This window comes from Salinibaculum salinum (genome assembly GCF_037645885.1).
Taxonomy (GTDB): Archaea; Halobacteriota; Halobacteria; order Halobacteriales; family Haloarculaceae; genus Salinibaculum; species Salinibaculum salinum.
In genome coordinates, this window is record NZ_JBBENW010000001.1 from 224305 (window position 1) to 556362 (window position 332058).

A 332058-nucleotide genomic window follows, 5' to 3' on the forward strand; every position below is an offset into this window, starting at 1 on the left:
GTGGTCGGTCGTGATGTTGTCCTCCATCTTGAGGAGGGTCTCGCCTTCGAGGTGGGCGTCGAGGGGGTCCTTCAGCGGCACGTCGCCGATGTTGGGGCCTTTGACGAGTTCGTCGTCGACGGCCTCTTCGGGCTCGATAATGTCGGTCTTCGACCCGTCGAACTTGTCGGGGAGTTCGAAGCCGGGGTCCTCGAGGTCGCCGAGTTCGTCGGCGAGGTCACGCGGGTCGACGATTTCGCCTTTGATGGCCGCCGCGGTGGCGACTTCCGGCGAGCAGAGATAGACGTTGTCGTCCTCGATGCCGGAGCGACCCTCGAAGTTCCGGTTGAACGTCCGGAGGCTGACCGAATCGGAACCGGGCACGTGGCCGATACCGATACAGGCACCGCAGGTCGCTTCGGAGAAGTTCACACCGGCAGCCATCAGCTCGGCCGTCCAGCCCTGGCGGGCGAGAATCTCGGAGGCCTGCTTGGAGGCGGGTGCGATGATCATCTCGGTCTTCATGTCGACTTCGCGGCCTTCCAGCATCTTCGCAGCAGGGAGGATGTCCGGGTAGCCACCGTTCGTACAGGAGCCGATCATGACCTGTTCGACGTCCTCGCCAGCGACTTCGCGGACGGGGACGACCTTGTCGGGCATGCTCGGGCACGCGATGAGCGGCTCGATCTCCGAGAGGTCGATAGTGATCTGCTCGGCGTACTCGGCGTCGTCGTCGGGCTGGAGCTCGACGTACTCGTCTTCGCGACCGAGTTTCGAGAGGTAGTCTTTCGTGTTCTCGTCGGTCGGGAAGATCGAAGAGGTCGCGCCGAGTTCCGTCCCCATGTTGGTAATGGTGGTCCGCTCCGGAACGGAGAGGGTCTCGACACCGGGGCCGGTGTACTCGAAGATCTTGCCGACGCCGCCCTTGACGGAGAGACGACGGAGCATCTCGAGGATGACGTCTTTCGCAGTGGCCCACTCGGGCAGTTCGCCCTCGAGGCGCACTTCGGTGACTTCCGGCATCTCGACGTAGTAGGCGCCGCCACCCATCGCGACGGCCACGTCGAGGCCACCGGAACCGATTGCGAGTTCGCCCATGCCGCCGGGCGTCGGCGTGTGCGAGTCAGAGCCAAGGAGCGTCTTGCCGGGTGCGGCGAAGTTCTCCTTGTGCACGTTGTGGCAGATACCGTTACCGGGCCGAGAGAAGTAAGCACCGAAGGTGCCGGCCGCAGAACGCAGGAAGCGGTGGTCGTCCGTGTTCTTGAAGTCGAACTGGTAGGTCTGGTGGTCGCAGTACTGCGCTGCGAGTTCGGTCTGGACTTCGTCGAGACCGAGCGCCTCGAACTGCAGCCAGACCAGTGTTCCAGTAGTGTCCTGTGTGAGAACCTGGTCGATCTCGATGCCGATTTCCTCGCCGGGCGTCAGCTCGCCCTCGACAAGGTGGTCATCGAGAATCTGTTCGGTAAGTGTCTGTCCCATAGCATTCTAGGGTGGACCATCCGTAGACATAAATCATGTTGTTCGCCCAGCCGGGGCTAGCAATATTCGCGGTCCCAGGCTGACAGGGTATCCCACCTTCTGGGCCGACCGCGACCGGACGGTTTTTTTCAGCCGGTACCGTCGAGTCGCCCATGTTCAAAAGCGGGCGGTTCGTCGCCAGTCACCTCGGCGAATTACGGGAGAATCAGGTACAGCCAAACGGCGTCGACCTCACCCTCGATACCGTCTTCGAACAGGTCGGGACCGGTCGTATCGAACGCGGCGACAAGACCGTCGGTGAGCGCCGGGAACTCGACACAGACGAGGGGCTGTTCCACCTGGACCCCGGTGGTTACGTGGTTCGGTACGACGAACGGGTCGTCATCCCAGACGACCACGTCGGCTTTCTCTACCCGCGCTCGTCGCTGTTACGAAACTCCTGTATGCTCGATACAGCGGTGTGGGACGCCGGCTACGAAGGACGAGGTGAGGGACTGCTGGAAGTCTATCATCCAGTCGAACTTGAACCAGGTGCCCGCATCGCCCAGCTCGTTCTCGCAGATGCTGCCCACGAAGGCACCTACGAAGGAGCCTACCAGGGCGAACACATCGATTGACCGCATCAACGACGGGATTGGACGGCGGTTGCTTGAATATTCAGGCAGCAATTCTTTATGCATACAACGCGATTGTGTGACTGGCTAGTTTGGGGGGAGAGTAACCCGGACCGTGCCTCTGACAAACTCTGTCCGGTATTTCACCTCCAACTATGCCCGCAGAACGGACTAGCCCGTTGCACACGCGATCCGAACTTTCCGAGACACATATCAAACCGAAGCCGTCACCCCTGGAAAATGATAGTCGAGTTCCAATTCGAGTCCCCGCTTCTCCGGACAGCGCTCCGTGATGGAGCCGTCGGGAAAGTGACCATCGAACAACTCGATGCGACTGACGCGGTCCCGTTCCGGACGGTCTGTCTGCTCGACAGCGACGACACTGCACCGTTCGAGGCGAGTCTCGAAGCCGACCGGACGGTCGAGCGGGCGACGCAGGTGGTCGACACGGACTACGGCACCCAGTACGACGTGACATACGCCGAGCGGTATCCGGGGACTGAGATATACGACGCCGCCGTCGAAACGGGCGGAATCTTCATTTCGGGGACGCGCCGACCGGACCACTGGGAGATGGCGATGCGATTTCCTGACCGTGATTCGTTCGGTTCTTTCCGACACAGGATGCAGTCCGCCGACCTGTCCGTGCAGTCACTCTACCAGCAGGAGACGATATCGCGAGCCGAACGGTACGATATCAGCGAAGCACAGCGCGAAATTCTCCTCCTCGCCAGCGAGCGAGACTACTTCGACGTCCCCCGAGAGGCATCGCTCGCAGAGCTCGCCGACGAACTGGACGTCTCAAGCCAGGCAGCGTCCGAACGCCTCCGCCGTGGGCTCGACTCACTCGTCGAGCGCGCCCTCCTTACACCCGAGTAACACTTCTGGACAAGTTCCCGACAGGTCTCGTCGGTGCCCGGCCGTATTCGGCCACAAGAGCTATCAATGGGTTCGGACTCGGAAGAGCGGTTATTTCAGATTCTGAAACTGCTCGCTGACATTATATAGGATGCTGGAGTACGTCTCGGCGTATGAGTTCCGAGGACGGTGAGGTGTACATCATGACTGGGGTGGGTGACGAGGAGTGGGTCAGTCCGACACCGGCACAGACGGCCATCACCGACGCCGTCACCGGCGCAACGGACCTGACCGAAGCGGACATCGGCGACGTTGAGACGTACGTCGACCTCGAAGAACTCCGTGCGGTCCTCGACGGTGGGAGCGGCGACCTGACCTTCGACGTCGAAGGCCACGACGTAACAGTCACCGGAGACGGCGACATCAGCGTCGAGTGACCCGACAGGCCAGGGTGACGAATCGACACCAGTTAATCACTCACGTCCATAGAGAACGGTATGGGCAGGTCACGAGACAGCGACGACGCAGATGTGGGGTCTGCTGGTTCCGACGCGGCAGGCGGGGAGTTTCTCCCGTACCCGTACCAGTCGTTGAACGGCGACGCCGAGATTCAATCCGTCAACGAGGCCTGGCTGGACGCGACAGGATTCGAGAGAACCGATGTCGAGGGTGAGTGGTTCGGGACGGTACTGACAGCCGCCTCGACCGATCAGTTCGAGGCCAGTTTTCAGACGCTCGAATCCGAGGGCCGCGTCTCCGACGTCGAACTGGAACTGGTCCGTTCGGACGGCAGTTCGGTCACCGTCTCGTACGACAGTCGGGTAGAATATGACGAGAACGGTGAGTTCGTCCGGACCCACGGACAGTTCCACAGCCACGTCGACCGGAGCGACGACCTCGTTACCGACGTCATCGAGGCCGTCCCGCACCCGCTGTACGTGCTCGACGTCGAGGACTACACCGTCCAGCAGGCAAACTCCCTGGCTTCCGCCCAGGAGGGGGAGACCTGTTATGAAGTTACACACCAGCGAGATGTGCCGTGTCACGAGGGAGACGGCATCACGTGGCCGTGCCCGCTGCAGGACGTGACCGCAACCGGCGAACCCACAACAGTCGAGCACACCCACTACGACGAGAATGGCGACGAGCGCATTCACGAACTACACGCCGCCCCGCTGTTCGACAGCGACGGTACCGTCGTCCAGATGGTCGAGAGCGCGTTCGATGTCACCGAGCGCGTCGAGTACGAGGAGCGATTGCGGGAACAGCGGGACAACCTCGAGGTACTGAATCAAGTGGTTCGCCACGACATCCGGAACGATCTCCAGTTGGTGACCGCCTACGCGGAACTGCTCGCCGACCACGTCGACGACGTGGGCCAGGAACACGTCGAAACCCTGCGCGAGAGCGCCGACCACGCGGTCGAACTGACCGAGACTGCCCGCGAGATGGCCGACGTGATGTTGACGACGACCGACAGCCACGACCGGGTGAACCTTCGGTCCACGCTGGAGACGGAACTCGACGAGGTCCGGACGACCTACCCCGACGCGGCAATCACCGTTGACGGCTCGATTCCGGCCGTCCCGGTGCTGGCAAACGACATGCTCGACTCGGTGTTCCGGAATCTGCTGAAAAACGCCATCCAGCACAACGACAAGGATTTGGCGGAAGTGACGGTCTCAGTCACGGAGCGTGATACGGAGATCGCCGTCGAGGTCGGGGACAACGGTCCTGGCATCCCCGACGGTCAGAAAGACGATATCTTTGCCAAAGGAGAGACAGGGCTGGAAAGCGAGGGGACGGGGATCGGTCTCTACCTCGTCCAGACGCTCGTTTCAGAGTACGGAGGTACCGTCACCGTCACCGACAACGACCCGGACGGAGCCGTGTTTACGGTGACGCTCCCGCTGGCTGATTGAGAGTCTAGACACCCTCGACCAGCCGTTCTAACTGTTCCGGCGGGACGGCACCGCGGGCGGCGTAGCCGTCGTAGGCGAACGTTGGGACGCCGGTGACGCCTTCGCGGCGCGCCCGGTCGAACAGGTCGTGTACGTCCGCGCGGAGACGGTCGTCGGCCAGCGCCGTCTCGACGACATCGGAGTCGATTCCAACGTCCTCGGCAACGTCCCGGAGCACTGCCGCGTCGCCGATGTCGCGACCGTCCTGCCAGAGCGCCGCGAACAGCGCTTCGTCGAGCGCGAGCCACTCGTCGTAGTCGTGGGTCTGCTTGACGTGATAGGAGACGATCTGTGCGGGGAGAGAGTCCACATCTCGTGCGATGTCGAGGTCCATCTCGACGCCGTACTTCTCCTGGAGGCGACGGACGTTCTCTTTTGCCTGTTCGTAGTAGTCTTCGTCTTTGCCGTCGTCGACGGAGTGGTCGATGCTGTCGTCGGGGTTGCGCTTACCGGCCCGCAAGTCGAACGGGTGCCAATCGATATCGAGGTCGTCGTCGCGGTCGTCCTGATACCGCCGGAGAGACTCCCGGCCGAGATAACAGAACGGACAGACGTAATCGGAGTACACCGTAATGCTCCCCGCGGTGTCGGACTCGGTCATACACGGTGTTAGCACTGCGGCCGGTTAAGCCCGTGGACGAGGATTCATGCCCGCGCGGCCCGCATTGTAGTCTGTGACCGAGACTCACAGCCCCGGATTTCACTCCTTGCGGACCGAAGTGAGCGACGAGACAGCGCCGGTCGAAGGGACAGTCCCGGCGTGGCTGTCTGGAACGCTCATCCGGAACGGCCCCGGCCGCTTCGAGAGCGGGGACGAGCGGGTCAACCACTGGTTCGACGGGCTGGCGATGCTCCGGCGGTACAGTTTCGAGGACGGCACGGTCAGCTACACGAACCGGTTTCTCCGGACCGAAGCCTACGCCGACGCGCAGTCTGGGAACCTCTCCGGGCAGTTCGGCACCGACGGCGGCGGCTGGCGACGAGTGCTTGCGTGGGTCCGCTCGCTCGGCCCGCCGACGCCGACCGACAACGCGAACGTCCACGTCGCCCGCTTCGACGGCGAGTACGTCGCGCTCACCGAGGCCCCCCGCCGCGTGGCGTTCGACCCCGAGACACTGGAGACGCGCGGGGATTTCAGCTTCGCCGACAACCTGCCCGAACACATCACTGCGGCCCACCTCGTCGACGACCCCAACCACGAGGAATGGGTCGGCTTCACCACCGAGTTCGGCCTCTCCCCGCAGTATCACGTCTATCGTGTGTCGCGAGGGAGTCGACGACGCGAAGTCATTGCGTCTATCGACGCTCGCGGACCGGCGTACATCCACGACTGCAGCGTCACCGATTCACACGTCATCCTCGTGGAGTCGCCGCTGGTGCTCTCGGTCTGGCGTGCGCTGGCTCCGTGGAACGAAGGCGTGACCGACCTGCTGGACTGGCGACCAGACCAGCGGACGCGCATCCTCGTCGTCGACCGCGATACCGGCAATCTCGTCGCCGACCCTCTCGTCGATGCCGCCTTCACCTTCCACCACGTCAACGCCTACGCCGACGACGAACACGTGATTCTCGACCTGATTGAGTTCCCCGATGCGAGCATCGTCGGAGCGATGTCGCTGGCCGACCTCGACGGTGGCTTTCCCGCCGTCCCCGACGCCGCCCTGACACGGTACCGCATCTCTCCCGACGGAAGCGTCGAGCGGTCGCGCCTGTACGACGGCGGGATGGAACTCCCTCGCGTCGCCCGCACGGTCGTCGGCCGGGAACACCGCTACGCGTACGGCCAGGCGACCGACCGCGAGGGAGCGAACGGGCTGGTCAAAGTCGACTGTCAGAACGGGACTGCCCGCGAGTGGTGGGAGCGGGGCGTCTACATCGAGGAGCCGATTCCCGTCCGGCGGCCGGACGCCGAGTCCGAAGACGACGGCGTCGTGCTGGCGACGGCACTCGACAGCGAGCGCGACCGGACAGTGTTGCTGGTCTTCGACGCGGCGACGCTCGAACTGCTGGCGCGGGCGACGCTGCCGCACGCGGAGCCGTTCGGCTTCCACGGCCGGTATTTCGACGAGCTCTGACTGCACAGAAAAGTACGGGCGGTCCGAACAGAGCGTGCGACAAGTCGGCACTCGCCCGCTCGGCTGGCCGCCGGTGGTACCGCATCGTGCCGAGGGTCACGAAGGCGTCCCCTCGTGCAGTTATCGAGTGGGAAATCAGCGGCCGAGCACCAGTTTGGCCTGCGCCAACTCAACGTTTACTCACGAGACGCAGCTAGAGACGACCTGCGTATCGCGCAATCAGTAGTCCCCCAGCCAGCGCACAACCCATGTTAGACCCAGTTATCGCCAGCCGATTCCAGTTCGCAGTCACGACCATCGTCCACATCATCTTCCCGGTGATGAGTATGGGGCTCGCGCCCTTTCTCATCTACTTCACCTGGAAGGACATCCGAACCGAAAAGGCAGTCTACGAGCAGTTGCGACGGTTCTGGACGAAGATCTTCGCCATCAGCTTCGTTGTCGGAACCGTGACAGGCATCGTCCTCGAGTTCGAGTTCGGGACGAACTTCGCGGCCTTCTCGACGGCCGCCGGCGAACTGTTCGGTGGTCCGCTGGCCATCGAAGGAATGATGGCGTTCATGCTCGAGGCGACCTTCCTGGGCGTGTTCGTCTTCGGCCGCGACCGGGTCGGGAACGTCCTCTATATGGTGTCCGCGGTAGCCGTGGGCGTCGGGACGTGGCTGTCAGCGGTCTGGATTCTCATCGCGAACTCGTGGATGCAGACGCCACGCGGGTACGAACTCGTGACCGAGGGTGGACAGACGGTCGTCCACCTGACTGACCCGGTCGCGGCGTACCTGAACCCGCGGTTTGGCTACATGTACATCCACATGCAGAACGCGGCCGTCGAGTCCGTCGCGCTGTTCATGGCCGGTATCGCCGCCTACTACGTGTTCCGTCACCACGTCTGGGGGTACCAGGTCGAGCATGTGTCGTTCTGGGAGACGACGCTGAAGATCGCGCTCGTCGCACTCATCATCACCGCACCGCTGCAGGTGCTGCACGGCGACATGTACGGCCGACACGTCGCCGAGACACAGCCCCAGAAGTTCGCCGCGATGGAGGCCGTCTGGGAGACCGAATCGTACGTGCCGGAGTACCTGATTGCAGTGCCGACCGACCTCGGAGATATCACGGACCCGCGCGCGAAGGAACTGTTCGGACTGGGAATTCCCGGCGGTGCGTCGTGGCTCGCGAGCGGGGGTGACCCGACAGCGGAGATACGCGGCTTAAACTCGTTCGAGTCGGAAGCGCCCCCCGTCGCCATCGTCTTCTGGGCGTTCCGGGCGATGGTCGGCCTGGGCTTTTGGTTCATCCTGCTCGCGTTCTGGGGTGGCTACCGCTGGTGGCGCGGCCAGCTGTTCGAAGACGACCTGCTGCACAAGGCGCTCATGGGGTCGACGGTGCTTGGCATCGTCGCTGTCGAAGTCGGCTGGATCGTGACCGAGGTCGGTCGCCAGCCGTGGGTCATCCAGGGGGTGATGAAAACCAGCGAAGGCGTCTCACCCGGGTTGACTGGCACGGAGGCGACGGTGACACTCGCCGGTTTCGTCATCGTCTACGCGGCGTTGCTGGGACTGTACAGCTACGTCGTCGTCCGGATCATCAGAGCCGGGCCGCCGGGCAGCGACGAGCTCGAAACCGTCGACGTGCCCGAGCGCGAGCGTGAGACCCCGTCGGGAGAGGTGACCACCGATGACTGAGCTCGGCTGGCTCACCTCGGGCCCGCTGTTGGGGCTGCCGTTGCCAGAGCTGTGGTTCGGCCTGCTGTTCGCCATGCTCGGGACCTTCCTGTTCCTGGACGGGTTCGATTTCGGTGCCGGCGCGGTGTTTGCGACCCGTGACGACGAGCGCGACCGCGAGACGATTCTCGCGGCCATCGGGCCGTTCTGGGACGGCAACGAAGTGTGGCTCGTCGTCTTCGGCGGGGCGCTGTTTGCCGCCTACCCGGCTGCCTACGCGACGTTGTTCAGCCGTCACTACCTGCTGTTGTTCGGGGTGTTGGGGGCGCTCATCCTCCGCGGGCTCGCCCCCGAGATGTACGAACAGCGCCACGACGACGCCTGGCAGCGCTGGTGGGGCCGTGCCTTCGTCGCCGGAAGCATCGGAGCGCCGTTGCTCCTGGGGCTTTTCGTCGGCAACTGGCTCGTCGGTGCGACCCGGTCGCTCACCGTCGTCGGCACACTCGTGGGCGTGACCGTCGTCGCGCTGACTGTCGTCTCCGGTGTCGCATTTTTGCGCCTCAAGACACGAGGGGAGCTCCGGACCGAGCTCCGCCGGTACGGCGAAGCCGCGGTCGTCGCCTACCTCGGCGCAGTCGTCGTGGTGTTGCTGACACTCGGTGTGACCACGCCGCGGCTGCGGCCGACGCTGACTGGCATCCCGGTCCTCGGGTTGGTCGTGGTGACGCTCGTTCTGGCCGGCGGGTACGTCCGGTGGCTCAGGCGAGGGCGCGACCTGCTCGCGCTCGCAGCGAGTGCGGGGCTGACGTACGGCCTCACGGCTGTCGTCGCGCTCCTGATATATCCGACGATAGACCCTGCGAGCGGGCTGACAGTGCGCGAGGCAATCGTCTCGACGCTCCCGCTGAATCTCATGACAGTCGGTGCAGTGGTGCTATTGCCGCTCATCGCGATGTACTTCGTCGTCCTGTACTCGGCGTTCAGCGGCCCAGCAGAACCGACGGAGGGGTACTGACGGTGCCACTCGATAACCAGTCTGACACGGTCGAACCGAGCGAAGACACGGACGGTCAGGCGTCGACGCAGTTGCTGTCACGGATTCTGCTCACGTGGGGTGAGATAATGCTGGTCGGGTTCGCCGGCGCGGCACTCGGCGGCGCGACCAGTGGACCGCCGCAACTGGTCGTCTACCTCGCGACGACACTGCTCTCGGTCGCCGTGTTACTGTACAACGTCGACAAGCTCATTCAGGCCCGGCTCTGATCAGAGCGTCCGACTGCGCTCGCGGTCACCGGAGAGTCCGATGGCGGCGAGCAGGGCCGCGGCGGGCACCAACAGCAGTGCGCCAAGCGCCGTGACCATGTCCTGTTGTGTCAGTCCGTACGCGATGGCAGCGACTGCGACCGCGAAAACGACAGCCGCGCCAGCACAGAACCGGCAGTCGACATCTCTTGTCCGAATCCGCGCGACCAGTTTCGATGGGGACATACAGTCCGACTAACAGGCAGACGACGTTAGCAGTTGAGTTGGCAAGAGCCAATCGCGACAGGCCACGCCGAGCGACCGTCGGGATGAGCTGTTGTGGCGACCAACCACGACCAGGAGAGCGACAGACGAGTTGGCCTATGCCAAGCGAACGGTTTTCGAGGCGTGACCGTAGTATCGCGTATGGAGACCAGGCACCTGGTACTCGGACTCGTCGTGCTGGTGACAGGCATTATCGCCGTCCGTGGCGTCGTCGCCATCGGTGCCGGCGAGTTTGGGACGGTCGCCCGCCAGACTGCAGTCGGCGCTATCCTCGCGGCGTTCGGGATCGGACTCTACCGGAACTGGGAGGCGATCGGTGGCTAGTCTGCCGTTCCCCGTCGAGCCCGGGACACACTGTGAGCCACAAAACACGACCCAGGATAGATAACGACAGCAACCCAATGGAGAGCCAATGGAACCCGCTGACGTAGACACCGTCGTCTCGCCCGAGTGGGTCGAGCGGCGACGTTCGGCATTCGAGCGTGACGACGACGAGTACCAACTCGTCGAGGTCAACGCCTACCCAGACACCTACCAAGAAGGGCACATCGACGGCGCCGTCACCCTCGACTGGCAGGCGGACCTGCGGGATACCACAGTATTCGATGTCCCGTCGCCAGCAGCGTTCGAACAGTTGCTCGGCTCGCTGGGAGTGACCCGCGACTCGACGGTCGTCCTCTATGGCGATACGCAAAACTGGTTTGCCGCCTACGCGTACTGGCTGTTGGCCTACTACGGACACCCCGATATCCGACTGCTCGACGGCGGCCGCGACTACTGGGCCGCGAGCGGGCGGGAACTGACCGAGCGCGTTCCGAGCGTCTCGACCCGGACCTACACCGTCGAGGAAACCGCATCGTCGATTCGTGTCGACCGCGAAGGAGTTCTCGCCGCGATGGACGACGGCGAGCAACTGATAGACGTCCGTGCCCCCGCAGAGTTCCGTGGCGAGATACTCTCCCCGCCGGGCTGGAACGAGGGTGTCCAGCGCGGTGGTCACATCCCCGGTGCCATCAACGTGCCCTGGAGTCGCGTGATGCAGTCAAACGGGCGGTTCAGGCCGCTCACCGAGATCCGGAACGTATTCACCGACCACGGGATCGACCGCAACGACGATATCGTGGTATACTGCCGCATCGGCGAGCGGTCGGCGCTGACGTGGGTGGCGCTGCACGAACTCCTGGGATTCGACTCCGTCCGCCACTACTACGGGTCGTGGGTCGAGTGGGGCAACACGGTCGGTGCTCCGGTCGCCCAGGGGCGGGAGGCGGGGCCGTGAGCGTCCCGCTTTCCCGTCGGCACAGACAGTGGGCGATCAACGCGCAGTGTCCACGGGCCGATGTCGTCTGAGTCCAGCGCCCGCCTCCGGGAGTTTACGTTCAGACTTCACTACGAGGCTGGCAACGACCCCGTCATGGACCTGTTCCACGACAATCCCGACGTGTCGGCGTCAGCACTGGACATCTGTACCGGGAGCGGGTCGTATCTCCGATTGCTCCGGCTCATGGGGCGCCCGGCGGTGACAAACGAGCTCGAGGCAGTGTTCGGAGACCACGCCCACGGGCCGGCCAGCGTCGCCTCGGCTGACTGCTGTGGCACGTGCACGTCGTTCCCGCTCGAGACGACCACGGGCCATCGGTCGCTGTATCTGTTCGTGGAGGGCGACAGCGACTGTGAGACGATACAGACCATCGTCTGCTCACGGCTCGGTCGCGGGACGCTCTCTGAGGTCCACTACCACGACGGGGTCGAGTCGTGGCGGATACTGATGCCCTCCGACGACCGCGTCGGCGTGCTGTACGACCAGATCTCTGCCGCCCTCCGCGAGGAGGTCCGATTCGAACTGGGTCACATCGGCGACGCCATCGAGTGGGAGGGGACCGGCGTGCTCGCTGCTGAGGTCTCCGGGTCACAGGAACGGGCACTCCGCGAAGCGGTACGACAGGGGTACTACGAGCGTCCGCGAGGCGTGACACTCGAAGAACTCGCTGCTGACCTCGACGTTCCCCGGTCGACGCTCTCGTATCGCCTCCGGATGGCCGAGGCCGAACTCGTCAAGCAGTACGTCGGGTTGAGACGCAGCGAAGAATCGCTACCGCCCGAGTGAGTCGTCGAGGTATCCGGTTCCTGCTCGGCTACGGCGCGTCCTGGAGGCAGAACCACCAGTCGTGACAGTCGCCGTCGGCACTGTCGAGTCGGGCCTGTGCGGTCTCGACGTCCGACGGGGGCTTTGACAGTACCTGGTCGCCGAACAGTTCGTTGTCCGGCCAGTCACCCGGGACGGCGACGTCGTGTTCGTCGGACGTCTGGAGGGCGCGAACCGAGCGGAGAATCTCGTCGATGTTCCGGCCGATCTCCATCGGGTACTGGAGGAGTTGCCGGACGGTCCCCTCGGGATCAACGACGTACACCGTCCGAACGGTACTGGACCCCATCTCGGGGTGGACCATCCCCAATTTGCTCGCCACGCGGCCGCTCTCGTCGGCGATGATGGGGAACTCGATGGAGACGTCCAGCTCGTCTTCGATCCACTCGATCCACTTGATGTGAGAGTGAACGCGGTCGACCGAGAGACCGACGAGGTTGACGCCGAGTTCCTCGAACTCGTCCATCCGCTGCTGGAACGCGACGAACTCCGTCGTGCAAACGGGTGTGAAGTCACCGGGGTGGCTGAAGAGAATGAACCACTCTCCGTCGTACGCGTCGGGGAGTGTCAACTCGCCCTGTGAACTTTGTACCGTCAATTCGGGGAACGAGTTACCGAGTCCTAGCTGGAAGGATTGTTCTTCAGAGACCATCGTAGTCAACGTGGAATTTTATTTCTACCACAATATTACTTTCGGCAAATCTCACATTCTGGGAGCGATCGATCCCCACGCGGCGAGTAGTCAGGTACCGTCAGCGGCGGTTCGATACCGTGACTGCCAGACCAAGGCATCGCTACAAAACCGCCCTTCAGCAGCTTTAGAGAAGTATACCAGAATTTTTATCCATCCGGATATAGCTCGGAATCGCGGACACTCAGCGACGACACTCCGACAGCAGCAACCGCCCGTGCGGCGATAGCAAGACCTGAAGTTTTTTGTATATTGTATTTTTAATACAATATTATGAGGCCAACACAGATACTCGTTCTCGGCGCAGGCACAGGCGGGACGATGGCAGCGAACATGCTCGACCGGAAACTCGACCGGGACATCGAGATAACGGTCGTCGACGAGAGTCCCGACCACCATTACCAGCCCTCGTACTACCTCATCCCGTTCGGGCACATGGAGGCGGAGGCCCAACACCGGCCGGTAGAGTCGTTGCTCAGAACGGATGTCGAGTTCGTGCAGGCGCGCGTCGAGGGCATCGACCCGGACGCTGGAACGGTGTCGACCGACGCCGAGCCACTGGAGTACGACTACCTGGTAACTGCACTCGGGAACCGGCTCGCCCCGGAGGCGGTCCCGGGGATGAAAGAGGCGTGGGAACAGACAGATTCTGTCTACCCGTTCTATCACTACGACGCCGCAGTCGGTCTCCGGGACGCCATCAAGAACTTCGACGGTGGGCAGTTCTTCGTCACCGTCCCCGAGACGCCGATCAAGTGCGGCGGTGCGCCACTGAAGATGGCGATGCTCGCGGACGACTACTTCCGGGATATCGGTATCCGGGACGACGTGGATATCGCAGTCGGCAAACCGGCACCGACGCCGTTCGGGACACCACCGTCGCCGAAGGCCCACTACAACGGCAAAGTCGAGGAGATCTGGGCCGAGCGGAACATCGAGTTCCTGCCGGAGTTCGAGGTCTCCGAAATCGCCTACGGAGAGAACCGCGTCATCGCGAGTGACGGGCGAGAAGTCGAGTACGACCTCTACGCACCCGTCCCCCCACAGTACGGCCGCGAGGCACTGGTCGAACACTCGCCGCTGACCGGCGACAGCGAATACGTCACTGTCGACAAGCACACGCTCCAGCACGACGACTACGACGACGTGTTTGCGATCGGGGACAACGCGAACCTGCCGACATCGCGGACGGCCTCGGCCGTGCGCAAGCAAGTCCACGTGCTGGTGAACAACCTCGAAGCGGCGCTAGAGGGGCGACCACTCACGGCGGAGTACGACGGGTACACTGCGTGTCCGCTGCTCACAGAAGAGGGGAAGGCGATGATCGCCGAGTTCGACTACGAAGACCCGATTGCAGCGCCCGTCGAGACGCGCTCGAACTGGGTGCTCGACGTCAACGTCATCCCGCCGATGTACTGGAACATGTGGATGCGCGGCTACGATCCGGTGCCCTGACATGTCCGAAACAGACGACACGCCGACCGACAGCCCGGCTGTTGCTGACCTCGACCCGGAGACGCGCGCGCTGGTGGCGTCAGTAGAGGCCAACGCCGACGACCTCCGTGAGCTCGTCGAGCTGATTGTCGTCGCCAAACAGCTCGGTGACGACCTCGCGCCGGAGGCCCGTGAGGCAGCAACAGACATCCGAGAGCCACTCGCCGACCTGCGTCTCGCGCTCGAACGGGAGGAGACACGCCACCTGCTCGAAGTCGTCGGCCACAACGCCGACGACCTCGCCGAACTGCTCGAGTTCGCCGCAGCGAGCAAGAGTCTCGCGGAAGACCTGGCGCCGGAGCTACAGGCAGCAGCGTCGGACGCCCGCCACCCGATGGCCGAACTCAGGCTGGCACTCGAACGCGAGGAGACGCTGGTACTGCTCCGCAAACTCGGCGAAAACACCGAGACGTTTATCGAACTGCTCGACCTACTAGAGGCGAGTCACGGCCTCTTAGAGGAACTGGTCCCCGAACTGCAGGCGGCGGCTTCCGACGCGCGGAGCCCGATTGCCGACGTTCGGATGGTGCTGGCAGGCTTTGCCGACGCTCACGAAACATCCGACGTCGATCCCTACGAGATGGGACAGGGGCTTGGCCACGCGCTGGCACTGGGAGCGACCGTCGGCAGCCCCGAAGTGGTTGACGCTGTCGACGCCGGCCTCGGCGCGTTTCGGGCCGACGAAGATCCGGAGCCGGTCGGACTGTTCGGGCTCCTGAGTGCGCTCAGAGAGGACGACGTTCGAGCAGGCCTCGGCCAACTGGTCGACGTCGTTCGGCGAATGGGCTCGAACGCACGCGAGTGAGCACGTGGTGTCTGGACGCGGTAGTCTCGGGGGCGAAACGGAACTGGAAAACGAGTAACTCAGAATAACGCGCAAACGGACGAGCGACTGAGGACGTCAGGCACAGGCTGGGTTCAGTGTGGACGCTGTGTTACCGAGCGTCTGTGTGCTCACCTCCGCCGAGGGGCTCACGTTTCGGTGACCGATACCGCACGTATTCGGTCCAAGGTTCGACGAGTGTTGTCTTTCGCTTCACATAGAACACTAAACAGCCGTGTTATATTAAGTATTTTGGTCAAACGTATATCTGCTGCCGGTAGCGTGTGAACACCACGTATCGCTCGAGTGAGATAGAGTGTATGTGTCGTATTGTATCCGCTGTTTGTGGATATACAGATAGTCACTGGGGGAAAAGCTATTGAGACTTGCACACATTCATCGGAAAGGCGGTCCTGGGTTCCCGGCGGTGGTCGGTCGTGTGTTTTTAAATATTATACATATGTTTCCACCGCGTTCCAGGCCGTCAATTCGGTTTATCCTGGTTCGTGGTAACGATTAACTCACACTGGTTTAACCAAATCTGTTGATGGCAAGTTCAGAAGATAATCCCTCAGAGCACCACAACGCAGAGATACTGTCAATCGATGCTGGCGGGACGATGACAGACACCGTCCTCATGGACTCGAACGGCGAGTTCACGGTTGGGAAGGCAAAGACGACGCCGGACGACGAGTCGCGAGGGTTCATCAAGTCCTCACAGGACGCCCTCGAAGACTGGAATCCGAGCGTCGAGAAAGGGTTCCTCAATCTCGTGTCGACGGTGTACTCCGGCACGGCGATGTTGAACCGCCTCGTCGAGCGCGAGAGCAAGGTCGACGTGGGGATTTTCATCACCAGCGGGATGGAGGACACACTCCGGATGGGGTGGGCCGACAGTCCTACACCGGCTACTCCGACTCCGATAGACGCCACGTCAACACGCACAAACACCCCGAGCCGCTGATTCCGCGCAACCAGATTCGCGGTGTTCGAGAGCGTATCGATATCAAGGGGAACCAGCTTGTCCCGCTGTACGAAGACGACGTGCGAGCGGGAGTCAACGACCTGCTCGACCAGGACGTCGACGACGAATCGTACGTCCCGTACACGTGGACGGACCGGTCACTGCAGGATCTCCCCGACTCGATGTCGACGTTCAAAGACTTGGAGCAGGCGGCCGACGACGATTGAGGCGCGTCGGATTGCCGGTACAGTCATTAGCGGGCCGCTGTAACCACGAGCCAGTTGTGCTGCACGACACGCCACTGGCGGCCGCTGTCGACGATTTGCGGCGTGGTCGGACCGACCCCGTCGAATACGCCGACCGACAGGAATCCAGCGCGGCGACGGTCGAACCGGAGATACACGCGTTTGTGTCGGAATCCGACCGATGGACGCGCGTTCGCAAACGGGCAGCCGAGGTGGCGAACCGACAGTCCACGCCAGCGCCGCGGCCGCCGCTGTACGGTGTGCCGGTGGGTGTGAAGGACATCTTTCACGTCGACGGGCTGGCAACCAGAGCGGGGTCCGACCTCCCGGCGGAGGTGCTTTCGGGGCCGCAGGGACCGGCCGTGTCCCGGCTCGCAGACGCCGGCGCGGTGGTGCTCGGAAAGACAGTGACAGCGGAGTTTGCGTACTTCGAGCCGGGACCGACGCGGAACCCACACGACACGCAGCACACGCCCGGCGGGTCGAGCAGCGGGTCAGCCGCGGCGGTCGCTGCCGGTCTCTGCCCGCTTGCACTCGGCACGCAGACGATCGGTTCGATCAGTCGCCCGGCCGCCTTCTGTGGGGTGGTTGGCGTCAAACCGAGTTACGGACGCATCCCGACTGACGGTGTCATCCCGTCGTCGCCGTCGGTCGACACTGTCGGCTACTTCACGCAGGACGTTGCGGGCGCTCACCTCGCAGCCGACGTGCTCTGTGAGGAGTGGCGAACGCTGCCGACACCACGTGACCGGCCGACACTCGGTGTTCCCGCGGGGCCGTATCTCGACCAGGCCAGTGACACCGGGCAAGCGGCGTTCGAGGACCACGTCGACCGACTGGCCAGTGCCGGATACGATATCGAACGCGTGCCAGTTCTGGAGAACGTCGCGGCAGTCAACGAGCGCCACGAACAGCTCGTGGCCGCGGAGATGGCGATGGTTCACGAGGAGTGGTTCAGCGAGTACGCCGACCGATACGCCGACGCGACCCGCGAACTCGTCGAGCGGGGACGGGAGGTGACGGCTGGCGAGATTGCGCGCGGTCGGCGCGGTCGCGAAGCGCTTCGTACGGCCCTCGAAACGGCGATGGAAAAACACGGCGTCGATATCTGGATTTCGCCCTCGGCTCCGGGACCTGCGCCTGCAGGAATCGACACGACCGGCGACCCGGTGATGAATCTGCCGTGGACGCACGCCGGCCTCCCGACCGTGTCACTCCCCGCCGGGAAGACGGATGCCGGGCTCCCGGTCGGGTTACAGTGTGCGACCTGGTTCGGTGGCGACGAGGACCTTCTTGCGTGGGCGGACGGGATCGCTGCCGCGCTGAACACAGGATTGTAGCACTTGCCAGAGTACACGTCTGCGGCCAGCGTAGCCGGAGAATCCGAGGTCTGAGACTCCTGAGAACCGTCGAGACACGACAGGTATTATCAAATATCGCGTGGCCTCTTCGATGAAACCTGTGATTCATGTTATTAGCGACGGCGAGAGTGACGAATGCGTACACATATTGAGAAATTGTGTGCAAGATACAGAGAATGAGTGCAGCAGATAGTGCCAATATGTGTCCCCTGATCCGAAGCAAGCGACCCGCCGTTTTATTCACGCCCTGGCCGTAGCTATCATATGATCTCACGAGTCCTCGTTCCAATGGACGACTCCGAAATGGCGCAGCGGGCCCTTGAGTACGTCCTCGATAACCATCCTGACGCGGAGATTACCGTCTTGCATGTTGTGGGCGGACCGTCAGCGATGGGAGGGGTAGCCACCGCACTCGCTCTCGAGGAAGATCTCGAAGAGGCCGCCCAGGAGCGCGCACAGGAGGTATTCGATGGCGCTCGGAATCTCGCCGCCAAGTACGATGCCGAGATCACCACCGAGGTTCAACTGGGACATCCAGCACGGGCGATTCTGAACAGAGCCGACGACTTCGATGCGGTCATAATTGGGAGCCACGGCGGCTCGGTGGCCGATCGACTGGTCGTCGGCAACGTCGCCCAGAAAGTGTTCCGCAACTCGCCCGTCCCTGTAATCGCCGCTCGGTGAGTGGCTCCGACTGAGGCTAACGGAGAGCTGTGCCTCGAGCACCGTTACCGGAATGCCGACGAATTCTATCGCTCTCTGTCAACTCGGTTCGACTTCCGTCTCAGGTAATTCAGTGATGATATGCACCTTCTGCCTTTCACAACTTCAACTCAGATATAAAACCGGCCAGAGTAGTGAGGCTGTATTCATTGCCGGGAACGGGTTTGAACGCAAAAAATAGGCGAATATGGGTGATACACAACAATCACTATCTGCGGAGCTCTTCAAGACGAATCAGTCCGGAAATTATATTCGGGAACCACGTGACGTTGCCACATATACGGGAAGATGGTGTCACTGCTGACTATCGTCGGTATTGTTGTCGCCGTATTTGTTGGGTTCAATATCGGTGGATCGTCAACGGGCGTGGCATTCGGTCCGGCGGTCGGTTCACGCCTCGTTCGGAAGACGACAGCGGGGGCCCTGTTTGTCGGGTTCGGCTTCCTCGGTGCGTGGACCGTTGGTCGAAACGTCATTGCCACAATGAGCAGTAGTATCGTGCCAGCAACCCAGTTCACGCCTGTTGCAAGCGTGGTTGTCCTGTTTTTTACTGGACTGGCACTGCTTATTTCGAATCTCTACGGCGTTCCAGCGTCAACCTCAATGACAGCTGTTGGAGCCATCGTTGGACTGGGGCTCGCATCAGGTACGCTCAATCAGGCGCTTATGTTCGTTATTCTCTCAGCGTGGATCGTCGCCCCGCTGTTGTGCTTTGGTATTGGAGTCGGAGTTGGGCGCTACATCTACCCGTATCTTGACCGCTACGTCGCGTTTACGAAGTTTAACCTCCACTTCATTCAATTTGACCGCTCGGGGACAATTCCACGCCCGTCTGTGAATCAGAACGCATCTCCGCAAGACGTAGTCGGATCACTCTTGGTGGTCGTCATTGCATGCTATATGGCGTTCTCGGCAGGGGCGTCGAACGCCGCGAACGCTGTGGCTCCCCTCGTCGGCGAAGGGGGATCACTTACGGTCAATCAGGGGGTTTTGCTCGCGGTGTTTGCCTTCGGTTTGGGAAGTTTCACTATCGCTCGTCGTACGCTGGAGACAGTTGGAGATGATATTACAGAGCTACCGATTCTCGCTTCGCTGATTGTCTCCATAGTCGGTGGTACAGTCATCACAATCCTCTCTTTTTTGGGAATTCCTGCAAGTCTCGCTGTCAGTACGACATCTACGATCATTGGGCTCGGGTGGGGCCGGGCAAGTCGGTCAGCGGCACTTTCAGAATTAGTAACGCCGACGCCCGAGCGTTCTGATGTCGAAATGGCAACAGGAGCGTTAGTTACCTCACGCGCCGAAGAGGTACCCGTTGGTCCAACTATTGGAGATCTTGCTAGGCACGAAGAACCGCCAGAGAGGCCAGAGGAGATACCAGACGTACCGGATGTCGGCGCAGAGGGGCCAGCTGATCTCGACAAAAGAAGTCTCTTTAATCCAGCGGCGGCAAAACGTATCGCTACGATGTGGGTTTTGACCCCATCGCTGGCGGTTTCTGCCTCCTACCCGGTGTTCGTGCTCCTGTTATAAATTCATAGGATGCAGTGAGCGTGTCATAGAATCGCCACCAAGGATTGATTTCACGCTGTCGGTCAGTGAATCAGTTGGTAGAATAAGCGCGCATATCACTCGGTGGGGTCGGACTCAGGACTTTGACTGGCAGAACTCAGCGACGACAGAAAACTTCCAACAAGTCCGATTACCCCGATTACTAATGAGGTAAGGACAATTGTATCTGAGCTACCGTATCCACGGGCTTCAATTTGAACTGCCCACAGCATCACCACGATACTGAACAGGAGGGTATCTCTTGGGAGGGACACACGCCACACCGATAACAGCGAGTTGTTTTAGTGTTCCGCACGCCCTCCGAAAAATGAGCGGAACTCGACAGAAACCCCACTGACCAGTAGCCACGCTGTCTCTACCGATGTACTATCCGTCGACTGACTGGTCGCCGGCACACGTCGTACACGCCCGCCCGGATCGGACGTACAACAGGCCGGCAAACAGGACGACACTCACCGCGCCCAGCAGTGGCCGTATCGGGTCGAGATACGTCATCAGCGCGGAACTACTGAACAGGGCGAGGAGGATGGCGTTACAGGTTGGACACCCGAAGGCCAGAAACCCCAGGACTGCACCCGCAGTAGCTGTTTTGTCGTCGTTTCCCTGGCTGGGCGTCCGCTGATACGTGTACGCTCCGAGAAACGCGGCCGTTAGCGCCAAAAAGAGGTAGTCGAGCCCCGTTCGAGGGACCATCCGAACGTAGAGCGAATTGGGTAGCAACCCCGTAACGATGCCCAACAGCGCGAACGCGCCACCGCTCACTGCAACTGCAGTGAGTGCTCTGTATCGCGGTCCGTTCACACAGGGGACTGTGTGGTGTTCGGTAGTAAAACTCACGATAGATATGTAAGTTAAGATTTATTTCCCCGCCGGTGAAACGGCCCCTCAATGACAATGAAAAAACACGACTGTTCCGAACGAATAATCGACGGTTGGAACCAGGTGTTCAATGCGCTGGCGGCCGAACCTCGTCGGCAAATAATTGTCTCGTTGCTGGAGGCACCATCGGACCGGTGTCTCTTGCTTCCGGAGGCCGCGAATCCACCCTACGCGCTGAGAGACCCCGAGGAACTGTCCGTCGAACTGTTCCATTCGCACCTGCCCGTTCTGGCTGCCGGTGACTACGTCGAGTGGTCGGAGGACCCACTCTGTGTCGAGCGCGGCCCCAATTTCGACGAGGCCGCCGTCGTCTTTCGGTCGTTGTTCGACCACGTTTCGGACATTCCAGACCGACTCGTCCACGGCTGTCCGCGACTCGAGGAGAAGCGGAGCGAACGGCCGTAACAATTATATCGATTCGCAACGGCGCCTGGGTGACACACCGAGACGCAGAATCGACAGGCAATTGGCAACCAGGGGTTACCCAGAAAATGAGCGCTGATGGGGGTAGCCAGATTCAAATCGCCCGAGAGTATCACCCTGTCGCCGGGTCGGTCGGGCTGTCTCGCGGGTCAATCACGGCCGACAACCACAAGCGTTTTCGCTCGCGGCGTCCGTGTCTCGACCGATGACTGCCTACACTGCCACTGTCACGGTTCGGCTCAAACACGGGGTGCTCGACCCCGAAGCCGAGACGACACAGCGCTCGCTCGAACGTCTCGGGTTCGAACTCGAGGATCTGCGCTCGGCCGACCTGTTCGAGCTCGACCTCGACGCCGAGAGCGCCGACAGCGCCCACGAGCGCGCTGAAGAGATGACCGAGCGCCTGCTTGCCAACCCGACTATCCACGACTACGAGGTCAGCGTCGAGGAGCAATGACGGTCTCTGTCATCCAGTTTGGCGGCTCCAACTGCGACCGCGACACGATTCTGGCGCTGGAGCACCTCGGCATCGACGCGCAACTCGTCTGGCACGAGGACGGCCTGCCTGCCGACGCCACTGGCATCGTTATTCCCGGCGGGTTCTCTTATGGTGACTATCTCCGTGCCGGCGCGATGGCTGCCAACTCGCCTATCATGGCCGAGGTCCGTGACGCCGCCGAAGACGGAACGCCGGTTCTCGGTATCTGCAACGGCGCACAGATTGGCTGTGAGTCCACACTCACACCCGGCGCGTTTACGACCAATCGGAGCGCCCGCTTCCAGTGCGAATACGTCCACCTGCGCGTCGAAAACGCCGACACGCCCTTCACACGCGGCTACGACGAGGGCGAGGTCGTCCAGTTCCCCATCGCACACGGCGAGGGACGCTTCGAAATCGACGACGAGGAACTCGAAGGGCTAGAAATCGATGACCGCGTGCTCTTCCGGTACTGTGACGAGTCGGGCGAGCCCACCGACGACGCAAATCCGAACGGCTCGAAGCACAACATCGCGGGCGTGCTGGGCGAACACGACCACGTCGCCGTGTTGATGCCCCACCCAGAGCGCGTCACGGTCCCCGACGTGAGTGCGACCGACGGACAGGCCGTCCTCCGTGGATTCGAGAGCTAACGACTCGCGTTTGCTGAATCCGAAAACGCGCGACCATTTTTAAGCGAACTGCCTGCACAGACTGCGATACGAATGGCAAACCCCGCAGTTGTCGTCGACGGACTCACCAAACGCTACGGTGACGTGCAGGCGCTCGACGGCGTCACGTTTGAGGTACAGCGCGGCGAGATATTCGGTCTGGTTGGCCCGAACGGGGCCGGCAAGTCGACCACGCTCCGCATCATGTCGACGCTGCTGAGCGCCGACGAGGGGAGTGTCACCGTCTGCGGTGCAGACGTTGCACAGCGAGCCAACGACGCCCGCGCTGCGCTCCGGTACGTCCCGGAGGAGGCCGGTGCGTACGAGAACTTCTCCGGCCGCAAGTATCTGGATTTCATTGCCTCCTTCTATACGGACCGTCCGGCGTCGATGGTCGAGGTAGGCATCGAGATCGCAGACCTGGGTGACCGTATCGATAGCAAGACCAGCGAGTACAGCAAGGGGATGACCCGGAAACTCCTGCTGGCTGCCGGGCTGATGACTGAACCCGAACTGGCGATTCTCGACGAACCGACGTCGGGACTCGACGTGCGCAACGCCCGCCAAATTCGGGACACGATCAAGGAGTACCCCGGCGCGTCCCGGAGTGTCATCCTCTCGTCGCACAACATGCTGGAAGTCGAGTATCTCTGTGACCGCGTCGGACTGATAAACGAGGGGCAGATCGTCGACGTGGGCACGCCCGCGGAACTGGTGGGCGAGTACGGGACCGAGAATCTCGAAGACGCGTTCCTGGAGGCCACAGCATGAACACGTTCTTCAGACTCGTCTGGAAGGAGATGCGCGAACTGCTCCGCCCGCAGTACATCCTGCCTATCCTGTTCGTCCCAATCATCTTCGTCGCGCTCGGACAGGGATTTGGCGGTATCGACGATGCGGCATCTGAACCGCCCGAGGTTGGCATTGTCAACAACGACGATGGCACGTATGGCGATCTTGTAGAAGCGACGTTCAACGAGAGCGGCGAGGTGGTTTACCGGGGTGACGGCGAGAACCCCGACGTGGCACTCAACGAGACAGTCGACCAGGGCGGCACAGCGCTCATCGTGATACCGGAGGACTTCACCGAGCGAATCGAATCCGGGAACGCCACCAGCCAGGTGCAACTGTACACGGTCGTCGATACGGTGAGTCTGGGCGGCATCGCCTCGACTGGGCAGGTAGAGAACGTCCTCCAAACTGCAGAAACCCAGATTACGATAAACGCGACGGGAGCATCGCCCCAGCAACTCGCGCCGGTCGAAACCTCGTACACGACCGACGTGAAGGGGACGCGAATCAATCAATCCCCGGGCGTGCTCGGCGGCGCGTTCACCTCGCAGTTCATCTTTATTCCGGTCATTATCATGCTGGTCATCATCTTCTCCGGCCAGATGGTCATCAATTCGATGGGGATGGAAAAGGAGAACAAGACGCTCGAAACCCTGTTGACAATGCCGGTCAAGCGCCGGACTATCGTCGCGGCGAAACTGGTCGGGAGCGCCGCTATCGGACTGCTCGCCGCGGGGGTGATGACCGTTGCGCTCCGTGAGTACCAGTCCGGAATCACCGGCGGACAGGGAAGCAGTCTCCCCGAGGTGTTCGCGCTCGGCCTCGTCGATTACGCTATCGTCGGCGTGGCAATCTTCTTCGCCGTCGTCGGCGCACTCGCGCTGGCGCTCGTGCTCGGTATCTTCGCCGGCGACCGACAGGGCGCACAGATTCTCTTGTTCCCGCTGTCGATTCTGGCTATCGGCCCCGCGTTCGCGACGATGTTCACCGACTTCTCGACACTCTCCCTGCCGCTTCAGGCACTGCTCTTTGCGATACCGTTTACCCACCCGGTTATCGCCCCCAAGCAGTTGATGTTTGGCGACCCACTCTTTGTCTATCTGGGTATCGCGTACGAAGCGGTGTTCGCGGTGGCGGCCATCGGCCTCGCGGTGTACGTCTTCAACTCCGACCGCGTCGTCACCGGGAGCGCCGGTCGACTCGGAAGGTGGCCCTCGAAACTCCAGCGGTAGCTACTCGCCGTTCGTGGGGAATAGGATAGGGAACGAGGGCGTGGAGCGTGTGACAGGTGTCGCCGGGCGTGTAAGCGGCGACGTGGGCTCCCAGCCCTACTCATCTGTACGACCGGGGGTCACTAATACCCCGGCCTACCGGAGTGAAAGTGAAAGTGGATGACGGCAGCTGGTTGGAAACCGTTCCCACGACACATTTTGCTGTTATCGCGCCAGCGGCATCGAGTAACTCCGCTCGCGTTCGAGGACGAATTCGTGTGTTCGTTCGCACTCGCAGGACACCTGCTCGAAGACAGATGGGTCTTGGCGCAGGTCGAAGTCCTTGATCGCACGCTGGACGCGGTCGTCACAGTCCCCGCAGTTGTGCGCGCCGCGGTCGCTGCCGTGGCCGACGGGGTCCGAGACGACGATGATGTCCTCATTTGCAGTGTCTTCGAGCACGCTCGCGACGCTCCAGAGCCACGGCGGGCGGTAGCCGTCGCCGTGGAAGAGGTCCTCGACCATCGTGTGTCGCTGGACGTTACAGGGGTTCATCGAGACGGTGTGACAGCCGTCGACGGCGGCGCACTTTCGCACCGAGCGCTTCATGTCTTCGAGCGCCTCTGCTTCCGAGAGGAAGGGCGGTTTCATCAGGAGGTAGGCCTTGATGCCAGCGCCGGCATCGCGTGCGTCGGCGGCCGCGCGCTCGAACTCCGAGAACTCGAAGTACTTGTTCACGCAGTCGCGGCGAACTCGATCGGTCGCCGTCTCCAGCCCGACCGCGATGTCGGTATTCAGCCCCTGCTCGGTGAAGTCCTCGATTTTCTCCTCTGAGACGAAGTCGGGGAGCGATTCGACGACGATGCGGTCGCGGTCGCCGAACGTCTCGGCGATTGCCTGGCGGGTCTCGGCCGGGACTTCCCGCTCGTCGAGAAACGAACCGGAGGTGTAGATTTTGATGAGGCCAGCGGGTTCCTCGGCGTTCTCTGCCTCGTGGCTCGCGGGTCGTTCCTCCCCGTCTTCTCGCGGGCTTCGCCCGCTCGAATGGTCCGCGGAGCTTCGCTCCGCGCTACTCGCGCTACCCGAGGCCTCCCGCTGGTCGGCCTCGTAGTCGAGACAGACGTCGATCTGGGCCATGAGGTCCTCGTGGCTGACGGAGCCGCCTTCGACGGACTCGGCGACGTAGCCACACATCGTACAGCCGCCGGCGCGGGCCCAGCGACAGCCGCCGGTGTTCAGAATGATGGTCAGGGAGTCGTAGACGCCGTCAGGGGTGTTGTCCTCGTCGAGCCAGACGCGGGTCGGCTCTCGGGGGTCGTAGGTTTCGTCTTTCCGGGAGCGAATCTCCCGCATCGCCTGGTTGTGGGCGTCCATCCCCTTTCCCTGCTCGTAGACATCGGGACTGGGTTTGCTCATTGACGGGTGAAAGCGGCCGCGGGCGTATAGCCGCTTCGTTGGGCGGCTAGGAGGCACGTCGAGCTCTCGGTGAGTCGTTCGACGCGTCGACCCTCGATGTGTAGGGAATTCGACTAAGCCGGTCGGGTGTCTCGTTCCATTTATTCAACAGGTGGCACGCTATGGCACACGAAAACAGTTCGCTCACAGACGAAATGCACGGGGAATCGGAACAACACGTCGTCAACTGGACTAACAGCGAATCGCCGACTGCGAGCGTACTCAAAGCAGTTGCTGCCGTCACCAATCGCTCACTCGTGGGTCTGAAGCCCCTCTATGACGTTATCGACCCCGATGTCCTGAACCAGCTTTGCGATTCGGGACAGGAGGCGTCGACTTGTCGTGTTTCGTTTCGGTTCGAAGGCTGTGACGTGACTGTCCACGGGGATGGCCGAACGGTCGTTTCGCCGTCTGCAAACTGCGAGCTCTGACTCTCGCTCACTGCTCACTGATCAGGGCAGCGAGCAGGTTCCGCTCGGCGGCGTGGATGTGTTCGGAGAGCGTCGCCGAGCTAATTTCGAGTTCTGCGGCAATCTCTTCACCGGTACACTCCCGTGGCCACTCGTAGTAACCAGCATCGAAGGCAGCCTGGAGAACTTCGCGTTGTCTGTCGGTGAGGTGTGCGTGGAGCATCTGCTGGAGCGTCGACTCGGAGAAAATCGGCGTGAACGACTCCTGTTCCCGTTTACAGACGAGTTCGCCGTCGGGATTCTCGTCGAGAAACTCGTCAATAATCGCGGTGGTGTCGTACTGCGGCGGGACTTCGGCGACGATACGTCCGTCGCCGTCTTCGGAGTGAACCTCACGCGGGAGCGCCCCGTCTTCTGCGAGTGTCGCCGCTGGACAGTGGTCCCCGACGATAAATTCGAAGAGACCTCCGTTCTCGGACTCGTTGAGCAGTGTCGCTTCGACGGCCTCGTGAGACGTACTGGCAGCGAGGACGCGCTCTGAGTCAGTCCCACTCACGTTGAAAAACTCGGCATAGCGACCATTCCCGTGGGGTATCATCTCCGCGAGTTCGAACGTACATCCCAGCGTTTCGGATGCGGAGACGAACGGATAGGGCCCGTCGTCGAACGCGAATTCGACTCTGGTAACCTCTCCTGTTTCTGACTGTGCATCTTCTTCTGACATGTATCCTTCGACGATACCAGTTACTCCGGCTTGGTTCTTTCGTCGCCACGACAATCTTGGTCAAAGCAGCTCCCAGCGTCAACTCATGTTTCTTCGACGTGTCGAACGGAACTCGCAATCCCGCGCGTGCTGTCGACCATCTCGGGACCGGACATCTTTGCGCGGCCGATAGCAAAGGCCTGCGGCCCCTCGATGACGACCTCGTCGCCGACGCGAATGTCGCCGCTGGCGTCGACGACGCCCGGCGCGAGCACCGAGCCGTGCGGAACGAAGTTGTCGATTTCGACCCGCTTCGTCGGCGCATCGCTCTCGACCCAGCGGCGAGCGCCCGCGAGTGTCAGCGAGAGGACGCCATACTGGGGGACCAGCGCCGCCAGTTGCTCGCCGTCGCTGTCGAGCGCCCGGAGTTTGGGGTAGCGACTCCCCACCCGCAGGTCGTCGAAGAGGGCGTCGCCGGCTCTCTCGCCGAACTGATAATCGGCGATAGCGCGAACGGTGTTGTGCTGGCGCTCGCGTTTCCCGTACTTCAGTTCGTCCGAGAGCGTCGCGGCGAGGTTCGCCAGCGAATCGGTGGTCGTCGGGTGGTCCTCGACGGTGTACTCGAAGTCCAGTCCGAGCGACGCCTCGACGCGCTCGCAGATCTCCCGATATCCCTCGCCGGGAACGTGTGCGATAACTCGTGGATAGTCGTTGCGCCGGAGATACGCTTCCAGTACGTCGGCGACGAACTCTTTTTCGGTGGCCGACCAGTGGCCGGTCACGACCGAATCGTAGTGCTGGGCCGGGTAGGTGAGTTCGAGTTCCTGGGGGACCACACCGATCGGAGAGGTCATCGAGAGCGTGTGGCCGCGGAACTGCACCGCGTCGTGGTACTGGCCGTGGCTCTGGGACTCGCTGTAGGGTTTCGCGGCCGAGCAGGGGACGATGACCAGCGGATTGTCGAAGCGACACCGGTAGCGCTCGGTGACGCGCTGGGCGAAGCGCTGAATCTCGACGCGGCGCATCGTGTCCTCGGTGGCCGCCGTAATCTCTGCCCGGCGAATGACTGGCGTGCGCTGCTCGACGTAGCTGTACTGCTGGTCGAGACGCCGGAAGACGGCAGTGAGCCACTGTTCGTGCCGGGCCTGCCCCTCGATGTAGTCCCGGAGTCGGCCCCGCCGGATGCGCTGTCGGACGGTCCCAAGTGTCGCCCGGAGTGCGTTCTCGTTGTGTTGCTCGCAGTCCGCGCGGTCGAACGCCTCGATCGGTTGCTGGCAGGCCGGGCAGGCACAGGGGAGTTCGTCTAAGTCTTCGAGAAACTGCTCGCCGTCGGTCGTGAGGTACTTGCCCTGGCTGCCTTTCACGACGGCGCGGTCGGTGTCGACGAGGTCGACGCCGGCGTACGCGAGCGTGGCGACGTTGGCCGGCGTCGCGACGCCCGGTAGATAGAGGGCGGTGTCGTGTGGTACGGCCTCGCGCGTGCGGACGATCGTGTCGACGAACGCGCGAGCGTGGCCGGCGATTTGCTGGGCGTTCGAGAGCACGTAGGCGTCGGGATTGGCGTCGGTGGTGTCGGCCGCAGCGTCGGGCGTCACGACGGCCGCGCTGGGATAGTCTACGTCGGGGTAGTCGGTGGCGAAGGCTTCGGCGACATCGTCAGGTGTGCCACCCGGAATCGCGCGGTGGGGCAGCACCGTCAGCACCGAGTCGTCGCCCTCGGGCAGTTCGCGGGCTTCGGGCCAGCGACTCCCGGCGTCGACGAGGACGTCGTCCACGACGGCGGGGGTCCGGAGCGACTCGGCGAGGCGGAGTTCCCCGATGCGGGCGGCCCCGTCCCGGTCGTGGACCTCGAAGTAGTCGGTCATGGCAGTCGGTGGGGGGTGCGCGAGTAATTATCTTGGCTTTTGTGGCGACAACGCTCTTGTCTCCGGCGACGAAGAGGCGACCATGGAAGTCACGGTATACGGCCCCCTCCGCGGTGCGACCGGCGAGAAGACGGTCACGGTCGACTTCGACGGTGGAACTGTCGGGGAGGCACTGTCGGCGTTGGTCGATGCCTATCCACGCGCCGAGCGCCACCTCTTCGAGAACGAAACCCTCCAGTCTGGCGTTCGCGTGGCGGTGGACGGTGAAAGCGTCGACGCCGACGACGACTGTCCGGCCGACGCCAGCCTCAGCGTCCACCCGGCGATGCGCGGGGGATAACTCCCCGGTCGCAGCCTAGAGATCGTACTGCTCGCGGACGAGGTGGGCGAGTCCCTGTTCTTCGAGGCGGTCCATCGGCGCGAGCATGTCCAGTTGGACGACGCCGGGGAGCCGGCCGATTTCGACACCGCCGGTGAACGTACAGCGGGTGCGCACCTCGCCTTCGCTCATATCCAGCAGGTCGCCGGCGCGGTCAAAGGCGTTCTCGGTGGCGTCGTTGGCCGTCGCGCCGCTGCCGATGACCTGGATGGGACCCATGTCGGTCTCGACGTCGACGCCGTACTCCGCGCCAAGTGCCTGGCCCTTCTCTACTTCGTCGTCGGTGTAGGGTGTGCTGATGTGGGGCAAATCCTCCGCGTTTGGGAGCAGGATTGGGCCGCCGATGTCGAGGTCCTTGATGAGTTCCACCTCGAACTCGGCGTGGCCGCTCACGTCGGTCGTGTGCAAGGCGAGTTCGCCGTCGCCCTGATTCGCGTGCATGTCGCCGACGTAGATGCCGCCGCCGTCGACTTTGACCGGGCAGATGAGAACCGCTCCCTCGCGGACCGCGTTGACGTCCATGTGGCCGTCCGTGCGGGCTTCGAGTTCCTCCTCGCTGTCGAGTCCCCAGTCGTGGTCGGCACCGATGAGGAACTGGCCGAAATCACCGGCGTTGTGCGAATCGGGCATCTCGATCGGCGGTGTCGTCCCGATGTTGCCGATGAAGGGTCGGAGATGGCCGAGTGTCCCGGGCATCTCGTCTGGTTCGTACAGCAGGATGGGGTGCTGTCGCGAGTTTTCCGGGAGCGCGATGGCCTCGTCGGCACGCTCGGCGAGGTCGTGTGCCGCCTCCTCGTCGACGGTGATGCCGACTTCGTGGTCGTCGTCGAAGACCGTCGTGATGCCGTACTCGAAACCAAACGACGAGGCGTTTGCGCCACACTCCGCACACCGAATCGAGTCCTCACCAGTCCCCTCGACGACGCTCTCTGGCCACTCGGTTCCGCACTCGGGACAGACGTGGTCGACGAAGGGGTCGTCGCCGAACGCCTCCTCGCGCTCGTCCATCGACCCGGTGCTGGTGGCGATACTCGTCACTTCGATATCGCGTATCTTGATTGCGATGGCGTCGCCGACCTCTGCCCCCTCGACGGCGATTGGTTTGGTCACCTCGTGGCCGCCACGGAACTTCGGGGTAATCATCGGTCCCCAGCAGGCTGGCGGCGTGTGTGTTTTCACCGTGCCGCCGTCTGCGACTGTCCCGGCCCACTCCTGCTCGGGGCCGACCAGTCCGAGTGTGTACTCGTTGACGTGGAGTTCGCTCTCGATTTGTTGTGACATAACATGCCACAATTTAGGCTCTGATAGATTAACTCTGTCTCCGGTACTGTGTGGGACTTACTGGTCGCTACCTAGAACTTCGACTGTCACGTCGGCCGGCAGCGCGTCCAGTGCCGTCTCGGGCCAGTCGCGGTGGAACACAGTCAGCTCGGCGTCGCTGTCTGCGGCCAGTCGCCGGACGCCCTCGGCGGCCGCCTCGTAGGACTGCACGTCGACCCGCTCGGGTAGTTCCCCAGCGAGTGGATACGCGTCGGCCAGTTCTCGCGGCACCGGACCAAAGGGTGGAAGCAGTCGCCACGAGTCGTCGTAGGCGTCGCTGTGATTGCCCTCCGTCAGCAGTATCTCGCCGTCGGGGTCGAGTCGGGAGAGTCGCTGGTGATGGCGTAGTACTTCGGGTCGACGGGCGCTCTCCGAGGAGAGATAGAAGAAGGCGTCCTTCGAGACGGGGTCAGTCCGCTCTAACTGGTCGGCGTAATCGAGCAGCGTCCGATAGCCGTCGAGCATCGTCGGGTGACCGCGAGCACGCATCTCGACGAGTTCGAGTAGGTTGCCCCGCCGAATCGCCTGCCGGACGGTCCGCATCTCCTCGAAGGAGACGTACAGGTTGTGCTCGGCGAGGAGTCGCTGGCACTCTCGCTCGTCGTCCAGATCCCGGAGGTCTGCCGGGGTGTGGTCGGTACAGACCGGACACGAGCAGGGGAAGTAGTCGAGGTCTTCGAGATGTTCGGTCCCGCGGACGGTCAGATAGCGGCCGTCGCGGGCGTAGAGCGCGTACGCCGCCGAGTCGAAGAGGTCACAGCCCAGCGCGACCGCGAGCGCGAACATCATGGGGTGGCCCGCACCAAAGAGGTGGACCGGCGCGGCCTCACCCAGCCCCCGCTTTGCAGCCGTCACCACGTCGACGAGGTCGTCGAAGCGATACTCGTTCATCAGCGGGACGACTGCTCCGATGGGGAACACGTCCAGCGAGGTACTGGCAGCCTCGCGTCCCGCGCGCTCGCGGAGGTCCGGATGCGTCGACCCCTGGACCGGTGCGGTGACGAGCATTTCACCAGTGTCGACGGTCTCGGCCAGTTCCAGTCGTTCCTGGGTGGTCGCGAGTTCTTCGCTGGCCTGTTCATGGCTCACGTCCGGCGGTGTGGGGATGTCGACTGGCGTGCCGATATCGGAGCCGATGGCGTGCTGGAACTGTAGAATCTCCTCGGTTGTCACCGTAATCTCGCCGTACTCAGCGAGCTGGAACGACCCGGAGTCAGTCATGATCGCACCCGAAAAGCCGAGCAGGTCGTGGAGTCCCTGCTCGAGCGCTGGTTCGCGGAGGTCCTCGCTCCCGTGGAGGACGTAGCTGTTCGTGATGAGAATCTCAGCGCCGAACTCCGATTCGAGCTGGCTTGGCGGAACCGTTTGGACGTGCGGATTGACGACCGGCAAGAGCGCCGGCGTCTCGACGGTTACGTCGGCTCTGGGGACCGTCAATTCGCCGCGACGACCGGCCGCGTCGTACTCGCGTACCTCGAAGACCCCGGACATTTGACTGCTCTCTGTGAGCGCGGGCGGTAAGGATTGCGTTCTGCTGTGACTCCTACCACGATGGCAGGCCCGACGATATCTCGAAGAGCGCGTAGTAGACGACGGCGAAGGCAGTGCGGCCGTCGCGGAGTTCGCCGCTCCGTGCGGATTCGACGAGGGCGTCCAGCGTTACCGTCTCGACGCTGATGCTCTCGTTGTCGTCCAGGTCTTGTTCTGCCGTCTCCTCGCAGTTCCGGGCGATGTAGTAGTGAAAGACGGCATCGGAAAAGCCGTTCGCGGGTTCCATCGTCGTCATATGGGTGAGCGTCTCCGGTTCGTAACCCGTCTCTTCGCGGAGTTCCCGCCGCGCGGCGTCGTCGGGGTCTTCGCCGTCTTCGATGCTCCCCGCGGGAAGCCCGCGATTGAGTCGGTCGACAGCCTGTCGCCACTCGTCGATGACGACGACTTTGCCGTAGGGCGTAAACGGGAGGATGACGACGCTCTCGGACTCAGAGAGGTAGTCGAACTCGGTGACCTCGCCGTCGGGGAGTCGCACCTCCTCGTTGACGATGTCGAATCCGTCACAGGAGTAGGCAACGTCACTCGACAGGGTCTCCCACGGGAGGTCTGACATCGTCTGTACTTTCGTCGGGCGTCATAAAAAGGGCCGTGAACACGGACGAACCCTGCCGTCGAAAAGCCCGTGACTACGGCTCGTGTCCCATCGTGATGTCGCCCAGAATCGACTCACAGTCCGCACAGCGATACAGTTTCACGAGCCCGTCCGGTCGTACTTCGACCGCGTCACTCCCACAGTCGCACGCGTTCAACATTCCGGGAGTTGCGGTTGGCGTCCACTCCATGAACCCAAACACCGTCGGACAATTAAAAACTGTGTCGTATGCGGAGCGTTTGTCGACAACTCGAAACTGTCGTTGGCAATTCTCAACTGTGCGTTTCTGAACCTAGCTGAGAACGTGATTCGGCCTCGAGCAGGCCCGACAGTCGACAGTACCGCGCCCCGCGGACACCATGCTGGTCGTTTTCGACCGACGATTCGAGCGGTACTAACTCGCCGTAGTCGCTGGAAAAGTGGGCTGACCCGGATTTGAACCGAGGTCCAAAGCACCCGATGCTCCGAGGATACCAAGCTACCCCATCAGCCCGCATACGAAATGAATCCGCCGTCGGATTTAACGGTTGCGAATCGATGGACCGGTCACGAATTGAGCGACTGGAAGTCGGTGTCGCCGAACTCGCTCGGTCGTTTGCCTTCCGTCGCGTAGACGTACAGCGAGGTCTTGATGATGCCCTTGATGGTCGCCGAGAGGAGGATGGCAACAACCAGGAAGAGACCGACGATAGCCCCGGCGACGAGGACGCTTCCGGTTCCAGTGAAAATACCAAACGCAGCGACAGCGCCGACAGCGAAGACGGCGAAGGCAATCAGTCCCGGGCCAATCATCCCGATGGCACTCTCTCCCCACGTCTGTCGGAAGGTCCGACCGCTCGTCGTGAACATGCTCCGGACACTCTCGTCGGGTTCGAGGACGGCCACGGGAACGACGAAGAAGGTGAGAATCGACCACGCAGCGCTGAACACCCACGCGAAGATGCGTGCGACGCGACTATCCGACGATTCGATGGCCCTGATGACGACGCCGATGGTCGCGGCGATGACCGACCAGACGAGCAGTTTCCCCTTGACACCCCAGGCAGCGTTTAGTCCGCGTCGGAAGTTGGTTGGCTTCCCGTCGAAGGCCTGTCGCGTCTCGTAGACCAGTCCCGCGGTGAAAAACGATGAGATGAACGTCGTCACCAGGTACGCGACGAAGAGGACGACGTAGCCGACGGTCTCGTTGCCTTCGATTGTGTCGACCATTCCGTACGCGCCCCCGAGCAGGAGTGCGAGAAAGACGATGCCGCTCGCACCCGCAACCAGCGGGAACGTCATCAGTGTCGGATTGTGCCGTAGTACGATGATACTGTCTTTCGTCAGTGCCAGCCCCCGTTTGAGCCGCCCAAATAGTCCCATGGCCATAAAATCCCATCTGTGGCATATATCGGTTGTCCTCTGGTCACTGGTCCATCTGCCGGCTACTCAGTAGTGCGCAAAGCCGTCGGTATCCAGCCAGTTGTGTGCGACGGTGATGGCCTGGTTTCCGTGGAGTCGCCGCGGCCCGAGACTCACCCGCTTGTCGGCCACATCGTTGAGAAACGAGGTCTCTTCCTCGGTAAAATTCCGGTGGTCCGAGAGGACGAAAACCGGGTCTGCCGGTGGCTCCGTTTCGATTGCAGGCGTCCCCTCGCCGTGGAGTTGGACGACGGTTCCATCCCTTTCGGCGTCGTCGAGTGTCGCCTCGAATCCCTTCCGGACGAGTGAGACACCGGGTGAGGTCTCGACGGGGATGTGACCGATGGCCTCCTCGCGCTCGTCGAGTGCCGTCCGGACGAGCGCGGCCGTCGACCGTTCGTCGGGGTTGAGGCCCTGCAACGTGCTCCCGTCGAACATGACGGTGAACTGGTCGTTGAGGACGAGGCGGACCCGAACGTCCTTGCGGATGTCGTGTGAGAGCAGGAGTGCGCTGGTGACACAGCGACAGAGCGCATCGAGTCGGCCGGCACCGGGGAGGTCGTCGAGCGAGAAGTCGGCCGTCGTCGGGGCGTCGTGGCCGACGACGAGAAACTGGCGCATATCGGATGGTAGTCGAGACTGGATTTATGTTCTCCGACACTCGGTAGACCGAAACGTCTATTCGGGCCGGTGGTGTCACCGCCGGACGTGACCCGCTGGCGACGGTTCGCGCTGGTTGGACTCCTGTTGCTGGCAACGGCTGGACTGGGCGTGTACGCAGATGCCACCGAGGAGGACCGCTGGCCCTATCCCACTGCCGACGCGCTCGGGGCGGCGTCCGACGACCACGCCGGCGAGGAGACCTTGGTGTTCGGCACTGTCGAAGCGGTTCGTGGGGATACGGCTCAGATTCGGGTCGAGTACGACGAGGGGAGCTTTCAGATGACTGTCCACAATTTCGACGCGTCGGTGCAGTCCGGTGGCACTGTTCAGGTGTACGGGACGCTCGGACCGGACCAGACTATCGACGCCGAGCGCGTCGCCGTCGTCAACCCCGCCGGTAGCTCACTACTCTTCAAATACGGCATCTCTGTCGTTGCAGTGATTCTCTTCTTGCTTGTCTTCTTCCGGTACTGGCGAATCGACTGGGGGACATACTCGCTGGAGGCCCGCGATGGCTGATTTGCTGACACACGTCCTGGTGGCGTACGTCCTCTTGACCGTCGCTGGCTGGTGGGTCGACTGGCTGGACCGGCGCTGGGTCGTCGTCGGGATGGGTGGGGCATGCATCCCCGACTTACAGAAAGTCGACATTCTCCTCGACGCAGACGCTGTCAGTGCAACCCTCGGCATTCCGTTCACGTACAGCGTCACGAGTACGCTCGGTGGCGTTTTGCTGCTCTCTGGGGCGATCACGCTGCTGTTCGAGCGACGGTGGTGGCGTCGCGTCTATAGCCTCCTTCTCGTCGGTGGCTTCGGACACGTTGCACTCGACGGGCTCCGCGTCTGGGCCGACGGCAGCGCCAGCCAGTGGCTCTTCCCGGTGCTCCCCAGCTACCGACCGCCGACCCCGAGTCTGTACGTTACATCCGACCCGCTGGTTCCAGTCGTTGCAATCACGGTGAGTCTACTCGTCTTCGCTGTCGACCGGCGCAGAAATGGGAATGCGGACGCAACACTGTCGGGGCACGCCGAGGAGTGACCTTCCCGATAACTCGACCCCGATGGCTTTATCAGCCAGTCGGAAAACCCAGTAGACATGACCGACGGTCGTCGGGTCGAGGAACTTCTCGCGGACAGACCCGACTTCGAAGCCGCACTCGAAGACGTGCAGGACGTCGACGCCACACGGGAGACGTGGACGTTCGACGACGTTCCCATCGACTCGGGGACCTTCGGCCAGCTCGTCTCGGAAGGTGTCGTCGAGAAAGTCGACGGCGAGTATCGACTCGCCAATCCCGATGCCGTCCGCGCCGCGCTCGACGGCGAATCCCAGCCCGAACCTGCAGAGGAGACGACCGACCGCGACATCTCGCTGTCACTGCCGAGTATCGATAGTCGCGGGGCTGGGCTGCTCGCGGCCGTCCTCGGCGTGCTGGTTGTCGTCCGCTTGTTTCCCTTCGGGGCCGTTTTCCGCGATGGCTACGTCGTCCTCTCGGGAAACGACCCCTACTACTACCGCTACTGGGTTGAGCAGACCCTCGCCGACGGGACCATCGGCGCACTCCCGCTCGGCGAGGTTCCCGAAGGCATTGCCGGTGGGGAACCGTTTCTCGTGGCTGCGCTGACGTGGCTGTCCGGAATACTGGGAGGTGACAGCGGGCTCGCACTCGCCCTCTACCCCGTGCTCGCCGCACTCGTCGCCGGCCCGTTGCTCTACGCGCTCGCGCTCCGGGTGAGTGCCGACCGGCGCGTCGCGCTGGCGTCAGTGCTGATGCTCGCGTTCACGCCCGGCCACGCGTTGCGGACGGGACTCGGTTACGCTGACCACCACGCCTTCGATTTCGTCTGGCTCACCCTGACCGCGTTCGCACTGGTCCTGCTGCTGACGGGCGAACGGGACAACACTGACCTCGGTCGCTGGCTCGCCGCGGTCGGACTCGGTATCGGCGTCGCCGGGCAGGTGCTGGCGTGGGACAACGGCCCGCTGCTGGTCGTGCCCGTCGCTGCTGTCGTCGCTTTCGGTGTTCTCCTCGACGTTCGGGACGACCGCCAGCCACTCGTTTCGAATGCGCCGCTGCTGGCCGGCCTTGGGCTGGCTGCCGTCCTCGCGTTTGCCGTTCACACGACAGTTGACTGGCACTCGACGACCGTCGCTGCCGTGCCCGCCCTGCTGTTCGTCGGGAGCGCCGCCGTCGTTGCGGTCGGTGAGGCCGCCGCTCGACTCGATCGGAGCGTCCGCGAACTTGCGGCTCTCGAACTCGTCGCTGGCGTCGGAACCATCGTTGCCGTCGTCGTGTTTCTCCCCGACATCTGGAGTGAACTCCAGGGTGGTATCGACACGATCCTCCGCAGCGACAACATCGCGGAAGTCCAGTCGCTGTTTAGCACTGACACCTTCGGATTTTTGCTCCTCTTTGGGTTCATCCTCCTTATCGCCGTTCCCGCGCTGGGCTGGGCGACTGTCAGACTCACTCGACGCGACGACGAGTGGCTCGTTCCCGTCGTCTACGGCTGGTATTTCTTCGCGCTCGCGCTGTTTCAGGTGCGTTTTACCGGCGAACTCTCGGCCTTTACCGCGCTGTTCGCTGGGTACGGATTCGTCCGAATCGCCGCATGGGTCGACCTCGCGGCGCTACCGGCACCCGTCAGCGGCACTGACCTGACTGACTGGTGGCCGGACCGACCGGATGCCTCGACTGTCGTCTCTGTGTTCCTGTTGTTCCTCCTGGTCACTGGCCTGAGCGTCGTCCAGTCGGGCGTGAAGATGCAACAGACCGCTATCGACGACAGCACCTACGAGACGGCCGCGTGGATCGCGGAGTACGCCGACGACCGTGGCTGGGAGTCCGAATCAGAGAGCTACGTCTTCAGCGACTGGGGCCGAAATCGCGTCTACAACTACTTCGTGAACGGCCAGTCGCGGTCGTATGCGTACTCTCAGTCGAACTACCGTAATTTCATCGCCCAGGAGGACCCCGACGCAGCTGCCGCGACGGTCGACGGCCGTGTCCGGTTCCTCGTGACCGAGTCGTTCCCGGTGGACAGTCCGGCGATGGGTGTCCGCCTCCACGACAACTTCGGGAGTCGCTACGAGAACGTCGAGGGACTCTCCCGGTATCGGGCCATCTACGCCACTGACAGCGGTGACCGGAAGGCGTTCCTCGTCGTCCCCGGCGCGACACTCGATGGATCTGCCCCAGCGAATACGACCGTCTCGCTCGAAACGGACGTCGACATTCCGGGCGCAGCGTTCACCTACGAGCGACAGGTCCAGACGAACGCGAGCGGTGAGTTTACTGTCGACGTTGCCTATCCCGGCGCATACGAACTGACCGCGGACAACCAGACGTGGACGGTCGACGTGTCGGAGGACGCCGTAATGAACGGGACTCGGGTGGCTGCTGAGCGTTGACTGCTCTCGCAGTGGGTGTCGATCACCTCGTCTGACGGACGCATGACGGTCCCGTAGGCCTTATATCATCTGTCGATAACTAACCGAGTGAATGGCATCGGGATGGCGGTACCGCGTCGCGAGCGTCTGCGGCACTGCCGTCCTGACTGCGGTGGCCGTCACGGTGATCAACTACCCGGGCATTCAGAACGCCTTCGCCCTGGTTCCGTACTTCGGTCGGCCGGCTCCCACCGTCCTCTCGAACGGTACGCTCGTCTGGACGATTCTGACGACGCTGGCCGTCACGCTGGCGGCGCTGTGGCCGGTGTTCAAACCGCGCCCGCGGCGGATTCTCGACACGATTTTGCTCACGCAGAAGCGTCTGATCTTGTCGATGATCGGCCTCGCAGCACTTGGGTATTTCAACTACTCCTATCGGCTGCCGCGGGCGACGCTCATGCTGACGACCGCGTTCTTGCTGGTTGTCCTCCCGATCTACACGGTGGCAATCCGACGTCGGCCGCAGGCGACGAGCCGAGGAGTCATCGTCGGCGACGACCCAGAGGCGATGGCTGACATTCTCTCGGCGACCAATATTCCGATTCTGGGCTACGTCTCGCCGCCCTCTTCGTTCGCTGTGGGGGCTGAACCACCGGCCGAGCGAGTGGAGATGTCCGACGGCGGGACGGTCGAATCGCGACTCGACACACTCCAGAGTCTCGGCGGACTCTCGCGACTCGACGAGGTGTTCGTGAAACACGACATCGACACGGCACTGCTCGCCTTCGCCGAAACCGACCGCGCGGAGTTTTTCGGCACGCTCGACGCGTGTGCCGAACACGGTGTGACGGCGATGGTCCACCGCGACCACGCCGAGGACGTTCTCACCGCCGGTGTCGGGGGCGGTGACCTCGTCGAAGTGGACCTGGAGCCGTGGGACTGGCAGAACTACGTCGTCAAACGGACGTTCGACGTGGCGTTTGCCGGCCTGGGATTGCTGATACTCTCGCCGGTGATTGCTGTGCTTGCCGCTGCAATCAAACTGGACAGTCCAGGTCCGGTGCTGTACAGTCAGGACCGAACTGCCGAGTTCGGGGAGACGTTCACCGTCTTCAAATTCCGCAGTATGATTCCCGACGCGGAGGCAAAGTCGGGGGCGAAACTCTCTGAGGAGGACAAGGGCGAACGCGACCCGCGAGTGACTCGCGTCGGCCGGTTCATCCGGCGGACGCACCTCGACGAGATTCCGCAACTGTGGTCGATTCTCGTCGGTGACATGAGCGTCGTCGGTCCCAGACCCGAGCGGCCTGAACTGGACGTGGACATGGAGCGCGGGGCCGACGAGTGGCGGAGTCGCTGGTTCGTCAAACCCGGCCTCACTGGACTGGCACAGATTAACGACGCGACCGGCCACGATCCACAGGAGAAACTCCGCTACGACGTGGAGTACATCCGACGCCAGTCGTTCTGGTTCGACCTGAAAATCGTCGTGCGACAAATCTGGCAGGTACTTGGGGACTTTGTTGTGACCCTCCGCGACTAGTCACGGTCACGCCGTCGCAGCCGTTACCACGTCAGCCCTTCGTAGGTAATCCCATCGCGGCGTTCGATGACGTGCCGGCCGTCGACGACGACTGGTTCCGTCATCGCATTGAACTCGCTATCGAGTGTGGCAAACTCATCCCAGTCGGTGACGACGACTGCACCGTGTGCGTCCGTGAGCGCGTCAGCAGCACTGTCGGCGTACGCAACGTCTGGAAACCGCTCGCGCATTTCGTCGACTGCAACGGGGTCGTACGCGACCACGCTTGCACCACGCTCTTGTAATCCCTCGATGACTGGGATTGCCCGCGAGTTCCGGATGTCGTCGGTGCCGGGTTTGAACGAGAGACCGAGGACGGCGACGCGCTCACCGGAGACGTCGACGTGCGTATCGAGGAGGCCGAGGAGTCGCTGAGGCTGAATCTCGTTGATGTCGAGCGTCGCTTCGAGCATCTCTGGCGTATAGTCGGCAGCGTGTGCTGCAGAGACGATTGCAGACACGTCCTTTGGAAAACAACTGCCTCCGAAGCCAACCCCACTCCGGAGGAACTTCGCGCCGATACGGTCGTCGAGGCCGATGGCGTCGGCCACCTCGTAGGCGTCGACGTCGTACTCCTTGCAGATGTTCCCGATGTCGTTGATGAGGCTCACTTTCGCCGCGAGGAAGGCGTTGTTGGCGTACTTTATCATCTCGGCCTCGCGGCGACCTGTCTCGACGACTGGCACGTCGTTGTCCACGACGGGGTCGTACACGTCGCGAAGGCGCTCGAATGCCCGGTCGCTGGTCGCCCCGAAGACGAGTTTATCGGGATTCTGGAAGTCCGCGACAGCAGTTCCCTCGCGGAGGAATTCGGGATTCGAGGCAACGTCGAAGTCTTCGCCCTCGACACCACCGGATGCGTCTGCGATAATGGGCGCGAGTACGTCCTCGTTGGTGCCCGGGATGACGGTGCTTTTGACGACGATGAGGTGGTAGTCGTCTTTTTCGGCCAGCGTCTCCCCCACCGAGCGCGCGCCTGCTTTCATCGCTGCGAGGTCGATACTGCCGTCGTCGTTGCTCGGCGTCGGCAGCGCGAGGAAGGTCACGTCGGTGTCGAGGATTGCGTCGTAATCGGTCGTCGCCTGGAGTGTGTCGCCGCCGTGTTCGGCGACGAGTTCGTCGAGTCCGGGTTCGTGAATCGGTGCCTCGCCGTCGTTGAGCGACTGTACCACGTCTTCGTCGATGTCGACGTTGACGACGTCGTGACCGCTGTCGGCGAGACAGGCTGCGACCGTCGTGCCGACGTAGCCGCTGCCGACGATGCTCACGTTCATTGGAACCGGGTACTCCTGCATGGGACTTGAGGATTCGGTCTCCGTGCGTACACCGTTTCTCGATTCACGGGGCGATAATTCACGGCGGATTTGATGCTGCATTGAGCTTCGATGGGTCGTCCTGGCTCAGCGCTGTCCGCCAGCATTTCAGTACCGCCCGTGTGACCAGTTCCAGTGGTTCGACCTCGATGCAAGAGGGGACACGGGAGGTTGCATCTGGCGGTTCGTGGAAGTGCTTCGACGGTGCGTTGGGTTCAGGATGGCGGTCGAAGCGAAATTCGATGCCGTCGTCTTCGGTGTAATGGAAGTGGTAGCAGTTCTTTTCGCTCCAGACGATGTCGAAACGTCCCTTGGGACTGGACCCAAAGCCAGCCTCGACAGTCACGCTCAGTTCGGGCCGTGGGTCGAGTCGGCCGTCGAGACTGTGATGGTCGACCAGCGGCTCAGTAGCGAGGAAGATATCACGTATCGCTTCGAGTGCCTCGTAATCGATTGGCCCCGTATCGCCCAGTAAGCCAGCCATTTATCAGACGACAACCCGCTGGGCATCGTAGAAGCTGAGTGCGGCCTTCGCCAGGTAGAGGTTTTTCTGGGCAGTTTGCCACGTCGTGTGGTCGTCCCAGCCCTCGGTATCGTCTGGCTCCAACTCTTGGGCGAGTTCCGTCGGCGACTCCACATCGTATTTGTCTCTGAGTGTGTTGACCGTGTCTTTGAGGTCTTGCAATTGTGCGACGAGGTCAGCCTCGTCGTACTGGTTCTGGAGTTCGACAACCTGCCTGTAAATGTACATCTGGTCGTTGCGCTTGTAGAGCATTCCTCGTCCCGTCTCTTGGGTTTCCACGAGGCCGATATCGGCGAGATCAGCGAGGGTATCGCGGACGACAGGCTCGCTCGCTCGCGCACGCTCTGCGATGGCAACTGCTGACGTTGGTTCGTGAATACGCTGGACGACCGTTCGAATGCGTTCTCTCGTAGTGGTGTCCTGCTTCCACTCCTCGACGACCGCCTCGTTCACGTCATCGTACTCCGGTGGTGGTTCAGCTTCCATTGTTGACTTTTGTTGTGGTGGTTGGTCCGGACGGTAGCGATGCTGACGCCCAGATACCGCGGTCCAAATAATATATGTTGTGCTACCCCAATATATCTTTTGTAAGGGTAGCACAACCTGTGCAGTCGGCTCCGCAATTATTTCTTGATTAATTGAGAATACACAAACATATATGCGAACTCGGGACAAAAGATGACGATAGAGGTGAACAGTATGTCCGAGTCCTCGCGGGACGGCATCGAGACGTGGGCCGAGACGATGAGCGCACGCGAGCGCATCCGCTCGGTCGCCGAAACGATTCGTGAGCCTCGCTCGATCAACTGGATTAGCGAACAGGCAAATGCAGCGTGGAGCACGACGAACGAGGAACTCCAGGACCTCGTCGCTCAAGGTCAACTCCGACGGGTCGAAGCCGGTGAGACGACGCTCTATCAGCCAGATTATACTCGTCTGCTCTTCGACGAAATCCGGACGCTCATCGAGGCGAATACGCGTGAGGAGCTTCGAAACGAACTAGCGGCGATTACCGACGAAATCGAGGAGTGGCAGGAGACATACGAGGTCGCGACGTGGGAAGAACTCGAACAGACGCTTGCCGACGGTGATCTTTCGAGTGCTGATATTCGTGAACGACGCGACGTAATCGCATTCTGGCGCGAGAACGAGGAAGACCGCAAACTCATCAAACACGCGCTGGAACTGTACTCCGATGTTGAATCGGCACGCGAGCATATGACGGACGCGGCCGACCGCGCCCCAAGTTAATCTGTCTTTCAGCCACTCATGATCTTTCTTGCTGGTCGTGACCGCTACACCCAACGGACACTCCTTAGAGACGTTCACGACAGATTGATAAATCAAGCCGGCTGTGAAGACGTGCGCTATCGACCGTCTCGTCGACGGCCTCGATACGTGATTGCAGATGTCGATTCGCCGGCATACTTGGCCAACTCTTTTCCTGTCGAGCGGGCGCGATTGGAGGTGCGCTTCTGGTATCCGGCTGGTGTGGACAACGAATACTATCGGATCAACTGGATCGAACCGGACCGGAATCTCATGCTTGGATTTCATCAGGATGCCGACCATCCAGACCTTGGACCCTGTCACATTCAGCTCGATTACAAGGATGTACCAGTCGACCGGTATGAGGCTGAATTTTTCGATGCACACCCACTCTCCGTGCTTGAGGATCGACTCAAACAATTGCCGTCAGCGTTAGATTCGATTCGCTGGGAGGACGAGCAGCCATCGCTCCCTGCGTGGCCAGTATAAATCCACACTGTTGATACCCGTGACTGACTATCCAATATGCATGTACGGGTGCTCGAGTTGCTGATGACGAAGATTGATAGTGCAATACGCGTCTCACTGGGACTGTCATGACCGACTGGCCACCGGCAGACCCGACAGACGCGACCGCGATTGCAGACGAGCGCGACAAATGGGTCGCTGCCGTTCGCGACCACGCCGGCCAGATTGCCTACCAGCTCGCCCGATTGGAAGGTGGCGACTACGGCCAGCGGGCTGTCGAGACCGACCGCGGCGAGTGGACGGTCAAGTACGAGGCTGGCGACCTGGAGTATCTCCGCTTCGACCCGTCCCGAGGTGACGCAGTGTACGTTGTCTCTACGAAACAACCACCCGAGCCAGGCCCGCTGGCCGAGGCACTCGCCGATTACGACGCATTCGTCGCCGGATTCAATGACTACGTCGACTCGCTGGATGGGCTCTACGACGATATTCCAACGTCGTTTCCGGATGTCGCCCCGACCGACGGTATCGTCGCCGAACGCGACCGTATTCTCGGTGAAGTTCGAGAGGTCTGTGACCGCATCGCTGCCGAACTCCACCGCTACGAGGGTGGCGATTACGGGTCGTACGCGACGCGTGTCGCCGACGACCGCTGGGAACTGAAGTGGGAGGCCGACCGTGCGTCGTACCTTCGCGTGGGTGGCTCGAACGGACTCTATCTCCTCTCGCAGTACCAGCCACCTGCAGCGGCCGACATCCGCGAGTACGCGCCACAGTTCCGAGAGTTTGTTGGTGCGTACAACGACCACGTCGCGGAACTGGAAGCGGACCTCGAACCGATTGAGCTCTGAGAGAAGACGGAATGTCGTGGTCCCAGGACAGCACCTAAGTAACATCTATTCTCCTGTGGGTAATAGTGGGTAATATGAAGATCGACGCAGATGAACTCCAGACCAACGAAACCGACGACAGAGGCCGTATCTATCTCGGTACGGAGTATGCGAACAAGCGCGTCACCATTGCAGTTGTTGACGTCGAGAACGATCGCCCAGATGAGGATGAATTGGCAGCGGCCTACCGCGACGCGTCAGAGAGTGCTACAACGCTTGCTGAGGAGTGGGACGGGGCATCTGACGAAGCGTGGAACGACCTCGATGAATGAGTGATCTCCCGACAATCCAGCGCGGCGATGTCGTAATCGTTCGCCTCGACCCTGCGGAAGGACACGAAATAAAAAAGACCCGCCCAGCGGTGGTCGTACAGAACGATGTTGGAAACAAGAACTCCAGTACGACCATCGTCGCGCCTGCGACAGGGACCTACCGAGGATACCCATTCGAAGTATTGATTGAGGCGTCTAGTTCGCCATTCGAGAAAGACTCGTCGATTCGCCTTGATCAAATCCGTACTGTCTCTATCAACGAGCGGATCCACTCGGTTGCGGGGTGCCTCGATAAGGCAACCATGGTCGAAGTAGACGATGCATTGAAATTGAGTCTTGGGCTAGAGTGAGGCAGCCTCAACTGAACCGATTGTCGCTTATTCTCCAAGCGTTTTTATCGGATGACCGACGATTGGTGTGATATGCAAGCAGTTGTTCTCGCTGCCGGTGAAGGTACTCGGCTGCGCCCGCTGACCGAAGACAAGCCAAAGGGGATGGTCGAGGTGGCCGATAAACCCATCCTGACTCACTGTTTCGAGCAACTGGTGGAGTTGGGTGCCGACGAACTCTACGCCGTCGTCGGCTACAAGAAAGAGACTATCATCGAGTACTACGGCGACGAGTTCGATGGAGTGCCGATTACCTACGCCCACCAGCGCGAGCAAAGTGGTCTCGCCCACGCGCTGTTGACCGTCGAAGAGCACATCGACGACGATTTCATGTTGATGCTCGGGGACAATATCTTCCAGACGAATCTCCAGGACGTGCTCAACCGCCAGCGTGAAGACCGTGCGGACGCGGCATTTCTCGTCGAGGAGGTTCCCTGGGAGGAGGCGAGTCGCTACGGTGTCTGTGACACCAACAAGTACGGCGAGATTACGAACGTCGTCGAGAAACCCGAGGACCCGCCGTCGAATCTCGTGATGACCGGCTTCTACACGTTTACGCCTGCTATCTTCCACGCCTGTCACCTCGTTCAACCCTCGAATCGTGGGGAGTACGAGATCAGCGACGCTATCGATCTCTTGCTTCATTCGGGACGGACCATCGACGCCATTCGCATGGATGGATGGCGTATCGACGTGGGCTATCCCGAAGACCGGGACCGTGCCGAGGAGCTGTTGGAGGGTGGTGTCGAAGAGATAGACGGCGATACGCCCGAAGCTGACGCGTCTGCCGAGTGAGGTTAGTTTACGTTCAATTCGATTATCGCTCTCTGAACAGGCTTATAACGTCATCGACGGTCCACAGTGAGAGATCATTTCGTTCGGCTGCAAGTGCCCGTAGTTTGTCACTGAAGCCACTCTTTGCGAACAGCACGTAGGAAACAGAGCGGTCTGAGCTCCGCCATCGGACCTCGGGTTCGACTCGTTCAAGCTCCGAGAGCAATCCTGTACCGACGTTGTCGCTTGTCCACTTGTACTCGCCGAGCAACAATGTCTCTGTCTGTTCGTTGATGCCAGCGATATCGACTTCCATATCGTCGTACCACCAGCGTCCGACGCGCGAACACTCGACCGGAAACGCGGGCGTTCGCACTGCTTGTCGGCACACGTCTTCGAACGTCCAGCTCACGTGTGTTGGGAACGTGTCCGCGATTGTTTCACGTACGGGCGTGGTGTGGCCCTGTTCGAGCGTCGCCCGATTCGGTGAGACGTATCGAAACCAGAAGCGGAGATACTGGTCGGTCAAGCGGTAAACGCCTCGTCCGTCTGGATCTGTGACGGGCGTCTCTTTCTCGATAATTGCGAGCCGTTCGAGATTCGTGAGGTATCTGGAGAGGCTGCTCGCCTGTTTGTCGATTTCGTTTGCAATTTCCGTTACACGGCTCGCCCCGCTTGCGATCGCTTCAAGAATCGCCATGTACGTTGCAGGCTCGCGGAGTTCTTGTCGAAGGAGAAACTCCGGTTCCTCGTACAGGAATGCGCCCTTCGAAAGGACGTGTTGCTCAACGTTTGTCAGTAGGTTCGCTTTGGGATCTAACTGCTCGAGATAGGCAGGGATACCCCCGACGACACTGTACATCTGGACCATCGCTTCCGGGTCGTACTCGGGAAAGAACGCTGCTGCCTGCCCGAGTGTCATCGGCTCGAGCCGCCACTGGCCGGTCCGGCGCCCATAAAGGGGACTTTCGTAGCTCAGGACGCCTTCCTCCATCATCGAAATGGACGAGCCAAGCAAGACGAGCGAGATTTCTGTTTCGTCGAGGATTTCGTCGACGACTGTCTGGAAGACGGATGTAACCGTCTCGTCTGCCTCGACGAGATACGAGAATTCGTCGATGGCGACGACGAACGGTTCGTCGACGCGCCCAGTGAGGTATCTGAATGCATCTGGAAAGTCGTCAACTGCGGGTGGAACGTCATCGAGCGTTGTTGCACAGCGCTCGGCGAACTGGCGTGCGTTTGTCTCGGTGCCGCGTTGGTTACACAAGTAGTAGACAGATGGTATCTCCACGCGGTCGAGAACGTCTGTCACAAGTGTGGTCTTTCCCACCCGGCGTCGGCCGTACACGACGAGCAGCTGTTGGCCATCGTTGAGGCGTGACTGGAGCCACTCACGCTCGGTGTCCCGGTCGATCATTCTGCACACGATAATATTATCGCGTGCATACTTAACGTTTGGTGAACTCGTTGGACCGCGGACAGCGAACGCGGGAGACTTTTTACCGACCCGTGACTCGGGATATCCAATGCGAATACTCGTCACTGGCGGCGCGGGCTTTATCGGCGGTCACCTCGCCGAGCGATTCATCCGCGATGGCCACGACGTCGTCGTCCTCGATAACTTCGACCCGTTCTACGACATCCGAATCAAAGACCACACTGTCGAGGTGTGTCGGGATGCAGCTGACGCTGGCGATGGCTCATATCGGCTTGTCGAGGGTGACGTTCGAGACGCTGAGCTCGTCGAGAAACTGGTCGGTGATGTGGAGTACGTCTACCACCAGGCCGCACAGGCTGGCGTGCGCCCGAGCGTGCAGAATCCGCGCAAGTACGACGAGGTCAACGTCGACGGTACGCTGAACCTGCTGGATGCCGCCCGTGACAGCGGTATCGAGCGGTTTGTCATGGCCTCTTCGTCGTCGGTGTATGGCAAACCCGAGTATCTGCCCTACGACGAGGTGCATCCGACGACGCCGGTCAGTCCCTACGGTGCCTCGAAACTCGCCGCTGAGCGGTACGCGTGTTCGTACAGTGAAGTGTATGATATGTCGGTCGTGGCGTTGCGCTACTTCACAGTGTACGGCCCGCGCATGCGTCCGAACATGGCCATCTCGAATTTTGTCTCGCGGTGTCTCAACGGCGAGTCGCCGGTGGTCTATGGCGATGGCACGCAGACGCGGGATTTCACGTTTATCGAGGATGTCGTTGAGGCCAACGTGACGTTGCTTTCGGAGAACGGGGCTGATGGAGAAGCGCTCAACATCGGGAGTACGGACAATATCGAGATTCTGACGCTGGCCGAGGAGATTCGTGACCAGATTGCGCCCGACTTGGAGTTGGAGTTTGCCGAGCGCCACGACGCCGACGCTGAACATACCCACGCGGATAGCTCGAAAGCTGGGGGGTTGCTTGGGTATGAGCCCACGCGGACGATTCGGGAGGGTGTCGAGGAGTTCATCGAGTGGTACCGGGCGAATCGGGAGTGGTACGAGCCGCTCGTACGGTCGTCGTAGGGGATAGACAAACGATCAGTCACACAGGCAATTGCGTGTCCTCGTTTCGGCGACGATTTTCTGATGCAGCGTGGTGGCGAGTTGCTTGATCGTTCGGGCACGATACTCTCCTGCAACGCCAGTCCGATAATACGACTCGGAGCGGTTTTCGAGCCACAACTCTTCAAGCCGATCTGCGATATCCTGTGAGAACAGTCCTGCCCGAACGCCGACTTTGTAGACTTCAGTGTGGCGTTGCCCGGGAACGTGGTAGTTTTTCTCCTCGACGTAAAACTGGATGGAACGCTCGATTGCCACAAACGATGCTTCGATGATAACCGTGAGATGGCCGTTCCGTTCCAAAAGAAAGCTCGCCGTATCGAGTGGAGCGGCGACGCCGATCGGTTCGATGTCGTGTCGGTCGAGATTCCCCCGCTGCTGTCGCGGTCGCAACAAAATAGCAATCTCAGTCCCGCTGACGTCGCCGTTCTCGCCTGCGCCGACGCGCACGATGGGGTGGCCGTGATGGACGAGACGTATGGGCGTGACGTCGCCGCGACCGAAGGTATCACAACCCAGGGTACGACGTATCTCGTCCTGCGACTCGCAAAGGACGGTCCGATCAGCGTCGAAGAAGCACGGACCGCGATCGATGCGATGATCGACGAGGGGTGGTATTGTGCGCCGGATGTCTATGCGAAGATCGTTCAGAAAATCGAGTCACTCTCCGACTAATTCACTGCTTCGAAGAGGTCTATGCAACGGTTGGTGAGAACAGGTGCGACGAGACTGGTTTCGTAAAACTGCTCACCGATTGCGACAGCATCTCATTCAGGGCGTACCCATCTGTGTAAGATTCTAGACTGACTTTGAGTATCTACTCTCTATCCTAGCGGTTTCGTCTTCCATCCTCCGTTTCGGGACACTCATTAGGATGCCCCCTCATCTCCCACGTACATGAGCGATCGGTCGGTCACCGAAACGTCTGTTGTCGTCGCTGTCTGGAACACGCTCCGTTCGGCAGCGTGGACCGACAACTCGCGGATCTGGACCCACTTCCAACCGCTCGCTACGCTTCTGAAGCGAGCAGCACAGTCGTCGGGACTGGCAGCCCTCGGTGCACACCTTTCCAACTGGACACGACACTCCTTCCTGTACCGCTGGCTAACGGCCAAACCCGACCCGGCGGTCATCGTCATCGACCTGCGAAAGACCTACACCGTCGGCCCGCTCCTCGCACTTTTCGACCGTCTCGTCACGCCACTTACCAGCGCGTGGCAGACTGCCTGCACGCATTCGCTCACCGAGACCACCCACGAACCCCTCCAGAACCATCCGATTCGAACGGTCTCGATCGTCACACTCACTGTACTTCTGACAGAACTCACCGTGTCGCTCACGACCAACACACTCACACCAACGGGCGTGGGTGTGCGTCTCCTTGGTCTCGCCCTCGCTGCGCTCGGCACGCGTATCCGCGTCTCCTGGGCGCAGTGTACCGAATCGGCGACCTATCGGTATCTCGTTGCAGTTCTCGAACCACCGGAACCGCCAGCGTCTGAGGAGTCAGACAACAGCGCACGCTGATAAAGCACCTCTGCCGTAGTATTCTTACCATAGGATACTGTATAATCATACTCTGAAGTATGATACTCCAAAGTAAAATCTATCAAATCCGCTGATTAAACTCTCGAGAATGATCAAACAACTACTATGGGTTCTACACTTTCTGTCTAGTTCGCTATCGCCCGCAAGCAGGCGTACGAAGACGAACAGTATCCGTTCGACTCACTGCAGAACCGTGTCGTCAAGATGTTCGACGATGAGGACCGACTGGCTCGCTTGCGAACTGATGCCGACCTCTTGAAAGAAGACAATGAATTGCTCCAAGTGCACAGGGGCACTATTTCACAACCAACCATGGCTCTCGATAGAGCGACAATCCGGAACCTCTGTACCGATGCCGTCTTCGAGCGCGGGCAAACGTACCGCAAGGAGGGCCACATCCAGCAACTCGACCGTTTCGGCGATACCGTCACGGCCCGCGTGCAGGGCACCGAGCTATACGAGACGAGCCTCCACTTCGACAGCGACGAGTTCGACCCGCACTGCACCTGCCCGTACAGCAGCCCTGGCGAGTGTAAACACGTCGTCGCGGTATTGCTCGCCGTTGCCGACGAGATGCCCGACGACGAGAACGAGCACATTGAGGAATTACTGACAGATATCTCGACTGAGGATCTCCGCGCGTTCGTCCGCGAGGAACTCATCCGCGACCCGGAGATGCGCGAGCGCTTTCTCGCAGAGTTTAGCGACAAACCAAGAGTGTCGCCCGAGGAGTACCGGCAGGAAGTTGACCGTCTCTTCGACCAGCACACCAAGGAGTACCCCGTCGTGACTGGTGCCATCGACTTCTCTCAGCTCATCGATCTCGCCGAGCGCTATCGTGAGAACGACAAGTACGAACAGGCGGCCGCAGTCTATCGCGGACTCTCCGAAGGTATCGCCGAGAACATGAACCTCGTTGATGGTGCCTATGACCACTACGCACAGACGTTCCAGTCTGCACTCGATGCCTACGTCGATTGCGTCACCGAGGCCGATTTACCGGTGAGCCGTTCAAGGACCACGTCGATTATCTCGACGAACGAACCGACGAAGCGGTCGATTATTTGTCGCAGCAGTACGAGACTGCACGCGACGAACTCGAAGCCAAGCAGTGACGGGTGCGAACAACGCTTTTGACGATCAAAGACAAATCCTGACATACGCGGACTAGAACGGAGAAATATATGCCAATACACATCGATTCAGACGACGACAGCACGCCCATAGTCGAGCCAGATACGAATGCTCACAAACTACTGAAGGTTCTCTTCGACCATCCAGACATGGGTTTTGCTCCCAGAGAACTGGCAGAGCTGACCGATGTCCCCCATTCGAGTGTGCACAAAACGCTCTCACGACTGCAAGAGCGGGGGCTCGTTCGGAAAGTCGATTCGTATTGGGCCATTGCTGACGACGTTGCTGGCTCACGCGTGGGAAATCTCGTGAGTCTGGCTGCCATCGAGGAGGAGTACGGTGACGATGCCTATGGGGACGACGATGACTGGGTCGAAGACGCTCCTGACCTCGGCGAAAACGCGTAAGAACGGATGGCATACGCACAGGGAAGCGTCATCATCGCGCCACCGACGTTCAAATCGGGGTGCCGCCCGTATCTCGTCGTCTCGAATGCGAACCGGCCGTTCTTCGGCGACCGGTACACTGTCGCTGTCATCACATCCACTGAACGAGAGGCCGCTGTTCCACTCACAGAAGAGATACTCGTCGAGGGCGAACTGAAGACGTATCCCAGCTACGTCAGCCCGTGGTCGATGCATGTCTTTCCTGACCAGGAAATCACGAAACGCGTCGCGCAGGTTGACGAACAAACCAGGACGAGCGTCGCCGGGACGATTCGCGAATTCACCCGGGTGCTCGAATGAAGACGTTCCCGTCCATTCCACGCGTCGCCAATGCACCAGATGACCTCTTCGAGGAGGGCCATCTCTGGGTTCTGGAGAAAGTCGACGGCGCGAATTTCCGATTCCAGCTCCAGGAGTCAGGTCTCCTCCACTTTGGCGACTGGAACACTGTCTACGACGACCCAACTGCTGTCCCCGAGCCGTATCAACACGCTGTGCGGCACGTCCAGACTACTCTCGACCGCGGTGCACTCCGTGGTGCCGTCGATAGCGTGGCGGATGTCGTCTTCTTCGGCGAGGCGATGCACCGCCACACCATCGACTACGACTGGGACCGAACGCCCTCATTTCTGGGATTCGACGTCTGGTCGGACAATACTGGCGGATTCCTCGACCCCGGTGTTGCTGCACAGGTTTTCGAACGGTTGAACCTCCGACCAGTCAACGCTATCGAGCGGGAACTGCCTGCCCGGGATTTCGACCCCGATCGATTCGAGATACCCAGGTCGGCGTGGTACGACGGGCCGGCGGAGGGCGTCGTCATCCGAAACAAGCGCGACCAGCGCGCGAAGCTCTTGCACCCAGAGTTCCAGGAGGCCGACGAGAGCGTTCCCGTCAACGCCTCAGCGACAGATCTCGCCGCGAAGTTCGCCACCGACCACCGCTTCGAAAAGAGTGCAGCCAAACTCGAAGACAACGAGATACCCGTCACGTTCGAGACGCTCTACGACCGTGTTCTAGAGGACATCATCCGTGAAGAGCACAAACAACTCTACCACGGCACCTCGACCGTCGAAATGGATATCTTCCGGTCCGAAGTCGCTGCACTGACACGGAAGTTTGTCGACGAAAAATAGCAGTCTGCTACTCCACAGTCACACTCTTGGCCAGATTACGCGGCTTGTCGATGGACCGCCCCAGCCGATTCGCAACGTGATAGGACACCAGCTGTAGTTGGACGTTCGCCAAGACGCTCGCTGCACGCGGGTGCGTCTCTGGCACCTCTAGCACCTGGTCGGCGTACCGCTCGACGTCTGACGCACCGTCGGTCACAGCCACGACGGGCGCGTCGCGCGCTTCCACCTCCTTGACGTTCCCGATGGTCTTCCGGGCGGACTCCCCGTCACCGGTCACAATCGCGAACACCGGCGTATCCGCAGTTACCAGCGCCAGCGGGCCGTGTTTCAACTCCCCGGCAGCGAACCCTTCAGCGTGCTTGTAGCTAATCTCTTTCATCTTCAGCGCCCCCTCCAGTGCGACCGGGTAGTGATACCCCCGGCCGATGAAGAAGTACGCCGACGAATCCTCGTAAGTCTCGGCGACGGCAGCAGCATTGGAGTCGTCCAGCAACGCCTGCACGTCACCGGGCAGGTCACGCAACGCGGGAACGATGTCGCGTGCGTTACCACCGGCCATCCCCAACACGAGCAGGTTCAGCGCGGCCAGCTGGGAGGCGAACGTCTTCGTCGCGGCGACGCCGATTTCCGGACCGGCGCGGATGTAGAAGACGTGGTCGCACTCGCGGGCGGCGGTCGACCCCACAGTGTTGGTCACGGCCATCGTTCGCGCGCCGCGGCGGTGTGCCTCCCGCAACGCCGAGAGCGTATCGGCCGTCTCGCCGCTCTGGGTCACCCCAATCACGAGCGAGTCGCCGATTGGCGGGGGTGAACTCGCGTACTCGCTGGCGAGAAATGCCTGAGCGGGAATGCCGGCCTGCTGGAACAACTGGGCACCGTACAGCGCGGCGTGATAGGAGGTGCCACAGGCGACGAACTGGACGCCCGGTGGCGAGAGGTCGCCGAGGTCCTCGATGTCGACTTCGCCGGCGAGTTCGTCGACGCGGCCGCGCAGACACTGCCGAAGCGCCCGCGGTTGCTCGTGAATCTCCTTGAGCATGAAGTGGTCGTACCCACTTTTGCCGGCGTCCTCGGGGTCCCAGTCGACGGTGTCGACGGTCTTCTCGACCACCTCACCGTCGCCGTCGGTGACAGTCCAGCCCTCGCGGTCCAGCTTGGCGAACTCGCCGTCGGCCAGATAGACGACGCGGTCGGTGAAATCGCGGAATGCGGGCACGTCGCTGGCGAGATAATAGGCGTCCTCATCGAGGCCAAGCACGAGCGGCGAGTCGTGGCGCGCCGCGAAGATGGTGTCCTCGCCGGCCAGCACCGCAGCAATCGCGAAGCTCCCCTCGACGCGGGAGAGCGCGTCCCGGAATGCGGCCTCGGGGTCGAGTCCCGAATCGAGTGCGTCCTCGATGAGATGGGGGACGACCTCGGTGTCGGTGTCGCTGCGGAAGGTGTGGCCGCTGGTCGAGAGTTCGTCGCGCAGCGTCTGGTAGTTCTCGATGATGCCGTTGTGGACGACGGCCACGTTGCCGGTACAGTCCTGGTGTGGATGAGCGTTCTCGTCGGTCGGCGGACCGTGCGTACTCCAGCGGGTGTGACCGACGCCGACCTCACCGTCGGGTGCGTGCGTTTCGAGTGCACCGCGCAGCTCGTCGATTTCGCCGGCACACTTCGTGATATCCACGTTCTGCCCGGTGCCGGTCAGCGCGACGCCCGCCGAATCGTAGCCCCGGTACTCCAGTTTCGAGAGGCCGTGGACGAGCGTCTCCAGCGTCTCGCCATCGCGGCCGACACAGCCGATGATACCACACATTATCGGAGCACCTCCGCGCCTTCCGGAATAGTCCCACGGACGTGTGCGCCGGTTCCGAGCGTGACGTTCGGGCCGACGAGCGTCCCGGGTTCGACGCTCACGTCGCCGCGAGCCCGGGTGCGGTCGGCGACGACGGCACCGAGGCGCTGGTCTTCGAAGACCGTCTTGTTGACGCGCACGTCGCTCGGCCCGCCCGGAATCGTCGTCGCTACGCCCAGATGGACGTCCTGGCCGATGACGGCATCACGGAGCGTCGACCCGGCGTCGACACGAGCATCGGCGTCCAACACCGTGCGCTCGGCGGTGACGTTCGGCCCAACGGTCACGTTCCGGCCGAGTGCGACGTTCGGGCCGATGACTGCACCGGGGGCGACTTCGCAGTCCGGGCCCACAACAACTGGGCCGCGCAGCGTCGCGTCCTCGTGGACGCTGGCGTTGGCGTCGACCCAGACGCTCTCGCGGCGTTCGGGTTCGCTGATGCGTCCTCGGGCGAGCACTTCCGAGGCGACCTGCAGGAGGTCCCACGGATAGGTGGCGTCGACCCAGAGCCCGCCGATGCGGACGCCACGAACGCGCTCTTCGACGACGAGGTCGCCGATAGTATCAGTGAGTGCGAGTTCGCCAGCCTCGCGTTCTGTCTTCCCGATGGCGTCGAAAATCGACGGTTCGAACGCGTAGATGCCAGCGTTGATGAGTCGGTAAGTGTCGGCGTCAGGTTTCTCGACGATTTTGGCGATATCGCGGTCGTGGAGAGTGACCGCGCCGTAGCGACTGGCGTCGGGCCGTTCGAGGACAGCGAGTGCGGCCGGCGCGGTGTCGTTTTCGAAGGCGTCTGCGACCGCTTCGACAGCGGCGGCCTCGATGATGCGGTCGCCGTTGACGACGAGATGCGGGCTGTCGACGGTCTCGCGGGCCTGGAGGAGGGCGTGACCGCTGCCCAGTTGTTTGCGCTGGACGACGTAGTCGATGGGGACCGAGCGATAGGAGGGGCCGAAGTGTTCCTGGACGCGCTCGCGGCGGTAGCCGACGACGAGGACGATACGTGCCATTCCGGCGTCGACGAGTGCGTCGAGAACGTGTTCGAGGATAGGGCGGTTCGCCGCTGGCAACATCGGCTTGGGACGGTTCCGCGTCAGGGGGCGCAGACGCGTCCCTTCACCGGCCGCCAGCACGACCGCAGTCTGAACGCTCATACGGAGTGATAGCAGGCAGACAATTTTAACGTTCTGGGACGCGCAACGTTCGCGGGGCTGCCTGTCGTCCCATTATGACCAGAATGCGCGTTGGCGCTCTTCGATTTCGCGCAACACAGTTGCCAGCACGTCTCGCCAGTCCGCTGGAAATTCCGTGTCCGAGCCGGGCGTCGGTGCGTCGGGGCCAGGGTGGACGTGTTCTCTGTCGTTGTGTGTCGACGGATGGCGGTCCCAACGGTGGTCGAAGGTCCCCTCCTGCTGGCGCTCGTGGTAGTGGATCGAAAAGTCGTTATTCTCGTACCAGACGATTTCGAGGCGGGCCTCTGCGACCGTTGGTGGGTACAGCCCCTCGTCGTAGTCGAGGACGAGGCGACTCGGCGCGTAGTCGGGGTCCGCTGTCACGTCGACAAAACGGTCGTCATTTCCTAACCGCTCTCGGATCCGGTCGAGGCGGTCGAAATCGACTGGCGCTGTGTCTCTCGAATCGTCAAGTGGGGACGCTTCGTCGCCTGTCATACCGACGACTGACTGCGGTCGGCAGTCGATCCGTCGGCAGCTGAAACGGCTCGGTCGAGCAGTTCGACGCGGCGACGAACCGTTTGCCACTCGCTGAGGCGCTCCCATGCCGCTTCGATTGGAACATCCGCCTCGTCAGCGTAGTCAGCGAGACTCACTTTCTCAGGGGAATCTCCGTCAAACTCGGCTGCAAGCTCCTGTGCACGCTCGCGCTGCTCGGCCAATCTGGTGACGATTTCTTTCGTGTCGAACTGTGCGCGAATTTCTTGACTTCGTCGCCAGGCGAGATACTCTCGATTGAGCCGGTATGTCGCAGGTTCGGTTCCTGTCTGCACGACAATACCAATGCGCTCGAACCAGTCGAGGTACTCGCGGGCAGCGTCAGTGCCGTGACCAGCGAGGTCGGCTACTCCCCTGACGGTCGCCGGTTCGTCCAACTGAAGGACGGCATCAAAAAAGTCGTCGCGTGTCCGTTCGCCACGGACAAGGTCTTCTGGTGGCCGTAACGAATCAAAATCCGGCCGCTCACCAGCGTTGCTATCGATTTTGAGGTTGTCTGCTGGTTCTTTCATGATTGTTTTTGCCGCTGCATCTGAATAATACTTTTGACTGGCGGAATATTCCGAGCACTACCCCAGACCTCGTCGAGAACTACTCGAAGCATCTCGCGGTAGTCAGCTGGCCACGTGCCATCTCTTCACGGCGTTGCCGCGATTGGTGGTGGGGAATAATTTCCAATCGCACTACCGCTCGCCCATCGCCTCACCGGCGACTTTCCGACCCTGGGCGGTCAGCGCGACTTCCTTGCGCTCGCGGACCACTTCGACAACGTCGAGTTCGATGAGTCGGTCGTAGATTTCCTCGACTTTTTCGACGTCGATGCCGACGAACTCGGAGATGCCAAACGGCGAGACGCCCGAGTACAGCGCCATGATGACGCGGCGTTCGGTCGGTTCGAGGTCCAGATTCGCGCGATTTCGCTCTGCACCCTCTTCGAGGAGTTGTTTCAGAACGGAGATGTGGTGTTCCTGTCCGGAGAGGTGTGTCTCGACGCTCGCGCCGTCCATCGAGTGTTCGACTTCGATGACTGCGCGTTCCTCGTCGGCGACGACCTTCTCGTCGATGCCGAGTTCGCCGATGTCGTCGCGGTCGATGGCAAACTTCTGGCCGTCTTCGAGGACCATCCGCACCGCTTCTTCGCTGACCTTGAGCCGGCCACGCTGCCACTCGGCGTTCTGGACGACGCCGCCTTTGACTGCTGGATGCTGGACGTAGATGACGGCGTTGTCGAGAATCGCCCGATAGAAGTTCGTGCGAAACGTCTCGTGGTCGGCCGTCGCAAGCAGGATGATGTCGTCGCCGACGTACAGCGTCGAGTAGTTCGACTCGGTAGAGGCCGCCTGGTTGACGTCGTAGCGCTCGCCCATCTCGTCGATGTCTTCGAGCGGAATCGTGAGCTTGCCGTCGGCGACGAGTGCGATGCGCTGGTTGGTCAGGATGACCCGACACTGCTGCCAGCTGGCGTCGTTGATGTCGTGGCCGCCCTTGACGGCCCGCATGTACTTGCCCTGCGTGTCCTCGATCTTCTTCTCTGAGTTGCTCATGACCGCCGTTGCCCAGTGTTTGCCACTCGTGCAATTAGTCGTTGTGGGTGTTGCGGCGCTCGCTGCCACTTAATCACTCCTCGCTCATGGCTTCGCTGGCCATGTTCCGCCCTTGTGCGTTCAGCGACACCTCGGTCCGGACGCGGACTTCGTCGACGGCACCCACGTCCAGCAACGTCTGATAAATCTCCTCGACCTGGTCGACATCGATGCCGACGAAGTCAGACATCTCGAATGGCGAGACGCCCGAGTACAGCGCCATCAACACCTGTCGCTCCATCTCGTCGAGTTCGTAGTCGTCGTCCTGTCGGTCTTCGATGACCGTCTCCAGTAGCGACTCCAGTGCGCGGGAGTGCCACGCCATCCCGGAGAAGTGCGTCTCGACCGAGCGGTCCTCGGCGTCGGTGTGTTCGACTTTGACGACAGTGCGACCCTCGCCCATCACCTGCTGGGTTTCGGTGTCGATAGTGCCGACGTCCTCGATGCCGAAGGTGAGTGATTCCCCACCAGGCAGGCCGACGTTGACGGTGTCGTCGTCGAGGCGAAATCGACACTTCGACCAGGATGCGTCGTCCTGGATGACGCCGCCGACCACTGCCCGGTGTTTGACCAGGATGACCTCGTCGTGGAGCGCAGCCCGGCAGTACTCCGATTCGAAGTCACCGACGCCCTGTGCGTCGATGAGGATGACGTTGTCACCGATCTGTAGCGGTGTTGCAGTCGTCGTATCGACACCATCTGGGACGATATCGTCCTCGCCGTGGGGGACCAGAATTCGGGAGTGTGGGATGGCCTGCTTGCCGCCGCTGGTGGCCAGTACCATCCGCTTGCTCGTCAGCACAACCCGACAGGACCGCCAGTCGCTGTCGTCGAATCGCTGGCCGTCCTTGACGACGTAGCGGTAATCGCCAGAGGTGTCGACGAGCTTCTGTTCTCCCTCGCTCATTGCCCGTTGTTGTCCGGAGGTAGTCGGCCGACGTACATAAGTGCTGACGAATCGACGGGCGGGCCACCGAATGGGGCGCTTACTGTTGATTGGGTTTGCTCAGATAATTAGCAGCCCCCCACCAATGACTGCTAGCGCGCCGAACCCGACACAGACTTTCCAGAACGCCACCCGCTCGACGACGCGCGTGAGTGCGTCCACAGTGAGATAGCCCACGACACCACTCACCACGAGTGCGACTGCCGCTGTCGCCGGGTCGATTGCGGGCAGTCCGTCGTCCAGTACGACGAGGAGTCCCGCACCGAACGCGGCCGGAATTGAGAGCACGAAAGAGAGTCTGAGGGAGTCTCCACCTTCGTGGCCGCGCAACAGGAGCGCGCTAACGGTCGTTCCCGACCGGGAGACGCCGGGCAGTACTGCGACGCCCTGGAGCGCACCGACGAGCACCGCGTCTATCAGGTCCGGCTGGCCGCGGGTTGCGCGGGCACGTGATTCGGCCGTGCGCATCAAAACCCCCGTTCCCAGCAGGAGCGCGCCGATGAGCGCGACGAAGGCACCGCCGGCGACGGCCGAGACCAGTTCTTCCAGTGCGAGATACCCGCTGAAGCCGACGACCACCGAGACGGCCGTCGCGAGTGCGAAGAAGGTGAGGTCTGCCGTCTCGCTGTCGAAGGCAGTGCTGGGGTTCCACGCGGGAACGTCGGCGAGGACCTCGGCGAGGACGTCGCGGTAGTACACTGTCGCGGCGACGCCGGTGCCGGCGTGCAAAAAGAGCGCGAACTGCGTCGCCGCGCTGGGGTCAGCATCGAGTGCAGTGAGTGCGAGCGCGACGCTGCCCTCGCTGGAGACGGGTATCCACTCCAACAATCCCTGCACCAGCCCGACGACGGCGGCGACCAGCCACTCGACCATGTGCGGGAGAGCGGCGGCCGCCGTGAAAAGCAGTCGGATTCTCGCTGCGAGTGGCTCGGAATTCAGGGCGGGGCCTGCCGCTCCTCAGGGCCCGTTGCCGACCAGCCAGCCCGCCTCGCGCACGACGATGTAGACCTCGTAGCAGAACACGAGGAACACGCCGACGATTCCGCCCCACAACAAGAGCCCGAAGAGGGTCGGTCCGATGGCCGCCATCAGTCCGACACCTCCGAACCGCCGTCGACGGCGGGGTCGTCCAGCCGACTCGTCTCCCCCGAGAGCGCATCGAGATCCTGTTCGGTGTTCGAAAGCCAGGAGATGAGCAGCGTCAGGGCAGTCGAGACGAGGAAGGCACCCGCAAAGGAGGTGAGATAGAGCGGGTCGGCCGCCGGCAGCAGGTCGCCGATAACGGGGATTGCGGTGATGGAGCCGCGAAAGTCCGGAAAGTACGCCAGTCCCACGGCCAGCCCGACGACGCTACTGGCGAGCGCGCCGGAGCCGGTCAGTCTCCGCGAGTAGAGGCCGTAGACGAGCGGGAAGGCCACGGCTGCACCCAGCAAATCAGCCAGGAAAAAGAGCCTGAGGACACTCTGTGCGCGGAGGCTGACGTAGATGGCGGCGACAGCGACGACGACGGTCAGGGTCCGGGCACCCAGTCGGAGCGTGCGGTCGTCGGGGGCGGCGAGCAGGCGCGGCAGGTCGGCGGTGACGATGCTCGACAACGCGTTGAACAGGGTGTCCACGGAACTCATCACGAGCAAGAGCGCCAGCAGGACGACCGCGAGGACGATCCACTCGGGGAACGCCGCGTTCAGTAGCAGGAACAGGGAGATGTCGGCGTTGTACTCCGGACCGAGCGCCGTGACGACTTCGGTCTGGCCGACGGCGACGATGCCGAAGAGGGCAGCGACGAACACGATGAGACTGTTGGCGACGGTTGCGTTCCGGAAGCCGCGACGGACCGTCTCGCTGTCTTTCCCGGCGTAGATTCGCTGCCACCAGGTCTGGTTGATGAGTTCGGCACCGAGGATGGCGAAGGCGAGCGCCACGCCAAACTGCAGGCCGGCGGCAAAGCCGGGGTCGAGCAGTGCGGGATTGGCGGCCGTGATGCCGGCGTGGATGGCGCCGCTGCCGCCGAGTGCGACGACCGCACCGGCGAAGGCAACGGCGAGCAGTGGGAGCACGAGCAGTGCCTGGATGGTGTCGGTGAAGATGCTCGCCCGGAGGCCGCCGTAGCCGGTGTACAGCAACACGAAGCCCCCGACGAGGACGGCCGTCTGCCACTGGGGGACGCCGGCGACCAGCGAGAGCGCGCCCGCGATGCCGGTCAGTTCGGCCGCGAGGAAGACGAACATGTAGAGTGCGCTCACGAGGAGGACGAACGCGTACATCGCGTCGCCGTAGCGGGCGTGAGCGTACTCGGTCAACGAGTGGCCGTCGGGGACGAGTTCCCGAATACGCGGGCCGAGCTTCGAGTACGCGAACATCGGGGCAGCCTCGCCGATGGCGTAGCCAACGACGGCGGCGATACCGAACGCGGCACCTGCCTCCGGCGCGGCGAAGAGTATCCACACGCCCATCACGGACGCGACGAGCGTCGTCGTCATCTGTCCATTCCCCGCCGAATTGCGAGCCGTGATGAGGTCCTCGACCGACTGGACCGACCCCCGCGAGTACCAGACGCCGAGGCCGGTAAACACCACGAGCGTCACGACAGTCAGCCCCAGCGCGACGGCGGTGCTTACCACGTCTCACCACCTCCCGACGGCGGTGTGTCGGGGTCGTACGCGGCATCGAAGAACGCCACTTCGAGTTCGACGGTCCGGCCGAAGAGTCGCTCCAGTCGTGCTTGCCGGCGCGACGACGCTGCCGCCCCTTCGCGGTCCAGCTCTGCTCGGAGCCACCCGACGAACTCCTCGAACTCCTCGTTCGCGTGAAGGTCGACCCACTCTGCGAGGTAAAACCGGTCGGGTCGCTGGTTGGGTTCGGGTGTCGCCCACGACAGGTATATCCACTCCGCGGGGACGAGGACTGCGAGCGTCTCGGCGTACCCGCCCTCGCCTGCGGCGCGGACGAGAAGGTCCTCGAAGGCGCGTGTCGTCGGTGTCAGGTCGGGGTCGGCGTAGGTCTCCTCGTCGGTCCCGAGCGCGTCGAACGAGCGCTCGAAGTAGTCGTTCTCGTCAGCAGTCAGCACGCCGAGAAAATCCGAGAGCCGCGATTTTGCCGCCATCGTGGGTGCGTCACCGACGGCATGACCGAACACTCCGACCAGCGTTTCGAGAAACGCGTAGTCCTGAATCAGATACTGGCGGAACGCGTCGTCGCCAAGTGTATCCGCTCGGAGCTCTGCAGTGAATCGATGACCCGTCGCCTCGGTCCACGACGGCTCGGCGCGTGCCCTGACCCAGTCGGTAAACCGCGCCTCTGTCTGTTCGGACGCGTACAGCGCGTAGGAGTCTGGCACGTCTCCCGCTTCCGTACCTGCGCCGCCGCCGCTCATATTGGCCACCCCTGCTGGTTCCAGGCGGCGTCCCAGAACAGGTACTCGTACCGGGCGGAGGTCCGGAACCGCTCCCGGTAGCGCTCTTTCTCTGTTGCTGTTGCGTCCGCTGCCACGTCGTCCATCAGGTCCTTGCACCACTCCGCGAGTTCGGTAAACTCCTCGCCGGCGTACATCTCGATCCACTCGGCGTACCCCTCGTGGTCCGGTATGCCCCGTTCGGCGAGGCGCTTGCCGGTGACGTTGAACCCCCACATACAGGGGAGCAACGCGGCAACCAACTCGCCGAAGGTGTCCGTCGCCGCCGTGCGAACGAGAAAGTCGGTGTATCCCTGTGTCGTTGGCGACGGCGTGGTCGCCTCGAGTTCTGCCTCGGAGATGCCGAAGTCCGCGGCGTACGCCCGGTGGAGGTCCATCTCGGTGTTGATCGTCGACTCCAGCAACTCCGCGAACGTCCCCATCCGGTCGAGATCGGGCGCGTTCGCCCCGCCGTAGGCGAACATACGGGCGTACTCGACCAGGTAGACGTAGTCCTGTCGGACCCAGTATTTGAATGGCTCCTCGTCGAGCGTTCCCGCGCCCAACTGCTCGACCATCGGATGGCCCAGAATGGCGTCCCAGATCGGATCGCCGATGGTCGCGAGGTTGTCTGTGAATGGCATATCCGTACTGTCTTTCCCGCGCCTATTAATGGTTGGTATAATTCAGTTATATCACAATCGTTCCCCGAACCACACCGGGTGTTGTCGTGTTGCATCCAACGGTTCGAAAGGGAATTACGCCGGCCCGCCGTGGACCCGACAATGACACTGCTTTCGCCTGCCCGTGACGCACTCGCCACGGGACCGCTCTGTGACGCCTGTCTGGGCCGTCTCTTCGCCGACCGGAGTTTCGGGCTGACCAACGCCGACCGCGGCCACAGCCTCCGCGTTGCCGTTGCACTCGAAGACGACGAACCGTTCGAGGACCCAGACGACGAGTGCTGGGTCTGTGAAGGCGAGTGTGCCCGCTACGACTGGTGGGCCGAAAACGCCGCTGCTGCGGTTCGAGGGTACGACTTCTCGACCTACCAGGTTGGCACTCGCGTGCCGCCGCTCCTCGAGGAAAACGACTTGCTCCTCCGCGAGGAGGCGGGACTCGATGAAGATGCCGGCGAACTCCTCAAATCGGAGTTCAACCGGGAGGTCGGTAAGCGGTTCGGCGCGCTGACCGACACCGAAGTCGACTTCGGCCGACCTGACATCATGCTCCACTGTGACCTCACGACCGACGAGGTCGAGGTGCAGGTCAACTCCGCGTTCGTCTACGGCCGCTACCGGAAGCTGAAGCGGGACATCCCCCAGACGAAGTGGCCCTGCCGGGACTGCAACGGGACCGGCCGCCAGCGCGACGAACTCTGCGACGGCTGTGACGGTACGGGGTATCGCTACGACGAGAGCGTCGAGCAACTGACTGCACCGGTTGTCGAAGAAGCGATGGACGGTTCTGGCGCCACCTTCCACGGCGCTGGCCGCGAGGACGTCGACGCGCTGATGCTCGGCTCCGGTCGCCCCTTCGTTATCGAGGTCGATGACCCCCACGTCCGCGATATCGATACCGACCCGCTCCAGGCAGATATCAACGACTTCGCCGACGGGAAGGTCGAAGTCGAGGGACTCCGGCTGGCGACTCACGAGATGGTCGAACGCGTCAAGGAACACGACGCCAGCAAAACGTACCGGATGGACGTTTCACTCGACGAACCCGTCGACCAGGAGACGTTCGACGCCGCACTGGACGAACTCGACGGGGCGACTATCTACCAGGAGACGCCCCAACGCGTCGACCACCGGCGCGCGAGCAAGACGCGCACGCGAGAGGTCTACAGTATCGACGGGACCGTCGACGGTGATACCGCCGAACTCGAAGTCCACGGCGAGGGCGGCCTCTACGTGAAGGAACTGGTCAGCAGCGACGAGGGCCGGACCGAACCCAGTCTCGCCGGCCTGCTGGGTGTCGGTGCCGAAGTCACCGCACTGGACGTGCTGGACGTGGAAGGCGAAGCGGAACCCTTCGCTGACGAGGACTTTTTCCGGGACGCGTAATCTGCTCGGATAGAAACCTTCTGCTGTGGTCAGATTCAGGGTATTCTTTCTCAATTCACGGGAAAATATTAGCATCTTCACGCCCGAGTGTGATATACGAATGTCCAAATCCACAGACGAACGGGGGCGTATTTATCTCCCGAAAGATGTCCGTGAACAGTTCGGGGAGGAGTATCGGATTGTCGAACTTCCCACACACGTTGCCCTGTTTCCTGTCGACGACGACCCACTCGAAGGTGCGCGGGATGCGGTCGGCGATGCGTTCCAGAACAGGACCGTCGACGAACTGAAAGATGACGCGCGTGCGTCGATTAGCCGTGAGGTTGCCGACGAGATAACACAACGTGGTGAATGAGGTGTGTACGTCGAAACCGATTTTCTCTTTGCACTGCTCAAAGACGACGACTGGTTGGCCGCTGAAGCCGAACAGGCCCTCGCAGACCACGACAACATCCACACATCGATTCTATCGTACGCCGAACTACTGGTTGCGTTATACGACCGAGATGAGAGCGAATACGCTACCGAACCGGCACGGGCAGTGACGAATCTTCTTGAACTCGTCCCAATTCAGCCACAAACTCACGAAGAGGCTGTCCTCGCTGCAGCGGCGTTTCTGGAGGAGAACGATCTCACCCCGTTCGACGCACTGCACGCGGGAATTGTCTCCCAGGGCCATGAGCGCGTATTGTCGAGTGAACGAGACTACGATGCTCTCGGTGTGAGCCGACTCCCACTGGAACCATCCGAGGGTGAGACCAGTGCTGACGAGTGAGACAACACCACTCGGCGAAACTCACTTGTCGTGGTAGCACATAACACGGGCTGGTAAGTCCCAATGTGTCACTTCCGTGAATTCGAGTCCGTCCGCTGGAAAGAACTGGCAGAAGACGACGCGGAAGACGAGCCAGCAGAGGAGATGGACCTGCCGGAGATGGAGACGCCGAAAATCGAGACGCCGGAGTTCGAGGAGCCGGAGATTGCTGACGACTGACAGTCGTCAGACGACCAAGCACAATCGTTTTTTGCCGGGGGACGAACCGGATAGCTATGCAACTCGGCGTCGACGAGGCGGGGAAGGGACCCGTACTGGGGTCGATGTTCGCCGCGGCGGTGCGTGCCAACCCCGAGCGCCTGCCCGACGGTGTCGGCGACTCCAAGGACATCCAACCGGCACGCCGCGAGGAACTTGCGCTGGCTATCCACGACGTAGCTGACGCCGTTGCCGTCGCGGAGATTCCTGTCGAGCGTATCGACGACCCCGAGACCGACATGAACGCCCTGACCGTCGCCGCCCACGTCGAGGCGCTCGCTGGCGTCGCCAGAGATGGCGACGAGGCGTACGTCGACGCTGGTGATACCAACGCCGTCCGGTTCGAACAGAACGTCGGCGACGGCGTCTCCGCGGACGTGGATTTGCGTGCAGAACACGGCGCAGACGAAACGTACCCCATCGTGGGCGCGTCCTCGATCGTCGCCAAGGTAACCCGCGACGCCCACGTCGCCCGTCTCAGTGCCGAGTACGGCGACGTGGGGAGTGGCTATCCGAGCGACCCGGCAACACGGGATTTTCTCCGGGAGTTCGTCGCCGATAACGACTGTCTGCCGGCGTGTGCGCGCAGTTCCTGGCAAACGAGTCAGGACGTGCTGGCGGCCGCAAATCAGGCCTCGCTTTCTGACTTTTGAGGTGGTCTGGCTGTCGTGTCTCAGCGTGGCTAGCCACGGCTTCGTCGTGACGACAAGATATTTATTCGAGGGCAGTTACTCAGAATATGAGTAACCATGACGATACTCGTCACAGGCGGCGACGGCTACATCGGCTGGCCGACCGCCCTGCGCATCGCCGACCGGACAGACGAACGAGTGCTCGCCGTCGACAACTTCGCCCGCCGCGAGTGGGTCGAAGAAGTTGGCTCTGTGAGCGCGATTCCCGTCGCCAGCATCGAGGAGCGAATCGACGCGGCCGAGGAGACACTCGGGATTCGAAACCTCTCCTTTGCCGAGGGTGACCTCACCGAGAAATCCTTCGTCGACGAACTCCTGACGGTCCACGAACCGTCGGTAATCGTCCATACTGCGGCCCAACCGTCCGCACCCTACTCGCAAATCAACGGTGAGCGGGCCAACTACACCCAGCACAACAACCTCCAGGCCACTCGGAACCTGCTGTGGGGACTCGACGACCACGACCTCACCGACACCCACTTCATCGAGACGACGACGACCGGCGTCTACGGCGCACCCGAGTTCCCGATTCCCGAAGGCGGCGCAGTCATGGAAAACGACGGCGACCGGGACGAGGTGCCCTTCCCCAACATCGGCGGCAGCTGGTATCACGCCACGAAGGGTTTCGACGCCCAGAACATGCGCCTGGCCAACACCCAGTTCGGCATCCCCGTTTCGGACGTGCGGACGGCAATCACCTACGGCACCGAAACCGAGGAAACCCGCCAGGACGACCGGCTGAAGACCCGATTCGACTTCGACTACTACTTCGGGACGGTCGCCCACCGCTTCTGTGCCCAGGCCGTCGCAGGCTACCCTGTCACCGTCTACGGGAAGGGCGAACAGCGCAAACCGTTCATCTCGCTCGAAGACGCCGTCGAAGGACTGGCTCAGATTGCGCTGACTGACGCCGACGAGCGTCCGGATGACCTCACGGTCTACAACCAGGTTACCCGCGCTATCAGCATCGTCGAAGTCGCCGAAACCATCGCAGAGGCCGGCGACGCCTACGACCTCGACGTGGCCGTCGAGCACTTCGAGAACCCCCGCGACGAGGACGAGACCCACAAGATGGAAATCGAGAACGACCGCTACCACGAAGTCATCGGCGGGCAGGCGCAGTCGTTCGAGGCGGCGATGGACGACGTGCTCGCGTCGCTGACCCGCTACGCGGACGTCATCGAGGCCCACGAGGACCGCTTCCTCCCGGGCGTGCTCGAAGACGACGAGGAGTGAGGCGATGAACGTTCTCGTCACCGGTGTCTGTGGCTACATCGGGAGCGAACTCGTCGCACAGTTGCGTGACCGCGACGACGTCGACCGTATCGTCGCACTCGACAACCTATCGTCGGGGTCGCCCCGCGTCTTCTTCGGGCAACTCGACGGCTCCATCGAGTTCCACCGCGGCGACGTTCGCGAGTACGGTGATGTCGAGAGCGTGATGCGAGACGTCGATACCGTGGTCCACCTCGCCGCGATTACCGGCGCGGCGAGTACCCACGACCGCCGCGAGGAGACCTTCGCTATCAACCTCGACGGCACGGAGAACGTCCTGAAGGCCGCGAGCAAACTCGGCGTCGAGCACGTCGTCTTCGCCTCCTCGTGTAACGTCTACGGGCGGGCGACGAGTACCGACATCGACGAGACGGTCGACCCCGACCCGATCAACCCCTACGCCGAGACGAAACTCCAAGCCGAGTCGCTGCTCTCGGAGTACTGTGCGGACGGCGAGATGACCGGAACCGCGCTCCGGATGAGCACGAACTACGGCTACTCGCCGGGCGTCCGGTTCAATCTGGTCGTCAATTACTTCGTGTTCCGGGCGCTCACCGGTCGAGCGCTGACCGTCTACGGTGACGGCTCGAACTGGCGGCCGTTCATTCACGTCGAGGACGCCGCTCGTGCCTACGCCGACGCCGCCTGCAATCCCGACGCGTGGTCCCAGACCGTCTACAACGTCGGGAACACCGACGAGAACTACCGCGTCGCAGACGTTGCGGCTATCGTCCGCGAAGAGGTCGGCGACGTGGACATCACGTATCTCGAAGACGAACACCCCGGGCCGTCCTATCACGTCAATTTTGACCGCCTGGGCGAGACCGATTTCGACCCGGCGTGGACGCTCCGCGAGGGCGTTCGCGACCTGGCACAGCGATTCAGAAGCCAAATCCATGACTGACACACCAGCAACATCGTCGCCCCACATTGCCGTCACCGGCGCAGCGGGCTACATCGGCAGTCGCGTCGTCGCAGAACTACAGGAGGTCCATCCCGACTGGGAGGTGACCGCGCTCGACAACTTCTATCTCGGTGACGTCCGCACTATCGGCGATGTCGATGTCCAGCACGTCGATATTCGGAATCGCGACCGACTGGAGGACGCACTCGCCGGTGCCGACGTGGTGCTGCACCTCGCGGCCATCTCCGGCGTCGACGACTGCGAGGAGCGGGCCGACCTGGCCTACGAAGTCAACGTCCATGGCACCGACAACGTCGCCTGGTTCTGCCGGAAGACCGGGACAGCCCTCGCGTTCCCGTTCTCGATGGCCGTGCTGGGCGACCCCCAGTCGTTCCCGATCACCGTCGACCATCCGCGCGACCCGATGAACTGGTACGGGCGCACCAAGTACCTCAGCGAGCGCAGCATCGAAACCTTCGCCGACGGCTCGTTCCCGGCCCACCAGTTCATGATCTCGAACCTCTACGGCCACCACACCGTCGACGGTCAGCGCATCTCGAAGGGAACGGTGATCAACTTCTTCGTCGGTCGGGCACGCGCCGGCGAGACGCTCACGGTGTACGAACCCGGGACCCAGTCCCGAAATTTCGTCCACGTCGTCGACGTGGCCCGGGCGTTCGTCCGGAGCACAGAACGACTGGTCGAACAGGTTGCGGCCGAGGAAACCGGCGTCGAAAAGTACGAGATTGCGACCGACGAGGACCCGAGCGTTGAGGCGATGGCCGAACTCGTCGCCGCCGTGGCCAGCGAACAGCAGGGTCAGCGGCCACCGGTCGACATCGTCGAGAACCCGCGCGGTAACGAGACGCTGGTCAGTAATTTCGACGTCGACTGGTCGCGCGCCCGCGAACAGTTGGGGTGGGAACCGACCCGGACTGTCGAGGGGACGGTTACAGAGTTGCTCGCAGAGTAGTATCGGACACTTTTCTCAAAAAACAGCGACGGTCGACTACTTCTCTTCCTCGAGGAGGAGGTTCCGGAGCACGTCACCGTAGGCGGGCCGGGTGACGAGCACGCCGATGAGGACACCGACGATGGTGACGATGGCAAAGCCCTGGAGTTCGCCCAGCGAGAGGACTGCGAGCGGACTCATGGCGATGATGGTCGTCGCCGCGGCCGCGCCGATGACCCAGAACGCCTTCCGGAAGCGGTTCTGGAACACCCGCCCGGTCGCCACCTCCCCGCTTTGCAATATTTCGTCGGCGATGATGACGAGATCGTCCACCCCCGTCCCAATGACCGCGATGAGGCCGGCGATGTGTGAGAGGTTCAGCGCCAAGCCGATCGCCGAGGCGAAGCCGAGCAGGATGAACACCTCAGCGCCGGCGGTCAGCAACATCGGGATGGCGACGCGTGCCTCCCGGTAGCGGTAGAAGATGACGCCGCTGACGACCAGCCAGGCGATGAGGCCGGTCAGGAGTGCGAGGGGCTTGAACTGCTGTGCGAGGCTCGGTGCCAGATACAGCTCAGACTGGATGTCGAGTTCGGTCGGCAGTGCACCGGATTCGAGGTTGAGTTTGATCTCCTGAGCGTCGGAGAGATTGTTCGTGGTGATGCTGAACTGCGGGCGGTTGATGAACTCCTCGCGGTTCTCCAGTGTCGTCGCGAGGTCCTGTGTCATCGTCGCTGCGGACTGCCGTTCGCCGTCGACGACGGTGTAGAGACACCAGCCGGGGTCTTCAGGGGACTGCCGCCATCGGCAGTTCCCGATCCCCTCGTTGGTGAAGCCGTTCTCGACCATCACCTGCTGGAAGTTCCCGGCGGCGTCCTCGGTCATCGTGACGCCGACAGAGGGTCGTCCCTCCTGGCTCTCTCGCACCGGCGAGATTCCGGTGAAATCACCCTGAGTCAGCACCGAGACGTTCCGGTACTCGGTGCCGTTCTCGGTCTGGACGGGGAAGCCCGCGACGACCTCGACCCGACCCGGCTCGCCGATGAGGTCCTTCACTTCAGACCGGGTCGCTCCCGGCACTTCGATGACCAGGAAGTCCTCTCCGGTCGCCGCCTGTACGGTCGAGGCATCGCCACCAGTCAGTCCGCCCTGGTTGATTCGCCTGTCGAGGACGTTCTCAGCGGTGTCGAACGTCGAACTCGTCACGCCGTCACGAATCTGGTTTGTGGATACGTCGAGTCCTGCTTCACCGAGTGCGTCCGCGAACTCCTGTTGCGTGACGTTGTCGTCGAACACTTCGATGGTGTTCGACTCCTGGCGGATGTTCACGTCGATGGCATCGACGCCGAGTTCGTCCGAGACGGTCTGTCGGATGGCCCGGTCGTCAGTCTGGTTGTTGGCGATGCCGACGTTCTCGGCCGTCAGCCCGACAAGTTGCGCCCGGAGTCGCGTCCCGCCGGAGAGTTCGAGTCCGAACTGCAGATTCGTTATCCCGTCGTCGTTGCTGACCTGCGTGCCGTTTCCAATGCTGCTGTTGTTGTCGGTCGCTGCGTCACCGGCGTCACCCGTCGGTGCGAACAGCGCGATACCGCTCAGGACGATGAGTATCACCAGCGCGACGATGCGCCAGTTCTCTCGAATCTCCATCACCACTCACCTCCGATCATTTCGCGACTCCCTCGTACTTGTAGTAGCGAAGCAAGCTCATGTTCAACATGTAGGTGTTCATCAGGTCAGCAGTCAGCCCGAAGACGAGAATCAACCCGATTTCCGGGAGCAGTGGAATCCCGAAGAAGGTCGCGACGATCGTCATCACGATCATCGCCGAGATAGACGTGAGCGTCATCGTTATCCCGGTCCGCATGGCTCGGTAGGCGCTCTCGTAGAACCCGCCACGCCGCCGCAGGACGTGGTTGTTCAACAGGATATCGGAGTCCACCGAGTAACCGATGAGCATCAGCAGTGCAGCCACTGACCCGAGTGTCAGCGGGATGTCGAGGACGTTCATCAGTGCGACCGGAATCATGATATCCGAGAACGCAGAGACGACAACGGCGATCGAGGGGATGAACGTCCGGAAGAGAACGAACACGAGCGCGCTCATCCCGGCGAACGCGACGACCAGTCCGAGCAGTGCTTGCCGCTGGGAGTTGGTCCCGAAGGTCGCCGACCGCTGTTGTACCTGCTCTATTTCGTATCCTGATTCTTCGGCGGTGCTCTCGATGTTCGCGGTGTCCTCTGCCTGCGTGGTGAGGATGTACGTTCCACCGCCAGCCGCCGACTGGACGGATTCGTATTCCGTTCCGCTGAACGTCTCTCTAACCTGAGAGAGGTCGTCGTCCGCAGTAAAGCGAACCTCGGTCCCGCCAGTGAAAGCGATTCCGAGGTCGACCGGCACGCCAAACATAACGTACCAGACGGCGATAACGAGCAGTGCGAGGCCGAGTATCGCCAGCGGCACCATCGCGAGCTGGCGATTCGAGTACTGCTCGTAATCGATGTCCGATACCTCGAAGTCCATGCGCGGTGGTGTGAGAGCGGCCGGAATAAGCCTTCCCTTTGACGACTGGTCGTGGCGCCGTAGTACTCTCGATAGTACGTTAGCGTCGCGGTATCCGGGTCAATTGTCGAGGAACTCGGTCAACTGTTCGAACTCCGCTGGCGAGAGAATGATCTCGGTCGCGAAGTCGTCGAACTGCTCGAAATCGTTGTCGATAGTCACCACCGTATTCACGCCTTCCTCAATGGCGACCTGCGCGTAGTACCCGTCCCAGCCGTCGACGTTCGCGTCGCTTGCACGGTCGAATCCGCCACGGACGATTTCCTCGGGCATCCGGTCATACCAGTGAACCCGCTTTGCGTCCATGAAGTTCCCGAGCAGTCGGGATGCGTCGGCGTTTGAGTAGCCGTAGTACGTCGTGAGTACGGTGTGTGCCCCGACCACTGCGGGATACGGAACGACCGCGTCTATCTCCCCGGCGATGGCATCCCGAACGTACGAGAGGGCCGTGTCGCGGACCGGGGCTGTCGTGTGGGCGAGCGCGATGACGCCGACGTCGAAGAGATAGGGACCACCCGCGTCACTCATCGCTGTCTCGCTGTGCCCCGCGGCGGACTGCATCCCGGTGTTTCCTCGCGACCGGCTCGATGTCGTCCAGCGGTTTCGTCTCCTTGCCTTCCGAAGCAGCCTCGTCGACGAGTCGCTCCATGCGGTCGAGTATCTCCGCTGGGTCGTCCTCCGGTTCGACCACTGCCTTGCCGTCTTCCTCGCGGATTTCGACCTCGGTCCCAACGGTGATTCCGAGTCGCTCCCGTACGTCCTGTGGCAGGACGACTCGCCCCTTCGAGTCCACTTTGGCCATGTTCCCACTTTGGGTGGGAAAACAATAACCGTTGTGCTGGCGTCGCTCAGTCCGGCAGATATCGGACGCTCACCACGCCGTCGGCCGCGCGCACCTCCACTCGGTCGACTCCCAGCTTCGCCGCTTGGGTCAACGTTGCTTCGTCCCCAAGAACGTCCGCCGTCGCCTGTTCGGTCTGTTCGTCGGGGACGGTGATGACGTGCAGTTCCCCCTCGCCGGCCCGCTCCTGTCGGGTCATCTCCCCGACTGGCTGGTCGGCCGCAATTTCACGAGCCTGTTTAGTCGGTGGTTCCGGGCTCTCCTCGACGGGGACCGTCCGCTGGCTGGTCAGTTCCTCGACGGTCCACGTGACTTCCATCGGTGGTTCGGGTGCCACCGTCGCGACCAGTATCTCGCCCTCGCTTATGCCAGGATTGTCCGAGAGCGTGTGGACCTGTCCGTCGGTCACGTCCCGAAGGACCGCCGCGCCGTCGTCGGCATCGGTCACGAGAAAGGTTCCCTCTTTGGCTCCGTCAGTCATGGGCGCTCGTATGCCCGGTTACCGCTTGTCGGTTTCGACTCTCTCGAAACCGCCGGCGTAGCAGATGGCCGATACTGAGCGCGGGTAGCGACAAGACGCCGCTCTACCGCAGGTAGCGGTCGACCAGCGGAATACTGACGCCGACGAGTGTCGGCGGGAGGATGCCAACCAATTGCGGCAGGGCGTAGAGTACCCGAATCACGGGTGCGAACAGTCCACTCGGCTCGGGCCGGGTCGTGGTTGTGTCGCCGAACTCGAAACTCTCGGGCATCGCGATGACGATGCCGACGTACAGCGCGAGGAGGAAGCCAAACCCGAGCAGTCCCATCACGAAGTCGTACCGCTCATGAGAGACTGCTTGGAGGCGGGCACGCCGGGCGACGTACAGAATCGGTGCGAGCACTGGCGCCAGCACCAGCGCGCCGACGACGATGACGAACGACCGCGCGAAGGTGAACGTGCCGCCGCCAGCGCCCAGCGTGTTGCTGACGACCACCAGTAGCGAGATGATAAACTGCAGGGCGATAAAGGCGGCCGCGAGGCCGCCGACGGCGGCATAAATCTTGAACAGCCGCGACTTGCTGTGCCGGAACGCGTACGGAAAGGCACCGAAGAGACCGCTGTACTCGTCGTCGCTGTCGGCGGCTTGGTCGGTCTCCGTTGCCGCCTCCGGACTGGCGGTTGCCTCTCCGTCGCTCATTGCCTTACCCTTCGTCGCAGCGAGGAAAAACGGCGCGGTCCCGGTCCAGTGGACTCGCTGACACCACCCACCGCCAGTCGTGACACCTATGCCAAATGGGGGCGAGCACCCGTCTATGCAGGTAGATATCGGAAACGCGCTCGCGTCGGTGGCCGACCCCGGCGTCGGCGCGGACGCGCTCGACGTACTCGACGACCGGGTTGCCATCGCTCACGACCGCATCGCCGCCGGCATGGCCGACGACGATTTCGGCTACGCCTCGCTGAACCTCCCCGAGCGGACCGACGCTGCTGCCATCGAGTCGGCTGTCGAACCGCTCGCCGACAGCGACGCCGTCCTCACCGTCGGCATCGGCGGCAGCGCGCTCGGCGCGGCAACCGTCTCCACCGCGCTCGGCCCAAGCGACACCACACACCGCGTGCTGGACAACGTCGACCCCGAGGCAGTCGCCGAAGTACTCGACGACCTGCCGCTTGACTCGACGGCGGTCAACGCCGTTTCGCGCTCTGGCACCACCGCAGAAACCCTCTCGAACTTCCTCGTCGTCCGTGATGCGATGGAGTCGGCGGGCGTCGACTGGACTGACCAGACCATCGTGACGACCGGTGAGGCGGGGCCGCTCCGCGCGCTCGCCGAGGAACACGATCTGCCCGCGCTGGACGTGCCCGACGGCGTTCCCGGCCGCTTCTCGGCTCTCTCCGCGGTCGGACTCGTGCCGGCGGCGATTCAGGGTCACGACATCGAGGCAGTTCTCTCCGGTGGGCAGGCAGCGATGGACTCACTCTCCGATTCGCTGTACGACTGTCCCGCGTACGCCTACGGCGCGCTCGCGTACGCACTCGACCAGCGCGGCGCGTCGGTCAACGCCGTGATGCCGTACGCCGAGCGGCTCGAACCCTTCGCTGAGTGGTTCGCACAGCTGTGGGCCGAGAGCCTCGGCAAGGACGGACTCGGGCAGACGCCAGCTCGCGCGCTCGGTGCGACCGACCAGCACTCCCAACTGCAACTGTATCGCGCCGGCCCGCGCGACAAGATGGTCACGCTCGTCCGCGCGAGCGAGCGCACCGACCGCGAGATTCCCGAAACCGACGTCGAGGATCTGGCGTATCTCGGTGGCACGGGGTTGGGTGAGTTGCTCGACGCCGAGTTCGAGGCGACCGAGGCCAGCCTGGCTGCGGCCGGCCGGCCGAATGTCCGTATCGAACTCGACCGGCTCGATGCCCGCGGCATCGGAGAACTGCTCTACGCCATGGAAGTCGCATGCGTCCTCGCGGGAGAACTCTACGGCATCGAGACGTTCAACCAGCCCGCCGTCGAGTGGGGGAAAAACGCCGCGCGCGGTCTGCTCGGTGCCGACGGGGAGTTCCCGGAAGCCGACGCTGTCGCCGAGAAAGAACGCCTCGTCGTCGAGTGACGCTTCTGTCGCCGAGACGCCCGGAACGGTGTCACTTTAGTTTCTGCCGCCGCTACCGTCGGTAATGGCAGATGACTCCGCTGGTCTCGGTCGCGAGCCCGCGCGACCGGCCGACCCCCTCCGACCGATTGCGCCGACGATCGGGACAGTCGCGGCGGGGCTGACACTCGCCGTACTGTTCGTTCCCGGAACTGGAACCGACGCGACGGTCCAGTCGCTCCCGCTTGCCACGCTTGGGCGAGGGGCTGCCGCGCTTGCGCTGGTTGTATTCGTTCTCACACGCCGTGTCGACGCGCCCGAACGGGCAGTCGGAGCTATCGCTATTCTCGCTGGGCTGATCGTCGCGAGCGCCGACCTTCTCACGCTCTTTGGCGAACTGAACGTCTGGCGGCAACCTGCCGGACTCCCGCTCGCGACCGCTGGTGCGATACCCGTCGTCGGGATGGGCACCGCGATGGTGCTGTCGCTCTCGGACCGGCGGGTGTTCGCCGTCACGAAGGCGATTTCGCTGATGACGGCTGTCGGTGGGCTGGGCTTTTTCGTCAGTATCGTCGGTGGCAATCTCCTCGTCCTTCCGTTCGTGGCAATCCTCGACACGACGGCGCTCAGCGTCACCTACCCGCTGTTGACCGTCGGCGTCGCACTCGCTACGTTCGCGTTCGTCGCCGCCATGTTCCGGTGGCTGGGTGTGGACCGCTCGTGGCTGGACCTCTCCGTCCCGTCGCTCCGGGGGATCGGGCTGGTTGTCGCCGGGCTACTGGTCCTCATTCTGATACTGAACGTCCTGACGGCGCTCATCTCGGAACTGGGACTGCCTGCCGTCGAGAGCGGTGTCGAACAGCAGGCACGCCAGTCTGACACTCCCGAGTTCCTCCTGTTGCTCATCCCGCTCTCGTTTCTCGCGATTGCTCCGAGCGAGGAACTGCTCTACCGGGGTCTCGTCCAGAAGTACCTCTACGACACGCTCGGCAAGGTCGGAGCAGTCGTCGCCGCCAGCGCTATCTTCGCGGCGATTCACTTCGGCCAGTACGCCAGCCCGGACCCGATTCAGATGGCCGTCTCGCTGTCTGTCGTCTTCGTGCTCTCACTGGTGCTCGGTTACAGCTACGCCCGATCGGAGAACCTCGTCATCCCGATTCTCATCCACGGCACCTACAACGCGCTCACGTTCTTCGCGATGTACGCCCGCGTTACCGGGATGGTCGGGACCGGATGAGTGGAAATCGGTCTGTTCGGGCGCTGACGACGCTGTTGTCTGACTGTTGTCTGACGTGTGCTTAAGTACGTGCGTCGACACATCGTATGGTATGGCAACTCGGTACACGGTCGTCTGTGACGACGACCTTGCCCGTGAGGTCGAAACGCTGGCACGGGAGTTCGACCTGACCGAAGAGGAAGTGCTCCGCCAACTCATCGACCTCGGGATGGCCGAAGTCGACGAGGGTGCCCCGGCCTAGGCGGGATTCTTCCTTGAGAGTTCGCTGCCACAGATGGGGCAGCGGTCGTGGTTCTCGTCGAACTCGCGACCGCAGCCCTGACACTGGAAGGTCCACTCGCGCTGTTCGGTGATGCCGTCCTGATTGATGACTTCGACCGGAACCTCCAGTTTCTCCGCGACGTTTTGCATCGCGTAGTCGTCGGTCACCAGACGACCGTCGAGTTCGAACGCGGCGGCGATGAGGCGGATGTCCGTCCGAGAGAGTTCCTCGAAATCGCCCGTCTCGCGGGCGGCCCGCTCGATTCGCTCGACGGTTCCCTCGTCGGGGATGTGGAGGTACATCCCCGACCCCTCCATGGCGTCGAAGCGGTAGGCACTCTCGTCTTCCAGTTCCTCCCGAACGAGCGGAATCGTGGCGATACGCTCGTCGGTGTGATATTCGTTGATAAAAGCTGAGGAGTCGAGAATATACATCCGAAGTTAGCGTTCGATAATCATGTGGTCTTTCACGGCCTGGACTCGCCCGACGGGGACGAGCAGGCGACCGGCGTGATCCGTGTCGAAATCCGTCTGGACGCCCCGGTCGTCGTTAGGCGTGATGACGAGGTCGTCGAGGCGCCCCGAATCGAGGTCCATCGTAATGTTGTACAGCATGCCGAGTTCGGCTCCGTCCGAACCCATCACGGCCTTCCCGGAGAGGTTCTCCGCGAGTATCTCTGCCATGGGTCGTTCTTTTGAGTCGGGCAACATAAACGCCACGGGGGCTGTCTGACGCGAAGTGACCCCAGTACCTAACTGTATTCTCCCCTTTCTCGGGTGTATGAACCGTCGCAGACTGCTTCAGTCGCTCACCGCTGGCCTCACTATCGCTGTCGCCGGCTGTGGTGGGAGCGACGACGCGACACCCACCGATACTGGCCCCGACACTGACACCACGCAGCTCTCGCCGACCCCCGAACCGACCGACACACCAGCGACGCCAGCGGAGACGCAATCAGCAACCGCGACTGAGACACCATCGCCGGAAACGCCGACTGCGACGCCGGAACCGACCCCCGAACCGACACCGACTCCGAGCCCGGCGGCACAGACCGTCGAGATCGGTGCTGGTGGTGGACTCTCGTTTGCACCGGACTCGTTTACCATCAGCGCCGGTGACACTGTCGAGTGGGGCTGGGTCGGAGCCAATCACAACGTCACACCGAACTCGATACCGACTGAAGCAGAGTGGTCAGGGACACCCGGTGCACCCGACGACACGTTCGACGAGGGGTACACGTACCGCTACACCTTCGACGTGCCGGGCGAGTACACGTACTACTGCAATCCACACCGCGGGGCGGGGATGACGGGGTCGTTTACTGTCACTGAATGACCTGTGTCGTCTCCGCAGGTGGGGCAGCCGAGTGCCTCAGGGTCGTCCGAGACAGCGAAGCAGTCTCGCGATGGTGGGAGAGGAAATACTGCTCGAACCACCAGAATCCGCGGTAACGCTCTTTCTGTCTGCACTCTCGTCTAGGTTTTTCCACCTCAGAAATCGTACGACAGAGTGACCGACAGTCTCGATTCTCGCGGTTCGTCTCAGCTGATACTTTCGAGGACCGTTTCACTCTCGAGATCGACAATTACCGCATATCGCGTAGTTTCAGTTGCCGTGTCACGGACTCTGACGATTGCCTCGTCTTCGACGTACGAAGCGCTCGGCTGTTTACTGGCAACGGTGACCGAACTCTTACTTCTCTGGACCGTGACGTTCTCGGCGCTTTCGATAGTGTACCCGTCGTCGAACTCTACGGAGCTGTTGTTTGGCACCTCGACTGTCGTCTCGAACTGTATGTTCGACTCAGCGTTCACCTTCCTGATCGGCTCGACGGCGAGTGTCACATTCGCAGTCTCTTCGATCGTTCTGGCGACGGTCGCATTTTCACTGGCGATCGCTCGTGCACGCTGTTGCTCGTCGGCAGTCAACGGACCGCGATTGTCTATTGTGATTGTTATCCGACTATCACTTGTCGAGACCGCGACCGCGTCCGTCGCTGTAATATTCTCAACGATGTCGACTTGCTGGTTCCCACTCTCGAGGGTCACGTTGCTGCCCGATATATCGACTTTGCCAGTTTCGCGGCCGTCGGCGATCGTATCTCCGATACCCAGCGCGGTTCCGGACCAGGCTAAGGCGATGCCGAGTACGCCGAGACCGAGCACTGCGAGGACACGATGGGTACGGTCGGTCACGGATACACGTTCGCTGAAAGACCACATGAGTCCTGCGATGAAATACGATGAAATGCGTTTCACGGCAGTTTCAAGCGCTTTTCACGACGAATCTCCGATCTGAAACCGACGCACATTAGGGGCCGTCTCCGGATACTCCACTCATGGACTTGCGGGCCCTCCACGGAACGGACTTCCTCACGGCAGTCGTCTTTCTGGCGTCGACGCTCGTGCTCGCAGTGCAACTCATCAATCCCTCACCAGTGGTCGTTTCGGTCGGCGAGAACGGGACCGAAGTGGCCGAATTGGGCGGCTATTTTCGGTACCGTGATGTCTCAATCATTGCCATCTCTTCGTGTCTGCTCGGTGCAAGCGGATCATTCCTGTTAACGAGTGTTTCACCTGATTCTCGATACGCTGCGAAACCGCCGTCGGGAGCACAGACGGCCGAAAGGGCCGACCGTGACGACGGCGACGACTCTCTCGAACCCAGCGACGAACTGCTCGAAGCGCGCCGACAGGAATGGGAGGAGACCGCCGAGCGTCTCGTCAACAACGAACAGGAGATCTACGAGATTATTCTTGATGCCGACGGCGTTATCGCACAGAGCGATATTGTCGAGCAAACGGACCTCTCGAAAGCGACCGTTAGCCGAACGCTGGACAGTCTGGAGACAAAAAACGCCGTCGAGCGAAAGCGTCGCGGCATGGGAAACATGGTTTTGCTTCTGTAACGTTTGGTTTTCGCTGTCGCTGGAACCGGTTCCGATCCGTTCGGAACGGCCACTCAACGCCCCTCTATGTGGGTTTTCAGATAACGCCCACCTGGCGTGGTTCGGACACCGACGCGGGACCGCAACGCCGCCCAGTCGGGCAGGGATCGCTGGTCACGACGGTGCGCTCCGAGCCACCCAGAGACACAATGCGAACCAAACTGATCGCGCTCGCACTCACGGCGATGTTGACCATCGGTGCTGGTGGCGTTGTCGCCGCCGGTGCGAGCCCCGCGACAGACGAAACGCACGACGACCAAACTGAACACGAGCAGACGGACGAAGTCGGCAACTACGAGTTCGTCGTCTCCGATGAGGACCAGTGGCTGACCGACCGACAGGAGTCCACGGAGTCGATTCCGAAACTCGTGATGAACGACGCGGACGCGAGCGAGCAAGTCCGCCAGGTATTCGCTGAGGATGAGCGATTGCAGATGGAACTCTACGGCTCACTCGGTGAAGGCGATGACAGCGCACACGTCCGAATTACCGCTGTAGACCCCGAGAGTTCGGTCGATCCACTCCTCGTCGAGGTTACGGTTGACCTCGAAAACGAAACGGTCACCGTCGTCGGCAGTGACGACGAGCGAACGACCGCCGACGAGACGGTCACGGTCGAACAGTCGGTCACTATGGACGACCTCAACGTCACCGACTCCGACATCGCCGAGGGAACTGACCAAATCCTGACGACCAGCCACGTCGAGCCGGACGGTTACGTCGAGACGCTCTCCGCCGAGAGCTTCATAGAAATCCCACTGAGCAATAGTTCCGCCGTGGTCGAGAACTGAGTTTCGGACTCCACACGCTCCCGATTCTCGACTCTTATTTGGCCACGACCTCTCCTCTCTGCCTGTCACTTCGCCGTCGCTCCAAAGACGATGTACTTAACTGCCGAGGGTGGCTGGGTTCAACCAAGCATTTTAGGGTGAGACGGGATGTCTGAAGAGAAACAAACCGACACGACAGAGGCGGCGACGCTACGCACCCCCATCGTCGCCGTTCTCGGTCACGTCGACCACGGCAAGACCAGCCTCCTCGACCAGATTCGCGGCTCCGCCGTCAGCGAGGGGGAGGCTGGCGCGATTACTCAGCACATCGGCTCGACTGCGGTCCCGCTGTCCATCATCTCCGAGGTCGCGGGAGACCTCGTCGACCCTGATGACTTCGACCTCCCCGGCTTGCTCTTTATCGACACGCCAGGGCACCACTCGTTTTCGACGCTCCGCTCGCGCGGGGGTGCGCTCGCGGATATCGCTGTCCTCGTCGTCGACGTCAACGACGGCTTCCAGCCACAGACCCACGAAGCCATCGACATTCTCAAACGCACGGCGACGCCCTTTATCGTCGCTGCGAACAAAATCGACACGACGCCGGGGTGGAATCCCGAACCGGACCGCCCCTCGAAAGTCGCTATCGAAGCGCAGTCCGACCGCGTCGAGACGGACCTGAACGAGAACCTCTACGAGATTATCGGCCAGCTCTCGGATTCGGGCTTCTCGGCGGACATGTACTGGCGCGTCCAGAACTTCCAGAGCAACATCGGCGTCGTTCCCGTCTCCGCCGAGACCGGCGAAGGGATTCCGGACCTGCTGACCGTACTGATGGGACTCTCCCAGCGCTACATGAAAGAGGAGATGGCGGTCGACGTTGGCGGCCCCGGCGCAGGCACGGTGTTAGAGGTCAAGGACACGCAGGGGTTCGGGACGACACTCGACGCCGTCATCTACGACGGAACGATTCGCGAAGACGATCAGATTGTCGTCGGTGGGCTGACAACCCCCATCGTCACCGAAGTCCGCGCGCTGCTGGAGCCGAAACCGCTCTCGGAGATTCGGACCGACGAACAGTTCGAGAACGTCACCGAAGTCACGGCCGCCGACGGCGTGAAAATCGCCGCACCGGACCTGGACGACGCGATGGCCGGTGCGCCGATTCGCGTGGTTCGTGACCGCGACGTCGGCGAGGTTATCGCTGAAGTCGAACAGGAACTGGCCGAGATCGAAGTGTCGACACAGGAGGAAGGGCTGGTCGTCAAGGCCGACACGCTGGGGAGCCTCGAAGCGCTCGCCAGCACCCTCTCCGAAGCCGAAATTCCGATCATGCGCGCGGAGGTTGGCGACGTAGCACCGCGGGACATCCGCGTCGCAGAGACCGCGAACGAGCCGACCCACCGCGCGATTCTCGCGTTCAACGTCGACGTGCTCGGCGACGCGCGCAACCTGGCCGAACAAGAGGAGGTCAAGCTGTTCGAAAACGACGTCATTTACCGGCTCATCGAGGAGTACGAGGAGCACGTCGAGTCCATCGAACAGGCCCAGCAAGAGCAGGTGCTGGAGAACATCACCAGACCCGCTCGCTTCGAGATTCTCGACGACCACACGTTCCGCCAGTCCGACCCCGCCGTCGTCGGCGTCGAAATCCGTGGCGGACTTCTCCGCCGGAACTCACGCATCGTCAAATTCGACGGCTCGGAACCCGAACGTGTCGGACTCCTCAAGACGATTCAGGACGAGGGCGAAGACGTCGACGAGGCGCGAACCGGCGAGCGCGTCGCCGTCTCTATCGACGGCCCGACGGTCGGCCGACAGATCGAGGAGGGCGACGAACTGTGGGTCGAGATCCCCGAGAAACACGCCAAGATTCTCGAACAGGAACTCACCGAAGACATCACCGCTGACGAACGTGAGGTCCTCTCGATGTACCTCGACAAACACCGCGACCGGGACCCCTTCTGGGGGAAGTAACTTGCTTAACCCCCCCGTGTTTCCGGACACGACTGGATAGGCAATGCTCTGTCTGCAGCGCCAGTAATAATATTTAATTAGATCGCTCGACAACAGGGTGACACGATGGTTCCCGGTGATTCGGTCTCCCGGTACGACCTGTTACTGGCGGCGATAGCGCTGCCACTGGTGGTCGCTGGGGTGATTGGGGCGCTGTTGCCAGTCGGGATGGCAGTCGCGCTCGGTGCCGGGAGCGTTCCCGCGACGGGGACAATGGGCTACGCGCTGTTCTATCGGCCGCCCGGTGAACACGGAATCGCGTAGAAATTTACTGCGCTGTCGGGGAGGGGTCGTCGGGCATCGCCTGTTTCATCTGGAGCGCCGCGCTCGCGGCGAGTCCCATCGCGAGGTCCTCGCGTTCTGGTTCCTCGATCGTGATCTCCTCTTCGGGTGCGTAGTCCGCAGAGACGACGGAGCCGATGGGCGGTTGCACGGCGACGGTCGCGCGGGGGCCGTTGTTCCCTTCGGTAATCTCCGAGCCGACGACGAACTCGCTGGGGAGCAGTTCGCGAGTTCGGGCGGCGACACTGGAGAGGTCCTGTCGGAGTGCCTTTCGCTGGTCTGCAGTGAGCTCGACGGCCGGTTCGTCGCCGAACGGCGTGTTTCCATACATGCGGATTGGCTCTACCATACGCGTGGCGGACGTAAAAACCCGCCGGCTCTCACAATACCGGTCGGTGGGACAGTCTCTGGCAGTACCGTCGACGACTGGTTACAAAATCGGCGTACTCTGTCCGTAGACCGCACAGACGACCAACGCGGCGTGTTCGTCCGGGCTCGCGGCTGTCTCCCGGACCACGGTATCCTCTTCGATGAACGTCCAGTCCCGAAGTTCCTTTCCTCCAGCAAGTCCGCGCTCGATAGTCTCTCGAACCTCGGCGGTGTCGTCGCCGGTCGCTTCGTAGAAGATACCTCGCCCTGACTCGCTGCGCGCCCACCCGATGCCGGCGACGGCAGCGGCCGACTCACCGGGCGCCCTCGTCGCCTTGCTCTGGACGACCGTGAGTCGGTTGCCCACCGGCCCAAGGTCGGGTGCCGTCCCGACGACCTCTAGTGGCGGCGCTGCGGGGATGACCGAGGAGACGGTCACGAGGTTGTAGTTGTGGATGTTCGCGTCGGCCAGGGCGGCGTCGTAGGCGGCCATCGCCGTCGGACCGGTGGCGCTGCCCCACACGACCCGCAAGATGCTCATAGAGGCCGTAGCAGACGGAGGAGAATAAGACGTTTCGTCTTCGACTCTGACCCGAGTTTGCCTACCCGTCGTAGCCGGCGTAGTCCATCAGATCGGCGAAGATGTCCGAATCCATGACGCTTTCGTAGACGATCCCGCCGAGCATGCCACCAGGGTAGCTGTTGCCGTTCATCACGTGGTCGAGCTTGTGACAGTGCATGAGGTAGATCCCGGGGTCGACAGTGGCGTCGAACTCGATGGTCCGGCGCTGGGCGGGAGCGATGTTGACAACGTCTTCCTCGTGCTGGGCCACTTCTGGGACCTGGCCGCCGTCCTTCTCGACGGTCCGAAACCGGTGGTTGTGGAGGTGCATCGGGTGGCTCATGTAGCCCGCGTTAACGAAGTGAAGCCGGACCGTGTCACCCTCTGAGACGATGATGGGGGAGCCCTTCTCCGGGTGGAGCGTCCGGGGTGCTGACTTCCCGTTGACCGTGAAGACGTCGGGGTTGCGGTTCCGTGGGTCGTAGCTGGCGTCTTCGCCCGCGAACTGCCGGGAGAGACTGGAGTCCCAGTCCCGGATGGTCATGAAGTACTCCTTGTCGGCGGGTTCGTAGTCCTTCGGGTCGACGCGGAGGATGCCGTACATCCCCATCTCGATGTGGCGGTGGGTCTGGTAGTGACAGTGATACAGGTGGGTTCCGGGGACGTTGGCCGGAATCTGGTAGGTGTGTTTCTCGTCTGGTCCGACCGTGATCCCCGTCGTCGTGGGAACGCCGTCGTTCTCCCACGTCTTGGTCACACCGTGGAAGTGCAGGGTGTGGGGCATATTGTGGCCGGTGTTGTCGAGCGTAATCTCCATATCCTCACCTTCCGTCGTCCGGATAATCGGGCCAGGGACGCTTGGCTCGCCGTCGTCGGCTTTGAACGCCCACACATGGGGGAGCTCGACCGGCCCACCCATCGTGTCCTCCGGGTGCACGTCGTGACGAGCGGCGACGGAACTGATTGTTAATTCGTTCCCTTGCTCGTCGACGTTGACGACCTCTGGCGGACTGGTCGTCGGCAGGTCGCTCTGCTGTGCCTGTGGCTGGTTGTCCTGGCCACCGACGCCGGCCTTCGGCGCGGACGCACAGCCAGCGGCACCCACGATACCCGCAGTGCCAGTTGCCTTGACGAAATCACGCCGCGACAGTCCGTCTCCGGGAGCGCCGATTGGGGTAGACATTACAGTTCGACATAAGAAGACCCGTGATATACGGGGTGCCAGGATTCTCGGGTGACAAGAGGGGGTGGGAAGATGTTCGGTCCCTTCTTTTAAGTACTGCGACGGCAGGAGTCGTCACGTACTTCCCGAAGAATCACCTAGACTGCTCCGATGGAGTATTTGGAGAGTCGCCGCGACCGTGTCGAGGACCGTCTGACGGCGGTACTCGAGTCGGTCGAACCTGACGAACTCCGAACGGAGGTCGAACACGTCGCGCTCGCTGGTGGCAAGCGCGTCCGCCCGACGGTCACAGTGTTAGTCTGTGAAGCACTCGACGGCGACGTAGAGACGGCTGTCGACTACGCAGTCGGCGTCGAACTCGTTCACAACGCCTCGCTCGTCATCGACGACATCATCGACGACTCCGAGCGACGCCGGGACACGCCTGCCGCCTGGACCGAATTCGGCTACGGTCCCGCAATAATCGCGTCCGACGGCCTGCTCGGTGAAGCGTTCGCGCTCTTTTCCGCAAACGAGCGGGCGATGCAAGCAGTCGCCGAGTCAATGGTTGAACTCGGTGAGGGCGAGGCGACCGAACTCGTCGACCAGCCCGTCACCGAAGAGGAGTACGTGGAACTCGCCCGCCGGAAGACGGGGGCGCTCTTCCGTGCCGCGGCCGAACTAGGCGCGATAGCCGCCGATGCCGACGCTTACACCGTCGAGGCGTTCGGGCAGTACGCCGAGCGCGTCGGCGTCGCCTTCCAGATGCGAGACGACGTACTCGATGCGACGGCAGACGCCGAGCAACTGGGGAAACCGACCGGCCACGACGCTGAGATGGAGCGTCCCTCCATCGTCGAGGTGACCGACCTCACGCCGGAGGAGGCAAACGAGCAGGCACACGACACCTCCGACGCCGCGTTGGCCGCGCTCAACTCCGTCGACATCGACGACTCGCAGGCGATGGCGTATCTCCGTGACCTCGCGGAGTTCGTCGTCGTCCGAGACAGGTGAGGCCAGAACCTCTTTGCCGGTTGCTCTTGTACCACCGCGCATGCGCCCTGGACTCGAACTCGACGCAATCGTCGACCGCCCTGATTCCCTCTCTACAGTGGTTCGACCGCTCGCAATCTGGCTGGGTCTAACCTCGTTTCTGGTCGGTGCAATTGCGTTCGGTGCGACGCTCGCAGCCCGGTCCGGTCCTGTCGAGACTGCCACTGGCCCGATGTTGCTCTTGCTCGGTGTCTCGCTGGTCGGTGGCGGCTTCTTGATGGAGCAGACAGCGCTGTTTCTCGACCCCGAAATCGAGTTCCGGGGGCGCGAGTGGTACGTCGTCGCCGGCGCGTCCGTCTGTTCGCTCGGACTCGCAATCGCCGCCGGGGCTCTCAGTCTCCTGTAGTCTCGGCGAGACGCAGTCCTTATCTTGGTCTCCGGCAAACCCAGCGGTATGACTGTCATCGGAATCGTCGGCCTCCCCGGGAGCGGCAAGAGCGAGGCCGCCACCGTCGCCGCCGACCTCGATATCCCCGTCGTGACGATGGGCGATGTCATCAGAGCGGAGTGTCGTGACCGCGGACTCGACCCCGCGACCCACCACGGCGGGGTCGCAAAGGCGCTCCGCGAGGAGAACGGGCCGGCCGCAATCGCCGAGCGCTCGCTGCCGGTCATCGAGTCGGAACTGGACGCTGCCGACACGGTGCTGGTCGACGGCATCCGCTCGGACACCGAAGTCGACCGATTCGAGGACGCGTTCGGTGAGGACTTCCTGCTAGTGAGCATCGAGGCACCCTTCGAAGAGCGCGCAGAGCGACTCGACCTGCGCGGGCGAGACGCCAGCGCCGAAGACGGTGGGGAGTCTCTCGACGAGCGCGACGAGCGCGAACTCGGGTTCGGGATGGGCAACGCGATGAAGATGGCTGATCTGGCCATCGAGAACACGGAATCGCTGGACGCGTTTCACGACCGCGTTCGCGCGCTCTTGACCAAGGGCCCTGCCGCAGTTACCGACAACCAATGATATACAGCGTCGACGCCGAAATCACGGCACCGGTGTACGACACGGAAGTGACCGACCGGGTCGCAGACGCCATTACGGCCATCTTCCCGACCGCAGAACCGGCGTTCCAGCACGGCGAACTCAACGCGACGGTCCACGACCTGGAACACTTCTCGGAACTGCTCCACAGACAGGAGATTCTCGACACTGCACGCGGTATTTTCTTCGACACGTTGCGCGACGACACGTTCTCGTTCCAGCTCAAGAAACAGGCGGCCTTCGAGGGTGTCGTGAACTTCGCGGTCGACGAACCGGGCGAAATCGGTGTTATTTCTGTTCGGATTCGCGTCGAGGACCCGACCGCCGAGGAGTTTATCGACCACATCGCGCCGCCGACCGAGGACGGAAAGCCGGTCGACACCTGAGACTGTCGGCTGGACATCACCGAAGGGATGACTGTACCGGCAGGGCATTGATTAGGCCGGGCGACGACCCACCTATATCGATGCTCGCGCCCATCACGGTCGAAGAGGTAATGCAGTCTCCCATCGAGACGATACAGCCGACCGAATCAGCACGGACCGCGGCGACACGGCTGTTCGAGCAGGGGATCGGCTCGCTGGTCGTCTGCGAAAACGGGAGTCCCGCCGGTATCGTCACCGATATCGACATCTCACAACTCGTCTCGGAGGGGAACGACCCCGAAACGACGACCGTCGAGGCGGTGATGTCGAGCCCACTCGTCGCTGTCGATTGCGAGGAACCAATCGAGCGCGCCGCCGAACGGATGCGAGAGCACAACATCAAGCGCTTGCCGGTCCTCGAAGATGGCCAGGTCGTCGGTATCGTCACGACGACGGACCTCGCGAACTACCTCCCGCATCTCGTCCAGATGGGGCGCGACGAGGTACCCGATGAGGAGCGCGAACGGGTCAGCATCCGCGCCGATACCGCCTACGAGCGCGACGAGTGGACCTTCGAGTATCTCGGTAACGAGGCGCAGATCGACGTCGGTGATACCGTCCGCTTTACCAAGACCATCTCCGAGGCGGATGTCGAAGCGTTTGCCGAAGCCAGCGGCGATACGAACCGGCTCCACATGGACGACGAGTTCGCGGCGAAGACCCGCTTTGGCGAGCGGATCGCCCACGGAACGCTCGTCGTCGGTATCGTCAGTTCCGCGCTCGCGCGCCTGCCCGGAATGATAATCTACCTCTCGCAGGACGTGAGCTATCTCGGTCCCGTCCCGCTCGGAGAGGAGGTCACCGCCGAGTGCGAGGTCGTCGAGAACATCGGAAACAACCGCTTCCGGCTCTCGACGAAGGTCATCCGCAGCGACGACGAGGCAGTCATCGACGGCGAGGCGGCCGTCATCGCCGATTCGATTCCCGACAGCGCAGAGTGAGGCAGCACTTCAGTCCGAGGCGGTCCGCTGCCGGACGTGCCCGCTCTCAACGATAGCGTATCGCCCACCGGTCACCTGTCGGATCTCCCCTCGCTGCTGGAGTTTCGTACACCGTCGTTCCACCGTCACTGGGTGCGTGTCGAGCAGTTTGGCCAACTCCGGTCCACTCGCCGGCCCGTGCTCGGCTAGTACTGCCGTGATATCGCACTCTGACTGATGCCCCATCTGTTCTCGCCCCCTCTAGCGGCTCCATGGCAACATATGACGCCCCGTAACAGTTTGGGATTTTATAAAACCAGCCAGACGACGACGAAGAGGACGACGACGCCGAGAACGTCACAGACGTTCGTCACCGCCGGAATCACCACGTCGTCGGGGTCGAGTTCGAACCGGTAGGCGGCGTACGTGGCGATTACAGTGACCGTCACCGCGAGCACGGAGAGCACGAGGCCGCTCATGACGGCGACGGTGATGACGGTCAGCGGAGCGAGGCGTGCGCCGGCGGTGAGTTCGGCCAGTCCCCACGCACCAAAGCCGATGAGTGGGAACATCGTCGCCGCCAGCAGAACTGTCGCCACGGCGTTGCCGGCAAGCGTATCGTCGGTTGGGTCAAAGGAGAGTGTCCCGAGGTGAAATGCCGTCGAGAGCCGCGCTGCAAGGATGCTCCCGAGATTCCCCGCCGTCCCGATGGTGACGGGAACGAGTACGAGCAGCGAGGGCGAGCGCAGCAGTTCCTCCTCGAAGCTCCCGAGGACGAGGCCGCTGCCGATTTCGACGAGCGTGAGAACGAGCAAGACGGGGAGCATCGCCCGCGTTATCGCACGGACTGTCCAGTCGGTCTGCATCTATCCCACACCCACGATAGTGAGGACGATTCTGACAGCGAGCAGGAGGAAGGCGACGCCGAACACGTCGCCGGCGGTGGTGACGATGGGGCCGACCAGCGTGTCGGGGTTGTACCCACGCCGGTAGCCGGCGAACACTACCACGACGACGGTCACCGAGAGTACAATACCCGAGAGCAGTCCCGCAAGCAGTGCAATCGCGACGAGCGTCCCGAGCGGTGCCGGTGAGTCGCCGAGTGCAGTCAACGCGACAAAGGCAGCCGCGGCAGCGAAGACGCTGGCCAGCAGACCGTTCGAGATGGCGGCGGCGACTGCCCGGTAGAGTCGGTCGTCGGCGTCGCGGACCTGCGGCGTCACCAGCCCCTGATGGAGACCGGTCGCCAACCGCGCGCCGAGCGATCCGTAGACGTTTCCACGGGTAGCGAGCAACGCTGGCACCAGCACGAGCAGTCCGGGCACCGCCCGGAACTCCGCGCGCATCCCGCCCAGTACCACGCCCGCGAGCAGCCCCCCGACGGCACTGGCTGCGAGTGCCGGTAGTCCTTCTTGATAAGCGGCAACGGCAACCTCTCGGATTGTCACCGTGGTCCACCCCCCTCCTCACCCGGTCTGCACGGCCCTGACTGTGTCCCAGTGCCGTGTGCGACCCGGGCGACCACGTTCATCGGTTGTGGCCACGGCCCCCGGGACTAAAAATACCGCCTCCTCGCGAGTGCCGAATCCGTGACGTGGTTTCGGCAACCGTCAATTCCATACAACCTTTGTTCTGAGTGTTTCACGTCTCAGTCCATCTAGTTGTTCGGTGGTTGCACAATATACAACGGCAGATTTCTCTCACAGCCACCAAATCCCCTTTGGATTCTCACAGTCTTGGAATAAGCATACATTATTATAGGGGCTGGCGGTGAACGTTCACGTGGGTGAGTCCCATGTCAGGATACGCAATAGTAGTCGCGTCGAGCGAGCTCGAACGGATACAGGCAGTCAGTATGATAGGGTCGATAGCCGCATCGTCGGACACACCGGTCGAAGTGTTCGTGACGATGAACGGGCTGACGGCCTTCAACCGCGAGCGCGTCGAGGGCGGCGACTTCGACGTCGGTGGCCCGGTCGGCCAGGCGATGCTCTCGAGCGAGGGCGACGAGATGCCCCTCTTTACCGAGCAACTCGCGCAGGCGAAGGAACTCGGGCCGCTTTCAGTGTACGCCTGCTCGCTGGCAATGGATGTCATGGGAACTGAACTGGACGACTACGTGGACGTGTTCGACGAGGAACTCGGCGTCGCCGGCTTCCTCTCACGCGCTCGCGACAAACAGGTGCTGTTCGTCTGAGGTGAGACATATGAGTGAATCAATCCAACCCGACGTGACGGTCGACTCGCGCGGTGCAACGTGTCCCGGTCCGCTGATGGACCTTATCGGCAAGGTCAAAGAGGCAGACTCCGGGACCGTCATCGAACTACAGACGTCTGACGACTCCTCGAAGAGCGACGTGCCCGACTGGCTCGACGAGGCAGGCCACGAACTGCTCGACGTCGTCGAACACGACGACCACTGGAGCGTCTACGTGGAGACTTCGTGACCCACCGTGGGCACGACTCTCCGTTCCCCAGCAACATGACTGAACACATACTCATCGTCGGCGGCGGAACCGGCGGCACGGTACTGGCGAATCGACTCGCAGAGAAACTCGCGTCCGAAATCGACAGCGGAGACGTCCGGGTGACGATGGTCACCGACAACGAGGACCACGTCTACAAACCGACCTTCCTGTACGTCCCGTTCGGGAAGAAGACCACCGAAGACGCTCGCCGCCCGGTCCGTGAGCTTGTCGACCGCCGCGTCGACATCACGTACGACCGGGTGACGGAGGTCGATACCGACGCCAAGCGGCTCACGCTCGCCGACGGGCAGCCGCTCCGGTACGACCACCTCACGCTTGCGATGGGTGTCGAACTTGTCCCCGACGAAGTGCCCGGGCTGCAGGAAGGTGGCCACCACTTCTACGGGCCCGAGGGAGCCGAACAGCTCCGGGACGCGCTCGCGGAGTTCACCGAGGGACACCTCGTCTTGAGTGTCATTGGCGTCCCGCACATGTGTCCGGCTGCGCCGGTCGAGTTCACGCTGATGGCCGACGACTGGCTCCGCAAGCGCGGCGTCCGCGAGGACGTCGACATCACGTACACCTACCCCATCCAGCGGGCCCACGGCATCCAGTCGGTCGCTGACTGGGCGACCGACCAGTTCGACGAGCGCGACATCACCGTCGAGACGTTCTTCAACGCCGACGAGGTCGACCCCGACGAACAGGTTCTGCACACGATGGAGGGCAACGAACTCGACTACGACCTGCTCGTGGGCATTCCACCCCACTCCGGCAGCGACCTTGTCACCGAAGCCGGCCTCGGTGACGGCGGCTGGGTCGACGTGGACAAGCAGACGCTCGAAGCGACGGCCGCCGAGGACGTCTACGCTATCGGTGACGTGGCCGACGTCCCTACCAGCAAGGCCGGCAGCGTCGCTCACTACGAAGCCGGCGTGGTCGCCGACCGCATCGCGAGCAACGTCCGTGGACAGGTCCCCACCGCTACCTACGAAGGCAAGACGGTGTGTTTCATCGAAGCCGGCATGGACGAGGCGACGTTCGTCGAATTCAACTACGGCGACGAACCGACTGTCCGACCCGCCTCGAAACCCGTCCACTGGGCGAAACTGGGCTACAACGAATCGTACTGGCTGACCGCCAGGGGGCTCCTGTGAGGTGTCCGTATGAGTGACGAACAACACGCCGATGCCGACGGCCAGGAGGCTGCGACCGACGATAGCCGGGGCGCAGCCACTGCCGACGGTCAGTCGGTTCCACCGGAACTGGTCGCGGCTGTCGAGGACAACCCCGAGGAAGTCGCCCGTCTCGTTCAGAATGCGGGCCAGGTCAACGAACTCCTGGACGCCTCGGCGGTCGCCACTGCGGCGATGGACGACGGCATGGTTCAGCGTCTCGCGGCCGACGGGTCGAATCTCGGGGCCGCCGCCGACGGGGCGGCGACACCCGAACTCGCCCAGCTCGGCGAATCTGTGGGCGAGAACGCCGATGCGCTTGCCGATGGCGTCGAGACGATTGTCGAACTGCAGGAGAGTGGCACGCTCGACGACCTAGCGGCGTTTGCCGACACCGTCGCCCTGCTGTCGGCGGCGATGGACGACGAGATGGTCACCTCGCTCACGGGCATGGGCTCTCGACTGGGCGAACTGGCCGATACCGCCAGCGACGAGGAGGTGGCACAGGGGCTGGAGTCGATGTTGCACGCCGTAGGCGACGCGACGAGCGAGGACCCAGAACCCGTCGGCGCCGTCGGGCTCGTCAAGGCGCTTCGTGACCCCGAGGTCAGGGCCGGTATGGGCGTCGCAATCGCGTTGATGCGAGCGCTCGGGCAGGGAACGTCGGCCGGCGACCCGACTCACAGATGACCGGCCGGCGGTCGGCCGCGGCTTCCACAACGATTTCCTTTGCCGAGTCGCTACCGGCGCCATGGACGACCCCGATATTCTCCTGACGAACGACGACGGCATCGACGCTGCCGGCCTCGTTCGACTCTACGAGGAACTCACTGCGCTCGGCGAGGTGACTGTCGTCGCTCCATCGGAGAATCAGAGCGGCGTCGGGCGGACCCGCTCACACGCTGCCGTCCGGCGGGACCATCCGTGGGGCTACACCCTCTCGGGGACGCCCGCCGACTGCGTGGCGTACGCGCTACGCGGCCTCGATACGGACTTCGACTTCGTCGTCTCGGGGTGCAATCACGGTCCCAACGCCGGCAACTACGTTACCGGTCGCTCTGGCACCGTCGGCGCTGGCATCGAGGCGGCTTTCCTTGGAACGCCCGCTGTCGCCGTCTCTGCGTACCACCACGAGGATTTCTTCCCGGAACCCGCCAGTGACTACGACTTCGGTCGGCCGGCGCGAGTGACCGTCGACCTCTGCCGACGCGCTGCCGACGCTGGACTGTTCACGGCGGGGACGCTGCTGAACGTCAACGTCCCGCTGGACGTGGCCGACCCCGAGATGTGTCTGACCCGACCGCTCCCGGACTACGACCTCCACGTCGAACACGGCGCAGACCCCACCGATATCGACGCTGTCGATGCAATCGGCCGCGACGGCGGCCTCGACGCAGACGCAGATGGGACTGTCGTCCGGCTGCACGAGGAAGTCTGGCCGGACGTGGTCGGCTTCGAGAACCCGTTTCCGCCGACGGAACAACACCGTGAGCGCTATCCGGCTGGGAGCGACCGCCGGGCACTCGTCGACGGCGAGATCAGCGTCTCACCGTTGACTATCGACCGCGGCGATGCAGAAACAGCGGCACTCGACGAGATAATCCAACAGTACAACGTGGCGAGTGGGTCCGACTAGTCGTCGCCGAACGGGCCGCCACCGCCGCCCATGCCGCCGCCGGGGCCGCCGCCCATGCCACCCATGCCGCCGGGACCGCCGCCCTGTTGCATCTGTTTCATCATCCGCTCCATGTCGGCGTCACCCATCCCCTGGAACTGCTTGAGCGTCTTCTCCATCATCTTGTGCTGCTGGAGGAGTTCGCGTATCCGGTCCTCGGGCTTGCCAGACCCGCGAGCGATGCGTTTCGTCCGACTCGCACCGATGACGCGCGGGTTCTCCAGTTCCTCCTCGGTCATCGAATCCATCACCACGTCGAAATCGCGCATCCGGTCTTCGGTCACGTCCATCGCGTCGTCCGGCAACTGGTCTTTCAGCCCGCCGCCCAGCCCCGGAATCATGTCCATCACCTGGTCGAGCGGGCCCATCCGGTTCATGGCGTCCATCTGCTTTCGCATGTCCTTCAGGGTGAACTGCCCCTCCAGGATGTCCTCGGGTTCCCAGTCCTCGTCTTCTTCCTGGGTTTCGGCCATCGCGCGCTCGACGCGCTCGGTGAGCTGTTCGAGGTCGCCCATCCCGAGCAGCCGCGAGACGAAGCCGCTGGCCTCGAAGCGCTCGATGTCCTTGACCGTCTCGCCGGTCCCGAGGAAGGCGATAGTCGAGTCCGTCTCGTTGACCGCAGCCAGCGCACCGCCACCTTTCGCCGTCCCGTCGAGCTTTGTGATGATGACGCCGTTGATGCCGATCGCCTCCTCGAACTCAGAGGCCTGGTCTTTCGCGGATTGGCCCATCGCCGCGTCCAGCACGAGCAGGTTCCGGTCGGGGTTGACGACCGATTCGATATCCTCTATCTGGTCGATGAGTTCGCGGTTCAGCCCGTCACGACCGGCGGTGTCGACGATGCGCACGTCGGCGTCTTCGGTCGCTTCGAGCCCCTCTTCGGCGATTTCGACGGGGTCGTTCGAATCCGGGTCGCCGTAGAAGTCGACCTCGGCGTTTTCGGCCATCTGCTTTGCCTGGTCGTAGGCACCCGGCCGGTCGGTGTCGGTCTGGATAATCGCTGGTCGGAGCCCTTTCTTCGAGAACCACCACGCCATCTTCGCCGCGGTGGTGGTCTTCCCCGACCCGTAGAGGCCGGCGAGCATGATGGTCTGTCCTTCGAGCGGTAGCTCGGTGGATTCACCCACCAGTTCGACCAGTTCCTCGTAGACGATACGGAGCACCCAGTCGCGCGGCGAGGTGCCCGCGGGTGGCTCCTCGTCGAGCGCCCGCGATTTGATGCTGTCCGAGAGCTCCTGGACGAGGGCGATGTCAACATCGGCCTGAATCAGGGAGCGTTGAATCTCCTTGACGACCTCGTCGACGTCTTCTTCGGAGATGCGGGACTTCCCGCGGAGGTTGTCGAGTGTTCCCCGCAGGGAACTCCCCAGATCGTCGAGTACCATTTGCTATCGGGTACGCGACTCCGTCGGTAAAGACTTTCTCTCAAAAGGCGACGGCGGCCGTCAGTGGTCGGCGTCGTGGGGATTTTTCACGGTGCCGTAGTTCTCGGCGTGGTCAGTGTAGTCGATAAAGCGCGGGGCGTCGGGGTCGAAGGGCCGTTCGAGCGCTTCGAAGGCTTTCTTCTTGTCCCAGCCCTGCAGCTTGCCGACCGCGGACTTGTCTTCGAGGTCGTGGTAGTCGAGGTGTTCCTCGGTGAGTTCCCACGCCTTCATGCCCTGCTCGTTCCGGACGATGACCGAGGAGTACTCGTCGGAGGAGCCGACAGAGCCGACGGTCAGGTCCGCACAGAAGCCGGTGAAGTCCGCACACTCGTCACAGCCCTTGAGCGCGGCGTCGTGGAACTCCTCGATGTCCTCTTCGAGGATGCGCTCGCCGTCGAGGTCGTCGACCATCAGCTTCCCGTGGAGTACGTCCATCTTGCCGACGTTGTCGATGTCGATGCCGCGCTCGTCCTGTAGCTTGTCGCCGATGAGGCGCTCGTAGTTGAAGTTCTTCGTGCACATCAGCGCGATCTTGTAGTCGATCGCGCGCACGCCCTCCTCCTGGGAGCCGTACTCCCACTCGAAGTCCTGCAGTGCGCTGATGCCCTCGATTTCACACGGCGTGCCGACGAGTGCCAGGGAGATGTCCTCCCAGTCTTTCTCGAACTTGTCTTCCCACTGCTTGAAGTCGAGGTGACCGAGCGCCATCGTCTGGTTGTAGATGGTGCCGGTGTTCTCGGTGACTTCCTCGGGGGTGGTCGCCATGAAGCCGTCGGCCTTCCAGGGATCCTCGTCGCTCTCGGTGGCGATGAGTGCGCCGTCGATTTCGTCCTTTTCCATGAGCGTGGTGAGGAAGGCGGTGACTGCACCGCCGTCCTGGGAGTCCTCGCGCCAGTCCTCGGTGACGCGGGCAGAGAACTCCGTGATGGGGTCGCCCGCTCCCTTCACGTTGTCCTCACCGCCGGTAATCTTCCACTGACGCTCGTAGCGCATGCCGCCCCGGGGACAGAAGTCCCAACAGAGCGAACAGCCGGTACACATCTTGACGAGTTCGGGTAGGCCGTCGTCGCCGATACCGATGGAGTCGGAGGGACAGGCGGCGACACAGGTCCCACACTGGATACAGCGGCCGTCGTCGATGACCGCTTCGTCCAGTTCCATGAACCACGTCTTCTCGTCGGGCGTCTCGATGTCGTTCATCTCCGACCGGATGGAGTAGCCCGGCGTGTCGAGGTCCACGCCCTCGGGGACGCCGACGCGCTTGTCCGGTGGTTCCTGCTCGCCGCGACCCTCTCCGGCCAGTGGCTGACTCTGCTCTGTCTTCGGTTCGGTGAACTCGAGGTCGGTGAGCTCGCCGTCCTCGGTGACGTTCGTCGGTGACCCGCCCGCGACCTCCGCGCCGGCACCGTCTGCGATGGCGCGCTTGCCGTCGTCGTCGTCGTCACTGCCACAGGTGCAGTGGCCGTCATTGCAGCCGTCGTCGGCCCCTTCGTGATCGCCGGGACGCTCGCCCTGTGGCGGAATCGTCTCCGTCTGGGCTGGTGTCCGGTCGTCGCTCTGTTGGTTGATTGGCGGGACGCTCGCGCCGTCACGCCCTGACTCGGGGACGCCGGGGAACGCATCCGACCGACCGCGCTCGGGTTCTGGCTCTTCGCCGGCGCCGGTGCCAGCGGCGGGTGCGGGCGCGTCTTCGACGAGTTCGATATCCTCGTCAGTCGCCATGGGCAACACCTCCGGAGACGTTGGCGTCTGCCTGTTGCATGATCGACCGCAGGCGGCTGTTGTCGACGCGGCGCGACCACTCGTAGAAGCGCTCGCCTTCAGTGCGCTCCTCGGTGTAGGCGTCGAACAACTGCTCGAGTGCCGGAATCACGGCGTGGGCGGGGACGGCCGTCTCCACCCAGTCGAGGAACTCGTTGTCGGTACCGAGCGCGCCGCCGAGTCCGAAGTCCATCCCTTCCACGAGGTCATCGAAGTCACCGGCCTCGGCGTCCTCGGGAATCTCGTCGTTGCCGTCCTTGTCGACCTGCACCGTCTCGCCACGGAAGCCGATGTCGGCAATCTGTGGCTGGGCACACGACGCGGAACAGCCGGACATGTGCATCCGGACCACGTCGAGGTCGTCGGGCGTGTCGATGCGCTCGTCGAGTTCGTGCGCCCACTGCTTGGTGCGCTTTTTCGTCTCGATGATGGCGTAGTTACAGAACTCGCTACCGGTACAGCCGACTGCACCCCGCGAGAACGGGCCGGGGTCAGGCTGGTACTCTGCGGCGAAGTCCTCCGCGACCAGGTCCTCGACGTTCTCCTCGGGGATGTGCGTGATGAGGAAGTTCTGGTCGGTCGCCAGCCGAATCGAGGCGTCTTCGGTGCCGTACTTCTCTGCGGCGCGGGCGGCCTCGGCGAACTCGTCGCCGCCCATCCGGCCCGTGATGACGTTGAAACCGACGTACTTCAGGCCGTCCTGTTTCATGTCGTGGACGCCGACGTGGTCGCCGGTGTACCCCTCGGTGAGGTCGACACCACGGGTCGGGAAGTCGATGTCCGTCCGGTCGCGGACGGCCTCCTCGAACTTCTCGGGGCCGAGCTGCTGGACGAGATAGCGCATCCGGCAGACGCCGCGGTTGTTGCGGTCGCCCAGTTCCTTGAACGTCTGGGCGACGGCTCTGCAGTACTCCACGGCGTCCTGGGGTCGAATGAAGATGTCCTGCTCGGAGGCCATCCGCGGACCGTCGGAGAGACCGCCCCCGACCTTCGAGTGGAAGCCGTACTGCCACTCGCCGTCGATCTCTTTCTTGGCTGGCGTCAGTCCGATGTCGTTGATCTGGGACTGCCCGCAGTCGTGCTTGCAGCCCGTGATAGTCATCTTGAACTTCCGCGGGAGGTTGCCGTACTCGCGGTTGTTCGTGAAGAAATCCGAGACGGCGTCGATGACCGGCTGGGCGTCGAAACACTCGTGGTCCGAGAGACCGGCAGCGGGACAGCCCAGGACGTTCCGTGCGCCGTCGCCACAGCCGCCGATGGTCGTCAGCCCGACCTCGTCGTACTTGTCCCAGATTTCGGGGACGTCTTCGATTTCTATCCAGTGTTTCTGGATGTCCTGGCGCGTCGTGATATCGAGGAAGGCGTCGCCCCAGAGTTCGTTCTGGGTCTCGCCGCCGAACTCTTCGGGTGCGGTAGCGTACTCCGTGGCCACCTCGCCGATGACCTCGGCCTGTTCGGGTGTGAGGTAGCCGCCGGGCACCTTGGTGCGCATCATGATGTAGCCGCGCTGCACGCCGTGGGTGTACATCCCGGTCCACTTCATGCGCTCCCACACGCCGTCGCCCTCGCGTTCTTCGATTTCATCGAACGAGAGTCCTTCCTCTGCGAACTCCTCCACCAGCTCGACCATCTCGAGCGGGTGCTTCTCCTGTTTCCATTCTTCGACTGTATTCATAGTTGGGTATTCGGCAGGTGTGCTGGGGACAACTGCCGCTCTTGTCTCCTTCTGTCGTCCCACCCTCTTTACCATCTTCAACACGGAGAAAACCGCCTCACTTCGCTTTTCGAGGGCGGTATTGCCGGTTATATTTCGCTCGTTGCGCACACGTGAACGCGTGACGGTGCGGCGCAGTCTGGCGAATCTGGGTACTCCTGCTGGTTGCCAGACACTGCTGCCGTCACTGGTAGGGGAGAATATATCCGGTATACTCTACGTCTCTGACCTGGCGAGTCAGTCGCCGATATCGTCGACGGACAGCGGCGTCCCGATGGACCAGTACTTTTCGTGGAGGCGCTCGGCCCACGCCCGGACGGTTTCGTCGTCGGTGTCCAGGGATGCCCGGACGATACCTTCGTCGTTGCGCAACAGGAGGTGTGTCCGGCTGTCGGTTACTTCGATCGCGACCGGGATGTCCGTCGAGACAACCCGTATCTCGGCGGCCTCTGACGCGACGATGTCGGCCAGCAGTTCCCTGAGATCAGCCGTCGCCTCGATCGCTTCGATAGCGTCTTCGGCGAAGACACCTCGCGTCGTCAGTTTGCCCTCGACACTCCGGTCGCGAATGAGCTGTAGTTTCTGCTCGTTGAACGCGTGAGAGAGCAACAGCGCGTGGTCGGTCTCACTGAGTAGTTCGAGCATCCGCTTTATCGGGGCGTTCGGCCGCGTCTGGCTCGGTGTCGTAATCCTGGCGTCGGCAAAGTGGTGGAGTCCCACGTCGACGGTGTCGGTCGGAATCCACTCGATGACGTCCCGCAGTTTCGTCTCCGTCGCCAGTCGCTCCCGGAGGTCGGTGATACCCGTCGCGACCAGTTCGCCCGTGGCGGTCACTCGGTACTGGTCGCCGTCGGCCCTCACCCATTTTCGTTTCGTGAGGTCCCGCAGTATTCGACCGAGTGTCGGCTGTGAGACGCCGACGCTGTCCGCGAGCGATTGACGCGTCTGTGGCTCCTCGACGAGGGCGGCCAGCACCTCGATGCGATTTGCCGACCGCGCGAGAAACTCGATTTCCTCCAGTGGGTCGGCGTCGGTCATACCCGGAGTTCTCGCGGTGCGCTCAAATCGGTTTCGTCTCCTGCTACTGTCGGCTGTGAGCTATTGGTCCATCTCGCCACACTTGAGCGTCGACCATTTGACGATATTTCGCCCAACAGTCTGAAAGAGTTACAGGGGATGAAACTGTTCACCCCGCTGTCGGACTTTCGTGCAGTGAAATATTTACTAAAATAATATTAGTGGATGGCTCTCGCACAGTGGTGTATGAGCCAGACACGAGGAAGCGACGAGCGGTTCACACCACAGCACCGACGGAGGTCGACCGGATGGGATTGACAGCGGCCTTCACGAACGCTGTCGGGCCGATTCTCGCCGTCGCTGTCGTTGGGTATCTTCTCGCGCGGACGACCGACATCGCCGTCGACCCGCTGAACACGGCCGGACTGTACGTGCTCGTCCCGGCGCTGGCCTTTCACAGCATCGTCACCACGAGCCTCGGCGGCGGCGAGGCGGCCAAACTCGCCGTCGGTGTCGTCGGCTACGCCGTCGTGATGATCGCTATCGCGTGGGTCGTCGGGAAAGTCGTCGGTGAGTCCGGCGCGCTGCTGGGTGCGCTGATGCTCGCCGCAGCGTTTCCAAACTCCGGGTTCGTCGGCATCCCGCTCTCGGAGTTCGCCTTCGGCGAGGTCGGCCGCACCACGGCTGTTCTCTATCTGACTATCCAGAGTCTAGTCGTCTACACGCTCGGTGTCTACATCGCCTCTCGCGGCGTCGATCGGGGTGTCGGCGAGGCGATCGCCGAGATCTTCCGCCTGCCGCTCATCTACGCTGTCGGTCTCGCGATCGCCATCCGCGCGCTCGGGCTCGCACCGGCGCTCGACGGGGCCGCGCTGCAGACGGTCGGTCTCGTCGGCGACGCCTCGATTCCGGTGATGTTGCTGGTGCTCGGTATTCAACTGGCCGAGACGGACGTGACTGCAGTGACGCGCTCGGCCGCCCCGGCCTTCCTGAAGCTGGCCGCTGCCCCCGTCGTCGCCGTCGGTATCGCACTCCTCCTTGGCTTTGCCGACCCGACGGTCGCGAAGGTGTTCGTCCTCGAATCGGCCGCACCCGCGGCGGTTACGCCACTCGCACTCACCATCGAGTACGCCGAGGACGTGGCCCCCGGCACTATCACCGCACCGGAGTATCTCAGTACCGCTATTTTCGTCACCACCGTTGCCAGCATCGGCGTCCTCACAGTTCTGGTCGCGGCGCTCCAGGCCGGACTCGTCATCTGAAAAACTACTTTCCTATTCGTCGCCGAGCAGCGCGTCGACGATGCGCTCGGGGTCGAACCGTTCGATATCGTCGTAGTCCTGGCCAGTACCGAGGAACAGAATCGGCTTGCCAGTAACGTGGGCGATGGAGATGGCCGCACCGCCCTGCTGGTCGGCATCGGCTTTCGTCAACACCGCGCCGTCGATCTCGGCGGCGTCGTTGAACTCGCGCGCCCGATTGACGGCGTCCTGACCGGCGACCGCTTCGTCGACAAAGAGCGTCATATCGGGGTCGATGACGCGGTCGATTTTTGAGAGCTGGTCCATTAACCCGTCGCTGGTGTGGAGCCGACCTGCCGTATCGCCCAGTACCACGTCAACGTCGTTGGCCTCGGCGTACTCGACGGCGTCGTAGATGACTGCCGCCGGGTCCGACCCCTGTTCGTGGGAGATGACCTTCTTGCCGAGGTTCTCGGCGTGTTGCTGGAGTTGTTCGTTCGCGCCGGCTCGGTAGGTGTCGCCGTTTGCCAGCACCGTCGACAGCCCCCGTTCTTCGAAGTAGCGGGCGAGTTTGGCAATCGTGGTCGTCTTGCCGACGCCGTTGACTCCAGTGAAGATGATCGTGACGGGCTTATCGGCCTCGGCGACGCGTTCGTCGAAGTCGAACTGACCGACACTGATGACGTCGTAGAGTGCTTCGCGCACCGCATCGGTGACCATGTTGCCCGTACTCTCCAGTCGCCGACGCGTCTCGCCGACCAGGTTCTCCTCGACGCCTGCCAGAATCTCCTGGGCGACGTTCATCTCTACGTCGCTGCCGAGCAGAGCGAACTCTAGCTCTTCGAGGTGTGCGTCCAGGTCGTCCTCGTCGATGACGGTCTTTCCGGTCGCAAGGAGCTTGGCTCGTTCTGCCAGTCCGCGACTCTCGTCTTCGTCATCGTCGTGGTCGCTTTCTTCGGTTGTCGTCTCTTCGCCACTGGCTGGCTCGGCTGCGGATTCGGCTGATTCAGCCGCGCCGCCTTCTGACTCGTCTTCCTCGATGGTTGACTCGACATCTGCCTCGGCTGGCTCGGCGACCGTGGCTGCTGTGTCGGCCGCCTCCGTGGAGGTCGTTTCCACAGATTCGTCTCCCGCTGTCGCGTCTCCCCCATTTTCGGGCTCCGTGTCTTCACCAACCGCTTCCGAATCAGCGGCCGCAGAATCGGCATCACCCTCGTCGATGTCGGCGTCCTCCTCGACATCGCTGGTAAAGCTACTGAGCTTGTCCTTCAGTCCGTCGAACATCGCCTACTCGTCCTGTTGTTGCTGTTGCTGTTGCTGCATCTGCTGCATCTGCTGGGCCTGCATCTGCTGGGCCCGCTCTTCGAGCTCGCTGCTCTCGCTTTCGAGTTCCGCGATATCCGACCGAAGCTCCTCGATGCGGTCGTCGAGGGTCTCCTTTTTCGTCTCGAGGGTGTCGATAGCGCCGTCCTGGTCGCGCTCTGCGGCGTAGCCGCCGCCGAGGCTGACGACGACCTCGTCGATATCTGCGATTTCGGCGCGGACGTACGCGTCACCGCCGACGGGCACCTGCACCGTCGAGCCGCTTTCGAGTTCCCCGATGGCCTCGATTGCCTCGTTGACCTCCTGCTTCTCGTTCTGGAGGTTCTCGACTTCCTGCTCGAGGGCTTCCTGCTGTTGCTCGATTTCTTCGATCTGCTGTGCGATCTCCTGAAGCTGGGGGTTGCCCCCGCCCATGCTCATGCGTCTACCCCCTCGATTTCGACCTGGGTCCGCTTCAGTCCGTGCTTGGAGCCGAACTCCGCGTAGGTGTACTCGACGGCGACATCCTCGTTCTCTGCGTCGATTGCCTTCTCGAACTTCTGCCACCCGTCGCGGGCTTGCCATTGACCGGTAACCGTAAACTCACTCATACTCACGGGTGGGTGACCACGCCGGAAGAATCTTCCTATACTCTACCTCTCTGCTCGCGCCACGCTCGAATCCGCGTTTACATACTCTCTCTCTTTTCCATTGAAATTTACACGTGGAAACTCAGGGGGTAAATATACAAGCAATAAAAACAGAACTGATATATAATGACACTCTCGATTGCCAGGCGCGCGGACCAGTGGGGTGACCGACGCGCGGTCGTCGACTGTAGTCGGGGGCGGACGCTCACGTACGCCGACCTGGCTGACCGGATTCAGGACCTGGCAGGCAAACTCGCCGGCATCGGCGTCTCTCCGGGTGACCGTGTGGTCGTCCTCTCGCACAACAGCGTCGACTATCTCGCGTCGCTGTTTGCGGCACGCGAACGGGGCGCGACGCTGGCACCTGTCTCACAGCGACTCGCCGCCGAGACGGTCACGACACTCTGTGACCGTATCGACCCGACGCTGGTCATCGCCGAAGACGAGTTCGCCGACCTCCTCGCCGATGTCGATGCAGACTACCGCCCGTTCACAGCTCTCGACGACGCCGAGGCAATTCCCGACGCTGCGGCCAACAGCGATGTCGACCCGCTCTTTCTCCACACCGGCGGAACGACGGGCGTCCCGAAGGTCGTCCCCATCTCCGAACACCAACTGGAGTGGAACGCAATCACCGAGTCGGTCGCGTGGGGACTCGACGACGAGACGGTCACCGTCACCGTCCTCCCGTTTTTCCACACCGGCGGGTGGAATCTTCTGACGCTCCCGACACTCTACGCCGGCGGAACGGTCGTCCTCCAACCCGAGTTCGGCCCCGGTCGAACGCTCGACGCGATCGAAACTTACGGTGCAACCCAGCTGTTTGCCGTCGCCGCAATCTACCGCGCACTGGCAGAGCACCCTGCCTTCGATTCGACGGACCTCTCCTCGCTCGACTGGGTGATGAGCGGCGGTGGCCCCTGTCCGGAGGCCGTCATGGAACCGTACCGCGAGCGCGATGTTCCGTTCGTCCAGGGGTACGGGCTGACCGAAGGCGGGCCGAACAATCTCTATCTCTCGCCCGACCGCGCAGATATCGAGGAGAAATCTGACCGCGTCGGGCGCCCGTTTCCCGACTGCGAGGCTCGTATCGTCGACAGTGACGGGACACCCATCGAGGGTGAGGGGACTGGGGAACTCGAACTCGCCGGCCCGGTGACCGCCGGCGGCTACCTCCATACCGAGGACGGTACCTTCGATGGCGGAAGGTGGGTCTCGACCGGTGACGTCGCCCGCCGCGACGCGGACGGCGACTACGCTATCGTCGGGCGGACGGACAACATGTTCGTCAGCGGTGGCGAGAACGTCTATCCGGAAGACATCGAGGATACGCTCTCGAATCACCCCGACGTGGCAGCGGTCGGTATCACGCCAGTCGCCGACGAGGAGTGGGGTGAGGTCCCTAAAGCCGTGGTCGTTGGCGACGTATCTGAGGCCACACTCGATGCGTACGCTCGCGACCACCTCGCAGCGTTCGAAGTCCCGAAGGCGTACGCCTTCGTCGCGGAACTTCCGGAGACCGGGGCCGGAAAGCTGGACCGGGACGCACTTCGGAGGGAGTACGGCCGATGACTGTGGCCCTGACTGGCTACGGACTCTATCGCCCACCCGACAGAATCACGGGCGAAGAAGTTGCCGAACAGAGTGGCATTCCCGAAGATATCGTCGTCGAGAAGATGGGCATTCACGAGAAGCGCGTCTGCCCACCCGACGAAGACCACGTGACCGACATGTGTGTGGCCGCGGCCGAGCGCGCGCTGGCCGATGCCGATGTTGATCCCGACGAGCTGGACCTCGTTCTCTATCACGGGAGCGAGTACAAGGACTACGTCGTCTGGTCGGCCGCCGCGAACGTCGCCGAGCGCGTCGGCGCCGAGAATGCCTATGCGACCGAGAACCACACGCTGTGTGCCAGCACGCCTGTTGCGATGCGTCAGACCGCGGCGCAGTTGCAGACGGGCGATATCGAGGCCGCACTTCACGTGACTGCCAGCAGAGAGAACGACTTGCTCGACTACACCGACGAGGACGCCTCGTTCATGTTCAACTTCGGGAGTGGCGGCGCAGCCTACGTTCTTGAAGCTGCCCCTGAAGCGGAGCGCGTCCGCGCACGGGTTCGGGAGAGCGCTGCTACTACTGATGGCTCGTTCGCCGAAGACGTCATCATGCCTGCCGGCGGGTCGAAGAATCCGCCAGAATCGGAGACAATCGAGGCTGGTGTTCACACTCTCACGGTCTCTGACCCCGACGCGATGAAAGAACGGATGGCGCCAGTCAGCAGCCGGAACTTCCTGTCGGTCGCGGACGACGCACTGTCGAAGTCGGGATACGACCGCTCGGACGTGGACTTCGTCGCGACGACTCACATGAAGCGGTCGTTCCACCAGTCGCTGCTGACGGAATTTGAGATAGACCCCCAGTCGAGCGGGTACTATCTCGACGAGTACGGCCACGTCCAGAGCGCCGACCAGTGGCTGGCCATCGACGGGGGTCGCGAGCGTGGTCGGCTAGATTCGGGCGATGTCGTCCTCTTTCTCGCCGCTGGCACCGGCTACACGTGGGCAGCGTCGGTGCTAGAGTGGGATGGGTGAAGGGGCGAACAGGCGACAGCGTGCTTTTCGAGACCTTCGTTCGGCGCGTGGGCTGTCGCGCTATCGCTGGGCACGCGCCGGCAATCGTCAGGGCACGAGAATCGATGGCCCCGTGTTCGTATTTAAAGGTCCGCGTAGCCAAGTGCGGAGTCGATACGGCCCAGTTCAGGGCCGCTGGTGTCCTGGCCGACGATGTAGCCGGTGTCGTTGGCGATGAGACCGGAGCCGACCAGCGGCGCACCGTAATTGATAGTCCCGATATCGGCGGGAACGCCGAGGACATCTTCGAGTCGGTCGAGTTCGCTGTCGGTCGAGTTCGGGTGACAGAGGACGCCCCTGTTGGTCGCGACGGCGGCCGTCCCGACGGTCTGGACGCCCGCGATATCACCGCGCTCGACGGGGACATCGAGCCCGTCTTTGACCGCCTGAATCGCCTCCCGTGAGAGGTCGGGATGGACGTACGCGCCGGTGTCGTTGGCCAGTACGACGTTGCCGGCGGCGTTGATACGGCCGGGTAGCTCGGTGACCGGGAGGTCGACAACATCGGCGATGCGGTCGCGCTCACGGTCGCGGACGCGGGCACTGACCAGGAGGCCGTTGCTGTTGCCGGTCGCGAGCGCGCCGACGGTACCCGACCCGGCGATGGTCGTCGGGACGACGGGGACGTCGAGTTCGTCACCGCAGTCGTCCTGCAGCGACTCCTCGATGTCGGGGCGGACGAGCAGACACTCGTCAGTGGCCCGTGCGAAAACGCCGACGTAGGACGAACCGGAGAAGGCCGCGCGAAGCAACGTTATTCAGCGGGCTCTGCTTCGACGATGCTCTCGCCGTCCTCTTCGAACCGGGCGGCCCGCACCCGGAGCTTGCTCGGGGGCGAACTGCGCCCGTTTGCCCACACTGCCTCGTTGACCGTGGGGTCCATCCGGACAGCGTCCTCGTCGACCGAGAAGTGCTGTGCGAGGTGGCTCCGAATGAGCGACATCGCCCTGTCTGCACGCTCGCCTTTGGGTTCGCGCTTCGCCTCGCGGAGCGGGACCGTAACGACCCGCTCCTCGAAATCACTGGCGCTCATTCGTCCGTGTCACTCCGGCGCCACTGTCGCCGCTTGGGGTTTCGCTGCACGTCCCGGTCGGTCTTGAGGATGACCCACGCCGGCACGCGGCTGTTCTGCCGGTCGAGCTTCCCGAGGCGCTTCTTCTTCGCCTTCGATTTCTTACTCATGATGTGCCCTTGTTCCCCGCCGTGGCATATATGTGTGTTCTTTTGCGCTGACCCACCGCTCGCATCGCCGGTAACGCTCGGATCGCTCCCCTGGCAATCTGGCGGGCGAGCGCCCGGAGATTATCAGCCGTGAGATTTTGCCCGGAGGGAATTAACGACTGGACTCACAACCCCGAGATATGTATCGGCGGGCGGTTCTCAGGACGATGGGTGCCGGTGTAGTCGCTGCGACGAGTGGCTGTGTTGCCAACGGTCGAGTTGCAGTGGACTTGTCCGAGAGCGTCACGGTAGAACCGACGGAAGGCTGGTGGACGGAACTCCCAGATGTCGACGGAGATGGGGCTCTTTCTTTTACCGTTCGGGCAGACCAGCTGTTCGACGTGTACTATTTCCAGCGCGAGGACTCGCTCACGCACTACAAAAACTATCTCTACAAGGACGACGAGTCGGAGATGCCGGGCGGCCATGACGAGATCAGTCAGGCGGCCATCCCGAACGACGACGAGAGCAAATACGAGGTCAACGTTCCCGAAGACGGTGGTCGCAGGAGCATCGACACGGAGGGAAGCCATTACTTCGTCGTCGACCACTCGAACTACGGGATGGGTGCCCGCGTCGAGGCGTCACAGGACCGCCTCAACGCGTTCGTCGATCTGAAACTCTACGAGAACACGTCGATTATATAAACGCTAGCGGGACCATCAGTGCAATGCCCACGGCCACGCCGGCAGTCAGCTCCGGTCGCCCACCGCTGGGAAGTTCTTCGCCGATGTCGAGTGCCTCCGGAATGAACTCTCTGGCGACGAGATATATCATCGCTCCCGCGGCGAATCCGAAACCGAACGGCAAGAACTCCCTGGCCAGGGTCACGAAGTAGTAGGCGATGGCTGCCCCGATCGGCTGGGGGAGACTCGAGAAGACCGCCCACCAGACCATCCGCCACTCGCTGACGCCCATCGATCGGAGCGGGATCGAGATGGCAACCCCCTCCGGGACGTTGTGGATCGAGATGGCGACGGTCATAAACACCGCCAGGATGGGGAGCGTGAGACCACCGAGGATGATAGTGTCGCTCGTGGGGACGTTTCCCAGTCCCAGTTCGGCAAAGGAAACACCGACTGCGACGCCCTCCGGAAAGCTATGAACCGTTAGAATCCCGAGAATGAGGACTAGCTTCTTGAAATTGGCTTCCTCGTACTCTCTGGGATTGAGATCGGCCCCCTCCAGGAGTTCGTGACCCACCACGACGAGAACGACGCCGGCAATCAGCCCCGGACCGATGGCCATGGCCATGTCGACCCACGTCCCGTCGACGACTGCTGCCCCCTCCAGTATCAGTCCGAACACCGACGCCGACACCATGATTCCAGATGCCAGTCCCCAGAGGATGACGTTCCATCGAGGGCTGATATCGTCGAAGAAGAAAAACGGGATCGCACCGAGTCCCGTCGCCAGCGCGGTAAAGAACCCGGCGACGAACACGAGCACCACGTTCTCCAGTACTACCATACCTGTCGCTATGCCCGTCCACTTTATAACTATCACGAAGTTGATGCTTTTGGCAGCCCTAAACTCACCCTACCTGAGCGGGACTGACGCGGTGGTTGTGTACTCCGGGCCGTCGTCGGTGAGCGTACTCTCGGTGAGTCGGATTTCGTCGACCTGCATTGTTCCGACGGTCGGGTCCTCGTTCTCGACGACGTCCTGAACCAGTGCCTTGCCGCCGGCGTGGTCCATGCGTGCGAGGGTGACGTGCGACGTGAAGTCGTGACCTTCTGGGTTGAACCCCATCGCTACCGTTCGGTCCTCGACGGCTTCGTGAAGCCGGGTCAACCGCTCGCTACCGTCTCGGACCCCGAGCCAGACGACGCTGATATAGTCGAGGCTCGGAAAGACGCCGAGACCGCCGAACTCCGCGGTGAAGGGGTCGACTTGGCTGTCCTCGACGGCTTTCGTGACCGCTTCGACGAGTGCCGGAACCCGGTCGGGGTCGGTATCACCGAGGAATTTCAGCGTGATATGGGCCTGGTCGGGGTCGGTAAAGTTCAGCCCACTCGCTCCCTCGAACAGCTCCTGTACGGCCCGAACCTCCTCGGCCAGCCCGTCGAGGTCGACACTGACGAACAGGCGTTTGCTCATATTTTCGATTGTCGACACGGTCGCTTGAATCCAGCGTCCGTCGTGGTCCCGGGTTCCGATAGTCGTGTTACGTAGCCCTTATCCATCCTCCCGCGTTATGAAAGAGTATGACTGAGGACCCCGAGGACCACTCGTTCTCGGAGGGGCAAGGGTTCGACGACCCCTACGACGCCTTCGATATCGACCCGCCAGAACTGGAAGTCGACCCCGACCAGGTCGACCCTGTCGACACCCGGGTCGTGACCGACATGCTCGACAGGCACAACGTCGGCAGCGACGACGTCGATGCCGATGAACTCATCGACGTTGGCCTGGACTACATGCGCATCAAGCGCCACGAGCAGGCGACGGAAACCTTCGAGCGCGCTGCACAGTACACCGACGACGACCGCATCGAACAGGAAGCGTGGGTGAACAAGGGCGCGGCACACGCCGAACTCGAGGAGTACGACGCCGCTATCGGTGCGTACAGGGAAGCCATCGACATCGACGGCGACTCCGAACACGCCGCGACCGCCGAGACGAACCTCGCATACGCGCTCTGGGAGTTCGGCCGCACAGAGGAGGCGCTGGAACACTCCGAGCGCGCCGTCGAGATCGACCCGCGATTCGGCCAGGCGTGGTACAATCGCGGCTTCTTCCTCAACGAGCGCGGCCTCGCCGAGGACGCACTGAACTGCTTCGACAACGCTGTCCGACTCGGCTTCAAGAACGTCGAACTGCTCGAAGAGAAGGCCGTCGCCCTCGAAGCACTCGGCGAAGACGAACGCGCCGAGGAGGTCGCCGAAGAGGCCGAAGACCTGCGCAAAGAACAGGAAGAAAAGATGGTTGACCAGCAGAGCGACCGCCTCTCTGAGTGATACCGACCGTATGACTGCACTGTTACTCAACGAACGCCAGACACAGAAGGGGCTGCTCGTCTCTGTCTGTGACGCCGACATTCTCGGTGAGTCCTTCGAGAACGACGATGTGTCGCTGACTGTCGATGCGGATTTCTACGACGGCGAGGAAGTCGACGACGAGGCCGCTGTCGAGAGTCTCGCACGCTGTTCGGTCGCGAACATCGTCGGGACGCGCGCTGTCGATATCGCCATCGAACACGGCTTCGTCGACGAAGAGAACGTCCTCGACTTCGAGGGAACCCGCCACGCGCAACTGCTTTGGCTGTGAACTGCCGGGCTGTCCTTCATCTCCACAGCGTCTTTACGGGTCCGCCCTTCCACTCTACGTATGCAAACGTTATCCGGAGCTGAAATCGATGAGTTGCTGACCCGCTGTGGCGTCGGCGTCCTCTCGATGGACGGTGGAACCTACCCGTATTCGATTCCGATGTCGTTTGGCTACGACGGCTCCGAGCCGATTTTTTCTATCCAACTTGGAACGGGCGAACAGAGCCACAAACAGGAGTGTCTCGACAGGAGTTCGACGGTTTGCTTTACTGTCTACGACGAACCGACACCGGAGACGTGGGAGAGTGTCGTCATCACCGGGGAACTCGAAAAACTGCCCGAGGAGGAGTCGAAGGCGGCCTTCGCGGCGCTGGCCACCAACGCCGAGTTCCCAGCGGACGTGCGCGTCTGGGGCGTTCCGCTGGCGGACGTCGACCTGCAACTGTACGGACTCGATGTCGACGACCGGACTGGCCGGCGGTTTGCTCCCGCCGAGTAGTCGGGACCGACCGGCTTTGATTTTCGACTCCACCAAGGAGAGTTTAGGCAAACCGAAGAATAATTAGCCGTCCAGATGTTCTATTCGACAATGGCAACCACCGAGTCAGACATACTCGACGTCGAGCGCATCAGGGAGGACTTCCCCATCCTCCAGCGCGAGTTCGGCGGCGAGCAGTTGGTCTATCTGGACAACGCGGCCACCTCGCAGACCCCCGACCAGGTGGTCGACACGATCGCTCACTACTACCGGCACACGAACGCCAACGTCCACCGCGGTCTCCACCAGCTAAGTCAGGAGGCCTCCATCGCCTACGAGGAGGCCCACGACCGCGTCGCCGACTTCATCGGCGCAGAGGGTCGTGAGGAAATCGTCTTCACGAAAAACACCACCGAGAGCATGAACACCGTCGCCTACGCGTGGGGGCTGGCCGAACTCGGTCCCGGCGACGAAATCGTGCTCACGGAGATGGAACACCACGCCGCGCTCGTCACCTGGCAGCAAATCGCCAAGAAGACCGGTGCCGAGGTGAAGTTCGTCCCGGTCGACGACGAGGGATATCTCGACATGGACGCCGCCCGCGAGCTGATTACCGACGACACTGAGATGGTCAGCGTCGTCCACGTCTCGAACACGCTCGGCACCATCAACCCCGTCTCCGAGATTGCCGACATCGCCCACGACCATGACGCGCTCTGTTTCGTCGACGGCGCGCAGTCGGTCCCACACATGCCCGTCGACGTGCAGGACATCGACGCCGACTTCTTCGCCTTCTCGGGCCACAAGATGTGTGGGCCGACCGGCATCGGCGTCCTCTACGGGAAAGAGCACCTCCTCGAAGAGATGCAGCCGTACCTCTACGGCGGAATGATGATTTCGAAGGTCACTTTCGAGGACTCGACCTGGCACGAACTCCCCTGGAAGTTCGAGGCCGGCACGCCCGTCATATCCCAGGGTATCGCGCTCGCCGAGGCCTGTGACTACCTCGACGACATCGGGATGGAGAACGTCCAGGCACACGGCGAACGTCTCGCCGAGTACGCCTACGACCGCCTCTCTGAATTCGAGGGCATCCAGATTCTCGGGCCGCCGGGTGATGACCGGAGCGCGCTCGTCTCGTTCAATCTCGGCTCGGTCCACGCCCACGACACCAGCGAGATTCTCAACGAGTTCGCCGTCGCCGTCCGCGCCGGCGATCACTGTACCCAGCCGCTCCACGACAAACTCGGCATCCCTGCCTCTGCGCGTGCGTCGTTCTACATCTACAACACGGAAGCGGAAGTCGACAAGTTGGTCGAAGCACTAGAGGCAACCGAGGAGTTGTTCGCCTAACCGTGCCCACCTACATCTACCGCTGTCTGTCCTGCCGGGACGAAACAGTCGAGCGCGGGTACAACGTATCTCACATCAAACAGACCTGTGACACCTGCGGAGAGTTCGGTCGGCTCATCCACGACGGGGTCTATCAGCAGTTCCAGGAGTTCGAGGAATCCCCGCCCGACGGCCTCGACTGGGAGCGTCTCAGCCAGATGGAGAAGTTCATCGTCGCCGAGAAGATGGTTCGAGAGGGCAAGAGTATCGACGACTTCGAGATCGAGAGCGCAGACGACAGTGACGCTGATACCGCGGACACTACCACGGCGGCCGACGCCGCAGACTGATACTGCCGGCTGTCCTTGACCCGAACTTTTCTATCAGTCCCGCCCGTCCGTCGAGACAATGGACCTTGACACCGTTTCGCTCGGTCGGACCGGACTGGAAGTGAGTGAACTCGCCTTCGGGACGTGGCGCTTCGGCCGCGAGACCGACGCGGGGAACCTCGAAATCGACCGTTCGCGGGCACTGGAGTTGCTCGACACCTACGCCGACCACGGCGGGCGCTTCATCGACACTGCAGACGTGTACGGCGAGGGCACAAGCGAGTCCTGGATCGGCGACTGGCTCGACGAGCGCGACCGCGAGGACTTCGTCGTCGCCTCGAAAATCTACTGGCCCACTCGCGAGGACGACCCGAACGGACGGGGACTGAATCGCAAACACCTCCGCCGACAGATCGACCAGATTCTCGGCCGCCTCGGGACCGACTACCTCGACCTCCTCTACATCCACCGCTGGGACGACGACACGCCTGCCCGCGAAGCCATGCGCACCCTCGACGGGTTCGTCCAGGACGGCAAAGTCAACTATCTCGGCGCGTCGACGCTGGCCCCGAACGCCTGGAAGATTGCCCGCGCCAACGACATCGCCGATCGCTACGGCTGGGAACCGTTCACCGTCACCCAGCCACGCTACAACATCGTCAACCGAGAAATCGAGGGGGAGTATCTGGAGTTCTGTCGGACGAACGACGTGGGAGTGGTTCCCTGGAGTCCACTCGCACAGGGCTTTCTCACCGGGAAGTACCAGCGCGACGAGGACATGCCAGACGACGCGACTGCCTCCGACACGGAGGGGTGGGAGGACCGCTACCTGACCCCGGAGAACTTCGACGCGCTGGATGTCGTCGAGACGGTCGCCGAGGAAGTCGAGGCCACGCCCGCACAGGTCGCGCTGGCCTACCACCTCTCCCATCCCGACATCACCGCACCAATTATCGGTGCGCGCACCACTGACCAGCTGGCGGAGAACCTCCGTGCGGCGACGGTCGACCTCTCGCTGGACCAGTTCCAGCGCCTAGAGGAGGCCAAAGCCGGCCCGTTCGACGAGTTGCTCTGAATGGCACTCTCGACTGACTTCGAGCGACTCTCGCTCCCGCTCCGGGACGACTTCGGAACCGCCTACGGAACCCGCGAGACCGCAGAGAACGTCCTGGTGCGCATCGCCGACGAGTCTGGAGCAGTCGGCGTCGGCGCGGCATCGCCGGCCGCCTACTACGACGAGAGCGTCGAGAGCGCACTCGCCGTCCTTCCGGAGTTGCTCGTCGTCGTCGAGGACGTGGGCGACCCGCACGCACAGCAACGCATCGAGCGTCGACTGCGCGAGCACGCACCCGACCAGGCTGCTGCGCGAGCGGCGGTGTCGATTGCCGTCCACGACCTCGCAGCCAGTCAGCAGAGCGAACCGCTCTACCGGCGGTGGGGACTGGACCCCGACGTGGTCCCGACGAGTTCCTACACTGTCGGCATCGACACTCCCGAGCGAATGGGGGAGAAGGCCGCACGCGCCGTCGACGAGGGCTATTCTGTTCTGAAAGTCAAGGTCGGAACAGATAGCGCGGAGCGACGCTCCGCGAACAGTCGAGCGGCGGAGCCGCGAGACGATGATCGAGCGCGCGTGGCCGCCGTCCGCGATGCCGCTCCCGATGCGCAGTTGCGCGTGGACGCGAACGGTGCGTGGGGGCCGGCCGACGCCATCGCTGCGACACGGTGGCTGGCAGAGCAGAGCGTCGAGTTTGTCGAACAGCCGGTTCCGGCCGACGACATCGATGGACTGCGTGCCGTCTCAGAGAACGGCGCGCTCCCGGTTGCGGCCGACGAATCGTGTCTCACTGCCAGCGACGTGCCGCGCGTGGCCGACGCCGCTGACATCGTCGTCGTGAAGGTGAGCAAGTGCGGCGGCCTCCGCGGTGCAGTCCAGCAGATTGCGACCGCGAGCGCGCACGGACTGGAGACGATGGTCGGCTGTATGGTCACCTCGGACGCCGCCATCGCCGGGGCCTGTCACCTCGCGCCGCTCTGTGACTACGCGGACCTCGACGGGGCACTCTTGCTCGCTGAGGACCCGTACGACGGCGTTCCGATGCCGGGTGGCGACATCGACTTTCAGGCGGTTGCGGTGGGGACGGGCGCACGCAAACTGTAAGATTGCGCCGCTACCGGCGGTTCTCCGTCCACTCTGCGAACGAGGGCTGTCGCTGACTCCGGTCGATGTACTCGCGTTGCATCTCAGTAATCGCCGCTTCGAGCGACAGCCCCTGGTCCAACCCCTCGCGCACTCGTGCTTTTTTCCACACGCTCGGTGTCTCTCCGTTGTCCCACCGAGCCTCGATTGGGCCGAGGTAGTGGTCGATGTCCTCCTCTGGCACACCGGATTCGCGCAGTCCGCGCTGGGCGAACTCGAACACTTCCCCGAAGATGGTGTCGCTGTCGGTCGTTCGGTCGCCGTCGCTGCTCACCCACGCGAGGTCGGCATCGAGACCGTCCTCGACGGCGCTGTAGAAGGACTGCTCGGCGTCGTCCCACGACAGTTCGGTCAACGGGTGATCGGCGGCGACCAGTCCGCGGATCAGTCCGGCAGTCAGCGCCTGCATCCCGACCACGTCTCGAATCGTGGGCTGGGTCGGAATAGGGCGGTACTCGATGCGTAACGAGCGCTCGTCGCCGGTGCCGACGGGGTCGCCGCCGACGACACAGCGGAGCCACCGCCAGTAAGTGCCCCGTTTGTGGTCGAACTCCCAGTTGTCGTCGTGGAACGTCTCGCGGTCGCCGTCGTCGACCCACTCCCGAAGGAAGGGGGCATAGAGGTCGTCTGCGACCACGCGGTCGACCACGTCGGCAGCGTCGCTGATGTCTCGCGGGACTCGGACTTTCTTCTCCTCGGTGTGGTTGACCGACTGCTCGAAGACCGCAATCCGGAGTTCGTGGGACGTCTCGTCGACGAGCGTCTGCGGGTCCGAAACGGCGTTGTAGCAGTCCGCAGGCAGGAACGGCGAGTTCGCCGAGAGCGCCAGCACCGGTCCCAGTGTCCGGATAGCAGCGTTGTAGTATTCGGGGAAAGACTCGGCAGTGGGAATCTGGAGGTGTGGTTGAATCGAGGTAGCCAGCGATTCGAACAGAATCGTCTGGAAGGTGTGGTCGGCACCGGGGACCTCGAGGCTGATCTCGCCGTCGGTGAGCCGGCGCGCGTGGTTGTCGATGGCGACGTACCGCGGGGCTGGGCGCATATTCTGCGCGACGGTCACATCATCGTGCCAGTCGACAGCGTCGAGATAGTCGAGACTCCCCTCGGCTGGCGGGATAGTCCACATCGCGTCGAGGACGAGTGCCGCGCCGTGGTCGGCCGCGGCCGCCTGCCCGTCGTCGAACTGCTCGCCGATACTTTCGGCCTGTCTGGCGAGTCCCTCGCCGTCCAGCACGTTCGGGTCGGTGTTCAACTCGGCGTTGTGCACCCCGAGTTCCTTGTTCGCGGCACTCTCGAAGACGCCGGCCGGCAGCGTCGCCAACCTCCCGACTTCTCCACCGTCAGCGGCGTCGGCCGACTGTGCGACGGCGTACACTTCCATCTCTAACCCGACGGCGAACTCGTCGTTGTCCATCTCACCGGCCGCGATAGCCTTCCGGAGTCTCGCGGCTTGCTCGTCGACGCGCTCGGTGAAGGTGGCTTCCGTCTCGGCGGCCAGCGACCGCTCGACGATGTCGGCGATGTCGCTCATCGGTCGAAGAGGTCCTCGTGTCCCTCGACGAGGTGTGCGTACTCGCCCGACGCGAACTCCTCGAAGACGGCGTCGTGATCGATGTCCGTTTCTTCGAGGGGGGTCACGCGAGCGGGCGTCCCGCGGACGAACGATTCGGGTGGCACTTCGTATCCTGGCGGGATGACCGTGCCCATCGCGACAAGGCTGTCAGCGCCGACGGTGGCCTCGGAGACGGTGGCGTTGAATCCGACCATCGCGCCGGACTCGACGTGGCTGTCGTTGAGCACCGCGCCGTGACCGACCAGTCCTTCCTCACCGACCGTCGAGGCGTGCAACACGGCGTTGTCCCCGATTGCACTCCCCGCTCCGAGTTCGACCGGGTCGACGTCGCCCCGAAGGACTGCACCCGGCCAGACGGTCACGTCGGGACCGACGCGCACGTCTCCGACGAGCGTACTTTCTCGGCTCACTGAGGCACTGTCGTGGATATCGGGGTCTGCTCCGTCGAACGAGTAGCTGCGACTGTCCATAGCGGGCGCAGGTACCCCGCCGACAAAACGTTTGAGTCTGACGCGTGCCGACTAGTCGATGTCGACGACCAGCACGGGCATCGAGGCGTTCTTCAGGACGCGCTCGGTGGTGCTGCCGAGGGTGACCATCCGGTCGCGATTTGTCCGGCTGTGCGTTCCCATCACGACGAGGTCGATCCCTTCCTCGTCGGCGTAGTCGGTAATCGTCGTGTAGGGGATGCCGTCCTCGCTGTGTGTGACACACTCGATGCCCTCGTCCTCGATGCGGACGCGTGCGTCGTCGAGTGCGATATCTGCCTCTTCTTCGAGTGACTGGCGAATCTCGTCTTTGCTCTCGTCGCTGGCAGCCGTGTAGAGGCGCTTGTCCACGACGTAGAGGACGTGGATGCGCGCGTCCTGGTCGCTTGCGACCGTGATTGCGTGTTCGAGCGCGTCGACGATGCTGCTACTGCCGTCAGTCGGCAAGAGAATGTCGTCGTACATACTGCGCTTCTCTCTCGGACTGGACTTAAATACTGTGCGTCTCCCGCTGCCGGGGTGTGCTCGTGGAGCCCACTCGTCGGCGGTCAGAGCCCACCGAGTGCCATCAGGAACAGTGCGAGGGAGATGACGGCAAAGAGGCCACCGACGAACTTCTTGATGGTCTCGGTTTCGAGTGCCGCAGAGACATAGGGTGCGACCTGGCCGCCAGTGACCGTCGCGGGCACCGTCCAGACGACCATGTTCCACGGCGTCGCCGCGAGGTCGAGACTGTGTCCGCCTGGAACCAGTCCACCACCGAAGACGTGGACCAGCGACGCCAGCACTGCGGTGACTGCAACGACGATGTGGTTGGTCCCGATGGCGACCCGGACCGGAATCTTCGAACCGAGCATCGAGATGATGCCGAGTTCACCGACGCCGAAGCCGGCAAGTCCCTGGAAGGTACCGCCGACGCTGTAGTTGGCAAACCGCTTGAGATAGCCTGCCCGGGTGTACCGGTAATCCTCACCGTCGCGGTCGACTCGGGTGACGTTGCCGTCGCCGTCGGTGTCGACGCCTGCTGGCCCGAGTTTGTCGTCGTCGTCGGGGAATCCGCCTCGCTGCTGGCCACCGTCAGAGACGACTTCGGTTTCGGCGTCGGCGTCACTCGACCCCGGCTCCTCGTGTCCGAGGTCAGCTTTGAACAGCAGGTAGGAGGCAGCTATCAGCGCCAGGCCGAGAAGGAGATGGAAGAGTGGCTCCGGAATGACAAACGAGAGCAAGGCTCCAGCAATGACGAACGGGACAGCGCCGGCAACCAGTGCCACTGCCAGCCGTCGGTCGACCAGCCCGTACTGGATGAAAGCGAGTGAGGAACTGGACAGCCCGAAGGATTCGCTGATCAGCCCTACCTTGACGATAGTTTCCGGCTCCAGTGGATGAGCAGCCAGCGGGAACAGGAAGATCAGAAACGGCACGAACAGCGCCGAGCCACTGATGCCGACGGTGTTAACGATGGTTGCGCCGAGCATGAAACAGGGGAACAGCCACCAGTACTCGACCCAGTAGCCACCGCCGGCGTCCGCGGGCAACGGCGCGGCGACGTACACCGCTGTCACGAACAGTATCGGTGCCAGGAAGACGAAGACGTGCTGGTAGCGCAGGAAGTTCCGCTGGAGGGAACTCAAAGACGGAGCGTCCGGCACGTCAGGTCACCACCTGTTGACGTGTCTGGACTGGTCGCGTTAGAGTTTCTGCCGTCGCTGTACGACTGTCATCGCACGCTCGAACGCGCCGATTCACCGTTAGCGTGCTGTCTGTAGATATATAGTAAAAAAGCTATTGTTCGATAGAAGTTGTGTGTGGCGTACACACGGCAAATATTGTTGTATCAGTTGCCGGTGAAGTTCGGGTGGTTGCTGACGTACTTCGGGAGATATCGGGCCTGCTGTGGCAGGTCGGCGATGTCTTCTTCGACGGTGTCGATGAGTTCGTCCAGCGTCATATCGATTTCCTCGTTTTCGGCGCGGACGTTGACACCGAGCTGGTCGCCCTCGATTTCGTCGCTGCCGACGATGATGTAGTAGGGCACCCAGTCGGTCTCGGCTTCGGCGATGCGCTTGCCGACCGATTCGTCGCGCTCGTCGATGTCGACGCGGATGCCGACCGCTTCGAGTTCGTCCGACAGCTCCTCGCAGTAGTCGAGGTGGTCGGTGGGGTTCACGGGTATAAATCGGACCTGCGTCGGCGAGAGCCACGTCGGCAGGCGCGGGTTGTCCATCGTCGCCGTCTGCTCCAGCAGTGCAGCCATGACGCGCTCGATACCACCCGAGGGCGAGTAGTGCAGAATCGGTGGGTGGTGCTGGTTCGTCCCGTCGGTGTACTCGATATCGAAGCGCTCGGCGCTCTCGACGTCTATCTGGACCGTCGGGTTCTCGATCGGCCGACCCAGCCCGTCGATGGCGGCGAAGTCGATTTTCGCCGACCAGTAGTGGTGGCGCTCGGGGATAATCTCGAGCAGCGCTGGCTTGCCGAGTTCGTCGACGACTTCCTCGACCCACTCTTCGTTTTCTTCGTAGAACTCCCGGGTCATCCGGATGGCCGGTTCGTAGTTGATGTCGAGGTCTTCGGAGGTCTGGAGTGCGAGCTTGGCCTGTTTCATCAGCTCCTCGCGGGCCTGGTCCATGTCCTGGGTAGCGGTGTGCATGTCCGGCATCGTGAACGCACGAAGGCGCTTGAGACCGGTGACCTCACCCTTCTGCTCGCGGCGGAACGAGTACGTCGACATCTCGTAGATGCGCAGCGGGAGGTCGTTCTCCGAGATGTGCATGTCCCGCATGATGGAGAACTGGCCGAAACACGCGGCAAAGCGGAGCATCATCCGGCGGTCGCCGGACTCGAAGCGGTACTGGCGCTCGCCGAACTTGCCTGCGTGTTCGTTGATACAGCGAGCGCCCAGGTCGTACATAATCGGCGTCTCGACGGGCATTCCGCCGTAATCGACGACGAGGTCGTTGACGTAGGCCATCAGGGCGTCCCGGATGAGCTTCCCGCGTGGGTAAAATCGGAGGTTCCCCACGTCGGAGAGCTTGTCGTAGCCGACAAGCTCCTTCTCTTTCATAATCTTGAGGTGGGGCGGCTCCTCGCCGGCGCTGGCGACGATGTCCTCGACTTCGTCCTCGATGAACGCCTGCATGTCCGAGCTGGTGTCGGCCTTGGCGCTGACGGCGTCGTCGGTGTCGCCGCCCGGATACATCACCTGCCACTCGCTGGGTTCGCGGTCGAGGTCTTCCTCGTCTTTCTCCTCGTCGCGGTGGTGGGCGACGTGGCGGGACAGTTCCGAGAGTGGGTGACCCTTGCAGGAGACCTCGAAGGACTTGTACCAGCCAAACGGTGCGCGCAGAATCTCGTAGTCCTCCGCTTCCAGTGCGGATTCGAGGTCCTGCATGACGCGCTTTGCGGCGTCGGGGCTGGCGAGGTCTTCGCTCAGGTGGGCGTAGGGGTAGAGGACGATGTTTTGGGTGTTGAGTTGACCGGTCACGTCCCGAAGCTCTTCCAGTGCGTTCTCGACGACGCCGTCGATGTCCTCTTCGTCGTCGGATTCGACGCTGATGAAGGCCGTGACGCACTCTTCCATGCGCCCCTCCATCGGGACCCCCTCTGTCTCGGCGAGGCTATCGGGTCCGGCCTTTTCCCGCGCCTCGAACTCCAGATGGTCGGAGTGAATGAACAGCAGTCGCATACCACAGGCAACCCGATGGGCAGTAAAAAGCGTGCCGAATGGCCGCGCTATCTTGCCGACGAATCTGTCGGCTGGTGGGGATCCTGTCCAGGCAGGCGACCGACAGCGAGCCACTACCACGGCGGGATACCGGACTGCTGGCGCTCTCCCATTATTTTCCCCGGGGTCGTACTGCGTGTATGTCTATCCAGACGGAAGCCCGATTCCCACCCATCACCGGCGAGACGCTGACCGGACGCACACTCACTTTCCCCGGCGACTTCGAAGCACCGCTGAACCTGGTTTTCGTCGCGTTCAAACGCTCTCAGCAATCGGATGTCGACACATGGCTCGACGTCGCGGTCGCTGTCGAGAGCGACTTCCCGGACGTGCGATTCTACGAGATACCCGTTATCAGCCGCCTGTACGCCCCGGCGCGGTCGTTCATCGACGGTGGGATGCGCGTTGGCATCCCGGATGACGATACCCGCGAGCGGACCGTAACCGTCTACACCGACAAGCGCGTCGTCCGCCGCGCACTCGATATCGACGACGAAGGCGACATCCACGCGCTACTCGTCGACCGGGACGGGACCGTCTACTGGCGAGCTGCCGGGCCGAAAGACAACGAGGCCGCCGAACACCTTCGCGAAGTGCTCTCGTCGTTGACCTGACCGCAACGACTTTCGCCCGCCCGAACACAGCGGCCGTATGGCTCTCTCGGTGGGCGCACTCGTCGTCTTCGCACTCATCGGTCTCGCGATCGTGCTCTTCGTGACGGAGCTGATTCACCCGATCTGACTGCACTCGCGGTGCTGGAACCGTACACCCGGGTGTCAGCCACCGACGCCATCGCCGGGTTCGCCAGCCCTGCCGTCGTGACTATCGTGGCGATGTACATCCTGGGCCAGGGGATCCAGACCGCCGGTGTCGTCGACTGGCTCGGTGCCCGTCTCGCGCGCGCGACACGCGGGAGCGACCGCAACTTGCTCGGTGTGATGACTGCAACGACCGGCGTGTTCGCCGGCCTCGTCAACAACACGCCCGTCGTCGCTATCTTCATCCCGATGACATCCGAACTGGCCGACGACCGGGACGTCTCCCCGTCGAAGTTCTTGCTTCCCCTCTCGTTCGCGGCGCTGCTCGCGGCGGTCATCACGCCCGTTGCGACCGTCGTCTTGCTCGGTCCCATCGCAGTCGACCTTGACGCGTCAATCGGTGCCGATGGCTTCTCGTTCCTACTGGCGACGCTCTTTGGCGCGAGCGCGGCGTTCATCACCCCATCGGATACCAGACCAACCTCATGGTCTACGGCCCCGGCAGATACCAGTTCACCGACTATCCTCTCGTCGGCGTCCCACTGTTACTCGTGTTGACTGTCGTCTCGACGCTCGGCATCACGGTCCTCTACGGCGTGTGAGTGCGCAAAACGAGTCGTCCTCTCGCGTCCAGCCCTTACTCCTCGTCTTTCAGCTCTTCGAGTTCCGCTTCGACCTCGCTCTCGTCGACAGCCGGTGTCTCGACGTCGTCGCTCTCGGCGTCTACCGCGTCCGCTTCGATATCCTCCTCGGCCGGTTCGCTGCTCTTGCCCATCTCGGATTTGAGTGTCTCCAGTTCGGTGTCGACCTCTGTGTCCTGCGACATCTCTTCTAGTTCGCGGTCGAGGCCGCTCTTGTCCGAGAACTGGTTCTCCAGCGCCCCGGTCTCCTGAAGTTCGTCGAGCGCTGCAGAGCGGGCTTCCATCTCCTCGGTGCGTTCCTCGGCGCGCTCGATTGTCCTCGATATCTCGCTCATCTCGTCGCCGGCCCCCGTCATCGCCTCGGAGACGCGAGCGCTGGCCTCGGCGGCCTCATAGCGGGCCTTCATCGTCTCCTTGCGGGTCCGGAACTGCTCGATTTGTTGCTGGAGCTGGTCTTTCTTCTCGACGAGCTGGTCCTGTTTCTGCTGGAGATCCGTGATCTGGCCTTCCAACTCCTCGATCTGCGTCATCTTCTGTTTTTTCTTCTCTAGAGCGCGCCGCGCGAGATCGTCGCGGTCTTGCTCGACGGCGGCCCGCGCCTGTTCGTTGTGTTTCTCGACGTTCTCTTCGAGGCGGCGCTGCTGAATCTCCAGGCGCTTCTTCTGTGTCGTCAGGTCCGCGATACCCTGTTTTACGTTTTGCAGTCGGTCCCGGAGCTGTTCGTAGGAGTAATCGAGCGTCTCACCCGGATCTTCGGAGCGGTTGAGTACCGCGTTGAGTTTCGACCGGATGACGTAGGACGCGCGCGAGAGGATTCCCATATACCGACACGTTGGCCGCCGAAACTTAAAATTCTTACACGCGTTTCCTTCAGGTATGTCCGAAACGCTCCGAGTGCCCGGGCCGCGAGACGTGCATGCGACGCTTTCTAACTCCGATTCGATTGCAGCCGTCGTCGCCTGTCCACCCCATCCACAGATGGGTGGCGACCGCCACGACAGCCGCCTCCGCGCTGTCGACGACGCGCTCGGAGACAGGTCGATTGCCTGTCTGCGGTTCGACTACGGTCCATGGGACGGGGGTCGCGCGGAAGTGACGGACGCCCGTAGCGCGCTCGCGTGGGCACGCGAGAACTTCGAGACGGTCGGGCTGTTCGGGTACAGCTTTGGCGGTGCCGTGGCGCTCCGGGCGGCCGCAGACGAGAGCGACGACGGGACGCCACCTGCAACACTCTCGCTGCTCGCACCTGCGGGTACGCTGGCCGGCGAGCCGACTGCCGACGCTGTCGACGCTGTCGCCTGCCCGGTTCAGATTCTCTACGGTGAGCGCGACAACACCGTCGACTCCGTTCCGGTCGCCGAGCGCGCTCGTGCCCGCGGTCACACCGTCGAAACGCTGCCGGCAGACCACTTCTTCGCCGGGCAACAGCAGCGCGTCGCCGAATCGGTGGCGGCGTTCGTTGTCGAATCGACGTGAATATCCTGCTCAGTTGACGTTCTTCCACTCAAATCCTGAACTGAGCGACCAAACCGGACGAACGGCTAAAATCTCTGTAGCGAACAGACGACTGTCCACCTGTTCTGAATATGATTACAAGATATAGTAGTATATTAGGACTATCTAGGACATGCATCCAGAAGTTTTTAGTAAAGGCGACCAATTGGTGTAGTTGATGAGCGTAAACAACTCAACCGTCGAATCTGCATCGTCCACCGACCGTCCCGACTCGCCGAGTCTCCGCTGTGCCAGTTACATGGGCTGTCGCTTCTGCGAGGAGGGGTCGCTCGTCTTCGATTCGGAGGTCGGCAAATCCCGCTGTCGTACCTGCGGCAAGATAGACTAACCACGCAGACATCCCCATGAGCATCAAACAACAGATTCGAAGCCGAATCGGCCGCAAGCCAACCTTCGAGTGTGTGGGCTGTGGACTCACATTCGATGACGAACGGCTCAATTGCCCGGAGTGTGGTTGGTGCGTCCGCAAAACGCGGTGACGCCAGTCGGCACTGTTCCGTTCTCGATCGACCCTGCTGACGCGGTCGCTCGCGCGGCGAATGCTGGTCGCTTCGAAACGGTTTTGAGTCCTGCCAGCACACGGTCGATATGCCGACAGAATCCGAGACGGGCTACGATCCGAGCCTGGGACGGAAGTTCATTTTCGTAACGGGCGGCGTGATGTCCGGACTGGGGAAGGGTATCACCGCTGCGAGTACTGGTCGTCTGCTAGCGAACGCTGGCTTCGACGTAACCGCGGTCAAAATCGACCCGTATCTCAACGTTGACGCCGGGACGATGAACCCGTTCCAGCACGGCGAGGTGTACGTTCTCAAAGACGGTGGCGAAGTGGACCTCGACCTGGGGAACTACGAGCGGTTCCTCGATATCGACATGACCTTCGACCACAACGTCACGACGGGGAAAGTCTACCAGGAGGTCATCGAGAAAGAGCGGGCGGGCGACTATCTCGGCAAGACCGTTCAGATCATCCCGCACATCACCGACGACATCAAGCGGCGCATTCGAGAGGCCGCCGAAGGGTCCGACGTGTGTCTCATCGAGGTCGGTGGCACGGTGGGCGACATCGAGGGGATGCCCTACCTCGAAGCGCTCCGCCAGTTCGCCCACGAGGAAGACGAGGAGGATATTCTTTTCACCCACGTTACACTCGTCCCCTACTCGAAAAACGGCGAACAGAAGACCAAGCCGACCCAGCACAGCGTCAAGGAACTGCGCTCTATCGGGCTCCAGCCCGACGTGCTGGTCGGTCGCTGCGAGGACCCCCTCGACCCCGAAACACGCGAGAAGATTGCGCTGTTCTGTGACGTGCCCGGGGACGCTGTCTTCTCGAACCCCGACGTGGACGACATCTACAAGGTCCCGCTCGTCGTCGAAGACGAGGGGCTCGACGAGTTCGTCATGGACCACTTTGGTATCGCCGACGAGGCGCTTCCCGAACCCGAGCGCGACACCACCTGGCGCGAGACGGTCACCCAGGAGAAAGAAGGGACGGCCAACGTTGCCCTCGTGGGCAAGTACGGGTTGGAGGACGCCTACATCTCGATCCACGAGTCGCTGAAACACGCGGGTCTCGAAAAGCAAGTCGAGGTCGAGCGGGAATGGATCAACTCCGAAAACCTCGCCGACGGCGTCGACGGCCAGCTCGACGACGTCGACGGCGTCATCGTCCCCGGTGGCTTTGGTTCCCGTGGAACCGAGGGAAAAATCGAGGCGATTCGGTACTGCCGACAGAACGACGTGCCGTTCCTCGGCCTCTGTCTGGGCTTCCAGATGGCAGTCGTCGAGTACGCCCGGAACGTCCTCGGCCTCGACGGCGCACACTCCGCGGAACTCGACGAGTCGACGCGATATCCCGTCATCGACATCCTGCCCGAACAAAAAGAGATGGACGATATGGGCGGGACGATGCGACTCGGTGCACACGTCACGGACATCGAGCAGGGAACGCTGGCTCACGACCTCTACGGTTCCGATTCCTGTACCGAGCGCCACCGCCATCGCTACGAGGTCAACCCCGAGTACATCGGCGACCTCGAAGCCGCCGGGATGGTCTTCTCGGGCACCTCCGGCAACCGAATGGAGATTCTGGAACTGCCCGACCACCCGTACTTCCTCGGAACGCAGTTCCACCCCGAGTTCCGGTCGCGCCCGACCCGCGCGAGCCCGCCATTCGTGGGCTTTCTCGACAGTATCCTCGCGAAGCAGGACGAACTCGCAGTCGCAGGAGGTGACCACTGATGGTCGACGTCGACTCCTTTATTCCCGACGCTCGTGAGGAAATCGCCGACGAAATCGGCGACGCGAACGCTGTCATCGCGCTGTCGGGCGGCGTCGACTCCTCGACGGCCGCCGCGCTGGCTTACGACGCCATCGGCGACCAGCTCACGCCGGTCTACGTCGACACCGGCCTGATGCGAAAGGGCGAAACCGAGCAGATTCGCGAGACGTTCGCGTATATGGACTCGCTGCAAATCGTCGACGCGAAAGACCGTTTTCTCGATGCGCTCGAAGGCGTCACCGACCCCGAAGAGAAACGCCACGCTATCGGCGAGCAGTTCATCCGGGAGTTCGAGACGGTCGCCCGCGAGGTCGACGCTGACTACCTCGTCCAGGGAACTATCTACCCCGACCGCATCGAGTCCGAAGGGACGATCAAGAGCCACCACAACGTCGGCGGCCTCCCGGAAGTCGTGGACTTCGAGGGGATCGTCGAACCGATGCGTGACCTCTACAAGGACGAAGTCCGGGAGGTCGCGCGGGAACTCGACCTCGACGAGATCGTCGCCGAGCGGATGCCGTTCCCGGGTCCGGGGCTCGCCGTGCGCATCCTCGGCGAAGTCACCGAAGAGAAACTCGGCGTCGCGCGCGAAGCCAACCACGTCGTCGAGGAGGAACTGGCCGAACACGAACCGTGGCAGGCACTCGCCGCCGTCATCGGGAAAGCGACGGGCGTCAAAGGCGACAACCGCGTTCACGGCTGGGTCGTCGCCGTCCGCTCGGTCGAGTCACGCGACGGCATGACCGCCCGCGCCCAGAACGTCGACTGGGACACCCTCCAGCGCATCCAGTCCCGGATTACCGGTGAGAACGAGAACGTCTCTCGCGTGCTCTACGACGTGACGCACAAGCCGCCAGCGACCATCGAGTACGAGTAACGCTACCGGAGGTAGTCGCGGGTGACAAGACACAAGCCCCCGCGACACCACCGCCACACCAATGAACGTCATCGTCGCCGGGACAGACGACCACGACATCGCTGCCGCTATCGAATCTGAGGGTCATACGGTCGCACGCGTCGACATCGCAAACCGTCCCGCACTGGAGGAAGCGGGCATCCACGAGGCGGACGCGCTCGTCTTGACTGAAGTCGAACAGGCCACCTCGATCGCCGTCGCCAAGGATCTCAACCCGGACCTGAAAGTTGTTCTCTACAGCGAGGGGTCGCTGCCGGATTTCGCCTCGCGGCAGGCGGATATGCTGGTCGACCCGGCGCTGCTCGACGCCGAAACAGTCGCCGCAGAACTGGACGCCTGATTGGCTGACTACTCGTTTCTCTGTCAGTGACTCGCTTCCAGCGCGCCGGCGACTGCTGAGAGTCGGTCGCTCCCGTGCTCGACGAACGGCGTTCCGTGACCCTGGCAGACGATGTCGACTGCGGGCGCACGCCCGACGTACGACCGGAGACTCGCTTCTGCCTGGTCCTGGTCGTAGTTGAGAAACCACGGTGGGACGTCGAACTCCCCGTCCCGCTCGCGGACGAGGTCACCGACCAGCGCCAGGGACAGCGACTCGTTGACGAACGCTGTGTGACCCGGCGTGTGACCGGGCGTATGATAGACGTCGAACCCATCGACGGTATCGCCGTCTGCGACTGGCTCGATGGGCAGGGCCGGCGGGTCGCGCATGAGGTCGGTTACGCGCTGAAACAGTCCCTTCCGGTTGTTCCACGTTGGCCGCTCACGTCGTGCGAGATAGGGTTCGTCGTCCACGCCAATTACGATCGGGGCGTCGAGGCCGTCGTCGATGAGGCTGTTGAGGCCACCGACGTGGTCGAAATCGAAGTGGGTAATGAGGACGCGGTCGACGGCCGCAAGCGACCCGACGACGCGCTCGATTCCCGCTCGGAGTTCCCCGGCGTGCCAGGGCATCCCCGTGTCGACCAGCGTCACCGCTCCCCCGTCTTCGACCAGATAAGCGTTGACGCCCTGCAGGTCGAACCACCACACGCCGTCGGCGAGTCGCGTCACCATGCCGGTTCTTGGGGTGGCAGCTACAAAAGCGGCGACACCCGTTACTTTGGGACTACCGCTCGTGGACGGTCATCGGCATCCCATCTTTGGGGTGTACCGTCAGTGACGGCCGATACTCGAAGTGTCCCTCCCGGGCGTATTCGAGTTCGAACTGGCTCGCGGTCCGAGCGAGAATCAGCTGTGCTTCGAGTTTGGCGAGGTGCTTGCCGATGCAGTGGCGCGGGCCGCCGCCGAAGGGGAAGTACGCAAAGCGCGGGCGGTCCTGTCGGCGCTCGGCGCTCCACCGTTCGGGCTCGAACTGTTCCGGATTGTCCCACCAGCGCGACGAGCGATGCACTGCCCACTGCGGGAGCATGAGTGCCGACCCCGCCTTGACGGGATAGCCCGCCAGTTCCACATCCGTCTTCGGCTCGCGGAAGATGGTGTACACCGGTGGATAGAGCCGCATCGCCTCGTCGATGACCCACTCGGTGTACTCGAACTCACGGACGTCGTCCATCGTCGGCCGACCGTCTACCACCGAATCGATTTCGTCGTGGACGGTCTCCCGGACGCTCGGATGTTCCGAGAGGAGATACCAGGTGTAGGTCAGGGTCAGCGCCGTCGTATCGTGGCCCGCCAGCAGCATCGTCACAACTTCGTCCCGGAGTTGCTCGGCGGACTGCTCGCCCCGCTCCTGTGCGCGGAGCAGAATCGAGAGCATGTCCATCGGTACGTCCGCGTCGTCACCTGCCGTCGCATCACCCTCGGTACCACGGCGCTCGGCGATAATGTCGTCGACGACCCCTTCCAGTGTGTCGAGTGCCTGCTGGTACTCCCGGTCGCCCGGCATCGGCACCCAGTTTGGTGCAGCGAAGCGTATCGGGTTCGGCTCGAACTGTGCACCCAGCGGGTCCAGACTCTGTCGAACAGTCTCGATACGTTCCTGACTCAACTCAACGCCGAGCATCAGGTCTGCGATGACGTCGAGCGTGACTGCTGTCATCTCCTGTTCGACGTCGATATCCTGACCGTCTGTCCACCCCGACAGCATCGTGTCGGCGTGGTCGACGATGCGGTCTGCGAAGTTCGCCAGCCGTCCCATTCGGAAGGCGGGGTTGGTCAACTGACGCTGCTGTTGCCAGGTCTCACCCTCGCTCAGGAGGAGTCCTTCGCCGAGCAGGTCTCCGAGCGCGTCGCTCTGGAAGTCCGGCTTTCGAAAGCTGTCGGCTTCCGAAACCAGGACACGCTCGATATCGGTTGGATTTGTGAGCATGTACGTCGGCAACGTTCCGAGTTCGAATTCGATGATATCGCCGTACGCGCTCTCGCACGCCGAGAGAAACCGGAACGGATCTTTCGCATACCGACGACTGCTGCCAAAGAGCGGTTCACCGCGTGGGCCGGGCGGAGACGCCGTCATCATCCTACTGTAGTGCTAAACACGCATCAATGTTTGGCGGGCTGACCGTCACGGTGCTGTTCGTTTTTGGCACTCTCCGGCGGGGCACTCGCACTGTCTCTTTAATTCCGATAGTATACAACACTGCTCTGCCGACCGAACTCCCGAGCAAACTACTCAGAATAACATGAGAGTTGAACAACCATCTCACGCAAACACGAAAAACTTTTGTCACGATATAAATAGAAGATAGTAAAATATACCGATATATACTAGTAATTGATGGTAATATTATACTTTGAGATGTTTTTACTCTCCGCCAGAGCTGTTTCAACACAGTTACTTTCTCGAACCAGCCTGCAAGCATCTATTGTGCCTTGCTGGACTTCTGTAGGGCTCGATATCCGCAACTACTTCTCTCAGATACTACCCTCTTTTTGTAATCGGTCTCCTGATCGTGTTGGTTTGACACGTGACGAATTGAAGGCGCTGATAACGGTGATCTGAGCCGAATTCGGTGGTGTTGTCTGGTCGAAGAACTGTCTCTTTTGCGCTAGTCTGTGAATCGCGGTCGACCTCAACTCTTGTTTTAACTAACAGAATAGACATATATATGAAATATAATAGTAGTGGCCAAATCAATTCATCCTCTTCTGAAGATCCTGCGATTGATTCAACACTAGACCTGTAAAATTAAATGATATCCTCTGGGCTACATAAAGTAACATTATATAAAATATTTTATTGTATTTGGAATAAAGGTTCTTTGAACGATGTTTAAGCCCTTCTATGTAATGTTTATTGTTCTTATTGTATGTAACGTATGATGATATTTATTCCCGGGCCGTGAGAATACCTCCAGCTGCATAAGTGTGTTCCATACTATATATTAGCATGGATATATCTCAACGACGTTCGGTTCGCCTCACTGTCGACGGGAAACCGTTGGAGGGGACACTCACGGTACCTCGTCAACCATCTGACCTGGTTCTGTTTGCGACCGGAACGGCAGGTGCTCACCTCGCATCGCTCGAGACGAAGATGGTAGATCACCTCCACCAGCTCGGACTGGCGACTCTGGTCGTGGATCTCATCAGTCCCGAAGAGGCGACTGAACGGTCGAACCGGTTGAACATAGAGTTGCTCACCAGTCGATTGGCGATCCAGTTCGACTGGGCTGCCAATCACGTTGCCACTGCAGACCTGGGTACGATACTCTGTGGGGTTGGGACGGGTGCTGCAGCAGCAGTGAACTACCTCACGAGCGCCCGGCGTGAAGTAGGGGCTCTGACGCTACTGAACGGACGTGTTGACCTCGCTAGTGTCGACTTTGCTGGGATCGATATCCCTAGTTTCTTTTTTGTGGATAATTCGTCTGCCCATCTCACGGAGTGCAATAGAGAGGCCTACAGGGCCCTCGGTGTCGACCACGAGCACAAACACTACCTGCACGCTGTCAGTGAGGATGCAGTCTCCGTCGTTGCTCGCTGGCTCAACTCGCAGGTCTCGTCGGGAACCTCACACGCTCGAGCGCTATCTCGCCGCGATAGCCGTCACGGTGTGTGAGCTGTCTGGCGCCTGCGGCATATCGTACAACAAACCACGGCCAACAGGCCAGCGACCGTTCGTGCGCTACGGGAACATTCTATTCGCCTCGCTCTCGAAATCCGGTCACAGTTGTGTCAGCAAACCCATCCCGAGAGGACAATCAGCTGTGCCACGGTGGCTCAGAGAGCGCCGGCGACCATCTCGATTGGGTGGGGCGGCTCGCCGTCGTCGAACTCGTACGACCCGAGTTGGCTCCGGCAGGATGCGCCCGGAGCCACGACCTGGCTACCCGTTGAGTCCCGGACCTGATCGGCGAGGATGTCGCCGATAGCTCGACTCATCGAGAGGTGTTCGGTCTCGTACCCGAAGCTGCCGGCCATGCCACAACAGCCGGAATCGAGTACGTCAACGTCGTAGCCCGCACGGCGAAGGACGCCGACCGCGTGGTGGTCTTTGCGGACCGACTTCTGGTGGCAGTGGCCGTGGTAGGTGAGCGTCTCCGTCGGCTCTCCGAAGTCGATGTTTTCGTCCAGGCCGAAGCGGTCGACGTATTCGAGCACCCCGTAGGTGTTCGAGGCGACCAGTTCGGCGTCCTCACCCGAGAGGAGGTCCAGATAATCGTACTGATACATCACGGCGTCGGATGGCTCGATGGTCACGACGTCCCAGCCGTCACGGATCTGTGGGGCGAGTGCCTCGACGTTCCCCGACGCAGTGTCGCGTGCGTGGTCGAGCATGCTCTTCGAGAACGCGGGTCGCCCGCTGTCTGACACGTCGTCCGGCACCTGGACGTGGACGCCCGCTGCTTCGAGCACTTCGACGGCCGCACGACCGATATGCGGGTGGCTGTAGTTCGTGTACGGGTCGGGAACGACCAGCGCCTTCCTGTTTGCCTCCGTCAGCGAGACGGTCGACCCATCCCGGTTGGCCATCAGGTCTTCGAACGTCGTCCGGTGGAACGCGGGGAGGTCGCGTTCGCGCGCGATTCCGGCCGTCTTCTCCATCACCCAGCCACTTCCCGGAACCTGCATCGCCCAGTTCGAGATGGGAGCGAACGCACTCCCGAGCGAGAGGAGCGACTCGACGTTGGCGAATATTCGGTCGCGAAGGGAGATCCCCTCTCGCTGGTGGTACTCGTGAACCACCTCTGCTTTCATCTTGGCCATGTCGACGCCGCTCGGACAGTCGTTCTTGCAGCCCTTGCAGCCGATACAGAGGTCCATCACCTCGGTGATGAACTCCTCGTCGAAGACGTCATCGGGCAAATCGCCGCTCATCGCGTTCCGGAGCAGGTTCGCCCGGCCCCGCGTGCTGGTAATCTCCTCGTCTGCGGCCCGGTAGGTCGGACACATCACGCCGCCGGTCGTCTCCTGGTGGCCGGTACAGCCGGCACAGCCGTGACACAGTTCAACCATTCCCTGGAACCCGTTCTCGTTGTCCCAGTTGAGCACCGGATCGAAATCGGCATCGAAGGTGTAGGAGGGGTCGTATCGGAGGTTTGCCGTCGAGTCGTGGTCGCCACAGACGTTGCCGGGGTTGAGCAACCAGTTCGGGTCGAAGGCGGACTTCAGGTCGCGGAACGTGTTCCACAGCTGTTCGCCGTAGAGCTTCTTGTTCCACTCCGTTCGCGACCGTCCGTCGCCGTGCTCGCCGGAGACGGACCCGCCGTACTCGATGACGAGGTCCGTCATGGCGTCGGAGATCGCGTACATCGTCTCGTGGCCTGCCTCGGATTTGAGATTTAGCAGCGGGCGGATGTGCAACACTCCGGGACCAGCGTGAGCGTAGTACGCTGCGAAGGTGTCGTGTTCGTCGAAGAGGTCCTGGAGGTCAGAGATGTATTCGGGGAGCTTCTCCGGCGGCACGGCGGTGTCTTCGACGAACGGCCAGTGCTTGTCGTCGCCCGTATTCGACAGCAAGATTGGCAGCCCCGCTTTCCGCATCTTCCAGAACTTCGCCTGCCGGTCGTCGTCGTACGCTTCCAGCGCGTCGACCGCGTGCGTCTCATCACTCGTGACAGTGCCGGCTTCGTCTGGAGAAACGGCGGCCTCGTACCCCGGCAGGCGGTCGGCGAGCAGATTGGCGATTTTCTGCTTGCCCTCCGCCACCGAGTCGGCGTAGAATTCCACCAGAAGCGTCGAATCGGTCCCCTCGGGAAGCGTCGAGACGAGTTCGGAAAACTCCGCGTTGTCCCGGGCCAGTTCCAGAAACACGTCGTCCATCACCTCGACGGCCGACGGGTCGTGTTCGAGAATCGGCGCTACGTCCCGCATCGCCGGGAGGACTCCGTCGTAGGTCAACATGACGAGCGCCGTTTCTTCGGGAACGGGTTCGAGTGACACCGTCGCCTCGGTCACGATAGCGAGCGTCCCCTCGCTGCCGGCCATGAGCCGACCCATGTTGATTTCGCCCCGCTCGCGGGCGTTCTCGACGAGCATATCGAGGTTGTATCCGGAGACGTTCCGCTTCAGATCGGGGTAGCGCTCCTCGATCTCCTCGGCCTCCTCGTGGAGCAGCCTGCCGACCTCCGCATACACCTGGGCCTCTATCGTCGACCCGCGGTCCCGTGCCTCCGTCGCGCGGTCGTGGAGGTCCTCGACGTCGACCCAGCCGAACGTCGTCTGTGTCCCGTCGGAGAGGACCACCTCACACTCCTCGATGTAGGCGTCGGTCTTGCCGTACTGCAGCGAGTGTGCACCCGTCGTGTTGTTCCCGATAGCGCCGCCGAGAACGCTCTTGTCACCCCACGCCGGGTCGGGAGCGAACTTGAGGTCGTGGGGCGCGAGATGATTGTTTAGCCGGGCGATGGTGATACCCGACTGCGCCCGTGCGACACCCGCCTCGGGGTCGATCTCGAGGAACTCGTCCATGTAGCGCTTGAAATCGAGGACGACGGCCTCGTTGACCGCCTGGCCCGCCAGGCTCGTCCCGCCACCACGGGGGAGAACGGGTATCTCGTTGTCGTCGCAGTACTCCATGACCGCTACGACATCGTCAGTCGAGACTGGTGAGACGACCCCGATTGGCAGTTCTTTGTACGCGCTCGCGTCTGTGGCAAACAGCTCCCGTGTGTACGTATCGAAGCGAACGTCTCCGTCGACGAGCTCTTCCAGGTCCGCAACCAGTGCCGGTCGGTTCGTGGTGTCGTTTCGATAATCGTAGTCCGCGTCGGGGTCACCCGCTGGACTCGACTCGCCGTGAGATTCGAACTCATGTGCCATGACGTACAATACCATTATCTTCGAAAATAATGAATTGTTGGGTTCCGAACCGCCGGAAATGACGGGTACCGGTCTCGTTGCTGTCATCGATATTTGACCCCCGACAGATGAAAGAATAGTCTTGGATCGAATATGTTGTGTCGTGGAGTGGTTAGAACGCACCCGGGGCCACGACGTACGCGAACAGCAGCGTCAGGATGCCTGTGAAGATGCCGTAGTAGGCTAACGGAATCAACTCCAGGCGGATGACGCGTCCCTCCTCGCCGACGAGGCCGACGACCGCGAGTGCGGCGACGACGTTGTGGATGGCGATGAGGTTCCCGATTGCACCGCCGACCGCCTGCGCACCGACCACGACTTGCGTCGAGACGCCGATGTTCTGTGCGGCGTTGTACTGGAAGGCGCCGAACAGAATGTCGCTGACCGTGTTCGACCCGGCGATGAACGCACCGAACGCACCGATGAAGCCCGAGAAGAACGGGTAGGCTGCGCCGGTGACGTCGGCCGTGAGGTTCGAGAGCACATCCAGCATACTCGCGTCCAGGGCTGCCCCGACACCCGAGTTTATCATGACCTGGACGGTCGCGACAGCAAACCACAGCGCGATGACTGCGGGCAGAATCTTCTGGACAGACTCGGTCCAGGACTCTTTGATTTCTCGGCTGTTCATGCCGTGGAGGCCGTAGGTTACGACGGACACGACAACGAACAGGAATCCGGGTAGATACAGCGTCCGGAACGAACCCGATGCTCCCGCAACGCCGAGAATTTCGACAAACTCCAGATTGAGCGGGTTGTTCTGAAGCGGAGTCTGAATCGGGTCGATCGTGCGGGTCACGACCAGCAGGCCGGCCGTGATGATGTAGGGCAGCCACGCCATACCCAGCGACATGTTCTGGCTGTGGCGCTCTGAGACGGTCCCGCCGTCGGTCGCGACAGCCCTGTCACTGCCGCTGGTGGACTCGCCTGGTTCGATGTCACCGACCCAGTGCTCTGGCCAGGATTCGCGCGGACCGAAGTTCCACTCCTCGTCGGGCAACAAGTAGCCCGCACGCAACGTCGCACCTGTGATGAGCAGCCCGATCATCGCACCCAGCAACGCTGGGAAGGTCGGGCCCAGGAAGTAGGCGGTTGCCCAGTACGGAACTGCGAAGGACGCCCACGCGAATAGGGTGAGTGGTAGGACTTCGAGTGCCGGCTTGATAGACCGCTGCTCTCCGAAAAAGCGCGTCATCATCGCGACGCCGATGAACGGCAACATGACTCCGACGATGACGTGAATGCTCGCCGCCCAGACGCCGACGGATGCGACGTACGCGGTGACGTTCTCGAAGCCACCCGCACCGGTGACTTCCGCCGTGATTTCGGGCTGTGCGAAGACGACCTCTTCGAGTCCGATGATCAGCGGCGTCCCGACTGCGCCGAACGTGATCCCCATCAGGTTCCCCGTCAGGGCAACGACGACAGCAGCGAGCGGCGGGAAGCCGAGGCCGACCAGCAGTGGACCGACGATGGCTGCGGGCGTCCCGAACCCGGCCGCGCCCTCGATGAAGGTCCCCATCAGGAACACCAGCAAGACGACCTGCACGCGGCGGTCGTCACTGATAGACGAAAAGCCCGCATTTATGACTTCGAACGCGCCCGATTGTTTCAACGTATACAGAAGCAAGATCGCACCGAAGACAATCCAGAGAATCTCGCTGGCCGTCGCGACGCCAGACAGTGAGAACGCTGCGATTTCCGTGCCCGACATTCCCCATCCGATGAAGCCGACCGCCGACGCGAGAATCCATGCAATCGGCATCGTAACCGTCGCCGGCTGATACAGGCCGACCATCAGGACGACAATCGTGACCAGCGGCAGCAACGCCAGCAAGATATGAGTTATGTCTGACATAATCTATTCCTCCCTGTGCCGAATCGCCGTGTCTCTCGTTTTTGCACCATAGCTGATCCTCCGTTCTGTGGCGAGCGACCAGTGTCGATTCGCCGCACTCTGAAGGTATAAACAGTCCTATTTATAATTACTTCCCAATCGAATCAGGTGCTTAACTCACTCATTCGTCTCCTCCCGAATCTGACCGGTTCCGCGCTGTATCCGGTCAGTAGCCTCTCCAAACTCCCTGGGTGACATCACCAAACGAACCCAAACACCTATTATCAGTCAGGCTCACATTTCACGTCGTGTGGGACAACTTCGCACTGTTCGACCAGCATCCACACTATGACTGAGAGTAACAATGACACAAGACACACTCACCTGGCGCGTTTCGGGTGGTTCCGGTGACGGTATCGACTCTACCAGCCGAAACTACGCCAAGACGTTGATGCGTTCGGGACTGAACATCTACACGCACCGCCACTATCCGTCACGGATTCGCGGGGGACACACCTACGTCGAGGTACGTGCGGGTAACGAACCGGTCGAATCGCGCGGCGACGGTTTCGATTTCTTGCTCTGTCTCGGCGACAGTTACGCCCGCAGCGAAAAAGAAGGGGCATACTATGGAAACGAGGAACTCAAACCACTGACCGAGCAGTTCGACGAACTCAACGACGGCGGCATTATCGTCTACGACTCGGGACAACTCGACGAGAGCGATGTCGCAGAGACGGATCTCGACGCGCGCGCCGAGGAAAACGACTGGCACGTCTACCCCGTCGATCTCCGCTCGATGGCACAGGAGCACGGTCGCGCAGTCATGCGAAACACTGCCGGGCTGGGCGTGACGGCCGCGCTTCTCGGACAGGATCCCGACGGTATCGAGGAACTCATCCAGGAGACCATGTCGGGTGAGATGATGGAGAACAACCTGAATGTGCTCCACGATGCCTACGAACATGGACAGGGACTCGATAGCACCCATGATATCTCACTCCCTGACGGAACGCACGACACTGAACACGCGCTGTTGACGGGCAGTGACGGCATCGCCTACGGCGCGCTCGACGCCGGCTGTCGGTTCATCTCTGGGTACCCGATGACGCCGTGGACGGACGTCTTCCGTATCATGTGTCAGAAGCTCCCCAAGTTCGGCGGGATATCTGAACAGGTCGAAGACGAAATCGCGTCTGCGACGCTCGCACTCGGTGCCTCTCACGCGGGCGTGAAAGCTATGTCCGGGTCCGCCGGCGGTGGGTTCGCCCTGATGACCGAGGCGCTCGGTCTCGCCGAAATGACCGAAACGCCGATCGTCTACATCGAGGCACAGCGCGCTGGCCCGTCGACCGGCTTGCCGACGAAAACCGAACAGGGCGACCTCGACCACGTGTTGTACTCCAGCCAGGGGGACTCCTGTCGAATCGTGTTCGCTCCGGCAAATGCAATGGAGGCCTACGAACAGACCAGACAGGCCTTCGAATTGGCCTACGACTACCAGATGCCGGCACTGATTATGTACGACCAGAAACTCGAAGGGGAACTCCGGAGTGTCCCAATCGAGTTCTTCGACCGCGAGCCGGCCCCCGACCTCGGGTCGACCCTCACTGAAGACGAACTCAAGGAGGCAGCACACGATGCGTCTGGGAAATTCAAGCGCTTCCAGCACGACGCCGAGGGCGGCAAAGCGGGCGTCAGTCCACGGTCGATTCCCGGGCAGAAAGGCGGGCGTTTCCTCGCGACAGGTAACGAGTCCGAACCGACCGGCCACATCAGCGAAGACCCCGACAACCGGAAACGACAGATGGACCGCCGGATGCAGAAACTCGAGTCGGTTCGGTCGGAACTCGACGAGGGCGAGTCGAACCAGGCCACTGCAGGCGACGACACCGCGACGTACGGTATCCTGACCTGGGGGAGCACGCAGGATACGGTGTTCGAAGCTGTCGACATTCTCGACGAGGAGGGACATTCAGTCAAAGCGATGGGCGTCAGCGATCTGATGCCGTTCCCCGAAGCCGAACTCTCGGAGTTCCTCGAAAGCGTCGAGGAGTGTCTGGTCGTCGAGATGAACGCAAGCGGACAGTTCCGCGGATTGACCCAGCGGGAACTCGGCCAGTTCGGGCCAAAACTGTCCAGCCTGTTGAAGTACAACGGCGAGCCGTTCCGTGCCGGCGAAATCGTCTCCGCATTCAAAGAGAGCATCGACGGTGGCCAGCCGGCCGCACAGAACGTCAAGTACGTCCCCGCGGCAGGTGACTAACCATGAGCGCATTCTCAGCAATCGACGACGAGGAACAGGAAATCGATCAAAACGAGTTTACACCCGGTATTGAGCCGCAGGCGACGTGGTGTCCGGGCTGTGGCGACTTCGGCGTGCTGAACGCGCTGAAACAGGCCATGCCCGAAGTCGGTCGCACCCCCGACGAGACGCTGTTGGTGACCGGTATCGGCTGCTCTGGCAAACTCAACAGTTACTTCGACTGTTACGGCTACCACTCGCTTCACGGGCGCTCGCTGCCAATCGCACGCGCAGCAAAGCTGGCAAACCCCGGTCTGGAAGTAATCGCGGCCGGCGGTGATGGCGACGGCTACGGGATCGGCGGGAACCACTTCATGCACACCGCCCGCGAGAACCACGATATGACGTATATCGTGTTCAACAACGAGATTTTCGGGCTGACGAAGGGCCAGACCTCCCCGACGAGCCCGAAGGGGCACAAATCCAAAACCCAGCCACACGGGAGCGCCAAGGACCCCGTCCGACCCCTCTCGCTCTCGCTGGCTTCGGGTGCCTCCTACGTCGCCCGAACGGCAGCAGTCAACCCCCGCCAGGCCAAGGAGATTCTCGTCGAAGCCATCGAACACGACGGCTTCGCCCACGTCGACTTCCTCACCCAGTGTCCCACCTGGAACAAGGATGCCGGTGAGTACGTCCCCTACACAGACATCCAGGACGACGACGAGTTCGACTTCGACATCACCGACCGCCGGGAAGCGGCCGACATGATGTACGAAGCCGAATCCCGACTCTGGGAGGGTGAAGTCCTCACCGGTCGGTTCTATCAGGATACGTCCCGGCGAACCTACACCGAAGAGAAGCAGAAAATCGGTGAAGCGCCTGCGGAACCCCTCGCAGAGCGGTACTTCGACGAGGACGCAGAGTGGGAACGGAGCGTCGAGGAAATCCGCGCGAACCACACGTAGCGATCGAGAGCGGGTTTTTACCCCTTGTGTGACCTGGCGTGGATTTAGGTACCAGCCTCTCGTACGTCGGTGATATGATAGAGACCGAACGAGAGGTACCGCCGCAGTGTTCCTGTAAAGTTGGAACCGTGGCGGCCGACTGCGGATTCGGCGACATCCACGCCGAACTGCGGACGCAGTGGTTGAACGACGACGGACCCAGCGTCCGCACGCTCACTGATTCGTTCAACAAGCGCGTGCTCGAAGCAGCGTTCAGACGGGCGGGGAGTCTCCCGATCGATGGCGAGGTAGATAACATCTATCGACTCCTGTGGGACGACGACTCCGACGTCGCAGAGCGGACGCGTGCTCGGGAGCGACTCAGACAGGATGGGATTCCTATCGACGATGTCGAAGAACAACTGGTCTCCCACCAGACACTCTACCGACACCTCGTCGAGTGTCTCGACGCGTCGTATGAACCGCCCGAGAAGAGCGCCGACGAGCGAATCGACACGTGGCGGACCCGTATGCTCGCCCTCCAGAATCGAACAGCGAGCGTCACCGCACAGGGCATCGAACAACTCGACAGACACGACGCGGTCGATATCGGCTCGTTCGGCGTGACGATAGACGCCACTGTCACCTGCGACGACTGCGGCCGGTTCTATTCGCTCGAGGAGTTTCTGGACGCCGGCGCCTGTGACTGCCAGCCAGCGTCCTAAGTTACAAGATTAAATCTGTAACAGAATCTGGCACGGCGTATTACGGTCAGAGTCACAGCGGTTTACAGGCGGGTAATTCGCCTGTTGCTCGGCCCTGACGGGATTCCGGGCAAAAACTATTTGATGACGCAATGAGAGGTTAAATGTGCCGTGGATTACCACGGTTTGGCGGGATGCAGTTGCCAGCGGTGTCAGTCGTACATCACTCCGTTACCCACCCCACGCTTGTGCATCCTGCCGACACGCTGTCGTGTCGTATTCTGTCTGGTCGTCTAGCTTCTCGGTCGACAGAATCGATGCGGGACGACCACGCTTAGATATGGACGGGCGTGTAGTTCTGTGAGGGCGGGTTCTTTTCGAACGCCTGCGTGTGGTCCGGCAGGAGAACGACGACGAGATACGGGACGAACTGTTCGAGATAGGAGACGAGGTCGACGAGTCGCTCGCCGTCGATCATCTCCACCGAATCCAGTAGCATGAACGGCACCTCCTCGTGGATGTCGTGAACGATATATCCCGCGAGTGCGACAACGAGCCCGACTATTTCGCGTTCGCTCTCGCTGAGATGGTTGATCGTGTCCTCGTAGACTTCCCCGTCGCTATTTTTGCGGATGACGTGAAGATCGAACTGCGTCTCGGTCGTTTTTTGTCGCCCCTCTTTCACTTTGACTTCGGTTCGCTCCATCCATATCCTGTCGATATTGTCGTAGTCGAGTTCGTCGAGGAGTGCTGCCATGTGCGTGTTGAACTCCTCGATAGCTTCCGACTCGATGCGGTCGATTCGGGTCCGGAGCTCTTCGAGCTCTGCGGAGAGTTCGTCTCGCCGTTCCTGGAGCTGTTCGCGGGTTTCGAGCTCGGATTCGATGGCGTCGATCGTCGCGTCGATGTCGTCGAGTTCGGACTCGACCTGTTCTTTCCGGAAGCGGAGTTTGCTCACCTCCTGCTGTACGACCAGGAGTTCGTCCTGTTGTGACCCTTCCAGCGATTCGACTTCTGCTTCGAGCGTGTCGACACGCTGTCGAAGCGCCTCCTTTCGCTGTTCGAATTCTGCTATATTCTCCTCTCTGCGACCGATTTTTTCCTCGAGGCTGTTCCGTTTCGATTCCAGTTGCGCTCTCTCTTCTCGCTGTGACCGAAGCGTGTCGAGTTCCTGCTGCACCTCCTCGATCTGTGACGCGAGGTCGTTTTTCTCCTGCGTTTTCTCGGCTTCGAGCTCCCGTAGTTTGTCGACCATCTCGTCGATGCTCGCCCGTTCGACCTGACTGCCACAGGTCCAGCACGTCACTGTGGTCTTCGACGGGTCGAGTTGTTCGGCCACTGAGTCGTTCTGCTCAGTCTCGAGTGCCCGATGCAGTGCCGAATCCGGGTCAGCCATCTGTCTGTCGTTGAATCGGATGACCCGCTGGAGTTCCGTCACTGTCGAGTCGAGGCTCTGTTTCTGGTTTCTGAGCCGCTCGATTCGCTCTTCGAGCGCTGCTATTCTGGTTTCGTCGGGCACCGACAGCGAACTGTACTGTTGGTCGACTGTCTCCTTGCTGTCTCGGAGCGACTCGAGGCTCTTTTTTTCGCCGCGCAGGTTCGCACTCACCCGCTCTAGCTTCGCCTGTGCGTCGTTCAGTTCGTCGAGCGTCTCGTCGAGTTCGGACGTGTCGGAACCGTCTCCTGTCTGGTCGCCCTCTGCTGTGTCGAGCCTCGCCGTTTTCTGTCCGAGTTGGGTTTCGAGTTCGTCTAGACGCCGCTGTTTTCGCCCCCGCTCGGTCTGTTTTTCCACTAATTTTTCTTCTAGGCTGTCCAGCCTATCGAGTTGTTTGTCGACTTCACGGCGCTCGTCGACGCGCTCGGATATCTTCCGATTTATCTCTGTGGTATCGATCGGAGCGAGAATCAGCGTCCGGAGGTCACCGGATTCACGGACTGCCGACCTGATCTCGTTCGAGCGCAACAGGACGGCGTACAGTTCGGCGATATCCGACCGTTCCAGATACGGGTCTCCGTCAGCTCGAATGTCACCGTTCTCACGCCGGAGCTCTCGGGTGTATGTCTCCCCGGCTACTGTGAGCGAAACTTTGCCAGCGTCGGAATCGCTCTTAAGCGAGTACTGGTCTGCACCGAGCCCCGCAGCGATTGCCTGTATCAGCGATGTGCGGTTCGTTGCGTTCTCACCCACGAGCGCTGTTACGCCCGGTCTGAGTTGCAACGAAGTTTCCTGAATCCCACCAATATTCTCGACATACAACTCCGTTAGTTGGTTCTGGTGGGGCTCCTGATTCATAAACCGATGTACTCCGTCCACAATTAAACACTTTCTGTCCGTGGTTATCTATCGTGATAAAAATGCCTTGTTGATATCAACTTTTATAAACTTATATTGACTGTTTCATCCTTCTTTTGCAGAGTAGTGGAACATCTATTCGGGACTCATCCACTTAGACGCACGATAATTGTCGGACGCTCTCGCTACTCTCACTCGTAATTTACTACCATTCCGTAGATAATATCATAGAGATTATGAAGATGATTATTATCAGCTACGGATCAGATCAATCCCGAAACGTGGCTGTTGCGAACGGTTCATCCGTATCTTTCTCATAATTATAATCGTACTATACTATCTATTGAACTGGTATATTTCTATTTTCTTTTCTGAGTTCGAGTCGGATTTCACCGACGCGTTCGACGATGCTGTCCGTGGTTGTTGTCGGAGTTGCAAAAGCGCGATACAGTCACTCACCGCTCGCCTGTTCGGCTAGCGTTTCGGCTTCTTCGAGGACAATCTGCTCGACACCACGGCGCGCACCGGCAGTGTCCTTCGGTAAGCAGAAGACGGGGACGCCATCGACGATACCGGCCGTCGTTCGCGTGCGGATGACCGCGGTTCCGTCGAGATCGTGCGAGAGTACACGATACAGTTCTCCGAACCCCGGTAGCTCCTTGTCGAACAGCGGTTCGACAGCCTCGACAGTTTCGTCGTCTGGCGAAACACCCGTTCCGCCGACGGTAACGATCGCCGTAACATCCTCCCGGCGTGCGAGTGTACTCACCGTACTCTGGATACTATCGTAATCCGGTCCGACGAGTTCCCGAGTCGAGACGGCGTCGCCGGCGTGTTCGATGGCATCGACGACGGCTTTGCCAGTCGAATCCATCTCCATCGTCTGGCCGTTAGAAAATGTTACTACTGCGTAAGGTATTGAGTACTCATCGAAATCTGTCATCTCATCTTCGACCGTTCCCTCTGCTGGATCAGATTCTTCAGTATCTTCCTCGTCACTGTCTTCAGTCCCTTCGTCGTTCCCGTACCCCCGACTCGTGTCCCGTGACTGGAAATCGACCATACTCCGGTTTCAGAACTCGTGGACAAAAAGACCAGCCCCGACTTGCCATAGAGCTTCGTCGACTGTCGATGTACCGGCAGACGGACGTGGTACCGCCAGCGTTTTTCTATGGCGTGTTGATTGTCCATGTATGAAAGCAGTCCAATTTTCAGAACACGGCCGCAGAGACGTTCTCGAATACGACGACTTCGACGACCCCGAAATCGACCGCGACGAAGTGCTCGTCGACGTCAAAGCCGGCGCGTTGAATCACCTCGACGTTTTCACACGGATGGGACTGGGCGCGCTCCAGCGCCTCGACCTCGAGATGCCCCACATTCCCGGCAGCGACGCCGCCGGCGTCGTCGAGGAGGTCGGCGACGATGTTGAACGACTCGAACCAGGAGACCGCGTCGCAGTCTCTGCGGGACTGGCGTGTGGTCACTGCGAGTTCTGCCGAGACGGGGACCCGACGATCTGTGAGGATTTCCAGATTATCGGCGAACACGTCCGCGGCGTTCACAGTGAACTGGCAGCGGTACCTGCCGAGAATCTCGTCCCCGTGCCCGAGGGTGTCGACTGGGAGATTGCGGCCGCTGCGCCGCTTGTCTTCCAGACGGCCTGGCGGATGCTCGTCACGCGTGCGGACCTCCAGCCTGGCGAATCGATCCTCGTTCTCGGTGCCAGCGGCGGTGTCGGTCACGCTGCGGTCCAGATCGCTGACTACATCGGTGCCGAAGTGTACGCCACTGCCAGTACCGACGAGAAACTGGAGTACGCCGCGGATATCGGCGCGGACCACACCATCAACTACGACGAGAACGACTTCGCCGAGGCTATCGACGAGGCGACGGACGACCGCGGCGTCGACGTTGTCGTCGACCACATCGGCAAGGCGACGTGGCAGAACTCGCTGGACAGTCTCGCGAAGGGCGGCCGCGTCGTCACCTGCGGTGCGACGACAGGCGGCAACCCCGAGACGGACATCAACAATATCTTCTGGAACCAGCTGGAGATTTACGGCTCGACGATGGGCACGCCCGGCGAAGTCGACGACGTGCTCGAACTGGTCTGGGAAGGGGAGTTCGAACCGCGCATCCGGGAGACGCTGCCGATGAGCGAGGCCGACCGCGCCCACGAAATCATCGAGGAGCGCGAGGGCTTCGGGAAAGTCGTTGTCATCCCCGATAGCGAACTGTAGCAGGTATCTACCTGCGGGAATCGCTTCTCACCAGAACGACAGTGTTTTGCGACAGTGGCAGTGAAATACGGTAATGACAGGCGAGCGGGTGACTGCCTCGGATGCACCCGGCGGCGGTGACGACGGCGAGGACAGCGACGACCGGTACGTCCACCAGCCCCGGTCCTCGCCGCCGACGCAGGCCACCCCGACCGACAGCGACTTCGGCTGGCACGGCTGGCTGCTCGTCGGCGTCATCATCTTCGCCTTCCTCGTCGTTCCGATTGCGCTGCTCTATCTCCCACAGGCCCAGTCACTCGTCCGTTCGATTGGGCTGACGCTCCGGGACGCCTACCTCGTTTTGCCGCTCGTTCCCGCGTTCCTTCTCGGTACCGTTGCTGTCTGGGCTGCCGTCCGTGCACGCTCGTCGTGACGCGGGCCCCGCGAACACCGTCGTTATCGTCCGTCGAGTTGGCACTGGAATATTTAAGCATGTGCCCCATTGTGGCGGACATTAGGCGATGGCACAGCTGTTCTATCTCCCGATTGTGTTGCTCGCAGCAGTCATCGGGATGGGTGTGGGCTTTTTCGCCTGGATTCAGGGGGACAAGCCGGGTGCGCGGCCGCTCACCGTCTTCGTCGTCGCAGCGAGTTTCTGGGCGGTTGCAGAGGGGATAACAATCGCTGCGGCGGGGCTGGGGGCGCTTCGATTCTGGACGCAGGTCGGATTCACGTTTTCGACGATCGTCCCGATCGCCTGGCTGGTCGTCGTGCTCGAATACACCGGCCGCGAACGCTGGTTGAGCAATCGCAGGCTCGGTCTGTTGCTGATCGAACCTGCGGTATTCGTCTTTCTCGTCTGGACGAACACCGGGCACGGTCTCGTCTGGGCTGAGGCCAGTCGAGCGTTTCTCGGTGAGTACAGCGCTCTCGCACTCGATTTTGGTCTGGCATTCTGGGGACATCAGGTCTACTCGTACCTGCTTGTCACAGCCGGTGCCTTCGTTCTGTTTCGGACGATTCTCGGCACGAACCGCCTCTACCGGAGCCAGAGCACGGCGCTGTTGCTCGCTATCGCCATTCCGATGGTCGGGAACGCGCTGTACATCTTCGAGTTGCTACCGGCTGGTATCGACCCGAGCGGCCTCGCGTACGTGCTAACGGGTGTTATTCTGGCCGGCGCGATGTTTCGCACGCAACTGCTCCAGGTTTCCCCGGCGGTCCGCGAACTCGGTCGTGAAGAAGTACTCACCGAACTCGACGACTGCATTTTCATTCTGGACGAGAACGACCGCGTCGTCGACACGAATCCGGCGGGCGAACGACTCCTTGACGCGTCAGAACTCGAGTATCTCGGGGAACCACTCCGGTCGGTGTTCCCGTCGCTGGCCGCTGCTCTCGACGCCGACCAGTCGCAGTTACGACTCGATGCCGACAGCTCAGTCCGGTACTACGACGTGCAGGTATCTTCGCTTTCGCGCGCCTACGGGACCCTCTCCGGTTGCCTGGTGAGTCTCCGTGACGTGACTGAACAGCGCCGGCGTGAGCAACGTCTGGACGTGCTCAATCGTCTCCTCCGGCACAACATCCGTAACGAACTGAACGTCGTGCGGGGGAACGTCGATCTCGCGCGCGACGCTGTCGAGGACGACCGTGCCAGCCGTCGTCTCGAGACCGCCGTCGAGACGGTCGATACCGTCGTCGAACGTAGCGAGAAAGTCAGTCGACTCTCCCGACTGTTCGACACCGACACTGGTGGGACACTCGACCTCGCTGACCATCTGCCGTCAGATCTCGCAGCGACGCGCCGGGAGTACCCAGACGCCGAGATCGTTCTCTCGCTGCCCGACCATCTCCCCGTCGAGGCCGGGCCGACGCTGACTGTCGCCTTCGAGGAACTCGTCGTCAACGCCATCGAACACAACGACAGCGAGACGCCTCGAGTCGATATCGCCGTCGACGAGGGAGCCAGCGACGACTCTACCGTCGTCGTGACTGTCGCCGACGACGGCACGGGAATCGACGACCAGGAATATCGCACGCTCGCAGAGGGCCGGGAGACGCAACTGGCACACGCCAGCGGCGTCGGCCTGTGGCTGGCAAACTGGGTCGCCGAACACAACGGCGGCTCGCTGTCCTTCGATTCCTCGGCGGATGGTACCGTCGTCAGCGTCCGCTTGCCACGCGCGTCGGACGCAGACACGTCCGACCACGCCGAGAACGAGGCCACGACGGACGCCGAGGCCACTGACGGGACGCCAGTGGACCCGACACCCGTCGGCGGGGACCGCGATTAATCGTCGGAGTCGGTATCCGTCGCCTCGGCCGCGTCGTCACGCCCGCTCTGGAGCAGATATCCCGCGCCGGCCAGCCCGGCCAGTCCCGAGACGACGCCGAATCCGGGGCCGTCTTCGCCGTCCGTGCTGTCGGTCGTGGTTTCGGCCGCGTCTTCCGTCGCCGTGGCCGTCGCTTCGTCGCCCGTTTCCGCTCGCGAGGGTGATGTTCATCCGAGCCTCCCCACTGTGGTGGTCCGACTCTGTCTCAGTTCGCGGCCGACAGACACACGAACAATCAAAAGCATCGCGTATCGGTTCTCGTCTACGACCAAATATATGGGTGGAAGAGCCACTTTTGCTGAAACTGTATGTGAAAGTGAACAATGTTTTGCGTGGGCGCTTCTGGTGACGGACGTTCTCGCGGGCGCTGGCGACGGCCGATCTCGGTCAGTTCACTGGCCCGAACCGAGAAACACACTCAGGTCGTCACGAGCGTACTCGCAGGTCGCCTGCACCATCGTCCCGTCCTGGACGTACTCCCGACCCGCACCGTGGTTCCCAACGTTTGCGGTGAGTGTCTCCCCGTCGATGGACGCGGAGTCGTCGTAGACGATGGTACCGGTCGCGGGTGAGGGCTGGTCCTCACCGCCGATATCGATGTGTGAGACTGCAGTCCGTGCGGTGGTATATCCGGTCGCGTAGCCAGCGACACTGAACCCGGGGGTGTCCGTCTCCCGGAGACTGGTGAGGACATCGCCAAGCGGGCCGTCACGGGAGTGGGCGACGTGGAGAATCCCGGCCGAGGGAGTGTGCACGAGCGCTCGCCGGAGTGACTGGTCGCGCTCGGGAAGCGATTGCCGATTTCCGAGGGCCGTCTCAAGCAGTGCCCGGAGGCGGTCGACGGGCGAAAACGCAAACGTCCTCTGGCTCGCCGGGACGAACGCGAACACCTCGGGGGTGACACCGACGACGTCACCCTCCGGTCCGCGGACGACGAGCCGGTTTTGGTCGTCTGCTATCCGTTCGTACTCACTCTCGGTGGCCGAGAGGGTCTCCCGCGTCGTCTGCACCTCGATACCGGAGCCGTACATCGCGCCGACGCCGGCCACAACGGTGGCCCAGTCCGGTTCGTTTCCGGCCTCCAGTTGTGCCGTCCAGAGCTGTGAGACGAACGCACCCTCCTGCGAAGTGAGGAGATACGCCCCCATGGCCGTCGATGGAATTCTTCCGACCATCGCGTTGAACCGAAGCGTGTCCGAAGGCGTGTCCGGGTAATCGGTGACTCTGACGCCGCGTCCGCCGGTGTTCCACCCGCCGACGACGAGCGGGTCGACGTCCGGAATGATGCCGGCAAACGCCGGCAGCGACCGCTCGGCGATGGAGCCGTCGGTCAGCGACGGCGAGTCCGCGCTGTCCTGTCCCGGTTCCGCGGTGGTCGTCCCGCCCGTGTCCGACGGCGTCTCCGTTCCCGTCGCCGCTGGCTGGTCTGTCGAGGTGGCATCTGATGAGGAATCGCCGCCCGAACACCCGGCAAGTACGGTCGCGGTGCCGGTACCGAGTACCGTAAGCAACTCTCGCCGTGTTGATACGTCTGGCATACACCGGCTCTGCTCCGCCCGGCACTAAAAAGACACGCTCCATACCGTCGCCGGGCAGCAGGGCAGCCAGTTTTGCCGTCTTCACTCGAAATCGCGGCGCATCGCAATTTCGAACCAGGGACAGAGACGGAGCTGGCGATACCACTTGGGATTGTGATACAGTCGCTCGTAGGGGACCCACATCACGCCGCCGACCTCCTCGGGGTCGGGTTCGAGTCGCGTGTCCGACAGTGTCGCCTTCAGCACCGCACAGACCTCGTGTTCGACGCCCGCGTTCTCGTAGTAGCGCTTGTACTCGAAGCGGTCGGTCACCTGCAAGTCGTCGTACTGCTCGGGCGTGACGCCGAGTTCTTCCTCCAGTCGCTCGGTAGCGGCTTCGACCTGGGTCTGTCCCTCGACGGGATGGGAGGCGACGGTGCCGTCCCAGTGGGTGTCCCACAGACGCTTGTCGTGGCTGCGCTGGGCGAGCAGGATGTGGCCGCCTTCGTCGAACAGCAGCGTCGTGAAGGCACGGTGGCGGATGCCTTCGCCGGTGTGGGCATCCAGTCGGTTGACCAGTCCCTGTTCGTTGTCGTCGGCATCGACGGCAATAACGTCCTGTCCCGCGTTCTCGTGGACTTCCTCGTCCGCGCTCATTATCTCTCTCAAAGGCGACCCTGTTCAAACCGGCTTCGATTGTCGGTGGTCACGCCGCTATCGATTACCTGAAACCCTCGTCCAAAACCAACTCACTCGGCGAATCTTCGATTTTTGGTTCGGTTCGCTGCCGCTCACCCGAGCCATTCGTCGAGGATCAACCTCGTCTTCGTCGATTCTACTTCTTCCAACTCCCGAGCCTGCGTAATGAGGTCGTTCAGACTGGACGTGTCGGCGGCGTCGATGACGAGTACGATGTCCTCCTCGCCGGAGACGTGCCAGACGAAGTCGACCTCGTCCCAGTCGGCCAGTCGGTCGGTCAACCCGCCTGTCTTGGCGTTGACGTCGATTCCGATTTCGACCATCGCCTTGATGTTGCCCGTCTGTGTGGAGATAGTAAACCGCTCGATGACATCGTCTTCGACCAACTGGTCGACGCGATTACGAACCGTCCCCTCCGAGGTGCCGATGCGGTCTGCAATCTCCGTGTAGGGTGTCCGCGCATCCCGGCGCAACACGTCCAGTATCTGCCGGTCAAGGTCGTCCATCGAGATGTGACCCTTCGATGGGTCAGTACTTCAACGCTACGAATTTCGTAACTCATCTTCGAAAGCAACCCTTATCAACGGACATTTCGTACGCATCTCGTAATGACAGACGCCTACGTCGCCATCGAGGGTGAACGCATCATCGAGGCGCGCGCTCGCTCGCCAGGGACCGCGCGCGGTGAAATCGTCTTCACGACAGCCTACACCGGCTACGAGGAGAGTCTCACTGACCCCAGCTACGCCGAGCAGGTCCTGACATTCTCCTATCCGCTTATCGGCAACTACGGCGTCCGAGAGGAGCGCTTCGAGTCCGACAACGTCCAGCCAAACGCTGTCGTCTCCCGCGAACTCACCGACGACGTCGCCGAGTGGCTCGAATCCGAGGGCGTCCCCGCTGTCGACCATCTCGACTCCCGCGACATTGTCACCGAGATCCGCGACGAGGGCGCGATGAAGTGTGGCATCGCGGCCGGTCCCGACGCCACCGAAGAGGACGCACTCGCCGAACTGCACGAGTGCAAGCACATGTCCGACCACGTTGATATCGGCAAACAGGTCTCCGTCGACGAACACACTGTGGCCAACGAAGATGGCGATGGCAAGACGGTCGCGCTCGTCGACTGTGGCGCGAAGGGCTCCATCACATCGTCCCTCGTCGAGCGCGACGCCGTCGTCCACCGGCTCCCCTACGATGCCAGCGAAGACGACATCGAGGCTATCGATCCTGACCTCCTCTTTATTTCGAACGGTCCCGGCGACCCCGAGAACTTCGAGCAGGCCGGTGAAATCGTCGAGGAGTACGTCGGCGATGTCCCACTCGCAGGTATCTGTCTCGGACAGCAGGTCGTCGCCAACGCACTGGGCGGGCGTACCACGAAAATGGAGTTCGGTCACCGTGGCGTCAACCAGCCAGTGCGTGACCTCCGGACCGACCGTGTCGTGATGACGACTCAGAATCACGGCTACACGGTCGCTGACCCCGGTGACGAACTCGAAATCACGCAGGTGAACGTCAACGACGACACGCCCGAAGGGCTGGAGAACGACGAGCTCGGCATCATCACGCGTCAGTACCACCCCGAAGCGAATCCGGGACCAAACGACTCGCTGGATTTCTTCGACGACGTGCTGGCGCTGGCTGAGGAGTAAGCGCGGCTATTCACTCTCCGAACATAACTGCTGGACTCCTGGACTGCCTATTCGGCATCAATCGTCTATTCTCAGGATGTGAAATATTGAGTATATATTAAAATACCTGTTCTGTGAAATGGCGATATGGCAACAATTGAAGATGGTGCATCAGAAGGCGGGTCGACCGCAGGGGCCGATTTCTCACAGGACATCTTCGACGGCAAAGAACTCCCCGAGGACGAGCTCTGGGACGTTCTCACGAACAACCTCCGGCAAGTGATGGAGTCGACCGGGGCGGCGATGCGGATTCTGGACCTGAACTTCAACGTCGTCGTCGAGAACGAACGAATGAAAGAACTCGGTGGCGTCGACGCCGAGGAGAGCGAACTCGTGAAGTGCTACGACCAGTTTTGCAACCCCGAAGTCTGTGGGACTGGAAACTGCACACTGAAACAGATTGTCGATGAAGGACAAGACGAAATTCGCGTCGAAGTCGAGAAGGAGAGCTACGACGGTCGGGTAATTCCGACGGAACTCGTCGTTCGGCCCATTCACGACCGCGAGGACGACGTGGTCGCTATCAGCGAGACGTTCCGCGATATCTCTGACCGGAAAGCTGCGACACAGAGTATCAAGTCTGCAGTGGACGAACTGAAACGGTCAGCCACAGAGGTCGCAGAGAACTCCCAAACCATCAGCTCACAGGCGACCGACCAGCTCGAATCGGTCACTGAAGTTTCCGAGGAGGTGGCGTCACTCAGCGCGACCGTCGAGGAGATTGCGGCCACGGCAAACGAAGTCGAGACGATTAGCGAACGGGCACGGGAGGCGGCAGAAGCCGGTGAAGACGACGCTGACGAGACAATCGACATCATGGCCGACATCGAGACGGCCGCCGCGGACGTGACCGACGACATCCGCGAACTCAACGAGAGCATCCAGCAGATCGACGAACTAGTCGATGTCATCAACGACATCGCCGACCAGACAAATATGCTCGCACTGAACGCCTCTATCGAGGCGGCTCGTGCTGGCGAGGCTGGCTCCGGGTTCGCCGTCGTCGCAGACGAAGTAAAATCCCTGGCAGAGGAGTCCCAACAGCGCGCATCCGAAATCGAGGGCATCGTCGGCGACGTGCGCGAGAACACTGCCGAGACAGTCGAGAGTCTCGAAGAGACGAACGACGTGGTCCACGAGGGTGCAGAGAAAGTGCGAAGTTCCGGCGAGACGTTCAAAAACATCGCCGAAGTGGTCGAGAACGTCTCCGACGGCGTCGCGGAGGTGGCCGACGCCACCGACGACCAGGCGGCCAGCACCGAAGAGATAGCCAGCATGGTCGACCAGACCGCAGACGACTTCGAGCAAGTGGCTAACGAAGCAGAGTCCATCGCGGCCGCAAACGAAGAGCAGACTGCAAAGATTCAGGAAATCAGTGGCGAGGTCGACGAGATGAACGCACTCGACGTCCAGAGTGAACTTTAGCCGGCGGCTGTTTGATTTCTTTCCTGGCATCTCCAGCGACGTACTTCAGGTCCTCCTCGATGGGTGTTTCAAAAAAATCACGGAGTGGCCGGGCCACCTCGACAGAGGATCTACTCTGCTTCGACGGCGACGGTCGCGTTGTCGGTCACGGCAGTACCGTTACTGAGGTACGGGCCGTCTGCTGTGCCGTTCGTCGCGACGAAGTCGTAGGTGGTGTTTTCGTTCGTTTCCTGGTGGGGCATCGCGATGAGTGTCTGCAACTCGGTCAGTTGCGCCTGGCTGAAGTTCGCGCCAGACACGTTGAAGAGTGTGACACTCTGATTTTCGTAGGTACCTGGCTCGAAGTATTCGGATACTCCGATGACACTTCCAACGGCGTCACCGTCGAGGAGCGTGTCGTTGTGGATTGCGACGTAGCCACCGTCGGGCAGCGTGAAGTTAGCGATACTGACGGTCGTTCCGTTAGTCGCCTGACTCTCGAAGGACACTGCTGCTTCTTGATCGACAGTGACGTTGTCGTCTTCCTCGGCGGTGACGTTGTCGTCTTCCTCGGCGGTGACGTTGTCGTCTTCCTCGGCGGTGACGTTGTCGTCTTCCTCGGCGGTGACGTTGTCGTCTTCCTCACTGACAGTGACGTTGTCGTCTTCCTCACTGACAGTGACATTATCCTCTTCGCCGTCAACGGCAGTCTCGTTCACAGTAACGTTTGCAGCGTCAGTCACGGCGCTCTCGTTACTGAGGTACGGACCGTCCGCTGTGCCGTTGGTTGCGACGAAGTCGTAGGTGGTGTTCTCGTTCGTTTCCTGATGTGGCATCGCAATGAGCGTCTGCGACCCATTCAACTGCATCTCAGTGAAGTTCGCGCCAGACACGTTGAAGAGCGTGATGCTCTCGTTCTCGTAGCTCCCTGGTTCGAAGTACTCGGATGCACCGATAACACTTCCAACGGCATCGCCGTCGAGGAGCGAGTCGTTGTGAATGGCAACGTAGCCACCATCAGGCAGCGTGAAGTTGGTGACGTTGACGACCATTCCGTCGGACGTTTGATTTTCGAACGTCACCGACGCTACTTCCTCAGCGGTAACGTTGTCACCTTCACCGGCAGTGACGTTGTCGTCTTCCTCACCGGCAGTGACGTTATCGTCTTCTTCGCCGACAGTGACGTTGTCGTCTTCTTCGGCGGTGACGTTGTCGTCTTCCTCAGCGGTAACGTTGTCACCTTCACCGGCAGTGACGTTGTCGTCTTCCTCACCGGCAGTGACGTTATCGTCTTCTTCGCCGACAGTGACGTTGTCGTCTTCTTCGGCGGTGACGTTGTCGTCTTCCTCGGCGGTGACATTATCGTCTTCCTCACCGACAGTGACATTATCGTCTTCCTCACCGACAGTGACGTTGTCGTCTTCCTCTTCGCCGTCAACGGCAGTTTCGTTCACAGTGATGTTCGCAGCATCGGTCACGGCGCTTCCGTTACTGGTGTAGGGAACATCCTCTGTGCCGTTGGTTGCGACGAAGTCGTAGATGACGTTGTCGCCTGTCTCCTGGTGAGGCATCGCGATGAGCGTCTGCGACTCAGTCAGTTGCGACTGGCTGAAGTTCGCGCCGGGCACGTCGAAGAGCGTGATGTTCACGTCCTCGTAGGTCCCCGGGTCGATGAATACCGACGTGCCAATGACGCTCCCGACAGCATCCCCTTCGAGGAGGGAATCGTTGTGGATGGTAATGTAGCCACCGTCGGGTAGCGTGAAGTTGGCGAGATTAACGACCATTCCGTCGGACGTTTGATCTTCGAACGTCACCGACGCTTCTTCCATATCAGTGACATCGTCTTCCTCACCGTCAGTGACATTGTCACCATCGCCTCCGACGGCACCATCTGTGACGTTGTCTTCTTCACCGTCGGTGGGCTCAGTCGGAGTCGGCGTCTCAGTTTCAGTCGGCGTTGGAGTTGGCGTTTCCTCAGTTGGCGTCTCCGTTTCAGTCGGCGTTGGAGTTGGCGTTTCCTCGGTTGGCGTCTCCGTTTCAGTCGGCGTTGGAGTTGGCGTTTCCTCGGTTGGCGTCTCCGTTTCAGTCGGCGTTGGAGTTGGCGTTTCCTCGGTTGGCGTCTCCGTTTCAGTCGGCGTTGGGGTTTCCGGCTCGGTCGGCGTCTCTGCCGGAGCCTTCTCGCTCGTCAACGTCCCAACGGCCAGTCCCTCCACAGTGACTGAATCGAAGGTGAGATCGCCTCCTTCGAGCATCGGTCGAGCCATGGAGTCTCCCGTCATCGAACCGTCGATAGTCACGCGGTCTGCGCTCACTCCGACGAGCGTTATCGACTCGATTTCGGCGTCGATGGTTGCGACGTTATCCTCGACGGAAACTGACGCATTCTGGACGGACCCGATCTCGATGGAGTCGACCATGAATCCCTCAACGTTACCGCCGACCGCCGAACCGAATGAGTCCTGGAGCATCGAATCTGAACTCTGGATCTCACTCAGGTCGACAGTCAGATTCGACACTTCGACGTTTTCCATTCGAATCTGATCGGCACTGATCTCTTCTGCCGTCACCGTTGCGCCACTGGCATCGTCTGCAGTGTGGGACGACTGCTGGACCGACTGTCCGGGACTGACCGCAAATGCGACTGTCGACCCCGCACTCAATGCGACGAGCAATGCTACTGTCAATGTGATTAATTTTACTCTTGCTGTTGTCCTATTTGTCATACATGCACTGTCTCTGTTCCCTTCCGCGAGCTATTGTTATATCTCGACAATTCTGTCAAAGGGGAGATTATCCACTCAACGTAGTTCTCTTACTTTCCGGTACGCTCGCGATATTACAGACTGGACTGGCTTACTCTCACTTTCTTCGACAGTCAGATAGTCGAAATATCGGTAATTATCGTTGTGCGCTGTCTGAGAATCGCCCGTTTCGGCCGGTTCGACAGTACTGAGATCGTCTCAGAGGTAACCTGATCCATCCGGCAACATTTGACCACATACTCCGGTGGTAACTTGGTGACAATTTTTAACGTCTGTTCATCTGACCTATCAACCTGTGCCGGAAGTGACCGAAATCCGTCACTGCGTGGTGGCGAGAGTAGTCCCTGTTGGCCCAATAGAAAACGAAAGCGTCCGTGCGCCCGCGGCTTACCGACCCGACTCTCGACTCTCGACGACGCTTTCGGCCCACTCGATAGCGTCGTCGAGGACTTCCATCGGGCTCTCGTCGAACTCGAAGGACTCGATGTGGTCTGCGTCGTCGGCTTCGTGACCGCCGAGCAGGTGCGTGTCCTGGCGTTCGACGCCGGCCGGAACCAGGCGTGCGAGGATGTCGTTGTGGGCCTTCGCCGTCTCGACTTCCGTCAGCCGCGTCGATGGGTCGCGGTCGACGAGAAGGGAGAACTTCGAGAGCATCATGTACGTCGCGGTGGCATCTTCGTCGTCACCCGGGAGGTCCGCGGCAACGTTGGCATTGTAGCCCAGGTCGTCCAGACGGGCCTCGAGTTCGTCGAGTTCGCCCTGTTCGGCGGTGCCGAGCAGGACGACCGAGTTGTCGATGGTTCCGAGGACTGTATCGAGCGCTGCGATCACGTCGTCGCTCTCTTCGCCGGCGAGTGCATCGAGATACCCCTCGCTCGCGATCTCGCGAAGCGTCGCAATCTGGCTGCGGAGGTCCTCGCGCTCCTTGGGTTGTCCCCAGTACTCCTGCAGTTTCGGGCGGTCACCGACCGACTGCACGTCGAGCGGCTCGTCCGAGTGGCGGATTGCTTCGAGCGCCGCCTGGGCGCTCTCGATGGTCGAGAAGTAGGTAATCGTCTCCTCGACACAGACTTCGAGCACGTCGCGGTTGCGCGAGAGCACGAGGTCGATGTCGCCTGCGTGCAGTGCTTCCGTGACTGCCTGCTCGTCCTCGTAGTCGTCGAGCGTCTTGACGTCGAAGAACTCCTCGAAGCCGGCGACTGGCATGTCGACGACAGCGGTTCCCTCCTGCGGAATCGCCTTGCCGACGCACATCTGCGCTTTCTGGTAGGCCTTCCCGAAGGTGTCGGCCGTCCCCATCACTTCGCCGGTGGATTTCATCTCCGGGCCGAGGCGTGGATCCGAACCCGGCAGGCGGTCGAAGGGCAGCACGACTTCCTTCACGCTGACCTGCTCTGGAATCTGCTCTTCGTAGTCCAACTCGTCCAGTGACGCACCGGCCATGACCTTCGCGGCGACCTTGGCAATCGGGACGCCAGTCGCCTTCGAGACGAAGGGCACGGTCCTCGAAGAGCGTGGGTTCGCTTCGAGGACGTACACTTCACCGTCGCGGACGGCGAGCTGGACGTTCAGCAGGCCGACGGTGTCGAGTGCGGACGCGATGTCTTCGACGACTTCGCGCACGCGGCGGTTCACGTCACGACCGAGCGAGCGCGGCGGAATCATACACGCCGAATCTCCGGAGTGGACACCGGCGGTCTCGACGTGTTCCATCACGCCGCCGATGAGAACGTTCTCGCCGTCGGAGACGGCGTCTACGTCCAGCTCCACGGCGTCGGAGAGGAACTCGTCGACGAGAATCGGCTTGTCCGGACTGACGCGGACGGCTTCTTCGATGTAGGTCTCGAGGTCGTCGTCGTTGTAGACGACCTCCATCGCACGCCCGCCCAGCACGTAAGAGGGACGAACGAGAACCGGATAGCCGATGTCGTGAGCAAGGTCGAGCGCTTCTTCCTTGCTGGTGGCGGTGCCACCCTCGGCCTGAGAGATACCGAGTTCGTCCATCAGCTTGTTGAACCGGTCGCGGTCCTCGGCGAGGTCCATCGCGTCGACGGACGTGCCCATAATCTCACAGTCGAGGCCACGGCGTGCCAGTTCTTTCTCCAGCGGGTCACCAACGTCGACGGATGTCTGGCCGCCGAACTGGACCATCACGCCGTCTGCGTTGACTGACTCGATGACGTCTGCGACCTCTTCGGCGGTAATCGGCTCGAAAAAGAGGCCGTCGGAGGTGTCGTAGTCTGTGGAGACGGTTTCGGGGTTGTTGTTGATGACGTGTGCGTCGATGCCCATTTCCTGGAGGGCATTGACGGCGTGGACCGAGCAGTAGTCGAACTCCACGCCCTGCCCGATGCGGATCGGGCCACCGCCGACGACGACGACGCTTTCGACGTCGCGGTCGACGCGGAGTTCGTCCCGGTGCAACTCCGAGACGGGGTCACGCGAAGAGTAGTAGTACGGCGTCGTCGCGGCGAACTCGCCGGCGCAGGTGTCGACCAGTTTGAAATCACGGTCGACGGTCGTGTCGTCGACGGTGTCGATGGTGGCTGCGGTGCCGCCGTCGGTTTGCGGCTCCGACGAAGTGTCCGTCGCATCGCTCTGGACGCCGCCGTCGGTCTGTGGTGTCGCTTCGTCACCCTTGACTGTCCCGCGCTCGTCGAGCAGGCGGTCCGGGAGCCAGGACGCGTGGGTATCGTCGAAGTCGCCGCCGGCCAGCGCGGTGATTTCGTGGTCGGTGAAGCCGCTGGATGCGGCCGTCTCGAAGTCGCCTTCTGCGGCGGCGACAGCGGCGTCGGCGACGCGCTTGTAGCGTTCGAGATACCACTCTCGAATCTCGGTCAGGTCGTTGATTTCCTCGACGGTGTAATCGCGCTCGAACGCCTCGAAGATGGCGTACGGGCGGTCCGGTGTCGGCCGTTCGAGCCACTCGGATTCGAGTTCGTCGTCGTCGACTTCGGACCAGTCGACAGCGGGGTTGTACTCCGAAGAACGCAGCGCTTTCAGCAGCGATTCCTCGAACGTCCGGCCGATGGCCATCGCCTCGCCGGTCGATTTCATCGCCGGACCGAGTTCGAACTCCACGTCGCGGAACTTGTCGTTGGGCCACCGTGGCACCTTCGTCACGACGTAGTCGATTGCAGGCTCGAAGGCGGCGGTGGTCTGCCCGGTAATTTCGTTCTCGATTTCGTGGAGTCGCTTGCCGAGTGCCACCTTCGCGGTGACGCGAGCAATCGGGTAGCCAGTCGCCTTCGAAGCGAGCGCCGAGGAGCGAGAGACGCGGGGGTTGACCTCGACGACGCGGTACTGGCCGCCGGGTGTACCGTCGTCGCGCCACGCGAACTGGATGTTACAGCCACCCTGGATACCCAGTTCACGAATCACCTTCAGCGCGGTATCGCGCATCTCCTGGTGGCCCTCGTCCGGGATGACCTGGCTGGGCGTGACGACGACGGATTCGCCGGTGTGAATCCCCATCGGGTCCAGATTCTCCATGTTGCAGATGATGATACAGGAGTCGTCGGCGTCCCGCATGACCTCGTACTCCAGTTCGATCCAGCCGTCGATGGACTCGGTAATCATCACGCGGTTGTCCCGCGAGAGGTTGAGCCCCTTCCGGACGGCTTCTTTCAGTTCGTCCATGTCGCCGATGACGCCCGACCCGGCACCACCGAGCGTGTACGTGGTCCGCATGATGACCGGGAGGCCGCCGACCTGTTCGACGGCCTCCTCGACCTCGTCCATACTTTCGATGGTCACGGATTCGGGGACCGGCTCGTCAATCGCTTCCATCCGCTGGCGGAACTGGTCGCGGTCCTCCGTCGCGTAGATGGTATCGAGCGGTGTTCCCATCACGTCCACGTCGTACTCGTCGAGGACACCCTCTTCGGCGAGTTCGGCGGTGACGTTGAGTCCGGTCTGGCCGCCAAGTCCCGCAATCACACCGTCAGGGTTCTCTTTCCGGATAATCTCGCTGATGGCTTCGGTGTTGATCGGTTCGATGTACACCTCGTCGGCCATCTCCGGGTCGGTCATGATAGTCGCCGGGTTGGAGTTGACCAGCACGACTCGGGCCCCCTCTTCCTGGAGCGCGCGACACGCCTGCGCGCCGGAGTAGTCGAATTCGGCCGCCTGGCCGATTTGTATCGGTCCACTCCCGATAAGCAGTATCGTCCGGTCTTCGTCCTTCATTACCCGGTCGAAGCCCGCACATCGTAATAAGCCCGACGATAGAGTACGAAACTCGTAACCGAATTTCGAATATCGTATTGGGTCGGTGTGTCATGGGGGGTGGTGGCACAGCCGGTAGAAAAATCCAACTCGTATTTATATATTGTGCTGGATCGCTGGTCCTGCAACCTGCGATGTCGCATAATATTCACAGCGGACACAGGAAGGAGTATGACGGAGTCATCCGGATACAGCCAGCAGTTCGAGGGGACGATAGACAGGGAACTGGCCGGACTGCTCGTGGTCGCTCTTCTCATCGCCTCGTTTGGCATCGGTTACGCGACCCGTAGTGTCCTCGCTGGCGAGCAACTGACCCAGCAGTTCTGGCTGGTACCGGTGCTGTTGGGGGCACTGACCCCACTGGTGGTTGCGCTTGGAACTGACGGAGAACAGCAGTAGCCACTCGAACTGCGTCGGTGCCGAGGTCGGTCAGTTGTTTTCGGAGACGATCCGGTAGCGGTACGGCTGGTCACGGATGACTTCGATGTCGCCGGTCTCCTCGCGCCGACCCAGTACCGTGGCGACGCGGTGAGCGCTGTCGAAGTCTTCGCCGTGCTCTTCGAGAACCCGCAGAATCTCACGTGCCGTCAGAGGCTCGTCGGCATCGGCACTCTCGAGCACCGATCGGATGCGCTCGAACTCGCCGTGACGTATGGCCATATTCCCACTCAGAACCTACATCCCCATTAAACACCGTCAGACGCGCGTCAGACGGCTCTGCAGTGAAAACCGCCCGACAGCGGCGGACCGTCAACGTGTGACCAAATGTCATACGCTGTGGCGGTAGATTGCTCCCGAGCGATCCTGTGACGTATATATTCTCAGGTGGGTTCTATTCGATTCTCGCCTCCCGATGGAGCGACCGAAGTTGGTTGTACGCCTGTGCGGCGACGGTGATTCCGAAGACGGCGAGGGCCGCGTTGACGAGCATCCTGACCAGTGTCCCGGCGACGGTCGCCCCCGGCAGCACAGCTCCGAAGACGTTGCTGACGACGGCACCGAGCACCGCGAAGATGAGTCCGAGCAGGAACAGCGGGAGGCGATTGTTCGCCGTGAGGTCCAGACTGCCCGAGAAGGCGTCGATGACGCCTTTCTCCGCGATGATAATCTCGTAGTTGTAGAAAAACAGTGCCACGGCGATGTAGATGCCGGGGACGATGAACAGGACGAGACCGATCCCGACCGCGAGGAAGTAGATGATGGCACCGATGATGAGGTTGAGCACCGTCCATCCCAGCCGTCGGGTGAAGTTCTCTGTCGGGAGTGACTGTGTTTCCTCGCTCACGAACGTTCGAATAATACCTACCCGGACGACGATTCCGACGACGAACAACGCCAGCGCCAGCACGCTCAGCACTGACACAGGGAGGTCCAGGAACGCGAACGCGAACTCGCCGATCCCGGGATCCTGAATCGGCTGGTTGGTCTGGGCCTGCAGGTCGGCGATTCTCTCCTCGTAGTTGATTACGTCGACGAAGAGACGTTCGGCAAACGAATCACTGACGACCGTGTCGACGACGCGGAAGCCAAAGAGGAGGCCGAGGGCGATGAGCGCGTTTCGCTTTGTCATCCGCTCGGCGCCACTCTGGAGGGCCTTGGCAATGTCGAGTGACATGTCTCGTTCGATATGTCACACTACGCTGATATATGTCCTGTCGTTCACACCGCCGAGTCGTGTTCGCTCTCGAACGACCGGTGGACTGTGTCCACCGACATCCCACTCGCTCCGCTCGTGGGATTCCCGTTGGGATTTCTCGATGCGACTCGACTCACACCGCCGAGTCGTGTTCGCTCTCGAAATCCCGCTCGTCGCGGTACTGTTCGACGAACTCGTCGACGTCGAAGTCGTTCATGTACCCCTCGAACTCCGAGAGTGCGCTGTCGTCGTCGGCGTGGCTGATGGCGTGTTCCATCAGTTCGACCACCAGTTCGACGACGATCTCGTGGAGGCGACGCGCCTCGAAATCGCTGACCCACACGAGCGCGTAGCCCACCTGCCCGTCTTCCGAACAGTCAGCGCTCTCGACCTTGTTTGGGAACTCTTCGGTGACCATTCCCATCATGTGCGCGGTGGTGAACTCCTCGAACTCGTCGTCGGTTTCGATGGTCTCCCGGAGCACGTCGACCAGAAACTCGGGGACGAACCGGCCCAACGGGTGGAGATCCATCACGACGGCGTGGCGGTCGCCACAGTCACACTCGAACTCCCGCACCCCCAAATCGAGGTCGTGCGTGTGGATGGTCTCCCCACAGGGGAGGTCCAGTTGCTCGCTCGGCCCACCGGGGACACCAGGCTGTGCCATTGGTCTGGGTAGTGCGCTCGCGTGGATAAAGACCGCGAAAATGCCCGGATATTAGGGCCAGTCGTCGCGCGTGTCGCCGCTCGACTCGACTTCGCTCTCTGGTTCGCCCAGTTCCCACTCGGCGGCCTCGGCAGCGTCCTCGACGGAGAGGTACTCCCAGTCGCTCGCTTCGGCAACCGCTTTATCGTCGTCGCTGGTCCCCACGTAGACGTGTCGGTCGGTCCCGAACTGTTCTTTGACGTTGTCGAGACTCTCCTCGCGCCCGCGTGGCCCCGAAAAGAAGTCCTGGCGGATGCGGTGCTTGCGCGTGAAGTTCGTCACGACGTAGGTCGGTTTCTCTGAGATGACGCCTACGTACTCGCTCCACTGGCGCGCGTCGTTGAACACCACGTCCGGACGCGACAGTTGCTTCAGCGCCTCCAGGTCGAACGCGAGCGTCATGTCGCCACTACCGCCGTTCATACACTCGATTCGGCGAGGCGTGCGCAAAACGGTGTCGAAACGCTCACCGCTCGCGCCGGTCCCACGCGTTCGGGACCCGAACCAGCCCGCGCAGTCCGTCGCCACCCGCTATCGCAACTACTACTGCCCCGACCATGTCGAAAACGAGGTCCAGCATCGTATCTTCCAGTCCGTAGACAATCAGCACCGCTTCGAAGTCGAACGTTCGAGACAGTTCGCGGCCACCCATCTCCAGCAGCTCCCAGATTACTCCCACTGCGACAGTAAACAGCAGAATGTAGACTGCCAGAAACGGTTTCGGAAAGTGGACTGCTGTCGAGTGTTCGTCCAGCGTTACGGTCACTGCGTAGCCGACGCCCGCGACCAGCGCCCCGGAGATGAAGTGAGTGAGGTGGTCCCACCACCAGACCCGCTCGTACAATGCCACCATCCCGATGGCGTGCAGCGCCACTGCCCCGGTAATCCATAGCGACAGTGTTACCGAGAGATAAATATCGTAATTCTGCCGGAGTATCGCCGGAAGCTTCGTTGCAACGAGTGCCAGCCCGGCGTTGACGATGATTGCGATACTCCCAACTACGACTCCGGAGATGAATACGGCAGCAATAATCGCCTGTAGAGCGTGACGGACGAGCTGGGAACCTCGTCGCTGGAGGTTCATACCGACTGTGAGGCGAACCAGCGCCTTAGCTCTAGTGTGCAGCCATTGTCTAGTGCTAGCATGCATTCCGACACGATTATATCTGTTGTATGGCGAAGAACAGATACCTATGATGGCGACGACCCACGCACTGGCTGGCCTGTTGCTCGGTGCACTCACTCTGTTCGTCGCACCGGAGCTTGCACCTGCTGCAATGCTCGCGGGCTTTGCCGGTGGCCTATTCCCGGACCTCGATCTGTACGGAAAGCACCGGAAGACGCTGCACTTTCCGGTGTACTACAGCGTGGCGACGGTGCCGGCACTCGTACTCGCCATCCTCGTGCCGACGGCACAGAGCGTTGGACTCGCGACTTTCCTGCTCGCGGCCGCGCTCCACTCCGTGACCGATATCTTCGGCGGCGGACTCGAACTCCGTCCGTGGGAGGGAACCTCCGAGCGGGCGGTCTACTCACACTACCACGGTCGATGGCTTCGGCCGCGGCGGTGGGTCACCTACGACGGGTCGCCGACCGACCTCGCGCTGGCGAGCACGTTTGCGCTCCCGCTTCTGTTCGTCGAGTGGGGCGTGATCGACCCGCTCGTGACGGTCGCCCTCGGCATCTCGGGTGTGTACACGATCGTCCGAAAGCACCTTCCCGACGTAGCCGAGACCCTCACAGGCGCTATCCCAGCACAGGTTCGGCCGTACGTCCCCGAGCGTTATCTCTGACCGTATTCGAGAATGGATTCGAACAACTGGTCCCGGTAGCGGTACGCGACGGCAGACAGGGCTGCGAGCGCGACGAGGAGTACCATTGCCTCGAGAACGCGCTGAGAGGCGAACCCGGCGCCAGCGGCGTTGACGGCCAGATAACCTGGCAGTCGTCCCACCAGCGAAATAGCGACCATCTTCGGGATGTCCATGTCGGTCAGCCCTGCGAGAAAGCAGATAACGTCGTCAGGCAGTCCGGGGACCAGAAAGATGAGAAAGAGCGCGACAGGCCCCTCGTGGTCCGTGAACGAATCAAACGTCTCGAGCGCTTCCCTGGTGAGCAGTTCCTCAACGTAGGGGCGACCCAGCCGTCGTGCCAGTGTGAACGCGATGTACGTCCCGATTGTCGCGCCCACGAGGCTGTAGACGGTGCCCCACAGCACCCCGAAGAGAAAGCCACTGGCCAGCCCGAGGACCTGGCCGGGAATCGGCGCGACAATGACCTGGACGCTCTGTAACACAATAAACACCAGTGGCGCGACCGGTCCGTAACTCCGAATAAACTGGCGGACCGCAAAGGGGTTTGTCAACCACGCTGCGAACTGATCGAGCAGGAGGAGGGTCCCGAGAAAGCCGGCAACGAGGACCACGAGCGCGGCGAGGGCGACGCGCCGACCCCGGGCGGACGCGAAGAGACGGCCACTGTGCATCGCTTTCGAACGGTACTGCCGCGAAAATAAAGCCTGGTATGTCGTCCGGCGCCGAGTCGATGGGCTGGCTGGTTATTCGGCCTGCGCCGCGGGTTCGAGCTTGTCGAGGTCGACGTTCTCTTCGAGCAGGAGCTCTTTCTGGTCTGCGACCTGGCGCTCCTCGCGGATGAGCTGTTTGAACCGCGACTGCTGGGAGAGGTCGCCGATGAGGACGCCGCCGACGAGCTGACCGTTCTTGAACGCGAGCCGCCGCCACTCGCCTTCGTTGTACTTTCGCTCGGCGGTCTCGTCGCCCAGCGTGGGGTGGCCAAACGAGAGGAACGGGAAGTCGAAGTGCGTGATGGAGTACGAGGAGACCCAGCGGAACTCGTCTTCCTCGCTGTCGGCGACCATGTTCTTCGCGGCTGTCGCACCCTGCTCTTTGGCCGAGCCCCAGGCACCGTTCTGGGCCTGCTCGCCGAGGATGGTGTCGTAGAACTCCGTGATGTCGCCTGCGGCGTAGACGTCCTCGACGTTGGTCTGCATGTACTCGTCGACGACGACACCGTCGTCGGTTTCGATACCGCTGCCCTGGAGCCATTCAGTGTTGAAGTCGAGGCCGATGGCGATCCCACAGAAGTCGCCGTCGTAGCGCTCGCCGTTGGGGTCGATTGCGGCTTCGACGTGGCCGTCGTCGTCCGTCTCGAAGTGGTCGACGCCGGAGTCGAACACCGGCGTGACGCCGTGGTCTTCGAGTGCCTCGTGGATGATTTCCGCGCCCTCCTCCGAGAGTGCGTAGCGCCACCAGCGGTTGCCACGCATCAGGTAGTTGGCGTCGATGTCCTGTGCGGCACAGACCGCCGCGAGGTCGATACCGAGCAGGCCGGCACCGACGATGATACCCTTCTCACACTCTTCGGCGTGCTCGCGGATTTTGCGGGCGTCCTGGAACGTCCAGAAGTGGTGGACGCCGTCGGCGTCGGAGTTCTCGACAGGGAGCTGGGCGGGCGTTCCGCCCGTCGCGATCAGCAGTTTGTCGTACTCGTACGTATCGCCGCTGTGGGTGTGAATTTCGTGTGCCTCGGGGTCAACCTCGGTTACGTGTGTGTTGAGTTCGAGGTCGATGTCTCGCTCCTCGTACCACTCCGGTTCGTGGATGGAGATGGGTGCTTCGGGGAGTTTCCCCTTCGCAAACTCTTTGATGAGGATGCGGTTGTAGAGCGCTTCACCTTCGTCGGTGATGACGGTCACGTCCGAATCGGGGTCCTGCTCTCGGATTGTCTCGGCGGCCGAACTCCCGGCGATGCCGTCACCGACGATTACGTGCGACGTGCTCATAAGAAGCGATTGGATATCGGGCCTAATGTGGATTGCTATCTCTCTGGCAGGATCGTGACAGCCTCAACACGTCCTGTGTTGGAGGGATTCGGCACCGCTCGCAGTTACATCCGGGCGATTCAAGGGTCTCGTGTCCCTAGAGGCGACGAGATGAAGATTCGTCAGAACGTCCGCCACTGGGCAGCCAAGCAGGCACTGACCGCGCCGGTCGTCAGCGGCTACGTCAACGACAAACTGGTGAACATCCACACTGGCGTCTTCCTCGACCGTGCCGAGGAGGTCCACCGCGAGCAGCGCCGCCAACACCTCGATGACTTTTTCGACGCGACGATGGACACCTACGTCGCTGCCCTCGAAGACGGTTATCCCGAGGCAGAGGCCCGCGAAATCACTCACGCCCAGGCCAACTTCGACTTCTACAACCACGGCTGGACGGAGATGATGGAGTTTCCCGCCGACGAAATCGAGGACCACTATGAACGCTACGGGAAGTTCTTCGAGCAGTACGACATTACCATCGACGACCCACTGGGCGAGTTTCGACCTGCTGACGGTATCGCCGAGGCTCCCTCGACACCGGAAAAGCTCGACAACCCCGAACACCCCCACGCGGAGGGCGGCTTCGCCGACGACGTGTACGTCGAGACGGGTGACGGAGAGGTTCTTGTCGGCGGTGGCGAGGAACCCGAGGAAGTCGACGTGACCGACGCGCCCGGCGTGCCAGAGGACGCTGACGAAACAGACGCCTAACGGCGACTCACTCGCCTACGATGTCGGCGACGTCGAACAGGGCGAGACACTCCACTGATTCACTCTCGGTCTCCTCGCCCATCGAGTCGAACCAGCCGTCGATAGCGAAGGCGTGGCGGCCGGGTTCGAGGTCGACGGTCGCGTGTACCTGGCGGTCGCCGTTTGCTGTCGGATAGGGCCGCTGGCTCAGCACCCACTCGTAGCTCCCACCAGCGGGCACCTCGGCCATCGGCTCGACGTGGACATCGGGTGCCACAGGCGACCACTGCCCGTTCTGTTTTGCCTGGATCTGCCAGGCGTGGGGATTGAGACTGAACGGCTGGTCGCGCTCGTTGTACAGCGTGAATGTTATCGTCTCGATGATGTCCGTGCTCGGATCCGGTCGGAGTAGTTGGCTGGAGGAGACGAGATAAATATCGTTATCCTCGCGGCTGTGGGTACAGATGGTCCGGTCGGTTTCCGCGAATGAAGGGCAGGGGTTGTCGGCGAAGCGTCCTCTGGTCTCGGGGGTATCAGCATACGGGTCTTCAGTCATGCTCGCCGGCGATTCAGTTTCGGGAGTCTCACCGGGGCTACCGTTCTGGTCGTCGGCCGAGGCGAGACAGCCGGCCGAGACGAACGCCGTACCCAACGATGCGAGTACAGTACGTCTGGTGGAGGGCATACGGGAGACCACTGTCTCGACAGTAAAAGACGTACGACAGACTCAAACGAGTGTTTGAGTTGGTTCGGCCCTTCAGACGCTGTCCCATCGCTGACCGCTCACCCGCTATCCGAGATCCGGTCGGCACACGCGTAGCCGGCCTCGATGCCGCCATTCAGCGAGCGCTCGGGGTACTGTGCCCGCGAAGCCATCCCCGCGTAGTAGACGCCCTCCGCGACGGCGTCCGAGAGGTCGTAGGGAATCACCATGTCGAGATATCCACGTTCGTAGATGGGCGCAGTGCGCGGATTGCGCGCTGTCTCGATCCAGTTGATCGATTCGCGCGAGAAGTCCGGAAAGAGCGATTCGATACCAGACAGCCACGCTGCTTCGACGCCGTCGTCGTCCATCTGCCAGAGCTCCTCTTCGGGTGACTGGATGTAGCTGACCGCGTAGAGCAGGTGTTCGCCGCCGTAGCGCTCGGGCGAGACGAAGTTCGTATGCTCGATGAGCGCGCCGAACGGGACCTCCTCGGCGATGTTCAGCCAGTAGGTCTTCGTCAGCGACTCGTCCATGCTGATGACCGAACAGACCGTCCCCTGGAAGTCGATATCACAGGCGTAGCCGGTCAGGTCTTCGAGCACGTTGGGCATGGTTGCGACGACCGCAGCGTCTACGTCGTGCGTCGCCGATCCGTTTGCTGTGTCGACGGTCAGTGCCTCGACGGTCCCGTCCGTCGTTCCGAGGTCGGCCACGCGTGCGCCCGTCGTGATGTTCTCGCGGCCGACGGCGTCGACGAGCGCGTCGAGCAGGACGCCGAACCCGCCGTCGAAGTACCCCAGTACTTCGCCTTTGAGGATGTCCCGCTCCCCGCGGAACTTGATGCGGCCGAGCAGCCACGCGGCGCTGACCTCTTCCCAGCGGTCGCCGAACTTCGCGCGCAGGAGCGGGCGAAAGAAGTTCTCGAAGCAGCCACGCGAGGTGTGGTCGAGGATAAACTCCTTGACGGGGACGTCCTCGAAGTCCTCCAGTCGCTCGTACGTGTCGAAGGAGGGGACTCCGCCGCGAACGTCGATATCGAGGACGAGCATGCCGAGACGGAACTTGTCGTAGACGGAGAGGTGGGGGTAGGCCAGAATCTCCCAGGGTTTGTTCATCGGGTGGACGACGCCGTCGACGTAGTAGGCGTCCGACCCGTAGTGCCACTCCAGTTGGTCGCCAACGCCGAGCTCGTCGGCCAGTTCGACGATAGTCTCCTCGGACTTCGAGAGGTGGTGATAGAACTTCTCGATGCGGTCGCCGGCGGTGTCGTAGGTGGCGGCCAGGCCACCGAGGTCGTCGCTGGCTTCGAAGACCTGCACCTCGTGGCCGCGTTCCTGCAATCGATAGGCGGCCGCGAGCCCTGCGATGCCGCCACCGACGACGCCAATCATGCTCTCCGATTCCCGGCAAGCGTGGATATGCTTTTTGTCTCTACACCCCGATTTTCGGAAAAGTCTATAGTAGCCACTGAAAGCCATTGCACACACGACCGCACGAGTTCGGTGCGGTCGGTATGTAAATCGTTTCAGTTGTTACTATAGCGTGCCAGCTGTGGGCACGGACCGGGCACCCCTGGGCCGGTGGCACGTTCTGTGCCGTCGCCATCGCGAAGACGAACGACACCTGTCGAGACCTGAACGGCCGTTTCAGGAGCGATACGCTACACCCCTGCCATACTGTCCAGCTACTCCAATTTCACGCACGATAAATACATTCCGTTCGCGCCGAGTGCTGTCGAAGTTGACAACCCATATATGTATACAGTGGGCACCATAGACGTAATGTCCCCTCCCAAAACGCTCTCCCGGCGTGCCCTTCTCTCCGCAGGCGGCGGCTGTTTTGCCGGGAGCTTCCTCCTCGATTCGTGGTTGTTCGACGCCACAGCCACGGCCGGTGACGGCAGTGGCTGGCAGCAACGCTGGGGTGATTCGACCCACCGGAACTTCACGGCGGCTGCGCCCGATCCCACGGAGCTCAGGCAGTCGTGGACCGAGACTCCCGAAGAGTCGAGTTCGTTGACAATCGAGTGCGTCGGTCCCGAGCGCGTCTACGTCAGGGACTACGACCAGATTATCGCGTACCGTCGCGACGACGGGAGCGAACAATGGCGGTATTCGGCGAACGAAGGGTCACTCTCCTTGCCGACGCTGGTCGACGAGACGCTCGTCGTTCAGGAGAACGGAACCGCGCACGCGGTCGCGGTCGGTGACGGGTCGGCCCGCTGGACTGGGAATTTTTCCCCCTCTCAGCAGCCACTCTCGACGACGATTGCCCTGGATGGCAACGTCTACCTTCCGGGCGGGCGCACGTCTCTCGAAGTGCACCCCCGGACGGGGTTTCACCGCCAATCATTCGACGCAACGTCGCTCGGAACGCTCGTTGCTGCGGACGAGGGTGCGCTGTTCTGGTGGACAGGTGGGCGACTGCGGGCGACCGATTCCGACGGCAAAATCCAGTGGCAGCGGTCGCTCGGCCGTTCGCACCCGCCGAGCGGACGGGCCATCGCGGTGACCGACGGTGCGGTCGTCGTTCGACACCTTCCGGCCGGCGACGGCCCGACGGTGACCGCACTCGACCGCGACAGCGGCGACTCGCTGTGGAACACGAACGAGGGAATCGATGCCGGCGTCACCGTCACTGCCGGTCCGGAGACGGTCTACGTCGGGGCGAACCTGCAACTTCGGGCGCTCGACCGGACGACGGGACGGACGCGCTGGACGATGGCGACTGGGGGATCGATACCGCCCCAGCCGGTCGCCACGCCGTCGACGGCCTACGTTCCGACGACCGACGGCCTCGTTCCGGTCGACCCTACGAGGGGTACGCAGCGTGGAATCCGACTCCTGCCAGGGCGGAGCATCCGCTCGCTGGCTGTCGTTGCCGATGGCGCGTACGCTATCGCTGACGACGCGCTGGTCGAACTGGAGGTGGCCACATGAGTCGGGTCGACGACGCTGGCTTCCTCTGGGCGCTCGCGTGCTATCTGCCGGGGATTCTCACAATCGTGTTGACACTGGGAGTATCTGTGTCTAGTCACCTTCCTATCCCCCGGCCAGGACTACTGACGAGCGTCGTGCTCGCGGTTCCGCCGGCGGCACTGCTCGCGAGTGTGGTCGTCTGGAGCGACTGGGGACCATCAGGCGTTCGACTGCTCGTTGCCGCGGTCCTCGCCTGGGCAGTGTTCTCGGTCGCGCGGATTCCGCTGCTTGACCCCGCCGCAACGCGGATCGTCGGTTCACCGCTCGCGCTGCTCGACTTCGGGTTGGTCTGGCTCGGCAGCTACGCCGTTAGCGGTGCCGTCGTCTACTGTATCGACTGGCCGACAGTCGAGTCCGACACCGAGCGGGACCGTTCGCAGCCCGAGTTCGCCGATGATTGATGCCCGCTCCGGTCCGCTACCTTTTTGCTTGCCTCACTGAAACGCGGGAGTATGCTGACCGTCCGGGCTCCGGCGACGAGTGCGAACCTCGGGAGCGGTTTCGACGTGTTCGGGGTTGCGCTCTCCCACCCGGCCGACGTCGTCCGCGTGGAGAAGGCCGACGAGGTCACTATCGAGGTGACTGGTGCAGGAAGCCAGTACATCCCCGAAGACCCCGAGAAGAACACCGTCGGCGCTGTCGCGGACGCACTCGACGCGCCGGCCCGTATCAAAATAGATAAGGGAATCCGCCCGGCCTCCGGGTTGGGTTCGTCGGCTGCCAGCGCCGCTGCGGCCGCCGTTGCACTCAATGAACTCTACGACCGCGGCCACTCCCGCGAAGAGTTGGTCCCCATCGCCGCGAAAGGAGAGGCTGTCGTCTCCGGTGATGCACACGACGACAACGTCGCCCCGGCCATCATGGGCGGGTTCACGATCGCCACCGACGACGGCGTCACGAAAGTCGACGCGGACGTACCCCTGGTTGCCTGTCTGCCCGACATCGTCGTCTCGACGCGGGACGCGCGCAACGTCGTCCCGCAGCGGGCAAAAGTCTCACAGTTAGTCGAGACAGTCGGCAACGCCGCCACGCTCACGACCGGGATGCACCGCGACGACCCCGAACTCGTCGGGCAGGGCATGTACGACTCGGTCGTGACACCCGCTCGCGCGAAACTCATCGACGGCTACGACGACGTTCGGGAGGCGGCATTCGACGCCGGCGCGACGGGTGTGACGATAAGCGGTGCCGGTCCCGCCGTCATCGCGGCCTGTCACGAGGGCGACCGGCGCTCTGTCGGGACGGCAATGCTCGAGACGTTCGACGCCCACGGCGTCGACGCGCGCGTCCACCAGACGCATATCGGTGACGGCGCGACGCTGTACTGACTCCTCGTACTGCCGGCTGGACGACGTACTCGGTCACCCGGAATGCCGAGAATATTCACGACCAGACAGCCGGCAGTATCACTCGTCGGCAGCCGGCTCGACGTTCCGCTTCTCTCCGTCTCGCCGCTCGATGGCTTCGTCGTGAATCCGGAACCCACCCGTTTCGGCACGACCCGAGAGTTCCTGCTGCGGGAAGGGGATCTTGATGTCCTCCTCGTCGAAGGCTTCCTTGATTTCACGGACGACGGCGCTGATAGCGCGCCACTTCCGGGGCGGCATCGGTTTGTCTATCCAGAAGCGCATCTCCAGGACGATAGCGGAGTCACCGAATGATTTGGGGATGATGCGCGGCGGTGGCGAGTCGCTGACTGGTTTGATTTCGGTGATGGTGTCCTGTGCCACGTCGATCGCGTGGTCGGGGTCGGTCGCGTAGTCGATACCCACGTCGAGTCGGATGCGGTAGTGACCCCGCTCGCTCCGGTTGATAATCGACTCGTTGCTCACCGTGTCGTTCGGGAGGACGATGGTCTCGCCGTCGAAGTTCTCCAGTCGCGTGTTGACGATGGTAATCTCCGTGACAACCCCTTCTTCCCCGCCGATTTCGACCCAGTCACCGATGGTGAACGGGCGCGAGAACATCAACACGAAGCCGGCGATGAGTGACCCCAGTGTCTGGCGGGCAGCCAGGCCGACGACGATGCCGAGGAAGCCAGCCCCGACGAGTAGCCCCGAGAGGTCGACGCCCCAGATCGTGAGCGCGCTCGCGAAAAACAGCGCGATGATGCTGATGTTTCCGACCCGGAGGATAATCTCGGACTGGTGTTCGGTGACGCGGTCGCTGTCGGACGAAAGCCGCTCGACGCTGTCTCGCAGTACGTCAGAGGCGATGTACGCAACCAGTCCGATAGCCACTGTCGTCACGATGTTTGCGAGCAGTGGTATCGACAATCCGAGTAGTGTCAGCACGTCGATTGCGACGCCGACTAGCCCCCAGACGACCAGCAGCGAAACGACCGCGATCAGCAGGAGGCTGAGCTGGAGCGTTCGGAGGAACAGCCCGCTGAGCGTCGTCGGGACGTACTCTGTCATCCGGTCGAGCGCATCGCTCGCACGGCCGGCCGGGAGATAGCTTCTGGCGTATCTGGCCAACCGTTGGATCAAAAACGGCGCGATGGCAACGGCGACGATGATAGTGAGAAACAGGATGCCGAGGCTGACAGCCAGTCGTCCTTCTGTCGAGGTGAGTTGCTCCAGCAATCCCTGCGCCTCGGACGGTAACGGCGTATTCTGCAACGTGACGACCGGGCCAGCCTGCATACCCGCTCGAAAGCAGGGCGGCGACTTGGGCCTTTTCCCCTGGTGTCAGGAATCCCAGGACTTGCTCCCGCTGGCCAACACTGCCACGCCGCGGCTGTGCGAGAGAATTGGCTCGCTGTCGGGCCGGTCGAAGCCGTTGGCCGCGAAGATGGTGTTTCGCTCGACGGTCCACGCGCCCGGCCGGAGCGTCCACGGCTCGTGGTCGATGTTGGCGTACCGGAGGCTCCCGTCCTGCCCTTCTGTGAAGTACCGGTAGCGCTCGACGAGGAAGTGTTCGACCGTCCCGGGGTCGGGCTGGTAAGGGTCGCCGTCTGGGCCGTAGGTGGCGGCAAACGTCAGCGGCCGCGCCCCGGGTGTACGCCGCTGACTCTCGAAGCGGGTTGAACCCGTCTTCTCGTAGTCCATGTCGGCGTAGTAGTACGGCAACTGGTTGAAGATGCGCGCACCGATGACGCCGAGCAGGTCGTCGGCATCGAGGTTGAAAAAGTAGATCCCGGGCGTACCGTCGAGACGCACATACGTCCGCAGATTCAACTCCGGTGTGCTCAACCCGGCTGCTGCGGGGAGACCCCGCGGTCGGATATCGCCGATGACGAAGGGAACCACTGAGAGATACGCGTCTCCATCGAACGTATCGAGTGTGAGCCGCTCGGGCAGGTGCGGTCTGACGACCGCTGGGTCGACTGGAAAACTGGCGAAGAACACGTCGCGCCACTCCATTTCGAAAGCCGGCATCACCGGTACTAGCGGCTGGACGACCGGAAAGATTGCGCCTCCAACCGCCGCGGATGCGTTGCTGTCGTGGCGTGGTCAGACCACTGTCTCCTGTTCGTCGTCGGCTGATTCGCGCTCCTCGTAGAGATACACGCCCAGATAGCCGCCGATGGCGCTCAGCGCGACCAGATACAGGATGGCGACGATTGCGGCGACGAACAGCACGACGGCAACGAATCCCGCTTCGACGCCGGCACCGAATTCGGTGGAGACGCCGACCAGCCCGATGATGAGCGAGACGAACAGGAGCGCAATCGGGGCTGCAGCGACGAGCCCGGAGAGGCCGCCGACACGGGCGCCGGCCATGCGCTCACCTCGCTGGAGATAGCCGGCGACGATCCCGCCGAGAATCGGTGAGAGGGGGACGAACGACGTGAGGCTCGTGACGACTGCGCCGACGATAGCGTTGGTCGTGATGTCGGGGGCGGCAACACCAGTCTCGGCGCGGCGCTGGTGCTCGCGCCGGCGGTAGGCGAAAAAGGCCACGCCCCCGACGAGCATGAGCAGTCCGACGACGGCCAGACCGACGCCGCCCCACCACGCCATCGCGTACGTGACGTCGACCAGTTCGGCGTCAGAGAGCACTGTGGACTGTATCGTCCCCTCGGCGACGAGTTCGGCGATCTCCGCACGGTCCGCGGCTGCATTGAGGAGGAAACCGAGCGCTCCAACGAGCAGGCCACCGAGAACGAGCACTGCTGTCACGAGCCAGTCGAGGCCCTTGCCAAGCGCCGCAACGGTTTCGCTGCCGTCACGCTGTACTGTCGAGTCGTCTGTTTCAGTCATAGCTGTCATCGTAGTAGCAGCTACGTCGTCTTAGTAAATAATATCGTACTGAAACGTGCTGACACGCTACCTCGGTGTGTCACACTGTCGGTTCTGATTACTGCTGGTATTGACGCATCACTGTTCCAGTAACCCGTGATTAGCCTGGGGAGTCAGGCCAGTGACCGTTCGAGAAAGCGCTGGCGGATACGCTCGGGCGGTATCGGACACTCGTCTTTCTTGCCGAACACCTGGTAGCGGTAGTCGGCGATGAAATCGTAGACAGCGTTCCGGAGCCGTTCGGGCAGGTAGACCAGTGGATAGAGAAGCGGTACGGGACCGTCGAGCTTCCGACAGACTCGGAGTACTGCGGTCGATTTGGTGTATACCGTCTCGTCTTCGACGAGCACGACAGAGTCGAAGTAGTCGGCGTCCATTCCTGCGCGGTCGAGGAGTTCCGTCGCCACGTCGGACTGGAGCGGTGCAAACAGAATCTCTCCCTCGTCGTCTAGCCGGACGATGGCTCGAATCGTCGAGTTACAGAGGTTACAGACGCCGTCGAACAGCAGGACTGGTCGGTCAATGTCGTCGACGATGTCGGCCGGCGAGCGGTCGCTGTCGGTCGTCGCGTCGCCGGAGCGGTCGCTGCCCTCTGCCATCGCTCTAGACGCCGCGTCCCTGCATCTTCTCTTCTTCTGGCAGGTCGACGTTGGCGTCGCCGCTCATTCCCTGGCCGGCGTTGGAGGCGATCTCGACCAGTTTCTCGGGGTCGTCCCAGTTGTTGACCGCTTCGACGATGGCGGTGCCCATCGCCTCGGGGTTCTCGGCACCGAAGATACCGGAGCCAACAAAGATGCCGTCACAGCCGTGGTGCATCATGAGCGCGGCGTCGGCGGGCGTCGCGATGCCACCGGCGGCGAAGTTGACGACCGGCAGCCGGCCGCGTTCTGCGGTATCGTGGACGAGGTCGGCAGGTGCGTCGTGTTCGCGGGCCCACTTCTCGCGCTCTTCGTGGCTCATTCCTTCGAGTTTGCGGATGGAGCCTTTGATGTTGCGCTGGTGGTGGACGGCCTGGTTCACGTCGCCGGTGCCGGCCTCGCCTTTGGTGCGAATCATCGCCGCGCCCTCGTCGATGCGTCGGAGTGCTTCGCCGAGGTTGCGAGCGCCACAGACGAAGGGCGCAGTGAACTCTCGCTTGTCGATGTGGTACCGGTCGTCTGCCGGGGTGAGTACCTCGCTCTCGTCGAGCATGTCCGCGCCGGCAGCTTCGAGAATCTGGGCTTCCGTCGTGTGGCCGATGCGGGCCTTGCCCATCACCGGGATAGAGACTTCGTCGATAATCTCCTGCAGGGAGGCGGGGTCGGCCATCCGCGCGACGCCGCCGCGCTTGCGGATGTCCGCGGGCACGGCTTCGAGGTTCATCACCGCGACTGCTCCCACGTCTTCGGCGATGCGGGCCTGCTCGCGGTTGACAACGTCCATGATGACGCCACCCTTCTGCATCTTGGCGAAGCCGCGCTTGACCAGGTCGGTCCCGCGGCGAAGCTCCTCCAGATCCGTCTCGTCTGACATGCCCGCTGCTAGGGATTGGAATCACTTAACCGGTCGCTTTCCCCGGCCCGAACCCGCTCTGGACTGGTTCGCGTCGTGTCTGCCTGTCGGGGACCGCTACCGTTTTGCCGCCGCCGCCCGACTGCCCGGCAATGGCATCCACCGGCGTCGGTTCGCGTCTCGACTCACTCGTCGCCCGCTTTTTCGACGCCCCGATTCCAGAGCCAGAAAACCTGCCGTGGTATGTCGCACCGCTGCCGGTGTGGCTGGAGAACGTCGCGCTCCGACTGGCCTGGCCCATCGCCATCGTCAACCTCGTCGGCACGCTGTTTGGCTTCTGGTACTACGCCGGCCGTCCGCTGGCGTTCGCTGTCGAAGGCCAACTCGGGATGGCTCCGCTGGCGGCGTGGCCACTCATCCCCGACTCGCCCGCGGCCACGCTCTTCATTGCTCTCTCGCTGATTGCGTGGCGACTCGACTGGTCGTTCGCCGAGCCGATACACGCACTCGCCTTCTTCGGGTGTATCAAACTCGGCCTCTGGACGCCGTACGTCCAGCTCGCCCTGAATGGTCCGGGCGGTATCCCGGCGTGGCTCTACTGGTTTCTGATTCTGAGCCACGTCGCGATGGCCGTTGAGGCATTCTTTATCCACCGCTACGCGTCGTTTTCGGTGCCGGCAGTTGCCGTCGCCACCGTCTGGTACGGCTTCAACGACGTGGTCGACTACTTCTGGCCGATTCTGGAGGGACCACACCACACCATCTTGCGCGCGGAGGTTATGGCCGGTGAGATTACGCACGCGATTCCCGCACACGACCTCGCCGCTGGATGGGCCGTGGTACTGACCGTCGTGGCGGTGTTTCTTGCACTGACGACGCGAGTAGCCAAGATTCGACAGAATACGCGGTAACTGAAGAGCGTACGACGCGTCAGGCCAGCGCGTCCGGTTCCGAGTCACCGTGGGCGCGAACCCACAGTTCGCCGATGCGCGAGAGTCGCGTGCGGTAGGACTTGCCGTGTTCTTCCTGTTCGATGTACCCTTTGCCGCCGGGGCCGAGTCGGTCGACGTTGTAGATGACTTTCGAGCGGAAGCTGTCGGTGTACTCCTCGCCGAGTTCCCGCGCGAGTTGCTGGGCGAGTTCCGAGACCGATTCGAAGACGCCGTGTTCGCCGAGCGTAAAGAGGATAACTTCCTCGAAGGGTTTGACATTCGAGAAGGAGGCGACGGGGAGTTCGACGATGTGGCTGCCGTCGATCTCCTTCGCGCCGATGGTGGTCCCGCGTTCGTCGAACTCCGAGAGGAGTGTCCGGGCGCTGTCGAGGCGCTCGGCGACGCGTTCGTCTTCGCCCTCGTCAGCGTCGCTTTTGATATCTTCCAGCAGGTCGATTTGTCGGTGCAGTTCCTCGGCGAGTTCGGTCTCGAGGTACTTCTCGGGGACGGTGTAGTAGGTGTGGATGCGCCGCCGGTCGTCCTCGCGTTCGACCATGATAGAGTGAGCGGCCGTCGCGAAGGCAAAGGAGACGGTGCGGGGCATCGCGGAGATGTTGACCCAGACCTCGCCGGAGGGGGCGGTCTCACCCTCGCCCTTCCGGTCGAGTTCTGCGTTGATGAGCTCGAACGCCTGCTCGAAGGCGGTGTCGTAGTCGTAAACGTCCTCGATGACGACCCGTTCGGTTTCGGCCCCCAGGAGGTTCCGGTAGTCCTGTTCGAGTTTCTCGGCGAGGCGGCGGGAGTACTCGACGTTTGCCTCGCTCCCCACGGCCCCCTCCAGCAGGATGACGCGGTCGACGTCCATCTGCTCGCGCACGAGCGGCGCGATGAGCCGGTCGTAATCGAACCCGACCGGGACGATGTGTGTCTGCATGTCCGCCTCTACTGGGGTCGGCCTGAAAAGCTTCACCGATGCTCTCACCCGCTGCGAGTCATACGCGCGGCATCAGGCATTCGGCACAGTAGAGGTAGTCTCCCTCGACGTACGATCCACAGTTGTGACAGACCCGGCCGCCGTCTGTCATCGCTCGCTGTTCGCTCGAACCAACTGGTCGACCGGTCGTCTGTTCGCTCTTTTCTGTCGAGTGACTTCCGTCTCGACCGAACCGGTCCCACGGTACCTTGGCGTTTTTCGTGACGAGCGGCTCAACGATGTATGCGAGACACAACACCACCGCGACGACGAGCAACGCGATGCCCACCATACCACTGTCTCCCATCCAGTGGGATTTAACTCTGTCTTTTACCGTAACATGCCGAAAAGCGACGAAATGCTGACTCTCTCCCGATTCTCGCTGTCCGAGATGGTCGTCAGGGGAGTGGCAACGCACACGCACCGCAGAAGTCGAATTCGGCTCTGACGGTTTCTCCACAGTGAGGACAGACCCGGCAGTCTGTCTCGGGTAGCGTCACGTCGACACCGTCGAGTCCGTGGAGATGTCTCGTCCCTGGTCGCGCCCGTCGGAACGGCTTGAGGTCCGCTTCGCTCCGTAACAGCGGTGCGAGAATATACGCCGCTGCGACTAGTACCCCCACCCCGATCAGAATGGGCGTTATCATGTGTCAAATCACCGGCTCGATACGTTTAGCTCTGTCTGGGGTTTCGTCCCGCCAGCTATTTCCCCACACCTTCCCTATTTAAACGCGCCCATGAGCTCACTCATGGCAGCATCACGATTCACACACGTACTCCCTGTACGGGAGGCGATACATCATGCAGGATTCAGCGAAATATCTCATTCACGCAGACATCCGCGCGAGCGGGGTGGTCGAGCGGAGTGACGTTGTCGGCGCCATCTTCGGCCAGACCGAAGGTCTGCTCGGCGACGACCTCGACCTCCGTGACCTTCAGGAGTCTTCGAAGGTCGGCCGTATCGACGTACAAATAGAATCCGAAGGGGGACGCTCCTTCGGGACAGTCACAATCGCGAGCGGTCTCGACAAGGTCGAGACGGCCGTGCTCGCGGCCGGACTGGAGACAATCGACCGGGTCGGTCCGTGTCGGGCGGAGTTCGAGGTGACCGAACTCGAAGACGCCCGCGCGGCCAAGCGACGCACGGTCGTCCAGCGCGCGACGGACCTCCTCGCGGAGTTCGAGGAGTCCACACTCTCGAGTACCGAACTCGTCGAGGAGGTACGCCAGAACGTCCGCGTCGAAGACATCACGGAGTACGAGGGGCTGCCGGCGGGGCCGCGCGTCGCAAACAGCGACGCTATCATCCTCGTCGAAGGCCGTGCAGACGTGTTGAAGCTCCTTCAGTACGGCATCAAAAACGCCGTCGCCGTCGAGGGGACCGACGTTCCCGACACGATCGCCGAGTTGACCCACGGCCGGACGGTGACGGCGTTTCTCGACGGGGACCGTGGCGGAGACCTCATCCTGAAGGAACTCGCGCAGGTCGGCGCGGTCGACTACGTGACCTTCGCTCCGCCCGGTCGCTCGGTCGAAGACCTCTCGCGGTCGGAGATCCTGTCGGCACTCCGGAAGAAGGCGCTCTACGACGAAGTCGCAGAGCACCCGTCGCCCCACGAGTATCTGACTCCCGGGACCACTGTCGAACCCGACCCCTCGCCAGACGGCACTGAGACAGCGGAGGGCGAGACCGACGACGACACGACTTCCGACTCCGCTGGCGAGTCGGCTCCCGACGACCACACTGCTGAAACCGCTCCTGACAGCACAGCGTCGACGGCTTCCGCTCAGCAGTCGACCGCAGTCGAACAGGCGGTGACGGGAGCGCAGACTGCGGAGTCGGATGCGACGAACGAAGCGGAGGAATCGGCTGATCCTGCCGGCACTGAGGCTACGAGTTCGGCGACAGATGACTCGGCATCGACCGGTGAGTCCACATCGGACGAGAAGCCGGCGGCGGCCGAAGAATCGACGGACACAGCGGAATCTGCTGTCGATGAGGCGTCGGAAACCGAGGCGTCGTCGGCTGTCGAGGGGCCACCGGAGACGCTCGCGGGGCACGTCCATGCGGTCATCGCCGAGGAATCCGACCAGGCGCGGCTACTCGACGAGTCGCTGACTCTGCTAGAGGAGTCGGCTGCCGACGACGTGTTCGACACGATCGAAGCGGCCGAGACCGTCCCTGCGACTGTCGTCCTCGACGACACACTCAGTCAGCGGATACTCGATGTGGCCGCCCAGCGCGGTGTCGGCCAGATTGTCGCGACCGATATCGGCGAGTTCGTCAAACAGCCGACGAACGTTCGGGTTCGCGCCGGCTCCGACTTCTAGGTCGAGAGCGACCGGGCGAGCAACAGACCGTCTCCACTCTCGAAGTGGTCCTCGAGGCGGTCGATTTGCTCGAATCCGTGGGTGCGGTAGAAGCCACGTGCCCGCTCGTCGCGTTCCTGAACGGTCAGGCGTATCTCGTCGAACTCCCCGGCCAGTCGGTCACAGAGCCACGTCATCAGTTGCGAGCCGTACCCCTGTCCCTGCTCGTCAGGGTGGACGGCGAACTCGGGGACGTAGGCGACACCCTCGCGTTCGCCGACGACGAGTGCGTACCCCATCGGCTGCCCGTCGACGAGCACGTACAGCGGGGGTGGGCCTTTCGTCGCCGTTGCCAGGAGTTCCGGCCAGGGCTCTGCCAGCGCGGACTGGATGGTGCGAAGGCGAGGCAGGTCCGCAGGTGCTCCCTCACGAATCTCTGTCATAGTGTGGTGAGTCCAACGGCGACCGCTAGCGCCCCACCGACGATTGCCGCGGCCAGCGTCGCGAGGAAGTTCACGCCCTGGTTGCCCACCAGCCATCCCTCGATTGTCGCCCCGAGAATGCTGTCGACGGTCATGCCGGCCACGCCCGCGGCGACGATGACGCCGGCACCGACCGGCTGCATCGTCTCGAAGCCGAGCAGCGCGATACCGGCGACGATGCCGGCCCCGGCGAGACCGGCCAGTTCTCCCTGCCAGGTCACCGCGCCGTCGGTTCCTGGTTCGACCACCTGCAGGGTCGTGATGAGTCGCGGATTGTCGAAGAGGCCACCGAGTTCACTGGAGAGGGTATCGGACATCGCGGCAGCGACCGAGCCGGCGAAGGCAAAGAGGAAGAGCCGCGACGGCACGCCGAAGTCGGGACTGGCCGCGGATGCGAGCACCGCGACGAGTGCGACCAGTGAGTTCGCGAGGACGTTGCTGGATCCGCGGGCCCCCTCGTTTTCTTCGGCGATTCCCCGCCGTTTCTTCTCCTCGTAGCGGTACTTCGCGGCCAATCCGCCGATGCCGAAAAAGGCGATGAGCATGGCGAACCAGCCGTAGTCGCCGAGGACGATGGTCCACAGACCGAGCAACACGCCGGTGAGCATGCCCGGGAGCGATGCAGTCTCCAGCGCGTAGGACGCGTAGCCGAGGACGACGGTGACGCCGAGTGCGACGGCGATACGCGTCGTCGAGATGTCGCCCGTCAGTGAGGTAAACAGCCACAGTAGCATGGCGACGACGGCCATGACGAGTGGGTCGTCACGCTGGAAGAGCACGGCCCGGAGGAGCGCTGCGAGGAGCGCACCGCTGGTCGCGAGGAAAGCAAGCCGGGGCACCTGCGCCGGGACGCCGACGAGCCAGGCCGCGCTGAACTGGCCGATAGCGGCGGCGATAGCGCCAGCGGTGACGAAGCCGGCTGTCGCGAGGACGCGCTCGGTCGTCCAGAGGCGGACGATTTGGGCGCCGAGATTGCCAAACGAGACCAGCAACACCGTTCCGACGAAGACGTGGTGTGGCATCCCGAAGCCGATGGTGAAGATAGCGAGACCCGCCGCGGCGAGCGTAAAGCCAGCCAGTCCGTAGAGTTTCCCGTCGCGGCGGTCGCCGGGCCGGGCGAACAACTCGAACGCGGTCGTTCCCTCTTCGACCGAGAGCGCGAAGGCGGCGACGACGAGGAACGGGCCGGCGGTCGCAACGGTAGCGAACGCTGGCTCGTCTATCGCCGCAAAGACGGGGACTGCGAAAGCGAGACTCCCGACGAGCGCGAACGCCGCCGCCCGTCGGACAGTGGAAGTCACTACCGCCGGATATTTCCGAGATGCACTTACTCTTTCCGAAGCGAAGCCGGAGCCGTTGGTTTTAGGCTCCCGCCCGGAAAAGCGCCGGTGTGGGTCTGTACGACACCTACCTCGCCGCCCGCATCCGTCTCAGCGACGCCACTCTCCCCGATACCGTCGCCGTCGTCGTCACCGAACGAGACCTGTTGACCCCGGGAGCCTACGACACCCTGTCGTCCCTGCTGGAGTGGGTCTTCGAGTACGGTGCCGAGCACGTCGTCGTCTACGTGAGTGTCCTCGACGAGGAGGCAGTTCCAACGCTGCGCGAACAACTGGAGGCCGTCGACTCACCGCGAGAACTGGCGGTTCGCGGTCCAGAAGATCACAAGCGCGTCGACGCCCCTGTCCAGGTGAGCATCGGTCTCGGCGGCAAACACGAGTTCGCCACCGCGGTTCGGAGCATCGCCGAAGACGTCGAAGCCGGGGACCTCTCGCCCGAAGATATCTCCGAGGACGACATCGAAGGACGGCTGGTGTTCCCGACTGCACCGGATTTAGTCATCAAGACGGGGGCCGAGCGCCTCTCGGATTTCATGATCTGGCAGTCCGTTTACTCGGAACTGTACTTCACGGACGTGAACTGGCAGAACTTCCGCAAGCGGGACTACCTCAGGGCGCTTCGGGATTATCAGGAGCGTCAGCGGAGGTTTGGGCGCTGAGCGAAGCGAAGCGCCCAAACGCCGGTGGACGAACTGAGTGAGTCCACCGGAAGTTCGGTCGCTAGACCGAATGTCGTCACGACCAGCGCGACCCTCTCTCCCGGATCGGAAACGCATTCTTGTTAGGACGGAATACTTACAGGGGGGATTGAAATACTGTCGTCGAGACACTTCTATCGAGAGTCGATGGCGGCCGACACCACAGCTGATTCGGCGGAGCGCGACTGGTATCAACGCGACCATTCAGCGGTACTTGAGGCGGTCGACGCCGATACTGACGGGCTTTCGTCGGCAGAGGCCGACCGCCGACGTACCGACGTGGGGCCGAACGAACTGCCGAGAGCCGAGGCAGTCCCGACCTGGCGTATCTTCCTCCGCCAGTTCAAGAGTCCACTCATTTACATCCTCGCCGCTGCGGCGGTCGTCTCGCTGGCGATCGGCGAGGAAGTTGACGCGGCCTTTATCGCACTCGTGCTGGTGGTCAACGCCGTCGTCGGTGGGGTTCAGGAGTGGCGCGCCGAGCGGAGCAGTCGCGCACTGCAGGACCTCATTCGGACGCGAGCGACGGTCCTCCGTGACGGTGAGACGGTCGAAGTGGACAGCGCCGAGGTGGTGCCGGGCGACATCCTGTTGCTGGAGTCGGGGTTTCGCGTCCCGGCTGACGTTCGCCTGCTCGACGCGCAGAACCTCGCAGTTGACGAGTCGGCGCTCACCGGCGAGAGCGAACCGGTCGAGAAAGATGCCGACTGGGAGACGAGCGACGAACTCGGCGTCGGCGACCGGAAGAACGTCGCCTATGCGGGGACAGTCGTGACGCGCGGACGGGCCCGCGGCGTCGTCGTCGAAACCGGTGCAGAGACTGTCGTCGGACAACTCGCCGAAGATATCACGACTGTCGAGGGCGGCCAACCGCCGCTGGTCGTCCGGATGGAGCGGTTCACGCAGGCACTCAGCGTCACCGTTCTGGTCGCCGCCGTGTTCGTTGCGCTCGTCGGTGTCTTCGTCCAGGGATACGAGCCAGTCGAGATGTTCCTCTTTGCGGTCGCACTTGCGGTGTCGGCGATACCCGAGGGGCTCCCTGTCGGGATGACTGTCGCACTCGGTGTGGCGAGTCGCCGAATGGCCAACGTCGGCGTTATCATCCGGCGGCTCGTCGCTGTGGAGGGACTGGGAAGTTGTACGATGATTGCGACGGACAAGACGGGGACGCTGACGGCGAACGAACTGACTGTCCGGCAGGTGCGACTACCCGACGGGACGACACTGGAGGTGACCGGCGAGGGATACGCACCCGAAGGAGAAATTCGCCACGACGGACAGGCCCCGCCCCCCGACGCTTCTGACGACCTGGCACGACTGGCCCGTGCGGGGGTGCTGTGCAACGAGGGGTCGCTGTTTCGCCGCGACGGGGAGTGGGACTGGCGCGGGGACCCGACAGACGTGGCGTTGCTGACGCTGGGGCACAAACTCGGTTGGACGCGCTCTGAGGCGCTGGAGGCGGAACCGCAGGTCGGTGAAATCCCGTTCGAATCGGAGTATCGCTTTGCCGCGACCTTCAACGATGACGAGGAGGAGGGCGTCCGCACCGCTGTCAAGGGTGCACCAGAGCAGATTGTCGAGATGTGCGACCGTGCGATCGACGACGCGGCCTTCGACCCCGAACAGGTCCGTGAGATGGCGACCGAGATGGCTCGTGACGGCTACCGGGTGCTGGCGCTCGCGGAGGGGCGCATTTCCGACTACGACCCGGGAGAACCACCGTCAAAGCCGACTGGGCTGACGTTTCTCGGATTCGTCGGGATGGTCGACCCGATTCGCCCGGGTGTCAGAGAGGCCGTGGAAAGCGCTGATGCCGCTGGTATTACAGTGACGATGGTGACCGGCGACCACCCCGAGACGGCGCTGGCCATCGCGGAGGATTTGAATCTGACCGACGAGGACCCGACCGTCGTGACCGGGAGCGATATTGCGGAGGCCGACGCCGAGGAGTTGGCCGAACTGGTCGGCAGAGTCCGGGTCTTCGCACGCGTCTCACCCGGGCAGAAACTCGACATCGTGAAGGCGGCCCGCGAGGCCGGCCACTTCGTCGCGGTGACCGGCGACGGCGTCAACGACGCGCCGGCGCTGACACAGGCAAACATCGGCATCTCGATGGGACGCTCGGGCACTGACGTGGCCCGTGACGCCTCTGAAATCATCCTCAGTGACGACAACTTCGCCACCATCGTCTCGGGTATCCGTCAGGGGAGAATCGCCTACGACAACATCCGGAAGGTGATCTACCTGCTCGTCTCGACTGGTGCCGGCGAGGTGGCGCTCGTGTTACTCGCGCTGGCCGCCGGGCTTCCGCTCCCGCTCGCACCGGTCCAGTTGCTCTGGCTCAACCTGGTGACAAACGGCATTCAGGACGTGGCACTGGCGTTCGAACCCGAGGAAAACGACACGCTCGATCGCCCGCCTCGCTCGCCGGACGAGCGCATTTTTAACCGTCTCATGCTGGAACGGGTCGCTGTCGCCGCTGTCGTGATGGGTGGCGTTGGGTTCGCCGCCTTCCAGTGGCTGCTTGATACCGGACTGACCGATCCAGCGGTCCGGAATCAGATACTTCTCCTGTTTGTGTTATTCGAAATCGTCAACATCGGGAACGCCCGCTCGGAGACGCAGTCGATATTCACGCTGTCGCCGTTCCGGAGTCCGATCTTGCTCGCCGGGACGGCACTTGCCTTCCTGGTGCACGTCGGCGCGATGTATCTGCCACCGGCACAGCTCGTTCTCGGGACCGAGCCGGTGTCACTCGAACGCTGGGGGCTGCTCGCCGCCATCGCGCTCGTGCTCGCTGTCGCGCTCGAAGCGCACGGGCTGTGGTGGCGACATCGGCACGCGTGAGCCGGTCCCGGTTCGGGACCGTGTTTCCCGAAGGCGTATGCCGAATGCGCACGAATGTCGTGACAATGACGACTGTCGACGGTGTCTGGTCACGGGAAGAGGTAACGACGTTTCTCGACGAGGCCATCGTTCCGATCCGACTCGGCTGTCACAACCCCAGTGGCGGTCTCTGGATGCTGTCACTGTGGTTTCGCTACCGTGACGGGGTCTTCGAGTGTGCCACCTCCACGGGCGCGGATGTCGTGCGATTTCTCCGCAAGAACGACGAGGTCTGCTTCGAGATATCGACGAACCGGCCGCCGTACATGGGCGTGCGCGGCGCTGGAACCGCGACGCTCGAAGAAGACGGTGCCAAGGACGTGCTCCGGTCGCTCGTCGACCGCTATCTCGGGACGCAGGAGGCGGAGATGGCACAGTGGCTTCTCAGCGACGAGCGAGAGGAAGTCACTATCACTATCGACCCCTCGCGGTTGCACACGTGGGATTTCACGCCGCGAATGCAGGAACTCGTCGAACAGTCACCGGCCGCACAGACGACGCTTCAGTCACCGAAATACGACTAGTCGGCGGCGGGGTCGCGCTCCTCGACGGGGTCGGCGTCGATAGTCTCCCGCTCGCTGCTGGGGAGTGCCCCGCGAAAGCGTCGGAGGACGCGTGTGGCTTCGGCACACTCGGTTTCGCCCAGCGCGCGGACGAGTGCGAGCGCACGGCGAGCGCGGGTCTGTCGCCACGACTTCTCGCGGTGCTCGTAGGTCCGAATCGACCGGAGGAAGTCGATTTTCCGGAACTCCGGCCAGTAGGGCGCACAGAAGTACACCGCGGCCTCGTTGCCGTTTGCTTGCCAGGGGAGGAAATTCGAGGTGCGTTCGTCACCGCCGGTGCGGATGATGAGGTCCACGTCCCGCGTCGGGCCTTCGTACAGCGCCTCCGAGACGGTCTCGTCGTCGATATCCGCTGGCTCCAGGTCGCCCGCGGCGACCCGGTGGGCCACGTCGCGAGTCGCGTCGAGCAGTTCCGCGCGGCCGCCGTAGGCCAGCGCGATGTTGAGGTTGAGGTCGTCGTACTCGCTGGTCCGGCGGTCGGCGTAGGCGACGGCGTCCTGCACGCGCTCGGGCAACCGGCCGATGTCCCCGATGGCGCGGATACGGACGCCCGCTTCGTGCACGCGGTCGGCGTCGGCGAAGTCGTAGAACTTCTCGGTGATGAGGTCGAACAGTGCCTCCAGTTCTTCCTCGGAGCGTTCGAAGTTCTCCGTGGAGAACGTGTAGAGGGTCACCTCGTCGATGTCGAGTTCGTCACACCAGTGGAGAATCTGCTCGGTGGTCTGAGCGCCCTCGCGGTGTCCTTCGGTTTTTTCCTGTCCCTGCTTGCTCGCGTAGCGTCGATTGCCGTCCTGGATAACTGCGACGTGGGAGGGTGTCTGGCCGAGTTCGCGCCGTAGCACCCGCTCGTAGGCGCTATCGGCGAGACGACGCAATCGGCGCAACATTACCGAAAGGGTATCAGGCTGCCGATAAGAATCTTGTGCTTACGGCTCCATTCCGGGGGTGATTCTGCGGCGGAGTACCGTGTTGTCCGGTGGTCAATTGCTTTGTCGAGACTGGAATCGACGAAGCGTAGAGTCCGGGCGGAGCGAACCGTGAGGCGTTTACGCGCGCCTGCGAACCGTCGAGTATGAGCGATGCCATCGACGCGGACCTCCGGCGACGGACCTGGGAACTGCTCCAGCCTGGCGAGATCGAACTCGACGGACTGGTCGTCCACACCGACCTCGACGGCAGCGGTGAGACACAGATGCATCAGCTGACCGTCGACGTCGGCGATATCATCGCCGAACACGCTGGACACGACCCGACGGACACGTTCGTCTACTCGGGAACCGACGACCCGGAGTTCTCGTCGAACCAGCACCAGGGGCTCACGCTCGATGGCGAGGAGTTCGTCTGGGAGTGTCAGCAACTCCTCCGCGACGGGAGCTTCGACGTGGTGTTTTATTTCGAGGCCAGCGCTGACACCGCCGAGATTCTGTCAGCGGTCGAGGCCGCAGGTCACGAGGCGACGGCTATCAGGGGCGACGCCGAGAGTCCAGAGACCGCTGTCGTCGAATAATCCAGTACTGGTTGCTGGGAACGGGCGAGTCGTTTAAGTTCTCACACGGTCGAGCATCGATAGAACGACTGCGATGATACCACTGTTGCACGATTTCGGCGGCGAGACGGTGCTGGTCTTCGGTGGTGGGGGCGTCGGTGCGCGGAAAGCGCGTCGCTTTGCCCGCGAGGCCGAGGTGGTCGTGGTCAGTCCGACCTTCAGTGACGCCGATTTCGGCGGAGCCGAGCGGGTCCGGGCCGACCCCGACGCTGCCGCGATCGCCGAGTGGATTGCCCGCACCGACCCGGCGCTGGTCGTGGCGGCTACCGACGACGCTGCGGTCAACGACGCCATCGAGGCGGCCGCACGCGACCGGAGTATTCTCTGCAACCGCGCCGACGAGTCCGGCGAGCGCGACCTCGGGAGCGTCGTCGTTCCCGCAACGGTCCGGGACGGCCCGGTCGTCGTCGCCGTCGGAACCGGCGGCAAGAGCCCGGCACTGAGCCGCGCACTCCGGGAGCGTATCGAACCGGTCGTCGAGAATGCTGGGGCGATGGCAGACCTGACAGCTGACCTACGTGCGGATCTGAAAGACCGGTTGTCGTCCGACCAACGGCGCGCCGTCTTGCGAGCGGTCGTCAGGGACGAAACTGTTTGGAAGGGTTTAGATAGTGGCAGTCCAAAAATCGAACAGAGAGTATCTGACGTGATCTCGGACGTGACAGGTGATTGCTCGTGACAGTCGGGTCTGGCGTCATCACAGGTATCAGCATCTCCCACACGAACGCGTCCGTCGAGCAACTCGAATCCGTCGTCGAGACCAGCCAGCGCGGAACGGTTGCGACACTGCTCGACCAGCGTGGCGTCGAGGAAGCCTACGTCCTGCAGACGTGCAATCGCGTGGAGGGATACGTCGTCACGAGTGACTTCGAAACGGGGCGCGACGCACTCGGCGTCGTTACGGATGGTATCGACTCGGATCTCGTCGCCGAGATGGACCACGAGCGGAGTCTCCGTCACCTGCTGCGGGTGGCAGCGGGGCTCGAGTCGCTCGTCCTCGGCGAGGACCAGATTCTCGGTCAGGTCAGCGACGCATACGAGGACGCGCGAAGCGTCGGTGGCATCGGCCCACTTCTAGAAGACGCCGTGACCAAGGCGATTCGCGTCGGGGAGCGCGCACGCACGGAGACGGCGATCAACGAGGGTGTCGTCTCGCTGGCGAGTGCTGCGGTCCAGCTCGCCAGCGAGCAGCGAGCGCTCGAAGAGGCGACCGGACTGGTCGTCGGCGCTGGTGAGATGGGGTCGCTGGCCGTCAAGTCGCTGGGCGATCACGTCGAACGATTGCTGGTGGCCAACCGCACGGTCCCACACGCCGCCCACCTCGCCGAACAGACAAACGCGGAGGCCAGCGCCATCGCACTCGACGCGCTGTCGGTTGCCGTCGCCGAAGCGGACGTGGTCGTCTCCGCGACCGGGTCGTCGGGTCCCGTCATCGACCGGGACGCGCTGGCAGCCGCCGGGGAGACGTTCGTCGTCGACATCGCTCAGCCGCGTGACGTTTCGCCCGACGCCGACGACCTGGAGAACGTGACTGTCTACGACCTCGACGCGCTCGAATCGGTGACCGAGAAGACCCGCCGCCAGCGCGAGCGGGCCGCAGAAGCGGTCGAGGACATCGTCGACACCGAGTTCGACAACCTGCTGGCACAGTACAAGCGCAAGCGCGCCGACCAGGTCATCTCAGCGATGTACGAGAGCGCAGAGCGCGTCAAAGCCGCCGAACTTCAGACGGCGATGGGGAAACTCGATCTCGACGACGACGAGGAGGCAATCGTCGAATCGATGGCCGACGCCATCGTCTCACAGCTGCTGGCAGCGCCGACCAGCAGTCTCCGTGATGCTGCCGCAGAAGACGACTGGTCGACCATCCAGACGGCGCTCCAGTTGTTCGACCCCAACTTCGGACCGGAAGACGACGTTCCGCCGTCGTTCGTCGCGGGGATGAGTCCCGAAGAGATTCCGCCAGGGATGCGCGAGGAGATGCCGACTGCCGTCCTCGACCAACTGGACGACTGATTCTCCGGCGGCGGTCCCACCCAAACTGTCTTCGTCCTGGCAGCCGTTCGACCGTATATGACAGACCTGCTCTCAGACGAGGAGATCGAGGCACGGCTTCCCGACGCGTGGGCCCGCGAAGGTGACGAAATCGTCCGCACCTACGAGTTCGACTCCTATCTCGACGGTATCGGCTTCGCGTCCGGCGCGGGCGGGGTCGCAGAGGACGCCTGGCACCACCCCGAGATGACTATCACCTGGGGTGAAGTCGAAGTCAGGCTGACGACGCACGACGCCGGCGGCATCACCGACAATGATATCGAACTCGCCGAGCGGTTCGACAACATCTACGAATAGTCCCACAATTGTTCGTCAGTGCTTGCATATGGTCGTAAGGTGTCTGCTTGTATTGCTGAATCACCGGTGATATTCACCGGAAAGTACTTATCTACAAGCGACCTACTGATGTAATCCGATGGCCGGTGACGACTACGACTTCTGGCTGCTAGACCTCGACGGAACCGTCGTCGATATCGAGCAGCCGTACATCCACGAGGTGGTCGGTGAGATAGGCGACCGGCTGGGACACGAGTTTACGGACCGCGAGGCGGAGTTGCTGTGGTACGGTATCGGCAACGCCCGCGAGCAACTGTTCGCGAAGAGCGATATTGATCAGGACCGCTTTTGGAACGTGTTCCACGAGGTCGAAGACCCGATTACGCGAGCCGAGTCCACGTACGTCTACGACGACGCTGCCAACTTCGTCTCTGGCCTTGACATCCCGGTCGGCGTCGTTACCCACTGTCAGGAGTACCTGACCGGCCCGGTACTCGAACGGCTCGACATCGCCGACTGGTTCGACACCGTCGTCTGCTGTTCGGACGAAACGGGATGGAAACCCGACCCGACGCCGGTCGAGATGGCGATGTCGGAGCTGGGCGTGGCTCACAACGGCCACGTCGGCGCGATGGTCGGTGACGACCCGACAGACGTGGAGGCCGCCCACAACGCGGGTATCGACGGGATTCACGTCTCCCGGCCGAGTCGCAACTGGGAGGGCACGCGCGTTCTCGGTGCCGACCGCGTGGCCGCGCTGACCGACCTCGAAGAGTGACCTCCTGGTGGGACAGTATCGGGGGCTTTAACGCCGTGCCGTCCATATCTACGGGTATGTCAGCGCTCCGTGACGCGTTGCGTGACCTGCCCGACGCAGTGTATGCAGACCTGTTGGAGGGCGAGGACGCGTACGTGCTCGTTATCGATCTGCCCGGAACTACCCCGGAAACCGTCGACGTGAGCGTCGAGAGCGGCAAACTCGTCATCGAGGCACGTCGCGAGAAAGATGTCCCGCCCGAATTCCGGTACGTCAGCGAGGAGCGCTCGCTGTTTCTGGACGCGGAACTCCCACTGCCACTGGACGCGACCGGCTCCGGTGCCGAGGGAACTGTCGAACGCGGGGTGCTGGAACTCCACATCCCCAAGCAGTCGGCTGCGCCCGAGACAACAATTCCCATCGATGGGTGAGCCACGGTGAACCTGCGCGCGTACTGGCGGTTCGTCGTCGTCGCGTACCAGTTTCTGCCGCTCATGCTCGCGTACGCTCGTGACCGCCGGCGGTTCCTCTTTTTCGGGGGGTCTCGGCAGGTTTCGAACGAGCAGCGCCGCGACCGCGCAGCGGCACTCCTCGACTCGCTACTCACGCTCGGGCCGACGTTCATCAAACTCGGCCAGCTCCTCTCGACACGACCGGACATCCTCCCGCCGGAGTACATCGCGGAGTTCTCGAAACTCCAGGACAGCGTCCCGCCCGCAGCGTGGGACGACGCCAAAGTCGTACTGGAGGAAGACCTCGGTCCGGTCGAGGACCGATTTACCGAGTTCGACACCGACGCCATCAGCGGTGCCAGCCTCGGTCAGGTCTACTATGCCGAAATCGACGGCCAACCCGTCGCGGTGAAGATCCGCCGGCCCGGCGTCAAAGACCTCGTCGAGTCCGACCTGAAGGTCGTCCGCTGGTCGATCCCGCTGCTTCTCCGCTTCGTCGGCGACGCGCAGGCGTTCTCGCTGGAGACGCTGGCCGACGAGTTCGCCCGAACCATCCGTCAGGAGATGGACTACAACCGCGAGGCTCGGATGCTCCAGGAGATCAAGGCCAACTTCCAGGACAACGACGACATCCGCATCCCGGACACCATCGGGACGCACTCGACTGGCCGGGTCCTGACGATGGAGTACGTTCCGGGGACGAAGATTTCCGATGTCGACGAACTCGACACGCAGCATCTCGACCGAACAGAACTCGCCGAGACGCTCCAGCGTGCCTACCTCGATATGATAATCCAGGACGGTGTCTTCCACGCCGATCCGCATCCCGGCAACCTCGCGGTGCAGGACGACGGGACACTCGTCTTCTACGACTTCGGGATGAGTGGCTACGTCGACCCGTTCATCCAGAACAAAATCGTCGACTTCTACACCGCCGTTGCCGCCCAGGACATCGACGCTATCCTCGATACGCTCATCGAGATGGGGACGCTCAGTCCGGACGCCGACCGGCAGGTGATGAGCGACGTGATGGAACTGGCCATCGCCGACGCACGCGGCGAAGACGTCGAACAGTACCGCGTCCAGCAAATCGTCCAGCAGGTCGAGGACACCATCTACGAGTTCCCGCTTCGGCTCCCCTCGAATCTCGCACTTGTCCTTCGTGTGGCGACCGTCGTCGAGGGCGTCTGCGTGACGCTCGATCCGGACTTCGATTTCATCTCGGTGGCGACGACGTACCTCAACGAACAGGGCTTCATCGAGGCGGGAGTCCGTGACTTCGTCGAGGACCGCGTCCAGGAGGGGCGCGACGCCGTCGAGTCGTCCGTCCGGATTCCGCCGAAAATCGAGGACGCACTCGACCGGGTCGAGCGCGAAGACTTCCACATTCGAGCAGACGTCGAAGACTCCGAGCTCGTCCTCGAACGCCTGGGCAAGCGACTGGTGCTGGGGCTGGCGCTCGCTGCCGGCGGTATCTCCACGGCGATGCTGTACTCGTTTCAGCCCGGGTCGACGCTCGCGATCGCCATCGCCGGCGGACTGACGCTCGCCGTCGGCTTCCTGCTGTATCGGTCGTTCCGGAAACGGCGGGGCATCCGCGCGAAACCGCAGTTCACCCGGCAGAACCTCCGCGAGCGCGATGACAGCGAGGGTGCGAGCGGCGCGCTCGGATTCGGCGACGCGGCGGTTCAACAGTCTGACGAGACCGACGACGGCGGCTGAGCCATTCCAAACCGTTTATACTCGCCGGTAGACAATCCCGGAGCATGCCACGACAGCAAACGGAAGTTCGCGACCTCGACGAGGGAAGCTACGTGATGATCGACGACGTTCCCTGTAAGATCACCTCCTACAGCACAGCAAAGCCCGGAAAGCACGGCAGTGCGAAGGCGCGCATCGACGCGAAGGGCGTCTTCGACGGGAAGAAGCGCTCGCTCTCCCAGCCTGTCGATGCGAAGGTGTGGGTACCGATTATCAACCGGAAACAGGGGCAGGTGCTCGACGTTCGCGACGGCGAAGTACAGGTCATGGACCTCGAAACCTACGACAACTTCGTGATGCGCGCGGGCGAGGAAGACCTCTCGGCCGACGACGAAATCGAGTTCCTCCAGTACGAAGAACAGCGCAAAATCGTCTAATGTTCCCCGGCGCCGTCGCCGACCGGAGCGAGGCCGACTACGCCGTCGTCGGCGCGCCGCTGGACGCCTCGACGACGTTCCAGCCCGGCACCCGCTTCGGACCGCGCCGCGTCCGCCACTTCGCTGAATCGTTCGAAGACTACGACCAGCACACCGGCCAGCACTTTACCGACCTCGCGGTCTACGACCACGGTGACATCTCACCCACCGACGACGCCGCCGAGTATCTGGACTTTCTCAGCGGAGCCGTCTCGGATTTCGACAGCGCGGGGTCGGTTCCACTTCTCGTGGGCGGCGAGCACACCGTTACGGTCGCGGGCGTTCGCGCACTTGACCCGGACGTGTTCGTCTGTCTCGACGCTCATCTGGACCTCCGGGAGTCCTACGCCGGTAACGAACTGAGCCACGCGACCGTCACCCGCCACGCGCTCGACGTTGCGGACCGCGCCGTCGTTCTGGGTGGTCGTTCCGGCTGTGAAGCCGAGTGGGACCGGGCCGACAGCGAGGACGTGACGGTCGTTCCACCAGCAGAGGTGCCTTCGTGGGAACTCGACGTTTCGGGGGACGTGTATCTGAGCGTCGACATCGACGCCGCCGACCCCGGATTCGCGCCCGGAACGGGGACGAAAGAGCCGTTCGGGCTGGAGCCGGCGACCATGCACGACGTGGTGCGGTCGGTCGCTCCCGACACGATTGGCTTCGATGTCGTCGAGGTCAACGACCGCGACGACGGGCAGGCGGCGACGCTGGGAGCGAAACTCCTGCGGGCGTTCGTCTACGCACACGCCGACGCCTGACAGCCAGTCCGGCGGGCGTGGGGTTTTTTGCCACCTGCCCCGCTCGGTTCTGGCATGGAACATCTCTCTTCGTGTTACTTCTGTGGGGCGGCGCTCGACGAGCGACTCCAGCAGTACCCGGTCGTTCCCGAATCGCTTCGTGAGAGCGAGGACGTGCCGACGGCGACGCTGTGCCCGGCCTGTCACCAGAAACTCGAGACGGTTCTCGACGCCGTCGTCGAGTCCGGGTCCGCCTCACTCGGTGCAACAACAGAACCACAGGACGGCGTACTGACAGCGACCGCGGACACTGGTGTCGCGGTGAGTGACACACCGGGTGAGGACACTGCAGCGCCTGCCACCGCCGACGACTCGCAGTCGACCGACGAGACCGCAGGTGAGGAATCGGGCGACGAAATGTGGGAGTCGGCGGCCGACGACGTGGCAGAGACCTCGGAAGCTGTTGCCGGCGGAGACGAGCAGTCCGACGAAGAGAACGACGTGTTTGACGACGACGAAATCCCAGACGATACTGCCGAGACGACTGGTGCTGACGAGATAACTGGTGACGACGAACCAGTCACTGCTGACGATGTCGCCGCACTGGCCGGTGACATCGACGCCGGTATTCTCGACGACGGGGAGGAGACGGACGACACAGACGAGGAACTCCAATCGGCGATGGAGCCGGACGTTCCCGACGAGTTCGATACCGCTGACAGTGCTGAGACCGAGAGTGAACCGGAGACTGGGAGTGCGACTGAACCGCAGGCGAAGCAGGAATCGGAGACCGACGACGTGACTGCTGAAGACATCGATGCGCTGGCCGGGGATATCGACAGCAGTATTCTCGACGAGGAGGGCGACGCCGGTGAAGACGACGAAGACGAGGAACTCCAGTCGGCGATGGAGCCGGACGTTCCGACGGAGTTTCAGGCAACCAGTGAGTCCACGGATGACGAGTCTGATGACAGTGATGAACCGGGGGGAACTAACGGGAGTACTACTGCTGAATCTGCAGCGGAGAGCGAAGGGACGGCACCCGATTCGGAGCCAACTCGAACGAACATCTCCGCGCTGGAGTACAACAAGGTGATGCGACTCCTCCAGAACCGCACGTTCCCGGTGGCTCGCGACGAAATCGAGACGGTCGCGGCCAACGCCTACGGCCTCTCCCAGTCGGAGTGTGCACAGGTCATCGATCTCGCGGTCGACCGCGGTCTCATCGGCGAGGACGGCGACCAGTTGGTCCGTTCGGAGTAAGCAACGACGGCGACGCGCCACAACGCATACGGGGTGGCCTGCTCAACCACACTCTATGGACTGTGCCGAACTCACCGCACGACTGGACGACGAACTCGCGACCGCCGCGTACGCCGACCTCGACGCGAGCGCCAACGGCCTCCAGGTTGGCCCGGCCACGCAGCAGGTCGACCACGTCGCCTTTGCCGTCGACGCCGCCGCCGAGACCATCGAGCGGGCCAGCGAGGCCGGTGCGGATTTGCTCGTCACCCACCACGGGCTCTCCTGGGGCGGGTTCGAGCGGGTGACCGGCAAACACTACCGGCGCATCGCCGCGCTGCTCGACGACGACATCGCGCTGTACGTCTCGCATCTCCCGCTGGACGGGCACCAGGAATTCGGCAACGCGGCCGGCGTCGCCGACGTGCTCAACCTGGGAAATCGCTCGCCCTTCGGTGAACTCGGCGGCGAGTACATCGGCCAGCGCGGCACTGCGACCGACCCCTACACCGTCGACACTCTCGCCGAGCGTCTCGAAGCGAACCTCGAGACCGGCGGACAGGGAATCCAGACGCTCGACTTCGGTCCCTCGTCGATTCGCGATGTGGCAATTGTCACCGGCAGCGGCGTCGACTGGCTGGACGAAGCCATCGAGAAGGGCGTCGACGCACTGGTCACCGGGGAAGGAAAGGGGAAAGCCTACCACGAGGCACGCGAGGCGGGAATCCACGTCTTCCTGGCTGGCCACTACGCGACGGAAACCTTCGGCATGCAGGCGCTGCAGGAAATCGTCGAGGAATGGGGCGTCGAGACGACGTTCGTCGACCATCCGACCGGGTTGTGAGACTCTTTTCAGGCCATCGCGTTGGCTGACACCTCGGGATGGGCGTGCATGTACGCGACCAGATTGTCGATGTACGCCGACAGCGGCGGACAAGAGATTTCGGCATCCGCCAGTGCCCGCTGCGTGTTCGGGGAGACGTACCGCGTCGGGTGCGCGAGGTAGTCCATCGTCGCCGGCTCTACGTCCAGCAGTCGGGCGAGCGGGTCGAACCGCTCCAGCAGGCGGCGTGTCGCACCAGCGTGGACCGGTGCGCGCACGACGCGTCGGTCGAGTGCCTCCCCACACAGCCCCAGTAGCTGCCGAACCGTCGGCGGGTTCGGATTACAGAGCTGGAACACCTCGCCGACCGTCTCATCGCGTCCGCTGAGGTGGGCGATGGCGTCGACGACGAAATCCCGCGGGACGACGTTGAACTCGTATCGGCGGGACGGCGGGTGGACCGGTCCCACCGCAATCCGGGGCTGGCGGTCGAGGAGCCGAAGCAGGTAGTAGAGCCCGTCGTACTTTTCGGTCTCGCCGGTCTGGTTGTCGCCGACGGCGATTGCCGGGCGGTAGATTGTCGCCGGGAGGCCATCGGCCATCCGCTCCTGAACGGCGACTTCGGCCTCGAACTTCGTCGCCTCGTAGTGGTTGTTGAACGACTGGCCCACGTCGAGGTCGTCGGGACCGAAGACGCCGTCGTGGCGGCCGCTGACGTAGCAGGTACTGACGTAGTGCAGTCGCTCGATGTTGGCCTGTGCTGCGAAATCGAGGATTCGTTCTGTGCCGCCGACGTTGACCGCTTCGGCGGGCGCACGGTCGACACCGAGGTCGTAGATTGCCGCGAGATGGTAGAGTTCGGTGGTCCGCTTACGGACGGTTTGCGGGTCATCCAGGCCGAGATTCCGGTCGGTGATGTCGCCGGTAACCAGCGTGAGCCGGCCGTCTGGCACGTCGGCCGACGTACGGAGGCTGTCTGCGCGCTCGGTGGCGACATCGAGGTATTTCGGCTGGACGAGGCAGGTGACCGACTCGCCGCGTTCGAGCAGGCGCTCGGTCAGCGAGACGCCGAGAAAGCCGGGGAAACCAGTGAGGAACGCAGTCATCGCAGTCCCACCGCCCGCGCGACGCGAAGGTAGGCTGTGAGAACGCCGGCGACGACGCGGTTCGGAACGCCAGCCGGCGGTGCGATGGGGTGACCTCGCTGGACGGCGACGCTCTGGGTCTCAGTGTACTTTTCGAATCCCTCGTCGCCGTGGCGACGGCCGATACCGGAGTCGTTGCGGCCGCCCATTGGCGCGTCTGTCGCCGCCCACACCGAGATGTAGGCGTCGTTGACACAGACCGTGCCACAGCCGAGCTGGCGGGCAACGTCGCTCCCCCTCTCGTCGTTACCCGACCAGACAGAGCCGTGCAGTCCGTAGGGACCGTCGTTCGCGCGAGCGAGCGCGTCCTCATCGTCTTCGACGGGTGTGACGGTCACGACCGGGCCGAATGTCTCCTCGCAGGCGACGCTGGTGTCGTCCGGAACGTCCGTCAGGACTGTCGGTTCGTAGACGAGCGGTCCCACGTCTGGACGGTGGCGACCACCAGTCAGCAGTGTCGCCCCGGCGTCGACGGCGTCGTCGACGTGTGACTGGACCTTCGACAGGTGAGTCTCGGAGATGAGCGAGCCAACGTCCGTGCTGTAGTCGAAATTCACTCCAAGGTCAAGGTCGCGCACGCGCTCGACGAGGCGGTCGCAGAACGCGTCGTACCTGGATTCGTGCACGTAGATGCGCTCGGTAGCGATACAGAGCTGGCCGGCGCTGGCGAACCCGCCACGGACCGCGCCCGTGACCGTGCGCCCGAGCGGGGCGTCGGCGCGAACGATCATCGGCCCGTTGCCGCCGAGTTCGAGCGACGCCGGAACGAGTTCCCGCCCGGCGTGGGCAGCAACCTCTCGACCGACGGCGGTGCTCCCGGTGAAACTGATGGCGTCGACGGCTTCGATGAGCGGTTCCCCGAGTCGTTCACCTTCTCCGGGCAGGACCTGAAAACAGTCCTCGGGGACGCCAGCCTCGTGCAGGAGTCGGGTGATGAAGAGTGCGGTGTGCGGTGTCTGCTCCGCCGGTTTGACGAGGACGGCGTTGCCGGCCAGCAGTGCGGGCAGGGCGTCGGAGACGGCGAGTGTCAGCGGGTAGTTCCACGGCGTGATGAATCCGACGACGCCGTAGGGGTCCCTGTGTGTTCGAACCTGGCTCAGCAGTGGCACGACACCCGTTTTGCGTTCGGCGGAGAGATACGCTGCCGTTCGGTCTGCGTAATGGGTTGCCGTCGATACAACGTCGAGAACCTCTTCGAGAGCGTCGTAGCGGGCCTTGCCGCTCTCAAGTTGGACGAGGTCGAGGAGGTCTCCCCGAGCATCTTCAACGAGTGAGACGAATCGTTCGATTGTTGCGGTCCGCTCCTCGACTGATTGACTCGACCACGATTCCTGTGCTTTACGCGCTCGTTCTGCCGCTGTATCGACATCGGCGGACGTACACGCGGGGACTTCGTTGATTGTCTCACCAGTGAACGGCGCTGTCACGGAGAGCGTCTCGTCGCTGTCGGTCGGAACGTCGGCGGCCAGGTGGGTAAGTGCTGGCCCATCATAGCCGGTGGGGGGACTGGCTGTCACTCTTGGATGATAGCGGTGGAGAGCCCAAACTTCTTGCCCTGAGACCGCCGTGTTTTAGCCCGCCGACCGACCACACAGGAACAATGACTGACGAACCAGAGCGAGAGGAGTTCCATCACGACCCGGTCGCTCACGCGGAGGCACGCGCCGACATGAGCGTCGGCGACCTCGCCGACGAGTACGCACACAGCGGTATCGGCGGCCGGACCGTCCACGAGGCCGTCGACATCACCGCCGAGATGTTTGGCGACGACGACACGACCGTCTTCATGGGGTTGGCCGGCGCGATGGTCCCGGCTGGCATGCGCGCCATTGTCGCCGATCTGATTCGCGACGGCTACGTCGACGCCCTCGTCACTACCGGTGCGAATCTCACCCACGACACTATCGAGGCAATCGGCGGCAAACACCACCACGGCCGCACCGGCCCACACGACGACCCCGAGAAATCCGAACGGGACCACGACGAACAGCTCCGCGAGGAGGGCGTCGACCGAATCTACAACGTCTACCTCCCCCAGGAGCACTTCGCTGCCTTCGAGTCTCATCTCAGAGACGAGGTGTTCCCGCCGCTCGCCGACGAGGGTATCGTCAGCATCCGGCGACTCACCGAAGAGCTGGGTCGGGCCAACGCCGCGGTCAACGACCGGGAGAGCGTCGACGAATCTCCGGGTATCGCTGCGACCGCATACGAAGAGGACGTGCCCATCTACTGTCCGGCGGTCCAGGATTCGGTGCTGGGGCTGCAGTCGTGGATGTACTCTCAGACGAGTGACTTCTCGCTGGACGCGCTCGCGGACATGGACGATTTGACCGACCAGGCGTTCGAGGCAGACGACGCGGGTGCGCTCGTCGTCGGCGGTGGCGTCCCGAAGAACTACGTCCTCCAGACGATGCTGGTTGCACCCGACGCCTACGACTACGGCGTTCAGTTGACGATGGATCCACCACAGACAGGTGGGCTCTCCGGCGCGACGCTCGACGAGGCGCGTTCGTGGGGCAAACTCGAACGCGCTGCACGAAACGCCTCCGTCTACGCCGATGCGACGATTACGCTTCCGCTGGTCGTCGCTGCGGCCCGCGAACGAATCGAGGAATAACTGGAGAAGCCCTTACCCGCGGTTTGAAACAGGCAGTCGGCCGCTCTTGCTCAGGTACGACAGGACGATCAGCGCGATACCCCCGACCAGCAACACCGCGGACTGCGTGGTGAGGACGCCGAGGATGCTCTCGACGAGGGTCACGATGACGTCGCTTAATTCGGCTGCGTCGTTGCTCTGCATCGCTGATTCGATTTCCGATACCACTGTCCCGCCGAAGACCGTCGTGACGGCGAGGTAGAGACCGCCGACGAGTGCGAGAACGATCCCGGTAAACGTCGCCGTCGTCTCCAGCGAGCGGGTCATGACGAACGCGAGCCCGATGAGCAGCAGCGCCACGACGGGCAACACGAGATAGACAGTGTCGATAATTCCGACGGTGCGCTGTGCGTTTTCGAACTGAGTCGTGGCGTCGGAGCCGAACTGGTCGGAGGCGTTCAGCGTGTCCGGCACCTCCTGCTCGATGCGGTCGCGTGCGAGGTCACCCGTTTCGGTCGAGAGGTGGTCCTCGGACTGGGTGAGGTCGGTGTTGAACTGGTTGTAATCGTACTGCACCTGTTCGCGAGTCAGTCCGTCGACGATGACGTACTGCAGCTGGACCGCCGCGTAGGTCACGTTGTCCAGGTGCGTCGTGTCGCTGCTGTCCTCATACAGCGGCGAACAAATTTCCTGACCAGCGTCCGGGTTGAGCTCGTCGACCGTCGACTCACAGATGCGGTCTTTCGCATCGCCCCGTCGCTGCTGGACCTCCTGTTGAATTCTCGATGAGAGCCGACTCGAACTGTCCTGTATCTCCTGTCTGATCGCGTTCCGAATCTCCTGTTCGCGGTTCCGGACGATCTGCTCCTTTTCGTCTTCGCTGTACTGCCGCGGGTCCTCGCCGATGAGGACCAATTTCTCGTCGTTGTCCGTCACTTCGAAGCCGAGATCCACTCTGAAGTCCAGCCGCGCCTGCTCGTACCCCTCAGGACTCGACCGCATCTGCTCGACGAGACTCCCGTCGATTGGGACTGGCGTCTGTGAACTGTCCGGGCCGAACTCTTCGACCAGCGTGCTCGTGTTCTTCTCATCGACCTGCGATGCGAAGGAGTCGGCGAGATTGTCTTTCAACGGCTCCATGTCGATTTCCATACCCAGCGACTCCTGCTCGCCGTGCAGGTACGCGTACAACTCCCGAATGTTGTCGCTGGCTTGGTCCTGGATGTACTCCTCAGTTATCGCGTCGGCAACGAGCGACCGGCTGTCCGTTTCGTCACCTGCCTGGAGGAGCTGTTGTCCCTCGCTGAGGTTCGCGTCCTCCAGTCGGTCGACAATCGTATCGATGGTCGTCTCCCGCATCGACTCGTAGGCGCCGCCGGATTCGAGTTGCTCGTCGACGTAGTCGGCGTCCAGGACTGTTCGCTCGGCGGTCGTGACGGCGTTTGCGGCACCGACGACACCGAAGAGAAGCAGCCCGAGAACGATGAGTCCGACCAGTTTCGCTCCGCTCATGCTCTGCTACCTATCGCGTTCGTCTGTCGGTACCCGTCGTGCCCCCGACTGTACCATCCGATTGCCTGCCTGATTGTCATTGCTTGGCTGGGATTGGACACTCCATCACATAACGTTTTGTGACTTACATCTCTCATGTTGCACGCACTGACGGACTTTTTGTGCTGTGGCGTGTACCGCCGCGTGGCCGATGACGAAAGCTCGTGTTCCGAGCCCGCGGGGTGTGAACCCGCGTGCGCGATGACGAACCCTATGAGTGCCGAGGCCATTTTCTTGACGGTAGAAGGCGTCTCTGTGGGTATCTTGGTGTGGCCACGGGAGACATAGGCTCCGGCAGGTCGTCCACCGCGATGCTGGAAGACGCGCGGTCGACCGGGTACCCGAACGACGACCGAGAATTGATAAGCTCGTATACCCGAGTATACAGCATATGAGCAAATCGGTCCGCGTCTCGGAGACGTTCCACGAGTTCGTCAAAGCACACAAACGCGAGGAGGAGACGATGGAAGAGACGCTCCGTCGCCTTATCGGGGGACCCAACCCGGAGGACGTCGCTGGTATCCTCTCGTCTGAGACCGCAGAGAAGATGCGGGACCGTCTCGAAACGAAGCGAGAACCGGACGTCGATGCGAAGCGCGAACTCCGGGAACGATTCGAGTGATCCTCGACACCTCGTTCTTGATCGACCTCTTCGACGGCAAACAGGATGCGTTCGAGAAGGGGCTCAAGCTTTCCGAATCGAACACCGTCCAACGCGTCCCCTCGCCGGTCGTCATGGAACTTACCTACGGTGCGGAGTTCGGCGACGAAAAAGAGCGGCGGAGCGTTCAGAACGCGCTTAGAATGTATCCTGTCGTCGAACAGGACGAAACGATGGCTCACCGGGCTGGACAGTTACTCGCACGGGCCGACCAGAACGCTGGCGGTGAAAGCGGTATCGACAAGGTCGATCCGATGGTTGCAGCAGTCTCGGACATCTACGACGAGCCTGTCCTCACCGCCAACGTCGAGGATTTCGACGCACTCGGTGTCACTGTGGTGACGTATTAGACGTGGATAGTAGACGAGCCGTGAGTGCCGAAGCCCCTATTTTGAGGGTAGATGACGTCTCTGAGGGTATCCGGTTGTGGCCACGGTAGACCTAGGCCTCGGTCATATTCCCATCGAACGGGCAGACACGGATTTATGAACGTTGCCGAGTAATCACACTGCATGGCCGCCGAAATTTCCGACCGGGTACGAGAAATCGCAGAGGCTCGCGGCCTTCCAGAGTCCGAGGTGTTCGAACGGGCACTGGAACGCGGTCTCGAAGACCTGTGGGAGGACCTCGTGCTCGCACAGTATCTCGACGGTGACCTCGACCGCGAGGAAGCCATCGAGCGCGTCGGCCGAACGAAAGTCAAGCGAGCGGACCGAGAGCGGGAGGTCGTCGAGGAAGATGTCGACTGGGGCCTGAACGCGTGACGCTCGCGGCTGTCTCGGACGCAGGACCACTTATTCACCTCGCCGAAATCGATTCGCTTGAACTGCTCTTGACATTTGACACACTGCTCGTTCCAGAGACGGTTTACAAGGAAGTCGAGGCCGGTGGTGTTCCGGACGAGTTGGCCGATCTCTCGTACGACCTCGTCGAAGCCGATGAAAGCCAAGTCGGAGCTGAAGAACTGGACGCCGGAGAGCGCGCCGCGATTGCGGTCGCGGAAGAGCGGGGAGTCGTTCTCCTGACCGATGACCTCGCCGCCAGAGAGTCAGCATCCGAGGCGGGCGTCGAAGTACACGGTTCTATCGGTGTCGTCACGCTCGGTTACGGCCGTGGTTTGCTCGATAGAGACGAAGCGGCGTCACGTATGCGAACACTCCAACGTGAGGCGAGTCTCTTCGTGACCGAGGCGGTCGTGGAGCATGGCATCCAGATGCTGGACGAACAGTAACCGAACGAGCAGACTCTATAGGCGCGCTAAACGCATTCACTATGGATAGATTGTGAGTCGTGAGTGCCGAGGCCTTCGACTACCGAACCGCATGTTGGGTTATTTTAGTGAATGGGGGCGGACGTATTGGTATGCACTCAGAACGACTGACTGACGGTACGGTCTCGGAGAGCCGATGGTAAACGTCGCACTCACGGCGGCACAGGTCCTCCTGGCGCTGTTTCTCGTGCTACTGAACGGCTTTTTCGTCGCTGCCGAGTTCGCATTCGTCCGGATTCGTGGAACGTCCGTCGACCAACTCGTTGCAGAGGGGCGGACCGGCGCAGGCGCACTCCAGGGCGTGATGGAGAGCCTCGACGACTACCTCGCGGTGACACAGCTCGGTATCACCATCGCCTCGCTGGGGCTTGGGTGGGTCGGAGAACCCGCTGTCGCGGCACTGCTCGAACCCGTGCTGGGACCGGTTCTTCCGTCGAACCTCGTCCATCTCGTCGCCTTCGCAGTCGGGTTCAGCATCATCACGTTCCTCCACGTCGTCTTCGGCGAACTCGCACCGAAGACGATCGCGATCTCCAAGACCGAACGACTCTCGCTGTTTCTCGCCCCGCCGATGAAGTTCTTTTATTACATCTTCTATCCGGGGCTGGTCGTGTTCAACGGGACGGCCAACGCGTTCACGCGGATGCTCGGCGTTCCCCCGGCCTCCGAAACCGACGAGACGCTCGGCGAACGGGAGATCCGACGAGTGCTGGTTCGCTCTGGCGAGAAGGGAGACATCGACGTGTCGGAAGTGGCGATGATCGAGCGCGTGTTTGACCTCGACGACACCGCCGTCCGTGAGGTCATGGTCCCGCGTCCGGACGTGGTGAGCGTTCCGGCAGACACCACGCTGTCTGAACTCCGGGAGCTCGTTCTCGAGGCCGGTCACACCCGCTATCCGGTTCTCGCCGCTGACGACAGCGACCAGGTCGTCGGCTTCGTCGATGTCAAGGACGTGTTGCGTGCGAGCGAAGAACCCGAGGAGGATGTCGAGACTGCTGGCGACATCGCACGGGAGGTACTCGTCGTCCCCGAGACGACGACTATCAACGATCTGCTGTTGCAGTTCAGGGCCGAACATCAGCAGATGGCTGCGGTCATCGACGAGTGGGGATCGTTCGAGGGAATCGCGACGGTTGAAGACGTAATCGAGGCTGTCGTCGGGGACCTCCGCGACGAGTTCGATATCGACGAGCGCGAACACTCGATACGCGAACGCGGCGATGGGGTGTTCGACATCGACGGGAGTGTTACGCTGTCGGCAGTCAGCGATACGCTGGGAGGCGACTTCGAGAGTGAGGAAGTCGAAACGATTGGTGGGCTGGTGCTTGGCAGCCTCGACCGTGCGCCGGAACGTGGCGACAGCATCGAGGTCGATGGATACGTCGTGGAGGTGACAGACGTTGACGGAACCCGCATTTCGACGGTTCGGGTTCAGGAAACCGATGCTGGCGAGTCGTGATGATTAGGAGACCACTTCCCGACAGGTCGTCTGGGGCGTGAGTATCCGGACTGTCCGAACCGCCCGACTGGATTGTGAATCACGCTGAACACCGTTCCTTCTGTGACTGATTGGGCACCACACCGTGATAGAATCGACATACTGTGGCTAAATATTCAAAAAAGACGTTTTTCGTAGTACATGTGTTCTGCAATATTCGAATTGGGGATACAAAGTCGGAATACTTATCCGTGTACCTGGCATTCGTATATTTGCAATGGCAAACGGTAAGGTTGATTTCTTCAACGACACAGGCGGTTACGGTTTCATCGAGACTGAGGATGCTGACGACGACGTTTTCTTCCACATGGAGGACGTTGGCGGTGAGGATCTGACCGAAGGGACCGAGATCGAATTCGACATCGAACAAGCCCCAAAGGGCCCGCGCGCGACTAACGTCGTTCGCAGCTAAACAGGTTCACACCGTCGCTTTTTAGCGACTTTCCGGACCTTTGTTTCTTTCAGAACCACTCCGAGAGTGGCCTCGCTACGTTCCGAACTACGGTGTCGAGTCCACGCTAATACCGGGAGGTCCGCTCTTTGCCGTTTTAGTACCCTCCGACTAACTAACTGGTCTCACTGGATACGCTAGTCTATGACCGCCCGAATTACGCAGGCCACTGAATTCGATGGGAACCCAGAATGATATTCCAGTCTGTCTCGGACCGCTCCGTGCCAGGACTGCGGAGGCCCCAACATTTTAATCTGATAGCAGATCAATCCCGAGAGAGGGACAAATCATGAGTGAGGAGGGTGACCCCCAGACTGAAGGGGATACTTCTGATGCGGGCGAGGAGGGAGGGGAGACGATCACGGGAGATGTCGAGGACTCAGAGACAGTCATCGAACCCGACGCCGAAGAGCGGATAGACAGGGCGGTGGTGACGGACCTGAAAAAACGAGCCCGTCGTCTCGACGAACGCGAGATGGGACTCGACGCGCGTGCGGAGAAACTTGACGAGCGTGAGGACAACCTCGACGAGCGAGAAGCAGAATTGTCCGAGCGCCGCGAGCAACTCGCAGACGAGTACGCCTCGCTGGAGGAGCGCCAGGAGCGAATCGAACGACTGGAACAGGAACTTGACGAACGCGAGTCCGCCATCGAACAGCGCGAAGCGGAACTCGACGAGTACGCGACCGAACTCGACGAACGCGACGAGACGCTCCGGGAGTACGTCGACGGCCAGGTGGGTGAATCAGTCGAAGAGTCCATGCGTTCGATCCTCGAGGAGCACGCTGCCAGAAGCGGCAGATTCGGCCCGACGGGCGGATTCTTGCTGGGCCTCGTGGGGTTGGTGCTGGTTGTCGGCGGCGTTGGCAACGCGCTCGCGACGGAGGCGGCGACGCTGCCGACGCTGTTGTCGAGTACGACGTTCAACGTCGTCATCAGTGCAGTACTGATACTGACTGGCCTGGCTGTGAACCTGGCTGCTGCGACTGACCGCATCTGAGTGACCACTCCGCGCTGTCGGGCTCGGATGATACAGTTTATCATAACGCGGGGAATCTGTGCAGATATGTCCGATGGTACGTTCGAGGGTTACGGCGGGCGTCACGTCCCCGAGGCCCTGGAAGATGCGCTCGAACAGTTAGCGAACGGCTACGACGAAATCAAAGAGAACGACGAGTTCCACGCCGAACTCCACGCCCTCCTCGAAGATTTCGCTGGACGGCCGACGCCGCTTTTCTACGCCGAGACCCTGAGCGAGCGCTATGGTGCCGACATCTATCTCAAGCGCGAGGACCTGCTCCACGGTGGCGCACACAAAATCAACAACACGCTCGGGCAAGCGCTCCTCGCGAAGAAAGCGGGCAAGTCTCGTCTTATCGCCGAGACTGGGGCCGGTCAACACGGGACTGCGACCGCGATGGCTGGCGCACTGCTCGACCTCGACACCGAGATCTACATGGGAAAGAAGGACATCGAGCGCCAGAAAATGAACGTTTTCCGGATGCGATTGATGGGCGCCACCGTCAACGAGGTGACCCGCGGGGGCGAAGGACTGGCTGACGCCGTCGACGCGGCACTCGAAGACTTGGCCACGAACATCGACGACACCCACTATCTCGTTGGGTCCGTCGTCGGCCCCGACCCGTTCCCGCGGATGGTTCGGGATTTCCAGAGCGTTATCGGCCGTGAGGCTCGCGAACAGTTCCGCGAACGAACTGGTGAACTCCCGGACGCTGCCGTCGCCTGCGTCGGCGGCGGCAGCAACGCCATGGGTCTCTTCCACGCGTTCCGTGACGACGATGTGGAGTTCTACGGCGCTGAGGGCGGCGGTGAGGGCGCAGACTCCGGCCGTCACGCTGCCCCGCTGGCAGCGGGCGACGACGATGTCATCCACGGGATGAAAACCCGGGTCATCGGCGACGATGTCGACGTCCACTCCGTCTCTGCGGGACTCGACTACCCCGGTGTCGGTCCCGAACACGCGATGTTCCGTGAAATTGGCCGTGCGGAGTACCGTGGTATCCACGACGACGATGCGCTTGCGGCGTTCCGCGAACTCAGCGAGGCGGAAGGTATCATCCCCGCCCTGGAGTCGAGTCATGGCATCGCACTGGCGACAGACCTCGCTGCTGAGGGCGACCACGACACGATTCTCGTCAACCTCTCCGGTCGGGGCGACAAGGACATGGACCAGGCCGCCGAGCACTTCGACCTCTCCTGAGAGAGAGAGTACTCTCGTCTGCTGATTCGCGTCTGTGAACTCACCTGGATAGGTGTCTCACCTTCGGAACGCTTATTTGTACCCCCGGCATCCGAACAGTCGCAATGGCAACCGGTACGGTTGATTTCTTCAACGACACAGGCGGTTACGGATTCATCGAGACTGAAGACGCGGACGACGACGTATTCTTCCACATGGAGGACGTTGGCGGTCCGGACCTCGAAGAAGGAACTGACGTCGAATTCGACATCGAACAGGCACCGAAGGGCCCGCGCGCGACGAACCTCGAGCGCCAGTAAGCTCAGACGGCAACAAACAGATTCTTTCGAACGCTTCCGCGCAAGCGGCAGCGCTGTCGACTATCGTAGTGTTTGAACGGGGCACACATCGATCGAGAGGCGGTACTCGGTCGAGTGAGCTGGCCGTTCAAAATCCACTCTGTATCCGGTCGCTGGTAAGAGTGCAGCCGCTCTCGGTGCGCGAAAACAACGCAAAAACTACAATTACTCGATGTGGCCTTCGCGACGGAGCTGGTCGGCAGCCTGGCCGTCGTATCGCCATTCAACGTTCGCCTTCTCGTCCTGCCAGTCCCACGGTTCGGCCAGTACAACGTCGTCCTCGTTAATCCAGGTCCGGAACTTCATCCGACCCGGTATCCGGCCCATTCGGGTCTCACCGTCGGCACACTGCAGGCGGACGTGATTGCCACCAAGGTGTTCTGTCACTACTGCGAAGACTTCGTCGTCGGACGGCATCCGGAGATCCCGTCGCCCTGTATTTTCGCTCATACATTAAAAAGAACCTCCACGTACATAAGCTACGTTATGGTCGTGATACCACTCACCACGCAGTGATTATCGAGGTGTCTGTTGGGAATCGCTCTTTAGGACCGTCTGTACTTTTTCTTTCGGCAATTCGATTTCGGTGTGGCGTCACCACCGTTGATTCGATCCCGGCCTCCCTTTCGCGGATAGCCACTCTTCGGGGTGTTTGTCTCTCATGTCGCGTCCGTTACCCGAACACGTCCAGCATTCTCGTAATATCGGAATTGTTATAACTATTGGAAAGTAGTCTGTGAGAAACATAATCTTAATCTATTATAACTTTTTTAATAGCGGGTAAAACAGCTGTAACTGCGGAATCTGTCTGTTACACTGCTTCTCTTTGTTGGAAGTACAATCGAATGGGTCGAACATCTATACAATTTAGTAATGTTTGAACTATATCGTATGTGGTCGTGAATCACGGTTCGTTGATTTCCGTGGCTTTATGCGTCCCGCCAGCCACCGCTCACAATATATGTCCAGCCAACGGGTGGAGACATCCAGACTGCAGGACGAGTTCCCGGACCCGGAGTCGGCAGACAACGTCGTTTACAATCCGACGTTCGATGAACTCCGTGAGTTTGCCAACCACGACGAGACGACGACTGAGTACGGTAGTCCGCGATACGTGAGCGCACAGAAGTCCCGGAGTGCCGACCAGACGAAGAATCTCGTCGACGACGACTTTTCCGACGACGACTGGGACGCTATCGAAGACGCGCTCGCCGGCGTTGAGGACTACGAGTTCGTCTGTCTCGACCGGATGGTCGGTCGCCATCCCGACACGTCCTACGTCTGTCGTCTCTTCGTCCCCAAGGAGTTCTCACGTATCGCTCTCTCGTGGGCGAAACTCCTCGAACCCGCACAGGGCGAGCCCGACTTCCAGACGCTCCAGTTGCCCGACTGGGACACCGAGGATGGGCAGCGCCGGCGTATCCGCATCTTGCCGGAGGAGGGGTTGACCTTCGTCCTCGGAAGCGACTACACCGGCGAGGCCAAGAAATCCTTCCTGCGCCTCTACATGTACCGTGCCAAACAGCAGGGCGGTCTCGGACTCCACGCCGGCAGCAAGCGCGTCCGTATCGATGACGAGGATGGTATCGAGGAGGTCGGCCAGGCGTTCCTCGGTCTCTCTGCGACCGGGAAGTCGACGCTGACCGGGCACGGCTGCTGGCTCGACGACCCCGAAGGTGCCGAGATGCTCCAGGACGACGTGTGTGCGATGTTACCCGACGGGCAGATTACCGGCAGCGAGGGCAACGGCCTCTACATCAAGACCGATGGCCTCGATGGCGACGAACAGCCCGCACTCTACGATGCGGCGACCGACGAGTCCGCTGTCTTCGAGAACGTCCACGTCGAAGACGACGGTACTGTCGACTTCGACAACACCGACCTGACGACCAACGGTCGCGCGGTCATCCTCCGGGAGTGCCTCGACAGCGCCGCCGACGATATCGACATGGCGGAAGTCGATCAGATCTTCTTCATCACGCGCAACCCGACGATGCCAGCTATCGCGCGTCTCACTCCCGAACAGGCCGCCGTCGCGTTCATGCTCGGGGAGTCAATCCAGACCAGCGCTGGCGACCCCGACGCAGCCGGCGAGTCAATCCGCGTCGTCGGGACCAACCCCTTCATCATCGGTCCGGAAGGTGAGGAGGGCAACCGCTTCTACGACCTCATCGACGACAACGACGTGGAGACGTACGTGATCAACACCGGCTACGTCGGCTCCCCCGACGCCGACATCGGTGTCGAGGACTCAGTGAATATCCTCGTCGGTGCCGCCCGCGGCAACATCGAGTGGAACTACGACGAGAAACTTGGCATGGACATCCCCGAGTCGGTCCCGGGCGTCGATGTCGAGGCGTTCTACCCGCCCAATCAGTTCGACGACTACGAGAGTGAAATCGACGCGATGCGCGAGGAACGCCGCGCGTATCTCGCCCAGTTCGAGACGCTCGCCGATGACATCGAAGACGCCGTCTACTGACTGCCGTCGCCACGCCTCCGTTTCTCTCAGGTGTTCGGCTCGGCCCGTTCGACCAGCGCCGGCGAGTCGTTCGACGGGTCGTTGACTGCCGTCGACACCGGATACGCCCGCATCTCGCCGTCGTACGGGCTCAGAAGCGCCGCCACGTCTTCGGCACCACCGGTCAGCCACCGGTCGAGTTCGTCGTCGTCGAGTATCACCGCCATCCGATGGTGGAGGTCCGCCACGGTGTCGTTTGGCTTCGTCGTGACGATGGTGAACGTCTCCACCCGGTCGGGACTGGTATCGCTGTCGGTGCCGCCGGTAAACGCGTCCAGTCCTGTCTGTGTCTGCGGTGGCTGCCACTGCGCCCACAACCCGGCCATCGCGAACGGTTGCTCGTCAGCGAGCGTCACCCGGTAGGGCTGTTTCCCGCCGCTCTCTTCGACCCACTCGTAGAATCCGTCCGCGGGGACCAGACACCGCCCCATCCGGAAACCCTCGCGAGACTGTTGTGCGAACGCGTCTCGGAACGTGGATTTCTCGGCAAGCGTCTCGGCCCGGGCGTTGATGAATCCGAAGTCGCTCTGTGAGTCGGCCCACGGCGGCACGAACCCCCACTCTTTCGCGTCGATACGTTCGGGGTTCGCGTCGGTGATGACCGGCAGGGACTGACTCGGCGCGGCGTTGTATCGAGGTTGGAACTCATCGGCGAAGGTGGCACCGAACCGCTCTTCGATGTCTTCGGGCGGCGTGAACAGACTGTAGCGACCACACATACGTTGGTGGTGGGGACGGGAGCCGATAAACCTTCGAACCGGCCGATTTTGCCCGCGAATTTAAAAGGGATAGCGCCCTACCTGTCGTCGAGATGGCATCGGAGCCCGCCTTTGCGATCCCGGACCGGCCACAGCGGCGCTACCCGTACGAGGGCGGGGTCGAGTACGAGGGTGAGACGGTGTTTCGGCTGCAGCCACGGCCACCGCAGAGTGAGGAGAGTCTCGATTCGCTCCTTCGCCGCGTGCTGGCGGCGGGACCGTACCGCTACGGCGACTTCTTCGATCTGCCGATGCCGTTGTATCTGGTCCGGGACGACGAGACGGGCGACGTGTTTCGCGTCTCCGTTCGGAACGGACAGATTCGGTTCCACGTGCTCCCCGAAACCGAGTCGGCGGGACTGCGCGCGCTCTACGAGCGTCTCTCGGACGTGTGGGACGTAGAGTGGTCTGTTCGGTGTGAGACGACGGCATGAATATCTGTACCCGTCCGACGGACCGTCGTTCGAGGCGTTGTGATCTAGACGCCTTCGACGGTCTCTCGGTACGCCCGAATCGCTTCGAGTGCGTCTTCGATGGTCGCGGCCACGTCGTCGCTGGCGTCGGTCTGGATTTCGTCGAGACCTGATTCGATGCGAGCCAGGCGGCCGTGGTCGGGACCGCGGTCTCGGTGTGCCAGCGTCTCCAGCTGGTCCGATAGGGAGTCGAGTCGCTCCGCTGCGTCCTCATCGTCGGTGGCGTCGGCTGCTGTCGCGAGCAAGTCGCTAGCTGTGACGAGATTCTCTCGTGTCATACTAGACCGTCGATTGAGTGGTCAAAAAACGGTTTCGGTCACTCCGAGACGAGCGGCACACACCGAACCGGGATGTCACTCTCCAGCAGGAGGTTCTGTGCGGTGCTCCCGAACATCATCTTGCCGACCGGCGAGCGCTTGCGGATCCCGATGACGTGCTCGTCGATGTCGAACTCCTCGGCCGCCTCGAGGAAGTCCTCGATCGGAGCGTTCCCGCGGATGTACTGGTGGGTCTCCACTGTCGTTTGCTCGCCGAGTCCGTCTTCAAGTACGTCGATTGCGTCCTCTCCATCGGAAATCTCGTCGCTCGACGTGTCGTCCCCACCCACCAGTGAGTTGATGATGTAGACTGTATCGTCTGCGCCGACTTGCCCCTCCAGATAGTCGAGCAGTCGTTCGCTTACTTCCTGGCTGTCCGTCCCCACAAGGAGTCGTGTCATGGACCTGTATTCACCTGCACTCCGTATAAATGTGCACCTACATATGTTGCCATCGTGGCCGTGTCACACCGTATCTAAAATGCCTCTGTCATCCCAGAGACAGTATACCCAATTCATTAGGTAAGTAACTTACACAAGAGTAGGACCCATTGTATCGGTGTGAAAAAGTCCCAGCTCGATAGAGGGAAGGCCATCCACAAGGAAACTGGCCAGACCTTCTACTACGCCACGCGCCTCCTGCCGTCTCGGATTCGAACGCCGACGTACGTTCTGTACGGTTTCTTCCGCATCGCCGACGAGGTCGTCGACGGGAATCAGGGATTGACACCGGCCGAAAAACGAGAACAGCTTGAACACATCCGCGAGGCGGCACTCGGCAACGTCGACGCCGATGACCCGGTCGTCGACGCGTTCGCCGAGATTCGCGCCGAGTACGACATTCCCGACGAGGAAATCCACGAGTTCATCGACGCGATGCTCACGGACATCGACACCGACCGCTACGAGACGTACGAGGACCTCGAAGGGTACATGCGCGGGTCGGCGGCTGCCGTCGGGCAGATGATGTGTGCGCTGATGGATCCGGACGACCGGGAGGCTGCCACCCCGCACGCTGGGAAACTCGGCGAGGCGTTCCAGCTGACGAACTTCATCCGTGACGTTCGCGAGGACATTCGCGAACTCGACCGGGTGTACCTCCCGATGGAGACGCTCGATGCGTACGACGTGACCGTCGATCAACTCCGCAGCGAGGAGTGTACGCCAGCGTTCCGGGAGGCAATTCAGGCCGAAGTCCGCCGGGCAGAACAGCTCTACCGGCAGGGCGTCGCCGGTATCGAACACCTCCCTAAAGACTGTCAGTTCGCGGTCCTTCTGGCGGCGACGCTGTACGCGGAACACCATCGACTCATCCGCAAGCAGGACTTCGACGTACTGTCGACGCGTCCGTCGCTGTCGACCGCCCGGAAACTGTGGGTCGTCTCGAAGACGTGGTGGAACTGGCGGCGCTTCCAGGACCCCGTGACCGTCTTCCGGCGAGTCAGCCCGATTCCGGAAACCGAAGCTGGGACGCTCGATGCCGAGGAGACGCCGCACGTTCTTTACCCTGAGTGACGCTGACCTGAACTAGTCTGCTGTGCGACCCGGGAGACCGTTCCACACCGCGAAATCGAACCGATCGAGCTGGACCAGCCCGACGCCGAACAGGAGTGCAATCGCAACTGGAACCCACGCGCCGTAGACGGCGTTGACCGCTCCCCACAGGAGGACGAAGCTCACCAGGTCGTCGAGCATGAACGGACACGACCGGACCCGCCGGACTAATCTCGTACTGTCGAAGGCATAGTCGACGAGCAGCGTTGCCACCGTCGCGCTCAGAACCCAACCGGCGTAGTTCGACAGCGGAACACCGTAGTAGATACCGCCACCGTACGACCAGAAGCCGAGCGCCACCGCAGCGGGGTCGAGAACGAGGTCGACGGCGAGGACGGCGGCGATGACTGCTGGCAGGCGGACAAACGCAGACCTTGCCCGCTCACCAAGCAAGAGCAGACAGAGCAGGTAGCTGTTGAGCACGAGTGGCAGGAAAAAGACCGGCAGTCCGACCGGAATCGTGTCGATCAGCATCGGTCCCAGCGGGATCTCGTAGACGAACTCGCCGTACGGGAATCCGGTGGTCGCACCGACGTACTCGATGCCGTAGGAGTACAGCGTCAGTACCGAGAGTGCAGCGAGTGCACGTCGATTGACCAGCGGGAGCAACCCGGCGACGAGTGGCAGGCGCATCACCAGCACACCGCTCAGGACGAGGTATGGATTGAACGCCAGTATCGCGGGCAGGAGTCCCTCGGCGCTGGCGAGCAACAGGATTGCACCGACTAGCGGGAAGACGATGGCGATAGTAAACCGGTTGCGCTCGACGAGGGCGTCGAGACGTCGCTCGAACTCCTGTCTATCGCTGGGCCGTGCGAACGCTTCAGCCATACAGAATCACCCAGATACCGGCCATCGTCAGTACCATTCCGGCGAGCGTGTTGAGGACGGGGAACCACCAGTACGCGCGGTCGATGTCCACGTCAGCGGCGACGATACCGGCAACGAAGAGCGGATAGACGGCGAACACGCCGCCCAAGAACGGATGGACCAGTGCCATCAGCGCTGCGCCGGCCAGCCAGCAGACGCCGCAGTAGGCGAGCGCGCCGCGCTCGCCGAGGTACGTCGCCGTCGTCTGGATCCCGGCTTTCCTGTCGGGTTCGATGTCGGGCACCGCGGAAAAGGTGTGCATCGCCATCGTCCACAGCCACCCGCCGGCGACGGCAAGCAGTGGCGGAAACGTTCGCGCGACGGCGAGATACGCAAGCACCCCCGGCAGGATGTACAGCCCGTTCGACAGCGAGTCGAGGAACGGCGTGGTCTTCAGCCGGAGCGGCGGTGCGCTGTACTCCGCTCCGAGCGCGAAAAAGAGCGCGAGTACGTATATCCCCTCGACTGGAAGGAAGGGGACGAAGAGTCCCCCAATCGCGGTGAGCAGGAAGACGATCATCACGACGATGGCGTCGCCCCGATACTTGACTTCCTTTCCCTCCTCTGATTTCTTGGGGTTGTGTTCGTCGACGTCGGCGTCGTAGATGTCGTTGACGCCGTACAGAAAGACGTTCGCGGGGACGAGAAAGTACAGGAAGAGCGCGACAGTCAGCGGCGTAAAAAACTCCGAGACTGTGTCGGCAGCGTAGACGACGCCGACGACGACGGGGCCGGCCAGATAGAACCAGAATCGGGGGCGCGAAAGCCAGAACAGATAGCCCAGAAGCGACTGCTCGGAAGGGGCAAGCGCCGCCAGTCGCTCTGTCACCTCGCTCATAGTTGGCTGTTGCTGGCCCGAACCTTACGTCTGGTCTTCGATGAGCGCGTTCGCCGCGTGCTCACCGCTGATGAGACACATCGGAACGCCGATACCTGGCGTGGTAAACGAGCCGGTGAAGTACAGGCCGTCGACGGCCGACGAGCGGTTCGACGGTCGCAACAGCGAGGTCTGGCGGAGTGTGTGAGCCAACCCGAGTGCGGTCCCCTCAGTGGCGTTGTACCGCTCGCCGAAGTCGCTCACCGAGAACTGCTCTTCGACGACAATGCGGTCCCGGAGGTCGACGCCAGTGTGGTCGGCGATGTCGGCCAGAATCTTCTCGCGGTACTCCTGTCGGACCTGGTCGCCGTCGTGGAGTCCGGGCGCAATCGGGACTAGCACGAAGAGGTTGCTGTGGCCGTCCGGGGCGACGGTGTCGTCGGTCTTCGAGGGCGCACAGATGTAGTAGGCTGGCTCGTCGGGCCAGGACGGCTCCTCGAAAATCTGGTCGAAGTGGGGGTCCCAGTCCTCGGGGAGCACGAGCGTGTGGTGAGCGAGCGGTTCCACGTCGCCCTCGACGCCCATGTAGATAAGAAAGGCGGATGGGGCGTAGGTGCGCTTGTCCCAGTAGTCGGCGTCGTACTGCCGCTCGTGTTCGGGCAGAAGCTCTTGCTCGGTGTGGCGGTAGTCGGCGTTGCTGACGACGTAATCGGGGTTGTACGTTTCCGATTCGGTTTCGACGAGAAAGCCGTTCTTTCGGCGGGTAATTTCGCTGACTGCTGCGCCCGTCTCGTAGGTGACGCCCAACTCCTTGCCGAGTTCGGCGACGCCGTCGACGACGGCACCCAGTCCGCCGTCGGGGTAGTAGACGCCGAGGTTGAAATCGACGTGGCTCATGATGTTGTACAGCGCGGGCGTGTTCTTCGGGGACCCACCGAGGAAGACCAGCGTGTACTGCATAATCTGCTGGAGCTTTGGGTTGTCGAAGTAGTCCTCGACGTGGCTCTGCATCGAGCCGATGAGCTGGAGACCGACAGGCGCTGCCCGCACCACGTCGAGGTCGATCCAGTCGCGCAGTCGCGAGCGGTCCTCGTAGACGAACTTCTCCATCGCCGTCTCGTAGTGGTGCTGGCTGGTGGCCAGATAGTCGTCGAACACCTCGCCTGCGCCGTCCTCGTAGGACTCGAAGAGGTCTCGCAAATAGTCGTTATCCGGCCGGATATCCACCTGGTCGCCGTCCTTGAAGAACATGCGGTAGTGGGGGTCGAGATGACTCAGGGAGTAGTACTCCTCGGGCGTCCGGTCGAAGTGGTCGAAGAACCGCTCGAAGACGTCGGGCATCATGTACCACGATGGACCCATGTCGAACCGGAAACCGTCTTTTTCGAGGCGACTCGCTCGACCGCCGAGCTGATCGTTCTTCTCGAGGAGGTGAACGTTGGCTCCCGCATCAGCGAGGAAACAGGCTGCCGAGAGGCCACCGAAGCCGGCACCGACGACTATCACATCAGATCCTGCAAGCCGTGTCATTGTCTACCTGTTTGCCGCCAGCCATGATAAACTGTCCTCCAAACCTGTGGGGTCCGTGTGACTCGCTCACGTCCGTCGGTTTGGGGTGACTCGCGGAAGGATACTTTGTGATGGCTCCCCACGAAGGGGTATGGACGGGCAGACTGCGGTGGTCACGGGTGCGAGTCGCGGTATCGGCGAGGCAGTGGCACACGCCTTCTCGGACGCTGGCGCACACGTCGTCGTCTGTGCACGCGACGGGGACGCCGTGTCGGCCGTCGCCGACGCAATCCGCGCGGACGGTGGCTCTGCCACCGCCCAGCGGGCGGACGTTCGCGACGAGTTCGACGTCGAGCGGCTGATGGAGCAGGCCGCACGCGAAGGTGGAGAGATAGATATCGTTGTGGCTAACGCCGGCGTCTATCACGGTACCCCCGGACAGACACCGCTCTCGGGGGAGTCGTACTCGGCGTTCGACGACCACCTGCGGACGAATGCCCGCGGCGTCTTCGCGACTATCCGCGAAGCACTCCCACACCTCGCTCCTGACGGCCGCGTGCTGGTAACTTCCGGCGCCGTCGCCCGCGACACTCGCGCTGGATTCGGCTCCTACGCCGTCTCGAAAGCCGCCGCCGAATCCGTCGCGATGCACTTTGCCGACGACATCGACCAGGCCGTCGCGGTCGTCGACCCCGGACAGGTCGCGACCGACCTCACCGGCGGACAGGGCCGAGACACTGCCGACGTGGCACTCCAGTTTCGCTGGGCCGCCCGCGACGCCGAACCCACTGCTATCGACGGGACCGTCGTTGACCGCCGCACCTATCGCCGGGAGACCGAGTGACATCCGCTTGACCGCATCGCAGGCCTTATTAACTCTTTCCGAGAATTTATTATCCGAATGTCTCTCATCGAATCGTCTGGAGTGACGAACTCCACACAACCGCTCTCACCGATTGGGCTCGGTGGGACTGCGCTGCTCGGGGCGTTCTCCGCCGTCGCGCTGGCGATGGGGCTGACCAAGGTACTGGTCATCTCCTGGGTGGCCTTCGCCGCGATGTCGCTCGGTGCGCTCGTCAGCTCGAAGAGCGACACGTCCTACCCCACGCGGCTGGTCTGGGGATACGGTCTCGCCAGCGGTGCGATGGTGACCAGTTCTGCGGTCTTTCTGGTTCCGCAAGCTATCGGACTCAACCCGCGTATCGGCGGCTTCGGCATCGCAGCCGGCCTTCTCGTCGGCTACGCCGCCCACGTCATCGGGCATCGCCTCTCGCACATCGACGTTGGTCTCGACCTGACCGCAGCCCAGATTACCGCCCACGCACTCTCGGCAGGCTTCATCATCGGTATCGTCTACGGCTCGATGCCGGAACTTGGCCTCTTGCTCGGTCTCGCTATCGTCTCGCACAAGGGACCAGCTGGCTACGCTGCTGCCCACCGCCTCCGCGAGAGCGGCAAGCCGGTCTCGGCGCTCCTTCTCCCGGCTGCGGCCGTCGGACTCACTGCGATTCCGGCCGCACTCCTTCCCGTTCCGGAAGCGCCCGCAATCAACGGTGCCATTTTCGGCTTTGCAGCCGGCGTCTTCCTCCACGTCGCGATGGACTTTCTGCCGTCGTGTGAGACTGGCGGCGAGGTCGACCAGGTCTGTTCGCTCTCCGAGCACTCTCACAGACGGCTGGACCAGCTCCGCTCGCACGCCGTCGGGAGCACCGCTGTCGGTGCCACCGCTGTCTTTCTCGCCTGGCTGGTCGTCGCCTGACTCGCCGCTTAGAGTTCTCGGCGCGTCTCTGGATTGTCGAGATCCCACAGCACCGCCGGCAGGAACGCGTCCAGATGCTCGACGACACGCCGTTCGGAGACGCCCAACCCTTCACAGTGGTCGTGGGCCGCTTCCCGCACCGAAATGTGGATGTCTCCCCCATCTCTTCCCGTCCGCTCTCCGTCTTCCACACTCACTTCCAGTGGGAAGACCGAACACCGCGCCGGTTTCCAGTCGTGTTCGGCGTGGAGCGAACAGAGGCCGTCGTCTCGCAAAAAGAAACAGGCTTCGCCGTCGTCGCCGGTGTGTTCCTCGCGGTCTTTCGCCTCTTTGCGGACGAAATCTTCGCCGCGGACCTGTGTCGTCGCCTCCGCGAGCGACGCGCAGTCGGCTAGTTCGAGGAAGTCGGGTTCGTACAGCAAGACGCCGTGGTGACAACACCAGGTACAGTCGTCGATACACTCGAAAGTTAGCGTCGGGTCGAAATCGACGACTGCCTCCTTGCCGGGGTGGACCGCCACGGACTGGCCGCGCTCGATTGACACAGCGGTGGTTCGCGTTCGACGGCGAAAAGTCTCTCGCTGGCGCATCTGGCCACGTAAATCCGAATACGGCTCCGTTCCCGAGACCCGGGAATCGTCGGTGACGTTGACTTACCGAACCGCCTACGCCCTCGTATGACTGCCACACACACCACAGACGAGAGCGAGGTGACCGAACGCGTCTGGATGGTCGAGCGGACTTTCTCCGAGGACTCTCCGCATATTCTGGTTATCGTCTACGCGACGCCAGACGGTGAGCGATATCTCCAGAAAGAGCGTGCGTACAACCGGTTTGGCGGCAACGCACCGGAGGTGACCGCTGCCATCGAAACCGATCCCGACACGCTCGCTCCGGTCAGTGACGCCGAAAAGCGGGAGCGCTACGCGGCCGAAGCCGAGCGGATGATGGCCCGGCACGACCCCGACGATGCCGTCTGAGCGGCCAGCACTCTCCTGTTAGTTGTACTCGCGCCACCGGTTGCCACAGTCCTGGCACTTGAAAAAGCGGGTCGGCGGTTCGTCGGCAGCGCCGGTCTGCTTGATGGTGTACCACGCTTTCCCGTGACCACACTTGTCACAGTGGACGTCGTCGGCGGTCGGTTTCCCCTCGAAGTCCGCGCCCTCTTCGGTCTCGATGAGTTCGTCGCCGGACTGTTCGACCGTACTGGTGAAATCCGCCGCCGTCTCTTCGTCCTTGCCGGTTCGCGTCCCGCAGGACGAACAGACCATCTCGTCGCCCTCCGGTCGCATCATCGACCCGCAGTCGTCACAGAATTGCATACGTACGTGTAGCTGACGGACGCTGAAAACTCACTCGTGTTTCTGCAGTTCTTTGCGCTCGGCGACGACCGGACAGTCCACGACCCGGACCGTCGTCTGGTCGAGAAACTCCATAATCTCCGTCCCATCGTGCGAACAGCGCACGTCCGGCGGGTCAGAGAAGAACTCGCACTGCTCGCAGTAACTGTGTTTGGACACTTCGGCGTAGACGCGCTCTTTTCGCTGGGTGACCGACCCCTCCTCTTCGGCCTCGGAAATCGACGCCCAGACTTCGTCCGGGTCGAGTTCAGCCACGTCCATCTGCTCGAACACATCGTCCTCGAAGGGGTCGCCCTCCCTGGTTCCCACGTCCTCGAACGAGGTGTCGGTGGCCGTACTGTCCGCGTCTATCGACGGCGATTCCTGTTCGACGAACTCGCTTTGTTCTTCACGCTCGTCCGGGTCCTCGTCGGGCACTTCGTCCAGATGGTCTGCCGGGGTCACGCTGTGGGCGTCGTACTCCGGTCTCGTGTCGGTCTCTGTCGCGATATCGCTGGCTTCGTAGCCGTCTCCATCGCCCGACGGCCACTCGGTGTGGCCGTCGCTCTGGTCGGCACTTGCATCGGACTCGTTCGGTTGTGCCTCGTCGTCGAGGCGTTCGAACGGGTTGCCCTCGCGGTCTCCGACCGATTTGTCGAGGCGCTCGAAGGGGTCGTCCTCGTCGTCGCTCACTCCTGTTCACCTGATTCGAGCTGTGAGGCGGCGAGCAGACGCGGCTTGCCGAACCAGCTTTCGGCCGCTTCGACGTTGGTAACCGTGGCCTGGCAGTGGGGACACTCCGGCTCGGTCAACAGCGCGATCTCGACGCCGTTGCCACAGTTCTCGCACTTCGCTCGGTCGATATCCGCTTTCGCCGCTGCGCGCTTGATGCGGTCGACCGCTCTGATGCCGCCCTGTGATTCGTAGGCGTCCCGGAGGTCGCTGACGACCCAGGCGACGGTCTTCAACCGCTCCTGAAGCGTGTCGAGTCGTTCGTCGATGTCCTCTATCAGTACGTCGTGTTCGGCGACGGTCGAATCCAGTTCTTCCTCGATGGCGTCGACCGCCGACTGCACGTCTGCTAGTTCCGCCTGCACGTCGTCGAGCTGGTCGAGCTCCTCGTGGCTGTGGTCCGCCGTGGCTTTCCCATCGATTTCGCGTTTGAGTTGGACGACGCGGCCGCGCACGTCCTCGATGTCCTCCTCGTGGCGCTGTTCGATACCGTCCACTTCCTGCTGGACGGCGTCGACTTCCTGTTGGATAGTGTCGGCTGTTTCGGCCAGCCTGTTTGAGATCAGTTGTTCGACGGCGTCCGAGTTCGGGACTGACATCTCGTCATCGAGTTCGTCCGCCGCCTGGTAGGAAGCGAGTAACTGGAGCAAGACGGTTTCGCGGTCGACACCGAGTGTCCGGGCGCGCTCGGTAAGCCAACTGTCGAGTTCACCAGGGAGGTTCACTGTTAGCGTCCCGTCCTCGGTCGTCTCACTCGCCATTATGCCCTGTTATTCTAACCGCACAGTTAAGCGTTTGCCGCTGATTTCGAGTTACGATAGTCCGAACGCACTGAGAGTAGGACGTTTCTACCGAATCTTGCGCACGTCGCTGATGTCGAACCCCGCGTCGCCAAGCTCCGTCTCGAACTGGACGATGTTTTCCTCTTCGATCTGCGAGAGGACGCCCCGGAACTGTTTGATGACGAGCGTCCGCGCTCGCGTACTCCCGCCGCTCTCCCAGCTAAACCGAAGCGTGCCGGTGCAGGCGTCGACGAGCTGACCGTGTCTGGTCTCCGACAGCGTCTCTCTGTTGACGTGGAGCAGGATGATGCCGTCCCACTCGTGGGCGGCCTTCTGGAGCCCCTTCACGACGTAGGCTACGTCCGACCACTCCAGGTCCTCGCCAAGCGTCGCCACGAGGTCAGACAGCGAGTCGATGATGACGAGATTCCCGGGCGCTCGCATGCTGAGTTCGTCGCCGAGCGCGCTCAGCAGTCCCTCGCGCTCTTCGTGGCGCTTCCGGAGGTTCTTGATGTCCGGCGTCTCGTCGGCGTACCAGTTCCGGGGGACGGGGCTAACGTGGAAGAACTGCCGCGAGAGCGAACAGAACTCAACCGGTGACAGCCCAGAGGCCGCGATCTCGGTGTCGATGACGGTCTCGATTTCCTGGCTGAGCTGCGAGCGGTCCGAGTTGAAGGTGATGTAGTGGATGCCATCGGGCTGCCTTGCCTGCGAGTGGAGGTCACCGTAGTGCAGGTCGAACAGGTCTTCGTCGGTCCGTGCCAGCCCGTTCATCACGGCGCTCGTGTACATAAACTCGCGTGCCCCTGCGCCTGCCTCCCCGGACAGCAAGACGACGCTCCCCGTCGGTGCCCCGCCCTGAATCATCTTGTCGAGCCGGTTGATGCCGAAGGGTAGGCGGTCCATACTCCTCACATACCGGTCCGTCGGTTTAAAACCTCGCGCACGCTCCGCTACTCGTCGTCGAGTCTCGCGCCACTGTTTCGCGGCCCGGCGATTCGAATCGTTCCGCCCCTGCCGACTGTGTCGAGGGCCGTCTGTGCCACTTCTCGTGCCTCCGCGGTATCTGCCTCGCGGGTCACGCCGTAGACGGTTGGCCCCCACGAAGACTGACCCGCACCGTGGATGACTGGACTACCGCCGAGACTATCGATAAGCTGACCGGCCGGCGGGCGATAGACACCACCCTGTTCGTCGGCGTACCACGCGCCGTTGAGCCGGCCGAGGCGGGCGACCGCATTCCCGAACTCCCCGATATCTCGTTCGGCAACTGCCGGCAGGAGCCGCCGCGTCAGGAGATGCGAGATGTCGTCGGCGATGCCGGGGTCCGCTCGCTCGACGACCGAGCGCATGCTCTGCTCTTCCGGTTTCCCGCTCTTGCCAGACTCCGCGTCTGGAGTTATCAGGACGAACCGCCACGAACTCGGCAGGTCGCGCTGGACGATGGGTTCGGGAACGGTCCAGCTCCCCTCTGCCGGCGGCCGGGACGTAAAGCGCTCGGTCGGGTGGCCGGCGTCGACGACGAACCCGCCGTTCTCGAAGGTGGCGACGCCGACACCTGAACGCCCGCCTCGCCCGAGTTTCGGTGCGTACGTCCGGGCGTCTGCGTACTCGCCGTGCGCGCGAGCGACGGCGACGAGCGTCGACAGCGTCAGCTGGGTTCCGCTGCCAAAGCCGGCGTGGCGTTCGAACCGTTCCTCGACAGTGACACGTGCCCCTTCGACGCCCAGCGCCGAGACGGCGTCGTCGACAAACGGTTCGACGGCGGGGTCCTCACAGACGACTGCCGACGCTGGCTCTGCTCTCAGGACGACTCGCGGGGCTGTCAGTGCGACGCCGACACCGCCGTAGAGTCGCTCGTGGGCGAGCGCGAGATTCTGAAAGCCAAAGTGCAGGCGTGCCCCGGTATCGACGGTGACCATCGCTCAGGCGTCGGAGCCGACCGTGAGCACCGGAACTGGTGAGATGTCGACGACCCGTTTCGAGACGCTGCCGACGACGTTCTCCTCGTATTCGTTGCCGCTGGTTCCCATGACGACGAGGTCGATATCGTTGTCTGCGGCGTAGTCGACGATGCAGTTGGCTGGATTCCCGACGTCGACATCCGAGACCGTCTCGATACCGTCTCGGTCGGCAGCCTCGACGGCTTCGGCGATCGCGTCGAGAGCGTTCTCTTCGAGTTCGCTCCGGACCTCGTCGACGCGGTCGTCATCGAGCACGAGAAACGCCCGGTCGTCGACGACAGAGAAGACGTGCAGCGTCGCACCGCGGGTCTGTGCGATGTCGATGGCGTGTTCGGTCGCCCGCTTCGTGTGCTCACTCCCGTCGGTCGGCAGGAGAATCCGCTCGTACATACGACCCACTCCGAGCACGGGACAAAAGCACTTACCGGTTTGCGTCTCTCACTGCTGGCGGTCCGCTCGGTCGAGTAGGACCACTCGACCATGTTCGCCTGTGTGCTTACCTGGAGCGGCCGAAGACGGGACTTAAGTCCGGCCGCCGTTACTGTTCAGGCATGAGTAAGCAAGAACCGCCGGAACGCGACTCCGGCAAGGATCCCGACCTGCCGAGCAACGACGTGACCGAGGGGACAGAGCGTGCCCCTCACCGCGCGATGTTCCGCGCGATGGGCTACGACGACCAGGACCTCTCGTCCCCGATGGTCGGCGTCGCCAACCCCGCTGCAGACATCACACCCTGTAACGTTCACCTCGACGACGTCGCAGAGTCTGCCTACGAAGGTATCGACAACGCAGAGGGGATGCCAATCGAGTTCGGCACCATCACCATCTCCGATGCCATCTCGATGGGGACCGAGGGGATGAAAGCGAGTCTCATCTCCCGGGAGATCATTGCCGATTCCGTGGAACTGGTCACCTTCGGCGAGCGCATGGACGGCCTCGTCGTCATCGGCGGCTGTGACAAGAACATGCCGGGGATGATGATGGCCGCTATCCGGACGGACCGGCCGAGCGTCTTCCTCTACGGCGGCTCTATCATGCCCGGCGAGCACGACGGCCGCGAGGTCACCATCCAGAACGTCTTCGAGGGTGTCGGTGCCGTCGCCGACGGCGAGATGTCTGAGGACGAACTCGACGACCTGGAACGGCACGCCTGTCCCGGGGCCGGTTCCTGCGGTGGGATGTTCACCGCGAACACGATGGCTTCGATTACCGAGGCGCTCGGCTTCGCGCCACTCGGCAGTGCCTCCCCGCCTGCCGAGAACGAACAGCGCTACGACGTGGCCCGCCGCTCGGGCGAACTCGCCGTCGAAGCGGTGCAGGAGCAGCGCAAACCGTCCGATTTCCTCACGAAGGACTCCTTCGAGAACGCCATCGCGCTCCAGGTCGCTATCGGTGGCTCGACCAACGCCGTGCTCCACCTGCTTGCGATGGCCGCCGAGGCGGGCATCGACCTCGACATCGAGGAGTTCAACGAGATCAGCGCCCGCACTCCGAAGATTGCGAACCTCCAGCCCGGCGGCGAGCGGGTGATGAACGACCTCCACGAGGTCGGTGGCGTCCCGGTCGTGCTGAAGGCCCTCTCCGACGCCGGTCTGCTGCACGACGACGCGCTGACGGTGACGGGCAACACTATTGGCGAGGAACTCGAAGCCGTCGACCCACCCGCTATCGAAGACATCGACGTGGACTATCTCCACACCGTCGAGAAACCCATCCACGAACGCGGTGCCATCCGCATCCTCACTGGCAACCTCGCACCCGACGGGGCAGTCATCAAGATTACCGGCGAGGACCACCTCCACCACGAGGGGCCAGTCCGTGTCTTCGAAGGTGAAGAGGACGCGATGGCCTACGTTCAGGAAGGAAAGGTCGAATCTGGCGACGTCATCGCCATCCGAAACGAGGGTCCCCGGGGCGGACCCGGGATGCGAGAGATGCTCGGTGTCACCTCCGCCGTCGCCGGCCAGGGCCATGCCGAGGACGTGGCGCTGTTTACCGACGGTCGCTTCTCCGGTGCGACCCGTGGCTTCTCTATCGGCCACGTCGCTCCCGAAGCGTACGTCGGCGGGCCAATCGCCGCACTCGAAGACGGCGACACCGTCACCATCGATATCGACAACCTAGAACTCTCGGTGGACCTCACGGAGGAGGAACTCGAGGAGCGACTGGAAGACCACGAAGCCGAGCCGACCTACGACAATGGCGTCCTCGCCAAGTACCACCGTGACTTCGGCTCTGCGGCCAACGGCGCGGTGACGAACCCCGGTGCGCAGTGGGATTGATTGTCACCGCGTGAACGGCTGCTTGAGAGCGAATAACACGAATAGCTCTTTTCGCTTTGTGTGGTTTTAGGGCGTGAGATGACGACCTCAAGATATGGACAGACGGACGTTCGTCGTCGGGTCGGTGGCGGCTGCCAACGCGGCACTGGCGGGCTGTTCTTCTCCGGGTGAGGCTCGCTCACTCGGGACGCCCCGCGTCGAGACGGACGCAGAAGGCACCGAGTCACACCTCGTCTTCGAGCGGAGCGGTAACGGGGTGCTGACGATTACTTACCGCCAGCGTGCACTTTCCGCGGCCCCCAGCGGTCGCTATGGACTCCGGGTCACCATATCTCACAGCGAGGATACGCGACTCGAACGCTTCCGGTTCGACTTCAAATCCCCGCCCGACACCCTCGGCGTCCCGGCTGACATCTTCCTGAAACAGCCCGATGGCGGGCCGTGGCCAGATATCGACTTCGGGCGCGTCGAAGGGCAGTGGACGCGTGTCGCCGTCGAGGGGCTGGGCGATCTCGGCGACGGTACGCTCGGATTCGAGATTATCGTCGCCCCGCTGGACGACGGCGGCCACCCAGTGGCGATCCGCTCTAACGTAACACTCGTCACCGAAGGTTTGCTCTCCGGTGGGCCACTCCAGGGCGAGACACAGACCGAGTTCCAACCTGTGCTGGACTGACCTTGGATGCGGACCCTTTAGGTCGCTGTCACGCCCACCCTGAATCATGATTCGCACTGTCGATGGACTCGAACCGCAGATAGCCGACTCCGCGTACGTCGACGAGACTGCCGTCGTGATCGGCGACGTGGTCATCGAGGAAGAGGCGAGCATCTGGCCCAACACCACGCTCCGTGGCGACCACGGCCAGATTGTCGTCGGCGAACGCTCAAACATCCAGGACAACGCCGTCCTGCATGAAGACGCCGTCCTCGAACCGGAAGTGACGGTCGGTCACAGCGCTATCGTCCACGCCTGCACGGTCGAATCCGGTGCGCTCGTGGGGATGAATGCGGTCGTGCTAGACGACGCCCACGTCGGGGAGGGAGCTATCGTCGGCGCTGGCAGCGTCGTCACCGAGGGAACGGAGGTCCCACCCGAGACGCTCGTCGTCGGCTCGCCAGCCGAAGTCAAGACTGAACTCGACGGGCCGGTCACCGAATCGACTATCGACCACTACGCGAAACTCGGGTCGACCTACGCAGAGACCGGCGATCGAATCGACTGACACTGTCCTGCTGGCGGGCTCACTCCGACTCGAAAAATGAACGTACTTGTCGGTCCCCATCCAACTGCCCGACATGGCACTCAGAACGCTCGGCAAACTGTGCAAGTACGGACTGATGGTCGTCGGCCTGCTGACTCTCCTGTTCGTGTTCGTCTCCTACGGCTGGAACGGCGAGCCGCCGACGGTCGAACTGGAGTAAGCGGCGTTACTCCGCTTCGTCGGGGCGGTCCGTCGGAACCCCGCCGAGATTTCCTTCGTCGTCGAACCGTTTTGCGCGGAGGAAGCGCGCTCGCCAGCGGTTAGCACCGTCGCCGAAGTCAGCCTCACGAATCTCGTCGACGCGGCCATCGGCGACAGCGTCGATAATCTCCTCGACCTGCTCTTTCTCGCTGGGCGTCAACTCGAACTCGTAGGTCTGCTCGTCCTCGGCGTCGATTCTGGTCCACTTTCGTGCCGCCGAGACGACCAGCGAACACGGTTCTCGGCAGGGAAAGACGCCGGCGGCTTCGCCGTCTACATCGAGCGGCGTCTCCTCGTCGTACTCCCACTCGCGGCGTTTGAGACACTGCGAATCGTCACAGCAGGCCTCGGCGACCCACTCGACGTGGTCGTGGCCGTCGCCGCGGTCCCACGTCTGGACCACACCGTATATCCCAGTCTGACGCGAGACGGCGTCGTGCCAGTGGGTCACGTCTAGCTCGCCTTCCCGTTCGCGATACCAGTTGGCCACCGTCGCGGGGTAGATGTTGTCGACAGTCGCGACCACTTCGGCGGCTGTGAGGTCGACGAACACCCAGCCCCGACTGAGCGTCGGGGCGGTCGACAGCGGACGGTACTGTCCGTCGTCGTCGTATTTGCGGACTTCGCGCGCGTCGAGTGGGTCCGTGTGGACCGCCAGGTCTTCGACGCGCTCGCCGGCGTCCTCGACGTGACGGACCTGGTAGGTCCGCCGGCCAGCCTCGGCCAACTGGACGCGAATCCGGAGCTGTCCCCACTCCCGCGTCATCCCTTCGCGGAGTCGTTCGTGGTGCTCCGGGACGGCCCTGTGGTTGTCTCCGTCGTCCCCCTCGACCCGGCGGAGGAACGCCCGCCGTTCCGGTGCGTCGGGGGCGATGTGTTGCCAGAAGTGCCACTCGGTGACGTACTCGCGGTGTTGTTTCGCGGCCGCCTGCAGTTCGCCCTCGCTCAGCCCGTGGTACTCGTTGTCCGGCACCGCGAAGTCGTACGTCTCCCCGTCGCTGTCGACGGTCAGCATGTCGGTGTCGATACCCTCCACAGCGGCGGCTTGCAGTGCGGCCAACTGTTCTGTGTTCATTCAGTGACCACCAGCGCTTCGACAGCGTCGGCCGACTCTCCGTCTGCCCCGGCGTCGAGTGCACGCTCCAGAATCACGTCGGCCAGCAGCGGCTCGGTCCCGACTGCGCCCGAGTACCAGATTCGGTGCCCGCCGACTGGCGCGGGCGTTGCCCATCCCTCGCTGGCGTCGTCGGTCAGTCCCATGTCTTCGGGAATGTCTTCTTCAGTGTGGTAGCCGTCCGCGACGAACAGCGGGACGACGACGATGTCGTCGGTGTCGAAGTGATCGGTCACGTCGTCGATTTCGGGGGGTTCGTCCATGAATAGCGCCCGCACTTCGTCGAATCGGCCTCGGTCGCGGATGCGGTTCGCGTGGTACTCGATGGCTTTCGCGGAGTTCTCGTTGCGTTTGGTGCCGTGACCGACGACGGCCAGACCGAATCCCGGCCCCACGTCGGCGTCGTCGGTGACCGATTCCGCTCGGCGAACGATGACGTCGCTCATCGCGTCGTGGGTGCCGACCGGCCCACAGTAGTGAATCGTCTTCTCGACGTCGCTCGCGGTGAGCGTCGCGTGGGTGGCACTGGTTCCATCCGAATGCCACAGCGAGGGGTCCCACTCGTCGAGTCGGAGTTCGCGCGGAATCACCTCCTCGGTGAAGTAACCCTCGCTGATGAACAGCGGGACGACGTACACCTCCTCGGCGTCGACGGTCCGGAGCACCTCCCGGAATGACGGCTCTTCCTTCCAGAACGTCTCGCGTACCTCGTCGAACACACCAGTGTCGCGAATCCTGTCGGCGTGGTCGAACGCCGGTTCGCTCGACCCCGGATTCAGATGTGACCCGTGCGCTGCGATGACAAGCCCCTGTCCCATTACCGACGCTTGGGCCGACGCGTTCTTAGGAACTTCGTTGCCCTCGGTTCGCCACCTGCAATCGGTTGCCCGTGCTGTGTCCCCGTATCCGTCCGGTGTCTAGATAGTTTCGGACAGTTCTCACAAGAAATATTAGGCTTATTGGTCCAATAGTATCCTACGACTACGCATGCGTACTGTCACCGCTTCGGCCGGTCGCTCACCCTGGCGACGACGCTTGCTGGTGCTTTTTGTGCTGGTCGCAGTGGTGTCTCTCGCCGGCTGCAGTCTCCTGTTCGGGAGCGGTGACGACAGCACGTCGCTTCCAACCGGCGACCAGGCCGCCGAACAGTACCTCTCGATGGACGGGTACGAGGCGACGGTTCACTACGAGTACAGCGACCAGCCCGACCGTCGCGCACTCCTGCAGGTCGATGTCGACGGCGGGAACTCGCGTATCGCGTGGCTCGCCCCCGTCCGACTCGCCGGCAACGTCCAGACGTACAACGGCAGCACGACCGTCCGGTACAACGCGACGCGAAACGAGTACGTCAGCATCTCCACGTCGAATATCGACAACTTCGAAGACGGCGCAGAGCGCATCGCGGACGCTGTCGACGCTGCACGGGACGACGGGACGGCGACTGTTGACCAGCCGCCGTCCGGCGGCGCACCGCTACCAGTCGTTCCCGAAGGGAACGCCGCCGACGCTGCCACGAGCGACCGGTACGAAGTTACCTACGACGGAACCGAACAGGTCGCTGGCCGTGAGGCCCACGTCATCGGCTACGAGCCTGTCGAGAACGTGACCGACGGTGTGCTCGAACAGACTGTCTGGGTTGACACGGAGTACTTTATTACGCTGAAATCCCATTCGGTGAGCCGCTACGACGGCGACCGCTCGACGTTTACCTTTCGCCTCTCGAACGTCTCGATTGCACCGGGTCTCTCCGAGCGGGACTTCAGTTTCGATCCGCCCGCAAACGCGACGCTCAACGCGTCTGACTCCTACGACGTGACTGGATACGACACTCGCGCCCAGTTGGTCACTGTCGCAGCCATCGGCGTTCCCGACCCAGCGGTTCCCGAGCGGTTCGCCCTCTCTCGGGCGACACATATCGTCGGTCAGAACTTCACCGCCATCCAGTTGCAGTACCAGACCAGCAGTTCTCGCCTCTTCGTCACCAAGACCAGCGAACAGACGTACACTGATCTCACCGAGGGCGAACGCGTCACGATCGGGAACGAAACGGGCCGCTATCGGACGTCACAGACCCGCGCGATTGTCGTCTGGCGGTGTGGCGGCTACGTCTACACAGTTACCGGCGGCGTTGAAAAAGGGACACTGCTTGACGTGGCGCGGTCTATCGAGTGCAGTTAGCCGGTCTTCTTGATGCTGTGTCGGTCAGTACGGTGGCGCTCTCAGATGAATTCGTGTCCGGAGCTACTCGGACTGGTCGCCGGTCGTCTGTCTGAACTCGCGAACGCTGACTGCGAACTTATCAGTCCCCACCAAATACGCAAACGCCAGCAGGACGACACCGACGACTCCGGCCCACAGACCGAGTGTCGTGTTGCCGCTCTGAGCGGTTGCGAGCGCGTACAGTTCCATATACGCACTGGCAAGAGAAAGCGCGACAGTACCGACGCCGAATATCACCAACTCCACCACTTCGGGGAGGAGTTCGAGGAGTTTTACCATGTTTACTCCAGCCAATTTACGTTTGAATCTCTTTCGGTTGCTCGAGTGGCTGGTCGACACCGGTCAGAGCCAGCGAGCCAGAAGCGTCGAGACGAGTGCCGAACCCAGCGGCCGTCTCAGGGTTTCTCGTACAGCGAGTACGTGATACACGCCAGCCCGACGAACTGGATGAGCCGAACGACGAGGAACAACTCCTGTTGGATCCCGGCGAGGTTCGGTTCCAGCCGTATCGCTAGCGTCGCGGTAAACGAGAGCGTAAACGGGACCGCAGTCAGGAGGATGAGCCCCAGCGAGAGGAACTGCATCGACCGGCTGTCGTTACGCCGGAAGCCCCGATAGGCCTGATAGCCGATAATCAGCCCCAGTATAACGGAGGCGATGGAGACGCCGAGTTGACTCCAGTCCAGCAGCGTGTAGCTCTGTAAGATGCTCATAGGTCCTGCCACATCCTGGTGAAGCGGTCGGCGACGTCTTCTTCCGCCTCCGTTCGTTCGATATCGGCGTGCATCTCGCCGTCGTCGAAGGTCACGGAGAACGATTCCAGCCGCGAGGCGAACACCTTGTAGTGGTTGCCGTCGGGTTGAGGCTGGAGCTGTTCCTCTACGAGGTCACAGTCCTGTAAGCGGTCGAGGCGTCTGTAAATCGTCGTCACTGACGCGTCGCACCGCTCGCTTAACGTTTGTGCAGACATGGGTTCGGCACTCGTCGCTGTGAGGATTGCGCGGGCGTACTGGTCGTCGAGAAGGGCGAGCACCTCCTCGTCGGCACACTCCTCACTCACACTCGGTGGCTAGGTCCGCCCCTATTTAAAAATAGAAAGGTGTTTGCAGACTCCGCAACTCCGCGGACGGTCGGCTCGCGGGACCGCAGGCTTGAAACGCTGTCCCGTGTACCTACCGCCAATGACACTCCGCGTGACGAACACGCTGACGGGCGAGCGGGAGGTCTTCGAGCCACAGGACCCGGACTCGGTACTCCTGTATTACTGTGGGCTGACGACCTCCGACCCCGCGCATCTCGGGCACGCCCGCGGGTGGGTCCACGTCGACGTGATGTGCCGCTGGCTCGAACAGTTGGGCTACGACGTGCGCCACGTCGAGAACTTCACCGATATCAACGAGAAGATCGTCGCCCGCGTCGGCGAGGCCGGCGACAGCGAGGCCGACGTCGCTCGGTCGTACATCCAGGACATCATCGCCGACATGCGCTCGCTGAACCTCAAGCGGGCGGAGGTGTACCCCCGCGTCTCCGAGCATATCCCCCAGATTATCGACCTCGTCGAGACGCTCGTCGAGAAGGACTACGCCTACGAGGCCGACGGCTCCGTCTACTTCGACGTGACCGCCTTCGACGAGTACGGCAAACTCTCGAATCAGGATCCCGACGAACTCGACGCACAGGGCGACCCCGACGAGCGCTCAGAGAAACGAAACCCCGCCGACTTCGCCCTCTGGAAGGCAGACGGTGTCTCGCCCGACGAAATCACCGACCACCAGCACGACGAGGCCGCACCCGCCGAAGAGGCCTGCCAGACTGCACAGACCTGGGACTCGCCGTGGGGCGAGGGCCGTCCCGGCTGGCACATCGAGTGTTCGGTGATGAGCATGACCCACCTCGGTGAGACCATCGACATCCACGTCGGCGGGCAGGATCTCGTCTTTCCGCACCACGAGAACGAAATCGCCCAGAGCGAGGCCGCGACGGGCCAGCAGTTCACCAACTACTGGCTGCACGTCCGCCTGCTTGACGCCGCTGACGAGGAGAAGATGTCCTCCTCGCTGGGGAACTTCGAGACGGTCGCCGAAGCCGTCGAGCGGTACGGGGCGAACGTTGTTCGGACCTTCCTGCTGTCGACGGCATACCACAACAACGCCGTCTACAGCGCCGAGACGATGGCCGAAGCCGAGGAGCGCTTCGACGGCCTCCAGCGGGGCTACGAGCGTGCCGTCGAGGCCTGTGACAGCATCGACGCCCGGACTGTGGTCGAGGATTCGGCGCTACGCGACGTCGTCGAGTCGACCCGCGAGGAGTTCGCCGACGCGATGAACGACGATTTCAACACCCGACGGGCGCTCGCCACGCTGGAGGAACTGGTGTCGGCGGTCAACACGCACGTCGACGGCTACGACGAGTACGACTATCGGGGTCTCCGTCGGGCTATCGAAGCCATCGAGGAACTGGCGGGCGGCGTTTTCGGGCTGACTCTCGGCGGCGGGGGCACAGAGAGTGAGGTCTCCATTGCCGAGAACCTCGTGGAACTCGTACTTTCGGTTCGCGAACAGGAACGCGAGGCCGGAAACTACGAGCGTGCGGACGAACTCCGCGACGAACTCGAAGCGCTCGGCGTCGAAGTGCAGGACACCGACGACGGTGCATCCTTCCGGTTCGAGTAGCTCTCGCTGTCTCTTTTAGACGCCGAGTGTGAGCGGCACGAGCAACACCCCCATCAGATTTGCTCGGCGTGCGCCAAAGCGTGCGGGCACGAGACCGACGACGGCACTGACTGCAAAGACTCCAAGTCCGATAGCGCCGGTGAGTGCAAACACGAGCAGACAGAGCAGTCCGAGCACGCCGACCGACAGGTGGGTGTTGTCCACGTTTCCGACGACGGCGAGATATCTGTCGCCAAGCACGAGGACGAGGATGAACCCGATGGCTGCGGCGATAGCGACGGCGCAGAGATACAGTCCCAGCGTAAGCGGCGCACCGGTCTCGTCGAGTGCAACCAGCACGCCCGTCCGTGGGTTACCGAGTGCGACGAGTGCAAAGAGCGCGAATATCGTGTTCGCCGTATTGACGCCGCTCGTGGCGACGACGAAGGGCCGGGGGCCGCGCTGGGGGAGGACGACGAGCGCACCGGTCGCCGCGATCGCACTGGAGATACCGGGCAGGTAGCCAACGACTGCGCCGGCGAGCGTCCCCACGAGTGCGACCCAGCCGACGAATCGCCGCGAGGTTGTGATAGTCGGACTCGCTTGCGGTGGCACCCCCTCGCCACCGAGCGCCTCCACGAGGACGGGCGCGCCGAAGAGACCGGCAAACAGCGGGGCGAGCATGCTCCCTGCCGGCAGGACACCCGTTGCTGGAATGTCGAGGGTTGCCAGGCCGAGCACGCCGCTCGCGCCCACGGCGAGCGCTGCGCCACCCCGCGCTATCCACGTCCCTTCAGTTGCGAGCAGCAGCGCGACGACGCTTCCGAGGACGAGCGGGAGATGCGTCCGAATCGTCGGGTAGGCCTGCTCCATCACCGCCGTCACGGGCAGTGCCAGCGGGACGGCGAAGGCAACGGCCAGTCCGCTCCCGAGTGCCGAGAGTCTGAGTGCCTCTCGACCCTGTCCCTGAAGTACGAGTCGGTGTCCGGGCAGAGCGGTGGCGGCCATCGCTGGGTCGGGGACGCCCAGCGCCAGCGCAGGCACGATGTCGAGAAACGTGTGGACGACACCCGCCGCGAGCATCGCCGCGCCGACGTACCGTGCCGGCCCGGGCATCGCTGGTGCGAATGCAGCCAGGAGGAGCGCGAAGTTGTTCGCGTGGAGTCCCGGCACCAGTCCGCTCACGCTCCCGAGGGCGACGCCGCCCGCGACGAACGTGAGCGCCGTCGCCGCGGCTGTCGGGTCGACTGCGACGGCGACGCCACCGAGGTCCATTGTTCGGGGCTGGTCCCGGTATCGTACTTGAACGTTCGCCACGGCCGTTGCCGTGTCGCGACGGGGCCAGAGCTATCGCTACGCGGTGGCGTCGAAAGAAAGGGTCGAATGCTGAGTTAACCGAAGAGTTCGCCGAGACCTTCGCCGGCGTCTTCGTCTTCGTCGTCGTCATCGTCGGCGGCTTCTTCTGCTGCTGCTTCTTCTTCCTCTTCGCCGCCTTCGTCAGCGGCTTCCTCGTCGTCGCCGCCGGCCGGGGCCGCGCTGCCGCCGGTCGTGGCCGGGACTGCGGTGGCCTCTTCGACGGCCTCGTTGATGTCGACGTCTTCGAGTGCGGCGACGAGGGCCTTGACGCGGGATTCCTCCACGTCGACGCCCGCCGCTTCGAGCACGCCGGTCAGGTTGTCTTCGTTGATTTCTTCGCCCGATTCGTTCAGGATGAGTGCTGCGTAAACGTATTCCATTGTTGTTAGAACATGTCGTCGAGTGCGGCACCAGTGTCACCGTCGTCGTCTTCATCGTCGTCATCGTCGGCGGCGGCCTCCTCGGCCTCGTCACTGGTGTCGTCCTCAGTGTCTTCTTGGTCGTCAGTCGATTCGGTGTCTGCAGGCGTTGCCGTGGCAGGCTCGTCGAGGTCTTGCAGTTCCTCGGGGAGTGCTTCCTCGTCGTCGATCTGCGCGGCGAGTGCGCGCACCTGCGAGTCAGCCTTCCCGATGAGGTCCGGCATGACGTCGGGGTCCTCGATGGCCGCGTGGATAGCGAGATTCTTCGACTCGCCGCTGGCCTTGGCCAGCAGCGGGGGCAGCGTCGTCGCGGTCGGGAACTTCGCGTTGATCGCGAGGTTCCGTGCGCGAGCGGCTGCGGCCTCCACGTCCCGCTGGTACTCTTCGACGTCGAGTTCGAGGTCCTCGGGTTCGAACAGCACGCCGTCCGCGAAGACGGCACGCAGGTCCAGCCCGACTTCCTTGGGTTCGATACCCAGCTCGGCGAGGACGTTCGCGAGGTCCTGTGTGACCACTTCGCCGGCCTCGAGAACCGTCGAGTCTTCCGTGACCTTGATCGACCCGCCGTCGATGCGTGCGTTCGCACCGACAGCCTGGAGTTCGCCGACGAACGGTCCCGGGTCGACGCCGGTGTCGCCTTCCGGCACGACGACGTCGTTCGGGGCGACCTCGCCAGTGTTGATGGGTGCCGAGGTCTTCGAGGCTTCCAGTTGCTGGTAGAGCCCGAATGGGTTCTCGTTGGTACCGATGAGGCCGACCTGCCCGCTGATGTAGTCGGTCAGGTCTTCGAGTCCCTCGTCGGACCAGTCGAGCGCCCGCGACAGCAGCGTGTTCCGCGAGACGCGGAGCGTGGCGGTACCGTGGAGATTCCGGCGCATATCCTGCAACTGCTGGCTCGGAATGCCCGTGATATCCACGACGCCGACGCTGTCGTGACTGTCGAGGAAGTCGACGACGTCTTCGACTTCGTCTTTCTTCCACTGGGGAATCGTCTCGGTCTTGCGTTCACTTTCTGCGCTCATTTAGGCCACCTCCAGAACTACGTTCTGGCGAGCCCGCATTCGTTCACTCATGCGGACACCTCCACTGCGGGGCCCATCGTCGTCTTCACGAACACGTTGTCGATGTTCAGCGGTCCTTTCTCCAGGTCCGCGTGGAGACGACGAAGGATGACGTCGATGTTGTCCGCGATCTCCTCGGCGGACATGTCCTCTGCGCCGACGCGCGTGTGGAATGTCCGACGGTCACCGCTGCGAAGCTGGACCGAGTTCTTCAGTCGCTCGACGACTTCCTGCACGTCGTCGTCGGGGCCGAGCGGGTCCGGCATCTTCCCTCGTGGACCGAGCACGGTCCCGAGATAACGGCCGATATCCTGCATCATGGCCTCCTCTGCGATGAAGAAGTCAGTGTCTTCGGCGAGGTCTTTCGCGGCATCGTCGTCGTCGCCGAGGTCGGCGAGGTCGTCGCCGTCGAGTACGTCGTCAGCGACTTCCTGTGCACGAACGGCGGTTTCGCCGTCCGCGAACACGACAATGGATGTTTCTTGTCCAGTACCTTCGGGAAGAACGATACTCTCGTCTACCCGGTTCGATGGGTCGTTGAGGTCAAGATCGCGCAAATTGATTGCGAGGTCCACCGTCTCACGGAAGTTCCGTGGGGGTGCATCCTCAAGTGCGCGAGAGACTGCCTCCTCTATTTCCTGATCTGCCATTGTTCACCTCCGTAGTGCGCCTGCGGCTCCTACGGGTCAGTGAAACAGGCCTACGCCTGTCTCGTGCGGGTACACGCCAACGCCGCATTTAAAACCGTCGAACCTCCCCCTCGCGTGTGGCAGACCCCCATCCCGTCTGCCCGTTTGTCGACACCAATATTTAAGCGGGGATGTCGCTTTGGGGCAACCAGATGCGTCTCCGGACCGCACTGTTTGCCTTTCTCCTCGTCCTCGGACTCGTCCTCTCGGGGACAGTCTATGCCGGATTTGCGCTCCACAAACAGGACATCACGGACCGCGAGCAAGAGCGCGTTGGCACCGCAGCGGAGACGATTGCAACGGACATCGACAACCGTCTGACGGAGCGAACCCAGACGGCTGAATTCGCCGCGGGAACGCTTTTTCACACCGATAACGACAGCGTACACAGTCACCAGACGGTGCACTCGTTCGTCGATCAAACGTCGTTCGACGGTGCGTCCGTCATCGACGCCAACGGGACGATGCGGGCGATTGCGATCGCCAACGCCTCGACTACCGAGAGACAGCAACTCGTCGGGCAGGATTTCAGCGACCGAACGTACTTCCAGCGAGCGCTGGCCGGCGAGACGTACGTGAGCGACCCCGTCGAAGCCGACAGCGGAAACCTCATCGTCACCATCAGCGTCCCGGTCCGGGAAAACGGGACCGTCGTCGCCACGTTCAACGCCGCGTTGCACGTCCGCAATTCGTCGCTGCTTCAGCCCCAGCGTACCACACCGGACCGACAGCAACTGGCGACGGTCCGGAGTGATTCTGCGCTTCTGTTCGCTCACGGCTCTCCACTTTCGAACGACACCAGCGACTTTCTCACCGCCAATGCGACCGTCGCCTCGACCGGCTGGGCGGTAACTGTCGGAACCGACCGTACGACACTGGAAGACCAGCTGTTCGTCGCGACGGCCGCACAGAGCGGCGCCGTCCTCCTGTCGTTGCTCGCCGTTGCACTGCTGGGGCTCTGGCTGTCCCGGACGATGGTCGCGAGCATCGACGAACTCGTTGCTGGCCTGGCCGCGCTCGAAGACGGCGAGTACGACCGCGAGCTCGACCTGGGCGGCACCGACGAGTGGGTCCGCATCTCGGGGACGTTCAATGCCCTCTCGGACACACTCGGGCAGCGCGAGTCACAACTGCGCGTGCTCAACCGCGTTCTCCGACACAATCTCCGCAACGACATGAGCGTCATCATCGCTCACGCGGACGCCATTCTCCACAGCGAGGCCGACGGACAGACCAAAGCCAAAGCTCGGACGATGCGCCAGACCGCACATCGTCTCGTCGACACCAGCGACCACGCACGCACGATTTACGAGGACGTGCTCGGTCAGCACGACCGCGACCCACGGCCAGTCGACGTCTCGTCGCTCGTTACCGAAGAAGTCGACCGACTGCGAGCGGAGTTTCCCGAGAGTACCATCCGGACGCGGCTTCCGTCGTCGATTCACGCCTACGGCCGCGAGCCGCTCCCGATTATCGTCGAGGAACTCTGTCGGAACGCGCTCGTCCACAACGACAACCCAGCCATCGAACGCGTCGTCACGGTGACCGTCGAAGCCACCAGCCGCGGCTGTCGGCTCACTGTCTCGGACAACGGACCCGGCTTACCCGACGTCGAACGGGAACTGCTCACGCGCGAGCGCGAAGAGACGACTATCGAACACGGCAGCGGCCTCGGTCTGTGGGTCGTCCGCTGGCTCGTCGAGCAGATCGACGGCCGCATCACCGTCTCCTCGTCGGCCGGCCACGGTGCAGAGATTACCGTCTTCTTGCAGACGCCCGACAAAAATGACTCATAGTCTGTGAGTCCCTGTCACGGAACCGAGGTCACGCCACTACTTCGTCAGTGACAGTAGAGAACGTTCGCCTCGAAGCGGCCTACGCGGCCGCTTCTTCAGCGAAGACTTCGTCGTACTCGCCAGCGTCGATTCGCTCCTTGAACTCGCGGGGATTCTCGCCTTCGATGGTGACGCCCAGCGAGGTGCAGGTACCGACGATTTCCTTGGCGGCGTTCTTGAGGTCGTAGGCGAGCAGGTCGGGGAGTTTCTGCTCCGCGATCTGTTTCACCTGGTCGACCGAGAGGTCTGCGACGAAGTCCTCCTGGGGTTCACCGCTGCCCGTCTCGAAGCCGGCCTCGTCCTTGATGAGTTCGGCCGTCGGCGGAACACCGACTTCGATGCTGAACGAGCCGTCTTCCTCGTACTCGACGGTGACGGGGACTTCCGTGCCGTCGAACGCTGCGGTCTGGTCGTTGATCTCCTGAACGACAGCCTGTACGTCGACGGGGGTCGGACCCAGTTCGGGACCCAGCGGCGGACCGGGGTTGGCCTGCCCACCGGGGACAAGCACTTCGATAGTATCAGCCATACCCAGATGTCCGTACGGGCAGTTTTAAGAATTGCTTTTTGCCGTCGTCACGCGACCGTGACACCGTTTCGCGTGAGGAACTCACTCACGTCCTTGATCTCGACGGGACTGCCGATGATCCGGACCCGACACTGCTCGGCGTGAACCGTCACGACGAAGCGAGACGCTATCTCCTCCTGGAGTCCCTCTATCGCACTCTCCGGGAGGAGAATCTGCGTACTGTCACGCAGTCGGGCCACTTCTGTCATTATCGTATTTGACAGCGGGCTGAATATGAGTGTGTCGAAACACATCCAGACTGTCCAAACTGGCCGCCTATCCCTCATTCGCGTGTTGGTATCAGTCGGTGGAGGCCACCGCCGTCGTTCCCACTACTGAGAACGTACAGCTCTCCCTCGTGTCTCTCGAACGCCCGGATCTGCTGCAGTTTATCCGCATCGGCGGCAGCGATAGGGAGGACACTGGTGTCCCACAGCCCCTCGTCGGACGGCGAGGCGACGAACAGTTCTCCCTCTGCCTGGAAGTCTCCGAAGACAAACGTCCCGTCGAGACTCGGTATGGCAGTTCCACGGTAGACGTTTCCCGCGATAATCGAGATGCCGCTGACGGACTCGCCCGAGTGTGGATACTCGACGACGGGGTCGCGCAGGCGCTCGCCCCCGCGCACGCTGTCAGGCGTACTGTCCGGACAGGGCTCATTCTCAAAACAGTGGGTGGCCTCCTTGACGTTCCAGCCGTAGTTGCCGCCCGCCTCCACGCGGTCGAGTTCCTCGTAGCGGTTCTGGCCGACGTCTCCGGCGTAGAGTGTCTCGCCGTCGAATGCGAGTCGCCAGGGGTTCCGCAATCCCCACGCGTAGTGTTCGTCCAGTCCGTCCCGACCGACGAGCGGATTGTCCTCGGGAACGGCGTACCCCTCTCCATCGGTATCCACGTCGATTCGGAGGATGCTCCCGAGCAGGTTCTCGGTCACGTCCTGGCCGTTCCCACCGGCGACTCCGTCGTACCAGTCCTCGACGTGGCCTCGGCCCTGGTCGCCGCCGGCGCCGCCGTCGCCGACGCCGACGAACAGCAGTCCGTCCGGGCCGAACACGATGGAGCCGGCGTTGTGGTTGGCCTGTGGCTGTGGAATCTCCATGATGGTCCGCTCGGCGTCCTCTTCGACCGTGTGCCCGTCCTCGCTGACGCGAAACTCAGAGAGCACGAACGTGTGGCTGTACCCGTCCGGTGTCCCCGCTCTGGACGGGGCGGAGTAGCGGACGAACAATCGGCGGTTCTCGGCAAAGTTCGGATGGAGCGCAATCCCGAGTAGTCCCTGTTCGAAGCCGGTTACGACGGTGTCCTGCAGGTCGAGAAGCGGCGTCGAGCGTATGCTGTCCGATTCGTGAACTCGTATCAGACCCCCCTGCTCGGCGACGTACCGCCGGTTGGCGTCGGGAGCGAAGGCCACGTCGAGCGGGCCAGAGAGTCCACTTGCCAACGTTTCGAGAGCGACCTCGTCGGGCGTGCCGGGGAGTGGGCTCTCGGCGCTCTCGTCGATCGGTCGGCCACAGCCGGCCAATCCAGTCAGGGCGGCAGCGGCCAGAAACTGACGGCGTTTCATATATCGACATGGGGTTGAACCGGAAAAAGTGTCCGGCAGTCTCACTCCGGGTGCCTGCAGGGATCGCTTTCCCGGTCAGGACGAAAACCCTATTGAGGGTGGACGGCCGAGACTGGGGTAATGGGCCTCGAAGACGAGATTCGCGAACTCGAAGAGGAAATCGCCAGCACGCCCTACAACAAGTCCACGGAGGCCCACATCGGCCGACTGAAGGCCAAACTCGCCGAGAAGAAAGAAGAACTGGACAAAAAACAGTCCTCCTCCGGTGGCGGCCCGGGCTACGCTGTCGAGAAACACGGCGACGCGACCGTCGCGCTCGTCGGCTTCCCCAGTGTCGGCAAGTCCACGCTCCTGAACGCGCTGACCAACGCTGACAGCGAAACCGGTTCCTACGAGTTCACGACGCTCGACGTGAATCCCGGCATGCTCCAGTACCGCGGTGCGAACATCCAGATGCTCGACGTACCGGGGCTCATCGAGGGCGCGGCGGGCGGGCGCGGCGACGGACAGGCGGTCCTCTCGGTCGTGCGGACCGCAGACCTCGTCGTCTTCGTCCTCTCGGTGTTCGAAATCGAGCAGTACCAGCGCCTCTACGACGAACTTTACAAGAACGGTATCCGACTCGACCAGGACCCGCCGCGGGTCTCCGTGCGGAAAAAGCACAAGGACGGCATCACCGTCAACTCGAGCGTCGACCTCGATCTGGACGAGGAGACGGTCACAGACGTGCTCCGCGAGCGCGGCTACGTCAACGCCACCGTGACCGTCGGCGAACAGCTCGACATCGACCGACTCATCGACGGCGTGATGGACAACCGCGAGTACGTCCCGTCGCTCGTGACCGTCAACAAAGCCGACCTCATCGAACCGGACTACCTCCCGACTGTCGAGGAAGACCTCCGCGAGCACGATATCGACCCCGACGAGACAATCTTCATCAGTGCCGAAGAGGAGAAGGGACTGGACGCGCTTCGGGAAGCAATCTGGGAAGAACTCGGCCTCATCCGCATTTATATGGACAAACCCGGTCGGGGTGTCGACCGCGACGAGCCGCTCATCCTCCGGGAGGGTGACACCGTCGAGGACGCTTGCGAGAAACTGGGCGGTGAGTTCAAGGAGCGATTCCGCTTTGCGCGGGTCTCCGGGCCGAGTGCCAAACACGACGAACAGCAGGTCGGGATGGACCACGAACTGGCCGACGAAGACGTGCTCCGGATTCTCCGCCGGAAATGAACCGGCGACTCGCGGCCATCGTCGCGCTCGGACTCGTCCCGTGGTCGTTCGTCCTCGCCGGCGACGAACTCACGCTCGTCTTCGCCTTCGGACTCGTCGACCCACAGCCGTTCCACCTGACGGATACGTACACGTACGTCACCGCGTACACGCGCGGATTGCCCCGATTTCTCCGAGCGTGGCCCGCCGGAGCCGGCGTCTACCTGCTCGCACTCGCCAGCGCCGTCTCTGGAGTGCTTTTGGACTTCGAAGACCGGCGCGTAACTGCCCTTTTGCTCGTCCTCGTCGGGCTGACCCAGCTTACGTTCGCGTGGGGCTTTACCCGCCGTGCGCTGACGGTCGCGTTCCCGCTGGGGACTGTCCTCTCGTGGACGATCGTCTGGTGGTTCGACTGGGAGACGCTTCGGACTGCCGTTCCGGCGAGTTCGTAGCCAGGCATCACGCTTTTCGTCCGTGCGTTCGTGCACATTGACGATGAGCGGAACACTCGACCACGTCATGATGCGCGTCGAAGACCTCGACGAATCGCTCGACTGGTACCAGACGCACTTCGGCTACGAGGAGGTCGGCCGCTGGGAGGCCGACACCTTCACGAACGTCTATCTGCAGGCACCCGACGCCCACGACGACGGCGCCTTCCTCGAACTCACGTACAACCACGACGGCCGCACGTACGACTTCGGCGACGCCTGGGGACACATCGCCGTGCGCGTGCGCGACGTATACGATGTGTACGATCAACTCCTCGAGGAGGGCGTCGAGGACTACCGCGACCCCGACTCCTGCGGTGGCTCGTATGCCTTCGTCACCGACCCCGATGGCCACGAAATCGAACTGGTCGAGCGCGACCACGGCGCACAGTGGAGTCTCGACCACACCATGATTCGCGTCGAGGACGCCGACGAGGCGATCGGCTGGTACACGCGAAAACTCGACTACGACCTCTTTCGCCGCGAGGAGTTCGAGGACTTCGCGCTGTACTTCCTGAAACCCGGCGACGCCCCCGACGAGGCGATGTCGGTCGAACTCACATACAATTATGACGGGCGCACGTACGAGATGGGCGACGCGTGGGGGCACGTGGCCGTGCGCACAGACGACCTCGGAGAATACTGGGAGACGTTGATGGGACGCCACGCTGAGGACTACCGCGACCCGGAGAGCTGTGACAACCGCTACGCCTTTACGAAGGACTGCGACCGCCACGAAATCGAGATTGTCGAGCGGTAGTGGTAGGTGTCTCCTTCAGTCGGTCGCTGCTTCGTCGAGAGACTCCCGAATCTCGCGGAGATATCGAACGAGCCACTCCAGTTCGTGCTGGAGATGCTGATACACCGCTGTATTATCGATTTCGTCCCCGTATCTGTGAGTAAGAACGTTTCTGAACCCCGCCGCCTGTTGCATTCGCTCGCTGGTCTCTGTCGACAGAATACCGTGTTCTTCGAGTGCAGCGAACTGGCCGGCGTTCGTTTCGGGTATCGACGCATCGAGCGCTCGGAGCATCAACGCTGCGATGTCGATGCACGCTTCGATTGCGGTCTGGAACTCTCGTTCGACGATTGCCCGCTGCTCTCGGTCCGACGCGTACGTTTCGATGTCGAGTGACTGTTTCCGTGACAGCACCGTCACCGCCTTTTCGACGTGTTCCGTCTTGTCTACAATTCGTGCCTCGACATCGTCTGGAACGGTCACACCTGCCCCTCTAGTCGGTCGAGAATCCCGTCGAACCGCTCCATCCGCTCGTCGTGTGTCTCCTCTTTGGTAGCCTCTTCGAACCGCTTCCGGTAGGCATCGAGCGTCGACTGGTCTCCCAGTAGTACGACCCCGGTTTCGAGTGCCGACAGGCCCACTTCAGGACGAATCGTCTCCAGGTCCGCGATGTCGACAGCATCCATACCGAGTGTTCTGCTGAGTTCTGTGGTCAGTTCGATTCGAGACTGCAACCGTTGGGCTGCGGAGAGTTCAGGCGCGAATCCAACGGCAATATCAATGTCGCTCTCTGGTGTGGTCGGCCCGTGAAGCTGTGATCCGTAGAGAAGCGCACACTCGATGGGATACGCTTCGAGTACCTCCGTGATTTTGTCAGTGCTGATGTCGAGTGTACCCATCTCTTCCGGACGCTCTCGCATGTCCGATAGTTGCACTGCGGCCGTCTTATAAGTAGCGAGCGACCCAAATCTGTGCCACTGGGTCTATCGGTATACGTTCCACAGTGTGATACGACTCTAACCACTACTGACCTCATAGCAATGTGCCTGAAAGAGTCAAACTCAGATGATTCGGAGGAACTCCGCGCCCGTGTCCGCCGAATCATCGCCGAAGACCGGGAACTCTTTGACGAACTTGACGAGTAGGTCCCCCGCTTTTTGATGCGACTTTCCGGGTTCGACAAAATGGACTCCGGAACGTCGCACGTCCTCGACTTCGAGCGCTGACAGACCAATTCGGGGCAGGTGCTCTGAGAGCTGTAACAACCAGTACGCGTTCACGAAAGACCGCGACGGGCACGAAATCGAAGTCGTCGAGCGGGAGGACCTGGGTGTCGTTCCTACTCCTCTGCTTCCGAGAGAATTTTGAATACAGTTCGTCAGAAATCCAGAAGCCGGCTTCGCGGAGTCTGTCGAAGAGTGCGAGGTTCAGCAGTGGTGACGTGTCCGAGACGACGAGCTGGTTACCGGGCATATTCGAGGTCGTCGGCGAGTTCCGAGTCAGTGTAGTGGCGCGGTATCTCGCGCTCGCCGAGTAACGTGTGGAACTCGCGTTTCGACATCTCCGCCAGCGCACGAGCCTTCCCAAAGGATAGGATATCCTGCGCGTAGAGCGAGATTGCCAGTTCCCGTTTCATCGCCTCCGGGCGGTCCTTCTCGGGGACCTGCAACGCGTCGTACACTTCGTCGTCGATTTCGATAGTCGCTATGGCTGGATATTGGATGAGGCGAATATTGAGTGTTTGGCCCTCTCCGACTGCGACAGTCTCGAGACCGGGACGCTCGACCGGTCGCACCGACCGAACACTTATTCACAAAAGCGGCGTACAATTCCACGATGGGAACGACAACAGATCCGGGTGACGAAGAGGGTGTGGAGTTCCTGTACGAAGAGGACTTGGTGACCGCGCGGGATATCGAGAGCGGCGTCGCCGCAAGCGGTGAGACGAAGGCGGCAGCGCTGGCGATGCTGGCAGACGCGCTCACGCTACACGAAGGCGGGGGCGAACCGATCGACGACGAAGACGAGTTTCTTCGGGAAATCGGCATCGACCCCGAGCGTATCGAAACCGACGATACCCCTCCTCAGTGGCTCGAGTAGATGGTCTATGCAGCCATGTGTTTGCGCCGGGTGTCCTCGCTCGCTTCGCTTGTTCGCGTGAAGGCTCGTGTCCAATCCGCACACGTACTGAAGCGACCAACCGTGCAGAGAGGTTACTGATTATCGAGTAATTCGTAGAAGGTTCTCGGCTCGACGATTTCGATGCCGCGGAATGACTCCAACGAGAGTAAATGTCCATCACCAGACACGAGGTAGTCAACATCGCCTGCTACTGCTGCTTCGAGGAACTTGTCATCGTCCGGGTCATCTTCAACAGCCGTGATGTCCATCTGTGGGGAAACGAACTCAGCAAAATACCGAATCGTTTCGACTTCGTCTTGTACTTCGTTCTCGTTCATGTGGAATCGCTCTGGATACTTGAGAAGCGTTTCACGGAACTCGGTGAGCGTCTCAACGGAGACGACAATCTGGTACTCGTGGTTAAATCCTCTGACGAGTAACTCATACGGGACGCCAGTCGCAATGACGCCGGAAATGAGAACGTTCGTGTCGAGGACAGCCCTCATTCATCATCGCTCCGTGCCTCGTGAACAAGTTGAGACACTTCCTCGGGAGAGGCAGCAACTGTTTCTGCACGCTGTTCGACTCGCTGTTGAAACTCTTCGACTGACGGGAGGTCGACTTTCTTCAACACCAGTCCGTACTCTGTCGGCACGACCATGAGTTTCGTCCCCTGTTCCAGCCCAAACTGCTCGCGCAGGCTGCTCGGAATCGTGATTTGCCCTTTCGAGGTCACTGTGGTTACCTCAGGTTCGTCGGATGCCATACTGTGATTCTACGTAAGAATTTCTTACGAAGCAATTTGAATCTGCCGGTCGGTACGCACCTGCAGTGACTACCATCTTCGCTACACGAGATCTGATCCCTGAAGAGGGGGATTTCGACACTGCGGTCATTCTCTCACCGAGCGAGCTTCGCGAACTGAATCGGTTTCCCGGAAACTGTGTCCGTAATTCAGTCCGAAGATAGCAGTTGTCCCACCTGCTATTGATATAAATCACTCTGTGATATCCACTCACATGCGGCCCGTTCAAAGAGAGCCAAACGGGACAGACAGCTAACAAGCCGGGTGATTTCGGCCATCGCGGCTGGTGTCAGACTGCATAGGGAACCACAAAGCATTTAATACATCCGCCGTACCTTTCCGATGTACCCCTGCCCATGGTGATAGCAGTGAGTAAACCGACGCTGGCGACGGCAGCCCGGTGTTGGAAGAGACGAGTTCGGTCGAAAGCTCCTATCGCCGCAGATAACACACATAGCAAACTATGACAAGCAAATCAGACAAGATGCGCGGCCTGTTCCTGGCTGCGATTATGGTAACCAGCGTCTTCGTTGGTTCCATCGCGTTCGCTGGGACAGCCGCAGCGGCTGCAAACGCTGTCTCAGTCGACAGTGCAGTCGAATATAATTCAGGTAACGTAGAACTCGTTCTTAATGATACAGCTGACGGTGCTGGTACAATTGATGAGGGTAACGTTCAGGTCTACGTAGACGGCACCCAAATCATTGAGGACGGTGACAGTACGGGTAACCTAGCTGACTTCAATTCCGATATTACGACGGTTGATGGATTTAGTGGAGATACTGACCGTGTCGAGTTCGATCTCGGTGCCGATGTGACTCCCAACCGAAATCTGACTGTCGTCATTGAAGATGTTGATGATGATGCTAACACTGCGACCAATGACCTCGTCGCAAAAGACCTGACGGTCACGTCCCAGGACATTTCACAAATTGGAAGCGACAAACGCACCTATCAGGGTGAGACTGTCGCAATCGTCGCAGACACCGCCCAGTCCAGTGGGACGGACGTTGTCATCGACGGCCCGAGCGGCGTTGTCCTTGACGGGAACACCGGTGACAACAGCAAAGTTCTGACCCGAAGCACCGAAAACCTGGAACTCGGCGGCGAGTATCAGGTTGACTTCGGTTCCACCGGTACATTCGACCGGAACTTCACGGTTAACAACCTTCAGCTCAGCGCTGAAGCAGTTAGTACGGATGTCACCGCAGGCGACGATATCGAAGTTGATGCTTCGGCTATCCGTGGCCCCGCAGGTCTGACGGTCGAAGTTGATGGTCCTGAAGACAGCAGCGTCAGTAACACGACTGGCAGCCTTGACGGCAACGGTGAAGCGTCGTTCGACCTGCCTACCGAGGATGACAGTGACGATTACGGTGACTACGTTGTGACCGTTATCGACAACCGGACTGGTATCGAAGCTTCGACTGACACGATTACTGTCAGCGAAGGTGCCGAGTCCGATGCTGCATTCGAAAATGTCGAAACCGAACAGCGTGGTGACATCGCTAACATCACCGTCAGCCTGACTGGTGACGCAACCCACGCGACGCTCGCACTCGGTACCGACAACAGCGCGTACGAAACGAACGTCACGGTCGAAGACAAGAACGAAGACGGCGAAGTTACCCTGCAGTGGAACTCGTTCCTCGCTGACAATCGGTCGGCGAACAACCCCGCTGAAATCGGTAACAACTACGACGCTGGTGGCGACGACATCCAGTGGTCGGCTGTTGGTGACGACGAAGTCACTGGGACCAACGTCTCCACCGAAATCGGTGCTGGCCCGCAGCACGTCATCGCAACCGGTACGTACACGATGAACGTCAAGCCGGGTCAGAGTACAGTCGAACGAGCTACCGACCGTAGCACGATCACGCTCGAAGAGCGTGACTCCTCGTCCGTTCAGCTCTGGACCGCACCTGCGGGTGCTGACGAAGATATCTCCAGTGTCTCGGACATCACTGATGCTGCTGACGCTGGTACGCTCACCCAGACTGAAGATATCGCAAAGAACGACGTGCTGGTCGCCCAGATCACCGCTGAAGGTCTCGAAGGCGCCTTCGAGAACCAGACGCGTGTGTCTGACGGTGACACCGAAGCGTGGTACAACCTGACCGCCAATCAGACAGTCTACCTCAACCACACCGAGCAGGTTGGTTCCAGTTCGAACCAGTCTCCGGCAGAGATCAAAATTGCAGCTGGTACCAGTGGAGTCTCCGTCATCGGTGACGCAGACAGTGACACGTACTACGTCATCCACGACACCGATGACATCTCAGCTATTGAGGCTGACGAAACCTACAACACCGAGTTCAGGTTCACGTCTCAGGGTAACAATTCGGCCAACTTCGGTCTGATTGCCCCGAACGCTGATGATGAATTCGAAGACGAAGTCACCGAGACTTCCTTCGAAGTCTCTGACGGCAGCGCAACGATCGACACTGAGGACGACATGATCACCGTCAGCCAGGCTGACGGACAGGAAATCTCCGGAACGTCGACCTACGCGCCAGGTACGGAACTGGATCTCGTGATCCAGTCCGAATCTGGTTCCAGTAGCCAGTTCGTTATTGACCCCGAGACGTTCGAGGTCAGTGAGGATGGCACCTGGTCGGTCACGGCTAACTTCAGTTCCTACAACGTCGGTTCGACGTTCACCGCCGATCTAACCAAAGCATCGGACGGTAGCGACGAAGACGTTGATGTCGATGGTGAAATCCGTGGTCCGCCTGAAGTGATCTCGCTTGAGTTCAGCGACCAGGAACGCCGCGGCGAAGTCGTCGTGGTTGACTCGGTTGAACTCAACGATGGTGGCTTCGTTGCCATCCACGAAGGTAGCGCAAGCGGCGATGTCATCGGTGTCAGCGACTACATCGATGAGAACGACGCGACGCAGAACCTGCGCATCACGCTCGACGAGCCGCTCGACTCCGACACGACGCTCGTCGCAATGCCGCACCTCGACACGAACGGCAACGAAGAGTTCGACTTCAACGGTAGCGACGTCGACGGTCCGTACACGGAGAACGGCTCCGCTGTGACCGCAACGGCAAACTACTCCGTTGAAGGTTCGGAAGCTGACTTCCAGGTTTCGAACCTCGACCCAACCGAGGCGACCGCGACGGCAGGCGACACGGTTGACGTCTCCGCCACGGTCTCCAACGAGGGTAACGCAGAAGGCACGCAGACGGTCGAACTCCAAGTCGACGGCACCTCCGTTGACAGTGAGGAAGTCACTCTCGGCGCTGGCGAGAACGCCACTGTCGAGTTCTCCGCTGACACGTCCGGTCTCGAGGCCGGCGACCTCACGCACGGTGTCTACACTGACGACAGCAGTCAGGAAGGTACCCTGACGGTTGAGTCGGACGGCGGCGACGAGACGCCGACGCCGACTCCGACCCCGGAACCGTCCGATGACGACGGAACCGCGACCGCCGAACCTTCGGATGACGACGGTGACGACACCGAAACCACCGAGGGTGAATCCGGTCCCGGCTTCGGCATCATCGTGTCCGTTCTGGCCCTGCTCGGAGCTGCGCTCCTGGCAGCCCGCCGGAACAACTAACGACTGACAACTAACCGAACTCGCGTTCGGTCCCCTACATTCTTCATTTTTTCACAGGCCGCGAGCGCCTGCTGTCTCCACCTGCGGCGGTGTGGCCGCTGTGCACGTAACGACAAGACATATATTTCGGTTCGCCATACTGCCGGGCAGTGATATTCGACCAGCTCTGGGCGGGGCTCGACGCCTTCGGCGCGTACTCGACGCCGCTCGGATGGATGGCTATCGGGCTCTTTCTGCTCGGTGCCGCACTGGAGTACTACGACCGGGAGTACGCCCGGCCGGCCGTCGCACTCGCGTGGGTCGTCTTCGGCGTCTTCTGGCTGTCGCTGGTCCACCACTTCATCTTCGTCCAGCGGAGCGTCATCGAAGGACTCGGGAGCATCCTCGCGATTCCGCTGGCGCTTTATCTGGCCGCGCTCCTCTGGCGGGGCCGCGACTCGCTGTTCGTCTTCTCCCGAGCGATTGCTATCATGGGCGTGGTCTACTTTTCGGTCGTCTCGATTCCGGTCGTCAGCCAGACACTCATCGAGGCAGTGACCCGGCAGACCGAGTTTCTGATCAATCTGCTCGGGTTCGAGCCGGAGGTCGTCAGTGGCACGCAGATTACCACGGCCGACGGGTCCACGTTCGAGATCGCGAAGAAAGAAAACCCCTTCCGCAGCACGTTCGTCTTCGACGCGTCCGATGTCTCCTACATGGAACAGCCGATCATCACGTACACTATCGTGATGGCCTGTACGGGCCTCGGGAGCATGGCGATCTTCATCGGTCTCATACTCGCCGTGCGGGCGCCGGCCGAACGGAAACTCCGGGCGCTCGCGGTGTCGATCCCCGTGATTTACGTGCTGAACCTCTTCCGGAACGTCTTCATCGGAATTACCTTCGGCAACCAGATGACGAACTTCTTCCCCGACGTGGTCATGGCGCTGTTCTCACTGGAGTCCCAGTGGCAGGTGTCCTACATCATCTCCGACCGGATTATCGCACAGGGGCTCTCCGTCGTCGCACTCGTGGTGATTACGTGGCTCGTGGTGCGTGAGCTTCCGGAAGTCCTTTCGATAATCGAGGACGTGCTCTACGTGCTCACCCGCCGAGAGTACGACCTGCAGGACGCGCTGGGTTTCGCACCGCCAGAGAGCGACCCGGCCTAACTGTCGACCGGCGCGCCGGCGAGTTCTCGCAGTGCGTCCCGTTCGAGCGGGTGGAGGTCACCAGGGAGCACCAGCATGTGAAGCGGGTCGCCGAACGACTGGTCCGTGAGCGCTGAGAGGGTGTCTGCGACGACCGTCGGGTCGTCGCTCCCCGCTTGTCCGACGACGACGCCGAGGCGGTCGAGACCGGCGTCGGCGAGCAAGCGGGCGGCGTGGTCGCCGGTCATGTAGTCCTCGTGTTCCCGGTCGATGTCGAGATAGACGAGCGTGTGGAGGTCCCGTTCGGCGTTTGCGTCGATGGTGTCGATGACGCTCGCTGGGACGCCGTCACCGCCGTGCGAGCGCTCGAAGGGGAGCGTGGTGGCTTTTCCGAAGCGGTAGTTCTGGAGGCCGGTGAGCGAGCTGGCGGCGGTCTGTGCGGTGGTGCCGTGGACGACGCGCGTCTCGATGCCGCGGTCGATCGCGCGTAGTCGGAGGTCGACGTGCGTCGTCGAAATCATCGGGTCGCCGGCGGTGAGAAAGGCGGCGTGTCCTGACTCGGCAGCGTCGAGTATCGGACCGGGGTCCTGTTCGACGCCGGCACGGTCCCGAACAGTAATCTCGATGTCGTGGGTCGATTCGACGGTTTCGATGGTCGTCCCCGCGAGAAAGCTGGTGTAGAACTCCGCGAAGGCGCGGTCAGCGTCCGCGAGTGCGTCTTTTCCCTGGAGTGTAATCGAGCGTTCGTCGTAGAGTCCGAGACCGATGAACGTCAGCATACTCGCCAATCGAGGGGGATGCGAATAAACGCGCCGAACGTCAGGCTTACCGCACCCGACCCCGGAGGTGCGTGCATGTCGGTTCCGTGTGTGCGCGTCGAGCGAGCGGCGGGCGAACAGACCCGCGCGTCGCTGGCCGAACTGGATATCGTCGATGACGCCCACGAAATCGTGGTCGAGGACGGGTGGCTGTACGTGCCTGTGACTGACCCCGCCGCTGTGCCGCCGGCGTACGACGTGGTGCACCGCGAGATGCCCGAGCGGGAGACCCAGACGATGCCCGCCGATGTGCTCGACTTTTCGCCGTCCTACGAGCGACTCGGCGACATCGCCATCGTCGACGAGGACGACCCCGACCGGGCAGCGGCACTCGCCGAGGCGCTGATGGAATCGGCCATTCCGGTGAAATCCGTGCTCAATCGTGCATCGAAGATTCAGGGAACAGAGCGGGTCCGCGACTGGGAGATTCTCGCGGGAACCGAGACTGAGGCCGTCCACCGGGAGTACGGCTGTTCGTTCGCCCTCGACCTCGCCGACGTGTACTTCTCGCCACGACTGGCGACCGAGCGCCACCGCGTCGTCGAACAGGTTCGAGAGGGCGAGCACTTTTTCGATATGTTCGCCGGGGTTGGGCCCTTCGTCGTTCCGGCGGCGAAACGCGGCGCGACTGCCGTCGGTGTCGATATCAACGACGATGCGACCGAGTATCTCCGGGAGAACGCCGACCGAAACGACGTGAGTGAGCGCGTGACGGCAATCTGTGGGGACGTTCGGGATGTCGCCGCCGACTACGAGGACTGGGCTGAGCGCATCGTGATGAACCTGCCACACAGCGCCGACGAGTTTCTCGAGACGGCTGTCACGCTCGCCGGCGAGGAGTGCGTGATTCACTACTACGACATCCAGCACGAGGACGACCCTTACGGTCCCGGTGAACGGGCGATTCGCGAGGCAGCAGCGGGTGACTACGACGTGACCGTTGAGACGCGCCACACTGTCCGCTCGTACGCGCCACACGAGTTGAACGTGGTACTGGACGTGCGGCTCAGCCGAGCCTGACTGGACCAGTCCGGTAGTGGTTCTATGCTGCTGCTCGTTGTAGGGCTGGGTATGGACCTGCGACAGTCGGTCTCTGGCTGGGCGCTGTTCGTGGTGGGCGTTGCTGGCCTCGGTGTCAGTTGGGTACTGACGGGTCCGATGGCGGCTGGTGTCGGCCTTCTGTCAGTCGCGTGTCTGGCAGTTGGCGTCCTTATCATCGGCACCGGCGGCAGTGATGACGAAGTCCAGACGAGCGGTTAGTCCCGTCTGGATTCGCAATCCTTATAGCGGTTATCGACACAAGAAAGAGGTGCACACGGAAGGCGAAGCCTGCCGGTGTCCTGCAACGCAGGGCTCGGAAGACGAAGTCTGCCGGTGTAGCTCAGACTGGCTAGAGCGATTCCTTCGTAAGGAATAGGCCGAGGGTTCAAATCCCTCCACCGGCTTACATAAAAAGGGTTCAATTCCTTCTTGCGATTCCACCATATAAACAACCTATTCCTGTATGTTCTAATGATACTGTTTAGTTCTGACTTTTCTCAGCAGGAGTTTGGCCATTTGGCGCTTGATTCGGCCGTTCGTGGTTGGAGTGGTATCTAAATCGCCGCAGTCAGCGTTTCGTGCTGGATTGATTGCTCTGCTAACACAAGTGCAAGCGGGCAATTCGCATGGTGACAGTGTGAAACCATTTTCGATGCGGTTTCTATCTTGATAGTCAAGCCGACCGATTAATTCACGACGCACGAGGACAGTTAGATAGTTTGTAGCATCGATGAGAGATTCTGTGTCGGCGACATCTGTTTCTCGTAAGTCGATGTAGGAACGCCGTCATCAGAATCTGAAGCGTTCTGATTGGCTAACGGAAGGTTTCCTCTCGTGGACACTACAGGGTTAGTACCACGTTGACTGAACACGTCGGCTTCAAGCAGTAATTTCGAGACTGTACCGACGTCGCATACAGCCACTTTTTCCCGCCGTCAACCTTGATTTGTTTCTCGTCACCCGCGACGCCGTCGGCGGGTAGACCCTGTGACTTAGACAGTGTATAAACCCAGTTCCAGACCGCTCCGTGAGTACGATCGACACCTAACAATTCTAGATTGCAACAGCCTCTAGCAGCGACCCTACTGTATCGAGACGCACCCCAAACCACCGGACGGGTGTTAGGACGCGCTTGTTCTCCCAAAACGTCTTCGCTGTCCTCATCTAACGTTTCGCTGAGGAGGTCCGTGGGTTTCATGAGCACTTTCCGATACGCTTGCTTACTTTTCAACCCCTCAACCAGATAGTGCCTACATGACGTTTACTATGACATACTCTACTGTTAGGATACTGATTACTATTTAACAGTACACTGCTTGGGATACCATGGGAGATAAGAACCCCATTTCAGAAACCACCGTAACAGACAACAATACCACTACTGTCCCAAAACCTGTTCGGAACCGAGAAAAGATCAGTTCTGGCGATACTCTTGGTTGGTTTATTGAAGAGGGTGAATGGATCGTAATAAAAACGGACGGTGCAGGTGGTGATCAAGAGTGAACTTTCACTCTCCGGTTAGTTTAGTTCTTGGAGCCGACTGTCCATATTGCGAAAGGGGGGAGCTCACTCAGAAGCAGTACAAGGGGACGAATGCCGCAGTCTGTACGGCGTGTGATGTACCTCTTGTTAGGGATCTACAACCATGACAAGCGGCGTTTCACTAATCATCCCAACGTACAACGAGCGCAGGAACATTAGCGGAATCGTCGCCTACAGTCTTGAGGCACTGGAGGATTACGATGCCGAAATAATCATCGTTGACGATGATTCACCGGATCTCACCTGGCAAGTTGCGAAAGACCTCTTTGGCGACAATAATCGGGTCACGGTTATCCGCCGCACAGACGAAAGTGGGCTTGCGACAGCCGTCACGCGTGGGTTCGAGGAGTCCACCAAGGACTACTGTGCCGTGATCGACGCAGACTTCCAGCATCCTCCAGAAAAGCTACCTGAGCTCGTTGACGCTCTCGATAACGGCGCCGACATCGCGATCGGGAGTCGTTACACCGACGATGCTGGGGTCGAAAATTGGCCGGTCTTCCGGAAGATGATAAGCTGGGGAGCGTTGGCGCTAGCGAAAGTTAGCGTGAGCTCAGCATATGGAATCTCTGATCCCATCTCCGGTTTCTTTGCCGTCCGGTGTAACATCCTTGAAGGTGTTGAGCTCAATCCTAGCGGGTACAAGATACTCCTGGAAGTACTCGCGCGCGCTAATTACGATACTGTCACCGAAATACCGTACACCTTCACAGGGCGCGAGCGCGGTGAGAGTAATCTCACTGCCTCCGAGTACAAGGCGTTCGTGAAACACTTACTCAACCTCCGATTCCAGGACTCGGAAGCTACCAAGAGTACATCAGTCACTGACGGCGGAACTGCAGGCAAAGATGCTGGACAGACCAGAATCGCAATCTGCACCCACTTCTCGATTGAGCACTTCCGTGGTGGGGAAAAGTGGGCAGTCAATCTTGCAAACCATCTGGCAGAAGACGACGCCATCGATGTCTCGATCCACTCTCTCCCCTACGCACCAGGCGGCAAACGGAAAGTCAACGCTGAGCAGGTAATAGATGACCCTGTTGACTACTCCGAATCCTGGAGACACGATCTCTCCAATGTCGACACTGCGTACGTTTTCTACCATCCAGGTGCGAAAACCCTGAACTTCCCTGGAGCAGACCGATATATCGCCGGGATTCACTCGTGGCTCTACGTCTCTCCCAATATCATTGAGGATCACTATGGAGCAGTTCCGACAGCGGTCAAACTTCTGTATCGGACACTCGGGGAGTCCGATCTGGCACAGTACGACACGGTTCACTCGGTAACACCGGTGTTCGACTGCGATCACGAAGACAGCGTCTTTATTCCCAATTTTATCGATACAACTCTGTTCCGCCCAGATCGATCTCCACTGAATGACGAATTTACTGTCCTCGTAACCTCCGCCCACATCGAGGAGAAAGGGTGGGACATGTCGAAAGAGATCACTGCTCGGATTCCAGACGATATATCGGTTGTTACCACCGGGACAGCTGACACTCCACACATAGATGGACTAGGGGTCTTGACTGAACAGGAACTGGCGGATATCTACTCGAAAGCACATGTCGTCCTCCACCCAGCCCGAGTCGATACGGATAGCATGGTAATCAACGAGGCTTGTGCCTCTGGGACGCCCGTCGTTACAACATCGCTCATTAGTCACGTTCGCGAAAACGATGCGATCCTCCAGGGGGATACGACTGGAGAGATGGCTGCTTTGATCGAAGGGATCCTCGAAGAGTATCGGACAGATCGTGAGACATACGAGTCCCGCTGTAATCTTGCTCGCAGGCTCGCTGCCGAACGGAGTATCCCGACGGTCATGACCAGGCTCAAGCATCTGCTTACGACGGGAAGCGAATCGATCCCTGATGTCGAGCCTACTCTCCCAGAGCGCTCCAAGCCCACTGAGAACGATGACTTGCAGCCCGTGGTTGGTGGGGTAGCGGATGAGTAGGTTCTCCCTTACTGACTCAACGTGGTCACTTGACACCGCCAAGAACCGGCGGTTCATCAAATATCTACTCGTTGGTGCCGCGGGGGTGGGGATCAACCAAGGTATTTTGTACCTTGCCACCGGGATTATCGGGCTGGCGTATCTTATCGGAGCCTTCCTAGGACAGGCAGTAAGCCTGACTGTCAACTACGCACTTAACGACGCCTGGACTTGGAATGAGTACGGCTCATCAGGCTGGAAAGCATGGGTCTGGCGTGGACTCAAGTACGGTGGCACGCGAGTCGTGGGGATCGTCATCCATCTAATTACCCTGATAGCCCTTGTCGAGCTCTTCCAGATTCACTACCTAATCGCGAACCTCTTTGCGATCGGGGCTGGTATTGCTTGGGGGTTCGGCGCAAGCGACGTATTAGTCTGGAAAACAGACCACTCGTACACACTTACCACCCATCTTCGGGATCGCTGGAGTATCGTCGACGAGACGGTCAGCCGCGACACTCAGCACATCCTTGCACTGGCCCTTGTTCTCTTCATCGGGCTCACCGTATACATGATCCTCCTGTACCGCAGCTTCTGGATGACCGGTGGCGACTTCGGTTCATACGTACACGCGTTCGAGACCACCCGCGAAGGTATCAGCTTCATGCATACCGGTCGCTACCGAATCGGGAACCTAACGAGTGCCTATTGGGGAGAACACTTCACTGTGACTTTATTTGCTGTGTACCCGATTTACTGGCTGTTCCCTGCCCAGGAAACACTCTTTATAATCAAATCAGCCAGCCTTGCACTCAGTATCCCCATCTTGTGGATCGTTGCTCGTGAGCACCTATCAGTCCGCTTGGCAAAATTCACCGTACTCGCTTACGCACTGAACCCGTTTCTCTACTCAGCATGGCTATTTGACTTCCAGGAACAGATATTCCTGCCAACACTGATCTTGGGGGCGTACTATCTCTATCTGAAACAGCGTCACAAACTGTTTTTGCTAGCGATTGCTGCAATATTGCTGACCAATGAATTTCTAGTCTTCATCATCGGCGGCTCGATCTTTGGATTCATCGCAGCGACCTCCCGCTCGAGCACCCGTTCACTTCGCGACGAATGGTATATTTTCGTTGCAATGGCAGCAATGGTCGTCGGGACACACTTACTGTCTGGGTACGTAATTTCGCAGTACAACCAGTTCACGGGGATTCCCGTTACAGCGATTGCAGAGCCATTCCGGCCGTTCATCGAAACCCAGCGGGTTAGCACTGGTGAGCTCGTCTCCCTCATGCTGAGTCACCCGTTGCTCATCTGGGAGAGCATCACAATGGACATGATGCAGAAGTCCATTTTCCTCGTGATGTTTTTTGTCCCCGTCGCGTTCATGTCACTGTTCGACGAACTCACTATCACCAGCATAGCCCCCTTCATTGGGTTTGCTTGGCTGTTCTCCGGGTCCGAAGTGTACTACATGTTCGGTGCCCACTACCCACTGTATCTCCTCCCGTTCCTGTATATCGGCGCAGTCAGGGTGATCGGGAGACTTTCGTTTACTACCGAATCCCGGACCCTCATGAAGCGGATTTTCATCGCGATTCTCGTGCTGAATGTCATAGCCGGGCTGAGCACAGGGATCGAACGCCAGGCGGTCCCCCAAGAAAACGATCACACCGACACAGTCAACGCTGCCATCGAGTCAATCCCAGAGGACGCATCGCTTGTCACACAAAACGAGATCTACCCACATGTGGCAGATCGGCCAACCGCGTTGTTCATCGGGTCCTCGAAAAAGTACCAGAAATATACGACACTCTACGACGTTAAGAAGCCGGAGTACATAATGTTCGATACCAAAATAAATATTCGTCCAGAGAACTGGGCAAAAGAAGTCCAGCAAGCCTACCAGGATCAACTAGGTGACGAATACGGGCTGTACCGGTATCAGGATGGTATTTGGATTTTCAAGAAAGGGTATGAAGGTAAACCCCAGGGTATCACTCACAAGTACCGTCTGCCACACAAGTCCTACAGCGCTACTGAGCTCTCGGTTGGTTCTGGGGTTCTCTACGACAACAAGATTGAGAGTACGCACGGGCGCGAGAACGAAATCATCTGGTTCGGCCCGTACGAGTCGCTTCCCCCGGGAACCTATAACGTCACCTACCGGGTTAACGTCGACAGCCAGAGCGAAGACTCCGGTTTGCGGCTGGAAGCCGTGAAAGACCCGAATCTCGATCCACTCGCGAAAACAAACATTAGCCATACCGACGGCTGGGAAAGTATCACTTTCACGCTCACTTTAGAGAACTATACCTCGAATCTAGAGTTTAGAGGCATGAGAAAGGGAAATAGTGGTACAATCGCCGTTCGTAACGTCACAGTTGAACCAATCACAAAGACAGTACCAACAAACCCCGCTAATACAAATAACACTCAACGGTAATATCATTTTGACCCATTGACGCTAATTGGGATAGTGGGGAGAACAATACCTTTCTAACTCTTTTGGAAGAGTTCCCACATACTGTTGTAACTCTTCACAAATTGACTTCTGACTCAGAATCTTTCAGTGGACCCAGGGAGTGGTAGGGGTAAACAGGTACGAGTTTGGACGGTGAATTATATTTTCCAGTAAACCGCTCTAGAGACCTCGGGACTTAAACGTATAGAATATAATGTGGGAAAATAAAGAATTATATTCTACTTCAACAATCGGCATTGAACTGTACTTTGTGGACATCTACTCTCTCACTAAAAGTATTGTCAGATTTGAGTAAAGGTGTAACTGAGATATATGAACTAATCTAAAACGACTGCAGCGAAGATCTGGTGTACTACCCTACGAAACCCCTTAGAAGTACATGCTCCAACTATTATGTCTCCAAAAGACCGTATTCGCGCGAATTTCGCGAATATCTGCGAACCCCGCGCAAAAACTAGTGATACTGTTTTCACCTTCAGACCAAAATCCCTGATTCACAATCATAATTGTGAAACGCAAAGCGTAGATGAGCATTCTTCTGGTTCTGTGACGATGGGAAACGCAATTTCGAAACTTAGGCCAAAAATCACTAAAAAATGCTACTTTCAATCTCATGTCCTGCCATGACCGATGTTGGAGCGAAAATAACCACAGCGCTGCCGCTCACACTCGGGCGAACACACACCAAGGTCGGCGGGGTCAGTTGCGGGGGGCGGGAGGTGGGTCACCGCGATCGACAGGAGTGTCCGGGGCGGTCATGGGTGACTCACCCCGTTGGTCGCGACAGTCGTCCCTCGTGAGGTTCCAAACCGCCAACGACCACCTACTAGTGTCCTCTAGGGGTACGTTGGTGGTTTTACCGAGCCCGAGGTCGAGCAGGGCGTCGGCGACACCGTCCTCCCGATACACGTCGGCTCCGTGGTCGCCGTCGCCGGCGAACCGAACCACCCGGTCGTCGTCGACGAGTCGCCGGAGCGTTTTTCGAACATGCTCTTTCGTACAGCCAACGGCGTCGGCGAGCTCCCGCGTGGTCGCGCTCGGTTGGTCGGCGAGTGCGTCGAGTATCGCCCGTTGGGTGTCGGTCGCCAGCCACTCGACACCCCCCACCTGAAAGTCGGCGAACCCGGTAGGGACGGCGTCGGTATGGACGTACACCGTCGTCCGGTCGTCGTCCTTGGGAGCGCGAGCATACCGACCGGCGGCCTGGGCGACGTGATTTTCCCGAACGCTCTCGAGGGCCGCGCGGGCGGTATCGGCGTCGAGGCCATCGAAGGTCCGACCTTTCTCCCGGACAGTGTCGCCGTCCTCCGTTTTAGCCGTCGCGGGTTCGGCGTCGAGCCCTAACTCGGCGAGGACGTCGAGAATCATGTCGTCGCCGGGGTCCATACACCCGTACACATACCCCGCGTCGGCGTCGGCGAAGGCGTTGGGGTTCCGGCTTCTTTCCTGTCCGTAGTGAAGGGTTTGCTCGTCGGCGAGGTCGTCGTCGACGGTGTCGGCAAGTAGTCGCCGAACCACGGGCTCGACTTGAGCGGTGGTAATTGCGGTGTCGAACCCGTCGCCGTAGTGGGCCCGGAGAGCGTCGAGGACGGTCCGAACCCGCTCGTCGTTCATCCACTCCCGTGCGGCGTCACCGGAGCGGGGGCGGGTCGCGTCGCCCACCTGGACGATAGAGAGTCCGCGCTCGTAGCGACGCCACAGTCGCCGCTCGGTGGGGTCGAGGACGGCGTCGCGGGTCATGCCTGGCGCGGCGTTCAATTCCCACATGGGCATACTCGGGTGGGCGTCGAGCCCGACCACCGCGCGGGCCTGGGTAAAGTCGGGAGTCGCCCGAACCGTTCGGACAGTATTCTCGTCGTCAATCACGACAGAGAGCCACGTCCCGGCGTAGCCGTCGCCGTCGTCGGCGTCGAGCCGAGGGGGTTTGTGAAGCACTTTCGTACTCCGGCGGCCGTTTTTGTCGACGTCCTCCCACCTGAGCGCGCGCCACACCGCAAGGGTGAGGTCGGGGGCGAGGGTGTGGGCGTCGGGATCGTCGACGTACCACTCGGTCGGTGGGTCGGTGCCGAGGGCGTCGTCGACGGCGTCCTGTTCCGCGCCAGCGTCACTCCGGCCGCCGGTGGGATCGAACCGGGCGAGGGAAACGAACGCTTCCCACGTTTTCACGGGGGCGTCAATCACCCGAAGGTAAGCGTTCACCATCCGACGGATTCGCTCTTGCCCGAGGCCGGTCGTAAAGTCAGGTTGCTCGTCGAGGACGACGTTTACCCCGCGCCGGAGGGACGGGACATAGGCGAATTGGTGGGTCGCGTGAATCACATCGACGGCAGGTTCGCCGTCGTCATCACGAGGGAGCCCGTCCCACTGTGCGACGGCCGGACAGTCGCCGTCCTCGCAGCAGGGGAGCTCGTCGAGGGCCTGGTCGTTACGATCGCGGGCGAGCGCATGGGCCGTCGAAAAGGGGACCCCCTTCCCGTCACACTGCCGGTCGAACCACGCGCTCGCAGCGTCGCCGTCAATCGTAACGATTTGCTCGGGGGCGTCCTCGGCGTCGGGGTCCTCGACGGGGTCATGGTCGCCCCCGGCGACGGGACACCGCTCTTTCCGGCCTTTCAGGACCGCGCCGGTCGCGCCCGACGAGCGGGTAGTCTCGGCGGCGTCGTCGCGGGCGTCCCGCGTGGGGTGAAAGTGGACGACGGGGCTCTCGCCGGTGACATCCGCGTGGCGCCGCCAGGGCTCGTTCGAGACAGTGTAGCTTTTCCCGAGGGCGGTTGGGGCATCGAGGACGGTCGTATTGCCCTCCTGGAGCTCCCGGAGGACGGCGTCACGGAGACGGTCACGAGCGTCGTCGGTGGTCGGGATATTCAGATCGCGCTTTCTGGCGAACCGCTCGCGGTCGGTGCCGGTCAGGGCGTCGAGTTTCGCGAGGGGGAGCTCGGCGACGGGTTCGGTGTCGTCGCTGTCGTACTCAGGGATTGGCGCGCCGGCGTCGCGAGCAGCGTCGACGGCGCCGAACCAATCGCTCCCGGCGAGCCGGTCCCACGGGTCCGAGATAACCCCCTGCTCGGCCGCAAACAGGGAGAGGACACCGAAAGCCTCTCCATGCTTGTGGTCGTGAAAGACGGGCTCTCCCGGCGGACGGTGTAGACTGTCTCCCCCGGTGGAGGTCCGATAGGTCGACGGGTCCCACTTCTCCCACCCGGTCGCGTCGGTGTCTACCTGCCGGGTCCGCAGCGGGAGGTCGGACGGCCGGAGCCGGTCGACAGCCGCGAGCAGGTCCCGGATGTTGTCGATAGTGTCCTCAGCGTCGGTCGCGTCGGGGTCGTATCCGTCGAGGTCGAGGTCACGGTCGGTGTCGTGGTCGACCGGCCCGGTGTCTTTGCGGGCATCGTACTCGTCGAGGTTGCGGTCGGTGTCGTGATTGACCGGTGTCGTCTCTTTGCGGGCGTCGTACTCGTCGAGAATCTCCTCGAGCGCGTCGTCGTCCAACTCCCGGACGTCGTCGGGAGTGCCGGCGATATGGTTGCCCGTGGTGACGCATACGTGCTTATTCGCGTATATCTCGACAGTCGGGGGGTCGTCGTTGCTCCCCCAAGGCTCGGTGTCAATCTCAAAGACGGCCTGCCCCTGCTCGTCGGGGAGATCGCCGATGTAGTATGCATGCACACCCGCGTCGGAATCACTGACGTCACCGTAGGTCCCACCGAGGGCGTCGAGAATCCGAACAAACTCGGGGTGTACCGCGTTGGTGTCGGGATCCCGAACGTCGTCGCCATCGACGAACATGAAGGGGTCGCTCTCTCTCTGGATGAAAACTCGCCCAGCAATGTCCCCGCGCTTCCGGTAGGCGTCGGCGTCCTTGTCGAACGTGTCGCCGTCACGGTAATGGCCGGGATATCCCCATTTGAAGCGAGCGTCGCAATCACAGTCGGGATCGTCGGCACGGTCTGCTGGACAATCAGCGCTGTTGCACGCGGAAGGCGCGTCCGGGTCGCCCCACGGTGCGAACGGGATTTTCGCGCGGGGGAGCCGTGCCATCCACTGCTCCTGTTCATGGAGTGCGGGAGGGTAAATTCCGTGTTCGAGCTCGCCGAAGTCGATGTCTCCCCAACCCACGGAACCCGCCCCCGTCGAATCCGTCCCCCCCGCCTCAAAGCTGGATTTTGCGTCAGGAGACCCGTCTTCATGGGGGTGGTTTTCTGAATATTCATCATCCAGTTCATCTCCATTGTCTGAATCGTGTGTTTTTGACATTTTTGGTCGATTTTTTAGGCGAAACACCGAAATGTCAACCTCTCTTAGAAAGGGTCGACAATTCGGCGTTGTCCGGGTTGTCGCCGTTGAGTCGTGTCTTTCGGCCCCTCCATCGGGCCGTTCTGTTAACTTTCTTCGAGCAGCAGTCTCGCGTAACGCGCTACCTGCAGGTCGTCTCGTTCGGCGATCTCTTCGAGTTCCTCTTGATGCTCCTCAATCGCGTCGATCACGCCGACCTTCCTCCGTCAACGGGACGAACTTCGATTTCTACGAGATCACCCTCTTTGATCCCGAGTTCTGATCGGATTGGTCGGTGGATCGTCACCCGACCTCCTGAGATCACCTGCGTGGTCGTTCGGACCATGTAGAGAAGATACGTGGCGGTACACTTAAGTCAAATTCACTTGAATGTCAGATATAATGTCTGGAGACACCGATCGACAAAATGCCATGCTCACGAAAGGGACCCGGAAATTTCTCAAAAGCGACGGAAGCGGATACCACAGACAGACACAAAAGGATCATCGGGATGCTATCAGACAACGCGTAAAGGATACTATTCTGGATTTTTCCCTTCTATTCGAACATTGGCCGGAAGAGGAACGGGATGAAGTATTTCAGGAGCTGATGGATGAAGCAGGCTCGATTGATGAGCTCGTCGACGTTTTCGCATTTTTATATTCGGCAGCCCACATATCGGGAGCATTCACTGAGGCTCTTAAACAAGGTGTACGTAAAGCAGAATATAGACAATCACCGTTAGAAATTCCAGATAATGCAATCCAAGTGAACTTTGAGATTGAACAATTCCCGAAAGCTGGACTTTCAGCAGTGGACAAGTATCAGAAGGGGCCAGATGGGATTGCAGAACTAACCGATGCAGAAGCACGGTTACTATTAGATGCGTTATATATTGATGATACTCTTAGAGACGACAGCGTCGTCCAAGCTGAACTTCGCTTTCAGAAATTCTTAGACGGCCAACCGCCAGATGAACTCAAAGAGTTAGAACAGGAAAAGAAAGCCGAAATGTATGACGAAATGATGCGAGACCGAGAGAAGCGAGCCGAATACTATGCACAGAGTAGTCGCGAGTCCGAGGATTCCCCGGAAAGCGATCCTGACGCCTAACTGTTACTTCAAGCCCCAACTTGCGAGTGTATCGCTTCAGTAACGTCTAGATTACATCAACTACTGACAGAACTAGCAGGCAAGATACAGAGTTTATAGTCAGCATAGTATCTCTGTTTGTCTCACACTGTCTCCTCTGAACCAACCGCTCACTAAGCGTGCATATTCAGCAGAGGAACTGCGTTGCAAACATACTTGTATAATCATTATCAAATCCAACCATGTCTGGTTTAGAAGCAGCAATTGTCGGGTCTGTAGCGTCCCGGGTCTCCAAAGCCGCTCTTGATTGGTTGCAAAGCCAGGGGGGCGATATCAGTGAGGAGGAGTGGAAACAGGTTGGCTATCAAATTGGAGTTGAAATCCAAAGTCTGGACAGGCAATCTCAAAGAAATCCGGCAGAACTCAAAACGTTGAAAAATGAATTGTCCAGTGCTGCCAAAACATATCAGAAGCTTTCAATAATTGGCGAAGATTTCGACTTCGATTCAGATATTACATCACTATATGATGAATTAGCAAAGATTTGTGATGGGTGGGCCTCGGAAATGGAGTTTAACACGTCTAAGGAGGATCTCAGGAACAAATTCGAAGATCTACACAAGGAATATAAAGAGACGGTAATGTGAGCTGAGTCATTGCTGAATAGAAACTCTTAATTGAGCGTTTCAGGACAATCGACGGATTCGATCTCAACAGGTGTCAGCTGAGAGTCTCGCACCTGTGGATCTGCCTTTAATAACACGTGGTTTCTTCATACGCCGGGGTGTTACACACTTTTATGATTGATATGTGGTTCACTACGGGAAATTACAACTCTCGAGATATAGCGAACCCAATCTTCGCAGCTTACGATAAGGAAGTATACCCGCGTAATGTCCACATCCTTGCGACCTCCACCACTTCCGATCAAGTTGGAAATGCTCGATCTGTCTTAGACACTTTACGTGAGGAAGACGGCAGAAAGATGGAAGTAGAGGTTCACAAAACTCCTGATCGTCCGAGAGAATTCAAAGCACACGCATCAGAACTATTCAACGAAGTTACAGATTCTACCGTAGCTCTTGATATTACAGGCAGACCATCGATCTATGGTTCCCTGCTGTTGCAGCAAGCGATAAAAGACAATGTAGATGCTGACCATGTTTACCACTTAGACTACCTCGTTCCTCCACATACATTGGATACCGAACTGTACCCTTCAATACCACAAACAGCGGTCAAATTAACAGATATTCTATCAGACTTCACCACCGAGGGCAACGATGACTGAACAAGACCGTATCAAAATCCACCGCAGCGACCTCAACATTGTTCTAAATGCAATTGCTAAGACAGAGGATGAGATCACGGTCAGCCATCTATCCGACAAGATTGGTGATCTCTACACCTTTGAAATCGGCCATCCACATAACTCAACGATTCGATTTGAGAAAACGGCTGACGAGTACGGCGAAGCTCGGTCAACAATAATGGGGAAGCAAGCACAATCAGAGGTTCCTGAACAAAGCTCATACGTTCGATCATTCACAACTTCAGTACTTGACTTCGCCAATAAATCCGATCTTGACAACTTCATCAGTAGGTATGCGGGACGTGATCCAAGCGAGGGTCATCGACCAGTATACGGTATTCTTGACTCAAACATTATTCGCTGGCAATTAGCGGACTCGTTAGGCATTGAACCAAATAATACCGGTTTACAGGGATCACTTTTGGTCACTGGTGTTCGAGACGAACTGCATCGGTATGGCGGGCCTGAAAAAATAAAGAATCCGTCAGAGCTAGTTGATGAGCTCCATCCTAATTATGAGCGATTGTTCAATCAGTTCAAGGGCCAGCCTCGAGAACAGAGGCTGGGACTTGAGTATTATCAGCACCTTGACAACCAGATATACTCGGAGGAAATAACGTCCGAACAAGGTGATGCTTCAATACTAGAAAAGTGTGAGGAGTTCAAAAATAATTCGGGCTACGATCTATTATTTTTCACTAATGACAGAAATGCAAAAGAGATGGCGCATGAGAAGAACATCTTAGGTCATCTTGTCGAATTTTCTGATTCTCTCCCCGAAGAAACCTCCGCTAGTTGGGGTGACTTTGGTTTGTTGCTGTACGTTCATGCAATGTTGTTCGGCATTATTCGACTACCGAAGGTTGACCTCTATGGTGTTTGGCAATCAGGAGATGACGACACTACCGGCTATCTCTTGGTTGACTGCCGTTCAAGAAATATCAAACAGCGGATCCGCCGCGATATCGCCGTTCTTGATACTTGGAGTAATGTGAACGGATAACAGTGCAGCCAAATATTCATATGTCCTGGCCCAGAACTATCAGTAGTGTCTTTCCGCATTCGCCATTTCCGTATTGAAGATTTTCGTGCGTTTCAAGGCAGCCATGAGTTTGTTTTTGATGCTGATGAAGACCGGCATATAGAATTGATTAGCGGCCCGAATGGATCGGGAAAATCAACTATTATTGAGGCTTTAGAACTGTGCTTCTTCGGTGATCGGAATGAGGATAATCTTCTGCCTTATGTGAATCGCCAGCTGGTAGATGAGATTGAGGTAGATGAACGGGTTTCTGCAGAGATCTATGTTGAGCTCTTTGACTCGGAGAAGTCGAAGTCTATCCGTATATTCCGGGAAATTTCTACGATTAAAACACCGACTGGCAAAAGAAATGTTATTGAAGATCCCGTTGTCAAGGCTCGGTCGGAGGGTGAAGAGTGGAAAACGATCCAAAACCCGAACGAATACCTGGGAAAGCTGATCCCTGCTGACGTACGTCCTTTTTCGTTTTACGACCCCGAGCAAACTCTCGGTTTGGATACTTGGGAAGAAGGTCATTCGTACCGAGAACTGGTAGAGAGAGCCCGGAAGTTACGGAATTATGCGGCTCACGGTATGGAATTAGACGATTCTGCTTCGGTAGATGTGAGCAGAGAGTATCTTAGGTCTGTCAATCAGTCTTTGTCTGAGATGGAGACGCAGTTGGCGGTTGATGAATCTGAGGAATATCTTACTATGGATTCTCTCAAGAGTGAGGGTTCACTTATATCAGCAGGTGAAAAGAATCTCGTATCTTTTGCGTTGATCTTAGCCGCGGGTGAATTGGAGGGCGTTGACGCACCGGCTATTATGGATATGCCGTTTGCAAGGGTTGATGTTGAGACCATTGACATTATGTGTGATTTGCTTCGAGACGCCTCAGAGAGGCAGATTATCATAGTAGGAAGTCGGCAGAGTGTGGATCAGGTGATGGACGAACTTGGCGATGCAGTAGCTTCGCGTCATCTCCTATCAGCTCATGAAGATGGAACAGCCGGAGTTGGAAAGAAGATCTAGAGCTTGGTTGCTCTGCCGTGTCTATACTGCAGAAGGAATGAGTAGGTGATGTCTGTGTACAACTCTCCCTCCTCACCTCCAATTATGCGTCGGGTCATCCGATGAGTCTTTGATCTACACTGGGTGGACTGAGGGCGGGCAGGCCGGGGAGATAGACCGACCAATAGAGTGGGGAAAGAAGGTCACAGACCGATTGATTTCAAAGCTGCTGCGACCGAATCGTCTGCTCACTATGCGTGCAGACTGAGCGTTTCGGAAAATCCAGATTGATATAATATTTGTACTGGCATGCAAGATACAGGGCGCGAGTCTCGCAGGGATTCAGCTCAGCAGCAGTGGATGCAGATCTTTCGAGATAGGATGTCTTCGTATCACTTGTTGAATGGGTATAAAAACAGGAACAGAACTGCTGGATCAATGCCTTACCACGACGAGTCGTTGACGCTTTGATTTCTGCGGCGGATCGACCCACGACTCTACGGCATAGTCCGTGGCTGGTACGGCACTGAATACGACACCGACTATGAAAGGTGAAATGCTCTATCGGCAGAGATAATTGATATTCTTGAGAAATCCGGATCATGGCACACGGCCGGGCTGACCCGATGGGACCAGCTCACGACGCAATTCTGGGTGTTCTAAATCTCGGTGGCGGCTCGGGGACAGCACCGAACATCGAAGAAAAGTTCGATACCAACCGTGACCAACTACTCCGCGATCTTCCCGACGACGTAGAAGACGTGGATCTCGAAACTGCCGATATCCACGAGCATCTTCGAACGCTTGAGGACCACCGTCTCGTGGACTATCTGGGCCACGGCGAATTCCAGATTACTGATCTCGGCCGCGATTACCTTGAGGGGACTTTCGATTTAGATGGAAGGTCAATGACCCGAACCCGCCGCGATAGATATAGAGACAAAGTTGAGAACGCTGGGCGTATGGACTATTTGCAGGCGGGGTTGCTCGGAATCGCCATAACTGCTGTTGTCGGACTACTTTTCTACATCGCACAACTCGGTTGCGAAGCTGGGCTTGCTCCGCTACTCGTCACTGGAATCGTTCTCCCGTTGCACACGGTAACCGTCTTGTTGCACATGGTTGACCGGGCAAAGACGCTCAACAAGTTCCTAATCACAAAGCTCGGTGCAGTCGAAAACACAGCAAGCGCCGGGTCTATCGACGCTTCTGCCGCAGCCGTTGCAAACGCGTTCCGCCCTGTCCCTGTTCTCCTCCTCATCTTGCTACTGGCCATCGGCGTATATATCGAGACGACCATCGGACTCGGAACCCAATTTTACGGCTTGGCATTCGACCTGTTCGGCGGGGTATTCCTCGCAATCCAAGCAATCAAATCGACATCCAATCATCTCCGGAGTTCGGGGAAGGACCTCATGTTGCAGGATTTCAGCGAGGAAGCTGTTGAGGTGACAGACGGCGTCTGGGGTATCGCGTTCCTTATCGCGGGGTTCGGCATCCAGGCGTTAAGCCAAGTTCCATGGACGAAGGTACTCCCGACGTTTCCTTTTTGCTAGCTCTAGAGACGGCCCTAAGCAGATGTGAATAAATGACAATAGAATTATAAACTCTCCAGAGCGATGGCTGGTTGTTGCATCCGCTCTCTATACTTTGCACGTCGTTTCTATCAGTTGCTGAGTGTTTCAACAGAGTCACTTTCCTCAGTTTCGACGGAGTGTGCGTTCCGACGCTGTCAATACCAACTTTCGAATCCAGTAATTCTCTACTCGTGAGAAGCAATTTCTCGGAGGAGAGTTATCACCGACAGAGTTTCCTGCGGAATCAGTATCTTCTGCTTCCCGAACCGAACCCGAGAGCTCGATATAATGCATCGCAGACCCGCCCTGGAGTTCCTTGATCCACTGTTTTGCTTTTGCGGTCATAGAACGGGTGGAAACCACAATCCATTCGTGGTTCGGGGGCAGCTGTGGAGCCCTACGCTGAACTTCTCTCCATGTCACTTCGGTAGGTTTGTCGCAACACAGCAGGACACGGAGTGTTTTCCGAGGGACTTCGATATTGACTCTGTCCTCTGTTACAACGATGCAGACATTCGAAACCGGTACTGAGATCTCCGAGCACTGCTCAACCAGTGCCAGCAGAGCTCCTGCCAACTCCTCGTCGCCAATTCGACGAGAACTCGTGTGGTGGAGAACGCCGAACGCTGACTCAGCAGGCTCAGTGTCACCGACAGTGAAGCGTCTACCAGGAGTAGAATCATCGGGAGCCATGGACCCGCACAGAATCGCCAATGAGTATTTATGTCTGATGCTTTTTTAGAACAGAATATGTTAACCCCAAGCCAGCGTGGGCTTCCTCCTTCAAAGTATAGAAAAACGAATCGTTAAAAATCGCTGTTTTTTGCGGCTGCTACTCAAACCAGTGGCTGGCTGTAGGGACCGATTGCTTGCGCATAGTAATACCGGTTTTGGGGTGGTCACTACTAGCGATCAACTTTCCAGAAGCAGACACCAGTTGAACAAATGGAGGTGACAATAGTTCGCGTGTGCGCACAGAAAGTTATGAGTGCGCCTACTGGTCAGTGGGACTTATGTCGGTTTACAGCCATTTCATCAGGGCGTGCAAGATAGAGGACGCGAATCCACACAGTTTAGTTATCATCGTCAGATGAGTTCCCATGGCCAGCACGTTCGACCAGGTCATCCAATGCCACTGGGGTCGGTATCTCGAAGCTCTTCGAGACAATGACATCGACACCCCATACGACTGGTTCACCCACCCAAAGCTCGTCAAGGAAGGCGACAACGAGGATAAGTATCCATTCTCAACCGGGGCGGACCCCAGTACGGAACATGAGGCGGAGTTGAAAAAGCCACTGACCAACTTGTCCCTGCACACACTCTACCGGGTCGGTCCATACCGCGAGCAGGACATAGCCATCGTGGGTCGGAATCCACGGTACTCACTTGATGAGCTTCGACGGGACGATCTTGAGGGAACCCCCCAAGACGAGTTTGGCCAGTTGGATAGTCTCAACGAGCAGACAGCAACAGCAATCGGACGGATCACTGGGCCAAACTGGGGAGGCTGGCTCGGTGGCGATGCAGTAAACGATGGTGACAGTTGGAGCGCTTACACCGGGCTGCTGTTCGAGCCCTTGGAGGAGCATGGTAGCATCCCGGTGAATAACTACGATGAGAAAGGAGATTATTTCATTCCGGGTGGCAATGAGCTACCGCCTTTTTTGAATGAGTTTTATTTCACGAATCTTTTCAAACTGCCGACGCCGATAGGGTGCGGTGGAGCGCCGCTGGATGATTCGGCTGACCCGTTTTATTCGGCATTGCTGCGGGAAGAAATAGAGGCTAGTGGCGTGAGTGTCATATTCGGCTTGGGGGGTCCGGTCTGGGAGGCTTTCAGAGATGACGCTGAGTACGTGTCTAGGGCGTTCTCGGACTTCGAGCACGAGCCCGATAACATCGATGGAACCGTCACGACAGTCCATGGGGCTCTCTATGAGTTATCCGACGAGACCTATGTGGTGCCGTTAATCCATCAATCTGCGCCTGGTGAGAGTTGGAGGTATAGCGAATATGAGGATGTTGAAGATCGGAAGTGGCGTCTTGAGCGTTCAATCGCGCATCTAGCGAGCATGGACGTAATATAACACTGTATATTGTGGGCAGGTACGTCCACCGGGGGCCCCGCTGGCAGTTGTACCTGATTTACGCTCTGCATGTTTCACTGGTCTTCTGATGGATTTCAGAGAAGCCCACGCTCGTCGTGGTATGTGACCGCCCTATATTGAGCACTCGCCACTGGTTCCTGAACACTTTCGGAATGAGGTGATTATGCGTTGTGTATGCAGCACTCCTGTTGAAATTCATCAATTTCTGAGGGTTTCAACAAGAGCCAAATAGTCATTCTCCACCCAACTTTTCAGCAAGCAACGCTTTGAACTCGGGGTTGTCTTCAAGCGCTGCGTCAAAAGCTTCTATCATTTCTTGTGTCTCAGTGTCTTCAGGGTCGGTATCGCGGTAATCCTGCTTAATATCGTTCTCAACCTGCTTTTCGATTTCAGCAGCCGTCTCTTGATCAAGTGCAAAACCACACCGCATACAGAAAGCGGCGTCATGTTCGTTCAGTTCCTCACACCGCGGGCACTCGACAACGTCGGGTTCCTCTTCCTCTTCGTCGGGTTCGTATAGCCCGTGCATTTGATCATAGGCGTTGTCAATGTCCCGGCCGCTCAGGTGCACGTACTTTGCGGGCACGTCGGACCCTTGCACCCACCCGAACCATTCACACAGTTGCGCTTCCGTCATTTCGGTGGCAAGGTATGACGCTCGAGAGTGCCGGTAGTGGTGCGGATTCGAAGGCTTGTCAATTCCAGCCCGTTCCATCGTTGCTGCGAGGATCTTTTCACGAAGGTAGCGATAGCCGAGTTTCATGTCAGACGTGAGGGTTGCATCGGAATCGAATTGCTTGAGCCATTTCTGAGCCGTCGAAACGTTGACGCTTACTATGTCCGCAAGTTCTTCGGCCGAGTGCTCAACCAGATCGGTCCCCGTCCCAATCCCGGCGTCGTTCAGTTGTTCCGCTCGGGACGGACCGATCCCGTGCACACTCCGTATGTCGTCAATGTTGTGCGGGTTCAGGTGCTCGGTTGGACCGCCTTGCTGGATCTTGCACCACAAGGGGGCGTCTTTCTCGGGGTTCGGGTGCTTGTTGAGCCAATTGTTCAGGTGCGGGACGGACTCGACAAGCGGCAAGCGTCGGGCACCGGTCTTCCCGTCGATCACGACTTTCTTGCCGTGCTTGCGGTCTTCAATGTCCCCAACGGTGAGATCGATCAGCTCCCCAATTCGGGCACCCGTCTCATACAGCAACCAGATAAACGCCTTGTCACGGGGATTTTTCGCGGCGTCGGCTTGTGCTTCAATACTCTCTTTCGTGAGCAAGTCCTTCGGAAGCGTATCGCCGTTGCCGTTGCCGTTACTCAGTTTGATCCACTTCACTTCCAGCGGGGTTTCGTCCTGTTCGGCGTCCTTCAACCAACTCCAAAACGCCTTGATTACGGACTTGTAGGTGTCAACCGTTTCGTCGGTGTAATCCTGCTCGTGCATCCACGTTACCAGCCCTTTCACGTCCCGCTTGTCCATCTCATCAAAGGGCTTCTCGGCTTGCTCAGCAACCTTCTTGAGGCGTTGCGTGTTCCGCAACAGCGTTGCTTCGCTTAGCCCGTCTAGCACCCGGTCTTGCTTGTAGTTGAGAATCAGGTCTTTGTTCCGGTCAAGAATGTCGTCGGAAGCCTCGATATTTTTGCTCACCCTCTCAAGTTCGCGGGCGAAGTCGGCTATCGGCATACACCTACTAATGGCTACAGGTCAAAGAAGGTTTTGAACCCTTGTTCAGTAAGCCCTCCACCGGCTTTCTGCTGCGAACGAACGTGAGCAGCGAATGCAGTTGAGGGATCTGTATCAGGGAGTGCAGCGAAGCGGAACGACCGTGGTTCACAATCCTCTCCACCGGCTTTCTGCTGCGAACGAACGTGAGCAGCGAATGCAGTTGAGGGATTTGTATCCGGGAGTGCAGCGAAGCGGAACGACCGTGGTTCACAATCCTCTCCACCGGCTTTCTGCTGCGAACGAACGTGAGCAGCGAATGCAGTTGAGGGATTTGTATCCGGGAGTGCAGCGAAGCGGAACGACCGTGGTTCACAATCCTCTCCACCGGCTTTCTGCTGCGAACGAACGTGAGCAGCGAATGCAGTTGAGGGATTTGTATCCGGGAGTGCAGCGAAGCGGAACGACCGTGGTTCACAATCCTCTCCACCGGCTCTTTCTGCGATAATCACGGACAGCAGACTGACAGGCCAACTACGTTGGCACAGCGGCTATATCCGGTCCATTCGAACAGAGCCGTAGGTGATTGCACTGACTGTCCTCGTCCTCGGCGACCAACTGTCCCGCAGACACGGCCCGCTCGCCGACCGTCCCGACGACGATATCTTGCTTATAGAGTCGACGGCGTTCGCCGAGCGTCTGCCGTACCATCCCCACAAACTGACGCTCGTGTTCAGCGCGATGCGACACGTTCGGGACCGGCTCCGCGAGCAGGGCCGAACCGTCCACTACCTCCAGAGCGAGACGTTCGAAGACGGGTTCGAACAGTACGCCGCCGATCACCCGGAAGCGACGCTTCACTGCCTCCGCCCATCCTCATACGGGAGCGACGACAGGCTCCACCAGGCGGCGTCGGTGTCGGGTCTCGACATCGAATTCGTCGACAACGAGCTCTTTCTGTGCGACGCCGAAACGTTCGACGAGTGGGCGAGCGACCGCGAGAGCTACCGTCACGAGGAGTTCTACCGGTTCATGCGGCGCAAGACCGGGTATCTGATGGCAGATGACGAACCGGTCGGTGGCGAGTGGAACTACGACGACCAGAACCGCGAAACGCCGCCGGAGGGATGGGATGCGCCATCGGTCCTGGCGTTCGAACCCGACGAGACGACGCGGGAGGTCCAGGCGTGGGTTCGCGAGCGATTCGGCGGCGGATACGACGACCCGCCCTACGGCGGTTCGTGGGCCGACCCCGAGGAGTTCCGCTGGCCGGTCACGCGTCCGCAGGCTGTGCGCGCGCTCGACGACTTCGTCTCGAATCGGCTCCCGGTCTTCGGCGACTATCAGGACGCGATGCTCGCAGACGAGTGGGCACTCGCACACAGCCTCCTTTCGACCTCGCTGAACCTCGGACTTCTGCACCCTGCGGAGGTCATCGAGCGTGCTGTCGAGGCCTACCGCGACGGAAGCGCGCCGCTGAACTGCGTCGAGGGATTCGTCCGGCAGGTGCTGGGGTGGCGGGAATTTCTCCGACACGTCTATCGTCGCGAGATGCCGGCGCTGGCGACTGCCAACGCGCTCGGGGCGACCGAGGACCTCCCCGAATTGTACTGGACCAGCGAGACGGAGATGGCCTGTCTCTCCGATGTCGTCGACGGCGTCCGAAGGCGGGGGTACTCCCACCACATCGAGCGGCTGATGATACTCTCGAATTTCGGCCTGCTCTACGGCGTCGAGCCGGCACAGCTCAACCGGTGGTTTCACGCCGGCTACGTCGACGCCTTCCACTGGGTAACGACGCCGAACGTCGTCGAGATGGGACTCTACGGCGCGAACCTCTTTGCGACGAAACCCTACGCTGCCTCCGCGAACTACGTCGACAAGATGAGCGACTACTGTGGCGACTGCCCGTACTACAAGACCAAGACGACCGGTGAGGATGCTTGCCCGTTCAACACGCTCTACTGGGACTTTCTGGACCGCAACGAGGAGCGCTTGCGGTCGAACCACCGGATGGGACTGGTGTACAGTCACCTCGACAACAAAAGCGAGGAGGAACTGACCGCGATTCGCGAGCAGGCTGTGGACGTACGCGAGCGCGCACGACGGCGCGAACTGTAGCTCAGTGAGTCAGCAAAAGCAGTTTCTCGTCGGTGCGGGCGAGACAGAACGCAGTCCCGGGGTTGCCAAACGAGTTAGTCCGCTTTTCGGAGACGAACAGTTTCTCGAAGGACTTTCCACAGGCCGGACAGGCGAACTCGTCGTCGGGGTTCGCAAGCTGCCTCGTCTCGCGGTCGTCGGTGAGCAGCTTCAGGCCGTGACGGTAATCATGCATATCGAACCCCTCAGAAATGTCGAGCTGTTCCATACGTGGACAACGAAACGTGGAGACGTGACCGTTCAGACGCTGATCTCGGCACCGACGTAGAGCACGACGACGAGGAACACCCAGACGATGTCGACGAAGTGCCAGTACATCGAGACGGTGCTGACGGAGGTGTGCTTGTCCGAGGAGTAGTGGCCGTACAGCCCGCGGAAGAAGATAATCGCAATCAGAATGGCGCCCAGCGAGACGTGGAGGCCGTGCAGACCGGTCAGGCCGTAGAACGCCGAGCCGAAGGCACCGGTTTCGAGGCTAAAGCCCTCGTGGATGAGGAACTCGTAGTATTCGTAGGCCTGGCCGCCGAGGAAGAGAATGCCGAGCAGGAGTGTAACGCCGAGCAGGCGGATGAATCGCTTGCGGTTGTCTTTCAATAGTGCAGTGTGAGCGAAGTGCAGCGTGATACTGCTCAGGATGAGTATCGAGGTGTTGATGAGGATGAGACTGGATAGCAGATTGGGGGTGGCCTCGGGTAGCACCCACGCGCCACTGCGGATGAAAAAGAAGTAGACGAAGCCGGCACCGAAGGTGGCGATTTCGCTGCCCAGGAAACAGAGCATAGCGAGTTTCAGTGTGCCAGAGCCGTATCCTTCGGTTCCGTGCTCCCAGAAGTTGACGATGAACGCGTGGTACAGCCAGCCGTACAGGCCGAGCAGGAACGCCCCGGTACTGACGACGATCGCGACGGGGCCAGCGACGGGACTGACGACGTCGTTCTGTCCGTTGCCGAGAATGAATAGCGCGATACCGACGTAGATGCCGCTGGCACCGAGCGCGGCGACGAAGGGCCACCAGCTGGCCTCACCGAAGCCTCGAGGCCAGTCCTCGACGGCGGGCAGGTGGTGACCCCCGTGGTCGTCCGACGAATCTTCCTTTGCGAGACTCATATCACCGTGTTACTGGCCGACTACCAAAAACCCTCCCAACTTCACCCGTCTCTGACCCCTGACGTGTTCGGCTCTCCCCTGTTTCGCTTCGGAACATACTCGGCGCTACCGACCGAACCGCAACCGATGACAGGCTGTTGCCGTCGGTGCGCGCGCGCCGCGTTCGTCACCATCGTCGGCCTTCTCGCATTCTCGGGTCCCGTCCTCGCTCACGGCGGCAGTCTCGGCTCTGCCGGCCGCCAGACTGTCACCGTTCCGACGTGGCTCGTCCTGACGACCGGCGGGGCCGCGGTTGGTGCCTCGTTCCTGCTCGCGAGCTTCGTCACTGACCGCCGACTCGTCCGCGATATCGAGTCGTGGGCGCGACCGCTGTTTGATTCTGGGACGGCGCTCCGAGCGGCCGCCAGTCTCGTTCGTACCGTGGGTGTCGTCCTCCTCGCGGTAACGATGGTTATCGGCTTTGTCGGGCCACAGCAACCCCTCGCGAACTTCGGCTTGCTCTTCGTCTGGGTCGGCTGGTGGGCCGGCTTTACGATGACGACGTACCTCCTGGGGAACGCCTGGCCGGCGCTGAACCCGTGGCGAACCGTCGCTACGTTGCTCCCGACGCTCGACCGCTCCTACCCCGAGAAGTTGGGTATCTGGCCCGCCACGCTCGCGCTACTCGCCCTCGTCTGGATAGAGGTGGCGAGTCCGATCGCCGACGTGCCACGCGTCCTCGTCGGCGTCATTGCCGCCTACACGCTCGTCACGCTCGCTGGGGCCGTGGTGTTCGGCTCCGCCTGGTTCGCTCGTGCCGACCCCGTCACCCGCGTCTTCGACCACTACGGCCACGTCGCTCCACTCCAGCGCGACGGGGACGGCCTCGGTGTTCGCCTGCCCGGCGCAACGCTACGTGACCTCTCGCTGTCGTCTCGGAGCGAAGTCGCTTTCGTCGTCGCGTTGCTGTGGGTGACGACCTTCGACGGCTTCGTCGCGACGCCGGCCTGGGCCGGCATCGTCGACGCAGCGACACCCACAATTCCGCTCGTCGCCCTCTATCCGCTCGCGCTCCTGGTCGGCTTCGCGCTCTTTCTCGCGGCGTTCTACGGAGCAGCCCGTGCGAGCAGGCACACTGCCGACACGTACCTGACGGCGGCGACGCTCGCCCGGCGGTTCGCACCGTCGTTGCTCGCTATCGCTGCCGGCTACCACCTCGCGCACTACCTCGGTTACTTCCTCTCGCTCCTCCCTGCGTTGCTGGCCGTGGCCGCCACGCCGCTGTCACCGCCGGTGGAGGTGACGCTGCTGGTGCTGCCGGGCTGGTTCGAGACGGTCGGCATGATCACCATCCTGCTCGGACATCTGCTTGCCATCTGGGTCGCCCACGGGACGGCGTACGCCATCTTCCCCGGGCGGTTGCAGGCCATCCGCAGCCAGTACCCGTTCATTCTGGTGATGGTCTTCTACACGATGACGAGTCTCTGGATTATCGCCCAGCAGGAGGTGCCGCCGCCATGACTGCCGACGGTGTGGCCGAGCGCGCGGAGGACCTCGACTACGTGGACGCCCCCGATGCTGCCGTCTGTGAGCACTGCGGTGCGCCCTTTGCCGACGAGGAGTTGCTCGCGCTGCATCTGGGCCACGAACACCCCGACGCGCTCACCGACGACCAGCGCGAGGCGTTCGAAGACGCGTACGCGAACGAACAGGCGGAGATACGCCGGTTTCGACTGAAAGCGCTTGGCGTGCTCGTCCTCCTGTACTTCCTCTTTTTGATGGTCTACGCCGTGGTCTGACGTGGTCCGACCGTAAGGTTCAGGTGCGCGAACGGCCGAACGATTGGGTATGGAACTGCGGGTCATCGAGAAAGAGGACACGATGCTGTCTATCGAGATCGCCGGCGAAGACCACACCTTCATGAACGTCCTGAAAGGGGCGCTGCTGGAGACGGAGGGCGTCACCGCTGCAACCTACGACGTCAACCCCGAGCAGTCGGGTGGGCAGACCGAACCGATTCTGACGATCAAGACGGAACCGGACGTCGACGCGCTCGACGCACTCGAAGACGGTGCCGACCGCGTCATCGAGAAGTCCCAGGGCTTTCGCGACGCGTTCGAGGCAGCGGCCTAACAGACGATTTGCGTCAGAAAGACCGTCCCGTTGGGTGCCGTGTGGGTGTCCACGCCGACGGTCGTGGTCGACGCGGCGCTAATCTCACTGTCGGCGAACTGTTCTGCGGCGAAGGCCGAGCCGAGTGTGTCTCCTGACGCGTAATCGCTACTCTGGAGTGTGTACGTTTCGACGGCGAACCCGCCCTGACAGCTGTCGCCGACGAGTTCGGCGATGCGGTCTCTCGTCGGCAGCGACCCGTCGCCGTACTCGCTTTTGATCAGTCGCTGATTGGTGAACGCGGCCACCTCGTCGAGTCGCTCGTTCCGTGAGACGCCGTCGTCGCTGGCGTTTGCTCGCGTCTCGTTGACGGTGTCGAGATACGCGGACTCGACAGTTGCGAGGTCGATGCTGCCCGCGGTGTCGGCCTCACCGGGGACGTTCTCCACGGCGGGCACGTCGTTGCCAAAGCCCGGCACGTCGATGACGCCGGTGAGACCGCCGACGAAGAGGCCCGCGAGCGCGAGGACGACAACGAGTCCGAGGACGTATCGCGGCGTCACCAGGTCGAAGTAACTCGGCACCGAGAGTTCGTCGTCGTCGACGCGCTGTTCTTCTTTGACGAGTTTGTGGTTCCCACACCGGCTACACGGCGGCGAGTGTTTCGTGTGCGTCCGCCCGCACTCGGTGCAGACCCAGACCGTCGTCGACTCCAGGCCGCCGTCGTCGGCGAGGTCAGTCCGTCGAACCACTGCTTCCTCGAACGTCCCGTGCCCACAGTTGTCGCATGGAGGGTCGTTCTCTTCGTGAGGTTTGCCACACCATTCACACCGCCAGTCCATCAGTCTCTCGTAGGTCCCCACCGACCAAAGGACTGGCGTTCAGGCGGTCAGACCACTACACGGAGCGCTACAGCCGAACCGGAATTCCGCGCTCGTGGAGATACTGCGTTACCACCTTTTTCTCCTCGGGTAGCTCCTGCCAGTCGCTACCACTCGTCGAAAAACGTGGGCGAAAAACCGCTCGGTCGTGCTACTCCCTCACGGAGCGCTACAGCCGAACCGGAATTCCGCGCTCGTGGAGATACTGCTTGGTCTCCTCGATAGAGTACTCGTCGAAGTGGAAAATAGAGGCTGCGAGTGCGGCGTCGGCGTTGGCCTCGGTGAACACCTCGTAGGCGTCTTCGGGCCCACCACAGCCAGAGGAAGCGATAACCGGCGTCGAGACGGCGTCACAGACGGCCTTCATCAGCGGGATATCGTAGCCGTCTTTCGTGCCGTCAGCGTCGATGGAGTTGACGAACAACTCGCCGGCACCGCGCTCTTCGGCCTCTTTGGCCCACGCGACCACATCGGTCCCGGTGCCTTCGCGGCCACCTTTTACTGTGCATTCGAACCAGCACGACTCGCCGTCAACCTCGGCGTAGTACTCGCCCTCCTCGTCGAACCGGCGGCGGGCGTCCACCGAGATAACGATGCACTGGTTGCCGAACGCGCGAGCGCCCTCCTCGATGAGGCCGGGATTTTTCAGCGCGCCGGTGTTGATAGAGACTTTGTCGGCACCGGCACGGAGTGTCTCTTTGATGTCCTCGCGCGTGCGGATGCCACCGCCGACAGTGAGCGGGATGAACACCTCGTCGGCGACCGCGGAGACGGTGTCGAGCATCGTCTCGCGTCCCTCGGCGGAGGCGGTGATATCCAGAAAGACGAACTCGTCGGCTCCGGCCTCGTTGTAGCGTTTGGCCATCTCGACGGGGTCGCCGGTGTATTTCAGGTCCTCGAAGTTCGTCCCCGTGTAGACTGCCGCGTTCCCCTCGTCGTCGACGTCGACGTCGATACAGGGGATGATTCGCTTCGTGAGCACGTGTGTTCCCTTCGAGAGACGCGCGCTTGACCGTTTCGGGTCCGACCAATCGGACTCCGATACACCGAAGTACGCCCCAGACGAACTCCCGGCCATGACAGACGACCACCACGACGAGGAGCGCCCAGCGTACGACCCGGCGTCGCCAGCACCGCCGGACAGAGAGCCGCCACTCCGGAGTACAGCACCACAGGGCGAGTATACGATGGGGCAGGTCGGCTTTGGTTTCGTCGTCCTACTTATGGGGCTGCTCATCACGTTCGGCCTGCCACTCGCACTCGCGTGAATCGGTGACACACGCGCCGTCCGGCGACCTGAGATGGGAAGGTTAAAGAAAGCCAGTCTGCAATCACCGAGTGCGCCCGGGTGGCTTAGCTGGACATAGCGCCGCACTCATAGGGTTTCACACACACGCGGCACCGCTCCGGCAGTTCCACCGAGGTTTCGGCCTCGGACCTGGGATATGCGGAGATCGAGGGTTCGGAGCCCTCCCCGGGCATTTCTCGCACCACTGCGAATTTCGTGTGAGCGGTGGCACTATGGAATCTCTCTGGAAGCGATGACAGCCATGATCGATGCGCGTCGATACAGTAGCGCGACAGTCCTGTTGGGGAGTCTCAACGACTGTATCGGCAACGATTTTAGCGTCCAGACCGGTCCAACGACACAGTGACAGACGACGCCGACGACAGGGTGTACTACGTCATCAGCGACCTGCACATCGGCGGCGACGAGCAACTCGAAGAGATCGAGTTCCTCGACGAACTCCTCGAGTTCCTTCGGCGTCTCGAAGCGACCGAGGAGAACGCCGAGTTGATAATCAACGGCGACGCATTCGGACTCTGGGAGTTCACCAGGGTCGAGGGAATGGAGAAGTTCGCCGTCCTCGAAGAGACGTACCCGGACCTGTTCGAGCAACTCCGAAAGACCGGTGAGAACGTTCAGGTGACACTGTTACCGGGCAACCACGACCACGAACTCGCGGCGTACGACGAATACGTTGACCGACTCGCCGAGTACAACGTGAATCTCGTGCAGAGCGAATCGATTTCGCGGCCCGTCGGTGACCAGGCCGTTCACTTCGAACACGGCCACCAGCACGACCCCAATAACCGAATCGAAGACTGGGGCAACCCCCACGCGTCGCCACTTGGTTACTTCTATAATACGCTCGTGACAAGCAAGGCGGGCCAGCTATCCGACCGTGGCAAGTACAACTGGCTGAAAGACGTGCAGGCGGTCACACCGACCGAGCGGATGCCGGTCTGGCTGTTCTCGAAGTACTTTTATCGCGAGATGAACCCCGTCCTCCGGTACTCGCTGGTGCCGTTCCTTCTGTTGTTCAACATTAGTGTGCTCCTTGCAGTGCTTGCGGGACTCGACCTGGCTGGTATCTGGTCGATGCCGGTCGACCGAGTGACGGCGTTTCTCGGTCAGTTCGGCAGAGCTGGGACGGTAATCTGGTTCGTGCTAGCAATCAACGTCGCCGTCGCCGGCTTGCTGTTGCTCGTGGGTATCCCACTGTATTTCATCCGCCGGGATATCCGGAAGACGATTGCTCGCTTTGGCCTCTTCGAGACTGCCCTCACTGTCGACCCCGAGGCGCCCTACGAAGAAGCCGCTCGAGATGTCTTCGCGGAACAGTCGGAGACGGCGATCTATTGCTACGGACACACCCACCGACCGGGCGTCCAGGAAATCGACGGGGGAGTGCTGGTCAACACTGGAACGTGGCTCAAGCGCCTCCACCGACGTGACGGCATCATCGGCATTCTTCCGCCGGTGTTCTACCCATCGTATCAGCTCGCCGCGGTCCGTATCGCCGTTGTCGAGGAGGGGACAGCAGTGCAGTTCCAGTCGGTAGCAAAGCCGAGTCCGGCGACGGAAGAGCTCACCCTCACCGAGCGGCTGTTCACCGCGGGTCGAGAACCCGACACCAAGTTGCCAGACCGGCGGATAATCGACCACGAACAAACAGTCAAAACCGCCGAACAGACAGACTGAGCGGCGTTGTCAGGTGTGTTCGCAACTCTATTTGGCCGGGGACAGCACGAATCGGGGCAAAAGCGGGTACCTGCCGCGGGAGACGGGAAACGGTCGTTACTCGCCGCCGGGGAACTCCTGGAAGAGCGAATCAAAGTCGTCGTCGAAACTGGAGACGGCCGTGTCAGCCTCATTTTGGAGTTTGTCGACACGCTCGACCATCTGCTGGTATTCCTCGCTTCGCTGGAGTTCCGAGGGAGTCTTTTCGGCTTCGAGTGTCGCTTTCTTCGAGGTGAGCGCGAAGTACTCCTGGAGCGTATCGTCGTATCCGTCACGCTCGCGCATCGTCTCGACGGCGTCGTCCAAGTCTTCGTGCATCACTGGCTTGGTCAGGTAGTCGTCGAACCCCATCTCGACAATGTCGAAGTCCGGGTCGACGGCCGTCACCATCACAACTCGGCAGTCGAGACCCCGGCTCCGGATCCGTTCGAGCACCTCGTCGCCCGAATAGTCGGGCATCTGACGGTCGAGAAATACGATATCTACGTCTGCATCGACTCGGTCGAGCGCGTCTTCACCGCCGTAGGCTGTCCGGACCTCGTGGTCCATCTCCAGCCAGGTCGTGTAAAGATCCGCGATGTCACGCTCGTCGTCGACAACCAGAATTGTCTGTTCGTCAGTCATTGGCATTCCGGGTTTTTCCATCCCGTTCGTCTCCCCCACGCTGAGACACCGTTGAACAGTGCTGCGATGAGATAATTAAATCTGTCTCGTCCATTATCACCTCTGATTTTTGGGGCTGGTGAACGCCACCTCTACAGTATACGTCCGGTGGAGAGCCACCACCAGCCGCGTTCCGGGAGCGGCGTATTGTCTCGAGCAGCGGTCGCACCGTTACTGGCTTCTCGCTGCGTGCCGACGGCAACCAACCAGCGACCCCGGTCTGCATATAACTGAGCTTCTGTGTCCACTGATTAAATACCATCGGCCAACGTAACAATGTGTCTGCATGTCCCGCCGAAGGTGTGGCAGAATCGTCTTGGGGGCAGCGACCGAACTACTCGTATGCCGAACGAGTCGGACACCCCCCGAGCTATCAGATCGATAGCCGTCACCGGCGAGGACGTAGTCACGGCAGCGGAGACGAACCGGACCAGTGATCGAACCGCGGTGCTCCGCGTGACGCCTCCGTTCAGCGGTCGGATGCGTGCTCGCCTTCACGTCCGTCTGGACGACGAGGTACAGGAACCGGCGGCGATTCACATCCGCCCAGAGCGACTGCTCGCAGACGACACGCCAGCGTATCCGCGCCCGGCGGAGACCGAGGACGAACTGCGGACGGACCCGGACGCGGAGTACACCGTCGAACACCACCGCGAGTATCACGAAGCCGCTGTTCGGGAGTGGCGGGACGCAGTCAGGAACTCAATCCTCGATTCGGTGACCCTGGAGACCGACAGCGGGCCACACGAGATAACCGTCCACGTCCTCGGCTGAAACGCTGATTACTGCCCGGCCGTCGAACACTGCTGTCCGATTCTGGACAATATATTTAATCCCCCCTCACCATATAGGGAATATGGCCGCATACGGCCGGCCGTCACTACGAGACCTGTTCGACGAGTCGCCGACGCCACACATCGCCCATCCGCCCCGGACTCACCACCGGGACTTCTATCTCGCCACAGATGGCTCGTTCAGAGATTCCGGTGGCGGTCTCGGCGTCGTCATCGAGACACGAGACGGTGAGCGCGTCGCCCGACTCTCGGTGCCAAACCAGCCACCCGACAACAACGTCGCGGAGTACCGCGCACTCCATCTCGGGCTGGACGTGCTCGCCGCGCGAACACCGGCAGACGCGCGTGTCGGCGTCCTTCTCGACCACGACCAGCTCGCCGGGAACGTCAACGCCTCCGTACTCGCAACAGCGGGCCCACAGTACGAATCGCCCCACGACGTGTCTGTCCCCAGCAAGACAGGACTGCACTGGCGCGGAATCCGTGCTCGCATCCACGGCTTCGGCCAGGTTCGTGCGGCGCGTATCGCCAGCGACCGCAACCCCGCGCACCCGCTGGCGAACGCACCTGACCAGTACGCCCACGTCAATCACGAACCAGACCGGTGTGTACTCCCGGAAGCTCCGGTCGCAACCGAACGCATTCCGCCGCCGTCCCGGTCGAACCGCGGCGGCGCGAGCGACTGACCGAAGCACACCGCCTCCTATTCCTCCGGACGGTTCGTCCTGCTTTCGTTTCTGATTGTCCACTATAGTAGCCACTGAAAGCCATTGCACACACGACCGCACGAGGCCAGTGCGGTCGGTATGTAAACCGTTTCAGTTGTTACTATAGTCTCTGTTCGATGTGGCGTCGCTGCGTCAGTAGGGCACCACTCCGACCGTTCTGTCTCTCATTTATCGAGGGAAAACCACTCTATAACTTATGAAATACCAATGTAGATGGGTGGAGAAAATGTTTGAAACGTTCGTTGAACGTCACGAGCGAAATATTTTAGTGAGTATTTCCCCTATTTTCAGATAGGAGGTGAACGAACGATGGCAGTAAGTCGCAGTTCTCGGCGGAACGGTTCGATACGACCGCTTCTCGGACTGGTCGACAGGATATCGTGGTACGACCTCCTGCTGGTCCTGTTGCCGCTGGGATTTGCGGTGTCGCTGGTCGCGCACGTCCTGACAGCGATTCCGTTCCAGATTGCTATCGCTGGCGGTGCCCTGTTCGGACTTGTGGTGCTCGTCGACGCATTGTTCGTTCATCCGCCGGTGGATAACCCACCGCGGACGACTCAGTAATCGGCTACTTCCTTCGCGTAAATACGTAGATGAGCCGTTGTGTCGCCTAGTCCTGTTCCTGCGCGTCGACGACAGCGACACCGGCCAGATTGACGATATCTTTGACTTCGTCACCGCGCTGGAGGACGTGAACGGGTTCGTCCATACCCACGAGCATCGGGCCAATAGCTTCTGCACCGCCGAGGCGCTGGAGGAGTTTGTAGCCGATGTTACCCGCTTCGAGATTCGGGAACACGAGGATGTTCGCGGGGTCTTCGAGTTCCGAGAAACTGTAGGTGTCGTTCATAATCTCCTCGACGACTGCGGTGTCTGCCTGCATCTCCCCGTCGACGGGGAAGTCCACTTCGGGGTCTGCCCGCAGTCGGTCGGCGGCCTTCCGGACCTTCCGGGTACCGGCGTTGTCGACGCTGCCGAAGTCAGAGTACGACAGCAACGCGGCGCGTGGCTCGACGTTGAATCGCCGGGCGAGGTCCGCAGTGTGTTTCGTAATCTCCGAGAGCACTTCCCGCGAGGGGTCCTGGTTGACCGTCGCGTCGACACAGAAGATGACGCGATTTTTGAACGTGAGCATGTAGACACCGGCCGCGTAGTCGGCGTCCTCGGCGGTTCCGACGACCCGCAGTGGTGGCCGGAGCGCGGAGGGGTAGTGGTGCATCAGCCCGGTCAGCATCGCGTCGGCGTCGCCCATCTCGACCATGACGCTTCCGAGGTAGTTGCCGTCGCGGATAAGTTCGTCCGCTTCCCGACGGGTGAGTCCCTTCCGCTGTCGGAGTTCGTACAGCCGGTCTGCGTAGGGGTCGAGCCCCGCTTCCTCGGGGTCGACGATTTCGGGCTCGAAACTCAGTCCGAGCCGGTCCATCTCGGACCAGATTTTCTCTCGGTCGCCGATGAGGATGGGCTGTGCGATACCCTGGTCGACCAGCTGGTAGGCGGCGCGAATCATCTTCTCGTCGTCGCCCTCCGCGAGCACGACGCGCTTCGGGTTGCTCTTTGCCTTGTTGAGGACGACGCGCATCATCTCGCGAGATTTGCCCAGGCGGGCCTCGAGTTGCTCGACGTACTCGTCCAGGTCAAGCTCCCGCCGTGCGGCACCGCTTTCCATCGCCGCGCGTGCAACCGCGGGTGCAACCTCGAAGAGGACCCGCGGGTCGAGCGGCTTGGGGATGATGTACTCCGAGCCGAACTGGAGCGGCTGCTCGCCGTACGCCTTGACGACGGCGTCTGGCACGTCTTCGCGAGAGAGCGTCGCCAGCGCTTCGGCGGCAGCGACTTTCATCTCCTCGTTGATTTCGGTCGCCCGGGCGTCGAGCGCGCCCCGGAAAATGAAGGGGAAGCCCAGCACGTTGTTGACCTGGTTCGGGTAGTCCGAGCGGCCGGTGGCCACGATGACGGTGTCGTCGCGGGCGTTTTTGGCCTTCTCGTAGTCGATTTCCGGGTCTGGGTTGGCCATCGCGAAGATAATCGGGTTGTCGGCCATCGATCGGACCATGTCTTCGTCGACGATACCGCCGACCGAGAGGCCGACGAACACGTCCGCCCCGTCCATCGCGTCCGCGAGGTCACCCTCGGGCACGTCGCGGGCGAACTCCTGTTTGAACTCGTTGACGTCGCCGTCTTCGGCGCGCTGTTCGGTGATGATGCCGCTCGAGTCACACATCGTGATGTTGTCGCGAGTGGCACCGAGCGAGACGTAAAACCGGGCGGTGGCGATTGCACTCGCACCCGCACCGGAGAAGACGATGTCCAGGTCACCGATCTCTTTCTCGGAGATGTCGACGGCGTTGAGCAGCGCAGCGCCGGAGATGATGGCGGTCCCGTGCTGGTCGTCGTGGAAGACGGGGATGTCCATCTCCTCGCGAAGTCGCTCCTCGACCTCGAAACACTCCGGCGCCTTGATGTCTTCCAGGTTGATACCCCCGAAGGTCGGCTCCATCGCGCTGATGGAGGTGACCATCTCCTCGGCGGTGTCCTGATCGAGTTCGATGTCGAAGACGTCGATATCGGCGAACCGCTTGAAGAGGACCCCCTTCCCCTCCATGACGGGTTTCGACGCCGACGGACCGATATCCCCCAGTCCGAGCACGGCCGAGCCGTTCGAGATAACGCCGACGAGGTTCCCCTTGGCCGTGTAGCTGTAGGCTTCGTCCTCGTTGTCGCGGATGGCCCGACACGGTGCGGCGACGCCGGGCGAGTACGCGAGACTCAGGTCCCGTTGTGTGTTCGTTGGTTTTGTTGTGGAGATCTCTATCTTTCCGGGCGGATCTTCCCGGTGATAGTCGAGTGAGTCATCATCAAGTCCCATGTTAACTCCGTCCCGGGCAGCCACAAAAAGCCCATCGGACGTGAGTTCGTTAGCAGTCGAAACTCCCGATTCGTGTCAGCCACGGCCGAATGGCGGGGTTGATATGGATGCAGTCCAGAGGTCAGAATATGAAGTTCTCGTTTCGCCACCTCGCAGCGGTGACAACTGGGCTGGCGTTCTCGCTCATCCTGCTCGGTGTCTACACCGGTGCGATGGGCGCGGGACTCGCCTGTGCCGGTCGGTGGCCGCTCTGTGACGGCTGGCTCGGGCTCTTCCCGGCGAACTGGCCCAGCTTTATCGAATGGTTCCACCGCTTCGTCGCGATGATTGCCGGCTTCTTCATCCTCGGTGTCGCCGTCAGTGCGTGGCGACAGAACCGGAGTCGCTGGATTCGCTACTCGTCGACCGCCGCGCTCGTCGTCCTCCCCGTGCAGGTCCTGCTCGGTGCGAACACCATTTTCAACTTCGGTGTGATCGCGCAGGTCCTCCACCACGCTGCGGCGCTGCTCATTCTCACCGCACTGACGGTGACGACGACGCTGGCGTTCGTCGAACGCGGCGGCCCCGCCGCGTCGACCGGTGACACCGCGACGACAGGCACCGGGTCCGAGGAGCGCGCACACAGCACCGATGACTGACTGATCTGTCGGCCGCGCGATTTCCTACATGAAATCCGAGAGGCCCGACTGAGAGTCGTCGGACGCTGCTGACTTCGAGTCGCCGGATTCGTCTTCTTCGCCGGTTTCCGCAGTGTCGCTCCCGAGCGTCACTTGCTGGTCCGTTTGCTCGTCGCCGTCTTCCGTATCCGCTTCGTTCTCGGTCTCGGAGATGGACGCTCCCGAGCTACTTCCTTCGAAGGCACCTCCCGTGTTCTCGGTCGCTGCCTCCTCACGGAGTTGCTGTGCGTCTTCGACGATTGACTGGACCTTGTTGGTGTCCTTGCCGCTGCCGGTGACAAAGGAGACGTGTTCGGCGTCGAGTTCGTAGCGGGCGGCCATCGCGACGGTCAACTCGCGGTTTTTGCAGTGGTGGGTCATCACCGAGAGGTGGGGCATAATTTCACGGCGGGCCGTACTCATCGAGACGCCGTTCGCCTCTGCAATCTGCTGGGCGATGTAGTCCCGTTTGTCCCGGGTTCCCCGCGTCCGCCCGAGTTTCGACCAGTAACTCGGCGGCCCGTAGCGCGTCCAACCACTCTTTTTGCCGTCGCGCGCGGCCGCGACTCCCGCAGTCATGTTGTCCCCGGCGTAGCGCCAGAAGGAGTAGTTCTGGGTTGCACGCACCCGACCGAGCCACCGGTCAGCGTTTGCCAGATAGCCGTAGGCGCGGGCCAGTTCCCGCCCCTCGTAGTCTTTGGGCATATTGTCCTCTATCCAGTTGATGAGGTCGTCCGGCGTCTCGTCTACGTCGTAGGACGCCTCCAGCGCCTCCTGCGGGCCGGCCGTTTTGATGACCGTATCGAGGTAGTCGAAGACGCCCTCGGTTGTGTCGCGTTCGCCGCTGACCACGTCTTCGGTGGTGAGGCGGTCTTTTCCCTCGGCCTGGGCCTGGAGGTCTTTGACGGCCCCGCGGAGGTCGCCGCTGTTCATCTGTGCGATGGATTCGAGCGCGGCGTCTTCGAACTCGATACCTTCCTTTCGACAGAGATCCCGCAGAACGGGGAGAATCGACCGTTTGGACACGTCCCGAAACTCGATATCCCGACAGGCGTTCCGGAGGCCGTTGGACATATCGTAGAACTCGTTGGCGATGAGAATCATCGGCTGTCCAGCCTCCTTGACGAGGCTGGTGACCGCCCGGGACCCGCCCCGGTCGGCGTTGCCGTGGATGTTGTCGGCCTCGTCCATGATGACGACGCGTCGGCCGCTGCCACCGGCGGCGAGCGTCCCGGACTTGGCGGCTTCGCCGGCGACCTGCTCGATGACGTCTTTCGTCCGAGTGTCACTGGCGTTGAACTCGATAGGCGGCCAGTCCATGTCGTTGGCGAGTGCGTGAGCGGCAGAGGTCTTCCCGACGCCGGGAGAGCCGTGGATGATGACCGCCTCGCGGTGGTTGTCCCACGTTTCGGCCCACTCTTTGAGCGCGTCGCGGGCCTTGTCGTTGCCCCGCACCTCCGAGAGCGTCGATGGCCGGTACTTTTCGGTCCAATCCATTACCGAGAAACAGGACTGTCCCGCGTTTAGTGGTTGCGGACGCTGTGCCTCCAGTGCAGTGTCGAGTCTCCGTTTCAGCCACGCGACGGGCGTTCGTCAGGTGATTCACCGAGCACCGCGAGAAGTCAGTGCCTTCTGCGGCCACTGTTCGGATTCACGGCGTGTGTTTGCTCACTGTGTCCTGGATATCGTCTGTATCTATCGGCTTTGTGAGGTATGAGGCGTACCCAGCGCTCGGTTCTTCCTCCGGATCGACGGCCGAAATGATTCCCATCGGCGTCTCGTAGCCCTCGTCTCGTAGCGTTTCGATCACCTCGTCACCGGTCATTTTCGGCATTCGCCTGTCGAAGAACGCGAAATCGATGTGCTCTCCGAACGTTTCGAGCGCTTCCTCTCCGCCCTCGGCAGTGAGCACGTTGTATTCGGACTCACACAGCAATTCGTACACTTCCAGCAAATCGGGTTCGTCGTCGACGAACAACACTGTCGTCTCTTGGTCTCCCGTATCGGTCGCGTCCGCCGATATCTCCTGCGTCGCCATATTTGCTACTACGTTTCTATCGACCTATCGATGCGCCCTAACTGGTTTGGCAACCACTGTTCGGGCTGTTGTGGGTGGATATGTATCGTGCCGGGCTATTCTTCATCAGCAGCTTTCAGATCCACCCGCGAACTGAATCCTTCGTAGCTATCGTCACTGGAGACAATAGTATCTTCATTCGATTCGACAAGGTGGAGCGCATCGAACGGTGTGAATCCGTGGTCCTCGACGTAGTTCGCCGCCGCAACGACTGTGTCCACGTCGCCACGTACCTCGACGAGTTTCGCGGCATTTGCCACGACGCGTTCCGTATCACGCTCTTCACGATAGGCGACGAGCAGGAGTTCAATGAGTGTGAACTGTGAAGTCCACAGGTCGGATTTATTTTTTCGGTAGATGGTTTCCGCGGAGCGACTCAGCCAGTCCTCGTCTTTGATGAGGGCGAGGAGAAAATCCGTTTCCGCGTACATTCACCGACCCGCCTCGTCAAGTGCCTCACTTCGTGCCTCTTCGCGGAGTTCGCTGGCCGACTTCTCGATGTCTGCGAACTCGTCGCGGAGTGCCTCAAGCGGTTCCTCTGCGATTGGAATCAGCTTGATTCCGTCGTGCAGTTCGACGATGTGATACCGGTCGCCGTACCGCTCTCGTAACTCCTTCGGGAGGGTCAAGCGGCCACGGTCGTCCAGCGTTGCGTCGGACATGCGTGATGCTACGATGGGAGAATATATGAAATTTCCCCAAAATTTGGGTTATTCCCCTCTACCTCGGACTCGCACGAGCACCTTGATTGCCTCACGGTCGTCCATCGCGCGGTACCCCTCCGGAACGTCGTCGAGGTCGACAGTTTTCGTGAACACTGGCGAGGGGTCGAGCGTCCCCTGTAGCACGTCGGCCATCAGCTCATCGACGTAGGCCCGGACCGGTGCGATACCGCCAGCGATGGTGAGGTTCTTTCCGAAGGCGGTGTCGAGAAACACCGCGTCGCTCACGCCTTCCGGAACGCCGACGTAGCCGACGGTGCCGCCGTCGCGTGCCACCTCGACGGCTGTCTCCATCGAGGACGCTGCCCCGACACACTCCATGACGTGATTCGCGCCGCCGTTGGTGAGGTCCGTTGCCGCCTCGATTGCCGCCTCCCCACGGGCGCTGACGGTGTCGGTCGCCCCAAGTTCGCGGGCCAGTTCCAGTCGGTCCTCGTGGTGACCCATCGCGATGACACGCTCTGCTCCGAGGCGTTTGGCCGCGAGAACGCCACAGAGTCCGACTGCGCCGTCGCCGACGACGACTGCCGTATCGCCGGCTTCGACACCCGCACTTACCGCGGCGTGGTGACCGGTACACATCACGTCAGTCAGCGGGAGGAGGGCCTCCAGTACCTCCTCGTCGTCGGCGTAGCGCTCTGGCACGCGGACCAGCGTTCCGTCGGCGTGTGGCGCACGGACCATCTCGCCCTGTGCGCCGTCCTGTTCGCCGGCCCAGGTGTCGCCGTGGGCACAGGAGGTGTGCAGTCCCTTCCGACAGAACTCGCATTCCCCGCAGCTGATGGCAAAGGGTGCGAGGACGCGGTCGCCGGGCCGGACGCTGGTCACGTCCTCGCCGACTTCCTCGACGATACCCATCGGCTCGTGCCCGACCGGATCGCCCTCGTCGTAGTCGCGCTGGCCGCGATAAAACCAGAGGTCGGAGCCACACACCGCGGTGTGGGTGATGCGGACGACGGCGTCGGTCGGCATCTCGATTTCGGGATCCGGTCGCTCTTCGATACGAACGTCGCGCTCGCCGCGGAACACTGCAGCGTCCATACCGGGCGTTGTGACCCCGCGAGGAAAAGCCCACAGTTCCCAGCGCGTCCGTCGCCTATCCGGTGTGAGTCACGCCGCCGTCGACGACCAGTGACTCGCCGTTGACGTAGGAGGACTGCTCGCTGGCCAGATAGAGCGCGGCGTCGGCCACTTCCTCGGGGTCGCCAAAGCGCTCCATCGGAATCGTTTCTTTCGCGTACTGCTCGCCGTGGTCGGTGCCGACAATCGGAACGTCGTCTTCGGTCATCGCCGTTCCGATGATACCCGGCATGATACAGTTGACTCTGATTCCCTCACCGCCGAAGCGGTCGGCGAGCGAGTAGGTCGTCGATGCCACTGCGCCTTTCGTCAGGTCGTAGGCGGTGTACGCGCCGAGTGCGCGAACGGCCCCGATGGAGGACATGTTGACGATGCTGCCACCGTCGGAGTCGAGCATGCGTTCGGCGGCTACCTGCGCGCCGAAAAAGACGCCTTTGACGTTCACGTCCAGAAACTGCTGGAGTCCCTCCTCGCGCACGTCGAGAAACTCCTCACCGCGAAAGATGCCGGCGTTGTTGACCATCACGTCGATGCCACCGAACTCCTCGGCGGCGTCGACGGCCGCCACGAGATCCGACCGCTTGCTTACGTCACATTCGACGAAGGTCGCGTTCCCGCCCGCATCGGCGACGAGCTCGTGGGTCGGTGTCCCGCCCTGTCGCGGTTCTTCCCGCAGGTCTGCGACGACCACGTCAGCCCCTTCTCGCGCGAACGTTTTGCAGATCTCCCGTCCGTTCCCGCTTGCGCCGCCGGTGACGACGGCGGCTTTTCCGCTGAGTTGTGCCATACCGCTACTGTGGCGCCGAAACCAAAGAATGGGGGAGGTTGCCGTGGGAACCTACTCCTCGACGGCGTCTGTCGCGTCGACCACGGCTGGGACCGAACCGAGCGATTCCCCGACTGGGAACGGTGGGTGTCGGTTTCCTAGGCAACCTTCACGGATACCCCGGTAGAGCGTTAACTGTACAGATATGAGCGAGACAACCGACCTCTACCGACACGACATAACGGCAGACGACGGGACGCGACTGCGAATCTACGAGGTGGCTCCCGACGCGTACGACGAGGCGGTTCTCTGTCTGCACGGCGGCCTCACGCCGTCGCGGGCACTCTTTGCTCCGCCAGTCGGTGACGGGACCTCCCACTCCTGGCTTCACGCGATTGCGGACCGCGGGCGGGCCGCGTTCGCCCTGGACGTACGCGGCTACGGCGAGAGCGAGATGCTCCCCGAGTACGACGAGCCGGCGGACGCGAACGGCCCGCCCGTGCGGGCGGAGGATGCAGCCCACGACGTGAAAGCAGCCTACGACTTCGTCGCAGACCAGGCCGACGGCGTCCACCTGCTCGGTGTCTCCTGGGGAACGATGACCGGGGGGTCGTTCCTCGAACAGTACGACGACACACCGAACTCGTTCGTCCAGTGTGCACCCGTTTACAAGTCGCCAATCGACTTCGCGGACGCCGCAGCAGCACTGGGACTGGAAACGACGCTGGATGCGTACGTCGTCGAGGAGTACGATGTCGTCAAAGAGCGGCAGGGTGGCGGTCCGGTGTTCGAGGCGGTCTGGCGCGCTGTCGTCGACTCCAATCAGCGACTCGACGACGACTCCTACGTCGCACAGACGGGCGCTATCGCCGATACGAAAGACTGCTGTGCCGGTAATCCACCCTACGCTGCCGACGCTATCGACGTGCCAACGCTGGTCGTCCGGGGGAGCGAAGATCAGACTTCCCAGCGCGAGGATGCGCTCACCCTCTACGACGAACTCGACGTCCCGGGTGACGCCGCTGAGTACGCGGAGTTGCGCGGCGGCGACCACTTCGTCATGCACGGTCCCAGACGCCAGGACCTCTACGACACCACTGCCGCATTCTGGGGCCGGATCTGAGATTGGGGCACTGGGGCCACTCCCACTGTGATTAGCCATATCTTTTCACGGACAGAATCGAGGCGCAACGCAACCAGCGCCAGTCCGAGAACCGACTACAGGAGATTTCGGAACACACCAGCGACGTGCTCTGGATGTTCAACGCCGACTGGACGGACCTCCTCTTTTGTAACACGAAATGCGAAGCTATCTACGGGATTTCCGCGTCGGAACTCCAGGCAGACCCGACGAAATTTCTGGAGTGCATCCATCCCGAAGACGTGCCAGCAGTCGAAGAGGCGATGGAGCGGCTCTCGGCCGGTGAAGCGGTCGGTATGGAGTACCGTGTCAACCCCGCTGTTGAGTACCGGAACTGGGTCTGGGTGCAAGGCGAACCTGTCGTCGAGGACGGTGAAGTGGTCCGCATCGTCGGCTTCGCCCGCGACGTGACTGACCGGCGTCGTCGTGAACGCCAGCTCGCAGTCATGGACAACCTCCTCCGGCACAACCTTCGCAACGACATGAACGTCATTCTGGCCAACGCGGAACTCATCGAGGAGCGTCCGGACAGTCACCCAGAGGACCGCGCGGCAGTCATCCGCCGTGTCGGTGAACAACTCGTCGAGACAGCAGAAAAACAGCGAGAAATCATCGATTTGCTCGAACATCCAGTCTGTCCACAGACCGTCTCGTTGTCAGCGGCAGTCGCGGACAGCGTCTCGACGGTCACGAATCGCTACCCCGAGGCCACAGTCCACACGGACCTCCAGGAAGTCTCCGCCCGTGCGCTCGGCCAGTTGTATCTCGTCGTGCTCGAACTGCTGGAAAACGCGCTCCGCCACGCCGACGAACCCGCCCCGACAGCCCGGGTTGCGGTCCGGGCGGCCGGTGACGCTGCCGAAATCGTCGTCAGCGACAACTGTCCGCCGATCCCCGAGCACGAGTACCGGGTCCTGACCGGCGAGCACGAGATGACTGCGACCTACCACAGCAGCGGACTCGGTCTGTGGCTCGTCTACTGGATAGTGGACCTCTCGAACGGCGAAATCGAGTTTACCCGAACCACCGACGGAAACGTCGCGACGATTCGGCTGCCGCGGGTGACTGACGACTGACTGGGTCTCCGTTTCGTGGCGTCATTGCGTCGATTGTCGAATAGCTCTTCGATACACTTTTCCGGCGGCTGTGTGTCGACTCTGGCGATGACACGGGGGCCACGCGAGGAACTCGCAGAGAAGATTGCCGGTGAAGTCACACTCAGTGACGACCCTGGGGCGACGCTGCGCAAGTGGCGCACTGACTTCGAAATCGCACAGACCGACCTGGCGGGAAGACTGGACGTGTCGCCGTCGGTCGTCTCCGACTACGAGAGCGGTCGTCGGGAAAATCCCGGCATCGGTGTCATCGGCCGGATCGTCGGCGCCTTGCTCGACATCGACGAACAGCGGGGCGGAACGCACATCCGACAACACGCTCGCGTCCTCTCTGCGGGGTTCGACAGCGAGGTCATCCTCGACCTCCGGGAGTATCAGGCCAATATTCCGCTGGAACGGTACTACGACGCCATCGGTGCGACGGAACTGGTTCGGGGCGACCGCGACACCGTCGCCGGCCACACGGTTATCAACTCCATCAAAGCCATTCAGCGACTCTCGTCGGACGAATTCTACACGCTCTACGGCCAGAGCACGAATCGGGCACTCGTCTTTACGAACGTCACCCGCGGGGAGTCGCCACTGGTCGCACTTCGCGTTGTCAAACCGACGCCCAACGCTGTCGTTCTCCACGGCCTCGGCGAGGACGACGTCTGGGAACATGCCACTGACCTGGCGCGTATCGACGGTTTCTCGCTGGCAGTAACCGAGACGCCGCTCGACGAGGTCCTCGACGGCCTCCGGGGACTCCCGTAACGGGAGAGCGGCCTGCGTTCTCAGACGCCGGGGAGCGTGATGGTCACGATTGTCCCCTCGGGCTCGTTGTCGTCGACGCGGATTGTCCCGTCGTACTTCTCGATTAGCGTGTTGACCAGATAGAGACCGATACCGGTTCCCTCGCTTTTGAGTCCCTTCTCGCCCTTGCCGAAGACGACCTCTTTCTGGGCGTCGGGAATTCCGGGTCCGTTGTCGGTGACGGTCACACGGACTGCTTCGTCACTTGTGTCGACCGCCACTGTCACTTCTGGCACGGCCTTGTCGTTGTGTTGGATGGCGTTTTTGATGACGTTTCGAAACATCGACGAGAGCATCTCGTCGGCGTCGACGGCGACGCTGGGAATTTCCCCATCGATTCTGACGACGGCGTCGGCGTAGCTCGTTCGGATATCGTCTATCTGTGTGAGCAGCGTCTGTTTGAGCGGCGTCGGTTCCGTACTCTGGTCGGTCTGAAGCATCGTCCCCGAGAGGTCGCGGGCACTCCGGGTCAGTTCCACAGCAGTCTCTGCGTTGTTGAGAATCCGCTCGACGTACTCACGGTCGTCTTCGTCGACGCGAGTCGCCAGCAGTTCCGCGTAACTGGCGACGACCTGCAGGTCGTTGCGGATATCGTGGCGCACGATTTCGTTGAGAAGTTCTAGCCCGTCTCGCTGCTGTTCGAGCTGGCTCTCGTAGGCTTTCTGCTCGGTGACGTTTCGCGTCGCGCCGACTATCTGGACCACTTCATCGTCGACGATGACGGGCGCAATCCGCGAGTCCCAGTACGAGTCCGGCTCGGGAACGTCGAGTTGTTCGACGTAGGAGATGGGTCGTCTTTGCTCGATGCAGTCGGCGTAGCGTGACTTGATTTTGTCTCCGTCGTCGCCGAAAACCTCACACGGGGTTCGACCGCGAATCACATCGTCTGAGAGACCGGTCAGCGATTTGTAGGCTGGATTCACCCGTTCGTAGCGATACTCGTCGTGTTCGCGGTCGACATCGACGACGAAAAACGCGTCCTGTGCGTTCTCGAACAGCGTTTCGGCCTGTTCTACTTCCCTGTCTCGTTCCCGGAGTTGTTGCTCTTTCGCTCGCTCGGAGAGCACTGTCGTGGCACTGTTCGCGAGGAGTTTCGCCACGCGTACGTCCTCTTCGTCGAACGCGTCGACTGTCGTCGACGAGAGAATGAATACGCCGTGGTCACCAAGCGGGAGGAACAATTCACTCCGCAGTTCCGTGTCCTCGTTATACACTGCCTCTGCCTCTCGAACGTCGTCGTAGTGGCGTGGTTCGCCACTCTGGTACACCTCCCAGGCGATGCCTTCGTCGAGCCATGGTGGGTCCCCCAGCATCTCCTGGGTTTTCGACGAGACTGCTGTTGGGGCGAGTGCTTCCGCCGATTTGTCGTAGAGGTGGACACCATTGGCCTCCAGGTCCAGAATCTCGGTAGCGGCAGCTGAGGTCTGTTCTGCGACTGCCGTCGTCGACTCCGCAGTGACCAGTTCCCGCGTCGCGTCGTGGAGCCGTCTGAGCTGTTCTTCGCGCTCTTTGCGGCCGGTGATGTCCCGGAACATGACGGTGAGGCCGTTCTCGTCAGGATAGATGTGGGCCTCGAACCACTGGCTGTGTTCCTCGTTGTACCGTTCGTAGGTCACCTTTTGGCCGGTCTCACGTGCCGTCTCGATTCGGTCTGCCACGACACTGTCCGCTGCCTCGGGAAACAAGTCCCAGATGTACGCCCCGACGATATCCGCACAGTCTATTTCCAGCAGTGACTGCGCTCGTTCGTTGGCGTAGGTATACACCAGGTCGTCGTTCAGGGCGAGGACCCCCTCGGAGACCCGGTCAAGCACCGCTCGGGGTCGGTCCGGAGCGGTGTCATCGCTGTCCATACGCTCGCTTACACCACGACGACACTAATCTTTCGACATCTGAGACACCGAGCACAGAAAGAAGCCCGAACGGTGTCTTCGGTCCTTATTCAACGTAGGTGTACTTGCGCTCGCCCATCCGACCCCAGCCGTCGAAGACGAACTCGGCATCGGGCGTGGTCCGGGGCTCGATATCCGTCTCGGCGTCGTGGTTGTGCACGTCGTGAATCTCCTCGTACTCGTCGAAGGAGAGGTCGTACCGACTCTCGATTTGCTCGCCAATCGTTAGCGCTCCGACCTCTTCGGTCCAGCTCTCCTGGACTGTTTCGGCGTGAATCTCTGCCTGTGCACCACTGCCGTACGAACCGACGAGGAGCTGCTTGCCGGTGATGTCCCAGCCTTCGTCGAGGGCACGAATCAGTCCAGAGACGCGCGCGATGTGGACCGAACCGGTGTACCAGTTGCCGACTTCCCTGGAGATGTCGAGCGTCGGGTCGATAGTCTGTTCGTACCAGTCGACGTAGTGGTCGGTCTCGGTGAGCGAATCGGTGTACTCCTTGACGGCATCGAAGTACGCGTCTTCGTCATCGAACGCCTCGCGGCGGGGCTGTCGGCCGATCTCTTCGGCCAGTTCCTCCTCGACGTCGGTCCCGCGGATACAGTGCCGATACCCCAGTCCAGCGGCTTTCCGGACCATCCCGGGGAACGGCGTGTGGAACGGGATGAACGCGAAGTTGTCGGGGTGCGTGTCCCCGCCGGCGGCCTCGAAGTCCTCCAGCGCTTCGCGCATCCGCGCGAGATACACCTGCACGGAGCGTTTGCCGTCGACGCTCGGGAACTGCTGGTTCGGTTTCAGGAAGTCCGTCTCGTCGGCGCTCCCGTAGCCCTGTTCGGCGCTGAACGCCACGACGTCGGGGTCTTCGTCGATGAGCATCGCGACTGCGCCGGCACCCTGGGTCGCCTCGCCAGGGTCGTCGCGGGCGTACAGCGCTGTGTCGGTCGCGATGACCAGCGCCGCGCGGTCGCGATTCCGCCCGGCGCGAATCCAATTGTAGGCGTCGTCGAGCGCCTGCGTCCCGGAGATACAGGCGAACTTCCGCTCGCCCTTGTTCGCGTGGTGGAAGTCGCCGTCGTAGACCTGTTCCAGACAGCCCGCGACGTACGTCGAAACCGGCTTCGAGTGGTCGAAGGCGCTTTCGGTGGCCACGTCGATACGGCCGATATCCTCCGGTTCGAGGCCCTTCCGTTCCATCAACTCGTGACTGGCGTTTGCCGCCATCGTCACGATGTCCTCGTAGACGTCCGGCAGCGACGACGCGTACAGTCCCAGGCCCTTCGTGAACTTGCCGGGCTCTTCTCCCTGTGCCGGTGCGAACGTCTCTGCGAGGTCCAGTTGCAACTTCCCTGTCCAGACTTCGATGCCGTCGATACCTACCTCTGTCATATCTGTGAGTGGCCGTAGCTCGTATAAGTGTCTGTCGACTAATTATTCGTCGACTGTCGAATTTTTCGCCTGACGGTTGCTCTCTGGTCGCGCCTGTCTGGCCATTGATGATGTTGAGGTGTCCAGCGCGAGGATGCTGGTGGCGATGACGACTGCACCAATAAGGAGGACGTTGCCAACGGTACCGGACTGGGCGCGGTCATTTTCTTTTGAATCCAGTAGAAATTCTCCGCCAGGAAAGGGGGACTCTCGTTAAGTACATCACCAGACTGTGTACATTCATATTGACACAATCGCTTCTAGTATTGGAATCAGTTCAGGGTGAACGTCGTTGTCTCGCTGACGCCGTCACTTCTGCTGAATGTTACCTGAAGGGTTCCCGCGTTCCCGTTTTGGGTTTCGACGCCGCTCACTTGGATGTCGATGGTTGTCCCCGCGCTGACATCACCGTTCGCAGTGTATGTGATACTTGCATCATCTTGTGACGCATCGAGGCTCGCACTGCCGCCGTCAAGGTTACTGCCTCCGATATTAACACTGGCGGGCTGGTAGTCTACAGGGTCTGGGTTTTCGTTTTGTCCTGTGACTTTGATACCCTGAACGTCGTTAAGATTGACCGTCACAGACTCGCCGTCTGAGAGAGTCTTGTTTGGCGTGAAGTTGAATGTCTGCGTCGCGCTATTAGTGCCACGTGGCATATCTGATGCCGAGGGATTTCCACTAAATCCAGATGGTGAACTCCACTCGTCGTTCTCTTTACTGACATTCCTGATAGTCACTGTACCCGTGTCTGTATAGGTCGTCCCTTGCTCTTCGATGGCCAACTGGACGGTCACGTTGGTATCGCTGTCTACGTTAGCTGGCGCATTGTACGTGGCACTTTGGCTGTTTGCATCACTAATGCTGCCAGGACCACCACTGAGAATGCTCCATGTGTAGTCCGGGTTCCCTGTTTGCGGATTGCTCCCACTGCCATCGAGCGTAACCGAACCACCCTCATCGACAGTATACGGACCGTTAGCATCGGCGACTGCTCCACTGGTCGTTGTCGTATCTGACGCTGACGTTTCTTTCCCAACGCCGTCGGTCGCTACCACGGTTACAGTGTACTGCTTGTTCGGCTGGATGCCGCTCGTGGACACCTGCAGGTCAGTCGCGCTGAACGTGGAGGCCCCGCCGAGGTTGGACGAGTTGTCCGTCCCGATGATATTCCCATCGGGATCACGGACCACGATGTCGACTGAGCTCAGTCCCGAGGCGTTGTCGCTAATCGAGAGCGATCCGATTGTGACGTTGTCGGTGTCCTTGGACGCGCTCAGGTCGGTGAACGTGTCGATGGTCGGCGGCGACGAGTCGATGGTGAACGTCTCGTTGCTGGTGTCCCTCCCCGTGTTGGAGGAATTGTCGTCGACGCTGACGCGGACCACGCTATCCGAACCGTCGACATCGGGAACCGTCCACGTGTAACTCCCATCGTTCGTGGTGTTGGTCACGATGTTCGTGTACGACGAGCCACCGTCGGTGGAGTAGGCGATATCCACTGAATCGGGGTCGATACCCGAGCCGTCGTCGCTTGCAGTCCAGTTGATGATGGATTCCGACCCACCGGTGAGGACTTCGCCGCCGTTCGGGTCTTTCACTGTCACTGACGGCCCTTCGTTCGCTTGAACGGTGACGCTCTGGGTTGTAGAGGCATCTTCGCTTGTTACCGTCACATCGTAACTTCCGTTATCACCGGTCGCCGTTGGCCACTCCAGAGTGAGTTGGCGGCTCTCCCCGCCGTCCAGTGCGACCTCCTCGAAATCGACCGGATTACTCTGTCCGCTCACATTCAACAGGATATTCTGTACGTCTGGCGAGCCACCCGTGTTCTGTACCGTCGTCGTGACTGACAGGTTTTCCCCCTCTCGGATTGGGGAGTTGGTATCGTCGATACTCACTTCGAAGTTCGATTTACTCCGCACTGTGACTGGCTCGGTCGCCGAATCGTTCGCACTACTCACCGTTGCGTCGTACTCCCCGCTGTCACCGACTTCCGTCGCCCATTCGAGCGGAATTTGCTCCGACTCGCCGCCGTCGAGTGTGAGCGAGCGCGAGTCGACGACACCTTCACCGGACACAGTTAGCTCGGTGTTCTGTGTCGCCTGTTCGTCCCCGGTGTTCGTAATCGTCGGTCGGACAACTAGCGTTTCGCCTTCTGTCACTGGTGAGTTCGTATTGTCGATACGAACAGCAAAATTCGCCGGGTCCTGCGTGGTGTCAACCGGTATCGACAGTTCCTGTCGTTTGAGTATCGCACCGTTGTCGGTATCGACGACGAGAACCGTCGCCCTTCCGGTCAACCCGTGGGCAAAGACTGCGCTCTCTCCCGGTTCGAACTGCGTGTCGCCGTCCGTCTCTTTGGAAAATGAATCACTCGACAGCTGGTACTGCTGCTCCCCTGACGCCGTTCTCACGATGACCTCGATACCGGATTCTGAGAGGACATCGCCGCCGTTGTGGCTAACGGTCAGGTTGTCGGTGGTAATTTCGAGTTTGAAATCTGCGATCTGTTTTTGCGCCGTTGCCTGGTTGGTAAAATTCGACACTGCGACGACGGTAAAGAGGGAAACCGCGACGACGACAACGCCAGTCAAGAGAACGACACCGATTACCTCCGACTGACTTCGAGACCCCAGAACAGCGTCTTCAGGTAATTTCTGTGGCAGTGACTCTGGACTGTCTTGCCTTCGCATCACGACCCTCCCGGCACGAAGTACAGCGCGTTCTCGCCCGTCTCCAGTCTGAGCGTGATGATGAACCAGTCGTTCTGTCCGATATTCCGGTCAAAATCCAATTCTACTTCAGTAACAGCTCCGTCCCCTTCGAGGGTAATATCCGGATCCAACGTTTCGAAATCTCCACGGACCTGTAGCGTCGCTGAGACTGGTTCGCCTGTTTTGCTAATGTCGGCTTCCGCCGGATTATTCCCACCCTGTCCTTCGAAGAAATTGATTCGACCTTCGGTGAAGTTGTTCGTCCCCGCAGTGTTGTTGAAAAACAGGGACATCGTCGACCCACTCCGCGACTCGTCGACGAGTCGAACGTCTCCAGGCGAGGCGGGGTTGATTTCGTCGACGCCGCTCCCTCTCTCACCCGAGGCTGGCGCTTCACCGAGACCGACCGGGCCGCAGTCTATCGTATACTCACCACTCAATCTTGCCGTCATGTTCCGGCCTGCTGCGCCTTCGGTCACAGTGATGTTCTCGGGCGCGACTTCTCCCTCCAGTGCTCTCTCCCACTGTTGTTCATTAAGCTGTGTTGGGATTGTGACGTTAATATCCTCGCGGGTCGATGTATCGACTAATCCTGCCTTCGGTTCGACGGCGATAGTCTGTGACCCGCCTCTGTTGAACGACCTGTTGAGGGGGATGATTTGCACCCTGTCGCCGTTTACGAGTTGTTGACTCGAGAGTCGTGTTACCGCTTCACCGAAGTCGTTGTAGATGATCGAGTTCTCGTAGCGAACCGTCCCTGCGTTCTGGTAGACCGCATAGTTCGGCTGGTACTCGATAAAACGCGTGTTGACATGTTCGCCGGGACAAACATCTGTCGTGATGTCTGATCCTGTCCCCCGCTCCTCGATAACGATCGGCCGCGCCCCAGTGGTCGACAATCTCCCCGATGGGGGCGTGGGGTTGAGTGCTATCAGCCGGGCGGGGAACTCCGTTCCGAGCTCCACGTTCACGTACCCGTCCTGGCCGGTCGTTTTGGTCGTCAGAATCGTGTTCCGGAGGTCGAGCATGTCGCTCTGTACCCGCTGGTTGTGATTGAACTCGACCTCCCGGTTCTGATCGGGAACAATAAACGCCTGATAGGTCGACAGAAGAATAATCAGTGCGCCGAAAAGAATGATCGCGCCGATCTGGATAGATTGCCCTCTCCTGTCGCCCGTCAGGTCCATTAGGGAACCCTTACCCCCTGAACGGTTAAAAGTCTCCGGGCGACGACCCGGCCCGCGCTACTCGTCGGCGTCCTCTTCTTCGACGACTTCGGGGTCGCTCATCGCTGTCTGCAGGCTGTCGAGGCCGTTGACCCACTCGGCGACGAAGCCGAATTCGAGGTCTTCGCTCATGCCGATGTCCATCTCCGCGCCGTCGATGACGAGCGTGCCGGCCTGGACACAGTAGCCCAGGGCGGCGTCCATGTCTTCCTCCGCTTCGGCGTCGGCCGCGGCCTGAACGTACTCTTCGATCGTTCCCTCCTCAGCAGGGCCGCCGGCGATATACTCTTCGGCCGCGTAGAAGACGCACATCAGCGAAGTCTGGACGCCGTCGACCAGCATCGCTTTCTCTTCGTTCTCGAAGTCCAGTTCCGCGAGGACGATCTGTTCGATATCCTCGATTTCCGACAGTGCGCGCTCTTCGTCGAGCTCGCCGTCGTCGTAGTCGGTAATGATCTTCGCCACGGCGATGGCGGTATCGTCCTGCAAATTCAACAGCAGGCGCGCCGAATCTTCCTCTTCGGCGTCGATGTCTTCCTCTCGGATGCGTCCGAGCCAGTTCTGCCAGCGTTCCTCAGTGTAGTATTCCCCCGGGGGGTTGCTCATATACCCCCGTACGTGCCTCGGGGGTTATGACTTTCGACAACTACACTTGGACCGTTTGCGGCGACAGATCGTTGCTCACGGACGCTGAGGCCGGTTCGTATGCTCGAGTCGTTCACAGCCGAACAGTCTAGCGAGGATCGTCTGTCGACCGACGCGCGCTGGTGAAGCGTACCGCAACTATACAACTGTATCTCATAATCGACTACTATCTATTCTAGAAAGAATGGTAGGTATCAGACCGAACGTCGCAATAACGGTTAATTCGGTAGGCTCGGCATACCCGAGACGACGAGATAGATGTTCCGTGACCACTTTCCATCATTGCACCCTGGCCGTTTCGTCTCGACCAGCTTCAACCGCATCGAACGACTTGTACAGACTATCGCGTTCTGGACGGCGACTATTCTCCCGGTTGGCTATCTGCCACTGCTGGCACTCGGCCCATCGCGCTTCGTGAGCCTCCCGATGCTGGGACAGATCGTCTCGATAAACGCTCTTGCGCTGTTGCTCGGCCACGGGTATCGGAACGAGTCTGAGGAGACTGAGGACGCCGATAGCGAATAATCACTCGTCGATATCGGCGTACAGTCGCGCCAGCCCGCACTCGGGGCATACGTACGTCTGGCCGTCGTAGCGCTGTTTCACGCCGAGTTTTCCCAGAAGTCCTTCTTTGGTTTCGTCGGAGAGAAACTGGAGGTGGTGCCCACCACTAGTCTGTACCGTCATCTCCTCCATCGTCACGCCACAGTCCGGACACCGCGGGTCGGTCGTCATCTATCAGTCCTCCGCCAGCATCGTCTCGGTGTCGATGCCGTACACGCGGGCCGGCGTCTCGACGTGTGCACGATACATTGCGTCCTCGTACCCTTCCTCGACCAGCCACTCGACGCGTTTGGGGACCGTCTGGGGACCGAGCACCGCGCCGGGTCGGTCCGGATCATCGATGAAATCGGTCTCCATCAGGAATGGCTCGTCGTGCTGGCAAGCCTCCTCCAGTTCCTCCTTGTTCGAGAGGACGCTCGCAATCGGGCCCTCGACGCGACTGCCGGAGAAGTGCTTGACAACGCGCTCGCGCGGGAGCCCGCAGTCTTCGGCCCAGTCGGCCACCTCGGAGAAGTCCTCGCCACCCTCCGTGTGGAGCTGGACCGCACACCCGACCTCTGCAGCGAGTTCGAAGGCATACCTCATCACGTCGTTGGAGGCCCCCCATACGTCCTCGTCGACGTCGTAGTGGGGGCGGCCGCTCTTGAGTGCGAGTGCCGGCCCGTCGGCGACGAACTCGGCGGCCACGTCCAGGCCAGTTTGCATCAGGTTGCGCGCCTCTGCGGGCGTGTATCCGCGATCGACTAACTGAGAAATAAGCGCGGGATGGACCCCGAGCACGGGCCAGGCGCGTCCGGGGAGAACGTCGCTGGCACGTTCGGTGACATCGACGGTGATTTCGAACGTCTCGCGGAACCCGTCGGCGTCGTCCACGTCGCCGACGAGATGCCAGGACGGTTTATTGAGCACGAGCAGGTGTGTCCCGCCGCGATTGGCGAAGTCTTCGGCGGCATCGACGCCCCGGCCGTTGACGGGGTCCAGATGGAGGTGATTGTCCAGGATTGGCTGGAACATACCGACGACTGCGGCCCGATTGCGCAAAAACAGTTCGTCTCGTTACTCATCCATCGTCACGGCGTGCTGGGCGGCGTTGCGGAGCGCGTCCGAGCGGCCGTACGAACCGGGCGCGAGCGCAACGGTCCGCAGTCCTTCCTCGGCCGCGCGCTCGACGACGGGCTTGAAGTCGGCGTCGCGGGACGCAATCACGAGCACGTCGATGGTCTGCTCCGTCGCGGCTGCCGTCGCGTCCACGGCGAGTCGAACGTCGACGTCCCCGCTGGTGGTCACCACGTCGAAGCCGCGTGCTTCTGCGGCCTGAATGAGCTCCGGCGTCGCGTGCTCGTCCAGATAGAGTCGGGTCAGCGCGAGGGCACCCTCCGTTTCCGCGATAGCCCGCAACTCGTCGAGGTCGACGTCAAACTCCGCACGGAGCACGTTCGGCCCGTCGACGAACAGCCCCACCCGAGATGTCTCGTCACCGAAGAGTCCGCCGAGTAGTCCCATACTGACCCGTTCGCTACCCCGGGGTTTAGCGCTGACGACTGGCGCGCTCAGGGCCCTACCCGCTCGATGTGATGGTGTCTCTGCGGTCGGTCGGCGCGGTCGAGCAACTGCTCCACGCGGTCTTCGATCGGCGGGTGCGTCGAGAGCAGTCGCTGGAGACCGTCGTCCTCGCTTTCGTCACCGTGAATGTACAACAGCGAGTGAATCCCTCGCTTGGGACTGGTCGCTCGGTGAATCTTCGATAGCGCCCGCGCGAGTGCGACGGGATTCCCGGTCACGTTTGCGGCTCGACTATCCGCGGCGAACTCCCGTCGTCGCGAGTACGCCAGAAAGAGCAGCGTCCCGACGCTGAGAACGAGACCCACCACCGTTTGGATGCTCTGTTTGATGAGACCGGCCAGTCCCGGTCGCCTGTTCGCCGGGCGACCGAGAATCCACGCCATCGCCCGGTCGATACCGTGTAACAACAGGAGTAGTGGCAACAGAAACAGCGTCAGCACGCCGACGAGCGACCGCATCAGGCTGACTGCCAGCGTCTGGACGAACGTGTCGTAGCTCTCCATGTGTGCGAGTTCGTGCGCGAGAATCCCCTCCAACTCGTCGATAGTCAACAGCGAGAGCAACGACTGATCGAGCACGATAACCCCCTTCCGGGGGCCACCCAGCGAGAGCGCGTTCGGCACGCCGAGGTTTGCGACGAGAATCGGCGGCTGGTCGACGTCCATCTCCAGGCTGAGCCGTTCGAGTCGCCGGTAGAGCGTCGGTGCCCGTCGTCTGGAAAGCTCGACGGCCTGTATATTCGACAGCAGCCGCTGTGTCCCAAAACGGTAGCTCAGGTAGGCTACGGTAACGGTAAAGACACCGACGGCCACCAGCCCGGTCAGCAGGTCCGGTGGCTCGGCGAACAGCCACGTCAACAGGAGATAGCCGCCGAGTGCAGCCGCTGCGTAGACAGTAAACACTGCCGCGCCGACCAGCACCATGACCAACCGAATCCAGAGGCGGCGCATACGTCGTGTTGGTGTACGTGGTGGAAACGCCTGCCGGTCAGTCTCTCTGCTCCGCTGGTTCACGACTCCCGCCTAATTGCCCCTCGGCGCCGCTGATTGCTCGAGCTGCGATGTAACTAACCAGAAGGACGCCCCCGACGAGAGCGAGGTGCATCGCGAGAAGCGGCTCCCCGCCCGACCCCGGCGCGAGGAGGCTGAACGCGACGAGGAGCGCACCCATGATGAAAATCGGGACGGCGTTGACGAACAGATCCGAGAGTGTCTGCCTATCGAAGACGCCAGCGCGAGCCGTGTCCGTCTTCTCACCTGCTGGGTCACTGACTTGCTGGTCACTCGCTTCGGGCATTGTCCAATAGTTGGGCTGCCACTCGTGTAATTGTTGTCACCGCAGCTCGCACACGTCTACTGTTTAGCGACCGCTCCCGAAATCACACCTGTACGGATATCATACTCATCATCTCTCCGGACCTACGAGCGGCATGCAATCGTTAGTACCTGCATTCATCGGTGGTGTCGGCGGGCCAGAGATGCTCATCATCCTCGGTATCGCAATCTTGCTATTCGGTGCGAACAAACTACCAGAACTAGCAAACTCCTCCGGCAAAGCCCTGGGAGAGTTCAAGAAGGGGCAACAGGAGATTGAAGAAGAACTCCGAGAGGCGGCTCGTGCCGAGTCAGCCAGCGAGGAACCGCAGAAAGAGTCGGCCTGAATCGGTATGTAGCACGGTTTTAGTTTCCTTGCTGAGCCGGGGCTCCACGCGCTGTCGGTGTACACAAGAAGAGTAGCGGTCAGTTCGTCTCATCTGGGAAGTCTGTCTCTTCAACGGCTTCGAGCGGCGGGAGTCCCGCGTCCGGTGGGAGGTCAGTTCCCCCGATGAGCATCTGCCGGTCGCGGACAGTATGATAGGCAGCGATGATAGTGAACGCGAGCACGACACCGAGAGCGTAACCGAAGCCACCAACAACGTTGAACGGTGTGATGCCCAGCGCGGCCACGGTCACGAGTGCTGTCAGCACCCCACCGAGTCCGAGATAGAACTGACTCCACGGAAGGTCGTTTTCGTCGACGATGTCGAGGTAGATGTCGAACTGACTGATGTGGTCAGTGAGTTCGACGACACCACGGTTGCGGTCGTATTCTACGACGTCGAGTGAGTCCATCTTCGGCAGGTGTGTCTGGTGCAACGCGGTGTAGAGGCGCTTGCGTTCTTTCGGCGTGACTGCAGTCCGTTCCTTGCCCAACTCCCACGCCGCCAGTTGCTCGGACAGGTCACGAATCGAAACCGGCGCGTCGAGCTGGCGGAGGTAGTGGAGCGTGTAGCGCCGCCGCCTGTTCCCCAGTGTCTGGAAAACAGTATCCGTCGAGAGTGCCGAACCCTCGGCTCCCAGTGCAGTCCCCTCCTCGCCCCGAAGCTGTGATCTCATAGGACATTACCTATAATCTAATCACCATCTGCGTGTAAATAGTTATCTATAATCTCACATGTACTCTCTCAGTGATCAGATAACTTCTGATCTTCACAGCTGAGATAGATTCACTATATTTCACCCGGAAGAGATGTTGAATCGGGCAAACGTAACGCACGCGTTAGCCACTACGTTCGCTCGCCTCGCAAGGGCGGTGTTCTTCTATTCAGATAATCATGTTTTCATCGCGAGTCACAGACGGCGAGCGATCGCGCCGCGGAGGGTGGTGAGACTGCCGGTCGTACCCCGGTACAGCTGGTAGACGGTCGACAGTGCGAACAGCGCCAGCGTCCCACTGGCGAACAACAGCGGGTCGACTGTAGCAAAGACGGGAACTTCGGCGTGAGCGGCGACGACGAGAAACAGTCCGCCGATACCCAGGCCGCGATAGTACTCACCCCACGTGATACCCGCGGGCGTGACAGTGTCCATGTAGCGCCGGAGGTATCGACCGTCCGGAGAAGAACGGACGAGTTTGCGATCTGGATCGTATTCCACGAGCCCACACTCGGCGAGTTTGGGAAGGTGTGTCTGGTGGAGCGCGTTGTAGACACTCTCTCGGAGCGGCCGTGGTGCCGGATTCGTTCCCGACTCCGCACTGGCAATCTCCTCGGAGAGTTCCCGAAGTGTCATTTCCGTCGAAGCACGCCAGAGTTGTGTTAGCGCTTCTCGTCGTCGCGTGTTGCTGAGCAAATGGTAGATGTCGGACTCGGTGAGAGACGCTTTTTGAAACATGAATCACTCCCTTCGTGACGACACGCGTGAATCTCGGATACGTATAGAGAACGTACCACTTCTGTACAGCTCTCCTACCGAATTGGTAACGTGTTCGAGCCAGTGTAGTATCGTGTCCGTACGCTCGGTTCGAGAGCGGTATGGGTGTCATACACTGCGGGCAAATCATGGTACGAGTTTCGTATAAAATGGCGTTTGAGGCGCTGAAACGGCTGAATCACTGCATAAGTAAGACCCATTCAATCCTGGGGTAAGGTATCCCGGGCGGCCCGACCCAGACTGGGTGGCTGGCGCGGGACTCCAATACCCATGACCGACGACAAACCACAACTCTACAATCTGTCGCGCCGAAAAATGCTCGCTGGCCTCGGAGCCGTTGGCCTCGCTTCCACAGGCGCGGGTCTCGGTACCTCCGCGTACTTCAGTGACCGCGAAGCGTTCACGAACAACACACTGACTGCCGGTTCGCTCGACCTCCGCGTGGTCTACGACACCTCCTACGACAGCGGCGGCGCTGTCCAGAACATGGCGGACTCCGCCATGGGAACGCAGGACGGCGAACCCGCGGGCATGTTCTACGACCTGCAAGACGTGAAACCGGGCGACTCCGGGCACGTCAAGTTCTGTTTCGAGATCGTCGACAACCCCTCGTACATGTGGGCGTGCGGTGACCTTACACAGAACGAGAACGGTCTCACCGAGCCCGAGGCGGAAGTCGATGACACGCCCGACCAGGGCGAACTCGCCGAGAACATCGAGGCGCGCCTCGTCTACTGCGAGGAAGACGACGACGAAATCATCGAGGGTGAGGAGATCGCCGCCGGCACGATGGTCGACATCTTCGCCGCGCTCGCGACCGGCGTTCCCTTCGACGGTGACGGTACCGCCGGCCTCGAACCCGGCGAACAATCTTCCTACGACGATGAAGTCGTCGTCGAGGAGGGTGCTGACTACATCACTGGCCCGTGCGTGTGCCTGTTCTGGGAAATCCCGACCTCCGTCGGCAACGTCATCCAGAGCGACTCCATGACGATGGACTTCGAGTTCCACGCCGTCCAGAGCCGCCACAACGACGGCAGCGCGAACCCCTGCACCCCGACCGTTACGACCCGCACGGGTGAGGGCTTCGCCAAGCAACAGGAGTTCGAAACCGAGCAGGAGACGTCCTTCGCCCGCGGTCGCTTCGGTAACAACGGCCCATCCGGTAGCTGGGAAGTCGCTGTCGGTCCCGACGTGAGCAGTGCCGACACTGACAACTACGTGTGGACGCCCGGCGACACCGTCCCGTTCAGCTACTCCTACGACGGTAGCGGCAACGCTTCGTTCACCCTCGACGGCGTGAACGTCGCCAGTGGTATTCCCGCCCCAAGCGGCAAACTCGCCATCACGACGAAAGCCGACGAGGCCACCGCCGCTGTCGCGAACCTCGCGCTCGAACTCGACGGCGTCCCCGTGACGCTCAACGGGCCGGACGCTATCAGCGCCAGCAACGACGGCTCCGGCCGCGAGGTCACCTACCTCGTCTTTGACACCGATGCCGCAGATGTCGCCAACGCCTTCGAAATCAGCGGTGACGTCACCGTCGACGTTCAGGGCGACTACGACGACAGCGAAGAGGGCGTCGCCTTCGACATCAGCATCGAGTGAGACCACACCCCTCGTCCGGCCCGTCCGGACGTACTTAGATACCACACCAACATGAAAGAAGAACCACAGTTACACAACCTGACGCGGCGGAAAGTGCTGGCCGGCCTCGGAGCCGTCGGCCTCGCCTCTGCCGGTGCCGGTCTCGGCACCTCCGCGTATTTCAGCGACCGCGAAGCGTTCGCGGACAACACCCTCGTTGCTGGCAAGCTCGACCTGCTGGTCGACTGGCAGCAACACTACACGTTCGACGGTGAAACGCAGTTCGTCAACGCGCACCCCGACCACGACGGCGACGGCGAACAGTCCATTCCCGCGGACAACGATGCGGGGCAGCTTCGCTACCGCGACTTTGCCGACCCGGACGACCCGGACAGCAACGGTGCGAACCTCGCTGTGTTGAACTGCGAGAACATCCCACCGCTCTCGGAAGCCGACTTCGGCGAAGACCCAATCACTGGCGATCCGATGGACTCACTCGTCCAACTGCGCGATGTCAAACCCGGTGACGCCGGTGAGATTACGTTCTCACTGCATCTCTGTGACAACCCGGGCTACATCTGGATGCAGGCCGACAACGTCTCCGACAGTGACGGGGTTCGGACCGAACCCGAACTCGCCGTCGACGAGACGCCCGGTGGCGACCTCGCTCGACAGATCGAGGCCACACTGTGGTACGACGCAGACTGTGACAACGTCCACGACGAGGAAACGCCGTCGGACATCATGCTCACGCTCGACTTTTCGGGCTCGATGCTGTACGACCAATTCGGCGGCATCGTCAGCAGCGACGACATCACCATCGACGGCACGACCTACGGCGAGACCACCAAAATCGACCTCGTCGAACTCGCTGCCCGCGAGTTCGTCGCCTACCTCGACAACCAGAACGCGGACGTGCAGGTCGGTGTCGCGTACTTCGACGGCGAAGGCAGCGACGACACCGAACCGCGCACCGGCGTCCTTCAGCCTCTGGCAACCGACCTCTCGGTTGTCGACGGTGCGCTCTCGGGACTGCGCCAGAAACTGGCGAACGTCGTCAGCGGCGGCCCCGGCTCGACGCCGTTCGACGGTGACGGTGACCCGGACCCGTCCGCCGGCTCCGGCATCGCTACCGGGACGTACATCGGTGAGGGTGTCGACGACGCGCAGGACGAACTGACTACGAACGGTCGCTCCGGCGTCCGTGCGGCAAACATCGTCCTCTCGGACGGCGAGTCGTTCAACGGCACCGGAAGCACGCAGTTCAGTTCACCGCAGGACGCTGCGAGCGACGCCCGCTCGTCGTCCCCCGGCCCGGCGACCGACGTCTACACCATCTCCGTCGGCAGTGCGAACGACAGCGTGCTACAGCAGATGGCGGGTCCCGCCAGCGGCGCAGGGAACGACTCGCAGTTCTTCTACGACGTGGACGACCCAGTCGCTATCCCGACAGTCTTCGGGGTGCTGGCGAGCCAGTTCGTCCCGGAGAAGATCATCATGCAGGACACTCTCGACAACGTTCTCGCGGCGATGGCAGATGGTAACGGTATTCCACTGGATGGGAACGTCCTGACGCTGTACGACGAGTTGAACGACCCGGCGAACGATGCTGACAGAGAGGCGTTCCGTGGCAACGGACTGATGTACTGCGTTGCACTGTCGTGGGAACTCCCGGCCAGCGTCGGCAACGACGCCCAGGGCGACACGCTCGCATTCGACCTCGGTTTCTACACCGAACAGGAACGCCACAACGACGGGAGTGGTCCGGCGGTGACTCCCTCGTGACGGACCAACTCGGACCGGATACACTGCTCGTAGACCGGCTGTACGGGTAGCATACCGATTTCGACTTGGCTGGCAACCGCTCCATACCTATGCCGGTTGCTGGTGTTGAGAGTACACAAACAGTTTCACACGGAGAGATACAAATGCAACTAACACGACGGGAACTGCTGGCCGGCATCGGGCTCGGAACGCTCGGTGTCGGAGGGGTCTCCCTCGGCCACAACCGGCCACCATATTCCCTCTATACGTACGCCGCTGACGGCGACCTCGACGACCGTCGGGTCCGCGTCGCCTGGTACGAACGGTACAACGGGGCCGTCCAGGAGACCCACGACGGGTCGGCGACACTCGACTTCGACGCAACACTCGACCCGGACGGCCCGCCCGCCTATCTCGAAGAGGCGACGTTCGTGACGGACACGACCGGCCCCGTCCTTTCTGTCGGAAACGTTCTTCCCGGCGATGCCGGCACCCTCGTCATCGGCCTCGAAGTCGTCGATAGCGACGATTTCATCGCCGAACCGCTGGACATCTGGGTACAGACCCGTTTGCGCGCCGATAGCGAAGGCTCCCTCACTGACCCCGAAATAGACGCTGGCGACGTGACGCCAGACGACGGTGAACTCGACGAAGAACTCTTTGTCGAACTCTGGCGCGACGGTGCGCCGCTGGGCTCGTGCAACGGCCACAAGGACTTCACCGAGTCGCTGGAAGCCCCGATAGTGGCCCGCTCACCGATGAGCGATGCCTTCGGCGCTGCCAGCGACGTTGGCGACACCGACGGCCAGCGCGTCCTCCGTTCGGTCTCACCCGGCCAGAGCCGCTGTATTGCACTCGCATGGGACTTTCCCGTGAGCACGGCGACTAACCGCTCGCAGGGTGACAGCGTCGCCTTCGACCTGGTGTTTGTCGGCGTGCCAGCGGGCGCAACGAGTCCGTTTACTAGGGAGGTGGCAGAATGACGATGAGCCGCCGCCGCGTCCTCGCGGCCATCGCAGCAGCCGGCGGTGCCGGTGCACTCACCGGCAGCGGTGCCGGCGCATTCTTGCGCGACGATGTCGGTAGTTACAGTCGCCTCACGAGCGGTATCGTCGATATCGTGGTGGATTACTGGCAAGACGCTGCGAGCAGTGAAATCGACCTCGCGAATCCCGACGGAACCGCAGACGGGCCTCGACTCGATATCCCCGTGGGCGCCATCGAGGAGAACGCAGGCGGTGCGACGCTGCTCCGTATTTCGCTCCCGCAGGACGAGGGTCCCAACAATCCCGCCAGCGTCTGGCTTCGGACGGTCTGTCCCTCACCGACGACGCTCGGTGAGTTCCTCACGGTGGCACTCTCTTACAGTGACGAGACCGCTGGTCCCGGGCAGGCCATTGCCAGCGGCTCACTCCGCGAAGTTGCTGACGCACTCCGCGGTGGTGTCCGACTGGACGGCGACCCGACGACTTCCGATGTGGACTGTCTCACCGACGACCTGTTCGTCGTCGTCGAGTACTCACTCGGTGAGTACGTCGGTGACGAGACGACCGCGTTGCAGGTCGATATCGCGGCAACTCAGTGTCGCCACGCCGACCCGACGGTGAACCCATTCGGGAACGCCACTCCCGATCCCTGTGACCCCGGCTACCGCTGTGACTGCTGCTGGGCCATCGGGAAAGTTGAGGTCGACGACCGCTTCGAGGCGGGCACGACCTACGACTTTACTGAAGGGCTTGCCGACTATGCAATCTCCGTCACCGATGTCGACGGCGACAGCGGTGTCGCCTTCGAACTGGTCGCTACCGACGACGCCCCTCTCTTGCCCCTCTGTGAGGTACAGGTCAAGGGTGGGCCGCCGGACGAACGGTACACCCGAACTGACGGCGAATTCGGCTTCGAGACGAGCGTTCTCGACGGCACCTCGAACGGGCTCGTTTACGCACCCGAGAACCCAAACAACGGGGGCCGCTACGCCATCAGCTACGTGCTGGTGAACGTTTGCGTTCCTCGCCTGTCCGACGACACCTGCCCGGCAGATGTCGTCGAGCCGGCTCGTCGCATCGGCGACGATTCGCCGGGTGGCAGCCCGCCGTCTCCACCAGGTGGCGGCCCACCGTCCCCGACGAATGATGACAAAGGAGGGAAGCGATGATGTCCGACAGCGTCCGGTCGAAGTCGTTCGGTCGCAGTGTCCTCACCGTCCTCGGGGTCGTCGTGCTCGTTGCACTCCTCGTCCCGTTCCTGGTGTTCGCCGTTCCGCAGACTGTCGGTGCCGACCAGGGCTATGTCATCCTCTCGGGCAGCATGGAGCCCGCAGTCTCGCCCGGCGATGTCGTCATCGTCGACGCCTCGGCATCGGTCGCGGTTGGTGACATCATCACCTTCGACGACGGCAACGGCGTTCCGACGACCCACCGCGTGGTGGATATCGTCGACGGTCAGTACGTCACGATGGGTGACGCAAACCAGAACCCGGACAGCCAGCCCGTCTCACCCGACGCGGTCGTGGGGCGTGTGACGTTCACGATACCGCTCATCGGGCACGTCATCCTCTGGGTGAACACCCCGACCGGCTACATCGGGCTCGTCATCCTCCCGCTGGTGCTGTTGGTTGCTAACGAACTGTTCGCGTGGGCGCGCGGCCGAACGAACGAGCCGGAACCGGAGCGCAAGCCCGCTATCCGACACGTCGACGACGCAACTGCTGCGCGCCAGGCGGCGGAGAAAGAGGCTGCTGAATCTGCTCGCGAGACGGTCGCCGTTGCGGTGGCCGACCTCAAGTTGACCATGCTCGCGATGGCCGGGCTGGTTGCCTACGCGGCGTTCAACGTCTACGTCGAGGTTACGAGCGTCGGCGTCCCCGACCCCGTGTCGGTCGGCGCACTGACTGGCGGTCTCCTCGGACTGTCCTTTGCCATCTGGGTGACGGTCAGTGCGCGGCGGGCTGCCCGCTCGGCGAATACCCGTTCGGGGCGCGGCGACTCTCCTCGGCGTGCGCTTGCTGCCGATGGCGGCGCGGAGGGAGACCGATGACCCGAACTGTCGTGGTGTTCGTGGCCGTGCTCGCTGTCTTCGCGGCGGCGACTGCTGGATTCGGCGGCTCTGTCAGTCTCCTCGCTGACGACGAACAACTGGACATCGAGTTCAGCGCCAGCGGCGGCACTGGCGGCTTCGAACTCGTCGAACCCGAACCGGAGGTGGCACAGTCTGAGGACTCCGGCACGCTCGACGGGCTGACAGCCAGCGCTGACCCGGCGGACGATACGTCGAACGATTCGCCAGCAAACAACGGGACTGACGATACCGTCGACTCATCCGCTCCGGACGAAAACGCCACTGACGAGGTCGATGGAAACGTGACTGGTGAGTCCGCCACCGACGCGCCCGTGGCAGACGAGAACGTGACTGGCGATATCGGACCCAACACCACGGCCGCCAACTCGTCGGCTGACCAGAGCGTGAGTGACGGTCCTGTCACGGACGACAACGTCACCGCCGGTGACGACACTGTCAACACTGACGATACCAACGTGAGCAATGACGATGGTGACAGCATCTCCAATGGTTCGGAGACGAATGTGTCGGACGGTTCGGACCCGTCTGTCTCTGGTGATGACGACGCCGTTCCCACCGGTGACGAACCGTCGGTTACGGATGAATCGAACACGAACAGCACTACTGCGGGCTCGGAGACGAACGGCACCACGGACGGCACTGGTGACGGAACGACGGCGACGAGTGATTCAGACCTGGCAGAAGAGGATCCAGTCTCCAGTGACGGCGACAGCACGTCCGGTTCGGATGCTGGCGAGCAGATGACCGGGGAGGACGACGATAGCGCTGTTGTCACCGGTGACGACGGTGGAAGCAACACCACTGATGGGAGTGAGCCGGACGCGAGCTCCGCCACCGACGATGGCCCCGACGAATCTAGCACGGACACGGAAACTGTCGACGAGAGTAGCGCCGACACTGGCAGTGAAACGACCGACAACAGCACTGACTCCGCGACCGACAATGGCGCGGAGTCTGAGACTGCTGACGATACCGAGTCTGAGACTGCTGAGGGTACGGAATCTGGGACCGGTGACGAGGCGACAGAAAGCGGGGCGACCGAAGGCGGAACGACTGACGAAACTACCACCGACGATTCCTCTGACCTGGACTCGTCGACTTCGACGGGTGAGACTACTACAGACGACGAGACGACCGGAACCGACTGATGCCCCAACCAGTTCCACGCCGTGGTATCATCCCTGGAATGGCTCCCGGTGCTACCCGGCGGAATGCCGTTGTCGCGCTACTGTACGCGTTCGTTCTGATACTCACCGTTGCTCTCGTCGCTATGCTTCTCTAACCGACTTGTAGTGGGCGGTCAGTACGCTGTCGACCATACTGGATCCTTTCTTCACACCCGGGAGAATTTGTTGCCATTTACTATCGCAATATACACTTTATACGGTTTCCTGCTGTCCACGCTCCCACAGACTTAGGACGCCGGCAGACGAGTATATCGGCATGACACTTCGCACACCGCCCCTGCGAGACCTTCACGACGGTCGCGGGGCACAGTTTACCGACTTCGGCGGCTGGGAGATGCCCGTCGAATTCGACTCGATTCGTGCCGAACACACTGCGGTCCGAGAGTCGGCAGGTAAATTCGATGTTTCACACATGGGCGAAATAACTGTCTCCGGGCCGGACGCTGCCCGGCTCTGTCAGCGACTGACAACCAACGACGTGCTCGCGCTGGACCCGGGCGAAGCACAGTACGCCGCCATCACCGACGAGGACGGTATCATCCTCGACGACACCGTCGTCTACAATCTCCCCGCGAGCGCGGACGCGGACTACCTGTTTATTCCCAACGCGGGCCACGACAGCGAGATATACGACCGCTGGGTCACACACCGTGACCAGTGGGGGCTGGACGCGACCGTCACAAACCGAACTACGGAGTACGCCATGATTGCTGTCCAGGGTCCGGATGCCCCGGAACTGCTGGCTGCCGAAACAGATGTCGACCTCCCCGAGATGGGTCGCTTCGATATCGCGAGCGGCGCAGTCGCCGGTGTCGAGTCGCTGGTCGCCCGGACCGGCTACACCGGCGAACGCGGGTTCGAACTGCTCTGTCCCTGGGACGCTGCTGAGACAGTCTGGGAAACGCTGGATTGTCAGCCCTGCGGGTTGGGTGCCCGCGATACGCTGCGCCTCGAGATGGGGTTTCTCCTCTCGGGCCAGGACTTTCACCCCGAGACGAATCCACGAAACCCCTTCGAGGCCGGTATCGACTTCGTTGTGAAACTCGACACTGAGTTCGTCGGCCGTGATGCCCTCGAAGGTATCGCGGCCGAGGGGCCGGAGGAGAAGCTGGTGGGTCTGGAACTCATCGACCGAGGTGTTCCGCGTCACGGCTACGAAGTGACGACAGCCGACGGTGAGTCACTCGGGGTGGTAACGAGCGGGACGATGAGTCCGTCACTGGGGGAACCGATAGCACTTGCGTACTTGCCGTCGGCGTACGCCGAGCCGGATCGGACAGTGCGAGTTGTCATCCGCGACGAACCGAAGAAGGCACGTACCACGACGACGCCATTTCTCCCATGAGCTTCGAGATACCCGACGACTTGCGCTTCCTCGACTCCCACGAGTGGGCGCGCGACGAAGACGGGACTGTCCGCATCGGCATCAGCGACTTCGCACAGGACGAACTCGGCGATGTCGTCTTCGTCGAACTTCCAGACGAGGGCGACCAGCTAGACCGCGAGGAATCGTTCGGTGTCGTCGAATCCATCAAAGCAGTCTCAGACATCTACGCCCCGCTCGCGGGAACGGTCACCGAGACGAACGACGCTCTGCTCGACCAGCCGGAACTGGTCAACGACGACCCCTACGGGGACGGCTGGATGATAGCCCTCGACCCCGACGAGTCGCTGGACCATCTCCTCTCGCCGGACGAGTACGCCGAGCAAATCGAGTGACGAGGCTGTTTCTTCTGACACTGGCGGCTCCAGCGGTGGCTGCAGAATTTGTGAAGTAAACTCTATGTCGATATATGGAACTGGGAAAGGTGCGCTGCACGTTTTCGGGATCTCAAATTCTACCAACAACTAGTTCGCTAATACGTTGTTTGGGCAGCAGTACCGTGTGACGAGACAGCTATGAATTCGAGAAGGGTCCCAAACGGTCGATTTGGCGACTAATGTGACGACTTGAAACCGCTTGCTACCCCGCTCAGAACTACGATGAGTTCTAAACGGATGTCGTCAGTTGATGACGACGCCCCCGCGCTCGCGGGGGCGATCGTCTATCACGCTGGAGAAGTCTGTGAATCAATGGATCACCTCTGGCGTGTCCTTGGTGAAGTATCAATTCCAGCCGACGGACTCACCGACGACCGCCAGCAACACAAGGTCGCAAACGGCACTGAACCAATGGCTCGGGTGTATATCTATCAGAAGATCTACGACCTCGCCCAGAGCGAGGTCGCAGATCGCCTCGAAAGCCAGCCATCACTCCTGAAGACGCTTGATTTGACCAAGCCGCCGAGTCAGCAATCACTCTCGTACGCGTGGAAGCAGTTCAGCGAACAGACTAAACGGACGCTTGACGCCGCAGCTACGGGTATCGCACACGAAGCCGTTGACCGCGGCGTCGTGTTAGAAGCACGGGTTCCAATCATCCCAGATGAAGACGATATCGAAGAAGAGGGTGATGAACCGACCGTAACACGTGAGCACGTTCGGAAGCAGGGGAACAAGATCGTCGAGCTCGCCCGAAGGCACGCCTTCGGCGAGTTCGACTCTGAGAGGGCTGAAAACAGAGTCTACGAGGACGAACAGATCCTCGATCTGTTCGCCTCGGCATGCCTCACTCAAGGAAGCGCTCATTCCGAGGGAGAAGCTGGCTGGTTTCTCGACGAGAACGACGCCTGTGACGACTCTACGTTCCTCCGAGTGATCAAGCAGTTCGCAATGCCAGCTGATCAGGACGTGCCTGTCTCGCTCCAAGAACAGCAGATCGAGGATATCGTGGCATTCACCGAGGTGTTTCGCGAGTATCTCATGGACGGCTTCGATACGGCGACGGAGAACATCCTCCAGACAATCCGGTACGAAGATCCATTCGACGACCGCCACGTCGTGGCGGCCGTCGATTTCACGCACGTCCCCTATCACGTCTGGCCGTGGATCGATAAGGATGAACAGATCCCAAAGTCGACGTACCCGCCGATGGTGAGCGGGTACGTCGACGACGGTGAGTTGAAACACGGCTACACGTTCGCGACGATCACGATCGTCGGGAACGACGTTCCGATCATCTTGGGGATTGAGGGCGTCAAGGAACACTCAGACTGGGAACCAGCTGAAACGCCCGCTGACTCGAAAGCAGACGTCGTTGCGCGTCTGCTTTCGAGAGCCCAGCAGTATGTTGATCTGGACGAGATTCTGTTGGATCGAGGCTTCTACGCCAGAAACGTCCGTGCAGAGATCAACAGTCGTGGACTGTTGTACACGATGCCAGTGCCGAAATACGAGTCAGATTACGAGGCGATCAAGCACATCAAAACCAAAGACGGGGTAGACGCCGCTGTCAACCACGACGTCCCCGTCGGGATGGACGGGGACGTCGATCATACTGCAGAATATCTGTACGTTCCAGCCACCAGTGACGACGCTGAAGGCAAGTATGCCGTATTCGTGACCAACCGCGATCACGTCGCTCCCGACGAGATCGCTCACGTGGCGAACGGCTACAGCCGTCGCTGGAACATCGAAAACCAGTACAAGTCGGTGAAAGCGTACCTCCCGAAGACCTCCTCGACGGACTACCGAGTGCGGTTGTTCAACTTCACGTTCGCAGCGTTACTGTACAATCTGTGGCGGCTCACCGACTTTCTGGTGAAAGTCGGCACAAAGCGGGAGATCAGGTCGCCACCAGTCGTGACCGCCAGGACGTTCGTCCGGGCGGTCGGCCACTTTCTCCGAAAGGTCGGATGAGGCGGTGCTGGTGTGCCTGTCGCTCGCCTGCGGCAAGCCGCAGGACTCGCGGTCTGAGCACGATATCAGCTGTTCTCCTCTAATCGATCGGTGAATCCTCTCTAACCGGCAACCAATGCATAGCATCTCCATGAGGACACCTCAAATTTCGTCTGATTCGACCGCTATTCGTTTGTAGACGCTCTATATCCCGAAAACGTGGTAGTTGAGACTGGTCGTCTCAATGCATATGGTAGTCTGGCACAGTTCATAAATAGTATGAAGACGTAGTTTGGATAGAACGATGGCGCGAATCACCGGCTCCTACCCAGACGACCTCGATCTCCTCATCGAGGGTGCTGTCGAGGCTGGGGTGTTTGGTGGCAAAAGCGATGCATTACGCGAGTTCGTGCGTGAGTACTTCGAGGACCACGAAAACGGGCGCATTGCAGCTGCCGTCGCCCTTTACGAACGAGAGCGAATCACGCTCGGTGATGCTGCAAGACTTGCTGATGTTGACCGCTGGACGATGCGGGATATCCTCCGTGAGCACGGTGTTGAACTCCGCCTCGGACTCGTTGACGAAGACGACGCAGCCTACGAGGTAGAGGCAGCGAGCGAACTCGAATTCGATGATGAAGACTCGGACGACGAGGAGTCGCGTGCGAAATGATAGGTGACGGTATTCCAGCAAACCCGAGTGTACTGAACACGACTGTCCTCTCGAATTTTGCGTATATCGATCAGCTGTGTTCCGATGTCTTCGTGTCTTCCATTGGTCAGTGGTGTTCGACGGGCGTTCCACGAACGGACGAATCAGCGGACAATCGGGGAAGGCTCAATACGACGGCTGTTCCACGCCGTGAGTTGTCGATAAAGGTGACTTCGCCACCGTACAGCGAGACAGTCCAGTAGACGATCCAGAGCCCGAGTCCGGTGCCATGCTGGAGCGGCGTTTCCTCGCCCTGTTTGATCGTTTCCAGCTCTTGGTCTGGGATGCCCGGTCCGTTATCTACGATTTCGATGTCGATCCACTGGTCAGACTGCTTTTCCCTGGATGGTCTGGTGGTGACTGTCACCTCGGGTTCGGGTTGGTCGTTGTGGACGACAGCATTGTCCAGCAGTTCCTTCACTGCCAGCTTCAACCCGCTATCTGCTCGAACGTAGAGTGGGTCAGAATCATCGAGATCGAATGAAGCGGTCGAATGCTCTTCAGAGAAGGCGGTGACGACATCGCTAATTAACTCCGTCACGTTGGTAGCGGTCTCAGCTGAGAATTCGTTTTCGAACAGTGAGCGCACAGTTCCGGCTTTGTCTCCCAGTGTCTCCAGAGCATCCGCTCGCTTTTCGATCGCCCGCACATGCTCCTGCAGTTCGTCATCGGCCAGCGATTCGCGGAGTAGTTCGGCGCGACCCTGAATAACGTTCATTCCGTTCTTGAGATTATGGCGCAAGATGCGGTTGAGAACGTCGAGTTGCTGTTTGCGCCGCCGACGATTCGTCACGTCGGATTCGATCGCGACGAAGTGCGTAATCTCTCCTTCGTCGTTCGCTATAGGCGAGATCGTCTGTTCGACGTGATACAATTCCCCGTTTTTGCGCTGATTGATGAGATTTGTACTCCATTGCTCGCCCGAAAGGATCGTCTGCCACATCCGATCGTAGAACTGCTCATCCTGTTTGCCTGACTTGATAATGCGGGGGGTTCGACCGACAGCTTCCTCACGAGTATAGCCGGATCGGGATTCAAATTTCGGATTCACGTACTCGATGGTTCCTTCCCTGTCAGTGATGAACACCGCATGTCCTGCGTTCTCGACAGCTTTTTTGAACAGCTGTAAGTCCATCTCGAGCTCTTTGCGCTCGGAGACGTTCTCCTGGAACCCGACGTAATTCTCAACGGTTCCGGCGTCGTCTCTCACCGGCGCGATACTGACGCGGTTCCAGAACTGACTGCCGTCCTTTCGGTAGTTCCGGAGTTCCACGGACACCGGCTGGGCCTTGTCAACCGCCTTCCGCATTTCGGCGACTGGTTCCTCTCGAGTCGCCTCACCCTGGAGAAACCGACAGTTGCGCCCGAGCGATTCCGACTCAGAATACCCCGTCAGCGCTTCGAATCCTTCGTTTACGTAGACCATCGGGTTGTCCTCTCGGTTGGGATCGGTAATGGTGATCCCGACGGGGGCTTTGTCCATCGCCTGGGACTTCAGTTCGAGCTCTCGTGCGTACGCTTTCCGGTCTGTCACGTCGCGTGCAGAGAGGATTACCGGTGACTGGTCGGAATCCTCGAGCGTCGCAGCCGACACCTCCAACTGTCGCTTTTCTCCCTCCTTCGTCTGACACGTGAGATCGTCGGTCGATCCCTGCCCCGCCTCCTGTACCTGCTGGAGAAACGACTGAAACCGCTCGCGATCGTCGGCGTGGATTGTCTCCGTCGGCGAGACAGAGAGTAATTCGTCACGCGAATATCCCACGAGGTCACACGCCGCCGGATTACACTCGGTGATCTCGTCGCCAGCGGGAGCAACAACCAAGATTGCGTCGTTCGTCGAATCGAACAGCCGCTGAAATCGACTCTGCACGTCCTCGTAGCGTTCGGACAACTCTACCGACTGGTCGCGCCGGGCCAACAAATTCCCTACCCGACGATACAGGGTCGTCCGGTCGACGGGTGCTGACACCACTTCGTCAATGAGCGGTGGCCCGTCGCCGTTCTGCTCGGACGGCAGCGGGACAGTGCCCCTCGACCCTTCCTGTTGAATCAACAGTACGGGCGTGAAGGTCGGATGGACCCCTTTTTTATGCTCTCGCAACGCGTCGCGGTACGTCGGCACCATCTGTTCACCAACGAGGTAACAATCGACGGGTTGGAGGGTATCATCGGCGATGACGTCGTACCGCTCATCGAGAAATTCTTCGAGGGCTTCCCGGTCGTTATCGCCGTGTATCAGGAGTTGTATGGTATGGTTCTCACCCATTTCGCGACTCGACTGGCCGGTCATAATTGATCGGTTGTCTGGTCGTGCTCGTCGGGAACGCGATACGTTGAACTACCCTGCATGATCCCCCGAACGGTATCGAACGGTCCTTCGATAAACAGTCCCTCGCCGGACTTGATAGCAAACCGGTGGAACCGGCTGTCGAAATCCCCGAGTCGTTTTTTTACGACACCGATCGCTCGGTCCAGTTCGCCGTCAACCTCCACGTAGGAGAGAAACACGATGTTGTCCGCAATGTAGCTGGTATTCGTGCTCGTGGCTTCCGGGATTCCCGTGAGTCGGTCCGCCTCGTCCGTGACGACGACAGCGATACCGCGGTTCTTGAGAACCCTTGTGAGGGCGTGTAACCGGCGAACGAGTCTCTCGTCGTTCCCCTGGAGGGAGATCTTGTAGCCCGAGAGCCCGTCGATAAACACCGCGTCCGGAGCGTACTCGTCGGCCTGCTTGAGAACGTGCTGATCGAACTCCTCGGCGGAACGCACGAGCGGTTCGGTCTCTGTCAGCTCCAATGATCCTTGCGCCCGCATCTCAGATATCGGGAGTCCGAGCGTTTCCGAGCGATGGACGAACTGGTCGATAGACTCCTCAAATAGGTATCCGAGTGCTGTCCCGCCGTCTTCGACGATCCCCGAGAGTATCTGGGCACCGGTGGTCGATTTTCCGATACCAGTCGGACCGCTGATAAACGAGACGGTCCCGCGTTCGATTCCGCCACCGAGGAGTCCATCGAGAGCTTCGTGTCCGGTTGTGATGAGTTCCGGATCGAACGTCCGGTTGTCGTGTTTCGGGATGGTCTGTGGGTAGACTTCGATCCCGTGCTCGCGGATTTCGAGTCCGTGGGTCCCGTCGATCTGGCCGAGACCACGGTGTTTCGGGACGGCGATCCGGCGCTCGTGCTCGTCCAGATACAGGTTGATGACGCCGTCGCTCAGCGATTCGAAATCGTCGTGTCTGGTCTCGCGAGTGCGCTCCCTGTCGAGGGTTCGCGTCGCGACTGTCGTGACCTGTCGGTCCCGAAGGAACCGGATGAGCGATTGCAACCGCTTCCGGTACTGGTATTCGTCCCGTTCCACGTACTGGAGTTGTGTGATCGGGTCGATGAGAATTCGGGCCGGGTCAACCTCCTCGATTACGTGTTTGATATCCTGTGTGAACTGTTCGGATTCGACTTCTGTCGCCTCGACAAGGTTGTACGACTGGTCCTCGGCGAAAAAATCCGTTCCGGGCCCTATGTCCAAAAACTCGGCGTCCCGAATGTCGACATCGAGCCGTGCTGCGTTGACAAGAATGTCGTGTCTGGACTCTTCACCGTGGATGTAGACGATTGTCTCGTCGGCATCGAGCCCCGCTCGCAAGAAGTGCTGACCGAGCAGCGACTTCCCCGTTCCCGAACCGCCCTGGACGAGGTACGTCCGACCCCGAACGAACCCTCCGTTGAGTAGTTCGTCCAATTCGGGGATACCCGACGCTACCATTTCGATCTCCTCTGAAGGCGCGTCGAGAGAGTCGTCAGATCTCATATCTCGTATAATTACATTAGCCTCGAAAGGAATAAGTCGGCGGTCTAGATAACGGGATCCGGTGGAACGGAGCAGCTGAGCGATGGCCGTGCTCAGCCCGTCGTTTCGACGCCAGTGATCTCGAAGCGTGCGCCGCCCGTCTCGCTGTCGGTCACGCGGATTTCCCAGCCGTGTGCCTCTACGATCTCCGTGACGATTGCGAGGCCGAATCCTGTGCCATCGTCAGCGATCGAATAACCTGCTTCGAAAATCTCGTCACGCTCTCCATCGGGGATTCCTGATCCATCGTCCGCGACGTAGAACCCGTCGGCCACCGCCCCGACCGTTACCGTCACCTCGCAGCCGCCGTGGTCGACGGCGTTCCTGAAGAGGTTCTCGAGTAACTGTCGCAGTCGGCTCCGATCAGCCGATATCGTCGTGTCCGTTTCGACAGAGAGCGTTGCGTCCGCGATCGGCGTCGTCTGCCAACACACCTCGGCCAGTTCCGACAGGGTGACCGGTTCCGTTATTCCGACTGAGTTCCCACTCCGGGCCAGCGCCAACAGATCCTCCACAAGTGCCTGACACCGGTCGACGGCGTCACCCGCCGCATCGAGGTGAGCGGAGTCACAATCGGCCTGTGCCAGTTCGAGACGGCCCTGGGCAGTCGTGAGTGGATTTCGGAGGTCGTGGCTGACGATACCTACGAAATCTTTGAGACGGGCGTTTTGCCGTTCGAGTTTCCGTGCACGCTCTTTGCGCTCGGAGACGTTCTCCTGGAACCCGACGTAATTCTCAACGGTTCCGGCGTCGTCTCTCACCGGCGCGATGCTAACGCGGTTCCAGAACTGCCTGCCGTCCTTCCGGTAGTTCCGCAACTCCACGGACACCGGCTCCTCCTTCTCAACCGCCTTCCGTATTTCAGCGACTGGTTCCTCTCGAGTCGCCTCACCCTGGAGAAACCGACAGTTGCGACCGAGGATTTCCGCCTCGGAGTACCCTGTCAGTGCTTCGAACCCCTCGTTTACGTAGATCAGCGGGTTGTCCTCGCGGTCGGGATCGGTAATGGTGATCCCGACGGGCGCTTCGTCCATCGTCTGGGACTTCAGCTCGAGTTCCCGTGCACGCTCTTTGCGCTCTGTGATATCTCGGAGTGTCCCGACTGACCCGTCGAACTCGTCACCTTCGTAGGGAAGGACACCCATGTGATCCTCACAGACGATCGGGTCGCCGTCACATGGCTGGATCGTCACTTCGAATTTTACCGTCTCCAGGCCGTCACTCGACAGCAACCGACCCAAGTGGTGTTCCGCCCGTTCGACGGCATCCTCGTCCTTGATGAGTGACGGCGTGCTTCCGAGAATGGTTTCCCGGTCGTAGCCGACCAACTCGACGAGTTCGTCGCTGACATATGTGAATCGCCCCTCCTCGTCGAGCACGTACACGGCGTCGGTCAACGCCTCGATGATCGTCTCGTGCTTTTCGAGTTCCTGCCGACGCTCCTTGCGGTCGGTGATATCGTGACCAGCTCCACGGAGTTTTGTTACCTTCCCACCGGATTCTACGACCGGAGTTATCGTCATCTCGATCAGACGCTCGTCGCCGTCCCCTAGCTGAAGTCGCCACATGTTGTGCAGTTCTTCGCCTGTCTCGAAGGCCCTAGTGAGTGTTTGCTGAATATCTTCGTGGTCGTCCGGATGGAACAGTGCTATCGCCTCCTCCAGAGAAATTTCGGCCTGATCAGGGCGACCGATAATTCGCCGGGTGCCAGCCGTTAGCAGGACAGTCCCGCTCTCTCTGTCCAGTTCCCATCCACCGGTGTCGCCGGCAAACTCCGTCAGCCGGGTCAGTTGTCGCTGTCTGTCGACCCGCTGTGCCTCGCGTCGTGCTCGGACGGCATTGCGGATTCGGTTGGCCAAGAGTTCGTACCGCTCGGTTCCGGAACCCTTCTGGAGATAGTCGGTGACGCCGGCAGAGATGGCATCGCTGGCGATGGACTCGCTTCCCTTGCCGGTAAACAGGATGAACGGGAGGTCGGGATACCGCTCTCGGACAGCCTGCAAGAACTCGAGCCCGTTCATGCCGGGCATGTTGTAATCTGAGACGATACAATCGGGCCGACGATCATCTATCCGCTCTAACCCGTCGTCGCCGGTCGTCGCTGTCTCGACAGTGAACTGGTGGTCCTCTCGCTCGAGAAACGTCGCGGTGAGGTCGGCGAAATCGGGTTCGTCATCGACATGAAGAACCTCCATCATTTCCTCCGTCTCAGTCAGGGCCCTTGCCTTACTCATGTTTCAGCCGAGATAGTTTCCGGATCGATCCAGACGATGTGTCCATTCTCCCGGGCGACGAGGCCGTTGACCATCTCCTCATCGACTGCTTCGACAGAGTCAGGATCGATAGTCAGGATCCGGCGCACGTCCGTTACCGCCCAGCCGGAACGCCCGCCTGTCGTCATCTTGGTATCGAAGACGATCATCCTGTCCTGGCTGATCCCATTGCCTTCGTGTCCGTCTTGCAAGAGTCTGGCACTCGGATCGATGACTCTCGTCGTCTCGCCACGGAGATCGATCGCCCCTTCGACGTGAGGGGGCGAATCCGGGATCGAAGTCACGTCTTTTTTCGAGCGGCTCACGACCTCGGTGACGTATTCGATGTCGATGCAGTACTGTTCCTGCCCGAGCGTGAACTCAAGGACCTGGTGTGATCCCATGGGTTCACAGCTCCGCGTCGTGATCCGGCGTCCGGCTCGCAGTGTCCGACGCGTGGTGCCCGCCGTCAGCCGCGGCCGGCGATCCCGCTCTCGCCTCAGTTGCTCGACCGGCGCCCGATCCGGTCTCGAAATCCGACACCTGGTCGTGCAGGTCTTCGGCGAGACCGGACAGTTGCTGGATATTCTCGGAGGCTTCGGACAGGGAAGCGGTCTGTTCTTCTGTCGCGGCAGAGACGTTGCTCGCCTCGGCTGCAGTCTGCTGACTGACGCTGGAGACCTCGTCGACCATGGAAACCACTTCCTCCGACGAGGCCGCCTGGTCGTCGGTGGCGTCGCTGATTTCCCGAATGCCGCTTTCGGCCTCTTGCACGGCGTTGGCGATCTCGTCGAACATCTCGATGGCGTCCTCGATCGTGTCAGACCCGCGTTGGACTTGATCGCTCATCTGCTGCATCCCCTCGACGGTATCCTCCGTCGTCGCCTGGACTTCTTCGATGCGCTGTTCGATGTCGGCAGTCGCCTCGGCAGCCTCCTCTGCCAGGGATTTAATTTCGTTTGCCACGACCCCGAACCCTTCGCCCGCCTCGCCGGCCCGAGCGGCCTCGATCGAGGCGTTCAACGCGAGCATGTTCGTCTGTTCGGCTATCTCAGTGATCATCTCGACCACTTCGCCGATCTGATCCATCTTCTCGTCGAGCGTTTCGACCTGCGTGGCTGCCTCGTCGGCCCGGGTTTCGATGGACTGGATCTCCTCGGTCGCCTCCGAGGCATACTGCCGCCCCGTCTCGCCACGCTCGACGGCCGTACTGGCAGTCGAAGTCACTTCTTCGGCCGAGGAAGCGATTTCCTCAACGGTCGCCGACATATCGTTCATTTCGCCCGCCACCTCTTGGAGGTTCTCGCTTTGCGTGTCCGCACCGCGTGAGATCTCTTCGACGGACTCCGCTACCTGCTCGCTGGCCTGTTCGATCTCCTCCGAACTACCCGCTACTTCCTCACTCGAAGTCGCGACGTCGTCTGCGATGGCCTGAACACGTTCGACGCTTCTGTTCAGTTGTCCGATTCCGTCCTCAAGGTCACCCAGTGCGGTTCCAAACGCTCCCGGGTAGTCCGTGTCGATATCTTGATCGAGCCGTCCGTCTTTGAGCCCCTGGCTCGCGTTCGAGATCTGTGTGAAGCTCTCCGACAACTGGGTGGTCCCAGTCGCAAGGTCTTCCAACACGTCGCCGTACTGTCCGGGTCGGTCGGTATCGATACTCTGATCGATGACGCCCTGCTGGAGGTCATCGCTCACACCCTGGATCTCTTCGAAACTCCCCGCAAGTTCGTCGGCACCCGCTTCGAGATCGGCGACAGCCTCCCCATACTGCCCCGGATAGTCGGCCTCGAACTCCCAGCCCAGATTGCCCTGTCGCAAGCCACGGCTAGCGGTTCCGATCTGCGAGAAAACACCTCGAAGGTTCGCCTGCATCTCACTGAACGCCTCGATCATCCGGCCGAGTTCGTCGTCTTCGACGTGGCTGTCGAGATCGTTGTCGAGATCGCCAGCACTGACAGCCTGTGCAGTCTCTTCCAACCTCGTGATCGGCGGGATGATCCGTCCAGCGACAAACAGCCCAATGGCGATCGCGAGGACGAACGACCCGACACTCAGTCCGAGAAGCAACCACTGGACCGTGGCTGTGGTGCTGTCTGCCGACGCGACTGCTGTGTCTTTGTCCTCGACAGCAAACTCTTCGAGTGTATGTGCGTCCTCGCGCATGTCTGTCAGTATCGGGTCCAGTTCTGCCATTTGCTGTCTGGCACGCTCTGTCTCACCGGCCTCGGCCGCGTCGAACACCTCCTGGGCGACGGCCGTGTACTCCTGGTGTCTGGACTGCAAATCGGCGAAGGCCTGTTGTTCTTCCTCGCTCAGGTCGCTTTCATCCATTGTCTGTGCCCACTCTTCGAAGTGGGAATTGGCCTCCTCGAAGTCGGCTCTAGCACCGTCCTCGCCGAGCATGGCTGCCTGGACTGCCACCTGTTGTTCCTCGACGGCGACCAACATCTCCATCGACGCATCGATCTTGTCGGCGTCCTCAGAGATGACATGGGCCTCGGCATCGACGGCCCCCACGGCCTGGTATCCGACTAATCCAGTCACACCGACTAGCAACGCTACGAGCACGAATGCCAGAATGAGTTTCGGTCGCAAGTCGAACCGGTCGATTTTCACCTTCTCTAGCATGCGATATCCTCTCACGACCAACCCAATAGTTGGGGGCTCTAGATAACAGCATGAGTATCACGGCTGAGAACCGATAATTGTCTCGCTCGACCGCTTCGCTGCTCGAAACGTTCCTAAGAGATCCGATCTGAGGGATCCTTTCGAGGCACGCTCCCGGGCGCGTCCCGTTATCAAGATGCGCGACTTATATTCACTATCGATCTACGTAGGTCTATGTCTGACCTGCCGCAGTATGGCCGGAATAGTTTCGAAGAGGGGGGTACGGAGAGTGACCACCCATCTATTAGATCGCTAACGTTCGACGCTGAAGAAAGAGCATACGTTGCGAGGTTCGACAACAGCGACGCATTACCGAGTACGATCGTTGTATCGGTAATTACAGAAATAACTGGTCAGTCGTTGACCGATCTCCGGCCACTATACCACGTCGTAGACCCGGATGCTCTCGACCAAATCGTGGGGAATCGTCCGTCTGGACTACATCACAGCGAACGGCTGGTCGAGTTCACATACCAGGACTTCAATATCCGGCTCCTGAGCAGTGGTGTGATCAAAGTGTGTCTCCCGAGTACGTAGATGGATGCAGATTCGGCTGCGTTGTTCGACCTGCGGGACAGTATCGAGTCCATTAGACACCGTGAGAAGGAACTCCGTCTGCTCAACGTCGATCCGACCGACGGAATACACGAGGAACTCGAGGCGTTTTTCGAGACACAGAACGTGCGAATTACCGTCGATAGAACGGTATCGAGTGAAACCGAAGAGGTCGCAGTCCTCAGCAACGCGACCGAAGTCCTCGCTGTCGTCGATGTGTCGACTCTCAGGGGGTTACTCGAAGACGTTTCAACAGGGACCGGCGACCTCGGCATTGCCGACAGAGAATACGAGAGTGTCCTCCGGCATCTCAAGGAAACCACGTTCACGTCAAGCGATACGGAACAGTTGCTCTACGCGTCCCGCGAAATAGAGGATCGTGCTCGTCGAGTCGGCCGGGGTTCGATTCACTCGGGGTTCCAGCAGTGCTCGCTCATGGCAGAACAGGGATCGGTTTACGCAGACCTCACTCGCCGAGGTGTCTCTGTGCACGCCTACGGCATCCCCGACGTTACGCCACCGGATCTCGGTTCCGGTCAGGTTCATCCGGTCTCGACAGACGAAATCGAAGAGACGTGGTTCGTCGTCTTCGACGGCGGTGGCAATAACACCCAGAAGAGTGCTTTGCTCGCCCGCGAACGCGACGAGAACGCGTTCTACGGCGTTTTGACGTACGACCCGGGATTCGTCGATCACGTCCTCAGATATCTGCATCGGACTTACGGCCCCTCCTCCGACGACGCGACACCCGTTGTTTGAACCGCACCGATCAAGGACCCGAACTGAAGCCGGCCGAATGAAAATATTTTGACGTACACTGTCGACGAACGCGTGCTTGTGTAGCCTGCTGCCGATACTATCAATAATTAAAAAATTTACATATACATATATATACATCTTCGCGTGAACAACCGTAACGTATGGAGAGCGGGGAGCGGCAGGACGAAGACGAAGGGGCGGGCCAGACGAGTCCTCCCGCGTCTACCGACACCGATTCAGTACGTTGGTCTGATATTTTCGAGACTGAAAGATGCACATCCGACAGTGACGACACAGCAGACGAGTTCCACGGGCTCGGAGAGTCGGATGCCGTGCGAGAACTGCGAGCGCGGACAAAAGTACTGGAGGCGCTCAAACGGGCGAGTGACCTCTTTGTCGGTTTGTCCAACTCTGTTGACGAGAGTGTCCGCACGCTCGTCACCGAACTTCCACAGTGGTTCCAGCATCCTGAAACAATCGAGGTCAGAATACGAGTCGGAGATGACCTGTTCGAAACCGACGACTTCCAGCGGACTGGTAACCCGCTGACCGCCGAGGCCCGCACGCGCACCGGGATAGCAGTCTCTATGACGGTCGTTTGCACGGACCGGCTACCCGACACCGGAGAGCGAGAGTGGCTCCCAACAGAACGAGAACTCGTCGAGGCGCTCGTTTCACTCGTCAAGGAAGGAATCGAACGATGGGAGATAGACAGTTTGAAGCGCGTGTCCGATGGCGTTGCCGTACTCGATAACAACCACAACTACACGTACGTAAACCAACAGGCAGAACAGCTTCTCGGTCAAGACAGCAAGGAGCTGCGCGGTGAGTGCGTCTGGGACATTTTTCCTGAAGCAGCTGGTACTATTGCCGAAGAGAAAATCCAAACGGCTCTCGAAACGCAGTCGCCGACATCCTTCGAACGACACAACGCCGAAAAAGAGCAGTGGGTCGAAGCCAGAATCCACCCGAGCAACGATGGCGTCATTATCGTCTTCTCAGAGATCACCAACAAAAAGGTAGCCGAACGAGAACTGGATCACGTTCTGGAAACGACTCCCGTTGGAATCGTCCTCTTGAACGCCGATGGAGATATTACCCGCGCAAACTCCCGTGCCGAAGAGTTACTTGGCCTGTCCAGACGCAAGATGGACAGAAAGGGGTACGACCACCCCGACTGGGATATCTGGGACGAGGCGGGCGATCCGATCCCACGAGAAGACCATCCGATCACGCGTGTCTCCGAAACCGGCGAGACTATCAAGGGGGTCACCCACGGAATCACGCTCCCGGACGGCTCCGAACGGTGGCTGTCGAGCAACGTCGCCCCAATCAAAACTGAGGACGGGTCCATCGAGCAGATCATCGTTGCACTGGAAGATATCACCGTTCCAAAACGTCTCGAACAGCTCATCGAGACGTTCCAGCCAGTCAACGAGATTCTCAACAGTGCAACCGCAGACGAGGAGACCAAACAGGCCATCTGTGAGTTGCTGACGGACACGCGGGAATACCAGTACGCACGGATCAGTGAGCGCACCCCGGGCACGGCACCAACCGAGTCGGATCTCCAGGAGGGGACGGGGGCTGTCGCTGCCAACGAGTCGGTGCCCCTCCCGATACAATCGCAGACAGAGGTCGCTCCGGCAGAGGTCGCTGTTGAAACAGGCGATGTACAGGTCGTTACGAGGAACCGAACCGACTCACGGTTTGACCGGTGGCGAGCATACACACTGGACCATGGGTTCCAGGGCGGAGCTATCGTTCCCCTTCAGCATAGGGGTCGCGTCTACGATCTACTCGTCCTGTATACAGACCGTGGAGAGGCATTCGGGAGCCGCGAGCAGACACTCCTGACAACGCTCGGGAAGAGGATCGGGCAAGTTCTTCACTCACTCGAGACGGAGCGCATTCTCCATGCCGACACAATGGCCGAACTCACCTTCGAGAGCACTGACCCGGCGTCGTTTTTCGTCTCCGCTTCCGAACAGCTGGGTTGTAAGATCGAGATCAGGGACACGATTCCGGCCTCGGATGAAATGTTTGTTCACTATGCGTCCGTTCGGGATGCTTCGTTGGATACTTTCAGTGATATCGCGGAGAACGCGGACTGGGCCGCCCAGTTGCGACAGATCCGTCACACCGAGGACCCGCCAGGTGGAGACGTCGAAATCGGACTGCGCCGACAATCCCTGGCACAGACACTCGTCACAGAGGGTGCAGTCGTCACGACGGACACGGTAACTGATGGCCGGGCCGAGGTCGTCTGCGAAGTGCCACTCGGTACCGATATTGGTTCCCTCGTGACGCGTGTCCAGGAGTCGTTCCCGGAAACGACGTTGGTCTCAAAACGTGAATACACTCCCGCTGCGAAGTCGAATGCACACGCAGTCGGTCGGATGCTGGGAGACATCTTCGAAACCGAACTTACGGACCGGCAACAACAGGTCCTGAGAGCTGCGATGTACGGTGGGTACTTCCAATCACCGCGACGAAGTACGGCAACCGAGATTGCCGACGCGCTCTCACTGACCCAATCGACCTTCTCCTATCATCTGCGAAACGCACAACAAACGCTTTTTGAGCGCCTATTCGACCGATTACAACGACAATGACCAACGTCCTGCTCGAGGTGCAGAATTCCCTGAAGAAGAATACCGGATTCTGGACTGCTGAAAGGAACTTCTAGAAGGGCGCGGTCGGGGGTTCGTCGTCTCCGTCGCTTTCTCCGCTGTCGGTTGTTTCTCCAGGGAATGACGGGCTCTTGCCGCCGTGGCCACTCCCACTACCACCGCCGGTATTAGCGTGGACGGTCTCTATTTCGGCAATTTCATTCACCACCCGGTTCTGATGGCCTGGATCGTCATCGGAGAGATACCGCACCCGCTGTACGCACCCCCCGAGTTGGGTGGACACCTCGCCGCTTTCCCGGTCAAGGTTCTGGATCGCTGCCGATCCCCCGTGCATTTCGATTTGTGGGAAGTTCTTCTGTAGGAAGGTCCCGGTTTCCTCGCGGAGGTTCTCTTCACTTTTGACTTCGGAACTCATATTCCCCTGTTTCGACTCCGGCATTCTGACTCTGAATTAACATAACTTTTGATTTGTTCCAAAATGATATCATCAGCTGTCGCGTTTCGAGTTGATAAAGACACCGCGCGGGCGTGAGCAACGAAATCAAGCCGAGTCCGCTGGCTGAAAGATATGCGGTGACGAGAAGTCAGCGGATTCGGTTCGAGAGTCCGGTTCGGACA

346 protein-coding genes, 3 tRNA genes and 5 pseudogenes (1 of these 354 only partly in view) are annotated in these 332058 nt (G+C 61.3%); 189 read left to right on the forward strand and 165 right to left on the reverse strand.

What is annotated here, in order from left to right; all coding sequences use genetic code 11:
* A protein-coding gene (locus WDJ60_RS01110; RefSeq protein WP_340097895.1) for an aconitate hydratase crosses the window boundary here: on the reverse strand, window positions 1-1458 show its 5' portion. It extends 513 nt beyond the left edge of the window; the window shows 1458 of its 1971 coding nt (coding positions 1-1458); it begins with the start codon at window positions 1456-1458; its stop codon lies off the left edge, out of view.
* 152 nt (window positions 1459-1610) lie between these two features.
* Between WDJ60_RS01110 and WDJ60_RS01115 the strand changes: the two genes are divergently transcribed.
* The 4 genes from WDJ60_RS01115 (at window position 1611) to WDJ60_RS01130 (ending at window position 4852) form a co-directional block, all read left to right on the forward strand.
* Window positions 1611-2075 carry a deoxyuridine 5'-triphosphate nucleotidohydrolase gene (locus WDJ60_RS01115; RefSeq protein ID WP_340097896.1) on the forward strand — a complete coding sequence of 155 codons (465 nt, stop codon included), beginning with the start codon at window positions 1611-1613 and terminating at the stop codon, window positions 2073-2075.
* Between the two features lie 237 nt (window positions 2076-2312).
* The gene (locus WDJ60_RS01120) at window positions 2313-2951 is read left to right on the forward strand and encodes a helix-turn-helix domain-containing protein (protein WP_340097897.1); all 639 of its coding nucleotides are present in this window, start codon (window positions 2313-2315) and stop codon (window positions 2949-2951) included.
* A 152-nt stretch (window positions 2952-3103) separates the two neighbouring features.
* The gene (locus tag WDJ60_RS01125) at window positions 3104-3367 is read left to right on the forward strand and encodes a HalOD1 output domain-containing protein (RefSeq protein WP_340097898.1); all 264 of its coding nucleotides are present in this window, start codon (window positions 3104-3106) and stop codon (window positions 3365-3367) included.
* A 60-nt stretch (window positions 3368-3427) separates the two neighbouring features.
* On the forward strand, window positions 3428-4852 hold the full coding sequence (locus WDJ60_RS01130; protein ID WP_340097899.1) for a sensor histidine kinase: 1425 nt from the start codon (window positions 3428-3430) through the stop codon (window positions 4850-4852).
* Between the two features lie 4 nt (window positions 4853-4856).
* Here WDJ60_RS01130 and WDJ60_RS01135 read toward each other — a convergent pair whose 3' ends face one another.
* Window positions 4857-5492 (reverse strand): DsbA family oxidoreductase, encoded by a 636-nt coding sequence (locus WDJ60_RS01135; RefSeq protein WP_340097900.1) that lies wholly within the window; start codon window positions 5490-5492, stop codon window positions 4857-4859.
* A 73-nt stretch (window positions 5493-5565) separates the two neighbouring features.
* On the opposite strand from WDJ60_RS01135, the gene WDJ60_RS01140 reads away from it, so the two are divergent.
* The 4 genes from WDJ60_RS01140 (at window position 5566) to WDJ60_RS01155 (ending at window position 9893) form a co-directional block, all read left to right on the forward strand.
* Window positions 5566-6966: a carotenoid oxygenase family protein gene (locus tag WDJ60_RS01140; RefSeq protein ID WP_340097901.1), complete on the forward strand. Its 1401-nt coding sequence runs from the start codon at window positions 5566-5568 to the stop codon at window positions 6964-6966.
* Window positions 6967-7214: 248 nt separating this feature from the next.
* On the forward strand, window positions 7215-8651 hold the full coding sequence (locus WDJ60_RS01145; RefSeq protein WP_340097902.1) for a cytochrome ubiquinol oxidase subunit I: 1437 nt from the start codon (window positions 7215-7217) through the stop codon (window positions 8649-8651).
* Window positions 8644-9645: a cytochrome d ubiquinol oxidase subunit II gene (locus tag WDJ60_RS01150; RefSeq protein WP_340097903.1), complete on the forward strand. Its 1002-nt coding sequence runs from the start codon at window positions 8644-8646 to the stop codon at window positions 9643-9645. Before WDJ60_RS01145 ends, WDJ60_RS01150 begins: the two co-directional genes overlap by 8 nt.
* A gap of 2 nt (window positions 9646-9647) precedes the next feature.
* A complete protein-coding gene (locus WDJ60_RS01155) occupies window positions 9648-9893 on the forward strand; it encodes a hypothetical protein (RefSeq protein WP_340097904.1) in 246 nt (81 codons plus the stop codon).
* Here the strand turns inward: WDJ60_RS01155 and WDJ60_RS01160 are convergent, their stop codons facing one another.
* Window positions 9894-10118 carry a hypothetical protein gene (locus WDJ60_RS01160; RefSeq protein WP_340097905.1) on the reverse strand — a complete coding sequence of 75 codons (225 nt, stop codon included), beginning with the start codon at window positions 10116-10118 and terminating at the stop codon, window positions 9894-9896.
* A gap of 180 nt (window positions 10119-10298) precedes the next feature.
* On the opposite strand from WDJ60_RS01160, the gene WDJ60_RS01165 reads away from it, so the two are divergent.
* The 3 genes from WDJ60_RS01165 to WDJ60_RS01175 all read left to right on the forward strand — a co-directional run bounded on the left by WDJ60_RS01165 (window position 10299) and on the right by WDJ60_RS01175 (window position 12264).
* Window positions 10299-10481, forward strand: a complete 183-nt coding sequence (locus WDJ60_RS01165) for a DUF8073 family membrane protein (protein WP_340097906.1) — start codon at window positions 10299-10301, stop codon at window positions 10479-10481.
* An 88-nt stretch (window positions 10482-10569) separates the two neighbouring features.
* Window positions 10570-11436 (forward strand): sulfurtransferase, encoded by an 867-nt coding sequence (locus WDJ60_RS01170; protein ID WP_340097907.1) that lies wholly within the window; start codon window positions 10570-10572, stop codon window positions 11434-11436.
* Window positions 11437-11496: 60 nt separating this feature from the next.
* The gene (locus WDJ60_RS01175) at window positions 11497-12264 is read left to right on the forward strand and encodes a helix-turn-helix domain-containing protein (protein ID WP_340097908.1); all 768 of its coding nucleotides are present in this window, start codon (window positions 11497-11499) and stop codon (window positions 12262-12264) included.
* A 28-nt stretch (window positions 12265-12292) separates the two neighbouring features.
* Here WDJ60_RS01175 and WDJ60_RS01180 read toward each other — a convergent pair whose 3' ends face one another.
* Window positions 12293-12955 (reverse strand): peroxiredoxin, encoded by a 663-nt coding sequence (locus tag WDJ60_RS01180; protein WP_340097910.1) that lies wholly within the window; start codon window positions 12953-12955, stop codon window positions 12293-12295.
* Window positions 12956-13267: 312 nt separating this feature from the next.
* Here WDJ60_RS01180 and WDJ60_RS01185 point away from each other — a divergent pair, with 312 nt between their 5' ends.
* From WDJ60_RS01185 to WDJ60_RS01215, 7 genes are all read left to right on the forward strand, one after another.
* A complete protein-coding gene (locus WDJ60_RS01185) occupies window positions 13268-14449 on the forward strand; it encodes an NAD(P)/FAD-dependent oxidoreductase (RefSeq protein ID WP_340097911.1) in 1182 nt (393 codons plus the stop codon).
* Window position 14450: 1 nt separating this feature from the next.
* The gene (locus tag WDJ60_RS01190) at window positions 14451-15293 is read left to right on the forward strand and encodes a helical membrane plugin domain-containing protein (RefSeq protein WP_340097912.1); all 843 of its coding nucleotides are present in this window, start codon (window positions 14451-14453) and stop codon (window positions 15291-15293) included.
* A 565-nt stretch (window positions 15294-15858) separates the two neighbouring features.
* Window positions 15859-16275, forward strand: coding sequence for a hydantoinase/oxoprolinase N-terminal domain-containing protein (locus tag WDJ60_RS01195; RefSeq protein ID WP_340097913.1), 417 nt, complete (start codon window positions 15859-15861; stop codon window positions 16273-16275).
* Window positions 16197-16502 (forward strand): hypothetical protein, encoded by a 306-nt coding sequence (locus WDJ60_RS01200; RefSeq protein WP_340097914.1) that lies wholly within the window; start codon window positions 16197-16199, stop codon window positions 16500-16502. The genes WDJ60_RS01195 and WDJ60_RS01200 overlap by 79 nt, the downstream gene beginning before the upstream one ends.
* 56 nt (window positions 16503-16558) lie before the next feature.
* Window positions 16559-17860: an amidase gene (locus tag WDJ60_RS01205; protein ID WP_340097915.1), complete on the forward strand. Its 1302-nt coding sequence runs from the start codon at window positions 16559-16561 to the stop codon at window positions 17858-17860.
* A gap of 285 nt (window positions 17861-18145) precedes the next feature.
* Window positions 18146-18565 (forward strand): universal stress protein, encoded by a 420-nt coding sequence (locus tag WDJ60_RS01210; RefSeq protein ID WP_340097916.1) that lies wholly within the window; start codon window positions 18146-18148, stop codon window positions 18563-18565.
* 327 nt (window positions 18566-18892) lie between these two features.
* Window positions 18893-20137: an inorganic phosphate transporter gene (locus WDJ60_RS01215; RefSeq protein WP_340097917.1), complete on the forward strand. Its 1245-nt coding sequence runs from the start codon at window positions 18893-18895 to the stop codon at window positions 20135-20137.
* 405 nt (window positions 20138-20542) lie between these two features.
* On the opposite strand, the gene WDJ60_RS01220 is transcribed toward WDJ60_RS01215, so the two are convergent.
* Entirely contained in the window at window positions 20543-20977 is a 435-nt protein-coding gene (locus tag WDJ60_RS01220) for a hypothetical protein (RefSeq protein WP_340097918.1), read from the reverse strand.
* An 87-nt stretch (window positions 20978-21064) separates the two neighbouring features.
* Here WDJ60_RS01220 and WDJ60_RS01225 point away from each other — a divergent pair, with 87 nt between their 5' ends.
* The 5 genes from WDJ60_RS01225 (at window position 21065) to WDJ60_RS01245 (ending at window position 24651) form a co-directional block, all read left to right on the forward strand.
* Window positions 21065-21460 carry a hypothetical protein gene (locus WDJ60_RS01225; protein ID WP_340097919.1) on the forward strand — a complete coding sequence of 132 codons (396 nt, stop codon included), beginning with the start codon at window positions 21065-21067 and terminating at the stop codon, window positions 21458-21460.
* A 223-nt stretch (window positions 21461-21683) separates the two neighbouring features.
* Window positions 21684-21935: a phosphoribosylformylglycinamidine synthase subunit PurS gene (gene purS, locus WDJ60_RS01230; RefSeq protein WP_340097920.1), complete on the forward strand. Its 252-nt coding sequence runs from the start codon at window positions 21684-21686 to the stop codon at window positions 21933-21935.
* Complete coding sequence (gene purQ, locus WDJ60_RS01235; protein WP_340097921.1) at window positions 21932-22609, forward strand: phosphoribosylformylglycinamidine synthase I; 678 nt, start codon at window positions 21932-21934, stop codon at window positions 22607-22609. The genes purS and purQ overlap by 4 nt, the downstream gene beginning before the upstream one ends.
* Before the next feature lie 72 nt (window positions 22610-22681).
* Complete coding sequence (locus tag WDJ60_RS01240; protein ID WP_340097922.1) at window positions 22682-23398, forward strand: ABC transporter ATP-binding protein; 717 nt, start codon at window positions 22682-22684, stop codon at window positions 23396-23398.
* Window positions 23395-24651: an ABC transporter permease gene (locus WDJ60_RS01245; protein ID WP_340097923.1), complete on the forward strand. Its 1257-nt coding sequence runs from the start codon at window positions 23395-23397 to the stop codon at window positions 24649-24651. The genes WDJ60_RS01240 and WDJ60_RS01245 overlap by 4 nt, the downstream gene beginning before the upstream one ends.
* Window positions 24652-24855: 204 nt before the next feature.
* On the opposite strand, the gene WDJ60_RS01250 is transcribed toward WDJ60_RS01245, so the two are convergent.
* Window positions 24856-26046: an archaeosine biosynthesis radical SAM protein RaSEA gene (locus WDJ60_RS01250; RefSeq protein WP_340097924.1), complete on the reverse strand. Its 1191-nt coding sequence runs from the start codon at window positions 26044-26046 to the stop codon at window positions 24856-24858.
* 161 nt (window positions 26047-26207) lie between these two features.
* Between WDJ60_RS01250 and WDJ60_RS01255 the strand changes: the two genes are divergently transcribed.
* On the forward strand, window positions 26208-26516 hold the full coding sequence (locus WDJ60_RS01255) for a HalOD1 output domain-containing protein (protein ID WP_340097925.1): 309 nt from the start codon (window positions 26208-26210) through the stop codon (window positions 26514-26516).
* Between the two features lie 7 nt (window positions 26517-26523).
* Here WDJ60_RS01255 and WDJ60_RS01260 read toward each other — a convergent pair whose 3' ends face one another.
* Both WDJ60_RS01260 and arcS read right to left on the reverse strand, forming a co-directional pair.
* Entirely contained in the window at window positions 26524-27219 is a 696-nt protein-coding gene (locus WDJ60_RS01260; protein WP_340097926.1) for a helix-turn-helix domain-containing protein, read from the reverse strand.
* Window positions 27220-27302: 83 nt separating this feature from the next.
* Complete coding sequence (arcS, locus tag WDJ60_RS01265) at window positions 27303-29063, reverse strand: archaeosine synthase subunit alpha (protein ID WP_340097927.1); 1761 nt, start codon at window positions 29061-29063, stop codon at window positions 27303-27305.
* Window positions 29064-29145: 82 nt separating this feature from the next.
* Between arcS and WDJ60_RS01270 the strand changes: the two genes are divergently transcribed.
* Window positions 29146-29403 (forward strand): ubiquitin-like small modifier protein 1, encoded by a 258-nt coding sequence (locus tag WDJ60_RS01270; protein ID WP_340097928.1) that lies wholly within the window; start codon window positions 29146-29148, stop codon window positions 29401-29403.
* A gap of 15 nt (window positions 29404-29418) precedes the next feature.
* Here the strand turns inward: WDJ60_RS01270 and WDJ60_RS01275 are convergent, their stop codons facing one another.
* The 7 genes from WDJ60_RS01275 to trmY form a co-directional block, all read right to left on the reverse strand.
* Window positions 29419-30723 carry an acetamidase/formamidase family protein gene (locus WDJ60_RS01275; RefSeq protein WP_340097929.1) on the reverse strand — a complete coding sequence of 435 codons (1305 nt, stop codon included), beginning with the start codon at window positions 30721-30723 and terminating at the stop codon, window positions 29419-29421.
* Between the two features lie 57 nt (window positions 30724-30780).
* Window positions 30781-32253 carry a tRNA guanosine(15) transglycosylase TgtA gene (tgtA, locus tag WDJ60_RS01280; protein WP_340097930.1) on the reverse strand — a complete coding sequence of 491 codons (1473 nt, stop codon included), beginning with the start codon at window positions 32251-32253 and terminating at the stop codon, window positions 30781-30783.
* Between the two features lie 52 nt (window positions 32254-32305).
* Window positions 32306-32866 carry an NUDIX hydrolase gene (locus WDJ60_RS01285; protein WP_340097931.1) on the reverse strand — a complete coding sequence of 187 codons (561 nt, stop codon included), beginning with the start codon at window positions 32864-32866 and terminating at the stop codon, window positions 32306-32308.
* A 73-nt stretch (window positions 32867-32939) separates the two neighbouring features.
* A complete protein-coding gene (locus WDJ60_RS01290; RefSeq protein ID WP_340097932.1) occupies window positions 32940-33095 on the reverse strand; it encodes a hypothetical protein in 156 nt (51 codons plus the stop codon).
* Window positions 33096-33325: 230 nt separating this feature from the next.
* Window positions 33326-33398: transfer RNA gene (locus tag WDJ60_RS01295), tRNA-Pro, on the reverse strand.
* A 53-nt stretch (window positions 33399-33451) separates the two neighbouring features.
* A complete protein-coding gene (locus tag WDJ60_RS01300; RefSeq protein WP_340097933.1) occupies window positions 33452-34267 on the reverse strand; it encodes a DUF6159 family protein in 816 nt (271 codons plus the stop codon).
* A gap of 66 nt (window positions 34268-34333) precedes the next feature.
* Entirely contained in the window at window positions 34334-34927 is a 594-nt protein-coding gene (gene trmY, locus WDJ60_RS01305) for a tRNA (pseudouridine(54)-N(1))-methyltransferase TrmY (RefSeq protein WP_340097934.1), read from the reverse strand.
* An 87-nt stretch (window positions 34928-35014) separates the two neighbouring features.
* On the opposite strand from trmY, the gene WDJ60_RS01310 reads away from it, so the two are divergent.
* From WDJ60_RS01310 to WDJ60_RS01325, 4 genes are all read left to right on the forward strand, one after another.
* On the forward strand, window positions 35015-35488 hold the full coding sequence (locus tag WDJ60_RS01310) for an OB-like fold-containing membrane protein (protein WP_340097935.1): 474 nt from the start codon (window positions 35015-35017) through the stop codon (window positions 35486-35488).
* On the forward strand, window positions 35481-36008 hold the full coding sequence (locus WDJ60_RS01315; RefSeq protein WP_340097936.1) for a hypothetical protein: 528 nt from the start codon (window positions 35481-35483) through the stop codon (window positions 36006-36008). The genes WDJ60_RS01310 and WDJ60_RS01315 overlap by 8 nt, the downstream gene beginning before the upstream one ends.
* 57 nt (window positions 36009-36065) lie before the next feature.
* Complete coding sequence (locus tag WDJ60_RS01320) at window positions 36066-38381, forward strand: STT3 domain-containing protein (RefSeq protein WP_340097937.1); 2316 nt, start codon at window positions 36066-36068, stop codon at window positions 38379-38381.
* A gap of 91 nt (window positions 38382-38472) precedes the next feature.
* On the forward strand, window positions 38473-39903 hold the full coding sequence (locus WDJ60_RS01325; RefSeq protein WP_340097938.1) for a sugar transferase: 1431 nt from the start codon (window positions 38473-38475) through the stop codon (window positions 39901-39903).
* 23 nt (window positions 39904-39926) lie between these two features.
* On the opposite strand, the gene aglM is transcribed toward WDJ60_RS01325, so the two are convergent.
* The 3 genes from aglM to WDJ60_RS01340 all read right to left on the reverse strand — a co-directional run bounded on the left by aglM (window position 39927) and on the right by WDJ60_RS01340 (window position 42264).
* Window positions 39927-41216, reverse strand: coding sequence for a UDP-glucose 6-dehydrogenase AglM (gene aglM / locus WDJ60_RS01330; protein WP_340097939.1), 1290 nt, complete (start codon window positions 41214-41216; stop codon window positions 39927-39929).
* 79 nt (window positions 41217-41295) lie between these two features.
* A complete protein-coding gene (locus tag WDJ60_RS01335) occupies window positions 41296-41739 on the reverse strand; it encodes a toxin-antitoxin system TumE family protein (protein WP_340097941.1) in 444 nt (147 codons plus the stop codon).
* 3 nt (window positions 41740-41742) lie between these two features.
* Window positions 41743-42264, reverse strand: a complete 522-nt coding sequence (locus WDJ60_RS01340) for a winged helix-turn-helix domain-containing protein (protein ID WP_340097942.1) — start codon at window positions 42262-42264, stop codon at window positions 41743-41745.
* Window positions 42265-42477: 213 nt separating this feature from the next.
* On the opposite strand from WDJ60_RS01340, the gene WDJ60_RS01345 reads away from it, so the two are divergent.
* From WDJ60_RS01345 to aglF, 6 genes are all read left to right on the forward strand, one after another.
* A complete protein-coding gene (locus WDJ60_RS01345; protein ID WP_340097943.1) occupies window positions 42478-43029 on the forward strand; it encodes a DUF7342 family protein in 552 nt (183 codons plus the stop codon).
* Window positions 43030-43047: 18 nt separating this feature from the next.
* The gene (locus WDJ60_RS01350; protein ID WP_417750421.1) at window positions 43048-43536 is read left to right on the forward strand and encodes a hypothetical protein; all 489 of its coding nucleotides are present in this window, start codon (window positions 43048-43050) and stop codon (window positions 43534-43536) included.
* A gap of 107 nt (window positions 43537-43643) precedes the next feature.
* The gene (locus tag WDJ60_RS01355) at window positions 43644-44366 is read left to right on the forward strand and encodes a profilin-fold protein (RefSeq protein WP_340097945.1); all 723 of its coding nucleotides are present in this window, start codon (window positions 43644-43646) and stop codon (window positions 44364-44366) included.
* Window positions 44367-44440: 74 nt separating this feature from the next.
* A complete protein-coding gene (locus WDJ60_RS01360) occupies window positions 44441-44677 on the forward strand; it encodes a hypothetical protein (protein ID WP_340097946.1) in 237 nt (78 codons plus the stop codon).
* Window positions 44674-45027, forward strand: coding sequence for a type II toxin-antitoxin system PemK/MazF family toxin (locus WDJ60_RS01365; protein WP_340097947.1), 354 nt, complete (start codon window positions 44674-44676; stop codon window positions 45025-45027). Before WDJ60_RS01360 ends, WDJ60_RS01365 begins: the two co-directional genes overlap by 4 nt.
* A 72-nt stretch (window positions 45028-45099) precedes the next feature.
* Window positions 45100-45861 carry a UTP--glucose-1-phosphate uridylyltransferase AglF gene (aglF, locus tag WDJ60_RS01370; protein WP_340097948.1) on the forward strand — a complete coding sequence of 254 codons (762 nt, stop codon included), beginning with the start codon at window positions 45100-45102 and terminating at the stop codon, window positions 45859-45861.
* A gap of 22 nt (window positions 45862-45883) precedes the next feature.
* On the opposite strand, the gene WDJ60_RS01375 is transcribed toward aglF, so the two are convergent.
* The gene (locus WDJ60_RS01375; RefSeq protein ID WP_340097949.1) at window positions 45884-47260 is read right to left on the reverse strand and encodes an ATP-binding protein; all 1377 of its coding nucleotides are present in this window, start codon (window positions 47258-47260) and stop codon (window positions 45884-45886) included.
* 109 nt (window positions 47261-47369) lie between these two features.
* Between WDJ60_RS01375 and WDJ60_RS01380 the strand changes: the two genes are divergently transcribed.
* Window positions 47370-48356: an SDR family oxidoreductase gene (locus WDJ60_RS01380; RefSeq protein WP_340097950.1), complete on the forward strand. Its 987-nt coding sequence runs from the start codon at window positions 47370-47372 to the stop codon at window positions 48354-48356.
* A 15-nt stretch (window positions 48357-48371) separates the two neighbouring features.
* On the opposite strand, the gene WDJ60_RS01385 is transcribed toward WDJ60_RS01380, so the two are convergent.
* The gene (locus WDJ60_RS01385; protein WP_340097951.1) at window positions 48372-48845 is read right to left on the reverse strand and encodes a DUF8154 family protein; all 474 of its coding nucleotides are present in this window, start codon (window positions 48843-48845) and stop codon (window positions 48372-48374) included.
* Between WDJ60_RS01385 and WDJ60_RS01390 the strand changes: the two genes are divergently transcribed.
* From WDJ60_RS01390 to WDJ60_RS01415, 6 genes are all read left to right on the forward strand, one after another.
* Window positions 48750-49070 (forward strand): PIN domain-containing protein, encoded by a 321-nt coding sequence (locus tag WDJ60_RS01390; protein ID WP_465269236.1) that lies wholly within the window; start codon window positions 48750-48752, stop codon window positions 49068-49070. The genes WDJ60_RS01385 and WDJ60_RS01390 overlap by 96 nt on opposite strands.
* 222 nt (window positions 49071-49292) lie before the next feature.
* Window positions 49293-49922, forward strand: a complete 630-nt coding sequence (locus WDJ60_RS01395; RefSeq protein ID WP_340097954.1) for a hypothetical protein — start codon at window positions 49293-49295, stop codon at window positions 49920-49922.
* Between the two features lie 333 nt (window positions 49923-50255).
* Window positions 50256-51080, forward strand: coding sequence for an SWIM zinc finger family protein (locus tag WDJ60_RS01400; RefSeq protein ID WP_340097955.1), 825 nt, complete (start codon window positions 50256-50258; stop codon window positions 51078-51080).
* Window positions 51081-51127: 47 nt separating this feature from the next.
* The gene (locus tag WDJ60_RS01405) at window positions 51128-51484 is read left to right on the forward strand and encodes a MarR family transcriptional regulator (RefSeq protein ID WP_340097956.1); all 357 of its coding nucleotides are present in this window, start codon (window positions 51128-51130) and stop codon (window positions 51482-51484) included.
* 6 nt (window positions 51485-51490) lie between these two features.
* Window positions 51491-51823 carry a type II toxin-antitoxin system PemK/MazF family toxin gene (locus WDJ60_RS01410; RefSeq protein ID WP_340097957.1) on the forward strand — a complete coding sequence of 111 codons (333 nt, stop codon included), beginning with the start codon at window positions 51491-51493 and terminating at the stop codon, window positions 51821-51823.
* Window positions 51820-52659: an RNA ligase family protein gene (locus WDJ60_RS01415; protein ID WP_340097958.1), complete on the forward strand. Its 840-nt coding sequence runs from the start codon at window positions 51820-51822 to the stop codon at window positions 52657-52659. Before WDJ60_RS01410 ends, WDJ60_RS01415 begins: the two co-directional genes overlap by 4 nt.
* Before the next feature lie 7 nt (window positions 52660-52666).
* On the opposite strand, the gene glmS is transcribed toward WDJ60_RS01415, so the two are convergent.
* The 11 genes from glmS to tenA all read right to left on the reverse strand — a co-directional run bounded on the left by glmS (window position 52667) and on the right by tenA (window position 62793).
* A complete protein-coding gene (gene glmS, locus WDJ60_RS01420; RefSeq protein ID WP_340097959.1) occupies window positions 52667-54460 on the reverse strand; it encodes a glutamine--fructose-6-phosphate transaminase (isomerizing) in 1794 nt (597 codons plus the stop codon).
* Window positions 54460-55653, reverse strand: a complete 1194-nt coding sequence (gene glmU, locus WDJ60_RS01425) for a bifunctional sugar-1-phosphate nucleotidylyltransferase/acetyltransferase (RefSeq protein WP_340097960.1) — start codon at window positions 55651-55653, stop codon at window positions 54460-54462. The genes glmS and glmU overlap by 1 nt, the downstream gene beginning before the upstream one ends.
* 72 nt (window positions 55654-55725) lie before the next feature.
* Window positions 55726-56169 carry a toxin-antitoxin system TumE family protein gene (locus WDJ60_RS01430; protein ID WP_340097961.1) on the reverse strand — a complete coding sequence of 148 codons (444 nt, stop codon included), beginning with the start codon at window positions 56167-56169 and terminating at the stop codon, window positions 55726-55728.
* Complete coding sequence (locus WDJ60_RS01435) at window positions 56166-56741, reverse strand: DUF7342 family protein (protein ID WP_340097962.1); 576 nt, start codon at window positions 56739-56741, stop codon at window positions 56166-56168. The genes WDJ60_RS01430 and WDJ60_RS01435 overlap by 4 nt, the downstream gene beginning before the upstream one ends.
* 171 nt (window positions 56742-56912) lie before the next feature.
* Complete coding sequence (locus WDJ60_RS01440) at window positions 56913-57773, reverse strand: CheF family chemotaxis protein (protein ID WP_340097963.1); 861 nt, start codon at window positions 57771-57773, stop codon at window positions 56913-56915.
* A gap of 73 nt (window positions 57774-57846) precedes the next feature.
* Window positions 57847-58719, reverse strand: a complete 873-nt coding sequence (locus tag WDJ60_RS01445) for a CheF family chemotaxis protein (RefSeq protein ID WP_340097964.1) — start codon at window positions 58717-58719, stop codon at window positions 57847-57849.
* A gap of 99 nt (window positions 58720-58818) precedes the next feature.
* Window positions 58819-59631 (reverse strand): undecaprenyl-diphosphate phosphatase, encoded by an 813-nt coding sequence (locus WDJ60_RS01450; protein ID WP_340097965.1) that lies wholly within the window; start codon window positions 59629-59631, stop codon window positions 58819-58821.
* Window positions 59632-59715: 84 nt separating this feature from the next.
* Window positions 59716-59847, reverse strand: coding sequence for a hypothetical protein (locus WDJ60_RS01455; RefSeq protein WP_340097966.1), 132 nt, complete (start codon window positions 59845-59847; stop codon window positions 59716-59718).
* Window positions 59847-61379 (reverse strand): sodium:solute symporter family transporter, encoded by a 1533-nt coding sequence (locus WDJ60_RS01460; RefSeq protein WP_340097967.1) that lies wholly within the window; start codon window positions 61377-61379, stop codon window positions 59847-59849. Before WDJ60_RS01460 ends, WDJ60_RS01455 begins: the two co-directional genes overlap by 1 nt.
* Complete coding sequence (locus WDJ60_RS01465) at window positions 61373-62131, reverse strand: TenA family protein (protein ID WP_340097968.1); 759 nt, start codon at window positions 62129-62131, stop codon at window positions 61373-61375. Before WDJ60_RS01465 ends, WDJ60_RS01460 begins: the two co-directional genes overlap by 7 nt.
* On the reverse strand, window positions 62128-62793 hold the full coding sequence (gene tenA / locus WDJ60_RS01470) for a thiaminase II (RefSeq protein ID WP_340097969.1): 666 nt from the start codon (window positions 62791-62793) through the stop codon (window positions 62128-62130). The genes WDJ60_RS01465 and tenA overlap by 4 nt, the downstream gene beginning before the upstream one ends.
* Before the next feature lie 141 nt (window positions 62794-62934).
* On the opposite strand from tenA, the gene WDJ60_RS01475 reads away from it, so the two are divergent.
* The 8 genes from WDJ60_RS01475 to WDJ60_RS01510 all read left to right on the forward strand — a co-directional run bounded on the left by WDJ60_RS01475 (window position 62935) and on the right by WDJ60_RS01510 (window position 69092).
* Window positions 62935-64215, forward strand: a complete 1281-nt coding sequence (locus tag WDJ60_RS01475) for a tRNA pseudouridine(54/55) synthase Pus10 (protein ID WP_340097970.1) — start codon at window positions 62935-62937, stop codon at window positions 64213-64215.
* A gap of 100 nt (window positions 64216-64315) precedes the next feature.
* Window positions 64316-64570 (forward strand): AbrB/MazE/SpoVT family DNA-binding domain-containing protein, encoded by a 255-nt coding sequence (locus WDJ60_RS01480; RefSeq protein ID WP_340097972.1) that lies wholly within the window; start codon window positions 64316-64318, stop codon window positions 64568-64570.
* Window positions 64571-64573: 3 nt separating this feature from the next.
* A complete protein-coding gene (locus WDJ60_RS01485) occupies window positions 64574-64990 on the forward strand; it encodes a PIN domain-containing protein (protein ID WP_340097973.1) in 417 nt (138 codons plus the stop codon).
* Window positions 64991-65053: 63 nt separating this feature from the next.
* Window positions 65054-65209: a hypothetical protein gene (locus tag WDJ60_RS01490; protein WP_340097974.1), complete on the forward strand. Its 156-nt coding sequence runs from the start codon at window positions 65054-65056 to the stop codon at window positions 65207-65209.
* Window positions 65210-65265: 56 nt separating this feature from the next.
* A complete protein-coding gene (gene rnhB, locus WDJ60_RS01495) occupies window positions 65266-65901 on the forward strand; it encodes a ribonuclease HII (protein ID WP_340097975.1) in 636 nt (211 codons plus the stop codon).
* 96 nt (window positions 65902-65997) lie between these two features.
* Window positions 65998-67176 (forward strand): NAD-dependent epimerase/dehydratase family protein, encoded by a 1179-nt coding sequence (locus tag WDJ60_RS01500; RefSeq protein WP_340097976.1) that lies wholly within the window; start codon window positions 65998-66000, stop codon window positions 67174-67176.
* 4 nt (window positions 67177-67180) lie between these two features.
* Window positions 67181-68119 carry an NAD-dependent epimerase/dehydratase family protein gene (locus WDJ60_RS01505; RefSeq protein WP_340097977.1) on the forward strand — a complete coding sequence of 313 codons (939 nt, stop codon included), beginning with the start codon at window positions 67181-67183 and terminating at the stop codon, window positions 68117-68119.
* The gene (locus tag WDJ60_RS01510) at window positions 68112-69092 is read left to right on the forward strand and encodes an NAD-dependent epimerase/dehydratase family protein (RefSeq protein ID WP_340097978.1); all 981 of its coding nucleotides are present in this window, start codon (window positions 68112-68114) and stop codon (window positions 69090-69092) included. Before WDJ60_RS01505 ends, WDJ60_RS01510 begins: the two co-directional genes overlap by 8 nt.
* A 36-nt stretch (window positions 69093-69128) precedes the next feature.
* On the opposite strand, the gene WDJ60_RS01515 is transcribed toward WDJ60_RS01510, so the two are convergent.
* The 6 genes from WDJ60_RS01515 to WDJ60_RS01540 all read right to left on the reverse strand — a co-directional run bounded on the left by WDJ60_RS01515 (window position 69129) and on the right by WDJ60_RS01540 (window position 73653).
* The gene (locus tag WDJ60_RS01515) at window positions 69129-70718 is read right to left on the reverse strand and encodes a preprotein translocase subunit SecD (protein ID WP_340097979.1); all 1590 of its coding nucleotides are present in this window, start codon (window positions 70716-70718) and stop codon (window positions 69129-69131) included.
* A 16-nt stretch (window positions 70719-70734) separates the two neighbouring features.
* Window positions 70735-71592: a protein translocase subunit SecF gene (gene secF, locus WDJ60_RS01520; RefSeq protein WP_340097980.1), complete on the reverse strand. Its 858-nt coding sequence runs from the start codon at window positions 71590-71592 to the stop codon at window positions 70735-70737.
* Window positions 71593-71691: 99 nt separating this feature from the next.
* Complete coding sequence (locus tag WDJ60_RS01525) at window positions 71692-72159, reverse strand: type II toxin-antitoxin system VapC family toxin (protein WP_340097981.1); 468 nt, start codon at window positions 72157-72159, stop codon at window positions 71692-71694.
* Window positions 72152-72433, reverse strand: a complete 282-nt coding sequence (locus tag WDJ60_RS01530; protein ID WP_340097982.1) for an AbrB/MazE/SpoVT family DNA-binding domain-containing protein — start codon at window positions 72431-72433, stop codon at window positions 72152-72154. Before WDJ60_RS01530 ends, WDJ60_RS01525 begins: the two co-directional genes overlap by 8 nt.
* A gap of 46 nt (window positions 72434-72479) precedes the next feature.
* Window positions 72480-72953 carry a DUF5812 family protein gene (locus tag WDJ60_RS01535; RefSeq protein WP_340097983.1) on the reverse strand — a complete coding sequence of 158 codons (474 nt, stop codon included), beginning with the start codon at window positions 72951-72953 and terminating at the stop codon, window positions 72480-72482.
* Window positions 72954-73056: 103 nt separating this feature from the next.
* Window positions 73057-73653 carry a DUF8056 family protein gene (locus WDJ60_RS01540; RefSeq protein ID WP_340097984.1) on the reverse strand — a complete coding sequence of 199 codons (597 nt, stop codon included), beginning with the start codon at window positions 73651-73653 and terminating at the stop codon, window positions 73057-73059.
* 115 nt (window positions 73654-73768) lie between these two features.
* Between WDJ60_RS01540 and WDJ60_RS01545 the strand changes: the two genes are divergently transcribed.
* The 3 genes from WDJ60_RS01545 to WDJ60_RS01555 all read left to right on the forward strand — a co-directional run bounded on the left by WDJ60_RS01545 (window position 73769) and on the right by WDJ60_RS01555 (window position 76524).
* On the forward strand, window positions 73769-75067 hold the full coding sequence (locus WDJ60_RS01545; RefSeq protein WP_340097985.1) for a glucose-6-phosphate isomerase: 1299 nt from the start codon (window positions 73769-73771) through the stop codon (window positions 75065-75067).
* A 64-nt stretch (window positions 75068-75131) separates the two neighbouring features.
* Window positions 75132-76283 (forward strand): CPBP family intramembrane glutamic endopeptidase, encoded by a 1152-nt coding sequence (locus tag WDJ60_RS01550; protein ID WP_340097986.1) that lies wholly within the window; start codon window positions 75132-75134, stop codon window positions 76281-76283.
* Window positions 76284-76374: 91 nt separating this feature from the next.
* Window positions 76375-76524 (forward strand): CopG family transcriptional regulator, encoded by a 150-nt coding sequence (locus tag WDJ60_RS01555; RefSeq protein WP_340097987.1) that lies wholly within the window; start codon window positions 76375-76377, stop codon window positions 76522-76524.
* On the opposite strand, the gene WDJ60_RS01560 is transcribed toward WDJ60_RS01555, so the two are convergent.
* Window positions 76521-76979, reverse strand: a complete 459-nt coding sequence (locus WDJ60_RS01560) for an NOB1 family endonuclease (RefSeq protein ID WP_340097988.1) — start codon at window positions 76977-76979, stop codon at window positions 76521-76523. The two genes, WDJ60_RS01555 and WDJ60_RS01560, sit on opposite strands and share 4 nt — an antisense overlap.
* A 6-nt stretch (window positions 76980-76985) precedes the next feature.
* Window positions 76986-77228 carry a PRC-barrel domain-containing protein gene (locus WDJ60_RS01565; protein WP_340097989.1) on the reverse strand — a complete coding sequence of 81 codons (243 nt, stop codon included), beginning with the start codon at window positions 77226-77228 and terminating at the stop codon, window positions 76986-76988.
* Between the two features lie 97 nt (window positions 77229-77325).
* On the opposite strand from WDJ60_RS01565, the gene WDJ60_RS01570 reads away from it, so the two are divergent.
* A complete protein-coding gene (locus tag WDJ60_RS01570) occupies window positions 77326-77880 on the forward strand; it encodes a plastocyanin/azurin family copper-binding protein (RefSeq protein ID WP_340097990.1) in 555 nt (184 codons plus the stop codon).
* Between the two features lie 206 nt (window positions 77881-78086).
* Here WDJ60_RS01570 and WDJ60_RS01575 read toward each other — a convergent pair whose 3' ends face one another.
* Complete coding sequence (locus WDJ60_RS01575; protein WP_340097991.1) at window positions 78087-78740, reverse strand: hypothetical protein; 654 nt, start codon at window positions 78738-78740, stop codon at window positions 78087-78089.
* Window positions 78741-78883: 143 nt separating this feature from the next.
* Between WDJ60_RS01575 and WDJ60_RS01580 the strand changes: the two genes are divergently transcribed.
* From WDJ60_RS01580 to WDJ60_RS01595, 4 genes are all read left to right on the forward strand, one after another.
* Entirely contained in the window at window positions 78884-79453 is a 570-nt protein-coding gene (locus tag WDJ60_RS01580) for a helix-turn-helix transcriptional regulator (protein ID WP_340097992.1), read from the forward strand.
* Between the two features lie 188 nt (window positions 79454-79641).
* Window positions 79642-80283: a hypothetical protein gene (locus WDJ60_RS01585; RefSeq protein WP_340097993.1), complete on the forward strand. Its 642-nt coding sequence runs from the start codon at window positions 79642-79644 to the stop codon at window positions 80281-80283.
* Between the two features lie 147 nt (window positions 80284-80430).
* A complete protein-coding gene (gene infB / locus WDJ60_RS01590) occupies window positions 80431-82239 on the forward strand; it encodes a translation initiation factor IF-2 (RefSeq protein WP_340097994.1) in 1809 nt (602 codons plus the stop codon).
* Window positions 82240-82344: 105 nt separating this feature from the next.
* Window positions 82345-82542 (forward strand): DUF8015 family protein, encoded by a 198-nt coding sequence (locus tag WDJ60_RS01595; protein WP_340097995.1) that lies wholly within the window; start codon window positions 82345-82347, stop codon window positions 82540-82542.
* Between the two features lie 4 nt (window positions 82543-82546).
* On the opposite strand, the gene WDJ60_RS01600 is transcribed toward WDJ60_RS01595, so the two are convergent.
* From WDJ60_RS01600 to WDJ60_RS01610, 3 genes are all read right to left on the reverse strand, one after another.
* Window positions 82547-82891 (reverse strand): DUF5811 family protein, encoded by a 345-nt coding sequence (locus WDJ60_RS01600; protein WP_340098357.1) that lies wholly within the window; start codon window positions 82889-82891, stop codon window positions 82547-82549.
* A 99-nt stretch (window positions 82892-82990) separates the two neighbouring features.
* Window positions 82991-83470 (reverse strand): pyruvoyl-dependent arginine decarboxylase, encoded by a 480-nt coding sequence (locus WDJ60_RS01605; protein WP_340097996.1) that lies wholly within the window; start codon window positions 83468-83470, stop codon window positions 82991-82993.
* A 61-nt stretch (window positions 83471-83531) separates the two neighbouring features.
* On the reverse strand, window positions 83532-84674 hold the full coding sequence (locus WDJ60_RS01610; RefSeq protein ID WP_340097997.1) for a multicopper oxidase domain-containing protein: 1143 nt from the start codon (window positions 84672-84674) through the stop codon (window positions 83532-83534).
* 150 nt (window positions 84675-84824) lie between these two features.
* Between WDJ60_RS01610 and WDJ60_RS01615 the strand changes: the two genes are divergently transcribed.
* The 5 genes from WDJ60_RS01615 to WDJ60_RS01635 all read left to right on the forward strand — a co-directional run bounded on the left by WDJ60_RS01615 (window position 84825) and on the right by WDJ60_RS01635 (window position 88054).
* Window positions 84825-85667, forward strand: a complete 843-nt coding sequence (locus WDJ60_RS01615) for a polyprenyl synthetase family protein (protein ID WP_340097998.1) — start codon at window positions 84825-84827, stop codon at window positions 85665-85667.
* 40 nt (window positions 85668-85707) lie between these two features.
* A complete protein-coding gene (locus tag WDJ60_RS01620; protein ID WP_340097999.1) occupies window positions 85708-86052 on the forward strand; it encodes a hypothetical protein in 345 nt (114 codons plus the stop codon).
* 48 nt (window positions 86053-86100) lie between these two features.
* Complete coding sequence (locus WDJ60_RS01625; protein ID WP_340098000.1) at window positions 86101-86670, forward strand: AAA family ATPase; 570 nt, start codon at window positions 86101-86103, stop codon at window positions 86668-86670.
* Window positions 86667-87074, forward strand: a complete 408-nt coding sequence (locus WDJ60_RS01630; RefSeq protein ID WP_340098001.1) for an RNA-binding domain-containing protein — start codon at window positions 86667-86669, stop codon at window positions 87072-87074. The genes WDJ60_RS01625 and WDJ60_RS01630 overlap by 4 nt, the downstream gene beginning before the upstream one ends.
* A gap of 80 nt (window positions 87075-87154) precedes the next feature.
* The gene (locus WDJ60_RS01635) at window positions 87155-88054 is read left to right on the forward strand and encodes a CBS domain-containing protein (protein WP_340098002.1); all 900 of its coding nucleotides are present in this window, start codon (window positions 87155-87157) and stop codon (window positions 88052-88054) included.
* 9 nt (window positions 88055-88063) lie between these two features.
* Here WDJ60_RS01635 and WDJ60_RS01640 read toward each other — a convergent pair whose 3' ends face one another.
* The 3 genes from WDJ60_RS01640 to WDJ60_RS01650 form a co-directional block, all read right to left on the reverse strand.
* Window positions 88064-88279 (reverse strand): helix-turn-helix domain-containing protein, encoded by a 216-nt coding sequence (locus tag WDJ60_RS01640; RefSeq protein WP_340098003.1) that lies wholly within the window; start codon window positions 88277-88279, stop codon window positions 88064-88066.
* Between the two features lie 62 nt (window positions 88280-88341).
* Complete coding sequence (locus tag WDJ60_RS01645) at window positions 88342-88899, reverse strand: magnesium transporter (protein WP_340098004.1); 558 nt, start codon at window positions 88897-88899, stop codon at window positions 88342-88344.
* Window positions 88900-89481 (reverse strand): magnesium transporter, encoded by a 582-nt coding sequence (locus WDJ60_RS01650; protein ID WP_340098005.1) that lies wholly within the window; start codon window positions 89479-89481, stop codon window positions 88900-88902.
* Between the two features lie 347 nt (window positions 89482-89828).
* Here WDJ60_RS01650 and WDJ60_RS01655 point away from each other — a divergent pair, with 347 nt between their 5' ends.
* From WDJ60_RS01655 to surE, 5 genes are all read left to right on the forward strand, one after another.
* Complete coding sequence (locus WDJ60_RS01655; RefSeq protein WP_340098007.1) at window positions 89829-90230, forward strand: hypothetical protein; 402 nt, start codon at window positions 89829-89831, stop codon at window positions 90228-90230.
* Window positions 90231-90240: 10 nt separating this feature from the next.
* Window positions 90241-90480, forward strand: a complete 240-nt coding sequence (locus tag WDJ60_RS01660) for a sulfurtransferase TusA family protein (RefSeq protein ID WP_302081511.1) — start codon at window positions 90241-90243, stop codon at window positions 90478-90480.
* A 35-nt stretch (window positions 90481-90515) separates the two neighbouring features.
* Window positions 90516-91658: an NAD(P)/FAD-dependent oxidoreductase gene (locus tag WDJ60_RS01665; RefSeq protein ID WP_340098010.1), complete on the forward strand. Its 1143-nt coding sequence runs from the start codon at window positions 90516-90518 to the stop codon at window positions 91656-91658.
* A gap of 9 nt (window positions 91659-91667) precedes the next feature.
* On the forward strand, window positions 91668-92366 hold the full coding sequence (locus tag WDJ60_RS01670; protein ID WP_340098011.1) for a helical membrane plugin domain-containing protein: 699 nt from the start codon (window positions 91668-91670) through the stop codon (window positions 92364-92366).
* Between the two features lie 61 nt (window positions 92367-92427).
* Window positions 92428-93312: a 5'/3'-nucleotidase SurE gene (gene surE / locus WDJ60_RS01675; RefSeq protein WP_340098012.1), complete on the forward strand. Its 885-nt coding sequence runs from the start codon at window positions 92428-92430 to the stop codon at window positions 93310-93312.
* On the opposite strand, the gene WDJ60_RS01680 is transcribed toward surE, so the two are convergent.
* The 4 genes from WDJ60_RS01680 to WDJ60_RS01695 all read right to left on the reverse strand — a co-directional run bounded on the left by WDJ60_RS01680 (window position 93309) and on the right by WDJ60_RS01695 (window position 99288).
* Window positions 93309-94736 (reverse strand): signal recognition particle protein Srp54, encoded by a 1428-nt coding sequence (locus WDJ60_RS01680; RefSeq protein WP_340098013.1) that lies wholly within the window; start codon window positions 94734-94736, stop codon window positions 93309-93311. The two genes, surE and WDJ60_RS01680, sit on opposite strands and share 4 nt — an antisense overlap.
* Before the next feature lie 60 nt (window positions 94737-94796).
* A complete protein-coding gene (locus WDJ60_RS01685) occupies window positions 94797-96497 on the reverse strand; it encodes a Coenzyme F420 hydrogenase/dehydrogenase, beta subunit C-terminal domain (protein WP_340098014.1) in 1701 nt (566 codons plus the stop codon).
* Window positions 96487-98211, reverse strand: a complete 1725-nt coding sequence (locus tag WDJ60_RS01690; RefSeq protein ID WP_340098015.1) for a nitrite/sulfite reductase — start codon at window positions 98209-98211, stop codon at window positions 96487-96489. The genes WDJ60_RS01685 and WDJ60_RS01690 overlap by 11 nt, the downstream gene beginning before the upstream one ends.
* Before the next feature lie 276 nt (window positions 98212-98487).
* Window positions 98488-99288 (reverse strand): helix-turn-helix transcriptional regulator, encoded by an 801-nt coding sequence (locus WDJ60_RS01695; protein ID WP_340098017.1) that lies wholly within the window; start codon window positions 99286-99288, stop codon window positions 98488-98490.
* A 287-nt stretch (window positions 99289-99575) separates the two neighbouring features.
* Here WDJ60_RS01695 and WDJ60_RS01700 point away from each other — a divergent pair, with 287 nt between their 5' ends.
* Window positions 99576-100529, forward strand: coding sequence for an AEC family transporter (locus tag WDJ60_RS01700; RefSeq protein ID WP_340098018.1), 954 nt, complete (start codon window positions 99576-99578; stop codon window positions 100527-100529).
* A gap of 12 nt (window positions 100530-100541) precedes the next feature.
* On the opposite strand, the gene ftsY is transcribed toward WDJ60_RS01700, so the two are convergent.
* From ftsY to rpl18a, 3 genes are read right to left on the reverse strand one after another with little or no spacing between them, the layout of a single operon-like run.
* On the reverse strand, window positions 100542-101792 hold the full coding sequence (gene ftsY / locus WDJ60_RS01705) for a signal recognition particle-docking protein FtsY (RefSeq protein WP_340098019.1): 1251 nt from the start codon (window positions 101790-101792) through the stop codon (window positions 100542-100544).
* Between the two features lie 3 nt (window positions 101793-101795).
* Complete coding sequence (pfdA, locus tag WDJ60_RS01710) at window positions 101796-102251, reverse strand: prefoldin subunit alpha (protein WP_340098021.1); 456 nt, start codon at window positions 102249-102251, stop codon at window positions 101796-101798.
* Window positions 102248-102421 carry a 50S ribosomal protein L18Ae gene (rpl18a, locus tag WDJ60_RS01715; protein ID WP_302081501.1) on the reverse strand — a complete coding sequence of 58 codons (174 nt, stop codon included), beginning with the start codon at window positions 102419-102421 and terminating at the stop codon, window positions 102248-102250. The genes pfdA and rpl18a overlap by 4 nt, the downstream gene beginning before the upstream one ends.
* 165 nt (window positions 102422-102586) lie before the next feature.
* Between rpl18a and WDJ60_RS01720 the strand changes: the two genes are divergently transcribed.
* The gene (locus WDJ60_RS01720; RefSeq protein WP_340098022.1) at window positions 102587-104032 is read left to right on the forward strand and encodes a class I adenylate-forming enzyme family protein; all 1446 of its coding nucleotides are present in this window, start codon (window positions 102587-102589) and stop codon (window positions 104030-104032) included.
* Window positions 104029-105051 (forward strand): 3-oxoacyl-ACP synthase, encoded by a 1023-nt coding sequence (locus tag WDJ60_RS01725; protein WP_340098023.1) that lies wholly within the window; start codon window positions 104029-104031, stop codon window positions 105049-105051. The genes WDJ60_RS01720 and WDJ60_RS01725 overlap by 4 nt, the downstream gene beginning before the upstream one ends.
* A 122-nt stretch (window positions 105052-105173) precedes the next feature.
* Here the strand turns inward: WDJ60_RS01725 and WDJ60_RS01730 are convergent, their stop codons facing one another.
* Genes WDJ60_RS01730 through WDJ60_RS01740 form a run of 3 tightly spaced genes read right to left on the reverse strand, consistent with a single transcriptional unit; the run spans window position 105174 to window position 106272 of the window.
* Complete coding sequence (locus WDJ60_RS01730) at window positions 105174-105842, reverse strand: translation initiation factor IF-6 (RefSeq protein ID WP_340098024.1); 669 nt, start codon at window positions 105840-105842, stop codon at window positions 105174-105176.
* Between the two features lie 2 nt (window positions 105843-105844).
* Window positions 105845-106123 carry a 50S ribosomal protein L31e gene (locus WDJ60_RS01735; protein WP_340098025.1) on the reverse strand — a complete coding sequence of 93 codons (279 nt, stop codon included), beginning with the start codon at window positions 106121-106123 and terminating at the stop codon, window positions 105845-105847.
* Window positions 106120-106272 (reverse strand): 50S ribosomal protein L39e, encoded by a 153-nt coding sequence (locus tag WDJ60_RS01740; protein ID WP_302081498.1) that lies wholly within the window; start codon window positions 106270-106272, stop codon window positions 106120-106122. Before WDJ60_RS01740 ends, WDJ60_RS01735 begins: the two co-directional genes overlap by 4 nt.
* A 179-nt stretch (window positions 106273-106451) precedes the next feature.
* On the opposite strand from WDJ60_RS01740, the gene WDJ60_RS01745 reads away from it, so the two are divergent.
* Complete coding sequence (locus WDJ60_RS01745; protein WP_340098026.1) at window positions 106452-106958, forward strand: hypothetical protein; 507 nt, start codon at window positions 106452-106454, stop codon at window positions 106956-106958.
* Here WDJ60_RS01745 and WDJ60_RS01750 read toward each other — a convergent pair.
* Both WDJ60_RS01750 and thpR read right to left on the reverse strand, forming a co-directional pair.
* Window positions 106951-107781, reverse strand: coding sequence for a ZIP family metal transporter (locus WDJ60_RS01750; RefSeq protein WP_340098027.1), 831 nt, complete (start codon window positions 107779-107781; stop codon window positions 106951-106953). The two genes, WDJ60_RS01745 and WDJ60_RS01750, sit on opposite strands and share 8 nt — an antisense overlap.
* A gap of 69 nt (window positions 107782-107850) precedes the next feature.
* The gene (gene thpR, locus WDJ60_RS01755; protein WP_340098028.1) at window positions 107851-108411 is read right to left on the reverse strand and encodes an RNA 2',3'-cyclic phosphodiesterase; all 561 of its coding nucleotides are present in this window, start codon (window positions 108409-108411) and stop codon (window positions 107851-107853) included.
* 107 nt (window positions 108412-108518) lie between these two features.
* On the opposite strand from thpR, the gene WDJ60_RS01760 reads away from it, so the two are divergent.
* From WDJ60_RS01760 to WDJ60_RS01790, 7 genes are all read left to right on the forward strand, one after another.
* Window positions 108519-109271, forward strand: a complete 753-nt coding sequence (locus tag WDJ60_RS01760) for a tetratricopeptide repeat protein (protein WP_340098029.1) — start codon at window positions 108519-108521, stop codon at window positions 109269-109271.
* A 19-nt stretch (window positions 109272-109290) separates the two neighbouring features.
* On the forward strand, window positions 109291-109581 hold the full coding sequence (locus WDJ60_RS01765) for a DUF424 domain-containing protein (protein ID WP_340098358.1): 291 nt from the start codon (window positions 109291-109293) through the stop codon (window positions 109579-109581).
* A 60-nt stretch (window positions 109582-109641) separates the two neighbouring features.
* Window positions 109642-110079: a pyridoxamine 5'-phosphate oxidase family protein gene (locus WDJ60_RS01770; protein ID WP_340098030.1), complete on the forward strand. Its 438-nt coding sequence runs from the start codon at window positions 109642-109644 to the stop codon at window positions 110077-110079.
* Window positions 110080-110169: 90 nt separating this feature from the next.
* Window positions 110170-111411, forward strand: coding sequence for an aminotransferase class V-fold PLP-dependent enzyme (locus tag WDJ60_RS01775; protein ID WP_340098031.1), 1242 nt, complete (start codon window positions 110170-110172; stop codon window positions 111409-111411).
* A gap of 2 nt (window positions 111412-111413) precedes the next feature.
* A complete protein-coding gene (locus WDJ60_RS01780; RefSeq protein ID WP_340098032.1) occupies window positions 111414-111740 on the forward strand; it encodes a hypothetical protein in 327 nt (108 codons plus the stop codon).
* A 58-nt stretch (window positions 111741-111798) separates the two neighbouring features.
* Entirely contained in the window at window positions 111799-112794 is a 996-nt protein-coding gene (locus WDJ60_RS01785; protein WP_340098033.1) for an aldo/keto reductase, read from the forward strand.
* On the forward strand, window positions 112795-113880 hold the full coding sequence (locus tag WDJ60_RS01790) for a dipeptide epimerase (protein ID WP_340098034.1): 1086 nt from the start codon (window positions 112795-112797) through the stop codon (window positions 113878-113880).
* A 10-nt stretch (window positions 113881-113890) separates the two neighbouring features.
* Here WDJ60_RS01790 and WDJ60_RS01795 read toward each other — a convergent pair whose 3' ends face one another.
* The 5 genes from WDJ60_RS01795 to WDJ60_RS01815 all read right to left on the reverse strand — a co-directional run bounded on the left by WDJ60_RS01795 (window position 113891) and on the right by WDJ60_RS01815 (window position 119665).
* On the reverse strand, window positions 113891-115450 hold the full coding sequence (locus WDJ60_RS01795; protein WP_340098035.1) for a glutamate-cysteine ligase family protein: 1560 nt from the start codon (window positions 115448-115450) through the stop codon (window positions 113891-113893).
* The gene (locus WDJ60_RS01800) at window positions 115447-115962 is read right to left on the reverse strand and encodes a gamma carbonic anhydrase family protein (protein WP_340098036.1); all 516 of its coding nucleotides are present in this window, start codon (window positions 115960-115962) and stop codon (window positions 115447-115449) included. Before WDJ60_RS01800 ends, WDJ60_RS01795 begins: the two co-directional genes overlap by 4 nt.
* Before the next feature lie 51 nt (window positions 115963-116013).
* Window positions 116014-116445 carry a universal stress protein gene (locus WDJ60_RS01805; protein ID WP_340098037.1) on the reverse strand — a complete coding sequence of 144 codons (432 nt, stop codon included), beginning with the start codon at window positions 116443-116445 and terminating at the stop codon, window positions 116014-116016.
* 83 nt (window positions 116446-116528) lie between these two features.
* Entirely contained in the window at window positions 116529-117611 is a 1083-nt protein-coding gene (locus WDJ60_RS01810) for a sulfite exporter TauE/SafE family protein (RefSeq protein ID WP_340098038.1), read from the reverse strand.
* A gap of 203 nt (window positions 117612-117814) precedes the next feature.
* Entirely contained in the window at window positions 117815-119665 is a 1851-nt protein-coding gene (locus WDJ60_RS01815) for a threonine--tRNA ligase (protein ID WP_340098039.1), read from the reverse strand.
* A gap of 179 nt (window positions 119666-119844) precedes the next feature.
* Here WDJ60_RS01815 and WDJ60_RS01820 point away from each other — a divergent pair, with 179 nt between their 5' ends.
* Both WDJ60_RS01820 and WDJ60_RS01825 read left to right on the forward strand, forming a co-directional pair.
* A complete protein-coding gene (locus tag WDJ60_RS01820; RefSeq protein WP_340098041.1) occupies window positions 119845-120318 on the forward strand; it encodes a hypothetical protein in 474 nt (157 codons plus the stop codon).
* A 37-nt stretch (window positions 120319-120355) separates the two neighbouring features.
* Window positions 120356-121064 (forward strand): annotated as a pseudogene (locus WDJ60_RS01825) (SLC13 family permease).
* 35 nt (window positions 121065-121099) lie between these two features.
* Here WDJ60_RS01825 and WDJ60_RS01830 read toward each other — a convergent pair.
* Window positions 121100-121924 (reverse strand): PspA/IM30 family protein, encoded by an 825-nt coding sequence (locus tag WDJ60_RS01830; protein WP_340098044.1) that lies wholly within the window; start codon window positions 121922-121924, stop codon window positions 121100-121102.
* A 55-nt stretch (window positions 121925-121979) separates the two neighbouring features.
* On the opposite strand from WDJ60_RS01830, the gene WDJ60_RS01835 reads away from it, so the two are divergent.
* From WDJ60_RS01835 to WDJ60_RS01855, 5 genes are all read left to right on the forward strand, one after another.
* Complete coding sequence (locus WDJ60_RS01835; RefSeq protein ID WP_340098045.1) at window positions 121980-122579, forward strand: alpha/beta hydrolase; 600 nt, start codon at window positions 121980-121982, stop codon at window positions 122577-122579.
* A gap of 196 nt (window positions 122580-122775) precedes the next feature.
* Window positions 122776-122946 carry a hypothetical protein gene (locus tag WDJ60_RS01840; RefSeq protein ID WP_340098046.1) on the forward strand — a complete coding sequence of 57 codons (171 nt, stop codon included), beginning with the start codon at window positions 122776-122778 and terminating at the stop codon, window positions 122944-122946.
* A gap of 260 nt (window positions 122947-123206) precedes the next feature.
* Window positions 123207-124859 (forward strand): CTP synthase, encoded by a 1653-nt coding sequence (locus WDJ60_RS01845; protein ID WP_340098047.1) that lies wholly within the window; start codon window positions 123207-123209, stop codon window positions 124857-124859.
* Entirely contained in the window at window positions 124859-125776 is a 918-nt protein-coding gene (gene guaA / locus WDJ60_RS01850; protein ID WP_340098048.1) for a glutamine-hydrolyzing GMP synthase, read from the forward strand. The genes WDJ60_RS01845 and guaA overlap by 1 nt, the downstream gene beginning before the upstream one ends.
* Before the next feature lie 61 nt (window positions 125777-125837).
* Complete coding sequence (locus WDJ60_RS01855) at window positions 125838-126155, forward strand: DUF7126 family protein (protein WP_340098049.1); 318 nt, start codon at window positions 125838-125840, stop codon at window positions 126153-126155.
* 23 nt (window positions 126156-126178) lie between these two features.
* Here the strand turns inward: WDJ60_RS01855 and WDJ60_RS01860 are convergent, their stop codons facing one another.
* Complete coding sequence (locus tag WDJ60_RS01860; RefSeq protein WP_340098050.1) at window positions 126179-126871, reverse strand: MBL fold metallo-hydrolase; 693 nt, start codon at window positions 126869-126871, stop codon at window positions 126179-126181.
* A gap of 52 nt (window positions 126872-126923) precedes the next feature.
* Window positions 126924-128273 carry a cytochrome P450 gene (locus tag WDJ60_RS01865; protein WP_340098051.1) on the reverse strand — a complete coding sequence of 450 codons (1350 nt, stop codon included), beginning with the start codon at window positions 128271-128273 and terminating at the stop codon, window positions 126924-126926.
* An 873-nt stretch (window positions 128274-129146) separates the two neighbouring features.
* On the opposite strand from WDJ60_RS01865, the gene WDJ60_RS01870 reads away from it, so the two are divergent.
* Window positions 129147-129818, forward strand: a complete 672-nt coding sequence (locus WDJ60_RS01870; RefSeq protein ID WP_340098052.1) for a hypothetical protein — start codon at window positions 129147-129149, stop codon at window positions 129816-129818.
* A 161-nt stretch (window positions 129819-129979) separates the two neighbouring features.
* Here WDJ60_RS01870 and WDJ60_RS01875 read toward each other — a convergent pair whose 3' ends face one another.
* Both WDJ60_RS01875 and WDJ60_RS01880 read right to left on the reverse strand, forming a co-directional pair.
* Window positions 129980-133021: an FAD-binding and (Fe-S)-binding domain-containing protein gene (locus tag WDJ60_RS01875; RefSeq protein WP_340098053.1), complete on the reverse strand. Its 3042-nt coding sequence runs from the start codon at window positions 133019-133021 to the stop codon at window positions 129980-129982.
* A 151-nt stretch (window positions 133022-133172) separates the two neighbouring features.
* Window positions 133173-134918 carry an L-lactate permease gene (locus WDJ60_RS01880; protein WP_340098054.1) on the reverse strand — a complete coding sequence of 582 codons (1746 nt, stop codon included), beginning with the start codon at window positions 134916-134918 and terminating at the stop codon, window positions 133173-133175.
* Window positions 134919-135261: 343 nt separating this feature from the next.
* Here WDJ60_RS01880 and WDJ60_RS01885 point away from each other — a divergent pair, with 343 nt between their 5' ends.
* The 3 genes from WDJ60_RS01885 to rdfA all read left to right on the forward strand — a co-directional run bounded on the left by WDJ60_RS01885 (window position 135262) and on the right by rdfA (window position 138811).
* Complete coding sequence (locus tag WDJ60_RS01885; protein WP_340098055.1) at window positions 135262-137163, forward strand: 2-oxoacid:acceptor oxidoreductase subunit alpha; 1902 nt, start codon at window positions 135262-135264, stop codon at window positions 137161-137163.
* Between the two features lie 2 nt (window positions 137164-137165).
* Window positions 137166-138107 carry a thiamine pyrophosphate-dependent enzyme gene (locus tag WDJ60_RS01890; RefSeq protein WP_340098056.1) on the forward strand — a complete coding sequence of 314 codons (942 nt, stop codon included), beginning with the start codon at window positions 137166-137168 and terminating at the stop codon, window positions 138105-138107.
* 74 nt (window positions 138108-138181) lie between these two features.
* Window positions 138182-138811: a rod-determining factor RdfA gene (gene rdfA, locus WDJ60_RS01895; RefSeq protein WP_340098057.1), complete on the forward strand. Its 630-nt coding sequence runs from the start codon at window positions 138182-138184 to the stop codon at window positions 138809-138811.
* 313 nt (window positions 138812-139124) lie between these two features.
* On the opposite strand, the gene WDJ60_RS01900 is transcribed toward rdfA, so the two are convergent.
* Together WDJ60_RS01900 and WDJ60_RS01905 are read right to left on the reverse strand one after the other, a co-directional pair.
* Window positions 139125-141083 (reverse strand): archaea-specific SMC-related protein, encoded by a 1959-nt coding sequence (locus WDJ60_RS01900; protein WP_340098058.1) that lies wholly within the window; start codon window positions 141081-141083, stop codon window positions 139125-139127.
* 451 nt (window positions 141084-141534) lie between these two features.
* On the reverse strand, window positions 141535-142146 hold the full coding sequence (locus WDJ60_RS01905) for a MogA/MoaB family molybdenum cofactor biosynthesis protein (RefSeq protein ID WP_340098059.1): 612 nt from the start codon (window positions 142144-142146) through the stop codon (window positions 141535-141537).
* A 130-nt stretch (window positions 142147-142276) separates the two neighbouring features.
* On the opposite strand from WDJ60_RS01905, the gene WDJ60_RS01910 reads away from it, so the two are divergent.
* From WDJ60_RS01910 to WDJ60_RS01920, 3 genes are all read left to right on the forward strand, one after another.
* Complete coding sequence (locus WDJ60_RS01910; protein WP_340098060.1) at window positions 142277-143326, forward strand: zinc-binding dehydrogenase; 1050 nt, start codon at window positions 142277-142279, stop codon at window positions 143324-143326.
* A 73-nt stretch (window positions 143327-143399) separates the two neighbouring features.
* Window positions 143400-143738 carry a DUF7977 family protein gene (locus WDJ60_RS01915; RefSeq protein ID WP_340098061.1) on the forward strand — a complete coding sequence of 113 codons (339 nt, stop codon included), beginning with the start codon at window positions 143400-143402 and terminating at the stop codon, window positions 143736-143738.
* An 88-nt stretch (window positions 143739-143826) separates the two neighbouring features.
* Window positions 143827-145602 carry a histidine kinase N-terminal 7TM domain-containing protein gene (locus WDJ60_RS01920; protein ID WP_340098062.1) on the forward strand — a complete coding sequence of 592 codons (1776 nt, stop codon included), beginning with the start codon at window positions 143827-143829 and terminating at the stop codon, window positions 145600-145602.
* On the opposite strand, the pseudogene WDJ60_RS18795 reads toward WDJ60_RS01920, so the two are convergent.
* The 4 genes and pseudogenes from WDJ60_RS18795 to WDJ60_RS01935 all read right to left on the reverse strand — a co-directional run.
* Window positions 145599-145715, reverse strand: a pseudogene (locus WDJ60_RS18795) (PGF-CTERM sorting domain-containing protein); the annotation flags it as partial. The gene WDJ60_RS01920 and the pseudogene WDJ60_RS18795 sit on opposite strands and share 4 nt — an antisense overlap.
* 318 nt (window positions 145716-146033) lie before the next feature.
* On the reverse strand, window positions 146034-147179 hold the full coding sequence (locus WDJ60_RS01925; RefSeq protein WP_340098063.1) for a hypothetical protein: 1146 nt from the start codon (window positions 147177-147179) through the stop codon (window positions 146034-146036).
* A gap of 81 nt (window positions 147180-147260) precedes the next feature.
* Window positions 147261-147815: an isopentenyl-diphosphate Delta-isomerase gene (locus tag WDJ60_RS01930; RefSeq protein ID WP_340098064.1), complete on the reverse strand. Its 555-nt coding sequence runs from the start codon at window positions 147813-147815 to the stop codon at window positions 147261-147263.
* Window positions 147816-147949: 134 nt separating this feature from the next.
* Window positions 147950-148363: an Lrp/AsnC family transcriptional regulator gene (locus WDJ60_RS01935; RefSeq protein WP_340098066.1), complete on the reverse strand. Its 414-nt coding sequence runs from the start codon at window positions 148361-148363 to the stop codon at window positions 147950-147952.
* A 102-nt stretch (window positions 148364-148465) separates the two neighbouring features.
* On the opposite strand from WDJ60_RS01935, the gene carA reads away from it, so the two are divergent.
* Window positions 148466-149512, forward strand: coding sequence for a glutamine-hydrolyzing carbamoyl-phosphate synthase small subunit (carA, locus tag WDJ60_RS01940; protein ID WP_340098068.1), 1047 nt, complete (start codon window positions 148466-148468; stop codon window positions 149510-149512).
* Window positions 149513-149638: 126 nt separating this feature from the next.
* A complete protein-coding gene (locus WDJ60_RS01945; RefSeq protein ID WP_340098070.1) occupies window positions 149639-150976 on the forward strand; it encodes a methyl-accepting chemotaxis protein in 1338 nt (445 codons plus the stop codon).
* A 110-nt stretch (window positions 150977-151086) separates the two neighbouring features.
* Here the strand turns inward: WDJ60_RS01945 and WDJ60_RS01950 are convergent, their stop codons facing one another.
* Both WDJ60_RS01950 and carB read right to left on the reverse strand, forming a co-directional pair.
* Window positions 151087-153642: a DUF7282 domain-containing protein gene (locus tag WDJ60_RS01950; protein ID WP_340098072.1), complete on the reverse strand. Its 2556-nt coding sequence runs from the start codon at window positions 153640-153642 to the stop codon at window positions 151087-151089.
* Window positions 153643-154107: 465 nt separating this feature from the next.
* A complete protein-coding gene (gene carB, locus WDJ60_RS01955; protein ID WP_417750422.1) occupies window positions 154108-157908 on the reverse strand; it encodes a carbamoyl-phosphate synthase large subunit in 3801 nt (1266 codons plus the stop codon).
* Between the two features lie 210 nt (window positions 157909-158118).
* On the opposite strand from carB, the gene WDJ60_RS01960 reads away from it, so the two are divergent.
* Entirely contained in the window at window positions 158119-158346 is a 228-nt protein-coding gene (locus tag WDJ60_RS01960) for a hypothetical protein (protein ID WP_340098073.1), read from the forward strand.
* 30 nt (window positions 158347-158376) lie between these two features.
* Here WDJ60_RS01960 and WDJ60_RS01965 read toward each other — a convergent pair whose 3' ends face one another.
* The 5 genes from WDJ60_RS01965 to WDJ60_RS01985 form a co-directional block, all read right to left on the reverse strand.
* Window positions 158377-158607 (reverse strand): hypothetical protein, encoded by a 231-nt coding sequence (locus tag WDJ60_RS01965; RefSeq protein ID WP_340098074.1) that lies wholly within the window; start codon window positions 158605-158607, stop codon window positions 158377-158379.
* A gap of 172 nt (window positions 158608-158779) precedes the next feature.
* The gene (locus tag WDJ60_RS01970; RefSeq protein ID WP_340098076.1) at window positions 158780-159562 is read right to left on the reverse strand and encodes a DUF7847 domain-containing protein; all 783 of its coding nucleotides are present in this window, start codon (window positions 159560-159562) and stop codon (window positions 158780-158782) included.
* Between the two features lie 154 nt (window positions 159563-159716).
* Window positions 159717-160250, reverse strand: coding sequence for a DUF5815 family protein (locus tag WDJ60_RS01975; RefSeq protein WP_340098078.1), 534 nt, complete (start codon window positions 160248-160250; stop codon window positions 159717-159719).
* 51 nt (window positions 160251-160301) lie between these two features.
* Window positions 160302-160712 carry a DUF7124 domain-containing protein gene (locus WDJ60_RS01980; RefSeq protein ID WP_340098080.1) on the reverse strand — a complete coding sequence of 137 codons (411 nt, stop codon included), beginning with the start codon at window positions 160710-160712 and terminating at the stop codon, window positions 160302-160304.
* 43 nt (window positions 160713-160755) lie between these two features.
* Window positions 160756-161373, reverse strand: coding sequence for a DUF2238 domain-containing protein (locus WDJ60_RS01985; protein ID WP_340098082.1), 618 nt, complete (start codon window positions 161371-161373; stop codon window positions 160756-160758).
* A 109-nt stretch (window positions 161374-161482) separates the two neighbouring features.
* Here WDJ60_RS01985 and WDJ60_RS01990 point away from each other — a divergent pair, with 109 nt between their 5' ends.
* A complete protein-coding gene (locus WDJ60_RS01990; protein ID WP_340098083.1) occupies window positions 161483-162082 on the forward strand; it encodes a metal-dependent hydrolase in 600 nt (199 codons plus the stop codon).
* Here the strand turns inward: WDJ60_RS01990 and WDJ60_RS01995 are convergent.
* Together WDJ60_RS01995 and WDJ60_RS02000 are read right to left on the reverse strand one after the other, a co-directional pair.
* Entirely contained in the window at window positions 162073-162774 is a 702-nt protein-coding gene (locus tag WDJ60_RS01995) for a TVP38/TMEM64 family protein (protein ID WP_340098085.1), read from the reverse strand. The genes WDJ60_RS01990 and WDJ60_RS01995 overlap by 10 nt on opposite strands.
* A 72-nt stretch (window positions 162775-162846) precedes the next feature.
* A complete protein-coding gene (locus WDJ60_RS02000) occupies window positions 162847-164091 on the reverse strand; it encodes an NAD(P)/FAD-dependent oxidoreductase (RefSeq protein WP_340098087.1) in 1245 nt (414 codons plus the stop codon).
* Between the two features lie 150 nt (window positions 164092-164241).
* Between WDJ60_RS02000 and WDJ60_RS02005 the strand changes: the two genes are divergently transcribed.
* Entirely contained in the window at window positions 164242-164841 is a 600-nt protein-coding gene (locus WDJ60_RS02005) for a DUF6149 family protein (protein WP_340098089.1), read from the forward strand.
* Window positions 164842-164848: 7 nt separating this feature from the next.
* Here the strand turns inward: WDJ60_RS02005 and WDJ60_RS02010 are convergent, their stop codons facing one another.
* Both WDJ60_RS02010 and WDJ60_RS02015 read right to left on the reverse strand, forming a co-directional pair.
* The gene (locus WDJ60_RS02010) at window positions 164849-165505 is read right to left on the reverse strand and encodes a hypothetical protein (RefSeq protein WP_340098091.1); all 657 of its coding nucleotides are present in this window, start codon (window positions 165503-165505) and stop codon (window positions 164849-164851) included.
* Window positions 165506-165603: 98 nt separating this feature from the next.
* Window positions 165604-166917 (reverse strand): NAD(P)/FAD-dependent oxidoreductase, encoded by a 1314-nt coding sequence (locus WDJ60_RS02015; RefSeq protein WP_340098093.1) that lies wholly within the window; start codon window positions 166915-166917, stop codon window positions 165604-165606.
* A 390-nt stretch (window positions 166918-167307) separates the two neighbouring features.
* Here WDJ60_RS02015 and WDJ60_RS02020 point away from each other — a divergent pair, with 390 nt between their 5' ends.
* From WDJ60_RS02020 to WDJ60_RS02030, 3 genes are read left to right on the forward strand one after another with little or no spacing between them, the layout of a single operon-like run.
* Window positions 167308-168465 (forward strand): outer membrane protein assembly factor BamB family protein, encoded by a 1158-nt coding sequence (locus WDJ60_RS02020; RefSeq protein WP_340098095.1) that lies wholly within the window; start codon window positions 167308-167310, stop codon window positions 168463-168465.
* The gene (locus WDJ60_RS02025; RefSeq protein WP_340098097.1) at window positions 168462-168905 is read left to right on the forward strand and encodes a hypothetical protein; all 444 of its coding nucleotides are present in this window, start codon (window positions 168462-168464) and stop codon (window positions 168903-168905) included. Before WDJ60_RS02020 ends, WDJ60_RS02025 begins: the two co-directional genes overlap by 4 nt.
* 51 nt (window positions 168906-168956) lie before the next feature.
* Entirely contained in the window at window positions 168957-169832 is an 876-nt protein-coding gene (locus WDJ60_RS02030; RefSeq protein ID WP_340098099.1) for a homoserine kinase, read from the forward strand.
* A 78-nt stretch (window positions 169833-169910) separates the two neighbouring features.
* Here the strand turns inward: WDJ60_RS02030 and WDJ60_RS02035 are convergent, their stop codons facing one another.
* From WDJ60_RS02035 to pdxS, 5 genes are all read right to left on the reverse strand, one after another.
* On the reverse strand, window positions 169911-171149 hold the full coding sequence (locus WDJ60_RS02035) for a mechanosensitive ion channel family protein (RefSeq protein ID WP_340098101.1): 1239 nt from the start codon (window positions 171147-171149) through the stop codon (window positions 169911-169913).
* 45 nt (window positions 171150-171194) lie between these two features.
* Window positions 171195-171884: a YqjF family protein gene (locus tag WDJ60_RS02040; protein WP_340098103.1), complete on the reverse strand. Its 690-nt coding sequence runs from the start codon at window positions 171882-171884 to the stop codon at window positions 171195-171197.
* A gap of 75 nt (window positions 171885-171959) precedes the next feature.
* Window positions 171960-172709 carry a DUF5518 domain-containing protein gene (locus WDJ60_RS02045; RefSeq protein WP_340098105.1) on the reverse strand — a complete coding sequence of 250 codons (750 nt, stop codon included), beginning with the start codon at window positions 172707-172709 and terminating at the stop codon, window positions 171960-171962.
* A gap of 152 nt (window positions 172710-172861) precedes the next feature.
* Entirely contained in the window at window positions 172862-173347 is a 486-nt protein-coding gene (locus tag WDJ60_RS02050) for a thiol-disulfide oxidoreductase DCC family protein (RefSeq protein ID WP_340098107.1), read from the reverse strand.
* Window positions 173348-173351: 4 nt separating this feature from the next.
* Window positions 173352-174260: a pyridoxal 5'-phosphate synthase lyase subunit PdxS gene (gene pdxS, locus WDJ60_RS02055; protein ID WP_340098109.1), complete on the reverse strand. Its 909-nt coding sequence runs from the start codon at window positions 174258-174260 to the stop codon at window positions 173352-173354.
* Between the two features lie 131 nt (window positions 174261-174391).
* Here pdxS and WDJ60_RS02060 point away from each other — a divergent pair, with 131 nt between their 5' ends.
* Complete coding sequence (locus WDJ60_RS02060) at window positions 174392-175150, forward strand: DUF1405 domain-containing protein (protein ID WP_340098111.1); 759 nt, start codon at window positions 174392-174394, stop codon at window positions 175148-175150.
* A 19-nt stretch (window positions 175151-175169) separates the two neighbouring features.
* Here WDJ60_RS02060 and WDJ60_RS02065 read toward each other — a convergent pair whose 3' ends face one another.
* The 3 genes from WDJ60_RS02065 to WDJ60_RS02075 all read right to left on the reverse strand — a co-directional run bounded on the left by WDJ60_RS02065 (window position 175170) and on the right by WDJ60_RS02075 (window position 176791).
* Window positions 175170-176105, reverse strand: coding sequence for an HFX_2341 family transcriptional regulator (locus WDJ60_RS02065; protein ID WP_340098112.1), 936 nt, complete (start codon window positions 176103-176105; stop codon window positions 175170-175172).
* A 58-nt stretch (window positions 176106-176163) separates the two neighbouring features.
* A complete protein-coding gene (locus WDJ60_RS02070; RefSeq protein ID WP_340098113.1) occupies window positions 176164-176436 on the reverse strand; it encodes a zinc ribbon domain-containing protein in 273 nt (90 codons plus the stop codon).
* Window positions 176437-176542: 106 nt separating this feature from the next.
* Window positions 176543-176791, reverse strand: a complete 249-nt coding sequence (locus WDJ60_RS02075) for a DUF7577 domain-containing protein (protein ID WP_340098114.1) — start codon at window positions 176789-176791, stop codon at window positions 176543-176545.
* A gap of 154 nt (window positions 176792-176945) precedes the next feature.
* Between WDJ60_RS02075 and dnaG the strand changes: the two genes are divergently transcribed.
* The gene (gene dnaG, locus WDJ60_RS02080; RefSeq protein WP_340098116.1) at window positions 176946-178475 is read left to right on the forward strand and encodes a DNA primase DnaG; all 1530 of its coding nucleotides are present in this window, start codon (window positions 176946-176948) and stop codon (window positions 178473-178475) included.
* Here dnaG and WDJ60_RS02085 read toward each other — a convergent pair.
* Window positions 178472-178897 (reverse strand): GNAT family N-acetyltransferase, encoded by a 426-nt coding sequence (locus WDJ60_RS02085; protein WP_340098118.1) that lies wholly within the window; start codon window positions 178895-178897, stop codon window positions 178472-178474. The genes dnaG and WDJ60_RS02085 overlap by 4 nt on opposite strands.
* Complete coding sequence (locus tag WDJ60_RS02090) at window positions 178894-180237, reverse strand: DUF92 domain-containing protein (RefSeq protein ID WP_340098120.1); 1344 nt, start codon at window positions 180235-180237, stop codon at window positions 178894-178896. Before WDJ60_RS02090 ends, WDJ60_RS02085 begins: the two co-directional genes overlap by 4 nt.
* 89 nt (window positions 180238-180326) lie before the next feature.
* Here WDJ60_RS02090 and WDJ60_RS02095 point away from each other — a divergent pair, with 89 nt between their 5' ends.
* From WDJ60_RS02095 to WDJ60_RS02105, 3 genes are all read left to right on the forward strand, one after another.
* A complete protein-coding gene (locus WDJ60_RS02095) occupies window positions 180327-180935 on the forward strand; it encodes an undecaprenyl diphosphate synthase family protein (RefSeq protein WP_340098122.1) in 609 nt (202 codons plus the stop codon).
* Between the two features lie 186 nt (window positions 180936-181121).
* On the forward strand, window positions 181122-183821 hold the full coding sequence (locus tag WDJ60_RS02100; RefSeq protein ID WP_340098124.1) for a cation-translocating P-type ATPase: 2700 nt from the start codon (window positions 181122-181124) through the stop codon (window positions 183819-183821).
* Window positions 183822-183886: 65 nt separating this feature from the next.
* Complete coding sequence (locus tag WDJ60_RS02105; protein ID WP_340098125.1) at window positions 183887-184384, forward strand: pyridoxamine 5'-phosphate oxidase family protein; 498 nt, start codon at window positions 183887-183889, stop codon at window positions 184382-184384.
* Here the strand turns inward: WDJ60_RS02105 and uppS are convergent.
* A complete protein-coding gene (gene uppS, locus WDJ60_RS02110) occupies window positions 184381-185310 on the reverse strand; it encodes a polyprenyl diphosphate synthase (RefSeq protein ID WP_340098127.1) in 930 nt (309 codons plus the stop codon). The genes WDJ60_RS02105 and uppS overlap by 4 nt on opposite strands.
* Window positions 185311-185495: 185 nt before the next feature.
* Between uppS and WDJ60_RS02115 the strand changes: the two genes are divergently transcribed.
* The 11 genes from WDJ60_RS02115 (at window position 185496) to WDJ60_RS02165 (ending at window position 194509) form a co-directional block, all read left to right on the forward strand.
* Window positions 185496-185930: a DUF5778 family protein gene (locus WDJ60_RS02115; protein WP_340098129.1), complete on the forward strand. Its 435-nt coding sequence runs from the start codon at window positions 185496-185498 to the stop codon at window positions 185928-185930.
* Window positions 185931-186003: 73 nt separating this feature from the next.
* Window positions 186004-186648, forward strand: coding sequence for a precorrin-2 dehydrogenase/sirohydrochlorin ferrochelatase family protein (locus WDJ60_RS02120; protein ID WP_340098131.1), 645 nt, complete (start codon window positions 186004-186006; stop codon window positions 186646-186648).
* The gene (hemA, locus tag WDJ60_RS02125; protein ID WP_340098133.1) at window positions 186645-187985 is read left to right on the forward strand and encodes a glutamyl-tRNA reductase; all 1341 of its coding nucleotides are present in this window, start codon (window positions 186645-186647) and stop codon (window positions 187983-187985) included. Before WDJ60_RS02120 ends, hemA begins: the two co-directional genes overlap by 4 nt.
* A gap of 57 nt (window positions 187986-188042) precedes the next feature.
* Window positions 188043-188321, forward strand: coding sequence for a 4a-hydroxytetrahydrobiopterin dehydratase (locus tag WDJ60_RS02130; protein ID WP_340098135.1), 279 nt, complete (start codon window positions 188043-188045; stop codon window positions 188319-188321).
* 118 nt (window positions 188322-188439) lie between these two features.
* Window positions 188440-189078, forward strand: a complete 639-nt coding sequence (locus WDJ60_RS02135; protein ID WP_340098136.1) for an HAD family hydrolase — start codon at window positions 188440-188442, stop codon at window positions 189076-189078.
* A 56-nt stretch (window positions 189079-189134) separates the two neighbouring features.
* The gene (locus WDJ60_RS02140; protein WP_340098138.1) at window positions 189135-189488 is read left to right on the forward strand and encodes an Hsp20/alpha crystallin family protein; all 354 of its coding nucleotides are present in this window, start codon (window positions 189135-189137) and stop codon (window positions 189486-189488) included.
* A gap of 6 nt (window positions 189489-189494) precedes the next feature.
* Window positions 189495-191231 (forward strand): ABC1 kinase family protein, encoded by a 1737-nt coding sequence (locus WDJ60_RS02145; RefSeq protein ID WP_340098140.1) that lies wholly within the window; start codon window positions 189495-189497, stop codon window positions 191229-191231.
* Window positions 191232-191275: 44 nt separating this feature from the next.
* A complete protein-coding gene (locus tag WDJ60_RS02150) occupies window positions 191276-191647 on the forward strand; it encodes a translation initiation factor IF-5A (protein ID WP_340098142.1) in 372 nt (123 codons plus the stop codon).
* Window positions 191647-192444, forward strand: coding sequence for an arginase family protein (locus WDJ60_RS02155; protein ID WP_340098144.1), 798 nt, complete (start codon window positions 191647-191649; stop codon window positions 192442-192444). Before WDJ60_RS02150 ends, WDJ60_RS02155 begins: the two co-directional genes overlap by 1 nt.
* Before the next feature lie 54 nt (window positions 192445-192498).
* Window positions 192499-193686 carry a hypothetical protein gene (locus tag WDJ60_RS02160; RefSeq protein ID WP_340098146.1) on the forward strand — a complete coding sequence of 396 codons (1188 nt, stop codon included), beginning with the start codon at window positions 192499-192501 and terminating at the stop codon, window positions 193684-193686.
* Between the two features lie 55 nt (window positions 193687-193741).
* Window positions 193742-194509 (forward strand): Nif3-like dinuclear metal center hexameric protein, encoded by a 768-nt coding sequence (locus tag WDJ60_RS02165; protein ID WP_340098148.1) that lies wholly within the window; start codon window positions 193742-193744, stop codon window positions 194507-194509.
* Window positions 194510-194517: 8 nt separating this feature from the next.
* On the opposite strand, the gene WDJ60_RS02170 is transcribed toward WDJ60_RS02165, so the two are convergent.
* Both WDJ60_RS02170 and WDJ60_RS02175 read right to left on the reverse strand, forming a co-directional pair.
* Window positions 194518-195594 (reverse strand): SDR family oxidoreductase, encoded by a 1077-nt coding sequence (locus WDJ60_RS02170; RefSeq protein WP_340098150.1) that lies wholly within the window; start codon window positions 195592-195594, stop codon window positions 194518-194520.
* Window positions 195591-197150 (reverse strand): succinic semialdehyde dehydrogenase, encoded by a 1560-nt coding sequence (locus tag WDJ60_RS02175; protein ID WP_340098152.1) that lies wholly within the window; start codon window positions 197148-197150, stop codon window positions 195591-195593. Before WDJ60_RS02175 ends, WDJ60_RS02170 begins: the two co-directional genes overlap by 4 nt.
* Before the next feature lie 83 nt (window positions 197151-197233).
* Between WDJ60_RS02175 and WDJ60_RS02180 the strand changes: the two genes are divergently transcribed.
* On the forward strand, window positions 197234-198250 hold the full coding sequence (locus WDJ60_RS02180; protein WP_340098154.1) for a deoxyhypusine synthase: 1017 nt from the start codon (window positions 197234-197236) through the stop codon (window positions 198248-198250).
* A gap of 12 nt (window positions 198251-198262) precedes the next feature.
* On the opposite strand, the gene WDJ60_RS02185 is transcribed toward WDJ60_RS02180, so the two are convergent.
* Window positions 198263-199741 carry a hypothetical protein gene (locus WDJ60_RS02185; protein ID WP_340098156.1) on the reverse strand — a complete coding sequence of 493 codons (1479 nt, stop codon included), beginning with the start codon at window positions 199739-199741 and terminating at the stop codon, window positions 198263-198265.
* A gap of 430 nt (window positions 199742-200171) precedes the next feature.
* Between WDJ60_RS02185 and WDJ60_RS02190 the strand changes: the two genes are divergently transcribed.
* The 9 genes from WDJ60_RS02190 (at window position 200172) to WDJ60_RS02230 (ending at window position 206183) form a co-directional block, all read left to right on the forward strand.
* Window positions 200172-200402, forward strand: a complete 231-nt coding sequence (locus WDJ60_RS02190) for a hypothetical protein (RefSeq protein ID WP_340098158.1) — start codon at window positions 200172-200174, stop codon at window positions 200400-200402.
* Window positions 200399-200791 carry a PIN domain-containing protein gene (locus WDJ60_RS02195; protein ID WP_340098160.1) on the forward strand — a complete coding sequence of 131 codons (393 nt, stop codon included), beginning with the start codon at window positions 200399-200401 and terminating at the stop codon, window positions 200789-200791. The genes WDJ60_RS02190 and WDJ60_RS02195 overlap by 4 nt, the downstream gene beginning before the upstream one ends.
* Window positions 200792-200953: 162 nt before the next feature.
* Complete coding sequence (locus WDJ60_RS02200) at window positions 200954-201205, forward strand: hypothetical protein (RefSeq protein WP_340098162.1); 252 nt, start codon at window positions 200954-200956, stop codon at window positions 201203-201205.
* On the forward strand, window positions 201202-201672 hold the full coding sequence (locus tag WDJ60_RS02205; RefSeq protein ID WP_340098164.1) for a PIN domain-containing protein: 471 nt from the start codon (window positions 201202-201204) through the stop codon (window positions 201670-201672). The genes WDJ60_RS02200 and WDJ60_RS02205 overlap by 4 nt, the downstream gene beginning before the upstream one ends.
* 175 nt (window positions 201673-201847) lie before the next feature.
* Window positions 201848-203173, forward strand: coding sequence for a hemolysin family protein (locus tag WDJ60_RS02210; RefSeq protein WP_340098166.1), 1326 nt, complete (start codon window positions 201848-201850; stop codon window positions 203171-203173).
* A 256-nt stretch (window positions 203174-203429) separates the two neighbouring features.
* A complete protein-coding gene (locus tag WDJ60_RS02215; RefSeq protein ID WP_302081417.1) occupies window positions 203430-203624 on the forward strand; it encodes a cold-shock protein in 195 nt (64 codons plus the stop codon).
* 328 nt (window positions 203625-203952) lie between these two features.
* Window positions 203953-204663: a hypothetical protein gene (locus WDJ60_RS02220; RefSeq protein ID WP_340098169.1), complete on the forward strand. Its 711-nt coding sequence runs from the start codon at window positions 203953-203955 to the stop codon at window positions 204661-204663.
* A gap of 66 nt (window positions 204664-204729) precedes the next feature.
* Window positions 204730-205884 (forward strand): tryptophan synthase subunit beta, encoded by a 1155-nt coding sequence (gene trpB, locus WDJ60_RS02225; protein WP_340098171.1) that lies wholly within the window; start codon window positions 204730-204732, stop codon window positions 205882-205884.
* A gap of 104 nt (window positions 205885-205988) precedes the next feature.
* The gene (locus tag WDJ60_RS02230) at window positions 205989-206183 is read left to right on the forward strand and encodes a cold-shock protein (RefSeq protein ID WP_340098173.1); all 195 of its coding nucleotides are present in this window, start codon (window positions 205989-205991) and stop codon (window positions 206181-206183) included.
* A 204-nt stretch (window positions 206184-206387) separates the two neighbouring features.
* Here WDJ60_RS02230 and WDJ60_RS02235 read toward each other — a convergent pair whose 3' ends face one another.
* Window positions 206388-206672: a translation initiation factor eIF-1A gene (locus WDJ60_RS02235; protein WP_340098176.1), complete on the reverse strand. Its 285-nt coding sequence runs from the start codon at window positions 206670-206672 to the stop codon at window positions 206388-206390.
* A gap of 511 nt (window positions 206673-207183) precedes the next feature.
* On the opposite strand from WDJ60_RS02235, the gene WDJ60_RS02240 reads away from it, so the two are divergent.
* Window positions 207184-208704 (forward strand): phosphoenolpyruvate carboxykinase (ATP), encoded by a 1521-nt coding sequence (locus WDJ60_RS02240; protein WP_340098178.1) that lies wholly within the window; start codon window positions 207184-207186, stop codon window positions 208702-208704.
* Between the two features lie 26 nt (window positions 208705-208730).
* Here the strand turns inward: WDJ60_RS02240 and WDJ60_RS02245 are convergent, their stop codons facing one another.
* A complete protein-coding gene (locus WDJ60_RS02245) occupies window positions 208731-209462 on the reverse strand; it encodes an SOS response-associated peptidase (protein WP_340098179.1) in 732 nt (243 codons plus the stop codon).
* Between the two features lie 92 nt (window positions 209463-209554).
* Between WDJ60_RS02245 and WDJ60_RS02250 the strand changes: the two genes are divergently transcribed.
* On the forward strand, window positions 209555-209935 hold the full coding sequence (locus WDJ60_RS02250; protein ID WP_340098181.1) for a hypothetical protein: 381 nt from the start codon (window positions 209555-209557) through the stop codon (window positions 209933-209935).
* A 44-nt stretch (window positions 209936-209979) separates the two neighbouring features.
* On the opposite strand, the gene WDJ60_RS02255 is transcribed toward WDJ60_RS02250, so the two are convergent.
* On the reverse strand, window positions 209980-210252 hold the full coding sequence (locus WDJ60_RS02255; protein WP_340098183.1) for a DUF7553 family protein: 273 nt from the start codon (window positions 210250-210252) through the stop codon (window positions 209980-209982).
* Window positions 210253-210290: 38 nt separating this feature from the next.
* Window positions 210291-210692, reverse strand: coding sequence for a universal stress protein (locus WDJ60_RS02260; protein WP_340098185.1), 402 nt, complete (start codon window positions 210690-210692; stop codon window positions 210291-210293).
* A 159-nt stretch (window positions 210693-210851) separates the two neighbouring features.
* Here WDJ60_RS02260 and WDJ60_RS02265 point away from each other — a divergent pair, with 159 nt between their 5' ends.
* The gene (locus tag WDJ60_RS02265) at window positions 210852-211805 is read left to right on the forward strand and encodes a phytoene/squalene synthase family protein (RefSeq protein ID WP_340098186.1); all 954 of its coding nucleotides are present in this window, start codon (window positions 210852-210854) and stop codon (window positions 211803-211805) included.
* 12 nt (window positions 211806-211817) lie between these two features.
* Here the strand turns inward: WDJ60_RS02265 and cruF are convergent, their stop codons facing one another.
* Genes cruF through crtD form a run of 3 tightly spaced genes read right to left on the reverse strand, consistent with a single transcriptional unit; the run spans window position 211818 to window position 215061 of the window.
* A complete protein-coding gene (cruF, locus tag WDJ60_RS02270) occupies window positions 211818-212675 on the reverse strand; it encodes a bisanhydrobacterioruberin hydratase (RefSeq protein WP_340098187.1) in 858 nt (285 codons plus the stop codon).
* The gene (locus tag WDJ60_RS02275; RefSeq protein WP_340098189.1) at window positions 212668-213552 is read right to left on the reverse strand and encodes a prenyltransferase; all 885 of its coding nucleotides are present in this window, start codon (window positions 213550-213552) and stop codon (window positions 212668-212670) included. Before WDJ60_RS02275 ends, cruF begins: the two co-directional genes overlap by 8 nt.
* 24 nt (window positions 213553-213576) lie before the next feature.
* Window positions 213577-215061, reverse strand: coding sequence for a carotenoid 3,4-desaturase (gene crtD, locus WDJ60_RS02280; RefSeq protein WP_340098191.1), 1485 nt, complete (start codon window positions 215059-215061; stop codon window positions 213577-213579).
* Window positions 215062-215191: 130 nt separating this feature from the next.
* Here crtD and WDJ60_RS02285 point away from each other — a divergent pair, with 130 nt between their 5' ends.
* Entirely contained in the window at window positions 215192-215884 is a 693-nt protein-coding gene (locus WDJ60_RS02285) for an SDR family NAD(P)-dependent oxidoreductase (RefSeq protein ID WP_340098192.1), read from the forward strand.
* A 57-nt stretch (window positions 215885-215941) separates the two neighbouring features.
* Window positions 215942-216799 carry a ZIP family metal transporter gene (locus WDJ60_RS02290; protein WP_340098194.1) on the forward strand — a complete coding sequence of 286 codons (858 nt, stop codon included), beginning with the start codon at window positions 215942-215944 and terminating at the stop codon, window positions 216797-216799.
* A gap of 8 nt (window positions 216800-216807) precedes the next feature.
* On the opposite strand, the gene WDJ60_RS02295 is transcribed toward WDJ60_RS02290, so the two are convergent.
* Window positions 216808-217344 carry a YkgJ family cysteine cluster protein gene (locus tag WDJ60_RS02295; protein WP_340098196.1) on the reverse strand — a complete coding sequence of 179 codons (537 nt, stop codon included), beginning with the start codon at window positions 217342-217344 and terminating at the stop codon, window positions 216808-216810.
* A gap of 132 nt (window positions 217345-217476) precedes the next feature.
* On the opposite strand from WDJ60_RS02295, the gene WDJ60_RS02300 reads away from it, so the two are divergent.
* The gene (locus tag WDJ60_RS02300; RefSeq protein WP_340098198.1) at window positions 217477-217779 is read left to right on the forward strand and encodes a DUF7967 family protein; all 303 of its coding nucleotides are present in this window, start codon (window positions 217477-217479) and stop codon (window positions 217777-217779) included.
* Between the two features lie 18 nt (window positions 217780-217797).
* On the opposite strand, the gene WDJ60_RS02305 is transcribed toward WDJ60_RS02300, so the two are convergent.
* From WDJ60_RS02305 to WDJ60_RS02330, 6 genes are all read right to left on the reverse strand, one after another.
* Window positions 217798-218121, reverse strand: coding sequence for a transcription factor S (locus tag WDJ60_RS02305; RefSeq protein WP_340098200.1), 324 nt, complete (start codon window positions 218119-218121; stop codon window positions 217798-217800).
* 30 nt (window positions 218122-218151) lie between these two features.
* Complete coding sequence (locus tag WDJ60_RS02310; RefSeq protein WP_340098202.1) at window positions 218152-218832, reverse strand: DUF8135 domain-containing protein; 681 nt, start codon at window positions 218830-218832, stop codon at window positions 218152-218154.
* Window positions 218829-219632: a hypothetical protein gene (locus WDJ60_RS02315; protein WP_340098204.1), complete on the reverse strand. Its 804-nt coding sequence runs from the start codon at window positions 219630-219632 to the stop codon at window positions 218829-218831. The genes WDJ60_RS02310 and WDJ60_RS02315 overlap by 4 nt, the downstream gene beginning before the upstream one ends.
* Before the next feature lie 87 nt (window positions 219633-219719).
* Window positions 219720-220559 carry an RAD55 family ATPase gene (locus tag WDJ60_RS02320; protein WP_340098205.1) on the reverse strand — a complete coding sequence of 280 codons (840 nt, stop codon included), beginning with the start codon at window positions 220557-220559 and terminating at the stop codon, window positions 219720-219722.
* 47 nt (window positions 220560-220606) lie between these two features.
* Window positions 220607-221575, reverse strand: a complete 969-nt coding sequence (locus tag WDJ60_RS02325; protein WP_340098207.1) for a beta-ribofuranosylaminobenzene 5'-phosphate synthase family protein — start codon at window positions 221573-221575, stop codon at window positions 220607-220609.
* Between the two features lie 3 nt (window positions 221576-221578).
* Window positions 221579-222007, reverse strand: coding sequence for a universal stress protein (locus WDJ60_RS02330; protein WP_340098209.1), 429 nt, complete (start codon window positions 222005-222007; stop codon window positions 221579-221581).
* A gap of 161 nt (window positions 222008-222168) precedes the next feature.
* On the opposite strand from WDJ60_RS02330, the gene ilvD reads away from it, so the two are divergent.
* From ilvD to WDJ60_RS02350, 4 genes are all read left to right on the forward strand, one after another.
* Window positions 222169-223899, forward strand: coding sequence for a dihydroxy-acid dehydratase (gene ilvD / locus WDJ60_RS02335; protein ID WP_340098211.1), 1731 nt, complete (start codon window positions 222169-222171; stop codon window positions 223897-223899).
* A gap of 94 nt (window positions 223900-223993) precedes the next feature.
* Window positions 223994-224575, forward strand: coding sequence for a DUF8121 family protein (locus WDJ60_RS02340; RefSeq protein ID WP_340098212.1), 582 nt, complete (start codon window positions 223994-223996; stop codon window positions 224573-224575).
* Between the two features lie 46 nt (window positions 224576-224621).
* Window positions 224622-225122 carry a gamma carbonic anhydrase family protein gene (locus WDJ60_RS02345; protein ID WP_340098213.1) on the forward strand — a complete coding sequence of 167 codons (501 nt, stop codon included), beginning with the start codon at window positions 224622-224624 and terminating at the stop codon, window positions 225120-225122.
* Between the two features lie 73 nt (window positions 225123-225195).
* On the forward strand, window positions 225196-225321 hold the full coding sequence (locus WDJ60_RS02350) for a hypothetical protein (RefSeq protein ID WP_340098215.1): 126 nt from the start codon (window positions 225196-225198) through the stop codon (window positions 225319-225321).
* Between the two features lie 6 nt (window positions 225322-225327).
* Here the strand turns inward: WDJ60_RS02350 and WDJ60_RS02355 are convergent, their stop codons facing one another.
* Window positions 225328-226437 carry a DR2241 family protein gene (locus WDJ60_RS02355; protein ID WP_340098217.1) on the reverse strand — a complete coding sequence of 370 codons (1110 nt, stop codon included), beginning with the start codon at window positions 226435-226437 and terminating at the stop codon, window positions 225328-225330.
* Window positions 226434-227294: a CbiX/SirB N-terminal domain-containing protein gene (locus tag WDJ60_RS02360; RefSeq protein ID WP_340098219.1), complete on the reverse strand. Its 861-nt coding sequence runs from the start codon at window positions 227292-227294 to the stop codon at window positions 226434-226436. The genes WDJ60_RS02355 and WDJ60_RS02360 overlap by 4 nt, the downstream gene beginning before the upstream one ends.
* 169 nt (window positions 227295-227463) lie before the next feature.
* Here WDJ60_RS02360 and WDJ60_RS02365 point away from each other — a divergent pair, with 169 nt between their 5' ends.
* Window positions 227464-228654, forward strand: a complete 1191-nt coding sequence (locus WDJ60_RS02365; protein WP_340098221.1) for an outer membrane lipoprotein-sorting protein — start codon at window positions 227464-227466, stop codon at window positions 228652-228654.
* A 63-nt stretch (window positions 228655-228717) separates the two neighbouring features.
* Here WDJ60_RS02365 and WDJ60_RS02370 read toward each other — a convergent pair whose 3' ends face one another.
* From WDJ60_RS02370 to WDJ60_RS02380, 3 genes are all read right to left on the reverse strand, one after another.
* Entirely contained in the window at window positions 228718-228975 is a 258-nt protein-coding gene (locus WDJ60_RS02370; RefSeq protein WP_340098223.1) for a DUF8151 family protein, read from the reverse strand.
* A gap of 116 nt (window positions 228976-229091) precedes the next feature.
* Window positions 229092-229409 (reverse strand): DUF7521 family protein, encoded by a 318-nt coding sequence (locus WDJ60_RS02375; RefSeq protein WP_340098225.1) that lies wholly within the window; start codon window positions 229407-229409, stop codon window positions 229092-229094.
* Entirely contained in the window at window positions 229406-229756 is a 351-nt protein-coding gene (locus WDJ60_RS02380; RefSeq protein WP_340098227.1) for a helix-turn-helix domain-containing protein, read from the reverse strand. The genes WDJ60_RS02375 and WDJ60_RS02380 overlap by 4 nt, the downstream gene beginning before the upstream one ends.
* 121 nt (window positions 229757-229877) lie before the next feature.
* Between WDJ60_RS02380 and cysS the strand changes: the two genes are divergently transcribed.
* Window positions 229878-231368, forward strand: coding sequence for a cysteine--tRNA ligase (gene cysS / locus WDJ60_RS02385; RefSeq protein WP_340098229.1), 1491 nt, complete (start codon window positions 229878-229880; stop codon window positions 231366-231368).
* Between the two features lie 15 nt (window positions 231369-231383).
* On the opposite strand, the gene WDJ60_RS02390 is transcribed toward cysS, so the two are convergent.
* From WDJ60_RS02390 to WDJ60_RS02405, 4 genes are all read right to left on the reverse strand, one after another.
* Window positions 231384-232622: a tripartite tricarboxylate transporter permease gene (locus WDJ60_RS02390; RefSeq protein WP_340098230.1), complete on the reverse strand. Its 1239-nt coding sequence runs from the start codon at window positions 232620-232622 to the stop codon at window positions 231384-231386.
* A 116-nt stretch (window positions 232623-232738) separates the two neighbouring features.
* On the reverse strand, window positions 232739-233083 hold the full coding sequence (gene rpl12p, locus WDJ60_RS02395) for a 50S ribosomal protein P1 (RefSeq protein WP_340098232.1): 345 nt from the start codon (window positions 233081-233083) through the stop codon (window positions 232739-232741).
* 5 nt (window positions 233084-233088) lie between these two features.
* A complete protein-coding gene (locus tag WDJ60_RS02400; RefSeq protein ID WP_340098234.1) occupies window positions 233089-234144 on the reverse strand; it encodes a 50S ribosomal protein L10 in 1056 nt (351 codons plus the stop codon).
* Window positions 234145-234191: 47 nt separating this feature from the next.
* A complete protein-coding gene (locus tag WDJ60_RS02405; RefSeq protein ID WP_340098236.1) occupies window positions 234192-234833 on the reverse strand; it encodes a 50S ribosomal protein L1 in 642 nt (213 codons plus the stop codon).
* A gap of 191 nt (window positions 234834-235024) precedes the next feature.
* Here WDJ60_RS02405 and WDJ60_RS02410 point away from each other — a divergent pair, with 191 nt between their 5' ends.
* Entirely contained in the window at window positions 235025-236668 is a 1644-nt protein-coding gene (locus WDJ60_RS02410) for a sensor histidine kinase (protein ID WP_340098238.1), read from the forward strand.
* Between the two features lie 79 nt (window positions 236669-236747).
* Here the strand turns inward: WDJ60_RS02410 and WDJ60_RS02415 are convergent, their stop codons facing one another.
* The 3 genes from WDJ60_RS02415 to WDJ60_RS02425 all read right to left on the reverse strand — a co-directional run bounded on the left by WDJ60_RS02415 (window position 236748) and on the right by WDJ60_RS02425 (window position 238836).
* On the reverse strand, window positions 236748-237236 hold the full coding sequence (locus tag WDJ60_RS02415; protein ID WP_340098240.1) for a 50S ribosomal protein L11: 489 nt from the start codon (window positions 237234-237236) through the stop codon (window positions 236748-236750).
* A gap of 47 nt (window positions 237237-237283) precedes the next feature.
* Entirely contained in the window at window positions 237284-237484 is a 201-nt protein-coding gene (locus WDJ60_RS02420) for a VNG_1110C family protein (protein WP_340098242.1), read from the reverse strand.
* Window positions 237485-237558: 74 nt separating this feature from the next.
* Window positions 237559-238836: a PQQ-dependent sugar dehydrogenase gene (locus WDJ60_RS02425; RefSeq protein ID WP_340098244.1), complete on the reverse strand. Its 1278-nt coding sequence runs from the start codon at window positions 238834-238836 to the stop codon at window positions 237559-237561.
* Window positions 238837-238956: 120 nt separating this feature from the next.
* Here WDJ60_RS02425 and WDJ60_RS02430 point away from each other — a divergent pair, with 120 nt between their 5' ends.
* From WDJ60_RS02430 to WDJ60_RS02440, 3 genes are read left to right on the forward strand one after another with little or no spacing between them, the layout of a single operon-like run.
* Complete coding sequence (locus WDJ60_RS02430) at window positions 238957-240069, forward strand: OBG GTPase family GTP-binding protein (RefSeq protein ID WP_340098246.1); 1113 nt, start codon at window positions 238957-238959, stop codon at window positions 240067-240069.
* Entirely contained in the window at window positions 240066-240500 is a 435-nt protein-coding gene (locus WDJ60_RS02435) for a TIGR04206 family protein (protein ID WP_340098248.1), read from the forward strand. The genes WDJ60_RS02430 and WDJ60_RS02435 overlap by 4 nt, the downstream gene beginning before the upstream one ends.
* Before the next feature lie 43 nt (window positions 240501-240543).
* Window positions 240544-241299: a VOC family protein gene (locus tag WDJ60_RS02440; protein WP_340098250.1), complete on the forward strand. Its 756-nt coding sequence runs from the start codon at window positions 240544-240546 to the stop codon at window positions 241297-241299.
* 15 nt (window positions 241300-241314) lie between these two features.
* Here the strand turns inward: WDJ60_RS02440 and hepT are convergent, their stop codons facing one another.
* The 4 genes from hepT to WDJ60_RS02460 all read right to left on the reverse strand — a co-directional run bounded on the left by hepT (window position 241315) and on the right by WDJ60_RS02460 (window position 243073).
* Window positions 241315-241761 carry a type VII toxin-antitoxin system HepT family RNase toxin gene (hepT, locus tag WDJ60_RS02445; protein WP_340098252.1) on the reverse strand — a complete coding sequence of 149 codons (447 nt, stop codon included), beginning with the start codon at window positions 241759-241761 and terminating at the stop codon, window positions 241315-241317.
* Window positions 241758-242198: a type VII toxin-antitoxin system MntA family adenylyltransferase antitoxin gene (mntA, locus tag WDJ60_RS02450; protein ID WP_340098254.1), complete on the reverse strand. Its 441-nt coding sequence runs from the start codon at window positions 242196-242198 to the stop codon at window positions 241758-241760. The genes hepT and mntA overlap by 4 nt, the downstream gene beginning before the upstream one ends.
* A gap of 141 nt (window positions 242199-242339) precedes the next feature.
* Window positions 242340-242558: a hypothetical protein gene (locus tag WDJ60_RS02455; protein WP_340098256.1), complete on the reverse strand. Its 219-nt coding sequence runs from the start codon at window positions 242556-242558 to the stop codon at window positions 242340-242342.
* A gap of 182 nt (window positions 242559-242740) precedes the next feature.
* Window positions 242741-243073: a UPF0175 family protein gene (locus WDJ60_RS02460; RefSeq protein WP_340098258.1), complete on the reverse strand. Its 333-nt coding sequence runs from the start codon at window positions 243071-243073 to the stop codon at window positions 242741-242743.
* A 41-nt stretch (window positions 243074-243114) separates the two neighbouring features.
* Here WDJ60_RS02460 and WDJ60_RS02465 point away from each other — a divergent pair, with 41 nt between their 5' ends.
* Entirely contained in the window at window positions 243115-243378 is a 264-nt protein-coding gene (locus WDJ60_RS02465; RefSeq protein ID WP_340098260.1) for a type II toxin-antitoxin system HicB family antitoxin, read from the forward strand.
* A gap of 113 nt (window positions 243379-243491) precedes the next feature.
* Here the strand turns inward: WDJ60_RS02465 and WDJ60_RS02470 are convergent, their stop codons facing one another.
* Together WDJ60_RS02470 and WDJ60_RS02475 are read right to left on the reverse strand one after the other, a co-directional pair.
* On the reverse strand, window positions 243492-243905 hold the full coding sequence (locus WDJ60_RS02470; RefSeq protein WP_340098262.1) for a putative toxin-antitoxin system toxin component, PIN family: 414 nt from the start codon (window positions 243903-243905) through the stop codon (window positions 243492-243494).
* Window positions 243902-244165, reverse strand: coding sequence for an AbrB/MazE/SpoVT family DNA-binding domain-containing protein (locus WDJ60_RS02475; RefSeq protein WP_340098264.1), 264 nt, complete (start codon window positions 244163-244165; stop codon window positions 243902-243904). Before WDJ60_RS02475 ends, WDJ60_RS02470 begins: the two co-directional genes overlap by 4 nt.
* A 502-nt stretch (window positions 244166-244667) precedes the next feature.
* Between WDJ60_RS02475 and WDJ60_RS02480 the strand changes: the two genes are divergently transcribed.
* Window positions 244668-247772, forward strand: coding sequence for a DUF7282 domain-containing protein (locus WDJ60_RS02480; RefSeq protein WP_340098266.1), 3105 nt, complete (start codon window positions 244668-244670; stop codon window positions 247770-247772).
* Between the two features lie 152 nt (window positions 247773-247924).
* Window positions 247925-248923, forward strand: a complete 999-nt coding sequence (artA, locus tag WDJ60_RS02485; RefSeq protein WP_417750426.1) for an archaeosortase A — start codon at window positions 247925-247927, stop codon at window positions 248921-248923.
* Here artA and dph5 read toward each other — a convergent pair.
* A complete protein-coding gene (gene dph5 / locus WDJ60_RS02490; protein WP_340098270.1) occupies window positions 248920-249681 on the reverse strand; it encodes a diphthine synthase in 762 nt (253 codons plus the stop codon). The two genes, artA and dph5, sit on opposite strands and share 4 nt — an antisense overlap.
* Window positions 249682-249756: 75 nt before the next feature.
* Between dph5 and WDJ60_RS02495 the strand changes: the two genes are divergently transcribed.
* The 3 genes from WDJ60_RS02495 to WDJ60_RS02505 all read left to right on the forward strand — a co-directional run bounded on the left by WDJ60_RS02495 (window position 249757) and on the right by WDJ60_RS02505 (window position 251165).
* Complete coding sequence (locus WDJ60_RS02495; RefSeq protein WP_340098272.1) at window positions 249757-250740, forward strand: class I SAM-dependent methyltransferase; 984 nt, start codon at window positions 249757-249759, stop codon at window positions 250738-250740.
* 51 nt (window positions 250741-250791) lie between these two features.
* Window positions 250792-250980 (forward strand): hypothetical protein, encoded by a 189-nt coding sequence (locus WDJ60_RS02500; protein WP_340098274.1) that lies wholly within the window; start codon window positions 250792-250794, stop codon window positions 250978-250980.
* A gap of 110 nt (window positions 250981-251090) precedes the next feature.
* Window positions 251091-251165, forward strand: a tRNA-Thr gene (locus WDJ60_RS02505).
* 77 nt (window positions 251166-251242) lie between these two features.
* Here WDJ60_RS02505 and WDJ60_RS02510 read toward each other — a convergent pair.
* Window positions 251243-251959 (reverse strand): annotated as a pseudogene (locus tag WDJ60_RS02510) (IS6 family transposase).
* 128 nt (window positions 251960-252087) lie between these two features.
* Here WDJ60_RS02510 and WDJ60_RS02515 point away from each other — a divergent pair.
* The 3 genes from WDJ60_RS02515 to WDJ60_RS02525 all read left to right on the forward strand — a co-directional run bounded on the left by WDJ60_RS02515 (window position 252088) and on the right by WDJ60_RS02525 (window position 256697).
* On the forward strand, window positions 252088-252264 hold the full coding sequence (locus tag WDJ60_RS02515) for a hypothetical protein (RefSeq protein ID WP_340098276.1): 177 nt from the start codon (window positions 252088-252090) through the stop codon (window positions 252262-252264).
* Between the two features lie 142 nt (window positions 252265-252406).
* Window positions 252407-254266: a glycosyltransferase gene (locus WDJ60_RS02520; RefSeq protein WP_340098278.1), complete on the forward strand. Its 1860-nt coding sequence runs from the start codon at window positions 252407-252409 to the stop codon at window positions 254264-254266.
* A complete protein-coding gene (locus WDJ60_RS02525) occupies window positions 254259-256697 on the forward strand; it encodes a GtrA family protein (RefSeq protein ID WP_340098280.1) in 2439 nt (812 codons plus the stop codon). The genes WDJ60_RS02520 and WDJ60_RS02525 overlap by 8 nt, the downstream gene beginning before the upstream one ends.
* A gap of 738 nt (window positions 256698-257435) precedes the next feature.
* On the opposite strand, the gene WDJ60_RS02530 is transcribed toward WDJ60_RS02525, so the two are convergent.
* On the reverse strand, window positions 257436-260774 hold the full coding sequence (locus WDJ60_RS02530; RefSeq protein WP_340098282.1) for a winged helix-turn-helix transcriptional regulator: 3339 nt from the start codon (window positions 260772-260774) through the stop codon (window positions 257436-257438).
* Between the two features lie 636 nt (window positions 260775-261410).
* Between WDJ60_RS02530 and WDJ60_RS02535 the strand changes: the two genes are divergently transcribed.
* From WDJ60_RS02535 to WDJ60_RS02565, 7 genes are all read left to right on the forward strand, one after another.
* Window positions 261411-262121, forward strand: a complete 711-nt coding sequence (locus WDJ60_RS02535; protein ID WP_340098284.1) for a DUF8102 family protein — start codon at window positions 261411-261413, stop codon at window positions 262119-262121.
* 221 nt (window positions 262122-262342) lie between these two features.
* Window positions 262343-262747, forward strand: coding sequence for a hypothetical protein (locus tag WDJ60_RS02540; protein WP_340098286.1), 405 nt, complete (start codon window positions 262343-262345; stop codon window positions 262745-262747).
* Between the two features lie 152 nt (window positions 262748-262899).
* Window positions 262900-263391: a hypothetical protein gene (locus WDJ60_RS02545; protein ID WP_340098287.1), complete on the forward strand. Its 492-nt coding sequence runs from the start codon at window positions 262900-262902 to the stop codon at window positions 263389-263391.
* Window positions 263384-264415, forward strand: coding sequence for a hypothetical protein (locus WDJ60_RS02550; RefSeq protein WP_340098288.1), 1032 nt, complete (start codon window positions 263384-263386; stop codon window positions 264413-264415). The genes WDJ60_RS02545 and WDJ60_RS02550 overlap by 8 nt, the downstream gene beginning before the upstream one ends.
* Window positions 264416-264460: 45 nt before the next feature.
* Window positions 264461-265468: an ATP-binding protein gene (locus tag WDJ60_RS02555; RefSeq protein ID WP_340098289.1), complete on the forward strand. Its 1008-nt coding sequence runs from the start codon at window positions 264461-264463 to the stop codon at window positions 265466-265468.
* 581 nt (window positions 265469-266049) lie between these two features.
* The gene (locus tag WDJ60_RS02560; protein WP_340098290.1) at window positions 266050-267003 is read left to right on the forward strand and encodes a hypothetical protein; all 954 of its coding nucleotides are present in this window, start codon (window positions 266050-266052) and stop codon (window positions 267001-267003) included.
* A gap of 1121 nt (window positions 267004-268124) precedes the next feature.
* Window positions 268125-269114, forward strand: coding sequence for a hypothetical protein (locus tag WDJ60_RS02565; protein WP_340098291.1), 990 nt, complete (start codon window positions 268125-268127; stop codon window positions 269112-269114).
* A gap of 253 nt (window positions 269115-269367) precedes the next feature.
* On the opposite strand, the gene WDJ60_RS02570 is transcribed toward WDJ60_RS02565, so the two are convergent.
* Entirely contained in the window at window positions 269368-270813 is a 1446-nt protein-coding gene (locus WDJ60_RS02570) for a tyrosine-type recombinase/integrase (protein WP_340098292.1), read from the reverse strand.
* Between the two features lie 570 nt (window positions 270814-271383).
* On the opposite strand from WDJ60_RS02570, the gene WDJ60_RS02575 reads away from it, so the two are divergent.
* Complete coding sequence (locus WDJ60_RS02575) at window positions 271384-272913, forward strand: cryptochrome/photolyase family protein (RefSeq protein WP_340098359.1); 1530 nt, start codon at window positions 271384-271386, stop codon at window positions 272911-272913.
* Between the two features lies 1 nt (window position 272914).
* On the opposite strand, the gene WDJ60_RS02580 is transcribed toward WDJ60_RS02575, so the two are convergent.
* Both WDJ60_RS02580 and WDJ60_RS02585 read right to left on the reverse strand, forming a co-directional pair.
* On the reverse strand, window positions 272915-273160 hold the full coding sequence (locus tag WDJ60_RS02580) for a DUF7385 family protein (protein WP_340098293.1): 246 nt from the start codon (window positions 273158-273160) through the stop codon (window positions 272915-272917).
* A gap of 32 nt (window positions 273161-273192) precedes the next feature.
* Window positions 273193-274059 carry a cytochrome c oxidase subunit 3 gene (locus tag WDJ60_RS02585; RefSeq protein ID WP_340098294.1) on the reverse strand — a complete coding sequence of 289 codons (867 nt, stop codon included), beginning with the start codon at window positions 274057-274059 and terminating at the stop codon, window positions 273193-273195.
* 126 nt (window positions 274060-274185) lie between these two features.
* On the opposite strand from WDJ60_RS02585, the gene WDJ60_RS02590 reads away from it, so the two are divergent.
* Genes WDJ60_RS02590 through WDJ60_RS02600 form a run of 3 tightly spaced genes read left to right on the forward strand, consistent with a single transcriptional unit; the run spans window position 274186 to window position 276171 of the window.
* On the forward strand, window positions 274186-275559 hold the full coding sequence (locus tag WDJ60_RS02590) for a hypothetical protein (protein WP_340098295.1): 1374 nt from the start codon (window positions 274186-274188) through the stop codon (window positions 275557-275559).
* Window positions 275556-275837: a C2H2-type zinc finger protein gene (locus WDJ60_RS02595; RefSeq protein WP_340098296.1), complete on the forward strand. Its 282-nt coding sequence runs from the start codon at window positions 275556-275558 to the stop codon at window positions 275835-275837. Before WDJ60_RS02590 ends, WDJ60_RS02595 begins: the two co-directional genes overlap by 4 nt.
* 49 nt (window positions 275838-275886) lie before the next feature.
* Window positions 275887-276171, forward strand: a complete 285-nt coding sequence (locus tag WDJ60_RS02600) for a DNA-directed RNA polymerase subunit L (protein WP_340098297.1) — start codon at window positions 275887-275889, stop codon at window positions 276169-276171.
* Here the strand turns inward: WDJ60_RS02600 and WDJ60_RS02605 are convergent.
* On the reverse strand, window positions 276168-276992 hold the full coding sequence (locus tag WDJ60_RS02605; RefSeq protein WP_340098298.1) for a hypothetical protein: 825 nt from the start codon (window positions 276990-276992) through the stop codon (window positions 276168-276170). The two genes, WDJ60_RS02600 and WDJ60_RS02605, sit on opposite strands and share 4 nt — an antisense overlap.
* 208 nt (window positions 276993-277200) lie before the next feature.
* A complete protein-coding gene (gene hisF, locus WDJ60_RS02610) occupies window positions 277201-278013 on the reverse strand; it encodes an imidazole glycerol phosphate synthase subunit HisF (RefSeq protein WP_340098299.1) in 813 nt (270 codons plus the stop codon).
* Window positions 278014-278107: 94 nt separating this feature from the next.
* Here hisF and WDJ60_RS02615 point away from each other — a divergent pair, with 94 nt between their 5' ends.
* The 3 genes from WDJ60_RS02615 (at window position 278108) to WDJ60_RS02625 (ending at window position 280017) form a co-directional block, all read left to right on the forward strand.
* A complete protein-coding gene (locus WDJ60_RS02615; protein WP_340098301.1) occupies window positions 278108-278299 on the forward strand; it encodes a DUF7550 family protein in 192 nt (63 codons plus the stop codon).
* Between the two features lie 74 nt (window positions 278300-278373).
* Window positions 278374-278512 (forward strand) — tRNA-Met (locus WDJ60_RS02620).
* A gap of 170 nt (window positions 278513-278682) precedes the next feature.
* Entirely contained in the window at window positions 278683-280017 is a 1335-nt protein-coding gene (locus tag WDJ60_RS02625) for a metallophosphoesterase (protein ID WP_340098303.1), read from the forward strand.
* 96 nt (window positions 280018-280113) lie between these two features.
* Here WDJ60_RS02625 and WDJ60_RS02630 read toward each other — a convergent pair whose 3' ends face one another.
* Window positions 280114-280680, reverse strand: a complete 567-nt coding sequence (locus tag WDJ60_RS02630) for a HalX domain-containing protein (RefSeq protein WP_417750423.1) — start codon at window positions 280678-280680, stop codon at window positions 280114-280116.
* A gap of 381 nt (window positions 280681-281061) precedes the next feature.
* On the opposite strand from WDJ60_RS02630, the gene WDJ60_RS02635 reads away from it, so the two are divergent.
* The 3 genes from WDJ60_RS02635 (at window position 281062) to WDJ60_RS02645 (ending at window position 282805) form a co-directional block, all read left to right on the forward strand.
* A complete protein-coding gene (locus WDJ60_RS02635; RefSeq protein ID WP_340098304.1) occupies window positions 281062-281493 on the forward strand; it encodes a DUF8009 family protein in 432 nt (143 codons plus the stop codon).
* Between the two features lie 82 nt (window positions 281494-281575).
* Window positions 281576-282199 carry a ribonuclease H family protein gene (locus tag WDJ60_RS02640; protein WP_340098305.1) on the forward strand — a complete coding sequence of 208 codons (624 nt, stop codon included), beginning with the start codon at window positions 281576-281578 and terminating at the stop codon, window positions 282197-282199.
* Window positions 282200-282550: 351 nt separating this feature from the next.
* Window positions 282551-282805 (forward strand): DUF8015 family protein, encoded by a 255-nt coding sequence (locus tag WDJ60_RS02645; protein WP_340098306.1) that lies wholly within the window; start codon window positions 282551-282553, stop codon window positions 282803-282805.
* 46 nt (window positions 282806-282851) lie between these two features.
* Here WDJ60_RS02645 and WDJ60_RS02650 read toward each other — a convergent pair whose 3' ends face one another.
* Window positions 282852-285107 (reverse strand): NADP-dependent malic enzyme, encoded by a 2256-nt coding sequence (locus tag WDJ60_RS02650; RefSeq protein ID WP_340098307.1) that lies wholly within the window; start codon window positions 285105-285107, stop codon window positions 282852-282854.
* A gap of 128 nt (window positions 285108-285235) precedes the next feature.
* On the opposite strand from WDJ60_RS02650, the gene WDJ60_RS02655 reads away from it, so the two are divergent.
* Entirely contained in the window at window positions 285236-285745 is a 510-nt protein-coding gene (locus tag WDJ60_RS02655) for a COX15/CtaA family protein (RefSeq protein WP_340098308.1), read from the forward strand.
* Window positions 285746-285769: 24 nt separating this feature from the next.
* Here the strand turns inward: WDJ60_RS02655 and WDJ60_RS02660 are convergent, their stop codons facing one another.
* The 6 genes from WDJ60_RS02660 to WDJ60_RS02685 form a co-directional block, all read right to left on the reverse strand.
* Window positions 285770-287260: a replication factor C large subunit gene (locus tag WDJ60_RS02660; RefSeq protein ID WP_340098309.1), complete on the reverse strand. Its 1491-nt coding sequence runs from the start codon at window positions 287258-287260 to the stop codon at window positions 285770-285772.
* 154 nt (window positions 287261-287414) lie between these two features.
* On the reverse strand, window positions 287415-287801 hold the full coding sequence (locus WDJ60_RS02665; RefSeq protein ID WP_340098310.1) for a response regulator transcription factor: 387 nt from the start codon (window positions 287799-287801) through the stop codon (window positions 287415-287417).
* A gap of 95 nt (window positions 287802-287896) precedes the next feature.
* Window positions 287897-288271, reverse strand: coding sequence for a PIN domain-containing protein (locus WDJ60_RS02670; RefSeq protein WP_340098311.1), 375 nt, complete (start codon window positions 288269-288271; stop codon window positions 287897-287899).
* A complete protein-coding gene (locus tag WDJ60_RS02675) occupies window positions 288272-288502 on the reverse strand; it encodes an AbrB/MazE/SpoVT family DNA-binding domain-containing protein (protein WP_340098312.1) in 231 nt (76 codons plus the stop codon).
* Between the two features lie 48 nt (window positions 288503-288550).
* Window positions 288551-289603 carry a zinc-dependent alcohol dehydrogenase family protein gene (locus WDJ60_RS02680; RefSeq protein WP_340098313.1) on the reverse strand — a complete coding sequence of 351 codons (1053 nt, stop codon included), beginning with the start codon at window positions 289601-289603 and terminating at the stop codon, window positions 288551-288553.
* A 55-nt stretch (window positions 289604-289658) separates the two neighbouring features.
* Window positions 289659-290429, reverse strand: a complete 771-nt coding sequence (locus WDJ60_RS02685) for an SDR family oxidoreductase (protein WP_340098314.1) — start codon at window positions 290427-290429, stop codon at window positions 289659-289661.
* Between the two features lie 184 nt (window positions 290430-290613).
* Between WDJ60_RS02685 and WDJ60_RS02690 the strand changes: the two genes are divergently transcribed.
* From WDJ60_RS02690 to WDJ60_RS02700, 3 genes are all read left to right on the forward strand, one after another.
* Window positions 290614-291531: an alpha/beta hydrolase gene (locus WDJ60_RS02690; RefSeq protein ID WP_340098315.1), complete on the forward strand. Its 918-nt coding sequence runs from the start codon at window positions 290614-290616 to the stop codon at window positions 291529-291531.
* Between the two features lie 56 nt (window positions 291532-291587).
* Window positions 291588-292625 (forward strand): PAS domain-containing sensor histidine kinase, encoded by a 1038-nt coding sequence (locus WDJ60_RS02695; protein ID WP_340098361.1) that lies wholly within the window; start codon window positions 291588-291590, stop codon window positions 292623-292625.
* 87 nt (window positions 292626-292712) lie between these two features.
* Window positions 292713-293420, forward strand: coding sequence for a helix-turn-helix domain-containing protein (locus WDJ60_RS02700; RefSeq protein ID WP_340098316.1), 708 nt, complete (start codon window positions 292713-292715; stop codon window positions 293418-293420).
* A 20-nt stretch (window positions 293421-293440) separates the two neighbouring features.
* Here the strand turns inward: WDJ60_RS02700 and WDJ60_RS02705 are convergent, their stop codons facing one another.
* From WDJ60_RS02705 to WDJ60_RS02725, 5 genes are all read right to left on the reverse strand, one after another.
* On the reverse strand, window positions 293441-295312 hold the full coding sequence (locus tag WDJ60_RS02705; protein WP_340098317.1) for an ATP-binding protein: 1872 nt from the start codon (window positions 295310-295312) through the stop codon (window positions 293441-293443).
* An 85-nt stretch (window positions 295313-295397) separates the two neighbouring features.
* Window positions 295398-296735: a hydroxymethylglutaryl-CoA synthase gene (gene hmgB, locus WDJ60_RS02710; protein WP_340098318.1), complete on the reverse strand. Its 1338-nt coding sequence runs from the start codon at window positions 296733-296735 to the stop codon at window positions 295398-295400.
* 311 nt (window positions 296736-297046) lie between these two features.
* On the reverse strand, window positions 297047-299470 hold the full coding sequence (locus WDJ60_RS02715) for a type IV pilin domain-containing protein (protein WP_340098319.1): 2424 nt from the start codon (window positions 299468-299470) through the stop codon (window positions 297047-297049).
* Window positions 299470-300678 (reverse strand): hypothetical protein, encoded by a 1209-nt coding sequence (locus tag WDJ60_RS02720; RefSeq protein WP_340098320.1) that lies wholly within the window; start codon window positions 300676-300678, stop codon window positions 299470-299472. Before WDJ60_RS02720 ends, WDJ60_RS02715 begins: the two co-directional genes overlap by 1 nt.
* Window positions 300679-300735: 57 nt before the next feature.
* The gene (locus tag WDJ60_RS02725; protein WP_340098321.1) at window positions 300736-301323 is read right to left on the reverse strand and encodes a DUF2150 family protein; all 588 of its coding nucleotides are present in this window, start codon (window positions 301321-301323) and stop codon (window positions 300736-300738) included.
* 297 nt (window positions 301324-301620) lie between these two features.
* Between WDJ60_RS02725 and WDJ60_RS02730 the strand changes: the two genes are divergently transcribed.
* Window positions 301621-301887 carry a DUF8028 family protein gene (locus WDJ60_RS02730; RefSeq protein ID WP_340098322.1) on the forward strand — a complete coding sequence of 89 codons (267 nt, stop codon included), beginning with the start codon at window positions 301621-301623 and terminating at the stop codon, window positions 301885-301887.
* On the opposite strand, the gene WDJ60_RS02735 is transcribed toward WDJ60_RS02730, so the two are convergent.
* The 5 genes from WDJ60_RS02735 to WDJ60_RS02755 are packed head-to-tail and all read right to left on the reverse strand — an operon-like array spanning window position 301888 to window position 304785.
* Entirely contained in the window at window positions 301888-302097 is a 210-nt protein-coding gene (locus WDJ60_RS02735; protein ID WP_340098323.1) for a hypothetical protein, read from the reverse strand. It lies immediately after the preceding gene.
* Window positions 302098-302100: 3 nt separating this feature from the next.
* On the reverse strand, window positions 302101-302940 hold the full coding sequence (locus WDJ60_RS02740; RefSeq protein WP_340098324.1) for a TatD family hydrolase: 840 nt from the start codon (window positions 302938-302940) through the stop codon (window positions 302101-302103).
* A gap of 42 nt (window positions 302941-302982) precedes the next feature.
* Window positions 302983-303429: an NYN domain-containing protein gene (locus WDJ60_RS02745; protein ID WP_340098325.1), complete on the reverse strand. Its 447-nt coding sequence runs from the start codon at window positions 303427-303429 to the stop codon at window positions 302983-302985.
* A 47-nt stretch (window positions 303430-303476) separates the two neighbouring features.
* Window positions 303477-304439, reverse strand: coding sequence for a M48 family metallopeptidase (locus WDJ60_RS02750; RefSeq protein WP_340098326.1), 963 nt, complete (start codon window positions 304437-304439; stop codon window positions 303477-303479).
* Between the two features lie 37 nt (window positions 304440-304476).
* Window positions 304477-304785, reverse strand: a complete 309-nt coding sequence (locus WDJ60_RS02755) for a DUF6684 family protein (RefSeq protein WP_340098327.1) — start codon at window positions 304783-304785, stop codon at window positions 304477-304479.
* Window positions 304786-304918: 133 nt separating this feature from the next.
* Here WDJ60_RS02755 and WDJ60_RS02760 point away from each other — a divergent pair, with 133 nt between their 5' ends.
* Window positions 304919-305149 carry a Sec-independent protein translocase subunit TatA/TatB gene (locus tag WDJ60_RS02760; RefSeq protein ID WP_340098328.1) on the forward strand — a complete coding sequence of 77 codons (231 nt, stop codon included), beginning with the start codon at window positions 304919-304921 and terminating at the stop codon, window positions 305147-305149.
* Between the two features lie 79 nt (window positions 305150-305228).
* Here WDJ60_RS02760 and WDJ60_RS02765 read toward each other — a convergent pair whose 3' ends face one another.
* Both WDJ60_RS02765 and WDJ60_RS02770 read right to left on the reverse strand, forming a co-directional pair.
* Window positions 305229-305864 (reverse strand): DUF7344 domain-containing protein, encoded by a 636-nt coding sequence (locus WDJ60_RS02765; protein ID WP_340098329.1) that lies wholly within the window; start codon window positions 305862-305864, stop codon window positions 305229-305231.
* A gap of 234 nt (window positions 305865-306098) precedes the next feature.
* Window positions 306099-306641, reverse strand: a complete 543-nt coding sequence (locus WDJ60_RS02770; RefSeq protein ID WP_465269237.1) for a DUF7344 domain-containing protein — start codon at window positions 306639-306641, stop codon at window positions 306099-306101.
* A 309-nt stretch (window positions 306642-306950) separates the two neighbouring features.
* Here WDJ60_RS02770 and WDJ60_RS02775 point away from each other — a divergent pair, with 309 nt between their 5' ends.
* The 11 genes and pseudogenes from WDJ60_RS02775 to WDJ60_RS18800 all read left to right on the forward strand — a co-directional run.
* A complete protein-coding gene (locus WDJ60_RS02775) occupies window positions 306951-308288 on the forward strand; it encodes a choice-of-anchor W domain-containing protein (RefSeq protein ID WP_340098331.1) in 1338 nt (445 codons plus the stop codon).
* 51 nt (window positions 308289-308339) lie between these two features.
* A complete protein-coding gene (locus WDJ60_RS02780; protein ID WP_340098332.1) occupies window positions 308340-310052 on the forward strand; it encodes a SipW-dependent-type signal peptide and vWA domain-containing protein in 1713 nt (570 codons plus the stop codon).
* A gap of 143 nt (window positions 310053-310195) precedes the next feature.
* Entirely contained in the window at window positions 310196-311014 is an 819-nt protein-coding gene (locus WDJ60_RS02785) for a hypothetical protein (RefSeq protein WP_340098333.1), read from the forward strand.
* Window positions 311011-312186: a hypothetical protein gene (locus tag WDJ60_RS02790; protein WP_340098334.1), complete on the forward strand. Its 1176-nt coding sequence runs from the start codon at window positions 311011-311013 to the stop codon at window positions 312184-312186. The genes WDJ60_RS02785 and WDJ60_RS02790 overlap by 4 nt, the downstream gene beginning before the upstream one ends.
* Complete coding sequence (locus tag WDJ60_RS02795; RefSeq protein WP_340098335.1) at window positions 312186-313067, forward strand: signal peptidase I; 882 nt, start codon at window positions 312186-312188, stop codon at window positions 313065-313067. Before WDJ60_RS02790 ends, WDJ60_RS02795 begins: the two co-directional genes overlap by 1 nt.
* Entirely contained in the window at window positions 313064-314257 is a 1194-nt protein-coding gene (locus WDJ60_RS02800; protein WP_340098336.1) for a hypothetical protein, read from the forward strand. Before WDJ60_RS02795 ends, WDJ60_RS02800 begins: the two co-directional genes overlap by 4 nt.
* A gap of 295 nt (window positions 314258-314552) precedes the next feature.
* Window positions 314553-315641, forward strand: a complete 1089-nt coding sequence (gene gcvT / locus WDJ60_RS02805) for a glycine cleavage system aminomethyltransferase GcvT (RefSeq protein ID WP_340098337.1) — start codon at window positions 314553-314555, stop codon at window positions 315639-315641.
* Entirely contained in the window at window positions 315638-316015 is a 378-nt protein-coding gene (gene gcvH / locus WDJ60_RS02810; protein WP_340098338.1) for a glycine cleavage system protein GcvH, read from the forward strand. The genes gcvT and gcvH overlap by 4 nt, the downstream gene beginning before the upstream one ends.
* 279 nt (window positions 316016-316294) lie before the next feature.
* Window positions 316295-318034, forward strand: a complete 1740-nt coding sequence (locus WDJ60_RS02815; RefSeq protein ID WP_340098339.1) for a transposase — start codon at window positions 316295-316297, stop codon at window positions 318032-318034.
* A gap of 283 nt (window positions 318035-318317) precedes the next feature.
* A complete protein-coding gene (locus WDJ60_RS02820; protein ID WP_340098340.1) occupies window positions 318318-318686 on the forward strand; it encodes a UPF0175 family protein in 369 nt (122 codons plus the stop codon).
* Window positions 318683-318766: pseudogene (locus WDJ60_RS18800) on the forward strand (twitching motility protein PilT); the annotation flags it as partial. The gene WDJ60_RS02820 and the pseudogene WDJ60_RS18800, both read left to right, overlap by 4 nt.
* Before the next feature lie 26 nt (window positions 318767-318792).
* Here WDJ60_RS18800 and WDJ60_RS02825 read toward each other — a convergent pair.
* The 5 genes from WDJ60_RS02825 to WDJ60_RS02845 form a co-directional block, all read right to left on the reverse strand.
* A complete protein-coding gene (locus WDJ60_RS02825; protein ID WP_340098341.1) occupies window positions 318793-320991 on the reverse strand; it encodes a PAS domain S-box protein in 2199 nt (732 codons plus the stop codon).
* A 20-nt stretch (window positions 320992-321011) separates the two neighbouring features.
* The gene (locus WDJ60_RS02830; protein WP_340098342.1) at window positions 321012-322532 is read right to left on the reverse strand and encodes an ATPase domain-containing protein; all 1521 of its coding nucleotides are present in this window, start codon (window positions 322530-322532) and stop codon (window positions 321012-321014) included.
* A 92-nt stretch (window positions 322533-322624) separates the two neighbouring features.
* Window positions 322625-324766, reverse strand: a complete 2142-nt coding sequence (locus WDJ60_RS02835; RefSeq protein ID WP_340098343.1) for a PAS domain S-box protein — start codon at window positions 324764-324766, stop codon at window positions 322625-322627.
* Between the two features lie 35 nt (window positions 324767-324801).
* Window positions 324802-325227 carry a chemotaxis protein CheW gene (locus WDJ60_RS02840; protein WP_340098344.1) on the reverse strand — a complete coding sequence of 142 codons (426 nt, stop codon included), beginning with the start codon at window positions 325225-325227 and terminating at the stop codon, window positions 324802-324804.
* 4 nt (window positions 325228-325231) lie between these two features.
* On the reverse strand, window positions 325232-327454 hold the full coding sequence (locus tag WDJ60_RS02845; RefSeq protein ID WP_340098345.1) for a HAMP domain-containing methyl-accepting chemotaxis protein: 2223 nt from the start codon (window positions 327452-327454) through the stop codon (window positions 325232-325234).
* Window positions 327455-327667: 213 nt separating this feature from the next.
* On the opposite strand from WDJ60_RS02845, the gene WDJ60_RS18805 reads away from it, so the two are divergent.
* The 3 genes from WDJ60_RS18805 to WDJ60_RS02855 all read left to right on the forward strand — a co-directional run bounded on the left by WDJ60_RS18805 (window position 327668) and on the right by WDJ60_RS02855 (window position 331422).
* Window positions 327668-328030: a HalOD1 output domain-containing protein gene (locus tag WDJ60_RS18805; protein ID WP_417750424.1), complete on the forward strand. Its 363-nt coding sequence runs from the start codon at window positions 327668-327670 to the stop codon at window positions 328028-328030.
* Entirely contained in the window at window positions 328031-328807 is a 777-nt protein-coding gene (locus WDJ60_RS02850; protein ID WP_340098346.1) for a DICT sensory domain-containing protein, read from the forward strand.
* A gap of 161 nt (window positions 328808-328968) precedes the next feature.
* The gene (locus tag WDJ60_RS02855; protein ID WP_340098347.1) at window positions 328969-331422 is read left to right on the forward strand and encodes a PAS domain-containing protein; all 2454 of its coding nucleotides are present in this window, start codon (window positions 328969-328971) and stop codon (window positions 331420-331422) included.
* A gap of 70 nt (window positions 331423-331492) precedes the next feature.
* On the opposite strand, the pseudogene WDJ60_RS02860 reads toward WDJ60_RS02855, so the two are convergent.
* A pseudogene (locus WDJ60_RS02860) lies at window positions 331493-331855 on the reverse strand (NifU family protein).
* Window positions 331856-332058: the final 203 nt, after the last annotated feature.

What these genes read in the sequence shown, in the direction of transcription:
- WDJ60_RS01115 (WP_340097896.1), top strand. Translation starts at nt 1,611, where the DNA reads ATGTTCAAAAGCGGGCGGTTCGTCGCCAGTCACCTCGGCGAATTACGG.
- WDJ60_RS01120 (WP_340097897.1), top strand. Translation starts at nt 2,313, where the DNA reads ATGATAGTCGAGTTCCAATTCGAGTCCCCGCTTCTCCGGACAGCGCTC.
- WDJ60_RS01125 (WP_340097898.1), top strand. Translation starts at nt 3,104, where the DNA reads ATGAGTTCCGAGGACGGTGAGGTGTACATCATGACTGGGGTGGGTGAC.
- WDJ60_RS01130 (WP_340097899.1), top strand. Translation starts at nt 3,428, where the DNA reads ATGGGCAGGTCACGAGACAGCGACGACGCAGATGTGGGGTCTGCTGGT.
- WDJ60_RS01135 (WP_340097900.1), bottom strand. Translation starts at nt 5,492, where the DNA reads ATGACCGAGTCCGACACCGCGGGGAGCATTACGGTGTACTCCGATTAC.
- WDJ60_RS01145 (WP_340097902.1), top strand. Translation starts at nt 7,215, where the DNA reads ATGTTAGACCCAGTTATCGCCAGCCGATTCCAGTTCGCAGTCACGACC.
- WDJ60_RS01150 (WP_340097903.1), top strand. Translation starts at nt 8,644, where the DNA reads ATGACTGAGCTCGGCTGGCTCACCTCGGGCCCGCTGTTGGGGCTGCCG.
- WDJ60_RS01160 (WP_340097905.1), bottom strand. Translation starts at nt 10,118, where the DNA reads ATGTCCCCATCGAAACTGGTCGCGCGGATTCGGACAAGAGATGTCGAC.
- WDJ60_RS01165 (WP_340097906.1), top strand. Translation starts at nt 10,299, where the DNA reads ATGGAGACCAGGCACCTGGTACTCGGACTCGTCGTGCTGGTGACAGGC.
- WDJ60_RS01170 (WP_340097907.1), top strand. Translation starts at nt 10,570, where the DNA reads ATGGAACCCGCTGACGTAGACACCGTCGTCTCGCCCGAGTGGGTCGAG.
- WDJ60_RS01175 (WP_340097908.1), top strand. Translation starts at nt 11,497, where the DNA reads ATGTCGTCTGAGTCCAGCGCCCGCCTCCGGGAGTTTACGTTCAGACTT.
- WDJ60_RS01180 (WP_340097910.1), bottom strand. Translation starts at nt 12,955, where the DNA reads ATGGTCTCTGAAGAACAATCCTTCCAGCTAGGACTCGGTAACTCGTTC.
- WDJ60_RS01185 (WP_340097911.1), top strand. Translation starts at nt 13,268, where the DNA reads ATGAGGCCAACACAGATACTCGTTCTCGGCGCAGGCACAGGCGGGACG.
- WDJ60_RS01190 (WP_340097912.1), top strand. Translation starts at nt 14,451, where the DNA reads ATGTCCGAAACAGACGACACGCCGACCGACAGCCCGGCTGTTGCTGAC.
- WDJ60_RS01195 (WP_340097913.1), top strand. Translation starts at nt 15,859, where the DNA reads ATGGCAAGTTCAGAAGATAATCCCTCAGAGCACCACAACGCAGAGATA.
- WDJ60_RS01210 (WP_340097916.1), top strand. Translation starts at nt 18,146, where the DNA reads ATGATCTCACGAGTCCTCGTTCCAATGGACGACTCCGAAATGGCGCAG.
- WDJ60_RS01215 (WP_340097917.1), top strand. Translation starts at nt 18,893, where the DNA reads ATGGTGTCACTGCTGACTATCGTCGGTATTGTTGTCGCCGTATTTGTT.
- WDJ60_RS01225 (WP_340097919.1), top strand. Translation starts at nt 21,065, where the DNA reads ATGACAATGAAAAAACACGACTGTTCCGAACGAATAATCGACGGTTGG.
- purS (WP_340097920.1), top strand. Translation starts at nt 21,684, where the DNA reads ATGACTGCCTACACTGCCACTGTCACGGTTCGGCTCAAACACGGGGTG.
- purQ (WP_340097921.1), top strand. Translation starts at nt 21,932, where the DNA reads ATGACGGTCTCTGTCATCCAGTTTGGCGGCTCCAACTGCGACCGCGAC.
- WDJ60_RS01240 (WP_340097922.1), top strand. Translation starts at nt 22,682, where the DNA reads ATGGCAAACCCCGCAGTTGTCGTCGACGGACTCACCAAACGCTACGGT.
- WDJ60_RS01245 (WP_340097923.1), top strand. Translation starts at nt 23,395, where the DNA reads ATGAACACGTTCTTCAGACTCGTCTGGAAGGAGATGCGCGAACTGCTC.
- WDJ60_RS01250 (WP_340097924.1), bottom strand. Translation starts at nt 26,046, where the DNA reads ATGAGCAAACCCAGTCCCGATGTCTACGAGCAGGGAAAGGGGATGGAC.
- WDJ60_RS01255 (WP_340097925.1), top strand. Translation starts at nt 26,208, where the DNA reads ATGGCACACGAAAACAGTTCGCTCACAGACGAAATGCACGGGGAATCG.
- WDJ60_RS01260 (WP_340097926.1), bottom strand. Translation starts at nt 27,219, where the DNA reads ATGTCAGAAGAAGATGCACAGTCAGAAACAGGAGAGGTTACCAGAGTC.
- arcS (WP_340097927.1), bottom strand. Translation starts at nt 29,063, where the DNA reads ATGACCGACTACTTCGAGGTCCACGACCGGGACGGGGCCGCCCGCATC.
- WDJ60_RS01270 (WP_340097928.1), top strand. Translation starts at nt 29,146, where the DNA reads ATGGAAGTCACGGTATACGGCCCCCTCCGCGGTGCGACCGGCGAGAAG.
- WDJ60_RS01275 (WP_340097929.1), bottom strand. Translation starts at nt 30,723, where the DNA reads ATGTCACAACAAATCGAGAGCGAACTCCACGTCAACGAGTACACACTC.
- tgtA (WP_340097930.1), bottom strand. Translation starts at nt 32,253, where the DNA reads ATGTCCGGGGTCTTCGAGGTACGCGAGTACGACGCGGCCGGTCGTCGC.
- WDJ60_RS01285 (WP_340097931.1), bottom strand. Translation starts at nt 32,866, where the DNA reads ATGTCAGACCTCCCGTGGGAGACCCTGTCGAGTGACGTTGCCTACTCC.
- WDJ60_RS01290 (WP_340097932.1), bottom strand. Translation starts at nt 33,095, where the DNA reads ATGGAGTGGACGCCAACCGCAACTCCCGGAATGTTGAACGCGTGCGAC.
- WDJ60_RS01300 (WP_340097933.1), bottom strand. Translation starts at nt 34,267, where the DNA reads ATGGGACTATTTGGGCGGCTCAAACGGGGGCTGGCACTGACGAAAGAC.
- trmY (WP_340097934.1), bottom strand. Translation starts at nt 34,927, where the DNA reads ATGCGCCAGTTTCTCGTCGTCGGCCACGACGCCCCGACGACGGCCGAC.
- WDJ60_RS01315 (WP_340097936.1), top strand. Translation starts at nt 35,481, where the DNA reads ATGGCTGATTTGCTGACACACGTCCTGGTGGCGTACGTCCTCTTGACC.
- WDJ60_RS01320 (WP_340097937.1), top strand. Translation starts at nt 36,066, where the DNA reads ATGACCGACGGTCGTCGGGTCGAGGAACTTCTCGCGGACAGACCCGAC.
- WDJ60_RS01325 (WP_340097938.1), top strand. Translation starts at nt 38,473, where the DNA reads ATGGCATCGGGATGGCGGTACCGCGTCGCGAGCGTCTGCGGCACTGCC.
- aglM (WP_340097939.1), bottom strand. Translation starts at nt 41,216, where the DNA reads ATGAACGTGAGCATCGTCGGCAGCGGCTACGTCGGCACGACGGTCGCA.
- WDJ60_RS01335 (WP_340097941.1), bottom strand. Translation starts at nt 41,739, where the DNA reads ATGGCTGGCTTACTGGGCGATACGGGGCCAATCGATTACGAGGCACTC.
- WDJ60_RS01340 (WP_340097942.1), bottom strand. Translation starts at nt 42,264, where the DNA reads ATGGAAGCTGAACCACCACCGGAGTACGATGACGTGAACGAGGCGGTC.
- WDJ60_RS01345 (WP_340097943.1), top strand. Translation starts at nt 42,478, where the DNA reads ATGTCCGAGTCCTCGCGGGACGGCATCGAGACGTGGGCCGAGACGATG.
- WDJ60_RS01350 (WP_417750421.1), top strand. Translation starts at nt 43,048, where the DNA reads ATGATCTTTCTTGCTGGTCGTGACCGCTACACCCAACGGACACTCCTT.
- WDJ60_RS01355 (WP_340097945.1), top strand. Translation starts at nt 43,644, where the DNA reads ATGACCGACTGGCCACCGGCAGACCCGACAGACGCGACCGCGATTGCA.
- WDJ60_RS01360 (WP_340097946.1), top strand. Translation starts at nt 44,441, where the DNA reads ATGAAGATCGACGCAGATGAACTCCAGACCAACGAAACCGACGACAGA.
- WDJ60_RS01365 (WP_340097947.1), top strand. Translation starts at nt 44,674, where the DNA reads ATGAGTGATCTCCCGACAATCCAGCGCGGCGATGTCGTAATCGTTCGC.
- aglF (WP_340097948.1), top strand. Translation starts at nt 45,100, where the DNA reads ATGCAAGCAGTTGTTCTCGCTGCCGGTGAAGGTACTCGGCTGCGCCCG.
- WDJ60_RS01375 (WP_340097949.1), bottom strand. Translation starts at nt 47,260, where the DNA reads ATGATCGACCGGGACACCGAGCGTGAGTGGCTCCAGTCACGCCTCAAC.
- WDJ60_RS01380 (WP_340097950.1), top strand. Translation starts at nt 47,370, where the DNA reads ATGCGAATACTCGTCACTGGCGGCGCGGGCTTTATCGGCGGTCACCTC.
- WDJ60_RS01395 (WP_340097954.1), top strand. Translation starts at nt 49,293, where the DNA reads ATGAGCGATCGGTCGGTCACCGAAACGTCTGTTGTCGTCGCTGTCTGG.
- WDJ60_RS01400 (WP_340097955.1), top strand. Translation starts at nt 50,256, where the DNA reads ATGGCTCTCGATAGAGCGACAATCCGGAACCTCTGTACCGATGCCGTC.
- WDJ60_RS01405 (WP_340097956.1), top strand. Translation starts at nt 51,128, where the DNA reads ATGCCAATACACATCGATTCAGACGACGACAGCACGCCCATAGTCGAG.
- WDJ60_RS01410 (WP_340097957.1), top strand. Translation starts at nt 51,491, where the DNA reads ATGGCATACGCACAGGGAAGCGTCATCATCGCGCCACCGACGTTCAAA.
- WDJ60_RS01415 (WP_340097958.1), top strand. Translation starts at nt 51,820, where the DNA reads ATGAAGACGTTCCCGTCCATTCCACGCGTCGCCAATGCACCAGATGAC.
- glmS (WP_340097959.1), bottom strand. Translation starts at nt 54,460, where the DNA reads ATGTGTGGTATCATCGGCTGTGTCGGCCGCGATGGCGAGACGCTGGAG.
- glmU (WP_340097960.1), bottom strand. Translation starts at nt 55,653, where the DNA reads ATGAGCGTTCAGACTGCGGTCGTGCTGGCGGCCGGTGAAGGGACGCGT.
- WDJ60_RS01430 (WP_340097961.1), bottom strand. Translation starts at nt 56,169, where the DNA reads ATGACAGGCGACGAAGCGTCCCCACTTGACGATTCGAGAGACACAGCG.
- WDJ60_RS01435 (WP_340097962.1), bottom strand. Translation starts at nt 56,741, where the DNA reads ATGAAAGAACCAGCAGACAACCTCAAAATCGATAGCAACGCTGGTGAG.
- WDJ60_RS01440 (WP_340097963.1), bottom strand. Translation starts at nt 57,773, where the DNA reads ATGAGCAACTCAGAGAAGAAGATCGAGGACACGCAGGGCAAGTACATG.
- WDJ60_RS01445 (WP_340097964.1), bottom strand. Translation starts at nt 58,719, where the DNA reads ATGAGCGAGGGAGAACAGAAGCTCGTCGACACCTCTGGCGATTACCGC.
- WDJ60_RS01450 (WP_340097965.1), bottom strand. Translation starts at nt 59,631, where the DNA reads ATGGTCGAGTGGCTGGTCGCCGCCGTCGTCGGGCTGGTGCAGGGATTG.
- WDJ60_RS01455 (WP_340097966.1), bottom strand. Translation starts at nt 59,847, where the DNA reads ATGGCGGCCATCGGACCGACCCTCTTCGGGCTCTTGTTGTGGGGCGGA.
- WDJ60_RS01465 (WP_340097968.1), bottom strand. Translation starts at nt 62,131, where the DNA reads ATGAGCGGCGGCGGCGCAGGTACGGAAGCGGGAGACGTGCCAGACTCC.
- tenA (WP_340097969.1), bottom strand. Translation starts at nt 62,793, where the DNA reads ATGCCATTCACAGACAACCTCGCGACCATCGGCGATCCGATCTGGGAC.
- WDJ60_RS01475 (WP_340097970.1), top strand. Translation starts at nt 62,935, where the DNA reads ATGACACTGCTTTCGCCTGCCCGTGACGCACTCGCCACGGGACCGCTC.
- WDJ60_RS01480 (WP_340097972.1), top strand. Translation starts at nt 64,316, where the DNA reads ATGTCCAAATCCACAGACGAACGGGGGCGTATTTATCTCCCGAAAGAT.
- WDJ60_RS01490 (WP_340097974.1), top strand. Translation starts at nt 65,054, where the DNA reads ATGTGTCACTTCCGTGAATTCGAGTCCGTCCGCTGGAAAGAACTGGCA.
- rnhB (WP_340097975.1), top strand. Translation starts at nt 65,266, where the DNA reads ATGCAACTCGGCGTCGACGAGGCGGGGAAGGGACCCGTACTGGGGTCG.
- WDJ60_RS01500 (WP_340097976.1), top strand. Translation starts at nt 65,998, where the DNA reads ATGACGATACTCGTCACAGGCGGCGACGGCTACATCGGCTGGCCGACC.
- WDJ60_RS01505 (WP_340097977.1), top strand. Translation starts at nt 67,181, where the DNA reads ATGAACGTTCTCGTCACCGGTGTCTGTGGCTACATCGGGAGCGAACTC.
- WDJ60_RS01510 (WP_340097978.1), top strand. Translation starts at nt 68,112, where the DNA reads ATGACTGACACACCAGCAACATCGTCGCCCCACATTGCCGTCACCGGC.
- WDJ60_RS01515 (WP_340097979.1), bottom strand. Translation starts at nt 70,718, where the DNA reads ATGGAGATTCGAGAGAACTGGCGCATCGTCGCGCTGGTGATACTCATC.
- secF (WP_340097980.1), bottom strand. Translation starts at nt 71,592, where the DNA reads ATGGACTTCGAGGTATCGGACATCGATTACGAGCAGTACTCGAATCGC.
- WDJ60_RS01525 (WP_340097981.1), bottom strand. Translation starts at nt 72,159, where the DNA reads ATGAGTGACGCGGGTGGTCCCTATCTCTTCGACGTCGGCGTCATCGCG.
- WDJ60_RS01530 (WP_340097982.1), bottom strand. Translation starts at nt 72,433, where the DNA reads ATGGCCAAAGTGGACTCGAAGGGGCGAGTCGTCCTGCCACAGGACGTA.
- WDJ60_RS01535 (WP_340097983.1), bottom strand. Translation starts at nt 72,953, where the DNA reads ATGACTGACGGAGCCAAAGAGGGAACCTTTCTCGTGACCGATGCCGAC.
- WDJ60_RS01540 (WP_340097984.1), bottom strand. Translation starts at nt 73,653, where the DNA reads ATGAGCGACGGAGAGGCAACCGCCAGTCCGGAGGCGGCAACGGAGACC.
- WDJ60_RS01545 (WP_340097985.1), top strand. Translation starts at nt 73,769, where the DNA reads ATGCAGGTAGATATCGGAAACGCGCTCGCGTCGGTGGCCGACCCCGGC.
- WDJ60_RS01550 (WP_340097986.1), top strand. Translation starts at nt 75,132, where the DNA reads ATGGCAGATGACTCCGCTGGTCTCGGTCGCGAGCCCGCGCGACCGGCC.
- WDJ60_RS01555 (WP_340097987.1), top strand. Translation starts at nt 76,375, where the DNA reads ATGGCAACTCGGTACACGGTCGTCTGTGACGACGACCTTGCCCGTGAG.
- WDJ60_RS01560 (WP_340097988.1), bottom strand. Translation starts at nt 76,979, where the DNA reads ATGTATATTCTCGACTCCTCAGCTTTTATCAACGAATATCACACCGAC.
- WDJ60_RS01565 (WP_340097989.1), bottom strand. Translation starts at nt 77,228, where the DNA reads ATGGCAGAGATACTCGCGGAGAACCTCTCCGGGAAGGCCGTGATGGGT.
- WDJ60_RS01570 (WP_340097990.1), top strand. Translation starts at nt 77,326, where the DNA reads ATGAACCGTCGCAGACTGCTTCAGTCGCTCACCGCTGGCCTCACTATC.
- WDJ60_RS01580 (WP_340097992.1), top strand. Translation starts at nt 78,884, where the DNA reads ATGGACTTGCGGGCCCTCCACGGAACGGACTTCCTCACGGCAGTCGTC.
- WDJ60_RS01585 (WP_340097993.1), top strand. Translation starts at nt 79,642, where the DNA reads ATGCGAACCAAACTGATCGCGCTCGCACTCACGGCGATGTTGACCATC.
- infB (WP_340097994.1), top strand. Translation starts at nt 80,431, where the DNA reads ATGTCTGAAGAGAAACAAACCGACACGACAGAGGCGGCGACGCTACGC.
- WDJ60_RS01595 (WP_340097995.1), top strand. Translation starts at nt 82,345, where the DNA reads ATGGTTCCCGGTGATTCGGTCTCCCGGTACGACCTGTTACTGGCGGCG.
- WDJ60_RS01600 (WP_340098357.1), bottom strand. Translation starts at nt 82,891, where the DNA reads ATGTATGGAAACACGCCGTTCGGCGACGAACCGGCCGTCGAGCTCACT.
- WDJ60_RS01605 (WP_340097996.1), bottom strand. Translation starts at nt 83,470, where the DNA reads ATGAGCATCTTGCGGGTCGTGTGGGGCAGCGCCACCGGTCCGACGGCG.
- WDJ60_RS01610 (WP_340097997.1), bottom strand. Translation starts at nt 84,674, where the DNA reads ATGTCTACCCCAATCGGCGCTCCCGGAGACGGACTGTCGCGGCGTGAT.
- WDJ60_RS01615 (WP_340097998.1), top strand. Translation starts at nt 84,825, where the DNA reads ATGGAGTATTTGGAGAGTCGCCGCGACCGTGTCGAGGACCGTCTGACG.
- WDJ60_RS01620 (WP_340097999.1), top strand. Translation starts at nt 85,708, where the DNA reads ATGCGCCCTGGACTCGAACTCGACGCAATCGTCGACCGCCCTGATTCC.
- WDJ60_RS01625 (WP_340098000.1), top strand. Translation starts at nt 86,101, where the DNA reads ATGACTGTCATCGGAATCGTCGGCCTCCCCGGGAGCGGCAAGAGCGAG.
- WDJ60_RS01630 (WP_340098001.1), top strand. Translation starts at nt 86,667, where the DNA reads ATGATATACAGCGTCGACGCCGAAATCACGGCACCGGTGTACGACACG.
- WDJ60_RS01635 (WP_340098002.1), top strand. Translation starts at nt 87,155, where the DNA reads ATGCTCGCGCCCATCACGGTCGAAGAGGTAATGCAGTCTCCCATCGAG.
- WDJ60_RS01640 (WP_340098003.1), bottom strand. Translation starts at nt 88,279, where the DNA reads ATGGGGCATCAGTCAGAGTGCGATATCACGGCAGTACTAGCCGAGCAC.
- WDJ60_RS01645 (WP_340098004.1), bottom strand. Translation starts at nt 88,899, where the DNA reads ATGCAGACCGACTGGACAGTCCGTGCGATAACGCGGGCGATGCTCCCC.
- WDJ60_RS01655 (WP_340098007.1), top strand. Translation starts at nt 89,829, where the DNA reads ATGTCAGGATACGCAATAGTAGTCGCGTCGAGCGAGCTCGAACGGATA.
- WDJ60_RS01660 (WP_302081511.1), top strand. Translation starts at nt 90,241, where the DNA reads ATGAGTGAATCAATCCAACCCGACGTGACGGTCGACTCGCGCGGTGCA.
- WDJ60_RS01665 (WP_340098010.1), top strand. Translation starts at nt 90,516, where the DNA reads ATGACTGAACACATACTCATCGTCGGCGGCGGAACCGGCGGCACGGTA.
- WDJ60_RS01670 (WP_340098011.1), top strand. Translation starts at nt 91,668, where the DNA reads ATGAGTGACGAACAACACGCCGATGCCGACGGCCAGGAGGCTGCGACC.
- surE (WP_340098012.1), top strand. Translation starts at nt 92,428, where the DNA reads ATGGACGACCCCGATATTCTCCTGACGAACGACGACGGCATCGACGCT.
- WDJ60_RS01680 (WP_340098013.1), bottom strand. Translation starts at nt 94,736, where the DNA reads ATGGTACTCGACGATCTGGGGAGTTCCCTGCGGGGAACACTCGACAAC.
- WDJ60_RS01685 (WP_340098014.1), bottom strand. Translation starts at nt 96,497, where the DNA reads ATGGCGACTGACGAGGATATCGAACTCGTCGAAGACGCGCCCGCACCC.
- WDJ60_RS01690 (WP_340098015.1), bottom strand. Translation starts at nt 98,211, where the DNA reads ATGAATACAGTCGAAGAATGGAAACAGGAGAAGCACCCGCTCGAGATG.
- WDJ60_RS01695 (WP_340098017.1), bottom strand. Translation starts at nt 99,288, where the DNA reads ATGACCGACGCCGACCCACTGGAGGAAATCGAGTTTCTCGCGCGGTCG.
- WDJ60_RS01700 (WP_340098018.1), top strand. Translation starts at nt 99,576, where the DNA reads ATGGGATTGACAGCGGCCTTCACGAACGCTGTCGGGCCGATTCTCGCC.
- ftsY (WP_340098019.1), bottom strand. Translation starts at nt 101,792, where the DNA reads ATGTTCGACGGACTGAAGGACAAGCTCAGTAGCTTTACCAGCGATGTC.
- pfdA (WP_340098021.1), bottom strand. Translation starts at nt 102,251, where the DNA reads ATGAGCATGGGCGGGGGCAACCCCCAGCTTCAGGAGATCGCACAGCAG.
- rpl18a (WP_302081501.1), bottom strand. Translation starts at nt 102,421, where the DNA reads ATGAGTGAGTTTACGGTTACCGGTCAATGGCAAGCCCGCGACGGGTGG.
- WDJ60_RS01720 (WP_340098022.1), top strand. Translation starts at nt 102,587, where the DNA reads ATGACACTCTCGATTGCCAGGCGCGCGGACCAGTGGGGTGACCGACGC.
- WDJ60_RS01725 (WP_340098023.1), top strand. Translation starts at nt 104,029, where the DNA reads ATGACTGTGGCCCTGACTGGCTACGGACTCTATCGCCCACCCGACAGA.
- WDJ60_RS01735 (WP_340098025.1), bottom strand. Translation starts at nt 106,123, where the DNA reads ATGAGCGCCAGTGATTTCGAGGAGCGGGTCGTTACGGTCCCGCTCCGC.
- WDJ60_RS01740 (WP_302081498.1), bottom strand. Translation starts at nt 106,272, where the DNA reads ATGAGTAAGAAATCGAAGGCGAAGAAGAAGCGCCTCGGGAAGCTCGAC.
- WDJ60_RS01745 (WP_340098026.1), top strand. Translation starts at nt 106,452, where the DNA reads ATGTATCGGCGGGCGGTTCTCAGGACGATGGGTGCCGGTGTAGTCGCT.
- WDJ60_RS01750 (WP_340098027.1), bottom strand. Translation starts at nt 107,781, where the DNA reads ATGGTAGTACTGGAGAACGTGGTGCTCGTGTTCGTCGCCGGGTTCTTT.
- thpR (WP_340098028.1), bottom strand. Translation starts at nt 108,411, where the DNA reads ATGAGCAAACGCCTGTTCGTCAGTGTCGACCTCGACGGGCTGGCCGAG.
- WDJ60_RS01760 (WP_340098029.1), top strand. Translation starts at nt 108,519, where the DNA reads ATGACTGAGGACCCCGAGGACCACTCGTTCTCGGAGGGGCAAGGGTTC.
- WDJ60_RS01770 (WP_340098030.1), top strand. Translation starts at nt 109,642, where the DNA reads ATGCAAACGTTATCCGGAGCTGAAATCGATGAGTTGCTGACCCGCTGT.
- WDJ60_RS01775 (WP_340098031.1), top strand. Translation starts at nt 110,170, where the DNA reads ATGGCAACCACCGAGTCAGACATACTCGACGTCGAGCGCATCAGGGAG.
- WDJ60_RS01785 (WP_340098033.1), top strand. Translation starts at nt 111,799, where the DNA reads ATGGACCTTGACACCGTTTCGCTCGGTCGGACCGGACTGGAAGTGAGT.
- WDJ60_RS01790 (WP_340098034.1), top strand. Translation starts at nt 112,795, where the DNA reads ATGGCACTCTCGACTGACTTCGAGCGACTCTCGCTCCCGCTCCGGGAC.
- WDJ60_RS01795 (WP_340098035.1), bottom strand. Translation starts at nt 115,450, where the DNA reads ATGAGCGACATCGCCGACATCGTCGAGCGGTCGCTGGCCGCCGAGACG.
- WDJ60_RS01800 (WP_340098036.1), bottom strand. Translation starts at nt 115,962, where the DNA reads ATGGACAGTCGCAGCTACTCGTTCGACGGAGCAGACCCCGATATCCAC.
- WDJ60_RS01805 (WP_340098037.1), bottom strand. Translation starts at nt 116,445, where the DNA reads ATGTACGACGACATTCTCTTGCCGACTGACGGCAGTAGCAGCATCGTC.
- WDJ60_RS01815 (WP_340098039.1), bottom strand. Translation starts at nt 119,665, where the DNA reads ATGCGACTGCTGTTCATTCACTCCGACCATCTGGAGTTCGAGGCGCGG.
- WDJ60_RS01820 (WP_340098041.1), top strand. Translation starts at nt 119,845, where the DNA reads ATGTCTATCCAGACGGAAGCCCGATTCCCACCCATCACCGGCGAGACG.
- WDJ60_RS01830 (WP_340098044.1), bottom strand. Translation starts at nt 121,924, where the DNA reads ATGGGAATCCTCTCGCGCGCGTCCTACGTCATCCGGTCGAAACTCAAC.
- WDJ60_RS01835 (WP_340098045.1), top strand. Translation starts at nt 121,980, where the DNA reads ATGTCCGAAACGCTCCGAGTGCCCGGGCCGCGAGACGTGCATGCGACG.
- WDJ60_RS01840 (WP_340098046.1), top strand. Translation starts at nt 122,776, where the DNA reads ATGAGCGTAAACAACTCAACCGTCGAATCTGCATCGTCCACCGACCGT.
- WDJ60_RS01845 (WP_340098047.1), top strand. Translation starts at nt 123,207, where the DNA reads ATGCCGACAGAATCCGAGACGGGCTACGATCCGAGCCTGGGACGGAAG.
- guaA (WP_340098048.1), top strand. Translation starts at nt 124,859, where the DNA reads ATGGTCGACGTCGACTCCTTTATTCCCGACGCTCGTGAGGAAATCGCC.
- WDJ60_RS01855 (WP_340098049.1), top strand. Translation starts at nt 125,838, where the DNA reads ATGAACGTCATCGTCGCCGGGACAGACGACCACGACATCGCTGCCGCT.
- WDJ60_RS01860 (WP_340098050.1), bottom strand. Translation starts at nt 126,871, where the DNA reads ATGGTGACGCGACTCGCCGACGGCGTGTGGTGGTTCGACCTGCAGGGC.
- WDJ60_RS01865 (WP_340098051.1), bottom strand. Translation starts at nt 128,273, where the DNA reads ATGACGGCGTCTCCGCCCGGCCCACGCGGTGAACCGCTCTTTGGCAGC.
- WDJ60_RS01870 (WP_340098052.1), top strand. Translation starts at nt 129,147, where the DNA reads ATGGATATATCTCAACGACGTTCGGTTCGCCTCACTGTCGACGGGAAA.
- WDJ60_RS01875 (WP_340098053.1), bottom strand. Translation starts at nt 133,021, where the DNA reads ATGGCACATGAGTTCGAATCTCACGGCGAGTCGAGTCCAGCGGGTGAC.
- WDJ60_RS01880 (WP_340098054.1), bottom strand. Translation starts at nt 134,918, where the DNA reads ATGTCAGACATAACTCATATCTTGCTGGCGTTGCTGCCGCTGGTCACG.
- WDJ60_RS01885 (WP_340098055.1), top strand. Translation starts at nt 135,262, where the DNA reads ATGACACAAGACACACTCACCTGGCGCGTTTCGGGTGGTTCCGGTGAC.
- WDJ60_RS01890 (WP_340098056.1), top strand. Translation starts at nt 137,166, where the DNA reads ATGAGCGCATTCTCAGCAATCGACGACGAGGAACAGGAAATCGATCAA.
- rdfA (WP_340098057.1), top strand. Translation starts at nt 138,182, where the DNA reads ATGATAGAGACCGAACGAGAGGTACCGCCGCAGTGTTCCTGTAAAGTT.
- WDJ60_RS01900 (WP_340098058.1), bottom strand. Translation starts at nt 141,083, where the DNA reads ATGAATCAGGAGCCCCACCAGAACCAACTAACGGAGTTGTATGTCGAG.
- WDJ60_RS01905 (WP_340098059.1), bottom strand. Translation starts at nt 142,146, where the DNA reads ATGGTCGATTTCCAGTCACGGGACACGAGTCGGGGGTACGGGAACGAC.
- WDJ60_RS01910 (WP_340098060.1), top strand. Translation starts at nt 142,277, where the DNA reads ATGAAAGCAGTCCAATTTTCAGAACACGGCCGCAGAGACGTTCTCGAA.
- WDJ60_RS01915 (WP_340098061.1), top strand. Translation starts at nt 143,400, where the DNA reads ATGACAGGCGAGCGGGTGACTGCCTCGGATGCACCCGGCGGCGGTGAC.
- WDJ60_RS01920 (WP_340098062.1), top strand. Translation starts at nt 143,827, where the DNA reads ATGGCACAGCTGTTCTATCTCCCGATTGTGTTGCTCGCAGCAGTCATC.
- WDJ60_RS01925 (WP_340098063.1), bottom strand. Translation starts at nt 147,179, where the DNA reads ATGCCAGACGTATCAACACGGCGAGAGTTGCTTACGGTACTCGGTACC.
- WDJ60_RS01930 (WP_340098064.1), bottom strand. Translation starts at nt 147,815, where the DNA reads ATGAGCGCGGACGAGGAAGTCCACGAGAACGCGGGACAGGACGTTATT.
- WDJ60_RS01935 (WP_340098066.1), bottom strand. Translation starts at nt 148,363, where the DNA reads ATGGACGACCTTGACCGGCAGATACTGGACGTGTTGCGCCGGGATGCG.
- carA (WP_340098068.1), top strand. Translation starts at nt 148,466, where the DNA reads ATGACAGACGCCTACGTCGCCATCGAGGGTGAACGCATCATCGAGGCG.
- WDJ60_RS01945 (WP_340098070.1), top strand. Translation starts at nt 149,639, where the DNA reads ATGGCAACAATTGAAGATGGTGCATCAGAAGGCGGGTCGACCGCAGGG.
- carB (WP_417750422.1), bottom strand. Translation starts at nt 157,908, where the DNA reads ATGAAGGACGAAGACCGGACGATACTGCTTATCGGGAGTGGACCGATA.
- WDJ60_RS01960 (WP_340098073.1), top strand. Translation starts at nt 158,119, where the DNA reads ATGACGGAGTCATCCGGATACAGCCAGCAGTTCGAGGGGACGATAGAC.
- WDJ60_RS01965 (WP_340098074.1), bottom strand. Translation starts at nt 158,607, where the DNA reads ATGGCCATACGTCACGGCGAGTTCGAGCGCATCCGATCGGTGCTCGAG.
- WDJ60_RS01970 (WP_340098076.1), bottom strand. Translation starts at nt 159,562, where the DNA reads ATGTCACTCGACATTGCCAAGGCCCTCCAGAGTGGCGCCGAGCGGATG.
- WDJ60_RS01975 (WP_340098078.1), bottom strand. Translation starts at nt 160,250, where the DNA reads ATGGCACAGCCTGGTGTCCCCGGTGGGCCGAGCGAGCAACTGGACCTC.
- WDJ60_RS01980 (WP_340098080.1), bottom strand. Translation starts at nt 160,712, where the DNA reads ATGAACGGCGGTAGTGGCGACATGACGCTCGCGTTCGACCTGGAGGCG.
- WDJ60_RS01985 (WP_340098082.1), bottom strand. Translation starts at nt 161,373, where the DNA reads ATGAACCTCCAGCGACGAGGTTCCCAGCTCGTCCGTCACGCTCTACAG.
- WDJ60_RS01990 (WP_340098083.1), top strand. Translation starts at nt 161,483, where the DNA reads ATGATGGCGACGACCCACGCACTGGCTGGCCTGTTGCTCGGTGCACTC.
- WDJ60_RS01995 (WP_340098085.1), bottom strand. Translation starts at nt 162,774, where the DNA reads ATGCACAGTGGCCGTCTCTTCGCGTCCGCCCGGGGTCGGCGCGTCGCC.
- WDJ60_RS02000 (WP_340098087.1), bottom strand. Translation starts at nt 164,091, where the DNA reads ATGAGCACGTCGCACGTAATCGTCGGTGACGGCATCGCCGGGAGTTCG.
- WDJ60_RS02005 (WP_340098089.1), top strand. Translation starts at nt 164,242, where the DNA reads ATGAAGATTCGTCAGAACGTCCGCCACTGGGCAGCCAAGCAGGCACTG.
- WDJ60_RS02010 (WP_340098091.1), bottom strand. Translation starts at nt 165,505, where the DNA reads ATGCCCTCCACCAGACGTACTGTACTCGCATCGTTGGGTACGGCGTTC.
- WDJ60_RS02015 (WP_340098093.1), bottom strand. Translation starts at nt 166,917, where the DNA reads ATGATTGGCGTCGTCGGTGGCGGCATCGCAGGGCTCGCGGCCGCCTAT.
- WDJ60_RS02020 (WP_340098095.1), top strand. Translation starts at nt 167,308, where the DNA reads ATGTCCCCTCCCAAAACGCTCTCCCGGCGTGCCCTTCTCTCCGCAGGC.
- WDJ60_RS02025 (WP_340098097.1), top strand. Translation starts at nt 168,462, where the DNA reads ATGAGTCGGGTCGACGACGCTGGCTTCCTCTGGGCGCTCGCGTGCTAT.
- WDJ60_RS02030 (WP_340098099.1), top strand. Translation starts at nt 168,957, where the DNA reads ATGCTGACCGTCCGGGCTCCGGCGACGAGTGCGAACCTCGGGAGCGGT.
- WDJ60_RS02035 (WP_340098101.1), bottom strand. Translation starts at nt 171,149, where the DNA reads ATGCAGGCTGGCCCGGTCGTCACGTTGCAGAATACGCCGTTACCGTCC.
- WDJ60_RS02040 (WP_340098103.1), bottom strand. Translation starts at nt 171,884, where the DNA reads ATGCCGGCTTTCGAAATGGAGTGGCGCGACGTGTTCTTCGCCAGTTTT.
- WDJ60_RS02045 (WP_340098105.1), bottom strand. Translation starts at nt 172,709, where the DNA reads ATGACTGAAACAGACGACTCGACAGTACAGCGTGACGGCAGCGAAACC.
- WDJ60_RS02050 (WP_340098107.1), bottom strand. Translation starts at nt 173,347, where the DNA reads ATGGCAGAGGGCAGCGACCGCTCCGGCGACGCGACGACCGACAGCGAC.
- pdxS (WP_340098109.1), bottom strand. Translation starts at nt 174,260, where the DNA reads ATGTCAGACGAGACGGATCTGGAGGAGCTTCGCCGCGGGACCGACCTG.
- WDJ60_RS02060 (WP_340098111.1), top strand. Translation starts at nt 174,392, where the DNA reads ATGGCATCCACCGGCGTCGGTTCGCGTCTCGACTCACTCGTCGCCCGC.
- WDJ60_RS02065 (WP_340098112.1), bottom strand. Translation starts at nt 176,105, where the DNA reads ATGCAGACACACATCGTCCCGGTCGGGTTCGATTACGACCGGCTCATC.
- WDJ60_RS02070 (WP_340098113.1), bottom strand. Translation starts at nt 176,436, where the DNA reads ATGGTGGGCATCGCGTTGCTCGTCGTCGCGGTGGTGTTGTGTCTCGCA.
- WDJ60_RS02075 (WP_340098114.1), bottom strand. Translation starts at nt 176,791, where the DNA reads ATGATAACGCCCATTCTGATCGGGGTGGGGGTACTAGTCGCAGCGGCG.
- dnaG (WP_340098116.1), top strand. Translation starts at nt 176,946, where the DNA reads ATGCAGGATTCAGCGAAATATCTCATTCACGCAGACATCCGCGCGAGC.
- WDJ60_RS02085 (WP_340098118.1), bottom strand. Translation starts at nt 178,897, where the DNA reads ATGACAGAGATTCGTGAGGGAGCACCTGCGGACCTGCCTCGCCTTCGC.
- WDJ60_RS02100 (WP_340098124.1), top strand. Translation starts at nt 181,122, where the DNA reads ATGGCGGCCGACACCACAGCTGATTCGGCGGAGCGCGACTGGTATCAA.
- WDJ60_RS02105 (WP_340098125.1), top strand. Translation starts at nt 183,887, where the DNA reads ATGACGACTGTCGACGGTGTCTGGTCACGGGAAGAGGTAACGACGTTT.
- uppS (WP_340098127.1), bottom strand. Translation starts at nt 185,310, where the DNA reads ATGTTGCGCCGATTGCGTCGTCTCGCCGATAGCGCCTACGAGCGGGTG.
- WDJ60_RS02115 (WP_340098129.1), top strand. Translation starts at nt 185,496, where the DNA reads ATGAGCGATGCCATCGACGCGGACCTCCGGCGACGGACCTGGGAACTG.
- WDJ60_RS02120 (WP_340098131.1), top strand. Translation starts at nt 186,004, where the DNA reads ATGATACCACTGTTGCACGATTTCGGCGGCGAGACGGTGCTGGTCTTC.
- WDJ60_RS02130 (WP_340098135.1), top strand. Translation starts at nt 188,043, where the DNA reads ATGACAGACCTGCTCTCAGACGAGGAGATCGAGGCACGGCTTCCCGAC.
- WDJ60_RS02135 (WP_340098136.1), top strand. Translation starts at nt 188,440, where the DNA reads ATGGCCGGTGACGACTACGACTTCTGGCTGCTAGACCTCGACGGAACC.
- WDJ60_RS02140 (WP_340098138.1), top strand. Translation starts at nt 189,135, where the DNA reads ATGTCAGCGCTCCGTGACGCGTTGCGTGACCTGCCCGACGCAGTGTAT.
- WDJ60_RS02150 (WP_340098142.1), top strand. Translation starts at nt 191,276, where the DNA reads ATGCCACGACAGCAAACGGAAGTTCGCGACCTCGACGAGGGAAGCTAC.
- WDJ60_RS02155 (WP_340098144.1), top strand. Translation starts at nt 191,647, where the DNA reads ATGTTCCCCGGCGCCGTCGCCGACCGGAGCGAGGCCGACTACGCCGTC.
- WDJ60_RS02160 (WP_340098146.1), top strand. Translation starts at nt 192,499, where the DNA reads ATGGAACATCTCTCTTCGTGTTACTTCTGTGGGGCGGCGCTCGACGAG.
- WDJ60_RS02165 (WP_340098148.1), top strand. Translation starts at nt 193,742, where the DNA reads ATGGACTGTGCCGAACTCACCGCACGACTGGACGACGAACTCGCGACC.
- WDJ60_RS02170 (WP_340098150.1), bottom strand. Translation starts at nt 195,594, where the DNA reads ATGACTGCGTTCCTCACTGGTTTCCCCGGCTTTCTCGGCGTCTCGCTG.
- WDJ60_RS02180 (WP_340098154.1), top strand. Translation starts at nt 197,234, where the DNA reads ATGACTGACGAACCAGAGCGAGAGGAGTTCCATCACGACCCGGTCGCT.
- WDJ60_RS02185 (WP_340098156.1), bottom strand. Translation starts at nt 199,741, where the DNA reads ATGAGCGGAGCGAAACTGGTCGGACTCATCGTTCTCGGGCTGCTTCTC.
- WDJ60_RS02190 (WP_340098158.1), top strand. Translation starts at nt 200,172, where the DNA reads ATGAGCAAATCGGTCCGCGTCTCGGAGACGTTCCACGAGTTCGTCAAA.
- WDJ60_RS02200 (WP_340098162.1), top strand. Translation starts at nt 200,954, where the DNA reads ATGGCCGCCGAAATTTCCGACCGGGTACGAGAAATCGCAGAGGCTCGC.
- WDJ60_RS02210 (WP_340098166.1), top strand. Translation starts at nt 201,848, where the DNA reads ATGGTAAACGTCGCACTCACGGCGGCACAGGTCCTCCTGGCGCTGTTT.
- WDJ60_RS02215 (WP_302081417.1), top strand. Translation starts at nt 203,430, where the DNA reads ATGGCAAACGGTAAGGTTGATTTCTTCAACGACACAGGCGGTTACGGT.
- WDJ60_RS02220 (WP_340098169.1), top strand. Translation starts at nt 203,953, where the DNA reads ATGAGTGAGGAGGGTGACCCCCAGACTGAAGGGGATACTTCTGATGCG.
- trpB (WP_340098171.1), top strand. Translation starts at nt 204,730, where the DNA reads ATGTCCGATGGTACGTTCGAGGGTTACGGCGGGCGTCACGTCCCCGAG.
- WDJ60_RS02230 (WP_340098173.1), top strand. Translation starts at nt 205,989, where the DNA reads ATGGCAACCGGTACGGTTGATTTCTTCAACGACACAGGCGGTTACGGA.
- WDJ60_RS02235 (WP_340098176.1), bottom strand. Translation starts at nt 206,672, where the DNA reads ATGAGCGAAAATACAGGGCGACGGGATCTCCGGATGCCGTCCGACGAC.
- WDJ60_RS02240 (WP_340098178.1), top strand. Translation starts at nt 207,184, where the DNA reads ATGTCCAGCCAACGGGTGGAGACATCCAGACTGCAGGACGAGTTCCCG.
- WDJ60_RS02245 (WP_340098179.1), bottom strand. Translation starts at nt 209,462, where the DNA reads ATGTGTGGTCGCTACAGTCTGTTCACGCCGCCCGAAGACATCGAAGAG.
- WDJ60_RS02250 (WP_340098181.1), top strand. Translation starts at nt 209,555, where the DNA reads ATGGCATCGGAGCCCGCCTTTGCGATCCCGGACCGGCCACAGCGGCGC.
- WDJ60_RS02255 (WP_340098183.1), bottom strand. Translation starts at nt 210,252, where the DNA reads ATGACACGAGAGAATCTCGTCACAGCTAGCGACTTGCTCGCGACAGCA.
- WDJ60_RS02260 (WP_340098185.1), bottom strand. Translation starts at nt 210,692, where the DNA reads ATGACACGACTCCTTGTGGGGACGGACAGCCAGGAAGTAAGCGAACGA.
- cruF (WP_340098187.1), bottom strand. Translation starts at nt 212,675, where the DNA reads ATGGCTGAAGCGTTCGCACGGCCCAGCGATAGACAGGAGTTCGAGCGA.
- WDJ60_RS02275 (WP_340098189.1), bottom strand. Translation starts at nt 213,552, where the DNA reads ATGAGCGAGGTGACAGAGCGACTGGCGGCGCTTGCCCCTTCCGAGCAG.
- crtD (WP_340098191.1), bottom strand. Translation starts at nt 215,061, where the DNA reads ATGACACGGCTTGCAGGATCTGATGTGATAGTCGTCGGTGCCGGCTTC.
- WDJ60_RS02285 (WP_340098192.1), top strand. Translation starts at nt 215,192, where the DNA reads ATGGACGGGCAGACTGCGGTGGTCACGGGTGCGAGTCGCGGTATCGGC.
- WDJ60_RS02290 (WP_340098194.1), top strand. Translation starts at nt 215,942, where the DNA reads ATGTCTCTCATCGAATCGTCTGGAGTGACGAACTCCACACAACCGCTC.
- WDJ60_RS02300 (WP_340098198.1), top strand. Translation starts at nt 217,477, where the DNA reads ATGACTGCCACACACACCACAGACGAGAGCGAGGTGACCGAACGCGTC.
- WDJ60_RS02305 (WP_340098200.1), bottom strand. Translation starts at nt 218,121, where the DNA reads ATGCAATTCTGTGACGACTGCGGGTCGATGATGCGACCGGAGGGCGAC.
- WDJ60_RS02315 (WP_340098204.1), bottom strand. Translation starts at nt 219,632, where the DNA reads ATGGCGAGTGAGACGACCGAGGACGGGACGCTAACAGTGAACCTCCCT.
- WDJ60_RS02320 (WP_340098205.1), bottom strand. Translation starts at nt 220,559, where the DNA reads ATGGACCGCCTACCCTTCGGCATCAACCGGCTCGACAAGATGATTCAG.
- WDJ60_RS02325 (WP_340098207.1), bottom strand. Translation starts at nt 221,575, where the DNA reads ATGGTCACCGTCGATACCGGGGCACGCCTGCACTTTGGCTTTCAGAAT.
- WDJ60_RS02330 (WP_340098209.1), bottom strand. Translation starts at nt 222,007, where the DNA reads ATGTACGAGCGGATTCTCCTGCCGACCGACGGGAGTGAGCACACGAAG.
- ilvD (WP_340098211.1), top strand. Translation starts at nt 222,169, where the DNA reads ATGAGTAAGCAAGAACCGCCGGAACGCGACTCCGGCAAGGATCCCGAC.
- WDJ60_RS02340 (WP_340098212.1), top strand. Translation starts at nt 223,994, where the DNA reads ATGGACAGACGGACGTTCGTCGTCGGGTCGGTGGCGGCTGCCAACGCG.
- WDJ60_RS02345 (WP_340098213.1), top strand. Translation starts at nt 224,622, where the DNA reads ATGATTCGCACTGTCGATGGACTCGAACCGCAGATAGCCGACTCCGCG.
- WDJ60_RS02350 (WP_340098215.1), top strand. Translation starts at nt 225,196, where the DNA reads ATGGCACTCAGAACGCTCGGCAAACTGTGCAAGTACGGACTGATGGTC.
- WDJ60_RS02355 (WP_340098217.1), bottom strand. Translation starts at nt 226,437, where the DNA reads ATGAACACAGAACAGTTGGCCGCACTGCAAGCCGCCGCTGTGGAGGGT.
- WDJ60_RS02360 (WP_340098219.1), bottom strand. Translation starts at nt 227,294, where the DNA reads ATGGGACAGGGGCTTGTCATCGCAGCGCACGGGTCACATCTGAATCCG.
- WDJ60_RS02365 (WP_340098221.1), top strand. Translation starts at nt 227,464, where the DNA reads ATGCGTACTGTCACCGCTTCGGCCGGTCGCTCACCCTGGCGACGACGC.
- WDJ60_RS02370 (WP_340098223.1), bottom strand. Translation starts at nt 228,975, where the DNA reads ATGGTAAAACTCCTCGAACTCCTCCCCGAAGTGGTGGAGTTGGTGATA.
- WDJ60_RS02375 (WP_340098225.1), bottom strand. Translation starts at nt 229,409, where the DNA reads ATGAGCATCTTACAGAGCTACACGCTGCTGGACTGGAGTCAACTCGGC.
- cysS (WP_340098229.1), top strand. Translation starts at nt 229,878, where the DNA reads ATGACACTCCGCGTGACGAACACGCTGACGGGCGAGCGGGAGGTCTTC.
- WDJ60_RS02390 (WP_340098230.1), bottom strand. Translation starts at nt 232,622, where the DNA reads ATGGACCTCGGTGGCGTCGCCGTCGCAGTCGACCCGACAGCCGCGGCG.
- rpl12p (WP_340098232.1), bottom strand. Translation starts at nt 233,083, where the DNA reads ATGGAATACGTTTACGCAGCACTCATCCTGAACGAATCGGGCGAAGAA.
- WDJ60_RS02400 (WP_340098234.1), bottom strand. Translation starts at nt 234,144, where the DNA reads ATGAGCGCAGAAAGTGAACGCAAGACCGAGACGATTCCCCAGTGGAAG.
- WDJ60_RS02405 (WP_340098236.1), bottom strand. Translation starts at nt 234,833, where the DNA reads ATGGCAGATCAGGAAATAGAGGAGGCAGTCTCTCGCGCACTTGAGGAT.
- WDJ60_RS02410 (WP_340098238.1), top strand. Translation starts at nt 235,025, where the DNA reads ATGCGTCTCCGGACCGCACTGTTTGCCTTTCTCCTCGTCCTCGGACTC.
- WDJ60_RS02415 (WP_340098240.1), bottom strand. Translation starts at nt 237,236, where the DNA reads ATGGCTGATACTATCGAAGTGCTTGTCCCCGGTGGGCAGGCCAACCCC.
- WDJ60_RS02420 (WP_340098242.1), bottom strand. Translation starts at nt 237,484, where the DNA reads ATGACAGAAGTGGCCCGACTGCGTGACAGTACGCAGATTCTCCTCCCG.
- WDJ60_RS02425 (WP_340098244.1), bottom strand. Translation starts at nt 238,836, where the DNA reads ATGAAACGCCGTCAGTTTCTGGCCGCTGCCGCCCTGACTGGATTGGCC.
- WDJ60_RS02430 (WP_340098246.1), top strand. Translation starts at nt 238,957, where the DNA reads ATGGGCCTCGAAGACGAGATTCGCGAACTCGAAGAGGAAATCGCCAGC.
- WDJ60_RS02435 (WP_340098248.1), top strand. Translation starts at nt 240,066, where the DNA reads ATGAACCGGCGACTCGCGGCCATCGTCGCGCTCGGACTCGTCCCGTGG.
- WDJ60_RS02440 (WP_340098250.1), top strand. Translation starts at nt 240,544, where the DNA reads ATGAGCGGAACACTCGACCACGTCATGATGCGCGTCGAAGACCTCGAC.
- mntA (WP_340098254.1), bottom strand. Translation starts at nt 242,198, where the DNA reads ATGCGAGAGCGTCCGGAAGAGATGGGTACACTCGACATCAGCACTGAC.
- WDJ60_RS02465 (WP_340098260.1), top strand. Translation starts at nt 243,115, where the DNA reads ATGGGAACGACAACAGATCCGGGTGACGAAGAGGGTGTGGAGTTCCTG.
- WDJ60_RS02470 (WP_340098262.1), bottom strand. Translation starts at nt 243,905, where the DNA reads ATGAGGGCTGTCCTCGACACGAACGTTCTCATTTCCGGCGTCATTGCG.
- WDJ60_RS02475 (WP_340098264.1), bottom strand. Translation starts at nt 244,165, where the DNA reads ATGGCATCCGACGAACCTGAGGTAACCACAGTGACCTCGAAAGGGCAA.
- WDJ60_RS02480 (WP_340098266.1), top strand. Translation starts at nt 244,668, where the DNA reads ATGACAAGCAAATCAGACAAGATGCGCGGCCTGTTCCTGGCTGCGATT.
- dph5 (WP_340098270.1), bottom strand. Translation starts at nt 249,681, where the DNA reads ATGCTGACGTTCATCGGTCTCGGACTCTACGACGAACGCTCGATTACA.
- WDJ60_RS02495 (WP_340098272.1), top strand. Translation starts at nt 249,757, where the DNA reads ATGTCGGTTCCGTGTGTGCGCGTCGAGCGAGCGGCGGGCGAACAGACC.
- WDJ60_RS02500 (WP_340098274.1), top strand. Translation starts at nt 250,792, where the DNA reads ATGGACCTGCGACAGTCGGTCTCTGGCTGGGCGCTGTTCGTGGTGGGC.
- WDJ60_RS02515 (WP_340098276.1), top strand. Translation starts at nt 252,088, where the DNA reads ATGGGAGATAAGAACCCCATTTCAGAAACCACCGTAACAGACAACAAT.
- WDJ60_RS02520 (WP_340098278.1), top strand. Translation starts at nt 252,407, where the DNA reads ATGACAAGCGGCGTTTCACTAATCATCCCAACGTACAACGAGCGCAGG.
- WDJ60_RS02525 (WP_340098280.1), top strand. Translation starts at nt 254,259, where the DNA reads ATGAGTAGGTTCTCCCTTACTGACTCAACGTGGTCACTTGACACCGCC.
- WDJ60_RS02530 (WP_340098282.1), bottom strand. Translation starts at nt 260,774, where the DNA reads ATGGCACGGCTCCCCCGCGCGAAAATCCCGTTCGCACCGTGGGGCGAC.
- WDJ60_RS02535 (WP_340098284.1), top strand. Translation starts at nt 261,411, where the DNA reads ATGTCTGGAGACACCGATCGACAAAATGCCATGCTCACGAAAGGGACC.
- WDJ60_RS02540 (WP_340098286.1), top strand. Translation starts at nt 262,343, where the DNA reads ATGTCTGGTTTAGAAGCAGCAATTGTCGGGTCTGTAGCGTCCCGGGTC.
- WDJ60_RS02545 (WP_340098287.1), top strand. Translation starts at nt 262,900, where the DNA reads ATGATTGATATGTGGTTCACTACGGGAAATTACAACTCTCGAGATATA.
- WDJ60_RS02550 (WP_340098288.1), top strand. Translation starts at nt 263,384, where the DNA reads ATGACTGAACAAGACCGTATCAAAATCCACCGCAGCGACCTCAACATT.
- WDJ60_RS02560 (WP_340098290.1), top strand. Translation starts at nt 266,050, where the DNA reads ATGGCACACGGCCGGGCTGACCCGATGGGACCAGCTCACGACGCAATT.
- WDJ60_RS02565 (WP_340098291.1), top strand. Translation starts at nt 268,125, where the DNA reads ATGGCCAGCACGTTCGACCAGGTCATCCAATGCCACTGGGGTCGGTAT.
- WDJ60_RS02570 (WP_340098292.1), bottom strand. Translation starts at nt 270,813, where the DNA reads ATGCCGATAGCCGACTTCGCCCGCGAACTTGAGAGGGTGAGCAAAAAT.
- WDJ60_RS02580 (WP_340098293.1), bottom strand. Translation starts at nt 273,160, where the DNA reads ATGGAACAGCTCGACATTTCTGAGGGGTTCGATATGCATGATTACCGT.
- WDJ60_RS02585 (WP_340098294.1), bottom strand. Translation starts at nt 274,059, where the DNA reads ATGAGTCTCGCAAAGGAAGATTCGTCGGACGACCACGGGGGTCACCAC.
- WDJ60_RS02590 (WP_340098295.1), top strand. Translation starts at nt 274,186, where the DNA reads ATGACAGGCTGTTGCCGTCGGTGCGCGCGCGCCGCGTTCGTCACCATC.
- WDJ60_RS02595 (WP_340098296.1), top strand. Translation starts at nt 275,556, where the DNA reads ATGACTGCCGACGGTGTGGCCGAGCGCGCGGAGGACCTCGACTACGTG.
- WDJ60_RS02600 (WP_340098297.1), top strand. Translation starts at nt 275,887, where the DNA reads ATGGAACTGCGGGTCATCGAGAAAGAGGACACGATGCTGTCTATCGAG.
- WDJ60_RS02605 (WP_340098298.1), bottom strand. Translation starts at nt 276,992, where the DNA reads ATGGACTGGCGGTGTGAATGGTGTGGCAAACCTCACGAAGAGAACGAC.
- WDJ60_RS02615 (WP_340098301.1), top strand. Translation starts at nt 278,108, where the DNA reads ATGACAGACGACCACCACGACGAGGAGCGCCCAGCGTACGACCCGGCG.
- WDJ60_RS02630 (WP_417750423.1), bottom strand. Translation starts at nt 280,680, where the DNA reads ATGACTGACGAACAGACAATTCTGGTTGTCGACGACGAGCGTGACATC.
- WDJ60_RS02635 (WP_340098304.1), top strand. Translation starts at nt 281,062, where the DNA reads ATGCCGAACGAGTCGGACACCCCCCGAGCTATCAGATCGATAGCCGTC.
- WDJ60_RS02640 (WP_340098305.1), top strand. Translation starts at nt 281,576, where the DNA reads ATGGCCGCATACGGCCGGCCGTCACTACGAGACCTGTTCGACGAGTCG.
- WDJ60_RS02645 (WP_340098306.1), top strand. Translation starts at nt 282,551, where the DNA reads ATGGCAGTAAGTCGCAGTTCTCGGCGGAACGGTTCGATACGACCGCTT.
- WDJ60_RS02650 (WP_340098307.1), bottom strand. Translation starts at nt 285,107, where the DNA reads ATGGGACTTGATGATGACTCACTCGACTATCACCGGGAAGATCCGCCC.
- WDJ60_RS02655 (WP_340098308.1), top strand. Translation starts at nt 285,236, where the DNA reads ATGAAGTTCTCGTTTCGCCACCTCGCAGCGGTGACAACTGGGCTGGCG.
- WDJ60_RS02660 (WP_340098309.1), bottom strand. Translation starts at nt 287,260, where the DNA reads ATGGATTGGACCGAAAAGTACCGGCCATCGACGCTCTCGGAGGTGCGG.
- WDJ60_RS02665 (WP_340098310.1), bottom strand. Translation starts at nt 287,801, where the DNA reads ATGGCGACGCAGGAGATATCGGCGGACGCGACCGATACGGGAGACCAA.
- WDJ60_RS02670 (WP_340098311.1), bottom strand. Translation starts at nt 288,271, where the DNA reads ATGTACGCGGAAACGGATTTTCTCCTCGCCCTCATCAAAGACGAGGAC.
- WDJ60_RS02675 (WP_340098312.1), bottom strand. Translation starts at nt 288,502, where the DNA reads ATGTCCGACGCAACGCTGGACGACCGTGGCCGCTTGACCCTCCCGAAG.
- WDJ60_RS02680 (WP_340098313.1), bottom strand. Translation starts at nt 289,603, where the DNA reads ATGGACGCTGCAGTGTTCCGCGGCGAGCGCGACGTTCGTATCGAAGAG.
- WDJ60_RS02685 (WP_340098314.1), bottom strand. Translation starts at nt 290,429, where the DNA reads ATGGCACAACTCAGCGGAAAAGCCGCCGTCGTCACCGGCGGCGCAAGC.
- WDJ60_RS02690 (WP_340098315.1), top strand. Translation starts at nt 290,614, where the DNA reads ATGAGCGAGACAACCGACCTCTACCGACACGACATAACGGCAGACGAC.
- WDJ60_RS02700 (WP_340098316.1), top strand. Translation starts at nt 292,713, where the DNA reads ATGACACGGGGGCCACGCGAGGAACTCGCAGAGAAGATTGCCGGTGAA.
- WDJ60_RS02705 (WP_340098317.1), bottom strand. Translation starts at nt 295,312, where the DNA reads ATGGACAGCGATGACACCGCTCCGGACCGACCCCGAGCGGTGCTTGAC.
- hmgB (WP_340098318.1), bottom strand. Translation starts at nt 296,735, where the DNA reads ATGACAGAGGTAGGTATCGACGGCATCGAAGTCTGGACAGGGAAGTTG.
- WDJ60_RS02715 (WP_340098319.1), bottom strand. Translation starts at nt 299,470, where the DNA reads ATGCGAAGGCAAGACAGTCCAGAGTCACTGCCACAGAAATTACCTGAA.
- WDJ60_RS02720 (WP_340098320.1), bottom strand. Translation starts at nt 300,678, where the DNA reads ATGGACCTGACGGGCGACAGGAGAGGGCAATCTATCCAGATCGGCGCG.
- WDJ60_RS02725 (WP_340098321.1), bottom strand. Translation starts at nt 301,323, where the DNA reads ATGAGCAACCCCCCGGGGGAATACTACACTGAGGAACGCTGGCAGAAC.
- WDJ60_RS02730 (WP_340098322.1), top strand. Translation starts at nt 301,621, where the DNA reads ATGTTCCGTGACCACTTTCCATCATTGCACCCTGGCCGTTTCGTCTCG.
- WDJ60_RS02735 (WP_340098323.1), bottom strand. Translation starts at nt 302,097, where the DNA reads ATGACGACCGACCCGCGGTGTCCGGACTGTGGCGTGACGATGGAGGAG.
- WDJ60_RS02740 (WP_340098324.1), bottom strand. Translation starts at nt 302,940, where the DNA reads ATGTTCCAGCCAATCCTGGACAATCACCTCCATCTGGACCCCGTCAAC.
- WDJ60_RS02745 (WP_340098325.1), bottom strand. Translation starts at nt 303,429, where the DNA reads ATGGGACTACTCGGCGGACTCTTCGGTGACGAGACATCTCGGGTGGGG.
- WDJ60_RS02750 (WP_340098326.1), bottom strand. Translation starts at nt 304,439, where the DNA reads ATGCGCCGCCTCTGGATTCGGTTGGTCATGGTGCTGGTCGGCGCGGCA.
- WDJ60_RS02755 (WP_340098327.1), bottom strand. Translation starts at nt 304,785, where the DNA reads ATGCCCGAAGCGAGTGACCAGCAAGTCAGTGACCCAGCAGGTGAGAAG.
- WDJ60_RS02760 (WP_340098328.1), top strand. Translation starts at nt 304,919, where the DNA reads ATGCAATCGTTAGTACCTGCATTCATCGGTGGTGTCGGCGGGCCAGAG.
- WDJ60_RS02765 (WP_340098329.1), bottom strand. Translation starts at nt 305,864, where the DNA reads ATGAGATCACAGCTTCGGGGCGAGGAGGGGACTGCACTGGGAGCCGAG.
- WDJ60_RS02770 (WP_465269237.1), bottom strand. Translation starts at nt 306,641, where the DNA reads ATGTTTCAAAAAGCGTCTCTCACCGAGTCCGACATCTACCATTTGCTC.
- WDJ60_RS02775 (WP_340098331.1), top strand. Translation starts at nt 306,951, where the DNA reads ATGACCGACGACAAACCACAACTCTACAATCTGTCGCGCCGAAAAATG.
- WDJ60_RS02780 (WP_340098332.1), top strand. Translation starts at nt 308,340, where the DNA reads ATGAAAGAAGAACCACAGTTACACAACCTGACGCGGCGGAAAGTGCTG.
- WDJ60_RS02785 (WP_340098333.1), top strand. Translation starts at nt 310,196, where the DNA reads ATGCAACTAACACGACGGGAACTGCTGGCCGGCATCGGGCTCGGAACG.
- WDJ60_RS02790 (WP_340098334.1), top strand. Translation starts at nt 311,011, where the DNA reads ATGACGATGAGCCGCCGCCGCGTCCTCGCGGCCATCGCAGCAGCCGGC.
- WDJ60_RS02795 (WP_340098335.1), top strand. Translation starts at nt 312,186, where the DNA reads ATGTCCGACAGCGTCCGGTCGAAGTCGTTCGGTCGCAGTGTCCTCACC.
- WDJ60_RS02800 (WP_340098336.1), top strand. Translation starts at nt 313,064, where the DNA reads ATGACCCGAACTGTCGTGGTGTTCGTGGCCGTGCTCGCTGTCTTCGCG.
- gcvT (WP_340098337.1), top strand. Translation starts at nt 314,553, where the DNA reads ATGACACTTCGCACACCGCCCCTGCGAGACCTTCACGACGGTCGCGGG.
- gcvH (WP_340098338.1), top strand. Translation starts at nt 315,638, where the DNA reads ATGAGCTTCGAGATACCCGACGACTTGCGCTTCCTCGACTCCCACGAG.
- WDJ60_RS02815 (WP_340098339.1), top strand. Translation starts at nt 316,295, where the DNA reads ATGTCGTCAGTTGATGACGACGCCCCCGCGCTCGCGGGGGCGATCGTC.
- WDJ60_RS02820 (WP_340098340.1), top strand. Translation starts at nt 318,318, where the DNA reads ATGGCGCGAATCACCGGCTCCTACCCAGACGACCTCGATCTCCTCATC.
- WDJ60_RS02825 (WP_340098341.1), bottom strand. Translation starts at nt 320,991, where the DNA reads ATGGGTGAGAACCATACCATACAACTCCTGATACACGGCGATAACGAC.
- WDJ60_RS02830 (WP_340098342.1), bottom strand. Translation starts at nt 322,532, where the DNA reads ATGAGATCTGACGACTCTCTCGACGCGCCTTCAGAGGAGATCGAAATG.
- WDJ60_RS02835 (WP_340098343.1), bottom strand. Translation starts at nt 324,766, where the DNA reads ATGGAGGTTCTTCATGTCGATGACGAACCCGATTTCGCCGACCTCACC.
- WDJ60_RS02840 (WP_340098344.1), bottom strand. Translation starts at nt 325,227, where the DNA reads ATGGGATCACACCAGGTCCTTGAGTTCACGCTCGGGCAGGAACAGTAC.
- WDJ60_RS02845 (WP_340098345.1), bottom strand. Translation starts at nt 327,454, where the DNA reads ATGCTAGAGAAGGTGAAAATCGACCGGTTCGACTTGCGACCGAAACTC.
- WDJ60_RS18805 (WP_417750424.1), top strand. Translation starts at nt 327,668, where the DNA reads ATGTCTGACCTGCCGCAGTATGGCCGGAATAGTTTCGAAGAGGGGGGT.
- WDJ60_RS02850 (WP_340098346.1), top strand. Translation starts at nt 328,031, where the DNA reads ATGGATGCAGATTCGGCTGCGTTGTTCGACCTGCGGGACAGTATCGAG.
- WDJ60_RS02855 (WP_340098347.1), top strand. Translation starts at nt 328,969, where the DNA reads ATGGAGAGCGGGGAGCGGCAGGACGAAGACGAAGGGGCGGGCCAGACG.